Genomic DNA, 461,373 nt, shown 5'->3' with positions numbered 1-461,373 from the left:
AGAGGCCTTACCAACTGCTAACCCTGTAACATTTTTAAGGCAGTGCGACTATGATACTAGTGACAATATTCTATCGTATCCATTTGACACTTCTCAGCTAGAGGCAGATGTTTTAAATGGACAAGATCCAATGAATGTTTCTATCACCTATTTTGATAATACTGGTACTCCATTATTGTATTCAGATGGCTCCCCAGTTACAAGCCCAATGCAATCTGTATTTTTAACTTCAAACCAAACCATAACGGTTAGAGTTACAAATAATTTAACGAATGACCCTGATGGAGCTTGTTATGATGAAACCTCTATAGAATTTACAATAGACGACCAACCTGTTATTGCTAATACTGTTCCATTACAAGAGTTTTGTGATGACGGCTTAGATATTACTGATGAAAATGATGGTTTGCATAATTTTGATTTATCATCATTTGAAAGTACTATTAGAGGTTCTCAAACCAATATGGATATTTATTTCACCTATATAGATGAAGATGGTGCAACCGTAACAAATGAAGCTGCTAATTTTCCAAATACCCTTATTTCTTCAATTCAAACAATTTCGGTGGAGGTAATTAATCCAATAAACACAACTTGTACCGCTTCAACTACTATAGATTTAATTGTACATCCAATACCTGAATTTACGCTTGAAGAAGAAATTATTGTTTGTGGAAATCCATTCGTACCTGAAGATATAATTCCAATTCAAACGAACTCCTCTGAAACATTTATTTATGAATGGGTTTTTGAAGACGGTAACATTGTTGGCAATACACTTGTTTTACCAAATAGTAATATAACCCAACCAGGAAAGTATACGTTAACTTTAACTAATCCAATAACGTTATGCCCTAAGTCACTAACGGTTGACGTGAAAGCGGCTGACCCACCTAATATTACGCCCAATGATTTAGAAATCGTTGAGCTATCTGAAAACAATTCTGTCACCATTATAAACCCTTCCAGTCTAGGAAATAGCACCTATATGTTCTCTCTAGTATCAGATGATGGACAAATTTACTTCCCTTATCAAGTTAGTCCTGTATTTAATAACCTTAGAGCAGGATTTTATACGCTTTTTGCACAGGATGTAGAGTCTATTTGTGATGAAGTAGAATTGCGAATTTCGGTTATTGGGCATAGAAAATTCTTTACTCCCAACGGAGACGGCACGAATGAATATTGGCAAATACAAGGTTTAGATATTTCTCAGGCTAATAGTGTTATTCGTATTTATGACCGCTATGGAAAACTATTAAAACAACTTGATCCTTTATCTGTTGGTTGGGATGGAACTTTTAATGGTAGTAGAATGCCAACCGACGACTACTGGTTTAGTTTAGTATTACAAGATGGAAGAACACTATTAGGCCACTTTACCTTAAAACGTTAATTTTTTTTAAAACTTAAATTCGAAATCCCAGTAACTTTAAGTATTTTAGGCATTTAGTGGAATATGCAATTTATAATTGAATCAGAATTTAGTCCTACGGGAGATCAGCCTCAAGCAATAAAAGAACTAGTTGAAGGCTTAAACACCAATGAAAAGTACCAAACCTTATTAGGAGTTACGGGTTCTGGTAAAACTTTTACGGTTGCCAATGTTATTGAAGAGATACAACGCCCTACCTTAGTATTAGCCCACAATAAAACCTTGGCAGCTCAATTATATTCAGAGTTTAAACAATTTTTTCCTAATAATGCTGTTGAGTACTTTGTTTCATATTATGACTATTATCAACCTGAGGCTTATATCCCAGTTTCTGGCGTTTATATTGAAAAGGACCTTTCAATAAATGAGGAAATTGAAAAGATGCGATTAAGCACAACCTCTTCCCTACTTTCTGGTAGAAGAGATGTACTAGTTGTTGCTTCCGTATCATGCCTTTACGGTATTGGTAATCCTGTTGAATTTCAAAAAAATGTTATCACAATTGAAAGAGATCAGGAAATTTCTAGAACAAAACTCCTCCATCAACTCGTTCAAAGTTTATACTCTAGGACAGAGGCCGAATTTAATCATGGAAATTTTAGAATTAAAGGTGATACGGTTGATATATTCCCAAGTTATGCTGATAATGCTTTTCGTATTCACTTTTTTGGTGATGAAATTGAAGAGATAGAATCTTTTAATATCCAAACCAATCAAGTTATTGAAAAATACGATCGCTTAAATATTTATCCGGCAAATATGTTTGTAACTTCTCCTGACATATTACAAAATGCGATAAAAGATATTCAAGACGATTTAGTAAAACAACATGATTATTTTAAAGAAATCGGAAAACATTTGGAGGCTAAACGTTTAAAAGAACGTACCGAATTTGATCTTGAAATGATACGAGAATTAGGTTACTGTTCTGGTATTGAAAACTATTCTAGATATTTAGATGGCAGACAAGCTGGCACACGTCCATTTTGTCTGTTGGATTATTTTCCAGATGATTTTTTAATGGTTGTGGACGAAAGTCACGTAACCATTTCTCAAGTTCATGCAATGTATGGTGGAGACAGAAGTCGAAAAGAAAACTTAGTAGAATATGGATTCAGACTTCCAGCTGCAATGGATAACAGGCCGCTTAAATTTGAAGAATTTGAAGCTTTACAAAATCAAGTTATATATGTGAGTGCAACTCCGGCTGATTATGAATTACAAAAAACAGATGGTGTATATGTAGAGCAAGTGATTCGTCCTACTGGATTATTAGACCCTGTAATTGAAGTAAGGCCCAGTTTAAATCAGATTGATGACTTAATTGAAGAAATTCAACAACGTGTTGAAAAAGATGAGCGTACATTAGTTACAACACTCACCAAACGAATGGCAGAAGAATTGACTAAATATTTAGATAGAATACAAATTCGTTGTAGATATATTCATAGTGATGTTGATACCTTAGAGCGTGTTGAAATTATGCAGGATTTACGCAAAGGCTTATTTGATGTTCTAGTAGGCGTTAACCTTTTAAGAGAAGGCTTAGATTTACCTGAAGTTTCACTAGTTGCTATTCTAGATGCCGATAAGGAAGGATTTTTACGGTCTGCACGTTCGCTAACTCAAACAGTTGGTAGAGCCGCAAGAAATATTAATGGAAAAGCGATAATGTATGCTGACAAAATTACTAATAGCATGCAAAAAACTATTGATGAAACGAACTACAGACGTGAAAAGCAAATAACCTATAACACAGAAAACAATATTAAGCCAAAAGCTTTAAATAAAAGCTTAGATAATGCCCTGTCTAAGAATTCTGTTAGTACTTATAAATATCAATTAGATGCATTAAAAGCTGCTGAACCAGAAAGTGATTATTTAACTAAGCCAGAATTAGAGAAAAAAATAAAAGAAAAACGCAAACTTATGGAGGAAGCTGCTAAAGCATTAGATTTTATTGTGGCCGCCCAATTGCGTGATGAAATTAAAACTTATCGCAATAAAATAGAAAAGCTAAAAGTTTAATCTTTTAGCTTTTCATACAACACAATATCTTAATAAATACTTAGCAGATTATTAATTATACTGTGTTTTAAAAATATCTATTAAAACATCTGGTGGGACTATCTTATTAGGAAAACTTTCCATCAGATATAATACTTTAGTAATAGATTCATGACTTAAACCCATCCGCAAACCAAAGTTATATAATTTAGTCACTACAACAGTATTATCCTTACTTTCTTGATCAATATTCATTAATAAAACTAACCTATGAAACTGTACAATACGCTCACTATGGGATTTTAAGTGCGTATAAGTAACGGGGTGTTCAATTAAATAATCGAAATCTGATCTGATAATTCCCAGTTGTTTAGCAACACCTAGTAAAAAGTTATATTCAATAACATTTATCTCTTTATCGTATTTGGCAAACGCAATCATTTCAGAAAGCAGACTCAATTTTTCTACTCTGTTTATCATCATGAAGAGGGATTAATTAATTATGCTATAAAGTTACTCAAAATCATTATTTTATAATCGTTGATATAATGTATCTTATCGAAAATCAAGGCGTATTTAATCGTTATTTTCATATAATTCATCTCTAACTTCTATAATAGTTCCTCAATTGCTTTGTGTTTTATGACATAAACTTTTCGAATTTTCAATATTTTAATTATTTGTTTTACAGTTAATTACACTATTTTTTTTCAGTAAAAAGTAGTTGTCATGCTAATGATATAATAAAAAGTATCTTTACATAACTAAAAAACGCTTGTCATAACAAGCAATAAAAGAAAATTCACAAAAGACATGAATCTTAAAAAACATATCCTTTTTTATGACAAACAATGATGTTTTAAAAAAATTAAGAGTAGCTCTTAAATTAAGAGATGATGATATTATAAAAATTTTATCACTTGTTGATTTCCGAATATCTAAAAGTGAACTTGGAGCATTTTTTAGAAGAGAAGATCACCCTAAATATATGGAATGTGGTGATCAAATATTACGTAATTTCCTAAATGGTTTAGTAATCCACTTAAGAGGCCCTATGCCTAAAAAAGGTGAAAATAACGTACAAAAAAAGAGCAACAATTAATGTTGCTCTTTTTAATAAATATGATATTATGTCTTAAGACAATACTTCTTGAACTTTATCTGCTGCTTCCTGAAACTCGGTAGCACTTAATACTGCCAAACCAGAATTATCAATTAATTCTTTAGCAATATCAGCATTGGTTCCTTGTAAGCGAACAATAATAGGAACTTCTATATTACCCATGTTTTTGTAAGCATCAATTACACCCTGTGCCACACGATCACAACGTACAATACCACCAAAAATATTAATTAGGATAGCTTTAACTGCAGGATCTTTCAAAATAATTTTAAAGGCTTGCTCTACACGCGCTGCATCTGCTGTACCACCAACATCTAAAAAGTTTGCTGGCTCACCTCCTGCTTGTTTAATCAAATCCATCGTTGCCATTGCTAAACCTGCACCGTTTACCATACAACCAACATTCCCATCTAAATCAACATAGTTTAAACCAACTTCTTTAGCTTCAACTTCAATAGGGTTTTCTTCACGTAAATCCCTTAAATCTACATAATCTTTATGTCTATAAAGTGCATTCTCATCAATAGTAACTTTAGCATCAACTGCCATGATTTTGTTATCGCTAGTTTTTAAAACCGGATTGATTTCAAATAAAGACGAATCAGAATTCACATAAGCAGTATAAAGCGCCATAACAAATTTTGTCATTTCCTTAAATGCTAAACCTGATAAACCAAGGTTAAAGGCTACTCGTCTAGCTTGGAAAGGTAATAAACCAACAGAGGGATCAACTTCTTCTGTGAAAATTAAATGTGGAGTTTCCTCTGCCACAGTTTCAATATCCATTCCTCCTTCTGTTGAATACATGATCATGTTACGCCCAGTACCTCTATTCAATAAAACAGACATATAAAACTCATCTGTTTCGCTTTCTCCCGGATAATAAACATCCTCTGCCACCAATACTTGATGAACTCTTTTACCTTCAGCAGATGTTTGAGGGGTCACTAAATCCATTCCAATAATTTGTCCTGCTATATCTTCAACTTCTTGTAAATTTTTAGCAAGCTTAACGCCACCACCTTTACCACGTCCACCAGCATGTACCTGGGCTTTAATTACGTGCCAGCTAGTTCCGGTCTCACTGGTTAATTGTTTTGCAGCAGCTACAGCTTCATGAGCATTTTGGGCAACAATTCCTCGTTGTATACGGACTCCAAAACTGCTTAATATTTCTTTACCTTGATATTCGTGTAAGTTCATAATTTGCTCAATATTTTAAGAATAGCAAATGTATATAATAGCAATTACTTTCACTAATAATTAATTGCGAAAACTTGCTATATTTTTAACATGTTAAATAATTAACAGATTGTTTAATTTGTATAATTTTTTATTTATTTATTTTTTATTCAATTGAATAAAATATCTTTGGCAAAAATTAGAAAATTATGACGGAAAATCAATTGCTTAAAATAGCACAAGATTTTGGAAGCCCAGTGTACGTTTATGACGCCGAAAAAATTGAAGGGCAGTACAATAGGCTAACTAGTGCCTTTAAAAATGTAAAGAATTTAAAAATAAATTATGCTGTTAAAGCATTGTCTAATATATCCATTTTAAAACTTTTGCATTCATTAGGTTCAGGTATAGATACTGTTTCTTTACAAGAAGTACAACTTGGTTTAGCAGCTGGTTTCTCGCCTGATCAAATAATTTTTACACCAAATGGGGTTTCTTTACATGAAATAGAACAAGCAGCAAAATTAGGTGTTAAAATAAATATTGATAATCTTTCTATTTTAGAGCAGTTTGGTACAAAGCATCCAGAGGTACCGGTTTGTATCCGTATTAACCCTCATGTTATGGCTGGAGGAAATGCTAATATCTCTGTTGGTCATATTGATTCGAAATTTGGAATCTCAATTCATCAAATTCCTCATATTTTAAGAATAGTTGAAAATACTAAAATGACGATTAACGGTATTCATATGCATACTGGAAGTGATATTTTAGATATTGAGGTGTTCTTGTACGCAAGCGAAATTTTATTTGAAACCGCAAAACAATTCAAAAATCTAGATTTTATTGACTTCGGTTCAGGGTTTAAAGTACCTTACAAAGCGGGTGACATTGAAACCAATATTGAAGAATTAGGTAAAAAACTATCTGCTAGGTTTAATGACTTTTGTAAAGAATACGGAAAGGAATTAACATTAGCTTTTGAACCAGGTAAATTCTTAGTAAGTGAATCTGGTAGTTTTTTGGCACAGGTAAATGCAGTTAAACAAACAACATCAACGGTATTCGCACAAATTGACTCAGGTTTCAATCACCTTATAAGACCAATGTTTTATGGGTCACACCATGACATTGTAAACATTTCTAATCCTAAAGGGCGTGAGCGTTTTTATACGGTAGTAGGATATATTTGCGAAACAGATACTTTTGGAAATAATAGACGCATTAATGAAATAAGTGAAGGTGATGTGTTGTGTTTTAAAAATGCAGGTGCTTACTGTTTTTCAATGGCCAGTAACTATAATTCTAGATTTAGACCTGCCGAAGTTTTATGGTATAAAAACAAAGCCCACTTAATTAGAAAAAGAGAAACGTTTGAAGATATTATAAAAAATCAAGTTGAAGTAGATTTCTCTATAAAAAAAGAAAAGCAATTGGTTAAATAAATTGCATTTAAATCTTAGTTAAAAAAAGCTCAACATTAATGTTGAGCTTTTTTTCAAATAATCCAGAATGAAATGCGTTTTATTATTAAATTCCATCTATTTTTGATGATTAAAATACTTTTTAATGAATTTCACCAACCCTCTGGTTTATGGTGTTCCTTGTTTTCTTGGGCTCATCTTACTAGAATTAGCTTATAGCAAACACAATAAAAAAAGCAAAGATTTATATCATTGGAAAGATTTAGCGGCAAGCCTTACAATGGGTATAGGTTCTACCATTATTGCTCCACTTACCAAAACAATTGCTGCTATTGTTCTTTTCAATTATGTATATGAGGTTTTCAATCCAGAAATTAATGGTATTCGTACCAATATTATGGGCTGGGAGTCGTTTGGGTATGCATGGTATATTTGGCTGTTTTGTCAATTAGCAGACGACTTTAGTTACTACTGGTTTCACAGGCAAAACCATAATGTGCGTTTTCTTTGGGCTGCACACATTGTACACCATTCTTCAGATAATTTTAATTTAGGTACAGCGGTACGAAACGGTTGGTTTACCATTTTTTATAAACCTTTTTTTTATATGTGGATTCCGGCTATAGGCTTTCCTCCAGAAATGCTTGTAGTTTGTTTGGGAATTGAGGCGTTGTGGCAATTCCAGTTACATTCCGTATTTATCCCGAAACTAGGATTCATTGAAAAATTCATGAATACCCATACAATGCACCAGGTACATCACGCGCAAAACATTGAGTATATGGACAAAAATCATGGTGGTTTTTTAAACATCTTTGACAAAATGTTTGGTACTTGGAAAGAGTTGGATGAAAATATTGAGATTAAATATGGCGTAACTCATGCCCCAAATTCATACAATCCCTTAGTTATTCTAACACATGAGTATAGAGATATATGGAAGGACATGAAAAAATCCAAAAATTGGTATCACAAATTCATGTATGCTTTTGGTGCTCCAGGATGGAGTCATGATGGCAGTACGCTTACTATTAAGCAGCAACAAAAACTTAACAAAAGTTGAACATTTTTTTTATAAATAGTTTTTACCTACATTTATAATCTCTCCCTAGGTCTTTTTATAATGCTCATTAATAATGAAAAGACTAAATATGCAAAATTCAAGTTTTGAATACATCAAACAGTTAACCATTCTATTTAAAATTCGTAAACAAATTTCTATTCACATTTTTAACAGCATTTGTTACCAATAATTAATCATTATTAAATCAATATTTTTTAATCATTACTTAATTAACAAAATGCAACCAAGTGAAAATAAGAAACACTCAGGTAAAAAAACAATATAATTTGTTTTTAACCGAAAACCCCATTTTAAGGTATATTAATTTCTCGCTATTGTACATGGCTCAAGGAGCTCCAGAAGGAATCACATTTTACGCCATTCCTGCTTGGTTAGCAATTAATAACAAAACTCCAATGGAAATTGCTAGCTTTCTTGCCGTTATTGGTATTCCATGGAGTTTTAAAATCCTTATTGCCCCTTTAATGGATCGTTTCACTATTTTATCTATGGGGCGCAAAAGACCGTGGGTGATTTTTGGCCAATTTGGTCTAATTATAAGTTTTATATCAATTGGATTTGTTCCAGACCCTTTAAACAATTTGGATGGTTTAATGTTAGCAGGGTTTTTCATTAGCTTTTTTGGTGCATTTCAAGATGTAGCAACAGATGGTATGGCCGTAGAAGTTATACCAGAAAATGAACAGGCACGTGCCAATGGTCTTATGTGGGGTTCTAAAACCATTGGAGTTTCTGCAACACTAGTTATTGGAACAGCATTAATTAACTCACTTGGTTTTTCAACAGCAATTCCTTTTATGTCTGTCGCATTTGCTTTTTTTATTTTAGTCCCTATTTTATTTAGAGAAAGACCTGGCGAAAAATTAATGCCATGGACTAAAGGTAAAGTTTCAGAATATTCCAAGTCTGTTCAACTAAAAAGTTGGATAAAAATATTTAAAGATCTTTTTAAAGTGATAATTCTTCCATCAAGTATATTTATGGCTATAGGGATATGTTTTAATGGCATGTTAAATGGATTAGTTGATACACTTTTACCAATTTATACCATCCAAGAACTAGGATGGAGTAATACTTCCTATTCAGAAATATACTCCATTACAACTTTAATAAGTGGTATATTCGGAATGTTTGCTGGTGGTGCTTTAGTAGATTTTTTTGGAGAAAAGAAAATGATCACTATTTACTTCATATTAACAATTAGTTTACTTGCAATTATAGGTATGTCATCAGCTCTCTGGGGATATAACCAGTATATATTCGGATTTATATTATTAGCAACTTTATTAGCTACATTCTTAAGTATAGCATTTTTTTCATCTGGAATGAAATTAAGTTATAAAACAATTGCTGCTACGCAATTTACGCTTTATATGGCAATCTCTAATTCGGGAAGAGCCTATGGTGCGGGTTTAGTTGGTATTTTAAAAGAATCCTTTAGTTGGGAACAAATTTTCTTATTAATTGCAATTGCTCCATTAATATCAATGATTATGATCCAGTTTATAAACTTTATTAAACATAAACAATCTATTCAAAATTTTTCACATAGAAGTACAGTTTAGCTTTTGGTTCTAATAAAAATCTGAAATGCCTAAACAAACACTAAACCTAAAAAAAGCATAAGTATAAAACATTTAAATTGGTACTGCCTTCTTTGTAGAATTTTGAAACATGTAAAAAATGAATTATATTTAAATTCTAGATTTAATAATCTATCACTAGATTTTCCCTTACTTAGTAATAGCAAAGAATAACAATAGCCCTAAATTAATTTTAATACAAATGATGTTAGAATGGTTCTAACACTTTTATATATTAATTAATTTAAACCAATCAAGATTATGAGAAAATTATTGTTTTTAATGCTGCTACTACCTCTTTTAGTAGTTTCACAAGAGAATGAATCCGTATTATTAAATCTATCAGAAATCACAGTAAAAAATGGCCATAATGCTCAGTTTATTGAGGGGGTAAAGGCATGGAAAGAGTGTTATTTAGAAAATAATGGCGAAGACAAATGGAATATGTGGAAACGTGTTCAAGGCGAGGGTACCGTTTATACTATGACAAGCATTATGGCAAATTGGGCCGAAATGGATGAAAAAGGCGATGCTGCTGGAAAAGAATGCAGAATGATTGTTGTTAATTTAATTATGCCGCATGTTAAAAGTATTAATTATAATTTAGCTTGGTCTATGCCAGACTATAGTAGATCAGGGCCATTCCCAGAAGGTACCGAATTAGTATGGGTTTATAATGTAAAAACAGAAAACTCAACAAGTTTTAGGGAGTGTATAAAAGAAACGTCTACTGCCTTGAAAAATACAGCAGATGGTACTAGAGCTATATGGTATAATGTTATGGGAGGAGCACCTGAAGTAGCGGATTATTTTGTTGCCGTTCCTTATAAAAACTTCGCCGATTTAGATGTAAAAAGAGATGGTGTTTGGAAAGTTTATGAAAAAGCCAACGGTAAAAAGAAGACTGACGCCCTAAGGGCAAAATTCAGAGCTTCCGTTTCAACTGATTGGTCATACATGTATAGTCTTAACAAAGCTATGTCTAATTAGTTTTAAAATTATGTGGAGCATAAAAAAGTCCATCTATGTGTTGGACTTTTTTATGTCTATCTTTATTAAGTACATTTCAAAGCAAAAATAATTAACCACTAAAACCAACCAAAAATGAAAACCAGTTTAAAACTTCTTCTATGCTCTATGTTTATTTGTGCAATGTCTTGTAAAGATGCACAATTAGAAAAAAACATAACTATGTATTCCAATGTTTGGGATGAAGTCATTAATAAAGGAAACTTAGAATTGATTAATGATACTAATTTTGACGCCAATATTACTCTAGTTTCAAGTCCAGAAAATGTAGTTGGTATTGAAGCTTTTAAAGCCTATTATTCCAATTTTACTACCGGATTCTCTGATATTGAATTTACTATTGAAAACATCTTTGGTCAAGGAGATAACATTATGAAACAATGGAATTTTAAGGGTACGAACACTGGAGAATTCTTTGGTATGCCGGCAACTGGTAATACCGTAGATTTAAGTGGAGTTACTCTTGTAAAAATGAAGGATGGAAAGATTGCTCAGGAACAAGATTTTATGGATAACCTGCAGTTTATGCAACAATTGGGAATTGTTTCTTCTCCTGAAAATGTTGGGATAATTGATGTTATGTATAAAGCCTTTGCAAAAGGAGATATACCTAATGTATTATCTGCTCTAGACCCAAATATTGTTTGGAATGAAGCTGAAAACTTCCCCTACGCTGACAACAACCCATACATAGGTCCAGATGCCGTTCTAAATGGTGTTTTTGCTCGCGTTGGTGGTGATTGGGATAATTTCACATTAGTTGACTTAAAACTTCATGATATGTCAAACAATTATGTTTTAGCAACGGGTCGTTACCAAGGAAAGTACAAAAAAAATGGTGCTTCAATTAATGCACAAATGAGTCATTTATGGCAACTAAAGAATGGGAAAGCTATTAGTTTCCAGCAAATGGTTGACACAAAACATGTGAGTGAGGCTATTAAAAAATAAATTTTAATACACCTTATAGCTAACCATTATGATTACTAATCTAGGTGATAAGTTTTCAACACTATTCCAAAAATACATGCCAAATGCATTTGTTTTTGCGATGCTCTTAACATTAATAATAGGCTTAACTGCCTTAATTTGGCTTGGTTCAACACCGTTAAAAATAATTCAATCTTGGTATGATGGTTTTTGGTCCTTACTTGAATTTGGGATGCAAATTGTACTGATTATTATAACTGGTTTTTCCATTGCACTTTCACCTAATGTAAAAAATGGTATTGATAATCTGACCAAATACATTAAAACTCCTAAACAAGTCTATTTTTTTGTAATGTTAATTGGTGCACTTTTAGCACTTATAAGTTTTGGTTGGATAGTTATTACTTGCGTCTTAGCACGAGAATTAGCCATACGTATAAAAGGAATTAATTATCCTTTATTAGTTGCTTGTGTTTATTTCACCACTGGAAGTTGGGTATGCGGATTGTCAAGTTCTATACCACTTTTATTAGGCACAAAAAACAATTACTTAATTGAGGCTGGTATTCTATCAAACACAATCCCCTCGTCTGTTACTTTAGGTTCTGGATTAAATATTGTTATGATTTTTTTATACGCAATAATAGGGCCTATAATGATTTTATTTTTGATTCCTAAATCCACAAAAGGGAAAGAAATAAACGACATGCTTGAATCAAAAACTTTAAAAAAAGAAGTTTCCATAAAAGATGAGGCTATCAATCAAAATTTACCTTTTAAATCCCTTTCAGACAATTTGAATAATGGAATAATACTTCAAGCTATTATAGTAATTATGGGTTTTACATACATTATTTTTCATTTTTACACTAATGGTTTTCAATTAGATTTCAATATTATGATATTTATATTTCTAGTTGTTGGCATGTTACTACACAAAACACCAATGCGCTTTGTCATTGCCATGAAGCGATCAAGTAAGAATATTTCAGGCATCTTATTTCAGTATCCTTTTTATGCAGGTATTATGGGAATAATGCTATATACAGGTTTAGGTGAAAAATTGGCAGAGTTTTTGGCTTCCGTAGCCACAGTTAACACATACCCTTTTTATGCTTTTATAACAGGCGGATTGGCAAATTTTGCTATTCCATCAGCAGGTGGAGAATTTGCGGTAATAGGTCCTAGTATTATTAATGCAGTAAAAGATATTGGTGCAGGCTTGCCAGCTAACCAAATAACTGCAATGATATCTAGGGCATCTATTTCAATAGCTTATGGAGAAAGTTTAACCAATGCATTGCAACCTTTTTATTTATTACTTGTGTTTCCAATTATGGGAAATGGTATCAAAATTCAAGCGAGAGATGTTATGGGCTATTTGGTCATTCCGTTTATTGCGTTTTTTATCATTCAATCTATGCTAGTTACTTTGATGCCTTTAAAACATACTTAAAAAAACGACAAACCAAAATGAAATTAAAACAAGCTCTCATTACTGCGTTTTTACTAACCCTTGTTGGCGTTACAATTTGGGAATTCTATTGGCGTACCCAAACCGATTATTACATTGCTTATTTAGAAGATGATAGAAATCAGTGGGCTGAAGAAAGAGCAAAAGTAGAGACCGCCACATCCGAAGATGTTATCTTAATAGGCATGTCTAGAACAGGGTATAATTTAAACACACATGTTTGGGAAGCCACCCAAGGTATTGATCCTATAAAGCTTACCATTAATGGTAAACTCCCTGGACCAGTTTTAAAGGATGTTATCAACAATACCGACTTTAACGGTACTATTGTTTTAGGCGTTGTTCCTATAGGGGTTTTTGGTAGTAAAAAAGGTTTTAGGTATAGAGTTGCCCAAGAATGGGTAGATCATTACTATAACAGGACCAATGCACAAAAATTGGGGCATATATTATCTAAACCATTGCAGCGTAATCTTGTATTACTGTCTTCTTCAGAAAACAATGGTTACAATGATCTAGATCTTAAATCTCTTATCAAAACCATTACCTTAGATGATGGTAGGGTGCCAAGTAATGATTTTAAATTAGTAAGGATAGGTTATAATGATGAAGATAGAAACCTAATCATGTATGATAGATTGGTAGATAATATTAAATACCAAAAAGAAATCACAGACCAATGGGATAAGGCTCTTCCAGGTTTACCAGCCTATTCAGAAAAAACGGAAAAGAATGTAACAGAGAGTATTAAAGAATTAATATCCCTAACAAAAAAGCTAAAAGACAGAGGAGGTAAAATCATTTTTATAAGACATAAAGCTGAAGATGGTTGGCTAAAGCATGCCGAAAAAAATATGCCCAAAGCAAAAGCATGGAATAAGTTTGTGGAACAGATAGATGCGCCTACTTATCACTTTCAAGATTATGATTTCATGTCTAAACACTACCTACCAGATTGGTCTCATATGAGTGCCAAAGATGCCAAAACCTACACAAAAGACATGGTAAATCAATTAATTAAAGATGGGCATTTAACAAAACACTAAAACACAACCAACCGAAATGAAATTAAAAAAATCACTAATCTTTGCTATTGCAATTACCCTTATTGCAACCATAGGGTGGGAACTCTATTGGCGATCCAATGGGTTTGTTGCATCGGTTGATGATAACGATGCACTTTGGGCAGTAGAGCGGGCTAAAGTAGATAAATTATCTAAAGATGACATTGTTCTCATTGGCTCATCAAGAGTTCATTTTGATATTCAATTAGACAAGTGGAAAGAAAAAACGGGAAGAAAACCTATTCAGTTAGCATGTGGTGGTAGTTCTCCACTACCAATTTTTCATGATATTGTTAATACGTCCAGTTTTAATGGAACTATTTTAGTTGGAGTTACACCTCCTCTATTTTTTTCAACCACATTTCCTGAAGCACAACCTTGGGCATGGCCTTTAGCAAGAGTAAATCATTTTCATGATAGAACCTTTGCACAGAGATTAAACCATCAACTATCAATACCTCTTCAAAATAGTTTTGCATATATTAGTGAGGCTCAAGGTGTTGATGGTCTTAAACTAGAAGAGCTTATAGGTAAAGTAAAAATTGGAGAAAGGACTATTGACCCTATGCCTCCATTTCATGATTTTTCAGTTACAAGGCTTGATCGAAATGTTAGGATGAAAAAGCGCATGGAAACTGACACAACTTATGCAAATACAGTAAAGCGAGTATGGCAGTTCTTTTTTGAAAGTGGCGGTCCGCCACCAGACAAAAAATCAACCATGGAATTTTTTCTAAAAGATTTGGAAAAGTTTAAAGAAAAAGGTGGTCATGTTATTTTACTTAGATGCCCATCTTCAGACGTCTTCAGAGAAATAGAAAACAAAATTACTCCTAGAGACACTGTTTGGGATGAATTAGTTGCAAAGGCAGGTGTAAAGGCATATCACTTTGAAGATTATCCCCAACTTCAAAACTTTACATTACCTGAGTGGTCCCATTTAAAAGCGGATCATGCTGACTATTTTACAGAAGAATTAATAAAAATTTTAAAACAAGACAACGAAATACCTAACCAATAAACCAACCAAAATGAAATTAAAAAAATCACTAATCATCGCTATTGCAATTACCCTAATTGCAACTATAGCCTGGGAAACGTATTGGAGATCCAAAGGATTTCATCCTACTCTAAACGACGAAAAAGCCCTTTGGGCCATGACACGATCTGAAGTTGAATCGACCACAAAAGACGATGTCGTCATACTGGGATCATCCAGAGCGTATTTCGACATACAGGTAGACCAATGGAAAAAATCAACAGGAAAAGTACCTTTACAATTGGCATCAACTGGTTCCTCCCCACTTCCAACCTTTCATGATATTGTAAACAATACAGACTTTAATGGAACCGTTATAGTAGGAGTTACTCCGGGATTATTCTTCTCGACTACGTTTCCAAAAGCATTTCCTTGGGAAAGGCCACAATCTAAAGTAGATCATTACTTTGATGGAACTTATGCACAACGCTCAAACTTTTTATTGTCTGTACCCTTGCAGCAGAATTTAGTTCTTATGTCTGCCGATGAGGAAGAATGGGCTGACGACCTCGATTTAAAATCGTTATTAAGAAATGTTCATTGGGGAGAACGAACTCCTCCTCCTGCTCAGCCTCCATTCTACAATTTTGCGGATGTTTCCATTCCACGAAACATGAGTATGATGCCAAGAACAGTAACAGATACCGCTTTTGCCAATTCCATAATTAAGGTATGGCATTTCTTTGGTAAAGGTGCTCCACCACCAGACAAAAATGCAACCACAGAGTTCTTTATGAAGGATGTAGAAAAGTTTAAAAACAAAGGAGGAAACCTTATTCTTGTTCGTCCACCTTCTAGCGGCGGTGTTAGAATGGGTGAAAAAATGGGGCTTCCAAGGGAAAAATTTTGGGATTCATTAGTTAATGTTGCTAAAGTGAAGAGCTACCATTTTGAAGACTATGACCAATTAAAAAATTTAACCTGTCCAGAAGAATCACATCTATCATTAGAGGATGCTAACTATTTCACCAAAGAACTAGTTAGAATTTTAAAAGAAGATAACGCATTAACCAACCAAAAACCAAACTAATCATGCTATTTAATTCATTAAGTTTTATACTATTTTTAATTATTGTCCTTGCTCTATATTATTCCAAAATACTCAACTGGACGAACAAAAAACGAATGCTCTTACTTTCCAGTTATGTCTTTTACGGCATGTGGAATCCGCCATTAGTTATTTTACTTTGGATTTCCACAATGATAGACTGGACAGCTGGAAAACGGTTAGCTGTTGAGGAAAACCAGAAGAAGCGCAAAATGTGGTTAATGCTGAGCATGTTCGTCAACCTTGGTTTTTTGGGCTTCTTTAAATATGGTGATTTTCTACTTGAAAATTTCGTTACCATAGTAAATAGCGTTGGAATAGATTTTCAGGCAAAACCTATGGATATATTATTGCCTATGGGTATTTCTTTTTACACATTCCAAACAATGTCTTATACCATAGACATGTATAAAAGAAAAACTGAACGTGCTCGAACATTTCTAGATTTCGCATTATATGTTACGTTCTTCCCTCAATTAGTGGCAGGACCTATAGTTCGGGCAAAAGACTTAATCACACAATTCTACGAAGAAAAGAAAGCTACTACCAATCAATTTATTTGGGGTTTGTTTTTACTAACTATTGGGTTGTTCCAAAAAGTAGTCATGGCAGATACGCTATTGGCTGGAACATCTGATGATGTTTTTGGGTCTACAAAGTTACTACATGGTATTGACGCTTGGGTTGGCACTATAGCATTCTCAGGGCAGATATTTTTCGATTTTGCCGGTTATTCAACCTGTGCCATTGGTATCGCTTTAATGCTTGGTATTATTTTACCAGACAACTTTAAATACCCTTATGCATCACTTGGTTTTTCAGATTTATGGAGACGTTGGCACATTTCATTATCCAGCTGGTTAAGAGATTATTTATATATTCCTTTAGGAGGGAATAGACATGGAATTACCCGTTTGTATGCAGCGTTAATGATAACCATGTTACTTGGTGGTTTATGGCATGGAGCCGCATGGACCTTTATGGTTTGGGGTGGTTTACATGGTACTTACTTAATATTAGAACGCCTACAGAGACGATTCTTACCATTTGAAATCACCAAATGGAATGGTATGTTTTTAGCTTTTATAACTTTTAGTTGTGTAAATATAACTTGGGTTTTCTTCAGGGCAAGAACCTTTGAAAAAGCTTGGGATATGATTAAGTCAATGTTTTATATGCAAACCGGTGGCGAAAAAATCCTTGACACCTTTACTATTATTAAAGTAACAACGGTTATTGCAATATTGTTTTTATGTCATTGGTTTATGAGAAATACCTCCATGAAAGATGTATCATTAAAAACATCTCCTTACGTTTTGGGTGTGGTTTGGGCCATTATGACATTTTTATTGATTATAGCTCAAGGAAGTGGTGAGCAGTTTATTTATTTTCAGTTTTAAAACCAATAAATGTCTAAACCCAAATCTACCAGAATTCAATCTATAGACATTTTAAGAGGTCTTGTTATGGTTTTAATGGCTCTAGATCATACAAGAGATTATTTCCATTTAGGCGCATCAATGAATAACCCTACAGATTTGGAAACCACAACACCAATTTTGTTTTTTACGAGGTTTATAACCCATTATTGTGCACCAGTTTTTGTTTTTTTAGCAGGAACATCGGCCTATTTATATGGGAGCAACAAGACAAAACCTCAACTTTTTAAATTTCTATTTACTAGAGGATTATGGTTGGTTTTTCTTGAAATATTTGTAAATAGCCTTAATTGGACATTTGATCTTACCTATAGTTTCATTGGCTTACAAGTTATTTGGGCTATTGGAATAGGCATGATAGTCCTTTCCTTTATTATTCTACTCCCAAAAAAGGTCATTCTTATAACCGGTATTATTCTTGTTGCCGGACATAACATGTTAGATAGCATCACAATGCAAGGTAATAGCTTAAAATCTATTCTTTGGTACATGTTACATCAACCAAATGTCATACCAATTAGTCAAACTCGGTTTGCCTTTGTTGCATATCCTGTAATTCCTTGGATAGGTTTAATTGCTCTAGGTTATTGTTTTGGTTCATTGTATACCAGAGGGTTTCTAAAGGAAATCAGAAAGAAATGGTTACTTAGATTAGGTATTTGTTCGGTATTATTATTCTTTATCATTAGAGGTGTCAATCTTTATGGCGATTTAAACCCTTGGTCTGTGCAAGACACTTTAGGAAAAACTGTGATGTCCTTTTTTAAAGTGACCAAGTACCCTCCCTCTTTATGTTATTTATTGATTACTATTGGTCCCTCACTACTATTCTTATATGCTATTGAAAAGGCAAATAACAAAATCACTGATTTCTTTTTAGTTTTTGGTAGAGTACCACTGTTTTATTACTTCCTACACATATTTGTAATACATAGTTTTGCCATTCTTGGTGTTATTTTACTGAATGATAACTGGCAAGAAATATTATCAAACTCTACAGGAAGACCAATTTTAACACTTGCTAAACAAGGTTACTCCCTATTTGTAGTTTATGTTATGTGGATTTTCATTGTTACGCTACTGTATTTTCCTAGTAAAAAATACATGATTTATAAAACGAACAATAAGAAAAAATGGTGGTTGAGCTATCTTTAAGGTATGAATATAAAAGATAAAGGTTTAAAAAGATCTATTGGTGTTGTTGGTTTATCAGCAAACATTATTAATATCATTATTGGTGCCGGGATTTTTGCACTTCCCGCTATTATTGCCTCTAAAATGGGAGCCTCTAGTATTGTAGCCTACATCTTTTGCGGTATTTTAATTGCCCTTGTTATGCTTTGTTTTGCTGAAGCCGGTAGTAAAATCACAAATACTGGCGGTCCCTACACTTATATTGAAACGGCTTTTGGGAATTATGCAGGTTTTTTAGGTGGTATTTTTGCAATTGGGGCTGCCCTATTTGCTGATGCGGCGGTTTCAAATGCATTAATAAATATTATAGGTTCTGCATTCCCTGTTTTCGAAAACACATGGTTACGAGTTTCTTTTCTTTTTGTCATTTTTGGCGGATTGGTTTATGTAAACATTATTGGACTTAAACAAGGCATTGGTTTAGTGAAATTTAATACCGTCGCCAAACTAATACCTCTTCTTATTCTGGTTACTATCGGCTGGATTGGAGTTGATTTCACCAACTTGGAGATTGAATGTTTTCCTGAAATTAGTACTATTGGTGAAACGGCCCTCATTTTGTTTTTTGCCTTTCAAGGTGCTGAAACTGGATTAGTTGTTGGTGGTGAAGTACTAAATCCGAAGAAAACTGTTCCAAAAGCAATTTTTATAAGTATTACCACAGTAGTTGTTTTGTACATATTAATTCAATCTGTATCACAAGGACTATTAGGAAGTTCATTACCTAACTTTGAAGCAGCTCCATTAGCTGAATCTGCTAAGGTTTCTTTAGGACCTATAGGTTTTACTATCCTTTTTATTGGTGCCATTATTTCAATGTTTGGCTTTTTAAGTGGCTCAGTGTTGAATAATCCTAGAATTCTTTATGCTCTGTCAAGAGATAATATTATTAAATTAAAAGTGCTATCAAAAATCCACAAATCTTTCGCCACACCTTATATATCTATCATTTGTTATGGTATTATTGGATTTACTCTGGCCATTTCAGGTAGTTTTAAAAGTTTAGCCATTATCGCTAGTAGTGCTATGTTATTAGTTTATTTAGGTGTTGCATTATCAGTAATTAAATTAAGGATATCTCAGAAAGGAGATAGAACCAATTTCAAAATTCCTGGTGGCATAACAATACCATTACTTTCGATACTTATAATCTCATATTTTTTATCAAATATTTCTCGTGAAGAAATGATAGGAACCGCTATATTTATTGGTGCGTTAACAATTATATTTTTCTTATTGAAAATATTGAATAAAAAATAGCGCTTTAGATAACTCAATTTTAAATCAATCAAAATGAAAACAATTTTAAAATCATTGATTATCCCTAAATTAATCATTCTCACAACTCTTTTTACAACAACAATTTCGGCTGATGCTCAAGGTACTCGGTTGATGACTCAACCTGCAATAAGTGATTCTCATATTGCCTTTATATATGCCGAAGATTTATGGGTTGCAAACAGAGATGGTTCTAACCCAAAGAGATTAACCATTGATGAAGGTGTAGAATCAAGCCCGGTATTTTCACCTGACGGAACACAAATTGCTTTTAATGCACAATACGATGGGAATACTGATGTATACATTGTTCCTGTATCAGGTGGTATTCCAACACGACTTACGTGGCACCCTTACCCAGATTTGATTCGAGATTTCTCGCCTGATGGTTCTGAAGTTCTATTTGCTTCACAGAGAAATACACATACCGGGAGACACTTTCAACTCTTCACCATATCCAACAAAGGAGGAACCGTGAATCAACTAAAAGTGCCTAACGCATTTTGGGCTTCGTATTCAAGTGATGGTAGCCATTTAGCATATACTCCCATTTATGATGCCTTCTATCAATGGAAACATTATAGAGGTGGAACTATTTCACGTATTTGGATATATAATACACGCTCTCATAAAATAGAAGAGATTTCTAAACCAGCTGGTGGCTGCAACGATAGTAATCCGCAATGGGCTGGAGATTACGTTTATTTTATAAGTGACCGAAATGGTGAATTTAATTTATTTAGTTATAAAGTTAGCAGCAAGGAAATATCTCAACTCACTAACTTTAAAGACTTTTCAATTATAAGCTTATCTAAAAGTAACAAGGATATTATTTTTGAACAGGCTGGTTATTTACATGTTCACAATATAGCATCTGGTTTAACAAAAAAACTGGATATAAATATCAAAACAGATTTGCTAGAGCTAAGACCTCGCTATGTTTCTGGAGATAATTATATAAGAAGTGGTTCCATATCTCCTTCTGGAGCCAGAGTTGTGTTCGATTTTAGAGGAGACATAATAACAGTTCCTGCAAAAAAGGGAGACCCCAAAAATTTAACTAACACAACTGGAGTACATGAAAAGTTTCCTGCTTGGTCTCCAGATGGTAATTCTATTGCCTATTTTTCTGATGAATCTGGCGAGTACGCCATTCATGTTTTAAACACTGTGACCGAATCAGTTAAAAAGATTAACATAAATGGAAATGGGTTTTATGCCTTTATTCACTGGTCGCCAGACAGCAAAAAACTAAGCTTTGTAGACAATGGAAGAAGTCTTTATTATTTGGATATTACCACTAGTAAAATCAATAAAATAGCATCAGATGAGATGTATACTCCAGGCGTTTATAGAGAACTCTTTGGTGATTGGTCTTCAGACTCTAATTGGATAGCTTACACTACAATAACAGAAACTAATTTTGAACAGGCTCATCTCTACTCTATTTCAGAAAGCAAATCGTATTCAATTTCTGATGGATTATCCAATATTTCAGATCCTACATTTGATCCTAGCGGAAAATACTTATACATGTTAGCTTCTACTAATGCAGGACCAGTTGTAAATTGGTTTGATCAATCTAATCAGGATATGGAATCAAGTAATTCCATTTATTTAGTAACACTTCAGAAGGAAACAATATCTCCTTTTGTAAAAGAAAATGATAACGAAACACCAAAGGAAAGTGACACTAAAGATGACAAAAAAGATAAGGACGACAAGAAAGAAGAAAAAAAGAAAACTGTTGAGATAGATTGGGATAATATTCAAAATAGAATTGTTGATGTTCCAATTCCTTCTGGAAACTATTCAAATTTAAGCGCTCCTAAAGAAGGTGAATTATACTATTTATCAAGAGCACCTCATTCAAGATCTAATAAACTTCATAAATACAGTTTAAAGAAAAGAAAAGATGAAACTATTATGCCTGCTAATTTCTATGAAATAGCTGCTAAAGGAGGCAAAATGTTATATGGGGCTGATGGTAAAATAGGAATCACTGATACAGGTAAAAAACCTGATGGAGGCATATTAAAAACTGGTGCCATTCAAGTTAAAATTAATCCTATTGATGAATGGAATAACATATTTAATGAAGCGTGGAGAGTGAACCGAGATTATTTTTATGATCCAGGAATGCATGGAGTTGATTGGGACGCCATGAAAACAAAATATAACATCTTTTTGCCACATGTCAGTTGCCGTAGTGACTTATATAGAATGATGAGTTGGATGTTTAGCGAACTGGGAGTTGGTCACCATAGATTTTCTGGTAGAGGAGACCGAATGAATAGACCACAAACAATAAATGGAGGCCTTTTAGGTGCTGATTATGAAATAAAAAGTAACAGATATAGAATAACAAAGATATACGGTGGTTTAAATTGGAACCCAAATTTACGTTCTCCTTTAACAGAACCAGGTGTTGATGCTAATGTTGGAGATTATATCATTTCTGTAAATAATAAAAACCTAACTTCAAATGACAATCTACACAGTCTCTTTGAAAACACTGCCAATAAAATCACTTCTATAAAAGTTAGTAAAAGTGCAGATGGTTCCAACTCAAGAAATTTAAAAGTTACACCAGTTGGAAGCGAGAGAGCTCTTCGTAATAGAGACTGGGTAGAGGGGAATATTAGAAAAGTTGACAAGGCCACAAACGGTCAAGTAGCTTACGTTTATGTACCAAATACAGCAGGCGCTGGTCATGAGTACTTTAAGCGTTATTTCTTTCCTCAAGCAACTAAAAAGTCAATTATAATTGATGAACGCTTTAATGGTGGTGGTCAATTAGCCGATTATTACATTGATATCCTGAAAAAGCCAGAACAAGCATATTGGAATTTCCGTTATGGAAAAGATTTAAAGTCTCCAAGCGCATCTATTCAGGGTCCTAAAGTCATGATAACAGATGAAACAGCTGGATCTGGCGGAGATTATCTGCCATGGATGTTTAGAAAGTTTAAAGTTGGAACCATTGTTGGCAAACGTACATGGGGAGGTTTAGTAGGCGTATTAGGATATCCTGAATTTATTGATGGCGGCAGTGTAACAGCTCCAAATGTTGCTTTTTATACAGAAGACGGGTTTAGAGTTGAAAACGAAGGTGTTGCTCCTGATATTGAAGTAGAACAATTACCTGTAAAAGTAATAAAAGGTGAAGATCCTCAATTGGAAAAAGCCATAGAGATTGCACTAAAACAACTTAAGGAAAATCCTCCTAAAGTTATGAAACGTCCAGCATATCCGATAAAAGGTAAGAATAAATAATTCTTATATTTATAAAAACAATATTTACTTTGAAAATCAGATAAATAATGAATATTATTAAAGTATTAATTGTACTCACCCTTTTTCCGGTTACCACCTCTTATTTATTAGCTCAAGATGAAGGCTTTAAAGAAGTTCAACTAACGCATACAAATTCTGATAATAGATATGCCAGCTATAATAATAGTGGCACAAAAATACTATTTGAATCTAATCGTGATGGCAGATGGCAAGTTTATACTATGGATATTAATGGTAAACGCCAGAAAAAATTATTTAGAAGTGCGTCCAACGACAGAAGACCAACATGGCATCCATATAAAGATATGATCTTATTTGAATCTGATAAAAATGGTGGTAATGAACTTTTTATTTACTCTTTTGACACCAATTCTGTAAAAAAAATACCTATTTCTTTGCTTGGGGAAAAATCATTTGCACGATTTGCTCCAAACGGTGTTGAAATTATATTCTGCCATAAAGAGAATGAAGAGGTTACTAATTTATACATATGCTCGCTAAAAGGTAAAAGATTAAGGAAAATTGTTTCTAATAAGCACATTAATTTATACCCTCATTTTTCTCCTAGAGGTGACAATGTTGTCTATTTTTCAAATAGAAACACACAGGGGGAAAGTAATATTATTTATTCTTATAACATTATTACTGAAGATAGAAACAGGTTAACCTATTTTAAAGATCATAGCGAATACCCTAATTGGTCTAAAGTACGTGGTAGCAGGGTGGCTTATTCTGCTAAAGTGAATGACATGGTACATTCTGAAATATTTATCATGCGTAATAACGGTACAAGAAAAGTTCAAGTTACTTATAATAATGTTGAAGATATTCTTCCTTCATGGTCTCCAAATGATATTAATTTATTAGTAACTGGATATAGAAATGGTTACTATCAAATATGTAAAATTCTACTTAAAGAACCTTTAAGCGAAAAAAATAAACCCCTTCATCATCAAACGCAATTTTAGTTTTTAAATTTACTTCGGTTATACTACTGTAGATATCATAAAATACTATAAAATTAATTTTAATGATACTTCTAGATTTTCTCAGGAGAGTAGCTCAACTCATTAAGTAAATAACTTGTTAATTATCAATAAGTTATTTTTATTATCTTTATGACAGCTAACCAAACTTCTATTAAGAAGTTTTAAAACCAAATAAAATGAAAAACAAGATTTTTGCCATTATTGGTGGAACAATTGCTCTATTTGGATTAGGGTATTTAATTTATGTTATATTAGGCTTTAATATGCATAATGGAGAAGCCGCAGGAGCTACTTTTACCAAATTAGAAATTCCATCTATAATATTAATGGAAATTCTTTATTCTACATTATTAACTATAGTTTTTAGTAAATTGGCTCAGATTAACACCTTTTCTTCGGGTTTACAAGCAGGCTTGATAATTGGTGCATTCATCGGTGCTTGTGGAACACTACACCTTTTTGCTACCAGTGAGCTTGTTGAATTAACCGGTGTAATTTCTGCTACCATAACTTTTGGAATTCGTTTTGCCGTTGCTGGGGGTGTGATTGGATGGCTATTGGGTAGAGAATAAGATATTAATAAAGGAAACATCAATGTTTAAAAGATGTTTCCTTTTTAACAATATAAACTTGTATCCTATTTTTTCACTTTCCCACTAAAAACTGACACTTTCGAATTAAAAGGATTCCCAGAAGCACGCCTCAACATAACTACTTGACCACAGTGCCATAAAGCATCAGAAATAGGCCCGTTAATGATATTCCAAAAAGGAACGGAAGTATCTTCAAACTTGAAAGTTTCTTCAGCGTTTTTAAATGTATCCGACACTATTTTCAAATTCATTAAAGTTCGCTTTCGTTTTTCTTGAAAACTAAGTTCTTCTTTATTTACATCTTTATTATTTTCAAGAACACTATTCCTAATAAAACGTGATAGACCGTATAGATGATTAATTGTTTCTCCTGCAGTACGACCAGAATCGCTCGCTTTATAAGCCAAATCTATATCTCTTAATCCTTCAGTTGTCCAATAATATCTAAAACCAAGACCATCAATCATTCTAGCCATGATTAAATTAGAATTATAAGTTTCAGGATACTCCTCTATTTCAAAAAAAGGCAACTTTTCAGAATCTATCTGAGCCAAACTAATACTTGATAGAGACAAAACGAAAATAAAAATCAGTCTATTCATTATTCAATTGTTGTTTGTATAATTCAATATTAGCCTTAACATCATCATCTAATTCTGGTTCAGCAATATCTGTATATTCTTGAAGCGCATCATAAATTGTTTTCGCAACAATATATCTTGCAGAAGGCTTATCATCTGCAGGAATTGTATACCAAGGTGCATGCGCTTTAGATGTTCTGTTAATTGCATCTTCATAGCACTCTTGGTATTTATCCCATAGTTTACGTTCTTTTAAATCGCCTGGAGAAAATTTCCAATTCTTTTCCTGTTTGTTCAATCGTCTTAATAAACGATACTTCTGCTCGTTTTTAGATAAATTCAAAAAGAATTTAAAAATGATTGTTCCGTTTTCAGCTATATGTTTTTCAAAATTGTTTATTTGCTCAAAACGTGTATCCCAAAAGGCGTCATCAATATCTTCAACCGAACTAACTGAAGGAATGTTTTCTCCTAAAATATACCCGGGATGTACTCTAGTTACTAACACATTCTCATAATGAGTTCTATTAAAAACTCCGAACTTCCCTCTTGCCGGAAGTGCAATATAATGCCTCCAAATATAATCGTGTTTCAATTCTAATTCCGTTGGTACTTTAAAACTATGAACCTCAACACCTCTTACATTGAAAGCCTTAAAAACTTCTCTTATTAAACTGTCTTTTCCAGATGTATCCATTCCCTGTAAACAAACCAAAACAGCATATTTACCATGAGCATACATGGTATCTTGAAGCTTACCAAGTTTCTTTCTCAGGTCTTTCAATTTCTTTTCAGCATCATCAATAACAACCTTTGTAGGTTGTTTTATTAGCGAAATGTTGGAAGTCACTTTATATTCATTCATTATTGTACTGGTTAATTTTTCATAAATATACTAAAACCATATTTTCGATGAACGGTAACACATTTTATTATGTTTTTTATACATTTGGCTCACCTACTTATGAATTAACCCAAATACCATGAAAAGTACCTACGCCTTTCTTTTTTCATTTTTCACATTTTCATTCCTATTTGCTCAGAATTTTTGTACTGATGCCGATTCCAATCTGATATATGCCTATTCTAATGTAAAAGACGCCTATGAATCAAACAATTTAGATCACTTAAAATATTATTCTGAAAAGTCTTTAAAATCTTTTGAACAAGCTAAAATCAATTTAAAAAAGTGTGGCTGCGAAACTGCCTATGAAATGGCGTATGATGGCGCCGAATTATTGGCAAAAGTTGAAAATGCTGAAACTTTTGAGGATGGTAGATTCTTTGTAAAAAGAGCTAGAGAAATTGCTCAACGAACAATTACTACATTAAATGAATTTACCGCCACAGACGGAGCGAATAAGGCAGATGAATTGAATGTATTACAGATTGAAAAAGAACGATTAGAGCAACAACAACTTGCATTAAAACAAAAAGAAAAAGAACTTACAAAAAAGCTTGCGGAACAAAAATTGAAAGCAAATACTTTAGAGAAAGAAAAGCTGATTGAAAAATACGAGGATGCGCTTTCTTTAAATATTGAAACATACAATGAGCTTTTAAAAAGATGTGGAAGTAAATCTACAGTTACTGTTAGTAATAAAAGTAAAGATGAATTACTTAATGAAGAAATTGAGGATATTAAAGCTTACTTTATTGAAAACATTAATAAAGTAACCCATTCCTATTTAGCAGAATTGAATGATATGTAAATAAAAAGGCTCTGTTCTTCAGAGCCTTTTTATTTATTTAGAAGCAAAGAGTTTCACATCCTGTTCACTAACTTCATTACCACCAAGAATAATAAGTCTTTCGACTACATTCCGTAATTCACGTATATTTCCAGTCCAATCATAATCTTGTAGAAGTTTGATTGCTTTATCTGTAAACGCTTTTTTTGCGGTTCCCTGTTCTACGGCAATTTTAGCAGCAAAATGATTTACCAGTAAGGGAATATCATCTCGTCTATCATTTAAAGCTGGGACCTTTACCAAAATAACAGCTAGTCTATGATATAAATCCTCACGGAACTTTCCATCAGCTATTTCTTTTTTTAAATCTTTATTAGTAGCCGCTATTACACGCACGTTTACCTTGATATCCTTATCACTGCCTACACGTTGAATTCTACTTTCTTGCAGAGCTCTTAGTACTTTAGCTTGTGCAGATAAACTCATATCACCAATTTCATCAAGAAAAATTGTTCCACCATTGGCTGCTTCAAACTTTCCTGCTCTGTCTTTAGCGGCACTAGTAAAAGCACCTTTAACATGACCAAACAACTCACTTTCAATTAACTCACTTGGAATAGCAGCACAATTCACTTCAATCATGTTTCCTTTTGAACGGTCACTCTTTTCATGTAACCAATGTGCTACAATTTCTTTTCCCGTTCCGTTTGGTCCTGTGATTAAAACTCTGGCATCAGTTGGTGCAACTTTTTCAATAATATCCTTTATTTGAGAAATAGCCTCACTATCACCTACCATTTCATATTTCTTGCTAACCTTTTTCTTAAGAATTTTGTTTTCAACTACAAGTTCTTTCCTGTCTAAGGCATTTCTAACAGTATTTAATAATCTGTTTAAGTCTGGTGGTTTTGAAATATAATCATAGGCTCCTAAGCGCATGGTATTAACAGCTGTATCTAAATCTCCATGACCAGAAATCATAACTATTGGGGTTTCAGGCTTTATTTTCTTAACAGCTTCTAACACTTCAACCCCATCCATTTTAGGCATTTTAATATCACAAAGAACTAAATCAAAATCATCATTTTTTATCTTTTCTATTCCAGCTAAGCCATCTTCAGATTCATCTACTTCATAGGTGTCACTTTCTTCAGAAAGAATTTTAACAAGTACTCTTCTAATTGCTGCTTCGTCTTCTATAACTAATATTTTAGGCATATTTTATTTTTTTATAATATGAATATCTCTTTGAGGAAATGGAATAACAATATTATGTTCTCTAAATAGTCTATCTATTTCAAAACGTATTTCACTTTTTGGAAACCGCACATTAAAACTATCATTTATGGTAAATGACAATTTAAAATTAAGAGAACTCTCACCAAAATCTGTAAATAATACGGTTGGTTCTGGTTTATGTAAAATATCTTTATGTCCTTTTGCAGCCTCAAGTAGAATTTTTTTCACCAATTGTACATCACTTCCATAAGCAACACCAACATCTACACTTTCTCTTGTAGTCACACCATTTTGAGTCCAATTATACAAGCTATTGGTTAAATATAAATGATTAGGGATAATCAACACTTTATTATCTATTGTTGTGGCTCTGGTTGTTCTAAGTTTAATTTCCTCTACTCTACCTACTTTTCCTTCCAATTCAATAATATCTCCAACATGAACAGTCTGATCTAATAATATAAAAATTCCTGATATAATATCTTGAAAAAGTGTTTGTAAAGCAAGACCAACACCTATTAAAAGTCCTGCTGAAGCAGCCAAAACAGCATTAACATTTACTCCGATGGTACTAAATGCAATTAATAAAACAATAACGTAAATAAACCATTTGGAAAAAGAGAATACGGTAAAAAACTTTGCTTTATCCTCACCTGGTAATTTTCTGGTAACGACCCTTCTAATTAAGGAAAGTAATATGTTTGTTAAAATAAAAGAGGTTAATACTAAAAGTACAAATCCAATAGTTATCATAATAGTACCGGACTCATTTTTGTATAGCTCTGTATTCGCAAAATCAATAAAGCTCTCAAGTAAAGAACTTTCACTGATTTTTTCTTCTATTTTCTTTATTTCTTGTATCATCTTAATACTTTATCCATTTTATAAGCTCCTTGTAACTTGGCTTTTTACCATACATTAAAATACCTACTCTATAGATTTTAGCAGCAAACCAAACAGTAAACATAAAAGTACCTACTAGAATTAACAGGGATATTAATTGTTGCCAAATGGGAACCCCAAAAGGTATGCGCATTAGCATAACCACTGGCGATGTTAAAGGTATATACGAAAACACTGTTGAAACAGTGCCATGTGGATCTTCAATAACCGTAAAAATACCAATATAAACAGCTAGAATTAAAGGCATTAATATTGGTAGCATAAACTGTTGTGTGTCGGTTTCATTATCCACAGCAGCTCCAATGGCTGCATATAGAGAGCTGTACAACAAATAGCCGCCAATAAAGAAAAAGATAAACGCAACTATAAGATTCATTAAAGGCATGTTACTTAAGGCATTCTTAAAAGATTCAAAGTAGAATTCAACACCTTGACTTTCTGAAGCCATTTCAAGTAATTCTTGTTGCGGAATAGAAGAATCCATTAAACTTATACCCAATACAAGCGACACAATAGTCATTAAAATACCACCAAATACAACCCAAATTACGAACTGCGTAATTCCAGCTAAAGATGTTCCAATAATTTTACCCAACATGAGCTGTACCGGTTTTACCGAAGAAATAATAACTTCAATAATTCTGCTTGTCTTTTCTTCAATCACGCTTCGCATAATCATGTTTCCATAAATAATAATAAACATGAATAATAAATAACCCGCGGCACAACCAAAAATAAGTTTGATTATGCTATCAATTTTGGAAGACTCTTCTCCCGTGAAATTTTCCTGACCAATATTGATATAAACTTTGGAGGCTTCAATCTTAGAAATATCAATTTCAGCTTCCTGCATTTTTAAATTGGTGAACTCCTTTTCTAACTTTCTTTCTAAATCTGAAATAAGTGACAGCGAAGGTGATTCTTCTGAATAAAACTTGATGTGATTTGAAATGAAATCTAAATTTGTAAAGTTTTCAATATGAAGCAAACCGTAATTAGATGTTTCACCAACAAGTTCTTTAGCTATATCAAGAGTCACGCCTTCTAAAACATCATACTTAGTTTTTTCTGTACTTACAAAAACACCTTCTAAACCGTACTCATCTAATACAGAAATTGTCCTTACTTTTTCATTGTTAAGATTTGACAAATAAGCTACAACGGCTATAAGAGCAATCATTATTATAGGACTAAGAATAGTCATAATAATAAAGGATTTGTTTTTAACCTTGGTTAAATATTCGCGTTTTATAATTAATGGAAGATGGTTCATAATTAATTATTCTGTACGGTTTGAATAAAAATATCGTTAGCACTAGGAATTACCTCAACAAAATGATTAATGTACGCATGCTGATTTAAAAACGAAATAAGGTCCTGAGCTGTTTCATTTTCTGCAAGCTTAATATTTAATTTTAAATCGTTATTTAATGATTTAAAATTTGCCTCAGAAACCGAAAATTTTCCATTTATACTTTCCTTTAAAGCCGTTTTATTTTCGGCTTCCAAACCAACCTCAAACGTATTGGTTTTGTATTGTCTTTTTATATCTATAAGTTTCCCTTCTAGAATTTTATTCGATTTATGAATTAAAGCTATATCATCACACAATTCTTCAACAGACTCCATTCTGTGGGTTGAGAAAATAACTGTAGCTCCATCTTCCCTTAAACGTAAAATTTCGTCTTTAATTAAATTTGCATTAATAGGATCAAACCCAGAAAAAGGCTCGTCAAAAATTAACAATTTTGGATTATGTAGAACAGTAACCACAAATTGTATTTTTTGAGCCATCCCTTTAGAAAGTTCTTGGATTTTCTTGTTCCACCAATCTCCTATTTCTAATCTATCAAACCAATACTTTAAACGCTGTTTAGCTTCCGCTTTACTTAATCCTTTTAACTGTGCCAAATACAAAGCTTGTTCACCTACCTTCATAGATTTATACAAACCACGCTCTTCAGGCAAATAACCAATATCTTTTATATGTGAAGCGTTTAAAGAATTACCATCTAAAAACACTGTACCAGAATCTGGCATAGTGATTTGATTGATCACACGAATTAAGGTAGTCTTTCCTGCTCCATTAGGGCCTAATAGCCCAAATATACTGCCTTTAGGAACTTGAATAGATACATTATTGAGTGCTTTAAAGTCTCCAAAATTTTTAGAAACCCCATGAACTTCTAATAAGTTGCTCATACTTTTTTAAACTGTCTAGATAGTTTGTAAATATATTAAATGTTTGTCTGAGACTATAAGGAATAGTTACAATTTAATAAGGTTGAAATATTGAAATGTATACAAAAACAAAACCCACCCTTAAAATAATATTAAGGATGGGAAAAAAATTGCTATGAAAAAGAAAAATTACCACTAATAAAAATTAGTGATACATCAAATATAGTTTTTTTTTCAATACATTTAACATTTCTGGCACATAAGTTCAGTTTTAATCGTCTATGCGTTTTGGCCAAAAATCATGATTTTCTCCTAAAATATTGTGTTTAAGAGAACATATCTTTTACTTTTTCAAAGAATGATTTATCCGAACTCTCCGGTTTTGGATCAAAATGCTCATCTTCTCTCATGCTTTCAAAAAACTCTTTTTGCTGCTTACTTAAAGTTTTAGGCGTCCAGACATTTACATGTACTAATAAATCACCTTTACCGTAACCATTAATACTAGGAATTCCTTTTCCGCGTAAGCGCAATATTTTACCAGATTGAACACCGGCTTCAACCTTAATACGAACTTTACCTGTAACAGTATCTATTTCTTTTGAAGTTCCTAAAACAGCATCAGGATAGCTTACATATAAATCATAATGTAAATTATCACCTTCACGTTGTAATTTATCGTGAACTTCTTCTTCAATAACCACTAAAATATCTCCAGAAATACCATTACCTGGTGCTTCATTTCCTTTTCCAGACACTTTTAGTTGCATACCATCAACAACACCAGCAGGAATTTTAATTGAAACGGTTTCTTCTGCAACCTTCAATCCTTGAGCATCAGCATCAGCAGGTTTTTTGTCAATAGTCTCTCCGGCACCGCCACACACATTACATGGTGAAGATGTTTGCATTCTACCTAAAATAGTATTCGCAATACGCGTAACTTGCCCTGAACCATTACAAGTTGAACATGTTTTGTAAGTAGTTCCAGGCGCTTTAACTTTACGTTTAACCTTTATTTTCTTCTCAACACCATTGGCAATTTCTTCAAGTGTTAATTTCACTCTAATACGAAGGTTACTACCTTTAACACGGCGTTGGCCACCTCCGCCACCAAAGCCAGAGAAACCACCAAAGCCACCACCAAAAATATCACCGAATTGACTGAATATGTCATCCATATTCATACCGCCACCACCAAAGCCTCCGCCATTTTCAAAGGCTTGATGACCAAACTGATCGTATCGTGCTTTTTTATCACCATCGCTCAACACCTCATAAGCTTCTGCTGCCTCTTTAAATTTAGCCTCAGCCTCTTTATCATCTGGATTTTTATCAGGGTGAAACTCAATTGCCTTTTTTCTATACGCTTTCTTTATCTCAGAAGCGCTGGCTCCTTTACTAACCCCTAATACTTCGTAATAATCTCTTTTTGCCATGTTCTAGTTTTATTGCCCGATAACCACTTTTGGGAAACGAATTACTTTTTCGCCTAACTTATATCCCTTTTCAATAACGTCTATAATCTTGCCTTTTAATTCTTCCGAAGGTGCAGGAATTTGGGTTACAGCTTCATGATCATCAGCATTGAAAGCATCTCCTTTTTCAACTTTAATAGCTGATAGTCCTTTTTGCTCTAAAGTCGATAACATCTTTTGATATATCAACACTACGCCTTTACGTAATTCTTCAGCCTCTTTATCCTCCTCTATATGCGTTAATGCACGTTCAAAATCATCAATTATTGGTAAAAGTGCTACCATCACCTCTTCACTAGCCGTTTTAAACAATTCTAAACGCTCTCGTGATGTTCTTTTTTTATAGTTTTCAAATTCTGCAAACAGGCGTAAAAACTTTTCCTTTTCTTGCTGAACTTCTTTTTGCAGTTTTTCTTCAACCGTTAACTCTTCTACAGGTTCTTGAACTTGTTCTTCAGCTTCAACTGTTTCAGTTTGTGCAGCTTCAACTTGTTCTTGTTCTATATCTGCGTTTTTTTCTTTTTTGCTCATCGCTAAAATTAATTTAAGCCATTTGTAAAATTAGTTGGCAAAAGTACTGCCATTATTATAAAAATGTCAAAATGTCACCAATTATTTTTTAATTTTTTTTATGACATCATTTAGCTAACTTTACGCATAGAACACTAAAAATTATATTATGAAAAAAAGTATCTTATCAATTTGTATAATGGCAACACTAACTTTAACTGTTTTTAGTTGTAAAGACAAAGCTAAAGAAGCTGAAACCAAAGAAGCTGAAACTACTGCAGTTGCAGAAGTTACATCTGAAAAATACACTGTTAATGTTGCTGAATCTTCAATTCAATGGAAAGGTTTTAAACCAACCGGATCTCATGTAGGAACTATAGATTTAGAAAGTGGTGTCTTAACTACTTCTAACGGAAAAATAGATAGTGGAACTTTTTTAATTACCATGAGCTCACTTAAAGATTCTGAAGGAAGTGCCAAACTTGAAGGTCATTTAAAAAGTGCTGACTTTTTTGAGGTAGAAACCTACCCTACTGCTGTATTTGAAGTTACCGGAGTTGAAGAAAGCGAAGGAAAAACTTTATTATCAGGGAATTTAACAATGAAGGATACTAAAAACAATGTAACATTTCCTGTAAGTGTTTCTGATGAAAATGGCACGCTTACTTTAACAAGTGAGACTTTTACAATAGACCGTTCTAAATGGAATGTTAAATTTAAATCCAAATCATTTTTTAGTGATTTAGGTGAAAAGTTCATCAATGATGAAATAGAATTAACTGTATCTGTAAAAGCAACAAAATCTTAAGCCTTAAATGCTTTCTATTAAAAGAAAAACCACTTTGCCTCAGCAAGGTGGTTTTTGATTTCTCCATAGTATAAACACAAAACAATGAAGTACTTTTTTACTATTCTCACTTTAGTTTTTACACTTTCTTCTTGTCAATCTTCAAAGCAAAAAAACAATCCGAATACCGAAGAATGGATTAATCTTTTTAATGGCAAAGACCTAACTGGTTGGGATATTAAATTTTCGGGACATCAAGTAAATGATAATTATAAAAACACCTTCTATTTTCAAGATAGTATGCTTAGAATCAGCTATGATAATTATGAAAATTTTGATGACAAGTTTGGGCACATGTATTACAAAACTCCATTTTCATATTACAAACTAAGTTTTGATTACAGGTTTACTGGTGTGCAAATTCCTGGAGGTTCTCATTGGAATGTTAGAAATAGTGGCATTATGCTGCATTCACAATCGGCAGCAAGTAATGAAATTGGTCAAACCTTTCCTATTTCTGTAGAATTGCAACTATTGGGAGGCTTAGGAGAAGAAGACAGAACCACTGGTAATGTATGTACGCCCGGAACCGCCGTAGTTATGAAAGACACCATTAACTTTAATCACTGCATAAAATCTAATTCTAAAACCTATCATGGTGACCAGTGGGTGCATGTTGAAGCAACCATAATGGGCGGTGAATACATGGAGTTTATTATTGAAGGTGAATCAGTATTGCGTTTTGAAAAACCTCAAATAAATGGGGGTTTTATTAACGAAAATCAAGAAGGAAAAGATTGGGATAAAGCAAAAATCATTGAAGACAGAGATAATTGGATTGCAAAAAAAGGAACGATTTTAAATGAAGGCTATATTGCTTTACAAGCGGAAAGTCATCCCATCGACTTTAAAAACATAAAGCTTTTAGACCTCTGTGGATGTATGGACCCAAAAGCTAAAAACTACAAATCTTATTATGTAAAAGATAAGCCTGAAATTTGTGAGTATTAATCGGCATAACCAACTAACTATTAATACTTTTTGCAAATATTTAAATTGATATTAAAACTTTATTTTTTTATAACTTATAGCCTAGATTAAAAATTTACTGATTAACTAAATGCAACCCATTTAGAATGATTAATATCCATGACATCCAAGAACATTAAAATAGGAATAGTAGGTGGCTCTATAGCAGGTTGTTCTGCAGCTATTCTTCTTTTAGAACAAGGTTACGATGTAACCGTTTTTGAACGATCCAACAAACCACTAGTTGGTCGCGGTGGCGGTATTGGCACAACTACTTCCCTTTTAGAAAAAATAAAAAATGATGGGTTGATTGGAAATGATTTTGTTCAATTCCACACTAGTGAAATGCCTTTTATTGGTAAAACGCAGTCTCATGAACCTTATGGTAGAACTGCTTGGTCTATTCCTTTAGACTTTAAAGTTTTTCAGTGGAATGAACTCTGGAAACACTTACGTAAAAACGTCCCAAGCAACCGCTACAAAGCTGGAATAAAAATTGTAAAGGCAAACTTAAACAATGATTCGAAAGTAGAATTAACCACAGAGAACAATAAAAGAGAAGTATTTGATTTGGTTCTTTTTGCCGATGGCTACAATTCTTTAGGAAGGCAAATTATATTCCCAGATAAAAAATTAGAATATAGAGGTTATATACTATGGAGAGGATTACTTCCCGAAAATAAAATATCGAATTCGTGTCCTTTGGAAAATAAAATTTTAAGATTATCATACCAAGACAAACCAGGGCATAATGTAGTGTATTATATACCAAATTCTGACGGCACATCAGATAAAGGAAATCGCGTATTTAATTGGGCTGCCTATATAGCAATACCCGAAGATGAATTGAACAATTTGCTAACTGATAAAAACGGTAATATTAGGCAAGGCACATTGCCTCCTGGTTATATGAGTTCATCTACCGAAAAAAAATTAAAACATTATTTAACCCAAAATATTCCAGACTATTATTCTGAAATAGTAGAAAAGACAGTAGACAGTTATATACAAGTTATTTACACTCTAGATCTGGATAATTACCATAAAGATAATATCTGCTTAATAGGAGATGCTGGAATTGTTGTACAGCCTTTTACTGGCTCGGGTGTTTTCAAGGGATATAATAATGCTAAAGACCTCATTGATTGTCTTAAAAGCAAAAATACGATTGAAAAAGCTTTAAAACTTTGGAACGAAAAACAACTAAAAACAGGAAAAAATTTGTTAGCCTTAGGAGAACAAATGGAAAAAGCATTCATTTGGGAACAACTTGATTTTGCTAAGGTTGATGAGGAAACCACCAAAAAATGGTGGAAAGATTCCGTTTCATTTCCAGAAAATTTTAATTATTCAAAAAATAAATGACATGAGTAATACCATAAAAGTAGCCGCTGCACAACTTGCCCCTATATTTTTAAATAAAGAAAAAACTGTAGATAAAGCTTGTGATGCCATTCTTGAAGCTGGTAAAAATGGCTGTAAACTTATAGTGTTTCCAGAAGCCTATATTTCGGGTTACCCAGATTGGGTTTGGCTAATTCCAAACAGTAAAGGAGCAGAATTAAATGAACTTTACGCAACTTTAGTTGAAAATGCTGTTTCAGTCCCAGACCAATCCACAAAAAAACTTAGTGAAGCCGCAAAAGAAGCAGGGGTTAATGTTGTTATGGGCATGCATGAACGCAATACCGAAACCAGTGCCTCCAGTTTATTTAATAGTTTACTTTTTATTGATGAGCATGGCAACATTATAGGAAAGCACCGAAAATTAATTCCAACCGGAGGGGAGCGCTTAATTTGGGGACAAGGAGATGGTAGCACACTACAATCTTATAATACCTCAGTTGGAAGAATTGGTGGCTTGATTTGTTGGGAAAACTTTATGCCACTTGCCAGAACTGCCATTTACGAAAGTGGCGCTCAAATTCTTGCATCACCAACCTGGGATAAAAGCCCTAATTGGCAACTGTCTATGCAACATATTGCTAGAGAAGGCGGATTATTTGTTATTAGCTGTTGTATTGCTTTAAAGATGGATGATATCCCAAACACTTTTGATTTTAAGAAACTTTACCCTGAAGGACGCGAATGGGTAAACGTTGGTAACAGTTGTATAATTGGTCCTGACGGAAAAATTATCTCTGGTCCTTTAGAAGCTGAAGAAGACATTTTATATGCCGATATTGACCTCAACCAAATTGTAAAATCTAAACGTATGTTTGATGCCGTTGGACATTATTCAAGACCTGATGTTTTTGATTTTAAATTAAAAAACAAGTGACCCATTGATTTATAAAACCACCCAAGAACTTTAATTAATAGAAAAACAAAACACCTTCTAATGAAAACATTCATATTGAGACTTCTATTAGCCATAACTGGTCTATTTATTATTTGTAGTTGTAATCAAAAGAATGCTGATAAAAACATATATTATTCTGAGTTTTATATGCCTGCAGAATGGGAACCTCATGATGCTATTTGGCTAGGTTGGAAAGGGAATGAACTTACACAATTTCAACCTGGAATTGTTAAGCTAATAAAGACACTTACACCTCATGTCTCTGTTAAGATTGCTGTATCATCTGATAATTTAAAGTTAAAAGCAAAAAAATATTTGTACAACCAAAACGTTGATAGCTCCAAAGTGAGTTTTCATGTAATTCCCGGAGATCAATATTGGATACGCGATTATGGCGCAGCATTTTTAGTAAATAATAAAGGGGAATTAGGTGTTGCAGATTTTGGTTTCGACCAATATGGACTTCCTGAATTTTTGCGGTTAATGCATAATAACAACACTGATAGTATTAACAAATACATTAAACTTAGAATAAATCCCAAAACTGCTCAAGTTGATAGCTTAATGGCTAAGGTTGAAAATGCTGTTATTAACAAAACTAGCGTTGTTCATGAAGGTGGTAATATTGAAGTAAATGGAAAAGGGACACTTATTGTTTGCGAAAGTGCTGTATTAGATAGAAACCCAAATAAAAATAAAGACTTTATAGAAGATGAGTTTAAAAGAGTTCTTGGAGTTTCAAATGTAATTTGGCTTAAACAGAGTCTAGCAGATGACCCCAATGGTTTTTATAGAAGGATCATTGGAAACTATGTTGGTGGAGGTGTACAGCATTCGGATGAATTTGTTCGCTTTTCAGATGCAAACACCATTTTACTGGCTTGGGTTAACGAAGATGAAAAAGATTTAAACCCTATTAACAGGATAAACTTTGAAAGAATGAGTGAGAATCTTAGAATTCTTGAAAATGCAACTGATCAAGATGGCAAACCGTTCAACATAATTAAAGTACCATTACCTGAACTTATCACTAAAGAAATTAAAGCCACAAAAAACATAAACTTTTCTAAATATTCACTTGACTTAGACCCAAACTGGTTTCTTCCTTCTGAAAGACCAAAAGAAGGTGACACTTTATTAAGAATCCCTGCTGCGAGTTATCTTAATTATTTGGTAACTAACAACTTGGTAGTTCTACCAACTTACACAAGAATGGGTACTTCTGAAAAAACAGAAAAGCAGGTTGAGAAGATTTTTAAAGAACAATTCTCAGGCCGAAAAATCGTATTTATAGATTTCATGCCTCAAAATTGGGATGGCGGTGGTATACATTGCTCCACCCAACAACAACCAAAAAGAATTTTATCTAAATAAACCTTTAATAAAGCTATGATGACAAAACCAAGAAGCTTCACTAAAACAATAATGCTATTAGCAGGATTTATATTTACAATGTCAATTGGATTTTATTTAGGCATAGTATACTCTAAAAATCAAGATAGTAATTACGGGATTATTTTTGATGGCGGACCAGAACTAGAAGAAATACAACATGCCACCGATGAGTTTTTACAGGCTTATAACGAAGCTGATCTACAAGGCATAGGAAAAACATATGCTAAAGACGGTGTTTTTATGCCTCCTAACCTACCATCTATCTATGGAAGGTCAAATATTGTGAAGTTCTTTCAAAAGGAAGTAGTTGACAGCAACAGTAAACTGGAAATAGCTGAAACGGTAGAAGAAGTAATCTACTTTAAAGATTGGGCTGTAATGAGAGGCTTGGGAGAAATATCCATTACCATTCCAGACTCTACTTCTAACAATATTCAATTTAAGTGGGCTATGTTAAGCAAGAAAAACCCAGAGGGAAAGTGGGAATCTGTTTGGGATATCTATAACGACATTTAATTAAACTTACTTTAAAAAACATATCGAACTCTAAATGAATATCTACGAAATACATAAAGGAAACCCTGATATTTTTACACAACTATATTTAAAAGATCAGTTATTCTGTTATTATCAATGTCCGCAAAAAGAAAAAATCGTTCAACTTTACTCTAATCACAATCAGTTGACTTTTACCTTAGGCGGTCAAAGAATATTGAGACAAGGAGATAAGAAATGGACACTTACTCAGGATAAAGGTTTTTTAGTAAAGAGAGGCGCTTTTTTACAAGAACTGCCTAATAATTACTCAGATTGGAAAGTTTTAGTTCTATACTTCAAGGACGATTACCTCAAGAAAGTTTTTGAAGAATTTAGGCCACATTTTGTGTTAAAAAATTTACCTGAAGTTAAAGTGGAAATGATTGAGGAATTCACCATTGACGAAAAAATTCAAAATATCTATGAAAGCCTGCTACCCTATTTCTCTAAATCGCAATTATTACCCGACTCCATTTTTGAAGGAAAATTTAAAGAATTGCTATTTAATATCCTCATTCATCCAAGTAATAAACAAACTCTTGCTTACATAAATCAAATAGTTGATGAATATACTATTCCAATATGGCAAGTAATGGAATCAAATTATTATTACGATTTAAAAATTTCTGAGTTCGCAGAAATTGCCAATCGAAGCACTAGCACCTTTAGACGTGATTTCATAAAACATTATCAAACTTCTCCCGGAAAATGGTTAACAGCCAAAAGACTTGAAAAAGCGACCTCATTACTTCAAACTTCAAACAAAACCATAAGTGAAATTACTTTTGATTGTGGATTTAAGAATATATCGCATTTTAGCAGAATCTTTAAGGAGAAATTCAAATTAACACCAACTGAATATCGTGCTAAATACAGTTAAATTAAAGTTGAGCAAGAAAGTAAAAAGATTGACTTTTAAAGAAAAACGAGGTAGAGCATACTAATTTAAATTTGTGATGTATTTATTAATCATTTAAAAATTAACATCATGAAGTATTTAAAGTTTTTACCGTTTTTATTTCTTAGTATTTCGCTTTCGGCACAAAATCAAAAATCTTTTGAATCAGGACAAAACGTTATTCATGAAAATGAAACCATGAAAACCTATGTTATTGAGCGTATTATTCCAGGAGCAGGAGACTTAACTGCTGAACAACTTAAAGGAATCTCTCAAACGTCATGTTCAGTCTTGCAGGAAATGGGACCAATAATTGAATGGCAGCATAGTTATGTTACAGGAGATAAAGTTTATTGTGTTTATAAAGCAATAAACAAACAACTAATTGAAGTACACGCTAAAAAAGGGAATTTCCCTGCAAACTCAATAAACGAAGTGGCCGCAAAAATTAGTCCAATTACCGCAAAATAATAGGCAAAATTTAATAAACAAGAAACTCGTCATATCATGGTTGGTTTCTTGTTTTTCTGTTATAATAATAACTAGATTATGATTATAAAATAATCAGGAAAGAAATGAAACTCCAATTGGTATTTTAATGAGTACAGCCCAACTTTTTTAAAACGCTTTAGGTTCTGATTTTTGTTAAAAATTAGGTAAATTCGTTTAACATTGGATATAAACAATATACAATACGATTTATACCCATAAGACTATTAGGCTGAAACAAATCAGTGATAAAATCTTTCTAAAAATGACACAAAAAATTATGGAGGAAGTTTGTTGGGGAATTATTGGGGTAGGTGATGTTTGCGAAACAAAAAGTGGACCACCACTTATACAAACACCTAATTCAAGTGTTAAGGCGGTTATGAGAAGAAATTCTGAAAAAGCAAAGGATTTTGCCAGTCGTCATGGTGTTAAAAAGTGGTATAATAATGCCGATGATTTACTGAATGATCCTGAGGTAAACGCTATATATATTGCAACGCCACCTGAAACGCATGCTGAATATACATTGAAAGCAGCGGCTCTTGGAAAACCTGTTTATGTAGAAAAGCCAATGGCACGTTCACATAAAGAATGCCTATCAATGGTAGAGGCATGTAAGAAAGCAAATGTTCCGTTATATGTTGCTTATTACCGCAGAACATTACCAAATATCCTTAAAGTAAAAGAACTAATTGATACAGGTGCTATTGGAGATATTAGAAGTGTTGATATAGCCGTACAAATGACAATTGAGAATGACATTGTTGGAACCCATCATCACGTTAATAATTGGCGAGTTGACCCTGAAGTTGCAGGTGGTGGTTATTTCTATGACCTAGCGTCACATCAATTAGATGCACTTGATTTACTTTTTGGCCCTATCACAGAAGCAAGTGGGTTTTCTGAAAATCAATCAAAAACGTATAAAGCTGATGATATCACTGTTGGTGTTTTTAAATTTAAAAATGGGATTATAGGAAAAGGCTTGTGGGCTTTTAATACTAGTAAGGCTTCTCAATATGAAATGACAACAATAATAGGCAGTAAGGGTGAAATATCATTTCCTTTTTGGGGAGATCATCACGTTACTCTGAAAATGGAGAATAAACCCGTTAAGAAATTTGAATTTGAAGTTCCTAAATACATCCAAGAGATACTTATTCAAACTATTGTGAATGACCTACAAGGAAAAGGAAAATGCCCAAGCACAGGAGTTTCAGGAGCTAGAACAAATTGGGTTTTGGATCAAATAGCTAAATAAAACTTGATTATAAAACCGTGAATACTACAATTAAAACAGGAATATTATCTTATGGAATGTCTGGTAAACTATTTCATGCACCATTTCTTCAAGACCACCCAGAATTTGAACTTATAGGTATAGTAGAGCGAACTAAAAAAAAGGCACATTTAGATTTTCCACATATAAAAAGTTATAATTCAGTTGATGAAATTTTATTAGATGATTCTATTCAACTTATTATTATAAACACCCCAAATAACACACATTTTGAATATGCATTAAAAGCTATTAAGGCAAAAAAACATGTATTGATTGACAAACCTTTTGCTACTACTTCTTCACAAGCAAAACAACTATTTGAAGAGGCTAAAAAGAACAAAGTGTTGGCACTGCCTTATCAAAACAGAAGATATGACAGTGATTATCTCTCTGTTAAAGAAGTCATCGAATCAGGTAAGTTAGGCGATTTGATTGAGGTTCATTTTCGTTATGATAGATATAGCAACTCCATAATTGAAAACAGTTGGAAAGAAAAGGCTTTACCAGGAAATGGTGTTCAATTTAATTTAGGGGCACATACAATAGATGCAATAATTGCATTGTTTGGTCTTCCTTTAAAATGGTCTAAACACCCTTCATTTGTTCGTACTAATACTCAAGTAGTTGATTATGTCCATATTCATTTACTATATCCTAATAATTTACAGGTTTTTGTAACTATCAGTTTATTGGTTGCCGATCCGCAACCTGCTTTTGTAATTCAGGGTGCATTAGGAACCTATAAAAAGCAACGCACTGATGTTCAGGAAGATCAATTAAAAGTAGGAATACAACCTAACAATTTAAAATATGGCGTGGAAATGCCTGAGAGCGAAGGAATATTAACCACGATTGCACCGAACGGGTTAAAAAAACAAGAAAAAATAGCTGCAAAAAAAGCAAGTTATATGAATGTCTTTGAAGATGTTTATCAAACCTTGAGAAAGAACAAAGACTATCCTATAACTGAAGAACAAATAATAGCGCAATTAGAAATATTAGAATAGTAGAATTACTTACTATATAAGAAAAACAGTCACATTTATTCTATCCTAAAAATTACTCTAACCAAGTTTTAAAATCTTTAACTCGTTCTCTAGCTACAATAACGTCTTGTTCATTATAAGAATTTAGTTTTATTTGTAGACGTGAATTGGTATAACTTACCATATCTTTTATGGCATTAATATTTACGAAGAATTTACGGTTTATGCGGAAAAACGTGTGTGGTTCTAATTCGTCCTCTAGTTGTTCTAGAGTTTTATCTAGCAAATAGTTTCTACCCTCAGAAGTATGCAAGTAGGTCCCTTTATTCTCAGAATAAAAACATTCTATTTCATCTACATTAATCAGTTTTAAATGTTGCCCTACTTTTACTGAAAACCGTTTTTTGTATTCTCTATCAATAGGATTTACCAATAGTTTTTTTATATCTGAAAAATCTAGAGTGACAGCTTGCTTTTCTGGTGAATTCTCTTGAAACTGTTCTACTGCACTTTTAAGTTCTTCAGAATCTATCGGCTTTAATAAATAATCTATACTGTTAAGTTTAAACGCTTGTAGCGCATACTCATCATACGCGGTGGTAAATATAATTGCCGACTTTATATTTACAGTTTCAAAAATTTCAAACGATAAACCATCACTTAATTGAATATCTAAAAAGATTAAATCTGGATGTTTATTTTCTTGAAACCACTGGATAGACTCCTCTACGGAGTGCAACATTGTTTCGGCTTCAATTCCCAATTTATCCAACATACGTTGTAATCGTCTTGCTGATGGTTTTTCGTCTTCTATTATTATTACTCTCATTTTTTACACTACCTAATTAAATGTACATATTAATATTGTTGATTAAAAGAAAACACTTTGAAGTCGTCATTCTGAGCTTTTGGAAAAAGCGTAAGAATCTCTTCTTCAAATGCAGTAGATTGTTACGTCGTTTCACTCCTCACAATGACAACTACTCCCAAAGGGTTGTTTCTTCTTCCTCTTTTTCTAAATATTCTTTCATTTTTTGGTCTTCCCAGCCTTTCTTAAATATACTCTTACCTTTTAGCGCCCATCTACCATGAAGGATGATAACAACTGTCCACACTACTATGATAATTGAATTAAACAATATGAAAAATTCGGAGTACGGATTATTCTCATCTAAATACAAAAAATTAATTGACAACAGAATTAACACCACAATAAATAACACTAAATGGTAATAGAACATCTTAATATGTCTAACCTTCTCCTTAGCTTTAAAATAACCCTTGTTTTTATCTTGCTCCATGGTTATTGAAATTTTTGTCTTCTATTTTCTTCTTCCATAAATTCTTTCACCTTTCGGTCTTCCCAAGATTTGCTAAAAAACAAATTCTTACCGAATACGCCCAAAGCGTGAAATCCTAATCCTATACCCCAAAATAATGGTGTTGCAAAGGTGCCAAAGTGCCAAATATTCCAGCCAGAACCTCTGCCTATCATTATAATAATAAATATGTTCACGGCAACATACCAGAAGGCATGCCAATAAAAGCCTTTAAGTTCTTTTATTCTTTTTTGAGCTCTAATATAAGCTTCTTCTTTTCTAAAATCTCCTTGTCCGGATTTATAATCTATTCGTTTCATAATACTTAGTTCCAATGGTTACGTTGTTCTTCTTTACGCATAAAATCTTTTATCTTACGTTGTTCCCATTTTTTTCCGAATACCACACTTTTACCAAAAACTGCGATAGCATGAATACCTAAACCAATGCCCCAGAAAAAAGGTGTAGCATAGGTATACCAAGCCGTGAATGGTAAGTTGGTTACAAAATATAGTACAGAAAGAATGAATATGTTAACAACAATATAAACTACAGCATGCCAACAAAAACCCATTAAATCATCTACTTTCTTTTTAGCGTGGAAATAAGCCTCTCTTTTGGAGAAATCTACTTCTTGGTTTTCTATACCTAATTGATTATTAGTTGCTATAAAATTGGCTTCTTCCTCATCTAAAAATTGCTGTAGTTTCTTCTCCTTCCATCGTCTAAAAGACAGGGTACTTTCGCTATATACGGCAAAACCATGAAATGTTATACCTATACCCCAAGCCATCCAAACGGCGAATGTTGAAAAATCAAAGAATGCCTCAGAAAAAGACTCTCCTCCTCTGATGTTAAATGTAATTTTTATAGAAGATATGAATATATTTATTAAAACATATACTACTAGATGAGTATAGAATGCTTTTATATCATCTACACGCTTTTTGGCGCTAATATATTTTTCTTCATTATTAAAATTTTTCATGATGCTTGTTGTTAATCCCATCGCGTATCCTCTTCTTCTTGCTGCATGAATTCTTCAATCTTACGTTTTTCCCAACTACGTCCAAAAGCGCCGTCGTTTACAAAAACTCTGAAAGCTTGAATTGCTAACCCTATTCCCCAACCAAACATTGGAAACCAAAACCACTGGAAGTGCCATGAAGTTTTATAGTTTATAAAGGCTAAAAATGGTATAACGAATACGTATGAAATAAGGCTATAATAAAACCCTTTAAGTTCTTCTACATGATCTCTTGCACGTAAATAACTGTCGTCTATGTCTTTTGATGATTGATGTTTCATAACTGATATTTGTTTTGTAAGCATTGGTATAGCAACCGAAAACTTACTTGTTTCTTTTGTGATATCTATTTTTCTTGTTGTTAATAAATCATAGCGTTGCATGATATTACTTAATCCAACACCACTACTCTTTTTTACTATCTGCTTTGGCTGCAGGTTGTTTTCTACTACTAAGTATCCACTGTCTTCAAAAATTCTAATATGCAACGGTTTGCTACTGGTTACCATATTGTGCTTCACTGCATTTTCTAACAGCAGTTGTAATGATAAAGGCACCACTTTACTCTCAGGGTTAGATGCTTTTGAAGGCAGTGTAAAAACAATACTATCTTCAAATCTCATTTTAAGCAATGACATATAAGTCTTTGCAAATTGTAGTTCCTCATCAACAGATACTAGTTCTTTATTTTTCTGCTCCAACACGTATCTGTAAACTTTAGATAGAGACGTGGTAAAATCTTGTGCCTTCTCTGGATGCTCTTCTATTAAACTGGTTAACACATTTAAACTATTAAACAGAAAATGTGGGTCTAATTGATTTTTTAAAGCATCAAATTTAGCACTAGCTGTACCTGCAATTACCTTTTGTTCTTTTATCCTGTTTTGCTGATACTTATTATAGAAATATATAAAATGAAATATTATTAATGCTGTCAAAGTAATCCACAAACCAAACTGATATTGCTTAAATGATTGATTAGCTAAAAACTCTTGAAAGGACAATCCTCTAAGGGTAAAAGCCACAACCAAATTCAAAACAAAAAGGCAAATTAAAGTAATTAAAGTGGCACCAATGATTCCAATTAAAATACGCTTAACCATCTGATTCTTTTTCCAATTTCTACTATTCATATAATCGAAAAAATACATATTGGAAAACCCTATAACAAAAGAGAATAGTTGATATAATGCAAAACTAACTAAGAAATCTTGTGTGCTTTCAAAATTAAAGCCGTTATAAAGGAAGTTCCCAATTAGAAAAACAACTATTCCTATACAAAAACAGATAATGATATTTTTAACCAGGTCCTTCATTTTTATATTTTAATTATTAATTATTAGATTTAATTACTTAGCGCAAGATTGCAATAACATATCTACTCGTTCTTTTCCCCAATTTGGATGAAATGGTGTTTCTGGTTTAAAATTAGCAAAAAGTTCTTTGGCTTTTTCTAAATCTTTACAAAATGGTGTTGTGTCTTGACCAAAAAATCGTGCGCCACCAATATTCCATTCCGCTTCGCTATAAACTACCCTAGGATTATCTGGCGCTATAGCCTTAGCTTTGGTGTAAAGTTCTACTACTTTAGGAGACATGGTCATACCATAATTAGCACCATCATAGGCTACCCAGGCCGTATATAACAGAGCCTGCATTACCATAATTTCAGGGTTGTCTTTAGAAATGGCTGTTGCATCATTTAAAAAGTCTTGGGCTTTTTTTAGTTGAGCGGTTAGCTTGTCTTTGTCTTTCTCCCCAAAACTACTTACTATATTAACTTGAGCTGCGTAATACGGAGGCAACCAATTATCTGTTTCTGCATTGGCTATTCTTTCAAATAAATTAGTAGCTTCAGTTGGGTTACCACTTCCCCAAATTTCAAATGCTTTTTGCATTCCTTTTTCGTAATTAGTTTGAGATTGTACAATTCCTGTAACTAATAGTGTTGCAATGATGATTAGATGTTTCATTTTAAAAAATTTAGATTAATAACTGTTCGTTTTTTAATTGTGAAACAAATATCTAGCATAAACCAAGGTTTTTAAAAAGGGAATGACCGAACCGTAGAATTTTAATGACGAATTGTAAACTATTCTATATTTAAACAAAAAACCAAGAGATAAATAAATACCTCTTGGTTCACACATTGATATAAAGAATTCTATTTACAGACCTTAACCTTCTTGATACTTGAAGAATATAGGAACCGCATAGGATACTTTAACAGGTTTACCACGTTGTTTGCCAGGTCTCATTTTTGGCAATAATCCAATTATACGTTCAGCTTCTTTCTCTAAAATTTTATCTGGTCCTCTAGAACGTATACCAGCTACATATCCTTGAGTATCTATAGTGAAAATAATGGAAACTCTACCTTGAATACCTAAATCTAAGGCAGCCGCTGGATATGAAAAATGTTTAACAACGTGCTCTTGCATTTTTTTTTGGAAACACTCTTTACTTTTGGACTTAGACAAACCTTCACATCCAGGAAAAACCGGAACATCTTCAATTACAGCAAAAGCCACTTCAACTTCTTCTTCTATTTCTACAACCTCAACATCTTCAACATGAATAACTTCGACTATGGCATCACTTTGATCTGTTTCAGAACTTTCAATAATAGTTTCTTCAACATCTTCAACATCCTCAACAATTTGCAGATTCTCTTGAAGAACTGCAGGTGGCGGCGGTGGAGGTGGTAGTGCTACTTGATCTAAAACAGGAATTTCTTCTTCAAACTCACTTACTACCTCTAATACATCAATTGATACTACGTCATTTTCGTAGGTTTTGAATTCTAACATTTGCCACGAAAGAAGTAACATCAAATTAAGACCAATAGCAAAATATAAGCTACTATTGCGCCCTATTTCTAATTTTGGATTCTTTTTTGGTTTCATGACTCTAATATTTGTATCTTAAATTTAAGATTTTACATCGTAAAAAACTATGACAAAAATCATGTAAACGTATGGCTTATAGGCTTTAATATGTTACTTTAGTTAACTCAAATTTTAAATTATGAACAACTTTCACAAGCTCTTTTTACCTTTATTATTTATTGGCTTTTTTAGCTGCAACAAACAAAAAGCCGATACCAATGAAAGACCAACTTATAAAGTTTTGAAAGCAACAGATTCTATTGTAATTGATGGCATCATGAATGAAACTGTTTGGAAAAAGGCCGAAGCCCGCTCATTAAATTATTTCTATCAGGCAGAAACTAAAAACGAGCATCAGAATACCGTTTATAGAATGCTTTGGGATGATGAAAACCTATATCTCTTTTTTGAATGTGAAGACACACATATTGTAGCTAGAGAAACTAAAAGAGATGGTGCCCCGTATTTTGATGACTGTGCAGAATTATTCCTGATTCCTGCACCTAAACCTCTAAATGCCCATATTGCCTTGGAAGTAAGTGTAACCAAAGTTAAAAACGATGTGCTTTTCTTGAATGATTTTGAAAAAGGCAAAAACCTTGCGGCAAAATGGTACAACCCCAATTATGATATTGGTGTGCAAATTGATGGCACCATAAATGACAACTCTGATACTGACAAAGGATGGACTATGGAATTTAAAATACCTTATAATGTTTTATGGGGCTTAGACAGAGCCTATCCTATTGAAAAAGGCACAAAATATATGTTCTTAGCTTTACGACAAGATCGTAATACTATTGAAGGCGAAGATAGATCTACCACTACTATTTATCCTGTTGAAAATATTGAAATCAAGGATGTCCACCAACCAGATATGTTTGGGTTGATGGAACTTGTAGAGTAAAATATATACTAACGGTTTAGTCTTCCGGAAATATTTCCTTCTAAAATTGCCGTAACATCTTTTACAGTTGCCAAATTAACATCGCCTTCATAAGTGTGTTTTAAGGCGCATGCTGCGCTTCCAAATTCCATGGCTTTATAGTCATCGTAATTTTGCAAACCGTAAATTAAACCTGCTGCAAATGCATCTCCGGTACCTATACGGTCAACAACATGGGTGATATCTAGGTCTTCGGTTTCTCTAAACTCTTTTCCGTTCCACATTCGCGCACGTATTTTGTGCCAAGATGAATTCAATGAGGTTCTAATCTTATCGAAAACCTTTTCTATTGAAGGAAATTTTTCCATAAGATCTGTGGAAGCGGCAATGAAATCTTCATTTGAATAAGAGTAGTTTGTTCCAAGAACCTCGTTAATCTCATTAATTCCTCCTATAAAAACGGTTGACAAGCTTATTAATTCTGCTAAGGCTTCTTTTGGATCTTTACCATATTTCCAAAGTCCACTTCTGTATGTTGGATCCGTAGAAACGGTCATTCCTTTTTCTCTGGCCAGCGTTAAACCTTCTTTTAAAATATTAAATGCTTCTTGAGATAAAGCCGGTGTAATTCCGGTCCAATGAAACCACTCCCCTTTACGTAGCGCTTTTTCCCAATTAACCATGTGTGGTTTAATCTCTGAAAAAGACGAATGCGACCTGTTATACGAAATAGCACTAGGACGCATAACCGCACCTATTTCTAAAAAATAAACTCCTAAAGGACGTTTTGAAAATGCTATTGAAGACGTACTTACTCCAAATTTATTGATATAGGCAATAGCCGTTTCACCAATAAAATCATCAGATACTACACTAATATGTTTCACCTTACCACCAAAATTCGCGATTGAAATACCAACGTTTAATTCGGTTCCTCCAAAAAAGAATTCTACCATATTAGACTGAATAAATTTCTTTTTCCCTCTAGGTGATATACGCATTAAAACCTCACCAAATGTTATAACCTGCCCCATTATATTTAGAATTAACTAGTTAATTTCTTGCAAGATAGTTAATTCTTTAAAATTGGTTAACCAATTTTGAATTATTTTTTCATGATTGATTTAATGATAAATTTTAACTACATTGTTTAACAATTACTAAATAAAAATACGTGTCTCATCAATCATCATCAAAATTAATCAAATGAAAAAAAGCAGAAGAGAGTTTATAGGTATCAGTGCCATGTTAGGGTTATCATCTATGTTACATGCTAGTCCGTTTAACCAATTAATCAATATTGAACCAAGCAATAAAAAATTGAAAATCCTTATTCTTGGAGGCACCAGTTTTTTAGGGCCGCATCAAATTTCGTATGCGCTTCAAAGAGGACATGAGGTTTCTATCTTTTCCAGAGGAAAGACAAAACCAAAAATATACTCAGAACTTTTCTCTAAAGTTGAACAATTAGTTGGAGATAGAGAAGATAATTTAGATGCACTAAAAAATAGAACTTGGGATGTTGTTATTGATAATTCTGGCAGAAAAACCAAGTGGACCGAGGACGCTGCTAAGCTACTTGTAGATCATATAAAATATTACATGTATACATCTTCGGTAAGCGTATATTACCCATTTTTAGGTGATGACTTTTCTGAAACCCGTGATGTGGTAACTGAAATACCCGAGGATGCATCTGAAGACGAAAAACCAACTTACGGTTATGGTGTTATGAAAGCTACCTCAGAATTAGCTGCTATTAAGACGTTTGGAGCAGATAGAACTTTTGTAGTAAGACCTCATCTTATAGTTGGACCTGGTGATCCTACAGACCGCTTTCCATACTGGTTAGCAAGAATAGAAAAAGGAGGCGATTTTATTATTCCAGGCACTAAAGACGAAGTGGTTCAATATATTGACGTAAGAGATTTAGCTGAGTGGATGATACGGTTGGTTGAAAATGAAACTACCGGTATTTACAACGGTGCTGGACCTGGTTTTGAACTAACAACTAATGCCTTTGTACATGGTATTCATGCCAGCTATAATTGCCCAATTAATTATATCCAAATTGATGATTTTGTGTTTTTAAAAGAGAATAGCATCATTGGAATACAACCCTGGGTTATACAATTACCTAAATACGCAGGCATGTCTAAAACAGATACCCGTAAATCTATAGAATCTGGTCTCACATTTCGTTCGTTATCAGATACTGTTAGCGTAACTAAAGATTGGTGGTATTCTGATGCTGTTTCACAAGAAAGACGGGATAATATTTTAAGTGGTGAACGCTCTTTTATGAAACGAGAAAAAGAGATTCTGAAAAAGTGGAAGGCTAAAAAAGGTTAACTCACCAAGATCCATAACACACAATTGTAAAAAATTACACAAGCAACTATTTTCTAGCAACAAACCAATTTAATTATTGACAATCAAATATTTATTTCAAATATCAATATTAGCTAATTTTTAAGGTTAGGCGATATCATTTTAATTAAAAAGTAACTTATAAATGAAAAAATTATTACTAATTCTTTTCGTCATATTAACCAATTGTAAAAATTCAGAACATATTGATCGCGCCCCCTTCGAAAAGCCTAAATTCATACTCCAATTAAATAATACGCAGTTACTTGTTAGTGAGGTTGTACGAGATTTAGATCAACCTTGGGAAATTGTGTGGGGTTCAGATGAACATCTTTGGTTTACTGAAAGAAAAGGAAAAATAATGCGCATGGATTTATCTAATGGAAAAGTTAAAACAGTTTTAAATATCCAAGACATTTATTCAGGAGGGCGTACTCCTGGCCTACTTGGTATGGTCTTGCATCCAGATTTTAAGAATACTCCACACATATACGTGCATTACACCTATATTGACTCAACAAGTATTGACGAACTAGACTTTAGTGGAAACATTAATTATTTCAGATCTAAGGTGATGCAATATGAATATTCCTTTAACGAAGACACCCTTATTAATCCTAAACCTGTTTTATCAAATATTCCTGCTTTTAGAGCTCACAATGGATCTAGGCTATGCATCAGTGAGGAAAACAAACTTCATTTAGCATTGGGTGATGCGGCAAATTCCAAAAATGCACAAACAAAATCAAGACTACCAGGGAAAGTCCTTAGAATGAATCTTGACGGAAGTATTCCTAAAGACAATCCTATTCCGAATAGTTATTTCTTTTCTATGGGCCATCGAAACCCACAAGGACTTGTAATAGCTAATGGTAAAATTTATTCCTCTGAACATGGTACAGATAACGATGATGAAATTAACTTAATAAAACCTATGGGCAACTATGGGTGGCCATATGTACAAGGATATTGTGATAAAAATATTGAAACGACTTTCTGTGACTCACTGAATATTACTGAACCTCTTTACTCCTGGACACCTACCATTGCTCCTGCTGGGTTGGATTATTACAATCACAAAGCTATTCCAGAATGGAAAAACCATTTATTGCAAACAACTTTAAAAGGATGTGCCCTTTGGCTTTTTGAACTAAATAAAGAAGGGGATAAAATTTTAGACAAAAAAATATACTTGCAGAAGCAATTTGGTCGCCTTAGGGATCTATGTGTTTCTTCTAAGGGTGATATATATGTTATTACTAGCAATTCGGACTGGCATATTCCAAGATACAAATGGATGTATGACAGTGTCCCAAAAGAAGGTAATGATAGAATACTTAAAATTTCGGTATTACACAATTATGAGGAGAAAAAATTTAAGAATCTAAAAGTCTTTACTGAAGATGATGAACCCACTCAAATGTTTGTTCAGTCATCACCTGAAAAGCTTCTTTATCAAAACAACTGTGCATCTTGTCATATGAGCAGAGGAGAAGGTATTCCAAATTTTGTTCCTCCACTGAGTGGAACGAAAACCATTGCAAACAAGAAGAAACTTATAGAAACAGTACTTTTTGGAATGTCAGGAGAAATTGAAGTGAAAGGTGAAAAATATAATGATGTAATGCCCGGGTTTTCAGAAAGTCTAACGAATGAAGAGATAAAAGTTCTTTTAAACTTTATACGGGGGCATAGTGATCATACAGATTCTATATCTACAGCTGAAATAGATAAAATTAGAAAAAGAGGCAGGTTATTATAAAAGAAGGAATCATTACATTTTATAGTAATGTAAACTACTTGATTGTAATGCATGTAAGTTAAGGTAATAATTGGTAACTTATTAAGTTACTATTCAAGTTATACAAAAACTGAAGGCACATTTAATTATTATATTTTTATTTTATTTTTAAACGTTTATTGTAATATACCAAAAACTATATTTAACAAAATTTAAAAATACAATATGGCTAAAAAAGTAATCACATTTGGAGAAGTAATGATGCGTTTATCTCCCCCAGGATATTCAAAATTTTCTCAAGCAAATTCTCTTGAGCTTGTTTATGGTGGTGGGGAAGCTAATGTAGCCATTTCATGTGCCTACTTAGGCATGAAAGCTGGACATGTTACTCGTTTCCCTGACAATGCCCTTGGTAAAGCCGCAACTCAATTTTTACGTAAACATTGGTTAAGCACAGAGCATGTTATTTATGGTGATAAAATGATGGGTAAATACTTTTTAGAAAAAGGTGCAGTGCATAGACCGAGTGAAGTTATTTATGAAAGAGAAGGATCTGCTTTTTCTTTAATTGAACCATCAATGATAGATTGGGAAGATGTTCTTAAAGATGCCGATTGGTTTCATTGGACAGGAATTACGCCTGCCATTTCAAATGGTGCAACTATGTGTTTACTTGATGCCATTAAAACTGCTAATAAAATGGGAATAACTGTTTCCGGTGATATTAATTCTCGTAAAAACATGTGGAAATATGGAAAAACCATGCAAGAAGTTATTCCAGAATTAGCTCAAAATTGCGATATAGTAATTACAAGCAGCAGAGGAATAAATGAAATGTTTGGCCTTGGAGAACTAGGTAAAAAATTTCAATCTTCTGCTAAACTACTCATGGAAAAATACCCAAGAATTAAAAAAGTAGTTAGAAAAACTAGAAGAACTATTAGCGCCTCCCATCATCAAATTCAGGGTAAAATATGGAATGGTCAAGATTATATTAAATCAGACATGCTTAACATCACACATATTATAGACCGTGTTGGAACTGGTGATGCTTTTGCTTCAGGATTAATATATGGCTTATTACATTATGATAATGACCAACAAGCTATAAGTTTTGCTACAGCAGCTTGCGCCCTTAAACATACAGTTCCTGGTGATGTTAATATGGTTTCATTAGACAACGTTCTTAGCTTAATGGAAGGTGACACCTCAGGAGCTATAAGGAGATAGTTTAATCAAAACGGTTTGTAAAACATATCTCCTACAGATTATCTAACTGATTACTTGTTTTATCTGTACTAATCGTCCAAAAGAATCCAATAAAAAAGAACTGATCTGCTGCGGGTGTCAATGCACGTCGGTTAAAATTACCATTTAAATCAGGTGTATTAGAATATTGATAACCATTAATATTTTTAAATCCTAATACATTATTTACAGAGGCATAGAGTATTTTTTGTTGAGAAATTAAATACGCCCAGTTCAAACTTAAACTATTAAAAGACTTTGTTTTTTCATTTAAAAACCCAGGAATATTCGGATTGGTATATGTTCTTCCAGAAGCAAATCCATAGCTAAACCCAACCTGACTTTTCCAATCGGTTATAAAATATTTACCAACCACAGACAAGTTATGCTTGTTAGCAAAATTTGGTTCTGCTTCCAAAGTATAATTGTTGTAATTACGCTTGGTATCTAGAAAGGAATAGCTTAACCAATAATCGAAGTTTTTAATAGAATTACTATCTCTCCAAAAGAAATCTATACCCTTTGCATACCCAACTCCTGAATTATCATAATTACTGTTGAAGCTAGCAAAATCAGTATCGTATTTCACTAAGTTATTATACTTCTTATAGTAAGCTTCGGCTCTAAAAATACGTCTATCAGCATTGTATTGATAGTTCATAATATAATGTGAGGTATTTTGAGGTTTTAAATCTTGTTCAAACTTCAACACGTTACTAGACGGGTTTTGGTAAAAATTCCCGTAGGCCAATGATAACTGGCTCTTATTACAAATTTTATAGGCCAAAGACAATCTTGGGGCTACGGTAAAATCTTTAAAAATATCACTATACTCGGCCCTTAATCCCGTTTTAAACGCTAACTGTTTTGAAACAAAAATATCTGCCTCTGCAAATGCAGCCGCAATATTATTATCATAACCGTAACCTACTTTATCTACTTCAATATTTTGAAAAGTCTCACCGAAATCGGTTGCAAAATACTCTGCTCCAAAATACAGTTTGAATCTATTACTGATACGATTTTTAAATTTCATTTTCGCGTGGAAAGAGTTTTCCGTATCGTCAATATCATTATCTTCAAAATTAATTCTATTGTTGGCATGTGTAAAACTAAGCCCACTAAACATGGTCCAAGTATCATTTAATTTTCCTGTGTACGATCCATTTACATAAAAATTTTCATTATTCAATTTAAAATGAGCACCATCAGGATAATTAATATCTTCTTGAGTTAATTCGAAATTTGAAGCATCGAAAGCTCCGTAAAGTTTAAATAAACCATTATTCGTTTTCTGTCTAAATACTGCTTCTCCTGAAACAGTTTCAAAAGGTTTCTTCCAATCGTTTCTATCTGGAAATAAAGCAATGTAAGGTGCTAAGTTTATGTATGATGCGTTTACACTCAACGAACTTTTTTCCCATTTTTGCGTATTGCCTAAAGCGGCCCCCACACTCATAATTCCAATATCGGTTTTATCCTGATCTGGCTCATCTATAGTATTTAATAGTAAAACACTTGATAGAGCTTGACCATATTCTGCAGAATAACCACCGGTTGAAAACGTAATACCATCAAATAAAAATGGAGAATAACGTCCACGAGTTGGAGCATTATTGGTTGTTGGTGTATAAGGTGTAAATACACGAATACCATCAATAAAAATTTGTGTTTCGTTGGCATCACCTCCACGCACAAATAATCGACCGTCTTCAGAAACAGTTGATGTTCCAGGAAGGGTTTGTAAGGCACCAACAAAATCGCCCAAGGCACTAGCTGTGGTAACTACATCTAAAGGGTTAAGTACATTCACTTTACTATTATCACCAGCAGAAAATGTTCCAGCAGAAAGCACTACGGCATCCAAAGTATTAACGTCTTCACGAAGTTTAATAGTCAAATCTTTCATAAAAGAAAGATCACCAACCATAGTAAAAGTTTCATAAGATAAATAGGAAACTATTAAGGTTTGAGTGTCAGTCTCTGAGGTTTTAAATGAAAAAGTACCTGTGTCATCAGAAGTACTACCATCATAAGTACCTTCTAAATAAATATTGGCACCTGCAATGGGTTGATATTTAGTATTAAGCACTTTTCCATTAATAGTGGTTTGTGCTTGTAATTGAAAACTAAGAAGTGCGATTAAAATGATGATTAGTTGTTTCATGATTAAATTATTCTATTCGTTTTTTGTTTGATGAAACAAATGTGCGATAGATCTTTTTATGAAAAAACAGAAAATAACCGAACTGTAAATTCTTATGGATGAATTGAAAAATTGACTTAAAAAGTCTTATTTATTTTCTGGAATTTCCTCTAAAAAAAGTAAAGTATCCATCATAGAGATTGTTTAATATTATTAGAAAGAATGTCGGAATTTTATTTTATTATTTTTTTATATATTAGTAAATAAATAGTAATAAAAATCACAAAATACCAACGATAGATTTTATCTATAATAAAGGTTTAATTATTTAATTATCATTCAAATAAACCTACACACCTAACTCTTTTCTTTAACATATTAAATTTTGAGTATATTTTATAAAAATCAATATCAATCTATTTTTAGAAACTTTATTTTCTGCAATTACTGTAACAATTTAAACCATCAAGCTACTTACCTATTAACTAAACCATCATATTGAAAAACGAATTAGAACAGAATTTTGTAGAACTGCTTGAAAAGCATCAAAATATTATACACAAGGTGTGCAGATTGTACACTAATAATTATGATGCACATAATGATTTATTTCAAGAAATCACCATTCAACTTTGGAAAGCATACCCTAAGTTTCGTGGCGATTCTAAATTTAGCACCTGGATGTACAGAGTTGGTTTAAATACTGCAATTACTTTATACCGTAAGTCTAAAAGAACAATCACCACTCAAGATTTTGAAGGTGTATCTTTTAAAATGAAATCTGAAGAATATGATGATACTGAAGAACAACAATTAAAAGTTCTTTATAAAGCTGTACACCAATTAAATGATATTGAAAAAGCACTTGTTTTCTTGTATTTAGAAGATAAGGACTACAGAGAAATAAGTGAAACAATGGGGATAAGTGAAGTGAATGCCCGAGTGAAAATGAACCGAATTAAGAAGAAGCTAAGAACCATTTTAAATCCGTAAAACTATGGATGAATTAGATTTATTAAAGAAAGATTGGAATAAAAAAGAAACGCATGATAAGCTATCTGCAAAAGATATCTTACCCATGTTGAATAAAAAATCGTCTTCTATTGTTAAGCTTTTATTTTATATAAGTGTTGCAGAATTATTTTTTTGGATTTTAATAAATTCCATCCCCTATTTTCTTTCAGATAGCTACAGAGAAAGAATGAACATGGTTTATTCAGATAGCGCCTTAGTTGGGTTAACTATCTTTAGTTATGCCGTAATTTTACTTTTCATTTTTCTGCTTTACAATTCATACAAATCTATTTCGGTTACGGACAGCGCAAAGCGCCTGATGGAGACCATTATAAGAACTAGAAAAGTAATTAAATATTATGTGCTCTACAATTTAATAATGGCCGGTGTTTCAATGATAATAGGTGTTTATTACTCACTCCACAACGACCCTGAAGCCGTTAGTTTTATTGAAAAAACTGGCGATAAAGGTATGATGATTATAATTGGATTAAGCGTTATTTTTACTGGTGTTCTGGTAGTAGTTATTTGGTTATTTTACAAGCTTATTTACGGTCTATTATTAAAGCGACTAAACCGAAATTACAAAGAACTTAAAAAATTAGAGGTTTAATATATTTGAAAGTTACCATGTCGATTTGGACTTTCCGAACTACAAGGTAACTTCCTTCAATCTCTAACGCGAAAATCTGCCATCTCAATAACATCACCAACCTGCATATTATCGAGCAAGATATTACCCACTCTAACACGCACCAACCGTAAGGTTGGAAACCCGACTGCCGAGGTCATTTTTCGTACCTGGCGAAACTTACCTTCTTTAAGCGTAACCGAAATCCAACTTGTTGGTCCGTGCCTATCATCACGTATATTTTTTGACCTAATTGGTAATTCAGGAATATCCTTAAGTCTAAAAACTTTACAAGGTTTGGTTTGATATTTTTTGCCATTAAATCCAATCTCAACACCAGATTTCAGTTGCTCAATAGCTCCATTAGAAATATCACCATCCAGTTGAGCATAATATTCTTTCTCTACTTTCTGACTATTAATAAAGTCGCTCATCTTTCCATCAGTAGTCAATAACAACAAACCTTCAGATTTTTCATCTAATCTACCTATTGCCATAATCCCTTCTGGAAATTCGCATAACTCCCCTAAAAACTGTTTCTTCTGTTGCTTAGAATCCTGACTTTTAAATTGACTTAAATAGCCAAAAGGTTTGTATATTATAAAATGCCTATGGCTTTTAGAAGTTTCCATTTAATATTTTATACACCAATTCTTTGGTGACTTGTTGCCCATTAATTTTTTGTCTAACCACATCAAAAAACACTTTAAAGTCGCACCCCGATTTATATTCAGAACAACCATAAGCTGTTTTCCCTTTTACCACAGTACCTTTTTCACATTTAGGGCACAACATTTCTCCGGGCTTTGTTTTTATAGGTGTTTGTTTAGGCTCTAACTTTAATTGAAACTTATCATCAAAACGTAATAAACCTTCAACAGTTCCGGATTCGGTTTTAAAACCTTTTAAATTAACAGTACTCCCCTTTTTAAGCAATCTCACAAACTGTTTTTCAGAAATCTTCTTTCCATAAACTTTAAAGGGTAATTTAAAATCACATCCTGTTTTATAGACACTACAGCCATAGGCAGATTTACCTTTTATAACCTTACCTTGTTTACATTTTGGGCACCCTTCAACCGTTATTCCAGTTACTTTTTGGACATTTGCTTTAACCTTTTTCTTTTTTGCATTTGCTTCAGACGAAATATTAGCACGCTTGGTTTCACTGCGCACTTCATAAACCAAAGCATCTACCATGCGCTTCATATTTTTTATAAAAGCTCCTGCGCTAAAATCGCCTTTTTCAATATCTTTTAATTGCTTTTCCCAACGACCAGTGAGTTCAGCAGATTTCAATAAGCTATTTTGTATGGTATCAATCAATTGAATTCCAGTTTCTGTTGGTAAAACTTGCTTTTTATTTCGCTTGATATACTTCCGCTTGAAAAGCGTTTCAATAATATTAGCTCGTGTTGAAGGTCTACCAATACCGTTCTCTTTCATTAAATCTCGCATTTCGTCATCTTCAACCTGCTTACCAGCCGTTTCCATTGCACGTAACAAAGACGCCTCAGTAAACTGATTGGGTGGTTTGGTTTGTTTTTCTACAAACGTTGGCTCATGTGGACCTTTTTCCCCTTCAACAAAAGTTGGTAATATATTTGGTTCCTTTTCTTTTGTATTTGGAGATTCAAAAACCACGCGCCAACCTTTTTCTAAAATCTCTTTCCCCGTAGTTTTAAAAGATACATCTGCTGCTTTTCCGACTACATTGGTATTAGCTACAGAACAATCATCATAGAAAACCGCAATAAAACGTCTAGTAATAATGTCATACACTTGCTGTTGATTGGATTGTAATCTAGACTGTATTCCCGTTGGAATTATAGCGTGATGATCTGTTACTTTTTTATCATTAAAAACTTTAGCAGATTTTTTAATATTCTTCCCTAAAAGTGGTTGTACTAAATTTGAGTAATTAGTAAGCTTTTTTAGAATGCCTTCAACCTTTGGATAAATATCTGTTGGTAAAAAAGTAGTATCTACTCTAGGGTAAGTAACTACTTTTTGCTCGTATAAAGACTGTACAATTTTAAGTGTTTCATCTGCCGAAAACCCAAATTTCGTATTACAATAGACTTGTAAACCGGTTAAATCGAATAATTTAGGAGCATATTCTTTTCCCTTCTTTTTGGAAACAGATACAATCTCAAAATCGCTTTCGTTTACTTTATCAGCTAAAACTTCTCCATCTTCCTTTTTAAAAAAGCGTCCTTCTTCATAACTAAAAAGGGTGTCTCTATATTTAGTTTGTAGCTCCCAATAAGGTGTTGGTTTGAAATTTTCAATCTCTTTGAATCGGCTTACAACCATAGCCAATGTTGGAGTTTGTACACGGCCAACTGACAATACTTGCTTATAACCACCATGCTTTACAGTATAAAGTCTGGTAGCATTAATACCGAGCAACCAATCTCCGATGGCACGTGAGAAACCAGCGTAATACAAATTATCATAATCTGAAGAGGACTTTAAATTATTAAAACCTTCCTTAATAGCTTCAGTGGTAAGCGATGAAATCCAGAGGCGTTGTACTTCACCCTTATAGTTGGCTTCATTCATTACCCAGCGCTGTATAAGCTCTCCTTCTTGCCCTGCATCACCGCAGTTTATAACAACATTGGCTTTGTCAAATAATCTTTTTACAATATTAAATTGCTTTTGAATCCCAGAATTTGAAACCACTTTGGTTTCAAACTTTTCCGGCAGCATTGGTAAATTGTTTAAGTCCCAGCTTTTCCAATAAGGCTTATAATCTACTGGTTCTTTTAAAGTACATAAATGCCCAAATGTGTAAGTTACTGCATACCCATTACCTTCAAAATAACCATCATGCTTGGTTTTAGCACCTAACACAACGGCAATTTCTCTCGCAACACTTGGCTTTTCGGCAATACAGACTTTCACTTATTATTCTAAATTAATGCGAACTGCAAAATATGAATTTCGGTATTTTTTAGGAAGTAGAGTTATTAGTAGTTATTAACTAGATTTAAAAGAAAAATAGAATGCTTGTTTCTCAATTAAATTGAAATATTTTAGCGCTTTTTTGCTTTTGAAGCGCGTTTACTTTTATTTCTTACAAAAATTAATTTATGCCTACTTCTTGAAGTTTCCCTCTGTTCAATATCAAACCTATCTGTAGATTTAATTAGGGGCGTTAATTTTTCAAATCCATAATTCCTTGAATCAAAATTGGGTTGTTTTTTTTGTATTAAACTTCCAACATCTCCAAGAAATGCCCAACCATCATCATCAGATAAATCATTAATAGTGGTTCTGATAAGGTGTATTTCCTTTTCGCTTATTTTATCTACATCAGACTCTTTATTATCAACTTTCTCCTCGGTCTGTTTTTTCAGTATTTCTATGTAGATAAACCTATCACATGCAACAATAAATGGGTTCGGGGTCTTCTTTTCACCCATGCCTATTACCTGCATCCCTGCCTCTCTTAATCTAGTTGCTAATCTAGTAAAATCACTATCACTAGAAACAAGACAAAAACCATCAACTTTTTCGCTATAAAGAATATCCATAGCATCGATTATCATTGCTGAATCTGTGGCGTTTTTACCCGTTGTGTATCCATATTGTTGAATTGGAGTAATGGCATTTTCTAAAAGTAAGTTCTTCCATTTACTTAAACCAGGTCTTGTCCAATCACCATAAATTCTTTTTATTGTTGGGTTACCGTATTTGGCAATTTCTTCCATCATCTCCTTTACCCTTGCAGATGGTATGTTATCACCATCAATCAGAACTGCCATGTTAATATTTGTATTCATGTTACATATTTTTAATGGTGACTAAATAAATTAAAACTCTATTCAATAAGAAAAACTACCACTCCCTAAGCTTGTTAAGCTCCTCTTGTTCTTTTATTTGTTGCGGTGTCAATACTTTTAAAAATGATGGATGCTGCTCAATAGCATACTCAATTTTCTTTACAATTTCCTCGGTGGTTTCAACTTCATAATCAATTTCTAATGGCTGCTTAATCTCCATTGATTGAAGAATATTCTTCTTTTTAATGCGTAATCCTTTTTTATCAAAAGACCTTCTGAATCCATCAATAACAATGGGTACTACAACGGGATTATAACGCTTAATGATATGCGCTGTACCTTTACGAATAGGTTTAAAGGGTGTAGTGGTGCCTTGCGGAAAGGTAATAACCCAACCATCATCTAAAGCCTTACCGATATTGGAAATATCACTCATACGTACCTGACGATTTACATCTTTTCCTTCAGATCTCCAAGTACGCTCAATACTTACAGAACCAACATAAGCTAATATTTTGGGTAACAGACCAGCTTTCATAGTTTCTTTTGCGGCCACATAATAAATGTTAAGCTTAGGATTCCATAAATAACCAACGTTTTTAATAGAATCTACACGTCCGCTTAAACTAGCATTAAACACATGAAACATAGCAACTACATCGGCAAAATAGGTTTGGTGATTTGAAATAAAAAGTACATTTTTATCCGGTAAGTCTTTTATAATTTCAGACCCTTCGATATGCAACTCATTAAACCCGCGAAAACGCCTGTGAGTCATGGTACCCAAAATTCTAATGAGCCACTTTTTTAGAAAAAGTATATGTCCGAAAGGATTTTTTTTAAACAATCCCATGTAAATCTAGTTTCTGGTTGGTTAGTGTTGCAAAAGTAATAGAAACCTACCTAACTACAAGAGTTGTTTTAAAATGTCTTTGATTTCACTAAGTATCATTGCCGTGGCACCCCAAACTATATGTCCGTTCAATTTAAATGCAGGCACCTCAACATCAACATTATACGAGGTGGTTACCTGTTTCGACACCACCACTTTATCGTCTAAAAAATGACCTAAATCAACTTCAATTATAGATTCTACCTCTTCTTCTTCCTTAACAAATACGGGTGATTCTCTAGTTATCCCAACATAAGGCTGCACAAAAAAATTGCTAGGAGGAATATAAACTTCTGTTAATTGTTTAATAACTTCAATACTTTTAACAGGAACGCCAATTTCTTCAAAAGTCTCTCTTACAGCAGCATCTTGTAAGGAATCGTCCTTTGCTTCTAACTTCCCTCCTGGAAACCCAACTTGAGCGGAATGCACGCCATTGTAAGTCTTTCTTAAAATAAATACTAATTTAGTTTGGTCATCTGTATCTGGATAAAAAAATGCCAAAACTCCTGCTCTTTTAGCTTGTTTCATGGCCTCCTTTTGCTGTTTTACTAACTCATGTCGAAATGGTGGTACCATTTTAAACTGTGATGCTTCGGCTGGAAGCCTTATATTTTCTATTTTTGAAATTGATTTTAAGAATTCGTCATAAATCATAAATTATGCGCTATATATTGTTTTTGGGACTTGTACTTATTATTTTGAATTGTGAAGATAAACAAACTAAAAAGAAAAATGTAACTGCGAAATCTCAACCAGATACCGAAACAAATAAAGTTGTTGTTGATTCTATTACTGAACCGGCAAGAGAATTCCCAAAGTTAAACTCTAAGAGTTCAATGGAATTCTTCTTGAAATACAATGAAGAGCACAAAGAGAATAAAGCACGTATTATTACCGATTTTGGAAACATTGATATATTACTTTTTAATGAAACTAAGTTTCACCGATCTAACTTTATATTTTTAACCAAACAAAAGTATTACGATGGCACGCAGTTTTACCGAGTAGTCCCTAACTTTATTATTCAAGGCGGTAATAGCGATGATAAGGCCACCTCAAAAAAAAGAGCTTATATTGGCAAATACCTTTTGCCTCCAGACACTAAAAAAGGGTTTAAACACCATAGAGGTGTTATTTCTATGCCAAGCAGTGAAATTAAAAATCCGCATAAATTAGCTTCTCCGTATGAGTTTTTTATTGTGCAACAGAAAGGTGGTGCTTATCATTTAGATGGTGACTACACTATTTTTGGCAAAGTAATTAATGGTATGGATGTAGTTGATAAAATTGCTGCTGTAGATACTGATGACGGTGAATGGCCTATGCAAAATGTTTTCATAAGAAAAGTTGAACTTATTGAATAATAAGTATAGAAATAATAGGTGGTTTTTTAGTTACTATAAATATTAGGAAGTGCTATTTTAAACTTAACAGCTAATAGCCTAATAATTATAACTACCAAGCCTGCAATTAAAAAAACAATGTTGCTATCTATAGGTAGTTTTATAAATAAAAAATAAGATGCTCCTCCTAATATACAAGCTGTGGCGTAAATTTCTTTTCTAAAAATGACAGGTATTTCATTACACAGAATATCTCTTAAAACACCTCCAAAGCTTGCAGTCATAGTACCTAAAGCTATACAAATAACAGGGTGTAATTCTGCCTGTAAACCTTTTTCAATGCCTACCAAGGTATAAAGCCCAATTCCAATAGTGTCAAATAAAAACAAAGAGGTTCTTAAATAGTTTATTTTACTTCTGAAAATGATGGCAAAAATTGCAGATGCGATAATTACATAGGTATAAGTCATATCCATCATCCAACTAACTGGAGTATTTCCAATAAGAAGATCTCTTAAAGTGCCTCCTCCCACAGCCGTCACAAAAGCAATAATTAGAACTCCGAATAAGTCCATTTTTTTATTAAATGCTACTAAAACACCTGAAATAGCAAAAGCTATAGTTCCTAAAATATCAATAGTATAAAACATAACTTTGTTTTTTTAAGAGACCCTTCGACAAGCTCAGGGTAAGCGACCTCTAAGACTTTGCAAACAAAGTCAAGAGTCTGCTTACATATTCTGTGTATAGTAATTATAATCTTTTAAAATAACATCAATAAACTCAATATCCGATTGCTGCTTCATTTCCTTTATCTCAACCACCTCGATAAGTTTCTTCCTGAGCTTAATTAAAGTAGGATAATCTTTTGAAGCTTTTGCCGTAGTAAAAGTATCTTTAATAATTCGAGCATCATTATCAGATAATTTAATCACGTTGGGGTAAGTTGGAATATAGTCTTGTTTTAAATCTTCTAAAATGGTATGACTAATATTCACCTTATTCTTTAAAGCTATTACAGAGGTTCCCGCAGTCATATCTCCTAGACGTTGATTTTTATCACTCATAATAATAGCTATAAGTGCTACAACACCACTAAACATATTTAGATCAACTATTCTAAAAAACCATCGAATAACAAAATCGGCTAATGATGCTTGATACCCATCTATTTTCACAACCTTTATTTTTAAGATACGCTTACCTAAAGTTTGACCATCTAGCAAGGTTTCGAATATTAAAGTATAGAAAATAACAGGAAGATAAAAGGATACATATATAGCTGCTTGAGACCAATTATCCATATCTCCTACCAACTCATCTACCTTAAACAAATTAAATATTAATTGATAGGTTACAATGATGTAGGCAATTTTAATAATCCAATCAATACCATATGCCAATATACGTTCACCAACACTAGCTGCGGTGAAATTGATGTTTACATTTTGAGTAGTATTTATTTGTAATTCAACCATTAAAATTAGGTGTTTACTTTTACAAATCTATTGTAAATTATTGTAAGACAAGAAGTACTTTTAATAAAAATTTGTGTAGATTTGAATCTACATGAGAGAAGTAGCTTTTATCAAGCAGAACAAGGAAAAGTGGTTGAATTTTGAAAAAGCCATTTTTGGAAAAACCTTAAAAAACCCAGACGAACTAGCCTCACTTTACATTCATTTAGTAAACGATCTCTCTTATGCCCAAACCTACTACCCTAAAAGTAAAACCATACTTTATTTAAACAATTTAGCTGCTAAGGCATTTCAAAAAATTTATAAAACAAAACGTGAAGACACAAATCGATTTGTGCATTTTTGGAAAATTGAAGTACCCTTAATAGTCCATCAATATAGGCGCTATGTACTTTATGCTTTTGTCATTTTTTTAAGTTTTTCTGCTATTGGAGCTTTATCTGCTGCATATGATGATTCATTTGTGAGACTTATTTTAGGAGATCATTACGTTAATATGACTCTCGAAAATATTGAAAAGGGAGATCCTGTTGCTGTTTATAAAAGTGGCAGTAATTGGGGAAGTGCTTTTGGTATAACTTTAAATAATCTTTACGTTGGTATTAAGGCGTTCATTTTTGGTGTATTTGCCGGTTTAGGAACCGGTTTAGTAATGCTTTATAATGGAATCATGTTAGGATCATTTCAATATTTCTTTTACAAAGAAGGCGTATTTTGGGAAAGCGTTAGAGGCATTTGGATTCATGGTTCTATGGAAATTTTCGCCATTGTTATAGAAGGAGCTGCTGGATTAATTCTAGGCGCCAGCATACTATTTCCAAAAACATATTCCAGAATGACTTCGTTTAAAATGGGCATGAAAGACGGTGTTAAAATACTTATCAGCACTTTTCCTTTTACCATTGCTGCAGGTATTTTGGAGGGATATGTTACGCGCTACTCTAACGTAATGCCTAATTGGTTATCTGTTGGTATTATACTAACAACCTTAAGTCTCATTACGTTTTACTATCTGGTATATCCTTTCATTTTACATAAAAAATTAAAAAATAAATATGCAATTATATAAATCTAGAGGATTTAGCGAATTCTTTCAAGATACATTTGGCTTTCTAAAACAAAACGGAAAGCATTTCTTTAAACATTACTTTATTATTAATGGTATTTTCCTTTTAATACTAATGACTTTTGGGTACTTCTTTACCAAATTTTACTCAGAACTAATTTTTGGGGGTGTTCTTCAAGGAAAAAGCACAAACGTTTTAGACGAGTATATTAATGAAAATGCTGGCTGGTTTGTAGTTTTGCTTTTACTCTTTTTATTAGTGGCCTTAATTTCGGCCATTATCTCCTATGCCTACACTCCAATTTATTTAAAACTTTATGCTGAAAAAGGAGGCAAAAATTTCGAGACCAAAGACCTAGTGGATTCATATAAAAACATCATTGGCAAATTAATAATTTACTTGGTTTGTTGTATTCTATTAGGAATTCCATTAATAATTGTTTTTGCTATTTGTGGTTTTATTTTAGCCATTACTATTGTAGGCATACTAGCCCTACCTCTATTAGTAGGAGCTTTTATGCTCCTATACACAATGGCTTTAATGGAATACTTAGAAGACAAAAAAGGAATATGGGAAAGCTTTGGATATTCATGGAACTTATTGACATCAAAGTTTTGGGCAGCCGTTGGAAGCGTAGGTATTTTTTACTTAATAAGCTATATAGCACAAAATGTAATCTCGCTTATACCCTATGTTTTTGGTATGGCAAGTTTATTTACAACAATAGACCAAGGAGCTCCTACTGAAGAAGAATTAGGTGCCACCATGATGATAATTATGCTACTTGTTTTCTTCCTAACTTTTATTGTAAGTGCTACCTTAGGAACAATTGTTCAACTTAATCAGGGTATTATTTTTTACAGTTTAAAAGAAGACAAAGAAAATATAAACACAAAGGATATTATAGACCAAATAGGATCTGGTGCGTAACAAATTTTGGCTACATATTATTTTTCTTTTCTTCGGATTGATTTGTTATTCTGAAAGTCATGCCTATAATTATAATGTAACTATAGAGTTCACAACTATAAAAACTGATAGTTTAAAAATTGACACCTCTACTGAAATAACACCTCGTAGTTTTGATGCCCTAAATGATTTATATACTGGCGAAGATTATATTTATGAACGTACCATTGAAAGTTCCGGTTGGTGGACACGTTTTAAACAATGGTTGAATGATTTATTTAGAGACCTGTTTAATATAAAAAATCAGGGGCAAGCTTCAAAAGCGACCGATTTCGCGTTGAAAACGGCCGGTGTTATCATCATTCTTTTAGTTATTTATTTCATTTTTAGGGCTGTAATGAATAAAGAAGGAGCTTGGGTTTTTGGCAAATCTTCGGATAAAAATATCATTCCTGTAACAGATATAGAGAACAATATTCATGTTACAGACTTTAAAAAACTTATTGCAAAAGCAGAAAAAGAAAATAATTTCCGATTAGCTATTAGATATTACTATTTATGGCTTTTAAAACTGTTGACGCAAGCCGAAATAATTGAATATGATGTTGAAAAAACCAATAGTGATTATCAAAATGAAATCACTCAAGAGAACATAAAAAAAGAGTTTGCATACACCTCTTATTTATACAATTACATTTGGTATGGTGAATTTAATGTAAACCAAACTGAGTTCGATAAAGCAAAACATGCTTTTACTAAATTTTTAAAATCTGTAAAAGCATGAATAAAACAATAAAAGTCTATATAGGCCTATTACTATTACTTTTTACGGTTGTTATTGCAATAGATTTTTCCAAGCCTAAACCAATTAATTGGACGCCCTCGTATAACGAATTACACAAAAGACCTTATGGCGCCTTTATATTACACGATCAATTAAAAAAACTATTCCCTGAGAGCGAAATAAAAAATATTAAGGTTACGCCGTACGAGTATTTCGACGATTTATATAATTGGGAAGACAGCACATACAACACTTCAGGAAGCTTCATGCTGATTCAGGATTTTACTGAAGTAGACGAGGTTTCGGCACAAGAGTTACTTGATTTTACCTCACATGGAAACGATGTTTTTATAGCTTCTAATTATCCACCACAAAAAATACTTGACACGCTTTCAATAGACATTAAAAATCAATATGATTTCAAAGGGAAAGCCCAGTTAAATTTTGCAAACCCAACATTTAAAAAAGATTCTATCACAATTGAAAAAGGGTTAAGTAACTACTATTTTTCAGAATTAGATTCTTTAGCAACTACTGTTTTGGGTTATCAAAAATTTGATTCAATAAACAGAATCAATTACGTAAAGATAGAACATGGTTTAGGCAATGTTTTTATACACTTGCAGCCTGTTGTATTTACTAATTATCATTTATTAAAAAAGGAAAATAAAAAATATGCTGCGGCGGTTCTATCCTATCTTAATGATGACACCATTCATTTTGATTCTAAAAATAAGATTGGAGCAGATTTAAGTAGGTCTCCTTTACGGTTTATACTCAGTAAACCAGCCTTAAGAAGCGCATGGTATTTAGCACTTATCACCCTTATTCTGTTTATGATATTTAATGCTAAACGCAGACAACGTATTATAAAAATTATTAAACCTCTGGAAAATTCTACAATTGCGTTTACTAAAACTATTGGTAACCTGTATTATGAAACCAAAGACCACAACACTATTATTGAGAAAAAAATCACGTACTTTTTAGAGCATTTAAGACGTGAGTTTTATTTAGACACTCAACTTTTAGATGAAAAGTTTGTAAAGAACTTAAGTTTAAAATCGAATAAAGATAAAGAATACATACAACTATTAGTAACACTTATTATACATTTAAAGGCAAAAAGTAGCTGTACAGAAGTAGATTTACTTAAGCTAAATAAAGCAATTGAAGATTTTTACACCAAATAAATTATGGAGCATTTAGAGAACCAAAATGATGACGCCTTAAATCCTGAAAACGAACAACAAGAGTTTGAAGAAACCTTATCCGGCGACAAGGCGAATATTGAAGATAATTTAGATTTCAAAAACCGCATTGATTTAACGGAATTGCTAGAGGGCATCACTCTAATTAAAAACGAAATAGGTAAAGTGATTGTTGGTCAAAAGGGCATGATTGATTTACTAATTGCATCTATTTTGGCTAACGGACATTCACTTATTGAAGGTGTACCCGGAGTAGCAAAAACAATATCTGCTAAACTCTTAGCTAAGTCATTAGATATTGATTTTAGCAGAATTCAGTTCACGCCAGATTTAATGCCAAGTGATATTTTAGGAACTTCGGTTTTCAATATAAAATCTTCAGAATTTGAATTTAAACAAGGTCCTATATTTTCAAATATGATTTTAATTGATGAGATAAATAGAGCACCGGCTAAAACACAAGCAGCTCTTTTTGAAGTTATGGAAGAACGCCAAATCACCATTGATGGTAATAAATTCAAAATGGATTTACCTTTTATTGTTTTGGCAACCCAAAACCCTGTTGAGCAGGAAGGAACATACCGTTTGCCGGAAGCGCAATTAGATAGGTTCTTGTTTAAAATAGATATTGATTACCCCAATTTAGATGAGGAAATAGAAATTATTAATAGAGAACAGGACTTACAAGGTGCTATTAAAACTGATAAAATTACATCTCATTTAACCAAAAAGCAGATTGCGAAATTTCAAGATTTGGTAAATCAAGTAATAATTGAAGCTCACTTGGTAAAATATATTGCAGATATTATTATTAACACCAGAAGTAATCCGTTTTTGTATTTAGGAGCTTCACCTAGAGCATCTATTGCTATTTTAAAAGCCAGTAAAGCTTTTGCTGCTATGGGTGGACGCGATTTTGTAACACCAGAAGACATTAAACAAGCTGCGATTCCAGTATTACAGCATAGAGTTATTGTAACTCCAGAACGTGAAATGGAAGGTGTTACCACCAAACAAATTATTAAACAAATTATTGAAGCCGTAGAAATTCCAAGATAATATATTATGAAACCAATGTCTTTCAGAGCGCATTAAAAAACCTAATTTATAATAGAAATAGTGAAACGCCTTAAACCATTTTATATACAAAACCGCTTTTTTTATGCCTGCATAGGCATCATGGTGCTATTCGTGATTAGTTTTGTATTTCCAGTTTGGTTTAATGCAGTTAAACTCGTGTTATTGGCTTTAGTGACGTTAACCTTTCTAGATGCTTTAATTTTATTTGCAACAAAAAAAGGCATTAATGGTCTTAGAACATTACCTGAAAAACTATCAAATGGTGATAAAAACCCTATTCATTTAAGCATTGAAAACTTTTACACCTTTCCCATATACATAAGAATCATTGACGAAATTCCTGAACAATTTCAGGTACGCCATTTTAAAATAGACAGAAAACTTGATGCCTCAAGTATTACAGAATTCGAATACGAATTAAGACCAACCGAAAGAGGTGAATACCACTTTGGTAAACTAAATATTTATGTATCATCTGTTTTCGGATTAATTGCCCGTAGGTTTAGTTTTAATGATGGGGAAATGATTCCTACTTACCCTAGTTTTATTCAATTACGTAAATACAACTTATTGGCTATAAGCAATAATTTGAATCAGTATGGCATTAAAAAAGTTCGGAAATTGGGGCACACCATGGAGTTTGAGCAAATTAAAGAATATGTTTTAGGTGATGACTTACGCACTATAAACTGGAAAGCTACAGCTAAGAAAAACCAGTTGATGGTTAATCAGTTTCAAGATGAGAAATCGCAACCCATTTACTCAGTAATTGATAAAGGGCGTGTGATGAAAATGCCATTTGATGCACTTTCACTTTTAGATTATGCTATTAATGCTGCTTTAGTAATATCAAACGTTGCACTAAAAAAGCATGATAAGGCAGGTATTTTTTCGTTTTCTAAAAAAGTAGAAAACCGCGTAGTAGCAGAACGTAGATCTTCTCAAATGAATTTGATTTTAGAAGGCCTTTACAATGTAAATACCGACTTTTTTGAAAGTGATTTCGGCAGATTGTATGCAGACATTAAGCGAAATATTACGCAACGAAGCTTAATACTTCTCTACACTAATTTTGAAACTTTAGATGGATTGCACAGACAACTACCTTATTTAAAAGGTATTGCTAAAAGCCATTTATTGGTGGTTATCTTTTTTAAAAACACTGAACTTAACAGCTTAATAAATGATAAAGCCGAAACAGTTCAACAAGCATACGATAAGGTGATTGCGGAGAAATTCACTTTTGAAAAACGTTTAATTGTGAATGAATTGAAAAAGTATGGTATTTATTCGATTTTAACAACCCCTGAAAACCTAACAATTGATACTATCAATAAATATTTAGAGATTAAAGCTAGAGGTTTATTATAAAGAAAAAGTCCCTTTTGAAAGTTAATTCAAAAAGAACTTTTTGCTATTAATCAAACCAAACTAACTAAACTTCTTCGTTCAACCATGCTTTCATCATCCACACGGTTTTTTCTTGTTCTGTAATAAAATCACTCATCATACTATTAGTTCCTTCATCATTAGCATCACCAGATTTTTCTAATATGTCTCTTTCAATTTTTAATAATTCTGTTAAAGACCTAACTATCAATCTTACAGCCTTAACATCCTCGGAAATGTCTTTTCCTACTGGAACTTTGGCTGAAGCTGAATAATCTGCAAATGTATGCAATGGAGTTTCTCCTAATGTTAAAATACGTTCGGCAATTTCATCAACCTTGATGTTGGCATCATCATACAACTCTTCAAACTTGGCATGTAAATCAAAAAAACCTCTTCCTTTTATATTCCAATGAATACCTCTTAAATTCTGATAATATATCTGAAAATTTCCTAATAAGATATTCAAATCATGAGCCAAATCTTTTGTTTTTGAACTGTCTAATCCTATACTATTTAATGTTATCATTGTTATAATTTTTATCTATCACAAATTTAATTTATAATTAACATTGTTTATTATAGTTTTTATCGATAGTTTTTATATTTTTATAATCTAAATTGATAACAATGACAATAACACAATTATATTATGTTTTGGCGGTAGCCGAAAATCAAAACTTTACAAAGGCAGCAGAAAAGTGTTTTGTAACTCAACCAACATTGAGTATGCAAATTCAAAAGTTGGAAGACCAGTTAGATGTTCAAATTTTTGATAGAAGTAAAAAACCTATAGAATTAACTGAGGTTGGCAAAAAAATAGTAACCCAAGCTAGAAATATCGTAAACGAATCATACCGAATTCAGGATATTGTTGATCAGCAAAAAGGGTTTATTGGTGGTGAGTTTAAATTAGGTATTATTCCTACCATTATGCCCACTTTACTCCCCATGTTTCTAAAATCTTTTATAAAGCGCCACCCAAAAGTGAAACTTAAAATAGAAGAGCTAACTACTGAAGAGATAATAGCTAGAATTAAAGATGGACATTTAGATGCTGCTATAGCAGCTACTCCTCTGGAAGATGAAAACATAAAAGAACGTGTGCTTTATTTTGAACCTTTTGTAGGTTACATTCCTAAAAACCATAGGCTCTTTGGTAAAGAAAAAATCAGCTCGACAGATTTAGAAATTGATGATATGCTTTTACTTGAAGATGGGCACTGCTTTAGAGATGGGGTTATTAACTTATGTAAAGTATTTAAAAATCATATTGATGATAAATTTCAATTAGAGAGTGGTAGTATAGAGACTCTAATCAAACTATCAAATGAAGGTTTAGGCATGACACTCCTACCCTATTTACACACATTAGATATTAGATCTACAGAAAAAGAGAATTTACATTACTTTAATGACCCACCACCAGCAAGAGAAGTGAGCATTATTTATCATAAAAGTGAATTAAAAATGCAAATTATAGAAGCATTACAAGATGTTATTTCAGGAATAATTCGAGGAGCCATAGCATTTCAAGACGTGAAAATAATAAGCCCATTACCTAAATAGTAAGCCTAAAAAAGCGACCTGTTGGTCGCCTTTTTTTTTATGGTTTTAAATAAATTAAACATTGATTCAGTTCCGGGTTTTGCTGTACAAGAGAGTGAATAAAAATTTTAAGCTCTTCAATCTCATAAGGTAACAAACGTGTTACAGCTTTTTGTACTTCTTTGCAAAACAACGCGGCATCAAAACTAACTTTATTAAGCACAGTTTTGGTGTACTCCAACATTGCTCTCGCCATAGTAATCTTAAGGTTTAAGGTTTAAATTAAAAGTAGATTTGTTTTATAAGCTTGCTATTAATTATTAAACACCTAAAATTAATAAAAAATTGCATTCAAAACTCTTTTTAGTCAAAATTTAACATTTAAAATCGATTATCTCCATCCAGTAAATCCCCTAAACCTCCTAGTATACTGCCTTCTCCTTTGTCTTTCCCTCCTCCTCTTGGAGCCGATGCTAAAACCCTGCCAGCCAGCCTACTAAAAGGTAATGATTGTATATAAACCGTTCCAGGACCTTGAAGTGTTGCAAAGAATAAACCTTCACCACCAAAAACCGTGTTTTTTATACCACCCACAAACTCAATATCATAATTTACCGTTTGGTCAAAGCCAACAATACAGCCGGTATCAACTTTTAAAGTTTCCCCTGCCATTAATTCTTTTTTGGCCATGGTGCCCCCAGCATGAACAAATGCCATTCCATCACCTTCTAGTTTTTGCATAATAAAACCTTCACCTCCAAAAAGTCCTCTCCCTAATTTCTTAGAAAACTCTATACCTACACTTACTCCTTTAGCTGCACATAAGAAGGCATCTTTCTGACAAATGAATTTACCTCCAAATTGTCTCAAATCTATAGGTACAATTTTCCCAGGATACGGTGATGCAAACGATATTTTTCTTTTACCAATTATTTCATTGTAAAAAGCAGTCATAAACAAACTCTCACCGGTTAAAATACGTTTACCAGCTCCTAATATTTTCCCTAAAAACCCAGAGTCTTTTTGAGAACCATCTCCAAAAATAGTTTCCATTTTAATACCTTCATCCATCATCATAAAGCTACCTGCCTCGGCCACTACACCTTCTTGAGGGTCTAATTCTATTTCTACGTATTGCATTTCTTCACCGTAGATAGTATAATCAATTTCGTGCGCTGTCATTTTATTGTTTTTTGTTTGATTCCTTTATATGTTGATATGTTTTATATTTTGTTACAAAATCAATTCTTTACTTTAACACTCCATTCAAAATTAAATGTAGAAACCTCAATTCCTTCTTCATTAACTCCAACAGATGTTAACCATATGGTTTGTCCTTCACCAGTATCAATAGCCTTATTTAATGTTTCATCAATAAGCTTTCCCTGATTACAGGTAAAATTAATTCTCCCAGTTGCCTTTTTGGTATATTTTGCTTCATTAGAAATTACCAACATGGATGTTTTTTTTCCAGATTCTTGAATTTTTCCAATCATAATTGAGGCCGTTGAAAGTTCTGCTGCCATACCTTGAACTGCCCAAAACATAGATTTAAAAGGATTTTGATTTATCCATCGGTACTTTACAGAAACCATACATTCTTTTTCATCTAATTGTTTTACCCTAACCCCGCATATATAAGCGGCAGGTAATTTAAACATACTGAAAGCATTTAATTTTCTGGGAGTTAACTTCATATTACAAGCTTTAATTGTTCACTAATTTATGAAATAAAAAAACATCAATAAATGTTAAATTTATGTTAATTTTCAGTACTATGTGTAACAAAGTACCTTATTTTAGACATATATTTGCATAAGAAACTATTATATGTTTTAAATCAATCAAAAAAATCATGTTAACTAATCACGTAAAAAACATTGCAACATTTATTCACTTATCAACCTTTAGTAGGTTTATAATTCCATTTGGAAATTTTATTGGCCCTATAATATTATGGATTGCTAATAAGGATAAATCTGAATTTATAGATGACCATGGTAAACAGGCTATAAACTTTCAGATTAGTATTTTACTTTATGCCATAATAATTGGAACATTAACTATTCCGCTTTTTATTTTCAAAGTTTTTAACGGCATAGACTTTATTGACTTTCATGGGTTTCATGATTTTCATGTAAATATTGGAAAACCATCACCTCTATTATATATAGGTGGGGTTTTAGGAGCTTTTGCCATAATAGCTTTTATACTTGAGTTAGTATTTATTGTTATTGCAAGTTTAAAAGCTAGAGATGGAGAATATTACAAATATCCGTTAACTATTAATTTTTTAAAGTAATGAGTGCGCGCGTTAGGGATTGAAGCGGCATCCTTTTTTGAGACTGCCAAGACCAAAATATATTTTGGTTGAAGGTATCGAAGCGAAGCTTAAAAAAGATATAGCACAAAGCCCGACCCGATAGGGTAACGCCCAAAAAGAATAAACAAAAAATTTCATCAATACAATCAATCATTAATCAAATCAATCAAAAAATGAACAGTCTTAAAATATTAAACGAATGAAACTATGAAGATAGAAAACACAAAAGCACAAATGCGTAAAGGGGTATTAGAATTCTGCATTCTTTCTGTCTTGAAAGATGACGATGCCTATGTTGCCGAAATTTTAGGCACCTTAAAAGACGCAAAGTTGCTAGTAGTTGAGGGAACAATTTATCCGCTACTTACGCGACTAAAAAACGCCGGACTCTTGAATTACAGATGGGAAGAATCAACCTCTGGACCTCCAAGAAAATACTACGGTTTAACAGAAACCGGGAAATTATTTTTAAAAGAATTAAACACTACGTGGAGCGAATTATCAAACGCCGTTAACATAGTAACAAGCCAAAAAACAACAAAAAAATGAATAAAACAGTCAACATAAATTTAGCAGGTATCTTTTTTCATATTGATGAAGATGCGTATCTAAAATTGCAACGCTATCTTGAGGCTATAAAACGTTCATTTACAGATTCTCAAGGACGCTCTGAAATTATTTCTGATATTGAAGCAAGAATTGCCGAACTTTTTAATGAGCGTGTACAAAACGACAAACAAGTTATTAGAATTAAAGAGGTAGACGAAGTTATATCTATCATGGGACAACCAGAAGATTATTTGGTTGATGATGAGATATTTGAAGATGACCCTCAAACAACTTACAAACGTAAATCTGCTCCTTCTAAAAAGTTATTTAGAGACACAGATAACTCTTATATTGGTGGTGTATCATCTGGATTAGCCCACTATTTTGGTATTGATACTATTTGGGTGCGTTTAGCTTGGATTATCTTAATTTTTGGAGCCGGAACTGGTATTTTACTATACATCTTGCTATGGATTTTAGTACCGGAAGCAAAAACTACAGCCGAAAAAATAATGATGACAGGTGAGCCTGTTAATATTAGTAACATTGAAAAAAAGATTAAAGACGGTTTTGAAAATGTAACAGAAACCGTAACAGATGTTGCTAAAAATGTATCAGAAACGGTATCTGGAGCAGCTAAAAGCGCCTCTGATGCCGCCAAAAGTGTAGATTTTAAAAAGCAAACTAATAAAGTAAAATCTTCGTCAAGTGCTTTTTTTGATACTATTGGAGAAGTATTTATGTTCTTCTTTAAAATATTTGCAAAATTAGTTGGTGTACTATTAATATTTATTGGAGCTGTAACTATCATTTCATTAATAGTTTCGTTACTATCTGTAGGTGTTATAGATATTATTCACGTTCCGTGGATGGAAAATGCACAAATGTTTAGTGCAGGAGACTCCCCGCTTTGGTTAGTATCCTTATTTACTCTTTTTGCTGTTGGTATTCCATTTTTCTTCCTGTTCTATTTAGGAATAAAAATTCTTATCAATAATTCAAAATCTATTGGAAACATAGCGAAGTTCACTCTATTAGGTGTATGGTTAATATCTATTATTGGACTTACTGTAATTGGTGTTAGAGAAGTAAGTGAACGAGCTTATGATGAATCTTATACCGAAAAAAGCGAGTTATTAGTAACAGCAAATGACACCCTAAAAATTAAGATGGTTTCTAATGATGTTTTAGATAATCGTTTTTACAGAAATCAGAATTCTTACAAAATTGCCAATAATGAAAATGGTGAAAAAGTTATCTATAATTCAGATGTAAGAATAGTGGTGAGATCTACAACAGATTCTGTAGCTTCTATTCACATTAAAAAAAGTGCTGATGGCAGAAACTATGATAAAGCCATAGAACGTGCCAAAAACATAAACTATAATTATGCCTTAAAAGATGACACCCTGTTTTTAGATGCGTTTTTATCAACAAACTCTAAAAATAAATTCAGTGACCAGGAAGTATCTGTTATTCTAAATTTACCAGAAGGCACCATTGTTAACTTTAATAACAACGCAAAATCTTACTTAAATTATTACAAACACAGTAATAATATAGTTTCAGGAAAACAAACCAATCATTTCCTTAAGATAATTGAAGATGATACTGAATGTTTGGACTGCCCTGAAGAAGAATCTTTTGACGTTGATGTTGACGTTCACAATGAAACATCTGGCTTGAAAATAAATGAGGAAGGTGTTGAAATTAAAGGTGATAATGTTAATATTAAAGTGGACGGTGATGGTATTAAAGGTGAAGGAGAAGAAGTGAAAGTAAAAATTGATTCTGACGGTGTAGAGATTAAATCAAAAGACGATTAACAATTCATCTAGATAAATCTACAATTCAGGTAAATTAACTTTATAACAATCTAATTAAAAGAGATATTTGAACAACAAAACAATCAAAAAATAAATAATCATGACAACGCTAATTAAAATTATTGTAGCCGCCGTATTAAGTCTTACTCTAGTATCATGTAATTTCGACATGAACTTTAGCACAGGTGTTAAAGGAAATGGTAATGTAGTCACAGCTGAAAGAGATATTACAGAATCTTTCTCAATAATTAAAGCTACCGAAGGTTTAGATGTATATTTAACTCAAAGTAATGAAGCTGAAATTGCTGTAGAAGCTGATGAAAATCTACACGATCTTATTTTAACAGAAATAGAAAACGGTGTTTTAAAAATACATACCAAACAAAGCATTGGTAGAGCCTCTGCTAAAAAAATTCATGTAAGTTTTAAAGACATATCTAGTATTGTATCAACTAGCGGAAGTGACGTGTATTCAACCAACACAATTTCTGCAGATGAATTAACACTAAAATCAACTAGCGGTAGTGATATGAAGTTAAGCATAAATGCAACTATATTAAACTGTACCTCTACTAGCGGAAGTGACTTACGCTTATCTGGTAAAACTCAAAAGCTTATTGCTCAAGCTACTAGCGGAAGCGATATTAAAGCTGGAGATTTAGAAGCTGAATCTAGTCAAGTTAAAGCAACTAGTGGTGCAGATATTACTGTTAACATCTCAAAGGAATTGACTGCAAGTGCTACTAGCGGTGGAGATATTAAGTATTATGGTAATCCTGAAAAAGTAAATAAGAATAATAGTTCAGCAGGAAGCGTAAGAAAAAAATAAACCAACCTATACATCAATCAACTAATCAAAAAAGGACTTCCATATGGAAGTCCTTTTTTGATACTCTATGGATTTCAGGATATTGTCTTTGTTTTTATAAACTATTACCTAAACAATCCTCTGTTAATCATTACCTAATAGACTAAACCAATCAAAAAAGGCTTTATTCTTTGTTTTATCTCCAGAGGACGTTGCGTACATCCCTAAATAAACCCCATTAAAACGTTGCGCTACATCATCTGAAACTATGGTATAATCTTGGAGTTCTCCTATTGGGATTAATTCCTCTTCGCTATTACCATAGAAAAATTGAACATTAATTCCATCAACCTTAGCCGTTAAAACAACATTCTTTTCGTTATATGAAGCGGAAGCTACTATTCGGGGTTCAAAATCTCCTTTATTTCCTTCTTGAAACACTTTGATTAAAACAATTTTATTTTTTGTTTTTAATAGCTGGTAATTATTTCCATGCCTTCTATATATCACTAAACCTGCCTTTTCATTTTCCGTTTTAGCCTTAAACGATAATTTTGAAGCAGCTACATAACTATGATGACGTGTGCGCTGTGCTATATAGGACGGATTCGATAATTCTGTCACCATTTCTGGACGTAATTGCATTTCCAAATGGCTATCTTTTTGTGTATACCACTTATACTTAGGCGATCTTAAAAAATTCCATTCCAAACCCAATTGTTCGTTATCAAATTCATCACGCTCAACTATTTCAGGTACAGGTGTCCATGGTAAATCAGGACGCTCTTGCGAATTCACCAAAAGTCCAATTCCAGGGTTGTAAATAGGTGTTACACCACTTTCTTGTTGGGTCATTATCACTTTTGCCAAAAACGTTTCTCTTGCCAAAGTTATAAACCCTTCCACCCTTCTTTTGGCTAATAATACACTCCACCAATCACCATTTTGAGTTTGCACTAAATCTGCATGTCCCGTTTGACCAATTGGATATGTTTTTCCTAAATGTCTATGAGTCATTACTGGATTTGCATGGTTTGGGATATATGGTCCCCATAAGCTTTTACTATTAAAAACAGTTACTGCATGATACTCTCCTGTTCCACCTTCACCAATTAATAATAAGTATTCGCCATCTATCTTGTATAAATGCGGCCCTTCTGCCCATCTTGCATTAGAAGCATGTCCATATGTTAATTGCTTCTTTTCACCTAAAAGTACACCTTCATCAGGATTAATTTCTTGCATCCAAACTCCATTTTTCCCTGGCCATTCCTTTTTAGTTCTGTCTACTATACCTGCTCCTGTATAATAACAACGTCCGTCTTCATCCCAAAACAATGAAGGATCTATTCCAGGAGCGTCTTGAATCCACATAGGGTCACTCCAAGGTCCAGAAGGGTCTGTAGCTTTAATTATAAAGTTACCCTTTTGACCAACCATAGTACAAATAATATAAAATGTGCCGTTATTGTACCTTATACTTGGCGCGAAAATACCATTAGAATTTCTAAGTCCGTCCTTATAAACAATTTGGTCTGGTCTATGTAAACCGTGTCCAATCTTTTCCCAATTCACCAAATCTTTACTTCTATGAATTGGCAATCCTGGATACCACTCAAAAGAGGAGTTCACCATGTAATAAGTATCTCCAACTCTACATATAGAAGGATCAGGATAAAAACCTGATAATATAGGGTTCTTAAAGGTTTCTGGAGCATTTTGGGCATGCATTGAAATACTAAAAATAAATGTAATTAAAACACAGGTGATTCTTAACATAAAATTATTGTTTATTATCTGCAAATTCTGCCTTAGTATTTCTATTTCTAGAAAAGCTAAACCTTGCCAAATACTGATCTCCAGCCCACCAAGGCTTACCTGGGTAATTATGTGAAAGGTGATGCAAACCCCAACTTAAACCTTCAGTTGGATGCTTGTCATTATCTAAGGTTGTTACCAGCCCCATTGCCGAAGGGACCCAATTCACATAAGACATAATTTCAAAATTGATTCCATCTTCAGAATACTGAATAGTTTGTCTTTCTGGACCATCTGCAGACGAAACCATCGCAATACCATCTTTATATTTCCAGACACAAAGTTCATGTCCACTGTGAGTAATAGGGTTATATTCTGACTTCACATAAGGTCCTTCGATACTATCTGCTATGGCAACACCCCACCGAATTTCTCTTCCGCCAGCAGTATTTCTTTCTCCCATACGCTCGCCTTTATAATAGAGATAAAACTTGTCTCTGTAATATAATAATGTTGGATCATGTACCTTTTGACTATCGAAACTACCTTGTGATTTAACGGCAAAACGGCTGTCTTCTTCTCCTAACCATTCGCCATCTTGAGCTGCTTCTAAAATGGGAGCTTCCAAGCGTTTCCATGGTCCGTTAGGACTATCGGCAATTGACATACCTACCGTATTGAAAGAACGGTTTACATATGGGAACTGAACACATTGGTACACTAGGTAATACTTACCTTCGTGAGCCAATACCTCTGGTGTAAACACAGAACGATCATCATACTCTCCTTTGGGACCATAGGTAACCGCTACTCCTTGCTCCTTCCAGTCCCAACCATCTGATGAAGTGGCATACCATATTTCTGTTTTATCCCATGGAAATACCTTTTTATCAGGATCACCAGTGCCAAAACCGAACGTCTTCCCTACCGATTTGGAATACCAAGTATAGTACAAACCATCTACTTGAATTACCATTGTAGGGTCACGCCGTATCACACCTTTTTCATAACCAACGTCTCCTTTTAATGTCTGACTACTAAAGGTACCAAACCATTCTTCATTTTTGTGATAGTTATTTCTGAGTGCTCGTTTTGAAGCTGCACTCATTTTTTCCGGATTTCCAATTGCCAGAAAATCATAATCTTCTTGAGTATACTGTTCCTTTGTTGAAGTAGTTTCAACCTCTTTTTCTTTAATATCTTGACAAGAAAACAATAGGCAGGCTAAGCCAAAAATGGCTGTAATTAATCTCATAGTGTTTAGTTTAGTGTTAATAGAAAGACTAAATTAATCATTCCAGTGTTTATCTACAATAGCTTGTATTTCTGGAAAATCTTTATCTGTTTCGTTTAGCTCTTCTCTCTGGCTTTTTAATTCAGCTTTAAGTTCGGCTATGATATCATGATATTTTGGGTTGTTATACTGATTATTTAACTCTTCCGGATCATTTTTTAAATCATAAAATTCCCAAGTATGAGGCGTTTCTCTTTCTATGCCATAATACTGAGTTGCCCAATAATGATTTTCATATTCAGATTCAGGTAAGTAATGTTTGCCGTAATAGAACATTAGTTTATAATCTTTAGTTCTAACTCCAAAATGTGCCGGCACATAATGATGAATAATATGCATCCAATACCTATAATACGTGGATTTCCTCCAGCTTACTTCTTCTTTTCCTTGAAGCGTGTTTATAAAACTCATTCCCTGCATATAATCAGGTGATTTCCCCCCTGCCAATTCAATCATGGTTGGGGCAAAATCGGTATTATTAATTAATAAATCTGATACGCTCTCAGGTTTAATCATTTCAGGGTAATGCATAATATACGGCATACGCATGGCTTCATCATACATCCAACGTTTATCTTGTAAATCATGTTCACCAAGCATCATACCTTGGTCTCCAGTATAGATAATTACCGTGTTTTCCCATAACCCTTCAGACTTCAAATACTCAAACAATCTACCTAAGTTATCATCAACTCCTTTTACGCAACGCAAATATTTCTTCAAATATGTTTGATATCCTATATGTGCGGAATTATTTCTTCCTTTTAAGCTGTCTTTATGAAAAAACTTATTATAATTTCTGTACATATGTCTATCAGAAACAGACGTCCCTATATAATCTATTAGAGAATCATTTTTCCCTCTTGTTCCCTCAGAGCCCCAATTAGGTTGATAATATAAACTTGAAGGTTCTGGTATTTCGGTATCTGCCAAAAAGTTCTCATATCTTGGTGCGTACTCAAACATATCATGAGGCGCCTTATAATGATGCATTAAGAAAAAGGGCTTCGTCTTATCTCTATTCTTCAAATAATCAATGGTGACATCAGTAATAACATCAGATGAGTGTCCTACAGACTTTACCTTATTATTTGGCCACTCTCCTTTTCCTTTTTCATGAAAACTTGGGTTGAAATATTTTCCTTGACCAGGTAAAACTTTATAATAATCAAAAGCAATTGGCTCATTATGCAAATGCCATTTACCAATAACAGCTGTACTATAACCCAACTTTTTAAGTTCTTTTGGTAAATATTGTTTACTCTGATCTAATTCAATATCTAAATCAAGAACACCATTAGTTTGTGGGTATTGCCCTGTGATTATTGATGCTCTACTTGGTGTGCAAATGGAGTTATTACAAAAGGCATTATCAAATCTGATACCTTGATTAGCTAACTTATCAAGATTAGGTGTTAAGTTTAATTTTGAAAGCCTACTACCATAAACCCCAAAGGCTTGGGCTGCATGATCATCAGACATGATGAAAATGATATTTGGCTTTTGCTTTTCAGTTTTCGTTTTTGAATTACTGCAACTAAAAAGTATCATTAGCAGTGCAGCAACAATTAAACCGTGTTTTTTCATAAAAATAGAATCTTGAATTTTAAAATTTAATGTTTGAAAAGGTAAAAATTTTGTTTTATCTACGGAAAAATATAATAGTGAAAATTAAATTATTTATCCCAATTATCATTCACAACCTTTTCTATATGTGGATGTTTAGAATCATCTTCTAAAACTTCACTTCGAAGCATTTTTAAACGTGTTTTTAAGTCCGCAATAATGGCGGCATATTTTTCATGATCGTATCGATTATCCATTTCTTCTGGGTCATTTTGCAAATCGTAAAACTCCCACGCTGGAGGCGTTTTAAAATTTGATACAGACTCAGGGTTATCTGCCCATAATTGTTCTTCGGTATTTCTATTGATAACGTAATCTAGGCCATAAAAGAAAATAAGTTTATAATCTTTGGTTCTTATTCCGAAATGTGCTGGATTATTATGCTGGTGCGCCATATGCATCCAATAACGATAGTAGGTTTCTTTTCTAGCTTCTACAGGCACGTCGGAAGATGACAAAACAGATTTAAAGCTCTTACCTTGCATGTAAGTTGGTGTTTTGCCCCCTGCAAGTTCTATCAATGTTGGGGCAACGTCGGTGTTATTAATAACTGCATCTGTTTTTGAAGCAGGTTTAATAATTTTTGGAAACTTCACAATGAAAGGTATTCTTAGGGATTCTTCATACATCCAACGCTTGTCAACATAGTCGTGTTCTCCTAACATAAAACCTTGGTCGCTTGTGTAAACTATGACTGTATTTTCCATCAATCCCTCGGCTTCTAAATAATCTAACAAACGTTTGATATTATCATCTACACCTTTTACACATCTTAAATACCGCTTTATATAATCTTGATACACCATTCTTTTGTATTGCGGATCTGGAATACTTTGGTCAAATTCTAAAAACTTACCTTTATTTCTAATCACGTTCCTGTGTCCAACAGAAGACCCAATAATATGAATCAGCGAATCATTTTTACCGCGCGTGCCGTCAGAACCATTATTGGCATTATACCATAAACTTGCTGGTTCAGGAAGTTCAGTACCCTCCAAATATCCTTCATAACGAGGTGCATATTTAAACTTGTCATGCGGTGCCTTAAAATGATGCATTAAGAAAAAAGGTTTAGACTTATCTCTCTTGCTTTTTAACCATTCTAAACTTATGTCTGTAATCACATCTGAACTATGCCCCTCATATTTGGTAGCATTCACAGTTCTAGTTAAGTCCTGAGCAAACTTAATCTCTTTCTTTTCTCCTCCTGTTTTACTATAAAGTGTAGGGTTGTAATAATCACCTTGTAAAGGCAGTACATTATAATAATCAAATGCTTCTGGAGCATGTTTTAAATGCCATTTTCCAACTATAGCTGTTTCATATCCAAGCTTGTTCATTTCGTGTGCTAAATATTGATTTTTAGGCTTTAATTTACCTTCTAAATCAAAAACGCCATTTACATGCCCGTGTTGCCCTGTCATGATGGTAGCTCGTGCTGGTGTACATATAGAATTTGTACAAAAGGCATTTTCAAAAAGTATCCCTTCTTCAGCAAGTTTATCTATTGTTGGTGTTGGATTTAACCTTGCAAAGCGCATACCATAAGCTCCCACAGCTTGAGATGCATGGTCATCAGTCATAATGAAAATGATATTAGGCTGTTTCTTTTGTGCAATTGTGCCAGTACACATAAGCACTGCAACTAACAATTTTAAGATTTTTAGTTTACCGCAATTAAAAGTGATTTTCATTATCCTTTAGGTTTATTTATTCTTATTTTTTACTGATTTCTAGAGGTATTTGCACATTCCATGAATGTAACACATTTTTTGTATCAAGGGTGTCTGCTGCACAAAATAGAGCCACTGGTTTTCCATTTTCCATGTACAATTGTGGGCGCTCTAAATGTTTTAATTTTAGAGTATCTCCATTTTCCCATTTTATTTCAAGTTTTGATACTAATGGATTTTTAGCAAGACTCCAATCGAATCCATCAGTCGATTCAAATAAAACTAAGGCTTGACCTTCATCGGTAAAGGCTCCATGCATATCTTTTACAATAGCACGGTATTTCCCATCCTGATACCAGATATATGGATCTTCTGCAGGAAAATCGGTTCCTTTAGCCTCAAACACTGGTTTATTATACTTTTTGAAAGGTCCTGTAGGATTATCGGATGTCGCTACACAATGTACCACCGGCCCACCAGAAACTCGTTTTATCTTTTTCCCAACTGCTTTGTAAACCATTAAATAGCCACCATCAGGTCGTTTGGCTATTGAGGGATTGTTTGCCAATAAAGCATCTAAAGCATCTTCATCATCACTCGCATTAATTAAAGGCTTATCGAAACGTTTCCATGGTCCGTTGGGATCATCAGCCACCGCAACTCCAATTCTTTGGTTGTTTCTATGTGTCCAATTGTATTTGATTTTTCCGGGGACACATGGATTCAAGTCATCACCAGTGTTTCCCATATAATACAAATAATATTTCTCATCGAATTTATGAACTGTTGGATTGTGAGTACACAGACCGTCCCAATACTCGGCTCCTCGCCTTGGAAAAACAACATCTTTATATTTGAATGGACCGAATGGAGATTCAGACACAGCATGCGCTATTTCGGAATGTGTAACCCAAGCCCATCCTAAATCTTTTTTCCAACGGGAATAAAACATATGGTATAAACCATCTTCTCCTTTGATAGCCGAAGCGCCCCAAACGGTGATATCATCTCTATCAGTAAAAGTTGATTTTTTGGAAACTTTTCCTAATTCGATTTTAAAATCTCCAATTTCCTCTAACTTGTTCACTTCACTTTCAATTTTGGTTTGTTTTGTCTTGTTCACACAAGAAGTCAACAAAATTGACGCTACAATTAAATATAAAATTTTATGCATTATTTATCCTTTAATTTATAAACACGTATATAATCTATATAGGTTGTTCTATCTTCTTTACTTGCTGTTGCCACTTTACTCCCAATTTCGGGTATAGGATTCCAATCATAAGCTTCAATTGAAAATTGAAGGATTAGTTCTTGATCAAAAGGAACGGGAGGATTCAAAGTATAGACATATTGACCGTCTAAATAAAACAATAACTCCGTTGGACTTTTCCAATAAAAACCATAAGTATAAAACCGTTCAGAGTTTTTCGTTGGTGGCATCATTTTCTTTTGATCTCTCACAGGTTTATTACAAGAAGTTTCTCTATGAATGGCGTTGGAATGCATAATCTGATCCCAATCATACGCCCATTTATGTGTTGCTTCGGTTAATTGACCAACAGATTCGGTGATATCAATCTCGTGTTTATTTTCACAGGTTCCTTGATGGCATAACCAAAACCCACCACCCATTTCGGTTTTGTTCATCTTCATTCTACATTCATAATAATGACCTATCGATGTTTTTTTATAGGATCTTAAAATCCCACCATGGTACTTGTAAACCATTGGCTTACTATACTTTTTATCTTCAACATAAGGCTTTTTTAACTTACCAACTTCTATGGTTAAATAGCCATTCCGAATATCAAAACTCTCCTTTTGAAATAAAGCTGGTGATCTACCAATCCAGTTTAGTTCATAATGCCCCTCAGGGTCTATATTCCACTTTTTATTATCAATTTTTTTTCCATCGAATTCATCACTCAATTGCTCAACTTTTTTCCAAGTTTTCCCAGGTATTTCGGGTTGTGCATAAAAAACTGAAGTAGAAAGTATTAAGCTTAATACTATTGCTCTTTTGATTAAAACCAAATGTGTCATAATTTAGAGTTTGTTTAGCCTAATCGATGTTTATTTTTAAGGGTTGGCTTTCTATTGTTCCAATTTTTGCTGTGATAGTAGAGAAACCAGATGCTTTGGTGGACCTTATAATAGCTAAGGCTTTCCCGTTATGCGTTTGAACTTTATTTGAATTGTGTGGCGCAATATTCATTTCCCAACCATTATCTACAGCCAACAATTCTGCATTTCCTGTTACATTAAGCGTGATTTCCGTATCCAGGTTTTTTATCTCATTTCCTACTTCATCTAACAGTTTCACAGATATGTGAGCTACATCATAACTATTAGCCTGAAGCTCCTCTTTATCACTCTTAAGTTCTATTTTGGCAGGTTTTCCTGTTGATGTCAGGACATATTCGTCAACAATCTTACCTTTGTTATATCCAACTACTTTTAATTCTCCTTCTGTATAAGGCACCAACCACTTTATGATATTATCTACTTCTGAAAAATCTGCCAAGGCTTGTTTTCCCAGGCTCTTACCGTTCAAGAACAATTCGGCTTCTTCACAATTGGTGTATGTTTGGACTACAATGTTTTCTTCTGAAGGATAATTCCAATGTTCATTTACTTTATACCATTCCCATAATCTGAGTTTATCCCAAACGGGAGGCGGCGTGTATTGCATATCAAATTTCCAACCATCTTTATCTGAATAAGAGTATTCAGATAAAGATTCTGGGGTGGTGACCATATAAACTTTGGGTTCAGGTTTCCAAAGACACTCAAAAAAATGACCCCTTGGGTTTTTAAATCCAGCAAAATCGAATAGGGAAATATTCAATCCTTTGCGTGGCCAAGGACCAGCTTCACCTAAATAGGCAAATCCCGTCCAAACAAAAATACCCGCAACAAACTCTCTATCCTTAACAGCCTTCCATTCGGAATAAGCTACCCAATTTTCCGACCCCCAAATTGGCTTATTGGGGTATGTCTCATGGGCTATATCATAATTGTGCTGTCTATAATTAAAGCCCATAACATCTACAGCGTCGGCATATCCACTTACAAAAGCAATTGATGGACGAACACTACCACAAATAACGGGTCTTGTTGTATCTACCTCTTTAACCCATTTAGATAGTTGTTTAGCTACAATGGCCAATGAATCAACTCCTCCACTTAGGCGTTCAAAAACAGGTTTAATTTTTTCAGCGTCGAACTCAGGAATACTAACATAAGCTATAGCATCGGGATTTAATTCACTATAGGCCTCAGAATAATATGGAAATGTCCATTCTATTTCGTTACCAATACTCCACATAATGGTTGATGGATGATTAAAATCTCGCCGAATAAGGTCTTTTAAATCCTTTTCTGCCCAATCAAAAAAGATATCACTATACCCCTTTGAAATATCTTCACCGGCAGCATTATCCCCTAAGTAGTTAACGCTTTTATCTTTAGCATTATGCCACTCGTCAAAAAACTCATTCATTACCAGCATCCCCATTTCATCACAAACGTCCATTAGTATTGGTGCATGCGGGTTATGAGCCATACGGATAGCGTTTACACCAATAGATTTTAATTGTCTAACACGGTATTCCCAACTGGCTTTAGTGGCAGCTGCACCAACTGCACCAACATCATGATGTAAATTGACACCTTTAATTTTTTCAGGTTCTCCATTTAAAAAGAAGCCCTTATTTGCATCAAAACGAATACTTCTAATCCCAAAACGAGTCCTTATTTCGTCCACAGCATTTCCGTTTTCCAATACAGTAATACGAGCTGTATATAAGTTAGGGGATTCAATACTCCATAGTTTTGGTGCATTAGAAACGATATCTTGAACTACAACACCATCCTTTATCAAATTCCCTTTAGATTCGGCAATAATGTTTTGGTTTTCATCTAGAACAGCAATATCTAAAGTTGTGTTTTCTGAAATATTTTTCACCTTGGTTTCTATGTGAATTGTAGCTTCACCATCATCAACCTTTGGAGTGGTAATGCGAACACCCCAATGAGGAATATGTGTTTTTGAAGCCTTTACCAATCTCACATCTCTATAAATACCCGAACCAGTATACCATCTGGAATCTACATAAGCCGTGTGATCTACTTTAACGGTAACAACATTTTTGTCTCCGTAGTTAAGATGATTTGTTAAATCATAACAGAAGCTAGTATATCCATTTGGACGGAATCCCAACTTTTCCCCATTAATCCAAACGGTAGAATTGTTATAAACACCATCAAATTCTAACCAAATTATTTTTCCTTTATCAGATTCTGGAACATGAAACGTTTTTCTATACCAGCCAATACCACCTACTGTAAACCCGGTACTTGCTGCAGTATTCTCTCTTTTGTAACCAGCTATAATACTCCAATCATGGGGCAGTCTCACGCCTTCCCATGATGCATCGTCAAAAGTTATCTGTTCGGCGTTAATCTGCTCTCCTTTAACGAACTTCCAATTAAAATTGAAGTCTTCAACAATACGCATTTGAGTTTGCTTATTTTCACAAGACAATAAAACAAAAGCTGCGAGCAGTAGTGAATAAATTGTAAATCTCATTTTTTAGTTTGGTTTGAATTTAAGTTTATCTAATTAACTTTCATTACTCTAGACATAGGCTGTGAAAAAGTAATTGAGAAAATTAATTCACTTCATTCTATTTTAAGAGTTTTATTTCAACATAATTTTAATCTATTTTGTCTTCTAAAACCTTATTGAACACCTTTATACCTCAATTTAGAATATCTGCTCAGTTTTTAACCTAATTTGTTCTTAATTAAGTTTGGTCAAATAAACATAGTACGTTCCAGCAATTACATTTCCTAACTTATCCAGCATGTCACTTTTTATTCTTGTATCTCCTTTGGGTAACTCAATATTGAAAGCGACATAGGTGTCTTTAGTATTTACTAAGGCGGTTTTTTTGTTTTCACCAATTTCCAGAGTAATACTCTTAACTGGCAACATTTTCATTTCATGACCATAGAGCAATCTATCTATTTCACCATCTTCTTTCCACGCATCTATTTTTTTATGGAATTTAGGAACACCTGTTATTGGTGCACGAGCTTCTCTAGGCCATCTCCTAGCTTCTATATGATAAGTTCCAGCCTCTGCTATTGTAACCTCCCAGGAACCGGAAAACAATGGGCCTTGTGCTACTTGGGCATGATTCCATGGCACTTTTGGCAAATACCAATCTGATGGTGTGAGAAATGTTTCTTTGTCATTTGGATGACCTACAATTACTTTTGGAAGTTCACGATCATTAGGACTAACCAGTTCCCAATAGGCTTGAAATTCTTTTCGAATATTATCTACAACTTCAGGGTAGTCGTCTATTAGATTATGCTTCTGCTCTTGGTCAGTTTTGATATCATATAACTCTGTATTATTAACAAATCGCCAACGGTTGGTCATTCCAGACGTACTTAACCATTCTTCAGCTTTAAATGATCTTTGGTTTTCAACAAAAAGTGTTCGCTCTGGAAGTTGCAAACTGGTCTCCTTAAGTTGCTTTTTAAAACTTCTACCATCAAAAACATTCTTTTCCGTTCCTTCTAAACTACATAAGTCAACAAGTGTTGGTAATACATCAATATGAGCCGTTAAGTCCGGTATATCTTTACCGTGAGCCAAATTTCCTTTAGGCCAATGGATAAAAAAGGGAACTCTGTGCCCTCCTTCGTAGGGCTGCCCTTTTCTTCCTCTCATTCCTGCGTTGTACAATGGAACTCCTGCGGTTCCACCATTATCAGACATAAAAATTAAAACAGTATTGTCCGCTTTTCCAGAAGCTTTCAATGCTTCTCTTAACTTTCCTATATTTTGATCTATTCGGTTGATTCCCGCATAAAAATAAGCAACGTGTTTAGAAACTTTATCTCCATAAACCTCAGTCATTTTTGTATTTGGAACAGAATGTGGATCATGTGGTAAATACGTTGCCAAATATAAAAAAAATGGTTTTTCATGCTCTTCTTTTAAAAAGTCTATGGCTTTGTTAAAAAACAAGTCAGGTGCAAACCCTTCATGCTTTTCCCTATCTCCATTATGCCAATAATAATCATTCACACGATCGTTAAAAAACCAATCATCCGTGGTTCCCGTACCTCCATCACCATTGCCCAGCCATTCCTCAAACCCCCTATCCATTGGCCTGTATGGGTAATTTGCTCCCAAATGCCATTTCCCAAACATAGCCGTTCTATACCCTGAGGATTTAAAGATATCGGCCATTGTTCTTTCCCCTTTTCTTAAATGATTTCCGCCACATACGGTGTGCCATACTCCAACATGGTGAGAGTACTTGCCCGTCATTAAAGCAGAACGTGTTGGCGCACAGGTTGGGTCTACATGAAAATCTGTAAACCGAACAGATTCTGAATGCAATAAATCCATATTGGGTGTTTTGATGTACGGATTCCCGTGACAACTCAAGTCCCCATAACCTTGATCATCAGTAAGAATGATAATAACATTAGGCTTTTCAAATTTTGAAATCTTTGATGTTTTGGACGAACATGAAAAAACAGTTAGGATTGCGATGACAAGCACTAACGACTTCATATTTGCATTGATTTCCCTATTAATCCTATTTTGTATACACATTAAAATTTACATTTCAATTTTAAACACCCAAGCATAGCTTAAATTGACATCTTTTGGTAGAGTTATGATTGTACCTTCAGCAGATTGCTCAAATTCAATTTTAGCATCCGAACCCAATAATTTAATTGATTTAATATTGATTTTAGAATCTGTTAGATATTTAATATGAACATCCTTTGTTGGCGCTTTTAACACAGTGGCATACAAAGCACCTTTGTTCTTTGTAAAGCGGATATCTTCTTGGGTAAAGCCTTGGTTTTTGTCTTCTGAAAGGTGCCCAGTTGCAGTTTTAGTTGGACCTTCTCCGTAAACATCATAATATTTTGATCCATAAACAGACTCTCCATTAACTTTTAACCAAGCTCCGATATCCAACAATGTTTTCTTTTGGTCATCTGGAATTATTCCGTCTTTTCTTGGTCCGATATTTAAAAGTAAACACCCATTTTTGCTAACTATATCCATGAGGTCTGCTACTAAGTCTTCGGCGGATTTTGGTATCCAATTTTTAGTATAATACCATGAATTTTTTCCAATAGAAGTGTCTGTTTGCCAATATGCTGTTCGAAGAGAATCCATTTTACTACGCTCTAAATCCAGCATATGTGTGCCAGGTTTATAGGATTCGTAACGCAAGTTCTTTGTTTGAAGCACCACATCTTTATCCCTTTCTAAACCTGAATTATAATAATAAGCCGCCAACTTTTTATGATACGGTGCAAACTCCGGTCGGTCTAAATAGAAATCAAACCATAAAATATCTGGTTGATACTTATCAATAATTTCCTTAGTTCTCGGCCACCAAATATCTGCCAACCACTCAGCACTGGCAGGAGAATAAGGCTCATGAGGTGGTGCATACAATGCGGCATATTGTGGATCACCGGTATCGAAATGAGGTTTTTGAGTATAGAAATTCCAATTAAACGCTAAATGAGAACTTGCTCCACAGATTAAACCTTGTTTTTTAATTTCATCTGTTAACTCTTTGAAAACATCACGTTTTGGTCCCATATCCACCGCATTATATGGTGTAATGCTTGATTCATATATAGCATAACCATCATGATGTTCAGCCACTGGAACCACATATTGTGCTCCGGCATCCTTGAATAAATCTACCCAGGCTTTAGCATCAAAATTTTCCATAGTCCACATTGGGATTATGTCCTTGAATCCAAAAGTTTTTGGGTCACCAAACTTCTCCTTGTGATAAACCGATGCTGGATGTGGAATATCATTCACTTTTTCTCCAGTGACATGGTCTACATGTGCCGAATCTAGATACATCCAGCGTGGATACCAATCTGTATGTAATTCTGCGGCAGAATTTGGTCCCCAATGAATAAAGATTCCAAATTTGGCATCCTTCATCCATTGTGGAATTTTATAATTACTTAGACTTTCCCAGTTTTCTTCGAATTTAAACTGGGCCTCTTCTTTTTCTTTCTTTTTAGAATTACAAGATATAAAGATGCAAATAGCTATTACGCCAAATACATTTCTAATTAATTTGATATTATTCATGACTAACACTTTTGTTTTTGACTACTTTTTAAAACTTTCAGGATTTTTATATTTAACCGTTTGAAGATGCTCACAATACAAAACCAAATCACCTGGTTGCTTATACACCTCATAACTTACAGTAATAAGGCCCATTTCATCATACTTTGGTGTTTTATTAAGATGTGTTCTTACCGTGTAAATAGTGTCCCCAATAAATACAGGTTTTATAAAACGTAACTTGTCATAACCATAACTAAATGTATTTACATTATTATTGGCCATTAAACCAAGTCCTAAGCTAAATACCATAGCTCCTGCAACTAATCTTTTTCCAAAAAGACCTTCTTCTTTTGCAAATACTTGGTCTCCTACATAAGGATGCATGTCTAAAACCAAACCATTAAACATCATAGCCTCGCCTTCTGAAATGGTTCTACTAATGGAGCGGTCCTTTTGACCAATTTTAAAATCTTCATACAACCACGTTTCTGTGTTATATAATGGAATGTCTTTATGTTGTTCTATTGGTGTGTTTTCTGGCATGACTATAATTTTTTTAATTTATTTTGAAAACAAATGCGTGTTCACATGGTTTAGTGCTTGGTAATTGAATCTCCAGTGCTTCGATTGTTGGATTAAATTCAATTTTACCTTCGTGACCAATTAGTTCTATATTCATAATGTTACCATTATAATTACTAGTACCTAAAGACTTCACATGAAGCACTCCCGATTCTGGCCATCCAAGAGCGATTGCATATAATTGCCCATATCGAGTTGTAAAACGAATGTCCTCATCACCAAAACCATCAAATTGCATATCAGCTAAATGACCTGTTTTTGTTTCAGTTGGGCCTTCACCATAGATTAACCAAGGGCGACTTTCATAAATAGCTTCACCATTAAGTTTTAACCATTTACCCATTTCGCGTAAACGTTGTTTCTGCTCTTCGGGAATTGTTCCATTAGGATGAGGTGCAACATTCAATAATAAGTTTCCATTTTTACTTACAATATCCACTAAATCATCTATCAAGTTATTAGTTGGATAACACTTTAAATCTTTATGCCAAATCCATTTTTGCTTAGAAATAGAATTATCTGTCAACCATGGGTCAGGATATATTTTTGGCATTCTGTTTCGTTCTAAATCTACAGTTCCAGTTCCTAAAGGAAAATCAGGACGCTTAAACGTTAATACAAATTCTTGCTTTTTTTTAGCAGCCTCATTGTAAGCGTAAGCTAACATCTCCTTACGAATATCTTCAGAAAGTATTTGAATTCTATTATCAAACCATAGCAAATCTGGAGAATAACCATCTACTACCTCTTTCACCTTTTCAAGCCATACACGCTCAAACTCAGCACTTGGCATGGGGTTAACTTTGTAATAATTGTGTCCATTATCAACTTGCCACGCAGTTTTAGGTACTTTTTCTCCATACAGTGAAGCGTTAGCGGGATCCGCACAATCGGTGTTTTCATCCCAAGTGGGAAACCAACCCCATAACCAAGAATGGTGTAAGCTTACCACATATTTCAAACCACGTTTACGAATGGCTTTTTCTAATTCGGCAGTGATATCACGTTTGGGTCCCATAGCAACAGAATTCCATGGATTTACTTTAGAATCCCACATAGAAAAACCGTCAGCATGTTCTCCAGCAGGACCTGCAAAACGGGCTCCCGATTCTACAAACAAGTCTGCCCATTCATCGGCATTAAATTTTTCTGCTTTAAAAAGTTGTACTAAATCTTTATATCCAAATTCTTTTGGATTTCCATAGTTCTCTTTATGGGTCTTGTTATTTGGATGCCCTTCCTTATACATGTAAGTTCCATACCAGTCAGATTCGTCTTCTGGTACAGAGTAAACACCCCAATGCGTATAAATACCAAATTTAGCATCTCTAAACCACTCTGGGCATTCATATTGCGATAGCGACTCCCAAGTAGGCTCGTAGTGTTTTACAACCTTTACAGATATTTCATTAATTTCTTTTGTTTCCTGGTTGTTGCATGAAGTAAGAATCAAGACTCCAAAAATTGCAACAAATAGTTTAGTTTTCATTTAGTTTAATGTTAAGTTTAGTTTGTTGAAAGTTTTAAAGTTGTCTCATATCCTGCCATTTTTCTTGAATTGAGCTTTCGGGGTCTGTTCTTTGAAATCTAGCCACATAAGTTTGCCATTCTTCTTCCCGAGGTAGCTTTTGCCATTTGGGACCAACTTCCTCTAAATTGAAACCCAATTTGGTATCCATAATCAATACGACCCGATCATTCTTGATATAAATCTCCATATCCTTAACACCTACCTCTTTCATGTTAGCAGTTATCTCAGGCCATGCTTGACTCATAGCGTGAACATTTTTGTATTCTTCAATTAAATCAGGTTCTAATAAAAGTGTCCAAACAAAACGCTTATATGGCGCTACTGTTGTTTTTAATTGTCCATCCGTAGGAGCGTAAACTTCTTTTTGCTCTAATTTATAGATTCGTTCCAATGGCGAAGATTCAAAAGAAATTATATTAAAATCATCAGAAATATTTAATAAAATCCTATTTATAGCAGCACTGTTCATATGCTTTTCTCCATCAATCAATAAAAAGTTTGAATCTTCATTTTGATAGATTTTAAAAGATAATACTCCCGCTTCATTCAGTGTATTTTGAATGCCATTGGATTTTATCCGAGTTACTATTCTGGAAATATCTTGAACCTTTGAATTGACCAGATAGGTAAATCTCCTAAATTGTTTGACACTCATTTTAGCTACGCTTTAATTTTAACTACATGACCTTTTAAAGCGAAAAACAACAAATACACGTAACAAACTAATGGAATAATGAATGAATATTTAATTCCAACCGTATCTGAAATGTATCCCATTAATGGTGGTACAATGGCACCCCCAACAATTCCTAATAAGAAAACTGAAGACCCTGTTTTTGTGTATTCCTTTAAATCCTTCATACTTAAACTGAAGATTATTGGGTAAATAATAGAAGTAAAGAACCCAACAATTGACAAGCATGTTAAAGAAAAATAACCATTGGTTATGATAGCTAAAAATACCATGATAAAGGCACTAATACTGCAAAAAGCCAATACATGCTGTGGTTTGAATCGTTTCAGAATATATACTCCCAACAACCTACCTATAAGTACCAAGGCCATAAATGCTGTAATATATTGTGCCGACTTTTGTTCCGTAAGTTCAGGCAAATTAAACCACTTTGCATATCTAATAATAAAACTAACAATACCAACTTCCGCACCAACATAGAAAAACTCAGCACCAACACCGTAAAGCGTATGCTTAAACTTTAAAATATCTAATAACGGTTTTTTATCACCACCTTTTTCTTCCTGAATACTTGGTAGTTTTGTAAAAACCACAATAATAGCTATAACCACTAATATGGCACCTAAAATTATATAAGGGGGTTTTACTAAATCTGCTTCACTGGATAAAAAGGTTTCCAATTCTATAGCCGAAAATGCATCAATAGTTGCTTGCGCCACATCTTCTTCATGTAAAAGCAATAATGCTGCTAATGATGGTGCAATAGTAGCTCCAAGTGAACCTATAGCCGCAGCCATACTTAAACGACTTGAAGCACCTTCAGGGTCTCCCAATTTAGTAATGTATGGAGATGCTGTAACTTCTAAAACTGCAAAACCTGCCGCCATAACAAATAAGGCTATTAGAAACAGCGAGTAAACCCGAGTCTCTGCAGCTGGATAAAATAGAAAAGCTCCGATGGCAGCTATAAGCAAACCGGTAATTATCCCATTGCGGTATCCTTTCTTCTGAATGTACCAACCTGCAGGCAATGCCACTACAAAATAAGCTCCAAAAAAAGCGGATTGCACTAATGATGATTGAAAATCGGTAAGTTGACATGCTCTTTTAAGATAAGGAATCAAGACATCATTAATATTTCTACTTAAGTTCCAAAAAAACATTAATGCCATGACTATAATTAACGGCACCAGAAACTTCGAATAATTTACTTTTTTGTTTTCCATTCAATCTTGTTTTAGTTAGTTAATTTCTATAATAGCCTTTATCAAATCCTTTTGCTTATATAGCTTTTCAAATTCTGTAGGAACCTCATCAAAACACATTCTATGCGTGATGAAAGAGGTGGCATCAATTTTACCTTCCTCTATTAACTTGATGATTCTTCCAAAATCAGTTCCCAATGCAGCTCTACTAGCTTTAAGGGTCAATTCCTTTTTATGAAAAGAGGGGTCGTGAAATACAACATCCCCCATAAAAAGCCCTATAAACACAATAGTTCCTCCAGCTGCTGCATATTTAAAGGTATTCATCATGGAGGTTGGATTTCCAGTTGCATCCAAAATTACAGTTGGCAAATCTCCATTTAAAAGAGTAGCCAGTTCTTCCTCTACATTTCCCAATGCATTAATAGTATCTTCTACCTTTGTGATTTCTTTACATTGTTCCAATTTGGAATCATCAATGTCCATAGCTATGACTCTTGCTCCTTTTAATTTGGCAAACTGAATAGTTCCCAATCCAATTGGTCCAACACCAATTACCAAAACAATATCATCTTCTTTAATATCTGCTCTATCAACAGCATGACAGCCAATAGCTAAGGGCTCTATCATTGCTAATTGGTCATCTGACAACGAATTTGTAGCATGTAAAAACTTTGCTGGATACACAAAATACTCTTGCATTCCGCCATCAACATGAACTCCTAAAACTTGCAAATGCTCACCACAATTGGTTTTACCTCGTTTTACAGCTTGCCCAATTATATCATTGTAATAAGGCTCAACAGAACATTTATCTCCAATGGACACATTGATTACGTCATCTGCAACTGCCACTACCTCAACAGCCAATTCATGCCCCAAAACACGTGGGTAATTAAAAAAAGGTTGCTGCCCCTTAAAAGCATGCAAATCGGTACCACAAACGCCAATTTTTTTCACTTTTAAAAGCGCATTTCCAGATGATAAGACCTCACTTGGTTTATTTATATTTAACTCTTCCCAGTTTCCTGGTTCGTTTAATCTAATTACCTTCATCTTATTATGTTAGAATACAATCTGTTACTTCATTAAATAGTTCTTCTGATAATTTCCCAGCTTTCCAGTCGTCTATCGTTGATTTAATCTGAGCCGGTGTTCTTGCTCCCATTACAACTCTGTCTGCTTCTTTAATTGAGAACAGGTAACGCTGAGACAATGTTGCTAAGGGCATATCATACTTGTCTGCCACCGCTTTTACCCTAATAGCATTTTCTAAATCTAATTGCCTTATCCATTCGCCATCAACACCTTCACTTTTATACTTTTCATAACGATTTCCTAATAACGCAAAATGTAGTGCAGAAGCTGCATAATAAGCAATACCTTCTTTTTGATAACTTTGAATTTCACCATTAAACGCTGATAAATTACAAGCATCCATATGCAAAAACCCTGATACAACATCAAAATTCTCTTTAATTATGTATGGCGTAAATACCTCTGAAGGATTACCGCCCACTCCTAATGAACTTACTAATCCTTCAACTTTAAAACGTTTTAAAGTGTTTAAAACCTCCTCTATATTTTCCATTGGAACCAATTGAGGTTCGTGCAAAAACAGTAAATCTATTTTATCTAAACCTAAGGTTTTTAAACTATTGTCTAGACTTCGCTTCATGCCATCGGTACTATAATCTAGTTTAGTTTCAAAAGCATCTTTACCCTTTAATCTCCCTATTTTGGTACTTACAAAAGGTTTTGCCCCTTTCCATTCTCTAAGTGCCATACCTACGTAATATTCAGCATTAGCATAAGATGGGGCAGTATCTAAAGCAGAAATGCCATTCTCAAAAGCGTACAATAAGGCATCAATAGAATCTCTTTGCTCGACTTTTCCCCAAACGCCACCTAATCCTGAAGTTCCATAAACTAATCGACTTTTATTATCAAATGCTGGACTTATAGAATGGTCACCTGTTATATAAGTTGGCTTTTTCATTTACTTTTTCTAAAAATTCACTGTTGCTCCACCATCAACTGGTAAAATAACACCTGTTATATATTTAGCACCTTCAGAACTTAGAAATACCGCTGCATTGCCTATATCTTCGGTTGTACCGAAATGATCCATAGCAATTCTGTTGGTTATTTGTTCTTTACGTGCTTGGTCTTTATTAACTGCATTTATAAACATATTTGAAGTAATCCAACCCGGTGCAATTGCATTAACTCTCACATTATCTTTAGCGTATTCTGTTGTTAAACTATTCACCAACCCAGTTAACGCTGTTTTTGAAGCACTATAAGCAATTACCCTATCAATCCCGAATAAACCAGCCATAGAACCTATCATAATCACAGATCCCCTTTTACGTTCAATCATTTTTTTTGCGCATTCTCTTGTTAGAGCAAACACACTTATTAGGTTGGTTTGAATGACGCGTTCAAAATCATCATCGGTTGTATCTTGAGCCCACGCCTTGTGGTGTATCCCAGCATTATTAACTAGAATATCAATACCGCCCATATTATTCTCAATATCTTCAACTAATGCTGGAATAGAAGCTCTGTCCGTAATATCATTTACGCGGTAATATGCATTATCACCTAATTCTTTTACTGCTTCTTGCAAAACGGATTCTCTTCTACCAGTAATGACTACTTTAGCCCCAGTTTCAACAAAAGCCTTTGCTATACCCAGGCCAATTCCAGTACCTCCTCCAGTAACTAGAGCTAATTTATTTTTTAACGAAAAAACTTCTAAACTCATTTATAACTTGATTTCGGTTAATTTATCTTCAATAAAATTGAATCCCCAACCAGGTAAATTATGTGGTTTTGCGAATCCATTTTGAATCACCATCGGGTTATCAATTAACGGGTCTACCCAATCAAAAGATTCTGCACCCACGCCATTGGAGATGGTGCACAATAAAGGCACATCATAGTCTTTATAATAATGTGGCAATACTGGTAAATTGAAACTTTGTGCCAAAGCAGCACTTTCACGCCATTTTTCCACCCCACCAATTCTTAAAATATCGGGTTGCCAAATATCTAATGCGTTCCTACTAGCCAGCTCCCTTAATGGTAGTGTATCGTATTCACGTTCTCCCATAGCCAATGAGATGCCTGCTTGATTTTTAAGAATTTCAAAAGCTTGGAAATTTTGGTGATTTACAGGTTCTTCAAACCAGTTTATATTTAATTCTTTTGCTTGTCTGGATAATTTCATGGCTGATGGTAAATCCATGCCCTGGTTGGCATCCATCATAATATCAACCTTTTCCCCAACAGCCTCACGTACTAAACGTAAACGCTCTACATCTGTACTTACTTTGGGCGAGCCAACTTTTATTTTTACAGCTTTAAATCCGCGGTTGGCATAATCGGTTACCTCTTCTATAAGTTCATCAATAGTATATGAAATCCAACCACCACTCCCATAAATAGACACCTTTTCCTTGCAAACGCCTAAAATATCTTGAACAGGTTGACCAAGTGTTTTTCCCCAAGCGTCCCACATGGCAATATTTACAGCTGCTTGTGCCCACCTATTAATACCTTGATTACCAAAATATTCTCCTAACTGGTCCAATTTATCATACACCATGCCAATTTCATTGGTTTTATGACCAATAATATGAGGGATGACATCTTTTAGAGCACCTACAATAGCGTTGGGGGAATATTGAAATGATAATAAATAGGACTCTCCAATAACACCATTTTCCAGCTGGATTCTAAGCACTAAAAATGATATTTCTGTAAGCGTATGGGTAGCGTCAGATATGGGCTTTTTTAGTGTTGTAGCCGTCTTGTATATCTTAGCATCCCTAATTACAATGTCTTTAGACATATTATATTTCTTTTTAATATTAATGGATCAGTTAAATCTGTCTTTACAAATTTATTGATTAAAGCGTTGGATGATTTCCACAATAGCGCTATTTTTATACACTATTTTGGTAATTTTACTTAAATTGACTTTTAAATTTTCCAAAAACATATACTTTTAACCAAAATTGTCTTAAATGAAAGCGAGATATCATGATATTAGAAACTCTCCTGGAAGCTCATTTAGGGTTTCCCTCTTTGAAGACAAGGAATTTCCTGCTGCATGGCATTTTCATAAAGAATATGAATTAACCTATATTATAAAGAGTACCGGAATTCGATATGTAGGTAATAACATGGATACTTTTGAAAATGACGATTTGGTCATGGTAGGTGCCAATCTTCCACATTGTTGGAAAACCATTGGTGAACAGACTGAAGACGTTGAGTGTATCATTATCCAATGGAATGAAGACCTTTTACATAATTGGTTAGACAAGAAAGAAGTGCAGCATATTCATGAGCTCTTAAAGCGTTCGCAACGAGGTGTCAAGTTTAATAAATCCTTCGCTAAGGAAATAAAGCAAAATTTGGTTAAATTGGTAGAAGCCCAATCCTTTGAACGCTTAATCCTCTTTTTACAAATTTTACAAAAATTGGCTTTGACCAATGAATTTGAATTATTGGCAGGTTCTAGTTTTTCAGAGAGCCTATCTTCAAAAGAAAGCGAACGTATTAATTCAATTTATAACTACCTAAAAGAGTATCATTTAGACAAAATAACTTTAAGTAATATTGCAAATGAAGTTTCTATGAGTAATGATACTTTTTGTAGGTTTTTTAAAAAGACTTTCAACACGTCATTCTTCTCTTTCTTGAATGAATACAAGGTTAGTATTGCTAGTAAAATGCTTATTGATACCGACTTATCAGTATCTGAAATTGGATATAAAACAGGGTATAATAATTTAACCTTTTTCCATAGGCAGTTTCAAAAACATATGGGAATGTCTCCCTCTAAATTCCGGAAAGCTTATCAAAGGATTCCTATTGTTTCAACTTAAATTCCCTTGCTGACACCATATTGGCATTTGGAAAATCTTTAGGTATTTCTATTGTCACCTTACCGGTTGCAGCCCATTCTGTTCCCCTTAATAGTGTTGTAATAAAACCAACACACTCGAAGGCTCTAGTATCATGCCCCAATGTAGTATGAAATACGCGTCCTTTATGATAATCAATTGTCATGAGCATTGGTTCTGCCCTATTTGACTTGGTGCTCATAGCAGTTCCAAGAATAGTAACCTCTTCAGCTGGTCCTCTAAGTTTGGCATAACATTCATCAAAAGTATGCATCCATTCCTTAGGAATTCCTTGGCTAATAGGATGCTCTTGATTATACATGGAAACTATAAATTCTTCCTTAGGACCATGTGCGCCACCGTAACCTTTAGAATCATCTTTGATTACATTGCCTTCATTATCAACATATAAGTAAGACCCGTGTTTCTCATTTCTATCCCAACCACCTATACCAATGGCTCTATTATATTCTTTCCATTCGGGGAAACAATTATCAGCTGCATGAACAGACACAAATCCACCACCTTTCTTTAAATACAAATCAAATTCGGTTTGCGTTTCCTTGGGCCATGGAGCAGCTCGCCAACCAAAATTTGAAATGATAACATCATATTTAGAAAAATTTGGTTTAAAATCAGGATCTGTAATTGCAGGATCAGTTTCAATACCTTCCTCTACTTTAGCTAATGACAAATATTTTGCTTCCCGCTTGCTATTGGTTAAATACTTAGTTCTTGCAATATCAACTTTAAACATTCCTGTTTCTTCAAGGTACTGACGCATCATTATAGTTGATTTTGGCCATACTGCATGATTATTTTGGCCGTCTATAATTAATACCTTAATTTTTTTCTTTGCAAACCCTTCGCATGAACTGCTTATAATTATAGTAAGCAAGAACAACAGAAAATGTTTAAATCTCATTTAATCAATTTTTTAATTTAAAGCTCTAATTTAGTTTATATTCTTGAGAATTAACCACTCTTTTTTGAATGACTATAATAAATATGATTATTACTTTTCAGATATGATTTTAGAAAGACAAAAACAAAAGCCTAATATTATTAGGCTTTTGTTTTTCAGAGTATGGGAATTACATCCCACATTTAGATATTCTTATTTCAACTCTAACTTTTGAATCTTTTTATAGTTTTCCCCTCTTAATGCAATAAATTTATTATGCATCTCTTTAAGTTTTTCTGGGTTAGACTCAGCAACGCTGTTTTGTTGACTTAAATCGTTCTTCAAGTTATATAACAATGGTACATCACTATTACCAACTTCAATATTAACTTGTGTATTTAATGGTTTACCTCCGTAAGATGGAATATACAACCAATCTCCACTACGTAAAGCGGTTCTAGAGGTTGCTTCGAGGATTAAGTCTTCACGACCTTTCTCACTTTTGCCTAAAAAGGCATCCAATAATTCTTGACTATCAGTACTTTTATCTTCAGTACCTACTAATTTAGCCACTGATGCTAATAAATCCATTTGACATACTAAAGCATCTGAAACTCCTGGTTGTATTTGACCTTTCCAGTATGTGATAAATGGCATTCTTGTACCAGCTTCAAATAAACTGTACTTACCACCTCTTAAAACGCCTGCTGGTGTATGCTCTCCGTTTTTAGTATCTGAATCGTCATAATAACCATCATTTAATACAGGTCCGTTATCACTAGAGAAAATAATTAAGGTATTATCTAATACTCCTTCTTCTTCTAAAGTCTTAACAAACTCACCTATACACCAATCTGCTTCAACAATTACATCTCCTCTAGGTCCTAAATTAGTTTTACCAACAAAACGAGGATGAGGCGTACGTGGTACATGTGGTTGTTGCATAGCATAGTATAAGAAAAATGGCTTTTCTTTATGACTCTTCACATAAGCTTGCGCCTTTTCTAAAAAATGATCTGCCATATCAACATCACTCCATTTAGCAGCGTCTCCACCTTTCATAAATCCAATTCTAGGAATACCATTTACAATACTGCTATTATGACCATGATGCCATTTCATAGTTAACAACTCTGGATTGTCTTTACCTGTTGGTTGTCCTTCAAAATTGTTTTTATAATCTACTTCAATAGGATCATTAGGATCTAAATTTACCACATACCCATCTTTAATATAAACGGTTGGAACACGATCTTGTGTAGCTGCAAGGATATAAGATTCATCAAAACCAACTTCATTTGGACCAGGAGTTACCTTTTCATTCCAGTTAACATTTCCTGATCCCAAACCTAAATGCCATTTTCCAACTATAGCTGTATCGTAACCTTCCTTTTTAAGAAGCTTAGGTAAGGTTTGTTGTTCTGTACTAATAATTAAAGGTGCCGTACCTGGTAATATTTTAGCACTCGTGTTTTTCCATGGATACATTCCGGTTAGTAAAGCATATCTACTAGGAGTACAAGTAGCAGATGAAGCATAACCGTTAGTAAATTTAACCCCTCCGTTAGCAAGAGCATCAATATTAGGCGTACTTATTTCTGTAGCACCGTATGAGCTTAAATCTCCATATCCAAGGTCATCTAAATAAATGACAACAATATTTGGGTTCTTAGCCTTTTCTTCTTGTACAGGTTCCTTTTTTTTTGTTTTAGCACAACTCACTATAAATAATGCGCTCAATAGAAGTAATGATAGTTTTTTCATTTTAATTAATTGATTTTACTTTTCTAGTGTTATATCTTGAATTACAAATATTATCTTTTTTTGTTAATCTGTTATTACCAAATGCTGCTAAAAGTATAACATATGGTTTAAAAGTGATTACTAACAAAAAAGGTTGTTCTTTTAGAAGAACAACCTTTTTTATAAACAACAATTATTTATGATCTTGGATCTAGTGGAATCCATTTTAAATCATCAAAATACATGGTTTGTTCTCCAGATACTCCAGGATTAGCTGCAGTATCAATGGCTAAATCAAATCTAGTTCCCGATCTAATATCAGTTCCAATGGTTTCAACTCTACTAATTTCTACCCATTTGCCACGTTCAACATTTTCAATATCCCAAACCATATTCATAAATGGATCTAATAATGCATTCCTAAATGACTTAATTGTGTTTCCTGCAGGTAAATAAACCTTATATGATATATGATATGTTCCCGCTGGTATACCATTCGGTTTTGAAAAATCAGAACCTTGAAGCTTCATGTTTTTTGAAAAATCGAATGTAAAACGCATACTTGCATCTCCTTCAGAAGCCATTTCAGTAGTTCTTCCAAAAACTGGTATAGCTTGACCACCAGAACCATCATCATTACTATTTCCTACCCAATAACCTTTAACTAACCCACGTTTCCAATTAGCATCTTCAGTTTCAAAACTGGCCCAAGAATTTACAAGAATACTATTACCTAAATCAATTTTAACCGGTTTGGGTCCAAAATCTAATAAAGTTCTTGAGTCTACTGATGCTATATTACCACCTGAAAATGAAATTTCTATTTCATCTGTGTTAAAAGTAGGGTCTGCTAAGGTTAGTTCAATTACCGTAGCATCATCTTCATTTATTTTAGCCGATGCTACCGGGATATTCTGATCAAAACCAGCAGCCGAATTTGTAACGTGAACTGTAAAGTTACCTTCTTCATTAACTAAAGTTTCAACCTCTCCAGTTACTGCAAATGAAATTACACCATCTGTGTTCATATTAACACCTCCTCCTATTTCAAAAGGTTTGGTAGAAGGTATTATTTCAATGTTTAAAGGTATTAATTTAGAACCTGTATATGATGGCACCTCTGCACCACTTCTTATACTCTCCATCCAAGCTGTATAATTTCCTAATTTATTATATTTTATTATAGCCTGTTGTTGATTACTTTGTTCTGGCTTTCCTCCCTCAAGATAAAAACGTCTTGATGTAGGTGCACCAGTTGTAGATAAATCTTCGAACATTAATTCTTCACCAGCTTCAATAGATACTGTTGGCCATGAACTCTTATTATTAATTGATGGCATCTCCGCTTCTGTTAAAGATAACACCTCTACCAAAGTTGGGTTATCTGGGTCTAAACTATAGTCATATTTATAAACCTTACATGCTGGGTTTGTTCTTGCAAAAACATCAATATTAAAAACTTGATCAATTACCCATTTTCCATTTACATTTACAGCATTTTCTACTTCATGTTTGAATATATTAAATAGTTTAACTTCATGTAAACCCGGTTCTTTAAACAATACATTAATTAATTTCTCTTCAGAAACTTTACTAGAAGTTTGTATAATAAAATTATCGTAAACGGAATCATTTCTTGTAAAATCGCCATTTAAGAACCACGCTGATTCTGGAATAGTCCATTTATGATCTATCACATTTTGCGACACATCATGAAACGTAAGATAATCATCTACATTTATTGCTCTGTTAAAGGTTCCAAAATCTCCACCCGTAGTAAAGGTTTGAAAACTTGAATAGTCGTCATAAGGCACTTCATAATCTTCATTATTCTGAGAACAACCTGCCAAAATTAAAGCCGTTATTCCAAAAAACACCAAGAGTTTATATATCTTTTTCATCTTGTTAAGTTTTAAATTAATTTGCATTTTGATTATTTAAAGTTTCAGATAATGGAAGCGGAAAATAATCGTGTAATGCTTCAACATAATTTTCAGCAGCCTCACGGTGTTCCATTACTGTATTAGTAATAGAAGGTACTGCTGTAGGATGTGGACCTTCTTGAATTAAGCTCAAATTTCTTGTAACTCCATCATTAGAGGTATAATTAGCTAAGTGATAGACTCTAGTAGCTAATTCTGTAAAACGCTCTTTAGCTACTCCCCATCTTCTTAAATCTGTTGTTCTTGTATTGCAACCTTCCGCCGCTAACTCTAAAGGGTATTCAATATACATTAAATGATCCATCAATGTTTCAGCTGTATAGGTAATCTCATCAAAATCATGAGCAGACCCATCACTTAAACCTAGACTAACTAAACCCCAACGTTGACGTATAGTATTAATGTTTTCTAGAGCACCAGCAAGGTCTCCTGTTTTAATTTGACATTCTGCAAGGTTTAAATACACCTCGGCCAACCTCTGAACTACTACATTTTTATGAGATTTCCATCCAGTTACTAATGTTTCAGGTTCACCAGCAACAATATCATGATTTGTGTATTTTTTGAAGTGTGAAAAAATAGTTGCTCCGAAAGCGTACGCTGAATTTGCCGGCGTATCTCCATAATAGGTAGATTCTTCATCATTTACAACCTGACAAAATTGTGCACATCTAAGTGGTACACTTCTAAACCTAACTCCTCCAGAACCATCATCAACATAGTTTCTTGGATCTTGCGAGTCCATTTGTTCATTTGAATATTCATAGGTTAACCAAGCTGTAGGTACGAAATCGGTTCTACCGCCATAACGTCCTCCACCAGGAGCCGTATATCTTGCCCATCTATGGAAAAAACTCTCTTCATCCCAGTTGCTATCTTCCACTTGATGTTTATCAGAATAATTAATCTCAAATATAGACTCTGAGTTAAAATCTCCTGCATGAGTAAATAGTAAACCAACATCGTCTCCTTCCAACAACTCAAATCCGTATTCTGAATTATCAATAACATCGTTAAGGTAAACCATAGCTTGCGTATACTCTTCAGTATGCAAATAACTTTTACCTAAAAGTGCCGCCGCAAAACCTTTATCAACTCGAGTTTTATTTTCAAATTGAGCAGGTAAATTATCATAAGCATATTTTAAATCTTCTCTAAAAAAAGCAATCACCTCGTCTGAAGAACTTACAGAGACAGAAAATTCATCTGATGTTCCTGGTATAAAATCTCTAATAATAACATTTCCATTATTGTATGTTGCATTTAACCACATATGAGCTAAACCTCTAAACAAACGCGCTTGTCCCATTTGATGAGACCATTCTTCTTGACTTTTTAAGTCCTCATCCATTCCGTTTAAACCAGTAATTACCTGATTTGTTCGAAACGCAACTTGATATAGGGCATCCCATTGTTGACCTATGGCATTACTTGCATCTGTAAATCCTTTTTGATAATATGGTCTACCAGACCCAAAAGGAGTTCTTCTACTCTTAGGAAATCCTATATCACTTCTCCAAGCATCAACCTCTAAGTTTAAAACAAACATACTTAACATACTTCCATAAACCGAAGTAAGGTTTGAATTAGACTCTATTAAACTTGACCAGTACACATCTGCCGAAACTGCATTTGGGTTTGTCTCCTCCAAATACTCTTCACAGGATTGCATTGTTAAAAACAATACAATAAACCCAATGAAATAAGAGCTACATTTTTTTATTTTATTAAAATTTTTCATATTATTTTTTTTAAAATTTAAGATTCACACCAAACGTATACAACGCGGTTAAAGGGTATTTAGCTTTATCAACGCCTCTTGCAAGTACATTACCCCCAATTTCTGGGTCGTACCCATTATAGTTAGTAAATGTAAGTGCATTTTGAGCTGATAAATACATTCTCAATTTTGAAATTCCAATTTTTTCTGTAACATCATTTGGCAAACTATATCCAAGAGTAACCTGTTTTAATCTTAAATAGTCTCCATCTTCCAACCAATAATCTGTATCTCCTCTATAGTTAAATGCCCCTTGAGCATCATCTGCATGAATAGGAATACCAGAAGTTGGGTTATCTAAGGTCCACATGTTTACCAAATTTTTATGTCTTCCTCTAACATGAGTTTCGGCACTGGTTCCATTTAAAATATCTGATCCAATACTTGCATACCAATTCATAGAAAAATCCCAACTTTTATAATTCCATCTTAAATTATACCCTACTTCGAATTCAGGTAAACCGCTACCATGATAGTATCTATCATCTAAAGTGATATCACCATCTCCATTATAGTCTACATATTTTAAATCTCCCAATCTAGCATTTGCTCTTGATGGAAATTGTCTATAAGCATCTAACTCTTCTTGAGTTTGAATAGTACCATCTGTTTCATATAAGAAATAAGCACCAACTTCATAACCTTCTGCAATTACTGTTGATCCACCATGACCGTTAACTAACTGAGCATTATTATTATAAATTAAAGTACTTCCAAACATTTTGGTTACCTTATTTTCATTTTTTGTAAATGTTGCCCCCATAGTAAGTTTACTTTTACCAATTTTGGTTCTATAGTTAGCAGCTAACTCTAATCCTTTATTTGTCATATTACCTACATTCAAAGTAATAGTTCTATCATAAAAAGACCCTCCAGAACCTGGCAGTTGTACAGGGAATAACATATCTTCTTTTCTTGTATGATAATAGTCTGCTGTAAGTGTAATTTTATTTTTCAAAAAAGATAAATCCACACCAATATTTCTTGAAATAGAAGTTTCCCAAACCACATCTCTATTAGCATAAGATTTTATTGCCGTACCAAATTCTACGGTACCATCAGTTTCATCAAAAATATAATCGGTATCCTGAACCAAAACAGGAGCATATTCATAATTAGGGAAACCATTATATCCTATTTCACCGTAACTTGCTCTAATCTTGAAATTATTTACTGTTCGTTTTAAAGAACTCCAAAATGCCTCATCAGAAACATTCCATGCTAATGATACCGATGGAAAAGTTCCCCAACGATTAGCAGCTCCAAATTTAGAAGACCCATCTCTACGTACTAAAGCTGACAATAAATACTTTCCTTTATAATCATAAGTAAACCTACCTAATAAACCAACAACGGTTTCTGTATAATTTCCATTACCAAAGTCACCACCAGAAAACACATCAGGGTTTACTGTTGCACCGTTTAATACCGTAATGTTATTATTTGCAACACCCTGTTTCATAGCAGTAAACTCTTCCCTAATCCGTTCATCAATTGCTGCCGTAGCTTGAAGACCTACATTATGATTTCCAAATTTTTTCTTATAGTTTAAACTACCATCCCATGAAAGTACAGTAGCTCTAATTGTGTTAGCTGTTACACTACTTTTTGTTGGATCTACTTCAGTTGTATTATCCGTAACATCAAACAACGTATATTGAGGAATGAAAATATTACGAATATCATTAGTAATACTACTACCCAACCTTGTAGTAAACGTAACATCGTTTCCTAATTTTCTTGATAAACTCAAGTTTCCTTGAAAACGATCTCTATTACTATCATCTTTTCTTTTAAGAGCCAAGGCTAAAAGATTAAGAGGCGTTGTAACCCCTCCATTACCATTAGTTATAACAACATCAACATCTGGGTCAACTTTTGGATAATAAGGTTTGTAACGAATAGCACTATTAATTAACCCTCCACTTACGCGAGCACGTTTTTCTGTTGTGAATGATAAACTACCGTTAATGGTCCAATTTTCGGATTTATAAGTAGTTGATATACGTGAATTTATCCTTTTAAATCTAGAATTAATAAGCTGTCCGTCTTGATCAAACAATCCTACAACAGCATTATATGTGAAATTCTTTGTACCCCCCGTAAAATTTAAATTATGCCTCTTAGTTTCGGCATTATTCACCAAAACATAATCATCAAATTTGTTATCATTATTCAACCATGTAACATTATTAAATGGTCCTGGTTGAAAGACTGAAACACCATTATTAAATTGAGCTGTTTCATAATAAATTTGTTCTGCAGTATTCATTAAAGGAATACCGTCACCCAGAGTTTGAATTCCATAACTGGAATCAAAAGTAACACTCATTCTTCCTTCTTGACCGCGTTTAGTAGTAATTAATATTACACCGGCGGCACCACGTGTACCATATACTGCGGTTGACGCCCCATCCTTCAAAACATCAATAGTTTCAATTTCGTTTGGACTTAAACCAGGGTCTCCTATTTGCGGAACACCATCAATTACATATAATGGCTCATTTGTACCACTAATAGAAGTTACACCACGAATTTGTACCTGAGCAGCAGCACCTGGTTCTCCACTAGAGGCTACAACATTTACACCTGCTATCTGACCTTGTAAAGCTGAAGAAACATCAGATGTTACAAATTGTTCTATATCTTCAGATTTTACCTGAGCTACTGCCCCTGTAAGTTCTTTCTTTTTAACTGTTCCATATCCAATTACCACTACTTCTTCAAGATCTTCTAGCGAAGAATCCATGGCTACATTTAATTTGCTTCCTGTTACTTTTACAGACTCATTTTCCATTCCCAAATAACTAAACTGGAGCATATCACCAACTTTAGCATTAATTGAATAGTTTCCATCAAAATCTGTTACCGAGCCAGTATTAGTTCCTTTTATAACAATGGCAACACCTGGAATAGGTAAACCATCTTCAGAACCGGTAACCGTACCTGTAACAGTCAGATTTTGTGCTTGCACTGACATAGCACTACACAAGGCAACAAAAAGTAACGCAAGTAAATAGCTGTACGTCGATTTGTTGACCTTTATTAGTTTGTTCATTTTCATTTGTTTATAATTAGTTTGTTGTTAATTATTTAAAAGATTTGATTGAAAAAATTATACTGATAAAACATCTTGTTTTATCCAGAATCAATTATTCTTTTACTGTGGTTTTGTTTGTAATTCATATGTTAATGCTAGTATTAATTAAATTCTATTTTTTGCATACCTTCAGCTAATTCCAATACTGAGCTAGCTTTACCTTTATAGCTATTGTTTTCGAAATAAATATTCTTTGATGCCTGTACTTTAACAGCAGGGTTTTCAGAATGTAACATTGGAAATGTTCCAGAATTAGTTATAGTGTTACCTGAAAACTTTAGTCCGTCTGTATTAGTAACTTGAAGTATTAGGTTGTCAAATTGATTGAATGTATTATTGGATATTTCAATGTTCTTAAAAGCAATATTCTCATTGTCATCATCTGTAGCAAAACGAATAACACCTCTATTTTTTCCTCCATGCTGACAATCTTGAAACACATTGTTTCTAATAATAACATTGGCTGCATTACCAGATTCAAACCAATGTCCACTTTCAACAGGAATTAAAATGGCTTCCATTTCGGTATTAAAGAAGTTATCTTCTATAACCGTATTTACCGGATTGGAAATCAGTAAGCCTCTTGCTCTATTACTTCCTATTTTACAGTTCTTTACTAATAAATCAGGATAACCATCTAAGTTTTCAATTAGGTCACCTACTTTGAAACTTTCCGGTAGATTTTCGTTAAAAGTGATGATTTGGTATCTACTGTTTACGTATTCAATATTATTAATTGTTACTTCTGCATACGGGAAAAAAGAATCTTCTAAACGCACCAATCCTATTTTTTCATTAGGTTGACCAATTACAAAACCTTTTTGTTGATGGTGCATCATTCTAACTCCTAATTTGTTATCCCCTAAAACATCTACAGATTTTTGATAGGTACCATGCACATTTGTAGCATCATCTAACTGATTATTGAATGTTGAATTTTTTAACACCACTTTTCCACTACAACCCACAAAATGAGTAGCATCAGCTGTAGTTGAAACCATTCTTCCTTTTGATGGCGTAATGTTGAAATTATCTAATATCAAATCAGATGAATTTTCGGCAATAATACCCATACCACCGGCATGATGAATATTTACATTAATTCCATTAAAACCTTTTGTGTGCGTTACTCTAAAAGCAGGTGAAATTCTATTAAATCCCTGATCTCCCTTCATTGTTAAAATCATTCCAACTGGAGGCATTTCTTTCTTATGACCATGAACACGGACTAAACCTGGTTTGAGTTGCTCTACCGTTAACCTATTTTCATTACCTAAACTCTTATATTCAGGAGCTCTTTCATCATTTATGTATTTATAATCAATATTTTCAATTCCATTTCTAACAGAAGCCTTTGTTCTTGTAGAAATGGATGTATAGGCCTCTGTATTAAAAGCAATAGCGCTTCTTTCTGGGTCATATAAAATAGTTTGACCTACACTATGCTCATAAAATTCTTTAATGAAGTAAATCTGTTCGTTACGAATTTCATAAGGAAACGCCTCTGATATTGTCATGTCAAAAGTTTTATTTTTATTGTTATTTGCAACTATTAACCCTTCACTATGAAACGGTTCATGCCAATCTATAGTTACATTTTTCACCTCAATATTTTCACTGTTTTCAATTAAAAACGGAATCATTACTCCATGAAAAATGAAAGTAGATCCCTGACCATCAATCGTTAAATTTTTAAAATGTTCAATAGGAAAAGGTGTGCTAACCATTAAATCACAATGGTTAGAAATATATTCAAAAGACTCTTTTCCTTTATCTGGATAAAAGTGATAAGTACCTTTTTCAAACTTAATTTCAGAAATAGCTTTTTCACCAGCAGAAAGAATTCTAGAAACAACTGCAGGGGTTGCATCTTCAGAAATTTCAGAAGTAAATAAAACAGATTCTGATAATCCTGTTTTCTGAGTTGATTGCTTATTACAACTTGTGATTAGAAACAACAAAGCAAATATTGCTGACAACTTTAATTTTGTGTAAACTTTACTGAAAATCATATAGTTAATGGGTCTTAATTCTATGTAAATATCAAAATTTGGTATGCTTACTATGTACACGCAAGTACAAAAATTGTATTCAGTAGTAAATCATTTAAAAAGAATGTTAAAACTATATACCTTGGCTATTTAAAAGGCATTTACATCTACTTTACCGTACACTGAAAATCGCCAGAAAGTGAATTTGAGGTTGCCTTTACACTTATAGTTCCCGCTTGTTTTCCAATTTTAATCAAAGCAGTTGCTATTCCAGCCTCGGCCTCAATGCTCCCTTGATTCATAAGTTCAGCATCTCCATTAATTTCTACTGAAACTTCATTGGAATACCCTGGTACTATGGTTCCATTTTCATCCACAACTACCATATATAAAAACAATACATCATTTACTCCAGCTTCTGCCGGCACACTACTTTCATCTAGCCACATTTTTAGTTTAGTGGCAGCTTTGGGTGTTTTAACAATATGTTCAGAAACTTCTTTTCCGTTAACATAACCAATTGCCTTAAGGGTCCCGGGCTTAAATGATTCAATGTTAAATGAAAAAGGAGGGTGCTTTAAATTATTTGAAATACTGCTCTTAGTTGGTAATTGTTTAGCTACTAACTCATCATTTAAGAATAGTGCCACTTCCTCACAATTTGAAAATACAGTCACATTTAAAGGAGATTCTTTAGTCCAATAAGTAGCTATATGAAGCACTTTTTCTTCATCTAAATCTCTTTGACTTTTATAGAAATAGTATCCGAATTTAGGCAAGCGAAAAATATCCATAACACCTGAATATTCTATATCATCGTGATAACCGCGATTATAGTCATACATTACCCAATAACTATCGGCGTAAGCCGTAGTATTAAAATTATCATTATGAGATTCCTGTAAATTTAAAGCTTGCTGTAACAACCTAGCTTCACCGTATCCTCTTTTTTGACGACTACTCGTTTCATAACGTTCTGTTCTAGATAAACTATGCTGATTTAAACCGGCATTGTTAGAATAGTATTCCCAATCTCCGTATTCAGATACCGAGTATGGTTTAGACTCGTCATATCTTTCCGGATGAAGTAATCTATGTTGACGTGCTTGAAAGAAAATATCATAAACATCATTCATCCATCCACAGGAATACACATTATCACCAGGATATTGTTCATGTACAATTTTGTTTAATTCTTCCATAAAGAAAACGGGCATCTTTGTTTCATTTAAAGACACTTCCCAAGCCAAAACACAAGGATGATTTCGGTCTCTATAGATTAATTCTTTGGCAGATTTATAGCAATATGCTCTAAACTGATCATTATCTAAATAATACTGCCAACCTAAAATGGCATCGACCACTACTAATCCCAATTCATCACAAGCATCCATAAATGCAGGCGAATGCGGGTAATGTGATAATCTGATATAATCAAACCCAGCCTCTTTTATTTTTTTTGCGTCTCTATATTGTGCATTATCAGAAAGCGCATACCCAATAAACGGGTAATCTTGGTGACGATTTACACCGCGTAAAAAAGTCTTTTCTCCATTTATATAAAGTTGATTGTCTTTAAAGGTGAATTCTCTAATTCCAAATCTATTTGATGACGAATCAACTATCTGATTGTTAGCATAAACCGTTGTAGCTACTTGATATAAATTGGGTGCTTTTGGAGACCATAACTTCGCATCGTTAATATTAATTTCTTCAACAAATTCGAAATCTGTATCTGCCTCTATAACATTGACATTTGATGTTTGTTCCTTTATTAATTCTCCATCATAAAAAATGGAATGAACAACTTTAACTTCACTTGAATCTTTATCATCATTAACCACATGCGTTTTAATCTTAACAACAGATTCAGATTCGCTAACCCTAGGATAAGTAATGAACACACCTCCTCCTGCTGTTTTATCTGCTAAAACCGGATGTGAAATATGAATTTTATTCTGAGCTTTCAACCAAGCATTTCTATAAAGCCCACCATACATATTAAAGTCTAATATTTTTAAGGGTTTTGGTCCTGTAAGCGGATTATCAGTATTGTTTAACCTAACAGCAATTTTGTTAACCTTTCCGGCTTCTAAATACTTACTAGCATCAATAACAACAGGTAAATAGCCACCTAAATGCGTAGCTACTTCCATACCATTAATCCAAATCTTAGAATGGTTCATTGCAGCCTCAAATTCAAGAGTAAGCTTCTTATCTTTAAACGAAGCCGGCACCTTCAATTCTTTTCTATACCAACATATTCCCTGCCATTGGTTATTAACCACTAACGGTTCTAAATTTGCAGTGTGTGGTAAACAAATAGGGTCCCAATCTGCATCATTAAAATCTGCCAAATGGTAATCACTTTCAACAGCATCATTCTCCTCCAACAACTTAAACTTCCATTCATCATTAATCTTAATGGTTTCAATATTGGCATCTTCGCAATTGTAAAAGCCAAATATTGAAACAACTACTATTACCTTAGTTAATAGTCTTACGCCTAATCTTAAATCTTTAATTTTCATTATTTCTTTTGTGATTTTTTATATTCGTTTACTACTTTTTTAAACCCAATCTCAACACCGTCTAGCATATCTTGATATAGTATGGGTCTTTCCGTTTTAACCCAGTCTAAAGCGTCTACAGATATAGGATGAACAGGATTATAAACATTACTTACCGGAACAAAATCATCTTCAAAACCAATTGTTTTAGCCCTTAAATCTTCTAAAACTGATTGGTAATCAGCGTTGTTTACCAAATTGTTTATCTCTAAAGGATCATCCTTAAGGTTGTACAATTCCTCTTTGGGCTTGGTACTTTCAAAAAAGAACTTTTGGGCATCATTCAATTTATCTTCTTCATTTAAAGTTCTCATTACATGAACGGCAGGTCTATAAAATTCCAAATAAGCCTGATGCGAATCAAATGGTGTATCTGGTTTATCATTTCTAATATATTTCCATTCTCCTGATGTTATTGCTCTTGATTTTTCATCTATCTCGTCCCATAAATCGCGAGCAGCAAATACATATTCTCTATCAAAGTCATTTTTGAAAATTGGTTTTCCTGTCATAAAACTTGGGGTATCAATACCTGCAAAATCTAAAATTGTAGCCGTAATATCGGTAGCACTAACTACATCGTCTCTTACTTGACCTCCTTTAAACTGCTCAGGATAATACACTATTAATGGAATATGTAACCCTGGATCATGTAAATACCCTTTTCCTTTTATATTGCAACGTCCATTATCACCAATAAAAACAACTATGGTATTATCTGCCATTCCCTTGTCTTCCAACTCCTTAAAAATCATAGCTACCTCATTATCCATATATTCAATTTGATCTAAATATTTAGCCCAATCTAAACGTACTGTAGGGTGATCTGCCATAAAATCTGGCAATACCACCTCTTCTGGGTTTACGGGATGTTCTGATTTTTCACGGATTTCGTTCCACCAATCCCCTCTATGTGTAATTTGTAATTGAATTTGAGCAAAGAAAGGCTGATCATCTTTTTCAAAAGTGTCGTATTTATCAAATAACCCAAATTTGGTTTTACCATCCCATTCGCCTAAAGCTTTATGTTTGAAGTTAACATCTATCTTTCTCCCCTTATTATAAACACCATGGTTCCCAAGAATAGTAGTATATCCATTTTCTCTTAGTAATTGAGTGAATGGTGTGAATTGATTATCTAGTGGAACATCTCTATTGCTCCTGTGGTGATGTGTGTTTGTTTTAACTTGATGCGTACCAATCATCATTGCTGACCTACTTGGAGAACATATTGAATTTGTTACAAAACAATTGTTAAACTTTACGCCTTCTCTAGCCATTTTGTTCAGCATAGGTGTTTTTACCGCTGGCATACCATAGCATTCCAAATCTAAACTTATGTCTTCTGCCATTAACCAAATAATATTTGGTTTTACTGTTTTCCTTTCTACTTCAGTTTTCTCCTTACAGCAATTTAAACTTAAGGCTAGAATTATTATGACTAAACTTTTCTTCATTAAAAATGGATATTAATTAAATCAAAAATATCCAGCCATATTAAAAAGTATGTGCGCGTGGGTTTAGAAAATGTGTCTATCAATAAATAAAAGAAAGAAGAGTACTTAACTAATTATTTATCAGTACATTAATTCAAAAAAAGTGTAGTGGATTTTTAAACATAAAAGTAAAATCTATAAAATCTGTTTATTCTCAATATCCTTCAACTTAGGTGCTTTATATCTTGAATAACTCTCCTTTATAGGTCCATAGCCATTTTCCCAATCATTACCACATTCCTTAAACAGAATAGCTTTTAGCGTTTCTAATTTTTCAGGATACTTTTCTGATAAATCATTCTCCTCTTTATAATCTTCTGGTAAATAATATAATTGAAAAATATCCTTTTTGATATAATACCTTAATTTCCAACCATCTTTTGTTACCAAAGCTGGTCCTAGTTTTGAGGATGTTGGGGTATACCCCCTAACTTCACTTTGACCACCAAATAGGGATTTAGCATATGATATACCATCTTTTTCTGTTCTTTGTGGTAAACCCACAATTTCGGCCAGAGTATTTAAAAAATCGTAATTACTTACCATTTGATTTGATACCTGCCCTTTTTTAATATTGCCCTTCCAATACCAGAACAATGGCACTCTAGTACCACCTTCCCAATTAGAGCGCTTCAATCCAGCCATACCATCATTACCATCAAAAATATCGTTTCCTGTTTCTGAATAAAATTTGGTTTTAACGTCATCATAAGCTTCACCAGATTTTACATCAAAATCTGTGGCAGTTCTTCCTTCTTCTAAGGTGTATACCTCATGACCATTATCACCCGTAAAAACAATAATTGTATTATCTAAAATACCTAGTTCTTCTAGTTTTTTATGAATCCTTCCTACATCTAAATCTAAAATTTTAACCATAGTAGCATACTCCTTTTCCAGTTCTGTCAAATTTGGGTTGTTTTTAAAATCATCATGCACTTCAGGCACGCTTACCGGTCCATGAGGTAGTTGTGATGGAAAATAAATAAAAAAGGGTTTATTGGTCTCCTTTGGATTATTAGCATCCAAAAAAGTCATCATTTTATCCATAATAATATCTTCGGAATACACCTCTTTCCCTTCCATATTTCTTCTGATAGTAAGATTTTCTGGAGACTCCGCTTGGGGTGTTTTGGCACAATTGATATGAGTATTGCCAGGAATGTCTATTTTCTGTCCGTTTTCAAATAAAAATGGTGGATAAAATCCGTGACATCTTTTATGGTCATAAAATCCAAAGTGATAATCCCAACCGTGTCGTTCCATCCTCTGTGGAGTAGTTGCAAACCCCCATTCCAATTTTCCAAACTGAGCCGTTTTATAACCTGCCATTTGAGCTACCTGACCTAAAAACACTTCGCCCTCTTCAGCTGGTTTTATAACCTTATGAATTATATCAGTAATTTCATCCATAGTTAAGCGTTGGTCTAATTCCATCCAAATACCCGCATTGGATATGTTAAACTGGTCTCTTCTAGCATCATGCATTCCTGTTAATAAACTTGCCCTAGCTGGAGCACAATACATACAGCCATAGGCATTATCAAACCTCATCCCTTGATTGGCTATCCTATCTATATTTGGAGTTTTAACTATTTTTTGACCGTAAGTACCCAACATCCCTCTTCCTAAATCGTCTGCATAGATTAGAATTACATTTGGTTTAGAGTTTTGATTATTTTCAACTTGTACTTCCTTTTTCTCATTGCAAGATGCCAATAGTATAAAAAATGCTACAAAGACAATTCCTGAAAATTTTGTTTTACAATGTTTCATAACTAATTAACATTTAATTCATCTATAGATAAACCATTAACATCCTTACATCTAATTTTTATATAATTGGCTCCTGCATTTAAAGTAGCCTTAGTCTTAAAAGTCTTCCAAGATTTTCTATATGCTTTGGTTGCCTTAAGTTTTACATGCTGTTTTTGTCCGTTTACAATTATTACAACTTTATGTTCTTGATTAAACCTTGCCGCAATTGGATATAAATGTTATGATCAATAATCCAAAAATTAGTTTTAAATATTTGCTCATTATTTTTATATAAAATCAATTTGTTTGGAGTCTAGAACACTCCACTATTAAAAATTTAATTTGGTTCTAAACAAAACAGGTTTAGAATCTCTGGATAGTATCTTAATAGCCACGGGATAGGTTTTCCCTTTTATAAGTTTCTCCATAAGAGTTAATTTTAACTCTGTTTTCCCATAAGGCTTAATTACTGGTACAGGAATATTTATCCATTCTTGAGATTTACCATTTACATCAAAACTATTCAATGTCAAATAGGTTGGTTTAGAAGAAACTTGACCATGGTTTTCAACGACAATAGTTAATTTCCCTTTTTTAAACACCGGTTTACGAGCAGAAAGAATAGGCTCTATATAACTTACCCAAGGTAAACGACAATATCCAAATAACATATCGCCTTTTTTGGTTTTACCCAATATTTTAGGGGCAAATACCCCTTCATCAATGTAATGGTTATTAGCTTCAAATACTACAATAAGGTCTTCTCCATCGGGGATTCCCTTTAAAGCTTTCGCACCTCTTCCATAGTTCACTTCAGAATGCACTCCAAAACGCAATGATTCTATGTCGACTTCAATAATTGGCTTGAAATTAGCCTCAGCTTTTATCCGTACCTCAATCTTCTTTGTGTTTTTATCAAAAGGTAGCGTGGTTTCCATAGTTAATAGCATTCCCGGATTCAAAGGAATACCAATATTTTTGGAACTGTGCCTATCGTTTGATAAGTCGTCATGTTTATTAGCATCAATCACAGCAAAGTTGGCTTGTATGGCGCGTCCGTAGTCATCTTGAAACACACGCATTCGTTCATATTTATACCAATTTTCAATATGACCATTTTCATGATACGATACACCAGGAATATAGGCTCTACCGTCTTCAATAATCCAATTTACACCATCCTTAGAACGTAAATAGAATGCAGTCCGCCCAATCCAATCGTTTACAATGGCATTGTATTGAACATGGTCTTTCCAGATAACCGGGTCTTCATATTTACCCGAAGCCATAGGATAAACGGATTTTGTTGTGATTAAATGATAAGGACTAGTGCCTGTTTTGCTAACCCATATAGAGCCCATTCTGCTCATCATCAAAACCGAACCATCTTCTCGTTTTGTAAAGGTCATGTTATGGAACCAGGTTCCGCCACCTAAACGAGTTTCCCGATCACGCTTATCCAATTGAAATACGTGCTTTTCCCACGGCCCCTCCAAACTTTCTGATAACAAATAGTTACAATGTTTTTCAGGATTACCTCCAGTAACATGATAAACCATATACTTACCGTCATTTAATTGAAGTATTTCTGTATTATGGCCTTCTCCAAGCACTTCCTTTACCTTAAATGGCCCTATAGAGTTTTCAGATACCGCATGATACTGTATAGAGTAAGTTTTATAGCCCATATGTCCTTCTGGGTTATCTTCAGGCCATCCGCATAAAAACATATGATATTTATTGTCAACTCCTTTTATAATATTACCTCCCCAATATGAAATTGAATCATCTTCAATGCCGTTATCTACATATCGAGGTCTGGTTGCATAAGCTCCCCAAATGTCTTTTTCTAATGTCCGTTTTGGCATTGGGAGAAAACGGTCCATGAAGTTACCTCCGGAAACAAGGTTTTCCCATTCAGCCGGCAATGGTCTGTAGACAATTTGAGCATCTATAAATGATACCTTTAAACTTATAATAATTAGAAAAAATATTAAATTCAGTTTAATCATGTTTCTAATTACTTAAAAATCCCACCTGAATTAGGGTAATGTTCTATAACCTCACTTTCTGATTTAAGAATATTGTTCATTTCTTCAACTATTTCAGGGTGTTGTTTTGAAATATCATTGGTTTCAAATAAATCTGCTTCTAAATCGTACAATTCCGTTTTATAAGAAGCTCCATAACGAACCACTTTCCATTTTCCTTTTCTAGCGGCTTGTCTGAATCCTTTTTGTGTTGGTCCTTCTTGAATTTCCCAATATAAGTGGTTATGTTTAGGTTGATCTTTTCCAAGTAGTTCAGGTAAAATTGAAATACCATCTGTTTGCTTCGGAATATCTACTCCTGCAACTTCAGCTATAGTTGGCATTACATCATAGAAAGTTGAAGGGTGATTAGTAGTCTGCCCTTCATTAATCTTACCTTCCCAGTATGCCAGCATTGGTACTCTAATACCTCCTTCATACACATCGCGCTTGTAACCTTTTAATCCGCCAGAACTATTGAAAAATTTATAACTATGATGGTTTTCGTTAGTTGGACCATTATCACTTGAAAATAGTATTAAGGTGTTATCTAACTCGCCTTTTTCCCTGAGTTTATCAAATAAACGCTTTATTTGAGTATCTAGCATAGTTATTCTAGCTGCATGACGTCTTTCTATTTCCGGCCATTCTTCAATCTTATCATTATATAAATCTGTTTTGCTTAAAAAGAGCTCATGCGAATGCGGAATTCTATATGACATGTATAAAAAGAAAGGTTTGTCGGCTTCCTTTTCATCTAAATAATCAAGAGCAAAGTTTGTTCTAAACTCATCTAAACACTTGTAATTATTGTAATTATAAAATACAGAATCTTGGTCATTATTCACCCAATGTAAACGTTCATCAAGATCATTTCCTTTTGCTGAAACACCCCATTGCTCTTGTACCGCATAATCAAATCCTCTACCCTTGGCCCATGTAGACATATCTTCTGGAATGCCCAAATGCCACTTCCCTATCATAGCAGTTTGATAGCCTCCTTTTTGCAGCATTTCTCCAATTGTAACTTCTGATTTTCTCAATGGCACTCTATCATATTTATCAGGATAAAGTCCTTTATTACCTCGAATACTCACATGCCCTGTGTGCATTCCAGTCATTAAAACCGCTCGAGAAGGTGAACAAACCGATGTTCCTGCATAAAAATCTGTAAAACGAAGTCCTTTTGAAGCCACTTCATCCAAAAATGGTGTCTTAATCGTTTCTTGTCCGTAACTACCTAATTCACCATACCCCATATCATCAGCTAATAGAAAAATGATGTTTGGTTTTTTGGTTTGATTTAAAGAGATTGAAGCTTGTGCTTCTTTTGATTCCTTTTTTTCTTCACAAGCCATAATTAGCATTATGGTAAGTAATAGGAATACGTATTTATTTAAATTCATATTTGGTTATTTAGATTAACGCTTAAGCATTAATTCAACACTATTTTTTGTTTATAATTATCATCAATGTATAATAGGTAGACACCCTTAGATAGAAAGCCTAAATCAATTGTTTTTTTGTTAATTATTCTATCCTTAAAAACCTCTTTACCAAGCAAGTTTTTAATTTGAATATTTTTTATAATTAAGTCTTTAGGAACCCTAAAACTCAACAAACCAGATGATGGATTAGGATAAACTTTAAGTATCCCTGAAGATTCTTCCTCAACGCTTAAACCGTTTTCCAATGGATTTCTGGAGTTTGGCGTATTTCTTTCGTCAACAGGTATCCAAAAGCTAAGACCACTAACACTTTCATTACATATTTCATAATCATCGTAACTATCAACAAAAAAGGCGTTTTGTGGCAAATAATAGGCATTAATATTATACCCATTTGCCGTTACTTCAGTTACAGGAAAATCTAAATCATAATCGCCAGGTTTATCTGCTTGTCTTATAACAGCACCTATGGCCGGCCCCGTTCTACTTTCTCCATCAACATTTAATGTAGTAGCAATACCAATGCCTCCAGAACGTTCTACTCTTAATGCACACGGTATATATCGTAATCGTTTTGATTTGTGTAATTGTGCATTTTGGCCAAAAGTTGAGGTTACATCTCTAATTTTTGACGTACTGTTATAGGAGCCAGGAGTTAGACCATTAGCCTCCTCATCATCTGTTGTAAAGCCTGAAGACCAAACAACTGCTGTTTCACAGCTATTCCCAATTACCCCACTTACATTAAAATATCCCTGGTCCAAAGTATGTGGTGATAATTGTAGGGCACTTTGACCATTAGTACATTCAATATTTCTTGCCCAAATATTATCTAATTTTAAATCTTCAAAATCAAATAGTTCGGTATACTGTATTAGTGAATAACCGGTTTCTAATCTTAAGGTAGCACCTCCAATACCATTTAAGTTCCTAAACAATAAGTTTTTCCCAGATTGTGTTTGTATTAACCCGTAACCGTAATGAGCATTTGTTATGCTAACATTTTCAATTATGCCTCCGTTTGGAACACCTCTAATTGATTGAATTCTATTGCCGTCTGGTGTACTAATTGTTACATGATTACTACCAAAGATTAACCCAGAGAATACGGTGTTATTATCATTAATATTAAAATTAGCAACTTTAAAATTACTACAAAACTTAAAACTAATTGCTCTAATTCTAGCATCTGGTTGTAGACTAGCGAAATCTATATTAAAATCTCCTCCAATTCCAACAATACTGAAATTACTGATTCCAGAATTAGAATCGGCATCAAATAAAGATTTATTATTACTTATATAATTGTAAGGCAATAACGTTACATTTGAATCTACTTCTATATGTACATTAGATTTTAAAGGAACCTCTAAAACCCTATAAGTTCCAGCATTTACAATTACTCTTCCGCCACCAGAGGCATTAACAGTATTAATAGCATTTATGAAGGTTTGTGAATCATCACCAGTTCCTGCAGAAGGGTTAATAGTTTGTACAGAAGCACCAATTGTTGGATTAAAAAAAGTGATATCTGCCGGTAAGCTTTGTGAAAACACATTTGATATACTAACAAAAACTACTAATATGTACGTGCAAATATGACTCATGCTTATTCTAATTAGCTTTAATAAGCTGGAACAGCTTCTTTTTCCCATGTTGCGATATCTTCTTTGAGAACATTCTCAATTTCTAAACCTGTTCCAATCAAATCGTTTTGTTCACTTATATCCTCAGCTACATTAAATAGTTGAAATTTACCAGAATGGTATTTTACTAATTTCCAGTCTCCTGAAATTACTGCAGCATACTGATCTTCATAACTTCTGAAGAAATACAAGCTTCGCTTTTCTAATTCACCACCCTTCAAAACAGGTAATAAGCTTACACCTTGAATTTGATTGTTTTTATACTTTTTACCTGAAGCTATCTCAATTAAAGTTGGATATAAATCAATAGATTGCACAGGAATATTAGTTTCGGTATTTGGTTTGGTAATTCCTGGGTAATAAACCATAAAAGGCACTCTAGCACCGCCTTCTCCAAGAGTGTTTCCTCCTTTTTTCCCACCACTTAATGGCGCATTTGAGTAAGCTCCTCCTTGGTCTGATAATACTATAAATACTGTATTTTCAGATATTCCTTTATCCTTTAGAGCTTTTCTAACACGACCAACTGATTCATCCATAGCCTCAACCATGGCTGCATGATGTGCATACTTACCTTTTAAACCAGCATCCTGATATTTCTTTAATAAATCTTTTCTTCCAATAGACGGACCATGTACCGAATAATACCAGAAAGACATCATAAACGGTTGGACTTTATCATAATTCTCAATAAAGTCAACTGCTCCATCCGTTAATACGTCTGTAAGGTAATCTCCTTTTTTATAGTTTTTCATAAACCCCCTTGGGTCTCCATCTTTAAAAAATGGGTAGTAATAACTTTTTGGGTGACCATGATCAGTTACTCCAAATTCAGCATCAAAACCCTGGTCAATAGGATAACGACCAACATGCCCTAAATGCCACTTGCCAATAAACATATTATAATACCCAAGCTCCTTTAACCTTTCCGCATAAGTAACCTCTTCAAGCGGCAAATAATTCCTAGAAGGCCTTTGGACTGGGTCTGTTGGCCATAAATTATACTCGGCTTCTGGATCCTTAGGATCTATTGATATATGACGTGGCATCCCTAATCTAATAGCTTCTTTACCTGTTAATAAAGACAATCTGCTTGGGCTACAAGTTGGAGTTGGAATGTAAGCCCTCTTAAAATCTAGACCTTCTTTTTTAAGATTATTTAAATTTGGTGTTTTAAAAATAGGATTTCTGTATTCTACATCTGCCCAACCATAATCATCTACAAATAATAAAACGATATTAGGTTTTTTGGAATCCTTCAGAGAACTCTCTATAGTGTTTTTTTCTTCCACCTTACTCTTACAGCAAAATAGAGACAGTGTAACTAATAAAAATGTAAACGTGCTTTTTAGACTCATAGGACTAATGATATTAAAAAATGATTTTCTTGATGGTAAATATATTATTTGGACAGTTAAAAACTGTACCCTTAAGTTAAGTATGTGTCTTTGACAGTAAATCTATAAATAATAGTCCCTATTTGAATCAAATTTAACGCAGTCTTACCGCTAAGAACTTAACCGTTTCATTGGCAATTAAATTATACCCTGTAGTATTTGGGTGCCTATCATAATACCACTGTTTTATATGTCCTAAAATAGGGTCAAGAGACATATCATTAACTTTTACAACATATCCCGAAGGTTTGTTGCCCCAGCCTTTTCTATAATAGGTATATGGTTTTAACCATTCGTGATATTTTTCGGGTATATGTGATAAATAACACTGACGAACACTTAAACTATTTCTACCATTAGCTATTAAGTAATTGTTATAAGGTGTGAAAATATCAAGAACTTGTAATTTTTCGTCCTTAGCAATTTGATAGATTAAATCATTAACTTCTTTACATTCATTGGGTTTCATAAAACTAGTTATGGTACACAAATAAATAATAGCTTTTGGATGATCCATACGTAATTGATCGATTAGTGCTTTCATTTGCAAAGGATACTCTGCTTTTAGGTCTTTACATTTAAACCAGTCATTTATTCCCATTCTTAAAAATATATAATCTACATTTTTAACAGGTGCTATGGCTGTTTTATAATGTTTACTTCCTAGTAAACGTTTTGCTGTCTCTCCACCCTTTCCTGCATTAATAACTTTTATATCTGGTAAACCCTCTCCCTTTGCCAATTGTTCTATCATTTGCTCCAAATGAAGGCCTTCAGGATTAATTTCCCTTGGCACATTACCAATGGTAGTACTATCTCCTACTAATAGTATTCTTATTGGTTTAGGTTCATTATTCCATGAAATGAAAAATAATACAACCAAAGAAAAGACTAGTGTTTTAAAATATCTCATATTAGAATAGAACGGTTATTTTAATTTACTTAAATCTCTGGTTCCCTTTATAGTTGGGTCAGCATCGGCGTCAACATAATTTGGAGGCTTATCATAATGTAGCTTTTTAGGTTCTTCTCTGTGTTTTGGTACCCATTTTTTCAATTCATTAATCTCCATTCTAAATTTTGAATTAGATGCCAAATTATTCCATTCCAAAGGATCATTATCAACATCATATAGCTCTTCAACTCCGAACAGATTGTTAATGTAATGCCATTTTTCTGTTAATACCGAAGTTCCTTGGGTTGAAACTGTAATACCCGGGTATTCCCAATTAGCCTTTGGATTTTTTAATAAGGTTGAAAAATCATGTCCGTCAATATTAGCCTTTTCTGGCAGATTGCAAAGTGACACCAAGGTTGGATATAAATCCACCAAGTTAACTGGTTTTTCACAATAAAGTGTTTTGTCCATATTAGGTAACCTTACAAACAAAGGCGGTTTAACGGCCTCAGACCATAGGGTATTCTTTAAATAACGTAGTTTTTCCCCTAGGTGCCAGCCATGGTCTCCCCAAATCACAATGATGGTATTATCTGCATGACCACTCTTTTCCAAAGCATCTAAAACAATTCCCAGGCATGCATCAACATAAGAGGTATTGGCTAAATAAGCTCTAGTCGCTTCCTTTTCAAGTCCATGCTTTTTTATCCATTTATATTCTGCCGACGGTTTGTGTATTTCCTTGCCAATTGAGTTTACAATATCATTTAAATCGTTCTCATTAATAATGGGCGTTTTTATGTCTTCTAGTTTGTATTTATCAAAAAACTCCTTAGGTACAAACCAAGGCAAATGTGGCTTTATAAAACCAACAGCCATAAAAAAAGGTTTATCAAAATCTCTTTGTAACTGATTTTTTGCCCAATCGGCAACTTTATAGTCTACCGTCTCTTCAAAAGAATCTACGGTTGGTCCCCAACTTAATTTTCCTTTGCCCTTATAATCTATATTCTTTTCTCCATTAATAACTCCAGCTTTACACGCAGTAACATACTTTTTATCCGCTATATCCTTATTATTCCTTCTTGCTCGGGCATGTTCATCAAATGCCCAATGCCCGAAATCAACGCCATGCTCCGCAGCATGTTTATGAAAAATTTTTCCGTTAGATAAGGTATGATATCCATGTTTTGAAAAGTATTCGGGTAATGTAGCATTTTCTTTAACCAAATCTGAATATATCATGTTACTGGCATTCCCGTAAACCCCAGATCTATTAGGCATAAATCCAGAAAGAATAGCTGAACGTGAAGGCCCGCAAATAGGCGCTGGACAAACAGCATTATTAAAAACCATAGCACCTTCCTTACAGAAGCTATCCATATTTGGAGTAATGGATTGCTTGTTACCATTTAAGGGCTCTACCCAATCGTTTAAATCATCAATGGCAATAAATAGAATATTTGGTTGACCCTTGATATCATTAATAGTGGACTTTTGAGCATATAGATTCGTTATAAGAAATAAGGTTAAAATTTGAATTAATCTCATTTTAGCATTTGTTTTAGTTCCCTTCTAAACATTTCCAATACACTATTTGCTGAGGACTTAGCAGCTATATTTTTCCATTCATTAGGATCATTGTCATGATCATACAATTCTTCAAAACCATCTGGATAAACTGTATATCTGTAGCGTTCATTCCTTAATGAATGCATCCCTTTTGCTTTTGATGTTAACGCCATATCATCCCATTTAGCCTTCGGGTTTTTTAAAACGGACGTTAAACTTCTTCCTTCGTTGGCATCGTTTATTGGTAATCCACATAATTCAACCAAGGTTGGATAAACATCTAACAAGGATACTACTCTTGTATTAACGGCTCCTTCTGGGTTTCTTGGATCAAAAATAAGTAAAGGTGTTTTAGCCGATCGTTCCCAAAGTACATTTTTAGACCAATGCTCTTTTTCCCCTAAATGCCAACCATGATCTCCCATCAATACTACAATAGTATTGCTATTATATTGACTACCATTAAGTGCGTCTAAAACATGACCAACACAGGCATCAGCAAAAGATAAATTTGCCAAATATGCTCTTACGGCTTCTTTCCATTTACCCTCTTCTAAAACCGCCTTATGCACTGTTCGTTTTGCCATATTGTTACCCATTCTACCTACATCATCCAAGTCATTTTTGAGAACTTCTGGAATTTCTATATCGTCTACATTATATAAATCAAAATACTTTTTTGGTGCAAACCACGGTAAATGAGGCCTAAAAATACCACAGGCTAAAAAGAATGGTTTGTCATGTTCTTTTTTCAAATATTGAGCGCAATAATCGGCTGATTTCCAATCATTATTATCTTCATCTTCAACATCCACAGGGTACCAATCAAAACTTCTTATAAAAGATCCTTTTACACCACGTTCTTTCAGTTTTAATCCATGAGATTGCATATGCTCTTTACTAGGAAATTTACCACCTAAACCACCTTTATGTTCTTCTTGGAATGACCCGGGGTCACTACCTGGTTTTGGTAACTTAGCTGTTCCTCTAGGGCTATGAAATATTTTACCCGCAGCTGCGGTTTTATAACCGTTAATTTGAAAATATTGGGGAATAGTAATTGTATTTGCAAAACCATTCATTTTTCTAAACACTTCATTATTACCATAAACACCTGTTGTTGATGGTCTGTGACCCGTTAAAAGGCTAGTTCTTGACGGATTACATAAAGGTGCTGAACAATACGCCTTTTCAAAAATGGTGCTTTTAGTAGCTAAGGCATCCATGTTTGGTGTAATAGCTTGTGGATTGCCACCAAAGGCACCTACCCAATCATTCATATCATCAACCATAATCAACAATACATTGGGTTTATCCTGTGCAAAACATAAAGTAGAAAACAGAATACCGAAAAGTAATAAAAGTTTTTTCATGTGAATATTTTAATAATACCCAAAATAAAAGCATAATAAACTAAAAAGTGTATTTACTGGTTTAATAAATGTGCCTCTAAGTAAAAAGCCGTATTTGGGAAGAAATATAATTATTCTGATATACATATAATTGACTCACAACCACATTTTAAAGGAATTAAAGAATGATATTTGAGTGTAATTAAAACTTAATAATATGAAAATTTTAAAAGCAGCTCTTCTGGTATTTGGAGTACTTACGTTCTCGCAGTCATACGGACAACAAGATTTAGAAGCAAAACAAAAAAAACAATTTGCCAAAGTAGATAAAGACTCTGATGGTTATGTAAGTTTAGAGGAAATGAAAGTAAGATTTGCAGACAAAAAAACGAAAGACGGAAAACCATTTAATATTGAAAAGATGTTTCAAAAGAAAGATGTAAATGGTGATGGTAAATTAGACAGAAAAGAGTTTTTTACAAAGGGTAAAAAGAAGAAATAAATAATAAGTGAAAACATTAAAAGCCAAGTATAAATTTCTTGGCTTTTTTTTATTTCTATATTAAACTTTTCAGTTGTGGGATAGTCATATACTTTTGCAAAATCAACAACCTAACCCAATGCTAAAGCAAAACCTCCAAGTTGTTCTGTTTTTTTTAATTTCTAATTGTATTTATTGTCAATCAGCCCTAATTAAAGGCCAGGTAGTTGATGAACAAAAAAATCCGTTAGAATTTGTTTCTGTGGCATTATTAAAGCAAAAAGATTCTACCTTAATAAACTATACCATTACAGATATAAAAGGTGACTTTTCTATTACAGAAGCTCCAAAAGACTCACTCCTAGTTCAACTATCTTATATGGGCTTTTTAACGCACACTCAAAATATAGTGTACAACAACACTCCCCTAGATTTAAAAATCATTACACTTAAAGAAAGCCCCAATGTACTAGATGCTGTAACAATATCTGCGGTGGTTCCCGTACAAGTAAAAAAAGACACCATTGCTTTTAATGCAGGTTCCTTTAAAGTAAATCCGGATGATAACCTTGAAACCTTACTTAAAAAGTTACCCGGGCTGGAAATAGAATCGGATGGAAAAGTTGTAGCACAGGGAAATGAGGTTACCAAAATTTATGTTGATGGCAAGGAGTTTTTTGGAGGTGACCCCGCTATTGTTTTAAAAAACCTATCAGCTGATGCTATTGCGAAAATAGAAGTCATTGACAAACAAAGTGAAGAATCAGAACTTACCGGGGTTGATGACGGTAACAAACAAATGGTCATAAACTTTTCGTTAAAGAAATCTAAAAAGAATCTTGGATTTGGAAAGTTTTCTGCTGGAATGGGACTAGACAAAAGATACTTTAGCAACTTAAATTACAATAAATTCAATCCTAAAACTCAAATATCGGTCATTGGAAAATTCAATAATATCAATATTACAGGTTCAAATATTCAAGGCTTTTTAGAAAATGCCAATGGTATTGCCGATGAGAGTGATGAAAATGATGACGATTTTGATAAAACAGGTAATCGTAGTTTGAGTGGTTATTTAAAAACCGAAGTGGCAGGCGCTCATATTGGTCATGAATTTAAAGACAAAGTAGCTTTTAATGCAGATTATTTTTATAACCTTTCAGACAACAGCGGAAATTCTACATCAAAAAGAATCTCCTACGTTAACGCCAATAATTTCAACTATGAATCTGAAAACGCTTTTGATAGAGTTTCTAAAACTCATGGTTTAAATTTCAATTATAAAGACAGAGCCAGTAGTACTAATAGACTATCCATTACCGGAAAAGTAAATACCTCAAATACCATCTCAAATTCGGGAAAGGATGGCGAGTTTTCCAATGAGGCAGGTGAGTTGACCACTACAAACAGTCAGCACCTTTATAATGAAAATGACAGAAAAGCAGCTAATTTCAATGTAGATTTTTATCAGAAACTTAAAAAATCCGGACGAAGTTTTAGCACTGGTTTCAACACCAATTTAAGTAAGCAAGACCGTATTAATGAACAGAACACTTTCGTTACAAGAAATATTCATAGAGATAATCCTTCCGAAAGGGAAATTAGAACGTCTAGAGATGAAACCTTTAACAGCAACACCTTTGGTTTCAACTTTAAATACACAGAGCCTCTTGCTAAAAACCACTATTTCAAACTACAGTCGTTTTTAAAGTCTAGGAATGATAAAGAAGATATTTACCAGTTAAAGAATACGGTTACCAATAATAACGAGGAAGAACTCTTAACATTTAAGTATAAGCATTTAGAAAATAGCTTTCAAACTCGGTTTGCCCATAATTACGTAACCGATAAACTTAATATTTTCAGTGCTTTGGAACTTCAAGAACTTAGTAGAAAATTTGGAATTATTGAGGAAAACCCCATAAGCAGAAACCTTTTCTTTTTAAACCCCATATCAACTATTCAATATAAACCCAAAAGAGGTCGTAAATACAGATTCTCTTATAGGAAAGCCATTAGAAATCCTAGATGGAGCGAAAGCTCTACTGTTGTTAATGATTTAAATCCTTTTTACATCAGACAAGGAAACCCGGATTTAAAAGCCGAAAAGATGGATGAATTAACGCTAAATGCGAATATTTTCAACTTCAAATCATCAACCACTTTTTTTAGTAGAATACAATATCAATACTCTAAAAATGCCATTGTACAAAGCATTGAAATAGACGATGATTTTGTGAGAACAAGAAGCTTTCAAAACAGCGGTGATAGAAAACGATTAACAGCTAACTTCAGCTTTAGCAAAAAAGTAAAAGGCTTAGGCGTTAGATATACTCTAAAAAACAGGAATGCTTACAGAACTTCTAACTCCATTATTAACCTGCAGTTAAATGATGTAACCTCAAAAGATTTTATGGCGAGTGTACTTCTTGAAAATACAAATAAAAATGTTCTTGACTTTAAATTTGGTGCCGATTACAGTATTAACGACACCTCTTTTTCTTTAGAAGAAGATTTAAACAGAACCTATAAAAAACAACAGTATTTCTCCATGTTTGACTATGATGTTTCCAAAAAACTAAGCATCAACACTCAGTTTGATTATATTGTATTTACTGACAACCAGTTTTCTTCAGATTTATCATTACCTATTTGGAGTGCTGCCTTTTCATATAACCTAACCAAGAATAAAAACAACATTTGCAAGCTACTTCTAATTGATTTGCTCAACAAAAATGTGGATGTTTACAGACGCAGTACAACTAACTATTTTGAAGAAACTACATCAGAAAGTTTAGGGCGCTATATCATTTTAAGCTATACCTACAGATTGAATAAAAATCAAAGTAAAGGCAAAAAGAGAAGAGCCTAAATTGTTTAAACTTTAATAGGACACATCTATGAAACGCATAGATCCTGCAGGAACTTTTAGCTTCAATTGGTTATCAGATATTTTTAGCGTTTCATTACTTAAAATATCTATTGCTTGTTTTGGCTTTCTATTCTGAAATTTCACTACTACATGCCTTTCCTGAGGGTCTAAATAACCAGGGTCTACCATAATCACCCGTATGTGGTTTTCATCTAATTTAATAGCACTCCAAGAAGCTCCTTCAATTAATACAGGTAAATTTTCAGCACCTTCCTTTGCTACTTTTTTCAGCTCAGGTCCAAATGTTTTGGCATCTACTTTTTCGTTATTTATAAAACCATGTTTACCATCACTTATAGAAAAACCTACACCTGTTTGTTTTAAATCTTTTGCCGATTCTATTGGAGCTATTGGAACCATACCATTTGGCATTTCAGGCATATAATTAGTCCAACGGTAATTCACTCCCAATGCTATTTTAGAATAATCATATTCTGGAATATTAGTTCCTGCCCAATGCATTTGAGCAACTGAAAAAACAGCATTTTCATCATCAGATTCATATAGTTTTAAATTATGATGATTATCAACAGAATGAATTAAATGTTCATCTACATCTTTTATTAAATGCCATGAACCGATAGAAAGTATATTTTGCTTTTCCACAATAGGAAGCACTCCAGACTTCATTAAGGCAAACATGGTATTAAGACCAGGTTCTTCTACAAATCCACTAGTTGAAACAACACCATATTTTGCTCCATAAGCAGCCATTATCACTCCCTGCCTTAAGTATGGAGACACTGAATTCTGACCTCCTGGAGATAATGGCCTCCAACTTGTTGGGTTATCATCAATTAAGCGCATAGCAAAATCATTAACATAACCTCCCGAAAACATTCCTACTCGTCCTGCTAAATTTAAATCTTGTATCCTATTGCTGGTATCTTCTGATGCTGGTACTAAGAAATCACTATATTCTCCTGAAAAAAACATGTCTTTCCATAAAGGCAAATGTGAGGTGGCTGCCCAAAACATATTCTTATACCTAAAATAGAGTTTTGCCTTATTGTTTTTTCTAATGGCCTTTGCTAAACGGGGCAAATAGTCATTTATAAAATGAACCACTCTAGGATCTTTAGGGTTATGCATTTCGGCATAAACAAAACCATAACATGTATTTGGTGCAACTTCAAGTATTTTTTCTAAAGTTTCTATTTGAATATAAAAAGGGTCATTACCATGTCCTGCCCAAAAAGTAAATGGTTGCCCACTTGCTTCATAGTCTCTGGCCATTTGTACAATAGCTTCTCTTGAGTCTTGATATTTTCCACGCCTATCTTTTTTCAAAGCTACATCACCCATTATTTTTACTAAATGAGAGCGGTCTGTGCTTTCTTTTGGAGATTTTTGAATCACAAATTTTATTTTACCTCCACCAAGATTATCCAGTCTAGGGTCAATATCCTCAGGAGTTATCATTACCCATTCACTTTCAGACTTTTTTTGATAATCAGGAAGGTTAAACTTAAGAGTTTGTTTGTATAACGTAGATAGATTATTCTCAACTTCTAACATTCTACCTACCTTTTTATGTACAGTTTTCCACCAGTTTTTCTTACTTAAATCATAAAAATAAATAGCATTACCTCCATCTACTTCACCAGCTGCAATTAATTGATTTGAATTTGGTTCTAATGTAAAATCACTAAATACCATTTTACCATACCTAGAACCTCCAGTTTCTTTAAGTTTTCCCTGGTTATCTAAAATCAACATAAGTCCGCCATGTTGAAATATAATTTCACTTTTACTAGGTATAAATGTACCCTGAGAGTGCGCATATCGTTGAGCCTGTTTATTATTGCCAACATATTGAGCAATCACATTAAGTTCTCCGTCTAAAGCAGCAAAAAATGGTTTAAATGAGCTGTCTGAAAACAACATAATATCATCTTTACCATCAGTATTAATATCAGCCACATTGATATCGGTTACCATGGCTCTACTTAGTTGTTTAAAATTTTTATTTGAATATTTAACTTGTTTTATAACATTTTTGGAATTAGCATCAAGAATCCCCATGAATTCCCAACGAAATTTATCATGGCTATAGGTCATTAAAAAAAGAGATTGCTTCCCTGTTTCTAAAAAATCACCCGCTTCAATCTTTCTTACAACCCCACTTATTTTTGTTTTTGAGACGAGTTGACCTTTGGTATCTAATTCATATAAGGTATAATCATTTCCACCAGCAAAAATTTGGGTTTCCCCATTGTTCTTAACTACCGCTACTTCAGAAAATCTTATTTTATGGTCTCCAGAATAGTTCCATAGTTGCTCTCCTTTATAATTCCAACAGGAAATATTTCCATTTGCCGTTGCCGCAATTAGCTCATCATTACCATCTCCATTAATGTCTGCTGATTCTATTTCAAAAAGTACAGAAGGTGATTGGGTTTCTACTCTCCAGAACTTATTTCCCTTTAAGTCATATAAAGACAAACTACCATCTAACTCCCCTATATATAAAACATTGGTACCATTTATTTTTGCATTTGCAATATGACGAATGGCATTACCATTAGTTGAAAAATTTTGACTGTTAATATTTTGGCTAAAACAAGCCAAAACCAATACAACTATTAAACTTTTAAATAGGCTCATATTTTTTGTAATTATTTGCTTTTAAAAAGCCAAGAAACGGCTTCATTAGTTACTTCTGTTGGCGCAATTTTATGTCCACCTGGATGTGAAAAGTATTTTACAACACAATTTCTGCCTCTAAGGTTTTTGGCATCTATATCTTCCCATTTGTTTGCCCCCTTATCATTATCACCGTTAATCATGGCAACGTACATATTTTCTTGATATGGTTTATTTTGATAATCGTTACCACCTAACCATCCTCCGTATGCTAAAATACCAGCGAAGGTTTCTTTTCTTCTAGTTGTTAGTTGATAAGAACGCATGGCCCCACCCGAAAATCCTGCTAAATAAATTCTATTTGTATCATGCGGAATATTTTTAAAAATATCGTCTAACATCTCATCTTCCATCCGCTTTTCAAAAACTAAATCCTTCATACCATTTTTTAATTTATCACAGCCCACCAGAATAAAATTGTTTCTATTAGCACTTTCTTTTAGTTTGCTAAGTATACCCAATCCTTTACCATTAGGACTAAATGCGACGATTATAGGCAATTTATCCTTTGGATTAAATGTTGGGGGTACATACACATGATAGGTGGCATTTGTTATACCTAAAGCCCTAAATTTAATCACCTCATCAGGTTTTAATTGTGTAACACTTTTAAATGGTTTACCATTCAGCTTTTTATCAATATGTATTAAAGTCTGTGCAAAAGCTGTACCTAGACGTTTTTGCCCTTCGGCTTTATAATGGGTATTATCAGAATATTTCGGAAAATCTTTCCAAGTAGTATCTGTAGATGTTTCTATAATTGCATGCCTTAAATCTGAATTACCTACTTTCAGTTGAGCTTCTCTTACCAAATCAACGCCTGGTTTATATTTTCGTGGAAGTACATTTACTTGACCAATTACAAAGGGTAACTCCCTTACTTTAAGGTCTGTTCTATATTTATTAACCAGTTTTCTTAAATTGTTCCTATAACTTTTTGCTGATACTTCGGCATTGGTATCCTTTTCTCCTTGCATCCAAGTTAAACCAATAAACTTATATGATTTTCCTTTCGACTTTAATCCCGCAACATTTTCCGCAATATCATTTAAATGAAGATTATACAATTTTATATTTTTTTTAAGGTCACCTATTTCAACTTTATTAGACTTTTCGGCAGACCAATCTGGATTCCAAGCGCCATACAGTGAAGTTCCTCCTAACGCTCTTTTTATAAGTAAATACTCTTGATTTGGATTTGCCTCGGCTAAGGTTAAACCAATAAATATTTCAGGGCCAAATCGTTTCGTGAAGTTATACTTCTCTGAAGGCTTATTGTTAAAATATGATAATGGCTTAGCTTCATTCCCATTAGTACTCAATAAAACTCTGTTGGATACCTTTTCTATTCTTTCTTTATCCAAAGTAGTTAGTTCATCAAAATCTCCAGCGCCAACCATATTAGATTGTCCAGCTAAAAGCACAATATGAACACCTTTTCTGGTTTGCTCTTGTGCACAGGATACTATTGAAAAAGTGAATAAAACAAATATTAAAACCGCTCTTAATTTATAAGACATCATTCTTTTGATTCTATAAACTGATAATACTCTGGATTTACTTTATTGGCCTCTTTAAACTGTTTTTTCTCTTTCCATAAATTATAAGTTGCCTTGAGCTGATCAGCAGATTCTTGATATTGTCCTTGGTCTCCAGTTTCTTCTACCCAATTATCAAGTTGGCTTCTGTGTTCCTTTAAAACAGCAGCAAATTCAGGGTTTCCAGCCAAATTATTCATTTGATGTGGGTCTAAATCCAAATCATATAATTCTTCAGAAGGACGTTCCCCAAACCAAAATTTTTCTTGATAAGGTGTTAAATTACCAGCTTCATGTTGCTTTTTTATGTCTCGGAGATTTGCATGCGTATCTCTATAACTTGGTTGAAGCACCGGTCTATCCATCCAATAATTTTTAATGTACCTATATTTTTCAGAAACGACGGTTCTAATCCTATCAATAGTAAAATCACAACGGTCTCTAGCTCCTATCACATACGCTTGGTTTTTGTATTCTTCTGAAAACAAATCCTGACCATCTAAATATTGTGGAAGTTGAACGCCTCCCATTGCTAAGGTAGTAGCAGATACATCTAACAATGACACTAAATCGTTTCTAACAGTGCCTTTATTTAAAGCGGGAGAATTACCTTTTATAATTAATGGCACTTTCATACCGCCCTCATAACAAAACTGTTTGTGACGCAATGATGTTGGACTTCCGTGATCTGAAAAGAAGAAAATAATGGTGTTTTCTAATTCACCATCGGCTTCCAGTTGCTTTAAAATATTTTCAACGGTTACATCAGAACCCCTGTTGGCATTGTAGTGTAAGGTCCAAGATTTTCTTTGAACCGGAGTATCAGGATAATAAGGTGGTAATGGCACATCTGTATCATTAAGTTTTTCTCCTTCACGCACATATTTAGCATCCTTCTTTCCACCCATAATTTGAATCTGCCCAAACCAAGGCTGGTTTTTATCTGGTCTTGAGCTCCAAACATAATCTGTAAAAGACATATAGTTAATTGCCGTATTACCTTGCCAACCATTCATTCCTGTTACATAATCTTTCTTTGATCCCACAGTATAAAGTCCTCTTCTATCATAATGAAAATTATAATCGTCTTTCCCGCTGTTAAACGTAAAATACCCTACTTCTCTCATAAGCTCAGGAATGGTTTTAATGTCTTTTGGAAGATGAATTCTAAGTTCCTCTGGAACCACTTCACCATCAGTAGTTCTGCTAGAACGGTGATTATGAATGCCAATAGTTGTTTGCATGCGTCCTGTGATAAAAGCTGAACGACTTGCGGAACAAACAGGTGCAGACGCATAAGCCCTAGTAAAAAGCACTCCATTTGAAGCTAATTTGTCAATAATAGGCGTATGCCCTTTGTTGATAGAGTCACCGTAGCATCCCATAAATGGGGATAAATCTTCGGCTATAATCCAAAGGATATTTGGTTTTTTTACCTCCTGTGCATTATTATCATTACATGATAATAGCAAAACAGACATTAGACTAAATAATATAGTTCTAAATAACATTTGACTATTAATTGCGATATTCATTTTAATTCTATTTATTCAGTGATATAGGGTCTATTCAGTTTTAAACCAGGCTCATCAAACGTCTTAAGTTGCCTAAATAATTCATCCTGCATCTTTTTTGCAATGTCTTTATAATTCTTATCGTAATAATAATTAATCAGTTCATCTGGGTCTTTTTCTAAATCGAACAAATAAGGTTTTTCTTTTTTATCAATAACCAATTTGTAGCGGTCATTCACCGCCGAAACCCACCATCCACCAGATTTGGCAAAATAGGTGATTCTATCACTATTAATTTCTTTCTTATCATTTAAGAAATCATTTGAAGTATCTAACCCATGGAACTTAGCATCTGTTTCTACTCCCATAAGACTCAGTATTGTGGGAACAAAATCTACATTAGTATAGGCTGTATTAATTACTTTTCCACTTTTTATTTTATTAGGATACCTTATAACAAAAGGAATACGTGCTGAAGCTTCATATGGTACGCCTTTATTCCTTCTATTATGCTCAAAAAACATATCACCATGGTCTGCTGTAAAAATTATGATGGTATTATCTGTTAAATTATTTTCATCTAAAAATTTCAAGATTCGTCCAACACTATCATCAATATGGCTTACCATTCCAAAATATTGTTGCAAAGCCTTTTTATTAAAAGCTTGTCTACCAACCGCTTCATTCGTGTTCTCAGTTCCTACTGCCCATGTTGGTTTAATAGCAGTATATTCAGCAGCCATTGTTTTAGGAGCTTTCACATCCATTAAGTCATACATGGTATTGTACGGAGGTTTTGCATAATCCGGTGTATGCGGATCAGGAATTGAAAGCATTAATGCAAAAGGCTTCTTTTTAACGCGTTCTAAAATCTCTAGTGTTTTATCTGTAAAGTAATCTGTTAAATGAATAATCTCATTTTCTGGAAGTTTAGCTGCTGCCTTTTCGTTAATACCTTTTATTTTATCATTCTTAATATGAAAATAAGGAGCGTGACCACCACGCATCATATATCGATTATCTTCAAAACCAGCCTTATACTTAATACCAAAAGTATATTTTTCATGGCCTGCCAAATGCCATTTCCCCACATAAGATGTGGCATAACCTTCATCTCTTAATATGGTGGCAAATGTTGGAATATCTTCCCTTATATGAAGTCCATTTTTTGGTGCCCCCGTGGCTTGTGGATACAACCCGGTAACCAAAGACGCACGTGAAGGGGTACAAACTGGAGAAGCACAGTAATAACTTGTACTTATAGCACCTTGATGAGCTATTTTATCAATATTTGGTGTTTTAGAATTATTACCTTTTCCCCAAACAAATGCTTGTTCTTCAGATAACAATTCTTGATAGCAACTAAGTGTTCTAAAATTGTGCTCATCTGTGTGAATTATTATTAAATTTGGTTTGTCCTGATTTGAATTGACTTTCTTTTGTGCATTTAACTTTAAACAGAAAAAAGAAACAAAAACAAAAATTAAATATCTCATTTGGCTCATACTTTTAATAACAACGAATTTCAAACATTTTAATATTAGGTTCTCCATAAGTATCTTTTAACTTAACCCGAACTGCAGAAGTTTTAATTTCATCAAATCTCACTTTCACTAAACGTGTTAAATTATTTTCTACACTTCCAATCATAACCCATTTTCCTTTTACTCTGGCTTCTACCGTAAAATTTTTAACTAGCTCCTTAGGAATTTCCATTGGCTGAGTTTCATGTTTCTTAGGTTGTTTATGCATATTAATTTTACGGTGAAGATTGGTGTCAAACTTCATTTCAACACTTGTTAAGCTTTGATTTTCTTCCCACTCTACTTGTAATTCTGCGTTCAAACCATCAGACTGCCAATGGTGGATTTTATCAACTTCATCCCTAGATACTCCATCAAGTAAATTTTTAGCATCTCCTGATATTGTTGACGAACCGAAAATTAAACTTGCTTTTTTTGCCTTATCATTTGGATCATTTGCTGGACGATTAGGAAAATAAGAATCATCTCTTAACAACTGTTCCTGTAATTCATTAATATGGTTTTGGTACAATCCTCTTGGATTAATATCCTTTTGAGAACACATAGCAGCTGCGGTCCCCACTGCTTGCCCCATCATAGAGCAAGTACCAATAATTCTTGTTGATGATAACGCCATATGAGATACGCTAACATTTCTTCCGGCGAATAATAAATTAGAAATATTTTTAGAATACAAACAACGAAATGGCACTTCGTATATATTATCAAAACGAGAATGGAAAAAACTTGCTGGTTGACTTAAATCTTCAATACCTCCTGGATTGTGTTCATCCAAACTCCAGCCACCAAATGCCACAGCATCTTCAAAATGACGAAGTCCAAGCATATCATTTTGAGTTAAAATAAAATCGCCCATAAATCGTCGAGATTCTCTTCTTCCAGGAATAGATCCTATCCAATCTAAAACTACGTTATCGGCTTCAGGGTGTTTCCCTGAGTTTTTAATATAATCCCAAACACCATAGAAATAAGCCATTAACTTATGTCTAATTTCATCACGCTCACCTATTATATCTACATCACTACCAACTTCTACCCACCAAAAACCTTCTTTTACTTGCTTAATTTTTCTATGTCCAGTGGTTTCTGCTTTTTCACCATCAAAGGGAATAGCATAATCTGGTGGATAAAATGGTACAGGTTTACCCATATCTTTTGTAATCATCATAATACAGTCTCCCATTACCCAACCATCTGGTTCATCTGGTGCAAAAGACTCATTAAATTCTGCTTTTCCCTCACGCCCCATTCTATATTCTGCTCCCGCTGTAGCAGCTACCAATCCATCTCCCGAACAATCACAAAACATATCTGCATTTAATGTAAACATAGTTTCGGTTGTACTTTGCCAGCAAATTGCAGAATTAATTGTATTACCTTCCATGACTACATCCATTGCAGATGTGTTTAATAATAAAGTGAGATTCTTTTCTCTTACAACATAGTTATATAAAACATGATCCCAAACATGATAAGATGCTTGCGGATTATAATGCCAATTTTCAATTAGCGTTTCTTCAACTATACCAGTTTCACGCTCTACTTTATGCTTATTCTTTAAAGCCTGAACACCATTAACCGTTACCCGCATTTCACTAGAAGCATTTCCACCTAAAACAGGTCTATCTTGAACAAGAACTACTTTAGCCCCATTTCTAGCTGCTGAAACTGCAGCCGAAATACCAGCCATACCCGCACCAATAACGGCAACATCAAAATTTAAAGTTTTTCTTCTTTTTGGGTCTTTTTTCTTTGTTCCAGAAGGTTCATTAAAATGAATTAATTTGTTTTCTCCTGTTTCTATATTATGTGCAGCAACACTCCCTGTTATTGGTAATAATCCTGCAGCTAGCACTCCTTTAGCACTCTTCTTAAAAAAACTTCTACGTTTCATATGTTGAATTATGTGATTTTTTAATACTGATATAAAAGTAATCTCCTAAACCTAATTAAGATTATCAGGCAGTAAATTAAATGTCTTTCTTAGTTCAATTAACAAAACCTGAGTTATAAATATTTCGTAACTACATTTATATGTGGCCATTTCTGGCCTTCAGGAAGCGGATCATTTTGTTGTTTTTTTCCTTTTGTACTTCTTCCGGATTTTATAATATCTGCTAAGCTTTGCTTTAGTTTTTCAACTACTCCTGGTTTTTGGTTTGCTAGGTTTATATTTTCCGTTGCATCGTTTTCCATATCGAACAACAATAAATTTTGGTTATCCTTAATAGGTTCACTCTTTCTTGGATCACCTCTATTGGAACCCCCAGTATTATCAAACATTAATTTCCATTTAGTATTTCTTACCGAAAATACTCCTTTATCTGAATGATGAATAATGGTGCGCTTGTCTAAAACTGAATTATATTTTCCTTTTAAGGAAGGTAATAAACTCATACTGTCCTCACCTTCATTATCTTTAAGTTTCAAGCCTAAAATGTCAGCAGTTGTAGCCATAAAATCAGTGGTGCAAGTCAAAACTTCTGATACGGAACCAGCTTTTATTTCATTAGGCCAACGTACTAAAAATGGCATTCTATGTCCGCCTTCCCAATTAGTTCCTTTCATACCCCTATAAATCCAACTAGAGTGATGGCCTTTTTCTGCCATTTCAGGGAATCCAGCTTTTGGCGATGTACCGTTATCTGTCGTAAAAATTACGATGGTATTCTCTGCTATTCCTAATTCATCTAAAGTATATAACACTTCTCCAACAGCCCAATCAGACTCCATACAGAAATCCCCATGAAGGTTTAATCCACTTGCATTTTTAAACTTTTCACTTGGAACAATTGGTGAATGAGGCGAATTTAAAGGCATATAAACAAAAAATGGTTCATCTGCATTTGCTCTAATAAACTCACAAACCTTTTTAGTAAAGGTTGGTAATACCTGGTCTTGTTCAAACTCTTTGGCAGACCAACCTACCTGCGCCCCTAAATACCCTCTTTTATCTAGAGCCGCATTATCTCTTAAATATTCAAAAGTACCCAAGGGTCTGTTGTTTTCTACAAACACATGTGGTCTCATATTTAACGATCCTGAAATTCCAAAGTAATAATCAAAGCCAACAGCGTTTGGCCCATTTTTAATGGGAGCATTCATGTCTATGTTGTTAGCTTTCTTTCTAATGGAAGTACTAGGATTGAGTTCTTTCCAATCCATTCCTAAATGCCATTTTCCAACACAGGCCGTTTTATAACCCTGTTTTTGTAACATACTTGCAACGGTTTCTCTGTCGGTATCAATTAAATGAGGGCTATGACCTCCTAAAACACCTTGTTTTAATGTAGATGTTCTCCAAGAGTAGCGCCCAGTGAGAATACCATAACGTGTAGGCGTGCATACACCAGAACTTGTATGAGCATCAGTAAACAACATTCCTTCATTGGCAAGCCTATCAATATTAGGGGTTAAGATTTTGGAGTCTTTATTATAGGCCATAACATCTCCAGGTCCCATATCATCTGCCAAAATGTAAATAATGTTTGGCTTTTTGCTCTTTATTTTTACTGATTGAGCCATTAAAAATGGACAAGTCATCAATAAAGCCAAGACAAGATAAAGTCTACTAATCATATTTTTTATTGATAAATAAATTAACACTCTACTTAAAAACAATAAAACAATAACCTCAAATTATCAGATAAGAATTTATTGCACTTGCTATATATTCTATAATAACAGTTACTATCAAAATAATTCCTTTATAGCGTAAAAGATGTCTTTACTGGTTTTTTAAATGTGAACCTTGGTAAATATTAAATTATATTAAGCAGAATAGACTTGAAGTGATAAATCTATTATTATTTATTTTTATTGACTGGTTTTTTTATTATTGTTTGGGGCCATTTTCATGGTGCGCCATTTACTTACAGGAATAAAGTTATCATCATTATAATCCCTACCGCTATGACTTTCTTGGGCATCGTCTAAAAATTTGAGAATTTCATCTCTCATTTTAGAAACCATTTTAGGATGAACACCAACAATATTATTGGATTCAGTTTTATCAGCCTCCAAATTATACAACAGGTCTTTTGAATTATCTTCTCTTGACTCAATAATCAATTTGTATTTGCCCTTTACCAAACAAGCATAGTTTCTATACCTAAACGGAATTGATTTTTTATGCTTATTTACTTTACCTTTTAAAATGGGCATCATATCCTGCCCGTCAAAAGGTCTATCATTAGGCATTTTGGCACCAGCCATGTTTTTAACGGTTGGTAAATAATCTAGTACAGAAACAGGTACATCAATAACAGTTCCTGGTTTAATATGTTTTGGCCAAAGAGCCAAACTAGGAACTCTTACACCTCCATCGTACACATCACGTTTTCTTCCTCTAAAACCACCTGTAACCCCAGCCCTTTTAATTGGTCTTTCTGGTTTCATTTCTTGTTTACCTTCAGGCCCGTTGTCACTAGTAAAAAACAAAGCGGTATTATCGGCTACTCCAAGTTTTTCAAGTTCCATTCTTAATCGCCCTACTTGATCATCAACGGCATTAACACATCCATAATAATGTGCAGCCTCTCCATGACCTTCATATCTTTTTAAATATTCAGGTCCGGCTTTAATATCTTCATGAGGTGCATGAAACCAGATAACTGCCACGAAAGGTTGGTTGTTTTTTACAGCATTTTGAATAAAAGGAATGGCCCTATCCATAAGCACTTTGGAATCGTCTCCTAGTACATTTTCATTATAAGGATCCTTAATTGGAATGCCGTTATGGTAGTACGGATTATTTTTTGCTCTTGGACCTATACCAGGATCCCAAGTACACACCGCTGATTCTGTTACAAAACTATCGTCATAATCCCTTAACCATGGAGGCGCAAAATTCACTTCTGGTTTTCTTTTCGACCCTTTTGCCGAAATAGTTTTACTCAAAGTTCCAAGATGCCATTTACCAAAATGACCTGTGGTATAACCTTGCTGTTTTAGCATTTTTGCAATGGTATATTCCTGTGCTGGTAAATGGGCTGTGTTAGCAGACCAAATTCCCATGCGATAATAATGACGCCCTGTTAGGAATGATGCTCTTGTGGGGGAACACACTGGACCTATTGAATAAAAATGATTCAATTTTGCTCCTTCAGAGGCCATTTTATCCAAATTGGGAGTTTTTATAATTGTATTCCCATTAAAGCCAACATCTCCCCAACCTAAATCATCGCACATCATTAAAATGATATTGGGTTTATTATTTTTTGAATTTTGAGAATGGGAGGAAATAAAACTAAAAAAAGCTATGAATATTATTATATACTTCATTATTAATGTTTCTTTTTATAGTTTTCTTCTAAATCATAAACAAATGATTTCTTTTCATTCCAAGTTATACTTCTGTCAAACAATGCAGAATAACGCCTATAATTATTGTAATTAACAGCCTTAGCTTTCCAACTCTTAACGCGTTCATCATAATCATTTTGTAAGTTTATCAAATACTCTTTATGCTTTGGACTATCAGCAACATTTTCTAGCTCCAACGGATCATTTTTTAGGTGATATAATTCTTCAGTCGCCGCATATCCTTCATCAGCAAATCCCCAATAGATGTATTTATAATTTTTCGAAACAATAGATAAAGAATGTGTTTCTGATGGCCCCCAAACATTAATTAACGCCATTGTATTATGAATTTCTTCATTAGGGTTATTATACAAAGGCATTATATTCTTTCCATCAATCTTTTCTTTAGAATTCAAACCTGCAAGACTCAAAATTGTAGGTGCTATATCTATGTTTCCTGTTAATGCTTTAGAGCGAAAACCTTTGTTACTGTTAGGGTGCCGTGGATCATAAATAATCAATGGTACCTTTGATGATTCTTCATACGGCAACACTTTAGATCCGTAACCATGAGAACCACAGAAAAAGCCATTGTCTGAAGTATAAATTATCACTGTATTTTTATCTGCTCCTGTTTTCTTTAGTGTTTCTATAATCATACCAACTGCTTGATCTATACCGTAGATTTGCTGATTATATGTGGCCATTACCTGATCATACTTGTCATTGTAGTGCCAATCAAAAAATCTTGGGTACTGCCTTCCTTGTTTACTTTGTTTTGAAAAATGTTCTCCAAATTCCCTGCCATAATTACCTGGTTTCTCAAAGGTTTTGCCTTTGTAAACAGCATTAAATCTAGGGTCTGGTGTTGTTGGTCTATGTGGTGCTTTAAAACTTATAGATAAACAAAAAGGCTCATTTTTTTGAACAGATGATTTTATAAAATCACTACCGAAAGCCCCATAGGCTAAGGTAGAATGTGGATACTTTTCTGCATATTTTAATAGTGCCTTATTCTTTTTTGTGTCATAAGATGTTTGAGCACTTCCACCTGCCCAAGCATCAAAATCTGCTTCTGGCATTATTGCGTTTTCCTCGGTCTCTTTTTGTATTTCAAAACCAAACTTACCTGCAAATGCTGTTGTATAACCAGCTTGCCTTAATAAAACTGGGTATGACTGGTCCCAAGTTTCTTGTTTCATTGGCCCATGAAGAAAGTTAGTTCCTGTTCTATATTCTAGCAAACCCGTCATAACCGTTGCCCTACTTGCCATACAGATGGCTGTTGTTGCATAATTATGATCAAAAGTTACTCCCATTGATGATAATTTATCAATATTAGGCGTTTTAACGTCTTCATTTCCGTAACACCCCAATGTATAGGATGCCTGATCATCTGCCATTAAAAAAATGATGTTAGGCCTTCTAGTTTCATCCTGAGAATTACATGATGATACGGTAATAATTATATTAAGAAATAGGAATAATTTTAAGCTTAATTTCATTCTTTTAAAAATTGAACTAATCGATGCTTTCTGGCATCCATTCAGGTATTTCTCCTGATTCTTTTAGTTGTTGATTATACAAAGTTACCATTGGTGCTTCTTTTTCCCAAGTATTATTTTGGTTAATCATATAGGGCACCATAGCATCCCACCAGCTAAAATGTGCTTGGGTCAGTTCTTTTACAACTTCAGGGTATTGCACTGCCACATCATTATCCTCATAAGGATCTTTACTAATATCAAATAATTTATCTACAACCAAGCGCCATCTTTGTGTTCGAACTGCCCAATTTGTTTCTGAAGCTTTCTTTAAATCATTTCCAAAACCAGCTCTATGAGTAAATAACATTCTATCTTCCCATTTAGTATTGCTATCTTCTAAAATAGGAATTAAAGTTCTTCCTTCTAATTTTTGCCCAATATTACTATAATCGGCTCCAGCCAAATCGCAAAACGTCTTAAATAAATCTATATGCGCTGTTAAAGCTTTGGTTTCTTTATTTTCAGGTAAAACATTCTTCCAATACCAATAGGCAGGTACATGAACTCCACCTTCATAAGGCGACCCTTTACCAGTTTTAAATCCTGCGTTAAAAGTAAATTTATTTTTAGCTTTATTAGAAACCTTATATGGTGCACCATTATCTGTAGTAAAAATTATCAATGTATTTTCTAGCATGCCCCAATCTTCTAACTTGTTCATAAGCAAGCCAAAATTGTCATCAATATTTTCAATCATGGCCCAACGTCCGCTTGCTTTATCTATCCTATCATCTCTATCTTCAATACGCATATAAGATTCCTTAGGTGCAATTAAGGGCGAATGTGGTGTATTGGTAGATATATAAGAAAAAAACGGCTTGCTATTGTCATGGTTTTCTTTCATCCAAGCTAAAGCCGCATGAAAAAACAAATCTGTACAATATCCTTTTGTTTTCACAACTGCTTCATTGTGAAGCAAAACATTATCAAAATACCTAGTCTCTTTATTTTGGTTTGGCGGAAAATCTACATTGCTTCCTGAATAGTTTTGACCAATGCCTCCGGCACCATGAACAAGCGACTCTGTAAAACCCCTATTTCCAGGACGATAAGCCTCTATGTCACCTAAATGCCATTTACCAAAAATACCAGTTTCATAACCAGCCTTCTTTAATAGTTCTGGAAAAATAGTTGTAGTTAATGCAAGTAATTCTCGTTCTTTAACGGTATGTGTAACACCACTCCTAAATTCATGAGCGCCACTCATAATGGCTGCTCTGGTTGGTGCACAATTAGGGCTAACATGAAATTCTTTAAAACGCAATGACCTACTAGCAAATTTATCAATGTTAGGAGTTTGGATAACAGGGTGACCTTCATAGGACAAATTGTGTCCTTGGTCATCGGTCATTACAAAAATAATGTTTGGTCTAGAATTTTTAAGACTTTTGCTTTGGGCAAAAAGATGAAATCCTAAACTTATTGTAATTAGAAAAAGTACTTTTTTCATATGTGAAATTGGCTGTTATTACTTTTTCTTTGAGTTGTTCTTCTTTTTTGGTTTTTTAGCATTTACATTTGGTCTAGAAAGACTAGATGTAGTACTTCTGTGAACCCAAGGCTTCCATTTTTCAAGAGCAATTTCCCATTCTTCAATTGTGCGAGTTGGGTACCATGCTGGCCAGCCATATTTATTGAAATTATAATTTGATTTATTGGCCTCCACCCATTTATCAACCGATTCTCCAGAATAACTTTCTGGAAAAATATTCAAGGCTCTAAAATCTTCTGAAACGCCCTGATCATCAATGACATTTGTACGCCAATTTTCTAATTCTTCCAATAGCACTTTTTTAATGTTTGTATACTCAGGATTATCAGCAACATTGTAAACTTCAAAAGGATCTTTCTTTAAATCGAATAATTCAATTTCAGGTTTTTTGGTGGCAAAAAATAAAGCTTGTTCTTTATTTAACAATCCCTTCATGTTCATGATATTCATTTCAGCTAAAACAGGATAAGCCCCTTCCTTATATTGATTGTATTGCAACCAAGGGCGCTCTGGCATCAAATTCAAAATTAATTTATAATCTTTTGATCTTACGGCCCTCATAGCATCGTGAGTCTCATCCATTTTATCTCTAGCCGTAAAAACATATTTTCTTTCAGAAACCTCTTTACTGAATAAACTCTTACCATGCAGCGCCACATTGGTTTTTACCTCTAATATCTCTAAAATTGTGGCACAAATATCAAGAGACATAACCAAGTCATTATTTACACTTCCGGGTTTTACTTTCCCTGGATAACGCATAATCATTGGAATACGCGTACCGCCATCATATAAAAACTGCTTTCCTCTAATATGACATCTTCCATGGTCACCAATAAAAAACACAATCGTATTGTCTGCTAGCCCATCATCTTCAAGCTTTTGCAAAAGTTCTCCAACTTGTTTATCAACCAATTGCATTTGTTCTAAGCCATTAGCCCAATCTCTTCTAATTAAAGCCGTATCTGCATAATACGGTGGAAGCTCTACATCTTTTGGGTCTATGGGATTAATAGAATCGCGGTTCCAAGAACGATGCGTACCACCAAATGATACCCTAGCAAAAAATGGTTGTCCTTCTTTTCTATTTCTCCATCCAATTTCTCCATCCTTTGTCCAGTCTGCAAGTTCTGTAAATAATTCTCCTCTGGTATTTGGAGTAAAGTTACAGTCTGTTTTCCAACTCATTAAACAAGTATAATAACCAGCTTCTTCCATTAATTTAGGAATTGGTTTTATTCCATGTGGTAAAGGCTGTTTATTATGTTCTCTATGTTGATTTGCTCTAATATAGTTTTGGTGAAAACCTGTCATCATAGCGGAACGTGAAGTTGAACAAACTGGAGATGTTGTGAACGCTAAATCATAACGAACTCCCTCTGAAGCCAACTTATCTACATGTGGTGTTTGAAGACCTTTAGTACCATAACATGATAAATCTGGACTCCAATCTTCAATGGTAATCCATAAAATATTTGGTCTTTGCTCAGGTTCTTCTTGGTTTTTAGTTTTACACGAAAAAAAAGATATACAGATTAATAGTGCAAATATGATTTTATTCATTTCCAATAAAATTAACTTTTTGGTTTTGCTTCTTCTAAATATGGAATAAACTTTTCAACTAATTCTGGATATTCCTTAGCAATATTTGTAGTTTCAGAAATATCATTATCCAAATTATAAAGCTCATAGTAAGGTTTATTGTTCTTTCCTTTTTCCGGAGTGATTCTGAAAAATTTCCAATTATCAACTCTTACAGCTTCATATTGTGGTCTTTTACCATGTTTCCATTCCCAGTACAAATATTTATGTTTGATTTGCGTTTCTGATTTCCCTAAAATAGTTGGGAGTAAACTTACTCCATCAATATTATTTGGTGTATCAACACCTGCCAAATCACAAGCAGTGGGTAAAAAATCCCAAAAAGCACTAGGGATAGAAGACTCTTGACCTCCTTTCACTGTTCCATTCCAATTGACAACAAATGGAATGCGAATACCTCCCTCATAAAGATCTCTCTTTTTACCTCTTAGCCCCTTTGAACTATCAAAGAATTTAATGCTTTGCCCCCCTTCATCTGATGGTCCGTTATCACTAGCAAACATGATTATGGTATTTTCATCAATATCCAATTCCTCTAAAAGATCTATAATGCGTCCAATGTTCTTATCCATTCTGGTAATCATTGCTGCATACGTAATATTAGGCTCTTCTTGAGCACAATACCCATCTGTATATTGACTACCATAACCGTGTCCTTTTCTAGCTCCGCCTCCAACTTCTTTTGGCGTCTCAGGCCAATTTAAACCTCTATATTCTTCCTTTGCATCTTCTTGAATTGTTAATTCCGCATGAGGTATTGCAAATGGCAAATACAAGAAAAAAGGTTCATCTTTACTTTCATTAATAAACTTTAAAGCCTCTTCTGCAAACTCATCATGACTGTAGGTTCCCTTTCCTTTTATATATGCTCCGTTTTCATCACGAATGCCCAGGTTCTCCGGATATTCTACTTTTGTATGATTACGCCATAAATACTCTGGATAATAAAAATGAGCAAATCCTTGATTGTCAAATCCAAAATAGTGATCAAAGCCTTGTTGATTAGGACAATTATCTTCTGTAACTCCTTCTGAAAGTCCCCACTTACCAATAATTCCTGTTTTGTAACCAGCGGTTTTAAGTAATTCTGAAACCGTAACATCATCCGGGTTTAATAATTGCCCGTTTCTTGTTACAGAGGCATTTCCCATGTGCATCCCTGTCATTAGTGAACAACGTGAAGGAGAACAAACAGTTTGACCAGAATAATGGTCTGTAAACTTTATACCTTCATTGGCTAGCTTATCAATTACAGGCGTTTTAATTTTTGTTTGTCCATACACTCCAACATCTCCATAGCCCATGTCATCTGCCAGAATATAGATAATATTAGGTTTTACTTTTTTTTCTACTTTTTCAGATGATTTATCATTCTTCTTTTGAGCGCAACTTGATACTCCAAAAAGTGAGCATAATAAAATGGCAGTGAATAAAAATTCTTTACGTAATATCATTTTGATTATAAAAATTGTATGAATATAAAAACTTACTTCAAATTTTGATAAGTTTACTCAATATTGAATCCATATGGGTAAATTAAATGTAGCTATGCGTACATTTAGAACTCAATGAAATAATTTTATAATTTTAATCTTTGACTACCTGGTAATCATCCCAAGTATCCGTTCTAAAAGAAGAGGCTGGTAAACCTGCCGTATTATATAAAGCACCGTCAACATACTGCTCCCATCCGTACCTAACGGCCACCGGATTCTCTACCTGTGAACTCCATACTTCTAGAGTTCCATTTCTGAGTATATTATATTGAGCATTGTAGAACATTTTATCATTACCAGCTATTCTAATACTTGTAAGTTCCTTCCCAAAAGTGGACAATCCCAAATCGGCATAATCAAAACTAACATATGCTTTATTTCCTTTTATTTCTAACGACTTATATACTGGACCGGAATATTGAATATCTGTAAAGCCGTAATCTTTTGCTAAAGACCATAAAGCTAAACGCTCACCTACTTTTTGTTTTTCAGCAGGATGAATGCAAAGCCTTTCACCTATATCTAAAGTTACTGCCATTCCTGTATTAGGAACCGTAAGCATGGTTTTTAATTGTTTTTCTCGTAAATATGCTTGATTATCTCCACCAAATCCGAACGGAGCTATTTGAACGAAATAAAAAGGGAAATCTCCTTGTCCCCATCTATCTCTCCAACTTTTTATCATTGCTGAAAATAACTTTGTATAGTTTTCGTGATAGGTTTTATTCCCTTCACCTTGATACCAAATGGCTCCTTTAATCGTAAAAGGAATTAGTGGGTGAATCATACCATTATACAATACAGTTGGATCTCTGTGAGGTTTGGATGGAATTAGAGGCCATTTGAAATCTTTAAATTGTGAATTTAAAACTTCCTCTGGAGTCCAAGCTTCCGCCGGTGTACCTCCCCATGCGCTGCATATTAGACCAACTGGAACACCCAAAGTTTCCTGAAGCATTCTTCCGTAGAAATAAGCTGTAGCACTAAAATTCTTTACCACACTAGGTTTAGCAGACTGCCATTCTCCTACACATGCTTCAAATGGTTCATCAGATCTTGTTTGCTTTACAGTAAACAACCTAAGCTGCGGATTATTACTTTTAAGAATAGTGGTATTACTTCCATTAATAGGTTGACCAGAATTACCTTTAAGCGGCATTTTCATATTTGACTGACCAGAACACAACCATACTTCACCTACTAAAATGTTAGATAAAGTAATTTCATTTTTACCCTTTAGTATTAAGGTAAAAGGTCCCCCAGCTTCTGATTCATCAAGAAAAACTTTCCAATAACCATTATTAACTTTAGCTAAATATTCTTTGTTTTTAAAAGTAATACTCACGTTTCTTTCAGAAGTAGCCTTACCAAAAACAGCTATAGGCTTATTCCGTTGCAAGACCATATTGTCTTGAAACAATGAATTAGGAGTTATTTCTGCATGAACTGAAACACATGCTAAAAGCAGCAGTGTAAGGAATAGTCTTGTCATTCTATTTTTTATAAGAAAAGCCTTTGTTCTTTTTAACCTTTAGTGTTACAGATGTTTTTTCATCTGTTTCAAAGAAATTGGTAGCTTTTCCTTGATAAACATTCTCAATGATATTAATATCATTACAATTTTCAAAATCAAATAAGGGTGCTTTTGGAAAAAGTTGTTTTACACCGTTGGTTTGTTTAATAGTATTTCCTTTAAAAACAAGACCATCTAACCTATCTGCCCAAACAATTCTATTATCAAAAGTTTCAATCAAATTACCTTCAAAAATAATGTTCCTATCGTAAAGTTCAGTTTTATCAAACGATTTATTCAATTTTGGCGACACCCATAAAACAGCATGTTCTGCCCCACCATGAGCACAATTAAAAAAATGATTATTTCGTATTACAACATCCTCTACAGCTCCAGATTCATACCAATTTACAGTTTCTCCTCTCAAGCCTATAGAAGACATTTCTGATGATAAATAGTTGTTTTCTATAATGATTTTTTTTGGTGTTTTAATCATCATATTTCTCGCTCTGTGTTTTGTAATCTTACAGCCTCTCATGGTGAAATATGGATTCCAAGTTTTATTCTCTAAAACATCACCAAGGACTAAATTGTGAGGAATTTTATTCTCAAATTTTAGATCAGAATAAGTCTCATTAATTTGAGTTACCTCTGAAACTGTATTTACATGTCCCCTTTTGGGGCTTGGGCTTTGAATAAACCAGACCTCATCACCAATACCTGCGAATTCAAATCCAGCTTGTTCAAAATGTTTTAAAGCTACCCTAACCGTATAATCATTAATAATCCTATCAACTTCAACATAGGTACCATGAACGTTTGTACCATCATCTAACATACTTTCAATTCGGCAATTTTCAATTAAAACATCTCCTTTACAATTAGCAAAATGCGTTGCATCAGCAGTACTTGATATATATTTGTCTGACCCATCTTTGGTATAAACACCTGAATTTAAGATTTGTATATTCTCAGTTCTTTCAAACAAAAAACCCATTCCTAAAGCATGATGTACTATTACCTTATCAAAAACAACATCTTTACAGTTTTGGGTTTGAAAAGCTGGTGCATATCTATTTGTACCTTTTTCTCCTTTAGAAGCTATGATTGTGCCTACTTGAGGATAACTTTTAAGTTTTTGATAAAATCTATAAGCTCCATTTTTTAACTTTTCCACCCTTTCAGGATTCAAATGCAAACCTTTAGCCCCGTGAGCAGTCGATTTAGTTTCGGCATTAAAATTATGAGTATGTCCTAACTCATGATAACTAAACCCTCCAATATTTGGAAAGGAAATATGATTACCTTTTAACTTCCATGAAAAACCTTTGGTTAAAGGATTTACATCCATCCATCCTTCTACTTCATTCACAGCTTTAACCTTTGCCTCAAAGATGAATGGGATGTCCCAATCTAAAGCTATATTTTGAACGTTAATATTTTTGCATTTTTCGAACTGAAATGGCGCTACTTGACCATGAAACACAAATTCTGAGTCATTACCTTCAACTTCAACTGATTCAAAGTTTTCAAAACGAAAAATTACTTTTTTATATCCGTTTCCATGATTCGTGATAAACGAAAATCTCTCAAAAGCATACTTCGGGTCAAACCTATACACCCCTTTATTGAATACTAATTTAATATGTTTATCTGATGTGTTTTCAATGGCTTGTCTAACCGAAGAAGTAATATCACTATCTGTTGGACTAAATTCATAAACAACTTGTGCACTAGTAACAGTTACTACAAACATTAATAAACTCAAACAAACTAATTTTAAAATTTTATATTTCATTCTACTCTGTACTTTGTCAATAAATTCAATGTAAATTACCGATTTATATACTGCTTCCTTGTATTTCAGAATTAATAGAATGTACCTATGGGTAAAATACCTTATAACATATAGTTTTTATTATTTATATAAAAAAAACCTACCCATGAGATTTCATAGATAGGTTTAAATATTATAAATTATTCTTTTTAAAGATTTACACCAGTACCTTGCAATGAGCTGTCATGGTCCCACATAATTAACCAGGGGTCTTTAGTTTTCAATTGAAATGCTTTCATTTTACTTTTTAAAGATTCTAAAACATCACTAAAATCTTCATTTTTAGCCAAATTATTTGATTCGTTTGGATCTTTTGATAAATCGAATAGTTCAAATTCCGGCCTAAACATATAATCTTGAACTGTACGGTTACCAAAGTACTCTTCTTCATTTCTATAAGTAGCTTGCCACGTTGAAGCTGCCCATAAATCTGAAGCAAATGGGTAATCTAATCTGTAGGCTATATTCCAAATAAGCTTGAAATTTTCATCTATAACTACTCGCATGGGGTAATACATGGTAATTTCATGAAACGTATGAGATGCATAAATCTGATTCCAATCTTCTGAGTTTTCCTTATCAATAATATTTTCAAATGACTTACCATGAAAATCTTTCTCTTCATAATCAACCTCTACCATATCTAAAATTGTTGGTGTTAAGTCTACCCAAGATATTCTAGCTGTGTTGGTAGTTCCTTTTTTAGATTTAGTTGGATCTTTAATGATACAAGGTAATTTAATACCGGGCTCATAAACTGTTGTTTTTGCCCCAGGGAATGCCATTCCATTATCAGATATATAGAAAACAATGGTGTTTTCTAATTTACCAGCCTCTTTTAGATGCCCCATTAACTTACCAAAACCTTGATCTATTCTTGAAATACTTTGGTAATACTGAGCAATCTCTTCTCTACTTTGCTTGTTGTCTGGTAAAAACTCAGGCACCAAAACATTTTCAGGATTATAAGTAACTTGATTAACCCCTGTATAACCTTCTTTTTTATTCCCAAATGTATTCGGTGTATCCCAAGGTTCTGGCTTAAATGGATGCCCTCTGTGTGGATCGTCTGTACAGAAATACAAGAAGAACGGTTTCTCTGAATTAATAACATCTTTACATTTATCAGCCATTTCAACTGTATTTCTTGGATCAGCCTCTAAAACTTCATCAAATAAATAAACCTTTTCTGGAGCTACATGATATTTGCCAATTCTTGCTGTTAAATAACCTGCCTCTGTTAACCTGTTTGAAAGTGTTTTAACATTATCAAAGGTGCTAAAATGATGATAATCATGCACATGCCCATATGATCCCGTTGCATGACCATACTTACCTGAAAGAATAACAGACCTACTTGCTGCACAACTTGCACTAGTACAATAGGCATTTGTAAAGCGCACCCCTTCTGAGGCCAGCTTATCTAAGTTAGGTGTTTTTATTATTGGATTACCGTAACACCCCAAAGCATCTGTTCCGTGGTCATCAGCAACAAAAAGAATGATGTTTGCCTTATCACTTTCCTCTGTTTTAATTTCTGTTTTTTTATCGTTTGAACAGCTTACAAATAAAAAAGCTAGAGTTACTAAAATCGAAAACTTTAAAGCTTCTAATTTTATTGTCATTTTATATGGTTTTGGTTTGAATATTAAGCACTAGATTTATTTAGTAGAAATTACAAGCATTTTAGACTCATGAGGTTTAGCCATTACAGAAATACTTCCTTGAAAAGCCCCTAAATTTCTATGATTTATTATATCTCTACCAGTCACTTTATAATTAATCCCTAAATCTTTTAAATTAATAGCTATCTCTCTTTGTTTTGAGTCATCCAAATTTAAAAATAACAATGCATAATCATCATTTTTAAGTTTTTTTGCCCACACTTGCATTTTATCTTCCCGTTTAACTATTTTCCCCTGTTCTGTAGCATCCTGATTTACAGCAATCATTTCCTTGTTAAGGATTAAATTCTTTTCAAACTTATCCATATGCTCAAGATTATTACCAAGCATTAACGGTGCACTCATTATACACCAAAGTCCAAAATGAGAGGTTTGTTCATTTCTAGATAAACCTTGAATACCAGTAATTAGCATGTCCGGATCATTCCAATAGCCATTTCCTGCAAATTGAGCAGCTCTATTGTTTTCCTCTGCAATCTCCATAACACTTAAATGCGGTTTTTTATATTTTTCGGGCTTTACAAAATCTGCCCCTCCTTTATGGATTCGGGCACGTATATCATAAGTTGTTCTAGCCATATTGCAAACCTCAGGATACCAATCTCTATATACATATGCTGAAATACTAAATACAATATCCCTACCGCAGTTTCTTAAAAGCTTACTCCATTTTCTATAAGACTTCTCTACTATTTCTTCACTCCATCCTCCATTTATACTCTTAGAACAGTCATCACAATCTTCATCTATAAATGTACACTTATCTAATTTTATAAAATCAAGCCCCCAGTCTACAAATTGTTGTACATGCACTTCTTCATATCCATAACCTCCAACAAGATCCCCACCACAATCGTGAGTTCCGGGTACCACATGAACACCCAATTTCATTCCTTTAGCATGTGCATAATCTGCTAATGGTTTAATGCCATTTGGAAATTTTACGGGATGCGCCAACAATTCTCCATTTTTACCCAATTTAGTGTCCCGCCATCCACCATCGATTATAACATAATTATAACCTGCTTCCCTTAGACCGTTTTCAACCATAAAATCAATGACTTTTTTCACTTCGTTTTCATTAATATCATGTTTTCCGTACCAATTCCAACTATTCCAGCCCATTGGTGGAGATTTGGCAATCTCACTATTTATCTGACTATTTACAATTCCAATAAAACATATTGAAAACACTAGTGTTAGAATGTTTAAGCTTTTAATTTTCATAAATTGTATATCTTATTACTGATTAATTATAACTTTTTTTAATTGAAAAACCTTATTCATATTACACTTTTTACAAAATATAACCCAGTGTGCAAATTTCAGTTCTTCAAAATCTTTTGGTAACAGCTAAATTATAGCTTGACCTTTTAAATTGTGTACTTAAGAATACATGACATGTATCTAATAGTAATTTTGATATATTGTAATACACAAAAAAACCTTCAAATCATGTTTGAAGGTTTTTTTTAATATTGTGACTATTACTCTTACTTTATTACCACTTTTTGAGTCATAGTTGCATTCTCAGAAGTTACTTTTAATAAATATAAACCAGATTTTAAATCGGATACATTCATTTCATAATTTCTAGAAATATCTTTTTGTGATTTAACTAATGAGCCTAAAATATTGTATAAAGCAACATCTCCTCCTCTTGGAGAGTTTATTTTTATAAAGCTTGATGCTGGGTTAGGATAGATTGAAACACCTTCTAAAGTGTTTTTATCGTTTGATAGGGTTGTAGCATACACCAGCTCTCCAGTTGGTCTTTGCGCTAATGCTCCTCCTGCTCCATCATGAGTTATTCTATTTAATTGATCCGCTGTTAATGTAAAAGTAAAATCAAGAACATCTTCTTGAAATCCAATAATATTTAATATTCTAGTAGCATTTTGAACTTGCAAAGTGTTAACGACAACTTCTGCTACGACAGGGTCAATATCCAAATTCAAAGTACAATTATCTGCTCCTACCTTGAGGTTTCCAATATTATTTTGATTGGCATTCAAATCAAGTGTTGAAGCTGCTCCCGCTATTGCACTATTTACAGTACCTTCAAGCGTATTAGCCCCATTAATAGTTACTACTAAACCAGGTTGTGAAATTTTGACAACTACATTAGCAGCTCTGAAAAGTCCTGGTCCATTAATATTAGAAATAACATTAGTTAAAACCCCATCATTATCTACTAGAGAAATCTGTCCAGTATGTGCGCTTAAGTCTGCCGTGGAACCAAATACCAAATCAGCAATTGAACCTTTATGTAAATTAAGTGTGCCTGCCCCGTCAACATTACCATTAACCTCCATAGGGTTAGGAGAATAATTTCTAAAATTAACAGTTGGTCCAGTTAATGTCAATGTTTTCCCTGCTGCAAAAATAATTTTATTTAAGGGATTATTGCTTGAATCAACATTAGCTGCTCCATCTCCAGGCGCCAAATCAACGTCACAGTCAAAAGTTAACACCTCGTCTTTAGAGTTTTTAACAAGCTGCGCATTATCACTTAATGTTAAACTAACGGCCCCAGCTGTTCCAGTAATTGTATAACTTCCATTTCCTAATGTTACTTTTGAGCCTACACCATTTACATCTAAGGTTGCATCAGCTGCCAAAATAATTTCATCTGCAGAAGTTGGTAGAACTCCACCTACCCAATTTGCAGTGTTACTCCATAAATTATCACCTCCACCATTGTTAAATGTAACTTGTGCATGTAATTGATTAAAACCTAAAAATGCTAAAGCAACCATTGTGATTCTAAGTAATTGTTTTTTCATAATATTATTGTTTTATAGTTAGTCCGGTAAAACTAAATGGGTTAAACAGCTTTTTTGTATTTCCAAATACATAAAATGTATTCACTAATAAATAACCATTAAAAATTGATTAATTACATTTTCTGAGATAACTCTATGTCAATAAACCTAAATCCTCCCAATGGAATATCTATTTTAATTTCAGAGTTACTATCAGATATAAATTCCTCCTCACTTAAAATATCACTAACTTTTAAAGGTTTAATTGTATTCAATTTAATTATTGCGGTCGCATTAGTTGGATTTATATAACCATTTTCAATAAGCGTTAGTCTTAAATTATTTGGAGATGTTTGAGCTACTACCCAAGCTACATTACCAGACACCGTAACAGGTAACTTTTTAGAGTTTTCCTTTAAATCAGATTCAATAACCTTATAATACTCATTAGCTCTGAAAGTCTGAGTTCCATCTGAGGAATAATAATTTCGTCCGTCTGTTATATATTCTTTCATGATGTTTTTATAAAGCGGATGCAAATTATCAGCTAGCTTACCTCTGGGAACATTCTTCTTAGCAAAAACACCATTTTGAGGTGGTGTAATAAGAACAAGTCCGTTTTCATAGGGTGCCAAAAAATTCAACCTTCTTTCCTTTACGCCGGCAGCATATCTTGAAAAATCCCATTCCGTTACTGGTGCCCCTGGCCATGTTCCATTTAATCTACTTAATACAAACGGATTATTGTTTTCGTATTCTTCATCAAAAAATGCTGTCCACTTTACATTAGCACCATCATTCAAGTAGTGATGGTCCGGGTCCTTCATGCTTAAATGTACAGGAGAAATACTTAAAATTTCATTTCGTTGAGGTACATATAAAGCGCCCTTAGCTATAAGTTCCCAATATATGCTCAAGTAATCTTGATCTACGGCAAAATTGTTAATAAACTGTGCGCCATTGGCAGTATGAAAAATGAGCATTCGTAAAAAATGATTTGGAAGCCTTTGGTAGCCTAATTGTCTAGATCTATCAAAAGAGACATTATCTGGTACTGCTCTAGTTCCCCATCCGTTAACAGCTCCGCTTGTCCACATACCCATACGTCCTGCAAAACTTAATTCCATAGATTTATCTGTGGTTTCTTCCATTGAAGGCACAAATACATCTGCAAATTCTCCTGACATTAAACGAGACCAAGAGTCTAAATAATTAGAGCCTAACCAGAATACATTTTTAGATCGTAAGAACACATTGGCATTTTTACTTCGAGAGTATTTTGCCAATGGATACATTAAGTCATTCACCAAAAAATCTAAATTTTCTTTTGAATGATCTTCTACCTCTGGGTAAATTAAAACTGTTTTCTTTCCGTTAGCCTTATCTAATACCTTTTTTGTAGTACTTAAACTAAACATAAAGGGATCGTTACCATGACCTGCCCAATAGGCAATTCCTGGTGCTCCATCATATTCATTTGAAATTTGATTTACAGCTTCTTGCTGTGATAAGGTATATTTCTTTCTTCTATCTCTGGTTTTTCTATATTTTTCAATTGCCAATGACGACCTGTCAAACTTCTCTACATTTCGCATATGTAAAGAATTTAAAAACATAGGGTTTTTATACTTTCTATCAATTTCATTCTTTAGAGCAAGTTGACTTTGTGGAACCTTCTCCGTCATTAAATACACTGGTTGCGATTTATTTTGACTTGATGGCTTTTTGAAATGCTTTAACTGATTTCTAACCAAATTTGTATTTTCAATAATTTCAGAAATCTTTCCCTTTGGTTTTAAATCTTTAAAATCTTTTTTCCAATTTTTGCTTTCTGTATTTATTATATGAATACAACTGCCTCCACTTTGTGCACTAGCCATAATAACCTTACCCGTAATTTCATCTTTGCACATATCGTTATAAGCGTATGTACTAACTAGACGCTCAACATCTTTTTCAGTTGAATTTGGTGTAAATAAATGAATTTGACTTCCAACTCTTGTTAAATAAGTGGCTTTATCATTTTCCTTTATTAAAACCGAATGGGCGATATCATACCCAAATTTCACTTTTGTTATTCTGTTAAAGCTAAAGTTATCATTTGCCATATCGTAGGTAGACACTAAGAGATCATTAGCATGGGCCGAGGACCCAAGAATGATTTCTTCGTTTCCATCTCCGTTAACATCTCCTGTTTTAAAATCACCTAATGGACGAATTCTAATTTTCTTTTTAAGCTCTGGTGTTGCTTGAATTTTTACTTTTTTAAATGGTAAATCTTCAAAGGGATTGAAAAAGTATAAAGTCCCCGGAACATTCATATGATTATTTGTTCCTAAAACAACAAGCACTTTAGAGCCATCAGCTTTTTTAACTGAACGAATAAAGTTTGAGGTACAAACATTACTTTCAGGAATATCTTTTTTAAACATACTCCTTGGCTTTTCAATTGAGAATGTTTTAGATTTTATCTCTTTGAGTTCTATTCCTGAAGTAGACAAATAGTATATACTTTTGTCAAAACCACCAGCCACTACATAGGATTCTTTTCCTTTTGAAATGGCATGAACCGCGTACATGGGTGCGTCATTCTTTTTAAATGACCAAAGTGTTTCACCCTTGAAATTCAAACAATAAATGGTTCCATTAGCATTTGCAACCAAAATTTCGTCTTTACCATCAGCAGTAATATCAGCGCACCAAATATCATGGTTCATAAAACCTGACAGTTTATTCTCCCAAAGTTTTTTCCCTTCATAGGAAATCCCTAATACCGTCCCTTCAAAGCTACTGGCAACTATATAGGAGTTTTTACTATTGTTAGCTGTTCTAACTTTTGAAATGGTATACCCTGTTTCTATACTAATAATTCCGGAATTGGCTTTTTCTGTTGAAGCTCCAAATTGGGAATTTATATCTGATGTTATTTCAAAAAATGACAAACCTAAAGCTAAAAAGAAGACCGAATATTTAAATACTATAATAGTTGTTGTTTTCATTAATATAAATACTTAGAGCTGAGTTACCGTTAAAATCTATTTGTAAAAAAAGAACATACTCAAAAAACGAATGTGCTTTAAGGTGTATATTATGTATGACTCCGTAAATTCCAATAAAATATAGAATGTTTTCAATACTATTCTAAGGTATATTTTTTAGGACTAATATGAGCAGATGCTAGCATTACATTATATGCTACATTATAATTCTTTTCTACGGCCAACGCCTTATATTTTTCGGCTGTTTCATTTTGATTTAAGTAATTATAGCATAATGACAATACGTACTCACTTACTCCTTTATTACTGCTTCCTGCCCTTTCATTTGCTATACTCTCTTCTAAAGATTCTGTTTTGATTTTATGCTTTAATCTATCAACTAAATCAGCAATTATTTTGTCTGCCTCTTTTTGACGTCCTAACTCTTTTAAAGCACTAGCTCTAAATACTACCGCACCAGAAACTGGATTCATTTCTTGGTTTATAGCTTTTTTGAAATAGGTTTTCGCCTTAGAAGATTGTTTATCTTTTTTATAGGCCAACCCTACAAAATAATCTGTTTTTGTTGTTACCGGATGGTTCACTTTTGCTTCATGAAGGTAATCAGGGTAAAGATAAGCTCGCTTTAATTCTTCAATGGCATTGTTATACTTGCCTTCATTGAGCAATTTTTGTCCTTGTCCTAAAACTGCTTCGGTATAACGTACATGGCGATATGGAGTACCTAAATTCCTCTCTGCGGCACTAAAATATGTGTTTTTCAATACCTTTTGAGCATCAAGAAAACGGCTAGTTTTAGTGTAAAAATCAGCTGCGTTTAACGCAGATTTTCCCTTTCTATGTAATATATCCATATTAGTATCATAGTGTGCTTCCAATTTTTTGTAATCGCCTTTTTTGATATATAAATACTCCAATTCACTAAAAGTCCTTAAACTCTTATTGGATTTTACAAATGAAGCCTCCATGAGCTTAATGGTAGTATCTAAATCGTCCATTTTCGCAACATGACGCCCAATAGCTAGATTTCGGTTGACTCGTGAATTATTTGGATTAAGTTCATTGGCCTTCTCCCATAAATTAATAGCTTCGCTATGGCGTCTTAGATGGTACATTAAATCTCCTAAATACATAAACGCTATATCATCATTTGGGTTATTTTTTAAAACGTTTTCCAATACTACAATTGACTCAATTCGGTATGGAAATACATAATCGGAATTTGTATCGGTAGCCTTTTTATAATATTTTAAGGCTTCATTTTTATCACTTATTTTCATAAAACAATAACCCAAATAATAGTTTATAAGCGGGTAAGTAGATTCTTTTGAAGCATAGTTTTCTTCAGCAATTCTTAAAACTTTTAATGCTTGCTGATAGTCTTTTAAATCAATATAAAATATAGCGGTATCAATATAATTTTGTGAACCTAGAAAGAGTTTATCTTTTCTATCAAACAGGAAATTAATTTTATCAATACGCTCTTTATTTTCGCCATAAAGTTCAATTTCCTCAATATAACCTACAAAATTAAGAGGGTCTCTTTCAAATGATTTTGTAAGGTAGCTCTTGGATTTTTTTAGCTTCCCTAATTTACGTGAAACATATGTTGAAAGATTATAAATATGAGGGTGTGTTAAATATGATAACGGGACTTCTTCTAACCTACGTAAAGCCTCATGGTAATTACCTTTTAAAACTTCCAACTGAGCTAAATAGAATAATGAATGATCTATTTCTTCTCTATGGCGGGAAGATCTTGCTAAATATTCGTGTGCTTTATCATAATTACCCAATTGTAAATTGGCATAACCATTCAAGAAATCTGCTCTTGACCGTCCATAAAAATGCCCTGTAACAAATGACTTTTCTAGCGTTTGGGTTGCTTTTTCAAATTCTCCTCTTTTTACTTGTATGGTTCCTTTTAACCTAAGCGCTCGAGATTCATTAGGATCTCTAGATAAAATTTCTTCAATATAAGCGTCTGCATCGGTACCATAGGCATCAAAATAATTAGAAACAGCTTTGGTATAAAGTTGGTCTATGGTTAGATTCTTTTCAAATGTTTTTGGTATGGTATGATGAACCGGCTTTTCTGAATTCATTTTACTTTTCCACTCAAAAAAGGGTTTCTTGTTGTTGTCAATAATTTTAATTTCAAGTGTATCTGAATCTGATGATGTTAACTTTAATTTGTTCTTATAAATTTCGCCTACCTTAAAATCATAAGCTAATTCATGAACTTGATTTCCATTCTTTAAAACAGTTACCGTAGAATTAGGTAAATTAAGTGTTGGCAACAAATCTAATCGGTAACTTTTATTATCGAGTTGTTTAAAATTTACAGCTATTTCCTTAGTAGCTTTTGTAAAACCTGGAGTGTTTTTAATGGGGTACCAAAAAACTGAAAACTCTTTAACTTCAAAGGGTTCCAAAACACCATAACCATGATTCATTCTTTCATTAAACGCTTGGTGTTGCAACTCTACATAGCCCCCATCTTTATCACTCAAAAACGTATCCCATTGCCGTCCGCTATCAGATTTTCCCCAAGTGAAATATTTTTTACCTGGTGCCAGACGATGGTCTGCTACAACCACAGTACCTGCATCAATATCCTTTTCGTGTGAATACACTCCCCAATAATCCAAATTTATACCTGTTCCATCCGCAAATGCAGAGAGTCCATGTTTAATGTTTTTAACCCAATTCCAATCGGTGCCATCATTAGAATACTCAGACCACTTCTTTAAATTACTAATTCCATGACCAGTAGCGTAAGTTTCCTGCGGAAATATTAGCTCCATCTCATCGGTAGCATGCATAGCGGCATTATTTGATGACACAAAAGGAACCATATATGGCACTGTACTAATAAAACGCCCTTTGGTTTCTACAAACAAAGCATCGGGGCGTAGAATTATTTCATATTCCCATTTCATCATTCTTACCGGTTCTACCTCTGCAATAACAACTGTTTTGCTTCCATCAATATTATCCTTAATATCATATGAAATTTTGTTCATCTGAGTATAGCCATGACCTCCAGGGTGATTATATTCCAGCCCACCAGATAACCAAGCAGAACGAACGGCAATTTCAGCAGGTTTTATAGCATGATTATAGTACAAAAAATCCCAACCATTACGTTTGTCTACCGCTCCTTGTATTCTTCCTCTTAATTGAGGAATAATATCTACATAGATATAATCATTCTCTAAACGAACAATTTCATATTCAACATCCTGTTTTGTTGGTTTATAATCATTTTGAAATGAATATGGATAAGTAGACCTTTTATCTCTAAAATAAAAAAGTCCCTCAATTTTAAAATCTTTTAAATATGAATTCTTATCATCTGGTCCCATATCATAAGTGGGGATTTTTTCTTTGAAAACTTTAACTTGAACAGAGTTGTTTTGAGCATGTAGACAGATGCCTAAAATGAAAATTGATACTGTAAAAACTGTTTTAAATAACTTCATGATAAGTTAGATTTATGATGTTGCTTTAGAATTATATTTTTTAAAGTTTAAAAAAAATTTCCGCTCTTTAAAAAGAACTTTAACACCCACATTATAAATTACTTATTATACTTAAGCATGATATCCTAAATAAAAAATTATGGATGCTTTTCATTCAAGTTTTTCAAAAAAAAGAATTAGTAGTTTTTCTTCTTTCATTAATTCCTTTAAACTCTATATACAATTATAATTATAGAATTAATAAACTGTGTAGCTGTGAATTAATTTAATGTAGCCAATAGTCAATTGAAGTTAGTTTGAATACGAGATCAAAAAAAAAGCGCTACAAAACGTAGCGCTCTTTACAAACTATACTTAAACTTATTAACCTAATTTTTATGAATTGAAAATACAATTACTTAAAAAGCTAAACTACTTTTTAAAACATAAAACTATCAAGCACAAATTTAGTTCGCCTACATACTAAATTTGTATCTATAGGTAAAAAGTATGTCTTAATACGTAAAAAATTAGGCGTTAAACTCTTTGATTTTATTCGCTGCATATTTTCCAGGAGTTATATCATATTTCTCCTTAAAGAGCTTACTGAAATGGGTTCTGCTTTTGAACCCTGTCATAGCATATACTTCATTAACAGACACTTGTTTTTGTACTAAAAAATCTGCCGCTTTTTTTAGCCTATAATCCTTTAAAACTTCAAAAGGTGTTAAATTTGTAAGTGCCTTAACTTTTTGATAGAAATGTGTTCTGTTTAAATATAACTCTTTAGCAAAAGTATTTAAATCTAGGTTTTGATTGTCTAAATTCTCCTCTATTAAATTATACAACTTCTCTAAAAATGCATTATCATTTCTATTATTTAAATTGTTCTCCTTAGTTAAAGGAATACCTATTTGAAAACGCTCCCTTAATTGTTTTCTGTTATTCAGTAAAGCTTCAGTTCTGGTAATTAAATGCTGAACATTAAAAGGTTTTGTAATATAGGCATCTGCACCATCTTTTATACCCTGAATTTTATCATCAATATTAGTTAGAGCCGTAAGCAGCACAACCGGAATATGACTAGTCTTAATATCTGATTTAATAGTTCTACACAAATCAATACCGTTAAGTTCTGGCATTTGTACATCACTAATAACAATATCTGGCCACTCATCTTCCATTGCATCTAAACATTCTTGACCATTACTAAATGTTTTTAACTTGAAAAATTTAGAAAGAGCTTTAGCAACATAGGACCTCATATCTGAATTGTCTTCAGCATAAAAAATAACAGCTTCAGAAAAAGCACCATCTACTTCTAAATTTGATGGATTATTCTTTTCTAGTAATTGAGACTTAAACTCAAAACCTTTTTCTGCAAATAGGATGTCTTTTTCAACTTTTGGCTGATCCTCAGAAGTTTCCTTTTTAACCACAGGTATTCTTAAACTAATGGTTGTGCCTTTGCCTAATTCACTATCAGCACTAATATAACCATAGTGCATTTCTACCAATAACTTAGCAAAAGACAACCCAATTCCCGAACCAGTCGTATGCACACTTTGGAAATTATGTGATTGATAAAAACGTTCGAAAATATGATTTAAATCCTCTTTATCAATGCCCTTTCCTGTATCTGAAATTGAAACTATTAAATCTTTGTCCTCACTCTTATAACCTACTGTAATAGTGCCTTTAGCCTGAGTATATTTAAAGGCGTTACTTAGAATATTATTTAATATTTTTTCCAATTTATCACGATCCGCGGAAACAATAATATTATGATCAACACCTTTAACTTCAAACTTTTTATTATCATTTTCAGCCATAAACTGAAAATCTTTGGTAAACTCATCTATAAAGACGTTGAAGGAAAAACGAGAATAATTCATTTTTAAAGCCTGTGCTTCTGCTTTCTGAAAGTCATGTACTTGATTTATTAATTGCGATATTTTTTTAGACTGACGTTCTATTATTTGCAATCTCTCTTTAACATCAAACCTATGACTAAACTCACTTAGCAGATTGTTAACGGGACCAGTAATTAAAGTAAGAGGTGTTTTTAACTCATGAGAAATATTAGAAAAGAATTTAAGCTTAGCAGCATTTATTTCTTTTACCTGATCTTTTTCTAATTGTTCTATTTCAATATTATGGTTAAGTGACTGAATTCTTAAAAAAATCTTGATTATGGCATAAATAAGTAGTATTGTTAGTAAAACGTAAAGTAAATAAGCCAAGTTTGTTCTCCAAAAAGGTGGTGTTATGGTAATTTTAAGTTCCTTAGGTTCTGTCCAATTATTCAAGGAATTAGAAGCCGTAACTTCTAAAAAATATTCCCCAGGCTGTAAACCGTTATAATAAACATATTGTTGATCTGAAGATACTTCTAACCACTCCTCATTAGTTGGAAGTAGCCTATATTTTAGAAAGTGATTATCTGGATTTGAAAAGTGTAATGAATTGAGTTGTATTGAAAAAACGTTCTCGTTGTACTTTAACACCAATTCATCTTGATCTCTTAATTGCTTATCATATAATACCCTATTTCCAATTGAATCACCAGGTAAAACAGATTTATTGAATATTTTAATATCACCAAATTCGAACCTTGGTAAGGGCTCTGTATTAGACATTGTATTTGGCTTAAAGTAGCACAAACCATCTAGACCTGAAAACAGAAAGTAGCCATTACGTATTGTTGAAGAGGCAAACCAAAAATCTTCAAATGGCAATCCATCTGACATTCCGAATTTTCTAAAACGTAATTCCTTAGCATCAAATTTGTTAAGTCCTACATTTGTAGCAATCCACAAATTATATTCATCATCATATAAAATAGTTTTAACAGCATTATTTGAAAGCCCTTGTTTTTCAGAATATGAAATAAACTCAGGATTAGTATCACTATTAATTACTTTACAAATACCACCTCCTTCTGTACCAACCCAAAGCTCTTCATTGGGCAATCTAATTATACTTGTTACAAAATTACTAGATATTGAAAGTTTATTATCAATATCATTTACATATCTATTTACTTTTAAGGCTTCTACAGATTTATTCCCTTCTAAATCTACTCTAAACAAACCATCTGAATCTGCACCTAACCAAATAAAATCATGAAGTGGATCTTTATAAATATAACGGACTAATGACAAACCATCATTCCTGAAAAATGGGTTTTTATTAAGTGATTCAATTTTAGAAACTTCATTATTAATTAATGAAATTTTATAAACATCTGCCATACACCCAATCCAAATATTTCCAAAATCGTCTTCAGCAAAAGAACGAGGTGTAATTCTTCTAAAATCTGGTCCGTCATCAGTTTGAACTAATTCCATTTTTTTTGAGCCGTTCCTTACTAAATATAACCCTTTACCAATAATCATTATCCAAGTATTCTTTTTAGAATCCACGTAAATGGCTCCAGCTCTTAATTTATCTGCTTCGGAAATATTAAATGGAAGTGGTTCAAATAATCCTGTTTTTGTATTAAATAGTCCAACACCTCCTTTATTACTTCTTAAAATTGGATTAGCCCCCAAATACACTCGATCTTCATCTAAAGGAGATATATGCGCTACATCATTGGTAGATATAGCGTATTTATAATCCATCTCAATATTATAGTGCTTAAAGGGGTTTTCATTCATGTTAAACTTAAAAATCCCTTCATTAAAGGTACCATACCAACACGTATTATTTGAAACCGAGACTATACAACTAGACCTAAGTATTCCAGAATTTGGTTTAAATACCGAGGTTTTATATTCACCCCCTTTAATTAAATCATTAGCATTATTAATTTGAATCAGTCCATCATTCAAAGTTCCCAACCACAAATTACTAGAATCATCAACCAGAGCACTATTAATTACATTTGACTCAAAACATTTTCTCCTTAGCCCAAAAGAACTTTTAAGATTATTTAAATTATAATTAATAAAAGCAATCCCTCCTCTAAGGGTTACCAATAGTGTATTGTCATTTACATTAGTAATATAATTGCTAAAATTAATTTCATCATTTAAAACTTGCTTAAACTTCTTATTCTGTAGATTGAATTGTAAAAGCCCAACTGATGTAGTAAATAAATAATTTTCATTATTGAGTTCTATTCCACTAAAAAATAAAATATCATTTCCAAAAACATCCTTATCAGGAATAACTCTTTCTAAAAACTCTTGCTCCTTATTAAAAATAAGCACTCCACTACCTTCTGTTAAACAAAAAACTAAATCATCATTAGAACTTATTAGTATTTTGCGAACAATTGGACCATCTAATACCAGGTTACTTAGCTTGTTAGAATATATATTTTTAAACTTTGAAGTTGAATAGTTATAAACAGATAATCCCTCATCAGTTCCTATCCATAAATTGTTAAAATTATCTTCGGCAATGGTTCTAATACGGTTACTTACAAGTATATTTTCACCTACTGTATTTTTATAATTTTTAAGTTCATAACCATCATATCTGTTTAAACCATCATAAGTACCTACCCATAAATAACCTCTGGAATCCTCGTGAATTGAAGTAACTCCGTTATGTGCTAAACCTTCAGAAATTGTTAAGTTCTGTTTATACTCAAGCGTTTTGTCTTGAGCAAACAAGGAAGATATACAACACAGTATAATCAATAATAAGAAATGGCCTCTTTGAATCATTAAATTACTATTATTTAATAAGCGCTTTAACGTGTAAATACAATATTAAGGTAAATTCTAAATTTCCTAAAATTATTTAGATGGTTTTATAGGAATAAGCTCTAATATGTAGTATTTACACCAAAGACCAAGTAATCTCATAATTATTGTATATTGAATTGTGCTGAATTTATCAATAATTGATATTCATTATGTTGGAAAATATAAAAATAAGCAAAAGGCATACTTTAATTTTAAAGCTAAACTTTACAAGGCTACAACTATTTGCAGCAGACATTAAAAACCATATAAAACCCTTAATTTAACCTATTTATTAAATAGTGAATTTGACTAAACAACCATTAATATGAGATTATTAAATATTGTTTTTGCTTTTGTGGTTATTGTAAGCTGCAAAACTCAACCAAATCAACCTTCTTTAAACCAAAATCCTAATGTGCTTTTTATAATGGTAGATGATCTAAATGATTATCAGGGGGTATTTGGTGGACATCCGCAGGCCAAAACACCAAACATAAATAAGTTAGCTAAATCGGGTACCATGTTTATTAATGGCCATACCAACGTGCCTGTATGCTCACCATCAAGAAATAGTTTGATGACTGGAATTTACCCTCATAACTCCAGAGACTTTGGCTGGACCCCACACTACAAGCATACTGTTTTGAAAAACCACAAAACCTTTGTAGAACTTTTTAAAGAGAATGGATACAGAACTTATGGAACAGGTAAATTGTTGCATAAAAACGTAAAAAGCTATTGGGATGAATGGGGCGTGCCTGAAGGAATTAATTATGGCCCTCACGCCTATAGTGGTATTGATGAAAATGGGAAACGCATTATGGGGCATTCATCGGTTCCAGAACCATTTAGAAGCATTAATGTAGTAGATGGGTCTTTTGCTTCGTTCGCAGATACACCCGTTAGAATTGACCATTCTGGAAATAAAATTAAGACTGGGTGGACCTATGGCAAGAAAGCATATAATTATATAGATGACAACAATCGGGACCTACTACCAGATGAGCAACATGCAGAATGGATAGGCGAAAAAATTAAAGCCCTAGAAAAAAGCAATGATTCTCTACCTTTCTTTATGGGTGTTGGTTTTGTTAATCCGCATACCCCACTGTACGCGCCTCAAAAGTATTTTGATATGTTTCCATTAGATAAAATAAAAATGCCTGTTATGAAGGAAAATGACAAAGATGATATTCATTATGCTTCCGCATACGAACCCACGGAAATGGGCATTGCTTATTATAAAAAGTTAAGGCAATCATTTCCTAATGGTGATGAAGGCTTGCGTAAATTTCTACAAGCTTATTTAGCCTGTGTTACTTTTGTGGATGACCAAATTGGCAAAGTGGTTAAAGCATTAGATAATAGTAAGTTTAAACATAACACCATTGTAGTTTTAGTAAGTGACCATGGATGGCAGATGGGGGAAAAAGATTATTTATACAAAAACTCCCCCTGGGATGAAAGTACTAGAATCCCTTTTATTATAAGAGACCCTCAACGATCTAAACCCGGAAGCAAAGTAAAACATGCCGTTTCTTTGATAGATATTTTCCCAACTTTTAAAGATTTGTGTAATTTAAAAGGTAGTTTAACTAAAAACCAAACACAGTCTCAACTTGATGGATTTAGCTTAAGACCATTTTTAGAGGATTCTAATACTACCAATTGGAATGGACCGGAAGGTGCCTTAACTGTATTAGGGGCAGGTATTAACAAACCCATTGAAGGACTTGGATTTAGTAGTAATCCAGGTGCCCTTTGGCATATAGAAATCACAAAAGATTTAGACACTTCTTATGTAAGGCAACAAAACTACAGCTACCGCACAAAAGATTGGCGTTACATTCTTTATAGAAATGGTAAAGAAGAATTATACAACCATAAGGACGACTCTTATGAATGGCATAATCTTGCTCATGACTCAAAGCATGAAATTATAAAAGCTAAACTCCGAAATGAAATGGAGGAAATAATTCATTAATTTATTAAGTTAAAAACTTAGGAGTTCAGATGCCTAAAATGATATTTTATGGGACCCTTTTCTCAGTTCCAAAAAATTGCTATTATTGATTTTTTCACCATTAATGAAGATTCCTTTTTTATCTTCCAAATTAAAACTATCCAAATCAATCTTAATAAGCATTCCTTCTGGAATATTTAGATTTAAACTCGATTCATTGCCAATATCCCAACTAACCGTAAGGATTCCGTGCGGACTAGGGATTTCCCCATCAATATTAAACAAATTAACTTTTCGTCGTTTTATAACAACTTCACTCATACCTGGTTTTGTAACCTCAACGCCTAATACATATTTAGCAAAAAGTGCTGGAGGAAAAGCACTTTCAGTTTGTGCATCACTTCTTGTTCTTTCTTGAAACTTACCTATACGCCCTGTTCCATTGCGCCACCATTCTTCCCATAAAGTTCCATTGGCATGAGGCTCCAACATATGACCAAAACGAGTATTTAACATATTAAGAGCTGCTTCCTCATTGCTATAATCTGCTAACCCTTTATGAAGAAAATAAGACATAGCCGGAGTTACCATGGTGACCCCATTTTCTCTTTTAATAAAATTATGTTTATCTTTTGCTAGTAGAAATTTAGAAATAACCTTAGCCTGTTTCTGTGTTGCAATACCTTCTGCCAAAGCCATGGCATTTGCATGCTCACTAAACATTTTTGATTGTTCCCCATCTATAACTGCGTCTACAAATAGTTCTTTGTTAGCGTCCCAAAATTGAGTTCTAACGGATTCTTTTAAAAGTAAAGCTCTATTCCTATATAATTGGGCATGCTCATCTTCAAGCCATTCAAGTATCTTGCTAAAATCCTTTAAAGCACCTTGATAATGACCATTCAAACATAGATTAGCCCCTCTTCTATCATTCAAAGCATGGTCTAACCAATAAGCATATGGTGGACTGTCTAAAACTCCTAAGCCATTGGTATAAGAATGCAACAAACTCATAAGTTTTTTTGCTGAAGGAAGCAGCTCTTTAACTGTATCAAAATCACCTGAATACAACAGATAATCATGTAAACTTCTAACCCATAAACAGTTGGAATCTAAAATCACCATATAATCATCTCCAGTAAGAGGTGCATAAGCCGGCATCAAACCTCCGGCTTCTTGTTCTTGAGCTACTTGTATCAGGTATCGTCTTTGTAAAGCAAAATCTCCATAGGTGAAATAATTTCCCTTAGCAGCATAATATCCTGTTTGTGCATATTGCCTGCGCTCTCTATAATTATCGGTAAAGGCATCTGTTGTGCAGGTGTTTATTGTTTTTACCGAGGCTTCCCATAAAGCTTCAATCCAAGGAGCTTCAGGTGTCGAAATATGACCTTTTAACTCAAAAGGGTATTCCAATTGGTGGATACTCAAATCATAAATTTCAACAGGGCTTCCTTTTATTACAACTGCCATATAACGCGCTGGTTTAAAATACATGGCTTGCCAAGTATCCTTTTTTCCAGATAAGACCAATTCATCCTTAAAGTTTGAGGCTACAATATGATGTGTAAATACATCGCCCACAATAAACGGTGCCGAAAGAATACTAACTTCTGTATTCTTAACTCCTTTAATTTCTAATTTGGGCATGCCACTTATAACCTTACCAAAATCAAAAAGCAAAAACCAAACCTTATCTGTTTCACTTAATTGAATTGACAAGGGCGCTTTTCCCTTTAAGTATTTCTCATAACTCTTATCAACTTCTTTTTGAATACCACCGGACAATAATATTGAGGCCTTCTCTATATCTTCAATTGGCACCTGCTTAGCCTCAATTAATTTAATTGGAGTAATATCTGTTTCGTTTAAATAAGGTATATCTCTTGGGATTAAACTTGTCCAGGGTGTTGTTAAAGATTTAGCTTTTTCATCTTTCTTTGGGGAAGGCCATCCAGAATTCCTTAATAATGGTAAACCTTGAGACCATTTGGAATCATCAAAATTAATAAGCTCAAATCCTGTTATTTTTTGGTTTAAATTGATGTTATCATTAACCACTAATTGAAATCTGCTTATTGGCTTTGAATTACTGTCCCATGACAAGTCTGGGTGTACTTTCCAATTCTCATCACTAACGATTGATTTTGTTTTGGTCTCATCTTCAATATCTAATTGAACCAATAGTCCTGCACGTCCGTTCAAATGATAAGAAGTTGTTCCTCTCTGATAATGAACACGAACTGCAATACAGTTTTCTCCTTTTATTAATAACGAAGAAACGTCGAAAATATCAAAAGATTGGTGATGTGGAGCAGACCTCGCAGGTCCTTGACAGATATATGTTCCGTTAATGTACAGTTCATATTTAGAAGAAGCTGTTATAAGAAATTTTGACGATTCCGGCTTTTTAGAAAGGGTGAAATTGCGTCGCGCCAACATAACATCATTCTTCACACTTTCAGGCAACCAAATCCATTGAGCTTTCCAATCATTTAAAAAATCATTATTCAAAGAACCCTGTGTCCAGAAACCTTTAACCCCGTTTGGCAATTCTGAAATCTCTTGTGCCAAACAGCAAAATTGGAAACAAATAATGAAAAACATCCAAAATTTCCATTTCTGTAGTATTATATTTTTATGCATTATTTACTAATGTAATTAATAATGTTATAAAGTAATTTTTCTGCTACAGGATCCTTGTCTAAAAACTCAATAATTCTTAAAGTGGAAAGTAGCATTTTACCATTTCCAAAAGGTGTTTCCATAACATCCGCTGCCCACCATACTTCACCAGGACCAATAAAATGCCTACGCATCCTATCTTTATTAGGAAAATGATCATATCCAATTAAACCAGCAATATAGTTGCCTTCTTGCTTAGCCAGAGCTACATCTGGATGCACATTCTCATATACACCATGCATAATCATTTCTGTAGGTAAACCTTTAAAAACTGGATGATTAGTAACAACATGAGACTTAGCAGCCCAACCTCCTCTTGTTGGCCATTTACCAAACATTTGAGCTCCTAACGGTAATACTTCAGTGGCTGTATCTTTTAGAATTATTGGATCTTCCGGTCCACCCATTTGTTCACCTAAAACTTCAAAAAACACAACATAACCCCCTTCTTGTGCATACCTACGTAAGCTTTCAACAGATGCCCTATATTTTGCGTCCTTTTTTGCAGTTATACCTACTAATACTGGAATGTTTTTATCCAGATCTGGACGGAAAGGGATGAATTCAATTCCCTTTTCATCAAGAAAGGATGTTAACTTATTATCAAAATCCATAACAGCTATTTTAGCCTTAGGTATAGTAAGTTGTTCTTTTGAAAATACATCAAACGATTGGCTATTATTAGAAATCACTTTACCAGACACATTTTTAACCTCAACCTGAACAATATGTGCTCCTTTCCAGTTGTTAGTATTTAATTGATCCATTAAAAAAGTAGAAATTCCATTTTTAAATATTTTATCAAACACCTTGTTAAATACCTCATTACCATTTTCTGAAATAATTTTTACCGAAACCGTTACATGTTCATTAGGCAATTCGCTAACCCCATAAACTTCCAACTGAGCACCTTTTTCTCCGTAAACATTTCTGGGCAAAATACGTATTGGAGTTATCTGTTCTTGATTAGCTTCCATAGTCATATCGTACACCAAGGTTTTTGGGTTGCGCCATAAATCCAACAGACCTGCACCTATAACCCAATCACCACCGACAAGAGCATGTACACAATAGCCTTTTACAACATCGTTTAAACGGGTAGCTTCAATCATACGCTTATTAGCAATTCCATGCATTTTTTGCTGCTCCAAATAAAAATCTTGAACATTGGGATAAATTTCATCAAAACCAACTTTTTTTAGGGCTGTTATATAACCATCATTTAATTCTTTATGATAAATAGATGGTGCTACTATTGGATTGCCTTTTGATTCAAATTCTTTAATATTGGAAATCAAATCTGGTGTACTACCATACCCTAATTCAGATATATAAGACATCATTCCTGGAACCACATTTTTACCATACGATTTCACCCCTTGTAAGCCCAAGGCTTCTTTCTTCTTATTAGTTTGTGCAGTTGCTAAATAACCATCAAACTCCTTCTCATCAACTTGAGAACCACTATAGTGGTGTATATCATTAAACTTTTTAGATGTTCTTTCAAATGGCAGAAAAATGTTAGCGCCTTCTCCCCAACCGCCAGATTCATCTAAAATCATACGTGTTGGATCTAATTCTCTTGCTAAGACAGACATAGAATTTAACATTTGAGCCAAAATAGGTCGGTTAATTTCATTGAATAACTCCCATTGTACTATACAAGTTCTATTTCTATTACTTAATATGGTTTTACGCAATTCGTTTTCTACCACAAAAGGCAATCTTGGTGTAGAGATTGGTCTGTGCATGCATTCTACAACCAAACTTCCCACAGTTAACACACCCATTTCATCACAAAGATCTAACCACATTTTTGGCGCCGGTTTACGCCATGGCCTAATCATATTAAAGCCCGCTTCTTTAGCCAGTTTTATTTCTTTGATGGCCATTTCACGAGAATCTGGGTATCCTAACTTTGTAGGGTAAAGTCCTTCAAAAAATGCAGCTTTCAAATAAATTGATTTTCCGTTTAAATGGAACTGATCATTAACAACAGTAAATTCACGCATTCCAAATTTATGTGACCATTGGTCTGAAACTTCACCATCTTTTTTTATAGTCACTTCTGCTTTATACAGAAATGGGTTATTTGGTGACCAATAGGTTGCGTTAGGAATGCTTATATTCCAGTTCAATGCATTCATTCCTGGAAAGGATTCTATATTTCCTTTTTTTGAAGCAATCACTTCCCTGTTTTTTGATAGAATATTTACAGTTACTTCAACCTGTTCAGTAGTGATTTCCGTATTTTCAATTTCTATATTAAATACAGCTGTATTAGTGTCAATTTTAGGCTCAATGAATACATCTTTTAGCCCTATAGTTCCTTTAACTTTAATAGATACTGGTTGCCAAACACCTCCAGTAATAGCACCACGCCACATTGGAACTTCCTGCCTACCTAAACCATCAATATATTTGTCTGTAAGTATTATTGGACTAATAACCCGAATTACAAGTGTGTTCTCTTCTCCCATTTTTGCTAGATTGTCAACTCTAAAAGAAAATGGTGTATATCCGCCTTCATGAAATCCAACAACTTGATCATTCAACCAAAATTCAGATTTATAATTAACAGCATCAAAATTTAATTCTATAATCTTTCCCTCCCAGCTCTTGGGTACATTAAACTTTTTCCTATAAAAACCAACTCCTTCATAGTTCTTATTATATTCCTCCCAGCAACTTGGAACATTTATTTTGCGGAAATTTTGTTTTTCATAAACATCATTCTTATACCAATCTTCACTAATTCCTTGGTTGGTATCGTCAAAAATAATATCCCATTCTCCGTTCAATGACATTTCGTTCTCTGGTTTGGTTTGAGAGTTACAGCTAAAACCTAAAACTTGAATAAAAATAACTAGCATTGTTTTACAGAAGAACTTCATTTGTTATAATGTTTTAAAATATGGGTTGTTTCAATAAAAATGTAATAGTAAACGGAATATCTCAAATTTACGAAACAAATATTGAAATTCCGGAAAGCAAAAAGGTCACAATAACTATCTAAAATGAATCAAGATTTATCAAAAAAAACTATCATAGACGCTAAAAAGGAATATCTAAGAATCATCAACGTAATAAAAACATTTAAAATGAAATAAGTAACTGTAAATACAACTTCTGTTTTAGTATTTTAGTTATTAGATTATAAAACAAAAACACTGATAATTAAAAAATTATCAGTGTTTTCATGTACCTAAACTTAGTTTGTCGGGATGACAGGATTTGAACCTGCGACCACACGGCCCCCAGCCGTGTACGCTAACCGGACTGCGCCACATCCCGTTTAAAAATTGTTTTCAAAGAAACATATTTTTATAAAAATACAAAAGCCAAAGTATTTAAACTTTGGCTTTTGTTTATTAAAAAATCTTCTTAATTATAAGTTGAAGTAGAAACTTCAAAAGTTGAATCTTTAGCAGCTAAATAACGTTCTGCATCCAAAGCAGCCATACAACCAGTACCTGCAGCCGTAACTGCCTGTCTATAAACATGATCTGCAGCATCACCAGAAACAAATACACCTTCTATATTTGTTTTTGAAGTTCCAGGCGTATTTATAATATACCCTGTTTCATCTAAATCTAAAAACCCTTTAAAGATATCTGTATTAGGTTTATGACCAATAGCCACAAAGAATCCTGTTACAGGAATTTCATGTTTTTCACCAGTTTTATTATTAAATACTCTTACTCCAGTTACTACTTGTCCATCTCCTAAAACCTCATCTGTTTCAGTGTTGAATAAAATTTCAATATTCTCAGTATTTTTCACTCTTGCAGCCATTATTTTAGAAGCTCTGAAAACATCTCTTCTAACAATCATAGTTACTTTTTTACATAATTTTGATAAGTAGTGTGCTTCTTCACAAGCGGAATCTCCAGCACCAACAATTACTACCTCCTGGTTTCGGTAAAAAAACCCGTCACATACAGCACAAGCCGAAACTCCACCTCCCAATTTCAAATATTTCTGTTCAGAATCCAATCCTAAATATTTTGCAGATGCTCCGGTAGAAATAATTACCGTATCACATTGAATCTCTTTAGTATCATTAACCCATACTTTATGTATACTTCCAGAAAAATCAACTTTAGTAATCCAGCCATCTCGAACATCGGCATCAAAACGTTGTGCTTGTGCCTGAAGCTGCATCATCATTTCTGGCCCTGTTACACCATCTGGATATCCAGGGAAATTCTCAACCTCATTAGTTGTGGTTAATTGTCCACCTGGTTGTGTTCCTTGATATAAAACAGGATTCATATTAGCTCTTGCAGCATAAATGGCAGCAGTATATCCTGCAGGTCCTGAACCTATAATTAGGCACTTAACTCTTTCAATTGTATCAGACATATTTTTATCTTAATTTAATTAAACAAATGTAGAATTTTTAAAGAAATCCTTACTTATAAGTTATCAACAGTTTTTATAAAAATATAAACTATAACTATATAAGAAAGTAGCTCCAAACTACACCCTTTCTCCTTTATTAGACGCATTTTCAATTAAATACCCTTATTATATTTTATAACAAATTGAATTATACACTTTTAATATTTTTTATTGCTTTCAATACAATAATCGAAATTTAATATTTATGATTAAAGTCTTACATATTATTTTTTTTTGTAACTTGTTATAAACCAAAAAACTTACCATCATGAGAAACAGTGTGTTACTTTTAACGGTCTTTTTATTTATAGCGTTTTCTTGTAATAATACAAAAGAAAAAACCGACATAACTTCCGTAAATTCTAATGAAGAAAGTAGTCTTTCACTGAAAGGCACTTGGGAAAGAACTAGTTTTTACAATTACAATGATGGCGTGGTTACTGACACCTTTAAATCAAACGAGGCTAATAGACATATTAAAGTTTTCACTAATAAAAATGTTATGTGGTGTAGAAATATTTCTGCTGATTCCTCTGAGTGGTTTGGTTATGGAAGTTATAAGGTAACAGATACTCTTTTAACTGAAACTTTAGAATATGGTTCTATAAAAATGAGTCAGTTTATTGCAAAAAACCCTGAATTTGTATTTAAATATAATTTAGAGAAGGACAAATTCAGCCAAATTCAAATAGATGAAGAGGGTCATCCTGTTTTTGCAGAAAACTACGTTAGATTAGAATAGTTAATCTAATCCAAACATTTCTACGACATTTTCACCGGTTGATTTTTTATAACCCCTACACATCCCTTTTGTGTTAAAATCCCAAAAGATATTAGCATTTTTGTCTAAAAGAATCATACCACCCTTACCTCCAAGTTTTCCTATTTGGTTGTTCAAAACTTCATGTAAAGCATCTTGTGGGCTTACTTTTTTATACTGAATTAAATTAGACACTTCATGAGCCGCAACAGTTCTAATAAAATACTCGCCCGTTCCAGTTGCGGAAATTCCACAAGTTAAATTATTAGCATAGGTCCCAGCTCCTATAATAGGTGAGTCTCCAATTCTACCATATTTTTTATTGGTCATTCCTCCCGTTGAAGTACCTGCAGCAATGTTACCTTCTTTATCAATGGCAACTGCACCAACCGTTCCATATTTACTATCACCTAAAAAGTTCTTATTTAATATTGAATTATTATCAATTGCATTATCATTTTCTTGCAGCTTAATTCTTTTTAAATCATTATATCCACTACTAGTAAAAAAATAAGTACTATCAACCATCTCTAACCCAAATTGTTCCATAGCTTGTTCAGCTCCTTTACCTGAAAGCATTACATGCGCAGTACTATCCATAACTATTCTAGCCGCCAAAATAGGATTCTTTACATGATTGATACCGGCTACCGCACCACTATTTAGGGTATTGCCTTCCATAATTGAGGCATCCATTTCCTGGTTGCCATCAATATTGTATACGGCACCTTTTCCTGCATTAAATAAAGGTGAATTTTCTAAAACGCAAATAGCAGCTTGAATAGCATCTATAGATGAACCACTGTTTTCTAGAACTTCAAAACCGGAGTCCAAAGCTTCTTGAAGTTTTTGAGTGTAAACTCCTTGAATCTCATCATCAAAATTACCTTTCATTAACCCATCACCAGCACCTCCATGAATAACAATGGCAAATGAGTTTGGTTTGGATTCTGGAGTTCCTTCTTTTCTATTTGAATCATTTATACATGACAAAACTATTCCGAAAAAAATAAAGACTAATGCTAAATTTTTCATATTTCTAATTATTAACTTACATTAAGTTGGCAAAAAAAATGGCATTCATTAACAGCTTGTTAGTGCCATACCAAAAGCCTCTAAAGTTAGTATTGTCAGTAAACACCACAACCTTCCCCTTCCCTCGTTTTTTGACTTGAAAAGGAACAGTCCCCTCTAAAACATTTAAATTAGGCTCTGATACATAACCACTTAACAATGGCTTATTAGCATACTTAATTGGGTTGTTATAACTTAAACTATCTGGTTTAATAAAAATTTTGGTTCTTCTAAACATAGGTAGTTTTTTGTTTTTAAAACCAAAATTTATTGGATGAGATCTATCTAATTCAGCTTCAAAAATGGCTCCACCAATAACTTGTGCTCCTTTAAAATCAGCTTTCTGTTCAAAAGTCACATTATTAGCTGGCACAGCAACTTTCTCAAATTCCAACTCTATAAACTTTTTAGATACTAACCATTTAACCACATCTTTATATCCAATTAATGTGCCACCACTTTTAACCCAGATCATTAGTTTCTCAATAGTTTCAGAACTAAGATTAGGGGTTCCACTAGGTAGTATTAAAGTACTGTATTTTGAAAGATTTACATTTTTCAATCGATACATATCCAATTTAGATAAATTCATTTGGTAACGCTGATCAAAGAGATGCCATATCTCACCAGCGTCATAAGACCTGATCCCATCTCCAACAACCATAGCAACTTTATGGTCCTCCAAAGATTTGAATTGAGGACTTCCTAAATCAATACCTTTTGTTAAACCTGTACTTACTCCTTGAATATTAACACTACTCTCCTTTGCAACCGCAACTAGAAAATCAAACAAATCTTTATCGTTTAATTTCTGACCTTGAATTGGGATTAAAATAGTACCGTAATCATATGATTTGTTACCCAATGAAAAAGGTTTCAAGCCTACTTTTGCCCTAATTCCTCTATCCAATATTTTATTAAGTGCTTTGGGGACATAATATTCATGCCATTCCATAAGATAAGCATAATTACTTCTCGAGGAAACCCGTCCTTCCTGCAGTACAAGACTATTTACTGGAACTCCTATATCATTGGTAGATTTTAACTCTGCATAATCCAAATTAAATGCCATTGGATACGTCCATGCTGAAATATCATAAAACAAACTATCCTTAAAGAAGGTACGTTTTTCAAAAATAGCTTTCACTATTTTACTCTTGGTTTGATTGATGGGAACAATAAAACTGGTCTCTCTTTTAAATGATTTCCCATTAATACTAATATCAGACTTAAGCTTATTAAACTTAATTTCATGTCTCTTTAAAACTTCCGCTAGATGAAAGGTTTTAGCTTGATCTTTTTCATCTCCAAAGACAATGGCTTTAAAATTACTCTTAGTATTTTCAATTCTTACATTATTAAAAAAGTCCTTTTGATAGTTTAATAACTTAACTCGCATATCTTTTCCCGCCATCAATGTTGACAAAGCCGTTTTAAATTGATTACGAATAGTGAATGGGAACGTAAGTAGTCCGTTTACGGTTTCCTGAGCATGTCCTCTAGAACTAGCTTGTTCAAACAAAATTCCAATGGCCCCATTAATATCTGGAAAGGTTGACCCCTTTCCATAGTAATAATCATCAAATCTTTCCTCTGTAAAGTATAAAGAACCAATCTCATCTAAAACTTTGGCATGATAATTAGCAATTTCTTTGGTTAAATCTTGATTAGCTTTGGGTGTTAAAGGGTGCACTCTTGATTGAACTCCAGGTTGAAAAAAGAAGGTGGAGTTGGCGGACATTTCGTGATGGTCCGTCACAATATTTGGCATCCATTCATTATAGGTGTTAATTCGAGCCCTTGACTCTGGCAATTGTACAGGTAACCAATCTCTATTTAAATCGAACCAATAATGGTTAGTTCTTCCTTTAGGCCAAACCTCATAATATTCTCTATCATTAGGGTCCGGATTTATATGCTCACTTTTATTTACATTAACCCAAGATGCAAAACGCTGCAATCCGTCAGGATTCAATGAAGGATCTAACAAAATAACCGTATCCATCAATAATGCCTCAATAGCATCTCCTTGTGCCGCAGCCAAATAATAAGCCAGCAATAAACTGGCGTTTGAGCCGCTAGGTTCATTTCCGTGAATAGAAAACCCTTGATAGACAACCAAAGGCATTTCCTCTACACTAATTTCATTACTTTTGGATTCAATAATTTTTAAATGATTCAACCTAATGTTATCAATATTTTTATGATTTTCTGCTGAAGTTATTGTAAGTAGTAGCAAAGGTCGTCCTTCAAAAGTGTTCCCTCTATCTTCAATAGAAACCCTATCAGAAGCCATACTAATAGCTTTCATATACTCGACAAGTTTGTCGTGAGTAACATGCCATTCACCTACTTGATGCCCCAACACACTTGATGGTGTAGGAATATTAGAATCATAAGTGATATTTTGGGGTAAATGATAGGACAAATCAAATTGATTTTGCCCTCCGGATAATCCCATACAAAAAATTAGAATACCAAATATATAAGGTCTCATATCTTTAAATATTTATTTTTCTTTAATTCACTATTTATTCGGATAATTATCATCCCAATTTTTCACATGAGGCTCTCCTAACTTACCTAATGATTTTGCGATAATTGTTGAAACCGTCGCATCTCCTGTAACATTTACAGTAGTTCTACACATATCCAAAGGTCTATCAACAGCAAAAATTAAAGCCAAAGCAATTGGCAACAAATCAGAAGGAAATCCAATGGCTTCCAATACAATTACTAACATTACCATTCCAGCTCCAGGTACTGCCGCACTTCCTATAGAAGCCAATAGCGCTGTTAGAATAATCATTAATTGATTGCTAAAAACCAATCCTTCAGGCCATAAAACTTGCATAATAAATACAGCTGCAACCCCTTGATACAAACTAGTACCGTCCATATTTATGGTTGCTCCTACTGGTAACACAAAACTTGATATTTCCTTATCTACACCAACATGTTCTTCTACGCGTTCCATTGTAACAGGTAAGGCAGCAGCACTACTACTAGTTGAAAAGGCTAATAATTGAGCTGGACTTATTCTACTTATAAACCATAATGGCGATTTTTTGGCATAGACGGATATTAAAACCATATAGAAACAAATCATTAGAAATAACCCTAAAACAACAACACCTGAATATTTTAGTAAAGCTAAAAGAATATCAGGATCGTCAGCAGAAACTACTACAGTTGCTAATAATGCAAAAACCGCATATGGTGCAGTTAACATAATTAAATCTACCATTTTCAGAACCACTTCATTAAGCGAATCAAAAAAGTTTTTCAATGGTTTTGCTTTCTCCTCTGGCACCAATAATAAGCATATACCTAAAAGAATAGCAAACACAATAACCTGCAACATAAGCTTATTATTACTCATGGCATATACTGCATTGTCAGGAACCATATCAACTAAAAACTGCAGTGGTCCAGCTTCCTTTTGAGCCTGAGCGTTTGTAAGTATTGTTTGAGCTTTATCACTAGAAGAATACTTATCTTTAAGCATAGTGACCGTTTCTTCTGTAATGCCTTCACCAGGTTTTATAGTATTAACAAGACCTAGACCAATGGTAATAGCGATAACCGTGGTCAAAATATAAATGACTATAGTGCGTAGCCCCATATTTTTGAATTTGGAGATATCCTTTAAGTCTGAAATTCCTTTTATTAGGGAAGCCAAAATTAATGGTACTGCTATAAGTTTTAATAACTTAACAAATATTTTTCCAATGGGCTCAATCCAATCCATTACAAACCCTTGACCATTTACTGAAGCCATTATAAAACCAAAAATGACACCAAGTATCATTCCTATTAATATTTGCCAATGTAATGCTAGTTTCTTCATGCTGAAATCTTAAAGATTAATCTGATTATAAACTTACGGAATTTGTATCACTTAATTTAAACGACTAATCAACACAACCCAATCGATGTTAAGTGAGTTTTGATTTTACTATTTATTATCCACATAATCCAACAAATAAGAAAACCGTTCTGTAAGCATTCCATTCTCAGTGATTTTTGCTCTTTCCAAAACTCCATCTTCATCATTATTAAAAAAGGCAGGAATTACTGATTGCAAAAACATATCTCCAAAACCTTCACTTGCATCTTTAGGAAGTTCACAAGGCAGGTTATCTACGGCCATTACCGTTATAGCATTTTCGTCTTTATAATCAATTTCAGATTCCTTTTGAGGGTTATAGCCATAAACTGGATCTGCAATAGTAGAGGCCCTTAGTGTAGTAGCAACCGGTCCATCAACATCGCAACTAACATCTGCAACTAACTTGATCTTAAAGCCTTCTAGTTTAACATCTTCACGGGTGTATAAATAAGGCGCGCCATCTCCATAAAAATGACCAGCAATATAGAAATCCGTCACCTTTGCAAACCTCATAAAATCTGAATCATAATCTTCAGGGTTATTAAAGAAATCAAATACATCATCAATTACATTTCCGTCTTTACGCTTGTTGTAATCAAGTACATCTATTTTACAATATACTGGCTCATCGGAAGATTCATTTATATAAGTATCTACTGAAACCTTTTTAATATTCATAGCATCTAACATTTCTTGAGCTCCATTAGCCACCTTTCCACTTCCAGTAAGTAATATTTTAATATTTGGTAATTTAATAGCCTTTAGCTCTAATACCAAAGCTTTCTTATCAGCTAAAGTTTCTGCCTTTGGTAAGTCCCAAGAATTATATTTGAGACCCCAAGCCCTAAATCCGTTGTATGCTCCAACTACTCCAGCATAAAACCCAAAACCTATTAATCTAAAACCTTCTTTATTAACAATTGTTTCATGATCATACAACTCAATATTTTCTTTCAAAATGGCTTGGAGCAATTTTCTATTATAAGGTTGTTTTTTGATAGTATGTGAAAAGAAGAAGTACTTTTTATTAGGTATTAGATCATCTATAGGCACTTCTTTCACGCCTATCAAAATATCGCAATCTGAGATATCTTCCGTAACCTGAAAACCTCTTTTACTATAGTTTTCATCAGGAAAAACCCTAATATCAGAAGACTCAATTTTAAATTCAATTTGAGGAAATTCCTTTTGAGCTTTTTCAAGAATCTCAGGAGAAAACACCACTCTACGGTCTGGTGGATTTTTACGTTCTTTTATAATGCCAATTTTCATTATTGATGACTTTTATATATGACTTTGTTTAGCTTTAATTAGTCAGGTTAAGTTTTAAAAGAATATATCAAGGCCTCTCTTAAAATACTTATTGGGTGTTGTGATTGTCGGTTTGTACCATCCATTATTTGATGGCGACAACTGGTGCCCGAAGCGGCAATTAGAACATCTTCACTCATGTTTATTATTTTAGAAAACAAGGTGTCTTCGCCTATCTGCATGCTAATTTGGTAATGCTCTTTTTCATAACCAAAAGAACCTGCCATTCCGCAACAACCTGAATTAATAATACTTACTTTATAATTCTTAGGGAGATTTAACAGTGCAAATGTAGGTTCAGTGCTGCTCAAGGCTTTTTGATGACAATGTCCATGAATTTTTACCGTTCTATCCTCATTGGTAAATTGATTTTCTTTAATTTTTCCTCTTAATGATTCCTGTTTGATAAACTCCTCAAATGTGAACGTATTTTGAGCTATATTTTGAGCATCAGTTTTATTATTTGCCAACCTTAAATATTCATCTCTAAATGATAAAATTGCTGAAGGTTCAATTCCAATTAAAGGTATTTTCTCAGAAACTAAACCATTGAAAATAGATACATTCTTATCAATTATCTCTTTAGCTTCATCTAAAAACCCTTTTGAAATAAGGCTTCTACCACTTTCTTCGTGATCCACAATATTCACTTTATAGCCTAATTCAGAAAGTAATACGAAGGCGTCAATACCTACCTGAACATCATAATAATTAGTAAATTCATCTACAAACAGATAAAGTTCTCCTTTATCAAATTCATTGTTTTTAGAATTGGCTTTATTTATAGAATACCACTTTCTAAAAGTAATCGATGCCAATTTAGGAATACTTCTTTCCGGAGCAATACCCATAATACTTTTTGAAATACCCGTGTTTAATAATGCATTTGTAAGTTTTGGAAATCTACTCCCAATCTTATTAAACTTCACATTATTAGCGATCATTTTTGTCCTAAAAGACGGTGGGTTTTCTTTCTGGTATTGATATAAGAATTCGACTTTAAAACTTGCAACATCAACATTACTAGGGCACTCACTTGCGCAGGCTTTACAACTTATACACAAATCGAAAACCTGTTTTAAGGCTTCATTATTAAATCGATTCTTTTTATCCGAAGTTGTTAAAAACTCTCTTAGAGCGTTCGCTCGTGCACGAGTAGTATCCGTTTCGTTTTTAGTAGCTCTATAACTAGGACACATAGTGCCACCAGCAGATACTGGCTTGCGGCAATCTCCTGAACCGTTACATTTTTCAGCAGCTCTCAAAATGCCTTCAGAACCAGAAAAATCGAAAATGGTTTCTATTTCTGGTTCTACTCTATCAACTTCATATCTTAAAGATTCATCCATAGGAAAAGCATCAACAATCTTACCCTTGTTAAAAATGTTATTAGGATCGAAAGCATTTTTTATCCTTTGTAATAATTGATAATTAGATTCACCAATCATTAATGGCAAAAATTCTGCCCTAACAATACCATCACCATGTTCACCACTAAAAGAGCCTTTATATTTTTTTACCAATTTTGCTGTTTGAGTTGTAATCTCTCTAAATAAACCTACATCCTTAGATTCTTTTAAATTTAAAATAGGCCTTAAATGAATTTCACCTGCACCAGCATGTGCATAATAAACAGCCTTTTGCTTGTAAGCAGTCATCATTTGTGTGAATTCAGAAATATAATTTGTTAAATCTACTAATGCCACAGCAGTATCTTCAATACAAGCAACAGCCTTAGCATCTCCAACAATATTTCCTAAAAGGCCTAATCCTGCCTTTCTCAACTCTATAGCTTTGTTAATATCCTCTCTATATAACTTAGGGTGTGCATAACCAAATTTGTTAGTTTTTAAATCTTGTATAAGCTTTTCTACCTTTGACTCTAAAACTTCATCTGAATCAGCCCTTACTTCCAACATTAAAATGGCCTCTGGATCATCCTCAATGAAAAATCTATTTTTAATTTGTTCTCTATTATTTTTGGTACAATCAAGAATAGTTTTATCCAATAATTCACAAGAATATAAGTTGTGCTTCATAGCAACCACAGTAGCTTCTAAACTTTCTTGAACACTCTTAAAATGAGGTATTATAAAGACTTCTTTTTCTGGAGGAAGATCATCTAACTGTAATTTTATTGATGTAGTAAATGCTAGAGTACCTTCACTGCCACAGAGTAATTTGGCAACATTCAGTTTTTCAGATAATCCATCATTTGTGTTTACGTCCAACAAGACATCAAGAGCATACCCCGTGTTTCTTCTATGAATGGATCTTAACGGAAATTCTTTATGTATTTCTGACTGAATTTCTTTCTTCGAAAGTTCAGAATATAAAGTTTTATAAATAGAACTTTCCAAATCTTCACCTTTTGCTTTTTCCTTTAAAGCCTCCTTTTTTAAACTGTTAAAAACACACTCAGTACCATCAGACAGAATAGTCTCTAGCTCTAAAACTTTGTCTCTTGTAACACCATACTTAATTGAAGTTGAGCCGGAAGAATTATTTCCTACCATACCCCCAATCATACATCTATTACTTGTAGAAGTATTGGGAGAAAAAAACAAACCATGAGGTTTTAGAAAAACATTAAGTTCATCTCTAATCACTCCAGGTTCTACTACAACGGTTTTTGCTTCGACATCAAAATCTAGAATATTCGTAAAATACTTAGAAACATCCACCACAATACCATCCCCCACACATTGGCCAGCCAATGAAGTTCCAGCGGTTCTGGGAATAAGCGTCGTTCCCTGCTCATGAGCAAATGCAATAAGTTTCTTTATATCGTTCTTGTCCTTCGGATATGCTACTGCTAATGGAATTTTACGATAAACAGAAGCATCTGTAGCATAAATACTTTTATGTAAATCATCAAAATAAAGTTCGCCTCTGAGCTGAGAAGTAAGTAGCTTTAAGCTATTATTGATGTTCAAATCTGGCATGAATTGTTTTGAGCTAATATAATTCATTCATAAAAGAAAGCCTAGACTAATTTTTTATTATAGATAAAAAATATAGTACTTTATGTTTTACATTATGGTTATTTTAAAAGTGAAATTTTTAATACCTTTCTACAAATTAAGAATGCAGGTTCCATCAGAATATTTATATAGAAACCAAGGCATTACATTCAACTAAAAAATCAATATACTACACTAAAATAGGGTATCATGAAGAACTTATTAAACCCATTTAACCTTTCAGCTCCATTTAATAATTCAAGTTCTGGTCTATCAGGGTGGATTAGTAAATCGGATAAGGTAATAACAATTAACTCTCCAGTAGATAATCTCCCTATTGGTGAAGTTGAATTAACTAATGAGGAAGGATATAAAACTTTAGTTTCAAAAGCACAAGAAGCTTTTCCTATTTGGAAAGCAATGCCCGCTCCTAAAAGAGGTGAAATTGTTAGACAATTTGGTGATGCCTTAAGAATAGAAAAAGAAAACCTAGGTAAGCTTGTAAGCTATGAAATGGGGAAAAGTTTACAAGAGGGATACGGAGAGGTTCAAGAAATGATTGATATCTGCGATTTTGCGGTTGGATTATCTAGACAATTATACGGACTGCAAATGCATTCTGAGAGGCCTAACCATAGGATGTTTGAACAATGGCATCCGCTTGGTATTGTTGGTATTATTTCCGCTTTTAATTTCCCGGTGGCTGTTTGGGCTTGGAATAGTGCCTTATCCTGGGTTTGTGGAAATGTTTGCTTATGGAAACCTTCAGAAAAAACACCTTTTTCCGCTTTAGCGTGTCAGGAAATATTTAAAAAAGTTCTAAAGAAAAATAATTTACCAGAAGGTATTTCTAACGTTATCATTGGCGATAGCGACATTGGGAAACTTATGGCATCAGACCCTAACATTGCATTGGTCTCTGCCACTGGCTCCACAAGAATGGGAAAAAGCGTTGCTGAAACTGTTGGCAAACGTTTAGGGAAATCTATTCTAGAATTAGGAGGCAATAATGCTATTATTGTAACAGAAAAGGCAGATTTAGATACAGCTATTGCTCCAATTGTATTTGGTGCTGTAGGTACTGCTGGTCAAAGATGCACTACAACTAGACGCTTAATAGTTCATAAAAGTCTTTATAAAGGCCTTCTTAATAAACTCGTTAACGCATACAAACAATTACGTATAGGTGACCCTTTAAATGAAAATAATCATGTTGGCCCTTTAATTGACTCCCAAGCAGTTGATGCTTATTTAAAAACCATTAATGAAGCACAAAAACAAGGTGGAAATCTTGCTTATGGCAATGAAGTCTTAAAAGGAAGTGAATACAAATCAAATTGTTATGTAAAACCAACAATCATTGAGGCTAACATCGATATGCCTATTGTAAAGCACGAAACGTTTGCCCCCATTCTTTATGTGTTTTCATATGAAACATTAGAAGAAGCTATTACCATTCAAAACAATGTGCCACAAGGTTTATCTTCAGCTATTTTCTCAATGAATATGCAGCAGGCTGAAATGTTCTTATCTCATGCAGGTTCAGATTGTGGAATAGCAAATGTAAATATTGGAACATCCGGTGCTGAAATTGGAGGTGCTTTCGGTGGTGAAAAAGAAACTGGTGGAGGAAGAGAAAGTGGTTCAGATTCTTGGAAAGCATACATGAGAAGACAAACCTGCACCGTTAATTATGGCAACGAAGGATCTCTTGCTCAGGGTATTAAATTCAACTTATAATACCATATAGAAATCAGAAAAGGCTATTCTAAACAAGTTTGTTATTTGCGGTTCTCATGGAGTATAATGCTTTAAAAATATGTGATTCAAAGGCTGAGGACATTCTAAAAAGGCTGTTTAACATTAAAGGAACTGCCTCTAAATTACCGGGTGAAGTTGATTTTAATTTTAGAATTCATCTAGAGAATCATGAGGAGTATGTCTTAAAAATATCTCGTCCTGATCAAGATTATAATCTCCTAGATTTTCAACAGAAACTTCTATTTCATATTGAAAACAATAATGAAATATTAATTATACCTAAACCCATTCGTGATATAGATGGAAATTATATTTCAGAAATCACTGATGATTTTGGAAACAAACGCAAAGTCAGGTTACTAACCTGGATTCCTGGAGACTTGTGGAATAGTATTAGTACTTATTCAGATGGATTGAAATTTACCTTAGGACAGCAATGTGGTCTTCTAACAAAATCATTGCAGGGGTTTGATCATAAGGAAGCTCATAGAGCATTTGTTTGGGATGTTGCGCAATCATTGTGGACAAAGGAATATCTTTACTTGTTTTCAGGTGAAGAAAAAGAGATTATCCAAAATTTTCAAAGGCTGTTTGAAAAATCTCAACCATCATATTCAACTCTAAGAAAAGGCATTGTTCATAATGATGCCAATGATAACAATATAATTGTTTCATCTGATTCTTTTAGTCCTTCGGTTAAAGCAGTTATAGATTTCGGGGATTCATGTTACACACAAATTATTAATGATCTAGCAATAGCTTGTGCTTATGCCGTAATGAATCATAATGACGTATTAGAAGCAGCTTTACCCATAGTTAAAGGTTATCATTCCGCCTTTCCATTGTTGGAAGTTGAATTAGAGCATTTATATAATGCAGTTGCAATGCGTTTAATAATTTCGGTTACAAAATCTGCTATAAATAAGATTAAAGAACCTAATAACAAATATTTATTGATTAGTGAAAAACCTGCTTGGGAAGTATTAAAAAAGTGGCATATAATTGATTCTAATTTTGCCCTTTTTAGTTTTAGAAATGCTTGTGGATTTAATGCACACCCTAATGAAAAACTATTTTTAACTTGGTGTAAAAAGTACACTTTTAATGTATCAGATTTATTTCCATCTATATATAGTAACAATATACTTCCCATTGATTTAAGTGTATCGAGTAAATGGATAAATCAAGTAGATGACTTCAATAATTTAAGTTTATTAGAATCCAAAATAAAAGAGTTTCAAAAAGAAGTTCCACATAAAATAATAGCGGGTGGTTATTTAGAACATAGGTCAATTTATACAACAGACTCTTATACAAAAGCAGGTAATTCAGGCATAAAAAGGAGAAACATACATTTGGGTGTTGATTTTTGGTTACCTGCAAATACCCCTGTACACACAATATTAAAAGGTGTCATTGTTACTTCAACTTACAATTCAGAAAATAAAGGCTATGGTGGGTTAATCATTATAAAGCACTCCTTTGCAGAATTATGTTTTTTTACGTTGTACGGACATTTAAGCCACTATAGTACAACCCTTCATAAAGTTGGAGAAATTGTTGAACAAAACGAAAAAATAGGTGAATTAGGAACTAATTATGAAAACGGCAATTGGGTACCCCATCTTCATTTCCAAATAACTCTATCGCTACTTAATTATATTAATGATTTCCCTGGAGTAACTTATTTAAGTGAATTAGACGTATGGAAGAGTATCTGTCCTAATCCGAACTTATTATTTATACAGGAGAGTTTGTCTAAATTAAATAATATTTAAAATTTAGGAACAAAAAAAAACAGTTAATTGTTTAATTAACTGTTTTTTACTAATATTTGTTGGAGGTGACGAACCTTCATTAAACCTCCAATATCTTATATTATTACTTCAGTTATGCAAATTTCAGCAATTTAAGATAACAATACCTAGCAATTGGAAAAAGTTAAGCAAGTTGTCCTTAGACTAATTACATGGCGTTGTTGCCTTATAAATCACAGCTGATGAGTTTGAAGATATTGAATACTCACACTTGGCCATTATAAAGGCCGATTCTCCATTGTTTAGTTGCAATGTAGCCCCACTTTCATCAGATAAATTAACACGCCCATCAATAACAATAAGAATTTGAGCTGATTTTGAATTACCCACATACGGTTTTTGCCCATTCAACTTAATTTGACTTAATTCAAAGTCTGGCGCAGGACTCTTATAAATTCGCTCCAATCCATCAGATTGGTTATCACCTTTAATAATATTTGGAATAGTTTCTTTAAATGCTACATGTTTTAGCAATTCCTGAACATCAATGTGTTTGGGTGTTAAACCACCTCTAAGCACATTGTCAGAGTTTGCCATTAACTCCATATTTTGTCCTTCCAAATAAGCATGTGGGATACCAGCATCTTGAAAAACGGCATCTCCGCTTTCAACTCTTACTATATTAAAAAAATAGATGGAATAAATCCCCTTATCAATTGACGTTCCAGTTTCATTCTCAATGGCTTTAGCTGCCCAAAACCCAGGATCAAACTTGCTCAACTCTCCCCTTTTGTATAATGGCAAAATTCTTTCTGCCAACGGTTTTAAAACATGATTGGTTTCCTCTTGGCTTTGTTCCATTACAGTTTTGTATAGTCCGTAGTATCCTTTTTCATTAAAAACATGTAATAATTCTGAAAACTCAGGGACTGTACTCAATACTTTTGTGATTTTTTCTTCTGATAAAAACCCGTGTAACAACCAAAACTCGCTCAAAGCCACCATGATCTCAGGCTTATGATTGTCATCTTTATAATTTCTATGAGGAGCAGATAAGGGTATTCCCAATTCATTTTCATGTTTAAACCCTTTTTCTGCTTCAATTTTGGTGGGATGCACTTGAATTGATAACATGTCGTTTACGTCAAGAACTTTAAATAAAAACGGAAGTTTTCCAAAAGTGCTTTTAACTTTTACGCCTAAACTCTCTTCCAAATGATGGTTTAAAAAAGCATCTAAATTAACATCCCCCTCTGCACTTTGTATTACCGATGGGGCATTAACATGAGCACCCATCCAATATTCAGCGTATTTTTTATCCTCTTTTGAAATACCTAATAGGTTAGGGATATACTCATTGCCTCCCCAAGCATAGTTTTGAATTTTTCCTTTTAAAGCAAAAATCTTTGTCATAGTTCTCATTTATCTTTTTAATATTCGAATCGAATTAGAGCGAATTATTCATTCACGGCAACCACTTCAAATTGTTCTCTAAGTTTTATATCCACCGAAGAGCCGCCAATTAAAACCTCAAAGGTTCCTTCTTCAACTGTCCAATTCATTTCTTTATCTAAAATAGCCAAATCGTCTGGATGAATAGTAAAATTAATGATTTTTGTTTCACCAGGTTTTAGAGGTACTCTCTCAAAACCTCTGAGTTGAGAATCATAGGTGGTTACACTGCTTACCTTATCTTTAATATACAACTGTACTATCTCATCTCCTGCCCTATCTCCTGTGTTTTTCACTTTAAATGACACTTCAACATTAGCCTGAGCTTTTAATTTAGTGGGAGTTACTACTAAATCGCTGTATTCAAAAGTTGTATAACTCAATCCGTATCCGAAAGGATATAATGGTCCCAACACACGCGTATTACCATATCCGTTTGGTCCTGCACCTGGTTGTCCTGCTTGTGACCCTGGCTTAAATGGAAAATTAAAAGGAATCTGCCCTACTGTTTTTGGAAACGTAACTGATAGTTTTCCTCCTGGGTTATAATCACCAAACAAAGTTTCTGCAATAACATCACCTGCTGCCGTACTAGGGAACCACGCTTCTAAAATAACCGGTAAAAATTTGTTTTCCCAGTTTATGGTTAACGGCTGTCCGTTTATAAGTACTAAAACCACAGGTTTTCCAGTAGCATATAGAGCTTGTACCAGTTGAAATTGTCTCCCTGGCAACCCTAAACTTGTTCGTGATTTTGTTTCGCCCACGCGTTTTTCATCTTCACCAACTACAGCTATCACAATATCTGATTGTTTTGCTTTTTCAACAGCCGCATCAATATCCGATTGTTCTTTAGAGGATAATGGCACTGGAATTATTTCACTACCTGGCCAGTTTTCATCTACAATATCGCAACCTTTATCATGGCTTACATTTGCATTGTTACCGGCATAATTCTTTATGCCTTGATATACCGAAACCGACGGGTTGAATGCCGGGCCATATCTGCTATAAGTAAAACTTACTTCATCTGCCAAAGGTCCCGTTACCAATATATTTTTCACTTTATTAACATCAAGCGGCAATAAATTATTCTCATTCTTAAGCAGAACTAAAGATTCTCTATTTATCTGTTTAGAAAGCACTTCATCTGCTTCAGTATGCACTAATTTATCTGCCTCTTTAGGGTTTTCAACATAAGGCTTATCAAATAATCCTAATCTGAATTTCACTTTTAATACTTCTGAAACCAAACCATCTATGGTTTTCATTGAAATCTTCCCTTCTTTTATTAATTCCCGTAACGGTTCTATAAAAGATTCTGGTGTTCTGAAAGTAGTACGAACATTTAAACCTGCTTCAACTACCTGACGAACAGCTTCTTTGTAATCTTTAGCTACTCGGTGCTTATCAGACACATACTCTACGGCTTCACTATCTGAAACCACATAACCATCAAAACCATATTTCTCTCTTAACAATTCGGTTAAAAAGTAATAACTAGCTGAAACAGGCACACCATCATAATCGTTATAACTGCTCATAACTCCCATAGGTTTAGCTTCCTCAAGGACTCTTTTAAAAGGATATAAGTGCAACTGAAACATTTCTCTAGGGGCCACATGTGGGTCAGTTCTGGCATCACCATCTCTAGCACCTTTCGGAATACTATAAACGGCAAAATGTTTTAGTGTTGAAGCAACGCCTTGCGATTGTATCCCTAATGTCATTTGTTTACCCATTTCGGCAATATGAAAGGGTTCTTCGCCATAACACTCTAAAACACGTCCCCAACGTTGGTCTCTAGCAACATCTAGTATAGGCGCATAGACATTTGTATACCCTAGAGCCTTGGCCTCTCTACCAACCATTTCCCCAGCTTTTCTAACTAGATTTTTATTCCATGTACTCCCTATTCCTATAGGTGCTGGTAAGGGTGTTGCTTTTTCATGGCACAACCCATGCACACCTTCATTTGTAAAATCTACCGGGATTCCGAGACGTGTTTCTTCTATAAACCATTTTTGGACTTTATTTATAGATTCAGCGTGTATGCTATAAGGGTATGCGTAAGGTGTATGTGTTTTTTCTTGATTCCAAATGGTGTTTAAGTGTTCATCAATATTGGCAATACCATCTTTCCAAACCCTATTTTTCCAGTTCGGAGTTGGAAACTCATCTTCTAAAACACGTGAAAAACCATACAAAGTAGCCATTTGGCAGGTTTTTTCGTTAACATTCATTAAAGAAATTAGATTAGATACCCTATCATCTATATGAGCTTTAGAATCCTCATAAACATCTTTTACTCCATTTTTATTAAAATCAATCCAGTCTTTATGGTAAATAGATTTCTTACCAGTTTTCATTCCTATGAATAAAAATGATATTGCTAAAACAACTACTATTTTATATGACTTCATAATTTAACTTTATTACTTGGAATATTAAAACTATTTGAATTTCCTTTTTTAATTAGTCATTCGGGAAACCATCAGGTAAAGGAGGTACATTTAAAACCTCTTCCATGTTTGGTTTTCGGTTTGATTCTGTTCGGGCATCGCCGTACCAGTACATTCCAACACCATATCCCATTTCACAATCTGTACCAGACCAAACTTCCATATCCAACTTCAAATTACTACCAAAAGGCATCACATCTAAAGCTCGGGTACGGGTTTCTGTACTGTAACCTTGAGTATTACGCGTACCTATTGCTTTTTTCCTGTTTATTTTGTTATAAATATGCGCATGAGGCTGTGCATGGAACGGATGCTCATAAAAATCTGTACTCATCCCACCCCAAGAATAGGCATAATAATCTTCAGTACCTGTTCCAAAAATTGAAGGAAATGTTTCATTATCCACCCATATTCTTTCATCACCTTCACCCCACCATTTCTTTACCGGATTCATTATGGTAAGAGCATCTCCTACATATACTCCGCGTCCTTTTATGGTTATATAATTCCAATCTGAAAACGGCCTTGTAGAAACTGGATATTGACCTCTCCAAGCTGCATTGAAATACATAGATTGATTATCCCATTTCCAATCTTTAATGTTCGCTTCTAAAGACACATTGATTGCTCTATTACTGAAGTTTAAAAGGGATACTTTTCCAGAATTCTTATATGGCATGACCCAACGGCAGGAAAGAGCTCCATCTTCCGATACTGTTCTGTACCAACCTTGAAATGGGTTTAAGCCAATTCCTGAACCAAAAAAATCTCCTATAGGACACCAAACAGTTTCATGCCCATCAAATTCAATTTTTAAAACAACTTTTCTTGTGATTTCAGGGTCTTGATAATCGTCTAATTTTAATGATAATGAATGAATAGCCGCTTGCCCTTTTGGTAAACTTATTTCCTGTTCATTATTAGATTTTATTTTACCATTGAAAGAGACCATATGCCCTTTAACATCATTTTTAGGGTTTAATAAAGATTCAGAAACACTTTTAATCAAGGCATGGTTTTCGTTAAACTCTTCCATACTGAAAGTTTTAATCTTAGTTTCTGCTTTATACTCCCTAAAAGTAAACTGATAGAAAAAAGGTCGTTTGCTAGTGGTTATTTTACAACTCTTACTATAAGGAATTGGAAAAAAAGAAACTGCAGATCTCAGAGATTTATGTGCCAAAGGAAATGGAATAAAGCCCTTGCCATTAAACACCTTAAACATATTTCCCTCAAAAGTTGGTTTTTCAGCGCCGTCTAAATAAATGCGAATCCAATTATCAGTATCAGGGCTATTAGGTTTTTCAAAAGGCATCCAAGTTCTTACAAGAACCCCAGGTTTTTTATGATCCATTAAAACCCATTCCTTCTCTCCATTATGTTCTTCAATACGTATAAAGTTGGCATCCTTTTCAGAAGAATTATAATCATGATTTTTAAACCATCCCGAAGGCTCCATTTTAGGAGCTTCTTCCTTTATAGATTCTCTATTATAACTACTTTCTTGTTTTAAACGAAAATCTGTTTTTGGGAAAGACGCTAATTTACCCCTATTAACCATGTCTTTCAACAAAGTGGCTATGGTTATAGTTTCTGTTAATTCAGAATTTGATTTAGTGCTACAAGAAAAAAATAGTACTAAAACAAAGAAAACATAATATAAAACCTTAAAGTATTTCACTATTTAGTACGTAGGCTAATTGGACAATTTATAGACCTTAAAATTATCAACCGTCATATGGTTATTTACAGTTCTAAAACCAAAATGACCAGACGTATAAGGTTCATCATCATAGAAATCTGCCAGTAACTGCTCGTTTCTATAATATTGAATATATCCATTATGGGCAATAATTTTTATTCTATAAGGTTTGTTTGCGGTTAACAAATACTCTTGACTGGTTAAATCATGCTCTGGTAGGAGCGGTCTGTCTCCATTGCCAACATAACGTCTGAAACGTGTTTTGGTGTTAAAATGACCACCTACTCCCATATAATACAACCTTAGACTATCATAATTTGAAAATTTTCCACCACGCTCATCAGAACGTTCAAATAGGTTATTCATATTTTTAGGATCTTTTGCCATCCAAAAACAATTTAAATCAGATACTCTATCCTGAGGTCCTCCTTGGTCTATAACCAAAACATCATACTCAATCATTATGGGGCCTTCAAATTGATTTTTAAGCCAAATAGTACAACCAGAAACGTCTGTTATTTCTAACTTACCATCATTTATCTCTGCTTTACCCCCTGCCATTTGTTCAATAACCCAATCTTCTAAATCATTATCAAATTCATTAAGATAAATCAATTCCGCATGTACTTTTAATTTGTCATTAATAGTAACTTCTTTGGCATTATCGCATCCACAAATAAACAGAAACACAATTATTAAACAATGCTTTATTAAACTTGATTTTAGTGTTTTCATTTGTTTTAATTAATCTGTTCTATTAATATTACACTCCAGGGGGCTATTTCTTGTTTAAATGATAACTCCCCATTTTTCCCTGTGCTAACAATATTGGTTTTTAAATTGCTTGCCACACGTTTCATAACTTTTATTTGCTCTCTAGTTGGAGGCTCTGGTTTGCCCATAGATTCCCAATAACTATGAATATTGCCATGATCTTTATCTAAAACCTCAATTTTAAATTGAGTTCCAGGTTTTAAATTAGTTAAAGTAAAATTTAGTTCTTTAGAGGTCCCTTTACTTAAATACTCATAACTTTTATAACCAGCAGGAGCAGCATTTTCAGCTTCTTTAGGATAATTATAAGCTAAAGCCTTAACTTTTCCATTACCGCTATCTTTACTTATAAACAAATAATCATCTTTATATAATTTTTCATTTCCTAATTGATTGAGCATTCTATATGCATGATATGAAGGTTTTACCAAACCTTGAAAATTTATCATTCCGAACCCTCCATGAAAAATACTTGCTGCACCACCTTTTTCTTCAAAAATATCAGTAAACGTCCAGAAAGCTAATGAATTAGTTAAACCTATACAATCTAAATTTGTTTTTACTATGTAGGCAGCCGCAGGCAGTAAATCATGCATTTTATCTCTACTACTTGGACTTGTATTCCATTCGGTTAAATGAATCTCCGCATTGGGATACGGGCTGTTTTTAATAATTCTATTCAGCCATTCAAGATCCAATTTAGTAGATTGGACAAAACGGGTTAAACCTCTACCTTTTCCTGTCTCTGGGTTAAATGCATAGTCTGTAGGATAAGGGTGTGTAGTTACAAAATCTACAGGTAGGTTTTCTTTATTACAGAATTTTAGAAAATCTTCAATCCATACCCCATGCCATTCTAAGCCATTAATATCATCTGAATTAAACACAGCTTCAGACACCTCATTATTTGTAAGCTCACCATCAAAACGTGTATCTGGAACAAAATTACTGGTTGAAGGTCCTCCAACCCTAAGTCTTTTATCAATAGATTTTACGGCAATTGCTGACTGTTTATATAATTCGAAATATTGTGATTTTGTTCCATCCCAGAAATGTGGATACAAATTGGGCTCATTCCAAACTTCGAAATACCAAGTTAACACCTCATCTATTCCGTATCTATCTACACAATGCTGGGTAAACGCCTTTACCAAATCATGAAACATTGTAAATGATTCCTCCTTGGGTGTAACATTAGCTTTCCACCATTTAAAAACTGTTTTTGAGTTTTCGGCTGCAAGAAGTTTTGGAAAAAAACCAAGCTCAACAAAAGGCTTCACCTTAAGATCTAACATCCGATCAAATACATCATCTATGTATTGCCAATTGTAAATAATTTTTCCATTTCTGCCTTCAAAAACTGGAAACATGTCATCATGAAACAGTCCATGAAAGCGTACGTACTCAAATCCACAGTTTTCTTGCACCACTTCAAGCTGCTCTAGCCAACCAGCGCGTAAAGCTTCATTGGCTCTACCTGCACCTACACATTTGCTCCAATAAGGTTCAAAATCTTCTCCTTTTTCCTGAATATTAATAGTTATTTGTTCTTGTGCTTTTAAGTTAAAAAAACTTACTACCAATAAGAATATAATTGCATTAATTTTAATATACTTTTTCATAATTTAATTTAGACTTACTAAAATGGTGTTAATTGATTTTGGCTCTAAACTCAAAGCTAAATGCCTATTACCAGCTTTAACTTTTATGTTTTTTAATTGTTCATCTGGATTGTAAGTCATTAACATAATGTTTCCATTTTTAAGTTTAAATGCTAAGTGATTCTTTCCTTTTGAAGACTTTAAATAATGGTCTCCTGGTTGAACGAACTTTGATAGGTGTTTAAATAAATAAAATTCATCTGTATAAGTTACTTCATTAGAGACTCTATCAACAATAATCATAGAATTTTGTGGCCAGCCCCAAGCACTTTTTCCGGTTTCATCTAACACCATATTCCAATACATGTAGGAGCCTGCACCATTATTGATATAATGAACCATGTCTTTCCAAGACCTTTCCAAAGAAGTCCAATCATTTTCAGATTCACCACATTTATTTTCCGTTTGCATTAATTTCATGTCAGGAAATTCCTTATTAATTGTTGGAATTGACCTTGCTCCACCCCATTGAAAACCTACACCTGTAATGTATTTAGCTGCTTCTTTGTACTCCAAAACTGTTTTTACATAATTGGGATTACCAGAATTAACAGTACCCAGCCATATTTCAGTATCAAGTTTGTCGGCCTTAAATTGAGGACCAAGAAAATTGTTTATAAAATACCCCATATCTTCTGGTCTCCATGTACAACTAGGCCAATTTGGTTGATATGCTATCTCATTTTGAGGTTGAATAGAAAACAGTTTTACACCCTCTTTTTTATAAGCCTGAACAAATTTCGAAAAATAAAGGGCATATGCTTTTAGGTAACGTTCCTGCATTTTAAATGCGGTAGCGTTATTTAAAACTTCGGCTCCCGGGTCCATCTTATTACCCGCTTTGGCATTTTCAAAACCCCCACTTCTCATAGCGTAATGCTCATTTACCTTCATCCACGTAGGTGGCGACCAAGGAGATGCCCAAATTTGTAAATCCGGATTTACTTTTAGAGCCTCTTTTAAATACGGAATGAGAATATACCTATCTCTATCAATATTAAAATCTCGCATTTCAAAATCTTCAAATACATCATTACTTGAATAATAGCTTAATGCATAATCTGAGGCTCCCAAAGGAATTCTACACATAGAAAAATTACAGCCATCTTCTGAAAACAAAGCCTTAAACACTTCATTTGATGCTTCCTTAGAAAGGGTTGTTAAAGCATCCCACCCTAGTTCATTAAAAGCTCCCCCTACACCATCAATCTCCTGTAGTAAACTATCTGGATAAATGGTTATATCTGCCTTTTCAAATTCTTTTAACTGTTTCACTTTCGATTTAATCCATCTCTTAGATTGGGTAGTGGAAACTAAATCAACTTTTTGTGCGAACATAACATTAACAACAAAAATAACTGCTATCAATAATGTAGGTTTAATTCTGTTCAATCTCATTTTACTATTATCTATTTTAATAATTCTATAACTCGCTTGAAAACACAACTTCAGGCAGTCTTCTCTATTCTATAAACATTTAGACTATGAAATTGTATTCTTTCAAGAAGCAATTTTGCAAAAAAATAGACCTTAAAGTATAACTAATGATTCATACTATGTAAATAATAACCCATATCCAAAATATGATCAATAGGTTACAATTTCATAGCTGTTTTTTTTCGTTTAGAAACTGCAAAGGAGAAAATAATTACTAATAAAATTAATTATATTTTGGTTAATCCATTTACTTAGCATCCGTTTGATTCCACAATCTATACGGGTCATCGTGGGCAATCATTTGCTCTAATAATAAAGCTTCCATTTCGACTAATTTTTCTGCATACTTTGGATTTTCTGCTAAATCTGTTTCCATGTCACCAGGCTTATTATGTTCTGCCACATACTCATGGGGATTTTCGGCCAAATTGAAAAGTTGAGTTTCTCTAACAGCTCCTCCCATAACATCATATTTAATCAGCTTCCAATCTCCTTTTTTAACGGTTCGCATACCTGGTTTAGTTCCACCTGCATACACACCATAACTCACCTCTCTAACCACTTCTTTTTCACCTGTTAACACTGGTACAAAGCTTTCACCTTCTACTTTTTCAGGTGCCTCAATACCAGCCAAATCGCATAAAGTTGGTAAAACATCTAATAGGTATATATTTCCTTTTACGCGTTTACCTGCTTCTATTCCCGGGCCTTTAATTAAAAAAGGTACCCGCCACGTGTGTTCGTATAAATTTTGTTTTCCCATAAGCCCGTGTCGTCCAATAGACATACCATGGTCTGATGTATAAATAATATAGGTATTATCAAGCTCTCCCATAGCTTCAAGTTTATCTAAAACTTTACCTATTTGGATGTCTATATTTTCTGAACACGCATACTCCCTACCTAGTTCATTACGTACAGTTTGTTCATCTCTATTCTTCCAAACACCGCTAACACGCTCTTCATCCCTAAGTTCTGGATGCCCATGATGAAATGGATGAGCAGACAAATAATTTTCTTGTAATTGAGGCTGCTTAGGGTTGGCAGGTGGTAAACTTTCTTTATCCCTGTGGTTAACCGCTCCATATTTTTCTAATAATTCTGAGGTTCCGTCTCTTCTATCGTGAGGATGCGAGAAACCAAAATAGATTAAAAATGGGTCTTTTTCATCTAATGAGTCTCGTTCCTTCAAATAATTTAAAACTTGTTTTGAATGCCATGCACTACCAGTTTCTTCTGTTCCTCCTCTTTTTGTAGCATCTTTAACCACTGTAAACTGATTATTTGCATTTCCATAAGAATTCCCCTTTTTGCAGGTACGCATGGTTTTATAACCTGCTCTGTTGAAAACAGCCCCCATAGTCATACTATCAATAACGTGCGGATCTCTTTGTTTCTGAAATTGTGCACTTGGTGGTAAATGCCATAGCGTACGGCCTGACATAATCATATGTCTTGATGGTGTACATACCGCTCCGTTCATAGAACCCATGTGTCTAGCATCATCAAACACTAAGCCTTCTTGAGCCAACTTATCTAAATTTGGGGTTTCTAAAATTGAATTAGGGTCATAAGTCTTTAAATCGAACGGAGATTGGTCATCAACCAAAACAAATAAAAAATTAGGTCGTTTCTTTTCTTGCACTTTAGTTTTTTCTTCTTTACAGCCAACCATGATCAAAGAAAATGTGCATACAGCTATTATGAATGTTATATAATTTTTCATGTAATTCTATTTTGTTGTTTCGGTTCTAATAATTTTATTGTTCAATACCTCTTCAATATGCACTTTTGCACTTTCTTGCTTTAAATTCTCAATCAAAATATTGTGAATACGTCCATCATTCAAATAGACTTTTAAACGATTGGCATTTTTTGATTCTATTTTCTTCAGCATATTTTCTCCTTTATAAGGTTCTAATACATGTAAAAACTGGGTTTCTTTTTCATTTACACGTACACCATACGTTCTACGCTCTGGGTTGTTACGCATGATGCGTCGCTTTCCGCCGATGGGATAATCAGAAACCAATATATTCGCCTTCTTTGGCCATAGTGTATAAACATCTAATTTGTTTCCGTTTTCATCAAAATTTACCTCTGCACCCTTATTTGTTCTATACCATTGGGCATTTGCAAAGTATTTATAAGGTGAATCGTTCTGATGGTTCAAGGTATCCAATAACTTTCCTTTCTTTTTAGCTCCTTTGATTGATTTAAAACCTACGGGGTGGATTAACCAATCATAATTATGTTTTTGATTAGATTTCATATAATCGGCAATTACCACATAATCATCTGTAACTATTGATAAACGCTTTTGTTGTATTGGATGAAAATTTGGTTCATAATCTGTATCGTCCCATGGTGGAAACTTATCGGCATTCCATTTAGGAATCTTTCGCCATCTTGCCTTTGTTTCTGTTACCGTGGCCTGCATAATATCGCCTTGAAAAAATAAGGTCTGATTTGATGGTACTGCTTCCTGTTGTAACTCATCTACAATGACCATATTATGGGTAGCAGATGTTTGTACACACTCTTTGTACCCGGGATTCCCATAACCATACCATACCATTTCCGCTCCAAAATATTTATGTCCGTTACGGTCTAAAGCCACCATACTGGCTCTATCAAAATGACCATGCCAACCCCCGTGTGTGCCATATTTAAAATAGGCCTGAATTTGTTCTTCTGGGTTGTTTCTTTTTTCTTGAGACCTTAAAGCTACCAACCCAACACTTGGTGCTAAAGCAGAACTTGTTCTTGGATCTTCTACTTCTGGTAATTCTCCCACTCCATACAATAAAGACAACCAAGACTCCCTCTTGGTTTTACTTATCACCCAGGCCAAATCATCTAATTTATAAGATCTGTAAGCAAGCTCATAAAAAGGGTCTGGTGTTTTTAAATTAGAGTCGTTACTAGCCACAACATTGGCATTTTCATCCATAAATGGAATGTATGGAGCCACCATGTCTTCTAATCCTACCGTATTTCTAGTTATTGGTCCCCAATTGACAAACTTCATTCCTGTAAACCCTTCTTTAACATTTTCAAAATCTTTGCTTTTAAACTTTACAGGGAAACGTTTATGGTACAAATCCCATCCATAATTTTGAAATGCCTGTGCCACTAAACTATAGCGTTGTACTACTAAATAACAATAGTTGGCTGTTCCTTCAAACCACCAGCCGTCATCCATAACGCCTTTACCTATTTGGTCCGCCATACCGCCGGGAGCATTGGTTAAATAATCAACTTCGGCAACATCCTCTAAAAAAAGGGCAGATAATATAGCTCCAGCATTGGCACTAGCTTGATGGTTCATGATGCCTAAGCCATCCATATGCTTTCTATTCAACTCTAGGTAATACCTAAAAGAATTAATAATGTTTTCTCTATCCTTATCTGAAAACTCTGGCTCATTAAAAACGATATCACAAGCCGCTGCCAAGTGCAAAAAGAAATTACCCTCATGAACCTGTACACCATAGGTTGCGGCCCCTATTGAAAGATAACCAGCTTCCTTATCACAAACTTCTTTAATGAATTGTATAGCTTTTTCCTTATAACTTTTTTCACCAGTTAATTTCCAAGCCAAACATAAGCGGAACACTTTCTCACTATCACTTGGCCCGTAAGCTAAACTAGACCATACTTTGGTAGGTCTGGGTTTGGTAACAATTTTTCTCTCTGGCACTTTATAGGCATCCAGTTCCTTAAGCATTTTATTGAAATTATTTTTTGCCCAGGTGTAATTTTCAACTTTCTCTTTAGTTTCTTCTAATATCCCATTGGTTACCAATAAAAAAGGGTGCGGTTTTGACCTAACCGAAATAAACTCTAGCTTATAAATACTATTGTTAGATACATTTTCTACTAGCACGAAACTAGATTCATGTCCGCCTTTTGGCATTCTATCACTAATAATAACAGCCAATTTTCCATTATAAACGTTGTTCGGACCAATAGTAATATTATTAGTTTCCAAAATATATTTACAGGCTAAAAGCCTAGGGTTTTGTATAGAAAATTTAAATTCCTGCGGAAAGGATGCTGTATTTTTGATTTTATAGGAATAATGAATGGTGTCATTAGCCTTAGCCGACTTACATTGCACCTTCTTTAAATGTGATGTATCATTCCCTTCACTAGCATAACTAGTTAGTGTTGTCAAACAAAGAACAATAATTAGATGAATTTTTTTCACTTTTTTTATTTCAGTTTTTATCTATTCTATTGTTTCTCAACGGTTACATAGTAGGCTCCTAAAACCTCCTTCGTATCTAAAGTAAACCATGTTTGTAGTTGGGTTTCTCCTTTATTCAGTTCTATATTGAATTCTACAAACCCCTCATTGGGGTTTACGGTTTGTGTTAATTCAATATCTTGAATACTTATTTTAGCTTCTTGAATATTTAGGGCTTTGCTCGCTTTACTTTTTGATACACTTGTTCCTGGAAGTGCTGGTCTTATATGAGCTTTAGCGTTTAAAGCTAAGCCTGTCTCTTTGGGCCATCTTCGTAACTTTAAAGTGTACTTCCCCGCTTCTGAAACTCTAACCAACCAATGTCCGTTATCAATATATCCGGTTCTAATGTGTCTTTGATGCCAAGGACTAGCCTCCCTATCGGTATGCCAGTCATGACCATATAATGTTGAAGGGTTTTCTTTTTCATGACCAATAATTATATATGGTTGGTCTTTATAACTTGGTGAAATATCTTTCCACCACTTTTTATAAGCCGCTCTATAGGCTTCAACTTTTTCAGGATGTTGGTCTGCAATATTATGTCGCTGTTCTGGGTCTGTTTTTAAATTATATAACTCTGTACTATCAACTAATCTCCAGCTACCTTGCATTAAGGAAGTTCTTCGCCAAGGTTCTGGGTTTTCAACACGCTGAGAATTGGTGATAACTATTCTATCCTTAAAGGCTGTATTATCACCATTTATTAATGGTACCATACTTTCTCCATCAAATTTAATTTTGGAATCAACATTCAAATCGCATAAATCCACTAAAGTTGGTAAAATATCGTAATGGGCAGTTAATTCGTTGATATCCTTCCCCATAGCAATGTTTCCATCTTTCCAATGAATGAATAGTGGTACTCTATGTCCGCCTTCATATTTACTCGCTTTAACTCCACGCATGCCAGCATTATAACCTTTCTTGATAAAACCGTCTAAACGATGCCCCTCTGTTTTAGCACCTTGAGCAGTTCCGTTATCTGTTGTAAATAATAGAATAGTATTATCGAGCTTGTTACTTTCCTTGAGATAATTGACTAACTTCCCTAGGTTTTCATCTATATTTCTAATCATTCCTAAAAAAGGTGCATGGGGAATATCTTCATTCCCTTCTAAATCTTTATAGTAATTATCTTCTACATTATAATTTGAATGTGCTGTATTTGAAGGTATATAGCAAAAGAAAGGTTTGTCTTCTTTTGACCCTATCCATTTAATGGCCTCATCAAACCAAACGTCTGCACTATAACCTTCATATCTTTTAAGCTGGCCATTGTGTAAATACATATCATCAAAATAATCGTTATCCCAATAATCCATGGTCTGTCCCATACCTCCGCCACCGTGAGTTAAGACTTCTTCAAACCCTTTATCTTCGGGTCTAAAAGGATAGTTATCACCTAAGTGCCATTTCCCAAACATGGATGTAGCATATCCATTTTCTTTAAAAATTTGGGCCATAGTAATTTCTCGTTCCAAAATTAGCGAACGCCCATTTACAGTATGCCAAACCCCTGTTCTATTATTATGACGCCCCGTTAGTAGGGCCGCTCTAGTAGGTGCGCATGTTGGACTAACATGATAATCTGTAAACCGAGCGCTTACACCATGAAGTGCATCTATATTGGGAGTATTTATGAATGTATTTCCTAAAGCAGAGATATCACCATAGCCCTGGTCATCAATTAAAATAAGAATTACATTAGGTTGTTGCTTTATTGTTTTCTCTTCTTTTTTACAGGAAAAAAGAATAAGTCCTAGAGCAATGGTTAAATAAAATGGTAATTGTTTCATGCTTAATATATTCACTTATTCAAATTGATTTAAATTATTTTTTCTTCAAAAAAATAGCATTTCCTCCACCTTCAACTAGTTTTACGGTAAGTTGAGATTCTGATGTGACCTCTATTTTTCTAATACCATAAACTTCTTTATTGGTCAGAAAATGTGAATCTTCTGCATCTTCATAAAGCGTAGCTTCAAATGATTGATCTTTAGGTAAAAAACTTAAATCAATCGTTAAGTTTCGGGCTTCCCTATTGGTTAAAGATCCAACAAACCAATTGTCTCCTGCTTTTCTAGCCACGGTAACAAACTCATCTAATCTAGCATCTAAAACTTGAAAGCTATCAAACTGAGTAGGCATCTGTCTTACGCACTCAAACAAATCGTCTTTCTTTAAATATTCATCAGGACTATCTGGAAGCACCATCCAACCAGAATAAACGGCAATTAACTTGGCAACTTCGGCTGCTACCGTGCCGGGTATTACTTTAAAAACTTTTTCTCTACTATGTGCCTTATTGAGTCCAAACCAACCATTAGTCATATCTAAAGGACCTGAAATCATGTTAATAAGCACAGTATTCACAGCAGTCTCCGGATAATACGAACGGCGTGCATCAGCTTGTGCATGCCCGTATTCCTTTGTAACCAGATTAGGCCAAGTTCTACGATCTCCACTAGGAGCAACGGGACCATCATGAAAATTAACCATTAATCTATATTTAGCACAAAGCTCCACAACCTTTCTTGTATGTTGCACCTTGGCTTCACCTTTACCGGTCATGAATCCGTACTTCACTCCAACCGCACCCCAATCAGAAAATTGCTTAAGCACCCTTTCCAATCCAAATTTTTTAGCGCCTATATCATTCAAATAGAGAATTACCCCTATCCCCTTATCCTTAGCATAACTCATACATTCTTCAATATTGACATGTTGACCGGAAGAGGTTGGATCTGAATTTTGATCAAATTCCTCCCCATACCAATCGGCGTCAATTAATAAGTACTGAATATTATTATTGGCAGCGAAATCTATCATTCGCTTATGAGTAACTGTGTTTAACCCATAAACAAAGTCATCTTCGGCCTCATATCCCGCTATCCTCCAATCCCATAAGGATTTCCCCGGTTTTATCCAGGATGGGTCCTCAATCTTACAAGGTTCATTTAGGTTAACTATAATATTTGACTCCACCAAGTCTCCTATTTTATTACCAAGAATGAAAGTTCTCCAAGAAGTTTTATACGGTTGGTCTTGACTAGAATAATCTGTATTGAAACTCAAAGTTTGGCTATTACTTGATGCATTTATGGTAAAGGGAGCATGGCTAAGAATTTCAGATTCGTGAATGCCAATAAACTTATCTTTATTAGTCTGAACAACAAGTGGCAGCCGTACTTTTTCTAGAGAACTCCCAGACCGTTTATTAGGCCCCAAATTATGTCTTTCACCATTATAAGCCCAATATCTAAAATCGTCATTAAACCTAAGATTTGTTAGTTCGTTATCAATCAAAGAACCATTGGAAACCATTGATTCTGAAGTAAACTCATAGCGATAAGCAAAGCCATCATTATATAATCTAAAAATGATTTCATATAATAATTCTTCACTCGCTTTTTTTGAAACACCAATCCTAAACTGGTTATAATAATTGTGAATTGTTGACTGTTTGCCGTTTACGGTATTCCATGTATTATCAAAAGACTCTTTTGACAATTCAGAAAAGCTAACATCTTTAGTTCCATTAATTTTATTGACCATAAGACCAATCTTTGATGATGCCAATAAGGTAACCCCTTGAAAAACAACACTAAATTGACCTATAGAATTGTTGTTTGACAAATGAACCTGTACATGTTTGTCAGGTGATTCTAGCAAGAATGATTCTGTCCTTCCACAAGAAAACAGGGTAATCAAAATGAAACAAAATAAAAACTTGGATAAGCCACTCAAATTGTAAAATCTAGTCTTATTGATGTTCTTCATAATATTATGTTGATATTTTGTTTTAATCACTTTTCGTCAAAGGTTTTAATCCTACTATCTATTTTATAAAACCTTGAAATTAAAAATCACCTTTACGTTGAAAAAAAATATTTTCTAGTAAAACCAAATAAGTTTATCAAAATAAATGCATGAAAAATAATGGTTTCAAAATATTCTCATTATTGAGAGCGGGTTATAAATTGATAATATTAACCTTAGTTCCCTTATTTTCAATTACACTTCCAAACGTTTTTAATTCACAATCTTTAGCTTGACCACCAATAATTAGTGGCATCCTTGTTTCATTGGTTAGCTTTAAACCCGAAGTTTCAAAATCCGCTATAGGCGACATGGATTCACCATGTCTAGGAGGTGAAAAACCAATGAGGATTGGGACTTTAGAAGGACGTATTGTGCCCTCCTTTTCGGTTTTAATTACAACTTCATTATTAGATTCTTGAATAGTCCCCAAAACATGTACCATTACATTTGCCGTGGTTGACATTAATGTGAATTGTGCCTTTACAGAACTTCCTTCAATATAAAATAAAGGGCCATGGGCTGCATCACCTTTGCAATTTTCTAAAATAGCATTATCACCTACCCAAAATCCTCGCTCTGTTCCTATTGCTTTGCAATTTTCAAGGTTGACATTACTAGCTGCTCTTAATTCAAACCCAGCTCGTGTATTTTTAGCAGTACAATTTTTAAATTGAATATTCTTTATTCTCCCATAAGTACGAAAACCATCTTCACACAAAGATTTCACATAACCAGGTGTAACCTTGTATTCGCCTGATCGGTTTTCGGTCCAAGTTTTAAAATTCACATCAAAGGCAGGTCCTGATGTTTCACCTAGTATTTCGTCTGTCTTTCTTACTTCTCCTTCCACGTAACAATCCTCAAAATAGATATTTTCGGCATTCTTCTGAATAAAAAAACCATGACCGAAAGACTTCATATAAAGTTTACAACCAAGAATTTTTGTATTACTTCCTGTCACCAAAAAACCACTATGTTTCTTATGTCTAATGACACTTTCTCTTCCCTTTCCAAAAAGATCACCATACCCATAAGGATATGACCCTGTAACATGTATTGTAACACCTCTAACTATGTTGTTGTTACCCGCAACCTCAAGGGCTACTCCACCCGGAGAAGTTCCTTTCCCAATATATTCTAGCTTTAGTCCACTAATAGTATTACCACTACCGGAAATAAGAAATTCTGTTGAATGAATTTTAGGTTTTAAAATTGTTCGTAATTCTGTGTCTACTAAAATCTTAACACCTTTAAAATTGAATGTATTATTATCACCACTAAAGGTTATGAATTGATACATTTTTCTATTACGTCTGGCTTCTAAAGAATCTACGGTTAAAAATTCAGCTAATTTATAGATGCCCGGTGCAAGTGTAATACTATTTCCACTTTTTTCAGCATACTCCGAAAGTTCTTCAAGACTGCTTATTCGAATTTGTTTTGCGAACAAATCAGAAAAAAAACATATACATAATATTATTAAAGCGCTACGAACTTGAGACATGGTTATTTAAATTGAATATTCTTCACAAACTCATTTGCTTTGACCTGATGTTCTTCAACTTTTTTACCATCTAACACAACATTATCAAAAATGATATTTTCTGCTGTGTGGGTGTCATCAAAGCCGGTTAATAGCATACTTGCATGGTCTCTTATTATGTACGGTTTCCAATCCGTTCCATCTTGAAACCCTGTTAACGTAGTATCAATTGGTGCTGAAGTTGCTACAATGTCTTTAAATACAACGCTTCTAACATTGCCTCGCTCCTCTGTTTCTGTCCAACGGGTTTTACCAATCCAAACAGAGATTAACCTACGAGCTTCTTCAATTCGTATGTCTTTAAAAGTAATATCACTTATCAATGCATCATCACAATGGTAAACACGTAATGCTGTTTCTCGTCCCACATCATGAATAACATCACAATCCTCAAATAATACATTGGTAACATTTTCACGTACCTCAGCACCTATACTTAATGAATGGGCCAACTCATTCCAAACTACACATTTTCGGGTATGTATATTTTTGACCTCACCCCGACCTTCAAATGATTTTACCACCACAGCATCATCCAAGGTTCTAAAAAAACAGTTTTCAACCAATACATCACGACTGTTAGAAATATCTACACCGTCTGAATTTCCACGCCATCCCAATATTTTAATATTGTCTACATGAATATTGTCTGAAGCTTGCAACGGAATAGTCCAATGGCTTGGGTCCCGAATAATAACCCCTTCAATCTTTATATCAACAGACTTTTGTGTAAATATGGTATACCGTCTTTTGGGTCTTGGAATAGCAGATTGGTCTATGATTCCACGTCCTCTAATTGTCATATGTTTTCCTTGAAGGAAGAACGTTGGAGGGTTTCTTTTTCTACCTCGTAATTCAACTTCATCTTCTTCAGAATCCAATCCTGCCTTTAAATAAGCTCCTCCAGCAATATACACGGTGGTACTATCATCAACGACTACAGTAGTAACATCATGAACTCCTGGTCCAAAATATATAACGTTAGGATCGTCTTTATCTGGAACATTTTCTTCAAACGAATTAGCAAAAATGTGCAAAGACTCATACCAGTCACCATTTACTTCTATTGTTAGATTACTAGGTTTATCAATTGAAAATGTAATGACATTACCTTCAACAGTTGATTCTACCCCATATGACGTAGGCAATATTTTTACTGAATTAACCGCTTCTGGGTAGGTTACCTTTACTTCTGCCTTGGCATTCATATCAAATGAAGCAAATGAAGCCAACCCAAATTCACTTCGAGAATGATTGAGACGTGGAATTGGTTCACGTGCAGGAATTGTGAAATTGTAAACAGGTACCTCTTTGCCTTCAACTTCCACTTTAAAGGCTTGTGAAAGTTCAATACCTTCTGGTGCTGGATATACTTTTACATTCTCTGTATTTTGCTTGTTCTTAGATTTATCATTACATGAAAATATAAAAACAGAAACTAAAAAAAGCCCCATAAATACGTAAATATTCTTAAGGTAAGCTGTATTAAAGTAAATCATAATTAATCGCTTTTATTTTAAATGAGTTAATATAAATTGAGTAGCGTAATCGTTTAATTCTTGTATTGATGGTGAAATATTCTCACCATGAAAACTATGTGCTGCATTCTTAATGGTTAACAGCTCTACATCTGCCCTTTTTTCTTTGGCAACCTCTACCATATAAGTAGAATTAATGATTGGTAGCACCTTATCTTTATCACCATGAATTAATAAAACTGGTGGACTTTTTTTGTTCAGCTGCTCTGTTGGACTCAGTAACTTAGCCAATACCGGCTTATTACTTAAACTATCTCCTAAAATCCTGTCATATGAGCTTTGTTTTTCGAAAAGTGACCCTGGTACTAAATCTTTATTTACAAGTGAAGTTGCAGGAAAATAAGAAACCACACATTTAAACTTAGGAGCTATTCCTGTTAATTTATGGTTTCCCAAGAAATCTGAATCTTTCCCTAAAGCAGTTAATAAACTTAAATGTCCACCAGCAGAACCGCCCCAAACACCATATTTCTTTTTATGCAATTTGAAATGTTTTGCATTTTTTAAAAGGAATCTGGCAGCATCTTTGGCATCTACAAGCGCATCATAGGCATTGGACTTACCTCTAGCCAAACGGTACTCAATTGTTACGCAAATTATACCCTTATCTAAAAGTGATTTTAAAGTGCCTAAAAATGCCTTTTTTAATACATTATATTTACTTCCACCAGCCCATCCTCCACCATGAACATGCATCATCCATGGATTTTTAGATGTAATTTTTTTTGCATCTGGATAAAAAATAGTCATATCTAACTCTTGTTCATCAACGGTTTTATAAATAATCGTTTCCTTATTTGGAAATGCATCTAGTATTTCCTTTTCATGAGATTTTTGAGCCAATATAACCAAAGGACAACATAGCAAAAGAAATACTATTAATTTAATGTTTCTTAACGTAATTTTCATTTTTAATACTTTCAGTATTTATTCAAGAACAATTGTTCTTAAGTCACCCTCTTCAAACTTCATCTTATTATTATCAAAAATAATTTCAACTGGAATCTCATTGTGCAGCATTAAATTACCGTTCTGCTGTTTCAAAACAACATTCCCTATTTCTGATGTTGAAAATGCTATATCCCTTGGCAGTTACCTCTTTTCCATTTCCAATAAAAACAACCCAATCACCATTAGTTTCATTTGCTACCAAAGTATAGGTAGCATCTGTAGTGATGCTTTTATAATTTACTTTTTGCTGATTTGCTAAAGAAAACACAATATCTTCACGACCAGATTTATGCTTAATATTTAAGCCAACAAATTCTGAACTACCGTTTTCATCCTCAAAACTTGAAATACTTTGAATACTTTTACCTTCACTTGAAGTAAATGGTTCATAAATTGAGATGAATGGGTGCTCCCATGCTTCACCATGTTGGCGAGCCGTTAAAGTCAAATAAGGACTTTTACTAACTTCATAAGGCAACCCTCCATTTCCCCTAAAGGCCTTATTTGGAGGTGATTTTATGGAGAACACTTCGCGCCCTTCTGTTCCCTGCATCCACAAGTTCATGAATACATCATCTTCTCCTTCTGGCATGTCTATTTTCCATTCTGCCTGATAGTCCTCACTCGTTTTTATAGATTTTTTATCCCACATATAATCCAATGCATATAAATGCCCTCCTGCAAAACCCATTTCTTCACTTGTGGTAAGATTTAGTGGTTTTCCTGAGGCATCCATAATCTGCATGCTCTGACCTAAATTATGATAATAGTAATCATGAAACTTGTCTCCTTTTCTTTGTTTTTTAGAACGAAAAACATCTACATAGTAGCCTGTAGTTTCACCTGTTTTTACAATACTTACCAAACGAGATTGGTCACTTCGTGTTTCTGGTTCTAAAAAGAATACATCTGAATATGTAATATCTGTATAATAGCCTTCTTTTTGTTCAGACTTTGGATATTGCCCCATTAAATCAAATGCATGATAACTCAGCATCTCAGTATATGAAGAAGCCCCATCAACCATCACTGTATTATGTGCAGGGAACTGCGAGTAATATTCCAAATAGATTGGTTGAAGATACCCGGCTCCTTTTCCAGGGTCTGCCCCTTGAACAAATCCTTTTCCATACAATTCCATATTAATACCATTGGCATGCATATGATTTCCTAAAGATCCGTTTAAAGAAACCATCATACCATTTTTCCCTTGGCCCATACGTTGTACATGCCAACTCACATTTGGTGCATAGAAGGTTTGCGTTATGTAATCCCCTAAGTTACCTTTGGGATATTTGGGGTTTAATTCTAATGGTTTGCTTGCAAAAAATGAACTAATATTTGCCCGTGGCCTTCTACCCCGATTTGACGATCTAGAATCTTGGGAAAATAATCGATACATCCCCGTGAACTCTTTCTCCAATACCTCATCTCCATTTTTTTGGGCAGTACGTATCATATCGCTTATTGCGCTAGTGCTTAGTCCTCCATAATTGCTATCTCCAAAGGCAACGGTTTGCCCGTTTGGAAAAAGATACTGAGGGAGTACTTTAACTGCCTTATCCATTACCGGCATATAAGGAAGTATGTTATGATCAAATGTATTATCAAAATCATTAATAAAATGCGTTAAATCTTTAGTAACCCCAAAGGAATAACCTGGACATTCAGCCCACACTCCATTATTTTTATCATAACCATAATCTAAAAATTTAGTTGTAGACCACTGCCTTGGTGATGTTACATTCAAAATATAGTCCATGTAATATTCACGGCCCTTACCATCTTCATAAAATTTATTATCCTTTAAAACCATTCCCGCTTTAAGAATAACCTTTGCCTGATGCAAATTCCAGTTGTTTTGAGGCACACCATTCTTGATTATTTGATCATTCCATTTCTTTATGGTTGCATCATAAATTTTAATTTTATCCGGATAATTCTTTTCAATGTATTGATGCAGAAAATCATAAAGTTCTGAAATCGAAATCAAACTGCTCTCATGTATAACTTGAAAACACTCTAGACCAACTAAAGTTTGAATATGGCCATTGAGTAGATCGATGGGCTCATTTCTATAATACATACCCATCGTATAAGTATCAAAAACATCAAATGCAAATTTTGCAAAACGTTCATCTTCTTCAAGCCAATACAAAAAGGAAGCATCTCTGGCTAATCCCAGAATTCTCTGGTTATGTCTATGTATTTGGCCTCCTGTTTTAGACTGGTCTACCCACTCCAAAGGTCTTCCTTCCTTAGTTTTATTTCGAAGATAAAGGCCACGTTCATCATCCATATACGGAAGAATATCTTCCAAATCTGGCATGGCATAGTTAGTAGTATTATCACGCGAACCAGTAAAGCGCACTGTTGGAACCGGTGCTTCTCCATCGGCATGTGAATAATAAATACCATTGATATAAACGTTAGTGGCCCTGGTTTTCCAATACATCATAAGGCGGGATACCATCCACTCCGGATCCCCTACATGACGCTCCACATGTTCATCAATACGTTTGTGAATTCCAGAAAGCACTTCTTGGGCCCATGCCTCCTTTTTTATAGTTTTTTGTAAATCTTTCTTTTCAGACTGGCTGATATAAATTCTAGGATAACCTTGTTCCAAATTTTCGGGAAGTGGAATTTTGTTTAATTCTTGAGCTGTCCCAAAACTTGCAAAACATGTTATTAAGAGAATTGTCTTGAACTGTTTTATCTTATTTTGAATATTATATACTAGGTGCTTCATTTTTAATCAACTTTAAATTTTATTGTTCTACTTTAACAACTTCTGCTGTACCAACCAAATCTTCATTAACCGTTCCAGGTAATAGCAAAACTTTTGTTTGGGTTTGGTTATCTAGCTTAATATTAGTGGCATGCATGCTAGCATTTTTATGGAAATTCCCGTAACTCTCCCAAGTAGCCAGTTTAATTACCATAGTTTCAGGAATATATTCAGGATTTGCGGTTTTAATTTTAACCTCATGTCCCGACCCATTGATTTTTGCCAATAAGTTGTTGGCCATACCATCACGACTATCTAAAATTTCAATTTCTACATAGGCATTTTTTGCCTTGGTATAAGGCACGCCAAAAGCTTCGGCGAACTTAGCGTCTGCCCTACAATTAACTATGCTATCATTGTTACCCACATTGAAACCTGTTGCCACGCATTCACGAACCATACAATTAATTACTTTATCTCCAGATGTACTAAGTCCTGTACAAATACCTCTTCGCATTTGAAACACGGTACAGTCCTTTATAGTGGTATTCTTTGTTGGATGCCCATTATATTCTGGATACATACGTATACCATCTTCACTTAATGAGATAATTTCACCTGGGAGTATTTTACCATCTAAACCAATTATAGTCCCCTCTACATATCCCGGTTTATGAGCATGTTTTGGTTTTTTTGCATAAAAGTCTTTATCGAACATATACCCTGAGGTTTCAGCAAGTATAGCATCTGTAGTTCTTAACAAACCATCTACATGACAGTCTTCTATAAATGTATTTTCAGCGCCTTGTAAAAATATAGCATGCCCCATAGCCCGCATATGTACTTTGCAGCCAATTAGTTTTACATCTTTAGCGGGATACCCAACACGAATACCGTTCATTTTTCTAACGTCTCCACCTCCTAGTCCAAACAAACTACCATAACCATAGGGGTTTGAACCTGAAGTCCTCACCTCAACATCTTTAAGCGTTACGTCAGTCCCAACAATATTAAATATCTTGTTTTTACTTTGTCTACCTGGTTTATCGCCATAGGTTTCAATGTATAAACCTTCAATAACGACATGGTTACCTGAAATTTCTATAGCACAATACATTGAGTTTCCGTCATTGCTTATTTTCAAATCCTTACGGCTAAACAATTTGGTATCAACCATAAAACGAACACCTGTAAAATCATAATGGGAATTACTACCTGTAAACCTCAAAAAACGAATACTTTCGGCTTCATCAATTTGATAGTTCCCACTTTTTAACCTAATCTTTACGCTATCTTTAGCAGCATACAATTTTAAATCTGAAAGATTATCTATTACAATAAAACTAGGCTCCGGTGCCTTATCTTCCTTGGGCGATTGACATGAGATTCCAAAGAATAAAAATGTGACTAAAACACAAAAAAACAACTCTATTCCGTATTTCGTTTTTAACTTCATTATTATTGATATTTTCATTTATTCTTTAAGGCAAAACCTCTTGATACATTTCTTCGGTCTTTTTTCTTAATTCTTTAAGCACCGTTCTATGCTCTTTACTATTTACTAAATTATGCTGTTCTTGAGGATCGTTTTCTACATCATATAACTCTTCAATTTTAGGGGTATGTTCGTAATACACAAAGTATTTGAAACGGTCTGTTCTAACCCCATGTGAACGGTACGATTTGTTTTCTTCTATTAATTTTTGGTTAGCTCTTAAAACTTCCGCTTCCGGCTTTGCTCTTTGTTTAAACATATCGACCAGAAATAAATCTTCCATAAAGACGGCATCACGCCATTGCGACATATCTTGAGTTTTGTTTATCACCGGAGTAAAATCTTTTCCTTGCATACTTTTAGGTGCTTCAATGTTAGCAAAAGATAAAATAGTAGGCGCTATATCCACGGATGAAATCAATGCGTTTTCTCTTCGCGCATTTTCTTTGGAAGCCACTCGGCCATCATAAACAATCAGTGGTGCTTTTACAGATTCTTCATATAACAAACACTTGTCAAACAATCCATGAGATCCTTGAAAACGTCCATTATCACTTGTATAAATAATAACGGTATTTTCTAACATACCCTTTTCTTTTAGTTTTTCAACTAACAGCCCTACTTGTTGATCTACAGAATAACCTTGTGTTGCAAAACGACGAACCAATCTCTGGTGTTTATCTGGGGTTGACGACCGCTGCTTATGCAAATAATACCCTCTGGCATTATCCTTTACCACTTTTGGCAATTCCTCATTGGTGCCTTCTACCCAATTCTGTGGTACGGAAAACCTGTTATTTTTAAACAAATCGAAATGCGGCATATACATATGATTATTGTTATCATGTTTTACAGCATAAAAACTAACTGATAAGCAAAATGGTTGATCTTTAGGTTGTGTATCTATAAACCTTAACATAGCTTCACCTGTTCGAAGCGTTCTAGTGTATTTCTTTCTATTGGGCTCCGCATATATTCTTTGTAATTCTACATCATTTTCGGGCCATGCAATGAAGCCTTTGGTATCCACTGTTTCTGCTCCAGCAAAAAAATCGAATGTGCCTGATAAATTTTCTTTGTAAAAATGTTCCTTCGGGGTACTTGGTCTTTGCGCTTTTTCTGAAACGGTGAATCCAACTTTACCAATAAATCCTGTTCTATAGCCTTCTTTTTTTAACAAAGCCGGATAACTTCTAGAAAAATCATCTTGAGAAAGGGTAAAGTTATCTGGAGCCACAAAACCTACTCTGTGATTAGAATTATACCGCCCTGTGAGCATAGTTACTCGACTGGGCATGCAAATAGCCACTGCGTAAAAGGCTTTATCAAAAACAACACTTTCTGTGGCTAACCTATCAATATTAGGGGTTTCAAACTCTGGCTTACCATAACAGCCCATATTATCCCAACGTTGGTCATCGGTCATTAAAAAGATAATATTGGGAGGTGTTTTATTTACGCTATTAAGATTCGAATCTTTTGATTGGTTATCCTTGCACGATATATTTAAAAAAATAATCATTAGAATACTAACCATACTTTTTATTCGATAACCCTTCATTTTATTCATTACGTTTTAACCTGCTAAACATGCATATAGGAACAAACCCCATAACTAGAATAGAGCTTGTTTACCTATTTAATTTATAAAAGAATAAAAATATGGTTTATGTAATTTCTAGATTATAAATCAACGTTCATATTGTATAAACTATGAACTGTTTATTCAAGTAAGACAAAGTATTTATCATAATAGATCATTCCCCAACCAAAACATAGCGCTGCCCCATGTTTGTTTCAACATCATATAAAAATGTATCAGGAATACTAAATCCTTGAAGTTTTGCTTTACTAGAAATTATGGCATCCTTTATGTTAGGTGTTGAATAAAATGGATTTTCATTTTCTCCTTCTGACTTTTTAAGCGGATTATCTCCTTCAAGTTTCAATTGTGAATACGAACGAATACGGCAATTGCCGCCTAAATTTGATTTAATAATCACTTTAACTAATTTACCTTCTGCCCATTCCATTAATTCTATATCGAATGCGCCTCTAGCGCGAAGCCCACTAACACTTCCATTTTTCCAAACATCTGGTAAGGCAGGAATAAAATGAATGGCTCCATCATGGCTTTGAAGTAGCATTTCGGTTAAACCTGAAGTAAACCCAAAATTCCCATCGATTTGAAAAGGAGGATGTGCGTCTAACATATTGGTATAGGTACCGCCACCCTTTGGAGAATCTGGTCTTCCTACCAGTTTGATTTGATCGGTCATCATTTTGTACGCATGGTTACCATCTAACAATCGCGCCCATTGGTTTATTTTCCAGTTCATAGACCAACCTGTTGATGGATCGCCGCGATATACCAATACATTTCTTACGGCCTCGGCCAATTCTGGAGTACGAAAAGGGGAGAATTGATTGGAAGGGTGCATGCCATACAAGTGGGAAATATGACGATGTTTATCCTCTGGATCATCCCAATCATGAATCCATTCCTGGATTTGACCGTATTGACCAATTTGGTTCGGTGCTAATTGTGGGATGGTGGCTTCAATTTCCTTAATAAGGGCATCATCTACACCTAATATCCTAGAGGCAGATGCGGTTTTTGTTAGCATATCAAATACCAATTGGTTATCCATTGTAGCGCCATATGCGATATTAACATTCTTTGGGTGATGCGCAGGTCTATTCTCTGGAGATGTTGATGGCGACATTATCAACCAATTGTTCTCAGGTTCAGGAGTTAAAAAGCTTAGACAAAATTCTGTAGCACCTTTCATGGCAGGATACACTTCTTTTAAATATTCTGTATCACCATTAAACATAAATTTATCCCATAGATGTTGGCTTAACCACAAACCTCCTGTTGGCCACATACCCCAAGTAGCACCATCTACGGGGCCACAAATACGCCAAAGATCCGTATTGTGATGCGTTACCCAACCATCCGCTCCGTACATATCTTCTGCTGTTTGTTTACCAGCCACTGCAAGTTCTTTTACCATTTCAATTAATGGTTCGTGCATTTCACTAAGATTAGTAGACTCTGCTGGCCAATAATTCATTTCTGTATTAATATTTACCGTATAAGCACTTTTCCATGGTGGTGTTAGTTGGTTGCACCAAATCCCTTGTAAATTACCGGGTTGTCCACCTGGTTGTGATGAGCAGATAAGTAAGTAGCGGCCAAATTGATAGTACAACGCTGCCAGCGCAGGATCATTTCCTTTACTAAATTCTTTAATGCGAATATCTGTTGGCTTATTTATAGAATCCGTTGTACCCAAATTAAGTTTTACCCTATTGAAAAACTTATTATAATAGTTGGCATGATTTGTCTTTAACTGTTCATATGTCTTCTTTTCTAAATTTAACAAAGATTTTGCTGCATGTTGGTGTTCATCGGCACTAACATCTTTATAGTTTTTGAAGTTCGTATTAATAGCCAAAAACAAGGTTGCGCTGTCCGCACCGTTCAAAATTAATGTGTTATCCGTTGAAGTAAGCGAACCTCCTTGTGGTACTATTTTTAACCTTGACTCAAATTTAACTTTGCCTTCAATAGGTTTGGCATCCTTAGGCGTTCTTTTACTTTTTAAATCAGCACCTCTTCCTGTCATGGTTAAAATATTATTTCCTTCGGTGCTTACCTGAACTACAGATGGTTTAGGACGATCCATCCCCGCAGAAAAACTAATTTTACCTTTTTCACTAGCCGTTAGACGAATAACAATAACTTGATCCGTAAACGATGTAAATACCTCTCTTTGATACTGAACACCATCTACAGTATAAGACATACGATTAACGGCTTTCTCTAAATCCAACTCCCGATGATAGTTTGAAAAAGAATCATGTCCTTCAAAATTTAACCTTAGATTTCCAACGGTTTCATAGTTCATGCCATGCGAGGTTTTGGAAATAATTTTGGCATTTGCCAAAGTATGGGCTTCCTTATATTTTCCTTCAAAAAGCAGCTGCCTAATTTCTCCTAAAATCTCCTTGGTTTCAGAATTATCATTTCTATGGGGACCACCTGCCCAAAGGGTACCTTCATTCAACTGAATATTTTCTTGATCAGGGATTCCATAAACCATGGCTCCTAATCTACCATTTCCTATTGGCAATGCTTCATTCCAATCGGCTGCTGGCGCATTATACCAAAGTTTTAAACTATCACTATTTTTATCGGAAGTTGTGGTAGTACATGAACATATAAGAACACAAAATAAGATAGCAATGAAACCATTTAAGTCCTTGTTTACATGAAGTTTAGTCATTCTGTTGAATTTCATAAAATTTAATCTACTTTTTAAAAATTTATTCTTTTAATCCTGTTAGTCAATTACTTCAAACTAGCATAGTTATAGTATACAGCGCCTTCCATATCCCCATCTTTGTTGTAAAACCAAGTTTGAATAAAAGCCGGCCCTTTTGGTAAATTTTTAATAGTAAAATTAACACCATCGGCATTTATATTTGCCTTCTTTTTTTCATCTACATAAACCGCATCGTCATGCCAGATTTTTATTCGAGCAGTCGCTATATCTAGGGATTTCGGGCTATTCTTACTACCAAATACTTTATCAACTGGTGCCACGGTTAAAGTTGTTTGGTTTGCTATTTCCTTAGGCCAACGTCTTAAATCAAAATTATAGGTTCCCGATTTTTCAAATTCAACAGCAATGAACCCACTACCAGGTTTACCTCCTGCCACATTTCCTTGATTCCAAATCATGTTATCATGAAAGTCATGTGCATTAAGACGTGTTTCAGGCTCAGCTGGATTTCCAATAACAATTCTTGTATATTCATCAGCGCGTTCTTTTACAAGTTGCCACCAAGTTTCGTAGGCTTCCGTTAACTCATTAGTAATGTCTAAATTCTTAGGGTTTTCAATGACATCATTCTGTTGCTTTTCATCTATTAAAACATCATAAAGCTCCCAATTTGTGTCTTTACTCTCCCTTACCATTCGCCATTTATGTAAAATTTCGTTTCCCTTCCAAATGTCCTTTTTAACAGCTACTGCTTTAAACTTTTCAACATGTTCAGTACGCATATTCACTATGGTAATGGCTCTATTTTTATAATCCTCAGGATCATTCTTTGAGTCTGTATCTAAAAATGGCTTGAAACTCTGCCCATGAATTTTCAACTTTTCCGGTCTGTTAGGAATATCATTTAAACCAAGAAAATCCATAAAAGAAGGTAACCAATCTATATGGGCTGTAAGCGGCGTAAAATCTCTTCCTTTGCCATCTCCCCCTAGGTTTCCATTCTTCCAACGAACAAAACAGGGAACTCTTGTTCCACCATCATAATAAGAGCCTTTCTTACCACGTAAATGTGTACTAGCCCCATTATCTGTAGTAAAAACAAGTATGGTATTATCTGCAATTCCTCTATCATCAAGAAATGCCATTAACCTCCCCATGTTTTTATCTATATTTTCAACTGTGCCAGTAAAAGCTCTAACGTCTTCTCGAGCATCGGGAGGTGAAAAGTGAGGACCATGTGCCGTAGCGGTAGGTATATATGCAAAAAACGGCTTCTTCTTTTTTATATTATCATCCATAAATTCCATAGCTCTATTGAAAAAGAAATTGGTAGTAAAGGCACCTTCTATACCATCATCTTCATCAGTCATTTTTACTAAAGAATCATTAACCCACATACTGGCACTATTATTTGTGTTTCCCCAATAATCTGGCTGTTGACCTGTACCGCCTCCTTTGGTCCAAGCCACGTACTCAAAACCTCGGTCCTGTGGTCTAAATGGATAATTATCCCCTAAATGCCACTTAAAAAACAATCCTGTAGCGTAACCATTCGCATTAAAGACATCTGCCATGGTTATTTCATCTTTACGCAATTGATTTCGTCCAAAAATTGTATGCCAAACTCCCGTGACATCATTATATCTGCCTGTCATTAAAGCAGCTCTTGTGGGTGCACAAGTTGGAGACACATGAAAATCCGTAAACCTCACACTTTCACTCGCCAATTTATCAATATTAGGTGTTTGCGGGCCATCTTTCTTATAATAGGAAAAGGCGTTATGGCTAATATCATCAGGAATTACAAAAATTACATTTGGTCTATCCTGAGAATAAACTGAAGTGATAGCCAAAAAAAGTAAAATGAAAGTGTAAAATGTTCGCATTTTTTTTATTTAAAATTTTAATAACGTTAGTCTAAGTTTGTTTTATAAGAAGGTGGAGGTATGTCTACTCCCCATTCTTTATTTGGATTTGCCCCTAGTTGAAGTTCCAAGGTTCCTCCTTTGACAAAACTTTCATGGTAGAACCAGCAATTGTTTAATTCTCCTCCATTTAATTTTGCTGATTGTATATATATATTCTCTTGATTAACTCCTGAAGTTTTTATATTAAACACTTCCCCTGAGTAATAATCATTATTGAGTTTAATGGTTACTTCATCAAATAGTGGACTGGTAATTTCATAATAAGGTTTCACTGAAGCGCCTCCGTCCACTTGAAAAAGCCCCATGGCCATTAAAACTCCTAGGGCTCCCATTTGCCCTTGATCTTCATCTCCATAATAGCCCCCATAGGGCGTAACATCTCCATAAACTTCTTTGACCTTCCTAACCCATTTTTGAGTTAACCAAGGAGCTCCGCTATAGTTAAACAAATGTGCCATACCAGTACCGGGTTGGTTACCATAATCTACCCAACTGGCAGCATGATTCTTATTGGCACCAACAAAATTCAATGTTTCCCCTTTTACAAAAGATTCATTTAAGAAATTGTTATACTTCTGCTTACCTCCAAATAATTGAACTAAGCCACTCATATCATGAGGAACGAAATGCGTATATATAGCCGAATTGCTTTCACAAAATCCTCGGGCATTAAAAGTTTCTGAAACTGGCTTAAAATCTTTAATCCAGTTACCATCCATTTCTCGAGGATGCATCATTCCTGTATCTGGATTCCACAAGTTTTTATAATTCTGGGAACGTTTTAAAAACATCTCATAATCATCATCTTTCCCCAATGTCTTGGACAATTGTGCCAAACACCAATCTTGGTAGGCATATTCCAAAGTCATGGAAGCACCATCCTTATGGGCACCTTTTGCCTTAATACCTTCGGGTATCCAACCTTGGTCTATGTAATATCGCATCCCCCCTCCGTATGCGGGACTCTTATGTTCATAACCCGCATGGTCTCTAGAACCTCCAACAAAAGCATTTTTACGTAAACCTTCGTATGCTTTTTGAATATCATAACTTCTAATACCCTTATTATAAGCGGTAGCAAAAAATGAGGTTGAGGGATCACCAATCATCACAAAGGTGTAATTTCCTCCTGATGGCCCTCTGGGTATTAATCCACCATTGTTATACATGTCTAACATGCTATTACAAAACCCATCCATGACTTCTGGGTATACCATAGACCATAAAATATTCAAAGACCAATGACTACCCCACCAAGCATCAAAATTATAATGTGGAAACAGCGGTTTTCCTTTGTTATCTAATCTAACAGTTCTTGTTACAGCCTCATCACCAGTTCTATCTATGTACTTACCATCTACATCACTTACAATGCGCCTCCCTAGTAACGCATGCCATAAATCTGTATAAAACTTTACTCGCTGTTGATGTGTTCCTCCTTTAATTTCAATTTTACTAAGCCATTCATTCCAAGTATTTAACGATTCATCTACAACCTTATTAAAGTCCCAATGGTTGATTTCAGCATCCAAGTTTTTACGGGCTTGCTCTACACTTACATATGATATACCCACTTTCATTAAAACCTCATCGGTATTTTTTCTATCAAAAAACAAGCCCACTCCTGCATTTACCCCTTGAATGGTGTCTGTTGATTTTTCGACCAATTCCTTATTTTCCCAGCCTTTGAATGATTTAAAAGGCACACTCAATTTTGCAACAAAATAAACTGGAGTATCCTTAGGTCTTCGTCCTGTTTTTCTAAGTACCTGAACACCTGCTATTTCGAAGTTGCTCACTTTCCAAACTTTAGAATAGGTTGTTGGCCCATGTGCTAATCTTGCCCCGGTATCAAAAATGATTGATTTTTGTTTATCTTTTGGAAACTTATATTTATGAAACCCAACTCTAGTTGAAGATGTTAACTCCACATGAATATCATAATCATTTAAATAAATTTTATGATAACCGGGTTTGGCTATTTCTCCTTCGTGACTAAAAGAAGACTGATACGCATCCATTCCCAAATGCCCTTTAAACTCTCCAGTTGTTGGCATAACCGCTATACCTGCCAGTTGCCAAGCATGAATATGGCTAAAACATCTTATATACTCACTATCATACAAATAGCCGGAACTCCAAGTTTTAGCGGTATTGGTATCCGGGCTTAAATTAACCATTCCAAAAGGCCTACTCGCTGAGTTAAAATAAAACCACCTTGAATTGTGCGTATCAATAAATGGGTTAACCAAGTCTACCGGTTTTCCCTGGGCATGAATATTTACATTCTGTAAAAACAGAATGACGACGAAAAAATATTTTAGAGTTTTCACCATTATTTCATTTTTTACTGATTTGTTCATTTGCTAAACTGATATTGAACTCTGTTGGAAAGTTTTCTGGAATCTTATATGTCACACTCTCTGAGGCTAACCACTCAGTAGCTCTAATAAGAATGGTTTGAAAACCAATACACCTATAACTAATAGGATAGGTTTGCCCCTTCCATAAATGCCCCATGCTAGAATTATACACCCTGCCATTTCCATATGAAACCACCCATTCTACCGGCCAATTAATATTAGTTATATCATCCCTTGCATAGGATAAAACTGTTAAATTTTTAGCAGGACCTCTGGCATATTTATAGAGTTCCATATCTGGTGTTTTCCATTTTTTAGGCAAATCTCTATTTATGGGGTGATTATTCAATTTGTAAATAATGACATCCTTTCTTGGACCATGATAAGTTGCTTTACCTTCTCCTAATGGAATCTCTTTAATTTTTTCATCATTTGTAACTTGTAATGCAATTCCTTGGTTGGGTTGCCTCCACCCCAAACCAATCATTAAATTATAACCTTTCCAATGTGGGAAAGCATTATTAGCAGAATGTAGAATGTATAAACCACCTCCAGTGGTTACATAATGCTCTAAATGTTTTTCAATTTTCTTAGGCCATTTAATCTCTTTATTATTTATGTTATTACAATTTATAATAATGACATCGAATTTTTTGAACTTGGGTTTCCAATGCTTCCAATTCTTATCTTCTGGTTCAGCAGGTGAGGTTGACACAGAAACATTAAACAATTCGCTTTTTTCTAAAATTGTTTTTACCACATAAGTTGTCTGCTCCCAATCGTGATTACTAAAACCATCAACAATTAATACATCTATCTTTTTAGAAGTAGGTTGACTGTGCACTGATGTAAAAATCCACAATGAAAATAAACAAACAAAAATGTGATACTTTTTCATTTTAAACTAAAATTCGAATTCATTCATATATCTCGGTAATTACTTAATTAGCAACAGGAACTACACCTTCCCAAACATCATTTTTCCATTTTTCAATTTTATCCTGCATGTCTTTTACGCGCTCTGGGGCTGAATCTGATAAATCATTTTTCTCAGATAAATCCGCTTCCAAATCGAATAACTGGGCCACTTCTTGCTCATCTTTTATAAAAGTCACCAACTTCCATTTTCCACTTCGCATGGCGGTTCTTCCCTTAAAACTCCAAAACAAATCGCGTTCAGGTAATGATTCTTCATTTACCAACATGTTTTTAAAACTTATGCCATCTAAATTTTCAATATCGGTTTTACCACCGGCTAAATCGACAAAAGTTGGCAGAAAATCCATTGACATAATTGTTGTACCATTAACCGTTCCTGCTTTAATTTTATTTGGATAACTTATAATTCCTGGTACACGATGTCCTCCTTCATAAACAGAGGCTTTTGCTGCCCTTAACACACCATTATCTCCTCTACTTCCCGCAGCTCCATTATCCGAACAAAACACTATAATTGTGTTTTCATAAAGTCCCTCGTCTTTTAAGGTTTGTATTACTTGCCCAATACCTTCATCCATAGTTTCAATCATTTCGGTATAAATAGTTTGAACGCTGTCCTTAGGAACTTTTCTTATAAATTTACCACTTCCAACTTTTCTAACAGGTTTATCATGCCTCCCTTGAATAGGATAATGCGGTGCTTCTTGTGATAAATACAAAAAGAAGGGTTTACCAGTTTTCTCAGAATTATTTCTTTTTATAAATTCTGCGCCATAATTGGTGATTAAGTCTGTAGTATACCCCTTTTCATCATCAACTTTATTGCCCTTCCACCAATCTAAATAGCCTTCTTGATCCACATGCGAATGATAATCCACATTACCACTAACAAAACCTACAAACTCATTAAAACCTTGATGAATGGGATTATATTCTTCGGCATAGCCCATATGCCATTTCCCGAACATACCGGTATGATATCCTTGTTTTACTAAAGCTTCGGCAATGGTTACCTCTTCCAAGCTCAGGCCTACCTCTCTATGACTTTTTGCCGTAATAACCCCTTCTACTCCAGTTCGCTGCTGATATTTCCCTGTCAATAAAGCGGCTCTAGTTGGACTACAAACTGGGCCATTTGAATGAAAATCTGTAAGCTTCATTCCACCAGCTGCCAAGGCATCTATATTAGGCGTGTTTATTTTTTTGCTACCATAACACGATAATTCTCCATATCCTAAATCATCGGCCATTATTAAGACAATATTAGGTTGAATACTTTTTTCACTACCGATACTCGAGTTTTTTGGTTTATTCTCTTTACATGATATACTTAAAAAAGTAAAAATTAGAATACATGCTATACTTTTTATTTGGTCAATTTTCATTTTATTCATTTAATATCTTGTTATAAATTTTAATACAAATTATGTTTTAAAGTTGCTGTTAGATTCAGCAAACACAGGGCTTATACTTAAAAATACAAATATTTTAATCATTGAAAATTCCATTCTATTGAAATGCTTGTTTGATGTTTTCAATGGTAACTCCAAATAATTTTTCAATTATTGGGTTTAAAGCTTTTTTGCTTCCTTCCAAATGAAATGTTGTTTGAATATGTTTACCACTATCTCCTGCTTTTAAAGCCAAGGCAGGTGATGAAGTTTCCAATTCATAAAAGGGTCCTAAAGGTTTGGCCCCTGGTTCTGGTTCGCCATCATTGTAGGCATTAATAACATCGCCTTTATAAGGCTCCTCTTGAATTTCCCACATTGAATTTACATAATCTGTAACTCCTTTAGGTTGATTGTATTTAACAATGGTTAATATTCCGTTTTTATCATCGTAAGAACCTGCAATATTTTTTGCTCGTTGTGGAGTCAATCCAATTTTGCTACGGTATTTTCCGTCTCCTTTAAAATAGATTACCTTTTCTTTTACCACCAATCTATCCGAAGGCACTTTTCCAAAATAGGCATCGTTTACAACAGCTCCCAAATCTGTCTCATTTCCTTGAACATAAGGTATCATAATAGTTGTATTTGGTGAATGATTGAACATTCCCAAAACCCAAATTGACAATAAACCTGTTTCTTTTTCCCAAGCCTCGTCTCCAATATTAGTTAAGGTATTGATAGTTTTATAGGCCACTGAATTTAAATTATCTAACAACTCTGAAAGCCCTAATGCTTCTTGGGTTTCGGTTTCGGATAAAATAGCAACCTCTCTTTGAATTCTCATATTAAACTGGAAGCCTGAATAGTTTTTTAAAGAAGCCTTTTTTGAGAATACGACTTTGGTTGCAGAAAGACTTTCTACATCAAAATGCTCTAAGTCAATTAATTTAGGTGTATACCAATCATCTAAAGTAAATTCTGTTCCCTTTTTAAAAAAGATTGAATATTGGCCGCCTTCTGGCCCTAACCAAAAACGTTCTTCCCCACCAAATACATTAATATGCTCCAAGGTATCTTGCGATTTGAATAATTCGCGATTAATCCACCCATAACTTCTTCCATTTTCACCATCGGCACTACTAGACATTACTCTACCTTGTAATGCAGCTGATACCGCTACCCTAGATTGATTTGAATCTTCTGATAGCTCAATAACTTCAATATAATCTTTCATAAAACTAACATCATCTCCATAAGTACACATAGTAGCTACCTCTGTTAGTTTATCAATATTTGGTTGAGCACCATTTTGGTAGCTAATTTTAAGATCATTCGATTTATTCTCTTTACATGAAATACACAAAAAAGTAAACATCAAAATACCAGGAATACATTTTATTTTCTGATTTTTCAATTTATTCATTTAAATATTGCTATAACTTTTTTATTAAATTTTCACCTATTAAACTATTTTAACTAAAAGACATCACCAAACGTGAACCTTCATTAAAACTAAATCCTGAATCAAACTGTAGAATGTATTGTTCTGCATCCTCTTTAAAGGAAGCCTTGATGCGTTTACCGTCTAATTCTACCTTAAAATCTGCTACCGAAACACCATTTACCTTATCCAGTGCAAACTCCTTTAACTCTAACCTCCCGAACTTCAAATCTATTCCAGCTATAAGCTTGCCTAAGGATATCTTTTGAGTAAACTGCCCCCAACCTTCGGCCGTCGTAAAAGCAGCTTTAAAATTATTTTTTTGCATTTTAGGTCCGAAAGCTAGTTTGCCCTCAGGCCCGTTATAACGGTATCCACATATAGCCATAAAAGCACTATAACTTGCTAATGCCCGAGCGTAATGGTCTCCACATTCCACTTCGTTATATGGATTGCGGTGTTTAGGTTGATAACGATCACTAATGGCTTTACCAATAGCCAATCCTTTTTCAAGCATACCTTCCCAAATCATATGTGCAGCAACCTGCCATTCAAAGCCAGACATGCATTCATTATAATATTTATGAAAATTTGTTTTTTGTGCATTCTCCTTTCCAAAAGGCCATGTGCACATTACTAATCCTGCATCTCCCTCGGCGGCATACCAACGACCTTTAGGGTTTTCCTTTCGGAAATCTCCAATATTTGGAGAAAAATTATACAACCAAAGCGATTCTAATGTCTTACGAACTTTTTCTCTTGGCAATACCGGATCAAGTCCAAGGTTATATAACCAAAATTCACCAAGTACCTGATCAATATGGCATCCAGTAGTTGAACCACGAGTTTTTTCAGCCTCCAATTCAGGAATATGTATAAAGTAACCAAAATCCTCTCTCCACATTAAATCTATCATAGTTTTAGAACCTTTGCTAACAAGTGCTTCATATCTATCAGCTACTTGAGGTTCATTCATCTGACGGGCCATTTGAGCAGATGCCTTAAGAGCCGCATGATACATATTAATTAACCAGTGTACTTGCCCAAACCAGTTCCCATCTAAGGTATTGTGTTGAGCTCCAGCCAATAGTCCATCTTCATCTTTATCCCATGTTTTGATGACGAAATCCATTGACAACTTGGTACGCTCCCAAATACTTTCTAGAAAGCTGTAGTTAGTGGTCATTTGGCTTTCCCTTAAGACACGAAGAATGGTACCACATTGGCCATCTGGAGCTTCTCTAAACGTCTTTGTAGAACAACGAAAGTTCACGGCTCCATTCTCTTTCTTAAAACTGAGGTCATAATCCACCTGTCCTCGACACTCCCTCTCAATTACAGGAAACAAACGTGCTAAGCCTTGAGCATAATGCCATACATGGGTGCAATTCCCTTCACAGCAGGTCACTCCCTCATCTAAACTGTATCTAGCATCTTGCAACGCCATACGGCCTGCCAACTGAGTTTGCATACAATTAATTGGAATGAATGTTCTTTCTAAAAACCAGTATGGTAAGGTAGAATCGTACCAATTCTCCATCCATAATTTTGTTTTAGCTCTTAGTTCTTTTTCCTGCGAAACAACTGCACTGGCAGATGCGCTCGCACTGGACCACTGAGTGGCATAGTAGTTTATATCCCGAGTCCATTCTGTTTTTCCAAAACCTGTAACATGTCTTGCATTTGGAAAACGCCAAGAAAGCGTAAACGAAACCGTTTCACTCGCTCCTGGTAACAATTTTATACTACGACCTATTGAGGCATATGCCTTATCCGAAAAAGGACGTTCCTGCTCTTTTTTGCTTTTTTTGTTCGGTTTCTTGGCATCAAACAAACCTTCATCTCCTGGTTGAAATCTCAGGGTGTCAACCCAATCTGGTTTATTTTCTCCTAACAATCCTAGAGCAATTGCTCCAAAATCATTCGCATGATCAAAAGGTACATTATCCCTATGAGGGGCGTTATCGTTCAAAGGTTTTGCCCAACATTCAACCACTGACAATCCCTTGAACTCACTATATTGGCTTAAACGGACACCATTACTATTCTTTGCACCTGTTCTATAATTAGAAAAATTTTCTATCCACCCTCCAATTGACACATCTTGCTCTTTATCCGAAATATTTTCAATAGTATATCTCATTACCGTTACAGGGTAGCTGGAGTCATCACGATTTAATGGAATAAAAGGCGTATAAGCCTCTAATTGTACTCTTACCGGGCAAGCTGCATCAGCATAACTTACATCTCCCATGGGATACTTATTAGTAAATACTATATCCCTAAAACCGCTAGAATCCAATCTAAAAACCTGCTTTTCTTTACCCAATCCAACTTGTAAAGCAAAGCCCTGGTCCATTGGACTATATGGAGTAACAGGTTTCATATACTTGTGTCCTTGGCCCATTTCTTTCCATATGTCATCGGGCTCACCATCGAGATTCCAACACCAGAGACTTCCATCACCACCAAGATAAACTTGCCCCGTACCAATACCATTGATTGGCATACCTATAAACTCTAATTCTTTACCTGTAGCGCTAAATGCGTCTCCTCTAGCATATAAACTTTCAATCCACTCTTTGGATAGTTTTTTATCTTTTGGAATTCCATTTTTAAAATCTTGCTGACTAAAGGGACCTGCCATGAGTTTTAAAGGCCCAACTGCAAGCATAGCTGCGGTTAAACTTGTGGTCTTAATAAAGTTTCTACGACCAACCGACGTATCGTTATCAGCACAACAATTAGATGATCCGCAACAATTACTTTCAGTTTTGTTTGTTTTCATTATTAATATTTTCTCGCTTAACAATTATTCCACCCCTTATATCTACTAAATTCGCCTTAATTGGTTACAGATAATAGTCTAAGGTGACAAAGCCCCTTAATTAGGGGTAATAGGTACATACTTCACTTTGATACTTCCTTCCTTAACCGGTGTGATAAAATCAACACCTATTCTATAGGCCGGTCCTTTTTCCCTTAAATGCTTAACGGATACCAATTCATCATTGATTTTCACTTGACCGTCAACTCCTAAAACTTCCACCTTTAATTTTTGATTCTCAGAAGTTATAATTACTGTGTTATCATCAATGATTTCATAATCTTGAAGCGTCATAATGGCTGTACCAAATTCAACAGGTTCTGTTGCAACAAATTCATCTGTGATAGAAATGGTTCCAAAATTTGATTTGTCATTTTTCATGGTTCGCTCCAACTTGGTCAAAGAAGGGATTTCATAAGCCGCTTTAATATCCATTACCACAAGATCTTCAACATTAGAAAAACTGGTGGATGTTATAGTCCCTTTGAATTCGATACCATTAGATTGTAGGGTATTGTTTATCTTAGGTACGGGGTGTCGCCATGAACTACGTGCTGGATTATCCTTTGCAAAGGCTCCCGCTCTATAAGAAGGCGCTCCAATATCGCCAGTCATGAAGCCATTATCCAGTAACAGCGTATAACTCCCCACATCACTGTGATTATGATTTTCGGCGTTATGTCCGGCCTTAATAGCGATTGATAAGGGTACTTTTTGTTGTCCTCGAGAAATCACTATTCCAAAATCATCAAAATACGTATGGCTAGGAAGCTCTTGTAATTCTAGGCTCTTATCATTGATTTTCGTACCTGCTTCATAATCCCATTCTATTAATTGGAATGCGGCCGAAAAGGAGTCATGACTTTTTGATTTTTTAGGCGTAATGGGCATACTTAATCCATACTTTCTAGCGGACATATCATATGCAAAGCCGCCATCATTGGAAACATGTGAACTACCATCTGAAAATGGGGCACATACCCCCACATGTATTTGATATGTATACGGAAATAGCCCAACATTTCTCAACTTCTCAGGGTTTCCGGCATCAAAAAGGTCTATTTTCCCATTGGTGTAATCAAATAAGATTTGCGCCAAATATAAATAATGACCAAAACCATAATTCCAGTATCCAGCACCTTCAGAACAATAGCCATCTTGCCCGAAACCGGACAAGAAATATTTCATACTATTAAGCGCTGCACCAATGGCTTCTAACCTTTCATTTACGTCATTAGAAGTCGCCATGGCAACAAACACGGAACCACTTGTACATACCGAGTTCCAATTGCTAGTACTCTTAATCCACTTATTATTTTCATCATTCTTTTTACAAGAAGTTAAATAGGTATCAACAATACGCCATTTTAACTGTTCTGAAATTTTATCATTGATATTTTTAGATAGTTTATCTCCCAATAAAACTTGGGCCAAAGCCAAATCAGTACCAAAGCGTCTCGCTCCTAGATCTATGGATACGCGCCTTCCTTCCAACACGCCATTGTCGTCATCGTCATGGTTTGGGTGCAACCAGGATTTCATGTCCATAATGGCATTCAAATAGGTTTCAATTTGAGGAAGAAAACGTCCTTTGTTCTCCATACATTCGGCCAATACAAATCCTTCCAACCTTCCCATGGTTCGGTAATACCTAGGTTTATAAATGCCTCTGTTCCCTTCTTTGTTAGCCTTTCTATAAATAGAATCTGAAATAGGGGCTTCGGGTGGCTTGCCAATTAAATAAATGGCATCATGTAACCATTTTTTTCCTGTTTCTGTTTTTGAAATTTTATCCCAATAAGTTCTATTATTTATATCCGGAGCAGGCTGAAATGCTTTTTCAGGTATTACAGACCTTAACATTTCAAGCTGTTTAACCGAGGGATAAATAATATCGTTATCGGCTAATTTGTGGTATTCAGAAATATTTAATATTTGTTTTTGGGAGTCACCATTACAACCAATTAACAAAAACGTAATTAGCAAAAAGAGTAGACTAAAAGCACTTTTTATAATTTTCATTCGATATAATTTCACGTGAAATTTAACTTTCCTTTAATGCCAGTTTAATGGCCTTTTTCACTAAAGGTTCCATAACCTTGTAACCCTCTGCATTGGGATGTACCGTATCCCTGCCCAATTCTTTTTTAAACCCTCCATTCTCATTAACCATTAGCGAATAATAATCAAGGTAAATTATATTATTTGTTTCGGCATAAGCCTTAATTTGCTTATTAAGCTCAATAATTTTATCCGCCGGCTCAATTGATGGACTCCAGGAATAACTTGTTGCTGGCAAAACAGAAGCCAAAATGACTTGAATACCATTTTCTTTCGCCAATTCTGCCATAGAAAAAATATTTCCAGCTATTCGCTTTATGCTTATAGGACCTCTATTTTCAGCAATATCATTGGTTCCAGCATGTATAATAACCACATCTGGATTTAATTCTATAACATCAGGTCTAAAACGAACAAGCATTTGTGGGCTTGTTTGCCCACTTATCCCCCGGTTTATAAAAGAGGGGTTATCATCAAAAAACTCCCCGTGATCTCTAGTCCAGTTTTGAGTAATAGAATTACCCATAAACACTATCGTTTTTTCCTTTTTCAGCGAAACTTTGAACTCTCTATTAGCCTTTTTATATCTCTCTAAGTTTGCCCAATCTTCATTTGGAACCAATTCAATTTTAACCACTAAGGGTAAAGAATCTGGTGCTTTCTTGGGCAGTAAAATAGTTAACTTGCCATCAATTAATTTTGTTTTTATCTTTTTATCCAGAGTTGAAAGCAATGTTGCCTGTCTTGGCTTTATAGCCCTATCAATTACTAATTTACCATCCTTTGGCCAATTAAAGATATGAGCATATAAAAACCCGCCCTTGGTGGTATAGTTTCCCCAATCTGGTTTAGCATAAGAGTTTGCTTGAGAAAACCCAATGCCAATATTTAAAACTGCGACAACAGTAATAATTATTACTTCCCTATACAAACTCATATTCTTTTTGAAATATCTCTTAATGGTATTAACACACAAACATCATAATAAAATGTTTGCGTGTTTTTGGCTATATACTTACAAACTTCTAATTAATTTTCCAACTCAATTTTCACCACAGAAACAGGGTTATCAGGAGCAAAAATTGGTACCTCAACTAATACTTCTCTTGATGTTTTCAAGGATTTTAATTCGGTATCTGGATCGGTCAAAAGTGTTGCTTTTTTAACTTTAATGTTTTTATGCAGTTTTAGTATTCCGCTTTTTGGCCAATTGAAAACATGGGCATAAATAACACCGTCTTTCTCGGTGTAACGTCCCCATTTTGGTTTTTTATATGGACTGGCAGAGGCTCCGTAAATAGCTTCTCCGTTTTTCTTAGTCCATTCTCCCATAGCATTTAGTCTACGGATACTCTGTGCAGGAAATCTACCAAATCCATCTGGACCAATATTTAACAAAAAGTTACCTCCTTTAGATACAATATCCACTAACTTTTGAATTAAATCTTCGCTACTTTTCCACTTATTATCGTCTGGTTTGTATCCCCAAGTTCCATTCATAGTCATACAAGCCTCCCAGTCAGAATCAATTCCTGTATCTGGAATTTCTTGTTCTGGCGTTCCAAAATCACCTGCAAAATTTCCTTCTGCATCCATACCTTCCATACCTTTTCTTCCTTTATCAACTCTATTGTTAACAATGGTATTAGGTTGAATATCACGAATAAAACTGTAAAGCTCTTTTCCCATTTCGGTTGTATAATCTGAAATCCAATCACCATCAAACCACACCACACCAATGTCTCCGTAATTGGTTAATAGTTCTTTTACTTGAGGTTTCAAATAGTTTTTAAAATATTTTGGGAATTTAGGATTCACAACTGATGGATCATCATGCTGCCCAATATTATAGTTTGGGTACAAGTTTCCTTGCGCTTGTTGATGGTGCCAATCTACAATTGAATAGTAAAAACAAAATATAATACCTTGTTTTTTACAAGCCTCAGATAATTCCTTAATTATATCTCTCTTAAATGGTGCGGTATCCATAACATCATACTCTGTGGCTTTAGAGTCCCATAAACAAAATCCATCATGATGCTTAGAAGTAATTACAATATACTTCATGCCTGCATTTTTTGCCATAGTTACCCAAGCATCTGCATCAAATAATTGCGGGTTAAATATTTTTGGAAATTTCTCATAGTCTTCAACCGTATAATCTAATTTATCCATAGCCCATTCCGCTCCACCACCTGCTATATTTGTACCGCGTTCACCACCAATTATAGAGTAGGCTCCCCAGTGAATAAACATTCCGAATTTAGAATCACGCCACCAAGCCATACGCTCATCATCTGATAATTTTTTCTCCGTTTGCGCAAAACCCAAATTACAATTAAGGATTGCCACCAACATAATAAGCACTAATTTGTTTATTGTTTTCATCTTTTACAATTATATATAGTTTTATTAATTTTTAATTATTTTAAATGGATTGTTATTTCCTGTTCCGTCTGATTTCTCATAACTACGAGGTTCATCGTATCTGATTCACTTTTCGACATTATTTTGAAAAAATCTTTTATGGTTGATATCTTAACGTCTCCGGATTGAAGAATAACATCTCCTTTTTTAATACCATTTCCTTTTACCGCTGGACTGTGTTTCCAAACACGAAGTACAATTACACCTTGATCCGTATTTAAACCATAAGCAGATTGCTCTTGTTCTGACTCTACATTCTTAATATTATTGCGCAACCAAGCTACAACTGGACTTGCTTTACCATTATTTGAAGTTGGATCTTTTAACACCGGTACTTCTGGTGTTTTTGCAATGGCTTTAAATTTGGCCTTTTTCACCCCAAATTGATCCATTGGAAAATTCTTGAATCCGATGTTAAGTGCTGGTGAATCTTTCGTAACTCCAAAATCTAAATTACAAGGATCAATAAATAGCGGATCTCCAAAAGCACTATGCTTATCCATGCCATATATTTGGGGTTTCATCATGGATTCTTCTGTTGGAAATAAGTTATAATCCAATTCCTTTCCCCAGCCTAATAAGCCCACATCTTGATAAGTATCTCCAACAATGTTATTTTTAAATATATCTTCACTTTTGGCGAACCACACATGCGGATGCAATGAGTTATTTACTGTAATATTATTTGTAACTACTCTTTTGAATCCTTCTCTTAATTTAATCCCACTATTAAGACATAAATTATTATAAATATGGTAGTTTGAGGAACCATCGTCTAAATCGATATCCCATCCATGATCACAACGAAAACGATTATTTCTAATGATGGTAGTCTTAATAGCATCCCACTTTGGCATTTCCGGATTAGCGGTTGTTAGGCTGTCCATTATTTTCCTGTTAGGATACCAAAAACGATCTCTTCCCCAAGAATTAAAAGACCCATGGTCACTGGTTTCTAACACTGTATTAAATACATCATTATACTCTAAAATATGTCCTCCCCAAGTGCCGTCTCCAATATTGATTCCTGCCCTGGGTACATCATAAATACTGTTATGGCTTACGGTAATATCCATGGCCATTGAAATTTGAACTCCAGCCGTTTGTTTTTCTGTTCTACCAATTCTGTAAATTAAATTGTCTTCTACAAGACATGCCCTAGGATATAATTCATTTTTTGGACCAGCTATAGTATCCATCTCTTCCAATGGCACAAATTCTCTGTAATTAAGAGAAGGTGACCTTACCGCTGAAACATCGCCCACAAATGATATAGCACTTGCCCCACAATCGTGAATATGATTTCCAATAACTTGGAGGCCTTTATTATATTTACTCGCCATTATTACATTGCCTCCTAAATTCGCAAATTCACTATTCTCTATCTTACAGTTTTCAGTACCTTCAAAAAACAAAACGGCACCGCGGTAAATAGTCCAATCGCTTCGCAACAAGGGCTCAAAATCTTCCATAAAAGTTCTTGCCGTATTTTCTAAAGTAATCCCGCTAATAGTAATGTTTTTTGCCGGCTCCTCTATAGTACCAGTCACCTGAATCAAATCTTTTAGAACAGCCACTTCAAATGTGGCATTTTCAACAGATACATTCTCTGTTGGCCAATAATATAATTTACTTGAAGTTTTATCTAAAAACCATTCTCCCGGAGCATCCAATTCTTTAAACACATTTTCAACCATGCGGTATTCTTTATGCGGTCTAGATCCTCGGTTATTTTGATGTCCGCCTGTCAACTTTGGTGTTCCATCTTCATTAACCCCAGTAATTTCAAAATGAAAACCGCCCCATCTACCACCGTGCAAAGCGTGAAAAAAAGCACCTTCTGGATTTTTCCAAGATTCCAATCGTTCCTTAGAAATTGCGTCTTCGGCATACCCTTGCCAATAATGTCCACCTTCATTATAATTCGGGTATCGTGCCAATATCTGCGGATTATTATTTACAACAAATTGGTCAAATTCTAAACCGGCTTCCACCGAAGTCACATAAATAGATTCATTAAATTTTTCCCATTTTAGGTTAAGTGGAATTGCACCTTTAATTATGACATCGGAAGCATCAGTTCCCTTAATTGAAAGCCCATTTAGGCTGGCATCGATTTTAATGGATTCTGAAAGGTAATAGGTCCCTGGAAGAATATTAACCAAAATATTGGCTTCTGGATTAATTGATTTAATCTCTTTGGCTTTTTGCATAGCCGCCGATATATTGGAAAACGGACTATTTTGTGTTCCATCTCCATTTGTTTCAGCAGTAGGAGAAACAAAAACAATGTCCATTTCTTGTTGTGCTTTACAGGATAGTAAAACTGATAATACAACGAATAAAACAAATACTTTTTTCAATTTAAAAACTTATTATATAGTTGGTTTTCCTTTTATTATTCCCAGTGATTCTAAAAACACATCGGTTTCACGAACTGTTTCTCTATAACACCTATCCTCTTTTTGCCTCCCTTTATTAAAAAATCCATGAGGCTGATTTTCATAGATAAAGACTTCACATCTACTATTAACAGTTTCCATTCTATTTTTATACTCATAGGCTGTAGAAACGGGTATAAGTTTATCTTTTGAACCCAAAAAGAAAATGGTTGGAGGCGCTCCTGTTTTAATGTTATGTATTGGTGAAAATTCTTTATAACGCCTATTAATTCTTTCATACTCAAAAGCCGTTGGATTGGGACCATTATCAATAACAGGATTGAAAAGAACCAATGCATTAACTTTTGGGCTAACTGATAAATCATCTGTAGTTTCGTTTATCCCTTCCAACAAGGATGTGGCAGCTGCCAAGTGTCCTCCAGCAGAACCACCCGACGCCACAATTCTGTTAGTGTCAATACTATATTTTGCAGCATTAAATTTTAAGAATCTTATAGCAGATTTGGCATCTTTAACAGATTCAAATGGCGTAGTTTTGTGTCTACTTTTAACTCTATAATCTACTAAAACAGCAATCATGCCTCTTGAATTAAAATATAAGGCCTGGTCTTTAAATTGGTATATGCTTCCACCGTTCCAACCGCCACCAAAATAGAAAACTATGGTTGGGTATTTTTTTTCGCTATCAAAATTTACTGGGTTATATATCTGTAATTTTAAAGTATCTTTATTTACAACCTTATAAATTAGTTCGTGCGCAAATTCATCTCTAACTTCCTTTTTCTTTTGGCAGTTAGCCACGCCTACAAGGAGCACCAAAATTATTAGATATGGATACTTTTGCTTCATTTTATAAAATCTGTTGGTCTTGGTTTTATAATTTAATAATCACTTTACTATAGGCCTTTTCCAATTTAAATAATTGTTGGAATGGTTTGTTTCTATTTAATACTGCTTCCTTTGTAGCTACCAGTTTTCCATCTTCATACAACATCAATTTAGCACGTTTACCGCCTTCTTTAAGTGGTAAATTAATAGTTACTGGGTTGTCATTTTGAATCAAATAACGGTCTTCCACACTTTCAATGGATATCGTTACAGGTTTTGCGGATGCTATTAATGTCCATTCTTTATAATCTAATCGGCTAATGCCTGATAAAAACATAAAATCTAATGTATTTCCAGTCTTGGATTCTCTAATAATAGACAACAATCCTTTTTGATAAAAGCCTTCTTCTTGTGCTATATCATTTTCCGAAGCATTTAAAACAATTCTATCTGTTGTTATTTTATCGGCTAATAGCACTTCTATAATTTGTGTACTAGGGCTGCCCTCCAAAGAAGCATAGGAAACATTTTCAATAGGGTTTTCTTCGCCTTTTAAATACGGATTAAAAACTACAGCGAAAGGGTTATTCCAAGCAGCTTCATCACGTTTTAATACCAAAGTTGGAATAGAATCCTTTAAAAGATTCTTGGGAGCAGTGCCTTCACTTAAGGCGTTAGACCGGGGCGATTTTAGTTTGTAAATGGTTTGATTGGAGCTGCCTTTAACCCATAGCTTCATTAAGTTATCTGGCCTACCAGCTGTTTTAAGTGTAAATATGGGCTGTACAGCTTTAGATGTGCTTGCCTTATATTTGCTACTGAAGAAATCATAGCCTGTTAAATCTCCCTTCTTAGAACTTAAATCATCTGTTGTAGTGAACTCTAAAGTGCTAGTATTAGCATCTAAAACATCCAATGATTGTCCTAGGTTACGATAAAAGTATTCGTGCTTTTGTTTGCCGTCTTTTTGTTTTTTAGACCTGAAAACATCAACCACATAGGCTTTGCCTGAATTCGATTTTATAATTGCTGAAAAACGTTGCTGATTAGAAACAGTTTTTGGTTCTAGAAATGACACTTTCGAGAATGTTACTTTATCAAATATTGAAGACTCACCAGATTTAGGAAAACTATTATCCAACTTAAAAGGATGATAAACCCTCATATTATTATAATCAGATATTCCATCTACAATAACGGTGTTATGGGCCGGCATTCTTGCATAGTAATCCCTAAAATCAGGATGCCAATAACTAGGACCTTTACCAGAATCTGGACCTAACACATAATTATTAGCAAATAGTTCTATAGAGACCCCATTGGCGTGAGCGTGATTTCCATAAGAACCAACCGTAGATAACATAACGGCGTTATCTCCTTCACCCATTCTCTGGTTAAACATACTCACATTTGGCGCATAGAATGTTGGCGTTGTTAAGGCTCCTAAATCGGCTTCACTATCAACAATATCATCTACGTAAAAGAATAAATTAAATAAATCCTTAGCTTTTCGTGTATATAATTTGTTGGACATGAACTGGGATAAAAAACCCGATATTAATACCTCTTTTTCCTTTTGATTATACTTTCTATAATTTGCTATTAACAATTCAAAATTCTCAGGAGGCAATATTTTATGACCTGAATCTCCAAAGCCCAACATGTAACCAGACGGAAATAAATATTGAAATGATGACAATACGGCCTTTTCCAAAATGGGATAATTAGCCATTTCGTTATTATTTGTTACATGGTCTAATAGGGTAAATATTTTTAAAAGCGTGGTTATAACATGGACTGAATATGATGGACACTCTGGCCAAATACCAGTTTCTTGGTCATAAACCAATAGCGACTCATTAACCGCTATTTGCCTATCTGTAGAAACATTAAAGGTGTAATTTAAATAATGCTCCCGACCTTTTCCATTTTTGTAAGTTTCATTGCTTTCTAACACTAAAGCTATATAGGTCAAAAACCTAGCCTGAAATAGATTCCAGTTATTATCTGGTACACCATTTTTAATAATTTGGTCTCCCCATTTTTGAAAAACAGCCACAGTATTGGATACATCCTTCTTTTCCGATTTTAAATAATCATATAGAAAATCATAAGCGGTGACTAAAGAAATAACGATGCCCTCATGAATAACCTCAAAAGTTGCCAACCCAGAAATGTTTTGCTGGTTTGAATTTTTCAAATCGATGGGGGCATCTCTATGAAACATACCATCTATATAGGTGAAAAACACAGGTGCCGCAAAGTCGGCATATTTTTGCTCACCGGTTAACCAATATAAAAATGCGGCATCTTCAACCAGCTGCATGATTTCCTGATTTATTTTTTCAATGGCATGCCCCGATTTTGATGGATGAATCCATTCTTTCTTACCCGTTTTCTTATGTTCAAAATACAAGCCTCTGGAGTCATCAAAATAAGGTTCAACATCAACTAATTTAGGTCTTTTATAGTCGGTTGCCCAATCTCTGGTTCCAGAAAACCTAACCGTTGGAACCGGTGCTGTTCCTTTAGAGTATGCAAAATTACCACCCTTGAGATAGACCTCATTGTGTTTGGTTTTCCAGTTCATTTGCAACCTAGACACCAACCACTCTGGATTGATATCAACGAAGTTTAAATACCTTTCTAAGTTTTGTTTTTTCTTATCTATTAATTCCCGCTTCCATGCTACATTTTCCAGTTTCTCTAAAAAAGCCTGCTTATCCAAATTTGTGGTATAGATTCTAGGATGCTCAAAAGATTGTGCTCCCAACGGGCCCATAACCAAAACCATGGAAAAACATAAAACTGTTCTAACCAGATACTTTTTCATCATTAAACCAAACACTTTATACATGTAATAATTAACAAATAATTTAATGTAGCGGCACTGTTTCTACATCTGGGTTATCTTTTGCCTCCAAGTACTTTCTAAGAATTTCCTGATCTAACTCTGAACTATCTCCATATTGTTCCCTTAAATCGGCAAGTTGTTCTTTTAGTTTTACAACAACCTCAGCATAATCCGGATCATTAATCACATTTGTCATTTCTTGCGGGTCTTTTTTACGATCGTAAAGTTCCCACTCATCAACATCATAATAAAAATGTGCTAGCTTGTATTCTTGGGTGATAATGGCATAATGTCTTTTTACCATATGAATACCAGGATACTCATAATAATGGTAATATACCGCATCTCTTGTCCATTCTTCTTGATTGCCCAATAATAAAGGCACTAAGCTTTCACCTTGCATATCTGAAGGTGCTTCAATATGTGCTGCTTCTAATATGGTTTGAGCAAAATCTAAGTTTTGAACCATTTCAGTACTGGTGGTACCGGGTGTAATTACATTGGGCCACTTAACTAGTAATGGTGTTTTGAAGGATTCATCATAAACAAAACGTTTATCAAACCAGCCATGTTCACCTAAATAAAACCCTTGATCTGACGTGTATACGATAATTGTATTTTCATCTTGACCTGTTTCCTTTAAATAATCTAGCAAACGTCCCACATTTTCATCGACCGAAGCTATACAACCTAAATAATCCTGCATGTACCTTTGGTAACGCCATCTCATTAATGCTTTATCATCCATTTCAGGATATTTAGCTTTAAACTCTTGCATTACAGGTCCGTAAACGGAATCCCAAACAGCACGTTGCTCTTCATTCATTGCTCCTACCTCACGCTTAAAAGCTTTTAAATCCCAACCAGATTCATCTTTTAAACCGAGTTCTTTCATGAGTTCTGGATAAATCTTAGCATCTCCAGCCCAATTCATATGCTTTAACAAATTCATTTCTGCTGTTTTGGCGGCACTTCCTCTGCCTTCGTAATCATCAAATAAAGTTTCTGGTTCTACAAAGGTTTTCTTGGTGTATTCTTTAAAATGACGAGGTGCTGGCAACCACTCTCTATGAGGTGCTTTTTGCATGGAGAATAACATAAATGGTGTGTCATCATTTTTATTTTCTTCCAACCACTCCAAAGTCATATCCATAATGATATCGGTCACATAGCCCTCAACAGTAATTTGTCCATCATTTGTGTTGAAAATAGGATTGTAATATCTTCCTTGACCTGGTAAAATTTTAAACTCATCTACACCTTTAGGGTTATTTCCAAAATGTAATTTCCCAAACATGGCCGTTTTATATCCTGCTTTTTCCATGATTTGCGGAAAGGTGGTTTGAGACTCATCAAATGGAAATACATTATCCACTTTTCCATGCATATGACAATGTTTACCCGTTAGTATAGTAGCTCTTGATGGTGCACATATTGAATTGGATACACAGGCGTTGGTGAATTTGATACCTTCATCTGCAATACGGTCAATATTTGGCGTCTCAATTAAATGATTACTATATGCACTAATAGCCTGATACGCATGGTCATCAGACATCATAAAAATGATGTTCGGCCTTTTTGCAGGCAATTCTTTCTTCTCTGGTTTCTGCTCTTCTTTCGATTTACAGGAAACCATTCCCAATACAAGGAAAACGGTCAATAATTTCAATAAAGCTATTCTATTCCTCATTTTAACTTAAATTATAGTTTAGTGATTTGCATTGCAAAACCATTATTACTTTTTATTTTCAAATTCAATTTTGAAGTATTTGCTAATTCAATTTCTTCAATTTTAACTTTAGTTCGTGTATTTACAGTGTCATCATCTGTATATAACTTCGCTTTGTATTTCGCATCAGACTCTAAAAAGGAAAAATCAAGTTCAACCTCACGTTCAGTAGTTCCATTAATACCACCAACAAACCATTCATTGCCTTTTCTTCGAGCAATTACTCCAATTTTTCCAATTTGAGCTTCCAGCACCTTGGTCTCATTCCAAGTTGTTGGTACATTGTTAAAGAACTCTAATTCTGGCTCATTACCTATGGTTTTAGTGTCACCCCAGAGTCCATCATTTTTAACTGGAGCTGTAGGAGCCTTATCATACCAGTACAAAAACTGAATGGGACTAAACAAACACACAGTTTTTGCTAATTGTGAAGCATGAGACCCCATTTTATCAACGCGTTTATTGTAGTAACAAACAGTATTGTCTGCTGCTCCTGCCAACATTCTTGTAAACATGGTAATTAATGTATGCTCATTAGGCACCGTTTCTTCGTCACCACGAATTCCTTCTTGTGTTAACAGATTCGGATAGGTTCTAGAGAAGCCAGTAGGTCTGTATTCATCATGAATATTAATTACCAAATTGTATTTTGCTGCTTTCTTTACAGCTTCATGCATCCAAGTAGTAGCATCTTGATCGCCTACCCTAACAAAACCATACTTTACACCAGAAACTCCCCATTTTTTAAGTACAGGAAACACCTCATCAACTTTACCTTCTAAAGCTCTTCGATTTATATACAGCATTACTTTTACGCCTTTTTCTTTGGCATACTTACAAATAGCTTCAATTTCAAAAGGCCCTTTAGAACGTTTTGGGTCTAAAGTAACCGTTGTGGCATCTGATGCATTATCCATTTCATTGCCATACCAACCGGCATCAAAATGTACATATTGCATATTATGGCTTGCAACAAAATCGATAGCTGCAAAACCTCCTTGCGTTGTTAAAGTTGTTTCGCGCAATACTTTTCCGGGTTCTACCCAAGAATCGTCAAAAGCAGATGGTGGATTTAAATTTTGAATGATATAATTATTTTCTAACAATTCGGCATGACTATCTCCTATCATTACCACTCTCCAAGGAGATGAAATTGGCAATTTTTGGTGAATTTTAAAACCGTCTTTTTTTCTTTCTGAAATTGCTGCTCCTGTTACAAGGTCATGTTTTACTTCTTCCATTCTTCCATCTAAGGAAGAAAGTATACTATAATTAGAAGATGTTCCTTTATTGTAACTCAATCTTGCATAATCTACCAATCGTGCTTCTGCTAAAGCCATTTTTACACTGTCTGAAACTTCAATAACTAAAGGTCTTTCACATCCTTCCTGTAACTCAGTCATTGGAATTTTTCTGTACTCCCCTTGTGCAGTCAATACTCGTCTTTCTCGTTTAGGTGTTGACCAAACCGAATAATCTTCTAAAAAATTATAATTAATTTTTTCACTTAAACTGATTTTGTCTAAGTTGTTTTGCTCAGGGATTTCATAAGATATGGCAACTCCTTCATTATAAACCCTACAAATAATGTTCAATAATGCTGTATCAGATTTCAAATAAACTTTTACCTCATTATAATTATCAGGAATTGTACTTAACTCACTGAAGTTAGATGTCCATGTATTTGTTACCGAAGCATTTTCAACATTTAATACAGACCATTTTTTAGTAAAATCAATGTTATTGGAACTTAGTTCTAATGTTGACGGTAATAACAGGTCTAAATCATCATATTTAATTGAAAAATTAAGGAGACTACTTTCTGATTCATTGAAAAGTGTCAACTCCTTTTTTCCATCTGGAGAGTTTACAATAATTTTATTGCTTAATTGAGAACAACTATACATTGTTATCAAAACTATAAGACTTACTAAAACTGATTTATTCATTATATATGTTAATGCCTTCATTATTAATTTTATTGGCTACTTAAGACTTTTTGTTTTCTTCTTCACGTTTCCAAACATGGCTTTCGTTCAGTAATTCATTATATTCAGACTTCACCAGTGTTTTCATATCTTCAAAAACTTCGGGATGCTTTAAAGCTAAATCCTCTGACTCGCTTATATCTTCCTTTAAATTAAACAAAACAAAATCTGTTAATTCAGCACGTTTCACCAATTCTATATTACTCTCTGCTAGATTGTGTATATGCGGTAACTCCTCATTATCAGCCACTAAACGCCCCATAATTTTCCAATCTCCTTTTCTCAACGCTACTCTATGGGCATTAATGGCATCGTAAAACGCCCATATCAATGGCTTTTCTCTATTGAATTCTCCTTGCTCTAAAAGCGAAACAAACGATTCACCATCTAATGCTCTATTAGGCAATTTGGCTCCAGAAAGTTCGGCAAAAGTTGGCATGTAATCTAAAGCTGAAACCACCTTATTGGTTGTACCTGTATGAATATCTTTTCCTATCCAGTTAATGATTCCCGGCACTCTAAAACCAGCTTCATTAGTCCAAAGCTTCATGCCTTTCAACTCACCCGGTGAACCGTAGGATTTTTTGGCTCTGTTATATCTCATAAAAGTTTCTGGCCCGTTATCTGAACTAAAAACTATTAAGGTATTATCCATATTATTTTTTTCGAAATATTCAATCAACCTACCAACAGCTAAGTCTACATTTTCAACATTAGCAAAATACTCAGCTTCTTCTTTGTTTTTTGCTTTTGGTAAATATTTTTGAACCAAATCTTCCGGAGAAGCAACAGGCTCATGTGGTTCATGAAATGCTACCTCAAGAAAGAAAGGTTTATTATCCGTTCTATTATCTAACCAATTGATAGCTTCACTAACAATGATTTGACTACTGAAACCTTCAATCTCACCTACTTTTTCTCTATTCCTAACAAAGTTTTTTGGGTTTTGATGACTTGGTGCAGCATTGTTATGAGTAGCCATCCAATGGTCAAAACCAAAATCATCTGGTTGTGGTTGTTTATCTGAATTAAATCTGGAACTACAATGCCATTTACCTACCAAGCAGGTGCTATAACCAACAGATTTTAACATAGCAGGAATGGTTTGTTCTTGTGTTTGTAGGTGAACTAAATGTCTATTATCCGGACTTTTTTTAAGTCCCGGAATAAAATCATAAATACCAGCTTTGTTTGGACTTCTACCAGTAAGTAAACCTGCGCGAGATGGCGAACACACAGCTGCAGTGGAATAAAAATCTGTTAGTTTAATTCCTGTTTCCGCTAATTTATCCAAGTTTTTGGTTTCGATAATAGGGTGACCGAAGGACGATAAGTCTCCATACCCTAAATCATCACACAATAGCACAACAATATTAGGCTGACTATTTGCAAATGTTGTAGTATTTGATTCCTTCTCTTGATTGTTTGAATTAGTATTGTTTTTACAAGAAAAACAAAAAACCGTAATTAAAGCAAGAAGATAAACTGTTTTAAAGTTCATTATTAATTAGTTATTTGAATTATTAAAATATTCATTAAAAAACACCATATGATATTTTGTGGAATTTTTCCAGTAAGGATTGTTGTGCCCTCCTTTACGTTCAATATAGTCATGCGGAATATTACGTTCCAAAAGTTTTTGATGCAGTCTGACATTAGCATCATAGAAGAAGTCATCTACCCCACAATCAAAAATAAATTTCAGGTTTTTACCATTCAATAAATGTACGAGGTTTATAACAGTATGCTCCTCCCAATTTTTAGGGTTTTCTGCATAAGAGCCTAATCGTTTTTCAATTTCCCATCGTAATGGAAATGGTCTTATATCAACACCTCCACTCATACTACCTGCAACACCAAAAACATCTGAATGTTTAAAAGCTATATAGAACGCTCCATGACCTCCCATACTTAAACCGCTAATAGCTCTATGCACCTTGTTGGCTTTTGTTGTGTATGATTTGTCAATGGCCACTATTAATTCTTTTGAAACATAGGTTTCGTATTTCATGGTAGCATCTATTGGGCTATCAAAATACCAACTGGTTTTTCCACCATCAGGACACACAATAATGACATCATAATCATCTGCATACGCTTTTATTTTCGGCACTTTTTTTAACCAATCTTTATAATTGCCACCAGCACCATGAAGTAAATACACCACTGAATATGATTTTTCAATTGTGCCATAGGTATCAGGAGTGATAACCACATTCTTAATCTCTTTATTCATGGATTTACTTAATACAACCAAAGTATCAACTTTAGATGCGTAAAGTTGAGTTGAAACACAAAAGACTAATATCAGTAAGATGGCTTTCCTCATGAAAACACGTTATTATTTTTTTAAAATGATATCTTCTAATTCTTCCAAGGTTTTTCCTTTTGTTTCTGGCATCATAAAAGCCACAAATAATAGCTGTAATACCATCATTCCTGTGAAAATTAAGAACACCACACCTGCACCGATTGCCGGATGATTAAATAGGAATGGTATTAAAGAAGGAATAATTGCAGCTAAAACCCAGTGTGTTGAACTCCCGAAAGCTTGCCCTGAAGCTCTTAAATGATTTGGGAATATTTCTGAAATAAACACCCAAATTACGGCTCCCTGACCAATGGCATGTGCTGCAATAAATATGAATAAGAAAATTGGAACCGCCATACCTGTCCAACCCAAGAAAAAGGCTGCTGACACTAAACCTAGAGATATTATGTACCCTATAGAGCCAAAATACATTAGTGTTTTTCTTCCCAATTTATCAATTAGAAAAACACCTAATAAAGTAAATACTAAATTAGTAACTCCAATACCCACACTACTTAATAATGCCGTACTTTCTCCTAATCCCGCCTCTTCAAAAATACGTGGTGCATAATATAAAAAGGCATTTATTCCAGAAAACTGATTGAAAAAGGCAATAAAAAATGCTAACATTAAAGGAAACCTATACTTTTTTATAAAAATGGTTTCTGACGAATCTTTAGGTTCTGAATGACTTTGAAACTCTTGTAATTGTGCATCAACATCAGCATCCGGATTAATTATCTGCAAAACATCTTTGGCTTCTTCAGTTCTACCTTTTGAAGCCAACCATCTTGGGCTTTTAGGAACACCTAACGCAAACACAATATATAAAACTGCTGGAATGGCTTCTACACCTAACATCCATCTCCAAGCATTTTCTCCAATTCCGCTCAACAAATAATTAGACATAAAAGCAACCAGAATACCAAATACAATATTAAACTGATACATGGCTACTAAACGTCCTCTATCCTTCGCAGGTGCAATCTCAGAAATATAAGCAGGAGCAGCAATAGTAGAGGCTCCAACACCTATTCCACCAATAAATCTTGCAAAAGCAAAAACATAGGGGTCATTTGATAATGCCGATGCAATGGCTGATACTGCAAATAGAACACCAATTACAATTAAGGTTTTTTTACGGCCATATTTATTAGTTGGAAAGCCTCCAAAAATAGCCCCCAATACGGTACCCCAAAGTGCAGCTCCCATAACTACCCATCCGTGAAATGAATCTGAAGATTCCCAAAGTGCTTGCAATTTCTTATCGGCTCCTGAAATTACAACCACATCGAAACCGAATAAAAATCCGGCCAATGCCGCTGTAATAGACCATAATAATATTTTTTTACTCATCTTATAAAGGTATTAGTTAGTTTGAATTGTTTTTAATTATTTTAAAGGAATAACCATATTCCATGTTTTTGTACCGTTGCCAAATCCACCAGGACCATCCATAGTAGCAAAGAAAATATGGGTGGGCTGGCCATTTTCAACAAAAACAAACGGGCGTTCTAATTGTCCTTGCTTTAAGGTTTTGCCATTATTCCATTTTACTGTTTTGGTATAGGCTCTTGGGTTTTCATCTACCACCCAATTAATCCCATCTTTCGAATGTGCCAAAAGCCCATCACCTTTTCCTCCAGTAATCAATCCACGCTGGTCTTTTGCTACTAGATGAAAACCTTCATTATCACTCCATAGATGCGGGTCCTCAACTTCACCTAAATGTTCCATTGAAAATAATGGTTTAGTTCCAACCACAGTATATACTCCATCAAATGATGGCGCTGTTGCTACGCCAATACTCATATCACTGTGCTTTATAGTATCTTCTTTATAACTTCTTCCTTTAAATAAAAGCACCACAGAACCATCTTCCTTAATTAAAGGTGAAGGATTTGATGTTAAAAAACTATAGAAACTATCCGGGTTTACATTTAAAATTGGAGCATCCAATCGTTTCCATGGTCCATAAGGGCTTTTTGAAGTTGCAATACCAACACGCTTTCTCCATCTAGCTGTAATACACCATTTACTAGATAAATTGAAATCATCAATATTATCATTATTTATGGCTTCAAATGGATGCGTAGAACCCATATAATAAAGAATATACGTGTCTTTATGTTTTACTATTTTAGGGTTATGACATGAACGACCATCCCAAAATTGCGCTCCTCTAATACCTAATGCAACATCCTCATATTGATAAGGTCCTTCAGGAGTATTTGAAGTAGCATGTACAATTTCCGAAGCTACCATCCACCCTGGATGGAATGGTAAAAATTTTGGCCACCGAGATGCATACATATGATATTTCCCATCATCACCCTTAATAACTGAACTTCCCCAAACCCAAAAATCTTCCATTTGCAAGCCTCCATCAATGGGTGCTTCTTTCAAATTATCATAAATGGCATTTTGCGCATTACACGACATCAAAAAACCAATTAAAAAAAGAAAAATATACTTCATTGGTTATATTCAATTAATTCTTAATGGGTTGAATTTTAAGCTCTTTTAAGTTCAAAGCATTCCATTTACCAGCCACAGGTATAAAGGAAACCTCATACTTACCAACTTTATCTACCTTAACTTTACTTAAATCCAATTTTCTAAATCTTTTTGTATTACCACTAGCAGGCACATTAACATTTGTTGATACACCGTTAAATGACATTGTTATTTTGGCATCTTTTTTACCTGAAAACAGTGCTGTTAATTGAAAATCTCCTGGTTCATCTATATTGAACGCCCAATACACTCTTGCTGTTTCACTGTCCCAACTCCCCACACAATCTAGTCGTTCGTTATATTGAGCTCCAGGACCTTGTAAGTTTTCATACTGTGCTCTTCCAGCGGGTAAAACAACTGCTCCATACTCATCTTGCCCTAATGGTTTTTGAGGAAGTGCATTGGGCTTTTCTTTTAATTTTAGAACAATTACCGAAGCCACTTCATCAGGAGCTTCTCCTGTTAGTTCTACATTTATACCATTACTATTTGATTCTGTTTTAAATGTTTTTGATTTATCTGTAAGCAAATAGCAAGTGTCCACTTGGTTTATAAGACGCACAGGAATTGATACTCCATCTTCCCAATTATAAACATGCAAATACAAAAGCCACTTGCCTTCAACAGTCTTCATTGTAATTCTACCCCATTCTGGTTCTTCCGTCAAGGGGCTTGCTTGTGTACCATAAATAGCTTCACTGTTTTTATTCATCCAAACTCCCATTGCCTTTAATCGGTCTACAGCTTCATCTTTTAATGTACCTTCATGAGTTGGACTCACATTAAGCAGATAGTTGCCGCCTTTACTACTTTGGTCAATTAAATTGTGAATTAATGTTGGGATAGGTTTAAAATTATCATCATCACTTCGGTACCCCCAACTGCCACTAATTGGTTGACATAACTCCCAATATTTTGCTTCTGGTTGATATCTAGGTCCGTGTCTTTCAAATGTTTTATGGTCACCAGGATAATCATCTCCCAAACGATCGTTTGTAATAATTTGCGGTTGCAATGCCGTTGTAATATGATATAAAATATCTACAACAGATTTTGTCATTTTTCGAGGTGTATCCCACCAAAAAATAGCAATGGGACCATATTCGGTTAGCAATTGTTTAACCTCTGGAAGTGCCTTTTCATAAACATATTCATCACTGCTCACACGTTCTATAGATTCATCCCAATTATTACCCATACCTCCCGGGTGATGCCAATCTTGTGCTTGGGAATAATAGAATCCGAATTTAATTCCTTGCTCCTGACATTCCTTTGCTAATTCCTTTAAAATATCTCTTTTAAATGGTGTAGCGTCAACAATATTATAATTACTAGCTTTAGAACCGAACATGGAAAAACCATCATGATGCTTAGCTGTAATGACCATATATTTCATACCAGCCTCTTTAGCTAAATTCACAAATTCCTTAGCATTAAACTGGCTAGGATTAAAATCATCGGCTAATTTTTCATATTCGGCAATTGGTATTTTCCCCCGGTTCATTATCCATTCTGCACTATTGGGTTGAGCCTTACCATTATAAAACCCTGCAAGTTTTGTGTAGATACCCCAGTGAATAAACATACCGAATCTAGCCTCAGACCACCACTCCATGCGTTCTTCATCGGTAATTTGCTGACTCTGTTCTATGGCAAATACTGTTTCTTTTGAATTACTTTTTCCACAGCCAAAGTTTAACGCTAGAGCTACAAATACAACTAGCAAGCCTACTTTTTTCATTTATATTATATTGCTTTTATCAATTAAAAAAAGCCCGATTAAATCTGAAAATATACCAACTTTCTCAAAGAAGTAATCGGGCCACAACTAAAACTAACTACTAAATAATCATTAATTCAAACAAGTTGAAGCCTCTTTTGAAGAGATTCTATATCAATGATAAATTCAATAACAATATTAAAAATAACCCTTATAATTAGTTATAAATCATGATGCATTAGGTATAAAGCATTACTCATTTAGAGCATATAAATAAACACCATCAACATATAAATCAAAACTCTAACACCTATGTAACATAATAACAAACGAAAGTATAATGCAATTAAAAACCTCTAAAGCTCAATTAGGCTTCTAGGAGGTTTTTAATGAGCAAAGAAACTTTTATTAATAAAATTCTGCTTATTCTTATTATCAATAAGCTATGTCTAACCCAAATAAGCACCGTGATACTTTAACATTGCTTCCAATTTTGAATACTCTAGGGCTTCTGGTGTCACTTTATTAATAACTGATAATCCGGCTAAAGTTCCAGCTCCTTGACCTATGGCCATTGCAATAGGAGTTACTCTTAAACCTGCACTAGCATAATGATCGGCTCCAATGGCACGCCCAGATAGAATTAAGTTTTCTACCTCATTTACCAATAAAGCTTCTTTTGGAATGTAATAGACGCCTTCATCTCTTAAATGCGTGGTTTCTGTAGTACCTCCATCTGGAGAATGAATATCTAATGGATAACCTCCAACAGCTATTGGTTCTTCAAATTTTACTTCGTTTACTAAATCTTCGGCAGACAATACATATTTTGCATGTGGGTGGCGTGATTCTCGAATACCAATATGAGGTGCTGTACTCACAAATGTTGCATTTTCAAAACCTGGGGCATATTTTCTAAGGAAGTTGTAAATTTCTACGCATTGTTTACGACCCAACGTTTCTGCTTTACTTAAATCGAATGGATTTAAAGGGTTAAAGCCTAAGACACGGGAGGTATTAAAAATAAACTCTCCTTCCGTATTTGTTTCAAAAAATAGCACATTATCCCTTGGTACAGTAACTTCTCGTTTTACTTTGGCTTTATTCCATAAATCATAAAAGCCCCAACTTGAAATACGTTTGGTTTTTTTTAAAATTTCGGCTTTATCATCAGATCTTTCTTCTGCATCAAACTGATCCCAATTGTTAATCATGTATTCCCGAAGTTTTTCAGTATTTACATTTCCCACCTTTATATTAGTGGTCATTGGCTGTGATTTATTGTCTTCAAGACGACCCTCCGTAAAAGGCACACCAGACAATTTTACTATTTCGCTATCACCACTGGCATCAATAAAAACCTTGGCTGGTATTTCTTGTATACCACCACGATTATGAATAAATACTGTTTTAATTTTATTTTCTTCTTTTGAAATATCTATTAATCTGGTGTGATATAAGATTTCTGCCCCAGACTCTAACACCATCTCCTCTAAAATAACTTTCAGCATTTCAGCATCAAAAGGCGTTACTGTTGAGCAATAACCTGTACCATCTACAATATGACCAGGACTTGCTCCTTTAGCAACCAATCTACTAACCATCTCATTAGGTGAACCAAAAACTAATTGCTTTCCTGCTTTATTATGAAATGTCATCATTGGCCCAACGCCCATAGCCGTTAATGAACCTCCTAAAAAACCAAACTGCTCTATTAATAATGTTTTGGCTCCTGTTTTTGCAGCAGCAATGGCTGCATGACTTCCAGAAACTCCCCCTCCAACAACGATGACGTCGTAACCCTCTATTTGGGTTGTCTTAAATTCTTTCATATCTATGCATCTCCTTTTTGAAGATTTAATTTTTTATTTTTTCCTGCTATATTCCAATGTAATAATGTTACAGCCATAACTACAACTGCACCAACAGGGAACCACCAAAAGAAACTTATACCTTCATAATGCATCCATGCTATCACAAGTATAGCTATAAATGCCCCTGATAAAACACCTATAAATTTTCCTTTTCGCATGAGCGCTAAAAAGGCTATTCCTATCAATGCCCCATAAGCATACCCTGGCACTTTAAAGCCTAATGCTAATAAGCCCCCATCTTGGAAATAGCTAAAACCATAAGCTAATACCGCCAAAATCACACCCCAGATAATAATTGCCATTTTGGATATTTTAACCACCTTATTTTCATCCATGGTTTTTAATTTTGGAAATACTAAAGTTCCTATTCCCATAACGCTGGTTTGTGACAATGCCGTTAATGCCGAGTCTAATGTAGAAATACCTGCTGCGAACATGGCTGCTATTATTAATCCTGAAATACCATTTGGCAATTCGTTTACAACATAATATGGGAAAATTCTATCTGGTTCTTGAGCTATTGAATTACTAAGTAATTCCGATAGTGGATTGATATCATAATAGGCCACTAAACCTATACCTACAAAAGCCATAATCCATGTGGTTGCAACCCCTATCACTGAAAAAGCGACCGCTTTACGGGCTTCTTTTAAGTTTTTACAGCATAGTGCGCGTTGTGTAACCACTTGATCTACGGCGTTTGAACCAAATTCAAAAAACGTACAACCTAATACCCCTACCCATAAAGTATATGTTTTATGAGGATCTAACGACAGATCGAGTAGCACTAATTTTGCCTTTTCATCTGCTATAACCATCATCTCTCCAAAACCTCCTGGTATGTCTCCAACAGCATAAAACAAGGCAAAACAAGCACCGAAAATAAATATCATAAATTGAATGGCATCTGTCCAAACCACAGTTGTAATACCTCCAATATAAGACCATACAACAGCGAACGCTGCAATAATCAATATGCAAACCACCGTACTTTGACCTGTAATAACACTAAGCACCAAAGCGGTTCCTAATAGCCTTACACCTTGACTCATGGTAGCACCAACCATGAAAAAGGTTCTGGATAACTGACTTATTTTAATTCCTAGTCGTTTCTGAATAAAATCATATGGACTATAAATATTTTCATCATAATATTCTTTTAACAATACATAAACGAATAATATATTACCTAAAGCAAAACCTATAGTCATTTGCAAATAGGTTAAATCTCCATTAAGAGAAAACACAAATGCCGGTACTGCTATAAAGGTTGCTACACTGGTTTTTGTTGCTATGAGTGATAACGAAACTGCCCACCATGGTAAGTTTTGACCACCTTTAAAAAAAGCATCCAAACCTTTGTCTTTATTTTTAACAAGCTCTCCTATCACCGTTGTGCCCAAAAGGAAAACTATAAGAATAATCCAGTTCAAGGTACTAAAACCACTTGAAGCCACTTCTTCCTGATTTAAAGCAAATAGAGACATACTAAAAAAAAGAAGAAGCGACACTGTAATTGTTTTCCTCTTTACTTTTTTAAATTTCATTGAGCATTTGATTTAAGAATGATGGATAATTTTCACCTGTAATTGTTCCTGCTCCTTTGGCACCAGAACCTTTTGTTAATGAATCTCCAAAACAAACAATACTTTTATACCTAACTTGTAAATTGTTTTCAACCAAATATTGAAATACTATTTTAGCAATAAATTTGTAGCCTAGGGATGTTAAATGAACACCATCTTTTTTATTACTATTCTTTTCATTTATTATGTAATCGTCCTGATTGTGAACTGGTAAACCTCCTTTGCTAAAAACACTATTAACATCCAAATAAAGTGTATTATTCTCTTTGGCTACCTGAGCTACAATATTTTTTGCATTTTGAAGCTTTATATTGGGGTCTTCCTCGAACAGGGTTTTATCATGTCTTCCAAATAAATACACACTATCAACCGTAGGTGAACTCATTAACAAAACTTCTGTCCCGTGTTTTTTAATTTTTCTAACAATTTGAGTTAGGTTTGCCTCGTAATCTCTGTAAGAAACAAATTTGTTAGAATTAAGCATATCATTTGTACCTACCATGAGAATGACTAAATCTGATTTTTTGCCTAATACATCTGCATCTACTCTATTTAATAAATCTAATGTAGTGTTACCCGCTATTCCATTATTATCAACAACAATAGGCCCCTCTTTAACTTCATTTTGAATTTTTCCAATCCCACAAGAAGTACAAAAAAAAAGAGTGAATAACAACAATTTAAGAATAGTGTTATTGATTGGTAACATTTCATTTGGTTTCATTACAATTAAAAAAGTATGATCTATTTTGATCATACTTTTCATCTAAAACAACAATCATGAATATGAAATCCATTATTTTTTATCAAATTTAATTTGTAGCTACAGCTCCATCAGCATCTGTTAAAGATTCTTCTAACTTGTTAAGTCTTAACAGTGCTTCCATAAAATAATAATCTGCATAAATAATTGGCACATTTATTTCTGAGTTCTTAGGGTGGTGACCTGTAGAATGTAACAATAATGCTTGATTAGTATCTCCACTTAAGTAATTATCAGATGATAGAATCTCTAAAAAACTCTTCGCAGCATCAATATATTTTTTCTTTAAAGATTCCTCTTTCACCAATCCCGAAAGCTCCAACATTCCACATGCCGCAACAGCCGCGGCAGAAGCATCTTTAGGTGAGTTTGGTATTTTGGGGTCATCAAAATCCCAATATGGGATTCCATCCTCGGGCATGCGTTTCAAAAAATGATCTGCTAGCCTTTTAGATGTATCAAGAAAATCTTCCCTTTCTGTTTCTCTTGCGGCAATGGCAAACCCATAAATACCCCATGTTTGTCCTCTTGCCCACATAGATTCATCTGCATAACCTTGATGCGTATATCCTTTAAGAAATTCTCCGGTTTGATCATCAAAAGACCCTAAATGATAAACAGCATTATCTGGTCTTACAATATGCTTCATTGTAACCTCCGCATGACTTTCAGCAATATCATATAATGCCTTATTCTCGCCATTTTTTGATGCCCAAAAAAGCAACTCCAAATTCATCATATTATCTATAATAGTATTATGCTTATATGTGTCCAAGTGCACAGGCCAAGATAAAATACTACCTACATTAGGATTATACAACGTAGCCAATGTATCTGCGGCCGATAACAATACCTTTTTGTAGTTTTCATTTCCGGTTAGTCTATAACCATTTCCATAACTACAATACACCATAAAACCAATATCATGATTGTCTGCAGAACTAAATGCGATTGTATCTATTGGCTTCGTAAAAGCTTCAGCATAATGTTTTATACTCTCATCTTTAGAGTACTCATAAGCATACCATAAAACCCCAGGCCAAAATCCACTACACCAATCTCTTACACCTACTGTTTTCCAATTGGTTTCTCCTTCTTCAATATTTCTTGGAAATCCATCAGAAACGGATAGCGTTTTGAGTGTTTCTTTAGTTTTAAGAACGTTACTATTTAGAACTTTATCTAGACTGAATTCTTTAGTTTGTTCTTCTTCTTTTTTTAACGAATTACAAGAAACAAAAAAGAGAATTGATAAAAGTAAAACGATTCGTGTCATCATCAAATATGTTTAAGTTGGTGTAGTTTATTGAATTATAAAAACCAAAGTCGTTTATACCAAATAAGTAAATCAATTTCAGACTTTGAATTAACATAATACAAGATTATACAGAATAACCTTTATGGCTAATAAATTATAATTCAAAGGCTATAAACTATTGCTCTTTTAATGAATTTACACCCATATTTTCTATTGTATAAAGCTAATTACAACTGTTCGAAACCAAAATGAATTAAAAAACTAGACCACGCATTAATGCGTATGTAAACCATTAAATAATAGCACAACAAGATTCCATTATATTATAAATAAGTGCTGCATTAAATTTTACAATTAAAAATAATTTCATGAACTAAACTCGTATTATAAGTATGTACCTTCATATAAGAATCTATTCAATCAATAGCTTTTAAAAACAGGTAAAACCTTATATAACAAAGACTTAACATCTTTTTAAATAAAACAATGAGTCTAAAAACGGAAGGGGTTAATCTTGAAACAGCCTAGTATCGTACCAAAAAAATCACAAAAAATAATAATAATTAACCATGCTATTATCTTTATATTGACATACAATTATTTGATTGATTTTTTACAATACAAAAACCAGCCATTTTAATTAACAAATATTTTTTAGTTTCACATCTTTTAATACCCAAATTAACAAAAGGACTATAATTTATATTCTATGAGTAATAATTTATCAGCGAGCACCTCTTTTCTTTCTAACATTGTCATAATTATAGTTTGGTGTTTATTTAACCATTTTTCAAACACCAATTTTTACTAACTAATTTATTAACAATTTAAACTAAAAATTTATGACTAAACTTAGACATTATCAGCTAAGACTGAAAAATTACTCAAGTCTATTTTGGGTAATGGCCTTTATGCTTTCTGTCTTATCTACACACGTACATGCGGCGAACGCCTCATTAGATTCCGAAGTTGTTCAAACTTCTATTACAGGAACCGTTATTAGTGCTGATGACAACATGGGAGTGCCTGGGGTAAATGTTCTTGTTAAAGGAACATCAACAGGTGCCGTTACCGATTTTGATGGAAATTACTCCATTAGTGCTTCTGCAGGGGATGTATTAGTATTTTCTTATATTGGTTTTGCAGCACAAGAAATTGTAGTAGGAAGCAATACTACCATAAATGTTACATTACAACCAGACCTTGCTCAATTAGATGAAGTTGTAGTGGTAGGTTACGGTACTGCAAAAAAAGAGACTCTAACTGGTGCAGTTGAGCAAATAAAAGCTGAAGCTTTTGAAGATTTAGCACAAGGTAGTGCTGCATTAGCGCTTCAAGGTAGAACACCAGGTTTGGTGGTTACACGTACTTCTTCAAGACCAGGTGATGAAGGAATTAATTTTCAAATTAGAGGTGTATCTTCTATTAATGGAATAAGTCCTCTATTTGTTATTGATGGTGTTCCTGCAATTAACGCACAAACTTTTAATAATATGAACCCTAATGACATTGAAAGCATCAGTGTCCTAAAAGGTGGTTCTGCATCAGTTTATGGTTCTCGTGCCGCTGGTGGGGTAGTTCTTGTAACAACCAAAAAAGGAAAAGGTAAGGTTAAGGTAGATGTGAGTTCTGTATTCCGTATGGGTACTATAGGTATTCGCCCTCCGTCGCCAACCATGTCTCAATACGGACAGCTTTACTTAGCTGCTGTTGATCAAGATATTGCAGCTGGTTATCCACCTCGCTATTTCTTTTGGGCTAATCGTGATAATGTACAGAGAATTGCTAATGGAGAAGAAGGCTATTATGATTTACCTATAAACGGAAACATCTGGTTAGGTAATTCAGCTAAGTTTGATGAAATGTTCGGTAACTCTTATTCAAGTCAACATAACGTGAGTGTCTCTGGAGGCGATGAAAAAAGTAGCTTCCGTATTTCTGCTGGTTATGATGAGAATGTAGGTGGCTTAAAAGTAGCAGATGATACAGCCGACAGATACAACTTTGCTTTAAATTACAGTAATAATATAAGTGATAAACTAAGTATAAATACAAATATTTCTTACTTTCACAATAGTTTTTCAGGACCTGCTGAAGGTTTAGCAAGAGAAGCCGCTACGTGGGATGCACCTTTATTCCCTACTTATAATGACCAAGGGCAATATTATGCCAATTTTGGAGGTGTTAATATCACAGGTGACAGAAATGCCATTGCAATGGTTAAAGATGGAGGTAGAAGAAATGACAAAGATGAACAACTTAGTTTAACCACACAGGCCACATATAAAATTAACGATAATTTTAATGTTACGGCATCTTACTCGTTTAATAAACAACATAGAGAAGATCAAGAATATCAAACTGAAGTACCTCTTTATTCTTGGCAAGGCGGTTATTCTAACAGTATAAATAGAACAAGTTTCATTGATGAAGAATCTGGCTCAATAGTTTATAAAAAGTATAATGCTACTTTAAACTATAACAATAGCTTTGGAGACCATAATGTAACGGGAATGTTAGCGATAGACTCTGAAAAAAATATTTCTAATAATCTAGGAGGTAGAATACAAGGTACACCAGGTTTTGTTGATCTTGGTGTATATGATTTAAATGTAGGGGAGCCTTCATCGGATACTGCTGTTTATACTAACAATGGTGGTGGTAGTGAATGGGGATTCTTTGGGTATATTGGTCGTATAAATTATGATTACAAAAGTAAGTACTTATTAGAACTCCAAGGAAGACGTGATGGATCTTCTAGGTTTGCACAAGGACAAAAATGGCAAAATTACTTTAGTGTTTCTGGTGGTTGGGTTCTTAGCTCAGAAGATTTTCTACAAGACAATAACATCATATCATTCTTAAAGTTACGTGGTGGTTATGGAGAATTAGGTAGTACCGCAGGTATAGGAAACTTTGATTACTTATCAACTGTTGGAACTGGTTCAACAATTTTTGGACAAACCAACGCCGCTCAGCAAGGAACATCAGTTGCCAGTAGTTTATTTAGTAGTACCACTACATGGGAACGTCTTGTAAATAAAGAAATAGGTTTAGATTTCAGATTATTTAACAACAAGGTATTCGGTTCTGTTGACTTATTTAAAAAGAAGAACATTGGTATGCTTATTAGAAGAGCTAGACCAGAAACTTTAGGTACAAATCCACCGTTTACAAATGAAGGTATTCTTGAAACCAAAGGATGGGAATTTGCAATTGGCTGGAGAGACCAAATTGGAGATTTTGACCTTTCTGTTAGTGCTAACATGAGTGACAGCCGAAATGAGGTAGTAGATTTCTATGAAGAAGAAGGTTTCTTAGGTGTACCTACAGAAAACCTTAATAGTGGTAATGAAATTATTGAAGGGAAGCCAATTAACTCCTTTTATTTATGGGAAACTGATGGGTATTTTGACTCGCAGGCCGAAGTTGATGCTTATTATGCTGGTCTTACTGCAGGAGGTATTTTACCTTCACAAACTTCAAACAATGCCTTACGTCCAGGTGACATGAAAGTTGTAGATTCTAATGGTGATGGCGTTATTAATAATGACGATTTAACTTACCATGGTGATGCTCAACCGCATTATGTTTACGGATTAAATTTTGATGTAAAATATAAAAACTGGGATTTAAGTGCATTCTTCCAAGGAGCCCTTAAGCATAACATTTATAGAACAGGTTATTTTGCACAACCATTTCAAGCTGAGTGGCAAAACCAATCTAACACGTGGTTAGGTAGAACTTGGACCGAAGATAACCGTAATGCAGAATTCCCTAGATTAACTACACAACGTGGTATATCTAGATGGAACTACAGAAGTAAAGACCATATTTTACAAAACAATAAATACCTTAGATTAAAACAACTAATTATAGGTTATAATATTAAAGGCTTAAAAATAGGTGGTACTCCAATTAATAATGTACGTGTTTATTTTTCAGGAAACGATTTGTTTGAGTTCACAAGTGTAAAAGATGGTTATGATCCAGAGTTTAGAGCTAGCACAAATGCAAGTGTTTATCCGTTCATGCGTTCATGGGCCATGGGTATAAAATTATCCATTTAATATTATTAATAAAAAATTATATACAAATGAAAAAAGTAATTTATCTAATATTACCATGTTTAATGGTGTTCTTCACATCCTGTGAAGATGATTTTATAGACTTAGATCACCCTTCGTCTTTAACAGAGGGCTCTTATTACAATCAAGTTGATCACTTTTTAACTGGTTCTAATGGTCTATATGGAGGTTTATATAGATGGCAAGATCAAGCAATCTATTCAGATCATGGTTCTGATTTGGTTGGATATGAAGAAGGTAGTGCTATGCAAGAATACAGTAGAGGTGAGACTCAAGCACCAGCTACTGATGGTTATTACAATAATCCATACACTCAAATTAGAAACTTAAACCTATTAATTGAGAGGGCAGAGGTTTTTGAAGACCAAGCTGCCATATCACAATATGTGGCAACAGCATATTTTTTCAGAGCGTATCATCATTTCAATTTAATGCAGCGTTATGGAGGTGTTACAATAGTAACAAGATCTTTAGACGTTGATTCTGACGAACTATATGGACCACGTAATAGTAGATACGAAGTTACTGCTCAAATTTTAGCAGACTTAGATGCGGCCATAGCTGGCTTACCAAATGAAGCTAATATAGGTGGTAGTGAAAAAGGTAAAATTAGCAAAGAAGCTGCTCAAGCTTTTAAAGCGGATGTGCTATTACATGAAGCCACTTGGATGAAATATGTAGGAACAGATACAGATGGTGATGGAACTTCATCAGGAGCTGGTAGTGCTGGTTATGATCCAGCAAATATCAACACTTATTTAAATGAAGTAGTTTCATTAACAAAATCTATTATGGATTCTGGCACTTTTGAGCTATGGGACTATAATAATCAGCTTAATAATTTAAGTTCAAACTTCTTATTTATTTTAGAAGATGGTGGTTCTAATCCTGCCGGATTAGACAAAGCAACAAATAAAGAATTTATTTTCTATACTAAATATGATTTCACATTTAGACAAGCTGGTACCCTAGTTAGCCATGTTTATGGAGGTAGAGTAAAGCCAAGTAGAAAAATAATAGACATGTTATTATGTTCTGATGGGCTACCAATAGATCAATCTCCATTATTCCAAGGGTATGCAAATCCAGAAGATGAATTCCAAAACAGAGATTACAGAATGTATTCTTACTTTACCAACCATGATGATGTTGGGGTTATACCTACTATAGCAAATGATCCGGATTTAAGATTAAGTGGTACTAATAACTTTGGATATTTCAACGCCAAGTTTATGAGTTGGAAGTGGGGGTCTTCAGATGCTTATAGAGCCACAAGAACTGAATCTTTTGACATGCCATTAATGCGTCTTGCTGAAGTTTATTTAATGTATGCTGAAGCACTATATGAGTTGAATGGAAGTTTAACAGATGCTCAAATGAATGAATCTATTAATTTGGTGAAGGCCAGAGCGGGATTACCAGCGCTTACCAATGCGTTTTTAACTGCTAATAACATGGATATTGAAACCGAGATTAGAAGAGAGCGTACGGTTGAGTTATATTCTGAAGGTGCTACTAGGTTTAACGATTTAAAAAGATGGGGTATTGCCGAGCAAGAATTAGGTGCAACTATATTCGGAGCTGTTATTGAGGGTACTGTTTGGGAAACTGACACTAATTTATACAATCCTTCTAATTATGGTTTTCCAGAAGAAACAACCACAACTGGTGTTGGACCTAGAAGATGTTTAGTAGTACAACCTGGATCTACTCGTAACTTTAGTAAAAGCAATTATTTGTTTCCTTTGCCAACAAATGAAATTGGTATAACAAAAGGGGTATTATTACAAAACCCAGGATACTAATTATTAAAATCAAATCAAACCTTGTTTTATTTACAGGGTTTGATTTAAAGCACTATTCATTAGTTTTGAAATAGTTTAGTTTAGTTGAATTAGATTGAGTAATAATCTTTTTAATTTAGTTCACAATTATATAAGCCGCAGCTAGTCTGCGGCTTATTTTTTTAAATTTATACTGCTAAAAAATCGCAGAAATAAAAAAAACTTAAGTTATAAGACTAAAATATTCTATCAAGACGGGAAATACCTTGATAGATCTTTTCACAAACGAATCTTAAAAGTATATTGTAGATTATATTATACTATTCCGCCAAAATTTCTTTTAACGATGGGAGACAATAAGTCTCATTCGCTTCACCTTAAATTATATTAAATACTTAACAACTAATTAACATTAAAATGATTGCAATAAATTTAACCGGTAAAACACATAAATGGTCATTAAATAAATTTAGACTTGATTAACAACTATATAAAGAATATGATTAAGACACCCTTTCATTTGAAGCTTTATGTTTTTCTATAAACTCAGTTGGTGTCATATTAAATAATTCACGGAAAGTTTTACTGAAATAAGCCGTAGAATTGAAGCCCGCCATATATGTTACCTCTTTAATTGAATAACCCTCACTAAGAAGTTTCTCTGAAGCATATTTTAACCTAATAGTTCTTATAAATGCACTAGGGTTTTGTCCAGTTAAAGCGCTAATCTTTCTATAAAATTGAGACCTTCCAATACCAACTTTTTTTAACAAATCTTCCTGTTTAAAATTAACGTCATCAATATTGTCAATAATGATTTTTGTAGTTCGATCCAAAAAGGCCTTATCTATATTATTAGTCGTAACCTCAGAAGACGATGGTATTGTACTACCTAATTCCGTAAATCGGTTCTGTAACCTCTTTTTAGCTGCCAACAGGTTTTCAACCCTAGCCTTGAGTACGTCAAGCATAAATGGTTTAGACAGATAGCTATCTGCACCGTTTTCATAACCTTCAATTCGATCTTCCTCATGACTTCTTGCAGTTAATAGCAGTACAGGTATATGACAGGTATCAAAATTTGTTTTAAGAATTCTGCACATTTCAAAACCATCCATTTTTGGCATCATAACATCACTGATAATAACGTCTGGAAAATATTTATCTACTGCCTTAATACCTTCTTCCCCGTTAACCGCTTCTATTACATTATAATTGGCCTTTAAATCATTAATTAAATGTAAGCGCAATTCTTTATTATCTTCTACTATTAGAGCAGTTGGTAATATCTTATTCTCACTATTCTGAATTTTTAGAGCACTTTTGTTGTCTACCAATTCATCAGAAATTGACAACATCTCGTACTCTGCTGATTTGATTGAATTTAATAAAAATTCATCTTTAATATTTTTAACAGTACTTGTTGAACTAGCCTTTAAATCTAAAGGTAACCTAACTATAAATTCACTTCCCTTTCCTAACTGACTTTCAACAAATATGTTTCCTCCATGAAGTTCAATAAGTGCTTTGGTGAAATTAAGACCTATTCCTAAACTCGCCTTGGTTGAATCAATATTATTAAAACGAGAAAACACATTTTTTAATTGATCTTTATCTAATCCAACTCCTGTATCTCTAATACTAATTTCTAAAAAATCACCCTTTTCTCTCCTTTTTAGTTGAAGTAACTTAGATTCTGAATTGCTACCAGCAACCAAACCAATTGAAACCTCAATTTCTCCTCCACTATCAGTATATTTTATTGCGTTCGATATTAAGTTTGTCACTATTTTCTCAATTTTATCAAAATCAAAAAAAGCACTAATATTAATTGATGTTTTAACAAATTTATAATCAATTTCCTTTTTAAATGCTAACCCTTTAAAAAGAAGAAATATGTCTTCAACAAACGTAATGGCATCACCTTTTTTAAGCTGAAGTGGAGCCATACCTACATCCATTTTTCTATAATCAAGCAACTGATTTACAAGATGTAACAAACGTCTTGCACTTCTTTGAATTGAAATAGCAGATTCCTTTATTGTTTCAGGGTCACTTCTAAAACTGGAAAGTATTTTATCAACTGGGTTCAAAATTAAAGTCAAAGGAGTTCTAAATTCATGTGAAACATTTACAAAAAACTTAAGCTTCATTTGATCTAACTCATGTTGTTGTTCTTCTTGTACTTTTAAGGTATAGAAATGAATAATGATCCAGACTATTCCTGCACTAATTAAGAAGTATATCAAGTAGGCCCACCATGTTTTCCAGAAAGGAGGCAATATTTCAATATTAATAAATGTTGTAGGAACATTTTCCCATTGACCATCTGTTGATGCCTTTACTTCAAAAGTATATTCTCCAGATTTCAAATTAGAAAGATTAACATTTCTATTGGTTCCAATATATATAAAACTATCATCAAGACCTTGCATTTTATATGCATATTGCACCTGTTCTGGGTTTTCAAAATTTAAGGCTACAAATTCAAATGAAATGTAATTCTCATCGTGTTTAAGTAATAAATTATCTGTACGCTCAATTGCCTTTCTAAATAAAACCCTATTATTTAAAGAATCACCTGATGTGATTATTCTATTATTTAATTTAAAATTGGTTATCAGCGGTTTAAGTGCTTTAGGAGATGATATCACAATATCATTTGGATGAAAAATATTAAATCCATTTATACCTCCAACCAGAATACGACCATCATCCAATCGTTCAATTGATTTACTTTGATACTCTGGCCCCTGAATTCCATCATGAATATTAAAGTTCATGAATTTATTCGTAACAGGATTTAACAAAGAAAGCCCTCCTTTTGTAGTAATCCACAAATTTTTATTGTTGTCCTCTGCTACCCCAACAACTAAATTATTTGGTAATCCGTCCTCCGAAGAATAAGATCTAACTAACTTCAAATTTGAATTAAGTTTGTGAATTCCATTATCGGCTCCTAACCATATATTCCCTAAATAATCTTCTGTTATATAATTTATTCCAGTTCCGTTTATTGTTTTATCATCTATATGATTAAATGTTAATTCGTCTGGAATGAGAACATCTAAAGTTGTCAAATCTACAACGTTAAGCCCAAGTGATGTACCTATTAGTAACCGTTCCTTAGAATCAATGAATACATATAACACATTATTACTTAGTAAACCATTACCTCCTTTAAATGAATCACCATAATTATAAAAATGTTTCTTTTCACGATCGAATAAACTTATACCTTTAGTTCTTAGGGCAACCCATAATCTGTTTTTAGAATCTTCAACACCAGCCCATACCGAATTTTGAGCTATTGATAAGGAGTCTGAAGGGTCATGCATAAATGTTTCAAAAGTGTTACTGTTTGGGTTAAATCTATTCAAGCCACCATCTAGGGTACATATCCAGATATTACCATCAAGGGTCTCGAAAGTATAAAGTATTTTATTGGAACTTAACTTATTTTTGTCACGAGGATTGTTTCCAAAATGTGTAAACGTATTCTCCTTTTCATTAAATAAGTTGAGGCCTCCATTATACGTACTAATCCATATTCTATTCTTGGAATCCTCTAGAACAGACTGAGCTGTTTTTTCACTCATTCCTCCTGTTTTACCAGGTTTATAATAATAATGACCAAAAGTATATTTTGATGGATCTAACTTACTTACACCTTTATCATAACTTCCTATCCAATATATACCGTCCTTATCTTCAAAAACCTTTGAAGGTTTATTATTTGGTAATGAAAATGGGTCAGAAATATTATTTACAATATGCTGTTTTACTTTGTACTGTCCTTTTTCAAACAAATAAATACCATTGACATCTGTAGTTACCCAAAACAAACCGTTCTTATCTTGATATATACCCAAAATTGGCGTACTCTTTTCGACAATTGAAATATGATCAAATGTGTTATTTGACCTATTCCATAAAACTAAATTTGAAAGATCATTTCCTATTAAAAAATCACCATCTGCGTCAATAAATACTTTTTTTGGTAAATGATTTAATTCATATGGCTTTTTGTTCCATATATAAACTCTATCAAAATTATCTTCTTGTGAATTATACTTATTTAAGTGAGAGCCATTAGTTCCAGCCCAAATATTTTCATTTTTATCCTTTAAAATAATATTTACGTTATTATTATCTATTGAATTAAAATTAGATTCTTCATTTATGTAATATGAAAATTTAAAATTCTCAGAGTTTATATTATCATCTTGTAAAACAATTTTTATAATACCATTGTTTGTTGCTACCCATAAATGATTATTAATCTCATCATACAGCAAATCGTTGATTATTTTTTGTGGACTAGATGAAAGGGATAGTTGTTTATACAAATCAATTCTTATGAATTTCTTTGTTCCCTTATTGTAAAGGTTTAAACCATTGTTTGTTCCAATCCATAAATTACCTTCATTGTCTTCTTTAATAACATTTACTCGATTGTTACTTATGGAGTTTGGGTCGCTTATTGCAGATCTATATATTTCAAACTCGTATCCATTATATTTATTGAGTCCATCAATTGTTCCAAACCAAAGAAACCCCTCTCTATCCTGAAAAATCTCAAAACAAGTGCTACTAGACAATCCCTCAGTTGTATCCAAGTTTTCAAACTTAACATTATTAAATTGGGCCGATAATACAAGACACATTAAAAAAAATGAAATTGAAAAAAATGCTTTAATTCTCATCTTAGATTAAAGTTTAGTTTAGTTGTTAGTTAAAAATCTTATGAAGAAAATAAGCCTATTAAAAAGCTATCACATAAGATAAAATTACCAAAATTAAATTTAATCCATTATATAGCAATGACAACCTAAAATATTGCAATAAACAATACTATTTTTGCCTTAATACCTTTCGTATGTAAATATTAAATAATTTTAGTATTATATTTACACGCAATCTTTCAAATTATGAAACTTCACCTCTTAGATAGAAGTAGTATTAGCAACAGTTCATTTACCACTAAAGTAAATGAGTACCCCTATTTTTTAAAAATCTGGCATTATCACCCAGAATTAGAACTAGTTGTAATTCAAAAAAGTGAAGGCGCCTGTTTCATTGGTGATGGTATTGAAAAATTTGAACCTGGAGATGTCGTTTTAATTGGAAAAGACCTTCCACATATGTGGCTAAATAATGAAGATTATTTTGATGAAAGTTCCACCAGATCTGCTAAAGCAATAGCTATTCATTTTAAAGAAGATTATTTAGGGAACGGCTTTTTTGAAACACCAGAAATGATCCATATTCTAGAACTTTTTACTAGAGCTAAGTTAGGTTTAAAATTTCTTAATTTAGAGGAGTATTTAATTGAAGATATACTCCATATGCTTGAGTTAAAAGGTTTTGAAAAAACCATTGCATTTCTCAATATTCTTAATAAACTAGCTAAACACAAGGGCACGAAGAGATTATCTAGTTTAGGTTTTCTAAATTCTTTTAAAACTACAAAGAGCGATACTCAAGACAAGGTTCAGGCTTATATTTTCAACAATTTTAATAAGCACATTAGCCTTGAGGAAGCAGCGAAAATAGCTTTTATGAATACTTCGGCTTTTAGTCGTTTTTTCAAACGTGTCAATCGCAAAACTTTTTCTAGATACGTAACTGAAATACGTATTGGTTATGCCTGTAAACTTCTTATAGAAAACAAACTAAATATTGCCGGAGTTTGTTACGAATCTGGGTTCAAAAACATTTCAAATTTCAACCGCCAATTTAAGCTAGTTATGAATTGTACTCCCTCTGACTATTTAAAGAATTACAAGATTAAGACCTCATCCTTTTAGGGTGTTTTATTAAAATTCAATGACCAAAAACAACCAACAAATTTGCCTTGTTTTCTGTATTATTTTTATTTAGGCAAAATAAACATCATAATCTGTCAAATAATTATAAGACGCGTCCCTTATTTACATGTACTATTGTACTAGTAAATTTCATGATTTAATCTTAATGAGTAGTCAGAATAAAATTTTAAAAATACATCCTAAGGATAATGTCTTAGTTGCCTTAACTAATTTAGCTAAAGGTAAAAGGTTCCAGTTTAATTCTAAAGAATACGAGATTCAAGACGATATTCCCGCTAAACATAAATTTGCAACTGAACACTTTAGCAAAGGAGATATTATATATATGTACGGCGTAATTGTTGGTAAAGCTAAAAAAGAAATTCCAATGGGAGGCCTTATTAGCACCACCAATTTACAACATGACACGGAAACGTACAATGCAGAAGACTCAATAGAAAAAATACAATGGCAGGCTCCAGATATTTCAAAGTTTATTGAGAAAACATTTAATGGCTATCACAGAACCGATGGTAAGGTTGGTACTGAAAATAACTGGTTAGTAATTCCTTTGGTATTTTGCCAAAACAGAAATATAGAAGTTTTAAAACAAGCTTTGGTTGAAAAACTGGGGTTTGGAAAACAACAACATTTAGGTTTTGATGTTGATTCTTTAATAGAGGATTATAAAAATGATGTTCCTGTTGAAACTATATTGAACAGGAATATTATAAAGCCGAATACCGAAAAGCTTAAAAACCCAATATTTCCAAATATTGATGGTATTCATTTTTTAACTCATGAAGGTGGTTGTGGAGGTGCAACTTCTGATTCTGTTGCCCTTTGCAATTTATTGGCTGGTTACATAAACAATCCAAATGTTGCAGGAGCCACCATATTAAGTTTAGGCTGTCAGCATGCCCAAGCTGGTATTCTTGAAAATGCATTGAACAAAATGTCACCAGACCATAAAAAGCCTATTTATATTTTAGAACAGCAGCAAAGTGATTCTGAACAGGAATTTTTGGCAGAAGCTGTAAAAAAGACTTTTGCAGGTCTTATTATGGCAAATAAAAACGAACGAAAATCAGCCCCTTTAAGTAAACTTGTTATTGGCTTGGAATGTGGTGGTTCTGATGGATTTTCTGGAATTTCTGCAAACCCTACATTAGGTTATGTTTCAGATCTAATCGTAGGACTAGGCGGTGCCACTGTATTATCTGAATTTCCAGAATTAAATGGTGTAGAACAGGAATTAATTAATAGATGTGTTACTAAGGAAAAAGCAAAAAAGTTTTCTAAAATCATGTCAACATATAGTGCAAAGGCAGATGCTTTGGGTGCTGGTTTTTATGCAAACCCATCTCCGGGTAATATTAAAGATGGACTGATTACAGACGCCATTAAATCAGCAGGAGCCGCTAAGAAAGGTGGAACTTCGCCTGTAGAAGATGTTTTAGATTACACAGAGCAAGTTGTTAATGCAGGGTTGAATTTACTTTGTACACCAGGAAATGATGTAGAATCTACAACAGGTTTAGCTGGTTCAGGTTGCAACGTTATCCTATTTACTACTGGTTTGGGGACGCCAACAGGAAACCCCATCACACCCGTAGTAAAAGTATCTTCTAACACCAAGTTATTTAACAAAATGCCCGATATTATAGATTTTAATACCGGTGCTATCATTGAAGGAACCTCATCAATTGAAAAAACAGGTGAAGATTTATTGGATTTTGTAATTCAAGTGGCTAGTGGTAAACTAACCAAAGCTAAACAATTGAGACAAGATGATTTCATCCCATGGAAACGAGGTATGTCACTATAATCAACTAATACCTAATAAAATGAAAAAAACACTTCTTTTAATTTTATTTGCCCTTATTGGGTTAAATGGTCTTTCCCAAGAAGACTATGCACCTACTGCTTCTAATTTAGAAGCCAGAGTATGGTTTGAAGATGCTAAGTTTGGACTTTTTATTCATTGGGGTGTATACAGTATTTTAGGAGATGGTGAATGGGTAATGCAAAATCAAAATATTTCTGTTGATAACTACGAAAAACTTCCCACTTTTTTTAACCCAATTGAATACAATGCCGATGCATGGGTTAAAATGGCCAAAAATGCCGGAATGAAATATATAACCATTACCAGCCGTCATCATGATGGTTTTTCAATGTTCGATTCCCAAGCAACAGATTATACTATTGTAAAAAGCACACCGTATAAGAAAGATATTCTAAAAGAATTGGCAACAGCTTGTAGAAAAGAAGGCATTAAGCTTTTCTTTTACTACTCTCTTTTAGATTGGAATAGAGATGATTACTTCCCTAGAGGAAGAACCGCAAAAGGCGTTAAAGGTAGAAGCAATGGTGAATGGTCATCTTATATTAAATTTATGAAGGCTCAATTAACAGAGTTGTTGACCAATTACGGAGAAATTGGTGGTATTTGGTTTGATGGTCACTGGGATAAAAAAACTGCAAATTGGCATTATGACGAAATTTACAAACTAATACATGATTTACAACCACAATGCTTAATAGGGAACAATCATCACGAGGCTACAAAAATGGGTGAAGACTTTCAAATGTTTGAAAAAGACCTACCAGGAAAAGCTACTCAAAACTTTGCAAGTAAAGCCGAAGATATTGGACAACTTCCCAAGGAAGTTTGTGAAACCATTAATGGTTCTTGGGGTTTTAATCTGCAAGACAACAAACATAAAAGCAGAAAAGAGCTCATTCAATATTTAATAAATGCGGCAGGTTATGGAAGTAATTTATTATTAAACGTAGGCCCTATGCCTAATGGAAAAATTCAATCAAATCACGTTAAATCTTTAGAAGAAATTGGAAGCTGGTTAAAAGTTTACGGAGAAACAATTTATGGCACTAGAGCCGGAACAATTTCTCCAACAGAAGATATGGTTTCTACTCAAAAAGGAAAGATTCTTTACCTGCATTGGTTAAACAAGAATAAAGATATCATCTTCATTCCTGGATTTAACGAAAAAATTAGTTCAATAAAATTATATGGAAACAACCAAAAACTAAGATTTAAAAAAGACGATTATGGGTTAACTTTAAAAATTCCTGAAAGTGTTTTAGACCCTATAGATACAATAATTGAAATAACTATAAAATAACATGTCAAAGTTTAGTTTAAAAGATAAAGTAGCCATTGTTACCGGTGGTGGTAGTGGCATAGGAAAAGCCATTTCGTTAACCTTTGCACAACAAGGTGCCAAAGTACATATTTTAGATTTTAATTTAGAGGCTGCCGACGATACAGTTTCTGAAATTTCTAATCAAGCAGAAGCTCATAAATGTGATGTTGCCAACCAACAAAATGTGACCGAAATTATCCAAAAAATATCAAACAAAGAAAAGATTGATATTTTGGTTAATAATGCTGGTATTGCTCATGTAGGGAATGTAGAACAGGTTGAAGAAGCAGATTTAGACCGCCTTTATGATGTAAACATCAAAGGCGTTTATAACTGTATAAAAGCATCTATTCCATCTTTAAAAAATGGTGGCGGTGTTATTTTAAATTTGGCCTCTATTGGTTCTACCGTTGGATTAGACAATCGCTTTGCCTATTCCATGAGTAAAGGAGCTGTACTCACCATGACCTATTCTATTGCCAAAGATTATATAAATGATGGTATTAGGTGCAATTGCATTGCCCCTGGAAGGGTTCACACGCCATTTGTTGATGGGTTTATTAGCAAAAATTTCCCAGGAAAAGAAAAAGAAAATTTTGAAAGATTATCAAAGACACAACCTATAGGGCGCATGGGAACAACACAAGAAATTGCAGATTTGGTACTTTTCTTATGTTCTGACGAAGCTGGATTTATAACAGGTTCTAACTACCCTATTGATGGTGGATTTGTAACATTAAACGGATAATAACAAATTAAAATAGCAATATGAAATTAATAAGATTTGGAGCTGTTGGAGAAGAAAAACCAGGGGTTCAATTAGCAAACGGAACAAAAATAGATGTATCTGGTTTTGGTTCAGATTATAATGAAGATTTTTTTGGAAATAATGGTATTGAAAAATTGGCGAAATGGTTAGAAACCAATCAAGATTCTTGTCCTGAAGTTGATGGTGACACACGTTTAGGCGCACCATTAACAAGGCCTTCAAAAATTATCTGTGTAGGTTTAAACTACGCAATGCATGCCGCCGAAAGTGGTATGGACGTGCCAAAAGAACCTGTAATATTTTTTAAGGCCACATCTTCAATTATAGGTCCAAATGATGATGTTATAATTCCTAAAGGTGGCGATAAAACAGATTGGGAGGTAGAATTAGCGGTTGTTATCGGCAAAAAAGCATCTTATGTTTCTGAAGCCGATGCTTTAGACCATGTGGCTGGATATGTTTTACATAATGATGTAAGTGAAAGAGCTTTTCAATTGGAACGCTCTGGTCAATGGGTTAAGGGAAAAAGTTGTGACACATTTGCTCCATTAGGACCATTTATTGCTTCTGCCGATGAAATCGAAGACCCTAATAATTTGAACTTATGGTTAAAATTAAACGGCGAGGTTTTACAAAACAGTTCAACATCAGATTTCATTTTTAACATACAAGAGGTGGTGAGTTATCTAAGTCAATTCATGACTTTATTACCAGGTGATATTATCTCTACAGGAACACCTTCTGGAGTTGGGTTTGGTTTTGATCCACAACGTTATTTAAAGGAAGGCGATGTAATGGAATTAGGTATTGAAGGATTAGGAGTTTCTAAACAGGTTTGTAAAGATTATAAGTAATCTTTAATTAACAGACTGTAAACATCCGCTAAAATGGATTTAAATTTAAAAGACAAAGTTATAATAGTAACAGGAGGCTCAAAAGGTATCGGTTTAGGTATCGTTGAGTCTCTAGTTAGAGAAAATGCCATACCAGTTATAATCACCAGAAATAAAGCCAGTGTTTTGAAGATTCTTCCAAAATTCAAAGAACAGGGCATAGATTTGTTTTATGCACTTGCTGAACTTACAGATAATGACCAGTGTAAGGCTGCCGTACAAAGTGTCATAGATAAGTATGGTAGAATAGATGGGTTAGTTAACAATGCCGGCGTAAATGATGGTGTAGGTTTAGAAAATGGCGATTATGAAGGCTTTATGTCTTCCCTAAGACGTAACGTAGTCCATTACTACCTTATGGCTCATTATGCTTTACCTGAACTTAAAAAGAGTAAAGGTGCGATTGTAAACATAGGTTCAAAAACAGCCGATACCGGACAGGGAGGAACTTCTGGTTATGCCGCTTCAAACGGAGGCAGAAATGCCCTTACAAGAGAATGGGCTGTAGAATTATTACCATACAGCATTCGTGTTAACGCATTAATTGTTGCTGAATGTTACACCCCTTTATATGAAAAATGGATTAGTACCTTTCCTAATAAAGAAGAAAAGTTAGCAACCATAACTAAAAATATACCTTTTGAAAAACGCATGACAACCGCCGAGGAAATAGGCGATACTGTTGCTTTCCTGCTATCAGATAAATCCAGTCATACAACCGGGCAACTTTTATATGTAGATGGTGGTTATACCCACTTAGACAGGGCTTTATAATTATCAATTATTAATAGCATTAAATTTTTCACAAATGAATACTAAACCAGCCGTAGTTTCTAAAAAAATAATTATTCCGTTTATTTTAGTTACCTCATTGTTTGCGCTTTGGGGATTTGCCAATGCCGTAACAGACCCCATGGTTCAAGCATTTAAAAAAGTGTTAGAACTTTCTAACTCTCAGGCTGCATGGGTGCAAATGGCATTTTATGGCGGATACTTTTGTATGGCGCTACCTGCAGCCATGTTTATGCGCAAGTACTCGTACAAAGTGGGTATCTTAATTGGTTTAGCTCTATATGCAACCGGTGCATTATTATTTTATCCGGCTGCTCAGTCAGAAAGTTTTATTTTTTTCTGTTTAGGTCTATACATATTAACCTTTGGTTTGGCGTTTTTGGAAACAGCTGCAAACCCATACATATTGGCCATGGGAGCAAAAGAAACGGCTACTCAGCGTTTAAATTTGGCCCAAGCCTTTAATCCGGTTGGTTTAATAGCTGGGTTAATTGTGGCACAACAGTTCGTTCTAAAGAACTTGCAATCAGATGATATTGCAGATTTTAACGCCCTTGATGAGGCCTCAAAAATAGCGATTAAAATAGCTGATTTAATGGTTATTCGCAATCCGTACGTAGCATTAGGCTTAGTACTCGTTGGTATCTTTGTAGTGTTTTTGGTTAGCAAAATGCCACAATCTAAAGATGAAGGGGGCATGCCAAGTATAGGAGATACTTTTGCAACCTTAGCTAAAAATAAAAAGTATACTTCAGGTGTTTTAGCTCAAATATTATATGTGGGCGCACAAATTATGTGCTGGACTTATATTTATCAATATGCAGAAGCTATTGGTATTGATAGTGTTACAGCTGGAACATATCAATTAGTTGCTTTTATTCTATTTATTGTAGGTAGAGCCGTTGGTACAGCTTTATTGCGCTTTATAAGCTCAGGTAAACTACTAATGTATTTTGCGCTATGCTCATTATTATTTTCTTGTGGCACTATGTTCATTCAGGGCGAAGTAGGATTATATTGTTTGGTAATAATATCATTCTTTATGTCATTAATGTTCCCAACAATTTATGGTATTGCTTTGGGCGATTTAACCGAAGAACAATCTAAAATAGGGTCTGCTGGTTTAGTTATGGCCATTGTTGGTGGTGCCTTAATGCCTAAATTACAGGGAATGATTATAGATGTTGGAGGAAATGGGGTTGCAGACACAAAAATCCTAGGAGTTTCAGAAGTTAATTTTTCATTCATCTTACCACTAGCCTGTTTTGTTTATATTGCTTGGTACGGTTTAAGAATTTTTAAAAGACATGAAGCAGATGACGACATTGAATTGATTGGTTCACAAAATTAATCGATTATGAATTCTACACCTTTAAAAAGATACTGTTTAGCTTTAGATTTAGTTGATGATTCTGAAAGCATTGCAGCTTATAAGAAGTATCATAAAAATGTTTGGCCCGAAATAGAAAAAAGTATTACCGATTCTGGTATTAAAACTATCGAAATTTATTGTATTGACAATAGGTTGTTTATGATTCTAGAAGTAGATGATTCCTTTTCTTTTGAAAGGAAAGGTAAAATGGACGCAGATAATCCAAAGGTTCAAGAATGGGAAACACTCATGTGGAAATATCAACAAGCCTTACCAACCGCAAAAGAAGGTGAAAAATGGTTGCTAATGGATAAGATATACCAATTAAAATAGAAATATCTATAAATTATGAAAGTAGGTTTATTTATACCTTGTTATATAAATCAGTTATACCCTCAAGTGGGTATCGCTACTATTGAACTCTTAGAAAAACTTAATGTAGAAGTTGTTTACCCTTCTCAACAGACTTGTTGTGGGCAACCAATGGCCAATTCAGGTTACGAATATGAATCTGTTGGCGCCTATAATAATTTTGTAAACAATTTTAAAGATTTCGATTACATCGTCACACCATCAGGAAGTTGTGCCTATCATGTAAAAAAGCATTATGACATCATCCCGCAAACCGAAGAAGTAGTCGCTGTACGTAAAAACGTCTATGAACTTTGCGATTTTATACTAAACGTTTTAAAAAGAAAAGACTTAGGAGCTGCCTTCCCTTATAAAGTTGGAGTTCATAAAAGTTGTCATGGTCTAAGAGGGTTACGCCTAGGGTCTTGTTCTGAGGTTGTTGAAGAAAAATACTCTTATATAGAAGAACTTCTAAATGAAGTAAAAGGAACTGAAATAATGCCCTTAAAACGTGCTGATGAATGCTGTGGCTTTGGTGGCACATTTGCTGTTACAGAAGAAGCCGTTTCTGTAAAAATGGGAAAAGACAAAATCAAAGACCATTTAGAAAGTGGCGTTGAAGTTATAACTGCTACAGACACCTCTTGTTTGATGCATTTAGAAGGATTGGTTAACAGAAACAATCAACCTCTAAAAGTTTTGCATATTGCCGAAATTTTGAATAGTAATATCTCATCTAAAAACTAAAATTATGAGCCATCCTAATTTAGCAAGTATTTTTAATAAAGATGAAAAAAGAGTAGATTGGCACGACAAGGCCTTATGGTTCGTTCGCCATAAAAGAGACCGCTCAGTACATAATGTAAAAGGCTGGGAATCATTAAGGGAATTGGGCCATGGTATCAAAGCACACACACTTTCCAATATAGACAATTACCTCATTCAGTTTGAAGTAAACGCTTTAAATAATGGTGTACAAGTACACTGGGCAGCTAATGCCGAAGAACACAATCAAATTGTACATAAAATCCTCAAAAAAAACAATGCTAAAAAGGTTGTAAAGAGTAAATCTATGTTAACCGAAGAATGTCATTTAAATCCATACTTGGAAGCTGATGGCATTGAGGTTATAGACACAGATTTAGGAGAACGTATTGTACAATTGGCCAAAGAACCACCCAGCCATGTTGTACTGCCGGCCATTCACAAAGATAGACACCAAGTTGATGAATTGTTTCAAGAACATCTGGGAACAGAACCATGTGATGGAGACCCACAATATTTAACAGCTGAAGCAAGAAAACATTTAAGAGAAAAGTTTATTCAGGCAGATGTAGCAATAACAGGCGTAAACTTCGCCGTGGCTGAAACAGGAGGCTTTGTAGTTTGTACCAACGAAGGAAATGCCGATATGGGTGCTCATTTAGCTCCTGTACACATTGCCTGTATGGGTGTTGAAAAAATAATCCCTAAACAGGAACACTTAGGCGTGTTCCTAAGATTATTAGCTAGAAGTGCGACGGGACAACCCATTACAACCTACTCGTCTCACTTTAAAAAACCCAGAAAGGGAGCAAAAATGCATATTGTGATTGTAGACAATGGGCGTTCAGAACAATTAAGCAGACCCGATTTTAGGGCCTCTTTACATTGTATTCGTTGTGGAGCTTGTATGAACACCTGTCCTATTTACAGAAGAAGCGGTGGGCATAGTTATGATTACACCATACCAGGGCCTATAGGTTCCATTTTATCTCCTGGTAAAGATTTGAAAAAATATAGTACTTTACCTTTTGCATCAACGCTCTGTGGTTCATGCTCTGATGTGTGTCCCGTTAAGATTGATATTCATTCCCAATTATATAAATGGCGCCAGATTATTACCAAAAATACGCCACAGCCTTTTATTAAGAAGAAATCCATGAAAGTAATGGGTCAGATTTTTGCAAAGCCATCGCAGTTTGAAAAAATTGGAAAAGTTGCTAGATGGTCTTTAAGAAATCTACCAAAATCATTTATTAATTCTAAACCTAATGCCTGGGGAAAAGCTAGGGATTTACCAAAAGGACCAAAGCAAAGTTTTGACGATTGGCACAAACAAAGAGAAGATAATAAACTAAAAAACAAATAAGTTATGGCAAACAGAGATACTATTTTGGCAAGTCTTAAGGCCAATAAACCAAAGCTTATTGATTTACCTTTTATCGATGCAGCAGTTTTTGATGAACAATTAGATTTGGCGGCAGAATTCACAAAAATACTTGAAGTTGTTGGTGGAAATGTGGTCGCGGTATCCAACGATGATGAAATCGCTTCGCATTTACAAAATTCGTTTTCTGAATTACCCATCAAGTATTCTACAATAGACGAATCATATGGATCTATCGATTTAGAAACCATAGCAAACCCAAAAGACCTAGAAAATCTTGATGTTCTTGTTTTAGAAAGCACTATTGCCGTAGCAGAAAACGGAGCCATTTGGTTAGCTGACAAGAATCTTCCAATAAGGGTATTGCCTTTCATAACAAAGCATTTAGCTATTATTATTTCTAAAAAAGACATTGTACCCTATATGCACCAAGCATATACTAAATTAAACAATACGGAATCTGATGATTATGGTGTTTTTATTTCAGGACCATCCAAAACAGCGGATATTGAGCAATCCTTAGTTATTGGTGCTCATGGAGCATTGAGCTTGACTGTATATTTAAAGGGCTAATATCTCTAACTCATTTCTTCTCATAATTAAAAAACTAAATGAAGGCATCTTGGGTTTATATATTCTAATTCTATTTGAAAAAGAATATAGAAAAATAAATTCCCATAAATATTACAATCAATAACATTTTTTTCATGAGTATAGATGCTTTTATTTGAAATAAAAAGCCTGAAAACAAAAAACACTGTTAATCATATGATTAACAGTGTTTTATTTTTACCTATTAAAAGGTTTGTCGGGGTGGCAGGATTCGAACCTGCGACCTCCGCGTCCCAAACGCGGCGCGATAACCGGGCTACGCTACACCCCGAATTTAATTTTCTTGTAGCGGGATGCAAATATACTTTTTTTATTCATTTTGCAAATCATTATTTAAGAAATATTTCCCATTTAATAAAGGTTCTTTATTATTCTAAATATATATTTTAGAGGTTTCAAATTTTCAGCTTATAACCATAAATTTATGTTCATTAAACAATACCTCTTTTTCATTTTTATATTCTTGAGTTTTTCAAATATTTTTGGTCAGTCAAAAATTACTGGAAAAATAATAGACACTAATAATAGTACACCAATTGCATTTGTACAAATAACCAATATAAACTCAAAAGTTATTATGCAATCATCATTGAACGGTAGTTTTGAACTTATGGAATTTGGCACCTATATTTTTAAAAAGGAAGGCTATCTGGAGAAAACAGTAATAATAGAAAATGATAAATACCATATCATCCAATTAAATCTCAATCCTTCTCAATTGAATGAAGTTATTATAAATAGCAACCATATTGCAAAGAAATTAAAAAATGCCACAGCTTCAATTAATATTATTTCTTCTCAAGACATTGAACGTTCAAACAACATTAACATTAATACTGTATTAAACAAAACTCCAGGGGTTTTTATGCAAAGTGGAGCTCTTAATACCAACAGAATAACAATTAGAGGTATTGGCTCAAGAAATTTATTTGGGACCTCAAAAATACGAGCATATTTTAAAGATATTCCATTAACCAATGGTAGTGGTGAAACTAATATTGAGGACTTTGAATTGGGAACGATATCTCGCTTAGAAATTATAAAAGGAGCTGTTTCCAGTGTCTATGGGGCAGGTTTAGGAGGAACAATTCACTTAATACCAGAACAAGGAGATTTTAGCAAACAACAAATAGCTAACCAACTATCTATTGGTTCATTCGGTCTTGTAAAAAACCTTTCAAGTTTAAATTTAAGTTCTAAAAAAAGTAGTTTAAAAGCCATTTATAGTACTACCCAAAGTGATGGCTACCGAGACAATAATGAATATAACAGGAAAACATTTACTCTTAACTCATCACACTTTATTGGTGATAAAGATGAACTAGCATTTTTAGCCAGTTTTATAGATTTAAAGGCCTTCATTCCAAGCTCTTTAAATGAAACTAATTATTTAAACAATCCCACATCAGCAGCATTTACCTGGAATCAAGCAAAGGGTTTTGAAGATTCTAAAAGAGGTATTTTAGGTTTATCATGGAATCATGATTACAATTCCAAAATCAAACAATCCACCAGTATATTTACATCTTATAGAAAGGGTTATGAACCAAGACCTTTTAACATCCTTTCTGAAAAAACAATTGCCGTTGGTATTAGAAGTAGACTAATAGGGCAAAACAAAATTTTCAATAAACCTTTGAACTGGACTTTAGGAGGTGAGTTATTCAAGGATACTTATAAATATTCTACTTATGAAAATTTATACCAGGACTTTCCACCAGAAACTGGAAGTGCAAAGGGAAATAGATTATCTGATTTTAAAGAGAAAAGAAATTACTACAATGCATTTTTTGAAACCAATTATAATATTTCTAGTAAAACTATTTTATCCATTGGTTTAAACTTGAATGAGACTTCTTATACATTGAAAGACAGATTTCCGGTTTCAGAAAGCAACCCAGATCAATCTGGCGATTTCAAATTCAAAACCATACTGTCTCCAAAATTTGGAGTTTCGCATGAATTAGCAAAAAACATAAATGCTTTTTCAAGTTTAAGCCATGGCTTCTCTCCTATTTCGTTGGAAGAAACACTGCTTCCTGATGGACAAATAAACACCAGCTTAAAACCAGAAACTGGTTGGAATTTTGAATTTGGAACTAGGGGCTCTATCATTCAAAACAAACTTCAATTCAATGTTTCTATATACCGATTAAATATTAAAAATTTACTTGTTTCAAGACGAATAGAACAGGATCAATACATTGGAATTAATGCAGGTAAAACTCAACATGATGGTATAGAAATGGGACTTGATTATCAATTAATTTCAAATAAATCTTTTCATGTAAGTACTGTCGTCAATTATTCAATTAACGACTATAAATTCAAAACTTTTATTGATGAATCCAATGATTATTCTGGTAATGATTTAACAGGTGTACCATCTCAAATATTTAATGGCATCATTGATTTTTATTCATCTATCGGTATTTATGGAAACATCAATTTTCAACATGTTGGTGAAATGCCAATAACGGATAGCAATAACTTATATTCAGACAGTTATTCATTAACAAACTTAAAAATCGGCTTTAAAAGAAATCTATTTAGTCGATTAAACTATAATCTGTTTTTAGGTTTAAATAATATATTTGATAAGCATTATGCATCTCAAATTTTAATTAATGCTTCTGGTTTTGGTGGAAACGCTCCTCGATATTATTATCCAGGGAATCCTGTAAATTATTATACCGGAATCAACTTAGATTATACTTTTTAATGTAATTTTATGGAAATTCACTCACTATGAAAAAGTTAAACATCCTACTAATAGTCATTTTCGTTACATGTTTTTCATGTGCACAACAAGCAGAATCTGAAATAAAAGCTGCAGAACCAGCCAATATAAACTACATGACACAAGTAGTAGTTCCTGAATTAACTATTCCATGGGGAATGACTTTTTTACCAGATGGAAGCATGCTTATTACAGAAAAATCAGGAGAATTATTTCATTTTAAGAACGGAGAAAAAATAAATATTGAGGGAGCTCCTGATGTTTATGTTCGTGGTCAGGGTGGATTTTTAGATATTGAATTACATCCAGATTATGAAAACAACGGCTGGATTTACATGACACATTCATCTACCGAAGGAGAAGATGAAGGCGGCAACACAGCTTTAATAAGGGCAAAATTAAATGGAAATACATTAGTTGACACTGAAGTACTCTACAAAGCTGGGCCTAACACAAAAAAAGGTCAACATTGGGGCTCTAGAATAGAGTTTGATAATGAAGGTTATTTATATTTTTCTATTGGAGATCGTGGAAATAGAGATGTAAACCCACAAGATATCACTAGAGATTGTGGTAAAATTTACAGATTACATGATGATGGCAGTGTTCCTGCTGATAATCCTTTTGTAGATGCAGAAAATGCTAAAACAGCAATTTATAGTTACGGACACAGAAACCCACAAGGTATGGTTAAAAACCCCTTTACCGGAGCTATTTGGGTTAATGAACACGGACCTAAGGGCGGTGATGAAATTAACATTATTAGAAAAGGCAATAACTATGGATGGCCAGTCATTTCTTATGGTATAAACTACAGTGGAACCACATTTACGGATATAACGGAAAAAGAAGGTATGGAACAACCTCTTTTTTACTGGGTACCCTCTATTGCTCCTAGCGGAATGACTATTGTTTCTTCAGATAAATACCCAGATTGGAAAGGTAATGTTTTAGTAGGGTCTTTAAAGTTTGAATATCTAGAACGCTTAGTTTTAGAAAACAATGAAGTGACAAAACGGGAAAAGCTTTTTGAAGGTGAAGGACGCGTTAGAAATGTAGTTCAGGCACCAGATGGTTATATTTATGTGGCTATCGAAAATTTAGGAATTGCAAGAATTGTTCAAAAAAAATAACTCAATGAAATTACTTTTAGCATTTTTTCTAATCGTTTTATCAACCTTAGTAATTTCAAATCAAAAAACCAATTACAATACTGATCCTTTACAGGAAAGTATTCAAAGAGGCAGTGAAATTTACACAGATTTTTGTATCACCTGTCACATGCCAAATGGAGAAGGTGTTACAGATGTGTATCCACCTTTAGCCAAATCAGATTACTTAATGAATAATAGAGAAGGAAGTATCAAAGGGCTAAAATACGGTCAAGAAGGTGAAATTATAGTAAATGGCAAAACTTATAATAGCTATATGGCTCCTTTAGGTTTAAGTGATGATGAAGTTGCTGATGTTATGAATTTCATAACAAATAGCTGGGGTAATAAAAATGATAAAATGATTACCGAAGAAGAAGTTTCAAACATTAAAAATTAGACAAATTTCCTATTAAATAATTTACATTTAAGTAACTTTGTAAAGAGCTCATTAAACACCAACTAATTATGCTAGTGATAGGAATTGCAGGTGGAACAGGTTGTGGTAAAACTACAGTTGTAAACCAAATTTTAAACGAACTACCAGAAGGTGAAGTTGGTGTAATTTCTCAAGATTCTTACTATAAAGACACTACACATTTAACGTACAATGAACGTGTAAATATCAATTTTGATCACCCTAGGTCAATAGATTTTGATTTGTTAACCGCTCATATTAAAGAATTAAAATACAATAATCCAATACAACAACCAGTTTATTCGTTTGTAAAGCATAATAGAACCGGAGACACCATTTTAACACACCCTAGAAAAGTTATGATTGTTGAGGGCATTTTAATTCTAACAAACCCAGAATTAAGAGATATGTTCGACATAAAAATATTTGTACATGCTGACTCTGACGAGCGGTTAATAAGACGATTAAAACGTGATATTGCAGAACGCGGTAGAGATTTAGACGAGGTTTTAGCACGTTATCAAAACACTTTAAAGCCTATGCATGATCAGTTTATTGAGCCTATGAAAGAATATGCTGATATCATTATACCCAACAATAAATATAACACAGTTGCAGTAGATATTGTAAGAACCATAATAAATGAAAAACTATAATGTCTTTTTTAAAACATAAATTTTTCAAACCACTCAAAAATATTTTTATCCTCATTTTGGTTGCTTTTGCCGTTTGGATGTTGTTTTTTGATGCTAACTCATGGATTATTCATCATGAATTAAACACAGATATTAAAGATTTAGAAGACGAAAAAGAATACTATAAAAAGGAAATAGAAAAAGACAATAGAGCCATTAAAAAGCTGAGTACGGAAGACGGTTTAGAAAAATTTGCCCGAGAAGAATATTATATGAAGCGTGAAAACGAAGAAATTTTCATAATAGAATACGAAGACAGTTTAAAAACCAAAAAATAATGAACAAACCCTTGTTTGACGAGTTTGATTCTGTTTCATCTAAACAGTGGAAACAAAAAATACAGTTCGATTTAAAGGGAGCCGATTATAATAATACGCTTATATGGAACACTAACGACAATATTTCGGTAAAACCATTTTATCATTCTGACGATTTTAACGAATCCCCTGCTCCTTCAAATACAAAAGGAACTGAATGGAAAATTTGCGAAACTATTTTTGTTGCAGATGTTGAGAAATCAAACTTAAAAGCTATTGACTCCTTAAATAGAGGCGCCGAAAGTTTAAGGTTTACTATTCCCTCCAAAGAAATTTCAATAGATCATTTATTAAAAAACATAGATCTGTCATCAGTGCCAATTCATTTTGAATTACAGTTTTTATCACCAGATTTTATAAATAAGCTACATGCAATTCTTGCAAATAAAAAAATCTACATTGAAAACGATATTATTGGAAATTTAGCCAAAACTGGCAACTGGTTTAGCAATCTTAATGATGATTTTAGGACGTTTGAATCAATAATAAAACAAACTAATTCATTTAGTGTTAACTCTTCTCTGTATCAAAATGCCGGTGCTAACATGACACAGCAATTAGCCTATTCTCTTGCTCATGCAAATGAATATTTAAACCATTTAGATACTAAAGAATCAATTCAAGTAATTTTCAATGTTTCTGTTGGGACCAATTACTTTTTTGAAATTGCAAAATTAAGAGCCTTAAGAATACTATGGCAATCTTTGGCTTCAGATTATGAAATCCAGACAGATTGTCAAATTTTTGCAACACCTACAAAGCGGAACAAAACTATTTATGACTATAACACTAATCTGTTGCGTACCACAACAGAATGCATGAGTGCTATTTTAGGAGGAGCTAACACCATTTGCAATGCGCCTTATGACGCCATTTACCATAAGAATAATGAATTTGGAGGTCGTATTGCAAGAAATCAATTGTTAGTTCTTAAGCACGAAAGTTTTTTTGATAAGGTTAACAACCCTTCAGATGGGGCATATTATATTGAATCTATCACCATTCAATTAGCAGAAAAAGCTTTGGCTCTTTTTAAAAACATTGAAGCCAATGGTGGTTTCTTAAAACAATTGAAAGAAGGCACTATTCAGCGTAAAATAAAAGATAGTGCCGCTAAGGAACAGAATCTATTCAATGTTGGAGAAGAAGTTCTTTTAGGCACCAATAAGCATCCCAATGAAAATGATAAAATGAAGGATGACTTAGAGCTTTACCCTTTTGTGAAAACCAAATCTAGAAAAACCTTAATTCAGCCTATTATAGAAAAACGATTAGCAGAAAACTTAGAACAAAAACGATTAAAAAATGAAAATTAACATGAAACCCATTTTAAGACTTATTGTATTCTCATTAACTATTATTTTGTTTAACTGTAAAAACGAAACTATTCAACTAGAATACAAATACGCCGATAAACCAGAAACTATAATCTGTAATGTTTCCAATACAAAACTATTCCAAGAAGCCTTATATTCTTTTGAAGATGACATATTTAAGTATTACAAAAAAAACAACTTTAAAAGTACCTTAATAAATGCCTATGCACAATTTACAAGAAACGCTATTAACGGAAGAATTAAGTATGACGAAATAATTTCAGAACATTCTTTGATAGTATTTGAGGCTTTAAAAAAAGACAATTCATTATGGGATTCAGAAAATACTAAAAGTCATTTAAATTATAATGGCCCTTTAATAAAGTGTATTGCCAATAATATAAAAGACAAAAATTTAAACACTACATTTAACTCATTGCTTTCAATAAATGACTTAAGTCCTAAATTGTTTGGACCACCTTTAACCACAAAATATAGAAATGCGATGAATGATAAATATTTAGCGTCATTTATAGCTTTTGATTTATACTATTCTAAATTTTTTGATATGGATTTAACCAAGATTAATTTAGATAAGCCTGATACTAAAGTAGATTTTAATAAAACCCCGCAATAAAAAATGAACAACCTATTTTCCATATTATTTATAGTTGGAATACTTTTAATAGGTTATTGTTCTTACAGTTTTTATAATGGGGTTAAAACAAAAAGTAGCAAAAAGAAAAAGGTAGCACTATTAGGAATTATTTTGGGAATTCTACTTTGTTTGAGCCCCATAATATATATACTTTTTGGTTTCCTTATAGGAGGAAGTTATAGGGAATAATTTCAACTAAATCATCAATTAAAAGATGAGAAAAAATATTCAACATATCTCTTTAAAGACAGAGAGCAAAAAACAGAAGAAAGAAGAAAAAAGTCCTTTTACTACTGCTGAAGGTATTTCTGTTAAACCTAGCTATTCAAAAGATGATATTGACAACCTAGAACATTTAGATTTTGTTGCTGGTATAGCACCTAATTTACGAGGACCGTATAGTACAATGTATGTACGCAGACCGTGGACTATTCGTCAATATGCGGGTTTCTCCACAGCCGAAGAAAGCAATGCCTTTTACAGAAGAAACTTAGCTGCTGGTCAAAAAGGTTTATCAGTAGCATTTGATTTGGCAACACACCGTGGATACGATAGCGACCACGCGCGTGTTGTTGGCGATGTTGGAAAAGCAGGAGTTGCTATAGATTCGGTTGAAGACATGAAAGTGCTTTTCAACCAAATCCCATTAGATAAGATGTCTGTTTCAATGACAATGAATGGAGCTGTTTTACCTATTATGGCATTTTATATAGTAGCGGCTGAAGAGCAAAATGTTGAAATAGATCAATTAGCGGGTACCATTCAAAATGATATTCTAAAAGAGTTTATGGTTAGAAACACTTATATCTATCCACCTACTCCTTCAATGAAAATCATTTCTGATATTTTTGAGTTTACCAGTAAAAACATGCCCAAATTTAATAGCATAAGTATTTCTGGTTACCATATGCAAGAAGCAGGCGCTACCTGCGATATTGAATTAGCCTACACTCTAGCTGATGGATTAGAATATATAAGAAAAGGATTAGCTGCGGGAATGGATATTGACACCTTTGCTCCACGCTTATCATTCTTTTGGGCCATAGGTATGAATCATTTTATGGAAATTGCCAAAATGCGAGCTGCCAGAATGCTATGGGCAAAATTGGTAAAACAATTCAATCCTAAAAACCCAAAATCTTTGGCTTTAAGAACACATTGCCAAACATCAGGTTGGAGTTTAACAGAGCAAGATCCATTCAACAACGTAGCTAGAACTACTATTGAAGCTGCCGCGGCTGCATTTGGTAGCACACAAAGTTTACATACTAATGCTTTAGATGAAGCAATTGCTTTACCAACTGATTTTTCTGCTAGAATTGCAAGAAACACACAAATATATCTTCAAGAAGAGACAAAAATCACTAAAACAGTTGATCCTTGGGCTGGAAGTTATTATGTTGAAAAACTAACACATGATATTGCTCAAAAAGCATGGTCATTAATAGAGGAAATTGAAGCTCACGGCGGAATGACAAAAGCTATTGAAGCCGGTATTCCTAAAATGAGAATTGAAGAAGCTGCTGCTAAAAAGCAAGCCAGAATTGATTCTGGACAAGATATTATTGTTGGTGTTAATAAATATAAACTTGAAGACGAAGCTCCGATTTCAACCTTAGAAGTTGATAATCAAACAGTAAGAAATCAACAGATTGAAAGTTTAAATAAGCTGAAATCTGAAAGAAATTCAGAAAAAGTTAAAACTGCACTTTCAAAATTAACCGAATCCGCTAAAACAGGAAAAGAAAATTTATTAGCTTTAGCTGTTGAAGCTGCAAGAGAACGAGCTACCTTAGGAGAAATCAGTGATGCTCTTGAAGTAGAATTTGGTCGTTACAAAGCACAAATTAAATCCTTTTCCGGAGTTTATAGTAAGGAAGTGAAAGACGATAAATCATTTAAGAAAGCACAAGAATTAGCAGATGTTTTTGCTGAACAAGATGGCAGAAGACCACGTATTATGGTTGCCAAAATGGGGCAAGATGGTCATGACCGTGGTGCCAAAGTTGTAGCCACTGGTTACGCCGATGTTGGCTTTGATGTTGATATTGGCCCACTATTTCAAACACCGGCAGAGGCTGCTAAACAAGCTGTAGAAAATGATGTGCATATTTTAGGCGTTTCATCATTGGCTGCAGGTCATAAAACATTGGTGCCTCAAGTAATTCAAGAACTTAAAAAATACGGACGAGACGATATTATGGTTATTGTTGGAGGTGTAATACCTAAACAAGATTATCAATATCTGTTTGATGCTGGTGCCATTGCTGTGTTTGGCCCAGGCACTAAAATAAGTGAGGCTGCTATTAAAATTCTTGAGATTCTAATCGATTAAAAAATTGGGATAAATCAGTACCAGTTCTATGAAGAAAAAGAAACTCATGATTTTTTTTCTGGTTATCATAATTATTATAACAATAATTATGATAATTATTCCTACGTTGAATTCAGCTAGAGATTCTTCCCCAGCTGGATTTCCAGAAGAAACAATTGATGACGCCATTGAACTAGATTTAGAATATATCTGCCCAATGAATTGCGAACAAGGTAAAACCTATTCAAAAAAAGGATTTTGCAATGTTTGTAAAATGCCATTAATTATTCTTCAAACAAAAGATGTTTTTGATGGGCAAAACTTTGAAGATAACATAGAATCGAATAGGAAAGAAAATTTGAATGGTACAGATACAAAGTAGCGGTGTTAACTCTGTTATAATCAATAAATTCCTTTGCATTAATTTTTAACATCGCTATATTCCAATCTTCATCAATTATTCAAAAACACATTATCTTGTAGAAGTATTATGTTAAAAATCAACGCAGAAGTGGCCTTTAAAACAATACATTTCTCATACTCTGACTTATAATTACTCTTTGAATTGTTGTTAACAAGTTCCGTTTTTATTCCTCGTAAATAATTGTATTTTTACCGTTGTTAAAATCGAAAAATTTAATGGGCAAAATCATTGCAATTGCTAACCAAAAAGGAGGCGTAGGAAAAACAACTACTTCCATTAATTTAGCAGCGTCACTAGGCGTTTTAGAAAAAAAAGTACTATTAATTGATGCTGACCCTCAAGCAAATGCCACTTCTGGAATTGGAATAGATGTAGAATCTGTTCAAGTTGGAACATACCAACTTTTAGAGCATTCTAATTCTGCCAAAGAAGCTATAGTAAAAACAGAAACACCAAACCTAGATATAATTCCCGCTCATATAGATCTTGTTGCTATTGAAATTGAACTAGTAGACAAAGAGTCTAGAGAGTACATGCTTAAAAAAGCTATTACTGGTGTTAAAGAAGACTATGATTACATTCTCATTGACTGCGCACCATCATTGGGGCTATTAACACTAAACGCATTAACCGCAGCAGATGCCGTAATTATACCAATTCAATGTGAATATTTTGCATTAGAAGGTTTAGGAAAACTTTTAAACACTATTAAGAGTGTGCAAAAGATTCATAATAAAGATCTAGACATTGAAGGTTTGTTACTTACCATGTATGATTCCCGCTTGCGTTTATCCAATCAGGTAGTAGAAGAGGTTCAAAAACATTTTAATAATATGGTTTTCCAAACCATAATTCAACGAAATGTACGTTTAAGTGAAGCACCTAGTTATGGAGAAAGCATAATTAATTATGACGCAAGTAGTAAAGGTGCAAACAATTACTTAAGTTTGGCAAAAGAAATTATCAATAAAAACTCCTAGGTTATGGCTAAGGCAACCAAAAAACAGGCTTTAGGTAGAGGTTTATCGGCACTTTTAAAAGATCCTGAAAACGATATTCAATCGGTTCAAGACAAGAACGCCGATAAAGTTATAGGTAATATCATTGAATTGGATTTAGATTTTATTGAGGTTAATCCATTTCAACCTAGAACCAATTTTAGCGAGGAGTCTTTACAAGAATTGGCTTCTTCTATTAAAGAATTGGGTATAATTCAGCCAATAACTGTTAGGAAATTAAGCCTTAATAAATATCAACTTGTTTCTGGTGAACGCCGTTTTAGAGCTTCTAAATTAGTTGGATTAGAAACTATTCCTGCCTATATAAGAATAGCTAACGACCAAGAATCGTTAGAAATGGCCTTAGTTGAAAATATTCAACGTCAGGATTTAGACCCCATTGAAATTGCCTTGTCTTATCAACGTTTAATTGATGAAATTAACCTAACTCAAGAACAAATGAGTGAGCGTGTTGGTAAAAAACGCTCTACCATTACAAACTATCTGCGTTTACTTAAGTTAGACCCAATTATTCAAACGGGTATGCGTGATGGATTTATATCTATGGGACATGGGCGTGCTTTAATAGCCGTAGAAGATCAAACGGTTCAATTAGACATATATGAAAAAATATTACAAAACGAACTTTCTGTAAGAAATACAGAAGCTTTAATTAGAAACTACAATACATCAAAAGAAGTTAAAGTTCCTTCAAAAGATAACACCGAAGAAGCTCCAAAATATATCAAAAAAGGAATTGGAGTGTTTTCAGAATACTTTGGGCACAAAATTGACGTTAAAGTCTCTAAAAATGGGAAAGGAAAAATTACGATACCTTTTCATTCAGAAGAAGACTTTAATCGTATAAAAAAATTAATTCAGGGTGCTAAATAAATCTGTAATAATAAGTGTACTTGCCTTTATATTTTGTTTTTCGTTAGTTGCTCAGGAGAAAGAGAAAAAAACTAAGAGAAAAAGAATTTCAAAAGAAATTGTTGTTGATTCCATTATAGAGAGAGAACCTATAGACCCCTTATCACCCGCAAAAGCAGCATTTTATTCAGCAGTTTTGCCAGGTTTGGGACAAGCCTATAACAAAAGATATTGGAAAATCCCACTTGTTTATGCTGCCCTAGGAACGGGTGTTTATTTCTATACTACCAATAACAAAGAATACAATAGATACAGAGACGCCTATAAAAGAAGGCTGGCAGGTTTCACAGATGATGAGTTTTATTTAGACGGAAACGGAAACCAATTACCTTCTCCAAGAGTAACCACAGAAGGATTGGAACGCGGGCAAAAATTTTACAGAAGAAATAAAGAAGTATCTCTTTTGGTTACTTTGGGAATATATGCTCTAAATATTATTGATGCTAATGTTGATGCACATTTACTTCAGTACAATGTAGATGAGAATTTATCTTTTGCACCACATTATAAGTTTAACGAATTTAACGCAAAGAGCAACGTAGGTTTAACCCTAAATTTTAAATTTTAGGCCATAATTGGCATTTAACAAAAAATAAATTTATAAAATGAAAATTGCTTTATTAGGATACGGACGCATGGGACAGACCATAGAGAAAATAGCAATTAGCCGTGGGCATGATGTTGTTTTAAAAATTGATAAAGACGATAATGATTATGATATAACTTTAGCCGATGTTGCTATTGATTTCAGTTTACCATCTGCTGCATTTGGAAATATCACAAATTGTTTAAACAACAATGTTCCAGTAGTTTCTGGAACTACCGGTTGGTTAGATAATTACGACAAAGCTGTAGCTCTATGTAAAGAAAAGAATGGTGGATTTATATATGCGTCAAACTTTAGTTTAGGGGTCAATATCTTTTTTGAACTTAACAAAACCCTAGCCAAAATGATGAGTAACCTTAACCAATATAATGTTACTATGGAAGAAATACATCATACAAAAAAGCTAGATGCACCAAGTGGAACTGCAATTACATTGGCAGAAGGTGTTATAGACAATAATAATAACTATGACGACTGGAAACTTGATGAATCTGATAAAAGCACTAGGATTCCTATAGTAGCAAAACGTATTGAAGATGTACCTGGAACACATACGGTAAATTATGAAAGTGAAGTTGACTCTATTAATATAGAACATGTTGCTCACAACAGACAAGGTTTTGCTCTTGGTGCTGTAGTAGCTGCAGAATGGTTAGTTGGAAAAGCAGGAGTTTTTTCAATGAATGACGTGTTAAATATTGGTTAATACTAACTACAATTTGTAACATTAACAATATGTTAGCAACAAACAAAACGATTTAAAATTTACGATTATGACATTAATGCAATGGTTTATATTCATTTTAATTATTCAAGTTATTCACGGGTTAGGCACTTGGAAATTATACCTTAAAGCAGGAAGACAAACATGGGAAGCTTTTGTACCTATTTATAACGGAGTTGTATTAATGAAAATAATCAACCGTTCATGGTGGTGGATTATTTTATTGTTTTTGCCTATTGTAAACATTATAATGCTTGCTATAGTTTGGGTAGAAACGGCACGAAGTTTTGGTAAAAACCAAAAGACAGATACTTTTTTAGCAGTAGCTTCCTTAGGTTTTTACAATTACTACCTAAATTATGTTGCTGATGTAAAATATGTTGAGAATAGAGATTTAAACCCAAAATCATCATCTGGTGAATGGACTAGTTCTATACTATTCGCTATTGTTGCGGCTACTATAGTACACACATATTTTATGCAACCATTTACCATTCCATCGTCTTCTTTGGAAAAATCATTATTAGTTGGTGACTTTTTGTTTGTTAGTAAATTTCATTATGGTGCTAGAATACCAATGACCACTGTTGCAGCCCCAATGGTGCATGATACCATTCCGGGTCTTAAAAAGAAATCTTATTTGTTTGATGATGATTTTACAAAACGTAAAACCTCGTGGATTAACAAACTACAATTACCTTATTTAAGAATTCCTGGGTTTGAAAAAATTGAAAGGAACGATATTGTAGTTTTCAATCAACCAGCTGATACTTTGCTGGATATGAATGATTTTCATCCAGACAGAAACTATTACAAGCCTATAGACAAAAAAACAAACTTAGTAAAACGCTGTGTTGGTATTCCTGGTGATTCTTTGGAAGTAAGAGATGGTTATGTGTACATTAACGGTAAGCAAAATGAATTACCAGACAGAGCGCATTTACAGTTTAGTTACAATGTACAGCCAAAAACAAATCAGTTTAATCCACAGTATCTTAAAAGTCGTTATGATATTACTGATATTGTTTACCCAACTAATGCTCAATACACTAATTATAGGTTTTCGGCTGTATCAGATGAGGCCTTAGCTAAATTTAAAAATCATCCTAATGTAAAAGGTATTTCTCCTAACAAAGAGGTTGAAGGGGAAAGAAACCCAAACATTTTTCCGCATGACCCAATTTACAACTGGAATGTAGACTTTTTTGGACCACTTTATATTCCTGAAAAAGGAAAAACTATCGATATTAATTTGGAAGTATTGCCATTATACAAACGTGTTATTTCTGAATACGAACGCAATGATTTACAAGTAAAGGGCAACCAGATTTTAATTAATGGCGAAGTAACAGACACTTATACTTTTAAACAAAATTACTATTGGATGATGGGTGATAACCGTCACAACTCAATTGATGCACGCGCATGGGGTTTTGTTCCTTTTGATCATGTTGTGGGTAAACCTGTTTTCATTTGGATGAGTTGGGACGGACTGAAAAACCCACGTTGGGAACGCTTCTTTACTACCGTTGGTGGTAGCGGTAAAGCCACTTCATTTTTTATTCCATTTATAGTTTTACTTTTTGGATGGATTGGTTTTAACAAATGGCGCAAGCGAAGAAAAGCGAATAGTTAAATATATTCCTGATTTCTCAGGAATGACAATATGCAATGAACATCATCATTCACCCAACATACTTTCCTAATATTGCTCATTTTGTGGCAATAATTCAAGCTAAGGAAGTTATGTTTGAGGTTGATGATAATTTCGTAAAACAGACGTATAGAAACCGCGCTTATATTTATGGTTCTAACGGAAAACAAACCTTAAACATCCCCGTTGTATATTCTCAAAAGCACCGGCAAAAATACAGGGATGTAAAGATTTTTAATGAAGAAAGGTGGCAAGACAATCATTGGAAATCATTACTATCATCGTATAGAACTTCTCCTTTTTTTGAATTTTACGAAGATGAATTACAACCTCTATTCCAACAAAAAACTGATTATATTTTAGATTTTAATTTAAAATGTTTTGAAATCATTTGTGATTGTCTACAACTAGATTTAAACGTATCTAAATCTGTTTCCTATGAAAAAACTATTGAAGATAAAGTAGATTTCAGACACTTAGTAACGGCAAAAAAGGAACAACCTCTACCATTTGAAACTTACACACAAGTTTTTAGTAACAAACATGGTTTTATTAGCAACTTAAGCATCTTAGATTTATTATTTAATGAAGGTCCAAACGCAACTAATTACTTAGTATCTCAATCTTTAATTACTCAATAATGTTACAACCCTTTGCGCATTATGGGTGCCATTTTCTAATTCCATTAATTGTAGCTTTAATATGGTACAAACCTAAATGGCAGTTAGCTTATTTCACTATGATTTTGGGTATGCTAATTGATTTAGACCACTTATTAGCGAACCCAATCTTCGACCCCAATAGATGCAGCATAGGTTTTCATCCGCTTCACTCCTATTTCGCCATAACCTTTTACTTGTTTCTTTTAATTCCGAAAAAGTCAAGATTGGTTGCCTTTGGATTAGTAATACATATTATTTCTGATGCAGTTGATTGCTCATTTATGTAGTAACTCTTCCCAACCTTTAAACAGCTTAAAAGGAAGAAATTACTTCTATAAAGATAATGTAGCCATTATAGGATAGTGATCTGAATAATGTTCACTAAAAGATGTAAAACCATTTACATTAAAAGCTTCATCTGCAAAAATAAAATCAATTCTTACCGGAAATATTTTAAAGTCATGTGTACGTCCAAATCCACTTCCTGCCTCTTTAAAAGCATCCTGAAAATCACCTTTAATCTTTCTATACACATAAGAAAAAGCCGTGTTGTTAAAATCACCACAAACCACCATTTTGTATTTGCACTGTTTCTTATGCATTAAAAATAATTCCGTTTGAAACTGCTGCATCTTAAATGTAGAACCTACTCTTTTTAGCAACCTTTCGGAGTCTTCATTTTTAAGATTATCTACATCTGCATTGATTCGTAAAGACTCCAGATGAATATTATAAAATCTTATGGTATCACCTCCTTTTACTACATCTGCAAAAATAGCGTTGTTACCCGTATCGGGAAACTCGATGGACCCCGAATTAACTATAGGAAACTGTGAAAATATTGCTTGTCCGTATTTTGTTTTTTTTCCTGATAGTTTTTCAAACTTATACTTAAAAAAAGATAAGTTGATATTTTTATGGGGATGGTATTCTTGAAAACTCACTATATCTGGTGACTCACTCTTTATAAAATCAACCATTTTAGTTTCAATTGAGTCTTCCTTAATCCATTCATATAAATTAAACAACCTCACGTTATAGTTCATCACCTTTATATTTCCTTCACTCTCAATTGCCTTTGGTGACGAAAACTTATACAATGAACCAAAGGACATGTAACCTATAAATAGTATAAAAGCAGATAAAATGAACTGTTTTTTAAACCTGAGGAGCCAGTAAATAGCAAATAAAATATTAATTATAATTAAAAAAGAAACGCCCAAATTAAGAACAGACAAAACTGCAAATGTTTTTGGAGGTAAAAAAGGTAGAACAAATGAAAAAAGTAGTACTAGTGCCACCACAATATTAACGAAGTAGATAATTTTATTTATAAAACTTAACTTCTTCATGTGGTATGTTAATATTGATTTTTAAAGATTATTTCCCTGCTCTAAATAAAAAGTCCTTTTCTTCAGCAGTTAAGCTGTCATAACCACTTTTACTTATCTTATCTAAGATAACATCAATTTTTTTCTGATTATTAAACTCACTAAAATCAGCTTTAGTATAACCACCAACTTTACTTTTATTCTTATGCACTGTTTTTAGTGGACTTTTCTTAGACGGTTTAAACATACTAGCCAGAGCATCCATTATCTTTTCAAAACCCTTACCAATATCTTTTCCTTGTACCAATTGTTTAGCATAAACATAACCAAGTATAGCTCCCCCAAGGTGAGCTAGATTTCCTCCTGCATTACCACCAAACAAACCAATGCCATCTAATACAACTATAGCAGCACCTATATACCAAAGTTTTAATTTTATTGTGAAAAACCTGACTTCTTGATTGGGCATATAAGCACATATAAATATTAATAATGCTCTTACTGCTGCAGAGGCTCCAACTAATTTGGGATTACCTCCAAGAAAGCTTGGAAATAACCAATAACCCAACATGAATAATAAACCGCCACAAATAGCCCCAAGAAAGTAAATGTTCAAAGCCATTTTAGGGGAAAACAGGTTTAAAATCATACGCCCGATAAAATACAGCCAAAGCATATTAAATAAAATATGCAACACATCACCATGTAAAAATGCATAAGAAATAAGGCTCCATGGTTTTACAATAAAATCAGAAAACTCACTAGGTAATTTAAACCATTCTAAACTTAAACTAAAAAGTCTTTCAATGATAAAAACCACAACATTAATGGCAATTATTTTTTCTAAAACATTAAGCCGTTTTAATTTATCCTTTATATCTTGAGTAAGTGTCGTCATTTAATACCAACGGTTTCTATTAAACTGCTTTTTCTTCCAATACCACATGATTAGAAATCCTGTTAGTGCTCCTCCAACATGGGCAAAATGCGCAATATTACCATATCCAAAAATGGACTGCCCGCTTATACCTGATATTAAATCAATCAGAATGATTCCAGGAATAAAATATTTCGCTTTTATAGGAATTGGTAGAAATATCAACATCAATTCAGCATTAGGGTTCATCATACCAAAAGCTGCCATTATACCCATTAAACACCCAGAAGCCCCAACCATAGAATTTCTAGCTATAACATTCATATCAAACAACGATTTAAAAACGCCATCAGTAATTAGGTCTGGATTGAAGTTATATTCATTCAAAATTGGCATCATCCGATCCGCTAAAATTTCACCTTTAATATATGAACCTTCGCTAGCATCAATAGAAATAACCTTACTAAAAAGCTCAGAACTCATGTTCAAATCTGCTATTTGTTGGTAAGCTGAATAAAAGTCAATATAATAATAACCTACTTGCATTGCAACAGCCCCCAGGCCTGCAGAGAAATAAATAAATAAAAACCGTTTAGAACCTAATACTTGTTCTACAGGTGTTCCAAACATCCAAAGTGCGAACATATTGAAAAACAAATGAGACCAACCACCATGCATAAACATGTGTGTAACAATTTGCCAAGGTTGAAATGCTTCATGTTGTGGAAAATGCATTGCGAACCAATCGTAAAACAAAACTCCTTCTCCTATCGCAATCGTACCTATAAACATAATCACATTAATGATTAATAAATGTTTAACGGTTTCTGAAATTCGCATCATATTCTAAATAAATTTTTTATCTAATTCATCAACACTCATGGTAATAAATGTTGTTTTATTAGTTGGCGATACATTAGGTTCTTTACAGGCAAATAACTTGTTTACCAAATGTTCTTGTTCATCTTTTTGTAACGACTGTCCTGTTTTAATTGCTAAACTTTTTGCCATTGATTTCGCTAGTAAATCAGTAGCACTAAAATGTGCATCAGGAACTTCATTTTCAACATCACTAATAAGTTGTTCTAAAATAATAGAAACCTCACTTTCTGGAACACTAATTGGCACTCCAGTAATTTCTATCGACTCCTTTAAAACGTTTGAAAACACAAATCCAGTATGTTCTAAATCTTCTTTTAATTGATTTAAAATCTGAATCTCCTGAACTGAAAAATGCAATTGCAACGGAAACAACAATTGTTGACTTACAGCTTCTTTAATAGTCATGTTTTTCAAGAAATCCTCATATAAAACACGTTGATGCGCCCTATGTTGATCTATAACCAACATACCAGATTTAATAGTACTTACTATATATTTACTATGAAGTTGATAAGTAGTTTGAACTTGTTCAACGCTATTATCATCATCAAACATAGAGGCTGTTGATTCTTCACTTTCAAAATGAACCTCACTAAAATCTTGTGGTTCGCTATTACTTTTAGATTCTAAACCAACATACAAACTTTCCCAATTGGCAGCAGGTTCCTTTTTAAAACTTACACTTTTAGTTGATGTTCCAGTATTAGTTCTCCCTTCGTCTTGGAAAGGGTTAAAACTTTTGTCTACTTCTATTGCAGGCGCACTTGTAGATTTCTTATTAAAGTTATAAGGCGTATCAAGACTTGAGTCTCTTTCAAAGTCTAAAACCGGCGCAATATTAAACTGCCCTAAACTGTGCTTAACAGCAGAACGCAATAAAGCGTATAAGGTGTGCTCATCATCAAACTTAATCTCTGTTTTTGTTGGATGAATATTGATATCTATAGTTTGTGGATCTACCGTTAAATTCAGAAAGTAACTAGCATGTGTGCCGTTTTTTAACAGGCCATCAAATGCTGAGGCAATAGCATGATTGAGATATGCACTTTTTATAAATCTGTTATTTACAAAGAAATATTGTTCTCCTCTAGTCTTTTTAGCATATTCAGGTTTCCCTACAAAACCAGATATTTTTAGTACTTCAGTATCCTCTTCCACGGGTACCAATTTTTCATTGGTTTTGTTTCCAAAGATATTTACTATACGTTGTCGGTAATTACCAACTGGTAAGTTAAAAGATTCACTTCCATTATTATACATAGTGAAACTTATATTGCAATGTGCCAAAGCAACACGATGGAACTCATCAATAACATGACGAAGTTCAACAGCATTCGACTTTAAAAAATTACGACGTGCAGGAATATTAAAAAACAAGTTTTTCACAGAAACCGAAGTTCCTTTAGGCGTTACAATAACTTCCTGATCTCTTACTTCACTACCTTCAATAACGATAGAAGTACCAACATCATCACCCTCTTGTTTCGTTTTCAACTCTACATGTGCAATGGCCGCAATACTAGCTAAAGCTTCACCACGAAACCCTTTAGTGTCTAGTTGAAATAAATCTTCTGCTGAACGTATTTTAGAAGTAGCATGACGCTCAAAACTCAATCGAGCATCAGTTACACTCATGCCTTTACCATCATCAATTACCTGAATTAAGGTTTTGCCTGCGTCTTTTATTATAAGTTTTATTTTAGAAGCTCCCGCGTCAATAGCATTCTCAAGCAATTCTTTAACCACAGAAGCTGGACGTTGTACAACTTCTCCAGCGGCAATTTGATTTGCTACATGATCAGGTAAAAGCTGTATAATATCTGCCATGTATTATTTAGAAAAGAAAATAGATAAATCGAACCCAATAATAAATAAGAAAATTAAAACTAGAATACCAATTATAATAAGTACACGCCTGTTTGCTTCTCTATCTGGGTTATTTTTATAATCGTTTACAGCATTATTAAACTTTGCTTTTAAACCAGAATTATTACCAACAGTAGTTCTATGTTCATCAAACTTATGCTTAATTTCATATGGATTCCCTTCACCTTTATAGTAACGCGGTGTATAGCTAAACTTCTTGTTTTTACGTAATTTTAAAAGTCCCATGATTTTTAAGTTTTTAGGTTACATGTATTTTTTTTCTAATACATACATGAGAATCAATAATAATACCAAAGCTAATATTAATGTTCTAACCGGTAAAACACCTTTAACCGTTCGCTTACCATCTCTTGTTTCCTTCCACCTAGAAATAAAATCTTTATCAGATGTTTCATTGAATTCAGAACCTGTTTGATTCTCTTTTGAAAATCTAGGTTGATAGTTGAATCTTTTATGTTTACGTTGCTTAAACAAAATCTAGTAATGCTATTATTCCTATCACACCCTGCATAGGGTAATGGGCATTCTTCAAAAATACTTAAAAATAGATAAAATTAACCTGCAAAAAAGCCAAAAATTGTTAACAAAATAAAGACCGTAGATAGAAGTTAAAAACTGAAATTAGTACCTAAATACAACTAACTATTTTTACGAAGTTCTGCCATTTTTATAGCAGCAATAGCAGCTTCAGTACCTTTATTACCGTGTTTACCTCCAGAACGCTCTATAGCCTGCTGCATATTATTATCTGTGAGGACACAGAAAATTACTGGCGTCTCACGCATTACATTTAGGTCTTTTATGCCTTGAGTAACACCTTCACAAACAAAATCGAAATGTTTAGTTTCTCCTTGAATAACACTTCCAATGGCAATAACTGCATTAACCATTTGTTCCTGCATTTTTTTGCAACCGTAAACAAGCTCGAAACTTCCAGGAACATCCCAACGAATGATATTATTTGGCAATGCTCCGTTATCAACAAGCGCATCATATGCACCCTTATAAAGTCCTTCTGTTATGGTATCATTCCATTCAGAAACAACAATCCCAAACCGAAATTTACTCGCGTTTGGGATTGTAGCTTTATCGTATTCTGATAAATTTTTATTTTCAGTAGCCATATTACTTGCTAGCTAGTACTTGTGCTTTTCCTATAAATACATCTATATTAGCTGCCTCTGTGGCACTAGGGTAATCCGCTTTAATTCTTTCAAAATAAGACAATGCTTTGTCCGATTTTCCTAAATCTAAAGCAATATTTCCAGCTTTGTATAAATACATTGGTGTAGTATATTCATTGTCACGCATTTTAGCTGCTTGCTCATAATACCCTAAAGCATCTTCAGGTTGGTTTAACTGCACGAAAGCATCACCAATATTTCCTTTTGCCAATGGCGCTAAAATTTCATCATCACTTTTAAAATCACTTAAATGCTCAACCGCATTTTTGTAATCTTTCAATCTTAAGTAAGCAGTACCGGCGTAATAACTAGCTAAATTAGCAGCATCTGTACCTCCATATTCATTAATAATATCTAACATTCCAAACTTCCCTTCTCCTCCGTTTAAGGCTAAAGTGTATAAGGAATCTTTTGCTACTGCAGTAGTAGCTTCATCAAAATATTTTTGAGCTTGAAACATATCGTTCATTGCAGCTGTTTGTTTTGGGCCAGAAATAAATTCTTTATATCCTAAAGAACCTAAAACTACTGCCGCTACAACTCCAATAATGATAAAAATATACTTTTGGTTTTTCTCAACAAAAGCCTCTGTCTTTGAAGCTGTTTCATCAAGGGTATTAAAAACCTCAGCTGTTGTAGATCCGTCTTCAATATTCTGTTGCTTTTCTACTTTAGTTTTAGGTTTAAAACCTCTCTTCTTGTAAGTTGCCATATATTATAAATTAATGCGCCGCAAAAATATAATTTTTCTTCAGAACTAAAAGGTTATTTATTTGATAATTTTCGATAATTTGCACTTCTTTTTGAAGGTTTTCCTCCTAAATCAGTTTTTAAGTTGCTTTTGGTAGTATGATTTTAAAATCACTTTCGTTACTTAACTATAAAAATTTCGATAACAAATCGTTTGAATTCGACAGTAAAATAAACTGTATTGTTGGAAATAACGGTATTGGGAAGACCAATGTTTTAGATGCTATATACCACCTTTCTTTTGGTAAAAGCTACTTTAATCCTGTAGCTACTCAAAATATAAAACATGGTGAAGATTTTTTTGTGGTTAATGGTGAATACAACAAAGAAGATAAAAACGAAAAAATTGTAGTTAGCTTAAAACGAGGTCAAAAAAAAGTCATTAAGCGAAATGCCAAGGCCTATGAAAAATTTAGTGAGCATATTGGCTTTTTACCTTTGGTAATTATTTCTCCCGCTGACAGAAATCTAATTATTGAAGGCAGTGACACCAGACGTAAATTTATTGATAGTGTAATTTCGCAAAGCGATAAAAGCTATTTATCACATTTAATTAATTACAATAAAATTCTGGCTCAACGAAATGCCTTGTTAAAATATTTTGCTTTAAACCACACATTTAATGCCGATACTTTAGACGTTTACAACAGCCAACTTACCGAATACGGCACACTTATTTTTGAAAAACGTGATGTCTTTTTAAAAGAATTCATTCCTATTTTCAAAGAACGCTATGAAGGCATTAGCAATGGAAACGAAGTGGTTGATTTAGCATATCACAGCCATTTATTTGAAGATGATTTAAATAGCCTTTTACAACATGCTTTAAACAAAGACAAGGCGTTACAATACACTAGTGTTGGCATACATAAAGATGATCTACATTTTAATATTGAAGAACATCCTATTAAAAAATTTGGGAGTCAAGGTCAGCAAAAATCGTTTTTAATAGCCTTAAAGTTGGCGCAATTCGATTTTATTAAAGCACATAGTGGCGTAAACCCTATTTTGCTACTTGATGATATTTTTGATAAGTTAGATGAACAACGTGTATCACAAATCATTAAATTAGTAGATGACGAGAATTTCGGCCAATTGTTTATTAGTGACACCCATGCCGAACGTACCGAAAAAGCAGTAAAACAGGTACATCAGTCTTATGAAATTTTTAAACTTTAAAAATGCCTAAACGCAACAACGAACATATCAGTATTAAAGATGCCTTAAAGGAATTTGTTGAAACCAACAAACTGGAAAAAGGTTTGGACAAAGTCAATGTTGCCGAGGCTTGGGCAAAACTTATGGGAAATGGTGTTAACAATTACACTACCTCTGTAAACCTACAAAGAGACACACTTTATGTTCAACTTAGTTCTAGTGTATTAAGGGAAGAATTGAGCTATGGCAAACAAAAAATTATTACCATGCTTAATGAAGAACTAGGTAAAGAAATTGTTAAGAAATTGATTTTACGCTAATTACAGATTTCAATTAATTGTAAAAACTTCATTAAAAACCAACAACCTATTATTATTTACGTTACCTTTGGCGCTTAATTATTATTTTAATACAAATTACAATGAGTAAAGGTACCGTAAAATTCTTCAATGACTCTAAAGGTTTTGGATTTATCGTTGAAGAAGACAACAACAAAGAACATTTCGTACACATTTCAGGACTTATCGATGAAATTCGTGAAGGTGACAATGTTGAATTCGATCTACAAGAAGGTAGAAAAGGATTAAACGCCGTAAACGTAAAAGTAATCTAAGATATATACTTTAACAATTACAAATGCAAAGTCTGCTAATTTATTTTGGCAGACTTTTTTTATTTATTATCTTTTGGTCGCATAACACTATGTAGAATAATTGCTTATGATTATTTGGCATAGGTTTTGTAAAGTAATTAGTATTAATTTAATATTTTAAACATGAGTAAAGGAACAGTAAAATTCTTCAATGATTCAAAAGGTTTTGGATTCATAATAGAAGAAGGTTCAAACAAAGAACATTTTGTTCACATTTCTGGATTGATTGATGAGATTAGAGAAGGTGATAATGTAGAATTCGATCTTCAGGAAGGTAGAAAAGGCTTAAACGCAGTAAACGTAAAGGTAATTTAACATATATCATTTCACGTTTTAGAAAAAAAAAGCCCGCAACTAAGTTCCGGGCTTTTTAATATTTAAAAGTTATATAACTTAAAATTGTTCTCTACCTGAAAAATGAAAAGCACCTTCAATAGCCGCATTATCATCACTATCACTACCGTGAACAGCATTCTGACTGATAGATTCTGCATATAATTTTCTTATGGTTCCTTCAGCAGCATCAGCAGGATTTGTTGCACCAATTAATGCTCTAAAATCATCAACAGCATTATCCTTTTCTAAAATAGCTACTACTATTGGCCCTCGAGTCATATATTCAACTAACTCACCAAAAAACGGACGCTCATTATGAATTGCATAAAAAGTCTCAGCATCTGCTTTTGTCATTTGAGTTAATTTCATGGCTACAATTCTAAATCCTGAAGCCGAAATTTTTTCTAATATTGCGCCAATGTGTCCTTTCTCAACAGCATCTGGCTTAAGCATTGTAAATGTTCTATTTGTTGCCATTATAAAAATATATTTCGTGCAAAAATAACCTATTTCTAATTAAAAACAAGACAAAGCAATTTTAAAAAATTGTATATTCGTCGTCTATGAATAAACAAGACATTGAGCGCATAAAGCAGTTATTATCAGCACCTAAAAAGATAGTAATTGTTCCACATAAAAACCCTGATGGAGATGCCATTGGTTCAACACTTGGATTGTATCACTACCTTTTAAAGGGAAACCATCAAGCAACTGTAATAACACCAAACGATTATCCTAAATTTTTAAAATGGATGCCAAGTGAAAGCTCCATTTTAAAGTATGATTCAAAAACCCAAGAATGTAAAGACTTAATAAATGAGGCCGATATCATTTTTACCTTAGATTTCAATGCTTTTCATAGAACTGGTCATATGGAAAATGTACTCGCAGAAAGTAAAGGCCTCAAAATAATGATAGACCATCATCAAGCTCCCGATGACTATGCTACATTTATGTATAGTGATGTTAGCATGAGTTCGACCTGTCAAATGATATATCATTTTATTGAAATGCTGGAAGATTTAAATGAGTTAGACTCAAATATTGCCACATGTTTGTATGCTGGTATTATGACAGATACTGGGTCTTTTAGATTTGCTTCAACAACAAGTACAACACATAAAGTAGTGGCAGACCTTATTGAAAAAGGTGCTAAAAACTCTGATATTCATAATAATGTTTATGACACCAACAGCTATAACAGGCTACAATTATTAGGCTGTGCTTTAAACAATTTAAAAGTAATTCCAGAATCAAAAGCAGCTTATATAACCTTATCTCAAGATGAACTTAATAAATATAATTACTCAAAGGGAGATACCGAGGGAGTTGTAAATTATGGCTTATCATTAGATGGCGTTGCGCTAGCTGCTATTTTTATTGAAGACAAACAAGAAGGTATTATAAAGATTTCTCTTCGATCTAAAGGCAACTTCTCTGTAAACGAAATGTCACGTACGCATTTTAACGGTGGAGGTCATACCAACGCCGCTGGGGGCAAGAGCTATTTATCATTAAAAGACACGATTGAAAAATTTATTAGTATATTACCTTCTTATAATAAAGCCCTAAATGATGAATAAATTACTAACCCTTACCTTACTATTGCTAGTAATTGGCTGTAAAACACCTGAAGCCAGAAGACCTATCTTTTCAAAGTCTGGTTCTTTTATAGATGAATCTGTAGCAAGGAACAAAGAGTTAAATTCTAAGGAACAAGCTGCTATAGAAAAAATCATGAAACAGCATGATTATAATTATATAGCCTCACAAAGTGGATTTTGGTATTATTACAATACTAAAATAGATACAGACACTTTAAAAACTCCGGATTTTGGAGACATTGTTAATTATAATTACAATGTAAAAGCTTTAAACGGTAATCTGATATATTCAAAATCAGACCTTAAAACACAAACTTATGCTATGGATAAAGAAGAGCTTTTTACTGGTTTACGTGAGGGCTTAAAACTTATGAAAACTGGAGAAACAGTAACTTTTCTTTTCCCGTCACAAAAAGCATATGGTTATTACGGAGATGAAAACAAAATAGGAACCAACGTTCCTCTTATCTGCGAAGTAACAGTAAATTCTATTACCCAGATTAAAAGCCAATAAAATGCCCTATTTTAAAAACTTAATAAAGATTTCATTTTTATTATTAGTTATTATTAGTACCTCTTGTAAAGCTCCTTACCCCAAACTTGAAGATGGCTTATATGCTGAGTTAAAAACCACAAAAGGGGTTATGATAGCTAAATTAGCATATAACAAGGCACCTATTACAGTAGCTAATTTTGTGTCACTTGCAGAAGGGACTAGTACTATGGTTGACAGTGCTTATCTGGGAAAAATGTTTTATAACGGACTAACTTTTCACCGTGTCGAAGATGCCTTTATGATTCAAGGAGGAGATCCCTTAGGGACCGGAAGAGGAAACCCAGGTTACAGGTTTAAAAATGAATTTCATCCAGATTTGAATCATGACAAATCAGGTGTATTAGCAATGGCTAACGCTGGACCTAATACAAATGGCTGTCAATTTTATATAACTGAAGTACCAAGACCAGACCTAAACAACCGATATAGTGTTTTCGGCGAATTAATACAAGGGGCTGACATTCAAGACAGTATTTCAAATGTAAAAACTGACGAACGAAATAAACCTCTTGTAGATGTTATTATTCAAGAAGTGAATATTATAAGAAAAGGGAAAGACGCCAAAAACTTTGATGCTCCTAAAATTTTTAATGAGCATTTTGCAGTAGAAGAACGAAAAGAAAAAGAGCTGAAAGAAAAGGCCGAAGCCATTTTAAAAGCTTCTAAAGAGAAGTTTGAAAAACAAAAAGCAAAAGCCATTACACTCCCATCTGGTTTGCAATTTTTTGTTTCAGAAGCAGGAGAAGGCCAAAAGCTACCAAAGGCCGCCAAAGTAAAAACGCATTATGCAGTGTATTTTGAAAGCGGAAAACTACTTGAAACCAGCAGCCTTAAAATTGCTGAATCATTAGATGCTGTTAACCAAAAACGTAGGGACGTTAATAGGTATCAACCTATAACTGCAGATATTGGTCCAGATGCACAAATGATTCCAGGGTTTAAAGAAGGTCTACAACAATTAAGTGTTGGTGACAAAGCCACTTTATTTATACCTTACCACCTAGCTTACGGAGAATCTGGAACAAGAGGAATCCCTGGAAAGTCTAATATTATTTTTGAAGTAGAAATACTAGAACTTGTAAAATAAAACTATAACATAATTATCTAAATAAAACCATGCATCTATTAAAATTTGATTGGAACCCTTTAACAGGAATAGATATTATTGGCAATTTTAAATTGCATTTTTACAGCCTTATGTGGATTGTAGCTTTTGTAGTTGGCTGGTATATTATGAAACGTATTTTTACTAAAGAAAAGATTTCAATTACCTATTTAGACCCTTTATTTATATACACCGTTGTAGCAACTATGATTGGTGCACGTTTAGGTCATGTTTTGTTTTATCAATCAGAATTAATAAGCGAAGACTTTTTTAGCATATTCTTACCCTTCAAGTTTAAAGGCGGATTTGAATTTACCGGATTTCAAGGGTTAGCAAGTCACGGAGCCGCTATAGGTATTATTATAGGCATGTATTTATATCGAAAAAAATACAAGTATAAATCTTTGCTCTGGGTGCTAGACCGCGTGGTAATTTCTGTGGCCTCAGGTTCTATATTTATTAGAATTGGAAACTTTATTAATTCTGAAATTATTGGAGAGAAATCGGGTGACTTTGCTTTGGGTGTTCGGTTTATTCAAGATTACTATTATAAAAGTCAAATTACACAACTCACTGGTATTAAAGATGTACAAAAGGCTTATAATGCTGTTACAGACAATCCACAATTTGCAGAATTATTAGAGCAAGTTCCTTACCGTCACCCTGCTCAATTATATGAATCATTTTGCTATATTTTTGTGTTTTTAATTTTATGGTATTTCTATTCTAAAACACCAAAGAGAGATCAAACTGGATATTTATTTGGTTTATTCTTAGTTTTACTTTGGACGGTACGTTTCTTTGTAGAATTTGTAAAGGAACCTCAAGGAGATGAATATATAAATTGGTTTGGTTTACAAACAGGACAATGGTTAAGCATTCCATTTATAATAATTGGCCTGTATTTTATGTTTTCTTATAAACCAAAAGTCCCTGTTAAGTAGTTATGACAGTAAAATCTTTTCTAATTTGTTTATCTATTCCTTTTTATTTACTTGCTTGTAAAGGCGAAAAAAAAGAGGTAAAACAAACTGAAATCACTTTTAAAAAAGAAGGTGAATTATTGATTCATAAAATAAAAACAGATTCATCTACAGTTGCTTTAGATATTGAAATTGCAGATACTGATTTTGATATTCAAACGGGATTGATGTATAGAAGTTCCATGAAGACAAATAGGGGGATGTTGTTTGTTTTTGATGATGTTGCTCAGCGTTCATTCTATATGAAAAACACGAAATTCCCTTTAGATTTAATTTTTATTGATGAAAATAAAATCATTGTAAGTTTTCAAAAAAACGCAAAACCTTTTGATGAATCTTCGTTACCATCAGGTGCGCGAGCAAAATATGTTTTAGAAATTAATGCAGGTATGGTTGATACTTGGAGGCTTACTGTTGGAGATAGTTTGAGTTATACGGAATAACAAAGTTTATTGTTTAAATACATATTGACTATAATACTAGACCAAAACCAAATTGGAAGAAGACCATAAATTTACCGATTCTATTTTCAATTCGATGAAAACGCTCCTTAAAGGAGAAATAATATTTATTGAAAGAGTTAACAATTGGTCAATAGAGGTTCTTGTAAAATGGAATAAAAGGAGAACTACAGTTGTAATAAAATCAAGAAAATCAGATTTAAAACCAGATTTCGTTTCTTGTTCTTTGAGTAAGGCACATTTTATAAGTTTTATCTCTAGGTCTGATACTTTTAATTTTTCTGGTGAAAAAAGTGAATTTTCAGAGTTAATTCTCGCAAGCCCATATGCTATTTCGCTTATGAATTCTAAAAACCCATCAATAGAACTCAGGAAAAATCAATTAATTTTTAAAGGAAGTATTAAGAAAAAAGATTTAACTAGTTTATCTAATATTTTTAGATTAAATGAATTGCTAATGGAGGAAATTGACGAATTACATAATAAGTCAAATAATCGGTAATAGTAATTATTTTCTTTTTCTTTAATTTAGTTTTAGAAAACCATGCTAATCATGAAAACCTTGAAGAGACTACCAGCTTTAATACTATTAAGCATATTAATAATCGCTTTAAGCTGTAACACCAAAGCTGAGGCCATACATACAGAAAACTGGGGAGAAGCAAACAACAAACCAGTCTATTTATATACCCTTACAAACAAAAATGGGACACAGGCGAAACTCACCAATTACGGCGCTATTCTTACGTCGTTATTAATTCCTGACAAGGACAATAATTTTACCGATGTTGTTTTAGGTTTTGATAATCTGGATCAGTATGTTGCTGATAATCCATGTTTCGGTGCAACAATAGGACGATTTGCAAACCGGATTAGAAACGGTCAGTTTAAAATTGATTCAACAACTTATAATATTGTTAAAAATGCAGATAAACACCATATTCACGGTGCTTTAGAATTTAACAGAGCTGTTTGGGATGGAAGTACTTTTACAAATGAATCTGGTATTGGGGTTGTTTTTAAATACCTTTCAAAAGATGGCTCCATGGGGTTTCCTGGTAATTTAGATGTTACAGTAACTTACACGTTGACAAATAATAACGATTTAAAAATAGATTTTGAAGCCACTACCGATAAAACAACCCATGTTAACTTAACGCATCACAGCTATTTTAATTTAGCAGGAACTGATAAGTTAATTTATGATCATAAAATTAAAATTGATGCCGATAATATTACTACCATAGACGAAGACATTGTTCCGACTGGCGAAATGGAATTAGTGAAAAATACCGACAAAGATTTAACTTCTTACACTAGAATTAGAGACCATATTGGTAAGTTTAAAAACAACGGATACCATTTTTGTTATGTTTTTAATAAAGACCTTAAAGAAGCTAAAAAAGTAATTGAAGTAATAGAGCCAGAATCTGGAAGAACCATGGCTGTAACCGCCACACAACCGAGTGTTCAGTTCTATTCGGGGAATGCCATTAGTGAAAAAATTATTGGTAAATATGGTGTGAATTACAAACCGCATTCGGCCTTTTGTTTAGAAACTCAACATTTACCAAACACACCTAATTTACCTAATTTCCCAACTACATTACTTAAACCAAATGAGACTTACAAAGAACATGTTATTTATAGTTTTGGAATTACTAGTGAAGAAGCTTCAACAAAACCTAAGAAAAAGAAAAGGCCAATAGCATTAGAAAACGGTAAATTCTTTGAAAGCGATGGGCGAAAAATGCTTTATGGTGGTAAAGATTCCATTCAGCATTTTGATATTAGTAACAGTTCGTTAAAAGATGGCCAATTCCACTATGGTATTGGTCGAGAAAAATTCCCCGCTTTATTGAACCCTGAATTTATAACTATAAAACAGGCAGACACCATTTGGGAAGATAACTCAAGGTTTCTCCTAGCCCATTCAGGGAATGATATAAAAGCATATTCAGTAAAAGATTTAACCCGTCATGAAGTTGTTAATGATGTTTTAAACGGACAACCTATTATGGCTGTTTATTGCATTCTGGCAGATTTAGGCGCTATTTATGAACGCAACTATGGGGACACAGAATTAACCTTTGCTCTAAGCGGTTATACTTACTTTGATAATGATGTTTGGGATGGTTTAGATGGTTTTGTGCTCTGGGATAGAGAAACAGAAAGTCTCTGGTGGCCTTTAATTGGTAAAGCAGTATCTGGTTCTTTAAAGGATGTTAAGCTTTTAGAAATGGATAAGACTAATTGGAAAGACATTACATGGAAAGACATAAAAACCAATTACCCCAATGCCCAAGTTTTAAAATCTAATCAAGATTTTGAAAGACCAACAAAGTGGACTAAACTAGAAGATGTTACTGAGATAAAAAACCAATTCATCCAAAATGACAATTAGTTATAATTGTTGTAGTGAATTAGTTGCTTTTCAAAAGCCACTTCCAACTATTACAACAGCTATTTTGTCTCCATTTCGTTGTCTATTCTTGTAATTAGCTTATTTGTGGTAGATATCATATTGTTATACTTTTCAATCAATGAGTTGTTATTAAAAATTATTAAGGCACATCCGTTTTTAAATTTTTGACTTTCCAATAATAATTGAACTCTTTCTTTGCCAATATCTACTCTGTTTTCTGGTGAATTACCAACCTGTTGGAAATAGTTTTTTATTGAACTATTTACATCTGCAAAGGTATAATACTGGTCATATATAAGTATATCTAAATCATGCTGAATGTGATTTTCAAGATATCTTATTTTTTTATACCCAATATCCATATTAAGTAAATCATTCTTTATAGAATCGTTCGAAATAATAGCAAGGTTTCCTGAGTTTAACAATTCCTGAAAAGTATTATTATTAAAGTCACTAGGAAACCAAAGACAAACATTAATAACATGGAGGTTAAAATGATCTAAATCTTCAACAAGTTGATTTTCGTAATAATCAATAATAATATTTGAGGACTCTATGTGCGCTTCTCTTGCCTTTACTGTTTTTTGAAGTTCTAACAGGTTTAGTGATAAATCGGCTTTGATCCCTCTTAAATAACTAAGTTCTCTTTCTCTAGTTTTATTGGCTTCGTTAACATTATTAATCTGAAGGGCAATGAGTATGCCTATTACCACAAGAAAAATTTCACCAATGGCATACAAAACATACTTAGTGACTTTATTTTCTTTTATTAAGTTTTGACGGATTTTTCTAAAGAATTTTATCATTGGTTGGTTGATTACATTTTGACGTAGCTTAAAATTAGTCCAATTGGACTCACCTCTTGTTACAGGCTACTCAAATATAATCAAATAGTTAGTGATTTGATATTTAAGGCTCTCGTGCTTGCGTTAGGGATAGAAACGGCATCCTTTTTTGAAGCATGAAAAAAAGATATAGTGGATAGCCCGACCATAATGGGGAACGCCAAAATAAAAAAAAGCCTATCAACAAAAGTTAATAGGCTTTTTACGAAGATTAGTTTTACTTTGAATTAGCTTTTCTTCTTCTTTTTATCTTCTAATTTCTGTACGGTATCATACATAATTGGTGTTGCTATAAATAACGATGAGTAAGTACCAACTATAACACCAACTATTAAAGCAAACATGAACCCTCTAATTGAATCTCCACCAAAAATGAAGATTGCTAATAATACTACTAATGTAGTTAAAGAGGTGTTTAATGTTCTACTTAATGTACTGCTTAATGATGAGTTTACTACACGGTCAAACTCCCAGCTTGTATGCTCATTAAAGAACTCACGAATTCTATCAAAAACAACCACGGTATCATTCAATGAGTAACCAATTACAGTAAGGATTGCCGCTATAAACGCTTGGTTAATTTCCATGTTAAATGGCATAAACTTATATGTTAATGAGAATATACCTAATACAATTAATACATCATGGAATACCGCTGCAACGGCACCTAAAGAATATTGCCAACGTTTAAAACGAATTAATATATAAAGGAATACCACAATTAAAGACCCTAATACGGCCCAAACTGATGCTTGCTTAATATCATCGGCAATAGTTGGACTCACTTTATAGAACTCCATCAAACCAACTTGTTTGTTTACATCATTTAAATCAAGGAATCCTTCATAGTTCATCCCTTCTAAATATGGTTGTAAACCGTTAAATAATTTTCCTTTTATCTCTTCGTCAACCTCAGCACCACTTTCGTTTACTTTATACTTAGTAGTAATTTTTAATTGATTAGCACCACCAAAAGTTTTAGCATCTGCACTTCCAAATACATCTGGTTTTGATAATGCATCTGTGATTTCGGCAGCATTAACGTCTTGAGCAAAACGTACTAAATATGTTCTACCTCCAACAAAATCAACACCTTGATCTAATTTGTTTGTGAATAAAGACCCTAAACTTAAAGCTAATATTGCACCAGAAATAATGAATGCTACCTTACGTTTCTTTAAAAATTCAATATTGATGTTTCTAAAAAGGTTTTTAGTAATAGGAGTTGAGAATTTTAACTCACCGCCTCTATTTACGTACCAATCAATTAATAATCTAGTAATGAAAATAGCAGTAAATAATGATGTACCAATACCAATTAATAAGGTAGTTGCAAATCCTTTAATAGGTCCTGTACCAAAAATAAATAGTATTAATGCTGTTAAACCTGTTGTAATATTCGCATCTAAAATTGATGATAGTGCATTACCAAATCCGTCTTTAATAGATTCCTTTTGGCCTTTACCTTTAGCCAACTCTTCTCTAATACGCTCAAAGATAAGTACGTTAGCATCTACCGACATACCAATTGTTAATACAATACCCGCAATACCAGGTAATGTTAATACAGCTCCTAAACCTGATAGAATACCAAAGATTAATAAGATGTTTAATGCCATAGCTATATCTGCAAATCCACCAGCTTTTCCGTAGTAGAAAATCATCCAAAGTAACACCACTATTAAAGCAATGATGAACGACATAGTACCACTATCAATAGCTTCTTGACCTAAAGACGGCCCTACAACTTCACTAGAAATAATATCTGCTGTTGCAGGTAATTTACCGGCACGTAATACGTTTGCTAAATCTATAGCTTCATTTAATGTGAAATCTCCGGAGATTGAAGAGTTACCACCTGAAATAGGCCCTGTAGTTACTCCTGGAGCAGAATAAACAACATCATCTAAAACAATAGCAATTTGACTACCTTGATTAAAAGCTTTTCCGGTCATTTCTTCCCAGATTTTCGCTCCTTTTGCATTCATTTGCATAGATACTTCAGACTTACCTGTAGGACCGAATTGGTTACGAGCATCTGTTACAACCGCACCACTCAATTGTGGAATATTATCGCGGTTTCCTATTAAAGCATATAAATCTACAAGCTCTGAATCTTTGTCTGGTTTCCCAAAAACAAACTTAGCATAACGTTGTTCTGCAGGAAGTAAGGCTCTTACTTCTTTCTTGTTTAAGTATTCAAGAATCTTTTCTTTGTCTTTTAATTCAAACTTAGCAATTACAGGTCCACCTTGATAACCAGGTCCTCTAATTAAATCTAATAACGGATTAGTTTCACTAGCAACTGCTGTAGAATCTGTAGTAGCAGCTCCTAAAAGGTCTTCAACAGCATCTTCTGCGCTAGCATCTTCAGAATCACTTGTACCTGCATCTTCAACTACCTCTTGAGCATCTTCAACTAAAGGTTTTAATACTTCATTAGCTTGCCCTAAAAAGTTAAAAAACTGCTCACCTTTATAAGCATCCCAGAATTGTAACTGGGCCATTGTAGTAAAGTTACGCTCTGCTCTATCAATATCTTTTGCTCCTGGTAATTCAATTAAAATTCTACCTGAATTTCCTAAACGTTGAATGTTTGGTGATGTAACCCCTAAACCATCAATACGTTTACGTAATACTTCAAAAGCAGAAACTACAGACTCATCAATTTTAGTTTGAATAACTGTTTTAACCTCATCATCAGTCATACTTCCGTCTATCTCACCATCCAAATCTTTGGTGTAAAATATATCTGGAGATGCTAATTTAGTATCACCCTTAATTTTATCGAATTCTACGAAGAAATCTTCTAAATACGTATTCTGGCTGTTCTTTTGAACTTCGGAAGCATTATCTAAAGCTGTATTAAAAACAGGATCTTTGGTATTGTTAGCTAACCCTTTTAAGATATCTTTTACAGATACCTGAAGAATTACATTAATACCACCTTTTAAGTCTAAACCTAAGTTCATTGCCTTAGATTTTACATCGTTATATGTGTATTTTGCAATACCAATGTTATACACGGTATCTGTAGCAATAGACTCTAAATAGTTAGCTTCTTCCTGACTTCTTAGTGCGCGATAATCAGTTTCAGTCTCAGCAATCTTTTCAATAGCTTGCTCTTCTGCATTTGTTTCAATTTGATTTGCTTTAAATGTAAACGACAATTGGTAGATACTTACCAAACCGAATAATAAAGCAAACAATTTTACTAATCCTTTGTTTTGCATTCTTATGTTAATTTATGGTCAAATTTTTAAAACGAGCAAATGTATAATTTACCGTATAACTTGACAATTATTTTTATTGATTATAATTGATTTATAAGCGTTTATAAATTGAACGCTTATAATTTTTGTATGGTAGTTGGGAAGTGTAAAATCAATAACACTTATAATGAAGTACCCTAACAGTTAGGACCTGCCCTAACTTCTGGTTTTTGATATGAATTGTTATCTATTTCAATGGCAATATTTCTATTGACTCTATAAGCCGTTTTTACAGACCTATCAATTTTGCTAATCTTAGTGCTCTCATACGGCACATATACATTTGGATTAGAAAATCTATCGTAATCATATTTTATTTCTAAAACATACTTACCTCCAAGGCTTGATGATTCCGTACCTTTTTTTATCTCGTAAACATCGAGATTATAATTATTTGATGAATCATTGGAAGAAGAATTACCACTTTCGTTCTGAACATTAGTGGCATATCCAAGTACAATATGGTTTTCTTTTGAAAGGACTTCTTTGATACTAGCAACTTTGACATTGCTGAAGTAAGTGATTTTTAAAGTTCCGTTTTGTTCTTTTTGAACTTTAATGTTTTGTGCCCCAATACATTGCAACTGCCCTTTCACATCTGCTATTGCCGTTTGAACGTAGTTTGAAGTTACATCAACATCAACAAACTCCATAACAATTTGCTGATTGGGAACAGAAACTTGTTTTTGGCAAACACCAAGAAGTGTTAATGCTATTATTAATGTACTAAAGTACCATTTTGCGTTCATGCGCCAAATATAAAAAAATAAAGACTGTATTACTACAGTCTTTATATAAATTATGTTATATGATATTCTTTTGAAATATTAAGCCTCTACGTTTAATAATCCGTTAGTTTTTCTAACACCTTCAGCACTTGATTGCATGTGCGCTTTTTCAGCTTCACTTAAAGGAATATCAACTATTTTTTCAATACCGTTTTTACCTAGAATAACTGGCACGCCAATACAAATATCGTTTAAACCATACTCACCTTCTAATAGAGTTGAACATGGGTAGATTTTCTTTTGGTCACAAGCGATAGCTTGAACTAAACCACTTACTGCAGCTCCAGGAGCATACCACGCAGAAGTACCTAATAATTTAGTTAAAGTAGCACCACCAACCTTAGTATCTGCAGCAACTTGCTCTAATCTTTCTTCACTTAAGAACTCAGAAACTTTTACACTATTTCTAGTTGCATGACTAGTTAATGGTACCATACCAGTATCACTATGTCCACCAATTACCATACCATCAACATCACTAATAGGAGCTTCTAAAGCCTCTGCTAATCTGTATTTAAAACGAGCAGAATCTAAAGCACCACCCATACCAATAATTCTATTTTTTGGAAGGTTGGTAGATTGATGCACTAAATAAGTCATAGTATCCATTGGGTTACTAACCACTATTATGATTGTATTTGGTGAATGCTCTATTAAGCTTGAAGATACCGTTTTAACAATACCTGCGTTAATACCAATTAACTCTTCACGAGTCATACCAGGTTTACGAGGAATACCAGAAGTGATAACACAAATATCACTACCTGCTGTTTTACTATAATCGTTTGTTACACCTGTAATTTTTGTATCAAAACTGTTCAATGACGCGGTTTGCATTAAATCCATGGCTTTACCTTCGGCATACCCTTCCTTAATGTCTAACAAAACTACCTCTGAAGCAAAATCTTTAATGGCAATATATTCCGCGCAACTTGCACCTACTGCTCCTGCTCCTACAACTGTTACTTTCATATTCTTATTTTTAGTGTATAATTAAAATAATCTATTGTTACCTTAATCTAATTTGATGGCACAAAAGTAATCTTTTTAATGGCGAACACCTATGATTAAAGTCATGCAAAATTAAGAATTAAAATGCTCTAAATAAAAAAAGTACGAGACTAAATCCCGTACTTTTTTAAAACAAAAAATTAAATATAAACTAACTAAAATTAAAACATATTTTTTAAGAACTATTCAATAATTCTCTTCATATTTTATCTAAACCCAAAATTGATTCCTAACGAATAGGTATTGAATTCTGAGAAATGGTACTCGGCATTAATTCTAAAAAAACCAAGTTTAAGTTTTGTTCCTAATGTGCCTCTAACAGCGGCTACTTCACTTGAAACTGAAAATGGGTCTACAATGGCATCTGCAGTTAATACACCATTAGACACTATATAAGTTCCTAACATATCCGATTCAGATTCTCCTTTTATATAACCAAGTCCACCATAAAAGTTAATTACTGGCAATTTTGTTGAAGCTATTAACTGTAACAATAATGTATTGGTATCATTTTCTAATCTTTGATCTTCGCCCTGTATTCCCGAAGATTCTGTTAAATTATAAGTGGCGTCAAGGTGGGTATATGCCACCAAACCAGAAATTGCAATTGGCATCAATTTATCGGCTGGAAGCCATTTTGTGAATTCTACCTGCACACCAGCACCATAAGCATTAAACTTAACATCTTCTGTATCAATTTTGGGAATAAACCGTGCTTTTAATTCAATTCCTTTCCCAAGACCTATGGCGCCTTGTATAAAAGCGGAAGGTATCATATTTATGTTTTCAGAAGCTAATCCTGTTGGTAAGGTAATATCCTCCGTTTGTTGACCAAAAATGGGATCATCATAAGTTACCTGAACAATCACATCGGGATCATTATGTCCTAATACTGTTGCTACCATTTGAGATTGAGACCCTTGAATAAACTGAACATTATTATAATCAGCCGAATTCATCAAAAAGCTTTTGTTTTCGCTATTAGGTGAAGCTGCATTTGCTATAATTGAAATTTCAAAACCGCCTAAAGGTTTAGCATCAGCCGTATTAAACCAGTTAGTGTTTATACTATGTATTAGACCATCTGTCCCGGGCATGAGGTAATCATTTGCAAATTGTGCAGCATCTTCTACACCAGCAGCTAATAAGGCATCAATTTCATTTTGGGCCTTAGAGGTAAATGTTATTAAACACAATAACATAAGCAGGATAATCTTTTTCATTTTTTTTAATTTGGGTAAGACAAATATAGTAAATATTTTACAAAACATAACACTTTATCGTACTTTTATACCTTTTATCGGTAATATTATACAAAAAAACCATGATTTAAAACCATGGCTTTGTAAAATTACAACTATTTCTTTAAACAAAATCTACCAGTACTGCACCTCTTCAGTATACATAGCATCTAATGATAACTGGACTGCTTTGGCGGTACTTGCGCCTGTTTGAATGTTTGAAATAGGTTGCTTCCCTTCTAAAATTGCATTCTTAAAATCCACCAACGCTTGCTTACTAGGATCTAAATGCTCTACTTTTATCGGCATACCCTTTTCCGAATTATATTCTGCCGGCAATGTAGCTCCAGCAACTCCATCTACTTCAGAAAGTTCAGTTTTCTCAGGTTTCTTGTAATAATTTATCCAAGCCTTTCCTGTAGTCATAGTAATAATTCCTTTATCACCGATAGCTTTAATTTCATATCCACCAGGAATATTACTTGTTAAACATTTAAAATGTGCCTTAACACCACTTGGGTATTCAAATATTAAATGCGTATTATCATAGGTTCCCCGACCATCATTCCAAATATTAATACCACCAGTTCCCATTATTTTATTAGGGTTTTCGTCTAGCACCCAACTTACAAAATCAATTTGATGCGAACTTAGTTCTGCTGTCATTCCTCCTGAATACTCTTTGTACATGCGCCAATTAATGGCTCTTTCATATTTAGGCTCAGGAACTTCTCTTCTCCAGTCCCCTTTTCTATACCATCGGCATTCAAAAGATCTTATATTACCTATTTCTCCTTTTTGAAGCAGATCTACCACATGTTTGTATAATCTGGAGCTATGATATTGGTGACCTGTTTGAAAAATAATTTTTGAATCTGATACTTTATCAGCTAAAGTTTCAATCTCTTTTAATCCCTTGGCCAATGTTTTTTCACAATACACATGTTTACCAGCTTCCACAGCTGCCATAGCAATTTCATAATGAGAACTAAAAGGGGTTGCAATTAATACGGAATCAATAGCTTTATCCTTTAATAAATTCACATAACTATCATAAGCTTTAGCCGTATTGTTAGTTTGAGTTACTCCTTCTTTTAGCCTAAAAGGCAAAACATCACATACAGCTGCCACATTAATTCCTTCAATATTATTCATTAAAGACATTAAACCAAGCCCACGCTGTCCTGTTCCTATAACCCCAATATTAATTTCACTTTTACCAAATGAAGTACAAGAAACCGCTCCGAGTGCAGAAGTGGTAGCTATCACGCCTGCTGATGCTAAACCGCTTTTTACAACAAACTCTCTTCTTTTCATTACTTAGTATATTATTTTAAATTAAATGTAAAAAATAAGAGGCTGATTTGCCTCTTATTTTTAATTCATAATATGTTTACAATTTTGGCTCCCAACCTGGTTCATAGGTTCTTGACCACAACTTCATAGCATCTCTATCGTATATACGACCAGAGTTTTCATCAACATCAAACGACTTACCTATTCTTGAAGAAATATTTGCATAATGTGTAAGCATTTGACTTATTGCCCCTTGCTCTATAGGTGATGTTAACTTTTCTTCTCCTCTAATTGCCTTGAAAAAATTATCACAATGCCTTGTTGTTAAGTTTCCTCCTCCACCTAAGGCAACACCGGCTTCTGTTTTAGAAGACATATTCGTCTTAATCAATTTACCAGCAATATCGAACATTTTATATCCACTTCGATCAATAAAAACAGAACCTTTCGAACCATAAATTATTGTTCCTCTTCCAGCTCCATATTTATTATACCCGTTCCTACTTTGTCCGTTCCATTGGATTAATCTATTATTGGAAAAATGAAAATTCGCTTCCATAGTATCATACATTTCCCATCCATCATCCTTATACTGAAACTTTCCTGAATATACATTTACGTGTTCAGGATACTTTACATCTAATGCCCAACGTGCAATATCAAGCTCATGTGTAGCATTATTACCAGTTTCTGCGGTTCCAAAATCCCATCCATACCAATGCCAGTTATAATTCCAAGTGTCATGCATATAATCTTTTCTAGGAGAGGGTCCTTGAAAAAGATCCCAATCTAAACCTTCGGGTGGAGCCGCTATTACAGGTTTAATCACTCGTCCTCTAGTGTTTCTATAAAAGGCTATCGCCTTATACACATCTCCAATAATCCCATTATGAATATCATTAATTATCTCTTGTGACTGAAATGAAGATCGTTGCTGGTTTCCCATTTGCACGAGTTTATTATATTTCTCTTGAAAAGCAACCAGTAACTCACCTTCTCTAGGGTTATGACTACATGGTTTCTCTAAATAAACATGCTTTCCTCCTTCCATAGCCATACATGCTCCAGGTGCATGCCAATGGTCAGGAGTAGCCATAAAAATGGCATCCACCTTACTATCCTCTATCACTCTTCTTATATCATTTTCAAGAATTGGTTTATTTTTAATATGCTTTGAAAATTTTAAAGCTGCGCTTTCTCGTTGACTCTTCATCACATCACACAAATAAAGTAATTTTACATTATTTTTTTCTGATGCAATAGATTCAACATATCCAGGATATCTTCTTCCTAAACCTTGAATAGCTACATTTATTCTATCATTTGCGCCAATAATTCTTGAATAACTCTGTGCTGAAGCACTAGTAAAACCACCCGTTAGTGATACACCAACAGCCCCCGCTGTTGCTTTCTTTATAAAATCTCGTCTATTCGATGCCATAATTATTATCTTTTAGTTGAACTCTCTAATTTTTATACTTCTAAAATGAACTGTATCACCATGATCTTGTAACAAAATATGACCCGATGGCCACTGACCAAAATTATCCCAATCTTTATATTTGCTATAAGCTACAAGTGCTCTAAACATATGAGAAAAGCGGTCATATTCTACAACCTTTTCATTGTTTAACCAATGCTCAACTTTTCCACCCTTTACAACTATTCTTGCCTTGTTCCATTTACCTATACCTTTAAACTGCTTTTTACGTCCTGCAATGGTATATCCTTCAGCTGTTATTAAATCATATAAAGACCCTATCGTTCTGTTTCCATTCACTCCTCTCTTAGCATCTGGATGTTTTTTATCGTCCAAGATTTGAAACTCACATCCTATAGCAGAACCTGCTCCTTTATTAAGGTTAGGATCAACAAAATATTTAATACCACTATTTGCAACTTCTGTAATTTTGAATTCTAACTCTAATTCAAAACTACTATATACATCTGTAGTTACTATATCTCCAGGGCCAGTAGATTCACCACCATCGGTTGCTAAAACAGTTAGAATACCATCTTTCATTTCCCATCCAGATTTTGGAAAATCATCAAGTTTAGCTCCACGCCATCCATTACTAGTCTTACCATCCCAAAGTAATCTCCAACCATTGCGCTTTTCTCCAACAGTAAGTTGATTTAATAGATAACTTAATTCCTTAACTTCTGGATCTTGATCCCAACTACTTTCCTCTAAATTATCAGTTTTAATTCTAATATTTTTCCATTTAATTTGTTTACCATCTTTTTGTTTACTTCCCCCAATACTGTGCACTTGAAGACCAATAAAACCTGAAGCTGTAATATCATCTACTAAATTAGAGCATTGAACCCCATTTATCCAAGTTTTTATTGAGTTCCCGATAGCTTCAATTCTACATTTATTCCAGCTACCGTTATTAAATGCTTTTCTGCCTTTTTCATTTACAGCTAATGGATATAACCAACCACGTCTGGCCTCATCAAAAATACCACCACTGAAAGCACGATCACTAGGATCTAATTCAAATTGATACCCGTGAACTCTTCCATTATTATGATCTTTGAAACTATTAGACCTGAATTGCACTCCTGAATTAAGAATTGGGTCTACAATAACGTCAAATTCTAAAATAAAATTATCGTAATTCTCCTTAGAACATAAAAAACTATTCGGTGTTCCAATTTTTGAGGTTCCAACAATGACACCGTTTTTAACAGTATAATCAGCTTCACCATTTAATTGTTTCCAACCATCTAAATTTTTACCGTTGAAAAGAACTTTCCAACCATCATTATTTGCCTGAGCATTACCTTCTATAGGATTAATTCCAACAAAAATTAAACCTACAATAACTAACCATTTGAATTTTAAATACATCTTAAATTTTAATAATTTGAATTAATTTATTTAGTTTTGTGTGCGTGCACGTAAAATTATACATTTAGTTAAACTATATCAAATAAAAGCACATTTATTATGTATTTTTGGACGTAGAAACAACATTTTTTTATTTAGAACAACATTGACTACTATAAAGGACATAGCAAAAAAGGCAAACGTATCTACAGGAACAGTAGATAGGGTTATTCATAACAGACCTGGAGTTTCTGAAAAGACTAAAATTCTTGTTAAGAAAATTTTAGAAGAACATAACTTTCAAATAAACACTATTGCCAGTACACTAGCTCTAAACAAAAGTTACAAAATAGCTGCTTTAATACCTGAAGCTAGTGCTAAAAATGAGTTTTGGTCTGAACCAAAAAAAGGTATTGAAAAGGCCACTGAAGAGATTAAAAATTTTAGGGTTTCAACTACTTTTTTCTTGTTTAATCAATTTGATAATAAATCTTATTTAACAGCATTTAAGAATCTAATAAAGGATGAGTTTGATGCCGTTTTGGTAGCTCCTGTTTTTCACAAGGAAACCATCAAACTTGTTGAATATCTTGACAAAAAGAATACACCTTATATTTTTATCAATATCGAAGAAAAAGGTTTGAACGCCCTATCATTTATTGGGCAAGATTCATTTAAAAGCGGCTATTTAGCAGCTAAATTAATGAGTGTTATGATTCCTGATTCTAGTAATATAATGATTCCTGTTTTTAGACTTAATACAGGCAACTATTTATCTATTACCGAAAGAATTAGTGGGTTTAAATCATTTTTTAATGATAAAAAATCAGATCTTGAAATAAAGGATTTGGTAATTCCTGATTTAGAAAATACGGATGGCATAACTAAAGTATTAGATGAGCAATTTAGGGACCATATATTTGGCGGTATTTTTGTTCCTTCAAGTAATGCGTATTTAATTTCGAAATACTTAGAAGCTTCAAAACGAAATAACATTAGATTAATAGGGTACGATACAAATCAAGAAAACATAAATGGTTTAAAGAACGACACCATAGATTTTTTAATCTGTCAAAATCCATATATGCAAGGCTTTAAAGGCATTAAACTTTTGAGTGATTACCTTGTAATGAATAAGGTCCCCGAAACTAGCTATCATTCCCCAATGACCATTGTTACAAAAGAGAACATTGATTCCATTTAAAAAATAAAAAATCCCATAAAGAAATCTTTATGGGATTTAAGTTTTAGTTTATTTGGTCTAATTATTACGCATCAATATTGGCGTAAATAGCATTTTTCTCAATAAAATCTCTACGAGGTGGTACCTCATCCCCCATAAGCATAGAGAAAATTCGATCTGCTTCAGTACCATTATCTATTTGAACTAAACGCATGGTTCTAAACTCAGGATTCATAGTAGTATCCCAAAGCTGTTCTGCGTTCATTTCTCCTAGACCTTTATAACGTTGTATCTTAGAGCCATCACCAAACTGAGTTACTATTTCGTCACGTTCAGCATCCGACCAAGCATATTGCTTTTTAGCACCCTTTTTAACCAAATATAAAGGTGGAGTTGCAATATAAATATGTCCGTTTTCAATTAACTCCTTCATATACCTAAAGAAGAACGTTAAGATTAAAGTTGCAATGTGACTACCATCAATATCGGCATCACACATAATAACAACTTTATGATATCGAAGTTTGGAAAGGTTTAAAGCTTTACTATCCTCTTCAGTTCCTATAGTAACACCAAGAGCTGTAAAAATATTCTTAATCTCTTCGTTTTCAAACACTTTATGGGTCATAGCCTTTTCAACATTAAGAATCTTTCCTCTTAATGGTAAAATAGCCTGAAATGCTCTATCACGACCTTGTTTTGCAGTTCCACCTGCCGAATCTCCCTCAACAAGAAACACTTCACATTTTGCAGGATCTTGCTCAGAACAATCAGATAATTTCCCCGGTAAACCGCCAATACTCATTACCGTTTTACGTTGCACCATCTCACGAGCTTTTTGAGCCGCATGACGCGCCTGAGCAGCAAGAATTACTTTCTGAACAATAATTTTAGCATCATCTGGATGTTCCTCTAAATAGTCAGAAAGCATTTCAGAAACCGCTTGACTTACTGAAGCCGAAACTTCTCTATTTCCTAATTTAGTTTTGGTCTGTCCTTCAAACTGTGGTTCTTGGACTTTTACAGAAATAATAGCTGTTAATCCTTCACGGAAATCATCACCAGAAATATCAAATTTTAGTTTATCTAACATTCCTGAACCATCAGCATACTTTTTCAATGTATGTGTTAATCCACGACGAAAACCAGATAAATGCGTTCCTCCTTCATGAGTGTTGATGTTATTTACATATGAGTGCAAATTCTCAGCATATGATGTATTATAAACCATAGCCACCTCAACTGGCACTCCATTTTTTTCACCTTCAAATGAAATAACATCTTTCATTAAAGGTTCGCGTGTAGCATCTAAATATTGAATAAATTCCTTAAGTCCTTCCTTAGAATGGAAAGTTTCCCCTTCAAAAGTACCATCTTCTTTTTTGGTTCTTCTATCAACAATATGTATTGTTATACCCTTGTTTAAGTATGACAACTCTCTCAATCTGCTAGCTAAAGTATCATAACTATAGTCCAAGGTTTGAGTAAATATAGTAGAGTCTGGTTTAAATGTAACTGTGGTTCCTCTCTTTTCAGTATCACCAACTTGTTTTACTGGGTATAATGTTTTACCTCGCTCATATTCTTGCTCCCAAATTTTACCATTTCTATAAACAGTAGCCTTTAAGTGCTCAGATAAAGCGTTCACACAACTTACACCTACCCCATGTAAACCACCAGATACTTTATAAGAATCTTTATCAAATTTACCTCCAGCACCAATCTTAGTCATTACAACCTCAAGGGCAGAAACACCTTCTTTTTTGTGTAAGTCTACTGGAATACCACGACCATCATCTTCTGTAGTAATGGAATTATCCTCATTTATTGTAACGGTTATATTATCACAATGTCCTGCTAAAGCTTCATCAATAGAGTTATCTACAACTTCATAAACTAAGTGGTGCAATCCACGCGTTCCAACATCACCAATGTACATTGAAGGACGCATACGTACATGCTCCATACCCTCCAATGCTTGTATACTATCGGCAGAATAATTATGCTTATTAAATTCTTCTTTTTCTTCGCTCATATTTAATTTTATAAATAATTAAGAAATTAGTTTTACTACATAAAAAAATGACGCAATAGCATCATTCTCAACTATAACAAATATACGAAATATAAAAGCTGTTAAATAGCATTTTAAAGTGTTTGTTTAAAAATTATCAACAATTGTTAATTAATTAAAAATGGCTTAAAACAGCTTAAAAAGACCTTAAAATTGATTTTATGGGATTTTGTTATGCTTGAGAATAAGAAAATTAACAAAACGCTTTAAAAGTTCTTATATGCATTCCTGTCACCTGAAATAAATATTTCAGAGAAAATTAAACATCGTAAGATTTAACTAAACATAACTAACTAAACAACAGTATTTTAAACAAAAAAAAAGAAATATTTTTGTATCTTATATGAGAAAATCCTTCTCTTATGAATTTCAATATTTATAATACCATAATTCTCGCTGGAATTATTCAAGGGTTTATTTTTGTGACCGTTGTCCTGTGTTCTAAAAAATTCAGGTCAAAAAGCACCTTAATATTAGCGGCTTTGGTATTTTGTTATTCTATAAGTAATGTTATTTACATAATTCCTGATATTGGACTTATTACTTTAATTGAGGCTTACCATTACTTCTTTATTCCTCTTGCTCCCCTAATACCTGTTTTAATTTATTTTTATGTTTTGTTCTTTTTAAATCCAATTAGAAAATTCTCGGTAAAGGATAAACTTTTATTTGTGCCATTTATATTTTTTCTTGCTGTTTTCTTAGCCTTCAAATTTGTAGTATTATTTGACTCACTTAAAACCACTGAAATAACACCATCCTTTTTGTTTTGGATTAGAAGTAATGAAATCTTTTCTGTTATTTACAGCATTGTTTTATTAGTATCAGTACTTATTAAAGTTTACAATCATGATAAGTTAAAACAAACCTTCGATTTAAAAAAGATTAAACCAAGCCTTGCATGGTTAAAATTAATGTTAACCACCATTTTCTTTTTCACTTTGGTATGGGCTTATCTTACTTATGCCAATATTTTTGGAAATAACATTGGTGAAAACGACTTTTATATTCTCTGGATTTCTATGGCCGCCTTAATCTATTTAATGGGGCATATTGGTATTTACAAATTTGGAGTCATTAAAGAGCGCAAAAGAATAAGGCGCTTTATTATTTCCAAACAACTAGATATTTCACAAGTTAGTATAAATAAGCATATCAGAGATTTTGAAAATTACCTTAAAGAAGAAAAGGCTTATTTAAACCCCCATTTATCTTTGGAAAGTGTGGCTGAGCACCTTAAAATTAGTCCAAGTTATTTATCAAGAACAATACATAGTGAACTTGACAGCAGTTTTTCGGATTATGTTCATAATTTGAGAGTTCAAGAAGCTAAATCATATCTATGCAAACCTGAGTTTTCAAATTACACTATGGTCTCTATAGGTCTCGAGGCGGGATTCAACTCTAGATCTTCCTTTTTCAACATTTTCAAGTTGGAAACAGGCAAAACCCCATATCAATACAAAAAGGAGTATTCTAAAAATAACTTAAAGCGTTAGGACCATCGGTTAAAATCATAAAAAGGAAGTTGATTTAATATTACTTACAAAATAAGTCCAGATAATTGACATTTTCAGGAATTTGGACTCCAAAAACAGCTCAAGTCTATATTTTGATAGATAACCAATCCTTTCCATAATCTCACCTGCTTTCCTTGAGCATTAATAGCAAAAACACTTTACCTAAAAACTTTAGGTACAAACATACTATTAACCCTTTTTAAAACACTTGAATCATGAAAAATTTTATGTCATTTTCGAAAAGCCCCCTAATCTTTTTTGCATTTCTATTGTTTGCAACATTAATGGTTGCACAAACAACACACATAGTTAACAACAACCCAGATGTTTCTACAAATTTTACCGATTTACAGGCAGCTATAGATGCTGCCAATAATGGTGATATCTTGTACGTACAACATTCTCCATCAAGCTATGGAAATGTCGAATTAGATAAAGAATTAACAATTATTGGACGTTCTCATGCCGATGTTGGTTATACCACCACCATCACAACTTTAAGCTTAAACGGTGGTGCAGACAATTCTGTTATTAAAGGGTGTAGAATTAATAGCGTTAATAGATTAGGTAGTGGCTCTACCATAGACAATGTTTCTTTTAATGATAACAGTATTGGATCTTTCGATTTAAACAATACTCATAACTGGACCAATTTCACAATTAAAGGCAATGTAATTACGGGGTCAGTAACTATTAGATCGACCATGGAAAATGTCGTCATAACAAATAACCTTTTACTAGGTGCGGGCTTTACTTTTTATGAGGTTGAATCGGTATTTTTTAGTTATAATATTATTGGCTATGGTACCAATTACCCTATTAATAATTTTGACTCAGATGACTCTCAACAGCTAAATATAAGTAACAGTATCTTTGTTCTTAATAGTGGTGCTAACCGAACTATTAGTCTAAATCCTAATGGTACTAATACTATACAAATAGACAATTGTGTAACCTACAATTATGGTAGTGGAAATTATACGTTTTCAGGTGGTGACATCAATGGAAATGTACAAGAGAACACAAACCCGAATTTTACAAGCGTCAACTCTGGAACCTCTTCATCCTTAGCAGGAACTGGCTCAAACTACGACCCTCTAAATGACGATTTAACCTTAACAGACGGACCAGGATTATTTGGTAGTGAAGGCCTATTTGAAGGGTATAATTTTATCAATTTAGGATTACCTACAGGGTATCCCAGTGTAAAAATATTATCCCATGACCCTACCATAGCTAAAAACGGAAATTTAAGCGTTACTATAGAAGCCAAGACTAACTAGAAAAATCCAGAAATCATGAAAACAAAAATCATAACTTGGTTATGCTGTTGTTTTGTTATGCTTGGGTTTGGACAATCTATAGACAAAATTGAGTACTTTTTTAATTCAGATCCAGGACTTGATAACGGTATAGATATTACACCAAATGCCAACTCTGGAAATTTAACACAAACAGAAAGCATCAGCATAGGTTCCTTAACAGGTTTTAATAGTCTCTATATTAGAACCATGGATAACACAGGAACTTGGACCATGTACGAAACGCGCGTATTCTATGTCACAGATTTTATGCCAACAGTAGGAGCATCAAACATTACAGCTGCCGAATACTTTTTTAATACAGACCCAGGTTTTGGCATGGGTGATCCTATTACTTTAGGGAGTTTTCCACTAACCTTTTCTATAGAGACGTCATTGGAAGGCTTACCAGTAGGATTTAACAGCATCTACGTGCGTGTTAAAGACAATTTAGGCTTATGGAGTATATATGAGAAACGGATCTTTTATATAACAGATTTTATGCCTATGGTTGGGGCTTCAAACATAGATGCTGCAGAGTATTTTTTTAATTCTGATCCAGGTTTAGGTAATGGTAAGCCAATAACGTTAGGCAGTTTTCCTCTAATGTTTGATATTGATACTACTTCCAATAATTTATCAGTTGGTTTTAATAGTTTATACATTCGAACACAAGATGATTTAGGTGTATGGAGTATATACGAAAAGCGGATATTTTATGTAGAAGACACCGCTAATTTAAACATACCAACAATTACCGGAGCCGAATACTTTTATGACACCGACCCGGGGTTTGGAAATGCTTATGCCACCTCTATAACAACAACTGGCAACTCTAATGAATTCACTATTGATTTAGGAACCTCATTAGAAACATGCGATTTGCACGATTTTTATATTCGATTACAAAACTCAGATGGCACTTGGGGACTTTACGATTATAGTGAAGATTTAGATATTTTTGATAACGCACCACCAACAATTGTAGTCTTTCCAAACATAACTGCAGAATTAGATATTAGTGGACAAGCATCCATAATATTAGCAGACGTAGACAACGGCACCTTTGACGATTGCGAGTTGGTCTCTGTTGTTCTAAATCAAGCTCAATTTGATTACACCTGCTCCGATTTGGGTATTAATTCAGTTACTATTACAGCCACCGATGCAGAAGCCAAAGTAAGTAATCAAAATGTAGATGTTACTGTAGTAGATTTTATAGATCCAGTAGCAGTTGCTCAAGACATTACTGTACAACTTGATTCCAATGGAGAAGCAACCATTATAGGAGCACAAATAGATAATGGGTCTACAGACAACTGTTCTGTTACCAATTTTTCTTTAGATGTTTCTAGTTTTGATTGTAGCCATCTTGGCTCGAATACTGTAACTCTAACAGCAATTGACCAGAGTGGTAACAACAGTACAAATGCCCCGACAGCAACTGTAACCGTTGAGGATAACATGGCTCCAAATGTAATTACACAAAACATCACAGTACAATTAGATGGGTCTGGTAATACTTCCATTACCCCTGCTCAAATTGATAATAATTCTACCGATAATTGTACGATTACAAACAGGAGCCTAGATATTACATCTTTTACTTGTGCTAATATAGGTGCTAATGTTGTGACACTAACTGTAACTGATCAAAGTGGAAATTCAGCTAATAATACGGCTACAGTAACTGTTGAAGATAGCGTTGATCCTAACATTGCTACACAAAATATTACCGTACAGTTAGATGGATCGGGTAATGCTTCAATCACTGCTTCTCAAATTGACAACAATTCTACTGATAACTGTAACATTACTAATAGAAGCTTAGATGTAACATCATTTACATGTAATGATTTAGGAGCTAACTTAGTTACACTTACAGTAACAGATCAAAGTGGAAATTCTTCCAATGACACGGCTACAGTTACAGTTGAGGATAATATAAACCCAATTGTTATTACTCAAAATATCACAGCTCAGTTAGATGATTCGGGAAATGCGTCAATTACAGCTTCCCAAATTGACAATAATTCAACTGATAATTGTAATATTACTAGTAGAAGCTTAGATGTAACATCATTTACATGTAATGATTTAGGTGGCAATGTGGTTACACTTACAGTAACGGATCAAAGCGGAAATTCTTCCAATGACACAGCTACAGTTGCTGTTGAGGATAATATAAACCCCACAGCTAATGGGCAGAATATTACAAGAGATTTGGCAGGCAACCCATCTGTTACGATCACAGCTAGTGATGTAGACAACGGTTCTTCTGATAATTGTAATTCCTATTCTTTATCAGTAGATGTAGATACATTTAATGCTGTTGGCGTTTACCTTGTAGTTTTAACAATTACAGACGGTTCAGGAAATACAGATACTGCAAATGTAACAGTGACCATAGAAGATTCTCTAGATGTGGAAGAATATGAGGTCAAAGCTAAAAACATTATACTTATCCAGTTCCAACAGATGAAACCTTATTTATCTCAACACGTTTGATTATAAATCATATTGATCTTTACGATTTAGCCGGTAAACATCTGAAAAAAATAATTCAGCCAAACAAAATGATAAACATTGCGAATTTACCTTCTGGTATTTATTTTCTAAAGATTAATGTGGAAAATGAATCTCTTATTAAACGAATGGTAAAAAAGTAAAACACCAAGAGATTGTAGATAGAGTTATAAAATAAAAAAGGATAATACTAACAATTAGTTACTAATATCACAACATAGCCATTTCTTTAAAAGCAGGAAAACATAATTATTTTACGAGTGTTTTAATTAATGATTTCCAAGTTCTGGAACTGCTTTCTTAGAAATGGCTTCTTTAGGGTATTATTAAATTGGGATAATTATTTCTCAAAAAATTCCATTTTAAAAATCATGGTAGCAAGTATTTTTTAAACCTCAAGTGATAATTCTTTACTTCAAAACACAAGATATAATAAACAATTTAATCAAATAAGTTGAGGAACTTTCAAATTAAAATCAAATTTTTATCAATTCGACAATAATGAAATAGGAGGTGAAAAAAATTAAGCATACTACGTTAATTCTGATTATCTTTGAGCCGATTAAAAAACAATGAGAAATAACAATAACAATAATAATTTCAATAATCCTAACATCTAGGAAAGGAAGGTTATTGTTTGAAAATATATGAAGCCTTCCTACTACGGAAGGCTTTTTTAATATAATATTTGAACCATGAGTAAAATTATGACAGTCGACGTATTGTCGAGCATTAAAGGGGCAAAACCCTCTGAAGCAGTTAGCCAATTATTTGATGTGATTAAAAACGCACATACCACTAATAATTCCTTTAATGCTAATATCAATAATAATGCGGTTTCTGTTAATGATTTAAGGGAAGATGTTGTCATTGAAAGTTCTGCTATTGAAAAGGAAATCATAAAAGAAAATTTCCCAAAACAAAAAAAGGGTTTTTTGGTAGTGTCTAAAGTTATTGAAGAATAGTTATGGAATCTCAAATTCACACACTACATAAAAAACTAGTAAGCCAAGAGATTTCTTGCTTAGACCTAGTTAAAGAAAAATTAGAAGCACTTAAACAGAACACTAACAATACAGTTAATAGTTTATTAGAAGATTCAGCATTGGAATCAGCTAAAAAAGTAGATCAAAAAATTGCCAGTGGTGAATCTATCGGACTTCTAGAAGGTATTCCTTTTGGAATTAAAGATGTGTACATGGTTCAGGGAACCTATACTACCGCTAGTTCAGATTTATTGAAAAATTATAAATCGGCATATACAGCCACAGCCATTCAAAAACTATTAGATGCTGGAGCTATTCCTATTGTAAAAGAAAACTGTGATAGTTTTGGTCATGGTTCATCTAGTGAAAACACCATTTTTGGGGCTGTAAAAAATGCAATTAACCCAGAGCTTGTTGGTGGTGGTTCCAGTGGAGGCTCTGCCGTAAACGTTGCAAAAGACTACACGGTATTTTCTATTGGTGGTGATACTGGCGGTTCTGTGCGTCAGCCTGCTGGCTACAATAATGTTTATGGTTTAAAACCAACTTACGGACGTATTTCTAGATACGGATTAATGGCTTATGCTTCATCTACAGATTGTGTTGGACCTATTGCTAAATCCATTGAAGATATTCGTATTGTTTTAAATACTATGAGTGGTAAAGATGCAAAAGATCAAACCACATATACTTCTAAAGCAATTACCGAAGAGGCAATCTCATCAAACGGTTCCATCAAATCTGTTGGATACTTTAAAAACTTTGTTGAAAGTGATGCTATTGACGAAAAAATAAAAGCTGATTTTTTCAGTGCTATTGAAAAGATTAAAGCTAAAGGTATTGAAGTAAAAGAATTAGACTTCTTTAAATCTGACACTTTGGTTTCCACATATTATACTTTGGCAATGGCCGAAACAGCCTCTAACCTATCAAGATTAGATGGTACTAACTACGGTAACAGAATAGAGTCTGATAATTTGAAAGAAACATATTCTGTCACCCGATCAGAAAACTTTTCTGAAGAAACAAAGCGAAGAATTGTTGGTGGAAACCAAGTATTATCTCAAGGATTTAGTGATGAGATTTACTTAAAAGGTTTGTCATTAAGAGATCAGATATCTCAAAATTTTGAAGAAGATTTTAGTGAGGTGGATATTATCATTTCTCCAGTAACACCAATGTCTCCGCCTAAAATTGGAGATAGCTTAAAAGACCCACTTGCTATGTATTTATCAGATGCTTATACCGTAGGGTTTAGCTTGGGGCAATTACCAACACTTACCGTTCCGCAAGGAACTGAAACGGGCTTGCAAATTACAGCCGCAAAAGACAACGACGAACTTGTTTTGAAGTTTGCTAACTTCTTAAAAGATACGATATAATGGATTTAGAGCAATTAAACGAGGCGCTTAAAGCCCAAGAATTAGAATTGGTTATCGGGTTGGAAACACACATCCGATTAAACACAAAAACCAAACTGTTCTGCTCTTGTCCTAATCAAGAGATTGAAACTCCTAATGAAAACATCTGCTCTGTTTGTACTGGGCAAATGGGTGTTCTACCTGCTGTGAATAAAGAAGCTATTACAAAAGCTATTTACTTTGGAAAAGCTGTGAAATCCACTTTTAATAACAAGGTTATTTCCTGGGATAGAAAACACTATGAATACCCTGATAACCCAAAAAACATTCAGATTACACAATTCCATAATCCGATTATTCCTGACGGGCAAGTATCTTGTTTCAGAAATGACGGAAGTGAATTCACTGTAAACCTTACTCAGGTTCATATAGAGGAAGATGCTGCAAAATTAATGCATGAGAAAACGGTTTCTTTGGTTGACTTCAATAAAGCCGGAGTACCACTTATTGAAATTGTTACAGAACCTTGTATTCATCATATTGAAGACGCTTCAACATACGCACAATACCTTCAGCGTATTGTTCAAAACTTAAAAATATCAGAGGCTAACCTTGAAAAAGGAGAGTTTAAATCCGATGTTTCGGTTTCGCTTAGAAAAAAACGTAGTTACAACTTAAATCCACGTACGGAGATTAAAAATCTTAACTCATTTAAGTTTATCACCGAAGCTCTAATTGAGGAAGTTGAAAAACAACTCAACTACTATATAGAACACAAAGATTTTAGACCAGACCAAACTACAGTTTTGTTTGATGCCGATTTAAAGCAAACCAAAACCATGCGTAAAAAAGAGTTTGAAGCAGATTATCGTTTCATCTCTGAACCAGATTTACCTTTTGTAAATATTAAAGAAGTAGTAGAATCTATTGACGTAGATACCAGCACCCTTCCTTATGCGGTAGAACGTATATTGATTAAAGGTGGTGTTTTGCCTCAAGATGCAAAATTCTTCACAGCAGATTCATTACGGTCTGAAACTTTTATTGCAATAAATAATGTAATAAACGACCCGTCTTTTGTTGCTAAAACATTAGTAAACAACATTGGTTCAGATGATTATGCAGACATTTATAGAATTGATCATTTAATTGATATTTTCAAACTCTTTAAAGAAGAGAAAATTACATCGGTTTTAGTTCAAAATGCTATTACATCTTATTTAAAAGATAGAAATTTTGACTACAACAAGTATTTTGAAGACAATACTATTTCAAAAGAAAAGATTGAGAATGCAATTGCAAAAGTTATCACCGAAAACGAAGCTATTGCAATCGACATCAAATCTGGCAACCAAGGAAAGGCTGGGATTTTAGTTGGAAAAGTAATTGGAATTATTGGAAAAGGTGCTTCAGGAAAAGTGATTCGCCAAGGCATACTTAATGCTTTGACAGCAGATTCATCATCAATTACTAAATCTGAAAACAAAACCGCAATTACTAAAACAAGTGATGCCAAAATCATTAAGGAAATTGAAGAGGAAGTATTACCAGAAATCCCTATGGTGGTTAAAGATGAGTACAGAACTCATATTGCAACCGATTTAAATGAAGCTTCTATCTCAGATAAAGTAACATTATCTGGTTGGGTATCTAGTGTTCGTGATCACGGTGAATTAATATTTATTGATTTACGGGATTCTAGTAACGAGATTTTTCAAGTGAGATTAAGTAGAGAATCGTTCCCTAATTTAGATGAATTGGTTAAACTAAAACCAGAATCTGTAATTATGGTTACTGGCGAAATTGTAAAACGAAAAGAAGACGATTTCAACCCAAGTTTAAGAACGGGAACTATTGAATTAGAAACATCAGAACTAGAGATTTTAAACCTATCTAAAACACTTCCATTTGAAATAAAACGTGCAATCAAAACTAACGAAACTACGCGTTTTCAATACAAGTTTTTAGACCACAGAAATCAAGATGTCCATCGAGTTATCAGAAACCGTCATAGAGTCATTAAATTGATGCGTGACATTTTAGACGAGCAAGATTTCTTAGAAATTGAAACCCCAATTTTAAGTGCTGGAACCGATGAAGGAGCTAGGGAATTTATTGTTCCTACGCGTAAAGAAGCAGGCTCATTTTACACATTACCACAAGCACCTCAGCAGTTTAAACAGATGCTAATGGTAAGTGGTTATGAAAAATATTTCCAATTAGCGCGTTGTTTTAGAGACGAAGATTCTCGTGGTGATCGTCAGCCAGAGTTCACACAGTTAGATATTGAGGTGGCGTACGCCAGTATGCAGCAAATTATAGATTTGAACACCAACATGTTCAATGATATTGTTAAAAAAGTATATGGTAAAAAGTGGATTTTAAAACCATTTGAGGTCTTAACTTATAAAGAGGCCATAGACAAATATGGTTGTGACAGGCCAGATTTACGTTTCGGTTTAGAAATGCAGGACATTACAGATATAGTTAAAGACACTACCTTTCAAGTATTCAGCAAACCCATTAATGAAGGTGGTATTGTAAAGTGTATTAAAGTTTCTGCAGAAGAACAAGGCAAAAAAAGAATGTCTAAAGGGCAAATAGAAAAACTCACTAATATTGCACAAAAAAATGGCTTAGGAGGATTAGCATATATTATTGTAAACGAAAATGATTTACAATCGCCAATTATAAAGTTCTTAGGCGAAGATATTGCTGTAGGAATAATAAAAGTTGCTAACGCACAAGTTGGAGATATTGTATTCTTTTCTGCTTCAGATTATGTAACTGCTAATAAAGCATTGGATGCTGTTCGTCAAGAAATGGGTAAAATGCTAAAATTAATTAACCCTAAAGAATTAAGACCTGCATGGGTAGTTGATTTCCCAATGTTTGAAAAAACAGATGAGGGCAGTTGGACATTTACTCACAACCCATTCTCAATGCCAGCAACCTATGACATTGAAAAACACATTAATGGTAAAGAGGAAGAAATTGGCTCAATAATAGCTCAACAATATGACTTAATATTGAACGGTTATGAAATTGGCGGTGGTTCTGTTCGTGCTCATAAACCAGAAATTTTAGAAGCCACCTATAAAAACATGGGCTACAATAAAGAGGAAATGATAAAAAGTGTTGGCACCATGTATAAAGCTTTCCATTACGGGGCACCTCCACATGGTGGTATTGCTTGGGGTGTAGATCGTTTAATGATGATTCTTGAAAAGAAAGCATCTATTAGAGAGGTTATGGCTTTCCCAAAAACGGGAACCAGTGAAGATTTATTATTCGGAGCACCTTCACCTCTATCTGATAAAAAAGTAGAAGAGATGAATGTAAGAATCCTGAAAAAGTAAATTCATCCTTAAAACATTTTGAAGAGCTATTCATTTTGAGTGGCTCTTTTTTTAGGTCATTGTAAACTTTAACATTCACATTCGACTTTTATAAGAATGTTAACAGAAATTCCTCTTAACTTTAAGCCTAATCATAAATCTAAAAATTTCATTATGAAAAAATCATCATTACTTTCCACTATTGCTTTTGTATTTATTATGTTATTATCTACCAATGTAGATGCTCAAAAGTTTAGAGGATTAGACAAAAGTCCAATGGATGCCGCCTTATATAAAACTTCAAGAAATGCTCCAGCAATGGCCAAAGTGGTTTATAGCAGACCACAACTTAAAGGCAGAGAATTAAGTGCTTTAGCTCCAAATGGAAAGGTTTGGAGAACAGGTGCCAATGAAGCTGCAAGCATTACGTTTTATAGTGATATGAAGATTGGTGGAAAAGCAGTTAGTGCTGGCGAATATTCACTATTTACTATTCCTGGTGAAAAAGAATGGACCATCATTATTAACAAGGATATTAATGTTTGGGGTGCTTATTCGTATAATGAAGCTAACGATGTTATAAGAGTTTCTGCTCCTGTTAGTTCTGGAGAATCTTTAGAGGCTTTCTCAATAACATTTTCAGAAGGCAACCTGCATTTAGGCTGGGGCACTACTAGAGCGACTGTTTCAATTACGAAATAATAAGAAAATTTTTGATTCAATTAAAAAAGCCTTGATTTTTCAAGGCTTATTTTATTTATGGTATATTCAAATACTTATGCGTTTGAAGTGACACTTTCCACTTAGGGTTTTGCATAACATAGTCTACAATAAGTGGAACTACTTTATCACGTTTACTCCATTCTGGTTGTAAATACAAAATACAATCTTCATTTACTTTTGCAGCTTGTTCTTCAGCAAATCGTAAATCATCTTTGTTATAAACGATAATTTTTAGCTCATCAGCATTTTTACAAACCTCATCAGTTGGTAATTTCATTTTTTTTGGCGACAAACAAATCCAATCCCAAATCCCTGTAAGTTTATAAGCTCCAGAAGTTTCAATATGAGTTTTTAAACCAGACTCCTTCAATTTTGAAGTTAATATGGTCATATCCCAAGTTAAAGGTTCACCACCTGTTACCACAATTGTATCACTATTCTTTTTGGCATTTTCAACTATTTTAGAAGTCTCAGTAGGCGGATGTAAATCTGCATTCCAACTTTCTTTAACATCACACCAATGGCAACCTACATCACAACCTCCTATTCTAATAAAATAAGCCGCTGTTCCTTTATAGAAACCTTCACCCTGAATAGTATAAAACTCTTCCATTAAAGGAAGCATTTCACCCTTATCTACTAATTCTTTTATCTCCATATTCATAAGTCTGCAAAGATACATAATCCCTTACTTTTTTATCATATTTTGATTTCCATTTCAATTTTCCTAATTTCGCGAAAGGATTAATTAAAAGTAAATTGCATCTCTCACTCTCTCAAAGATGAAAAAGACAATATTGCCCCTTGCCTTATTTCTATGCATGCATAGCATAGGGTTTTCTCAAGTTGGTATTGGAACTACCAACCCAACTGCCGAATTAGAAATTGAAACAACTAATACTGGAATTCCTGCTTTGGAATTAAATTCCCAAACAACTCCTTCCGGAACAGTTACTGGACAAATTTCATTAATTGGCGACAAGTTGTTTATGTATGATGCCACTAGAATCAAGTGGTTAAGTCTAGAAACCACAGCTTTACAATACGGAAGAAATGGTGGGGCTGATAACGAAAGGTTAAGATTTGGTGGAGATCTTAGAGCCAATAGCAGTGGGCCTAAAATGCCTTTTGATGGCACTATTGTATATATGACCATTCAATCTTCCGGAGGAGAAGATGATAAACAATTTGACCTCAAAATAAACGGAACAGATGTTGGGAATAATGCAGACCCTACTTTAGATGGAAGAATTAGTCTTTCAAGTGGAACGTTTACAAGCACATCTTACAATATTGATTTTAATGTTGGAGATTATATTACACTAGAGGTTAGAAATTCTGGTGGAGATGTAGATGATGTAGGTGCGGTTATCTGGGTAAAATGGCGCGAATAATAAAGTAATTACTTCCTATTTCTTATTTTTTTCTTCCTCTTATTTCCTTTACATTTATACAAAATTAGACCCTATGGATGCTAAGGACACTTTTTATAATTATATAACTGAAGGAAATAAGACTAAAGGTGATTTTATTCCAATTGGTGCAGCCATGTTAAATGGCGAAACTGTAACTGGAGCTCATGTTAAGATTCCCTTAAAAACAATGAATCGTCATGGCTTAATTGCAGGAGCTACAGGTACCGGAAAAACAAAATCACTTCAGGTTTTAGCTGAAAACTTAAGCGATAAAGGCATACCGGTATTACTTATGGACATTAAAGGTGATTTAAGTGGATTAGCTAAACCAAGTCCGGGGCACCCTAAAATTGATGAACGCCATGAAAAAATAGGATTACCATTTGAAGCAAAATCGTTTCCTGTTGAAGTTTTAACATTGTCAGAGCAGGATGGAGTCCGTTTAAGAGCTACCATAAGTGAATTTGGACCTGTACTACTCTCCAGAATTCTAGACCTAACTCAAGCTCAATCTGGAGTTATGGCTGTTCTTTTTCAATATTGTGATGACAATAAATTACCCATCCTAGATTTAAAGGACTTAAAGAAAACTTTGCATTATGCTACCAATGAAGGAAAAGAAGAATTCACAAAATCTTATGGCAGAATTTCTACAGCTTCTACAGGTGCTATTCTTAGGAAAATAATAGAATTAGAACAGCAAGGAGCCGACCTGTTTTTTGGTGAAACCTCATTTGACGTTGATGATTTATTAAGGATTGACGAAAATGGAAGGGGCTATATTAATATCATAAGGCTTACAGATATTCAAGATAGGCCTAAATTATTTTCTACTTTCATGTTAAGTTTATTAGCTGAAATATATTCTACCTTCCCTGAACAAGGGGATAGTGATAGGCCTGAACTCATCATGTTTATTGATGAAGCACATTTAATTTTCAACGAAGCTTCAAAACCTTTATTAAACCAAATTGAAAGTATTGTAAAACTAATTAGAAGTAAGGGTGTGGGACTATATTTTGTTACACAAAACCCTACCGATGTTCCAGAAGAGGTTCTAGGTCAATTAGGTTTAAAAGTGCAACATGCCTTAAGAGCTTTTACTGCAAAAGATAGAAAAGCCATTAAATTAACGGCAGAAAACTATCCAGATTCTGAATACTATGACACAACAGAAGTACTTACCTCTTTGGGAATTGGAGAAGCATTAGTTTCTGCTTTAGATGAAAAAGGACGACCTACACCACTAGCTGCTACCATGATGCGTGCTCCAATGAGTAGAATGGATGTCTTAACTGATTCTGAATTGGATACGCTAGTTTCACATTCACAACTTTCAAAAAAATATAATAAAGAAGTTGACCGTGAAAGTGCTTATGAAATGCTGAATGAAAAAATAAAAAAAGCTGAAGCAGACGAGGCCAAAGAAAAAGCGCGTATTGAAAAAGAAGCTTTGAAAAAAGCTGAAGCTAAACGCAAAGCAAAAAGTACATCTTCTACCCGAAGGCGAAAAAGTACTAGAATTAATCCGGTAGTAAAAGTTTTAACAAGTGCTACATTCATTAGAAGTGTATTCGGCATCCTTACAAAAGTGATGAAAAAATAAGACCCATAATTTCAAATTAGTAATTAAAACTCTTTTTAAAATAATGTATAAAACCCTTTTTAGCCTCATTTTACTATGCACTGTATTTTTAAGCTGTAAAAAAGAACAAGACCCATTTCAGGTTTCAAAACAGCATATAGGTCTGCTCACAGACTCTACTCAAGTTAAAGACCTTAAAATTATTTTTGCTACAGACTCAATATCAAAATTTATTAGTGGTGATGAGTTCGCAGGCGGCATTAACAATATTGAAATATTTAAAAAAGATGGAAATAAGCTTCTTATTTTGACACCAGAAAAGGTTTTAGATTCTACCTCCACTATAAAAAGTATTCAGATTATTGATCCACAGTACAAAACCGTTAAAGGCATTTCTACCTTAAGTACTTTTAAAGACATAAATACTGCTTATAAAATTTCTAGTATTAATAATAGTATTAATTCATTGGTAATCTCTGTAAAAGAATTAAATGCCAGTTTTGTAATTGACAAAAAAGAACTTCCTGCTAATTTACGTTTTGACATAAACTTAAAGTTTGAAGAAACTCATATACCTGATGATGCCAAAATCAAATACTTCTTTTTAATTTGGAACGATTAACAAATTATAAATGAACCCATTTTTAACTAAAATAATATTTGATTTAGCTAGAAAAAGGCTAGAAAAAACACAACCTAAAAAACCGGTAAGCAAGAAAAAGATTGTACCTCTTGTTAGGAATTTACAGGTTGAACTCGCTCATACTATATCAGAATATATATTTATAATTATAGGTATTTTTTCGGCTGGTTTTGGTTTAAAAGGTTTTTTATTACCTAATCAGTTTATAGATGGTGGTGCAACTGGTATTTCATTATTACTAGAAAATGTTACCTCATTAAAACTAGGTATTCTTTTAGTTTTAGTTAATATTCCTTTTATAATTTTAGCATCAAAAACTGTTAGTTTAAAATTTGCCATTAGAAGCATTGTTGCAATCTCGCTTTTAGCATTAGTAGTACATTTTGTTGACTATCCAAAAATCACAGATGATAAATTACTAATAGCCGTTTTTGGTGGTTTCTTTCTTGGTTTAGGTATTGGTATGTCAATGCGTGGGCGAAGTGTAATAGACGGCACCGAAGTTTTAGCCATATTTTTAAGTAGAAAATTGTCAGTTACGGTAGGAGACGTATTATTGATAATAAACATCATTATATTTTCTTTCGGAGCTTATGTTCTCTCAGTAGAAACAGCATTGTACGCCATTTTAACATATATGGCCGCTGCCAAAACCGTTGATTTTGTAGTTGATGGTGTAGAAGAGTACGTAGGTCTCACCATAATTTCTGACAAACATGAAGAAATTAAATGGATGTTAACAAAAAAACTTGGTCGTGCCTGCACCATTTATAGCGGCAAAGGTGGTTATAATGAAAAAGGTGAAAGTGTACCAAAAGAGATAATCTATAGCGTGATTACTCGATTAGAATTACCTAGAATAAAAACCGAAATTGACAAAATAGATAGAAAGGCATTCCTGATAATGGGCATTGTAAAAGACATTAAGGGTGGCATGATAAAACGCAGACCTTTCAAAGATTAAAATGAAAAAATATATTATTCAGAATAATCCTTTTATAGTTCCAACTACTGATGGCAAAACAATTAAAGAGCATTTTGGATTTGCAACAGATGGCAACTCTGAAATAAGTATCGCTCACATGACAGCCCCTGCTGGATGGAGCGAACCTTTTCAAACACCAGAATTTGACGAATTCACTTTTATCATTAAAGGCAAAAAACAGTTCATTATTGAAAATGAAACGGTTGTAATAGAAGCTGGTCAGTCTATTAAAATAGAAAGAAATACAAGGGTTCAATATTCAAACCCGTTTACTGAACCCTGTGAATATATTGCTATTTGCACCCCTGCATTTTCTATTGAAAAAGTGCATAGAGAAGACGATTAATCTATGGAGAAATACATTATAAAACTAATAGGTTCTTACCTAAATGTATTGAGCTACTTTTCTGGAGATTATGCTGCAAATAAAGCATTACATTTATTCTCTACTCCTAGAAAGGGAAAGTTGAATTCTCAAAATGAAAAATTCTTAAATTCAGCAAAAAAGGAAAACCTTAATTATGAGGGATTAAATATTGCTACCTATCATTGGAAAGGAGATAAAGCTACTATTCTATTGGTTCATGGATGGGAAAGCAATTCTGCCCGCTGGAAAAACAAAATTAAAAGATTTATTCCTCAAGGATTTAATATTATAGCTATAGATGCACCAGCCCATGGTGCTTCCGGAAGCAAACTATTTAATGCACTTTTATATTCCGAATTCATCAATATTGTAGCTCAAAAATACCAACCAGAAGTAGTTATCGGGCATTCTGTTGGTGGAATGGCTTCCATTTTCTTTCAACAAAAATACCAACTAAAATCAATTAAGAAAATGGTATTACTGGGAGCTCCTTCAGAATTTGAAACTATTTTAAAAAGCTACATCAAACTTTTGGGATACAATAAGAAGATAGAGAAACATCTTAATAAAATTATTTTAAAAAGATTTGGAGCAGTACCAGGTGATTTTTCAACTTCAAAATATTCAAAAAGTATAGAAACCAAAGGCTTAATTATTCACGATGTAAAAGACGCCGTTATTCCGTATTCTGATGCTAAACTTATAAATAAGAATTTAAGAAATAGCATGTTAATTTCTACAAAAGGTTTAGGACATTCACTAAATGATTCATCTGTAACAAAAAACATTTTAGAGTTCATACAAAAATAAGATAGTTTACTTTTGCAATATGGAAGCACCATTAAAACGAATCAATAAATATTTAAGCGAAGTAGGTTATTGCTCGCGAAGGGAGGCAGACAAACTTATTGAAGCAGGCAGAGTTACCGTTAATGGTGAAATACCCGAAAAAGGAACAAAATTATCTCCTAATGATGAAGTTCACGTTGATGGCGCATTAATTTCAAACACTAAAAAAGAGTTTGTTTATTTAGCATTTAACAAACCCATTGGCATTGTTTGCACCACAGATACTCGGGTTGAGAAGGATAATATTATAGACTTTATAAATTATCACAAACGCATATTCCCTATTGGAAGATTAGACAAACCTAGTGAAGGTTTAATTCTTTTAACAGATGATGGCGATATTGTAAACAAAATTCTTAGAGCCAGCAATAACCACGAAAAGGAATATGTTGTTACGGTTGACAAACCTATTTCTCAAACATTTATTGAGCGTATGTCTAGAGGCATTTATTTAGAAGAACTCAAGCAAACAACAAGACCTTGTTTTGTGAAAAAAATGAGCTCAAATAGATTTAAAATTATTCTTACTCAAGGACTAAATAGACAAATTAGAAGAATGTGTTCGCATTTAAACTACGAGGTTCAAACACTTAAAAGGGTAAGAATTATGAATATTAAACTTGACATCCCCATTGGTGAATATAGAGAACTTACTAAAGAAGAGCTCATTGAATTAAGTCATTTAATTAGTGATTCATCTAAAGAATTTGTTCCTAAATCTATAAAACGCAGACAGTAAAATGAGCCATAATATTTCTCCATTTCATTTAGCAATTCCTGTTCATAATCTAAAGGAATGTCGAATTTTTTATAGAGAAACTCTAGGTTTTACAGAAGGTAGAAGCAGTGATATTTGGGTAGATTTTAATTTCTTCGGACATCAATTAGTAATTCATTTTAAACCGAAAGATTCAGATTCTGATTTACACACCAATCCTGTTGACGGAAAAGACGTTCCCGTTCCACATTTTGGAGTAGTACTTCCTTGGGATACATTTTTCGATTTCGCGGAAACTTTAAAAAGCCAAAACATTCATTTCATTATTGACCCTTATATCAGGTTTGAAGGGTTGGCAGGAGAACAAGCAACCATGTTTTTCAAGGATCCATCAGGCAACGCTCTAGAATTTAAAGCCTTTAAAGATATGAATCAATTATTTGCAAAATAACTACTAATGATGAAATACATACTTCTATTTTTATTATTGGTTACCAGTGGTTTTGTATCATTTTCACAATCACCATCCACTGAATATGGAGATATTGATATTCAAGATTATCAATTTCATATTACTGTAAATGATGATAATAATATCATAGAAGCTCAAGCCCATATTGGCGTTTTATTCAAATCAGATTTGATCAGTTTCAGATTAGATTTAGAAAATACAGATGAAACAAAAAAGGGAATGATTGTTACTAAAATAACTGAGAACGGAAAACCTGTTTCTTTTAAGCATGAAAATAATGTGCTAGAGATTTATGACAACTCAGCTATTGGTAATAAAAAAACCTATTCAATAAATTACCATGGTACCCCAAAAGACGGTCTTGTGATATCAAAGAACAAATATGGAGACCGCACTTTCTTTGGAGATAACTGGCCAAATAGAGCACATCAATGGCTTCCTACTGTAGACCACCCATCAGATAAAGCATTTGTTGAATGGCATGTTACAGCACCTTCACATTATCAAGTTGTTGGAAACGGGTCTCAAATTGAGGAAACAGATTTAGATAATAAAAATACTTTATATGTATGGAAAACAGAGGTCCCCATTCCTACTAAAGTAATGGTAATTGGCATTGCTAAATTTGCTGTACAACACATAGGTGAAACACACAACGTACCAATTTCTTCTTGGGTTTACCCACAAAATAAAAGTGAAGGGTTTTATGATTACGCCTTGGCAAAAAGTGTCATCAACTTTTTTATTGAAAATGTAGGCCCGTACCCTTATACCAAACTGGCTAATGTTCAGTCTAAGACTCGTTTTGGTGGTATGGAGAATGCTAGTAATATTTTCTATTTTGAAAACTCAGTAAGTGGTAAACGCAAGATTGAAAACTTAATTGCTCATGAAATAGCACACCAATGGTTTGGCAATTCAGCTTCAGAAAGTGATTGGCCACATGTATGGCTAAGTGAAGGTTTTGCTACTTATTTCACAAATTTATATGTTGAAAAAACAAAAGGTGAAGAGGCTTTTAAAAAGCTTGTCAATGAACACCGTAAACAAATCATAGACTTCTCTAAAACGCAAATGACACCTGTTTTAGATTTTGAAACTGAGAGTTTAATGAGATTATTAAACACCAATTCATATCAAAAAGGAGGTTGGATTTTACATATGCTACGTAAAAAAGTTGGGGATGATCTTTTTTGGAAAAGCATTAGAAAATATTATGAAACATATGCCTTAAAAAATGCTTCCTCTCAAGATCTTAAACTCATTTTTGAAGCTGTTACGAGCCAAGAATTGGACACCTTTTTTTCTCAATGGTTAGAAAAACCAGGGCATCCTATTTTAAAAACTTCATGGGAATCTGATAAAAAAAGTATAACATTTAATATTGAACAAACTCAAGCAGGACATGCTACTTTCTCATTCCCTATTGAATTAAAAGTGATTTATACAGATGATTCTTCAGAAATCACAACAGTGATGGTACAAGACAAAAAGCTATCTCAAAGGATCAAGGTAAAATCAGAGGTTAAGAATATTGTAATCGACCCGAACTCGTGGCTACTCTTCGAGGAAGATTAAACTAATGAATACTAAAATTTATTAGTTTCTTCTTTCTCTGGCTAAAAGCGTATTCTTTAAAAGCATGGCAATAGTCATTGGACCAACACCACCAGGAACAGGTGTGATATAACTAGCCTTTTTACTTACACTTTCAAAATCCACATCACCAGCAAGCCTGTAACCATTCTTTCTAGTTTGGTCTGGTACGCGTGTAATACCAACGTCAATAACAACTACATCTTCCTTCACCATATCTCCAGTTAAGAATTCTGAAATCCCAATAGCCGCTACTATAATATCAGCTTCTCTAGTAATCTCTTTTAAGTTTTTTGACCTACTGTGAACAACAGTAACAGTGGCATCACCAGCTTTACGCTTCTGGCTCATTAAAATACTCATTGGGCGGCCAACAATATGACTCCTTCCCATTACGACTACATTTTTACCTGACGTTTCAACTTGATATCTTTCAAGTAATTCCATTATCCCGTAAGGAGTAGCTGGTAAAAAGGTTGGCAAGTCTAAAGCCATTCTACCAACATTGGTTGGATGAAACCCATCAACATCCTTATCAGGATCAACTGCCATTAGTACTTTTTGTTCATCAATTTGATCTGGTAAAGGCAACTGTACAATAAACCCATCAATATCATCATTGGTATTCAATTCATGGATTTTTTCTAATAATTCTTCTTCCGAAGTATACTCTGGCAATTCAATTAGAGTAGAATTAAAGCCAATTTTTTGACAAGCTTTTACTTTAGCACCCACATATGTCATACTAGCTCCATCACTACCAACTAAAACAGCAGCCAAATGAGGCACCTTTTCTCCTTTAGAAACCATTGCTTTTACATGTTCAGCAATTTCTTCTTTAATATCGTTGCTAACTTTTCTACCGTCTAAAATTGTCATTTTTACCGTTTATAAATTATTGAGAAATTTTATTCTTTTAAGATTAACGCATATTTTTCATCATCTGCATCATCTTCTTGCCGCCACCGCCTTGCATCATCTTCATCATTTTACTCATTTGATTGAACTGCTTTAAAAGCTGATTTACTTCTTGCACAGAAGTACCAGACCCAGCACCAATTCTTTTCTTTCTACTAGCATTTATAATAGATGGATTTGCTCTTTCTTTAGGCGTCATGGAATGAATAATAGCTTCAATTCCTTTAAAAGCATCGTCATCAATATCAACATCTTTCATCATTTTACCAGCTCCGGGTATCATACCTACAAGGTCTTTCATGTTACCCATTTTCTTAATCTGTTGAATCTGCTTTAAGAAATCATCAAAACCAAATTTGTTTTTAGCAATCTTCTTTTGAAGTTTTCTAGCTTCCTCTTCATCAAATTGTTCTTGAGCTCTTTCAACAAGAGATACCACATCACCCATTCCCAAAATACGATCCGCCATACGAGATGGATGGAACACATCAATAGCTTCCATTTTCTCACCTGTACCAATAAATTTGATTGGCTTATTTACAACAGATTTAATTGAAATAGCTGCACCACCACGTGTATCACCATCTAACTTTGTAAGGATAACACCTTCAAAATTTAATACATCATTAAAGGCTTTTGCAGTATTCACCGCATCTTGACCTGTCATTGAATCTACTACAAACAAAGTTTCTTGTGGCTGAACAGCCTTATGAATGTTTGATATTTCGGTCATCATAGCCTTATCTACAGCCAAACGACCCGCGGTATCTATAATTACGACATTGTGCCCATTAGCTTTTGCATGTGCAATGGCTGCTTTTGAAATAGCTACTGGGTCATTATTTCCTCTATCACTAAAAACCTCAACGCCTATTTGATCTCCTACAACATGTAACTGATCTATTGCAGCAGGACGATACACATCACAAGCTACTAATAAAGGTTTTTTTGTTTTTTTGTTTTTAAGATAATTAGCAAGTTTACCAGAAAAAGTTGTTTTACCAGAACCTTGTAGACCAGACATTAAAATTATGCTTGGGGTTACAGAAAGGTTAACACCAGCCGTTTCACCACCCATAAGTTGGGTTAACTCATCTTTAACAATTTTAACCATTAATTGCCCCGGTTGCAACGTAGTTAATACATCTTGACCAAGTGCTTTTTCTTTAACTCTATTGGTAAACTCTTTGGCTATTTTAAAGTTAACATCGGCATCAAGTAAGGCTCTTCTAACTTCTTTTAAAGTTTCTGCTACATTAACCTCTGTAATACTTCCATGTCCTTTTAAAACATGTAACGCTTTATCTAACTTATCGCTTAAATTATTAAACATAATTTTCTTGAAATTTTGAGAAATGCAAATTTAATGAATTGAAGCTATTATTGTATAATAATCTGCGAAAAAGGATAATAAAAAAGAGCTGTCAAATATAATATTTGACAGCTCTCATAAAGGAAACTTAGCTAACTAACCTAACAAACCGAAAATCCAAGTTTCTCTTTTATTAACCAATAACATAATTATTCTTTTCTTTCAAGGACTAATATGCGCTCTATCTCACCTGAAGCTGAGTAATCTTTCAACTCAATTCTATTAGGTGTAATTTCCTTGATTCTCCATCTATGACTCAACTCATTAAACGGAGCATCACCGAATTTCATTCCTAAATATAATCCTTCATTTCTATAAGCTAACCAAGAACCAGCTGTAATTCCTTCATTAGGATCTATTACTTTAACTCTACCACTTTCTAAAAAATTTAAAGTGTACATGTAGAATTTTTCTAGTGGGTCTGTAACATGGACCAAACCGTCATCATAAGCAGCTACTTCCCATAATCCTGTGATAAGAATATCTTCAATATAATTTAGGTCATCATCGGTATTTGGACAATGTCTCTTCAATACCATTTGATTGTTCGCATTAGACAACTTAATTAAATCGTTTCCTAAGAAAGTGATTAACCATTGTAATTTTAAATCTGGTCTTCCTTCAAGATTAATCTCTAATCCAATTCCAGCATTTCTCACTAATACTTCATAAGTACCTTCAACTAACTCACCATTAATTCTAATTTTCACAACGTTACCTTCAAAGAATTTCAAAGGAGTTCCTATATAATCTTTTTCATTATCTGCTCCTTCAACATGTAATCTAGATATTCTCCATAAACATTCTTGTAAGAAGTTTTCAACGCGCTCTTTAGTATGCTCTATAACAACATCACAGTTACGTTTTAATATAATTCTACCACCTTCTTCTTGGTAAACCTTAACTTTTCCTTCTTCTATTTCATAGATGTACCATTCTAAAGTAAAGTCTGCTAAGTTTTCAAACTCCATTTTTAATTTAGCACCTCTACCTTGTACAATTCTAGTTTCCCAAGTACCTGTTAAGATATCTCCATTTTTCTCGCGCATTACAACAACTCCATTTTCTTTAAAGTTAATAGCGTAATCAAAATATCTATCAGTTAAAGCAACTGCATCTCTTTTAAATTCATGTACTAACCAAGGACACTTAACTAAATAGTTATCTAAACGTTCTTTAGTAAAGTCATCATCATTATGATCATTATCATCATCTTCATCACAGGCATCTTTAGCATCTTTAATAGTATTGTGTAACTCTTCGTTATTATTTACAACTATTTCTGTACCGTCTGCCAATACCATAGTAACTGGATAATTAATACTTGCAATTACTTCTTTGTTTCTTACACGCTTCATGAAACGGTGTAATTGTCTGTCGTTTTCAATTTCAACGGTATCAATAATTAAAAAGTCAGCATTAAAAATTGAGAATGAAATTGGGTATTTAAAGTCTATACATTCAATGTCATCATCTTCTTCATTTTCTCCTCCACACTCTTCAACATATTCCTCTAACTCATCTGCATTATTAATTACAATCTCGTCATGATCTGCATTAATAATTGTAATAGGGAAAATCATGTCTAAACTATCATCATCTTCATCAAATTCATCAAAAATGGCTTCAATAACTTTAAAGTCTTCTTCTGAATCGATAATAATTTCAACTCCGTTAGCTATTACTGTAAGAGGTAATCTAACAGATATACAACTGGCTCGGTCTATAATGTTGTCTTTAGATCCGTCCATTTTTGAAGCAGCACTAACAAAGGCTGTCAATTCAGAGTCTGCAACTAAAGCTGCCTCAGCTTCGGCTTCAGAAGGTTCGGTAATGTCAACAACTTCTTCTTGACAAGATGTAAACATTAAAAGGGCAAAAAAAGGTAATAACAAAAGTGTTTTTAAATTAAGTTTCATGATAATTGATTTTGGGTTCAACATAGCTTTTTGATGATAAAACAATTAAACTTTAAAAATTCCTACCCTGTGTTTGCATTTTTTTTATTTTAGTGCAACTAATCCCCCAATAATAATGGCGAAACAGCTACATGAGAATATTTGCGCTGAACATATTTTCTCATCCATATTTAATAAGCACGCAAAAGACTTACACAATTTTTTATACTATAAGTTTGGAGAGCTACTAAATCCGAAAGACAAAGCACAAGAAGCATTTGTTAAGCTTTGGGAGAACTGTTCTAAAATCTCTCCTGAAAAAGCGAAAAGTTTTCTTTTTACTACTGCTAACAATTTAATGTTGAATGAAGCTGCGCACCAAAAGGTGGTTTTAAAGCATCAACAAATTGCAAAACCTAAACTAAGCACCAATGAAAACCCCGAGTTTTTAATGCGTGAAAAGGAATATAATGACAAATTACAACGCGCACTAGCAAACTTAACCGAACCACAGCGTGTTGCATTTATGATGAACCGAGTTGAAGGAAAACGTTTTAAAGAGATTGCTGAAATTTTAGATATTTCTACCAAAGCTGTTGAAAAACGCATATATGGAGCTTTAAAAAAATTGAGAGAGGATATTAAAGAGTTGTAGGTAGATTTGAAATTGCAATGAAAAAAACAGTTTTTGAAATTAGCAAAATGGATTGCCCTTCTGAAGAAAATTTAATTCGTATGAAATTAGATAATCTTTCTAGTATTAAGAATCTTGACTTTAATATATCTAAAAGAACATTAACAGTTTTCCATACTGAAGAATCTACAAAAATTGAAAGTTTATTACATGAACTTAATTTAGGGGCAAGAAAATTAAAAACTGAGATTACGGAACAAACAAAATTCAATGAAAATTCCAACCAAAAAAGAATTCTTAGTATTGTACTAATAATTAACTTTCTATTCTTTCTAATAGAAATGACAACAGGACTTATATCTAAATCTATGGGCCTGGTGGCTGACAGCCTAGATATGTTAGCCGATTCTTTTGTTTACGGACTAAGTCTTTTTGCTGTTGGAGGAAGTATTATAAGGAAAAAGCGCATTGCTAGAATAGCGGGCTATTTTCAAATTATAATTGCTTTAATAGGTTTTGTAGAAGTTTTAAGGCGTTTTTTTGGATCAGAAAGACTACCTGATTTTTCAACTATGATTATTGTTTCGGTTTTTGCCTTAATTGCAAATGGAATTTGTCTCTTCCTACTTCAAAAATCAAAAAATAAAAATGATGTTCATATGAAAGCTACAATGATTTTTACTTCTAATGATGTTATTATTAACTTAGGAGTTATTTCTGCTGGTCTTTTAGTGAATTGGCTTAATTCAAATAAACCCGACTTAATAATAGGCACCATAGTCTTTGTTATAGTAATTCAAGGAGCCCAAAGAATATTAAAATTAGGAAAATAAAAGTGTTTTAAAAAAAAAATCACACCTAAGGGTAGGAAAAAATAAAAGTTAATTGTTTTATAGTTGAATAAGGAATTATGGAAAGAGAATTTTTAATATCGAAATGGTTAAATAACGATCTAAATGATCAAGAGCTTCAAGCCTTTAAAAACCTTGAAGACTATGATGATTTAGTTAAGTTAGATAGCAGTTTACAAGCTTTTAAGGCACCTGAATATGATGCTACTAAAGAGCTTAAAAGTGTATTATCTACCATTAAGAGCAGTAAAAAACAAACTACGCATTGGATTAAACCATTTATGCGTGTTGCTGCAATTCTCGCCATTTGTTTTAGTTTATACTATTACACCACAACTATTGATACTACCATAACAACAGAAATGGCTCAAAAAACAACTGTTGATTTACCAGATGCATCTAGTGTAGCTTTAAATGCAAAATCTGTTTTAGTATTCAATAAAAACTCATGGAAAAACAACAGAGAAGTAGAACTTCAAGGTGAAGCCTTTTTTAAGGTTGCCAAAGGTTCTTCTTTTAACGTTATAACAGAAACAGGAACCGTAAAGGTTTATGGTACTCAATTTAATGTAAAACAAAGGGACAATTATTTTGAGGTTATTTGCTACGAAGGATTGGTAGGCGTTACTTTTAATTCTCAAGAAACAAAATTAAAACCTGGAGACAGTTTTTTAATTATCGATGGGAAAATGATTGCTAAAGAAAAAGAAAACAGCTTAACACCTTCGTGGTTAAATAACGAAAGCCAGTTTAAAAGTTTGCCTTATAAGCAGGTTGTTGAAGAGTTTGAAAGACAATACAACGTAAATATAACCCTTATTGGTGTAGATTCAGAAGAACTATTCACGGGTAATTTCACACATGATAGTATTGAAGTTGCAATAAAATCTATTACCTTACCACTACATTTAACTTATAGTCAATCAAACGATGCTATAATCTTAAAGCGTGAATAAAAAAGGACTCCTTTCTCTTTTTGTTTTACTGTTTTTTTTGAATGTTACTCTGTTAAAGGCACAAACCGTTCAAAAAGAAAAGCAACCGCTTACAACTGTTTTAAGTGTATTAGAAGACAGATATAATATTAGCTTTTCATATGCTGATAAAACAGTAAAAGACAAAAAAACTATGCTTCCCTCTAAAGACATACCATTAGTAGATGTTTTGAGGTTTCTGAAAAAAGAAACTAAGCTAGATTTTGAATTGTTAAATAACAGATTTGTTGTTATAAAACCCTTTAAAAAAAAGAGAAGCAGCTTTAGAATCCAGAATCTAGAGGAAGTCATCGTATCAAATTATCTTACAACTGGTTTAACAAAACTAAATGATGGCTCTATATCTATAAAACCTGAAACTTTTGGGATACTTCCTGGGTTAATTGAACCAGACGTTTTGCAAACCATTCAAGCATTACCAGGTGTTTTAAGCACCGATGAAACAGTATCAAATATAAATGTTAGAGGAGGAACACATGATCAAAACTTATTACTTTGGGATGGTATAAAAATGTATCAATCTGGTCATTTCTTCGGACTTATTTCGGCATTTAACCCATTTATAACTAAACAAATTAATGTTTATAAAAACGGGACCAGCGCCAAATATGGCGATGGTATTTCTAGCATTATAGACATGCGATTACCAGATGATATTGACAATGAATTCAAATCTGGGTTAGGTTTTAATATGATTAATGCTGATGGGTACGCAAAAATTCCACTTTCAGATAAAACAGAATTACAACTTTCCACAAGGCGCTCAGTAACAGATTTAATAGAAACAACAACTTATAATCAGTATTTTAAACGCATTTTTGAAGATTCTGATTTTGATAACAATAGAAATTCCATCTCTCAAAATGAAACGTTTTATTTTTATGATGTAACAGCTAAATTTCTGTATGACATTACTGAAAATGACAAACTAAGAATTAACTTTTTTAATGTTAACAATCATTTTGATTATGATGAGCAATCTACTATTAATGATAGAACTGAAGCTTTAAATAGTAATTTATCGCAGCAAAACTTATCTTTAGGAATCACTTATTCAAAAGACTGGACTGACCAACTATCTACTACAGCACAATTTTATGCTTCAAATTACGATTTAGATGCAACAAACCACGATGTTTTAAACAACCAAAGGCTTATTCAAGAAAATAAAGTGAATGACCGTGCTGCAAAACTTGATATAAATTACGAGCATAACTATCAATTAAAATTTAATGTAGGCTATCAGTTAAATGAAGTTGGTATTAGCAACTTAGCAGATGTTAACAACCCAAGCTTTAAAAGCTATGTAAAAGAAGTTGTTAAAAGTCATTCGGTATATGCAGAAACAGCATTATTATCCTATGGTGCTCAAACCAAATTAAAACTAGGAACCCGCTTAAATTATCTTGATAAATTCGACATGTTTTTTGCCGAACCTAGACTTAGCTTTAGTCAACGTTTTTTAAGCGATTTCAGATTTGAAGTTTTAGGCGAATTTAAAAGTCAGTTCACAACCCAAGTAATTGATTTACAAAATGATTTTTTAGGTATTGAAAAACGACGCTGGGTACTATCAAACAATAACACCGAAGTTATTGAAGAAGGGAACCAAACTATTTACCCTGTACCAGTTCTTAAGAGCAAACAACTTTCGGCAGGTATTCATTATAACAAAAACAAATTTTTAATTAGCGCTGAAACCTATATTAAAAAAGTAGATGGTATTACTACAAGAAGTCAAGGCTTTCAAAACCAATATCAATTCGTTCATAGTATTGGTAGTTATGAGATTAAAGGTATAGATGTATTACTAAACAAACAGTTCGCTGATATTGTGAGTACTTGGATATCTTACTCATTCAGTAAAAACAACTATTTGTTTTCAGATTTAAACAATGGAAATGAGTTTCCTAACAACAATGATATAAGGCACGCAATTACATTTGCTGGCACGTCTACTCAAAATGATTTCAAATTGGCGGTTGGGCTTAACTGGAATTCTGGAAAACCTAACACACACCCTGCTGATTTAACTAACCAGAGTGGTGTTATCATTAACTATGAAAGCCCACCAAATGCACGAAATTTAGATGATTACTTAAGAGCCGATTGTTCCGCAACATATTCATTCGATATTTCAAGAACATCAAAAGCTACCGTTGGAGCATCCGTATGGAACCTATTAAATAGAAAAAACATCATTAATGAGTATTACGTTTTAATTGACGATGTTATTGAACCCGTAAGAAATGAATCTTTAGGCTTAACCCCAAATGTAAGTTTTAGAGTTCATTTTTAAGTATTTTCGATAAAATAATTGTATTTCATCGATTATTTAGTATGTTTTATCGTATAAAGTATATTATTATTTACATTGACAAAAAATAAAGTATGGCCTCACTTAATCCTCTTAATACTAATTTAGATTTAAGAAAAGCTAAACACTTGCTCAGACGAGCTACATTTAACTATACAAAAGAGCAATTAGACACTTTTATAGGCATGTCTGCTACAGACGCGGTAAATAGATTAACAAATAATGCTCCCTATATCGTAACTGAACCCTATGACCCACTTCCAACGAGCGCTCCAGATGGTTTTTGGACATCCTCTACAGAACATCCAAATACTTTTGATGGTCAAGGTAGAAAACGATCTCATATTACAGCATGGTGGTGGCACAATGCCTTAAACCAAGTAAGTTTAAAATATAAATTATCATTCTTTTTACACACAAGTTTTACGGTTGCCAAAGATAATGGAGTAGGATTGTCACCATTCTTTTTTGATCACTTGCGTCTTTTAGACTTTTATGCTCTAGGAAACATTAAAACATTGGCTAAAAAAATCACTTTAGACAACGGTATGTTGGATTATTTAGATAACACACAAAACAACAAAAATAATCCCAATGAAAATTATGCTAGAGAATATTTAGAACTATTCACTATTCTAAAAGGCGAACAAATTGGTGAAGGCAATTATACCAATTATACCGAAGTTGACATCCAACAGGCTGCCAAAGTTTTCTCGGGCTTCAAAAAACAATGGGATAGAAATGGAGACATAGATCCAGACACTAATTTACCTATGGGATATATAAATGTTGGTCAGCATGACACTAATGACAAAACATTTTCTAGTGCCTTTAACAATCATGTTATTACGGGAAGAGATACCGCCGAAACAATATTTGACGAATTAGATGATTTTGTTGAAATGGTTTTCAATCAACCTGAAACAGCTAAGTCATATTGCAGAAAATTATACAGATATTTTGTAAAAAGTGAAATTTCCTCTGTTGCGGAAACAGATATCATAGAACCATTATCTCAAATAATGATTAATAACGATTATGAGATATTACCTGTTATTACAACACTTCTTTCAAGCGAACATTTTTATGATGCAGATGATAGTGATTCATCAGATAATATAATTGGAGCAATAATAAAAAGCCCATTACAATTATTATCTGAAGTAATTTCGATATTCAATGTTACATATCCCAATCCTGAAACAGAACAGCTATACTTTTTCAGAAATTTTTTCCAATGGTATATTCACGGCAGTTACTTTAAGGCTTCAGGAATGCCATTTTTCGATCCAGATTCAGTAGCTGGTTATCCGGCATATTATCAAGAACCAGGTTTTGACAGAAACTGGTTTTCTTCCAACACCATTATTGGCAGATATGAGCTCATACAGGACTTACTAACTAAGAATAATATTTACACTGATCTAGACACCGTTTTATTTGTAGAAAATAAAATTGACCCTGATGCTGCTAAAGACCCAAATACTCTAGTTTCTGGAATTGCCGATTTACTTTTCCCTGAAAGTATTGACACTGATAGAATTAACTACTTCAAAACATTTTTAATAGAAGATTCTAACGACTATTACTGGACTGGAGCATGGTTACAGTATATTAATACGCATAGTGAAAATGACAAAAACACAGTAAAAACCAGACTGGATGCTTTAATATCTGCCTTGGTAAATGCCGCCGAATTCCAATTAATGTAAAAGTTATGAAAAGAAGAAATTTTATAAAATTATCGGCTTCGGCTTCTGTTATTGGATTAACTCCTTTTCAAATTCAAGCTGCGTTAAAGTCATTTACTCCGTATTTTGATTGTCCGGATATTACCGGAAGAAAATTAGTACTAATTAATTTGGCAGGTGCTAATGATGGGTTAAACACGTTAGTTCCATTAAACCAATATGATACTTATAGTAATTTAAGACCAACTATTAAAGTACCAGAAAATGGTACGAATAAATATATAACCTTAGATGGAAGTTTATCAGATAATCAGCAAGTTGGTTTAAATCCAGCACTACTGGGTTTTAAATCACTATATGACAAGGGTGTATTAAGAATAGTTCAAGGTGTTGGTTATCCATCTCAAAATAAAAGTCATTTTAAGTCAACTGATTTATACTTTACAGGAAACGATGGCAATAGTCTATTAAATGGCGCAGATACTGGTTGGATGGGTCGTTTTATGGAGCAATATTACTCCGATTTAATTATTGAAACTTTTCCTCTAGCGGTTGAAATTGGCTCAAATAAAACTTCTTTAGGTTTTCATGCCGAAGAAGCCCATGGCTTATCAATGAATATTACAGGTCAGGACCCTGCTGGTTTTTATAGTATTTTAAGTGGTTTAGGCGGACAACCTCCCTTTAACATTCCAGATTCTGATTATGGTAAACAATTGGAGTTTATTAATAATACCGATGCCTTATCAAATACTTATGCCGAATCTATTTCCAGTGCATTTAATTCTGGTCAAAATGATGTTACTTACCCAGACACTGATTTAGCAGACCAACTGAAAACCGTTGCGCGCTTAATAAGCGGCGATTTAGGATCGAAAATTTACATGGTAAGAATTTCTGGTTTTGACACGCATAATGCACAAGTACAAGTAAATGGTGATGTATTGGGAAAACATTATGAATTGCTGACAGAACTTTCTGAAAGCATGGAAGCTTTTTACAATGATTTAGAAAATCAGAATTTGGCAGATGATGTTGTAGGTGTTACATTCTCTGAGTTTGGCAGAAAAGCTGCCGAGAATGGTAATTTAGGCACAGACCATGGTGAAATAGCACCTATGTTCGTTTTCGGCAAACCAGTTGATGGAGGCATGACAGGAATGAACCCTAATTTATCAGAAGCTGTTGAAGGTAACAATTATCAAATTCAAACAGTACAATATGATTATAGGCAAACCTTTTCTACACTCCTTCAAAATTTTTTAGGAGCAGATAATAACATTATTGATAACACATTCTTCAACCACTCATTAAATGATAGTTTTTCAAATTTAAAAATTGAAGATATTTTAAAAGCTGAATTTGATGTTTCGAAAGGATGTACCGCAGCTAATAATAATCCAGGTGTCGAAAACAAAAACTGGCTGCTTTACCCTAATCCGCTAAGAGATATTATTAACTTTTCGAGTATTGATGATTTTGAAGCTGTAAACTTTAGAATTTATAATGCCTCAGGTATTTTACTTTCAGAAGGAACTGAAACAATGGTTAACGGAAAAGCAAGCGCAAATTTATCTGTTTACAGCAGCGGCATCTACTTTATTGAAGTACTAGCAGGAGGTAAAAAGGAAATTCATAAGGTAATTAAGATATAGAAAATCCAAAAATCTATTAGAGAGGCAAATTTGTTATAATTCTATTCCATAGTAACATTACTATACTTTGCATTAACTACAATGCTTTTACCACTGCTTAAATTTCCTGTTGAAAACGTTGTTAAATTTCCTGTTTCTTTCTTTGGATGACTTAATCTAGAACGATTTCCTTTATACTGTAAATTGCAATCTACTTTTGGAAGTGCAATTATAGCATCACAATTTTGAATTATAACATTTAAATTAGTAAAAGCATCATCAATTTTTAAGATTTTTATATCTCCAATATTTGCATCAATAATGGCATTCCCAATTAAGTTATCAATTGTAACATTTGAAGAATTTGAATTTAAGACTACCTGTTTTACATTGTTCAACTCAACTTGTTTAGCATAGTTTAAATTCAGTTCACCTAAATTCCAATTACTAACATAAACCGGAGAATAAGAAGCATTAATGGAAGTTAACCCTCCATTAATGCTATTTGCAGTTAGTTTAGTATAAGCTAAATCTGCTTTTAAATTATCTATATTAGCAGCAAATTCAATTTCACCATGCTTTACGTTAACTTTCAACTTAGCTTTTTTAGGCATTTTAATTTTAATAGTTTTTTTAACATTAGAATTAGATTCTTTATGAACCAACCTTTCAATTAAAACCTTTCTTTCTTTAGCCAGTTTTTCTCTTTTCTCCTGGTGAACCTTTCTTTCAGCATGCAATTTCTCACGTTCAGCTTCACGTTTTTCTAAAGCTCTCTCCCTGTCTTTGGCAGCTTTTTCTAACAACTTTTCTCGTTTCTCTTGCTGTTCTTCTACGCGTTCAGCTTGTTGTTCCATTTTCTCTGCAAAACGTTCGCCCCAAGCCTCCATTTTCTTTTCAAATTCCTCACTATCAAAATTCTTTTCAAATTTTTCAGCCCACTCTTCCATTTGTTTCCCATATTTCTCACCCCATTCTTTTCCAAATTTCTCTCCCCATACCTCCATTTTTTTTGCATAATCATCTCCATAAGCAGATTCGAATCTTTTCGTGTATTCTTCTAAGTACTTTTCGCCATCCTTTTTGTAAGCTTCATAATCAAAGTGAAAGCTTTTAGCATTTTCAGGTAATGCTGGTAATTCAGGAAATGCTGGCATTTCAGGTAGTGCAGGTAATTCATGAATCCGCACTGATAGATCTCCTAGAATTTCAGGTAATTCAGCTAATTCATATTTAAGTTCTCTTAAAACAGCATTAACAGCCTCATCATCATGAGGTGCCGTTCTATAAGCCCAGGCCCTTGGTGCATATGCAAAACTATTAGTAGTTATGGTTATTTCATTACTTGAAGCATCAACATCAACATTCCAATTTTTAAGTGCATCCTTTATTTCTTCATCGCTTAAATTATCACCTTCAATAAAGGCTTCAATTTCAACGGTATCTTTATTCCATGTATCAAAAACAATATTACAGTAACTTGTATTTAAGTCAATAGTAACATCTTTATCAACCTTAATAGATTGTGATACTTTTGTCTGTTTTTGTGCAATTAAACTACTGACTGTAAAAAAGGCTACTACCAGTAATTTTAATTTTATTAATAATCTGTTCATTTTTTGATTTTTTAGATTGATTGTTCAACTTCTTCAGTTCCTGCTTCTGCAGGTGTTAATTCTTTTAATTGAGATTTTAAACGATATAATAAGTTTAGACGCAATTTTAAATTATCAATTAAGGCATTCACCGTTAATTCACTTGGACCAGATTCGGTTAATTCTAAAGACAATCTTTTGTACTCTTTATCGAGCTCACTAAGCTGTTCTATATAGCCATCAAAAAGGTCTTTGGTTTCTGCGGTATATTTTATTTTAGATAATTCTAAATTAATACTCGCCAAATAATAATCTTCAACTTCTTTAAGTCCTGGAGACACATCGCCTAAAGTCTTGGTATCAGTAGTTTCATTATTTGCCACTTCTTCTGAACCTATTACAACCTTTGGATTAAGAATCTTATAACCTCCAAAACTCAAACCAACTAATAAAACTATACTAGCTGCAATACGCATCCAACCAAAATTAGATTTAGGAGATACCGGGAGTGCTTCATCTAATTTATTGATGAAACGTTCCTGATGATTTTCAGGCATTTTTTCATGTGTTATTTTACCATCTTTAAATAACTCTCTAATATCTTGCGCCATGACTCTTAAGTGTTAACAGTTCCTGTAATTTTACTTTACCTCTTGATAATTGCGTTCTTGATGCCACCTCAGAAATATTCAAAATCTCTGATATTTCCTGATGATCATAACCTTCTATTAAATACAGCATTACTACATACTGATATTTATCTGGTAATTTATTAATAGCTTGTTTTACATCATCTAATGTAATGGCATCATCTACCAACCATTTGTCCTCAATAGGAGTATCTACTACTTTTAGTGACACCGCATCTAACTCAACAAGGTGTTGTTTTTTAGATTTTAAAAAGTCTATACTCTTATTAACTACAATTCGTTTTAACCAAGCCCCAAAAGTAACTTCTGCTTTATATTGATGCAGTTTTGTAAAAGCTTTTATAAAAGCTTCTTGCACCACATCTTCAGCATCATTGGCATCTTTCAAAAACCTATGAGCAACAATATACATACCATCGCAGTACTGGTTGTATAACTGCAGTTGTGCTTTTCGGTTGTTCTGTTTACATTGTTCAATAATGTCAACTTGAAACATACTAAATCTACTTTTGGTCTAAGTTAGTTCGTTTAAAAGACGATTAAAAAATTGAAGTGTTGCAAAAAATTTATTTTTTTATTCATTAAATAACAAAAGTCAACAATTATACGTTTCACTTTAGTAATTAATAGTTTTTAAAGTATATTTATATCCTAAAATTCTCTCAATATGAATACCTTCTTAAAACGTGTGTTAGTACTACTTTCAATAGTGGCATTGGGCTTACTTTTGTATTCTGTTTTTGTTGAAAACATATTTGCTAAACGTTTAAGTCCTAAAGATACCGTAAAATTTGAATTGAATGATTTAAGGTTGAAAGTGTTTTACAATAGACCGTTTAAAAAAGAACGAGAAATTTTTGGAGCCCTAGTACCCTTTGATAAAGTGTGGCGTACAGGTGCCAATGAGGCTACTACTTTTGAAACTAATGAGACTTTAGATATTAATGGTATGATTTTACCTGTTGGAAAATATACACTTTGGTCTGTGCCAAAAGACTCCACTTGGAATATTATGTTCAACTCAAAACAATATGAATGGGGTGTTGATTCTGAAATGAACCCTTTGTGGGATCCAAATTATGATGTAGTAAATATTGAAGTTCCAGTACAGAAATTAGAATCGTTTGTTGAACAGTTCACCATTGCCTTTGATAATTCTACAGACAAGCTATTTTTAACCATGGCTTGGGACGACACCAAAATTGCGGTTCCTCTTAAATAATTATTATTGAAAACTCTTCCGGTTTCAGAATTGTTTATATTAGTTTAGATTTATTCGAAAAAGAGTGAAAAAATCAAAAAAATCTGCACTTCAAGAAACTGGTGGTATTTCCATTTCCGAAATAACTAGCACTAATTCCATTGAAAAATTAAAGAAAAAGCGCAACGCTAAAATTGATACTGAATCTTTAATTACATCTATACTTAATAAAGATATTACGGCTTTAAGTAGAGCTATTACACTTGTTGAAAGCAAAAACCCAAAACATTTAAAAAAGGCTAACATCATAATAAAAGGGTGCTTACCACATGCTAATAAATCTATTAGAATTGGTATTACAGGGGTTCCGGGAGTTGGTAAAAGTACATTTATTGAAACCTTTGGTAAATACTTAACAAACTTAGGAAAACGTGTAGCTGTTTTGGCAATAGACCCAAGTAGCTCGATTACAAAAGGTAGTATTTTAGGCGACAAAACAAGAATGGAAGCTTTAGTTCAAGATGAGAATGCTTATATCCGACCTTCAGCTTCTGGTGATACTTTAGGTGGTGTTGCTAGAAAAACCAGAGAAACTATCACTCTTTGTGAATCTGCGGGATTTGATGTTATTATAATTGAAACCGTTGGTGTTGGTCAAAGCGAGACTACTGTACATAGTATGGTTGATTTCTTTTTACTATTAAAACTTGCTGGTGCAGGTGATGAATTACAAGGTATTAAGCGTGGCATTATAGAAATGGCTGATGCCATAGCAATTAACAAAGCTGATGGCGACAATTTAAAAGCAGCTAACCTTGCTAAAACAGAGTTTACAAGAGCACTTCACCTCTACCCTGCAAAAGACTCAAATTGGCAACCAAAAGTTACTATTTGCAGTGCGGTTGAAAATAATGGTATTGATACTATTTGGGGCATCATTTCAGATTATATTGAAACCACTACCAAGAATAAGCATTTTAGTGTAAAAAGAAATGAGCAAAACAAATATTGGCTCATTCAGACCATTGAAGAAAAATTAAAATCTAATTTTTTCAATCAATCAAAAATCAAATGTGAATTAAAAAAACAACTGGAACTGATTGAAAATAATAAAACAACTCCTTTTGCTGCTGCTGATTTTTTGTTGAACCTATAGAAAATTCTCCTTATACCATAAAACTTGTTCCTCTACAGCTTCCATTAAAGATGTGGTAGGCCTGTAATCCAATAATTTTCTGGCTTTATCAATATTAGCCCTTGTACGAAGTTGGTCACCAGGTCTTTTAGGAATAATGTTTAATTTAATGGATTTCCCTAATGAAGCTTCAACTGCTTCAATTCCTTCTTGAGTTGTATATTCTTTGTCGGTTCCAAGATTAATAATTTCACCATTTAAAACAGCTTCTTTCCCAATAACACTAACAATTCCGTCTACTATATCTCCTACATAAGTAAAACTTCTTAGGTGCTTGTCGCTTCCTTCAAATAATGGAAATGGTTCTCCCTTTAAACCTAAATCAATAAGTTTAGTAAACATTTTTTCAGGTCGTTCTCGGGGTCCTATAACAGAATATAAACGCAAGGAACAGGATTTAAATTTTTGTTCTCTACTCTTTTGTAGAGCCAACTGTTCAGCAGCTAATTTGGTTACACCATAAAATGAAGCTGGTTTAGGCTCTTTATCCTCAGAAAAAGTAGCTTCCAAGCCATAAACAGAAGACGTTCCTATATTGACAAATAATTTAAGATAAGGCAAATTTTCAGCATAATCTAATATACTCCTAGAGGCAAGAATATTATTTTCTAAATAATCCATAAAAGTGGAAGTGGAAGAAATACCAGGTTGAGCAGCAAAATGAAAAATATACTCAATGTCTTTCGGCAAGGCATTCTTTAGATTCATATCGTTTAAATTCTTATCTAAAACTGAAATTCCTTTTTCTAAAAGAGATTGTTCATTTAATCGTTTAAGATCTTCACTGTAGTATGAAGAAAAATTATCTATACCAAAGACATCGTGATTTAAGCTTTTCAACCTTTCGGCAGTATGAGAACCAATAAATCCGGCCGCTCCTGTAATTAAAATTTTCATTTAAGTAAATTCAATGGAATTAATTTATTTATTTTTTATACCAAACCTATTTAATAGAAAGCTAGCAAATTTAAAAAAGATAAAACCTGCTATGGCGCCAAAAGTTAAACCACAAACAATGTCAGTGGGGTAATGCACACCAACATAAATTCTACTATAAGCAACCACCGCACTCCAAAACAACAAAATATAAATGGCGTTTTTATAAAATGGTCTAAGCATTAAACCGGCATAAACGGCAGCTGCCATAGAGTTTGAAGAATGCCCTGAAAAGAAACCATATTTTCCGCAACGTACTGCAATGAATCGCATTTGATCAATTAAATCACTTTCTCCACAAGGTCTTGGTCTTGCAAAACCCCGCTTAAAAACATTAGTGATTTGGTCTGTAAACGTTATCATTAAAGCAACTGTTACAACAAAGACAATCAAAGCCTTCCAGCCATATTTTTTATAAAGTAGATATAGTAATAATGCATATAATGGAATAAAAGTGAGCTTATTTGTGATAACCAACCACAAACCATCCCAAGTTTCAGTTCCTAGATTATTTAAAAATAAAAAAAGCGCTGTATCGTATTCTAAAATCTTTTCTAACATTCAAAAAAAACTAAAACGTTAATCATCGTATTTTTCAATTTCACTATCGTAAAAATCAGTTGCAAGTTTAATAGCATTTTGGGTCTCGGTTTCTAATTCTTTTTGATCTTCAGCATCAAAATCTTCAAACCAATCTACCTCATCATTCTCAAGATTAATAATAAACCTTGGGAATTCTGTATGAATTACATAAATAGCATTTGGGTGTTCTGTATTATCACCGAGTATAAACTTTGGAAGAGACATATTTTATTCTTTAGTCAAAATTAACCTTTTAGTTAAATAATCAAATCGAATATACAACAAAATAGCTGCTGTAGATAATCCTGCTAATAGCCCAAGCCAAATACCAAAACTACCATAAGCATCAGCTTTACCCATAAACCAACTTACCGGGAAACCCACTAGCCAATATGATACAAAGGTTATTATTGTTGGTATCTTAACATCTTGTAATCCTCTTAAAGCACCTAAAACAATCACTTGAATACTATCACTTATTTGAAAAATAGCTGCCGCCACAAGCAGTTTTGATGCAATGGCTAATACCTCTGTATTATCTGCAAGGTTTTTAGCGTCATCAAAATCAACATAGATCTTAGGTAATTGATTATGAAAAGCGAAGAATATTATCGCAAATCCAAAAGCTAGAATAGTTCCCATTAAAAATAACGAAAATGCTATTCGGCGTAACTCATAATACTTTTGCAGTCCTTTTTGATTTCCTACCCGAACCATTGAGGCTACGCTTAATCCCATGGCAACCATAAACGTCATTGAAGACAAATTTAAGGCTATTTGATTTGCCGCTTGAGGGTTTTTACCAAGTAAACCACTTAACCAAATGGCTGCTGTAAAAATGGCAACCTCAAAAAACATTTGCATAGCACTAGGTGCTCCTAAATTCAAGATTTTTCTAATCATTAGTTTATCAAGAACAAAGAATTTTATATTGGTCACATAAGCTTTTGATTTTTCTTTACCTCTTAATAAATACCATAAATACCCTACCATAACAAAGCGTGAAATGAGTGTACCGTAAGCAGCACCAACAATCCCGTAAGCAGGAAAGCCAAATTTTCCAAATATTAAAATATAGTTTAAAAAAATGTTTATAATGTTTGCCAAAAGTGTTGCATACATGGGGTGTTTTGTCATAGACAAACCATCACTAAATTGTTTAAATCCTTGAAAAACTATTAATGGAATTAAAGAAAACGCCACTAAATCTAAATAAGGTATAGCCAGCTCTACCACTTCTGGCGGCTGCCTCATTAAATACATGAGTGGTTTTGCAAAAAAAACTAATAAAAAAAGTAACACCCCTAAAACAGTACATAGAAATAAACCGTGTTTGAATGAAGACTTTCCCTTATCGAAATTTACTTCAGCATCTGCTTCAGCAATTAATGGTGTTATGGCTGTTGAAAAACCTATACCCAAAGACATTGCTATAAACATAAAACTATTACCTAATGACACGGCTGCAAGTTCGGCAGTTCCAAGTTGCCCAACCATGATGTTATCTACAAAGCTCACAAAGGTGTGCCCTAGCATACCTAACATTACAGGAGCCGCTAGTTGCCAGTTGTACCTAAACTCTTTGGTATAGTTCTGAATTTGCATGATGCAAATGTAAACCTTAGCTTTTTCTTTAACCAATTTTAAAGAATTTGTTTGATTTTCAAAAAATTAACATATGTTAATAACTTCATATAACTTTCAGAATATTAAGTCGTTAATTTTTTTACATTTGAAAGCCGATAATCTACAATACATTAAAATCGGAAGTCTTTATAAACTTACGATTTATAGAAACATATAGCTTTTATTTTATAGGGATTAAAAATTACAGCTTAAAGGTTTCAATAAAAAAGGAGGAAATTAATTTCCTCCTTTTTTGCTTTTCAATAATTCTAGTTTATGCTATTATTGGCTTATAACCGATTTGGTTGATTGGAGCTCTGTCCATTTAGCCTTTTTCCAATCTACTGGTGGAGGAAATGCTTTTGATTCCTCGGCATATAAATTCATCATCTCATTTACAATAAGCGGTTTGTCTTTTGACAAATCTTTACTTTCTGTTGGGTCGTTTTTAATATTAAACAATTCAATAATAGGATTTCTACCATCCATATGATCTAAATAGATTCCCTTTTCTAAAGTTCCTGTAAAGCGAAGTAAATAATCATCTTTTATAACCACCCAACATGGAGGAGCAAAACCAGATTCTGTACTATGAGTTTGGGTAGACTTGTTAATCAAATACCCCCATTTATATGCATGTAATCCTGACCATACCAAATGATTATGTAAAGGTTCTTTTTGTACATCATTAATTATTGGTAATAAACTCTTACCATCAATTTTTTCAGGTAATTCTTCTCCAGACACATCAATAATAGTTGGTAATATATCCATGGTAGATACCATTTGACTGGAAACTTTTGGTTGGGTTATACCTTCTGGCCAACTAATAAACATAGGTACCCTAAAACCTCCTTGGTAATAATTACCCTTATGACCTGTAAAAGGAGTATTCCCCGGTAATGGAGACCCTGTTTTATGTCCATTATATGAGCCACCTGCCATAGCACCATTATCAGATGTAAAGACAATAATTGTGTTTTTATATTGATCTTTCGATTTCAGAAAATCAATCATCCGTTTTACATTCTCATCAACTGCATTCACATGGGCATAAAAATTATCCAAATCATATGAGCCTGAATTAAACTTATTAAAATACTTTTCAGGAGCTTTTGGTTCTAAGGAATCATGAACAGCATGATAATGCAACTGGATGTAAAAAGACTTTTTACTTTTAATTGAAGAATCCATTACATCAATGGCTTTATCGGTAAAAACCTCTGTATTATAATTTTTCTGTGTACCAACATACTCAAAATTCTCCCAAACATTTTTTGCATTATAAAAACTACACGCCCAATGATTGTATCCGTAATAATAATCAAAACCATTATTTAATGGATTTTGTTCTTCTACCACAGAACCAATATAACCGCTTTCCTTAATTTTCTTATGAAGAATAGGGTTGGATTTCTTTAAATCATAATAATCTCCTTTTTTTTCTACTTGGTATTCTTTTCTAATATTATTTATAATTTGCTTATCTCTTTTACCAATATGCCACTTACCAATATGAGCAGTTGAATAATTTGCATCCTGAATCTTTTCTGCTAAATGTGTACCTTTCTGTAATCCACTTTCTTCACAATCAACATTGGTGTATACACCAAATTTATTTTGATTCATTCCTGTGGCAATTCCTAAGCGTGATGGTGCACAAATATTACTTGTTGTAAAGGCTCTGTTAAAAATAATGCCCTCATTAGCCAAATAAGATAAGGTAGGAATCGCTTTTTTAGAAAACTCTAAAGACTTATCTAAAGAATATCCTTGAAGACTATCAACTAAATGCACAAAGTAAGGGTTATAATCAGAAGTTGTGATGGTATCATTATATATACCGAATTGCCCATAACCCAAATCATCCATCATTATAAAAAGTACATTAGGTTTTTGTTCTTTTGGATTAGTGCAATTAAATAGTCCTAATGTTAGGATTATTATATAATACAGTTTTTTCATAAATCTTTTATGTTGAATGCTATATATTTGAAAATTCCTTTTTAGAGGCTTCAAATTCGGTAACAATATCTTTTACAATTTGTGATACAGGTTTTATATCATGTATAAGTCCTGAAATCTGTCCAATCTCAAGTTCGCCATTATCTAAATCACCCTCAAACATTCCTTTTTTTGCCCGTGCTCTTCCTAATAAATCTCTAAGTTGATTTATCGTAGGACCTGTTTTATAAAGGGCTTCTATTTCATTATAAAACTTATTCTTAATTAACCGAACCGGCGCCAATTCCTTCAATGTTAATTGCGTATCACCTTCTTTTGAATCAACAACCATTTGTTTAAATGACTGGTGTGCAGAACTTTCTTCACTAGCCACAAACCTACTGCCTATTTGAACACCATCAGCTCCTAAAATCATGGTAGCTAACATTGCTTTACCGGTCGCAATACCTCCTGCTGCAATTAATGGAACAGTTATATGTTCCTTTATCATAGGAATTAAAGTTAAAGTTGTTGTTTCATCACGTCCATTATGCCCTCCAGCTTCAAAACCTTCAGCAACAATGGCATCCACTCCAGTCTCCTGTGCCTTTAATGCAAACTTTAAACTACTTACAACATGAACAACTATAATACCGCGATCTTGTAACCAATTAGTCCAAGTTTTTGGATTTCCTGCAGAAGTAAAAACAATCTTTACTCCTTCTTCAACAATAATATCCATGATCTCTTGGATATTTGGATAAAGCATAGGTACATTAACCCCAAAAGGGTTAGTAGTTGCTTTTTTACACTTTTGAATGTGTTCTCTAAGTACTTCAGGATACATTGAGCCCGCTCCTAAAAGTCCTAAAATTCCAGAATTACTAGCTGCCGAGGCTAAACGCCATCCGCTATTCCAAACCATTCCTGCTTGAATGATTGGGTATTTAATATTAAAAAGTGTGGTTATTTTATTGGGCATGCATAAAGTTAAGAAATAACCCCCGAACCTAAAAGCTCTTCATTAATATACCATGCTACAAATTGCCCTTCCGTGATAGCCGATTGATATTCTTCAAACTCAACATACAATCCTGAATCTACTTTATGTAAAGTAGCCTTTTGCAGCGGTTGCCTGTATCTAATTCTAGCTTCTACCTTTAATGTTTCATCAACCTTTAAAGCTAAATCTTCACGAATCCAATGCAATTCATCATTAGTTACAAATAATGCTTTCTTTAATAATCCTGGGTGTTCTTTACCTTGACCCGTATAAATAACGTTTTCTTCAACATTAGTATCTATAACAAATAAAGGTTCTAATGTACCACCAACAGCTAATCCTTTCCGCTGCCCTTTAGTAAAATAATGGGCCCCTTGATGTTTACCAACAACCTTTCCTAAATCAATTTTGTAATCAATTTTTCTTGAAAGGTATTCCAATTTATCTTCTTGAGAGGAAAACTCGGGCACTTCAATACTAAAAATTTCTTGTTCCTTTGGAATTTCAACAATAACACCTTCTTTTGGTTTTAATTGTTGCTGAAGAAAATATGGTAGCTTTACCTTACCAATAAAACAAAGACCTTGAGAGTCCTTTTTATCTGCTGTTACTAAACCAATATCATCTGCAATTTCTCTAACTTCTGGTTTGGTAAGTTCCCCAATTGGAAACAATGCTTTTGCTAATTGCTCTTGTGACAATTGACATAAAAAATAAGATTGATCCTTATTAGTATCTTTACCAGCAAGTAATTGATATACTTCTTTTGCTTCTTTTTCAACAACACCTTTTCTGCAATAATGACCGGTAGCTACATAATCTGCACCTAAGTCAAGTGCTATTTTCATGAACACATCAAACTTAATTTCTCTGTTACACAGTACATCTGGATTTGGCGTTCTTCCCTTTTCATATTCGTTAAACATATAATCCACAATACGTTCTTTATACTGTTCACTTAAATCAACAGTTTGAAAAGGAATTCCTAATTTTTCTGCAACCAACATGGCATCATTACTATCATCTAACCATGGGCATTCATTAGAAATAGTAACGGAATCATCATGCCAGTTTTTCATAAACAAGCCTATAACCTCATAACCCTGCTGTTGTAACAAATAAGCTGCAACACTAGAGTCTACACCACCTGAAAGCCCAATAATAACACGTTTCATCTTAAAAAATTAGGCTACAAAGATACATATATTTCAAAGATTTTTTCTTCCATAAATAGTGAAGATTGGAGTACTATAATTTTATTTTGTTTAATTATATTTATTTTTTTTTGAACAAAATTTGTTTTTTTGTTTAATCTTTTTATATATTTGCTGAACAAAATAAAATTTTAATCTTATAATAATGAAAACATTAACAGCCTTAAAAAGAATCACAGTGCTATTTTTAGCCACTGTTTTCGTATTATCTTGTAGTGATGATGACGAAATTAAAGTAGTAGAAAAAGCTCCTGAAACGATTACAGAATTAGCAGTAGTTACACCAGAGCTAAGTACCTTAGTAGAAGCCTTACTAGTAGCAGACGGAAATTTAGCAGCAGTTTTAGACAATCCATCTGCATCCTTAACAGTTTTTGCTCCAACTAATGATGCGTTTGCGAGATTTCTTGCAGCGAATAATTTTGCAAGTTTAGATGACGTTCCTAAACCAGTTTTAACTCAAGTTTTATTGAATCACGTAATGAGTGGAGAAAACGTTTCTGGATCTTTATCTACAGGTTATGGAAAAACCTTAGCCACAGAAGCATCTTCAGGTGCTAACTTGAGTATTTTTATAAATACAGCTGGCGGAGTAATGTTAAACAACACTTCATCAGTTACAATGCCTGACATTGACGCCACAAATGGTGTTATTCATATTGTGGACGAAGTGATTGGACTTCCATCTATCCTAGATTTTGCAACAACTAATGATGATTTTTCAATTTTAGTACAAGCTTTAACGCGATCAGATTTAACTTTTGATTACGTAAGTGCACTTTCAACACCAAGTGGATCAGATCCTGCTCCATTCACAATATTTGCTCCAACCAATGAAGCGTTTGTGAATTTGTTAGGAGAATTAGGGGCAAGTGGATTATCAGACATTGATGAACCAACATTAAAGGCAACCTTAGATTTACATGCCGTTGCTGGTGCTAATGTAGTATCATCTGCATTAACCGATAATATGATGGTTGGTACCCTTGGTGGGAATATTACCGCTAATGTAAGTGGAGGAGCAACTTTAACTGATGCCAACGGAAGAGTTAGTAATATTCAAGTAGTAGATGTACAAGCAACTAATGGTGTAATACATGTAATTGATAAAGTAGTACTTCCTTACACTGATGGAACTATAGCAGCAAAGGTTTCTAGTAATGCCAATTTAAGTAGCTTACTTGCTGCAGTTCAAGCCGCAGGTTTAGTAGATGTGTTAAACGGTGCAACTGAATACACTGTTTTAGCTCCTACCAATGAAGCTTTTGCAGCATTTTTAGCTGATAATAACTTTGCAGATTTAGGTTCTGTACCAACGGATGTTTTGACACAAGTTTTATTAAATCATGTAATTACAGGAACCGTAATGTCTGGAGATTTAGTAGCAGGTGGTTCAGGATATGCTAATACCAATGCCACTGGTGCTGGAGATATGCCTATGAGTATTTTTTATGATACTAGCAATGGTGTAATGTTCAATAATAGTGCTATGGTAAGTTCAGCAGATTTGGCAGCTACTAATGGTGTAATTCATATTGTTGATAAAGTAATTGGATTACCTAGTGTTGTTGATCATGCATTGGCTAACCCATCTTTTAGCAATTTAGTAGCAGCACTTGGTGCAGCAGATGGTGATTTGGTATCTGTTTTAAGTGGCAACGGTCCATTTACTGTTTTAGCTCCTGTAAACGATGGATTTACTAGCTTTTTGGCCGATAACAATTTTGCAAGTCTTGGAGATGTTCCAACTGATGCACTTTCACAAGTATTATTAAATCATGTTATAGGTGGAACAACTTTCTCTACCGACTTAGTATCTGCAGGTTCTGGTTATTCAAGTACTAGTGCTACTGGAGCTGGAGATAAACCAATGAGTATTTATTTCAATACATCTAATGGGGTTCAATTCAATGGTGTTTCTACAGTGGCTCTACCAGATGTAGTAGCTGCTAACGGAGTTATTCATGCTGTAGATAAAGTTATTGGATTACCAACCATAGCAACTTTTGCAACTAGTAATCCTGCATTATCTATTTTAGTTGAAACTTTAGCTTATGCAGATACAGGAATGCCAACTGTTCCATACATAACAACAGTATCAGATGCTGCAGCTGGACCTTTCACAGTATTTGCTCCAACAAATGGTGCTTTTGGAAATCTATTAACAGATTTAGGAGCATCAGCTTTAACAGATATACCAACTGGTACAGTAGATTCAGTACTTTTAATGCATATTGTAAGTGGAAACATACAATCTGATGGATTACCAAACGGTACAGTATCAACTTTAGGTGGAGATATAACAGCCGACAATACCAACTTTACACTAACAAATAGTAACGGAACAAGTAACATAGTTACTTCGTTAGTTGATATACAAGCTGCAAATGGTGTTGTTCATGTTATAGATCGAGTGATTAGATAAAACAAATATAATTTACAACCTCATCAAGTTAACCAAATGAGGTTGTAAATTAACCCATATATTAAGGTGGAAATATAACAGCAAATATTAAAGGTGGTGCAATCTTAACAGATGCTATACAATAGAGAAAGCGGACATAATTGCTGTTAATGTGCAGACCTCTAATGGTGTAAATACAAGCAATCTAAAAGGTTGTTTTACCACCTCTACCTTAAAATTATAAATTTAGTTAGTTTGATTTATTGGTTAGTTAGTAGTAGACAATATTTTTATTAATAGCTATCTTTCGCTGAAAAGTTGTCTATGAAAAAGAGGGCTCCCTTTAATTAGGGAGCTTTTTCTTTTTTTTATATTTTGATTTTGGTGTGAAATCTTTTTCCTCTATTAGTTTACCATTTTCATAATATTTCCAAATGCCATGTTTTTTACCAAGTTTATACCTTCCTTCTGCAACTAGCTCACCTTTTGAATTATAATATTTTGACACACCGTGTAACTCATCATTAACATAAATAAAATGTTTTAAAACCACATTCTTAATTGAATACCAAATAGCCTCACCTTCTAATTTACCATCAACGTAATTTTGTTTTTCGGCCATTCGCCCATTAGAATAATACACATATTTTTCTCCATGAAGATTACCCTTGTCATTATAGAATTCTAAGGTCATAATTTTATCAGAATTATTATGATAATACTTCCATTCTCCAATGTACTTTTTACCATCCATTGGACCTTCACTAATAAGCTTTCCTTTTGATGAGAAAAACTTCACATCCGCTTTATTATCCAATTCATTAAATGCCTTTGACGCCGTTAAAACCGCTTTACCTCTTATGTTTTTATAAAACTTAAACGTACCTATTTCCTTTCCATGGTTAAATTGACCTTCATACCTAAGTACTTTAGTGCCTTCAAAATTCTTTTTCCAAATACCATGACGTTTTCCGTTATCATCAAACTGATTCACAGTTTGAGCTGCTACAAAAATTGTATTAAATAAAAACAAAATCAGACTTAACTGTTTCATATGCACACTTAAATTATTAAAGATTTTAAATATTGAATTGACATAAATATAAACGTATATATATACTTTCAAATTGTATATAACAAAAAAGCTGCCAAGTTTAGGAAATTGTTGGCAGCCTTTAAATTTATATAATGAAAACCTGAAACTTGTTCAGGTTGACATATTATTTTTTTCTTTTCTGTTGAGCCTGCTTTTGCTTTTCAGCCTGCTCCATCATATCTTTCATTCTAGCTTGAAACTTACTTTGCTTTTTTGGTTTTTTCTTATTCTCTTGAATCTGAGCATGAATCTTATCTTCATCAAGAATATAATTTTTAATCACCAAAATAATACCAATACTAATCAAGTTTGAAATGAAATAGTATAAACTCAATCCGGATGCATAGTTATTAAAGAAGAAAAGCATCATTATTGGAGAGAAATACATCATGTACTTCATCATTTTCCCCATATCTGGCATACCTTCTTGTTGTGGTTGCGTTTGCATATTTTGCCCCGTAGTTAAACGCATATAGAAGAAAATTGCTATAGACGCTAAAAGCGGAAATAAACTTACATGATCACCATAAAATGGAATATTAAATGGAAGATTAGCAACCGTATCATAAGATGATAAATCTTCCGCCCATAAGAAACTTTCCTGTCTTAAATCAAAAGCAGATGGAAAGAATTGGAACAAAGCATAGAAAACTGGCAGCTGTATTAAAGCTGGCAAACAACCCGCTAACGGACTTGCTCCTGCTTTATTTTGTAAAGCCATAGTTTCTTGTTGGGCCTTCATTTTATTGTCTTTATACTTCTCACGAATAGCATCTAATTCTGGCTTTAAAATTTTCATTTTAGCCTGCGATAAGAATTGCTTGTACTGTACAAAAGACAAACATATTTTCACCAAAATGGTCATTACCACAATAGCTATCCCATAAGGCATCATGCCTCCTAAAAATGTAAATAATGGCATGAACAAGTAACGGTTTATCCATCCAAAAATACCCCAACCTAGTGGTACCATTTCATCTAGATTTCTACCATAGGCATTTAAGGTTCTAAACTCACTTGGTCCGTAGTACCAATTCATATTATAACTAACCTCACCACCTTTTAACTCTAAAGGAATTTTAGAAGCAAAATCTTTTGTATAAACGGTATCAATGGCTTCATCTTCAACTAAATTCTTAGAAGTAATTGTAGCTGTTTTAAATGGTGTATCGGTTAATAAAATAGCTGAGAAAAAGTGTTGTTTATACCCAATCCAAGCAACGTCACTTAAAGTTTCATCGGCATCACGCATTCCTGTATAATCATCTTTACCATCTTCATATTCATAATGAATATCTGTATAACGGTTTTCATATGATATACTCTTTGCATGACGATACCCCTTATGTTTCCAATCTAAATTGATTTCATGTGAACCATTAATAACATCACTTAATCCTTGAGAACGAACGGTGAAGTCCATCATATAATCTCCTTCCTTCAACTCGTAACGGTACTCTAAAAATTTGCTTTCGGAAACTTTTAGTTTCATTGAAACGACAGTAATCTCACCATTTTTAGTTACAGTGGATTGAAAAGGTAAATCTTTAGTATTGCGAATTCTACTGTCTGTAGTTCCAAAATTAATATTGAAAGAAGCATTGTTATCTTTTACTAAATAAATTGGTTCATCTCTAAAATCAACAAAATCCTTTAGTCTAACTTCAGAAAGATACCCTCCTTTAGTGCTAAATTTTAAGGCTAACAAATCTGTTTCTACTAATGTTTCTTCTTCAGAATCTTTGGTAACACTAAAAGCATAAGCCAATGACCCATACTTGTTATTTAATGCTATCTGGTGAAGCGAGTCACCTACAGCACCTATTTCCAAATCTTCAGAGGTAACTACTTTAGTTTGTTCTTGCTCTTGGGTTTTAGCCCTTTGTTCTGCTTCAACTTGCTCTTGCTTAGCCTTTTCTTGAGCTTCCAACTCTTCTGTAGTTGGTTGATTTTGCCAAAGCATGTAAGCCAATATTCCGAAGATAAGTACAAAACCTATTATCGAATTTATATCTAACTTTTTTTCTTCCATATATTCTTTCTATTAAAAAGATTCCTGCCAAAAGCAGGAATGCTAACAACTTATCAATAAGCTATCCAATTTTAATTTTGTGCCATACTGACACCTTTTTGTTTATTTCTGAATTTTAAAGCTGCTCCTACAAAAGCCACAAATAATGGATGAGGATTAGCCACTGTACTTTTATATTCTGGATGATATTGTACACCTACAAACCAAGGATGTTCTGGTATTTCAACAATTTCTACTAAACCAGTATCCGGATTTAAACCAGTGGCAAGCATACCAGCTTTCTCCAATTGCTCCTTATATTTACCATTAAATTCATAACGATGTCTATGACGCTCTTCAATAGCTTCAGCTTTATAAATATCTCTAACCAAACTGCCCATTTTTAAATCACATGCCCAAGCACCTAATCGCATTGTACCTCCTTTATCTGTAATAGATTTTTGTTCCTCCATTAAATCAATCACAGCATTATTGGTTTCGGTATTCATTTCGGTAGAATCGGCATCTTTAATACCAAGTACATTTCTTGCAAATTCAATAACTGCCATTTGCATACCTAAACAAATCCCTAAAAATGGAATATTATTTTCGCGTACAAACCTAACGGCATCAATCTTTCCTTCAATACCGCGTTCACCAAAACCTGGTGCAACTAAAACACCATCTAAATGAGATAATTTCACCTCAATATTATCACTGTTTAAATATTCCGAGTGGATAGATTCTATTTTAACTTTTACTTCATTAGCAGCACCCGCATGAATGAAGGCCTCTAAAATTGATTTATAAGAATCTTGTAACTCTACATATTTACCAATTAATCCTATTGTTACTTCTGTTTTTGGATTTTTATGACGCTTTAAAAACTCATTCCATCTTGAAATATCAGGTTTAGTACTTTTCAAATTAAGCTTTTCTAAAACTACTTTATCAAGACCTTCCTCAAGCATTAAATTAGGCACATCATATATAGTTGAAGCATCTATAGACTGAATTACGGAATCTTCTTTAACATTACAGAATAAAGCTAATTTTCTTTTTAAATCTTTAGGTAAATTATGCTCTGTTCTACACACCAAAACATCGGCTTGAACACCACTTTCCATGAGTGTTTTAACACTGTGTTGAGTAGGTTTTGTTTTTAACTCTCCTGCAGCCGATAAGTACGGAACCAAAGTTAGGTGAATAACTATTCCGTTATTTTCACCTAAATCCCAACGTAACTGACGCACTGCTTCTATATAAGGTAAAGACTCAATATCTCCAACCGTTCCTCCAATTTCAGTAATAACGATATCATAATCACCAGACTTTCCTAAAAGCTGAACACGATGTTTAATTTCGTCAGTAATGTGAGGAACTACCTGTACTGTCTTTCCTAAAAATTCACCACGGCGTTCCTTTTGAATCACACTTTGATAGATTCTTCCAGTAGTTACGTTATTTGCTTGACTTGTAGGCACATTTAAAAAGCGCTCATAGTGTCCTAAGTCCAAATCGGTTTCTGCACCATCTTCGGTTACATAACATTCCCCATGTTCATATGGATTTAATGTTCCCGGATCTACATTAATATACGGGTCTAATTTTTGTATGGTAACTCTGTAGCCTTGAGATTGTAAAAGTTTAGCAAGAGATGCTGCTATAATACCTTTTCCTAAAGATGATGTAACTCCTCCAGTTACAAATATGTATTTCGTACTTGTCATGTTGCGCTTATAAACGCAGGCAAATTTACAAAATTAAAATAGTTATCAGTAAAATACTTTTTAGTTATTTACGGTTTCTTATTAACAAAAAAAATCACTAAAAATTATTTTATATTCAGTTCTTAGGATCGAAGTCATTCAATTCTCATAATACTGAAAATCAAAGTTTTTACTAATATTCTCTTTTTTTTGAAACATTTCTCATTGTTTTCAGTCTTCATAAAAATACTTAGCGCAAAAATGCAATAGATTTTAAAAGTTGCGTCTTTATAATTGAAGTGCCTATTAAAAGTGCTTTTAAATGAATCATCAATCAGAAAACAGTAAAAAGCTTAATGAGTTTTTTAATGAAGAATATACTTCACTTAAAACTTACGTAAGTTCCAAAATTAAAGCCAGTACAAGTATGGGTCCAGAAGACATTTTACAAGATGTGGCTTTAAAGCTATTTACTGGTGCAGATAGATATTCTCCCATAAACAATGTAGCCGGTTTTGTTTATAGAGCATTAAAAAACAAGGTGATTGATGTTTTAAGGTCTTCAAAAAATGATAGAATTGATTATGAAACCCAAAACGAAAATAAACTTATTCAGTTTGCCTCAATCATTTATGAATCTGCAGATAATTCATATCCTGAGGAAATGAAAGAAGCTCTAAAAGCTGCTATAGTAAACTTAAAACCAAATTATAGAAATGTTATTATAGCTATTGATTTTGAAGGCTACACCTATAAAGAAATAGAACTGGAAACTGGTATTCCTATTGGTACGTTAATGTCTAGACGCCATAGAGCAATTTCACTTTTGTACAAAAAATTAAAACCTAAAAAAGAAATTATTAATTAAAAAAAACACAGATATGTCAAATTACTTTAAACACAAAATGCGCGGTAAATCTCCAGGAGAAATTATAGGAATGATAATTTTTGGAGGGATTTTTATAACAGGATTAGCCATACTTTTTGGTTTTATAATCATGTGGTTGTGGAACTGGTTAATGCCTATGATTTTTGGGTTGACAACTCTAACCTTTTGGGAAGCTGCGGGCATATTCATATTGGCTAAAATTTTAATAGGAGGCTGTAATTTTGGTGGAGATAGTTCGTCAAAAAAATCAAAATCTAAATGTAAAAAAGAAGGAAAAGGCGACTTTTCTAAATGGAAGCATTATGATGACTTTTGGAAAGAAGAAGGCAACCAAGCTTATCAGGCTTATATAGAACGTTTAACCACTAAAGCAGAAGACAATGATTAGTCCATTTTATCAACAACGTAAAAAAACCACAAGATTACATATTCTTAAAACAGAAGCTAAAACTAAACTAGCTGTTAATACCATAAAACTACTTTTTAATTCACATCCGGGTATTGTTAAATGGTCTATTGACCTTGAAGATATTGATAAAGTTTTAAGAGTTGAAACCACTAGTAGTTTAACTATGGAAGACATTATTGATCAAGTTAAAGCCAGAGGTATTTACTGTGAAGAGTTGGAGTGATTATTCAAAAAAAAAAAAAACAGAAAATAAACTGACAGAAACAATTGAAACAAATAAAATGAAAAAAAAGGGTACAAAACACTGTATAATTCATTACTTATACTCGTCTTCGAAAGAAAATCTACACAGATTTTCCTTTCGGTTTGTATTTATTAAATTAGTTACTTAATCAACTCAAATAATAAAATACGAATTAAACTGAGCTAGAAATTACCATCTTAAACCTTAGTTGCCTTCAACTCAAAAATAAGCGGGTACAATTTATCTTTTGTACCAAACATGCCATTTTCAGTTTCAACTAAATCGGGCAAGACATTATAAGGGGCCTCGTTGTGTTCTCTCAAGTATTCAATATGTAAACCAGCTTCTGTTAAAGCAGATATTATTTCTCCAATGCCATGATTCCAACCATATTCTTTACTTATCATTTTTGAATGTTCGTCTGCGTAAGTGCCTTCATATTCTTCGTAAATAACCTCATCCTGCATATAACCATATTTCATATCAGGTTGTTCCTTTATATAGTCAAACATCCAAACTATTGGGTGAAATTCAACCATATAAAATGTACCACCTTTATCGAGCCTTTCAGCAATCATTTGTCCCCAAGGTTTTAAATCAGGCAGCCACCCAATAACGCCATAGCTGGTAAACACAATATCAAAAGTGTCTTTTATAAATACCGAAGTATCCAAAACATTACAACATACAAATTTGGCATCTAGTTTCAACTCGTTATTTAAAGATTTAGCAAGTTTAATACCTTCATCGCTTAAATCAACACCTGTACATCTAGCTCCCATTCTACTCCAACTTAAAGTATCTTGTCCAAAATGGCACTGTAAATGAAGCAACTTCCTATCTCTCACATCTCCCAAAGCTTTTAATTCATAGTGCATTAAAGACGTCTTTCCCTTTTTAAAAGTATCTAAATCATACATATCACTTTTAGCATGCACCTTTACTTTTTCATTCCAAGTGGCTTTATTTGTATTAAAATAGATTTCGATTTTACTCATTATAAGTTCTTTATATTTGTAAAAACTCCAATGTATGAAAAAATTAGTATTTGCTTTATGCTTCACAGCCCTTTGTTTTTCCTGTAAACAAAAAGAGAATAAAGTCACCCAGTCTCGAGAATTAACTGTAGCAGAAAAAATAGCCCATGCTCACGGATTTCAAAATTGGGACAAAGTTCATGAAATTGAATTTAAATTTGGCAAAAGACGTCACTGGACCTGGAACCCAAAAACCGATGACGTTAAGTTAACTACAGATTCTGACACTATAATTTATAATATTAAATCTATTGACACCACTTCTTATAAAGCAGACGAAGCATTTATAAATGACAAATTTTGGCTACTTATTCCGTTTCAATTGGTTTGGGACACTTCAGCAACTATTTCTGAGCCCACTCAAGAAACAGGACCAATTTCTAAGACCTTAATGAATAAAATAACAATAACATATTCTTTAAAAGGAGGTTATACCCCAGGTGATGTCTATGATATTTTTTATGATAATGATTTTATAATTAAAGAATGGATATTTAGAAGAGGTGGTAGACCTGAACCGAATTTAATTAACACTTTTGAAAACGTTCAAGATTTTAACGGGCTTAAAATTGCTACAGACCACATAGGAAAAAACGGAAAACCTCTTGCTAAACTATCTGAAATTAAGGTAATATTAGAATAAATTATTGGCTATTGTGCTGTTCTGAAATAGTTTCATTCATTTGTTTAAGCCAATTTAATTGTTCCTTAATTTGTTTACTTCTATCTTTTAGCTTATTAAATTTTTCAGCCCTAAGCTGCTCTTTTTTAACATTTTCTTGACGTACTATTTCATTTTCTTGCTCTTGAATTTTCTTAAGTTTTTTATTTTTAGATTTTTCTAAAAACACAAAAATATTAGCATACACATACATGCTTATAAAAAGCAAAGCAACAATGCCTAAAATGAGCCATCCGTTCATCATGTTCATAATTAAAAGATTTTAAAATTAGACTTCTACAGTATTATAAAATTAAGGTAGCATAAAAGTAAATAAATGTATGATACCCTAAAAAAAATTAAGGTAAATAGCTCAAAAACAAGACAAAAAATAAAAAACTGACATAATCATCGATAAGCTGTTCATATTTGTTGTTTTAGGTTTTTAAGGGTGAAAACTTATACAATAAATTAAATAAGGAATAAAATAGTATAATAAATGATTGCTAATAAAACATTTAAGATAAGGATCTGTATTTGGAGTTACTCAAATATACACATTTTTGTATAATCTTAAAAATAAAGCCGTGATGTTCCATGACTGAACACTATTATAAAAAAACTCCATGTTGATGGAGCTTTTTATTTAATAATTTCAAATCCTTGTTCTTTCCACTTTAGGATACCACCTTTCAAATCGAATGATTTTTTAAAGCCTGTTTTTTGAAGCATTTTAGCGGTTTTACCACTGCGTCCTCCACTGCGGCAATACAACAAAACAGGTACGTTAGGATCTAGTTTTTTAATATCCTCTTTAAAAGTTTCTGAGTAAAAATCAATGTTTATGGCATTTTTAATATGGCCTTCTGCAAATTCCTTTGGAGTTCTAACGTCAATCAACAAAAGGGATTTATCTTCCAACATAGTTTTCATTTCTTCAGCAGAAAGAAGTACTGCCTCAGTTTTCTCAGTTTCTTGACATCCAAGAAAGAAAACTGTAAACACAGGAAAACTTAAAATTAAAAATCGTTTCATGTTTTATTCTAGATCAACAATATCACCAACCCATTGCAAAATACCTCCTTCAAGGTTATAGGCATTTGTAAACCCTAACTCTTCCATTATCTCACAAGCTTTATGGCTTCTATTACCAGAGCGACAATATACATAATAATTCTTATCCTTATCTAACTCGTCTAACTCATCAACAAACTCATCTCCTAAATAAAAGTCTAAATGAATAGCATTGGGAATGATTCCTTCTGCTACTTCAGCATTAGTTCTTACATCTAAAACCACTGCGTTATCATCATTTTCCAGTTTTTCTACCCACTCTTCTTGTGTTAAATCTTCCATTGATATTAAATTAAATAAATGTTTGACAAAACTAATATTTCTTGAATTCATAGACGAAAAAAAACTGAAGTTATTACAACTTCAGTTTTCAATTGAATTATAAATCTTTATTAAGCTTTAATACCACAGCCTATAGCTCTAGTCTCTTTTTGAATTACTTCATTTCCCTCAATTAATGCGTCAACAGCATTTTCAACATACTTAATATTTACGGCTGAAGCATCTTTGTAATTATCATCAATAGCTCCAATATATTCTACTGCAAAACCACTTTTAGTTTTATTTAGCACAAAAACATGAGGTGTTTTTGTAGCTCCAAATTTTGGATACACTTCTTGTTTTGCATCAATTAAATAAGGAAAAGTAAAACCTTTGCTTTCTGCTCTTTGTTTCATTGCATTCAGATTATCACCTGGTTTTTTTGATATATTATTTGGCATGATTGCTATCACCGGATATCCTTTCGGCGCATACTTTTTATCTAATTCTACAATACGGTCTTCGTACATTACGGCATACGGACAAGTATTACAGGTAAAGGTTATAATAAACCCTTTTGCCTTTTTATAATCAGACAAAGACACCATTTTACCATCAATATTTTCTAATGAAAAATCTTCGGCAATATCACCAATTTTATAGCTCTCACCTACATTATTGTTAGGTACGCTAAAGGCTCCTATAAGAAGCACAATAAATACAACTCCCAATAGCTTAATTGTTTTGCTCATCTTTTTTTTAATTTAAAAAATTCTTTAATTCTTCTTCTAATTCATCATAAGTAAATGATTTTTCGTAAAACTTACGTGAATTATTACTATATATAATAGTTGCTGGAATTGAACCAGACCAATCCTTATCTACTTTAGGTATCCAACTGTTAGAATCTACATCATCTAAAACAATTACTTTTGACTTCAAACCCTTATTCTTTATAAACGGCTTTAATTTTGACTCAAACTGATGAGGAAAGTCTAAGCTAATTAAAAGAACCTCGACATTCTTATCCTTATATTCAGCCTGCACTTTTTCAAAATAAGGCAATTCTTTTACGCATGGAGCACACCAAGTTGCCCAAAAATTCACTACATAAACTTTGTCATCCTTATTGTTTAAAAATTTACTTATTTCTTTAAAGTCATATATTTCCAGATTATCATCTTTAACCTGAACTGATTCTACCACTTTATTATTTTTATTAGCACAACTAAAAATTAATAAGTTGCTAACTATTAAAAATAAAATCACACTTAGTTTATTCATCAACATTAAAATTTCAGCATAAATACACTTATAAATTTATCTATTCGATAATAACTAGCATCCATTTTAACAATTTTTTATATAATTATTAATTTATATGAATAAAAACCCTACATTTGTATATACAACAGTTGTATATGGAGATTGAAAAAATTCTGAAAATCACTTCCAATCTACCATTATCAAAAGGTGTTGTTGTCAATTTGATTTATACTGCTTGCATAGTAAATAAGGAGTTAAACATTGTTCTTAAACCGTATGGTATTTCTTTACAGCAATTTAATGTTCTACGAATATTACGTGGGCAAAAAGGAAATTCTGTTACACTAGCAACTATTCAAGAAAGAATGATTGCAAAAATGAGTAATACGACTAGATTAGTAGATAAGCTCAAAAAAAAAGGATATGTTCAAAAGGAATTAAATAAAGAGAACAAAAGAAAGATTGATATTACTATAACAAGAGAAGGATTGGAATTATTAGACAAAATAGATACATTAATTAATAGCGCAGAAAAGAAAATTATAAGTTCATTAACTGATTATGAAGCTTATGATTTGATTAGATTATTAGAAAAGATAAGGTTAATAGCAGACTAAAAATTCTCTTTAAACTAATAATCATTTAAAACTACCATAACCTTATGGTAGTTTTTTTATTTAAAAACTGTTGGTTAATTATATTTTCATTTATATATTTGACCCGCATTAAAAGAATAAATGAACACAAATTTAAATAATACTTGGTGGTGGAGCTTCAGAAACTTAACATTCGTGAAGTAAATCCTAAGTATATTTAAACTAAAATATCAAAAAGGCTTGTCATTCACGACAGGCCTTTTTCATGTTCTGAACTTGTTTCAGAATTAAAACTTAATTAGATGAAAAAATTCAGTCTTTATACACATCACAAACGTATCTTAACAGATACCATTACACCTGTTACAGTCTATTATAAGATACGTGATAAATACCCAAACAGTATTTTACTTGAAAGTGGTGATTATCACAGAAATCACAAAAACTTTTCATATATATGTTTTAACCCTATCGCCTCTATAAAAGTTGAAAACGAAGTTATAACAGAATCATTTCCAGATGGTAGCTCCAAAGATTTAGCTATAACCAAGGAGGTTAATGTAGTCGATGAAATTTACAAGTTTACAAAACGATTTGATGTATCTTCTGAAGAGAATTTCAAATTTATAAACAACGGTATTTTTGGTTACACGGCTTATGATGCTGTTAGGTATTTTGAAGATATTGAGATTGGTAAAAAAGAAAACTCTGTTGAAATACCTGATATGTATTATGCCGTTTATCAAAACATCATAGCAATTAATCATTTTAAAAATGAAGCATACATTTTTTCTCATTGTCCAGATGGGGTTGAGAATAATATTGATGAAATTGATAGACTAATCAACGTTCAAAATTTTGCTTCTTTTAATTTCAATTCTAAAGGGGATATTAGCTCAAACTTAACGGATGATGAATTTTTACAGCATGTAGATTATGCCAAAAAGCACTGTGCTAGAGGTGATGTTTTTCAATTAGTTTTATCAAGAAGTTTTTCTCAAGAGTTTACTGGTGATGATTTTAATGTATATAGAGCCTTAAGGAGCATAAATCCTTCTCCGTACCTATTCTATTTTGATTACGGTGATTTTAAGATTTTTGGAAGTTCACCGGAAGCACAATTAATTGTTACTGATGGTTTAGCTGAAATCCATCCTATTGCTGGAACTTTTAAACGTACTGGAGATGACGAAAAAGATGCTGTTTTAGCTGACGAATTGATAAAAGATGACAAGGAGAATGCAGAACATGTCATGCTAGTAGATTTGGCAAGAAATGACTTGAGTCGTCATGGTAGCAACGTAAAAGTAGAAACATATAGAGAGGTTCAATTCTTTTCACATGTTATACATTTAGTAAGCAAGGTTACAGGGCACAAGCATGATACAACCTCAACAATGCAGGTTGTAGCAGATACATTTCCTGCGGGAACTTTAAGTGGGGCCCCAAAACATAGAGCCATGCAACTTATTGAAGAATATGAAAAAACCAGTAGAGGTTTTTATGGTGGAGCTATTGGTTTTATGGATTTTGAAGGCAACTTCAATCATGCAATTATGATTAGAACTTTTTTAAGTAAAGATTATAAACTTAATTGGCAAGCAGGGGCAGGATTAGTATCTAAATCAAATCCAGAAAGTGAAAAACAAGAAGTATTCAATAAATTAGGAGCGTTGAACAAAGCTATTCAATTAGCAGAAGATATTTAAGATGAAGAAAGTTTTAGTAATAGACAACTACGATAGTTTTACATATAATTTGGTTCATTATTTAGAGGATTTAAATTGCGATGTAACGGTATACAGAAATGATAAGTTGGAATTGGAAGATGTTGAACCATTTGATAAAATTGTTTTATCACCAGGTCCAGGAATACCAGATGAGGCAGGTTTATTAAAAGCCATCATTGAAAAATACGCACCAACAAAAAGTATCTTAGGTGTTTGTCTAGGACAACAAGCCATTGGTGAAGTATTTGGAGGTTCTTTAGTAAATTTAGATGAAGTTTATCATGGAGTTGCCACCAAAGTTGAAATATGTGTTGATGATGAGGCGATTTTTAAAGGACTAGATAAAGAAATTGAGGTTGGTCGTTATCACTCTTGGGTAGTAAATGCCAACTTACCAGAAAGTTTAGAAGCCACATCGTATGATGCCAACGGTCAAGTCATGTCTTTAAGACATAAAACTTATGATGTGAAAGGGGTTCAATACCATCCGGAATCTGTTTTAACACCAAACGGTAAGAAAATTTTAGAAAATTGGGTTAATAGCTAGAGAGGAATATGAAAGATATACTGAATAGATTAATAAATCACGAAACCTTAACAACAGAGGAGGCTAAACAAGTTATAGTCAATATATCTAACGATATGTATAACCCAAGCCAAATTGCATGTTTCTTGTCGGTTTACATGATGCGGAGCATTACAATTGAAGAGTTACAAGGTTTTAGAAATGCTCTTTTGGAATTATGTGTGGCGGTTGATTTAAAAGAATTTAACGCTATAGATATAGTTGGTACAGGTGGAGATGGCAAAAACACTTTCAACATTTCCACTTTATCATCTTTCATAACCGCAGGTGCCAGTGTTAACGTTACCAAACATGGTAACTATGGTGTGTCCTCTACTTCAGGTTCTTCAAATGTGATGGAAAATCTTGGTGTGAAGTTTTCTAATGATGAAGATTTTTTAAGACGCTGTTTAGACAAAGCAGGTATTTGTATTTTACATGCACCTTTGTTTCACCCTGCAATGAAAAACGTTGCTCCAATTAGAAGAGAATTAGGGGTAAAGACTTTTTTTAATATGTTGGGTCCAATGGTTAACCCTTCATTCCCTAAAAATCAGTTGCTAGGAGTTTTTAGTTTGGAACTTTTGCGTCTGTACAGTTTTATTAATCAAAATACAGATACAAACTACAACATTGTTTATGCTTTAGATGGATACGATGAAATATCTTTAACTGGAAAAGCAAAAATTATTTCTAATCATTCTGAAAAGATTTTTTCTCCAGAAGATTTAGGACTAAATACAATTAAGCAAGAAACCATTTTTGGTGGCAATACCGTTGAAGACGCAGCGGAAATATTTGTTAATATCATAAGTGGAAATGGAACAGAAGCACAAAACAATGTGGTTTGTGCTAACGCTGGTTTAGCAATTGCAACCTCAAAACAAATATCACACAAAGAAGGTTTTGAACTAGCGAAAGAGTCTTTATTCTCTGGTAAAGCAAAACAAAGTTTAGATACTTTAATTGAGTTGAGTAAGTAACGTCATGCTGAATTTATTTCAGCATCACACAAAATTATGAGAACCTGAAACAAGTCCAGGTTGACGAAAATGAATATTTTAGATAAAATAGTAATTGATAAGCGCAAAGAAGTTGAATTAAGAAAAAGCTTGATTCCAATTTCTCAATTAGAACAATCAGTTTTATTTGAAAGGTCTACTCTTTCTTTATCAAACAACTTAAGAAATAGTAAATCTGGAATTATAGCAGAACACAAAAGACGTTCACCTTCAAAATCTATAATCAATAACAGTTTAAACGTTCAAGATGTAGCCTTAGGTTATGAAAATGCAGGTGTTTGTGGAATGTCTGTTCTGACTGATGGAAAATACTTTGGTGGTTCTTTAGACGATTTACTTACCGCTAGAGCAAGTTGTAATCTACCTTTATTAAGAAAGGAATTTATTATAGATAAATATCAAATTCTTGAGGCTAGAGCATATGGTGCAGATGTTATCTTATTAATTGCTGCTATATTATCAAGAGAAGAAATCAAACATTTTTCGGAGTTTGCTAAAAGCCTAAATTTAGATGTGCTTTTAGAAGTTCACAATGAAGAAGAATTACATAAATCTATTATGCCTAGTCTGGACATGCTAGGTGTTAATAATAGAAACTTAAAAACATTTGATGTTAGTTTAGAAACCAGCAAATCATTAAGCAGTATTATTCCTGATGAATTTGTAAAAGTTTCAGAAAGTGGTATTAGTAGTGTAAACGCTATTAAAGAATTACAGCCTTATGGATATAAAGGATTTTTAATTGGTGAAAACTTTATGAAAACGGATAACCCAGGAGCTAGCGCAACAGATTTCATAAAAGAACTAGGGGGATGAAACTGAAAGTCTGCGGAATGAAATATCAAGACAATATGGAACAAGTTGCAGCATTGCAACCTGACTATATTGGATTTATATTTTATGAGAAATCCGCTAGACATTTTGATTCAGACATTCCAAAAATTTCGGAAAAAATCAAAAAAACAGGTGTTTTTGTAGATGAAAAGGTGGAGTATATTTCAAGTCAAATAGAAAGACATCAATTATCAGCTGTTCAATTACATGGTCATGAGTCTCCAGAAATTTGTATGCTTCTTAAATCAACTAAGGTTGAAGTAATAAAAGTATTTTCAATCAAGGACGAATTTGATTTTAGTGTACTTGAACCCTTTGAGAATGTTGTTGACTATTTCCTATTCGATACCAAGGGAAAACTCCCAGGGGGTAATGGTTACACTTTTGACTGGAATGTATTAAAAGATTATCCTTCTACTACTCCATTCCTTTTAAGTGGCGGTATTGGATTGGAACAAATTGAAGACATTAAAAAATTTCGAAAAAGTGAAGCATCAAAATATTGCTATGCCTTAGATGTAAATAGCAAATTTGAAATTGAGCCTGGATTAAAGAATATTGAAAAATTAAAAGAATTTAAATTGATTTTAAATCATGAATTATAACGTAGACGAAAAAGGGTATTACGGTGATTTTGGGGGCGCATTCATCCCTGAAATGTTATATCCAAATGTGGAAGAGTTACGACAAAAGTATTTGAAAGTTATGGCAGAACCAGACTTCCAAAAAGAATTCAACCAACTCTTAAAAGATTATGTAGGCAGGCCTTCTCCTTTATATTTTGCTAAACGCCTTTCAGAAAAGTATAACACAAAAATATACTTAAAGCGTGAGGACCTAAACCATACAGGAGCACATAAAATCAATAATACAATTGGTCAAATACTAATGGCAAAACGCCTAGGTAAAACCAGAATTATTGCTGAAACAGGTGCCGGTCAACATGGTGTTGCAACGGCCACTGTTTGCGCTTTAATGGGGTTAGAATGTATTGTTTACATGGGCGAAATTGATATTGCACGTCAAGCACCAAACGTTGCCAGAATGAAAATGTTAGGCGCTAAAGTAGTACCTGCTTTATCAGGCAGTCGCACCCTAAAAGATGCCACTAATGAAGCCATTAGAGATTGGATTAACAACCCTGTAAACACACATTATATTATTGGATCTGCTATTGGTCCACATCCATATCCAGATATGGTTACAAGGTTTCAATCGGTTATTTCGGAAGAAATAAAATGGCAACTTATGGAGCATGAAGGAAAAGAAAATCCTGATTATGTAGCCGCTTGTATTGGTGGTGGAAGTAATGCAGCTGGAACATACTATCATTTCTTACATGAAGAAGGCGTAAAAATAATTGCTGTTGAAGCTGCTGGTCTTGGTGTTGATTCAGGTGAAAGTGCTGCTACTTCTGTCTTAGGTAAAGAAGGAATCATCCACGGATGTAAAACACTTTTAATGCAAACTAACGACGGACAAATAACAGAGCCATACTCAATTTCGGCAGGTTTAGATTATCCTGGAGTTGGACCAATGCATGCTCATTTATGTAAAACAGGGCGCGCTGAATTCCTATCTATTACAGATGATGAAGCTATGAAAGCTGGATTGGAATTATGCGAATTAGAAGGTATTATTCCTGCTATTGAAAGCTCTCATGCTCTTGCCATATTCAAACAAAAACAATTCAAACCTGATGATGTTATTGTTATGAGTCTTTCAGGACGTGGTGATAAAGATTTACAGAATTATATTGATTATTTTAAAATTTAAGTTGTGAACAGAATAAATCAAAAACTTCAAGAGGACAAAAAACTTCTTTCTATATACTTTACTGCTGGGTATCCTAATTTGGACGATACTGTTAAAATCATTCAAGATTTAGAAAAAAATGGTGTTGATTTAATTGAAATTGGTTTGCCTTTTAGTGATCCGTTAGCAGATGGACCAACTATTCAAGATAGCTCTACCCAAGCACTCAAAAATGGCATGACAACAGAAGTTCTTTTTAATCAATTAAAAGATGTTAGACAGTCTGTAAACATTCCTTTAATCATAATGGGATACTTCAATCCTATGTTACAATATGGCGTTGAAGATTTCTGTAAAAAATGTCAAGAAATAGGAATAGATGGATTAATTATTCCAGATTTACCAGTTGATGTTTACCATGAAGAATATCAATCTACTTTTGAAAAATACGGGTTAATTAACGTGTTTTTAATTACTCCACAAACCAGTGGTGAACGTATTAGATATATCGATTCGGTTTCTAATGGGTTCATTTATATGGTTAGCAGTGCCAGTACCACAGGTGCAAAAACAGGGTTTGGTGATGAACAAACCCAATATTTTGAGCGTATTGATAGTCTTAACTTGAGTAACCCTCAAATAGTTGGCTTTGGTATTAGTAATAATGACACGTTTACGCAAGCAACTAAATACGCAAAAGGGGCCATTATTGGTAGCGCCTTTGTAAAACATGTTACTAATGAAGGTATAGAAACTATAGATTCTTTTGTTAAAAATATTCTAGATTAGGTCAAATCAAACATAATTGATTATATTTGGTTAACCAATTTGGTAAACCAATGATAAACTTAAGATTATTTTTTTTACTGCCTTTTGTAATTCTAGCACAAATAACATCTGCTCAAGTACTTTTAGATGCTGATGGACCTGGTGGTGTTGATACCTATGATTTAATGAACTCCGTTTTGGCTCCTGGCTACGACGCAGTTGAAGAACCAGATTGCAGCCATACTCCAACTTTTCAGCATATTGATGAACTTTTTGACACTACATTAGGTATTAATGTTTTTAGATTTTATTTACATGTAGCCACCGATACGGATAGATGTAATGGTTCCACCGATCGTCAACGTAATGAAATAAAAACCTATGATAAATCTCCCGATAATTTATTGGGTGTGGAGGGAGAAACTGTAATTTATAAATGGAAGTTTAAGTTAGACGCTGGTTTTCAAGTATCACCAAACTTTACCCATATACATCAACTAAAATCTGTTGGCGGGTTATATTCTAGCATGCCCATGTACACCCTAACTTGCAGAAAATCTACTCCAGATAGAATTGAATTGCGCTATGCCGAAACAAACTCACAAACTACTTTAATTCAAACGGATATTGCGCCTTTTAAAGGTGAATGGGTTGAAGCTACCGAAACTATAAAATATGGCACAAATTCCAGTCCTGATGCGGGTACATATTCAATAGAATTAAAAAGAGTAAGTGATCAAGCTATTTTATTATCCTATACAGATAATGCTGTGAAAAATTGGCAAACTGATGCTGATTTTGTTCGCCCAAAATGGGGTATTTACAGAAGTTTAAATAATGCTCAAGACCTAAGAGATGAAGAGGTGTTATTTGCTAATTTTAGTATTGAAGAATCACCAAGTTTAAGTAATTCTGATTTACAGAAACGGTCTATTAGACTACATCCAAATCCAACAGAAAAATATTTGTTTATTGAAAAATTAAATAATATTAACTTCAATTATATCACTATATATGACTTTACAGGTAAAAAACTCATATCTAAAAAGGACATAGATAAAATAAATGTGTCTCAACTTCCTAAAGGTATTTATTTTATGAGTCTTAAAACTCAAAATGATTTAGTATTAAAAAAAATATTCATCAAAAAGTAGTTCATTTAATAGACTTTATTTTTAAAAAACTACATATTAATTATATAGGAGTTATTGAATATTTTGTCATTTCAATTTTAAAGTTGATATTTAGTGGTTAATAATCGCAACCTATAAATAATAATTATGAAATGGTATCTTAAAGTAGTACGAGACAATTATGCTAATTTTAAAGGAAGAGCCAGAAGAAAAGAGTATTGGATGTTTACTCTATTTAATATTATATTCTTGTATGCTCTAGTTTTGATATCGGCAGCGCTTGTTTCTGCTACAGACACAATTGAATTTTTATTTTTATATTTTATTTATTTTCTTGCAATATTTATTCCTTCATTGGCAGTTGGCATAAGAAGGTTACATGATGTTGGAAAAAGTGGCTGGTTCTATCTAATAGGTTTAATACCATTTATTGGAGGTATTTGGCTTTTTGTTTTATTTATTACAGAAGGAGACAAAGGACCAAATCAATATGGAGTGGACCCCAAAGCCCCAAATACTTCAGAAATTGAAGATATAGGAAAGCCATTAATAGAATAAATATTATTCCCTTCTAAAATAAAAAAAGCTGCAATTTTTTAATTGCAGCTTTTTTTATTTAAAGTTTTATTTTTCTACCTAGAATAATTAGGTGATTCTTTTGTAATAGTTACATCATGCGGGTGACTTTCATTAATACCACTTGCAGTTATTTTTACAAATTGCCCGTTCTCTTTTAAAGTCTCAATGTTTTTGGCTCCACAATATCCCATTCCAGCGCGTAAACCACCAACAAATTGATGGATACTTTCATATAATTCCCCTTTGTATGGCACTCTACCGACAATTCCTTCCGGCACTAACTTCTTAATATCATCTTCAACATCTTGGAAATAACGGTCTTTACTACCTTGTTTCATAGCTTCTACAGACCCCATTCCTCTATAAGATTTAAACTTTCTTCCTTCATAAATAATAGTTTCCCCAGGAGATTCTTTGGTTCCGGCTAAAAGAGACCCTAACATAACTGTATCTGCTCCAGCAGCAATAGCTTTAGGAATATCTCCTGTATAACGAATACCACCGTCAGCAATTACTGGAACACCACTACCCTTTATAGCTGCAGCAACTTCTAATACTGCCGAAAACTGTGGAAAACCAACCCCAGCAACGACTCTTGTAGTACAAATAGAACCTGGGCCAATACCAACTTTTACAGCATCAGCTCCCGCTTCAACCAAATATTTGGCTGCTGCACCTGTCGCAATATTACCAACTATAACATCTAGTTCTGGGTATTTAGATTTAATCTCTTTTAAAACACTTACTACTCCTTTTGTATGACCATGAGCTGTATCAATAACAACAGCATCAACACCTGCTTCTACTAGAGCAGCTGCTCTATCAACAGCATCTCCAGTAACTCCAATAGCTGCCGCAACTCTCAAACGTCCATATTTATCTTTATTGGCATTTGGTTTTTGTGTAAGCTTAGTAATATCTCTAAAGGTTATTAATCCCGAAAGTTTATAATCTTCATCTACAATAAGAAGCTTTTCTATTTTATGAGACTGCAATATAGATTCCGCATCAGACAAAGAAGTTCCAATTGGTGCAGTAACCAAATTTTCACTAGTCATCACCTCTACAATGGGCTTATTATTTTCATGCTCAAAACGTAAATCACGATTAGTAACTATACCTTTTAGAGTGCCTGCATCATCAACAATAGGAATTCCTCCAATACCATGTTCCGCCATTGCACGCTTAGCATCACTAACAATAGCATCGAGTTTTAAATTAACTGGATCTATAATCATTCCGCTTTCAGCACGTTTTACTCTTCTTACCTTGGTAGCTTGCGCCTCAATAGTCATATTCTTGTGAAGCACTCCAATTCCACCTTCCTGAGCCATAGCAATTGCCATTTTACTCTCTGTAACAGTATCCATAGCTGCAGATATAATAGGCACGTTAATGGTGATATTACGAGTGAATTTTGTTTGAATATTTACTTCGCGAGGAAGAACTTCTGAAAATGCTGGAACTAAAAGAACGTCGTCATAGGTTAATCCTTCTCCGACAATTTTGTTTTGATGTGCAGTCATGGTGCAATTACGTTATAATTGCGTGCAAATATACAATATATAAACGAATAAATTCGTCAAAAAAATGTTAAGGACAGTTTTTTAACTTGAGGTCTTTTGAAGCAACTGCTTCAAAATAATAAGTACAGAAAATGTGAAGGTAAGTGTCATTAAAATACCAGAAAACATAACTACGTATTTCATCCATAACATTCCTGCCCATAATAAGTAAAGTCCTCCAAATGTTAGTATTACTGACACAAAAGGTTCTACTATTAAAAAGAGCTTTAATTTTCTACCTAACCTAGTTATTGAAACTAGCAAGCCAACTAAAAAGAAAATAATTGACATTGATAATATATGATTGTGTACTAAGGTTAGCATTTCTTTATCGCTTTTTTTAAAGCGCATAACCTGAGCATCTTCATCATCTTCATTACCTAAATATTGTTCTTCAATACCATTAGGATTAGCTGATGAAGTTTCTCCTACAAATAACAAACCGGTGTAAAAACCAATACTCAATACAATTATAAACGCTCCTATGAGCAGCTTAATTTCTTTAGGAAGTGATAAAATGAGTCCGTTAAGCTGCATTATATGATGTTTTTATTGTGAAGCACTTTTAATGATTGCAACAAATTATTTATGGCATTAGTCATTGAACGCACCGAAATGGTTGCTCCTGAAATAGCCATAATATTATCTCCGTATTTTAATGAGTCTTCTGCAGTTTTACCAATAAACTGCTTTAACCAACGTTTGCTTCCAATTTCCCCGCCATACTCTTCACGATAAGCTAATACTTTAGATTTTTTTATAACCAAATCTGTATCTAATAAAACCAAATAATCAAATTGAGCAGTTTTACTTGGTGCCTGACCCAAATAAGCATAACCTAAAAATTCACCGTTAGCTTCAATTTTAAAAAGATTATTTTTAGTAAAATCTGAATCCAAAATTTTGGTTATCTCGGGATCAATATCAATATTAATAAACTGGTATGCTTCAATATCGTAAGTAGCTTTGATTTCTTTTTCAATCTTCTTTAAAATACCCTTAGGAACATTAAAAGACATTAATAAAAATACTACCGCTAATATTGAAACAATCTTAAATTTCATTTTACAAAAATATCGTTTTTTTATTCGGTTAAACAATTTAAATACCAAATAGCCAAAGCAACGTACGCTTTAACCATTTGGTATTTATGCGTTAGGGATTGCAGCAAACTACCTTGTAGTGCGGAAAGCCCGACCATGCGCTTGCATGGTAACGCCCATATTACTTTAGAACCAAACGCCTATACCAAAGTTTAATCTGTTAGCAACATCACTTCCTTTTGAGTCTCTAAATTGATAATCTCCTTTAAATACAACTCCAGGAGCAATGTGATAACTAATACCTGTAGTTATATCTGTTTTATTATAATTATCATTTCTTAATAAACTCCCCTCTGTATCAGCATGAGTATCATATTTTTCATACCTCAAGAAAGCGAATAAACGTTGTTCATTTTGTTGAGGTAATAAATTGTAAGCGCCTTCTAAATACCAACCTTGTAAAGCACTACCTAAATCTCTTCCCGTTAAATCATTATAAGCATCTGTATCTGATAAAGATGCTCTAATGAATTGACCACGAGCGGTGAATCTTTGGTAGGCATAACGTGCATCTAAACCAATCATTGAAATACCAATATTTGCGCCGTCAATATCTTCTACATCATCAGTAGCTTGTGTTTTTCCAAAATATCCAGATAATCCTAATCTTAAACCAGGAATACCGTAATAATCTAATTTAGTTGATAAAGTTGGGCTATCAACAGTAGATTTAATAGCTTTTTGACGTCCACTACGTAATCCATTAGACCCTTTTAAAATTCCAGTTACACCACCTTCTCCATCTGAAATTGTTGATTTAAATCCGTTAAACACATAGGCTTGATATCCCAATGAAATATCATTAAATCTTCCTGTAACACCAAATCCTATTTCTCTCCATGTTGTTGGAATGATTACATTATCTGTTGCTGGTCTTTCAACACCATTAAAAGTAGTAGGTTCGTGAAATTCATTCACAATACCCATAGGAACCAACATTAATCCTCCTCGAATACTCATATTAGGTGCCACAGCATAATTAACAAAAGCTTGTTCTACGAATACTTCTTCTACATGCTCAAATTCAACTTCAGTAACAAACTGAGTCTTATCATTAAATTTGTATCCAAATAATAATACCAAACGTTGAACATCTAATTCACCATTCCCCCCTTCTGGTTGGTTATAGGTTAGCTCACCGTATGCCCCTACAGTAACAGCTTTACCATAGTTACCAGAAAGAATTCTTTGGGCTGCATTTAGTTGTTTTTGAGGATCAAAAGTAATAGAATCTTGTGCTGTTTGGGCAAAAGAAAAAGATCCTAGTAAGATTGCTAAAATTAATGTTAGTTTTTTCATTGTATTTAAATTGATATTTTATTTTTATTTAGACTTATTATAAATAATATTTGCTTTTCGAGTGCAAATATAAAACTCAATATTACTTACACAAAGTTTATTTAGACTTATTTTAAATAAACTTTTTAAGAAATATTTAACAATCTAAAAACAAGCTATTTATAGTTAAAAATAATTTTTAAAAATCTTGGATGCTTCATTAAAAGCACTTTCAAAACTTAATGCATTAAGGCTATTAAGTTGCTTTGAAGTAAAATAGGAAAGTAACTTTTCTGTTGGCATATTACCTGTAAGTTCATCTTTAGCCATAGGGCAGCCGCCAAACCCTTGAACAGCACCATCAAAACGATGACAACCAGCATTAAATGCAGCATCTACCTTTTCGAACCATTTACTAGGAGTTGTATGTAAATGTGCACCAAACTCTATATGTGAGTATTGAGGAATTAAATTAGAATATAAATGAAAAATACTCTGGGGTGTAGAGCTCCCAATAGTATCACTTAACGATAAAATTTGAACGCCCATTTTATTAAAACGTTCTGTCCACTCACTCACAATATCAACATTCCAAGGATCTCCATAAGGGTTACCAAAACCCATAGATATATAGACAACTAACTCCTTGTTTGATTTATCCGCCAACTCTAAAATATCATTTAGAATATCAACCGATTGGGTAATGGTCTTATGAGTATTCCTCATTTGGAAATTCTCAGAAATTGAAAATGGATAACCCAAATAATTAATCTCAGGGTGCAAACAAGCATTTTGAGCGCCACGAACATTAGCCACTATAGCCAGTAATTTACTAGCAGTGCTACTTAAATCTAGCTGTGATAACACCTTTGCAGTATCTACCATTTGAGGAATGGCTTTGGGAGACACAAAGCTACCAAAATCTATAGTATCAAAACCTACTCGTAATAAAGCCTGAATATATTGCACTTTCTGCTCTGTAGGTATAAATTGCTTTATTCCTTGCATAGCATCACGCGGACACTCAATAATTTTGATGTTATCGGGCATATACTAGTTTGATTTCAAGCCTAAAAATAATACTATTTTTTGTAAGGCAATCATAATCTCCAAGACTTATAAATGTAAAAAAATGCAATGAAAAAAATTACTGTATTATCTACCTTCATTCTTTTAGCCTCTTATTTATCATTCAGTCAAAGCGTTGCTAGCTATGACATTGTTTTTGAAAGTATTTGGGATTCTGAATCAAATGACGCCTTAAGCGGATGTAGTACCATTGCATTACCCGATGGTGCCCACTGGTCTTCTTTGGTAGGAGCAACTCATGCAAGCGCAAATACATTTTTAGAAATGGGTCAAATGGCTTCCGCCGGTATTGAGTCTGTTGCCGAAACTGGATCTTTTGGTACTTTTCAAACAGAAGTGTCATCAAACTCTGATGCAGATCAATTTATAAATGGCGGTGGACTAGGTACAGCAAAGGGTACTATTTCTATAATTGATTTACAGGTAAGTGAAAACTATCCTTTACTAACATTAGCTTCTATGATTGCCCCTACTCCTGATTGGTTTATTGCCATAAATAGTTATGATTTAAGAAATGGTGGTTCGTGGGTTTCTACAGCTACAATAGACCTCTTTCCTTATGATGCTGGAACAGAAGAAGGGAGCGATTACAAATTAAGCAACCCAGACACAAACCCCCAAGGTATTATTACCAGTCGGTCAAATACAACGCCATTTAATGCAAAAAAAATTGGAACTATTACAATAACATTAAAATCTGTTTTGAATACATCAGATAAAGAGTTGAATGAATTAAGTTTTTATCCTAATCCTGCCAAAGGCAGAATTAATATTTCCAATCAACAAGATATCAATTTACAAGATGTTATAATGTATTCTGTTAGCGGGCAGTTTATAAAAAAATTTAAGATTACACCCTTAAAAAGCATGAGTTTAGATATATCTAATTTAAGTTCTGGAATGTATTTAATGAAGACAATTACCAAAGAAGGCTCTAGTAAAACGCAAAAATTACTTGTTCAGTAAAGCTTTGTTAATTTGTTTAATTAAACTAGGTCCTTCATAAATAAACCCTGTATAAATCTGAACTAAATCTGCTCCTGCTTCTATCTTCTCAAGAGCATCTTCAGCTGAATGTATGCCGCCAACCCCAATGACAGGAAAAGCTTTATCACTTTTTTCAGTCAGATATTTAATCACTTTTGTACTCTTATCTCTTATAGGTTTACCACTTAAGCCACCATTTCCAATGGCCTCTAATCTATCTTTTGAAGCTTTCAAACCAGTTCTATCTACCGAGGTATTACTGGCTATTACTCCATCTAAATTAGTGTCATTTACCAGTGCTATTATTTCATCTAACTGCCCATGATTTAAATCCGGAGCTATTTTTAAAAGAATTGGCTTTTGAGTTTTAAACATAGTATTAGCTTTCTGAACTTCTCCTATCAACTCTTCCAAATAATCTTTATCGTTTAGTTTAGCATGACTCCCTACATTAGGGCAACTAACATTAAGAACAAAATAGTCCACATAAGGATGTAGCCAATTAAAGCACTCTAAGTAATCTTTGGTATAATCCTCTGGTTTCGTGGCTGTATTTTTACCAATATTTCCTCCAACAATTAATTTACCTTTATTTTTCTTTAATTGTTCAACAGCAGCCTCAACACCTTCATTATTGAACCCCATTCTGTTAATTATCCCTTTATCATCTTTTAGTCTAAACAATCTCTTTTTAGGGTTGCCAGATTGTCCTTTAGGTGTAACAGTTCCTATTTCAATAAAACCAAACCCAAAATTTGACAGCTCATTATACAATATTGCATTTTTATCAAAACCAGCAGCTAATCCAACAGGATTTTTAAACGAAAGCCCAAAAAGGTTTCTTTCCAATCGCTCATCTTCTAAAGCATACAAATTCCTAAACAACCAAGACATCCCAGGTATTTTACAAGCAGCTTTTACTATTGAAAATGTGAAATGATGTATCCTTTCAGGGTCGAATAAAAAGAATACAGGTCGAAGCAATAATTTATACATCTCTATTATTTGTGCAAAAATACTCCGAATTAATGTAAATAAAAAATGAAGTGATTTATAAAATCAAAGCGTTTTTAGTCGTATTTTAGAGACTCCTTAGATCTACAATTTTTTTCAGTTTAACATCCAAAAAAATCACACCATACTCAAATGATTTCTAAAGAACATATTACCAATCGGTTTATAAACTACGTTACAATAGATACGGAATCAGACCCAAATTCTGACACAACACCAAGTACTAAAAAGCAATGGAATTTAGCCAATAAATTGGCCGAAGAGCTTAAAACTATTGGCATGCAAGAGGTAAGTATTGATGAAAATGCTTACGTCATGGCAACCCTACCAAGTAATGTCGAGCTTGATGTTCCCACCATCGGATTTATTGCTCATTTTGATACTTCTCCTGATTTTACTGGAGCCAATGTAAACCCTCAAATACATAAAAATTATTTAGGAGGCGATATTTTACTCAACAAAGAAGAGCAAATTGTTCTTTCTCCCGATTATTTTGAAGATCTACGACTTTATATTGGTCAAACCTTAATCACTACTGATGGAACTACGCTATTAGGAGCAGATGATAAAGCTGGTATTTGTGAAATTGTTTCGGCTATGGAATACTTAATTAAAAATCCTGAAATTAAACATGGTAGAATTAGGGTGGGATTTACTCCAGACGAGGAAATTGGAAGAGGAGCTCACAAATTTGATGTAAAAAAGTTTGGAGCAGATTGGGCTTATACAATGGATGGTAGTCAAATTGGAGAGTTAGAGTATGAAAACTTTAATGCTGCTGGTGCAGTTGTAAATGTAAAAGGGAAGATTGTACACCCAGGATATGCTAAAGGGAAAATGATTAATTCTATGTATATCGCAACGGAATTTATAAATTCACTTCCTCGGATGGAAACACCTGAACACACAGAAGGCTATCAAGGCTTTTTTCATTTATGTGCCGTAAAGGGAAAAGTTGAAGAAACTACTTTGGAATATATTATAAGAGATCACGATAGAAAACATTTTGAGGCACGCAAAGAAGTCATGCAAAAACTTACAGATGAACTTAACAATCAATACGGAAGTGAAGTAATTGTTACAGAAATAAAGGATCAATACTACAATATGCGTGAAAAGATAGAACCTGTTTTGCATATTGTTGACATTGCTGAACAAGCAATGAAAGAAATTGGCATTACGCCTTTAATAAAAGCCATAAGAGGAGGTACAGATGGCTCTCAATTAAGCTATATGGGATTACCTTGTCCTAATATTTTTGCTGGCGGACATAATTTTCATGGTCGCTATGAATACGTGCCAGTTGAAAGCATGATTAAAGCTACTGAGGTGATTTGTAAAATTGCTGAATTAACAGCTCAAAAACCAGTAAACTAAATTTTAGAAGTGAGAAAAGTAAATTCTGTCGAGGAATATATAGAAACAAATTCTAAATGGTCTGAAGCTCTGTCTCTTCTTAGATCTATTATAATTTCTACTGAATTAGAAGAAACCTTAAAGTGGAGTATCCCAACCTATACAATTAAGGGGAAAAATGTTTGTGGTATTGGTGCATTCAAAGACCACTTTGGAATTTGGTTTTTTAATGGTGTTTTTCTTAAAGATGAACATAAAATCTTAAGAAATGCGCAAGATGGTAAAACTAAAGCCATGAGGCAACTTAAGTTCACATCCATCGGTGAAGTTAATAAAAAAGTTGTTTTACAATACGTAATGGAAGCCATTGAAAATCAAAAATTAGGCAAAGAAGTAAAACCAGATAGATCAAAAAAAGAAACTTTAATTCCTGAAGAGCTAAAAAAACTATTTGAATCAAATAATGAACTCAAAAGTTCTTTCGATTCATTAACTCCATACAAGCCACGTGAGTATTGTGATTATATTCAAACTGCTAAACGTGAAGCCACCAAACAAAGTCGTATTCTGAAAATTACGCCTATGATTTTACAAGGTGTTGGTTTACATGATAAATACAAAAACTGCTAAATATTAAACCTTAACTATTAAACCATAAATTATGAAATTCAACAACATTCTAGAGAGTATAGGAAACACCCCTGTAGTGAAGTTAAACAGTTTGTTTCCTGAAGCAAATGTTTGGATGAAACTTGAAAAAGCAAATCCGGGGGGTAGCATTAAAGATAGAATAGCTCTAGCTATGATTGAGGATGCTGAAAAAAGAAATATTATTAAAGAAGACACGGAAATTATAGAGCCTACATCAGGGAACACAGGTATTGGTTTGGCTATGGTTGCTGCGGTAAAAGGGTATAAACTTACATTGGTAATGCCCGAGTCAATGTCCGTTGAGCGACGGGCATTAATGGCGGCTTATGGAGCTAATTTAGTATTAACTCCAAAAGAAGAAGGCTTAGGTGGTACTTTAGCAAAGGCCGATGAATTAGTTGCCAATAACAAAAAAGCGTGGATGCCTTCACAATTTACTAATCAAGCTAATCCAGAAATTCATCAAAGAACAACAGCTATAGAAATTACCAATGATTTTCCTGAAGGTATAGACTACTTAATTACCGGCGTTGGTACTGGAGGACATATTACTGGAATCTCTAAAGTTTTAAAAGAAAAACTTACTAATATAAAGGTCTTAGCAGTAGAACCAGATGACTCTGCAATAATCTCAGGTGGTGAACCAGGACCCCACCCTTTACAAGGAATAGGACCAGGTTTTATCCCAGAAGTATTCGATCCTAATTTAATTGATGGTGCAGTTAGAATTACAAAAGACGAAGCTTTTGCAGAAGTTAAAAACATTGCTAAAACAGAAGGAATTCTTGTTGGAATTTCAACCGGAGCATCTTTAGCCGCAGTAAGAAAACAATTAAAAACTCTAAATGGAAGCGAAACTATCTTAACTATGAATTATGATACTGGTGAACGCTACCTTTCTGTTGAGGATTTATTACAGTAGTCCAAAATAAAGAATTAAAAAGGGCTTCCATTAGGAAGCCCTTTTTCTGTAAGCTTTAATTTCTTATTTAGCGGGAGCATTTAATTTGGTGCTCATCTCCATTGAAATGGCAGTACGTTCTAATTTTAGCTTTCCAGACATGGTCTCCATAACACAGGTTCCATCTTTCTCATTCAATTCTAAAATCTTACCGTGTAAACCACTTTTGGTAATTACTCTGTCTCCCTTTTTAAGTTCTGCAGCAAATTTCTTTTCCTTTTTTGCTTTTTTCATTTGAGGTGCAATCATAAAGAAATACACTACTACAAACATTAAAATAAATGGCATAAATGCCCCAATTCCTTCTCCCATTATTGTATATATTTAGCTTTTAACAGCTGGTTTTTTAGCATTTGGGTCTGGTTTTACAAATGCCGATATTTTTACAGTTTCTTTTCCTTTTTCAGTATTTGCAGTAACAGTAATGGTTTTTGATACTTTATTAGTACCACTACCATTAAACTTTACTGAAAATTCTCCAGAAGCTCCTGGAGCTAAAGGTTCTCTGCTCCAATCTTGAGGCACAGTACAACCACAAGAACTTTTAATTTCTGTAATTACTAATGGTGCATCTCCTGTATTTTTGTATTTAAAAATTGTAGATACCGATTTTTTAGCTTCAATTTCCCCAAAGTCATGTTCTGTTTTATCAAACTCAATCACAGGAAATTTAGAGGCATTGGCATCTCTTTCAGCTGCTTCAGCAAGATTACTTGCTTCAATTTTCTTAGCAGCATTTTCTTTGCAAGATGTAAAGGCTATTAAACAAATAGCACTTAATCCTAATATTAGTTTTTTCATTATTGTACCTTTTTTAAGTTAAGCGTGGTAAAAATAGTAATAATTTAACCGATTAAAAATTTTTAATGACTTCTTAACAAGATTTTATAGTAACCCACGCCCCATTTTATTTAATGTTCCAGCTTCTCTAAACTCTTTTACAAGTTTATCCAAAATACCATTTATAAAAATGCTGCTCTTTGGTGTTGAGTACTCCTTTGCAATCTCTAAATACTCATTTATAGTTACCTTTACAGGAATTGACGGAAAGTTTTGAAGTTCATTTATTGCCATTTGAAGCAATACATAATCTACATCTGCAATTCTATCAGCATCCCAGTTTTTCGTTTTCTTTTCTATTTCATTATTCAAAGAAGACCTATTTAATAAAGTCTTCTTAAACAAATCAATTGCAAACTGCTTATCATCATCCTCTTTATATAATTTGGGAGTAAAATGAGCTTCTTGGGTAGAATGCTTAACCTTTCTTAAAAGTTTTAAAATAGCTGTGTTTACAATTGGAAGATCATCCAACCAAGTTAAATTCTTATCCTCAATGTATTCGTAAAGTTTTTCGTTTGGTGCAATTACTTCTTTAAAAACATCAATTATAAACGTCTTGTCTTCTTTAAAATCAGACACTCGAGTCTCCATATATTCTTTATACAACTCGCTTGAAGTAATTGATTTAAAAACAACTTCAACATACTCAGTATCTAATTCCCAATTAGTGATTTCATGTGACTCCATTTGACTTTTAAGTTCCGAATTACTACTTAAAAGCTCAAGTAATTGATTATTAACAAACTTCTTATTAGGGTCTTTATCTTCAGCTGTTGCAAGGTGCTTTTTTTGCTTTTTGCTTAAATCTATTTCAGCTCTTTTTTTAACCTCTAGAAGTAATGAGATTAACAAAAGGTATAAGTTGTACATATTATCTATACTAAACAATAGAAATTTCTGGTCTTTACTAAAATCATCACTTTCACTTCCTCTAAAGGCATACAAAGTTTGCATGACTTTTATACGAATATGTCTTCTATTTAGCATAATTACAAAGAACTTAAATTAAATGGAGCTAAACCTCTACCTCCTTTTGACGACGCAAAAATAATATTATTTCGGAAAGAAACTTCATTTTATTTTTAATAATTGCTCCTAATATTTTAAAGTATTTTTAACAATTACAAACAATGGTTAAAGTCATTTATATATTTATATACCCTATATTTGCTTTCATTGCTGAGAATGATAAATGAAAGAATTACAACATTTAAATAAGTACTTTTTAAAGTATAAAACCCATCTGTTATTAGGTAGTATTATTACGGTTGCTGCTAGAATATTTTTACTATATACTCCAAGATATGTTAAAAAGATTTTTGTTGCTATTGAGCGGTTTAATGACAAAACCATTACTAATGATGTTTTTAAATCTGAACTTGCTGAAGCTATTCTTTGGATAATAGGAGCAGCTTTAATTGCTGCTATACTAACTTTTTTTATGAGGCAAACCATTATTAATGTGTCTCGCTATATAGAATTCGATTTAAAAAATGAAATCTATGAACAGTATCAAAAGTTGTCTTTAAACTTCTATAAAAAGAATAGAACAGGTGATTTAATGAATCGAATCACCGAAGATGTTGGAAGGGTACGTATGTATGCAGGTCCTGCCATAATGTACAGTATAAACACTATTGCGCTTTTTGTTGTAGCCCTTATTTACATGTTTAAAGCTGCTCCTACACTTACTCTATATACCATTTTACCTCTTCCGATACTTTCCGTAATTATTTATAAACTAAGTAGAGAAATTCATAAAAGAAGTACTATTGTCCAAGAATATCTGTCTAAACTATCAACTTATACCCAAGAATCGTTTAGTGGAATCTCAGTTATTAAAGCTTATGGAATTGAACCTCAAACGGCTTCAAACTTTAAATCCTTGGCTATTGAAAGTAAAGAAAAGCAAGTGAATCTTACTAAAGTTCAAGCTTGGTTTTTTCCTATGATGATATTACTCATTGGAACAAGCAATTTACTAGTTATTTACTTTGGTGGTATGCAATATATTAATGGCGAAATTGAGAGTTTAGGAACCATTGCCGAGTTTATAATTTATGTAAATATGCTCACATGGCCAGTAGCAACAGTTGGTTGGGTAACCTCTATTGTTCAACAAGCAGAGGCATCTCAGAAACGTATTAATGAGTTTTTAAAAATAGAACCTGAAATAAAAAACACCGTTGAAACCTCAACTGAAATTACCGGAGATATTGATTTTAAAAATGTATCCTTTACTTATGATGACACTAATATTCAAGCCTTAAAAGGAATAAGTTTTAGTGTAAAAGAAGGAGAAACACTAGCAATCTTAGGGAAAACAGGGTCAGGAAAATCTACCATTTTAGATTTAATAGGACGGCTTTATGATATTGACAGAGGTAATATTTCAGTAAACAACACCAATATTCAAAATCATAATCTATATAATTTAAGAGATAGTATAGGTTATGTACCGCAAGATGCCTTTTTGTTTTCTGATAGCATTAAGAATAATATAAAATTTGGTAAAGAAGAAGCTACAGATGAAGAAGTGATTCAAGCTGCCAAAAATGCCCAAGTGCACAAAAACATTGTCAAGTTTAATAATGGTTATGACACCGTTTTAGGAGAACGTGGAATCACACTTTCTGGTGGACAAAAACAACGTGTTTCAATTGCCAGAGCTATTATTAAATCGCCAAAAATATTATTGTTTGATGATTGCCTTTCAGCAGTGGACACAGAAACGGAAGAGAAAATATTAAAAAATCTAAACAAAGTTTCAAAAGATAAAACCTCTATAATTGTGAGTCATAGGGTGTCATCAGCAAAAAATGCAGATAAGATTATTGTACTTGAAGATGGCAAAATAGTTCAAGAAGGAACCCATGATACTCTTATAAATGTTGAAGGTTATTACAAGCACCTTTACCTAAAGCAAATTAGCGAAACTTCATCTAAATAAACTTTAAATCAGATTTTTAACTTATTAAAGCATTAAATTAAATTCAATAAAAAAGAAGATTTGAAAAAGAAACCTTATATTTTGTTGGTTAGTAACTGTTTTTTTTAGATTTTTGATACGCAAACGACAATTGAACTATTTTTTATTTAACATATGAATAACAATGATATGATGGAGAGAGAAGAGATTTTTTCTAAGGTATTGAGAGCCGGAAGACGTACGTACTTTTTTGACGTAAGAGCTACTAAAGCAGATGACTATTACTTAACTATTACTGAAAGTAAAAAGTTTACAAATGAAGATGGGTCATTCCATTATAAAAAGCATAAGATATATATTTACAAAGAAGACTTTTCTGAGTTTAGGAGTATTTTAGCTGAAATGACAGATTATATTATTGAACAAAAAGGAGACGAAGTCATTAGTGAGCGTCACCAAAAGGACTTTAAAAAAGAATATAATAATGATTATGAGTCGGCTAAATCAGAAACAGAAGATACATTGAAAACGACTGAAAGTTTTACGGATGTGAATTTTGATGATATATAATCAAAGTTAAAAGATTATTTAAAAAAACCGTTATACATTGTATAGCGGTTTTTTTATTACCATTTAATAGCCAAAAGTGCTAAAACCAAACTAAAAGATAAATAGAATAGCCCAATAGCCCAACTAAAATATAATACCAAGAGCATTGTTATTACTAAAAGCCAAATAGGCACTAATGTTAAAGCTATAGTAAACCTGAAGGTAGATTTAAACTCCAAGTCAACAACCTTAGGTTCTGCGAAAAACTTCCAAACTGCATAGGGAATAATCAAATTAATAATTAGCAAAATCTTGAAAACTCTTTTTAAAAATTGAAATTTAGATTTAGGCTTAACCTTACAATCATTAAAATTATTTGCAATACAAGAGTTAACCTCTTGAGGGTTTAAAAAATCAACGTTCAAATCTTGTAATAACAATAAATCACTCTCGTAATTCTCTGATGGAATATGTGTTGTTAGTTTCATTAACTCGATTTGAATCTTAGATTTTAATTTAACAACTCCTTCATTTCTATTATCACTCGTAAATTCCTTTGCAGAAATAGGTTTTCCAAAAAACAAAGCTGCACTATCAGAAAACTTTGCGGCATGTACATAGTTTAAACCAACTGGAACCAATTGTAAATCTAAATCAGGGTATTTTTCTAATGTATCGAAAACAATTCTTGTAAATCCTTTACTTAAAGGTCTAACACGTCTAGCCAAATTATGATTTCCTTCAGGAAAGATTACAATAACTTCACCATCTTTCAATAACTCAGAACAAGTTTCAAAAATGGCATTGTTATTTGCCAAATTATTCCATCCATCTCTAATTCTATAAACAGGTAACATCTGTAAACTACCCAATAAATTGCTGATAAACTTCTTTTTAAAAACTGCTGCTCTGGTTAAAAAGAATGAAAATCGACTTCCTTTTGTAGCAATTAAAAGAGGATCTAATAATGCATTTTGATGATTTCCTAATAATAAAACAGGCTTATCTTTAGGAATGTTTTCTATATTATGAACCACTACTTTTTTAAAGTAAAAGAACATTCCTAACCTTAAATAAACTCGTACACTATGTAACCAAAGTTTTTTCAAATATTATGAATTACCATTTTTGTTAGACCAATAAAAAGCCAACAATAAACCAGAAATTATGTGCCAAATTCCCCAAAAGGCAGCTAAAATTGCCATTCCTCCCAAACCATTAAAAAAAGTAAAAATAAGCAACAATCCCAATCCCGAGTTCTGAATACCTGTTTCAATAGCAATTGTTTTTTTATTCTTAAAAGATAACCCGAATAAGCTAGCCACAAGAAAACCTAAGGTTATAGCAACTATATTATGAGAAATACCTAATAGCAAAACATGATGAATATAGGCATTAAATACGTCCAAATTATTTGAGAATGCAATAACTACTATTGCCGCAAAAATAATTATGGATAATGGTCTAAGAATTTTTGAAAGTTTTAAAGCCAACTTTTCATTATAGTTTCTTACCACCATACCAAAGACCAAAGGAATACCAAGTATTAAGGTTACCAACTTTACCAATTCAAATGGGCTTAACTCTACCTCCTTTAATAATTGGGCCGTAGGTTCATAAAGACTTCCATAAAACTGAAAGTTAAAAGGCGTCATAAATATGGCGAAAAAAGTTGCAAAAGCCGTTAAACTTATTGATAAAGCAGTATTCCCTTTTGCCAAATGGGTCATAAAGTTTGAAATATTCCCTCCGGGGCAAGCAGCAACCATCATCATGCCCAAAGCTATACTTGGTTGTGGCTTTATTAGTAATACAACTAAAAAAGTTAACAGAGGTAATAATATAAATTGAGATAAAATTCCAACCAATACCAATTTAGGCTGCCTTATTAAGTTTTTAAAATCGTTTAGCGTAATACCTAGCGCAACACCGAACATGACAACCGCCAATGCAATATTAAGCACCCAAAGCCCATTAGTATCAAAGTTTATCTTAACCGAGTCTAGTTCTTGCATAAATTATGATACCACGCTTCCGTTTTTCACATTGTTTTCAGGATTCAAAAGAATTACATCCTTTCCGTTTACTGCACCTAAAACCAAACATTCACTCATATATTTACCAATTTGTTTTTTGGGAAAATTTAAAACCGCTACAATTTGCCTGTTCATTAAGTCTTCCTTATTATATAAATTGGTAATTTGAGCTGAAGATTTTTTTATTCCCAAGTCACCAAAATCTATGGTTAATTTATATGCTGGATTTCTAGCTTCAGGAAAGTCATTTACTTCAATAATGGTTCCAACCCGTAAATCTACTTTAGTGAAATCTTCAAAAGTTATTGTATCATTCATTTTTTAAAAATACAAATTATCACGAACTTTGAATAAAGATAAATTTTATGGCCAGAACACCTTCAAACATGCTTCCTTTAGGAACGCAAGCACCAAACTTTTCTTTAGAAGATACTGTTACAGACTCCATTTTGAGTCTTGACCAAATTAAAGGCGAGAAAGGCACGGTTATAATGTTTATCTGCAACCACTGCCCTTTTGTAATTCATGTAAATTCTGAAATTGTATCTATTGCAAATACCTATACCGAAAAAGGAATTGGTTTTGCAGCAATATCAAGCAATGATGTAGTTAATCACCCTCAAGATAGTCCTGAAAAAATGAAGGCTCATGCTAATAATGAAGGCTATTCGTTTCCTTATTTATATGATGAAACACAAGATATTGCCAAAGCTTATGATGCTGCTTGTACACCTGATTTTTATGTTTTTGATGAGGCTTTAAAACTAGTTTACAGAGGTCAATTAGATGATTCTAGACCAGAAAACGGTATACCTCTAAATGGTAATGATTTAAGGGAAGCTATAGAATGTTTAATTGAAGGTACGGATAATACTTCTTTACAAAAACCAAGTATTGGCTGCAATATTAAGTGGAAAGTTTAAGCTGATAAACACCAACATCTTGCCATTTACCAAACTTTAAACCCACCTCCTCTAGGTGAGCTACTTTTTTAAACCCTAATTTTTCATGAAGTTTTACGCTAGCTTCATTTGGAAGTGTTAATACGCCTAAAACAATATGTAGTTTTTGTTGTTTTAAAACCTCAATAAGTTTTGAGTATAACTTTGTACCAATGCCTTTTCCTTGAATGGAATGTTTTAAATAAATTGTAGATTCTACAGTATTTTGATAAGCCGGTTTAGGCCTAAACCTACTTCCATAGGCATAACCCAAAATTTCATTATTTTCTTCAAAAACTAAAAAGGGATATTCTGCATTTATTTTATTTACCTTTTCAGTGAATTGTTCAAATGAAAGTTCTTTATCATCAAAAGTAACCACAGAATTCAGCACGTAGTAATTATAGATGTCTAGAAGTTGTTGCGTATCCTCTAACTGAAACTCTCTAATCATTTACAGCCAACCTTTTTGTTTAAGCAAATTTTCAACATGTGCGTAATGGTGGTTACTATGCCACGCATAATTACCAATATTGTAAGACAGTAAAACTTCTGAATTTGTTTCTGGGTGAATAAAGCATTTGTTCAAGTCTTCTTTTGATAGTTGCTTAAGTAAATTTACCAACTTATAATGAATAGCCTTAACATGCTCTAAAGACATTTGAATGGGGTCATTTTTACTATCACATAATTCTGCCCAATCTGCTTCGTTGTATGCTTTTATAACAGGTTTATCTTCGGTTAGTGCCCATTTAAACCTTGTATAACTATGATGATGACTATCAGCCACATGATGTACCACTTGTCTTATAGTCCAACCATCTGGCCTGTATTGAGTATCAAGTTGTTCTTTTGTTAAATGCTTAACTAAAGCTTCAAAACGAATAGGAAAAGTTTCTAAAGTTGAAATCCAACTCGCAATATGTTCGTCTGAAATTGTATCAGGACATTCAAACTGCCCAATAGGATATTTTAATTTTTCTAGTTCTTGATTTGTCATGCTTAAAGATAAAAAAAGCACCTCAAATGAGGTGCTAATAATATCGTAAAAATATGGTGAATTTATTTCACGCTCATTAACTCAACATCAAAAATTAATGTTGCGTTTGGAGGAATTACACCTCCTGCTCCTCTACTTCCGTAACCTAAATTACTTGGAATAACGAATCTAGCTTTATCTCCAACGCTTAAAAGTTGAACCCCTTCATCCCAACCTAGAATTACCTGACCAACTCCTAATGGAAAATCAATAGGCTGGTTTCTTTTATAAGACGAATCGAAAACCGTTCCATCTGCTAATTGACCTTTATAATGCACAGAAACCGTTTTACCTTTTTCTGCTTTTGCACCATCACCCTTTTGGATGATTTGATATCTTAATCCACTTTCTGTTTTTTCAAAACCTGAAGCTAATTTTTCTAATGCTTCTTCAGCCTTGGCTTTTTCTTCCTCTTCTCTTTTTGCTCTAGAACCTTCAAAAGTTCTAAACGCTTCAATAGCATTATAAGCTTCTGCCTCTGCTCCTACTCTTACAATCTCTAATGTTTCAATTTCATCACCTTGAGCAATAGCATCAACTATATCTTGCCCGTTTTCTACTTTACCAAAAACAGTATGATTATTATCTAACCACGGTGTTTCAACATGTGTAATGAAAAATTGACTTCCGTTAGTACCAGGACCCGCATTAGCCATAGATAACACACCAGGGCCATCATGCTTTAATTCTGGATGAAACTCATCATCAAATTGGTAACCAGGGTTTCCGGAACCACTACCTTGAGGACAGCCACCTTGAATCATAAAATCTGGAATTACTCTGTGGAATTTTAATCCATCATAATAAGGTGTTCCCTGTGGCTTCACTGAGTTTTCTAAATTACCTTCTGCTAAGGCAACAAAGTTTCCTACTGTACCAGGAGTTTTTTTGTATTCTAAAGCTACTAAAATTTCACCTTTTGTTGTATTGAATTTTGCGTATAATCCGTCTTGCATTGTTCTAATTTTTAAGAAAGTGCAAATATAGGGAAAGCATGATAATTTTTACACCTTGATTACATGGATTTTAACAAGTGTTTATACCTTAGCAAACCTCTTGCCTTTGTGAAAAAAATTCACGAATTTAGTTTAACAACCGACAAAGTTCATTGAAACGGAACTTTATCTTTGCATTGTGCGCAAGCCAAAAACCTAACTAAATGAGAAAAAATCTAATCATTTTGATTTTGGCTACTACAGGATTTTTTTCCTTTGGACAAAGTGACAAATCAACGCCAGATACCGTTGACTCAACAAAAAACAAGGGACAAAAAACGCAAACCTATATTCCTAATTCATTTATTGAATCTGAGTTTAAGTATACTGATTCTGAAGGAAAAGAAGTAATAATACAAAACAGCGGAGCAAGAGGTGGAGGAAACATAGACGGAGATAGAGACCCAAACGCGGTAAGAGGATATGATGATTCCACCGGAACACACTATGGACATGGAATATTCTGGACCCGTATAATCAATGAGACTAATTCTCCATTGGAGTTTTCAATAAATTTTCCTGCGGATTCACTATCGATTTCCCCTCCTCCTGATAATTACTTGAAATTATTTTTACTTCCAGATGCCATGAGAGTTGACAAACTATCTTCGTATAACTATGGCATTACTGGTTTAAGATCTTTTTTCGACAATAACTTCGATAAACCGACCGGACTACAAACAAAGATTAATCCTAACGAAGAGTATTTTTTCTATGTCACTACACTCATTCACATGCCAGATCAGCGGGGGCCCATAACAGCAGAGGTTGTATTAGAAGAACAAAATCTTTTTTATAAAGTTAGCGTAACTGGGATTGGCACTAAATTAATTCCCATCGGACAACTTGTTTTCAAAAAATCAAAACAGTAAAATTTCGCTATGTGCGTAGTGGAAAGCGAACGCGAGTTTGCTCACATAATGTTCATAGCCAAACCGTTAAACGAACCCATCAAAAATTAAACAATATTCGGTATTAAAAATAAGCAAGCAGATAGGTGCGTTAGGGATTGCAGCGGCATCCTTTTTATTATGGATTCCTGCCTCCGCAGGAATGACAGAATGAAAAGATATAGCGGAAAGCCCGACCTAAGGTCCTGAACCAAGTTCAGGATGAAGGTAACGCCAAAATAAATATTTAACTAATTGGCAACTTCGCTTATAAATTTAATACGGTATAGACGTAGTTCTTCATCATCATAATCGCCATCAAATTCTTCAATAGCGTCATCAATATCATCGGTTTCAGATTCCATAAAATACTCATGAATTTCTTCTTGCTGGTCTTCATCAAGAATTTCATCAATCCAATAACTAATATTTAGTTTGGTACCTGAATAGACAATGGCTTCCATAGCTTTTATGAACGCTTCCATTTCCATACCTTTTGAAGACGAGATATCATCTAAAGGTAATTTACGGTCTATATTCTGAATGATGTAAAGTTTTAAAGTAGAATTGCTACCTGTAGATTTAACCACTAAATCATCTGGACGAATGATATCATTTTCTTCTACATAATTAGAAATAAGAGCAACAAAGTCTTTACCATACTTTTTTGCTTTACCCTCACCAACTCCGTGAACATTACCAAGCTCTGTTAATGAAATAGGATACTTAAGCGCCATATCTTCTAGCGAAGGGTCTTGGAATATAACAAATGGTGGTACACCTAGTTTCTTAGCATTCTTCTTCCGAAGATCTTTAAGCATATTCATAAGGGTTTCATCGGCTACGGCTCCACCGCCTTTTGCTGCTGTGATTATGGTGCCATCTTCTTGCTCGCCTTCAAAAATATGATCTTCGGTCATCATAAAAGATGTTGGCTTTTTTATAAAAGCTCTTCCTTCATCTTTTAATTTTATAACGCCATATGTTTCAATATCTTTTTTAAGATAGCCCGCAATAAGAACTTGTCTTAAAAGTGCCATCCACATTTTTTTATCCTTGTCCTTGCCTTTTCCAAAGAATGGTTGTTCATTGGTTCTATGCGAATTTATAAGAGCATTTTCATTACCAACAATAACATTAACTAAGTCTTTAGATTTATACTTTTCATTAGTTTTATCGATGGTTTCTAACAAAATAACCACATCATCTTTGGCTTCATGTTTCTTTTTAGGATGCCTAACATTATCATCCATATCACCACCTTCACCAGTCTTGGTATCAAACTCTTCACCAAAATAGTGCAAAATGAATTTTCTTCTGGAAATAGATGTTTCTGCAAACGCAACCACTTCTTGTAATAAGGCATGACCGATTTCTTGTTCTGCCACCGGTTTGCCAGACATGAATTTTTCTAATTTCTCAATGTCTTTATAGGCATAAAATGCTAAACAATGGCCTTCACCACCATCACGCCCTGCTCTACCAGTTTCTTGGTAATAACTTTCAATACTTTTAGGTATATCATGATGAATTACAAAACGCACATCTGGTTTATCTATCCCCATTCCAAAGGCTATAGTAGCAACAACCACATCAATATCTTCCATCAAAAACATATCTTGATGACTAGATCTAGTCTTAGCATCTAAACCAGCATGATAAGGTACCGCCTTAACACCATTTACCTGTAAAACCTGTGCCAATTCTTCAACACGTTTTCTACTTAAGCAATAAACAATACCAGACTTTCCTTCATTTTGTTTTACAAATCTTATAATATCTGCATCAACATCTTTTGTTTTCGGTCTAACTTCGTAATATAAATTAGGTCTATTAAATGATGCTTTGAAGGTTTTTGCACCAGAAATACCCAGATTCTTTATAATATCTTCTTGAACCTTAGGTGTTGCTGTAGCGGTTAACCCAATAATTGGGATATTCTCACCTATTCTTCCTATAATATGACGAAGGTTTCTGTATTCTGGTCTAAAATCATGACCCCATTCACTTATACAATGGGCCTCATCAATAGCCATGAATGACACCTTAACAGTCTTTAAAAAATCTACATTTTCGTCTTTAGTTAAAGACTCTGGAGCTACATACAATAATTTTGTAATGCCGTTTGTTATATCTTCTTTTACTCGTTTAACCTCGGTTTTATTTAATGATGAATTAAGCACATGTGCCACCCCTTCTTCATTAGAAACACCTCTAATGGCATCTACTTGGTTTTTCATCAATGCAATTAAAGGAGATACAACAATAGCTGTACCCTCTTGCATTAATGCAGGCAATTGATAACAGAGTGATTTACCACCACCTGTTGGCATTATTACAAACGTATGATTTCCTGACAGTATACTTCCTACAACATCTTCTTGCAATCCTTTGAATTTACTAAATCCAAAATATTTTTTAAGAGCAGAATGCAAGTCATCTTTTGCTATTAACATGAATTGAATAAATATTAATTAACCTACTTAAAAACACACTAAAACTTCAAAATAAATTCGAATAATTTATTACGGCGTTTTTGGAGAACCCTCATATTTTTTTTCGTTAGTTTTGTAACGAAAATCCAAATTACAATAAAATTTAAATTTGGATATGATTAAAGATAATAAAATCTTTAAAAGCATCAACTAAAAATATACAAATTTTGAATAGCGAGAAATCTATTATACAAATTGCTAAACAAACTATTGAGGCTGAAAGTAATGCTATTTTTAACCTATCTAATTTAATCACAGATGATTTTGCTGAGGCGGTAAAACTCATCTACAATTCCAAAGGGCGTGTTGTAATAACTGGTATTGGTAAAAGTGCCATTATTGCAAATAAAATTGTAGCCACTTTAAATTCTACAGGTACCCCTTCGGTATTTATGCATGCCGCTGATGCAATACATGGCGATTTGGGTTTGATTTTAAAAGACGATGTAGTTATCTGTATATCTAAAAGTGGGAATACGCCAGAGATAAAAGTTTTAGTGCCCTTAATTAAAAACGCAAAAAACAAAATGATTGCTATTACTGGCAATAAAGATTCATTTTTAGGACAACAGGTAGATTATGTTTTGAATGCTTATGTTGAAAAAGAAGCTTGCCCTAACAATTTAGCACCTACAACTAGCACTACTGCCCAATTGGTTATGGGTGATGCTTTAGCTGTTTGTCTTCTAGAAATGCGTGGTTTTTCAAGTAAAGATTTTGCAAAATACCACCCAGGAGGTTCTTTAGGAAAGAAATTATATTTGCGCGTAAATGACATTTCTTCAGTAAACGAAAAACCAAAAGTTTCAGGGGCTACTAGTGTTAAAGATGTTATTATTGAAATATCTGCAAAAAGATTAGGTGTTACAGCTGTAGTTGAAAACGATGAAATTATAGGCATTGTGACCGATGGTGATATAAGAAGGATGTTAAGTAATTCTGATGATTTCACCACTTTAAAAGCATTAGATATTATGAGTGCCAACCCTAAAAGTGTAACGGGAGAAACAATGGCAGTAGATGCTTTAGAAATTATGGAGACTAATGAAATCACCCAATTGCTGGTTGAAGAAAACGGAAAATATGCAGGTGTAGTTCACTTGCACGACTTAATAAAAGAAGGCATTATATAATGACAAAAAAGAATATAAATGAGATGTCTTTTTTAGACCATCTTGAAGATTTACGTTGGCATCTGATTAGAATTTGTATGGCTATTGTTATTATAGCTACACTAGCTTTTATTTTTAGTAGATTTATTTTTGATCAGATTATTTTTGCTCCTTTAGAAATGAATTTCCCAACATATGACTTTTTGTGTAGGGGAGCTACTTTTATTGGTGTAGATACCACATTTTGTAATGAAGAAGTACCAATGATAATCCAAAATAGAACTATGGCGGGTCAGTTTTCAGCTGATATTTGGACAGCTATTTTGGGTGGATTTATTATTTCATTCCCTTATGTTATTTATCAACTTTGGAAATTTGTTAGCCCAGGCTTACATGAAAATGAAAGAAAACATTCTAGAGGTTTTATAATCATTTCATCCATTTTGTTTTTTATTGGAGTTTTATTCGGATATTATATTGTAACACCGCTATCTATAAATTTTTTAGCAAATTATAGTGTTTCTACTACTGTTGACAATCAGATTGACATTAGTTCTTATATAGCTTTAGTGCGTTCTTCTGCACTGGCATCAGGTCTTATATTTGAGCTACCAATCATCATCTATTTCTTTACCAGGATTGGATTGGTAACGCCAGAAATTTTGAGAAAATATAGAAAATATGCCCTAGTGATTGTGTTAGTTTTATCTGCAATTATAACACCGCCAGATATAGTTAGTCAAATTATAGTGGCAATTCCAATTTTAGTATTATATCAAGTTAGCATTTATATTTCGAAGGTTGTAGTTAGAAATCAAAAACGTAAAGAAGCAAAGAATGTCTGATATCGTCAATGAATTTAATGACTATCGCGTAAGAATGAATGACAAAATTCTTGCAGATAACAATAAAATAATAAAGCGCATTTTCAATCTGGACACCAATGCTTTCCAAGAAGGTGCTTTAGATATAAAAACAAAAGAACTCTTAGGTTTGGTGGCGTCTACCGTTTTAAGATGTGATGATTGTGTAAAATATCATTTGGAAACTTGCTACAAAGAAGGCTTAACCAAAGAGCAGGTAGTTGAGGCTTTGGGCATTGCTACTTTGGTTGGTGGAACTATTATTATTCCACATTTAAGAAAAGCTTATGAATTTTGGGATGCACTTGAAGCCAATAATTAATTAAATTTTACGTTATTGCAAATATGATTTTAAGAGCTGAAAATTTAATGAAGTCCTATAGTGGACGTAAAGTTGTAAAAGATGTATCCTTAGAAGTCAATCAAGGTGAAATTGTTGGTTTACTAGGACCAAATGGAGCAGGTAAAACAACGTCTTTCTATATGATTGTTGGCTTAATAAAACCTAATGGTGGTCAAATATTTTTAGACAATACTGAGATTACAAAATTCCCAATGTACAAGCGTGCCCAAAACGGTATTGGGTATTTGGCTCAGGAAGCTTCAGTTTTTAGAAAATTAAGTATTGAAGATAATATTTTAAGTGTGTTGCAGCTTACCAAGCTTAGTAAAAAAGAACAACACCATAAAATGGAATCTTTAATTGAAGAGTTCGGTTTAGGACATATTAGAAAAAACCGTGGTGACCTACTTTCTGGTGGTGAACGCCGGAGAACAGAAATTGCACGTGCCTTAGCAACCGATCCTAATTTTATTCTTTTAGATGAACCTTTTGCAGGGGTAGACCCTGTAGCAGTTGAAGATATACAGCGTATTGTAGCCCAACTAACCAAAAAGAATATTGGTATCTTAATAACGGACCATAACGTACAAGAAACCCTTGCTATTACTGATAGAACATATTTAATGTTTGAAGGAGGGATTTTAAAACATGGTATCCCAGAAGACCTTGCAAACGATGAAATGGTTCGTAAGGTATATTTAGGTCAGAATTTTGAGCTTAGAAAAAAGAAAATTAGGGATTAGATACTAGGTGTTTTTTATTTCTTTTTATCAAATCTGATTACGTGTAAATAAGAATACAAAGAAGTTAAAATAACAAACACTATCAATACTAGAGAGTACTCTATACCTATACCCAATACATTTCCAAAAGAATAGATTGATAAACAAGCATAGAGTAAGACTAGTAAATCAACTCTGAAAAGCAATTGAGTTTTCTTGTTTTTAAATTTGGAAATTACTTTTTCGGCTCTATTGTTTGCATAGAAATAGTAAAGAATAATCATTGATGGAATAGCTATAACAACTATAAAAACAGCTTTTGTCAGTTCAAACGTAAAGTAGTTCTTTAAACGAATTAAACCCGTAGCAACATTAAAAAGAATTAATAAATTAAGTGCACCTATAGAAGATGATACTGGATTTAATTTATTTGTAATAGATGTGTTTCTGTAAATACTATAAAATATATACTCAAAAATTCTCATTATTTATCTTCACCCTCATGTAACTCCTCTCGTGCCTCTTGAGCAATAATTTTCTTTTGGTAGCGGCCTTGAACAATATCTGTAATTACCAAAATAGCTATTACAAAATAGAATGTTGTTTTACTCATAGATTCAATTGGGTTTCCAAAGAGTTCTAAATGTGCTAAGTGACCGCCTTCAGTAACTAACATAATCCCAACAATAAAAAGTATAAATAACCCCAGCACTTCATACATTCTGTTTTTTGCCAAAAATACTGATATCCTATCTGCTAAAAACAACATTAGCAAACCACTAATTACAATAGCAATGGCCATTACTATAAATGCTGTTGATGAATTTTCAATCTCGCTTGTAAGCCCTATAGCCGCCAAAATAGAATCAAAAGAAAACACTAAATTCATTAACACAATACTCACAATTACTGCGTTAGACGACTTTTTCCCTCTGCCCTTATCTTCACCTTCTACATCATGACTTAAATCATGCGTAGAAATCATATGCCAAATTTCCTTAATGGCTGTATAAATAATAAAAGCGCCTCCTGCTAAAACAATTAAACTATGTCCGTTAAAAGCGAAATGAGCAACTCCATCTATTCCTCCTGATAAAAAGGAAAACGGTTCCTGAAAATAACCAATAAGTGATACTAGCACAAATAACAATACTATTCTTAATGCTATGGCAATTAATATACCAACTTTCCTTACCCGCTTTTGATCGATTTGAGGTGCTTTTTTAGATTCTAAAGAAATGTATAATAAATTGTCAAAACCTAAAACGGCCTGTAACAAAACAAGCATTAATAGTGTGAAAATAATTCCAAGCATTTGTATTTTATTTTGAAGTTATATTGTCTAAAACAGACATGATTATATAAAGTAATATGATTACAGGTATAGCCGCAAACTGAAGTACAATCAACAACACCGCACAGAGCATTATAAAGATATATCGCGTAGCATTAGGTTTAAAATTCCAATTTTTAAACTTAAGTGCAAACAATTTTATGTTACTATTAAGTATCCAACAACTTATAATTGTTACAACAATTAAAAACCATTTATTAAGAATAATAGCATTAATGATGTCGTTATTCTGAAACTCTAGAATCAGGGGCAATGATAATATCATCAACGCATTTGCTGGTGTTGGCAAGCCTTTAAAAAAAGATTGTTGTTCTGTATCTATATTGAATTTTGCTAATCTAAAAGCAGATGCAAGGGTTATAAATAATCCTAAAAGCGGTACTAATGGAATTCCAAAATCACTTGATAAATCAACTTCTACCCAATCAGATTGTACAATTTCTAACAATTTATACATTATAATTCCTGGCACCAATCCACTTGTCACCATATCTGCCAAAGAATCTAACTGTACTCCCAATTCACTTTGTACATTTAATTTTCTAGCCGCAAAACCATCAAAAAAATCGAAAAAGACACCCAGAAATACAAAGAACGCAGCCGAAACAAAATTGTCATTAACAGCAAAAATAACAGCAATACATCCACAAAAAAGGTTTAACAATGTTAGGGCATTCGGAATATATCGCTTCATGTAAGAATTTTAATTAAAAGAACACTTCGCCCCATTGCGTCGGGGTTCCGTTAAAATTGTCATTCCTGCTTGTCACACTGAGCGCAGTCGAAGTGAAGGCAGGAATCCAAAATAACAAACAATTTTAGTCTTATACAAGTATTAAACAATATCTATTATATTTTAGAGTTTATAGGTTTATATTTGTAAAAAAATTGCGATTGAAAGTTTACATAAGCGCTTTATTTTGTTTACTATCGATTTCTTTGTTCGGTCAAACCACTAGAAAATATTCTAATGAGTTTATGAATATTGGTGTTGATGCAGCTGCTTTAGGCATGAGTAGCGCCGTTACCTCGCATACTTCTGATGTAAACGCTGGTTATTGGAATCCTGCCGGACTTTTATCCATAGAAGACAACCAATTGGCCCTGATGCATTCTAGTTATTTTGCTAACATTGCTAATTACGATTATGCAGCTTTTGCAATGCCTTTAGACAATAGAAGTGCCATTGGTATTTCGTTAATTCGATTTGCTGTTGATGATATTTTAAATACTACTCAGCTAATTGACGAACAAGGAAACATTAATTATGATAGAATAAGTCTGTTTTCCACAGCCGATTACGGGCTCACCTTTTCTTATGCCAGAGAATTACCTGTTCAAGGCTTAAATTATGGAGTAAATGCCAAGGTTATTAGACGTGTTATTGGAGATTTTGCATCTTCATGGGGTTTTGGGCTAGATGCTGGTATTCATTTTGAAACCAACAACAATTGGAAATTTGGTGTTATGGCTCGAGATATCACAACCACATTTAATGCTTGGGCTATTGATGAAGGCGAATTTGAAAAAATTAGAAATGCTGTTGAAGGTCAAAATCAAGAGTTACCTGAAAGCACTGAAATCACCATCCCTAAACTACAAATTGGTATTTCTAAATTGTTCGAATTTAATGTTGATTACACACTACTTGCGGCCGCTAATTTAAATATGCGGTTTGAAGAAAATAATGATATTATTTCAACCTCTTTTGCAAGTATAAACCCTGCCTTAGGTTTTGAATTTGGCTATATAGACATGGTTTATTTAAGAGCTGGTATGGGTAATTTTCAAAATGAATTACAAATTGATAATACAGAGCAATTAACCTTTCAACCTAGCTTTGGAGTTGGTTTTAAATACAATGGTGTTCAAATAGATTATGCTTTTACCGATATAGGTGACCAAAGTGTGGCCTTATATTCTAATGTGTTTTCTTTAAAACTCGATTTTAGTATCTTTAGATAATGGCAAAAAAAATACTATTTCTTCTTTTAAGCTTTTCTTCATTCATTTACGCACAACAATTAACTTTATCTGACACTGCAGAAATAAGTGTTTTAACTGTAGATAGCGGGCCTTCTTTATATGAAAATTTTGGCCATAGTGCCTTCAGAATTAAGGACCCCAATAACGGACTAGATGTTACTTATGGTTATGGTGAATTCGATTTTGATGCTCCTAATTTCTATCTAAAATTTGCTAGAGGTAAACTTAATTATTTATTAAGTAAAGATGATTTTAGTAGATTTTACCAAGTCTACGAGTATTATAACAGAACCGTAAAGGAACAGGTATTAAATTTATCGCAAAACGAAAAACAAAAACTTTACAATTATTTAATCACTAATTATAAACCAGAGAATAGAGCCTATCTTTATGAATTCTTTTTTGACAACTGTGCTACTAGGATTAAAGATGTTGCTATCATAGCCACTAATAATAGTATTGAATTCAATAACCCTAAAATTTTTAGAGCCAAAACATTTAGAAGTTTAATTTATGATAATGTAGACAAAAACTCTTGGGGTAGTTTGGGGATTGATGTCGCTTTAGGCTCCGTTATTGACAGAGAAGCCACTCCTGAAGAACATATGTTTTTACCAGAGAATATTTATAAGTTCTTTGAGGTGGCCACTAAAAAAGACGGTTCCAAATTAGTAAAGAAGAGTAATCCTATTTTTACTAAAAGACCAAGCAAAGCTTCAAATTCACTTTTTAGCAGTCCGCTATTCATATTAGGTATTATTGCTATTATTATACTTTTTATTACCTATAAAGACTTTAAAAAGAGTATACGAACACTTTGGTTAGATATTACCCTATTTGCTTTTACAGGTCTAATAGGCGTATTTATTCTATTACTGTGGTTTGCTACAGATCATACAGGCACACACCAAAACTATAATTTGCTGTGGGCATTCGCATTAAACATTTTAATGATTGGTCAGCTTAAAAAAAAGAAAGTAAAAACATGGTTTATTAAATACTTAAAATTTTTAATCATCATGTTATGTTTATTGACCTTACATTGGGTTATTGGGGTTCAAGTATTCGCCATTAGCTTAATTCCGTTACTAATAGCTTTGGCCGTTAGATATTTATTTTTAATAAAGTTTTACACCAATTTATCTTAAGTAAAGTAAGTTTGACGTAAAAACAATTAAATATTCATGACAAAGGCAAATAGTATAGATGTTGTGTCGAAAGGTCTTGAAAATAGATAAATTTAATAGGTTTCGACTGCGCTCAACCTGACATAAAATTTCTGATTAAACTTGTAGTTATATAGAACTCACGTTAAGCAAGGTCACCAGAATTATTAGATTTCCCCTTTAATCCATCACTTTATACCTTCAAACAAAATGTATCTTGATTTCAGTAGGTTCGAACTGAAAAGCTCTTTTTAAGAAAATAAAGTTACTTAAAGACTGACTACTGAAAACTAAGTACTGCCTACTAAAAATTACTGTCCTCTAAAGAAAATAACGGTACTAAATGTTTTTATAAGAATATTTATATCCAAGAAAAAACCTCTGTGTTTAATATAATACAAATCATACTGAAGCTTTAGTAAGCTATCATCAACCGAGGCACCATACCGGGTTTTAACTTGTGCCCACCCCGTAAGCCCTGGCTTAACAATATGCCTTGTTTCATAAAACGGTAATAATTGGGAAAGTTCTCTCACAAAATAAGGTCGTTCTGGTCTAGGACCAATCAAACTCATATCTCCTCTAATAATATTCCAAAACTGTGGGATTTCATCTAATCTGGTATTCCTTAAAAATTTACCAAACAGTGTAATTCTAGCATCATTCTTTTCGGTCCAAGCAGCACCATTGGGTTCTGCATTTTTTATCATGGTCCTGAATTTGATTATTTTAAACAAATTACCATTTTTACCAATACGCTCTTGGGTATAAAAAAGAGGTCCTCTGTTCGCCATTACATTACCTAAAGCTATTAATGGTAAAATTATGATACCCGCTAAAACACCAACAATGGCTATAACTAAATCAAAAAACCTATGAAAAAACAGATACATTTTATTTTGATTACTTCTGCTAAATGGGAAGTATTTATAAAAATCCTTTCCAACAAATTGCACAGGTACACGTTGTGTTAACTCCTCATAAACTTGTGTATACTCTTTTATAGGAAAGCCTCCTTCCAACAAAGTAATTAGATCGGTATAAATTTCCGAGGTGATATTTTCTGAGTTGTAGGTAGCCACAACAATTTCAGAAATATTCTCATCTTTGATAACCTGATAGATTTCTCTAGGACTGTACTCTACCAAACCCAAATATTTTATTTTATCCGTTTTTACTTTTTCACAATTAATAAATCCTACAATATGATAATTGGGGTCGGAGTCATTAAAAGTATCTATAATCGTCTTTATATTTGACGTTTCCCCAACCAACAATACCTTTCTATTGAAACGAGGAGCTACAATAAATGTGATATAAGCCAACCTCCAAAAAAATAAAGCCCCAAGTATGCTCGTAAAAAAGAATACTATTTGTAATCTGTTATCTGGTAAAAACGGCGTAAAAAAGGGTGTAAATAAATAAAATAAAACGATGGTTGCAGATGTGAGTACTATATTCGTCCAAACCGTATCTAACTTGCTAGCTTTTTGTAAATCATATAATTCAAAAATAGTTCCAAACACCGATAAATAAAGCACCAAAACAAATACCCAATACCAGTTTTCTTTAGCAATTGTGAAATAATCAAAATCAAAAGTACTACCCACAAATTGTAAAACAGCGAGTACCGATAAAATATCAAAAATTCTAAGTAGAATTTTCCGTTCAGAAATATTGAAATGAATATTTTGACGAGACATGTAGATAAGGATATAATAGCAAGTATAAATATAAGACCTTAATTTGAGACAGCCATGGCATACCTAGTTTAAAACTTTATGCCATAGCTTCTTAACAATACTCCAGTCATACTGCTGCACTTTCGTTCTAGCATTTACCGTCATTTGGGTAGCTCTTTTACTGTCAGAAATCATATTTTTAATGGCATCAATAAACTCGTTAACATTATCTGGGTTAACAAGTATGCCATCTTCACCGTCCTCAATTAAATATGGCATACCCCCTACGTTGGTAGAAACAACGGGTAATCCTAATGCCATAGCTTCAATCACACTCAGTGGCATGTTATCAAAATTGGTTGTATTGATAAAAATGTTATAATCCTTAGATAATTCAATCCAAGCCTCTTTTGTTAGTTTCCCTGTAAATTTCACTTCAACCCCAATATCATTTGCTAACAACTTAATATCCTTCAATGAACCATCAGCATCTGGCCCTACCATACAAAGCTCTGTCTGAAAGCCCTCGTCTTTAAGTGCCTTTAAAACTTTAACGGCTAGTTCAGGGTTATATATTTTAGAAAAAGAACGTACCCATAGTAGCTTAATTTCTTCAAAGGCCCTTTCTTTATATTGGTACTTTTTAACATCAATGGTATTTGGAATATGAACTATATTATCAAATCCAAATCTTTCAAAGCTTTCTTTTAAATACAAAGAGGGCGCCACATTTAAATAGGCCTTAGTAAAAATTGCCTTGGACATTCCAGATGATGATTCAAGTCTATTAGGCAAGTTACCACCATGAAGAATTGGTACATATTTTAAATTTAAGCAGCTACATAATCTGGATACCGCATAAGCATAATAAAAATTTAATGTACTGTAGGTATCTATAAGCACCAAATCTACCTGATTTCTATATCGGAAGCAGGCCCAAAGCATGTCTAAAAAACGCAACCCTTTATTTAGTTTAGAAGATGCATAAAAGGTAGTATAGCCCTCATCTTCAAGCAGTACGCCTAGGACCTCAATGGGTGTTTGGTTGCTCCCACTGCACTTTAACCTGTTCCCTATATATAATACTGGTCTCACAGGGTAAAAATAAAAGAATTTAGACTTTAATATCGTTTATATGATAATTGTTCTTGAAAATTACTAACTGGAAACAGATAGAAATAACTTTTCTTAACCAAGTATAACCAAAAGTGTATCACAAAAACAGGTAGATATGTACGAAACTTATCAAGATAAGAATCGTAGGTTTCATTACAATAATTACAAATTAAAAAAGGGACTCGCTTATTACTCAAATAGTAATATGAAACCAAATCATCATCTACATGATTGGAAGGCAGAAATGATTTATAGGCTACTTTTGTTCCTTGTTTATTACATTCAAATAATTCCATTACTGATAAGGGGGTATCGTTATTCCCTAAACAAAACATAATGGTTTTAGACACATCAATTAAAACCCATTTACCTAATGATTCTGAATAAAACTCGTTAAAGGCATGCCCCCCGAACTCACCATTAAAAGGCATGGAGGTGATGCCCCATTCTCTTACCACAATATCATTTACCACACAAAAATTGTTGAAAACCTGTGCCATATCACTACATACGCCACCCTCACCAGCCAGCATTTTCTGCAAAGCTTTTTCAGAGGATAAGCTAAGACCAGAACCTCCTTTAATATTAAGCCGCAACCATTTGGCTATTTCCATAACCTTATCAAAGGTATTCAAACCCGATTTATCTTTAAAAATAATGGAATTGACAATAAAAAAACTCTTAGGGATTAGCTGTTTTTTATTAATATGATTATAGTTATGGGAAGCCATTACTTCTTGTGACATATCCTTAGACAAGAGCTTAAATCTGGTATAATATAAATAAGGGTGTCGTTTGACCAGCCAAGTAATTTTCTTTTTTATATTAATCATATGGGACCATCAGATTTACTATAAATGTAGGAAAATATTTTTAAAGGCCATTCTATTAGGAAATACATGAAACTCAAAACCATCTAATAAGCCGTTAAAAATGACTGCTTTAAGTAGTTATAACGGAGGAACTGGAAGATTCTTTAGCTTTTCGTTTCCCCTCAATAGTTTTTCGATAAACGCGTTCAGGCACTACATTTAATAAAGCAAATGCATATAATAGTGATGGTGCTGCAATACGCATACCTGAATGATTAATAGTCGCAAACCAAAAAGCTAAAAATGCATAAAAATAGTAGTTTCGCTTATTGCCCGTTCTAAATCCTATGGGTTTAATAATTAAAATCATTATGATTATAATTCCTAAAATCCCATGTTCAGATAGCAAACGCCCTATTTCGTTGTGGGAAGGTAATTGTGTACCATATGCTTCTACACGTCTATCTTTAACACGACTGGCTCCAATACCTAAAAATGGGCTACTTAAAAAGCCCTCAATTTCTTCTTTAAATAAAGTTAAACGCCCTGTAGTAATATCACCTTTCTTAATTCCCTTAGAATTCTCATTGGCGTAGCGTTTATCAATAAGCCCACGTGTTTGGTTAGAGCTAACAACCCAAGATAATCCACTGGTTAACATCAATAAAAAAAATGACACCACAATCTGGTTTCTCATTTTATTAGAAGCATGATAAAATAAAGTCCCTAAAAAAGCCCCTATCACAATGATTGCGGCAAACACCCCACCCCGGCTAAATGTTACAATAGCTCTAAAGGTCATGGCTCCCAAAATAATCAAGTTTAATACTTTTAAAAACAGTGTTGGTGATTTCATAAATAAGCGCACCACCATAGCAAACATACCTAAACCAAGAGCAGTAGAAACCTGATTAGGACCAAATCCTCCAGACAAAGCAGCATTAGACACCGCCCCAGATAGTTTATCCTTTACACTAGGATTATACAAAAATAAGTAGGTGGTCATTGAAATGGCCGGTAATGACAAATACATTATAATATCTAAAAGTTGTCGGTTAGTCACCTTTCGTTCATAACAAAATAAAGCGGCAATACCCAAACACACCGGACCACTTAAAACAAAGGCTATATTGGTTCTAAAGTTCACAAAGTAACTTAAGGTACCTGACGCCACTAAAATCGAAGGTACTAATAAAATCAAATAAAAAAAATAAGGATAACCCTTACCATTTAAGCCTTTAAAAAACATACCCATAAGCATAAATAAGATGACCAAATATTTGGAAGCTTCGTAGGCAATACCGCCATCGGTCATTCTAAATAGCACTTCAGCACCGGTAAAATACGCACAACCTAAAAATATCGTTTGAACTTTACGGGCAGAAGGTTCGAGTACTATGTGAATAATAAAATAACACATAACTACAAGAAAATAAAGCTTTGATATAGATTCTTGAAAATAAAAAATGAAACCCAAAGCAATATGAAATAATACCAAGGCTATATAATTATCAGGTAATGACCGACTTATTCTAGGGCTCAATGTTTTATTGTTTTAGAATTTCCTGTTTTATTCTGCTATTATAATGAGAAAAGGTGAATTTACAAACTGTCTCTTCAAATGTACCCAACAATTTTTTATATTCTGTATGTTCTAGGTTTAAAGCCATTTTTGTTTTAAATATTAGGTTTTCCAGAGTTACATTTTCAAATACAAGTCCATTTTCTCTATTTTTTATATAATGGCCAATGGCCGACACATTAGAAACTATTGGCAAACAACCAAAATTCATGGCTTCCGCAATGACTTTTGGAAAGCCTTCGGAAGCTGAGGTAGGCAATAAGAACACCTCTGACTTTTTATAAATTTCAAAAACCTCACCTCTGGGTAAGGCGCCATGAAACATAAATTTTATATCCCTTTGGTTTGCTATACTTTTAAAATAATTTATTCCCTGCCCTTCCCCCACCAAATGTACTGTACCAATTCTTGACACATCCTTTAAGCTATTAAAAGCATTAATTATTAACTCCACTCCTTTTTCCTTTTCTAAGCGACCAACAAAACAAAAGGAAATCTTATCTTTCAATCCTTTATCTTGTCGTATTTGCTTTCCCAAGTTAATATCGGCATTCGACAAGCAAGGATTCTCAAAACTCAAATGATTTTTAGGTTGATTTGGCCACATTCCGTTTATAGTCACCGTTCTATTCTGATGTTTTAACATCCATCGTTGTATACGGTAACCCAAAGGAGGTTGCTCTTGATTCCAATTGCCTGCGTATTTATACCAGCCTTTATTTTTAATACATAAAGTCAAGTAAGGTATTAAAAACACACCTATTCCCGTAGGTGTTCGTAATTGAAAGAAATCCACTTTCTTTAAGGTTTTAGAAACAATACCAATAATTTTAGGTGATTGCCAAAGTATCCTTAATTTATTATATACTCCTCTGCCACCAACAGCAGGTATTGAGATAAAATGTATGCGATTGGAGGTATAAGGTAAAGCACTTGCCGGAGGTGGTTGATTATATAGCATAGCCAAGTGATACACCTCATCAAATATTTCAAGTAAATAATTTATTTCACTCACCGTAGCACCCCAACCTACAATTTGATTGTCTGCCGTTTTATAATGCTCAGTATGTGATATTATGGCAAGTTTCATCTGATTAGATTCTATTGTTTTTACGGTCAGATGTAATTCACCAATTACCGTTTCAGCTGGTTTTAACTTACTATATTATAGCTTATTTCATAACCTATACAAAGGTGCTATTTTTATTTTAACTTCAAAATTATTTTTATTATTTGTCATTCTGAGTATGGTAGCGAATCTTTTTATTCAAGATATTGTTACGTCCCTACGCTCCTCACAATGACGATATGTTTGCTTTGAGTCGTCATTCTGAGTGAGGTACGAACGTAAGAATCTGTTAAATGTTATGATACTTTTAATACTAGGAGATTACCGTATCCAACTTTATTTCTCCCCACAATGATGAAAAGGCTTGTTTTTGAGGTTCTTCAGTCACTACCTTCTTTCTGAATGACAATGGACCGTTGTCATTCTGAGCAGAGCGAAGAATCTCACCTTTATTCTTACATTTACAATAATGAAAACAATAGGAACACATAACTACTATGTTTACATACTTACGAACAAGACCAAAACGGTACTATATACCGGAGTGACCAATAACCTAAAAGAAAGGTTATATTATCACAATAACCCTATTCCTTTTTCGAAATCATTTACGGCAAAATATAAATGTTTTCACCTAGTTTATTATGAGCATTTTTCTGAAATTCAAGCTGCCATTAAAAGAGAAAAAGAAATTAAAGGCTGGAGTCGTACTAAAAAGGAGAAACTGATAAATATATCAAATTCTGATTGGAAATTTATGAATGATTCCATTTAAGGATACCTTGTCAACCATAGAGATTCTTCAGTCACTGCCCTCCTTCTGAATGACACAGCCCTATATCATTCAAACCGGAGTAAAACGAAACGAAGAATCTCCTATATGAATAGCCTGATTTTGTATGCTCTTAAAACAAAGAGATTGTTAGGTCACTACGTTCCTCACAATGACGGTATGCTTGCTTTGAGTCGTCATTCTGAGTGAGGTACGAACGTAAGAATCTGTTAAATGTTTTGATACTTTTAATACTAAGAGATTACCATATCCAATTTTATTGTTCCCCACCATGATGTAGAGTCCGGTTTTTTAGATTCTTCAGTCACTACGTTCCTTCTGAATGACATAGGACAATTGTCATTCTGAGCGGAGTAAAACGAAGTGAAGAATCTCCTATTTGAATAGCCTGATTTTGTTTGGCCTGCTCTTAAAACAAAGAGATTGTTACGTCTCTACGTTCCTCACAATGACGGTATGTTTGCTTTGAGTCGTCATTCTGAATGAGGTACCAACGTAAGAATCTGTTAAATGTTTTGATACTTTTAATACTAGGAGATTACCATATCCAATTTTATTGTTTCCCCACAATTACTAAGGCTTGTTTTTGAGATTCTTCAGTCACTACGTTCCTTCTGAATGACATAGGACAATTGTCATTCTGAGCGGAGTAAAACGAAGTGAAGAATCTCCTATTTGAATAGCCTAATTTTGTTTGCTCTTAAAACAAAGAGATTGTTACCTCACTAAGCTCCTCACAATGACAGTAGGTTTGCTTTGAGTCGTCATTCTGAGTAAGGCACAAACCTAAGAATCTGTTAAATGTTTTGATACTTTAAATGCTAGAAGATTACCATATCCAATTTTATTGTTTCCTCACAATGACAAGGTTGGTTTTAGAGATTCTTCGGTCACTACGTTCCTTCTGAATGACATTGGACTTGTGACATTTTCTATTTGTGAGATATTAGAATTTTCAATATTTAATCGATACTTCTGATAAGGTCTATATATTGCTTTACTATATGCTCCCAACGGTGCTTATCCGCCCAAATAGATGCCTGTTTTGAAAAAGTTTGTTTATTATTTAAAATGGTCTCCACAGCATTTAAAAATGCCTTTGTATCATTCCCTTTTATAAGAAGCCCCGACTTTTTACTAAGTATGGCATCTTCAATACCACTGCCCATAGCTCCAATAGCAGGTACGCCTAAAGCATTAGCCTCAATGATAGCTATTCCAAACCCTTCCACGTCACCTGTTTTGGTCTCTCCACTTAGCATGACAAAAATATCAGAGCTCCCAACCAACTTCAACAAATCTTCTTGCGACACTTTTCCATGGAAAGTTATATGCTTTTGCACTCCTAAAATGTTGGCTTCTTGGATACAACTTTCCATCTCAGTTGGAATTCCCACACAGTGATAATGAACCTCAGGATACTTTTTTATTAACCGAGGTAAATGTCTAATCACATGTATCTGCCCTTTACGTTCCGTTACATTACCAACCGTAATAAGTTTTGGACTCCCCTTAATTTTTAATTCAGAACTATTTGTTTTATTCCACTTAGTAGCATCATAACCATTAGGGATGATCATCGTCTTTTTATGAAAAGGCCCTTTTAATAATGATTTGGTATATCCGGAAACAGCGATGATAGTTTTAAGGCGCCATAAGGCACCATTTATGGCGGCTTTTAATATAAGACTCTTAAAATTAACTTCTGTACCGTGAACAACGGCAAAATACTTTCGCCTATAAAACAAGCTAAATAAAGCAACGCTCCACAATGAAAACTTACCTGAAGCGAAAACAACCTGATGCCTTTTTAAAGCTTTATTTAACAGCATAAGGCGCTTCACGTACATTATTATTCTCAATTTACTGACCCAAACCCTTGAAACATTAAATGATAAAGCTTCATCAAAAATTCGTTCTTCATCGCCAGAACTGGATCTGGCATCTGCAATAACGGTAACTCCAAAATGATGTGCTTTAAGTTGATTTGCCAAATTATAGGCATGATTGCCAATACCTCCAGGTTGCGGTGGAAATTCAGATGTTACAATAAGAATCTGTTGTTTGTTAGAATCCATCTAAAGAATCAATTAAAGCGCCTTCCTTTATTTTAATACTTGACAAGCGCCATGATTTACCAATTTGAATTAAAACAAAAGGAAAAATAAAAACAGAAAAAATAACTCCTAAAACCAGCATACCTTTGTTTTTCTTAAAACGATAAGGCATTATGGAAAGGGGAACCAATCTTAACAAAGCTAATTTAGCATGGGTATTTCCAAAATAGCTTCTAAAATAATACAAAACACTTGGTATGGGCCTAGGTTGCCATAAATTTTTAGTTCTAAAAGCATCCCAACTCCCCATATCTCTAAGTCCGCCAGTGCCTACCTTTAAATGTAATCTTTTCGCATAGGGATTAGACACATTCTTAAAATGGTTCAAATAAGCACGCATACCAAATTCGCCATCACCCATACGTTGCTTTTCAAACTGTCTATCAAATAACCCTATTTGTTGAAAGACTGCTTTTTTAATCATGACGTTACCTGTATCTAATTGATCACTTATTCGAAAAAATGAATAATGCTCCGGAACCTTATCACCTACTTTAGAAATAGACACCCCTGAAGACAGGTCAACCTTAAAAAAATCAAGACATTTTAAATGATTGCGTATCCAATTGCTATCTACTCTAGAATCATCATCAAAAAAAAGCAAATAGTCTCCAGTACTATTTTTTATGGCCCAATTACGAGCTTGCCACAGTAAAGGCTCTTGCTGATATTGTACTTTTAAATCTAGATGGAAATTTTTATAAAATGTTTCTTGAAACGGCTGGGACTGATCAACCACAATCACCTCAAAATTCTTATAGTCTTGCTTCTCTAAATCTTTTAGTACATCTTTTAAATATTCATACCGATTAAGGGTTGGAATAATGACACTGACTTTTGGAACAGCTTCCAATAATGACGCTTTAAAATGCTGCCAATTCTTATAGGTAATTGGGCTTTTTAGAATTTGAGTGCGCTTTATATGTCTTGTTCTAGACCAAGCTATAATTTCTTTAAAAGGATTATGGAGGCTAAATAGCCTAATCATCAACACATAAAGTACCCAGGCCGTATTAAAATATTTTCTAATAAAATGATATTCATCTTCTAGAGGTAATACCTCAATAGTCTCAATGGTTTTAGCATGGCCTATATAACCCTTTTGAATCAATTGCCAAGAGGCGTCATATTGCTTCGATACTTCACTTGAAAACCTATCATCAAATGCCACATCTTTTAAAACGGTATCCGATAAAGCATTTACATCTGGAAATACTGAAGCCCCATTATAGTTCAATCTGATAAAATAATGTGTTGGCTGTAAATATTTTAATAGTTTAAATAACATGTAATAAAACTAATTTGGAATACAAAAAATATTAGGCGGCATAAACTCCCCCACAATATATTCATTTAAATCCATGTCCAGCACCTTGTAATTTCTTGATTTAAAAAATTCAATGATATCCTTATTTTCATTAGTTTCCACAATAAAAATAGGTCTATATTTTAGCAATGTTTTAGAACAACCTTTTAAAATATCTAACTCTATACCATCCACGTCAATTTTTATTAAATCGCATTTTTGTATAGCATTATCAAATAAATAAGTATCAACTGATGTCATTTGTACATATTCTGACTTGTTTGAGGCTTTTATATCAAGAACATTGGAAGTTGTATTGTTCAGATTTAATTTTACGATCTTTTTTTCACTTCCAACTGCGCAATTTTCTAAAGTAATCATAGTTTCTAAATGATTTTTAGATATTGACTTAGCGAACGCCTTAAAAACATTTTTATTAGGCTCAAAGGCAAAAATAGCACCTTCATTTACAGTTAAGGAATTAGCCCAAACTAAACTTAAAAAACCAAAATTAGCACCAATATCCAAAATAAATAAACTGGTTTCCTCTTTTTTTATTTTTGCACAAAGACGCATAGAGTTTTGTAATAGCTTCGTCTCAAAACCATGTGTTTTTGCCTTAGCGGCATCTTTAATTGAAGCAAAAAACAAAAATTGAATTTCCCTCTCTAAATACCTTCTACTTACAAGTGTCTTAACCACTCTAAACGCATTCTTATCTTTTATGAACCAATCAATAATGCGACTAGTTAAACCGAATTGTCTCAATTTAGTCTTGGTTGATTTAGGAAAAAAATTATAAAACTTAATTAATATGCTCATTATAAAAATTTAAAAAAGCTTCGGATTGCTTTTCTAGGGTAAAACTATTTTCTACTCGCTGGAAGGCATTATACCTAATTTCATATTTTTTATTAGCTGGTAATTTAACAACTTGATACATTCTGTCGGCAAGTAATTCTGGCCTTCTCTTTGGCACAATCCAACCTGTTTCTTCATGAATAATATTTTCATTCAGGCCGCCTCCATCTGACACAACACATAAAACACCACAAGCTTGTGCTTCTAAAACAGCATTACAAAAACCCTCTGAATAACTATATTGTAAATAAATATCGGCATCCTCAATTATGTAGAGGGTCTCTTCATGAGATTTTCTGCCTAATAATTCAACATCCCACTCTAGATTTAATTGACTGATAGCAAACTTTAAAGCCTCATATTCATCACCTTGTCCAATAATTATATATTTAAATTTTACATCTCTAGATTTAAGCATTCTAAGCGCCTCTAAAGTTTCCGATAAACCTTTTATCCAATGTAACCTTGCAACGGTGACAAATTTTAAAATAGCATGACTATCCCTTGGGGATGATTTCTTTTTAATTTTTACTGCTGGTGTAATAATATCGTAAGGTATTGTATCAGGAAGTCCTAAAACCAAGGCTTTATTCAATAGATATTTTGAAATACTATGCACTCTATCAACCTGCTTCCATAATATATCATAACAATGGGGGTGTTTCAATGGGTATAAATCCAAATCAAAACCTCTAAAACTAACTGCCATTTTAGCTCCTATTGCCTTAGCTACATGTTCACTATTCAAACTCAGGGTTGTAAATCCGAAATGCACCCAGTCTAAATCAGCCCTTAAAATATGTGCATTATTATATATGTTTTTTATAATACGGAACCAACTCCTATTAGCAGCCACCTCCAAATTAATAAATCTAATTATTCTTGACCAAAATGGTAGTATTTTAAAAAACATTACTAGAAAAGTAATAATCTGTAATGGAGGGTTTCTATTAAAAACTTTAGGAGCCTTTCTAACGTAACAAAGCGAAAAATCATTGGTTTTATCTTGAACAAATAGGGTCACATCAAAACCATGATTTTGAAGACCTTTTATTTTCGATATAAAAAAAGTTTCAGAATAGCTTGGTGTTTTTGATAATACAATACCTATATTCATTTGACTGTCGTTTTGTATAAAACTTCATGACTAAACATACTCTTGTTTAATGCAAATTTGGAAATGACATATCCCCTCATCTCCAAACCTTCTCTATTTCGTTCTAAATCCCCAAATATCTTCTTATCTTTTATTTTCAATGATAATGATTTGATATTTCCTGGTTCAATTAAATTGCCTCCAAATTCATGAAGTATATCTTTTATACCAGAAACGTTAGAACCTACTACAACTTTACCCATTGCCATAGCTTCCAAAGGAGCAATAGGCTGACCTTCCTTACGACCTTCATTTTTAGTGGGAATCACAAAAACATCAGACAAGGCTATATACGGACGTACATCATTCTGTTTACCAATAAATTGAACCCAATTACTCTCATATCTATTTTTCAAGTCCTTCCCATAGTTGTTGTTATAATCTCCAACAATCAACAATTTAATTGAATCATCCTTTAAGTTTTTCACAGCTTCAATTAAAACTTCAACTCCTTTAACAGGCACCAAATTAGCAACCGTAATCACTACAAAATCAGAAGGCTGAACACCTAATTCATTTTGTAATTTAATAGATTTTTTTTGTGGTTTGTAAAACTCAGTATCCACTCCTAATGGTATATACTCCACCTTATATTTCAGTTTTTGAAAAAACAGAGAAGACATATCTGTATTAATCGCAATTATTCTTTTACTTAATTTAGACCGCCATAACCACGATTTATTCCCCCATCCCATAGCTTTCTTTGTATAAACAAATGGAATACCAGCTAATCTAGCAGCTAATGGCTCAGTAAAATCAGAACTCCAATGCCATGAATGGATGATATCAAATTGATGCTTTTTAAAAAACATGCCAATCTTTAAAATCCTGAATGGCAAGGTTAAAAAAGGCCTATAGGGAGCAGCGAAGTTAAATATATGAATCTTAACATCTAACTTTTTTATGTTCTCAAAATAATCACCCCGATTATGAAAACAACAAATTTCGGGTTCAAACTTCTGTTTATCCAAACCTTTTACCAAGTCATAAACCACCTTACCACTACCAGCAGTATCAAAATTAGGAATGGTAAATAATATTTTTATGCGCTTATCCAATAGTACTATTTTGTTGATTAAACTTAGCTAAAACCAAAAGCATATTTATTGAGTGCGCATACCTCAAACTATCTCCTTGAATAAACTCGTTTAGATGCGTTTTCAATAAAGATTGAGATACCCAATTCTCTAAACCAGACTCCAAAATATATTTTTTCAAAAAGCGCTCATTGGCTTTTCCTAAAAACTGTAACTCCCAATTACGTTGTACATAAGGTTTTCCCGTTAAAGCTTTTATTTCTCTTTTTAATTTATTTATAATGCGATAAGGTAAATTGTATGGCTTCTTATTTAGATGATAATTATATAAATTAAATGGTCTTTGATCTTGCCATTCCATTTTTGCCAACTCAGGCATTCTTTTCTTTATATAAGCTATTTGCAATTGTCTGCCTTTTAAAAAAGACTCTGGAATAGTGCAGATAAACTGACACATTCTATCATCATAATAAGGTAAAGTAATGGGTTTATATTTACTAAATATTGACAAGTTAACTGATGTCCAACGCGGCGCCCAGTATTTAGATTTAAAGGCTCTTAACCTAGCATTGGAATTATCAATATCTATGGTATTTAATAATTCACTTATTCTACTTCTAAAGTAATCTTTAAAGTGCCCTTCCAGTTCCCATTCTTCCCAAAGCAATGATGCAAATTCCAATCCGCCTCGTTTTAATAGTCTTGATATTAAAACTTCTACTTGTTGATCATGAGATAAATCAGATAAATTCATAGAGTCAAACAGTACATCTCCCCAATGTCCTAAAGAAAAGACATCTCCCATCTCATTAAAGTTATTACAAATTGCCATTTGTCTTGGACTCGTAAAATCTGAATAACACCTATTAAGTTCTGTTAAATCTTCAATAACATTCCACAGGTAACCCCTATTAATTTTATAATCTTGGAATTTAAAATCACAAGCTTTTGCCACCTCTTTTGCCACCTTTGTTTCTGGGTAACCTCCTTTAAATTCATAACTATATGTAGAAACATCAGCCTGTAAGGTTTTTAAAGCAGCTGCCTGTGTTCTGCTATCTAAACCTCCTGATAATGGCAAAATCACTTTTTTACCGGTTGTTTGATCCTTAATAATATTTTCAAAAAGTCTTGAGAATTCTTCGAGAGCTTTTTCAAAACTTATATCTCTGGGGCGATAATGCCAATTAAAATAAGGCTTAGAATTTAAAACCTTATTACTTGAATCTAATGTATATTCCGTTGCTGGACGTAATACTTTGGTATCTTGGTAATAAGTATCTTGGTCTAAAAAAAAACCTATGGCGGTAAAAACACAAATGGCTTTTAAATCTAATTCATGAAGAGCATCTACCTTATAAAAGGTTTGTTTTGTTGGTATTATTGGGGTAGTTATAGTTTTCATTTAATACCCATGCAATATACAATTTTACGGCTATTCAAAACAAAGCAAAAAGCCTTATCTGCTTTTAAAAATTCAATAAAGAATCTTACTATCATTAATACATAGCACCTAAGAACTAGAAAAAGCTCATTCAAAATAATTAAAAGCGGAACCTTCATCCTATTAGAATAAACAACTAATTAGACTGAAGAACTTCTACATACAAATCCAAAAACTTTTTTATTGAATCCTCCGCATTAAAATAAGTCTTAACATATTCATGAGCTCTTTTGACAACCTCTTGTAGTTCTAATTCAGATGTTTTATTTAACTCTATAATAGCATCAGATAAAGCCTGCGGGCTTTTTAGGGGCACCAACCATCCAGTTTCTTTAGGTAAAACTACCTCAGCCATTCCTCCACAATTTGTGGATATAACAGGAATCCCTAATGCCATGGCCTCTAAAACCACATTGGCAATCCCCTCTTCTAAACTTGGCAACACCAAAGCATCAAACTCACGGTACTTATTAAATAATTCTGATTGTGAAAGTCCTTTTAAAATTGTTATATCTCTCTCCAAACCTAGCTGATTTATTTGAAAAAGTATATCTTCAGAAACTTGATTAGATGCTATTATGGTATAATGTATATTAATATGCTTCTTTTTAAGAACATCCACAGCATCCACCATATACTTGTACCCTTTTTTCCAATGAAAACGGCCCACAGAAAGCACTTTTATCTGCGTTGAATCTTTCTTTTTGTAAACCTTAAAAGCATTGAATACTTCTTTCTGAACTGGTGAGTGAATAACGGTCATTTTTTCTTCAGGCGCATTATATTTTTGGGCTTCAAGAGCAATAGCTTTTGATACCGCATGAAAAGCATCTATTTTAGGAAAGGTTTTTTTATATGATTGCGCTAAACTAGGGTCTGCTATGGGCGAGTAATTAATGTGGGCTCCTCTTAAACTTAAGATTAGTTTTACCCCAAGTTTATCTTTTAGAAAGCTCCACTGTTCAACATCTTTAGCCCATTGGATATGAAACACATCCGGTAAATGTAGAAGAACAGGAACAATTTTGTTTAAACGGTTATATTTCTCATACCAAGAATTAAGCTGTTTTAATTCTTCAAAAATCAGCTTGAATCTCATTGGACTCACAAATAATAATAAAAGCAAGCGATATAATGTTTGAATCCCCTTAACAATGGGTTTTTTAGAATTTGTATGTTGTTTAATACTGCTTAAACTATACAATACGCTCTCATTTCTTGTTCCAAATAATAGAACATTATGTTTTTCCGCCACCCCTTGAATTAGGCTCTCTATAAAAGTCGTGCTAGGAATAGATCCAGAATATATTGCTATTTTCAAATTAGTTTTTATAACATTAAAAATTCTACTTTCTTATTTGGCTAATTTAAATTATTCTGTATTAACCCTTCACACTGTGCCCATTTCTGCCATGCATAAATATGCCAAACACCCCAAGCAGCCTCATGCTTATTTGCATAAAAATCTTTCACATAATCTTTGATGGCATTGGTTTTAATTAACCCCGCTCCATAAAATGCGGTATCAAAAACCAAGGTCTTCACCTCCTTCTTTAAAGGGCCTTTTAACCACTTTTCCATGGGTACTGCAAACCCTTGTTTTTTATTATTTATACTTGAACTCGAATAAAAATCTAACATTAATAGCTTTAATGTTTTTTTTAAGTCATTGGATGATTGAAAGGTTTCTGGTAGTCTATTAAAGGTTTCTCTTACCACTTCTTTATCTAAAAATGGCACACGCACTTCTAAACTATTAGCCATACTCATACGATCTACCTTAACAAGCACACGCTGTAAATGACCAAAAAATTCATTTTCCCTTAATTTAAGGATCAAGTCTTTATTTGTATTAGCATGTTCAAAATTGTACAACTCCTTAAACTCGTTTGAAAACTCAGCATCCTTAAAAAATTCATTTAATTGGTTTTTAAATATATAAGCCTGTTTCCCTTGAACCCATTCTCCTATGGTTTTATAATGAAACGGACCCCATGTTTTGTTTAACTTTAGCTTACTAGCTAAACGGATTAAAGGTCGCCTAATTAGAATAGGTAGTTTAAACCAATGCCTATTTTTAACAATATCTAACATACGCGGATAGCCAAAGAATAATTCATCTCCACCGTCACCAGATAACATAACCGTATGATGCTCTTTAGCTTTTTTAGTTATCAAATATGTTGGTATACTAGAATAATCCCCGAAAGGTTCTCCAAAAAACATGAAATGTTTGTTAATTTCAGAAATTAAATCCGTTTCTTTTACCTGCTGGATTTCATGATTTATGCCCAACTCCTTAGCGTACAAACTTGCCTGTGCTCCTTCGTCTAGGGCATCATCCTTAACAGATAAGGTAAACGCTCTTAAATCTGGCTTTTTATTTTTAGCAAGTGCGGTAATTAGAGGGCTATCTATTCCGCCACTTAAAAAAGATGCTAAGGGCACATCGCTTACCAATTGCCTCTCTACGGCCTTCATTAAAGCTGCCTTTGTTTGGTTCTTTTCAAAACACTTTAACATCTCTTCTTTTGTAGCAATTTCTTTATTAAAACTAAAGCGTTCAACAGTTTCGTTATCCTTAATCACTATACACTCACCTGGTTTTACCTGAAAAATGTTTTTATATATAGTATTTGGTGCTTGCATGTAACCAAACGCAAAATATTCCTTAATTACATCTGCCCTAAGTTTTAAGCTATCTTTAAACCAAGGATGTTTAAACACTTGATTAAATTGTGAAGCAGCCACCAAACCATTGCTGGACATACCATAAAAAAGTGGTTTTATCCCTGCAAAATCTCTAGCTAGATAGAGTGTATTTGCTTGTACATCCATTACTGCTATGGCAAACATACCATTCAATGCATTTAAGGTATCCTTTACTCCAAGCAGGTCTAATAGATGTACTAAAACTTCGGTATCTGAGGTTGATTTTAGGTTTTTAAGTTTGTATTGAGTCTTTAACTCCTTATAATTATAGATTTCCCCATTAAAAACCACATGATATCTTTTTGAGGGGCTGTATTTTGGTTGGTTTCCATTTTCGGAAAGGTCTAAAACGGCTAATCTATTAAAACCTAACTGGTAGTGATCACAAGAAAATATTTCAGTACTATCTGGCCCCCGGTGTTTAGACAAGCCTAATAAATTAGTAAATATAGATTTACCAGTAATATTTGAATTAAATGAAAACTCGGTTAAGAAGCCACACATATACTTCAGGGTTTTTCAAAAATAGCTATTATGGTAGAAGAAAAATATTTTGAAGGGTATTTATGTACATATTTATTCAAAAAAAACTTAAATACCAATCGATGAATTTTAAAAATTATTTTTTGAATTAAGTTCAATTTTTGATGAACACTAAAAGGGAAGCCTCCAAAATAAGTAAGCTCTACAACCTTTAAGTTATTTCTTTGAGCAAAATCTTCAAACACACTTAAGGACATACACTTTAAATTATGTATTTTCAAGTTTTCATTATCTACTAGCTTTTTATAATATTTTATATATCCTTTCATATTAGGAATCATTAGCATCAATCTTCCTTTTTTGTTGAGATATGAATTGTGTAAATCCAATATATTATTGTATTCTTCAAAATGTTCTACAAAACCATTTGAGAAAACGTAATCATACCTTTTTTGAGGTTTATACAATGTAAAATCTTCTTGAATAATATTATATCGATTTACTTCCAATACCTCAAAAGATTTCTCTATTTGTTGTCTGTCTGAATTAAAATCTAGACAAGTAGGACAGACTTTAAACTTTGAAGCCAAATAGGATAAATAGCGCCCAGGAAAACCACCTATTTCAATAAGTGTCTTTCCAACAGAGCTCTTAGAGTCTATGAATATTTCCCAAAAGTCATCATAGAAAGAACAGACATTAATAATATGCTGTTTATTAGCGTGATTATCACTATAATAGTCTTCCCAATAGGACTGGGTTGTTAATTTCTTATTCAAATCAATTTTTGTTCCAATAAATAAAATCTTCTGTTTCTTCTGCTATGATATTCCAATTATACTTTTCCACAAGGCTTTTTTGATTAAAAACTATTTTATTCAAATACTCTTCATCCTTAATTAGCTTTTCTATATACTCAAGAGTTCCTTTTATATTATCAGTGCTAAAAACAGGTACTCCTGAACTTTCGGGAATATAATCTTTTACAGCGCCAACATCATTAATAATTAACGGGCATTTATAGACCATAGCCTCTAAAATAGCATTAGAAGCTGTACAATCTTTAAGTGACATTAAAAGTCCTTTTGACGTTTTATAATAGTAATATAAATCTTTATCAGACACATTGTGAGTCAATAATATAGCATTATTAAATTGCGCATATTGATTGGCGTACTCCTCAAACATAATAATTACAAAAGTAATCGTTGCCTTTTGAGAAAGCTTTTCCATTATTTCAATATTTCTCTTATGGTCTCTATGAGAAGTTCCTACTAACAAAATTTGATTTTGCCTTACTACAGGTTTAAAATCGTTTTCTTGATTGGTGTTAATGCCATGTGGAATAAACCTAATTTCGGCATTTGTATATAGTTTAAAAAAAGGTGTTTGATTTGGTCCCATAACAATAATTTTATCAAGAGCTCCCAATACCTTTTCTTTATTATAATTGAGTCTCCTTTCTAACTCATAAGTGGGATGATGAAAGGTTGCAACTAATGTGTTTTTACGAATATTAAATGGAAATTTTTTTATGTAGTGTAAAAAATAATAATCCATATCTCCGTAAAGCACATGTATTTTTTTACTTCTAAAAATATTAAAAAGAATAACCAATTCTTTTACTACAGTTTCTCCCCTATAGTTTAAAATATTCGTTTTGTTTTTTAATAACTGAACTAATTTATAGGGAAGCCTGAAACCTTTAGAAACAACCAAAGGAATTTTAAAATAATTAATAATACGCTGATAACCAGAATTCTTCCCGTGTCTTGCCCATTCTTTAGAAAGGACATAAAGCCTTTGTTTTTTAAAGGTTTGCTTCAAAAAATAATCTTTATTAATTGCCTTAAACACCAAAGCACCAAAAGAAAACTTTATAGATTTTATGAAAGATGCTGTGAAAATTATTTTCAGGAATTTTAAAACAATTAAATAGCTGCCACTTTTAATTAGATATTTAATATATTTTAAAGAATACATTCCTATAGCTTTAAAATACGTGTTAAAGGTCCTTTTATCTTCTTCAAATAAATAATTAAGTAATAACACTCTGGCATTTAAATAATTATTATATCTAAATACCAATACATTATCTCTCGTAATGGAATCATTTGAATTTCTAATATATAGTAATGGTTCTCTTATAAAAACGAAATCTTCTTGTTTAATATTTATAGCAGATAATATATGAAATAGCCATTCCTGACCTCCCTGTAGTTCAGTATCCCAAAATTCAACAGACACAGCACTTTTATCCCATAATAATGCACCTGTAGCCCATCTTGTTTTTTGAAGAATTAAAGATTGTGATGTATTTTTTTCACCCAAGTTTTTTGCCCATAAATCATTAGGAGAATCTCCAATAGTCGTATTAAAGAACTCTCCATTAGCAACACAAACTTTACCTTTGTCTTTTAACAATTTTTCTATTTGCAATTCCAATTTATCAAGTGCAAAAACATCATCACTATCTAACCAATTAATATATCTTCCACTACTTATTTTATAACCATACTGTCTGCAGGCATTAGCTCCTTTAGGATAATTACCAGGTCGTTTATAGAATTTTACTCTTTTATCTTTTAAGCTAAAGGAATTTACAATTTCTTCTGTATTATCTGTACTTCCATCATCAACAACAATACACTCCAAATTAGAATAAGTTTGAGCTAACACACTATTTAATGTCTCACTCAAAATATGTGCTCTATTATAAGTAGGAACTATAACAGATATTTGATTAGTTCTATTCATTTAAAAGTCTTGTAAAAAAGCTTTCATATCTTTTAGTAACATTATCTGGAATATGAAATTTATATTGTTGCGTGTAATCCAAGTTTTTATTACTACTTAACCCTTTTTCCAAAGCCTCAACAACAGAATTTATATTTTTAGGATTAAAAAGACAATGATATTTGTTAGATAATGCCTCTCCAATATTACCAATATTAGGACCAACCACCACTTTATTATAAGAAAGTCCCAAATAAACATTTCCGGAATTGAGTTGTTTTATACGCGGTATAAAAACAACATTAGCAGCAGAAAAATATAAAGGAATCTCATCCTGCTTTACAAAGTCATAAAAAAATTTGTATTTAGAGAATAGACTAAAGTAAAATTTTTTAAGCCATTTAAAAAAGGTTTTTAACCGCCATGAAGGTACCCAATCTAAAAAATAAGGCATTCTAGAAATCAATAATATTTTATTTTTAACTTTTAACTTATTAAAAGCTTTAAATATTAATTTATATTCTTTCTTGTCACGAATATTACCAAATACTAAAACTACTTTAGCATGTTCTGGTAAGTTTAACTTTTTTCTCGCTTCTAAAATATTAATACTTTTTTTGTATTTTAAATATAAAGGGTGAGGTATTATCTCATGAAGTTTACTCTTAGTTTCAGGATAATTACTTACCAACATTTTTTTGCTAAAATCCCCAAGATGAACAAAAGCATCACTATAAATAATAACAAGTTCGTAAAGTTTTTTTGAGTTTTTAAAGTTACGGCTATGCGCATTTTCATTATGCACTGTATATACAATTTTAGAGTATTTCTGCCATTTCTTTAAAGCCTCTTCAAAGTACTTCAATGCATCTTCAGATGGATCTTCCCACTTAAAAATGGCTTCAGGCCAATGTATATTAACAATACTGTATGTTTTATTATAGTCACTAATTTCTCCATACACAAAATCACCTTTAAAATAATACTCTATTTCATCAAGAAACCGATTACTATTTCTTCCGAAAGGAAAGAACACTTTCATACTTTTCTATTTAATTAAAGAACAAATTAGTTGATAATATGCTTTTTTTGATAAAACTAGTATTTACATTATAAATTAAAATAACTTCAAAAGCAATAGCCATATTTCAAACATTACTTATGTTAAAACTCTAGATTTTTTTAAAAATTCAACATCTGGAAAATAAAAATCTTTAAGCCCGATAGTTTTTGACAAAACAGTACTCTTATCTTTAATAAAATCAATTGAAAACACATTTTCCAAGGGATCTGGATAGTCTATACCAACAGATAAAAAATAGTCCTTATATTTAAAAATTGGTTCACTCGATTGTGGTTTGACGAATACACATTCTTTATTTAAAGCATGGGCAAAAATGATCCCATGAAGTGATGAGGTATAAACTATTTTTGCTTTTTGTATTTCTTTCCCAATTTTTTCAGGCTTATTATCAATATTAACAACTTTCAATCCTCTCGGATAATTCCCTTTATAAATCCAAAAATCTCTAAAATGAGGAATAAAAATCACATTTTTGTTAGTATTATCGGCAATTTTTAAGTTACACACTTCTTTAATTAAAAGACCAGGGTCTAGCTCGAATTTTAAATTAGATAAATCCGCTCCATATTTTTCAAAAAGTAATCTAGTCAAGGGACCTCTAACACCAAAAACTTTTGCTGAAGCTATAATATCCTGTTTATTAGACAAATCATTACCCTTCCACCCAATACCATTAACAATATCGCCATATTCTATAACTGACAATGTAGATCCTACTAATAAAAGTTTATCTCCTTTAGTCCTAACATTTTCTACCAATTGATTACCATACAAATACCTAATTAAATACTCATTGAATATATCTCCTGAATTACCATGCTTAAACACTTCCTTGGCAGGATTCCAAAGCCTATGCTTATAATATCTATATTGGGAAACTTTAAGCCTATTCCAGTAATAAGTTCTTAATGCCATATTTTATCTTTTGCCAAAGCAATTAAATTCCATTTTAGGTCATTTATGCCATAACCTAAAATAATTTTGTTGTTATTTTTGTTAAATATCCCAGAAAAATAAGTACATGAAATAAGATTATCATTGAACTTTTTTCTAGAACCAAATAAAGATTTTAAAGAATGAAACAAAAACAAATTACTGGCTTTTAATTTAGTGTTTTCTCCAAAATACAACGTAAATGGTCTCCCAATATATAATCTTTTTCTATTTCTAATTATTTTACGATGAGCTATAAATATATATTCATTCTTAAATTCTAAAAGAGGTGTACCAATACTACAATTATGGAAGAACGTTTTTTTATCAACAAAATATTTTTCAAAAATAACTTTATTATTATCTAAGAACTCACCTTTTAATATAGTAAGTGGAGTTATACCATACAAAGCATAAATACTATTCTCATTATAAAAAAACGCCCAATTTTTCTCTATGCCTATCCTGCTTGGATAAAAACACAAATAACTACTTATCAATTTTGCTTTACACAATTCAAAAATCCCCAATTTATTTTGTTCTTTTGAATAACCTGTGTTAAAAGTACCCCAAACAGAATTATTCATTATAAAAAGTTTTGGATCCGCAACCTTATCAATATCTAATTCTTTTTCAAGCTCTTCAGAAATATTAATTTCATAAATTCTTTCATTGTCAGAATACCAGCAGTAAACATAGGCCAATATTGCTTGTTCTACTTCACAATAAACACGCAAAGCTAAATAATTGATGTTTTCATGTTCAACAAAACTTGGGTTAAAAACATATTCATAATTAGACAGCTTCTTCTTTAATTGAATTGGCAAAAAATCTATGCTATATTTTTTTAACGATAAAACCATTTAATAAGTTTCTTTAATCTCCATTTCTTTAAACGAAAATTACTGTTCCGCATATGCAATTTATAATTTTCAAGCCACCCTAGTGGAACTAATGAAGCGTGCAAATTAAGTTTTTGTTGCGTCTTAATATAATTATACTTTTTAATCTTTGGGACACCTGTAAAATGTATTATTAGAGGTTTATGAATATCTTTCTCAAAGAGATTTTCATACCTACTATTAAAGGCTTTATAATCAAATAGTTTGTATTTTTTCATATAAATTTCTTGTGTAAGGAACAAATAAATAAAAATATCTTGATCCCCATTTGAAAAATATCCCAAATCTTTAGTCCACCAGCTTTTTACTTCGACAAGATTAACTTCTAATGCATCTTCCAAAAATCGTTTAGACTTCTTATTACATCTTAATATAAATTGCCCAGAGCTAAAGAATGTTTTAATTTTTTTAAAAGTTGGGCTTCGACATATTGACATGAAAACATTTTCATCAGGCAAGTATTGCATAATATCATTTTCAAAATCCAAGAAAAAGGCATCATCATCAATCCAAACTATATAATCAAAAAGATCAATATAACTTAAAATATAATGTATCTTATTTAAATATGGATTCTTTGCTTTTGTTGGATAATTACAATGTATATAGCTATACGAATACTTATCAGCATATAACTTATGATTAATAGTAGATTCAAATTGAGTTCCAGGGTATCTTCCAGATAATATACAAACTTTCATCACACTTTAAAAATTAAATAACTCTTCCCGTAAATACATCTCTTATCCTACGCTTCTTTTTAATTGTAAATAAATAATTTCGATGTTTACTAGGTTTTGAAAACCACCCAATTTTCCTTATTGAAAAATTATCTTCGTCGATATCATATATCCTATAAGCTTTCGGAAACAACTTTTTAACTTTCTTTAAGTTATTATAATTATTTATTTCTACTAAAACGTCAGGACTATGAACAGATAATATTTTCTGCATCCCAGCTAAAGTATTCAGTTCAGCATCTTCAACATCTATTTTTAACAACCTAACAACATGATTCTTGCTTATTTCACTATTAAAGTCATCAAGTTTAATAGCATCTATTCCTTGATTAAGGTTATTCATTTTCTTTTGAACTAAACTAGCAACCGAACTTATTATTCCTTCTTCTTGATAAAAAGAAAAAGTGGTTTCACCATTAAAATCTGTGCATGCTTTATTATGTCCAAAAACATTATTTAAATCATTTATTAAGCAATTTTTACGTAAACGTTCTAAGGTATTTGTTTGTATATCAAATGCAAATACCTTATTTTCTCTAGAATGTTTTGCAGCTATTATGGAATAAACACCTGTATAGCTCCCAATATCATAAATAACGCCACTTTTATTTAATTTCGAGAGATCATTCCATAAAACAAGACTTGTATATTCCCAACCCATAAAATTAGTCCAATACAGTTCCTTTACAACAGTGTCATCATTTTCATTATACATTTTAAAATTTTCAATTTCTTGAATTTTTATTTCAACTTCCCCATGCAAAGGGTTTTCTTTCCAAAATACTTTTTTCTGTTTTATATTCAAATTTGAATAATTCTTCACTTCTTTGTTATTTATAAGCTCAACTCTCAGTTTAAAAAATATTTTTTCTTACGCTCTAATATATACTTTAAAAAATAACTATCTAAATAACATATGGCATACCATATACCATAAACTATAATTCCCATTTTACTGCGGTGCCCCAGTTCTATCTTATGTTGTGTTTTTAGCGCTTTATTGTACAACTTCTTGTTAATTAGGTTTGGAAATTCTTTTTTAAAATCTTTTAACAGTTGTCTAGATGCCTTAAACTGTCCCCTTTTATTAGTAGTTACAGAATTACGGCTAATATACCTATTCATACGTACCAATACCTTTGGCAGTCCATATACCTGAGACTTTAAAGCAAAGCGTAATACATAATCCCAATCTACGTTAAAATTGTCGTAGGTGTTTTTAAATTGAAAACTATTTTGTTCATGTGTTTCTTTCCTAATCATCATGCAAGTATTAACCACCTTTAATTGATTTTGGTATAAGTAGGTAAACAAATCTTTGCCTTGCGGAAATTGTTTTTTGTACGCCAATATTCCAGGGAATAAATCTTGTCTATTTTCACTCTTAAACTCAGCTATTCCAGACACCAAGCCTACTTTAGGATGTTTCTTCATTAACTTCACTTGCCATTCTAGTCTTTGCGGCACGTAAACATCATCCTGTTCTGCCATGGCAAAAAATTCTGTATTGTTTGATGCCGCCTCAATTAAGGCATTTAAATTTTTGGCTAACCCCAGATTAACTGGATGTTCTATTATACGAATTCTAGAATCACCAAAGCTTTCTGCTATGACTTTAGAACCATCTGTTGTGCCATCTATACCCATCAAAATCTCAAAATGCTTATAGGTTTGCCCCATTAAACTTTCTATAGTAGCCTTTAAGGTATTCTCACCATTATAGACTGGTAACAAAACACTAACAAACGGGGCACTATCTGGCATTTGTTTTTTGTTTTAAAGATACCAATAGTTTAAAAAGTGGATGGTATAATTTTAATAGTTTTAATTTGTTTTTAGGGTGTAAGTGCCAAAACAAGTTTTTATAATAACTTTTATAAAGCAACACATGATCTGGTATGGCTTTGGCTTTGTTAGTGACACTGGCTTGGGCATCATGCAACCTAAAAGACACTAAAACTTCATTAACAAAACCAATGTTATATTTTTTCATTATCCGATACCAATACTCATAATCTAAGGTTTGTTGTAAGTCCTCATTAAAATAACCTACCTCACTAAAACAAGTACTTTTTAAAAGTACAGCCACCGGTTCTCCTATTTTGTTTTTTGGAGCGTTTAATAGGTTTTTATCTTTTAAATAGCTGCTGCCTTTCATAATACCTTGCTCAACTTTTAAAGATTGCCAGGTGGTATGTAAATTGCCATAAAACGCCATAAAATCTTTTATTTTAGGCGTTGTCTTACTATAAAGAAGATGGCGTTTACAATATACTAAACCCACATTAGGCTTTGAAAGCGCCATTTTCATCATTTTTGAAATACACTCAGGGTGCAAAAGGTCATCTTGAAACAAAAACTTAATATAATCGCCTTTGACCTGTTTAACACAGTGGTTCCAATTGGCGCCAATACCTTGTGGCTTATGATTATAAACACTAATAGGAATACTTGTCTTGTGTTTGTAAGCTTTAATAATATCTAAAGTAGCATCGGTAGAAGCATCGTCAGATACTACAACCTCAATATTTGGATAGGATTGTGAAATTGCAGAATCCAGCGCTTCCTCAAGAAAGGTTTCTCCATTATAAGTAGGGATACATATAGATACTAAAGGAGTTGTTTTATGACTCATCCTTGTAGAGCGGTTTATGTTTTATATTTACTAAGACTCCTTTACTATCAATATTCCATGATGCTGATTGATTAGCCGTATTAATATAATAGGCTTGCTCTTCAGTTAAATTATCAACATCTAAATACCATCCACCATGAATGGCCTGCATTGGGTAATCGGTTCGCCATGCCTTAGTAAAGTCTTTAAGTTTATATTGATAGCCTGGTCTATATAAGGCAAATGTGGTGTCTATTTCTGCCTTATAAGCTAAACTATTTATTTTTGTAGTCCAAAATTTAGATTCCCACTCTAGAACGTGTTTCTTGTTAGGGTTCGTGTCTGGAACATCATCTATTTTTAAGGAAAACCCTACTTTGGTGCATAACCAAGCCTTATCTAATAACTTGCGAAAATACTTCATAAAATCATCTGGACATTCATTTAAAGGAACTACATCGGCGTCTGTAACTGCATAATATCCTTTGCAATGGGTATTAAAAATTGTTGTGTTTTTCCAAAGTGCTAAATGACCATCATTTGTTTTCAATCTGTATAAAGTTACCTTATTTTCAATATTCTTAAAATACTCAAGTAATGGTTTATATGAAGAATTATTATCTACAATAATAATATTGGTGTACTCTTTATTTAATAAAAATGACACCAATTTTTCTAAATATAATAACTGATTAAAACTAATAATAATTATGGGAATGGATTTAAAATTAGCCATTTGATGCTTTACCACCGTATTTAAAAGCTGTTGCTTTTTGGTACGCATTTTATATTCCAAAAATGCGATTAGCTTTTTAAAGTTAGTTTTTGACATCTTATTTATCAAACCCATAGCTTATTTCTTATCATATAACGACACTCTACTTAAATAGCCATCACCTTTATTAAAAAAACACATAAAAACACAGCCCATAGCCAAATTAAAATGATCTTTTAAAAATAGTTCTGGACATTGCCTTAAGTTAGTCATCCAAATTATTTTTGCCCTTCTAAAATCTTTTTCTCTAACAAAACACTTAAAGAAAAATAAAAAATTTCTGTAAAGACTTATTTTCGCTTTTGAACTTAATTTTAATTTAAACCTATCATAAATTTTTCTTCTTGCTAAATAATAATTCCACATTCTATCATTTGACATTCCATCAGAAATTGAGTCTGAATGGCGTCTTACATAAACCAAAGGCTTTTCAACTATACCATAATTGGTGTAATCAAATAAAATTCTAGCAAATAACTCCCATTCCTGACCAGCCTGTAACTCCTCATCAAACATGTAATTATTTTCTACTATAAAACTTCTTTTAAAAAGAGGTGCTTGGGTTAACCAAACAATTTTTTTACTTAAAAAATCCTCAAATGGATTTTCAGATTTTAAGCTACAATATCTTAAATTAATGTTCTTTAAGTTATTATGAAACTCGTAAGATTGACAAACAGAAAATGGAAACTTATTACTTTCTAAGCTCTTGATTTGTTCTTTCAACTTTTCAGGATGCATTATATCATCACTATCAAACCAATTAATATAAACACCTTTACTAAACTCTAATCCATAATTTCTACAGGCGTTTGCCCCTTTTGGTCTATTGTCTGGTCTTTTATAAAACTGAATCCGTGATTCCTTTTCAGTATACCCTTTTACAATATTTTCACTATCATCAGAACTCCCATCATCAATAACCAAACATTCCCAATTTGTATAGGATTGTATAATAATTGAGTCTAAGGTTTCTCCTATAAGAGATGCTCTATTATAATTAGGGATGATTATGGAAACTAATGAGTTTATATTCAAAATAGGTAGCTTATAATTCACGAATATACAAAAGTATAATACTGAGCTTAAAGTATTTCATATAACTATCTGAAAATCATTTAAAACAAAATCTACTAATGCGAAAACCTCCTTTAAAGGCTGTTCCAAAATATTCATTGATTTAGCATTTTATATATCTATCTGATATTATTAACAACCAAGTTCGAAGGTTCATCATTATCTCCTTTATAAATGAATATTAAGTTGTGATAAAAATGCATGGATCTTATTTTTTGATCAAAATAACTAGGAGTATAATCAGGTATAATAAATTCTTTATGATTTAAACCATCGGCCAAACTTTTAAAAAAGGACATCATCGTTTTTGGATTATTTAAGTTCTCACTATCCCCTCCTTTATCTTTCCAATAAGAGGCTTGCGTATCTTCAATGACATAAATACCCCCATCCTTTAACTTTGGGAATAATATTTTAAATGTTTCAATAACATGTTCATTTATATGGCTACCATCATCAATAATCAGGTCCAATTCTCCTGTTTGCCTTAAAACCATATTTAAAAACATTTTATCAACTTGACTGCCTTTAAAAATTTTGATTCTAGATTCTTCTAAAGCTGATTTATCATGTATATCCAAGGAAAAGATTTTCCCATACCAAAAATACGATTTCCACATCCTTAAAGAATGTCCTCCATAATTTGGATGTTCGTAACCCCCAACCCCTATTTCAAGAAGCTTAATTTTTTTGAATTTATATGGTCTGAAATGCTTTTGATAATGAGGCAAGTAAAAATGCCCAACCGCCTTATCTGTATTAAACATTAAACCTAATTTAGCTAAATTGAAAGTATAGAACTTTTTTAAGAGGATATTAATTATTTTTAATAAGTGTTTTGTAATCATATCTATGACGTTCTGTACATTTTATATCTAAGCATTATTATAAATATTAATCAATTGTTCTCCTAAAACTTTAGAATCATAATTTTGTTTAACAAACGCTCTTCCTCGATTTCCCATTTGTATTATTTTTTCAGGATTTTCAAATAAAAACAATATTTTCTTCACAAACCCATCAATATCCCCTTCATGTATTACAAACCCTGTTTCTCCATCTAAAACACCTTCTTTCATACCTCCTACATCTGAAATTATTACAGGTATTTGCATAGCTTGGGCTTCTTGAATGACTAACCCCTGACCTTCACAACGTCCACTATCATCAACAATCCCAGGAAATAAAAATACATCAGCGGTATTCATTAGTTTCTTAACTTCTACTTGTGACTTACTTCCCAATAAATGAATATACTTCGCAAGATTATTCTGTTCAATGTATTTTTTGCACTGTAAAAAACAATCTCCCACACCAATAATATTGAAAATAATTCTTTTATCGGTTATTCCGATTAACTGCTCAACAATTTTAATTGATAAAAGAGGTGCTTTTAAATGTATTAACCTACCTACAAATAAAATATTAAATGAATCTTTTTTATGGTTATCTACTGGCTTAAAAAAGGACGTATCCAAACCAACTGGTAAAACATCTATCAGTTCATTTGGAAATCCTAATTTTATTACTTTTTGTTTGGTATAATTTGTATTAACCGTATATATAATATGACTTAGGTTTTGTAAGCCCATAAAATAGTCGGCTGAATAATTATGGGCATCATAACCATGAAACGTAACTATCACCTTACCTTTAAATCTTTTCAACTGCTCTAGAAGATGTACCGCATTATCAGCAAAATGCACATGCACCACATCAAAATGACGAACATTAAAGTAATATTTATAATAGACTTTAGAAAATTGTTGATTAACCCTTTCCATATTACCCGATGTTAGATATCTGGAACTTTTAAGTAATGGGAAAAACGCTTTTGTACCTAAGCTTCTTAAGAGAATTTTAAATTTATTTAAAAGACCTTTATTTTTTTTTAACAGCCCTTTTGGCGTAAACTTTGTTGTTGATTTTAAAAGTTCATATTTGGAAACTAACGGATTAATTACTGGGTTCTTATCAACCTCTCTCGTACAGAAAATGTCTACATGGTGACCTGTCTTTTTTAGAGCTCCTATTTGATTGACAATAAAAGTCTCTGAAACCGCAGGAAATCTTCCAACAATAAAAGCAATCTTAAGGCACTTCTTACTCATACCCTTAATATCCTTTTTATTATACGCATTAAATTTCGCAATAAGGTCAAAAATTTAGGTGACCTAAAAAACAACTTAAAACTTAAACAAAAAGCTCTTAAATAGTAGCCTTTCTTTAGATTAACATTAATAAAGTTTTGAAGAGACATTAAATGTCTCTGTTTTAAAAATCTATTGGTTTTATTATTTAAATAAATTTCCTGATGAGTACGGTAGCCAATAAAATAGCCTTGATATTCTGTTTGTGCTGAATATATACCTTTATCATGAATACGATATACAGCACTAACAAAGTTTAAACATTTTCCTTTTCCATTATTCAATAAATGGGTAATAACATGGGTGTCTTTTATATATTCATAGCGCATATACACCGAATAATCAAAATACCTATTCCTAAACACCAAAGTTTGATTGCCAAGATGCCAACCTTTTTGAAAAATTTGAAAATTAAAGTCAATGGAAGGCTCTTTATTGGTAAAATACTTAGCATTGTAATCTAATACAAACTCTTTTGTAACTTGATTGAGCGTTTTAAACCTCGTATAGCATAAGCTATACTCTTCATGTCCATCTAAAAAGTCTATCTGTTTTTGCAATTTATAGTCGTCCACCCAGTAATCGTCACCCTCACAAATAGCCATGTATTCTCCATTAGCCATGGAATGCACATATCTAAAATTTTTATGAATACCTAAGTTTTGCTCCTGATTAAAATATTTAATCTTAACATTACCATCATAGGCCTGAATTACCTGATTTATTACCTCATGACTATTATCTGTAGAACAATCATTACTTATAATTAATTCAAAGTCAAAATTTGTCTTTTGGCTTAAAACACCTTGTACAGCTTTTTTAACGTACGCTTGGTGGTTATATGTAATCATCAACACACTTACCTTCATTCATTATAGTATTAATTGCATATGAATTTTATTTGATGTTTGGTTTACAAACTCAAAACCAAATGATTGATATAACTTTATTGCTATTTCATTTTCAATTAAAACTTCTAAGTCAAAATTTTTAAATCCTTTATTTTTTAAATTATTGATAGCCATATTTAACAACTCTTTCCCATATCCCTTATTTTGATGTTCAGGATGCACAGCCAACATACTTAAGTATCCTATCAAACTTTTCTTGTCATTATCATAGTAAGCAATAAAAGCTTTTATATGCCCCTGCTTATAAATACTCAAAAAAGTTGCATTCTTTAAAATTTTGTCACAATATTCCCGTATTGATGAATCCACCAAACCACCCTGAAAATTTTCATCTATTAATGATAGTAATAATACTAAATCTTCTTTCATACGAGTTGATAATTACTTAAAAGTGACCTTGTTCTTTCCTTGGAATTAAACATCAACACATCTATAATCGATAAAGAGTCTACAAACCGATGTTGAAATTGATTATACCTTATTGTTTCGGATTGTAAAAAATTGAGATTAATACCTCTATCATTAAAATAAGTCTTATTATATAATTTTTGACCTCCAATAGGGTTAATGTAATTATACCTACCCGCTTCTCTGGCTATTGCTACTAATCTATCCCCTTTTTTGAGTGTTTTACTATTAGTATAATCCCTAGAACTCAATCTAAAGTAAGGTGTTAATTCCAAATAACCGCATACCTTAATTACACTATTAATGGCAATCTGAGATATAGTTTTAGAATCGTCTTCTAAAACATCTTTTACCAAATTATAAACACTTTTAAAATGCAGTGCATTTTTATAGGCATATTCCAAAGTTTTTAGAAAATCATCAACCCATTTTTTTGACAAAGCTACTTCAGTCTCGTTTATTAATTTATTCTGCGACGCTTTTTTTAATGGTAAAGTAAATTGATAACTATCTCCATTAACCAGTATAGCATTCCTGTTAATATATCCTTTTTTTATAAAATTTACATCGTCATAAAATACAAACTCATCTACAGCATTTATTAACTGAAAATAACCTATGTATGGAAAAAAATATGGTTGCATTATTGCTAGTTTCATAATTCACTCAAAACAATTTCTTTAATTCTTTTTATATTAAGTTCACCAAGACCACTATAAAAAGGCAAACAAAGAATGGTTTTAGACACTTTTTGACTGATGGGTATATTACCCATGTTAGACTTTACATAATTAAGTTTGCCTAGGTTGGGAAAAAAATAACGTCTAGGAAAAATTTGAGCTTCATTTAAAGCTTTCTTAACTCTCAACAATACTTCTTCAGTTTCAAATATTATTGGATAATACCCATAATTCCAAACTGTCTCTGGTCTTAAACTCAAACTAGATATATTATGCATTTTAAAAGCTTCTTGATAAAAAATAAAAATAGACTTCCTTTCTTCAATAATAGCATTCAAATATGGAAAAACGGCTAATCCCATTGCTGCCTGTAATTCACTCATCTTCGCATTAATACCCAAACCTTGAAAGGCTTCTTCTCCTAAATGCCCAAAATTATGATGATAATAGGCCTTATCATATAGTGCTTTTGAATTAGTAAATAGGGCGCCACCTTCCCCTGTGTGAAATAATTTAGTAGCGTGAAAGCTACAAGTACTAACATCGCCATAATTAAAAATGGATTGTCCTTTATAGGTCACTCCAAAACAATGTGCCGCATCATAAATAACTTTTAAATGATGTTTCTTAGCAATAGCATCTATAGCCTCTATATGACAGGGGTTACCAAACACATGAGTTGCCAATATAGCCGATGTGTCTGGAGTAATAGCCGCTTCTATCTTAGTTTCATCTATGGTTAAATATTCTGGGTGAATATCTACAAAAATTGGCTTGCAGCCTTCCCAAACAATACTGGAGGTAGTGGCCACATAACTAAAGGGCGTTGTAATGATCTCTCCTTTTAAACCTAGAACTTTTATAGCAATTTGCAATGGTAAAGTGCCATTGGTCATAGCTACCACATGATTTACATTGAGATACTTTTTAAGCTTATTTTCCAGCTCTTTAACTAAAACTCCTCGATTTGTAATCCACCCCGTTTCCCAAGCTCTGTTAAGAATAGCTTGATACTCATCTTGTGGTGGTAAAAATGTTTTTGTTACATTAATCATTAGCGTTATGCCATTCAAATTGAGGTCTAATATATCCTGGTTCTTTACCCATATAAACACCAATATCTCTGGTACCATCAGCCACTACAAAACTAATGATATCTTTCTCGATACAAATAGCTTTTCGTTTGTCTTTAATAAAGAAGAATGATAAAAAGTATTGGCCAGATTGTAAAAATCCCTTGGGGAAATAACAAGACATAATATTCTCTCCTTGTTTTAAAGGTGCTTTTGTACTAGAAAAAGAAAACAT

At 33.4% G+C, this 461,373-nt stretch carries 372 protein-coding genes and 2 tRNA genes (2 of these 374 only partly in view); 150 read left to right on the top strand and 224 right to left on the bottom strand.

Translation table 11 applies throughout. The features are described 5' to 3' along the window. Positions 1 to 1,396: the end of a T9SS type B sorting domain-containing protein gene (locus FUA22_RS04770; protein WP_147766681.1), read on the top strand. It extends 4,328 nt beyond the left edge of the window; only the last 1,396 of its 5,724 coding nucleotides appear in the window; the start codon falls outside the window, past its left edge; its stop codon occupies positions 1,394 to 1,396. Positions 1,397 to 1,459: 63 nt separating this feature from the next. Then, positions 1,460 to 3,463 carry an excinuclease ABC subunit UvrB gene (uvrB, locus tag FUA22_RS04765; RefSeq protein WP_147766679.1) on the top strand — a complete coding sequence of 668 codons (2,004 nt, stop codon included), beginning with the start codon at positions 1,460 to 1,462 and terminating at the stop codon, positions 3,461 to 3,463. 51 nt (positions 3,464 to 3,514) lie between these two features. Here uvrB and FUA22_RS04760 read toward each other — a convergent pair whose 3' ends face one another. Next, positions 3,515 to 3,922, bottom strand: a complete 408-nt coding sequence (locus FUA22_RS04760; RefSeq protein ID WP_147767432.1) for a TerB family tellurite resistance protein — start codon at positions 3,920 to 3,922, stop codon at positions 3,515 to 3,517. Between the two features lie 361 nt (positions 3,923 to 4,283). Here FUA22_RS04760 and FUA22_RS04755 point away from each other — a divergent pair, with 361 nt between their 5' ends. After that, positions 4,284 to 4,544: a DUF1456 family protein gene (locus tag FUA22_RS04755; RefSeq protein ID WP_147766677.1), complete on the top strand. Its 261-nt coding sequence runs from the start codon at positions 4,284 to 4,286 to the stop codon at positions 4,542 to 4,544. A gap of 33 nt (positions 4,545 to 4,577) precedes the next feature. On the opposite strand, the gene sucC is transcribed toward FUA22_RS04755, so the two are convergent. Further along, positions 4,578 to 5,768: an ADP-forming succinate--CoA ligase subunit beta gene (sucC, locus tag FUA22_RS04750; RefSeq protein WP_147766676.1), complete on the bottom strand. Its 1,191-nt coding sequence runs from the start codon at positions 5,766 to 5,768 to the stop codon at positions 4,578 to 4,580. Positions 5,769 to 5,956: 188 nt separating this feature from the next. On the opposite strand from sucC, the gene lysA reads away from it, so the two are divergent. From lysA to FUA22_RS04675, 15 genes are all read left to right on the top strand, one after another. Beyond that, positions 5,957 to 7,192: a diaminopimelate decarboxylase gene (gene lysA / locus FUA22_RS04745; RefSeq protein WP_147766674.1), complete on the top strand. Its 1,236-nt coding sequence runs from the start codon at positions 5,957 to 5,959 to the stop codon at positions 7,190 to 7,192. A gap of 124 nt (positions 7,193 to 7,316) precedes the next feature. Then, positions 7,317 to 8,234, top strand: a complete 918-nt coding sequence (locus FUA22_RS04740; protein WP_147766672.1) for a sterol desaturase family protein — start codon at positions 7,317 to 7,319, stop codon at positions 8,232 to 8,234. 248 nt (positions 8,235 to 8,482) lie between these two features. Then, a complete protein-coding gene (locus FUA22_RS04735; protein WP_147766670.1) occupies positions 8,483 to 9,820 on the top strand; it encodes an MFS transporter in 1,338 nt (445 codons plus the stop codon). 279 nt (positions 9,821 to 10,099) lie between these two features. Further along, the gene (locus tag FUA22_RS04730; RefSeq protein ID WP_147766668.1) at positions 10,100 to 10,828 is read left to right on the top strand and encodes a hypothetical protein; all 729 of its coding nucleotides are present in this window, start codon (positions 10,100 to 10,102) and stop codon (positions 10,826 to 10,828) included. 114 nt (positions 10,829 to 10,942) lie between these two features. Next, positions 10,943 to 11,818, top strand: a complete 876-nt coding sequence (locus FUA22_RS18575; RefSeq protein ID WP_170309844.1) for an ester cyclase — start codon at positions 10,943 to 10,945, stop codon at positions 11,816 to 11,818. A gap of 28 nt (positions 11,819 to 11,846) precedes the next feature. Then, complete coding sequence (locus FUA22_RS04720; protein ID WP_147766666.1) at positions 11,847 to 13,253, top strand: short-chain fatty acid transporter; 1,407 nt, start codon at positions 11,847 to 11,849, stop codon at positions 13,251 to 13,253. 17 nt (positions 13,254 to 13,270) lie between these two features. Continuing rightward, positions 13,271 to 14,317, top strand: a complete 1,047-nt coding sequence (locus FUA22_RS04715) for a hypothetical protein (protein ID WP_147766664.1) — start codon at positions 13,271 to 13,273, stop codon at positions 14,315 to 14,317. Positions 14,318 to 14,333: 16 nt separating this feature from the next. Beyond that, complete coding sequence (locus FUA22_RS04710) at positions 14,334 to 15,356, top strand: hypothetical protein (protein ID WP_147766662.1); 1,023 nt, start codon at positions 14,334 to 14,336, stop codon at positions 15,354 to 15,356. A 10-nt stretch (positions 15,357 to 15,366) separates the two neighbouring features. After that, a complete protein-coding gene (locus tag FUA22_RS04705) occupies positions 15,367 to 16,404 on the top strand; it encodes a hypothetical protein (RefSeq protein ID WP_147766660.1) in 1,038 nt (345 codons plus the stop codon). A gap of 95 nt (positions 16,405 to 16,499) precedes the next feature. After that, complete coding sequence (locus FUA22_RS04700; protein WP_241664754.1) at positions 16,500 to 17,822, top strand: MBOAT family O-acyltransferase; 1,323 nt, start codon at positions 16,500 to 16,502, stop codon at positions 17,820 to 17,822. A 9-nt stretch (positions 17,823 to 17,831) separates the two neighbouring features. Next, entirely contained in the window at positions 17,832 to 19,016 is a 1,185-nt protein-coding gene (locus FUA22_RS04695; protein ID WP_147766658.1) for a DUF1624 domain-containing protein, read from the top strand. A 3-nt stretch (positions 19,017 to 19,019) separates the two neighbouring features. Further along, positions 19,020 to 20,315: an APC family permease gene (locus tag FUA22_RS04690; RefSeq protein WP_147766657.1), complete on the top strand. Its 1,296-nt coding sequence runs from the start codon at positions 19,020 to 19,022 to the stop codon at positions 20,313 to 20,315. Between the two features lie 33 nt (positions 20,316 to 20,348). After that, positions 20,349 to 23,609, top strand: coding sequence for a S41 family peptidase (locus FUA22_RS04685; protein ID WP_147766656.1), 3,261 nt, complete (start codon positions 20,349 to 20,351; stop codon positions 23,607 to 23,609). A 47-nt stretch (positions 23,610 to 23,656) separates the two neighbouring features. Continuing rightward, a complete protein-coding gene (locus FUA22_RS04680) occupies positions 23,657 to 24,598 on the top strand; it encodes a PD40 domain-containing protein (protein WP_147766655.1) in 942 nt (313 codons plus the stop codon). A gap of 197 nt (positions 24,599 to 24,795) precedes the next feature. Further along, positions 24,796 to 25,191, top strand: a complete 396-nt coding sequence (locus FUA22_RS04675) for a hypothetical protein (RefSeq protein ID WP_147766654.1) — start codon at positions 24,796 to 24,798, stop codon at positions 25,189 to 25,191. A 65-nt stretch (positions 25,192 to 25,256) separates the two neighbouring features. On the opposite strand, the gene FUA22_RS04670 is transcribed toward FUA22_RS04675, so the two are convergent. Both FUA22_RS04670 and FUA22_RS04665 read right to left on the bottom strand, forming a co-directional pair. After that, on the bottom strand, positions 25,257 to 25,814 hold the full coding sequence (locus FUA22_RS04670; RefSeq protein WP_147766653.1) for a hypothetical protein: 558 nt from the start codon (positions 25,812 to 25,814) through the stop codon (positions 25,257 to 25,259). Continuing rightward, positions 25,807 to 26,658 carry a PPK2 family polyphosphate kinase gene (locus FUA22_RS04665; RefSeq protein ID WP_147766652.1) on the bottom strand — a complete coding sequence of 284 codons (852 nt, stop codon included), beginning with the start codon at positions 26,656 to 26,658 and terminating at the stop codon, positions 25,807 to 25,809. Before FUA22_RS04665 ends, FUA22_RS04670 begins: the two co-directional genes overlap by 8 nt. 118 nt (positions 26,659 to 26,776) lie before the next feature. On the opposite strand from FUA22_RS04665, the gene FUA22_RS04660 reads away from it, so the two are divergent. After that, positions 26,777 to 27,505 (top strand): hypothetical protein, encoded by a 729-nt coding sequence (locus tag FUA22_RS04660; RefSeq protein WP_147766651.1) that lies wholly within the window; start codon positions 26,777 to 26,779, stop codon positions 27,503 to 27,505. A 33-nt stretch (positions 27,506 to 27,538) separates the two neighbouring features. Here the strand turns inward: FUA22_RS04660 and FUA22_RS04655 are convergent, their stop codons facing one another. The 6 genes from FUA22_RS04655 to FUA22_RS04630 form a co-directional block, all read right to left on the bottom strand. Beyond that, positions 27,539 to 28,702, bottom strand: coding sequence for a sigma-54-dependent transcriptional regulator (locus FUA22_RS04655; protein ID WP_147766650.1), 1,164 nt, complete (start codon positions 28,700 to 28,702; stop codon positions 27,539 to 27,541). 3 nt (positions 28,703 to 28,705) lie between these two features. After that, the gene (locus FUA22_RS04650; protein ID WP_170309843.1) at positions 28,706 to 29,587 is read right to left on the bottom strand and encodes a mechanosensitive ion channel family protein; all 882 of its coding nucleotides are present in this window, start codon (positions 29,585 to 29,587) and stop codon (positions 28,706 to 28,708) included. 1 nt (position 29,588) lies between these two features. Continuing rightward, complete coding sequence (locus FUA22_RS04645) at positions 29,589 to 30,899, bottom strand: ABC transporter permease (RefSeq protein WP_147766649.1); 1,311 nt, start codon at positions 30,897 to 30,899, stop codon at positions 29,589 to 29,591. A 2-nt stretch (positions 30,900 to 30,901) separates the two neighbouring features. Continuing rightward, positions 30,902 to 31,828: an ABC transporter ATP-binding protein gene (locus FUA22_RS04640; RefSeq protein ID WP_147766648.1), complete on the bottom strand. Its 927-nt coding sequence runs from the start codon at positions 31,826 to 31,828 to the stop codon at positions 30,902 to 30,904. 305 nt (positions 31,829 to 32,133) lie between these two features. Then, positions 32,134 to 33,246 (bottom strand): molecular chaperone DnaJ, encoded by a 1,113-nt coding sequence (gene dnaJ, locus FUA22_RS04635; RefSeq protein WP_147766647.1) that lies wholly within the window; start codon positions 33,244 to 33,246, stop codon positions 32,134 to 32,136. A gap of 9 nt (positions 33,247 to 33,255) precedes the next feature. Continuing rightward, positions 33,256 to 33,816, bottom strand: a complete 561-nt coding sequence (locus tag FUA22_RS04630; RefSeq protein WP_147766646.1) for a nucleotide exchange factor GrpE — start codon at positions 33,814 to 33,816, stop codon at positions 33,256 to 33,258. Between the two features lie 148 nt (positions 33,817 to 33,964). Between FUA22_RS04630 and FUA22_RS04625 the strand changes: the two genes are divergently transcribed. The 10 genes from FUA22_RS04625 (at position 33,965) to FUA22_RS04580 (ending at position 43,524) form a co-directional block, all read left to right on the top strand. Beyond that, positions 33,965 to 34,603, top strand: a complete 639-nt coding sequence (locus FUA22_RS04625; protein WP_147766645.1) for a YceI family protein — start codon at positions 33,965 to 33,967, stop codon at positions 34,601 to 34,603. Between the two features lie 84 nt (positions 34,604 to 34,687). Beyond that, positions 34,688 to 35,593, top strand: coding sequence for a 3-keto-disaccharide hydrolase (locus FUA22_RS04620; RefSeq protein ID WP_147766644.1), 906 nt, complete (start codon positions 34,688 to 34,690; stop codon positions 35,591 to 35,593). A 138-nt stretch (positions 35,594 to 35,731) separates the two neighbouring features. Continuing rightward, positions 35,732 to 36,976, top strand: a complete 1,245-nt coding sequence (locus tag FUA22_RS04615; RefSeq protein ID WP_147766643.1) for an FAD binding domain-containing protein — start codon at positions 35,732 to 35,734, stop codon at positions 36,974 to 36,976. A 1-nt stretch (position 36,977) separates the two neighbouring features. Then, positions 36,978 to 37,892, top strand: coding sequence for a carbon-nitrogen hydrolase family protein (locus FUA22_RS04610; protein ID WP_147766642.1), 915 nt, complete (start codon positions 36,978 to 36,980; stop codon positions 37,890 to 37,892). Positions 37,893 to 37,952: 60 nt separating this feature from the next. Next, on the top strand, positions 37,953 to 39,287 hold the full coding sequence (locus FUA22_RS04605; RefSeq protein WP_241664753.1) for an agmatine deiminase family protein: 1,335 nt from the start codon (positions 37,953 to 37,955) through the stop codon (positions 39,285 to 39,287). A gap of 15 nt (positions 39,288 to 39,302) precedes the next feature. Further along, positions 39,303 to 39,824 carry a YybH family protein gene (locus tag FUA22_RS04600; protein WP_147766641.1) on the top strand — a complete coding sequence of 174 codons (522 nt, stop codon included), beginning with the start codon at positions 39,303 to 39,305 and terminating at the stop codon, positions 39,822 to 39,824. A 34-nt stretch (positions 39,825 to 39,858) separates the two neighbouring features. Next, complete coding sequence (locus tag FUA22_RS04595; protein ID WP_147766640.1) at positions 39,859 to 40,725, top strand: helix-turn-helix domain-containing protein; 867 nt, start codon at positions 39,859 to 39,861, stop codon at positions 40,723 to 40,725. A 108-nt stretch (positions 40,726 to 40,833) separates the two neighbouring features. Next, a complete protein-coding gene (locus tag FUA22_RS04590) occupies positions 40,834 to 41,214 on the top strand; it encodes a DUF4242 domain-containing protein (RefSeq protein WP_241664752.1) in 381 nt (126 codons plus the stop codon). A gap of 283 nt (positions 41,215 to 41,497) precedes the next feature. Continuing rightward, a complete protein-coding gene (locus FUA22_RS04585; protein ID WP_147766639.1) occupies positions 41,498 to 42,496 on the top strand; it encodes a Gfo/Idh/MocA family protein in 999 nt (332 codons plus the stop codon). A gap of 17 nt (positions 42,497 to 42,513) precedes the next feature. Continuing rightward, on the top strand, positions 42,514 to 43,524 hold the full coding sequence (locus tag FUA22_RS04580) for a Gfo/Idh/MocA family oxidoreductase (protein ID WP_147766638.1): 1,011 nt from the start codon (positions 42,514 to 42,516) through the stop codon (positions 43,522 to 43,524). Positions 43,525 to 43,576: 52 nt separating this feature from the next. On the opposite strand, the gene FUA22_RS04575 is transcribed toward FUA22_RS04580, so the two are convergent. The 7 genes from FUA22_RS04575 to FUA22_RS04545 form a co-directional block, all read right to left on the bottom strand. After that, entirely contained in the window at positions 43,577 to 44,332 is a 756-nt protein-coding gene (locus tag FUA22_RS04575) for a LytR/AlgR family response regulator transcription factor (protein WP_147766637.1), read from the bottom strand. A 151-nt stretch (positions 44,333 to 44,483) separates the two neighbouring features. Then, positions 44,484 to 44,804: a 2TM domain-containing protein gene (locus FUA22_RS04570; protein ID WP_147766636.1), complete on the bottom strand. Its 321-nt coding sequence runs from the start codon at positions 44,802 to 44,804 to the stop codon at positions 44,484 to 44,486. Positions 44,805 to 44,806: 2 nt separating this feature from the next. Further along, a complete protein-coding gene (locus FUA22_RS04565; protein ID WP_147766635.1) occupies positions 44,807 to 45,142 on the bottom strand; it encodes a 2TM domain-containing protein in 336 nt (111 codons plus the stop codon). A gap of 5 nt (positions 45,143 to 45,147) precedes the next feature. Next, entirely contained in the window at positions 45,148 to 45,810 is a 663-nt protein-coding gene (locus FUA22_RS04560) for a 2TM domain-containing protein (protein WP_241664751.1), read from the bottom strand. Between the two features lie 11 nt (positions 45,811 to 45,821). Continuing rightward, positions 45,822 to 47,165 (bottom strand): histidine kinase, encoded by a 1,344-nt coding sequence (locus FUA22_RS04555; RefSeq protein WP_147766633.1) that lies wholly within the window; start codon positions 47,163 to 47,165, stop codon positions 45,822 to 45,824. 33 nt (positions 47,166 to 47,198) lie between these two features. Beyond that, positions 47,199 to 47,822, bottom strand: a complete 624-nt coding sequence (locus tag FUA22_RS04550) for a hypothetical protein (RefSeq protein ID WP_147766632.1) — start codon at positions 47,820 to 47,822, stop codon at positions 47,199 to 47,201. Between the two features lie 204 nt (positions 47,823 to 48,026). Then, positions 48,027 to 48,755: an energy transducer TonB gene (locus FUA22_RS04545; RefSeq protein WP_147766631.1), complete on the bottom strand. Its 729-nt coding sequence runs from the start codon at positions 48,753 to 48,755 to the stop codon at positions 48,027 to 48,029. 121 nt (positions 48,756 to 48,876) lie between these two features. Here FUA22_RS04545 and FUA22_RS04540 point away from each other — a divergent pair, with 121 nt between their 5' ends. Further along, a complete protein-coding gene (locus FUA22_RS04540) occupies positions 48,877 to 49,644 on the top strand; it encodes a carbohydrate-binding family 9-like protein (RefSeq protein ID WP_147766630.1) in 768 nt (255 codons plus the stop codon). Between the two features lie 8 nt (positions 49,645 to 49,652). Here the strand turns inward: FUA22_RS04540 and FUA22_RS04535 are convergent, their stop codons facing one another. Next, a complete protein-coding gene (locus tag FUA22_RS04535; protein WP_147766629.1) occupies positions 49,653 to 50,657 on the bottom strand; it encodes a sugar kinase in 1,005 nt (334 codons plus the stop codon). Positions 50,658 to 50,829: 172 nt separating this feature from the next. On the opposite strand from FUA22_RS04535, the gene FUA22_RS04530 reads away from it, so the two are divergent. The 3 genes from FUA22_RS04530 to FUA22_RS04520 all read left to right on the top strand — a co-directional run bounded on the left by FUA22_RS04530 (position 50,830) and on the right by FUA22_RS04520 (position 54,964). Next, entirely contained in the window at positions 50,830 to 51,975 is a 1,146-nt protein-coding gene (locus tag FUA22_RS04530) for an NAD-dependent epimerase/dehydratase family protein (protein ID WP_147766628.1), read from the top strand. Positions 51,976 to 52,138: 163 nt separating this feature from the next. Then, positions 52,139 to 53,755, top strand: a complete 1,617-nt coding sequence (locus FUA22_RS04525) for a PQQ-dependent sugar dehydrogenase (protein ID WP_147766627.1) — start codon at positions 52,139 to 52,141, stop codon at positions 53,753 to 53,755. A gap of 204 nt (positions 53,756 to 53,959) precedes the next feature. Beyond that, complete coding sequence (locus FUA22_RS04520; RefSeq protein ID WP_147766626.1) at positions 53,960 to 54,964, top strand: sugar kinase; 1,005 nt, start codon at positions 53,960 to 53,962, stop codon at positions 54,962 to 54,964. Positions 54,965 to 54,995: 31 nt separating this feature from the next. Here the strand turns inward: FUA22_RS04520 and FUA22_RS04515 are convergent, their stop codons facing one another. Next, positions 54,996 to 57,149, bottom strand: a complete 2,154-nt coding sequence (locus FUA22_RS04515) for a TonB-dependent receptor (RefSeq protein ID WP_147766625.1) — start codon at positions 57,147 to 57,149, stop codon at positions 54,996 to 54,998. 477 nt (positions 57,150 to 57,626) lie between these two features. On the opposite strand from FUA22_RS04515, the gene FUA22_RS04510 reads away from it, so the two are divergent. After that, entirely contained in the window at positions 57,627 to 58,121 is a 495-nt protein-coding gene (locus FUA22_RS04510; RefSeq protein WP_147766624.1) for an RNA polymerase sigma factor, read from the top strand. 4 nt (positions 58,122 to 58,125) lie between these two features. Further along, positions 58,126 to 58,755: a hypothetical protein gene (locus FUA22_RS04505; protein ID WP_147766623.1), complete on the top strand. Its 630-nt coding sequence runs from the start codon at positions 58,126 to 58,128 to the stop codon at positions 58,753 to 58,755. A gap of 56 nt (positions 58,756 to 58,811) precedes the next feature. Here the strand turns inward: FUA22_RS04505 and FUA22_RS04500 are convergent, their stop codons facing one another. From FUA22_RS04500 to FUA22_RS04480, 5 genes are all read right to left on the bottom strand, one after another. Continuing rightward, complete coding sequence (locus FUA22_RS04500) at positions 58,812 to 59,405, bottom strand: pseudouridine synthase (protein ID WP_147766622.1); 594 nt, start codon at positions 59,403 to 59,405, stop codon at positions 58,812 to 58,814. Continuing rightward, entirely contained in the window at positions 59,392 to 61,683 is a 2,292-nt protein-coding gene (locus FUA22_RS04495; RefSeq protein ID WP_147766621.1) for a type IA DNA topoisomerase, read from the bottom strand. Before FUA22_RS04495 ends, FUA22_RS04500 begins: the two co-directional genes overlap by 14 nt. 131 nt (positions 61,684 to 61,814) lie before the next feature. Then, positions 61,815 to 62,564, bottom strand: coding sequence for an NYN domain-containing protein (locus FUA22_RS04490; RefSeq protein WP_147766620.1), 750 nt, complete (start codon positions 62,562 to 62,564; stop codon positions 61,815 to 61,817). 55 nt (positions 62,565 to 62,619) lie between these two features. Next, the gene (locus tag FUA22_RS04485; protein ID WP_147766619.1) at positions 62,620 to 63,417 is read right to left on the bottom strand and encodes a lysophospholipid acyltransferase family protein; all 798 of its coding nucleotides are present in this window, start codon (positions 63,415 to 63,417) and stop codon (positions 62,620 to 62,622) included. A gap of 54 nt (positions 63,418 to 63,471) precedes the next feature. Further along, positions 63,472 to 64,113: an NUDIX hydrolase gene (locus tag FUA22_RS04480; RefSeq protein WP_147766618.1), complete on the bottom strand. Its 642-nt coding sequence runs from the start codon at positions 64,111 to 64,113 to the stop codon at positions 63,472 to 63,474. 5 nt (positions 64,114 to 64,118) lie between these two features. Here FUA22_RS04480 and FUA22_RS04475 point away from each other — a divergent pair, with 5 nt between their 5' ends. Then, positions 64,119 to 64,823: a peptidylprolyl isomerase gene (locus tag FUA22_RS04475; protein WP_147766617.1), complete on the top strand. Its 705-nt coding sequence runs from the start codon at positions 64,119 to 64,121 to the stop codon at positions 64,821 to 64,823. 26 nt (positions 64,824 to 64,849) lie between these two features. Here the strand turns inward: FUA22_RS04475 and FUA22_RS04470 are convergent, their stop codons facing one another. Both FUA22_RS04470 and FUA22_RS04465 read right to left on the bottom strand, forming a co-directional pair. Continuing rightward, a complete protein-coding gene (locus tag FUA22_RS04470) occupies positions 64,850 to 65,452 on the bottom strand; it encodes a trimeric intracellular cation channel family protein (protein ID WP_147766616.1) in 603 nt (200 codons plus the stop codon). Between the two features lie 81 nt (positions 65,453 to 65,533). Beyond that, positions 65,534 to 66,280: an RDD family protein gene (locus tag FUA22_RS04465; RefSeq protein ID WP_147766615.1), complete on the bottom strand. Its 747-nt coding sequence runs from the start codon at positions 66,278 to 66,280 to the stop codon at positions 65,534 to 65,536. A gap of 91 nt (positions 66,281 to 66,371) precedes the next feature. Here FUA22_RS04465 and FUA22_RS04460 point away from each other — a divergent pair, with 91 nt between their 5' ends. The 6 genes from FUA22_RS04460 (at position 66,372) to FUA22_RS04435 (ending at position 72,702) form a co-directional block, all read left to right on the top strand. Beyond that, entirely contained in the window at positions 66,372 to 67,349 is a 978-nt protein-coding gene (locus tag FUA22_RS04460) for a stage II sporulation protein M (protein ID WP_147766614.1), read from the top strand. Beyond that, positions 67,336 to 68,277: a hypothetical protein gene (locus FUA22_RS04455; protein WP_147766613.1), complete on the top strand. Its 942-nt coding sequence runs from the start codon at positions 67,336 to 67,338 to the stop codon at positions 68,275 to 68,277. Before FUA22_RS04460 ends, FUA22_RS04455 begins: the two co-directional genes overlap by 14 nt. Continuing rightward, positions 68,270 to 69,040, top strand: a complete 771-nt coding sequence (locus FUA22_RS04450; protein WP_147766612.1) for a DUF4129 domain-containing protein — start codon at positions 68,270 to 68,272, stop codon at positions 69,038 to 69,040. The genes FUA22_RS04455 and FUA22_RS04450 overlap by 8 nt, the downstream gene beginning before the upstream one ends. Further along, positions 69,037 to 70,233: a DUF4350 domain-containing protein gene (locus tag FUA22_RS04445; protein ID WP_147766611.1), complete on the top strand. Its 1,197-nt coding sequence runs from the start codon at positions 69,037 to 69,039 to the stop codon at positions 70,231 to 70,233. Before FUA22_RS04450 ends, FUA22_RS04445 begins: the two co-directional genes overlap by 4 nt. 3 nt (positions 70,234 to 70,236) lie before the next feature. Continuing rightward, positions 70,237 to 71,310 carry an AAA family ATPase gene (locus FUA22_RS04440; RefSeq protein WP_170309842.1) on the top strand — a complete coding sequence of 358 codons (1,074 nt, stop codon included), beginning with the start codon at positions 70,237 to 70,239 and terminating at the stop codon, positions 71,308 to 71,310. Between the two features lie 120 nt (positions 71,311 to 71,430). Beyond that, positions 71,431 to 72,702 carry a DUF58 domain-containing protein gene (locus tag FUA22_RS04435; protein WP_147767426.1) on the top strand — a complete coding sequence of 424 codons (1,272 nt, stop codon included), beginning with the start codon at positions 71,431 to 71,433 and terminating at the stop codon, positions 72,700 to 72,702. A gap of 64 nt (positions 72,703 to 72,766) precedes the next feature. On the opposite strand, the gene FUA22_RS04430 is transcribed toward FUA22_RS04435, so the two are convergent. After that, a complete protein-coding gene (locus FUA22_RS04430) occupies positions 72,767 to 73,246 on the bottom strand; it encodes a Dps family protein (RefSeq protein ID WP_147767425.1) in 480 nt (159 codons plus the stop codon). A 104-nt stretch (positions 73,247 to 73,350) separates the two neighbouring features. Here FUA22_RS04430 and FUA22_RS04425 point away from each other — a divergent pair, with 104 nt between their 5' ends. Then, positions 73,351 to 74,289, top strand: a complete 939-nt coding sequence (locus FUA22_RS04425) for a hydrogen peroxide-inducible genes activator (protein WP_147766610.1) — start codon at positions 73,351 to 73,353, stop codon at positions 74,287 to 74,289. A 37-nt stretch (positions 74,290 to 74,326) separates the two neighbouring features. On the opposite strand, the gene FUA22_RS04420 is transcribed toward FUA22_RS04425, so the two are convergent. From FUA22_RS04420 to FUA22_RS04410, 3 genes are all read right to left on the bottom strand, one after another. After that, entirely contained in the window at positions 74,327 to 74,524 is a 198-nt protein-coding gene (locus FUA22_RS04420) for a hypothetical protein (protein ID WP_147766609.1), read from the bottom strand. A 125-nt stretch (positions 74,525 to 74,649) separates the two neighbouring features. Continuing rightward, a complete protein-coding gene (locus FUA22_RS04415) occupies positions 74,650 to 75,450 on the bottom strand; it encodes a TIGR00266 family protein (RefSeq protein ID WP_147766608.1) in 801 nt (266 codons plus the stop codon). Between the two features lie 59 nt (positions 75,451 to 75,509). Further along, positions 75,510 to 75,965, bottom strand: coding sequence for a DUF4442 domain-containing protein (locus FUA22_RS04410; protein WP_147766607.1), 456 nt, complete (start codon positions 75,963 to 75,965; stop codon positions 75,510 to 75,512). A 158-nt stretch (positions 75,966 to 76,123) separates the two neighbouring features. Here FUA22_RS04410 and FUA22_RS04405 point away from each other — a divergent pair, with 158 nt between their 5' ends. The 4 genes from FUA22_RS04405 to FUA22_RS04390 all read left to right on the top strand — a co-directional run bounded on the left by FUA22_RS04405 (position 76,124) and on the right by FUA22_RS04390 (position 79,795). Continuing rightward, a complete protein-coding gene (locus FUA22_RS04405; RefSeq protein WP_147766606.1) occupies positions 76,124 to 76,570 on the top strand; it encodes a DUF4870 domain-containing protein in 447 nt (148 codons plus the stop codon). A 228-nt stretch (positions 76,571 to 76,798) separates the two neighbouring features. Next, a complete protein-coding gene (locus FUA22_RS04400; RefSeq protein WP_147766605.1) occupies positions 76,799 to 77,140 on the top strand; it encodes a PadR family transcriptional regulator in 342 nt (113 codons plus the stop codon). Next, positions 77,137 to 78,966, top strand: coding sequence for a PspC domain-containing protein (locus FUA22_RS04395; RefSeq protein WP_147766604.1), 1,830 nt, complete (start codon positions 77,137 to 77,139; stop codon positions 78,964 to 78,966). The genes FUA22_RS04400 and FUA22_RS04395 overlap by 4 nt, the downstream gene beginning before the upstream one ends. Before the next feature lie 100 nt (positions 78,967 to 79,066). Beyond that, positions 79,067 to 79,795, top strand: coding sequence for a head GIN domain-containing protein (locus FUA22_RS04390; protein WP_147766603.1), 729 nt, complete (start codon positions 79,067 to 79,069; stop codon positions 79,793 to 79,795). 123 nt (positions 79,796 to 79,918) lie between these two features. On the opposite strand, the gene FUA22_RS04385 is transcribed toward FUA22_RS04390, so the two are convergent. From FUA22_RS04385 to FUA22_RS04305, 17 genes are all read right to left on the bottom strand, one after another. Continuing rightward, a complete protein-coding gene (locus FUA22_RS04385) occupies positions 79,919 to 81,553 on the bottom strand; it encodes a glycoside hydrolase family 43 protein (RefSeq protein ID WP_147766602.1) in 1,635 nt (544 codons plus the stop codon). A 4-nt stretch (positions 81,554 to 81,557) separates the two neighbouring features. Further along, complete coding sequence (locus FUA22_RS04380; protein ID WP_147766601.1) at positions 81,558 to 82,787, bottom strand: glycoside hydrolase family 117 protein; 1,230 nt, start codon at positions 82,785 to 82,787, stop codon at positions 81,558 to 81,560. A 33-nt stretch (positions 82,788 to 82,820) separates the two neighbouring features. Further along, a complete protein-coding gene (locus FUA22_RS04375) occupies positions 82,821 to 84,413 on the bottom strand; it encodes a sulfatase family protein (RefSeq protein ID WP_147766600.1) in 1,593 nt (530 codons plus the stop codon). 89 nt (positions 84,414 to 84,502) lie between these two features. Then, on the bottom strand, positions 84,503 to 86,146 hold the full coding sequence (locus FUA22_RS04370) for a sulfatase family protein (protein WP_147766599.1): 1,644 nt from the start codon (positions 86,144 to 86,146) through the stop codon (positions 84,503 to 84,505). Between the two features lie 22 nt (positions 86,147 to 86,168). Continuing rightward, entirely contained in the window at positions 86,169 to 87,299 is a 1,131-nt protein-coding gene (locus tag FUA22_RS04365; protein ID WP_147766598.1) for a glycoside hydrolase family protein, read from the bottom strand. After that, complete coding sequence (locus FUA22_RS04360) at positions 87,299 to 88,171, bottom strand: LamG domain-containing protein (protein WP_147766597.1); 873 nt, start codon at positions 88,169 to 88,171, stop codon at positions 87,299 to 87,301. Before FUA22_RS04360 ends, FUA22_RS04365 begins: the two co-directional genes overlap by 1 nt. 19 nt (positions 88,172 to 88,190) lie before the next feature. Then, the gene (locus FUA22_RS04355) at positions 88,191 to 90,719 is read right to left on the bottom strand and encodes a sugar-binding domain-containing protein (protein WP_147766596.1); all 2,529 of its coding nucleotides are present in this window, start codon (positions 90,717 to 90,719) and stop codon (positions 88,191 to 88,193) included. Between the two features lie 213 nt (positions 90,720 to 90,932). Next, positions 90,933 to 92,729, bottom strand: coding sequence for an arylsulfatase (locus FUA22_RS04350; protein ID WP_147766595.1), 1,797 nt, complete (start codon positions 92,727 to 92,729; stop codon positions 90,933 to 90,935). A gap of 48 nt (positions 92,730 to 92,777) precedes the next feature. Then, positions 92,778 to 94,298, bottom strand: coding sequence for an alpha-L-fucosidase (locus FUA22_RS04345; protein WP_147766594.1), 1,521 nt, complete (start codon positions 94,296 to 94,298; stop codon positions 92,778 to 92,780). Positions 94,299 to 94,319: 21 nt separating this feature from the next. After that, entirely contained in the window at positions 94,320 to 94,823 is a 504-nt protein-coding gene (locus FUA22_RS04340; RefSeq protein ID WP_147766593.1) for a MaoC/PaaZ C-terminal domain-containing protein, read from the bottom strand. Between the two features lie 13 nt (positions 94,824 to 94,836). After that, positions 94,837 to 96,351: an alpha-L-fucosidase gene (locus tag FUA22_RS04335; protein WP_147766592.1), complete on the bottom strand. Its 1,515-nt coding sequence runs from the start codon at positions 96,349 to 96,351 to the stop codon at positions 94,837 to 94,839. 34 nt (positions 96,352 to 96,385) lie between these two features. Beyond that, on the bottom strand, positions 96,386 to 97,048 hold the full coding sequence (locus FUA22_RS04330; RefSeq protein WP_147766591.1) for an L-rhamnose mutarotase: 663 nt from the start codon (positions 97,046 to 97,048) through the stop codon (positions 96,386 to 96,388). Positions 97,049 to 97,053: 5 nt separating this feature from the next. Further along, a complete protein-coding gene (gene fucP / locus FUA22_RS04325) occupies positions 97,054 to 98,313 on the bottom strand; it encodes an L-fucose:H+ symporter permease (RefSeq protein WP_147766590.1) in 1,260 nt (419 codons plus the stop codon). 15 nt (positions 98,314 to 98,328) lie between these two features. Further along, positions 98,329 to 99,348: a zinc-binding alcohol dehydrogenase family protein gene (locus tag FUA22_RS04320; RefSeq protein ID WP_147766589.1), complete on the bottom strand. Its 1,020-nt coding sequence runs from the start codon at positions 99,346 to 99,348 to the stop codon at positions 98,329 to 98,331. Positions 99,349 to 99,352: 4 nt separating this feature from the next. Beyond that, positions 99,353 to 100,291, bottom strand: coding sequence for an aldo/keto reductase (locus tag FUA22_RS04315; RefSeq protein WP_147766588.1), 939 nt, complete (start codon positions 100,289 to 100,291; stop codon positions 99,353 to 99,355). 9 nt (positions 100,292 to 100,300) lie between these two features. Beyond that, the gene (locus FUA22_RS04310; RefSeq protein WP_147766587.1) at positions 100,301 to 101,062 is read right to left on the bottom strand and encodes an SDR family NAD(P)-dependent oxidoreductase; all 762 of its coding nucleotides are present in this window, start codon (positions 101,060 to 101,062) and stop codon (positions 100,301 to 100,303) included. Then, positions 101,063 to 102,151, bottom strand: coding sequence for a mandelate racemase/muconate lactonizing enzyme family protein (locus FUA22_RS04305; RefSeq protein WP_147766586.1), 1,089 nt, complete (start codon positions 102,149 to 102,151; stop codon positions 101,063 to 101,065). Positions 102,152 to 102,326: 175 nt separating this feature from the next. On the opposite strand from FUA22_RS04305, the gene FUA22_RS04300 reads away from it, so the two are divergent. After that, on the top strand, positions 102,327 to 103,193 hold the full coding sequence (locus FUA22_RS04300; protein ID WP_147766585.1) for an AraC family transcriptional regulator: 867 nt from the start codon (positions 102,327 to 102,329) through the stop codon (positions 103,191 to 103,193). Here FUA22_RS04300 and FUA22_RS04295 read toward each other — a convergent pair. The 16 genes from FUA22_RS04295 to FUA22_RS04220 all read right to left on the bottom strand — a co-directional run bounded on the left by FUA22_RS04295 (position 103,177) and on the right by FUA22_RS04220 (position 130,860). Next, on the bottom strand, positions 103,177 to 104,136 hold the full coding sequence (locus FUA22_RS04295) for a ThuA domain-containing protein (RefSeq protein WP_147766584.1): 960 nt from the start codon (positions 104,134 to 104,136) through the stop codon (positions 103,177 to 103,179). The two genes, FUA22_RS04300 and FUA22_RS04295, sit on opposite strands and share 17 nt — an antisense overlap. A 192-nt stretch (positions 104,137 to 104,328) precedes the next feature. Next, positions 104,329 to 105,879: a sulfatase family protein gene (locus FUA22_RS04290; protein ID WP_147766583.1), complete on the bottom strand. Its 1,551-nt coding sequence runs from the start codon at positions 105,877 to 105,879 to the stop codon at positions 104,329 to 104,331. Positions 105,880 to 106,055: 176 nt separating this feature from the next. Next, entirely contained in the window at positions 106,056 to 107,759 is a 1,704-nt protein-coding gene (locus FUA22_RS04285) for a hypothetical protein (RefSeq protein WP_147766582.1), read from the bottom strand. A 16-nt stretch (positions 107,760 to 107,775) separates the two neighbouring features. Next, the gene (locus FUA22_RS04280; protein WP_241664750.1) at positions 107,776 to 109,542 is read right to left on the bottom strand and encodes a RagB/SusD family nutrient uptake outer membrane protein; all 1,767 of its coding nucleotides are present in this window, start codon (positions 109,540 to 109,542) and stop codon (positions 107,776 to 107,778) included. A 10-nt stretch (positions 109,543 to 109,552) separates the two neighbouring features. Beyond that, entirely contained in the window at positions 109,553 to 112,639 is a 3,087-nt protein-coding gene (locus FUA22_RS04275) for a SusC/RagA family TonB-linked outer membrane protein (protein ID WP_241664749.1), read from the bottom strand. 143 nt (positions 112,640 to 112,782) lie between these two features. Further along, positions 112,783 to 114,660: a right-handed parallel beta-helix repeat-containing protein gene (locus FUA22_RS04270; RefSeq protein WP_241664748.1), complete on the bottom strand. Its 1,878-nt coding sequence runs from the start codon at positions 114,658 to 114,660 to the stop codon at positions 112,783 to 112,785. Between the two features lie 179 nt (positions 114,661 to 114,839). Further along, complete coding sequence (locus tag FUA22_RS04265) at positions 114,840 to 117,203, bottom strand: glycoside hydrolase family 2 TIM barrel-domain containing protein (protein WP_147766580.1); 2,364 nt, start codon at positions 117,201 to 117,203, stop codon at positions 114,840 to 114,842. Next, positions 117,203 to 118,699, bottom strand: a complete 1,497-nt coding sequence (locus FUA22_RS04260; RefSeq protein ID WP_147766579.1) for a sulfatase family protein — start codon at positions 118,697 to 118,699, stop codon at positions 117,203 to 117,205. The genes FUA22_RS04265 and FUA22_RS04260 overlap by 1 nt, the downstream gene beginning before the upstream one ends. 174 nt (positions 118,700 to 118,873) lie before the next feature. Continuing rightward, positions 118,874 to 120,514, bottom strand: a complete 1,641-nt coding sequence (locus FUA22_RS04255) for a sulfatase-like hydrolase/transferase (RefSeq protein WP_147766578.1) — start codon at positions 120,512 to 120,514, stop codon at positions 118,874 to 118,876. Positions 120,515 to 120,825: 311 nt separating this feature from the next. Further along, positions 120,826 to 122,508: a glycoside hydrolase family protein gene (locus FUA22_RS04250; RefSeq protein ID WP_147766577.1), complete on the bottom strand. Its 1,683-nt coding sequence runs from the start codon at positions 122,506 to 122,508 to the stop codon at positions 120,826 to 120,828. Positions 122,509 to 122,516: 8 nt separating this feature from the next. Beyond that, entirely contained in the window at positions 122,517 to 123,932 is a 1,416-nt protein-coding gene (locus FUA22_RS04245) for an arylsulfatase (RefSeq protein ID WP_147766576.1), read from the bottom strand. A gap of 29 nt (positions 123,933 to 123,961) precedes the next feature. Beyond that, positions 123,962 to 125,581 carry a T9SS type A sorting domain-containing protein gene (locus tag FUA22_RS04240; RefSeq protein ID WP_170309841.1) on the bottom strand — a complete coding sequence of 540 codons (1,620 nt, stop codon included), beginning with the start codon at positions 125,579 to 125,581 and terminating at the stop codon, positions 123,962 to 123,964. Between the two features lie 17 nt (positions 125,582 to 125,598). Next, on the bottom strand, positions 125,599 to 126,978 hold the full coding sequence (locus tag FUA22_RS04235) for a sulfatase (protein ID WP_147766574.1): 1,380 nt from the start codon (positions 126,976 to 126,978) through the stop codon (positions 125,599 to 125,601). Between the two features lie 133 nt (positions 126,979 to 127,111). Then, a complete protein-coding gene (locus FUA22_RS04230; RefSeq protein WP_147766573.1) occupies positions 127,112 to 127,930 on the bottom strand; it encodes an SGNH/GDSL hydrolase family protein in 819 nt (272 codons plus the stop codon). Between the two features lie 15 nt (positions 127,931 to 127,945). Beyond that, positions 127,946 to 129,466, bottom strand: a complete 1,521-nt coding sequence (locus FUA22_RS04225; protein WP_147766572.1) for a sulfatase — start codon at positions 129,464 to 129,466, stop codon at positions 127,946 to 127,948. Then, positions 129,463 to 130,860, bottom strand: coding sequence for a sulfatase (locus FUA22_RS04220; protein ID WP_147766571.1), 1,398 nt, complete (start codon positions 130,858 to 130,860; stop codon positions 129,463 to 129,465). Before FUA22_RS04220 ends, FUA22_RS04225 begins: the two co-directional genes overlap by 4 nt. A 196-nt stretch (positions 130,861 to 131,056) precedes the next feature. On the opposite strand from FUA22_RS04220, the gene FUA22_RS04215 reads away from it, so the two are divergent. Both FUA22_RS04215 and FUA22_RS04210 read left to right on the top strand, forming a co-directional pair. Further along, a complete protein-coding gene (locus FUA22_RS04215; protein WP_147766570.1) occupies positions 131,057 to 131,341 on the top strand; it encodes an EF-hand domain-containing protein in 285 nt (94 codons plus the stop codon). Positions 131,342 to 131,459: 118 nt separating this feature from the next. Then, complete coding sequence (locus FUA22_RS04210) at positions 131,460 to 134,192, top strand: outer membrane beta-barrel protein (protein WP_147766569.1); 2,733 nt, start codon at positions 131,460 to 131,462, stop codon at positions 134,190 to 134,192. A gap of 12 nt (positions 134,193 to 134,204) precedes the next feature. Here the strand turns inward: FUA22_RS04210 and FUA22_RS04205 are convergent, their stop codons facing one another. The 19 genes from FUA22_RS04205 to FUA22_RS04115 form a co-directional block, all read right to left on the bottom strand. After that, positions 134,205 to 136,859 carry a WD40 repeat domain-containing protein gene (locus tag FUA22_RS04205; protein ID WP_147766568.1) on the bottom strand — a complete coding sequence of 885 codons (2,655 nt, stop codon included), beginning with the start codon at positions 136,857 to 136,859 and terminating at the stop codon, positions 134,205 to 134,207. An 11-nt stretch (positions 136,860 to 136,870) separates the two neighbouring features. After that, the gene (locus FUA22_RS04200) at positions 136,871 to 138,421 is read right to left on the bottom strand and encodes a sialate O-acetylesterase (protein WP_147766567.1); all 1,551 of its coding nucleotides are present in this window, start codon (positions 138,419 to 138,421) and stop codon (positions 136,871 to 136,873) included. Further along, positions 138,418 to 139,971: a sulfatase family protein gene (locus tag FUA22_RS04195; RefSeq protein ID WP_206667087.1), complete on the bottom strand. Its 1,554-nt coding sequence runs from the start codon at positions 139,969 to 139,971 to the stop codon at positions 138,418 to 138,420. The genes FUA22_RS04200 and FUA22_RS04195 overlap by 4 nt, the downstream gene beginning before the upstream one ends. 11 nt (positions 139,972 to 139,982) lie before the next feature. Then, a complete protein-coding gene (locus tag FUA22_RS04190) occupies positions 139,983 to 141,446 on the bottom strand; it encodes a sulfatase family protein (protein ID WP_170309840.1) in 1,464 nt (487 codons plus the stop codon). A gap of 13 nt (positions 141,447 to 141,459) precedes the next feature. Further along, complete coding sequence (locus tag FUA22_RS04185) at positions 141,460 to 143,388, bottom strand: FAD-dependent oxidoreductase (protein ID WP_147766565.1); 1,929 nt, start codon at positions 143,386 to 143,388, stop codon at positions 141,460 to 141,462. Between the two features lie 113 nt (positions 143,389 to 143,501). After that, the gene (locus tag FUA22_RS04180) at positions 143,502 to 145,073 is read right to left on the bottom strand and encodes a sulfatase family protein (protein ID WP_147766564.1); all 1,572 of its coding nucleotides are present in this window, start codon (positions 145,071 to 145,073) and stop codon (positions 143,502 to 143,504) included. A 237-nt stretch (positions 145,074 to 145,310) separates the two neighbouring features. Next, positions 145,311 to 146,777 (bottom strand): sulfatase family protein, encoded by a 1,467-nt coding sequence (locus FUA22_RS04175; protein WP_147766563.1) that lies wholly within the window; start codon positions 146,775 to 146,777, stop codon positions 145,311 to 145,313. A 2-nt stretch (positions 146,778 to 146,779) separates the two neighbouring features. Beyond that, positions 146,780 to 148,303 carry a sulfatase family protein gene (locus tag FUA22_RS04170; protein ID WP_147766562.1) on the bottom strand — a complete coding sequence of 508 codons (1,524 nt, stop codon included), beginning with the start codon at positions 148,301 to 148,303 and terminating at the stop codon, positions 146,780 to 146,782. Between the two features lie 16 nt (positions 148,304 to 148,319). After that, positions 148,320 to 149,795: an arylsulfatase gene (locus FUA22_RS04165; RefSeq protein WP_147766561.1), complete on the bottom strand. Its 1,476-nt coding sequence runs from the start codon at positions 149,793 to 149,795 to the stop codon at positions 148,320 to 148,322. Positions 149,796 to 149,813: 18 nt separating this feature from the next. Continuing rightward, positions 149,814 to 151,400 (bottom strand): sulfatase family protein, encoded by a 1,587-nt coding sequence (locus tag FUA22_RS04160; RefSeq protein WP_147766560.1) that lies wholly within the window; start codon positions 151,398 to 151,400, stop codon positions 149,814 to 149,816. An 11-nt stretch (positions 151,401 to 151,411) separates the two neighbouring features. Continuing rightward, positions 151,412 to 152,893, bottom strand: coding sequence for an arylsulfatase (locus tag FUA22_RS04155; RefSeq protein ID WP_147766559.1), 1,482 nt, complete (start codon positions 152,891 to 152,893; stop codon positions 151,412 to 151,414). Positions 152,894 to 153,026: 133 nt separating this feature from the next. Continuing rightward, complete coding sequence (locus tag FUA22_RS04150; RefSeq protein WP_147766558.1) at positions 153,027 to 154,427, bottom strand: sialate O-acetylesterase; 1,401 nt, start codon at positions 154,425 to 154,427, stop codon at positions 153,027 to 153,029. Between the two features lies 1 nt (position 154,428). Continuing rightward, the gene (locus FUA22_RS04145; RefSeq protein ID WP_241664747.1) at positions 154,429 to 156,216 is read right to left on the bottom strand and encodes an alpha-1,3-galactosidase-related protein; all 1,788 of its coding nucleotides are present in this window, start codon (positions 156,214 to 156,216) and stop codon (positions 154,429 to 154,431) included. 218 nt (positions 156,217 to 156,434) lie between these two features. Then, on the bottom strand, positions 156,435 to 157,910 hold the full coding sequence (locus tag FUA22_RS04140; protein WP_147766556.1) for a sulfatase family protein: 1,476 nt from the start codon (positions 157,908 to 157,910) through the stop codon (positions 156,435 to 156,437). Positions 157,911 to 157,946: 36 nt separating this feature from the next. Next, positions 157,947 to 159,197: a glycoside hydrolase family 27 protein gene (locus FUA22_RS04135; protein WP_147766555.1), complete on the bottom strand. Its 1,251-nt coding sequence runs from the start codon at positions 159,195 to 159,197 to the stop codon at positions 157,947 to 157,949. 266 nt (positions 159,198 to 159,463) lie between these two features. After that, complete coding sequence (locus tag FUA22_RS04130; RefSeq protein WP_147766554.1) at positions 159,464 to 160,756, bottom strand: T9SS type A sorting domain-containing protein; 1,293 nt, start codon at positions 160,754 to 160,756, stop codon at positions 159,464 to 159,466. Positions 160,757 to 160,869: 113 nt separating this feature from the next. Next, positions 160,870 to 163,734, bottom strand: a complete 2,865-nt coding sequence (locus FUA22_RS04125) for a hypothetical protein (protein ID WP_147766553.1) — start codon at positions 163,732 to 163,734, stop codon at positions 160,870 to 160,872. A 137-nt stretch (positions 163,735 to 163,871) separates the two neighbouring features. After that, entirely contained in the window at positions 163,872 to 167,219 is a 3,348-nt protein-coding gene (locus tag FUA22_RS04120) for a DUF5107 domain-containing protein (RefSeq protein WP_147766552.1), read from the bottom strand. Between the two features lie 509 nt (positions 167,220 to 167,728). Next, positions 167,729 to 171,877: a hybrid sensor histidine kinase/response regulator transcription factor gene (locus FUA22_RS04115; RefSeq protein ID WP_147766551.1), complete on the bottom strand. Its 4,149-nt coding sequence runs from the start codon at positions 171,875 to 171,877 to the stop codon at positions 167,729 to 167,731. Positions 171,878 to 172,223: 346 nt separating this feature from the next. Between FUA22_RS04115 and FUA22_RS04110 the strand changes: the two genes are divergently transcribed. Next, the gene (locus FUA22_RS04110) at positions 172,224 to 173,882 is read left to right on the top strand and encodes a sulfatase (protein WP_147766550.1); all 1,659 of its coding nucleotides are present in this window, start codon (positions 172,224 to 172,226) and stop codon (positions 173,880 to 173,882) included. 33 nt (positions 173,883 to 173,915) lie between these two features. On the opposite strand, the gene FUA22_RS04105 is transcribed toward FUA22_RS04110, so the two are convergent. The 4 genes from FUA22_RS04105 to trxB all read right to left on the bottom strand — a co-directional run bounded on the left by FUA22_RS04105 (position 173,916) and on the right by trxB (position 180,911). Next, positions 173,916 to 176,435, bottom strand: coding sequence for a family 78 glycoside hydrolase catalytic domain (locus FUA22_RS04105; protein WP_170309839.1), 2,520 nt, complete (start codon positions 176,433 to 176,435; stop codon positions 173,916 to 173,918). A gap of 71 nt (positions 176,436 to 176,506) precedes the next feature. Next, on the bottom strand, positions 176,507 to 179,419 hold the full coding sequence (locus FUA22_RS04100; RefSeq protein WP_170309838.1) for a glycoside hydrolase family 2 protein: 2,913 nt from the start codon (positions 179,417 to 179,419) through the stop codon (positions 176,507 to 176,509). Positions 179,420 to 179,765: 346 nt separating this feature from the next. Beyond that, positions 179,766 to 179,840 (bottom strand) — tRNA-Pro (locus FUA22_RS04095). A 90-nt stretch (positions 179,841 to 179,930) separates the two neighbouring features. Continuing rightward, positions 179,931 to 180,911, bottom strand: coding sequence for a thioredoxin-disulfide reductase (trxB, locus tag FUA22_RS04090; RefSeq protein WP_147766547.1), 981 nt, complete (start codon positions 180,909 to 180,911; stop codon positions 179,931 to 179,933). A gap of 307 nt (positions 180,912 to 181,218) precedes the next feature. Here trxB and FUA22_RS04085 point away from each other — a divergent pair, with 307 nt between their 5' ends. Then, entirely contained in the window at positions 181,219 to 181,692 is a 474-nt protein-coding gene (locus tag FUA22_RS04085) for a hypothetical protein (protein ID WP_147766546.1), read from the top strand. Here the strand turns inward: FUA22_RS04085 and FUA22_RS04080 are convergent, their stop codons facing one another. The 5 genes from FUA22_RS04080 to FUA22_RS04060 form a co-directional block, all read right to left on the bottom strand. After that, complete coding sequence (locus FUA22_RS04080; RefSeq protein ID WP_147766545.1) at positions 181,693 to 182,745, bottom strand: isoaspartyl peptidase/L-asparaginase family protein; 1,053 nt, start codon at positions 182,743 to 182,745, stop codon at positions 181,693 to 181,695. A 16-nt stretch (positions 182,746 to 182,761) separates the two neighbouring features. Further along, positions 182,762 to 185,281, bottom strand: coding sequence for a M14 family metallopeptidase (locus FUA22_RS04075; protein ID WP_147766544.1), 2,520 nt, complete (start codon positions 185,279 to 185,281; stop codon positions 182,762 to 182,764). A 30-nt stretch (positions 185,282 to 185,311) separates the two neighbouring features. Next, the gene (locus tag FUA22_RS04070) at positions 185,312 to 186,634 is read right to left on the bottom strand and encodes a dicarboxylate/amino acid:cation symporter (RefSeq protein WP_147766543.1); all 1,323 of its coding nucleotides are present in this window, start codon (positions 186,632 to 186,634) and stop codon (positions 185,312 to 185,314) included. Positions 186,635 to 186,742: 108 nt separating this feature from the next. Continuing rightward, complete coding sequence (locus FUA22_RS04065) at positions 186,743 to 187,948, bottom strand: NAD(P)-dependent oxidoreductase (protein WP_147766542.1); 1,206 nt, start codon at positions 187,946 to 187,948, stop codon at positions 186,743 to 186,745. 47 nt (positions 187,949 to 187,995) lie between these two features. Continuing rightward, positions 187,996 to 190,932, bottom strand: coding sequence for an FAD-binding and (Fe-S)-binding domain-containing protein (locus tag FUA22_RS04060; RefSeq protein ID WP_147766541.1), 2,937 nt, complete (start codon positions 190,930 to 190,932; stop codon positions 187,996 to 187,998). A 228-nt stretch (positions 190,933 to 191,160) separates the two neighbouring features. Between FUA22_RS04060 and amaB the strand changes: the two genes are divergently transcribed. After that, positions 191,161 to 192,690 carry an L-piperidine-6-carboxylate dehydrogenase gene (gene amaB / locus FUA22_RS04055; protein ID WP_147766540.1) on the top strand — a complete coding sequence of 510 codons (1,530 nt, stop codon included), beginning with the start codon at positions 191,161 to 191,163 and terminating at the stop codon, positions 192,688 to 192,690. A gap of 56 nt (positions 192,691 to 192,746) precedes the next feature. Then, entirely contained in the window at positions 192,747 to 194,489 is a 1,743-nt protein-coding gene (locus tag FUA22_RS04050; RefSeq protein WP_147766539.1) for a phosphotransferase, read from the top strand. Between the two features lie 183 nt (positions 194,490 to 194,672). Here the strand turns inward: FUA22_RS04050 and manA are convergent, their stop codons facing one another. From manA to FUA22_RS03850, 40 genes are all read right to left on the bottom strand, one after another. After that, positions 194,673 to 195,881 (bottom strand): mannose-6-phosphate isomerase, class I, encoded by a 1,209-nt coding sequence (gene manA, locus FUA22_RS04045; RefSeq protein WP_147766538.1) that lies wholly within the window; start codon positions 195,879 to 195,881, stop codon positions 194,673 to 194,675. Between the two features lie 44 nt (positions 195,882 to 195,925). Continuing rightward, positions 195,926 to 198,343: a glycoside hydrolase family 3 N-terminal domain-containing protein gene (locus tag FUA22_RS04040; protein ID WP_147766537.1), complete on the bottom strand. Its 2,418-nt coding sequence runs from the start codon at positions 198,341 to 198,343 to the stop codon at positions 195,926 to 195,928. A gap of 52 nt (positions 198,344 to 198,395) precedes the next feature. Then, positions 198,396 to 200,063 carry a glycoside hydrolase family 172 protein gene (locus FUA22_RS04035; protein ID WP_206667086.1) on the bottom strand — a complete coding sequence of 556 codons (1,668 nt, stop codon included), beginning with the start codon at positions 200,061 to 200,063 and terminating at the stop codon, positions 198,396 to 198,398. A 15-nt stretch (positions 200,064 to 200,078) separates the two neighbouring features. Continuing rightward, positions 200,079 to 200,819, bottom strand: a complete 741-nt coding sequence (locus FUA22_RS04030) for a DUF6250 domain-containing protein (RefSeq protein ID WP_147766536.1) — start codon at positions 200,817 to 200,819, stop codon at positions 200,079 to 200,081. 5 nt (positions 200,820 to 200,824) lie between these two features. Next, the gene (locus tag FUA22_RS04025) at positions 200,825 to 202,480 is read right to left on the bottom strand and encodes a GH39 family glycosyl hydrolase (RefSeq protein WP_170309837.1); all 1,656 of its coding nucleotides are present in this window, start codon (positions 202,478 to 202,480) and stop codon (positions 200,825 to 200,827) included. 3 nt (positions 202,481 to 202,483) lie between these two features. After that, positions 202,484 to 203,917, bottom strand: coding sequence for a glycoside hydrolase family 30 protein (locus FUA22_RS04020; protein ID WP_147766535.1), 1,434 nt, complete (start codon positions 203,915 to 203,917; stop codon positions 202,484 to 202,486). Between the two features lie 286 nt (positions 203,918 to 204,203). Beyond that, on the bottom strand, positions 204,204 to 205,682 hold the full coding sequence (locus FUA22_RS04015) for a sulfatase-like hydrolase/transferase (protein WP_206667085.1): 1,479 nt from the start codon (positions 205,680 to 205,682) through the stop codon (positions 204,204 to 204,206). Positions 205,683 to 205,688: 6 nt separating this feature from the next. Continuing rightward, positions 205,689 to 208,136 (bottom strand): heparinase II/III family protein, encoded by a 2,448-nt coding sequence (locus FUA22_RS04010; protein WP_147766534.1) that lies wholly within the window; start codon positions 208,134 to 208,136, stop codon positions 205,689 to 205,691. Positions 208,137 to 208,195: 59 nt separating this feature from the next. Next, positions 208,196 to 210,007, bottom strand: coding sequence for an arylsulfatase (locus FUA22_RS04005; protein WP_147766533.1), 1,812 nt, complete (start codon positions 210,005 to 210,007; stop codon positions 208,196 to 208,198). Positions 210,008 to 210,041: 34 nt separating this feature from the next. After that, positions 210,042 to 211,991 (bottom strand): glycoside hydrolase family 97 protein, encoded by a 1,950-nt coding sequence (locus FUA22_RS04000; RefSeq protein ID WP_147766532.1) that lies wholly within the window; start codon positions 211,989 to 211,991, stop codon positions 210,042 to 210,044. A gap of 193 nt (positions 211,992 to 212,184) precedes the next feature. Further along, the gene (locus FUA22_RS03995) at positions 212,185 to 213,537 is read right to left on the bottom strand and encodes a right-handed parallel beta-helix repeat-containing protein (RefSeq protein ID WP_147766531.1); all 1,353 of its coding nucleotides are present in this window, start codon (positions 213,535 to 213,537) and stop codon (positions 212,185 to 212,187) included. Between the two features lie 2 nt (positions 213,538 to 213,539). Beyond that, the gene (locus FUA22_RS03990) at positions 213,540 to 215,075 is read right to left on the bottom strand and encodes a glycosyl hydrolase family 28 protein (protein ID WP_147766530.1); all 1,536 of its coding nucleotides are present in this window, start codon (positions 215,073 to 215,075) and stop codon (positions 213,540 to 213,542) included. Positions 215,076 to 215,087: 12 nt separating this feature from the next. Then, positions 215,088 to 216,023 (bottom strand): alpha/beta hydrolase fold domain-containing protein, encoded by a 936-nt coding sequence (locus FUA22_RS03985; RefSeq protein WP_147766529.1) that lies wholly within the window; start codon positions 216,021 to 216,023, stop codon positions 215,088 to 215,090. A gap of 115 nt (positions 216,024 to 216,138) precedes the next feature. After that, a complete protein-coding gene (locus FUA22_RS03980) occupies positions 216,139 to 218,817 on the bottom strand; it encodes a hypothetical protein (RefSeq protein WP_206667084.1) in 2,679 nt (892 codons plus the stop codon). A 19-nt stretch (positions 218,818 to 218,836) separates the two neighbouring features. After that, positions 218,837 to 220,252, bottom strand: coding sequence for a right-handed parallel beta-helix repeat-containing protein (locus FUA22_RS03975; protein ID WP_147766528.1), 1,416 nt, complete (start codon positions 220,250 to 220,252; stop codon positions 218,837 to 218,839). 25 nt (positions 220,253 to 220,277) lie between these two features. Continuing rightward, on the bottom strand, positions 220,278 to 221,813 hold the full coding sequence (locus FUA22_RS03970) for a sulfatase-like hydrolase/transferase (protein ID WP_147767418.1): 1,536 nt from the start codon (positions 221,811 to 221,813) through the stop codon (positions 220,278 to 220,280). Positions 221,814 to 222,048: 235 nt separating this feature from the next. Next, positions 222,049 to 224,598: a glycoside hydrolase family 95 protein gene (locus tag FUA22_RS03965; protein ID WP_241664746.1), complete on the bottom strand. Its 2,550-nt coding sequence runs from the start codon at positions 224,596 to 224,598 to the stop codon at positions 222,049 to 222,051. A 50-nt stretch (positions 224,599 to 224,648) separates the two neighbouring features. Further along, positions 224,649 to 226,469 carry a sulfatase-like hydrolase/transferase gene (locus FUA22_RS03960; protein WP_147766527.1) on the bottom strand — a complete coding sequence of 607 codons (1,821 nt, stop codon included), beginning with the start codon at positions 226,467 to 226,469 and terminating at the stop codon, positions 224,649 to 224,651. A gap of 26 nt (positions 226,470 to 226,495) precedes the next feature. Further along, positions 226,496 to 228,874 carry a GH92 family glycosyl hydrolase gene (locus FUA22_RS03955; RefSeq protein WP_147766526.1) on the bottom strand — a complete coding sequence of 793 codons (2,379 nt, stop codon included), beginning with the start codon at positions 228,872 to 228,874 and terminating at the stop codon, positions 226,496 to 226,498. Next, a complete protein-coding gene (locus tag FUA22_RS03950) occupies positions 228,852 to 229,772 on the bottom strand; it encodes a ThuA domain-containing protein (protein WP_147766525.1) in 921 nt (306 codons plus the stop codon). Before FUA22_RS03950 ends, FUA22_RS03955 begins: the two co-directional genes overlap by 23 nt. Positions 229,773 to 229,815: 43 nt before the next feature. Next, positions 229,816 to 231,198, bottom strand: a complete 1,383-nt coding sequence (locus FUA22_RS03945) for a sulfatase (RefSeq protein ID WP_147767416.1) — start codon at positions 231,196 to 231,198, stop codon at positions 229,816 to 229,818. 124 nt (positions 231,199 to 231,322) lie between these two features. Next, entirely contained in the window at positions 231,323 to 232,630 is a 1,308-nt protein-coding gene (locus tag FUA22_RS03940; protein WP_206667082.1) for a DUF6786 family protein, read from the bottom strand. A 49-nt stretch (positions 232,631 to 232,679) separates the two neighbouring features. Continuing rightward, positions 232,680 to 235,436 carry a GH116 family glycosyl-hydrolase gene (locus FUA22_RS03935; RefSeq protein WP_147766524.1) on the bottom strand — a complete coding sequence of 919 codons (2,757 nt, stop codon included), beginning with the start codon at positions 235,434 to 235,436 and terminating at the stop codon, positions 232,680 to 232,682. Between the two features lie 96 nt (positions 235,437 to 235,532). Further along, positions 235,533 to 237,497, bottom strand: a complete 1,965-nt coding sequence (locus FUA22_RS03930; RefSeq protein WP_147766523.1) for a hypothetical protein — start codon at positions 237,495 to 237,497, stop codon at positions 235,533 to 235,535. Between the two features lie 22 nt (positions 237,498 to 237,519). After that, a complete protein-coding gene (locus FUA22_RS03925; RefSeq protein WP_147766522.1) occupies positions 237,520 to 238,473 on the bottom strand; it encodes a GDSL-type esterase/lipase family protein in 954 nt (317 codons plus the stop codon). 92 nt (positions 238,474 to 238,565) lie between these two features. Further along, the gene (locus FUA22_RS03920) at positions 238,566 to 239,924 is read right to left on the bottom strand and encodes an alpha-L-fucosidase (protein ID WP_206667081.1); all 1,359 of its coding nucleotides are present in this window, start codon (positions 239,922 to 239,924) and stop codon (positions 238,566 to 238,568) included. 35 nt (positions 239,925 to 239,959) lie between these two features. Beyond that, positions 239,960 to 242,326: a PDZ domain-containing protein gene (locus FUA22_RS03915; RefSeq protein WP_206667080.1), complete on the bottom strand. Its 2,367-nt coding sequence runs from the start codon at positions 242,324 to 242,326 to the stop codon at positions 239,960 to 239,962. A 12-nt stretch (positions 242,327 to 242,338) separates the two neighbouring features. Next, positions 242,339 to 243,214, bottom strand: a complete 876-nt coding sequence (locus tag FUA22_RS03910) for an alpha/beta hydrolase (protein WP_147766521.1) — start codon at positions 243,212 to 243,214, stop codon at positions 242,339 to 242,341. 25 nt (positions 243,215 to 243,239) lie between these two features. After that, positions 243,240 to 246,050 carry a heparinase II/III domain-containing protein gene (locus tag FUA22_RS03905; protein ID WP_206667079.1) on the bottom strand — a complete coding sequence of 937 codons (2,811 nt, stop codon included), beginning with the start codon at positions 246,048 to 246,050 and terminating at the stop codon, positions 243,240 to 243,242. 19 nt (positions 246,051 to 246,069) lie between these two features. Next, a complete protein-coding gene (locus FUA22_RS03900) occupies positions 246,070 to 247,740 on the bottom strand; it encodes a sulfatase family protein (RefSeq protein WP_147766520.1) in 1,671 nt (556 codons plus the stop codon). 11 nt (positions 247,741 to 247,751) lie between these two features. After that, complete coding sequence (locus FUA22_RS03895; RefSeq protein ID WP_147766519.1) at positions 247,752 to 249,749, bottom strand: glycoside hydrolase family 97 protein; 1,998 nt, start codon at positions 249,747 to 249,749, stop codon at positions 247,752 to 247,754. A gap of 19 nt (positions 249,750 to 249,768) precedes the next feature. Beyond that, positions 249,769 to 251,268, bottom strand: a complete 1,500-nt coding sequence (locus FUA22_RS03890) for a sulfatase-like hydrolase/transferase (RefSeq protein ID WP_147766518.1) — start codon at positions 251,266 to 251,268, stop codon at positions 249,769 to 249,771. 6 nt (positions 251,269 to 251,274) lie between these two features. Beyond that, the gene (locus tag FUA22_RS03885) at positions 251,275 to 252,096 is read right to left on the bottom strand and encodes an alpha/beta hydrolase (protein ID WP_147766517.1); all 822 of its coding nucleotides are present in this window, start codon (positions 252,094 to 252,096) and stop codon (positions 251,275 to 251,277) included. Between the two features lie 12 nt (positions 252,097 to 252,108). Then, positions 252,109 to 253,434 carry a sugar porter family MFS transporter gene (locus FUA22_RS03880; protein ID WP_147766516.1) on the bottom strand — a complete coding sequence of 442 codons (1,326 nt, stop codon included), beginning with the start codon at positions 253,432 to 253,434 and terminating at the stop codon, positions 252,109 to 252,111. A 36-nt stretch (positions 253,435 to 253,470) separates the two neighbouring features. Continuing rightward, entirely contained in the window at positions 253,471 to 254,556 is a 1,086-nt protein-coding gene (locus FUA22_RS03875) for a glycoside hydrolase family protein (RefSeq protein ID WP_147766515.1), read from the bottom strand. 13 nt (positions 254,557 to 254,569) lie between these two features. After that, positions 254,570 to 256,336 (bottom strand): alpha-L-fucosidase, encoded by a 1,767-nt coding sequence (locus tag FUA22_RS03870; protein WP_147766514.1) that lies wholly within the window; start codon positions 256,334 to 256,336, stop codon positions 254,570 to 254,572. A gap of 428 nt (positions 256,337 to 256,764) precedes the next feature. Next, positions 256,765 to 258,147 carry an FAD-dependent oxidoreductase gene (locus FUA22_RS03865; RefSeq protein ID WP_147766513.1) on the bottom strand — a complete coding sequence of 461 codons (1,383 nt, stop codon included), beginning with the start codon at positions 258,145 to 258,147 and terminating at the stop codon, positions 256,765 to 256,767. A 2-nt stretch (positions 258,148 to 258,149) separates the two neighbouring features. Continuing rightward, positions 258,150 to 259,736 (bottom strand): sodium:solute symporter family transporter, encoded by a 1,587-nt coding sequence (locus FUA22_RS03860; RefSeq protein ID WP_147766512.1) that lies wholly within the window; start codon positions 259,734 to 259,736, stop codon positions 258,150 to 258,152. Beyond that, positions 259,726 to 260,532 carry an SGNH/GDSL hydrolase family protein gene (locus tag FUA22_RS03855; protein ID WP_170309836.1) on the bottom strand — a complete coding sequence of 269 codons (807 nt, stop codon included), beginning with the start codon at positions 260,530 to 260,532 and terminating at the stop codon, positions 259,726 to 259,728. Before FUA22_RS03855 ends, FUA22_RS03860 begins: the two co-directional genes overlap by 11 nt. Before the next feature lie 55 nt (positions 260,533 to 260,587). Further along, the gene (locus FUA22_RS03850; protein ID WP_206667078.1) at positions 260,588 to 261,817 is read right to left on the bottom strand and encodes a glycoside hydrolase family 88 protein; all 1,230 of its coding nucleotides are present in this window, start codon (positions 261,815 to 261,817) and stop codon (positions 260,588 to 260,590) included. An 821-nt stretch (positions 261,818 to 262,638) separates the two neighbouring features. Here FUA22_RS03850 and FUA22_RS03845 point away from each other — a divergent pair. Beyond that, a complete protein-coding gene (locus tag FUA22_RS03845) occupies positions 262,639 to 265,866 on the top strand; it encodes a SusC/RagA family TonB-linked outer membrane protein (protein ID WP_147766510.1) in 3,228 nt (1,075 codons plus the stop codon). 26 nt (positions 265,867 to 265,892) lie between these two features. Then, a complete protein-coding gene (locus tag FUA22_RS03840; protein ID WP_170309835.1) occupies positions 265,893 to 267,689 on the top strand; it encodes a RagB/SusD family nutrient uptake outer membrane protein in 1,797 nt (598 codons plus the stop codon). Positions 267,690 to 268,171: 482 nt separating this feature from the next. On the opposite strand, the gene FUA22_RS03835 is transcribed toward FUA22_RS03840, so the two are convergent. Then, positions 268,172 to 272,287: a hybrid sensor histidine kinase/response regulator transcription factor gene (locus FUA22_RS03835; RefSeq protein WP_241664745.1), complete on the bottom strand. Its 4,116-nt coding sequence runs from the start codon at positions 272,285 to 272,287 to the stop codon at positions 268,172 to 268,174. A gap of 312 nt (positions 272,288 to 272,599) precedes the next feature. Between FUA22_RS03835 and FUA22_RS03830 the strand changes: the two genes are divergently transcribed. The 11 genes from FUA22_RS03830 to FUA22_RS03780 all read left to right on the top strand — a co-directional run bounded on the left by FUA22_RS03830 (position 272,600) and on the right by FUA22_RS03780 (position 283,547). After that, positions 272,600 to 273,478, top strand: coding sequence for an AraC family transcriptional regulator (locus tag FUA22_RS03830; protein WP_147766507.1), 879 nt, complete (start codon positions 272,600 to 272,602; stop codon positions 273,476 to 273,478). 166 nt (positions 273,479 to 273,644) lie between these two features. Continuing rightward, positions 273,645 to 275,306 carry a UxaA family hydrolase gene (locus tag FUA22_RS03825; RefSeq protein WP_147766506.1) on the top strand — a complete coding sequence of 554 codons (1,662 nt, stop codon included), beginning with the start codon at positions 273,645 to 273,647 and terminating at the stop codon, positions 275,304 to 275,306. Positions 275,307 to 275,325: 19 nt separating this feature from the next. Continuing rightward, positions 275,326 to 276,627: an alpha-L-fucosidase gene (locus FUA22_RS03820; protein WP_147766505.1), complete on the top strand. Its 1,302-nt coding sequence runs from the start codon at positions 275,326 to 275,328 to the stop codon at positions 276,625 to 276,627. A gap of 1 nt (position 276,628) precedes the next feature. Then, positions 276,629 to 277,396 (top strand): SDR family NAD(P)-dependent oxidoreductase, encoded by a 768-nt coding sequence (locus tag FUA22_RS03815; RefSeq protein ID WP_147766504.1) that lies wholly within the window; start codon positions 276,629 to 276,631, stop codon positions 277,394 to 277,396. Positions 277,397 to 277,416: 20 nt separating this feature from the next. Next, entirely contained in the window at positions 277,417 to 278,271 is an 855-nt protein-coding gene (locus FUA22_RS03810; RefSeq protein WP_147766503.1) for a fumarylacetoacetate hydrolase family protein, read from the top strand. A gap of 33 nt (positions 278,272 to 278,304) precedes the next feature. Beyond that, entirely contained in the window at positions 278,305 to 279,084 is a 780-nt protein-coding gene (locus FUA22_RS03805; protein WP_147766502.1) for an L-fucose dehydrogenase, read from the top strand. A gap of 34 nt (positions 279,085 to 279,118) precedes the next feature. After that, positions 279,119 to 280,453, top strand: a complete 1,335-nt coding sequence (gene fucP / locus FUA22_RS03800) for an L-fucose:H+ symporter permease (protein ID WP_147766501.1) — start codon at positions 279,119 to 279,121, stop codon at positions 280,451 to 280,453. Between the two features lie 6 nt (positions 280,454 to 280,459). Then, complete coding sequence (locus FUA22_RS03795) at positions 280,460 to 280,807, top strand: L-rhamnose mutarotase (protein WP_147766500.1); 348 nt, start codon at positions 280,460 to 280,462, stop codon at positions 280,805 to 280,807. A 15-nt stretch (positions 280,808 to 280,822) separates the two neighbouring features. Beyond that, a complete protein-coding gene (locus FUA22_RS03790) occupies positions 280,823 to 281,572 on the top strand; it encodes a (Fe-S)-binding protein (protein WP_147766499.1) in 750 nt (249 codons plus the stop codon). Positions 281,573 to 281,576: 4 nt separating this feature from the next. Then, complete coding sequence (locus FUA22_RS03785) at positions 281,577 to 282,956, top strand: lactate utilization protein B (protein ID WP_147766498.1); 1,380 nt, start codon at positions 281,577 to 281,579, stop codon at positions 282,954 to 282,956. Positions 282,957 to 282,959: 3 nt separating this feature from the next. Then, entirely contained in the window at positions 282,960 to 283,547 is a 588-nt protein-coding gene (locus tag FUA22_RS03780) for a LutC/YkgG family protein (protein ID WP_147766497.1), read from the top strand. Between the two features lie 235 nt (positions 283,548 to 283,782). Here FUA22_RS03780 and FUA22_RS03775 read toward each other — a convergent pair. Continuing rightward, positions 283,783 to 283,857 (bottom strand) — tRNA-Pro (locus FUA22_RS03775). A 306-nt stretch (positions 283,858 to 284,163) separates the two neighbouring features. Here FUA22_RS03775 and FUA22_RS03770 point away from each other — a divergent pair. From FUA22_RS03770 to FUA22_RS03695, 16 genes are all read left to right on the top strand, one after another. Further along, on the top strand, positions 284,164 to 286,308 hold the full coding sequence (locus FUA22_RS03770; RefSeq protein ID WP_241664744.1) for a TonB-dependent receptor family protein: 2,145 nt from the start codon (positions 284,164 to 284,166) through the stop codon (positions 286,306 to 286,308). Positions 286,309 to 286,334: 26 nt separating this feature from the next. Next, positions 286,335 to 287,459 carry a PQQ-dependent sugar dehydrogenase gene (locus FUA22_RS03765; RefSeq protein ID WP_147766495.1) on the top strand — a complete coding sequence of 375 codons (1,125 nt, stop codon included), beginning with the start codon at positions 286,335 to 286,337 and terminating at the stop codon, positions 287,457 to 287,459. Between the two features lie 4 nt (positions 287,460 to 287,463). Beyond that, positions 287,464 to 287,877: a c-type cytochrome gene (locus tag FUA22_RS03760; protein WP_147766494.1), complete on the top strand. Its 414-nt coding sequence runs from the start codon at positions 287,464 to 287,466 to the stop codon at positions 287,875 to 287,877. 68 nt (positions 287,878 to 287,945) lie between these two features. Then, on the top strand, positions 287,946 to 288,551 hold the full coding sequence (gene udk / locus FUA22_RS03755; protein ID WP_147766493.1) for a uridine kinase: 606 nt from the start codon (positions 287,946 to 287,948) through the stop codon (positions 288,549 to 288,551). Continuing rightward, a complete protein-coding gene (locus FUA22_RS03750; RefSeq protein WP_147766492.1) occupies positions 288,551 to 288,868 on the top strand; it encodes an FtsB family cell division protein in 318 nt (105 codons plus the stop codon). Before udk ends, FUA22_RS03750 begins: the two co-directional genes overlap by 1 nt. Beyond that, the gene (locus tag FUA22_RS03745; protein ID WP_147766491.1) at positions 288,868 to 290,223 is read left to right on the top strand and encodes a methylmalonyl-CoA mutase subunit beta; all 1,356 of its coding nucleotides are present in this window, start codon (positions 288,868 to 288,870) and stop codon (positions 290,221 to 290,223) included. Before FUA22_RS03750 ends, FUA22_RS03745 begins: the two co-directional genes overlap by 1 nt. Further along, positions 290,213 to 290,860: a hypothetical protein gene (locus FUA22_RS03740; protein WP_147766490.1), complete on the top strand. Its 648-nt coding sequence runs from the start codon at positions 290,213 to 290,215 to the stop codon at positions 290,858 to 290,860. Before FUA22_RS03745 ends, FUA22_RS03740 begins: the two co-directional genes overlap by 11 nt. A gap of 235 nt (positions 290,861 to 291,095) precedes the next feature. After that, positions 291,096 to 293,216 (top strand): methylmalonyl-CoA mutase, encoded by a 2,121-nt coding sequence (gene scpA / locus FUA22_RS03735; protein WP_147766489.1) that lies wholly within the window; start codon positions 291,096 to 291,098, stop codon positions 293,214 to 293,216. A gap of 88 nt (positions 293,217 to 293,304) precedes the next feature. Next, entirely contained in the window at positions 293,305 to 293,577 is a 273-nt protein-coding gene (locus FUA22_RS03730) for a heavy metal-binding domain-containing protein (RefSeq protein WP_147766488.1), read from the top strand. Positions 293,578 to 293,834: 257 nt separating this feature from the next. Next, entirely contained in the window at positions 293,835 to 294,599 is a 765-nt protein-coding gene (locus FUA22_RS03725; RefSeq protein ID WP_147766487.1) for a ParA family protein, read from the top strand. A 3-nt stretch (positions 294,600 to 294,602) separates the two neighbouring features. Continuing rightward, the gene (locus FUA22_RS03720; protein WP_147766486.1) at positions 294,603 to 295,511 is read left to right on the top strand and encodes a ParB/RepB/Spo0J family partition protein; all 909 of its coding nucleotides are present in this window, start codon (positions 294,603 to 294,605) and stop codon (positions 295,509 to 295,511) included. Beyond that, positions 295,501 to 296,118, top strand: a complete 618-nt coding sequence (locus FUA22_RS03715) for a DUF5683 domain-containing protein (protein WP_147766485.1) — start codon at positions 295,501 to 295,503, stop codon at positions 296,116 to 296,118. Before FUA22_RS03720 ends, FUA22_RS03715 begins: the two co-directional genes overlap by 11 nt. A 37-nt stretch (positions 296,119 to 296,155) precedes the next feature. Next, positions 296,156 to 296,863, top strand: a complete 708-nt coding sequence (gene dapB, locus FUA22_RS03710; RefSeq protein WP_147766484.1) for a 4-hydroxy-tetrahydrodipicolinate reductase — start codon at positions 296,156 to 296,158, stop codon at positions 296,861 to 296,863. Between the two features lie 67 nt (positions 296,864 to 296,930). Next, the gene (gene lepB / locus FUA22_RS03705; protein ID WP_147766483.1) at positions 296,931 to 298,517 is read left to right on the top strand and encodes a signal peptidase I; all 1,587 of its coding nucleotides are present in this window, start codon (positions 296,931 to 296,933) and stop codon (positions 298,515 to 298,517) included. A 35-nt stretch (positions 298,518 to 298,552) separates the two neighbouring features. Beyond that, a complete protein-coding gene (locus tag FUA22_RS03700) occupies positions 298,553 to 299,176 on the top strand; it encodes a WbqC family protein (RefSeq protein ID WP_147766482.1) in 624 nt (207 codons plus the stop codon). After that, positions 299,176 to 299,484: a DUF6122 family protein gene (locus tag FUA22_RS03695; protein WP_147766481.1), complete on the top strand. Its 309-nt coding sequence runs from the start codon at positions 299,176 to 299,178 to the stop codon at positions 299,482 to 299,484. The genes FUA22_RS03700 and FUA22_RS03695 overlap by 1 nt, the downstream gene beginning before the upstream one ends. Positions 299,485 to 299,529: 45 nt before the next feature. Here FUA22_RS03695 and FUA22_RS03690 read toward each other — a convergent pair whose 3' ends face one another. The 8 genes from FUA22_RS03690 to FUA22_RS03655 all read right to left on the bottom strand — a co-directional run bounded on the left by FUA22_RS03690 (position 299,530) and on the right by FUA22_RS03655 (position 306,070). Continuing rightward, positions 299,530 to 300,243, bottom strand: a complete 714-nt coding sequence (locus tag FUA22_RS03690; RefSeq protein WP_241664743.1) for an endonuclease/exonuclease/phosphatase family protein — start codon at positions 300,241 to 300,243, stop codon at positions 299,530 to 299,532. A 334-nt stretch (positions 300,244 to 300,577) separates the two neighbouring features. Continuing rightward, on the bottom strand, positions 300,578 to 301,426 hold the full coding sequence (locus tag FUA22_RS03685; protein WP_147766479.1) for a rhomboid family protein: 849 nt from the start codon (positions 301,424 to 301,426) through the stop codon (positions 300,578 to 300,580). After that, a complete protein-coding gene (locus FUA22_RS03680; RefSeq protein ID WP_147766478.1) occupies positions 301,427 to 302,248 on the bottom strand; it encodes a rhomboid family intramembrane serine protease in 822 nt (273 codons plus the stop codon). A 3-nt stretch (positions 302,249 to 302,251) separates the two neighbouring features. Further along, a complete protein-coding gene (mutL, locus tag FUA22_RS03675; RefSeq protein WP_147766477.1) occupies positions 302,252 to 304,114 on the bottom strand; it encodes a DNA mismatch repair endonuclease MutL in 1,863 nt (620 codons plus the stop codon). A 3-nt stretch (positions 304,115 to 304,117) separates the two neighbouring features. Next, positions 304,118 to 304,399, bottom strand: coding sequence for a riboflavin synthase subunit beta (locus FUA22_RS03670; RefSeq protein ID WP_147766476.1), 282 nt, complete (start codon positions 304,397 to 304,399; stop codon positions 304,118 to 304,120). A gap of 18 nt (positions 304,400 to 304,417) precedes the next feature. Then, entirely contained in the window at positions 304,418 to 304,648 is a 231-nt protein-coding gene (locus FUA22_RS03665; RefSeq protein ID WP_147766475.1) for a hypothetical protein, read from the bottom strand. Between the two features lie 164 nt (positions 304,649 to 304,812). Beyond that, entirely contained in the window at positions 304,813 to 305,298 is a 486-nt protein-coding gene (ribH, locus tag FUA22_RS03660) for a 6,7-dimethyl-8-ribityllumazine synthase (RefSeq protein ID WP_147766474.1), read from the bottom strand. A gap of 1 nt (position 305,299) precedes the next feature. Continuing rightward, entirely contained in the window at positions 305,300 to 306,070 is a 771-nt protein-coding gene (locus tag FUA22_RS03655) for a tetratricopeptide repeat protein (protein WP_147766473.1), read from the bottom strand. Positions 306,071 to 306,207: 137 nt separating this feature from the next. Between FUA22_RS03655 and recF the strand changes: the two genes are divergently transcribed. From recF to FUA22_RS03635, 4 genes are all read left to right on the top strand, one after another. Further along, on the top strand, positions 306,208 to 307,287 hold the full coding sequence (gene recF / locus FUA22_RS03650; RefSeq protein ID WP_147766472.1) for a DNA replication/repair protein RecF: 1,080 nt from the start codon (positions 306,208 to 306,210) through the stop codon (positions 307,285 to 307,287). Positions 307,288 to 307,289: 2 nt separating this feature from the next. Next, positions 307,290 to 307,586, top strand: a complete 297-nt coding sequence (locus FUA22_RS03645; protein WP_147766471.1) for a DUF721 domain-containing protein — start codon at positions 307,290 to 307,292, stop codon at positions 307,584 to 307,586. Positions 307,587 to 307,687: 101 nt separating this feature from the next. Further along, positions 307,688 to 307,879, top strand: coding sequence for a cold-shock protein (locus tag FUA22_RS03640; RefSeq protein WP_076698245.1), 192 nt, complete (start codon positions 307,688 to 307,690; stop codon positions 307,877 to 307,879). 162 nt (positions 307,880 to 308,041) lie between these two features. After that, positions 308,042 to 308,233 (top strand): cold-shock protein, encoded by a 192-nt coding sequence (locus tag FUA22_RS03635; protein ID WP_147766470.1) that lies wholly within the window; start codon positions 308,042 to 308,044, stop codon positions 308,231 to 308,233. A 78-nt stretch (positions 308,234 to 308,311) separates the two neighbouring features. Here FUA22_RS03635 and FUA22_RS03630 read toward each other — a convergent pair whose 3' ends face one another. Continuing rightward, positions 308,312 to 308,731 (bottom strand): nucleoside-diphosphate kinase, encoded by a 420-nt coding sequence (locus FUA22_RS03630; RefSeq protein WP_147766469.1) that lies wholly within the window; start codon positions 308,729 to 308,731, stop codon positions 308,312 to 308,314. An 86-nt stretch (positions 308,732 to 308,817) separates the two neighbouring features. Here FUA22_RS03630 and FUA22_RS03625 point away from each other — a divergent pair, with 86 nt between their 5' ends. The 7 genes from FUA22_RS03625 (at position 308,818) to FUA22_RS03595 (ending at position 315,367) form a co-directional block, all read left to right on the top strand. Further along, a complete protein-coding gene (locus FUA22_RS03625; protein WP_147766468.1) occupies positions 308,818 to 309,837 on the top strand; it encodes a DHH family phosphoesterase in 1,020 nt (339 codons plus the stop codon). After that, positions 309,830 to 310,372, top strand: coding sequence for a gliding motility-associated peptidyl-prolyl isomerase GldI (gene gldI / locus FUA22_RS03620; RefSeq protein ID WP_147767410.1), 543 nt, complete (start codon positions 309,830 to 309,832; stop codon positions 310,370 to 310,372). Before FUA22_RS03625 ends, gldI begins: the two co-directional genes overlap by 8 nt. A 1-nt stretch (position 310,373) precedes the next feature. Continuing rightward, positions 310,374 to 311,501 carry a peptidylprolyl isomerase gene (locus tag FUA22_RS03615; RefSeq protein WP_147766467.1) on the top strand — a complete coding sequence of 376 codons (1,128 nt, stop codon included), beginning with the start codon at positions 310,374 to 310,376 and terminating at the stop codon, positions 311,499 to 311,501. Between the two features lie 29 nt (positions 311,502 to 311,530). After that, a complete protein-coding gene (lgt, locus tag FUA22_RS03610; protein ID WP_147766466.1) occupies positions 311,531 to 312,463 on the top strand; it encodes a prolipoprotein diacylglyceryl transferase in 933 nt (310 codons plus the stop codon). Between the two features lie 2 nt (positions 312,464 to 312,465). Continuing rightward, complete coding sequence (locus FUA22_RS03605; protein WP_147766465.1) at positions 312,466 to 312,945, top strand: DUF192 domain-containing protein; 480 nt, start codon at positions 312,466 to 312,468, stop codon at positions 312,943 to 312,945. Positions 312,946 to 313,039: 94 nt separating this feature from the next. After that, positions 313,040 to 313,465 carry a hypothetical protein gene (locus FUA22_RS03600; RefSeq protein WP_147766464.1) on the top strand — a complete coding sequence of 142 codons (426 nt, stop codon included), beginning with the start codon at positions 313,040 to 313,042 and terminating at the stop codon, positions 313,463 to 313,465. A gap of 51 nt (positions 313,466 to 313,516) precedes the next feature. After that, positions 313,517 to 315,367, top strand: a complete 1,851-nt coding sequence (locus FUA22_RS03595) for an aldose epimerase family protein (protein WP_170309834.1) — start codon at positions 313,517 to 313,519, stop codon at positions 315,365 to 315,367. Between the two features lie 59 nt (positions 315,368 to 315,426). Here FUA22_RS03595 and FUA22_RS03590 read toward each other — a convergent pair whose 3' ends face one another. The 8 genes from FUA22_RS03590 to FUA22_RS03555 all read right to left on the bottom strand — a co-directional run bounded on the left by FUA22_RS03590 (position 315,427) and on the right by FUA22_RS03555 (position 326,698). Next, entirely contained in the window at positions 315,427 to 316,194 is a 768-nt protein-coding gene (locus FUA22_RS03590) for a DUF6090 family protein (RefSeq protein ID WP_147766462.1), read from the bottom strand. 266 nt (positions 316,195 to 316,460) lie between these two features. After that, positions 316,461 to 319,466: a protein translocase subunit SecDF gene (gene secDF, locus FUA22_RS03585; RefSeq protein WP_147766461.1), complete on the bottom strand. Its 3,006-nt coding sequence runs from the start codon at positions 319,464 to 319,466 to the stop codon at positions 316,461 to 316,463. Positions 319,467 to 319,642: 176 nt separating this feature from the next. Next, positions 319,643 to 320,254, bottom strand: a complete 612-nt coding sequence (locus FUA22_RS03580) for a hypothetical protein (protein ID WP_147766460.1) — start codon at positions 320,252 to 320,254, stop codon at positions 319,643 to 319,645. Positions 320,255 to 320,332: 78 nt separating this feature from the next. Continuing rightward, on the bottom strand, positions 320,333 to 321,265 hold the full coding sequence (gene mdh / locus FUA22_RS03575; RefSeq protein ID WP_147766459.1) for a malate dehydrogenase: 933 nt from the start codon (positions 321,263 to 321,265) through the stop codon (positions 320,333 to 320,335). Positions 321,266 to 321,510: 245 nt separating this feature from the next. Further along, the gene (locus FUA22_RS03570) at positions 321,511 to 322,527 is read right to left on the bottom strand and encodes a DUF6588 family protein (protein ID WP_147766458.1); all 1,017 of its coding nucleotides are present in this window, start codon (positions 322,525 to 322,527) and stop codon (positions 321,511 to 321,513) included. A gap of 153 nt (positions 322,528 to 322,680) precedes the next feature. Further along, entirely contained in the window at positions 322,681 to 323,862 is a 1,182-nt protein-coding gene (locus tag FUA22_RS03565) for a Gfo/Idh/MocA family protein (RefSeq protein WP_147766457.1), read from the bottom strand. Between the two features lie 76 nt (positions 323,863 to 323,938). Then, on the bottom strand, positions 323,939 to 325,282 hold the full coding sequence (locus FUA22_RS03560) for a Gfo/Idh/MocA family protein (protein WP_147766456.1): 1,344 nt from the start codon (positions 325,280 to 325,282) through the stop codon (positions 323,939 to 323,941). Between the two features lie 12 nt (positions 325,283 to 325,294). Next, complete coding sequence (locus FUA22_RS03555) at positions 325,295 to 326,698, bottom strand: 3-keto-disaccharide hydrolase (RefSeq protein WP_147766455.1); 1,404 nt, start codon at positions 326,696 to 326,698, stop codon at positions 325,295 to 325,297. Between the two features lie 145 nt (positions 326,699 to 326,843). Here FUA22_RS03555 and FUA22_RS03550 point away from each other — a divergent pair, with 145 nt between their 5' ends. After that, positions 326,844 to 327,881, top strand: coding sequence for a substrate-binding domain-containing protein (locus FUA22_RS03550; protein WP_170309833.1), 1,038 nt, complete (start codon positions 326,844 to 326,846; stop codon positions 327,879 to 327,881). 64 nt (positions 327,882 to 327,945) lie between these two features. Here the strand turns inward: FUA22_RS03550 and gyrB are convergent, their stop codons facing one another. Further along, positions 327,946 to 329,895: a DNA topoisomerase (ATP-hydrolyzing) subunit B gene (gene gyrB, locus FUA22_RS03545; protein WP_147766453.1), complete on the bottom strand. Its 1,950-nt coding sequence runs from the start codon at positions 329,893 to 329,895 to the stop codon at positions 327,946 to 327,948. A 401-nt stretch (positions 329,896 to 330,296) separates the two neighbouring features. Between gyrB and FUA22_RS03540 the strand changes: the two genes are divergently transcribed. The 8 genes from FUA22_RS03540 (at position 330,297) to FUA22_RS03505 (ending at position 341,668) form a co-directional block, all read left to right on the top strand. Next, positions 330,297 to 331,433, top strand: coding sequence for a helix-turn-helix domain-containing protein (locus FUA22_RS03540; RefSeq protein WP_147766452.1), 1,137 nt, complete (start codon positions 330,297 to 330,299; stop codon positions 331,431 to 331,433). A gap of 236 nt (positions 331,434 to 331,669) precedes the next feature. After that, positions 331,670 to 332,737: a right-handed parallel beta-helix repeat-containing protein gene (locus tag FUA22_RS03535; protein ID WP_147766451.1), complete on the top strand. Its 1,068-nt coding sequence runs from the start codon at positions 331,670 to 331,672 to the stop codon at positions 332,735 to 332,737. 15 nt (positions 332,738 to 332,752) lie between these two features. Continuing rightward, complete coding sequence (locus FUA22_RS03530) at positions 332,753 to 335,263, top strand: hypothetical protein (protein WP_147766450.1); 2,511 nt, start codon at positions 332,753 to 332,755, stop codon at positions 335,261 to 335,263. Continuing rightward, positions 335,260 to 335,424, top strand: coding sequence for a T9SS type A sorting domain-containing protein (locus FUA22_RS18675; RefSeq protein WP_394344009.1), 165 nt, complete (start codon positions 335,260 to 335,262; stop codon positions 335,422 to 335,424). Before FUA22_RS03530 ends, FUA22_RS18675 begins: the two co-directional genes overlap by 4 nt. 552 nt (positions 335,425 to 335,976) lie before the next feature. Then, positions 335,977 to 336,246, top strand: coding sequence for an Asp-tRNA(Asn)/Glu-tRNA(Gln) amidotransferase subunit GatC (locus FUA22_RS03520; RefSeq protein ID WP_170309832.1), 270 nt, complete (start codon positions 335,977 to 335,979; stop codon positions 336,244 to 336,246). A gap of 2 nt (positions 336,247 to 336,248) precedes the next feature. After that, positions 336,249 to 337,649: an amidase family protein gene (locus FUA22_RS03515; RefSeq protein WP_147766449.1), complete on the top strand. Its 1,401-nt coding sequence runs from the start codon at positions 336,249 to 336,251 to the stop codon at positions 337,647 to 337,649. Then, positions 337,649 to 340,987: a bifunctional amidotransferase subunit GatB/aspartate--tRNA ligase AspS gene (gatB/aspS, locus tag FUA22_RS03510; protein WP_147766448.1), complete on the top strand. Its 3,339-nt coding sequence runs from the start codon at positions 337,649 to 337,651 to the stop codon at positions 340,985 to 340,987. Before FUA22_RS03515 ends, gatB/aspS begins: the two co-directional genes overlap by 1 nt. Before the next feature lie 153 nt (positions 340,988 to 341,140). Continuing rightward, a complete protein-coding gene (locus FUA22_RS03505; protein ID WP_147766447.1) occupies positions 341,141 to 341,668 on the top strand; it encodes a DUF2911 domain-containing protein in 528 nt (175 codons plus the stop codon). A 55-nt stretch (positions 341,669 to 341,723) separates the two neighbouring features. Here FUA22_RS03505 and FUA22_RS03500 read toward each other — a convergent pair whose 3' ends face one another. Continuing rightward, a complete protein-coding gene (locus FUA22_RS03500) occupies positions 341,724 to 342,353 on the bottom strand; it encodes a 7-carboxy-7-deazaguanine synthase QueE (protein WP_147767407.1) in 630 nt (209 codons plus the stop codon). A gap of 118 nt (positions 342,354 to 342,471) precedes the next feature. Here FUA22_RS03500 and FUA22_RS03495 point away from each other — a divergent pair, with 118 nt between their 5' ends. The 9 genes from FUA22_RS03495 to FUA22_RS03455 all read left to right on the top strand — a co-directional run bounded on the left by FUA22_RS03495 (position 342,472) and on the right by FUA22_RS03455 (position 350,301). Beyond that, entirely contained in the window at positions 342,472 to 343,083 is a 612-nt protein-coding gene (locus tag FUA22_RS03495; RefSeq protein ID WP_147766446.1) for a hypothetical protein, read from the top strand. Positions 343,084 to 343,156: 73 nt separating this feature from the next. Continuing rightward, complete coding sequence (locus FUA22_RS03490; protein WP_147766445.1) at positions 343,157 to 344,710, top strand: helicase HerA-like domain-containing protein; 1,554 nt, start codon at positions 343,157 to 343,159, stop codon at positions 344,708 to 344,710. 43 nt (positions 344,711 to 344,753) lie between these two features. Then, positions 344,754 to 345,311 carry a hypothetical protein gene (locus FUA22_RS03485; protein WP_147766444.1) on the top strand — a complete coding sequence of 186 codons (558 nt, stop codon included), beginning with the start codon at positions 344,754 to 344,756 and terminating at the stop codon, positions 345,309 to 345,311. Positions 345,312 to 345,321: 10 nt separating this feature from the next. Further along, complete coding sequence (locus FUA22_RS03480; RefSeq protein ID WP_147766443.1) at positions 345,322 to 346,296, top strand: YitT family protein; 975 nt, start codon at positions 345,322 to 345,324, stop codon at positions 346,294 to 346,296. Position 346,297: 1 nt separating this feature from the next. After that, the gene (locus tag FUA22_RS03475; RefSeq protein ID WP_147766442.1) at positions 346,298 to 346,663 is read left to right on the top strand and encodes a cupin domain-containing protein; all 366 of its coding nucleotides are present in this window, start codon (positions 346,298 to 346,300) and stop codon (positions 346,661 to 346,663) included. Between the two features lie 3 nt (positions 346,664 to 346,666). Further along, positions 346,667 to 347,494, top strand: a complete 828-nt coding sequence (locus FUA22_RS03470) for an alpha/beta hydrolase (protein ID WP_147766441.1) — start codon at positions 346,667 to 346,669, stop codon at positions 347,492 to 347,494. Positions 347,495 to 347,513: 19 nt separating this feature from the next. Next, positions 347,514 to 348,272 (top strand): pseudouridine synthase, encoded by a 759-nt coding sequence (locus FUA22_RS03465; protein ID WP_147766440.1) that lies wholly within the window; start codon positions 347,514 to 347,516, stop codon positions 348,270 to 348,272. A 1-nt stretch (position 348,273) separates the two neighbouring features. Beyond that, a complete protein-coding gene (locus FUA22_RS03460) occupies positions 348,274 to 348,702 on the top strand; it encodes a VOC family protein (protein ID WP_147766439.1) in 429 nt (142 codons plus the stop codon). A 6-nt stretch (positions 348,703 to 348,708) separates the two neighbouring features. Next, positions 348,709 to 350,301 (top strand): M1 family metallopeptidase, encoded by a 1,593-nt coding sequence (locus FUA22_RS03455; RefSeq protein ID WP_147766438.1) that lies wholly within the window; start codon positions 348,709 to 348,711, stop codon positions 350,299 to 350,301. A 21-nt stretch (positions 350,302 to 350,322) separates the two neighbouring features. On the opposite strand, the gene folD is transcribed toward FUA22_RS03455, so the two are convergent. The 3 genes from folD to FUA22_RS03440 form a co-directional block, all read right to left on the bottom strand. Next, the gene (gene folD / locus FUA22_RS03450) at positions 350,323 to 351,198 is read right to left on the bottom strand and encodes a bifunctional methylenetetrahydrofolate dehydrogenase/methenyltetrahydrofolate cyclohydrolase FolD (protein WP_147766437.1); all 876 of its coding nucleotides are present in this window, start codon (positions 351,196 to 351,198) and stop codon (positions 350,323 to 350,325) included. Between the two features lie 43 nt (positions 351,199 to 351,241). Continuing rightward, positions 351,242 to 352,570, bottom strand: a complete 1,329-nt coding sequence (ffh, locus tag FUA22_RS03445) for a signal recognition particle protein (RefSeq protein WP_147766436.1) — start codon at positions 352,568 to 352,570, stop codon at positions 351,242 to 351,244. A gap of 188 nt (positions 352,571 to 352,758) precedes the next feature. Continuing rightward, on the bottom strand, positions 352,759 to 354,528 hold the full coding sequence (locus FUA22_RS03440; protein WP_147766435.1) for a hypothetical protein: 1,770 nt from the start codon (positions 354,526 to 354,528) through the stop codon (positions 352,759 to 352,761). A gap of 115 nt (positions 354,529 to 354,643) precedes the next feature. Between FUA22_RS03440 and FUA22_RS03435 the strand changes: the two genes are divergently transcribed. The 6 genes from FUA22_RS03435 to FUA22_RS03410 all read left to right on the top strand — a co-directional run bounded on the left by FUA22_RS03435 (position 354,644) and on the right by FUA22_RS03410 (position 362,650). Next, the gene (locus FUA22_RS03435; RefSeq protein WP_170309831.1) at positions 354,644 to 355,162 is read left to right on the top strand and encodes an RNA polymerase sigma factor; all 519 of its coding nucleotides are present in this window, start codon (positions 354,644 to 354,646) and stop codon (positions 355,160 to 355,162) included. A 17-nt stretch (positions 355,163 to 355,179) separates the two neighbouring features. Further along, a complete protein-coding gene (locus FUA22_RS03430) occupies positions 355,180 to 355,974 on the top strand; it encodes a cation transporter (RefSeq protein ID WP_147766434.1) in 795 nt (264 codons plus the stop codon). Positions 355,975 to 356,051: 77 nt separating this feature from the next. Continuing rightward, positions 356,052 to 356,948, top strand: coding sequence for a FecR family protein (locus tag FUA22_RS03425; RefSeq protein WP_147766433.1), 897 nt, complete (start codon positions 356,052 to 356,054; stop codon positions 356,946 to 356,948). Continuing rightward, on the top strand, positions 356,941 to 359,286 hold the full coding sequence (locus FUA22_RS03420; RefSeq protein ID WP_241664742.1) for a TonB-dependent receptor plug domain-containing protein: 2,346 nt from the start codon (positions 356,941 to 356,943) through the stop codon (positions 359,284 to 359,286). The genes FUA22_RS03425 and FUA22_RS03420 overlap by 8 nt, the downstream gene beginning before the upstream one ends. 92 nt (positions 359,287 to 359,378) lie before the next feature. Continuing rightward, the gene (locus FUA22_RS03415) at positions 359,379 to 361,016 is read left to right on the top strand and encodes a DUF1800 domain-containing protein (protein ID WP_147766432.1); all 1,638 of its coding nucleotides are present in this window, start codon (positions 359,379 to 359,381) and stop codon (positions 361,014 to 361,016) included. A gap of 5 nt (positions 361,017 to 361,021) precedes the next feature. Next, entirely contained in the window at positions 361,022 to 362,650 is a 1,629-nt protein-coding gene (locus FUA22_RS03410) for a DUF1501 domain-containing protein (protein ID WP_147766431.1), read from the top strand. Between the two features lie 41 nt (positions 362,651 to 362,691). Here the strand turns inward: FUA22_RS03410 and FUA22_RS03405 are convergent, their stop codons facing one another. Genes FUA22_RS03405 through FUA22_RS03395 form a run of 3 tightly spaced genes read right to left on the bottom strand, consistent with a single transcriptional unit; the run spans position 362,692 to position 365,370 of the window. Beyond that, positions 362,692 to 364,245: a CDK-activating kinase assembly factor MAT1 gene (locus tag FUA22_RS03405; protein ID WP_147766430.1), complete on the bottom strand. Its 1,554-nt coding sequence runs from the start codon at positions 364,243 to 364,245 to the stop codon at positions 362,692 to 362,694. 11 nt (positions 364,246 to 364,256) lie between these two features. After that, entirely contained in the window at positions 364,257 to 364,835 is a 579-nt protein-coding gene (locus tag FUA22_RS03400) for a hypothetical protein (protein WP_147766429.1), read from the bottom strand. After that, a complete protein-coding gene (locus FUA22_RS03395) occupies positions 364,819 to 365,370 on the bottom strand; it encodes an RNA polymerase sigma factor (RefSeq protein WP_147766428.1) in 552 nt (183 codons plus the stop codon). Before FUA22_RS03395 ends, FUA22_RS03400 begins: the two co-directional genes overlap by 17 nt. A gap of 171 nt (positions 365,371 to 365,541) precedes the next feature. Between FUA22_RS03395 and FUA22_RS03390 the strand changes: the two genes are divergently transcribed. Together FUA22_RS03390 and meaB are read left to right on the top strand one after the other, a co-directional pair. Further along, positions 365,542 to 366,096 (top strand): DUF2911 domain-containing protein, encoded by a 555-nt coding sequence (locus tag FUA22_RS03390; RefSeq protein WP_147766427.1) that lies wholly within the window; start codon positions 365,542 to 365,544, stop codon positions 366,094 to 366,096. A gap of 64 nt (positions 366,097 to 366,160) precedes the next feature. Then, the gene (gene meaB, locus FUA22_RS03385) at positions 366,161 to 367,231 is read left to right on the top strand and encodes a methylmalonyl Co-A mutase-associated GTPase MeaB (protein WP_147766426.1); all 1,071 of its coding nucleotides are present in this window, start codon (positions 366,161 to 366,163) and stop codon (positions 367,229 to 367,231) included. On the opposite strand, the gene FUA22_RS03380 is transcribed toward meaB, so the two are convergent. From FUA22_RS03380 to mnmA, 7 genes are all read right to left on the bottom strand, one after another. After that, positions 367,226 to 368,167 carry an NAD-dependent epimerase/dehydratase family protein gene (locus tag FUA22_RS03380; protein WP_147766425.1) on the bottom strand — a complete coding sequence of 314 codons (942 nt, stop codon included), beginning with the start codon at positions 368,165 to 368,167 and terminating at the stop codon, positions 367,226 to 367,228. The two genes, meaB and FUA22_RS03380, sit on opposite strands and share 6 nt — an antisense overlap. Before the next feature lie 24 nt (positions 368,168 to 368,191). Next, positions 368,192 to 368,767 (bottom strand): phosphatase PAP2 family protein, encoded by a 576-nt coding sequence (locus FUA22_RS03375; protein ID WP_147766424.1) that lies wholly within the window; start codon positions 368,765 to 368,767, stop codon positions 368,192 to 368,194. An 18-nt stretch (positions 368,768 to 368,785) separates the two neighbouring features. Then, positions 368,786 to 369,013, bottom strand: a complete 228-nt coding sequence (locus tag FUA22_RS03370; protein WP_147766423.1) for a hypothetical protein — start codon at positions 369,011 to 369,013, stop codon at positions 368,786 to 368,788. Positions 369,014 to 369,016: 3 nt separating this feature from the next. Further along, a complete protein-coding gene (locus FUA22_RS03365) occupies positions 369,017 to 370,393 on the bottom strand; it encodes an MATE family efflux transporter (RefSeq protein ID WP_147766422.1) in 1,377 nt (458 codons plus the stop codon). 303 nt (positions 370,394 to 370,696) lie between these two features. Continuing rightward, entirely contained in the window at positions 370,697 to 372,379 is a 1,683-nt protein-coding gene (locus tag FUA22_RS03360; RefSeq protein ID WP_147766421.1) for a sulfatase family protein, read from the bottom strand. A 19-nt stretch (positions 372,380 to 372,398) separates the two neighbouring features. Beyond that, entirely contained in the window at positions 372,399 to 373,340 is a 942-nt protein-coding gene (locus FUA22_RS03355) for an NAD(P)H-dependent flavin oxidoreductase (protein WP_147766420.1), read from the bottom strand. 8 nt (positions 373,341 to 373,348) lie between these two features. After that, positions 373,349 to 374,536 carry a tRNA 2-thiouridine(34) synthase MnmA gene (mnmA, locus tag FUA22_RS03350; RefSeq protein ID WP_147766419.1) on the bottom strand — a complete coding sequence of 396 codons (1,188 nt, stop codon included), beginning with the start codon at positions 374,534 to 374,536 and terminating at the stop codon, positions 373,349 to 373,351. A 184-nt stretch (positions 374,537 to 374,720) separates the two neighbouring features. Between mnmA and FUA22_RS18570 the strand changes: the two genes are divergently transcribed. Then, positions 374,721 to 377,000, top strand: coding sequence for a fasciclin domain-containing protein (locus tag FUA22_RS18570; RefSeq protein WP_241664741.1), 2,280 nt, complete (start codon positions 374,721 to 374,723; stop codon positions 376,998 to 377,000). Positions 377,001 to 377,322: 322 nt separating this feature from the next. Here FUA22_RS18570 and FUA22_RS03335 read toward each other — a convergent pair whose 3' ends face one another. From FUA22_RS03335 to FUA22_RS03325, 3 genes are all read right to left on the bottom strand, one after another. Then, positions 377,323 to 378,033, bottom strand: a complete 711-nt coding sequence (locus FUA22_RS03335) for a toxin-antitoxin system YwqK family antitoxin (protein WP_147766418.1) — start codon at positions 378,031 to 378,033, stop codon at positions 377,323 to 377,325. A gap of 166 nt (positions 378,034 to 378,199) precedes the next feature. Next, positions 378,200 to 380,107 (bottom strand): membrane protein insertase YidC, encoded by a 1,908-nt coding sequence (yidC, locus tag FUA22_RS03330; protein WP_147766417.1) that lies wholly within the window; start codon positions 380,105 to 380,107, stop codon positions 378,200 to 378,202. Positions 380,108 to 380,178: 71 nt separating this feature from the next. Next, positions 380,179 to 381,816 carry a CTP synthase gene (locus FUA22_RS03325; protein ID WP_147766416.1) on the bottom strand — a complete coding sequence of 546 codons (1,638 nt, stop codon included), beginning with the start codon at positions 381,814 to 381,816 and terminating at the stop codon, positions 380,179 to 380,181. Between the two features lie 301 nt (positions 381,817 to 382,117). On the opposite strand from FUA22_RS03325, the gene FUA22_RS03320 reads away from it, so the two are divergent. Genes FUA22_RS03320 through FUA22_RS03310 form a run of 3 tightly spaced genes read left to right on the top strand, consistent with a single transcriptional unit; the run spans position 382,118 to position 383,316 of the window. Next, positions 382,118 to 382,663, top strand: coding sequence for an RNA polymerase sigma factor (locus FUA22_RS03320; RefSeq protein ID WP_147766415.1), 546 nt, complete (start codon positions 382,118 to 382,120; stop codon positions 382,661 to 382,663). A gap of 13 nt (positions 382,664 to 382,676) precedes the next feature. Further along, positions 382,677 to 383,072, top strand: a complete 396-nt coding sequence (locus FUA22_RS03315; RefSeq protein WP_147766414.1) for a hypothetical protein — start codon at positions 382,677 to 382,679, stop codon at positions 383,070 to 383,072. Beyond that, the gene (locus tag FUA22_RS03310) at positions 383,065 to 383,316 is read left to right on the top strand and encodes a hypothetical protein (protein WP_147766413.1); all 252 of its coding nucleotides are present in this window, start codon (positions 383,065 to 383,067) and stop codon (positions 383,314 to 383,316) included. Before FUA22_RS03315 ends, FUA22_RS03310 begins: the two co-directional genes overlap by 8 nt. A gap of 218 nt (positions 383,317 to 383,534) precedes the next feature. Here the strand turns inward: FUA22_RS03310 and FUA22_RS03305 are convergent, their stop codons facing one another. Continuing rightward, the gene (locus FUA22_RS03305) at positions 383,535 to 384,335 is read right to left on the bottom strand and encodes a class I SAM-dependent methyltransferase (protein WP_147766412.1); all 801 of its coding nucleotides are present in this window, start codon (positions 384,333 to 384,335) and stop codon (positions 383,535 to 383,537) included. A 34-nt stretch (positions 384,336 to 384,369) separates the two neighbouring features. Here FUA22_RS03305 and FUA22_RS03300 point away from each other — a divergent pair, with 34 nt between their 5' ends. Continuing rightward, entirely contained in the window at positions 384,370 to 385,017 is a 648-nt protein-coding gene (locus tag FUA22_RS03300; RefSeq protein ID WP_147766411.1) for a hypothetical protein, read from the top strand. Between the two features lies 1 nt (position 385,018). Here FUA22_RS03300 and FUA22_RS03295 read toward each other — a convergent pair whose 3' ends face one another. The 5 genes from FUA22_RS03295 to FUA22_RS03275 all read right to left on the bottom strand — a co-directional run bounded on the left by FUA22_RS03295 (position 385,019) and on the right by FUA22_RS03275 (position 387,654). Continuing rightward, on the bottom strand, positions 385,019 to 385,306 hold the full coding sequence (locus FUA22_RS03295; RefSeq protein WP_147766410.1) for a hypothetical protein: 288 nt from the start codon (positions 385,304 to 385,306) through the stop codon (positions 385,019 to 385,021). A 371-nt stretch (positions 385,307 to 385,677) separates the two neighbouring features. Next, positions 385,678 to 386,070, bottom strand: a complete 393-nt coding sequence (locus FUA22_RS03290) for a rhodanese-like domain-containing protein (protein ID WP_147766409.1) — start codon at positions 386,068 to 386,070, stop codon at positions 385,678 to 385,680. Positions 386,071 to 386,073: 3 nt separating this feature from the next. Next, complete coding sequence (locus FUA22_RS03285; protein ID WP_147766408.1) at positions 386,074 to 386,391, bottom strand: rhodanese-like domain-containing protein; 318 nt, start codon at positions 386,389 to 386,391, stop codon at positions 386,074 to 386,076. 110 nt (positions 386,392 to 386,501) lie between these two features. Further along, on the bottom strand, positions 386,502 to 387,122 hold the full coding sequence (locus tag FUA22_RS03280) for a thioredoxin family protein (RefSeq protein ID WP_147766407.1): 621 nt from the start codon (positions 387,120 to 387,122) through the stop codon (positions 386,502 to 386,504). 7 nt (positions 387,123 to 387,129) lie between these two features. Then, positions 387,130 to 387,654: a TlpA disulfide reductase family protein gene (locus FUA22_RS03275; protein ID WP_147766406.1), complete on the bottom strand. Its 525-nt coding sequence runs from the start codon at positions 387,652 to 387,654 to the stop codon at positions 387,130 to 387,132. 137 nt (positions 387,655 to 387,791) lie between these two features. On the opposite strand from FUA22_RS03275, the gene FUA22_RS03270 reads away from it, so the two are divergent. From FUA22_RS03270 to FUA22_RS03225, 10 genes are all read left to right on the top strand, one after another. After that, positions 387,792 to 388,253, top strand: coding sequence for a MarR family winged helix-turn-helix transcriptional regulator (locus FUA22_RS03270; RefSeq protein ID WP_147766405.1), 462 nt, complete (start codon positions 387,792 to 387,794; stop codon positions 388,251 to 388,253). Positions 388,254 to 388,534: 281 nt separating this feature from the next. Next, positions 388,535 to 389,941, top strand: a complete 1,407-nt coding sequence (locus FUA22_RS03265; protein ID WP_147766404.1) for an anthranilate synthase component I family protein — start codon at positions 388,535 to 388,537, stop codon at positions 389,939 to 389,941. Position 389,942: 1 nt separating this feature from the next. Beyond that, complete coding sequence (locus FUA22_RS03260) at positions 389,943 to 390,509, top strand: anthranilate synthase component II (RefSeq protein WP_147766403.1); 567 nt, start codon at positions 389,943 to 389,945, stop codon at positions 390,507 to 390,509. Between the two features lie 8 nt (positions 390,510 to 390,517). Then, positions 390,518 to 391,510 carry an anthranilate phosphoribosyltransferase gene (gene trpD, locus FUA22_RS03255; RefSeq protein ID WP_147766402.1) on the top strand — a complete coding sequence of 331 codons (993 nt, stop codon included), beginning with the start codon at positions 390,518 to 390,520 and terminating at the stop codon, positions 391,508 to 391,510. A gap of 69 nt (positions 391,511 to 391,579) precedes the next feature. Next, entirely contained in the window at positions 391,580 to 392,365 is a 786-nt protein-coding gene (trpC, locus tag FUA22_RS03250) for an indole-3-glycerol phosphate synthase TrpC (RefSeq protein WP_147766401.1), read from the top strand. Next, positions 392,362 to 392,988 (top strand): phosphoribosylanthranilate isomerase, encoded by a 627-nt coding sequence (locus FUA22_RS03245; RefSeq protein WP_147766400.1) that lies wholly within the window; start codon positions 392,362 to 392,364, stop codon positions 392,986 to 392,988. The genes trpC and FUA22_RS03245 overlap by 4 nt, the downstream gene beginning before the upstream one ends. Then, positions 392,978 to 394,159, top strand: a complete 1,182-nt coding sequence (gene trpB, locus FUA22_RS03240; RefSeq protein ID WP_147766399.1) for a tryptophan synthase subunit beta — start codon at positions 392,978 to 392,980, stop codon at positions 394,157 to 394,159. The genes FUA22_RS03245 and trpB overlap by 11 nt, the downstream gene beginning before the upstream one ends. Positions 394,160 to 394,162: 3 nt before the next feature. Further along, the gene (gene trpA, locus FUA22_RS03235) at positions 394,163 to 394,927 is read left to right on the top strand and encodes a tryptophan synthase subunit alpha (RefSeq protein ID WP_147766398.1); all 765 of its coding nucleotides are present in this window, start codon (positions 394,163 to 394,165) and stop codon (positions 394,925 to 394,927) included. A 50-nt stretch (positions 394,928 to 394,977) separates the two neighbouring features. Beyond that, complete coding sequence (locus FUA22_RS03230; protein WP_147766397.1) at positions 394,978 to 396,060, top strand: T9SS type A sorting domain-containing protein; 1,083 nt, start codon at positions 394,978 to 394,980, stop codon at positions 396,058 to 396,060. 126 nt (positions 396,061 to 396,186) lie between these two features. Continuing rightward, positions 396,187 to 396,597 (top strand): DUF805 domain-containing protein, encoded by a 411-nt coding sequence (locus FUA22_RS03225; protein ID WP_147766396.1) that lies wholly within the window; start codon positions 396,187 to 396,189, stop codon positions 396,595 to 396,597. 74 nt (positions 396,598 to 396,671) lie between these two features. Here FUA22_RS03225 and guaB read toward each other — a convergent pair whose 3' ends face one another. From guaB to FUA22_RS03200, 5 genes are all read right to left on the bottom strand, one after another. Beyond that, positions 396,672 to 398,144 carry an IMP dehydrogenase gene (gene guaB / locus FUA22_RS03220; RefSeq protein ID WP_147766395.1) on the bottom strand — a complete coding sequence of 491 codons (1,473 nt, stop codon included), beginning with the start codon at positions 398,142 to 398,144 and terminating at the stop codon, positions 396,672 to 396,674. Positions 398,145 to 398,225: 81 nt separating this feature from the next. Continuing rightward, complete coding sequence (locus tag FUA22_RS03215) at positions 398,226 to 398,720, bottom strand: hypothetical protein (protein ID WP_147766394.1); 495 nt, start codon at positions 398,718 to 398,720, stop codon at positions 398,226 to 398,228. Then, on the bottom strand, positions 398,720 to 399,247 hold the full coding sequence (locus FUA22_RS03210) for an FMN-binding protein (protein ID WP_147766393.1): 528 nt from the start codon (positions 399,245 to 399,247) through the stop codon (positions 398,720 to 398,722). Before FUA22_RS03210 ends, FUA22_RS03215 begins: the two co-directional genes overlap by 1 nt. A gap of 165 nt (positions 399,248 to 399,412) precedes the next feature. Then, entirely contained in the window at positions 399,413 to 400,585 is a 1,173-nt protein-coding gene (locus FUA22_RS03205; protein ID WP_147766392.1) for a hypothetical protein, read from the bottom strand. A 165-nt stretch (positions 400,586 to 400,750) separates the two neighbouring features. Beyond that, complete coding sequence (locus tag FUA22_RS03200) at positions 400,751 to 401,614, bottom strand: hydroxymethylglutaryl-CoA lyase (RefSeq protein ID WP_147766391.1); 864 nt, start codon at positions 401,612 to 401,614, stop codon at positions 400,751 to 400,753. A gap of 87 nt (positions 401,615 to 401,701) precedes the next feature. Between FUA22_RS03200 and FUA22_RS03195 the strand changes: the two genes are divergently transcribed. Further along, positions 401,702 to 402,619 carry a spondin domain-containing protein gene (locus tag FUA22_RS03195; protein ID WP_147766390.1) on the top strand — a complete coding sequence of 306 codons (918 nt, stop codon included), beginning with the start codon at positions 401,702 to 401,704 and terminating at the stop codon, positions 402,617 to 402,619. Here FUA22_RS03195 and FUA22_RS03190 read toward each other — a convergent pair. Further along, entirely contained in the window at positions 402,605 to 403,636 is a 1,032-nt protein-coding gene (locus FUA22_RS03190) for a quinone-dependent dihydroorotate dehydrogenase (protein ID WP_147766389.1), read from the bottom strand. The two genes, FUA22_RS03195 and FUA22_RS03190, sit on opposite strands and share 15 nt — an antisense overlap. Positions 403,637 to 403,786: 150 nt before the next feature. Between FUA22_RS03190 and pepT the strand changes: the two genes are divergently transcribed. From pepT to cysK, 3 genes are read left to right on the top strand one after another with little or no spacing between them, the layout of a single operon-like run. Then, entirely contained in the window at positions 403,787 to 405,031 is a 1,245-nt protein-coding gene (pepT, locus tag FUA22_RS03185) for a peptidase T (protein WP_147766388.1), read from the top strand. A gap of 9 nt (positions 405,032 to 405,040) precedes the next feature. Beyond that, complete coding sequence (locus FUA22_RS03180; RefSeq protein ID WP_147766387.1) at positions 405,041 to 405,640, top strand: YdeI/OmpD-associated family protein; 600 nt, start codon at positions 405,041 to 405,043, stop codon at positions 405,638 to 405,640. Between the two features lie 31 nt (positions 405,641 to 405,671). Further along, positions 405,672 to 406,583, top strand: coding sequence for a cysteine synthase A (gene cysK / locus FUA22_RS03175; RefSeq protein ID WP_147766386.1), 912 nt, complete (start codon positions 405,672 to 405,674; stop codon positions 406,581 to 406,583). A 63-nt stretch (positions 406,584 to 406,646) separates the two neighbouring features. Here the strand turns inward: cysK and yajC are convergent, their stop codons facing one another. The 3 genes from yajC to nusB all read right to left on the bottom strand — a co-directional run bounded on the left by yajC (position 406,647) and on the right by nusB (position 408,452). Then, the gene (gene yajC / locus FUA22_RS03170; protein ID WP_147766385.1) at positions 406,647 to 406,934 is read right to left on the bottom strand and encodes a preprotein translocase subunit YajC; all 288 of its coding nucleotides are present in this window, start codon (positions 406,932 to 406,934) and stop codon (positions 406,647 to 406,649) included. Positions 406,935 to 406,946: 12 nt separating this feature from the next. Beyond that, positions 406,947 to 407,423, bottom strand: coding sequence for a DUF1573 domain-containing protein (locus FUA22_RS03165; protein ID WP_147766384.1), 477 nt, complete (start codon positions 407,421 to 407,423; stop codon positions 406,947 to 406,949). Between the two features lie 84 nt (positions 407,424 to 407,507). Then, the gene (gene nusB / locus FUA22_RS03160) at positions 407,508 to 408,452 is read right to left on the bottom strand and encodes a transcription antitermination factor NusB (protein ID WP_241664740.1); all 945 of its coding nucleotides are present in this window, start codon (positions 408,450 to 408,452) and stop codon (positions 407,508 to 407,510) included. A 205-nt stretch (positions 408,453 to 408,657) separates the two neighbouring features. On the opposite strand from nusB, the gene FUA22_RS03155 reads away from it, so the two are divergent. Both FUA22_RS03155 and FUA22_RS03150 read left to right on the top strand, forming a co-directional pair. Further along, positions 408,658 to 410,415 (top strand): ABC transporter ATP-binding protein, encoded by a 1,758-nt coding sequence (locus FUA22_RS03155; RefSeq protein ID WP_147766383.1) that lies wholly within the window; start codon positions 408,658 to 408,660, stop codon positions 410,413 to 410,415. A 153-nt stretch (positions 410,416 to 410,568) separates the two neighbouring features. Next, on the top strand, positions 410,569 to 410,964 hold the full coding sequence (locus tag FUA22_RS03150; RefSeq protein ID WP_147766382.1) for a PUR family DNA/RNA-binding protein: 396 nt from the start codon (positions 410,569 to 410,571) through the stop codon (positions 410,962 to 410,964). Positions 410,965 to 411,020: 56 nt separating this feature from the next. On the opposite strand, the gene FUA22_RS03145 is transcribed toward FUA22_RS03150, so the two are convergent. The 3 genes from FUA22_RS03145 to FUA22_RS03135 are packed head-to-tail and all read right to left on the bottom strand — an operon-like array spanning position 411,021 to position 413,297. Continuing rightward, positions 411,021 to 412,052 carry a lysophospholipid acyltransferase family protein gene (locus FUA22_RS03145; protein ID WP_241664739.1) on the bottom strand — a complete coding sequence of 344 codons (1,032 nt, stop codon included), beginning with the start codon at positions 412,050 to 412,052 and terminating at the stop codon, positions 411,021 to 411,023. Between the two features lie 3 nt (positions 412,053 to 412,055). Beyond that, positions 412,056 to 412,958 carry a bile acid:sodium symporter family protein gene (locus FUA22_RS03140; protein ID WP_147766381.1) on the bottom strand — a complete coding sequence of 301 codons (903 nt, stop codon included), beginning with the start codon at positions 412,956 to 412,958 and terminating at the stop codon, positions 412,056 to 412,058. Positions 412,959 to 412,961: 3 nt separating this feature from the next. Then, positions 412,962 to 413,297: a tRNA-binding protein gene (locus FUA22_RS03135; RefSeq protein WP_147766380.1), complete on the bottom strand. Its 336-nt coding sequence runs from the start codon at positions 413,295 to 413,297 to the stop codon at positions 412,962 to 412,964. 47 nt (positions 413,298 to 413,344) lie between these two features. On the opposite strand from FUA22_RS03135, the gene FUA22_RS03130 reads away from it, so the two are divergent. Next, positions 413,345 to 413,902, top strand: a complete 558-nt coding sequence (locus tag FUA22_RS03130) for a thioredoxin family protein (RefSeq protein WP_147766379.1) — start codon at positions 413,345 to 413,347, stop codon at positions 413,900 to 413,902. On the opposite strand, the gene FUA22_RS03125 is transcribed toward FUA22_RS03130, so the two are convergent. The 3 genes from FUA22_RS03125 to FUA22_RS03115 form a co-directional block, all read right to left on the bottom strand. Next, on the bottom strand, positions 413,886 to 414,374 hold the full coding sequence (locus FUA22_RS03125; RefSeq protein ID WP_147766378.1) for a GNAT family N-acetyltransferase: 489 nt from the start codon (positions 414,372 to 414,374) through the stop codon (positions 413,886 to 413,888). The two genes, FUA22_RS03130 and FUA22_RS03125, sit on opposite strands and share 17 nt — an antisense overlap. Beyond that, positions 414,375 to 414,920: a YfiT family bacillithiol transferase gene (locus tag FUA22_RS03120; protein ID WP_147766377.1), complete on the bottom strand. Its 546-nt coding sequence runs from the start codon at positions 414,918 to 414,920 to the stop codon at positions 414,375 to 414,377. 62 nt (positions 414,921 to 414,982) lie between these two features. Continuing rightward, on the bottom strand, positions 414,983 to 415,915 hold the full coding sequence (locus tag FUA22_RS03115) for a peptidylprolyl isomerase (protein ID WP_147766376.1): 933 nt from the start codon (positions 415,913 to 415,915) through the stop codon (positions 414,983 to 414,985). 203 nt (positions 415,916 to 416,118) lie between these two features. Between FUA22_RS03115 and FUA22_RS03110 the strand changes: the two genes are divergently transcribed. Continuing rightward, positions 416,119 to 416,826 (top strand): hypothetical protein, encoded by a 708-nt coding sequence (locus tag FUA22_RS03110; RefSeq protein WP_147766375.1) that lies wholly within the window; start codon positions 416,119 to 416,121, stop codon positions 416,824 to 416,826. A 269-nt stretch (positions 416,827 to 417,095) separates the two neighbouring features. On the opposite strand, the gene FUA22_RS03105 is transcribed toward FUA22_RS03110, so the two are convergent. After that, positions 417,096 to 419,300: an ATP-dependent DNA helicase RecQ gene (locus tag FUA22_RS03105; protein ID WP_147766374.1), complete on the bottom strand. Its 2,205-nt coding sequence runs from the start codon at positions 419,298 to 419,300 to the stop codon at positions 417,096 to 417,098. A gap of 206 nt (positions 419,301 to 419,506) precedes the next feature. Here FUA22_RS03105 and FUA22_RS03100 point away from each other — a divergent pair, with 206 nt between their 5' ends. Genes FUA22_RS03100 through lptB form a run of 4 tightly spaced genes read left to right on the top strand, consistent with a single transcriptional unit; the run spans position 419,507 to position 422,400 of the window. After that, entirely contained in the window at positions 419,507 to 420,472 is a 966-nt protein-coding gene (locus FUA22_RS03100) for a KpsF/GutQ family sugar-phosphate isomerase (protein WP_147766373.1), read from the top strand. Next, positions 420,472 to 421,296, top strand: a complete 825-nt coding sequence (gene tatC / locus FUA22_RS03095; protein ID WP_147766372.1) for a twin-arginine translocase subunit TatC — start codon at positions 420,472 to 420,474, stop codon at positions 421,294 to 421,296. Before FUA22_RS03100 ends, tatC begins: the two co-directional genes overlap by 1 nt. Continuing rightward, complete coding sequence (locus FUA22_RS03090; protein WP_147766371.1) at positions 421,289 to 421,636, top strand: carboxymuconolactone decarboxylase family protein; 348 nt, start codon at positions 421,289 to 421,291, stop codon at positions 421,634 to 421,636. Before tatC ends, FUA22_RS03090 begins: the two co-directional genes overlap by 8 nt. 23 nt (positions 421,637 to 421,659) lie before the next feature. Continuing rightward, on the top strand, positions 421,660 to 422,400 hold the full coding sequence (lptB, locus tag FUA22_RS03085; protein ID WP_147766370.1) for an LPS export ABC transporter ATP-binding protein: 741 nt from the start codon (positions 421,660 to 421,662) through the stop codon (positions 422,398 to 422,400). Positions 422,401 to 422,414: 14 nt separating this feature from the next. Here the strand turns inward: lptB and FUA22_RS03080 are convergent, their stop codons facing one another. Genes FUA22_RS03080 through FUA22_RS03070 form a run of 3 tightly spaced genes read right to left on the bottom strand, consistent with a single transcriptional unit; the run spans position 422,415 to position 424,427 of the window. After that, positions 422,415 to 422,864: a hypothetical protein gene (locus FUA22_RS03080; RefSeq protein WP_147766369.1), complete on the bottom strand. Its 450-nt coding sequence runs from the start codon at positions 422,862 to 422,864 to the stop codon at positions 422,415 to 422,417. After that, positions 422,864 to 423,694, bottom strand: coding sequence for a TerC family protein (locus tag FUA22_RS03075; protein ID WP_147766368.1), 831 nt, complete (start codon positions 423,692 to 423,694; stop codon positions 422,864 to 422,866). The genes FUA22_RS03080 and FUA22_RS03075 overlap by 1 nt, the downstream gene beginning before the upstream one ends. Before the next feature lie 7 nt (positions 423,695 to 423,701). Beyond that, positions 423,702 to 424,427 carry a CDP-alcohol phosphatidyltransferase family protein gene (locus tag FUA22_RS03070; RefSeq protein WP_147766367.1) on the bottom strand — a complete coding sequence of 242 codons (726 nt, stop codon included), beginning with the start codon at positions 424,425 to 424,427 and terminating at the stop codon, positions 423,702 to 423,704. Positions 424,428 to 424,627: 200 nt separating this feature from the next. On the opposite strand from FUA22_RS03070, the gene FUA22_RS03065 reads away from it, so the two are divergent. After that, complete coding sequence (locus tag FUA22_RS03065) at positions 424,628 to 425,698, top strand: putative type IX sorting system protein PorV2 (RefSeq protein WP_241664738.1); 1,071 nt, start codon at positions 424,628 to 424,630, stop codon at positions 425,696 to 425,698. After that, positions 425,698 to 426,867: a lipoprotein N-acyltransferase Lnb domain-containing protein gene (locus FUA22_RS03060; protein WP_147766366.1), complete on the top strand. Its 1,170-nt coding sequence runs from the start codon at positions 425,698 to 425,700 to the stop codon at positions 426,865 to 426,867. Before FUA22_RS03065 ends, FUA22_RS03060 begins: the two co-directional genes overlap by 1 nt. Positions 426,868 to 427,196: 329 nt before the next feature. On the opposite strand, the gene FUA22_RS03055 is transcribed toward FUA22_RS03060, so the two are convergent. The 5 genes from FUA22_RS03055 to FUA22_RS03035 all read right to left on the bottom strand — a co-directional run bounded on the left by FUA22_RS03055 (position 427,197) and on the right by FUA22_RS03035 (position 433,167). Continuing rightward, positions 427,197 to 428,588: an exopolysaccharide biosynthesis polyprenyl glycosylphosphotransferase gene (locus FUA22_RS03055; RefSeq protein WP_147766365.1), complete on the bottom strand. Its 1,392-nt coding sequence runs from the start codon at positions 428,586 to 428,588 to the stop codon at positions 427,197 to 427,199. A gap of 63 nt (positions 428,589 to 428,651) precedes the next feature. Further along, positions 428,652 to 429,662, bottom strand: a complete 1,011-nt coding sequence (locus FUA22_RS03050) for a glycosyltransferase family 4 protein (protein WP_147766364.1) — start codon at positions 429,660 to 429,662, stop codon at positions 428,652 to 428,654. A 26-nt stretch (positions 429,663 to 429,688) separates the two neighbouring features. Then, positions 429,689 to 430,429: a transglutaminase domain-containing protein gene (locus FUA22_RS03045; RefSeq protein ID WP_147766363.1), complete on the bottom strand. Its 741-nt coding sequence runs from the start codon at positions 430,427 to 430,429 to the stop codon at positions 429,689 to 429,691. A gap of 196 nt (positions 430,430 to 430,625) precedes the next feature. Continuing rightward, on the bottom strand, positions 430,626 to 432,038 hold the full coding sequence (locus FUA22_RS03040) for an O-antigen ligase family protein (protein ID WP_147766362.1): 1,413 nt from the start codon (positions 432,036 to 432,038) through the stop codon (positions 430,626 to 430,628). A 4-nt stretch (positions 432,039 to 432,042) separates the two neighbouring features. Then, positions 432,043 to 433,167: a glycosyltransferase family 4 protein gene (locus FUA22_RS03035; RefSeq protein WP_147766361.1), complete on the bottom strand. Its 1,125-nt coding sequence runs from the start codon at positions 433,165 to 433,167 to the stop codon at positions 432,043 to 432,045. Between the two features lie 448 nt (positions 433,168 to 433,615). Here FUA22_RS03035 and FUA22_RS03030 point away from each other — a divergent pair, with 448 nt between their 5' ends. After that, positions 433,616 to 433,921, top strand: a complete 306-nt coding sequence (locus FUA22_RS03030; protein ID WP_147766360.1) for a GIY-YIG nuclease family protein — start codon at positions 433,616 to 433,618, stop codon at positions 433,919 to 433,921. 980 nt (positions 433,922 to 434,901) lie between these two features. Here the strand turns inward: FUA22_RS03030 and FUA22_RS03025 are convergent. From FUA22_RS03025 to FUA22_RS02900, 26 genes are all read right to left on the bottom strand, one after another. Further along, entirely contained in the window at positions 434,902 to 436,017 is a 1,116-nt protein-coding gene (locus tag FUA22_RS03025) for a glycosyltransferase family 4 protein (protein ID WP_147766359.1), read from the bottom strand. After that, entirely contained in the window at positions 436,007 to 437,344 is a 1,338-nt protein-coding gene (locus FUA22_RS03020) for a glycosyltransferase family 2 protein (RefSeq protein WP_147766358.1), read from the bottom strand. The genes FUA22_RS03025 and FUA22_RS03020 overlap by 11 nt, the downstream gene beginning before the upstream one ends. Positions 437,345 to 437,353: 9 nt before the next feature. Further along, positions 437,354 to 438,184: an FkbM family methyltransferase gene (locus tag FUA22_RS03015; RefSeq protein WP_147766357.1), complete on the bottom strand. Its 831-nt coding sequence runs from the start codon at positions 438,182 to 438,184 to the stop codon at positions 437,354 to 437,356. Beyond that, on the bottom strand, positions 438,168 to 439,340 hold the full coding sequence (locus FUA22_RS03010) for a glycosyltransferase family 4 protein (protein WP_147766356.1): 1,173 nt from the start codon (positions 439,338 to 439,340) through the stop codon (positions 438,168 to 438,170). The genes FUA22_RS03015 and FUA22_RS03010 overlap by 17 nt, the downstream gene beginning before the upstream one ends. Next, positions 439,337 to 440,437 carry a glycosyltransferase family 4 protein gene (locus tag FUA22_RS03005; RefSeq protein WP_147766355.1) on the bottom strand — a complete coding sequence of 367 codons (1,101 nt, stop codon included), beginning with the start codon at positions 440,435 to 440,437 and terminating at the stop codon, positions 439,337 to 439,339. Before FUA22_RS03005 ends, FUA22_RS03010 begins: the two co-directional genes overlap by 4 nt. Continuing rightward, the gene (locus tag FUA22_RS03000; protein ID WP_147766354.1) at positions 440,430 to 441,821 is read right to left on the bottom strand and encodes an asparagine synthase-related protein; all 1,392 of its coding nucleotides are present in this window, start codon (positions 441,819 to 441,821) and stop codon (positions 440,430 to 440,432) included. Before FUA22_RS03000 ends, FUA22_RS03005 begins: the two co-directional genes overlap by 8 nt. 175 nt (positions 441,822 to 441,996) lie before the next feature. Beyond that, positions 441,997 to 443,181 carry a glycosyltransferase family 4 protein gene (locus FUA22_RS02995; protein WP_147766353.1) on the bottom strand — a complete coding sequence of 395 codons (1,185 nt, stop codon included), beginning with the start codon at positions 443,179 to 443,181 and terminating at the stop codon, positions 441,997 to 441,999. A gap of 41 nt (positions 443,182 to 443,222) precedes the next feature. Next, positions 443,223 to 445,076: an asparagine synthase (glutamine-hydrolyzing) gene (gene asnB, locus FUA22_RS02990; RefSeq protein WP_147766352.1), complete on the bottom strand. Its 1,854-nt coding sequence runs from the start codon at positions 445,074 to 445,076 to the stop codon at positions 443,223 to 443,225. Positions 445,077 to 445,081: 5 nt separating this feature from the next. After that, a complete protein-coding gene (locus tag FUA22_RS02985) occupies positions 445,082 to 445,834 on the bottom strand; it encodes a class I SAM-dependent methyltransferase (RefSeq protein ID WP_170309830.1) in 753 nt (250 codons plus the stop codon). Position 445,835: 1 nt separating this feature from the next. Then, positions 445,836 to 447,812 carry a glycosyltransferase gene (locus FUA22_RS02980; RefSeq protein WP_147766350.1) on the bottom strand — a complete coding sequence of 659 codons (1,977 nt, stop codon included), beginning with the start codon at positions 447,810 to 447,812 and terminating at the stop codon, positions 445,836 to 445,838. Beyond that, positions 447,805 to 448,833, bottom strand: coding sequence for a glycosyltransferase (locus tag FUA22_RS02975; RefSeq protein WP_147766349.1), 1,029 nt, complete (start codon positions 448,831 to 448,833; stop codon positions 447,805 to 447,807). Before FUA22_RS02975 ends, FUA22_RS02980 begins: the two co-directional genes overlap by 8 nt. Before the next feature lie 117 nt (positions 448,834 to 448,950). Further along, positions 448,951 to 449,790: a polysaccharide pyruvyl transferase family protein gene (locus tag FUA22_RS02970; protein ID WP_147766348.1), complete on the bottom strand. Its 840-nt coding sequence runs from the start codon at positions 449,788 to 449,790 to the stop codon at positions 448,951 to 448,953. Beyond that, the gene (locus tag FUA22_RS02965) at positions 449,781 to 450,671 is read right to left on the bottom strand and encodes a hypothetical protein (protein ID WP_147766347.1); all 891 of its coding nucleotides are present in this window, start codon (positions 450,669 to 450,671) and stop codon (positions 449,781 to 449,783) included. Before FUA22_RS02965 ends, FUA22_RS02970 begins: the two co-directional genes overlap by 10 nt. After that, positions 450,656 to 451,411 (bottom strand): putative nucleotide-diphospho-sugar transferase, encoded by a 756-nt coding sequence (locus FUA22_RS02960; RefSeq protein WP_147766346.1) that lies wholly within the window; start codon positions 451,409 to 451,411, stop codon positions 450,656 to 450,658. The genes FUA22_RS02965 and FUA22_RS02960 overlap by 16 nt, the downstream gene beginning before the upstream one ends. Positions 451,412 to 451,424: 13 nt before the next feature. Continuing rightward, positions 451,425 to 452,273, bottom strand: a complete 849-nt coding sequence (locus FUA22_RS02955; RefSeq protein ID WP_147766345.1) for an FkbM family methyltransferase — start codon at positions 452,271 to 452,273, stop codon at positions 451,425 to 451,427. Positions 452,274 to 452,299: 26 nt separating this feature from the next. After that, positions 452,300 to 453,214, bottom strand: a complete 915-nt coding sequence (locus FUA22_RS02950) for a glycosyltransferase family 2 protein (protein WP_147766344.1) — start codon at positions 453,212 to 453,214, stop codon at positions 452,300 to 452,302. Next, a complete protein-coding gene (locus FUA22_RS02945) occupies positions 453,204 to 454,085 on the bottom strand; it encodes a glycosyltransferase family 2 protein (protein ID WP_147766343.1) in 882 nt (293 codons plus the stop codon). The genes FUA22_RS02950 and FUA22_RS02945 overlap by 11 nt, the downstream gene beginning before the upstream one ends. Further along, positions 454,075 to 454,896 carry a glycosyltransferase gene (locus FUA22_RS02940; protein ID WP_170309829.1) on the bottom strand — a complete coding sequence of 274 codons (822 nt, stop codon included), beginning with the start codon at positions 454,894 to 454,896 and terminating at the stop codon, positions 454,075 to 454,077. Before FUA22_RS02940 ends, FUA22_RS02945 begins: the two co-directional genes overlap by 11 nt. Positions 454,897 to 454,917: 21 nt before the next feature. Next, positions 454,918 to 455,877: a glycosyltransferase family 2 protein gene (locus FUA22_RS02935; RefSeq protein WP_206667077.1), complete on the bottom strand. Its 960-nt coding sequence runs from the start codon at positions 455,875 to 455,877 to the stop codon at positions 454,918 to 454,920. Between the two features lie 158 nt (positions 455,878 to 456,035). Further along, positions 456,036 to 456,764 carry a class I SAM-dependent methyltransferase gene (locus FUA22_RS02930; RefSeq protein ID WP_147766340.1) on the bottom strand — a complete coding sequence of 243 codons (729 nt, stop codon included), beginning with the start codon at positions 456,762 to 456,764 and terminating at the stop codon, positions 456,036 to 456,038. A gap of 27 nt (positions 456,765 to 456,791) precedes the next feature. Beyond that, positions 456,792 to 458,027: a glycosyltransferase gene (locus FUA22_RS02925; RefSeq protein WP_147766339.1), complete on the bottom strand. Its 1,236-nt coding sequence runs from the start codon at positions 458,025 to 458,027 to the stop codon at positions 456,792 to 456,794. Continuing rightward, entirely contained in the window at positions 458,024 to 458,935 is a 912-nt protein-coding gene (locus FUA22_RS02920; RefSeq protein WP_147766338.1) for a glycosyltransferase, read from the bottom strand. The genes FUA22_RS02925 and FUA22_RS02920 overlap by 4 nt, the downstream gene beginning before the upstream one ends. 3 nt (positions 458,936 to 458,938) lie before the next feature. Next, entirely contained in the window at positions 458,939 to 459,346 is a 408-nt protein-coding gene (locus FUA22_RS02915) for a GNAT family N-acetyltransferase (protein WP_147766337.1), read from the bottom strand. Continuing rightward, positions 459,343 to 460,044: a WbqC family protein gene (locus tag FUA22_RS02910; RefSeq protein WP_147766336.1), complete on the bottom strand. Its 702-nt coding sequence runs from the start codon at positions 460,042 to 460,044 to the stop codon at positions 459,343 to 459,345. Before FUA22_RS02910 ends, FUA22_RS02915 begins: the two co-directional genes overlap by 4 nt. Then, positions 460,041 to 461,120, bottom strand: a complete 1,080-nt coding sequence (locus tag FUA22_RS02905; RefSeq protein ID WP_147766335.1) for a DegT/DnrJ/EryC1/StrS family aminotransferase — start codon at positions 461,118 to 461,120, stop codon at positions 460,041 to 460,043. The genes FUA22_RS02910 and FUA22_RS02905 overlap by 4 nt, the downstream gene beginning before the upstream one ends. Then, on the bottom strand, positions 461,113 to 461,373 hold the final stretch of the coding sequence (locus FUA22_RS02900; protein WP_147766334.1) for an ABC transporter ATP-binding protein. Its footprint extends 1,005 nt past the window's final position; only the last 261 of its 1,266 coding nucleotides appear in the window; the start codon falls outside the window, past its right edge — the gene reads right to left on this strand; its stop codon occupies positions 461,113 to 461,115. The genes FUA22_RS02905 and FUA22_RS02900 overlap by 8 nt, the downstream gene beginning before the upstream one ends.

The organism is Seonamhaeicola maritimus (genome assembly GCF_008056315.1).
GTDB classification, from domain to species: domain Bacteria; phylum Bacteroidota; class Bacteroidia; order Flavobacteriales; family Flavobacteriaceae; genus Seonamhaeicola; species Seonamhaeicola maritimus.
Note: the sequence above shows the minus strand (reverse complement) of the source record. Positions and strands in the feature narration are given on the sequence as shown.

Excerpts from the sequence above, each read along its gene's own strand:
- FUA22_RS02960 (WP_147766346.1), bottom strand. The coding sequence starts at position 451,411 with ATGAAAGTTTGTATATTATCTGGAAGATACCCTGGAACTCAATTTGAA.
- FUA22_RS03555 (WP_147766455.1), bottom strand. The coding sequence starts at position 326,698 with ATGTATTTAAAATTCAAATGGTTAGTTATTGTAGGTTTAATTTTTGTT.
- FUA22_RS03785 (WP_147766498.1), top strand. The coding sequence starts at position 281,577 with ATGAGCCATCCTAATTTAGCAAGTATTTTTAATAAAGATGAAAAAAGA.
- FUA22_RS03320 (WP_147766415.1), top strand. The coding sequence starts at position 382,118 with ATGAATCATCAATCAGAAAACAGTAAAAAGCTTAATGAGTTTTTTAAT.
- FUA22_RS03820 (WP_147766505.1), top strand. The coding sequence starts at position 275,326 with ATGAAAAAAACACTTCTTTTAATTTTATTTGCCCTTATTGGGTTAAAT.
- FUA22_RS04350 (WP_147766595.1), bottom strand. The coding sequence starts at position 92,729 with ATGAAGTCGTTAGTGCTTGTCATCGCAATCCTAACTGTTTTTTCATGT.
- FUA22_RS03315 (WP_147766414.1), top strand. The coding sequence starts at position 382,677 with ATGTCAAATTACTTTAAACACAAAATGCGCGGTAAATCTCCAGGAGAA.
- FUA22_RS03055 (WP_147766365.1), bottom strand. The coding sequence starts at position 428,588 with ATGTCTCGTCAAAATATTCATTTCAATATTTCTGAACGGAAAATTCTA.
- FUA22_RS03335 (WP_147766418.1), bottom strand. The coding sequence starts at position 378,033 with ATGAAACAGTTAAGTCTGATTTTGTTTTTATTTAATACAATTTTTGTA.
- FUA22_RS03655 (WP_147766473.1), bottom strand. The coding sequence starts at position 306,070 with ATGGCAACTTACAAGAAGAGAGGTTTTAAACCTAAAACTAAAGTAGAA.
- FUA22_RS03795 (WP_147766500.1), top strand. The coding sequence starts at position 280,460 with ATGAATTCTACACCTTTAAAAAGATACTGTTTAGCTTTAGATTTAGTT.
- gatB/aspS (WP_147766448.1), top strand. The coding sequence starts at position 337,649 with ATGGATTTAGAGCAATTAAACGAGGCGCTTAAAGCCCAAGAATTAGAA.
- FUA22_RS04400 (WP_147766605.1), top strand. The coding sequence starts at position 76,799 with ATGAAGATAGAAAACACAAAAGCACAAATGCGTAAAGGGGTATTAGAA.
- FUA22_RS03270 (WP_147766405.1), top strand. The coding sequence starts at position 387,792 with ATGGAGATTGAAAAAATTCTGAAAATCACTTCCAATCTACCATTATCA.
- FUA22_RS02940 (WP_170309829.1), bottom strand. The coding sequence starts at position 454,896 with ATGTCAAAAACTAACTTTAAAAAGCTAATCGCATTTTTGGAATATAAA.
- FUA22_RS03290 (WP_147766409.1), bottom strand. The coding sequence starts at position 386,070 with ATGAAACGATTTTTAATTTTAAGTTTTCCTGTGTTTACAGTTTTCTTT.
- FUA22_RS04640 (WP_147766648.1), bottom strand. The coding sequence starts at position 31,828 with ATGAGCAACTTATTAGAAGTTCATGGGGTTTCTAAAAATTTTGGAGAC.
- FUA22_RS04615 (WP_147766643.1), top strand. The coding sequence starts at position 35,732 with ATGACATCCAAGAACATTAAAATAGGAATAGTAGGTGGCTCTATAGCA.
- cysK (WP_147766386.1), top strand. The coding sequence starts at position 405,672 with ATGAAATTCAACAACATTCTAGAGAGTATAGGAAACACCCCTGTAGTG.
- uvrB (WP_147766679.1), top strand. The coding sequence starts at position 1,460 with ATGCAATTTATAATTGAATCAGAATTTAGTCCTACGGGAGATCAGCCT.
- FUA22_RS04465 (WP_147766615.1), bottom strand. The coding sequence starts at position 66,280 with ATGGTTGAATTACAAATAAATACTACTCAAAATGTAAACATCAATTTC.
- recF (WP_147766472.1), top strand. The coding sequence starts at position 306,208 with ATGATTTTAAAATCACTTTCGTTACTTAACTATAAAAATTTCGATAAC.
- trxB (WP_147766547.1), bottom strand. The coding sequence starts at position 180,911 with ATGTCTGATACAATTGAAAGAGTTAAGTGCCTAATTATAGGTTCAGGA.
- FUA22_RS03280 (WP_147766407.1), bottom strand. The coding sequence starts at position 387,122 with ATGAGCAAAACAATTAAGCTATTGGGAGTTGTATTTATTGTGCTTCTT.
- FUA22_RS04415 (WP_147766608.1), bottom strand. The coding sequence starts at position 75,450 with ATGACAGCGCACGAAATTGATTATACTATCTACGGTGAAGAAATGCAA.
- mdh (WP_147766459.1), bottom strand. The coding sequence starts at position 321,265 with ATGAAAGTAACAGTTGTAGGAGCAGGAGCAGTAGGTGCAAGTTGCGCG.
- FUA22_RS03930 (WP_147766523.1), bottom strand. The coding sequence starts at position 237,497 with ATGAAAATTATAAAAAGTGCTTTTAGTCTACTCTTTTTGCTAATTACG.
- dapB (WP_147766484.1), top strand. The coding sequence starts at position 296,156 with ATGAAAATTGCTTTATTAGGATACGGACGCATGGGACAGACCATAGAG.
- nusB (WP_241664740.1), bottom strand. The coding sequence starts at position 408,452 with ATGCTAAATAGAAGACATATTCGTATAAAAGTCATGCAAACTTTGTAT.
- FUA22_RS03695 (WP_147766481.1), top strand. The coding sequence starts at position 299,176 with ATGTTACAACCCTTTGCGCATTATGGGTGCCATTTTCTAATTCCATTA.
- FUA22_RS03900 (WP_147766520.1), bottom strand. The coding sequence starts at position 247,740 with ATGAGGAATAGAATAGCTTTATTGAAATTATTGACCGTTTTCCTTGTA.
- FUA22_RS04505 (WP_147766623.1), top strand. The coding sequence starts at position 58,126 with ATGGATGAATTAGATTTATTAAAGAAAGATTGGAATAAAAAAGAAACG.
- FUA22_RS03995 (WP_147766531.1), bottom strand. The coding sequence starts at position 213,537 with ATGTCTCAAGTTCGTAGCGCTTTAATAATATTATGTATATGTTTTTTT.
- FUA22_RS03595 (WP_170309834.1), top strand. The coding sequence starts at position 313,517 with ATGAAAACCTTGAAGAGACTACCAGCTTTAATACTATTAAGCATATTA.
- FUA22_RS04230 (WP_147766573.1), bottom strand. The coding sequence starts at position 127,930 with ATGAGATATTTTAAAACACTAGTCTTTTCTTTGGTTGTATTATTTTTC.
- lepB (WP_147766483.1), top strand. The coding sequence starts at position 296,931 with ATGACATTAATGCAATGGTTTATATTCATTTTAATTATTCAAGTTATT.
- FUA22_RS03815 (WP_147766504.1), top strand. The coding sequence starts at position 276,629 with ATGTCAAAGTTTAGTTTAAAAGATAAAGTAGCCATTGTTACCGGTGGT.
- FUA22_RS03905 (WP_206667079.1), bottom strand. The coding sequence starts at position 246,050 with ATGTATAAAGTGTTTGGTTTAATGATGAAAAAGTATCTGGTTAGAACA.
- FUA22_RS03435 (WP_170309831.1), top strand. The coding sequence starts at position 354,644 with ATGGCGAAACAGCTACATGAGAATATTTGCGCTGAACATATTTTCTCA.
- FUA22_RS03010 (WP_147766356.1), bottom strand. The coding sequence starts at position 439,340 with ATGAATATAGGTATTGTATTATCAAAAACACCAAGCTATTCTGAAACT.
- FUA22_RS04085 (WP_147766546.1), top strand. The coding sequence starts at position 181,219 with ATGAGAAACAGTGTGTTACTTTTAACGGTCTTTTTATTTATAGCGTTT.
- FUA22_RS04290 (WP_147766583.1), bottom strand. The coding sequence starts at position 105,879 with ATGAAAAAACTATCATTACTTCTATTGAGCGCATTATTTATAGTGAGT.
- FUA22_RS03395 (WP_147766428.1), bottom strand. The coding sequence starts at position 365,370 with ATGTTTCAAGTTGACATTATTGAACAATGTAAACAGAACAACCGAAAA.
- FUA22_RS03475 (WP_147766442.1), top strand. The coding sequence starts at position 346,298 with ATGAAAAAATATATTATTCAGAATAATCCTTTTATAGTTCCAACTACT.
- FUA22_RS03855 (WP_170309836.1), bottom strand. The coding sequence starts at position 260,532 with ATGATCAAAATAGATCATACTTTTTTAATTGTAATGAAACCAAATGAA.
- FUA22_RS04255 (WP_147766578.1), bottom strand. The coding sequence starts at position 120,514 with ATGAAACATTGTAAAACAAAATTTTCAGGAATTGTCTTTGTAGCATTT.
- ffh (WP_147766436.1), bottom strand. The coding sequence starts at position 352,570 with ATGTTTAATAATTTAAGCGATAAGTTAGATAAAGCGTTACATGTTTTA.
- FUA22_RS02975 (WP_147766349.1), bottom strand. The coding sequence starts at position 448,833 with ATGAAAGTGTTCTTTCCTTTCGGAAGAAATAGTAATCGGTTTCTTGAT.
- FUA22_RS02930 (WP_147766340.1), bottom strand. The coding sequence starts at position 456,764 with ATGATTACAAAACACTTATTAAAAATAATTAATATCCTCTTAAAAAAG.
- FUA22_RS04605 (WP_241664753.1), top strand. The coding sequence starts at position 37,953 with ATGAAAACATTCATATTGAGACTTCTATTAGCCATAACTGGTCTATTT.
- FUA22_RS04540 (WP_147766630.1), top strand. The coding sequence starts at position 48,877 with ATGAACAACTTTCACAAGCTCTTTTTACCTTTATTATTTATTGGCTTT.
- FUA22_RS03770 (WP_241664744.1), top strand. The coding sequence starts at position 284,164 with ATGCAATCATCATTGAACGGTAGTTTTGAACTTATGGAATTTGGCACC.
- FUA22_RS04410 (WP_147766607.1), bottom strand. The coding sequence starts at position 75,965 with ATGAAGTTAACTCCCAGAAAATTAAATGCTTTCAGTATGTTTAAATTA.
- FUA22_RS04630 (WP_147766646.1), bottom strand. The coding sequence starts at position 33,816 with ATGAGCAAAAAAGAAAAAAACGCAGATATAGAACAAGAACAAGTTGAA.
- trpC (WP_147766401.1), top strand. The coding sequence starts at position 391,580 with ATGAATATTTTAGATAAAATAGTAATTGATAAGCGCAAAGAAGTTGAA.
- FUA22_RS03400 (WP_147766429.1), bottom strand. The coding sequence starts at position 364,835 with ATGGCGCAAGATATTAGAGAGTTATTTAAAGATGGTAAAATAACACAT.
- FUA22_RS03935 (WP_147766524.1), bottom strand. The coding sequence starts at position 235,436 with ATGAAAACAAACAAAACTGAAAGTAATTGTTGCGGATCATCTAATTGT.
- fucP (WP_147766501.1), top strand. The coding sequence starts at position 279,119 with ATGAATACTAAACCAGCCGTAGTTTCTAAAAAAATAATTATTCCGTTT.
- FUA22_RS04570 (WP_147766636.1), bottom strand. The coding sequence starts at position 44,804 with ATGGAGCAAGATAAAAACAAGGGTTATTTTAAAGCTAAGGAGAAGGTT.
- FUA22_RS03960 (WP_147766527.1), bottom strand. The coding sequence starts at position 226,469 with ATGCGAACATTTTACACTTTCATTTTACTTTTTTTGGCTATCACTTCA.
- FUA22_RS04550 (WP_147766632.1), bottom strand. The coding sequence starts at position 47,822 with ATGAAACATCTAATCATCATTGCAACACTATTAGTTACAGGAATTGTA.
- FUA22_RS03410 (WP_147766431.1), top strand. The coding sequence starts at position 361,022 with ATGAAAAGAAGAAATTTTATAAAATTATCGGCTTCGGCTTCTGTTATT.
- FUA22_RS03390 (WP_147766427.1), top strand. The coding sequence starts at position 365,542 with ATGAATACCTTCTTAAAACGTGTGTTAGTACTACTTTCAATAGTGGCA.
- FUA22_RS03790 (WP_147766499.1), top strand. The coding sequence starts at position 280,823 with ATGAAAGTAGGTTTATTTATACCTTGTTATATAAATCAGTTATACCCT.
- FUA22_RS02905 (WP_147766335.1), bottom strand. The coding sequence starts at position 461,120 with ATGATTAATGTAACAAAAACATTTTTACCACCACAAGATGAGTATCAA.
- FUA22_RS04655 (WP_147766650.1), bottom strand. The coding sequence starts at position 28,702 with ATGCCTAAAATATTAGTTATAGAAGACGAAGCAGCAATTAGAAGAGTA.
- FUA22_RS03325 (WP_147766416.1), bottom strand. The coding sequence starts at position 381,816 with ATGACAAGTACGAAATACATATTTGTAACTGGAGGAGTTACATCATCT.
- FUA22_RS02965 (WP_147766347.1), bottom strand. The coding sequence starts at position 450,671 with ATGGTTTTATCGTTAAAAAAATATAGCATAGATTTTTTGCCAATTCAA.
- FUA22_RS03670 (WP_147766476.1), bottom strand. The coding sequence starts at position 304,399 with ATGGGACTTTTAAAATTACGTAAAAACAAGAAGTTTAGCTATACACCG.
- FUA22_RS03645 (WP_147766471.1), top strand. The coding sequence starts at position 307,290 with ATGCCTAAACGCAACAACGAACATATCAGTATTAAAGATGCCTTAAAG.
- FUA22_RS03990 (WP_147766530.1), bottom strand. The coding sequence starts at position 215,075 with ATGATTTACTTTAATACAGCTTACCTTAAGAATATTTACGTATTTATG.
- FUA22_RS04440 (WP_170309842.1), top strand. The coding sequence starts at position 70,237 with ATGGAGCATTTAGAGAACCAAAATGATGACGCCTTAAATCCTGAAAAC.
- FUA22_RS03285 (WP_147766408.1), bottom strand. The coding sequence starts at position 386,391 with ATGGAAGATTTAACACAAGAAGAGTGGGTAGAAAAACTGGAAAATGAT.
- FUA22_RS04165 (WP_147766561.1), bottom strand. The coding sequence starts at position 149,795 with ATGAAAAAAGTACTTTTTCTAATTACAATAAGTTTAGGATTTCATCTT.
- FUA22_RS04670 (WP_147766653.1), bottom strand. The coding sequence starts at position 25,814 with ATGAATAGACTGATTTTTATTTTCGTTTTGTCTCTATCAAGTATTAGT.
- FUA22_RS03950 (WP_147766525.1), bottom strand. The coding sequence starts at position 229,772 with ATGAAAAAGTATCACATTTTTGTTTGTTTATTTTCATTGTGGATTTTT.
- FUA22_RS04395 (WP_147766604.1), top strand. The coding sequence starts at position 77,137 with ATGAATAAAACAGTCAACATAAATTTAGCAGGTATCTTTTTTCATATT.
- FUA22_RS03965 (WP_241664746.1), bottom strand. The coding sequence starts at position 224,598 with ATGAAATTCAACAGAATGACTAAACTTCATGTAAACAAGGACTTAAAT.
- FUA22_RS04675 (WP_147766654.1), top strand. The coding sequence starts at position 24,796 with ATGAAAAACAAGATTTTTGCCATTATTGGTGGAACAATTGCTCTATTT.
- FUA22_RS04575 (WP_147766637.1), bottom strand. The coding sequence starts at position 44,332 with ATGAGAGTAATAATAATAGAAGACGAAAAACCATCAGCAAGACGATTA.
- FUA22_RS04205 (WP_147766568.1), bottom strand. The coding sequence starts at position 136,859 with ATGAGCCTATTTAAAAGTTTAATAGTTGTATTGGTTTTGGCTTGTTTT.
- FUA22_RS03305 (WP_147766412.1), bottom strand. The coding sequence starts at position 384,335 with ATGAGTAAAATCGAAATCTATTTTAATACAAATAAAGCCACTTGGAAT.
- FUA22_RS04240 (WP_170309841.1), bottom strand. The coding sequence starts at position 125,581 with ATGAGTCATATTTGCACGTACATATTAGTAGTTTTTGTTAGTATATCA.
- pepT (WP_147766388.1), top strand. The coding sequence starts at position 403,787 with ATGATTTCTAAAGAACATATTACCAATCGGTTTATAAACTACGTTACA.
- FUA22_RS03845 (WP_147766510.1), top strand. The coding sequence starts at position 262,639 with ATGACTAAACTTAGACATTATCAGCTAAGACTGAAAAATTACTCAAGT.
- FUA22_RS04625 (WP_147766645.1), top strand. The coding sequence starts at position 33,965 with ATGAAAAAAAGTATCTTATCAATTTGTATAATGGCAACACTAACTTTA.
- FUA22_RS03910 (WP_147766521.1), bottom strand. The coding sequence starts at position 243,214 with ATGAAGCAAAAGTATCCATATCTAATAATTTTGGTGCTCCTTGTAGGC.
- FUA22_RS03880 (WP_147766516.1), bottom strand. The coding sequence starts at position 253,434 with ATGAGTAAAAAAATATTATTATGGTCTATTACAGCGGCATTGGCCGGA.
- FUA22_RS03110 (WP_147766375.1), top strand. The coding sequence starts at position 416,119 with ATGAGAAAAAATCTAATCATTTTGATTTTGGCTACTACAGGATTTTTT.
- FUA22_RS03360 (WP_147766421.1), bottom strand. The coding sequence starts at position 372,379 with ATGAAAAAACTGTATTATATAATAATCCTAACATTAGGACTATTTAAT.
- FUA22_RS04120 (WP_147766552.1), bottom strand. The coding sequence starts at position 167,219 with ATGAAGTTATTTAAAACAGTTTTTACAGTATCAATTTTCATTTTAGGC.
- udk (WP_147766493.1), top strand. The coding sequence starts at position 287,946 with ATGCTAGTGATAGGAATTGCAGGTGGAACAGGTTGTGGTAAAACTACA.
- FUA22_RS04310 (WP_147766587.1), bottom strand. The coding sequence starts at position 101,062 with ATGAGTTTAGAAGTTTTTTCGTTAAAAAATAAATTAGCTCTAGTTACT.
- FUA22_RS03135 (WP_147766380.1), bottom strand. The coding sequence starts at position 413,297 with ATGAATGATACAATAACTTTTGAAGATTTCACTAAAGTAGATTTACGG.
- FUA22_RS04490 (WP_147766620.1), bottom strand. The coding sequence starts at position 62,564 with ATGAATACAAATATTAACATGGCAGTTCTGATTGATGGTGATAACATA.
- FUA22_RS03720 (WP_147766486.1), top strand. The coding sequence starts at position 294,603 with ATGGCTAAGGCAACCAAAAAACAGGCTTTAGGTAGAGGTTTATCGGCA.
- FUA22_RS04530 (WP_147766628.1), top strand. The coding sequence starts at position 50,830 with ATGAAAAAAAGCAGAAGAGAGTTTATAGGTATCAGTGCCATGTTAGGG.
- FUA22_RS04685 (WP_147766656.1), top strand. The coding sequence starts at position 20,349 with ATGAAAACAATTTTAAAATCATTGATTATCCCTAAATTAATCATTCTC.
- FUA22_RS04355 (WP_147766596.1), bottom strand. The coding sequence starts at position 90,719 with ATGAGATTTACAATTTATTCACTACTGCTCGCAGCTTTTGTTTTATTG.
- FUA22_RS03825 (WP_147766506.1), top strand. The coding sequence starts at position 273,645 with ATGAGTAGTCAGAATAAAATTTTAAAAATACATCCTAAGGATAATGTC.
- guaB (WP_147766395.1), bottom strand. The coding sequence starts at position 398,144 with ATGACTGCACATCAAAACAAAATTGTCGGAGAAGGATTAACCTATGAC.
- FUA22_RS03365 (WP_147766422.1), bottom strand. The coding sequence starts at position 370,393 with ATGCAAATTCAGAACTATACCAAAGAGTTTAGGTACAACTGGCAACTA.
- FUA22_RS04100 (WP_170309838.1), bottom strand. The coding sequence starts at position 179,419 with ATGCTAGTTATTTTTATTCAAGTTTTAGGTTTTAGCTGTAACTCTCAA.
- FUA22_RS03030 (WP_147766360.1), top strand. The coding sequence starts at position 433,616 with ATGAAAACAATAGGAACACATAACTACTATGTTTACATACTTACGAAC.
- FUA22_RS04715 (WP_147766664.1), top strand. The coding sequence starts at position 13,271 with ATGAAATTAAAACAAGCTCTCATTACTGCGTTTTTACTAACCCTTGTT.
- FUA22_RS04260 (WP_147766579.1), bottom strand. The coding sequence starts at position 118,699 with ATGAAGAAAAGTTTAGTCATAATAATTCTAGCCTTAAGTTTAAATTGC.
- dnaJ (WP_147766647.1), bottom strand. The coding sequence starts at position 33,246 with ATGGCAAAAAGAGATTATTACGAAGTATTAGGGGTTAGTAAAGGAGCC.
- FUA22_RS02915 (WP_147766337.1), bottom strand. The coding sequence starts at position 459,346 with ATGAAAGAAGATTTAGTATTATTACTATCATTAATAGATGAAAATTTT.
- FUA22_RS03380 (WP_147766425.1), bottom strand. The coding sequence starts at position 368,167 with ATGAAAATTTTAATTACAGGAGCGGCCGGATTTATTGGTTCTCATACT.
- FUA22_RS03865 (WP_147766513.1), bottom strand. The coding sequence starts at position 258,147 with ATGAAAGAATTTAAGACAACCCAAATAGAGGGTTACGACGTCATCGTT.
- mutL (WP_147766477.1), bottom strand. The coding sequence starts at position 304,114 with ATGGCAGATATTATACAGCTTTTACCTGATCATGTAGCAAATCAAATT.
- FUA22_RS04690 (WP_147766657.1), top strand. The coding sequence starts at position 19,020 with ATGAATATAAAAGATAAAGGTTTAAAAAGATCTATTGGTGTTGTTGGT.
- FUA22_RS03870 (WP_147766514.1), bottom strand. The coding sequence starts at position 256,336 with ATGAAAAAAGTAGGCTTGCTAGTTGTATTTGTAGCTCTAGCGTTAAAC.
- FUA22_RS04650 (WP_170309843.1), bottom strand. The coding sequence starts at position 29,587 with ATGATACAAGAAATAAAGAAAATAGAAGAAAAAATCAGTGAAAGTTCT.
- FUA22_RS04040 (WP_147766537.1), bottom strand. The coding sequence starts at position 198,343 with ATGAAGTCATATAAAATAGTAGTTGTTTTAGCAATATCATTTTTATTC.
- FUA22_RS02945 (WP_147766343.1), bottom strand. The coding sequence starts at position 454,085 with ATGAGTCATAAAACAACTCCTTTAGTATCTATATGTATCCCTACTTAT.
- folD (WP_147766437.1), bottom strand. The coding sequence starts at position 351,198 with ATGACAATTTTAGACGGTAGAAAAGTTAGCAACGATATTAAAGAAGAA.
- FUA22_RS03850 (WP_206667078.1), bottom strand. The coding sequence starts at position 261,817 with ATGATGACACGAATCGTTTTACTTTTATCAATTCTCTTTTTTGTTTCT.
- FUA22_RS03425 (WP_147766433.1), top strand. The coding sequence starts at position 356,052 with ATGGAAAGAGAATTTTTAATATCGAAATGGTTAAATAACGATCTAAAT.
- FUA22_RS04315 (WP_147766588.1), bottom strand. The coding sequence starts at position 100,291 with ATGAAAAAGCCAACTTATATAACAGGTGACCATTCTATAAGTCCAGCA.
- FUA22_RS04710 (WP_147766662.1), top strand. The coding sequence starts at position 14,334 with ATGAAATTAAAAAAATCACTAATCTTTGCTATTGCAATTACCCTTATT.
- FUA22_RS03140 (WP_147766381.1), bottom strand. The coding sequence starts at position 412,958 with ATGCAAGAACTAGACTCGGTTAAGATAAACTTTGATACTAATGGGCTT.
- FUA22_RS04065 (WP_147766542.1), bottom strand. The coding sequence starts at position 187,948 with ATGAAAATTGGCATTATAAAAGAACGTAAAAATCCACCAGACCGTAGA.
- FUA22_RS04525 (WP_147766627.1), top strand. The coding sequence starts at position 52,139 with ATGAAAAAATTATTACTAATTCTTTTCGTCATATTAACCAATTGTAAA.
- FUA22_RS04390 (WP_147766603.1), top strand. The coding sequence starts at position 79,067 with ATGACAACGCTAATTAAAATTATTGTAGCCGCCGTATTAAGTCTTACT.
- FUA22_RS04150 (WP_147766558.1), bottom strand. The coding sequence starts at position 154,427 with ATGACAAGACTATTCCTTACACTGCTGCTTTTAGCATGTGTTTCAGTT.
- FUA22_RS04295 (WP_147766584.1), bottom strand. The coding sequence starts at position 104,136 with ATGAGATTTAAACATTTTCTGTTGTTCTTGCTTACTATAATTATAAGC.
- FUA22_RS03210 (WP_147766393.1), bottom strand. The coding sequence starts at position 399,247 with ATGAAATTTAAGATTGTTTCAATATTAGCGGTAGTATTTTTATTAATG.
- FUA22_RS04185 (WP_147766565.1), bottom strand. The coding sequence starts at position 143,388 with ATGAAACGTAGAAGTTTTTTTAAGAAGAGTGCTAAAGGAGTGCTAGCT.
- FUA22_RS03375 (WP_147766424.1), bottom strand. The coding sequence starts at position 368,767 with ATGTTAGAAAAGATTTTAGAATACGATACAGCGCTTTTTTTATTTTTA.
- FUA22_RS04180 (WP_147766564.1), bottom strand. The coding sequence starts at position 145,073 with ATGATTAGTAGACTTTATCTTGTCTTGGCTTTATTGATGACTTGTCCA.
- FUA22_RS03635 (WP_147766470.1), top strand. The coding sequence starts at position 308,042 with ATGAGTAAAGGAACAGTAAAATTCTTCAATGATTCAAAAGGTTTTGGA.
- FUA22_RS04595 (WP_147766640.1), top strand. The coding sequence starts at position 39,859 with ATGAATATCTACGAAATACATAAAGGAAACCCTGATATTTTTACACAA.
- FUA22_RS03485 (WP_147766444.1), top strand. The coding sequence starts at position 344,754 with ATGTATAAAACCCTTTTTAGCCTCATTTTACTATGCACTGTATTTTTA.
- FUA22_RS03810 (WP_147766503.1), top strand. The coding sequence starts at position 277,417 with ATGAAATTAATAAGATTTGGAGCTGTTGGAGAAGAAAAACCAGGGGTT.
- FUA22_RS04720 (WP_147766666.1), top strand. The coding sequence starts at position 11,847 with ATGATTACTAATCTAGGTGATAAGTTTTCAACACTATTCCAAAAATAC.
- FUA22_RS03370 (WP_147766423.1), bottom strand. The coding sequence starts at position 369,013 with ATGTCTCTTCCAAAGTTTATACTCGGTGATAATACAGAACACCCAAAT.
- FUA22_RS04130 (WP_147766554.1), bottom strand. The coding sequence starts at position 160,756 with ATGAAAAAACAATTACTTAGAATCACAATGGTTGCTTTAGCATTTTTA.
- FUA22_RS04380 (WP_147766601.1), bottom strand. The coding sequence starts at position 82,787 with ATGAGATTAATTACAGCCATTTTTGGCTTAGCCTGCCTATTGTTTTCT.
- FUA22_RS03490 (WP_147766445.1), top strand. The coding sequence starts at position 343,157 with ATGGATGCTAAGGACACTTTTTATAATTATATAACTGAAGGAAATAAG.
- FUA22_RS04245 (WP_147766576.1), bottom strand. The coding sequence starts at position 123,932 with ATGAATTTAAATAAATACGTATTCCTATTACTTACCATAATGCTAATT.
- FUA22_RS04365 (WP_147766598.1), bottom strand. The coding sequence starts at position 87,299 with ATGCATAAAATTTTATATTTAATTGTAGCGTCAATTTTGTTGACTTCT.
- FUA22_RS04110 (WP_147766550.1), top strand. The coding sequence starts at position 172,224 with ATGAGATTATTAAATATTGTTTTTGCTTTTGTGGTTATTGTAAGCTGC.
- FUA22_RS04195 (WP_206667087.1), bottom strand. The coding sequence starts at position 139,971 with ATGAATATCGCAATTAATAGTCAAATGTTATTTAGAACTATATTATTT.
- FUA22_RS02925 (WP_147766339.1), bottom strand. The coding sequence starts at position 458,027 with ATGAGTAAGAAGTGCCTTAAGATTGCTTTTATTGTTGGAAGATTTCCT.
- FUA22_RS03460 (WP_147766439.1), top strand. The coding sequence starts at position 348,274 with ATGAGCCATAATATTTCTCCATTTCATTTAGCAATTCCTGTTCATAAT.
- FUA22_RS04060 (WP_147766541.1), bottom strand. The coding sequence starts at position 190,932 with ATGCCAGATTTGAACATCAATAATAGCTTAAAGCTACTTACTTCTCAG.
- FUA22_RS04340 (WP_147766593.1), bottom strand. The coding sequence starts at position 94,823 with ATGCCAGAAAACACACCAATAGAACAACATAAAGACATTCCATTATAT.
- FUA22_RS03430 (WP_147766434.1), top strand. The coding sequence starts at position 355,180 with ATGAAAAAAACAGTTTTTGAAATTAGCAAAATGGATTGCCCTTCTGAA.
- FUA22_RS04285 (WP_147766582.1), bottom strand. The coding sequence starts at position 107,759 with ATGAAAAAGATATATAAACTCTTGGTGTTTTTTGGAATAACGGCTTTA.
- FUA22_RS03830 (WP_147766507.1), top strand. The coding sequence starts at position 272,600 with ATGAAACTTCACCTCTTAGATAGAAGTAGTATTAGCAACAGTTCATTT.
- FUA22_RS04470 (WP_147766616.1), bottom strand. The coding sequence starts at position 65,452 with ATGTTTTATACTATTGATATTTTAGGAACTATAGCTTTTGCTATTTCA.
- FUA22_RS03480 (WP_147766443.1), top strand. The coding sequence starts at position 345,322 with ATGAACCCATTTTTAACTAAAATAATATTTGATTTAGCTAGAAAAAGG.
- FUA22_RS04015 (WP_206667085.1), bottom strand. The coding sequence starts at position 205,682 with ATGAAAAATTATATAACATTCATAATAGCTGTATGCACATTTTCTTTG.
- FUA22_RS03020 (WP_147766358.1), bottom strand. The coding sequence starts at position 437,344 with ATGTTATTTAAACTATTAAAATATTTACAGCCAACACATTATTTTATC.
- FUA22_RS03805 (WP_147766502.1), top strand. The coding sequence starts at position 278,305 with ATGGATTTAAATTTAAAAGACAAAGTTATAATAGTAACAGGAGGCTCA.
- FUA22_RS03115 (WP_147766376.1), bottom strand. The coding sequence starts at position 415,915 with ATGCAAGACGGATTATACGCAAAATTCAATACAACAAAAGGTGAAATT.
- FUA22_RS03955 (WP_147766526.1), bottom strand. The coding sequence starts at position 228,874 with ATGAACAAATCAGTAAAAAATGAAATAATGGTGAAAACTCTAAAATAT.
- lysA (WP_147766674.1), top strand. The coding sequence starts at position 5,957 with ATGACGGAAAATCAATTGCTTAAAATAGCACAAGATTTTGGAAGCCCA.
- FUA22_RS03780 (WP_147766497.1), top strand. The coding sequence starts at position 282,960 with ATGGCAAACAGAGATACTATTTTGGCAAGTCTTAAGGCCAATAAACCA.
- FUA22_RS03840 (WP_170309835.1), top strand. The coding sequence starts at position 265,893 with ATGAAAAAAGTAATTTATCTAATATTACCATGTTTAATGGTGTTCTTC.
- FUA22_RS04435 (WP_147767426.1), top strand. The coding sequence starts at position 71,431 with ATGGTGCTATTCGTGATTAGTTTTGTATTTCCAGTTTGGTTTAATGCA.
- FUA22_RS03035 (WP_147766361.1), bottom strand. The coding sequence starts at position 433,167 with ATGAAACTTGCCATAATATCACATACTGAGCATTATAAAACGGCAGAC.
- FUA22_RS04460 (WP_147766614.1), top strand. The coding sequence starts at position 66,372 with ATGAGAGAAGTAGCTTTTATCAAGCAGAACAAGGAAAAGTGGTTGAAT.
- FUA22_RS03505 (WP_147766447.1), top strand. The coding sequence starts at position 341,141 with ATGAAAAAATCATCATTACTTTCCACTATTGCTTTTGTATTTATTATG.
- FUA22_RS03940 (WP_206667082.1), bottom strand. The coding sequence starts at position 232,630 with ATGAATAAATTGAAAAATCAGAAAATAAAATGTATTCCTGGTATTTTG.
- FUA22_RS04600 (WP_147766641.1), top strand. The coding sequence starts at position 39,303 with ATGATGACAAAACCAAGAAGCTTCACTAAAACAATAATGCTATTAGCA.
- FUA22_RS03740 (WP_147766490.1), top strand. The coding sequence starts at position 290,213 with ATGAAAATTAACATGAAACCCATTTTAAGACTTATTGTATTCTCATTA.
- FUA22_RS03000 (WP_147766354.1), bottom strand. The coding sequence starts at position 441,821 with ATGAAAACTATAACTACCCCAATAATACCAACAAAACAAACCTTTTAT.
- amaB (WP_147766540.1), top strand. The coding sequence starts at position 191,161 with ATGAAGAACTTATTAAACCCATTTAACCTTTCAGCTCCATTTAATAAT.
- FUA22_RS02910 (WP_147766336.1), bottom strand. The coding sequence starts at position 460,044 with ATGAAACTAGCAATAATGCAACCATATTTTTTTCCATACATAGGTTAT.
- FUA22_RS03205 (WP_147766392.1), bottom strand. The coding sequence starts at position 400,585 with ATGAAAAAACTAACATTAATTTTAGCAATCTTACTAGGATCTTTTTCT.
- yidC (WP_147766417.1), bottom strand. The coding sequence starts at position 380,107 with ATGGAAGAAAAAAAGTTAGATATAAATTCGATAATAGGTTTTGTACTT.
- FUA22_RS04025 (WP_170309837.1), bottom strand. The coding sequence starts at position 202,480 with ATGAAAAAGTATATTAAAATTAATGCAATTATATTCTTATTGGTAGTA.
- FUA22_RS03405 (WP_147766430.1), bottom strand. The coding sequence starts at position 364,245 with ATGAACAGATTATTAATAAAATTAAAATTACTGGTAGTAGCCTTTTTT.
- FUA22_RS04405 (WP_147766606.1), top strand. The coding sequence starts at position 76,124 with ATGTTAACTAATCACGTAAAAAACATTGCAACATTTATTCACTTATCA.
- FUA22_RS04535 (WP_147766629.1), bottom strand. The coding sequence starts at position 50,657 with ATGGGGCAGGTTATAACATTTGGTGAGGTTTTAATGCGTATATCACCT.
- FUA22_RS03690 (WP_241664743.1), bottom strand. The coding sequence starts at position 300,243 with ATGAACTATAACGTGAGGTTGTTTAATTTATATGAATGGATTAAGGAA.
- FUA22_RS18575 (WP_170309844.1), top strand. The coding sequence starts at position 10,943 with ATGAAAACCAGTTTAAAACTTCTTCTATGCTCTATGTTTATTTGTGCA.
- FUA22_RS03120 (WP_147766377.1), bottom strand. The coding sequence starts at position 414,920 with ATGACAAATCAAGAACTAGAAAAATTAAAATATCCTATTGGGCAGTTT.
- FUA22_RS03605 (WP_147766465.1), top strand. The coding sequence starts at position 312,466 with ATGACAGTAAAATCTTTTCTAATTTGTTTATCTATTCCTTTTTATTTA.
- FUA22_RS03500 (WP_147767407.1), bottom strand. The coding sequence starts at position 342,353 with ATGAATATGGAGATAAAAGAATTAGTAGATAAGGGTGAAATGCTTCCT.
- FUA22_RS03760 (WP_147766494.1), top strand. The coding sequence starts at position 287,464 with ATGAAATTACTTTTAGCATTTTTTCTAATCGTTTTATCAACCTTAGTA.
- FUA22_RS04020 (WP_147766535.1), bottom strand. The coding sequence starts at position 203,917 with ATGAGATTGAACAGAATTAAACCTACATTATTGATAGCAGTTATTTTT.
- FUA22_RS04075 (WP_147766544.1), bottom strand. The coding sequence starts at position 185,281 with ATGAGACCTTATATATTTGGTATTCTAATTTTTTGTATGGGATTATCC.
- FUA22_RS03630 (WP_147766469.1), bottom strand. The coding sequence starts at position 308,731 with ATGGCAACAAATAGAACATTTACAATGCTTAAGCCAGATGCTGTTGAG.
- FUA22_RS04155 (WP_147766559.1), bottom strand. The coding sequence starts at position 152,893 with ATGATATTACGTAAAGAATTTTTATTCACTGCCATTTTATTATGCTCA.
- FUA22_RS04425 (WP_147766610.1), top strand. The coding sequence starts at position 73,351 with ATGACAATAACACAATTATATTATGTTTTGGCGGTAGCCGAAAATCAA.
- FUA22_RS04225 (WP_147766572.1), bottom strand. The coding sequence starts at position 129,466 with ATGAGATTAATTCAAATTTTAACCTTATTTCTTATAACGAATCTATAT.
- FUA22_RS03465 (WP_147766440.1), top strand. The coding sequence starts at position 347,514 with ATGGAAGCACCATTAAAACGAATCAATAAATATTTAAGCGAAGTAGGT.
- FUA22_RS03275 (WP_147766406.1), bottom strand. The coding sequence starts at position 387,654 with ATGAATAAACTAAGTGTGATTTTATTTTTAATAGTTAGCAACTTATTA.
- FUA22_RS03155 (WP_147766383.1), top strand. The coding sequence starts at position 408,658 with ATGAAAGAATTACAACATTTAAATAAGTACTTTTTAAAGTATAAAACC.
- FUA22_RS03260 (WP_147766403.1), top strand. The coding sequence starts at position 389,943 with ATGAAGAAAGTTTTAGTAATAGACAACTACGATAGTTTTACATATAAT.
- FUA22_RS04370 (WP_147766599.1), bottom strand. The coding sequence starts at position 86,146 with ATGAAAATCACTTTTAATTGCGGTAAACTAAAAATCTTAAAATTGTTA.
- FUA22_RS04485 (WP_147766619.1), bottom strand. The coding sequence starts at position 63,417 with ATGGGATTGTTTAAAAAAAATCCTTTCGGACATATACTTTTTCTAAAA.
- FUA22_RS03745 (WP_147766491.1), top strand. The coding sequence starts at position 288,868 with ATGAACAAACCCTTGTTTGACGAGTTTGATTCTGTTTCATCTAAACAG.
- FUA22_RS03615 (WP_147766467.1), top strand. The coding sequence starts at position 310,374 with ATGCCCTATTTTAAAAACTTAATAAAGATTTCATTTTTATTATTAGTT.
- FUA22_RS04200 (WP_147766567.1), bottom strand. The coding sequence starts at position 138,421 with ATGATGTCTTATAAATTAAGAGCGGTTTTAATATTTGTTTTATTCACT.
- lgt (WP_147766466.1), top strand. The coding sequence starts at position 311,531 with ATGCATCTATTAAAATTTGATTGGAACCCTTTAACAGGAATAGATATT.
- FUA22_RS03700 (WP_147766482.1), top strand. The coding sequence starts at position 298,553 with ATGAACATCATCATTCACCCAACATACTTTCCTAATATTGCTCATTTT.
- trpB (WP_147766399.1), top strand. The coding sequence starts at position 392,978 with ATGAATTATAACGTAGACGAAAAAGGGTATTACGGTGATTTTGGGGGC.
- mnmA (WP_147766419.1), bottom strand. The coding sequence starts at position 374,536 with ATGAAACGTGTTATTATTGGGCTTTCAGGTGGTGTAGACTCTAGTGTT.
- yajC (WP_147766385.1), bottom strand. The coding sequence starts at position 406,934 with ATGGGAGAAGGAATTGGGGCATTTATGCCATTTATTTTAATGTTTGTA.
- fucP (WP_147766590.1), bottom strand. The coding sequence starts at position 98,313 with ATGGAAAACAAAAAAGTAAATTATTCGAAGTTTCTGGTGCCGTTAATT.
- FUA22_RS03685 (WP_147766479.1), bottom strand. The coding sequence starts at position 301,426 with ATGACGACACTTACTCAAGATATAAAGGATAAATTAAAACGGCTTAAT.
- FUA22_RS03355 (WP_147766420.1), bottom strand. The coding sequence starts at position 373,340 with ATGCCCAATAAAATAACCACACTTTTTAATATTAAATACCCAATCATT.
- FUA22_RS03200 (WP_147766391.1), bottom strand. The coding sequence starts at position 401,614 with ATGCCCGATAACATCAAAATTATTGAGTGTCCGCGTGATGCTATGCAA.
- FUA22_RS03860 (WP_147766512.1), bottom strand. The coding sequence starts at position 259,736 with ATGAAATTTAAAAAAGTAAAGAGGAAAACAATTACAGTGTCGCTTCTT.
- FUA22_RS04515 (WP_147766625.1), bottom strand. The coding sequence starts at position 57,149 with ATGAAACAACTAATCATCATTTTAATCGCACTTCTTAGTTTTCAATTA.
- FUA22_RS03195 (WP_147766390.1), top strand. The coding sequence starts at position 401,702 with ATGAAAAAAATTACTGTATTATCTACCTTCATTCTTTTAGCCTCTTAT.
- FUA22_RS04585 (WP_147766639.1), top strand. The coding sequence starts at position 41,498 with ATGACACAAAAAATTATGGAGGAAGTTTGTTGGGGAATTATTGGGGTA.
- FUA22_RS03875 (WP_147766515.1), bottom strand. The coding sequence starts at position 254,556 with ATGAAGTATATTTTTCTTTTTTTAATTGGTTTTTTGATGTCGTGTAAT.
- FUA22_RS04385 (WP_147766602.1), bottom strand. The coding sequence starts at position 81,553 with ATGTTAAGAATCACCTGTGTTTTAATTACATTTATTTTTAGTATTTCA.
- FUA22_RS04730 (WP_147766668.1), top strand. The coding sequence starts at position 10,100 with ATGAGAAAATTATTGTTTTTAATGCTGCTACTACCTCTTTTAGTAGTT.
- FUA22_RS04170 (WP_147766562.1), bottom strand. The coding sequence starts at position 148,303 with ATGAAATTAAGCTTAAAATTATTCCTATTTCTTAATATAATTATTACC.
- FUA22_RS04500 (WP_147766622.1), bottom strand. The coding sequence starts at position 59,405 with ATGGAAACTTCTAAAAGCCATAGGCATTTTATAATATACAAACCTTTT.
- FUA22_RS03725 (WP_147766487.1), top strand. The coding sequence starts at position 293,835 with ATGGGCAAAATCATTGCAATTGCTAACCAAAAAGGAGGCGTAGGAAAA.
- FUA22_RS04700 (WP_241664754.1), top strand. The coding sequence starts at position 16,500 with ATGCTCTTACTTTCCAGTTATGTCTTTTACGGCATGTGGAATCCGCCA.
- FUA22_RS03570 (WP_147766458.1), bottom strand. The coding sequence starts at position 322,527 with ATGAAAAAGATTATCCTGCTTATGTTATTGTGTTTAATAACATTTACC.
- FUA22_RS03765 (WP_147766495.1), top strand. The coding sequence starts at position 286,335 with ATGAAAAAGTTAAACATCCTACTAATAGTCATTTTCGTTACATGTTTT.
- FUA22_RS03440 (WP_147766435.1), bottom strand. The coding sequence starts at position 354,528 with ATGAAACTTAATTTAAAAACACTTTTGTTATTACCTTTTTTTGCCCTT.
- ribH (WP_147766474.1), bottom strand. The coding sequence starts at position 305,298 with ATGGCTACTGAAAATAAAAATTTATCAGAATACGATAAAGCTACAATC.
- FUA22_RS04665 (WP_147766652.1), bottom strand. The coding sequence starts at position 26,658 with ATGAATGAATATAAAGTGACTTCCAACATTTCGCTAATAAAACAACCT.
- FUA22_RS04000 (WP_147766532.1), bottom strand. The coding sequence starts at position 211,991 with ATGAAGAACATCAATAAGACTAGATTTTACAATTTGAGTGGCTTATCC.
- FUA22_RS03230 (WP_147766397.1), top strand. The coding sequence starts at position 394,978 with ATGATAAACTTAAGATTATTTTTTTTACTGCCTTTTGTAATTCTAGCA.
- FUA22_RS04610 (WP_147766642.1), top strand. The coding sequence starts at position 36,978 with ATGAGTAATACCATAAAAGTAGCCGCTGCACAACTTGCCCCTATATTT.
- FUA22_RS02970 (WP_147766348.1), bottom strand. The coding sequence starts at position 449,790 with ATGGCATTAAGAACTTATTACTGGAATAGGCTTAAAGTTTCCCAATAT.
- FUA22_RS03125 (WP_147766378.1), bottom strand. The coding sequence starts at position 414,374 with ATGATTAGAGAGTTTCAGTTAGAGGATACGCAACAACTTCTAGACATC.
- FUA22_RS03495 (WP_147766446.1), top strand. The coding sequence starts at position 342,472 with ATGAAAAAGACAATATTGCCCCTTGCCTTATTTCTATGCATGCATAGC.
- FUA22_RS04755 (WP_147766677.1), top strand. The coding sequence starts at position 4,284 with ATGACAAACAATGATGTTTTAAAAAAATTAAGAGTAGCTCTTAAATTA.
- FUA22_RS04740 (WP_147766672.1), top strand. The coding sequence starts at position 7,317 with ATGAATTTCACCAACCCTCTGGTTTATGGTGTTCCTTGTTTTCTTGGG.
- sucC (WP_147766676.1), bottom strand. The coding sequence starts at position 5,768 with ATGAACTTACACGAATATCAAGGTAAAGAAATATTAAGCAGTTTTGGA.
- FUA22_RS04320 (WP_147766589.1), bottom strand. The coding sequence starts at position 99,348 with ATGAAGGTAATTAGATTAAACGAACCAGGAAACTGGGAAGAGTTAAAT.
- FUA22_RS03560 (WP_147766456.1), bottom strand. The coding sequence starts at position 325,282 with ATGGCATCGAATAGACGAGATTTTATAAAGAAAGCAACAGCGGGGGCT.
- FUA22_RS04005 (WP_147766533.1), bottom strand. The coding sequence starts at position 210,007 with ATGAAACAATTACCATTTTATTTAACCATTGCTCTAGGACTTATTCTT.
- FUA22_RS04300 (WP_147766585.1), top strand. The coding sequence starts at position 102,327 with ATGAAAGCGAGATATCATGATATTAGAAACTCTCCTGGAAGCTCATTT.
- FUA22_RS03090 (WP_147766371.1), top strand. The coding sequence starts at position 421,289 with ATGTCTGATATCGTCAATGAATTTAATGACTATCGCGTAAGAATGAAT.
- FUA22_RS03920 (WP_206667081.1), bottom strand. The coding sequence starts at position 239,924 with ATGAAAACAATAAACAAATTAGTGCTTATTATGTTGGTGGCAATCCTT.
- FUA22_RS04030 (WP_147766536.1), bottom strand. The coding sequence starts at position 200,819 with ATGAAAACACTAAAATCAAGTTTAATAAAGCATTGTTTAATAATTGTG.
- FUA22_RS04115 (WP_147766551.1), bottom strand. The coding sequence starts at position 171,877 with ATGATTCAAAGAGGCCATTTCTTATTATTGATTATACTGTGTTGTATA.
- FUA22_RS02980 (WP_147766350.1), bottom strand. The coding sequence starts at position 447,812 with ATGAATAGAACTAATCAAATATCTGTTATAGTTCCTACTTATAATAGA.
- FUA22_RS03535 (WP_147766451.1), top strand. The coding sequence starts at position 331,670 with ATGAAAAATTTTATGTCATTTTCGAAAAGCCCCCTAATCTTTTTTGCA.
- FUA22_RS03130 (WP_147766379.1), top strand. The coding sequence starts at position 413,345 with ATGGCCAGAACACCTTCAAACATGCTTCCTTTAGGAACGCAAGCACCA.
- FUA22_RS04050 (WP_147766539.1), top strand. The coding sequence starts at position 192,747 with ATGGAGTATAATGCTTTAAAAATATGTGATTCAAAGGCTGAGGACATT.
- tatC (WP_147766372.1), top strand. The coding sequence starts at position 420,472 with ATGACAAAAAAGAATATAAATGAGATGTCTTTTTTAGACCATCTTGAA.
- gldI (WP_147767410.1), top strand. The coding sequence starts at position 309,830 with ATGAATAAATTACTAACCCTTACCTTACTATTGCTAGTAATTGGCTGT.
- asnB (WP_147766352.1), bottom strand. The coding sequence starts at position 445,076 with ATGTGTGGCTTCTTAACCGAGTTTTCATTTAATTCAAATATTACTGGT.
- FUA22_RS03225 (WP_147766396.1), top strand. The coding sequence starts at position 396,187 with ATGAAATGGTATCTTAAAGTAGTACGAGACAATTATGCTAATTTTAAA.
- FUA22_RS04620 (WP_147766644.1), top strand. The coding sequence starts at position 34,688 with ATGAAGTACTTTTTTACTATTCTCACTTTAGTTTTTACACTTTCTTCT.
- FUA22_RS04175 (WP_147766563.1), bottom strand. The coding sequence starts at position 146,777 with ATGAAGTATATAATAATATTCATAGCTTTTTTTAGTTTTATTTCCTCC.
- FUA22_RS03925 (WP_147766522.1), bottom strand. The coding sequence starts at position 238,473 with ATGAGTTTGTATAGGGAAGTAATAATTATTACTGTTGTCGCAGTTTTA.
- FUA22_RS02950 (WP_147766344.1), bottom strand. The coding sequence starts at position 453,214 with ATGCCAGATAGTGCCCCGTTTGTTAGTGTTTTGTTACCAGTCTATAAT.
- FUA22_RS04565 (WP_147766635.1), bottom strand. The coding sequence starts at position 45,142 with ATGAAACGAATAGATTATAAATCCGGACAAGGAGATTTTAGAAAAGAA.
- scpA (WP_147766489.1), top strand. The coding sequence starts at position 291,096 with ATGAGAAAAAATATTCAACATATCTCTTTAAAGACAGAGAGCAAAAAA.
- FUA22_RS03530 (WP_147766450.1), top strand. The coding sequence starts at position 332,753 with ATGAAAACAAAAATCATAACTTGGTTATGCTGTTGTTTTGTTATGCTT.
- FUA22_RS04345 (WP_147766594.1), bottom strand. The coding sequence starts at position 94,298 with ATGAATAATATCAAATTAATTAGAAATGTATTTGGCGTAATAGCTATT.
- FUA22_RS04335 (WP_147766592.1), bottom strand. The coding sequence starts at position 96,351 with ATGAAAACTAAACTATTTGTTGCAATTTTTGGAGTCTTGATTCTTACT.
- FUA22_RS03245 (WP_147766400.1), top strand. The coding sequence starts at position 392,362 with ATGAAACTGAAAGTCTGCGGAATGAAATATCAAGACAATATGGAACAA.
- FUA22_RS03025 (WP_147766359.1), bottom strand. The coding sequence starts at position 436,017 with ATGGATTCTAACAAACAACAGATTCTTATTGTAACATCTGAATTTCCA.
- FUA22_RS03885 (WP_147766517.1), bottom strand. The coding sequence starts at position 252,096 with ATGAGGAAAGCCATCTTACTGATATTAGTCTTTTGTGTTTCAACTCAA.
- FUA22_RS03080 (WP_147766369.1), bottom strand. The coding sequence starts at position 422,864 with ATGAGAATTTTTGAGTATATATTTTATAGTATTTACAGAAACACATCT.
- FUA22_RS04660 (WP_147766651.1), top strand. The coding sequence starts at position 26,777 with ATGAAAAGTACCTACGCCTTTCTTTTTTCATTTTTCACATTTTCATTC.
- FUA22_RS04360 (WP_147766597.1), bottom strand. The coding sequence starts at position 88,171 with ATGACACATTTGGTTTTAATCAAAAGAGCAATAGTATTAAGCTTAATA.
- secDF (WP_147766461.1), bottom strand. The coding sequence starts at position 319,466 with ATGCAAAACAAAGGATTAGTAAAATTGTTTGCTTTATTATTCGGTTTG.
- FUA22_RS04445 (WP_147766611.1), top strand. The coding sequence starts at position 69,037 with ATGAATAAAACAATAAAAGTCTATATAGGCCTATTACTATTACTTTTT.
- FUA22_RS03520 (WP_170309832.1), top strand. The coding sequence starts at position 335,977 with ATGAGTAAAATTATGACAGTCGACGTATTGTCGAGCATTAAAGGGGCA.
- FUA22_RS03165 (WP_147766384.1), bottom strand. The coding sequence starts at position 407,423 with ATGAAAAAACTAATATTAGGATTAAGTGCTATTTGTTTAATAGCCTTT.
- FUA22_RS03215 (WP_147766394.1), bottom strand. The coding sequence starts at position 398,720 with ATGCAGCTTAACGGACTCATTTTATCACTTCCTAAAGAAATTAAGCTG.
- FUA22_RS03980 (WP_206667084.1), bottom strand. The coding sequence starts at position 218,817 with ATGAAGCACCTAGTATATAATATTCAAAATAAGATAAAACAGTTCAAG.
- FUA22_RS04420 (WP_147766609.1), bottom strand. The coding sequence starts at position 74,524 with ATGGCGAGAGCAATGTTGGAGTACACCAAAACTGTGCTTAATAAAGTT.
- FUA22_RS04305 (WP_147766586.1), bottom strand. The coding sequence starts at position 102,151 with ATGTCTAAAGACATTGTAATTAGGGATGCTAAGATATACAAGACGGCT.
- FUA22_RS03455 (WP_147766438.1), top strand. The coding sequence starts at position 348,709 with ATGATGAAATACATACTTCTATTTTTATTATTGGTTACCAGTGGTTTT.
- FUA22_RS03600 (WP_147766464.1), top strand. The coding sequence starts at position 313,040 with ATGAAAACGCTCCTTAAAGGAGAAATAATATTTATTGAAAGAGTTAAC.
- FUA22_RS04125 (WP_147766553.1), bottom strand. The coding sequence starts at position 163,734 with ATGAAAACAACAACTATTATAGTATTTAAATATTCGGTCTTCTTTTTA.
- FUA22_RS04250 (WP_147766577.1), bottom strand. The coding sequence starts at position 122,508 with ATGATTAAACTGAATTTAATATTTTTTCTAATTATTATAAGTTTAAAG.
- trpD (WP_147766402.1), top strand. The coding sequence starts at position 390,518 with ATGAAAGATATACTGAATAGATTAATAAATCACGAAACCTTAACAACA.
- FUA22_RS03070 (WP_147766367.1), bottom strand. The coding sequence starts at position 424,427 with ATGAAGCGATATATTCCGAATGCCCTAACATTGTTAAACCTTTTTTGT.
- FUA22_RS03415 (WP_147766432.1), top strand. The coding sequence starts at position 359,379 with ATGGCCTCACTTAATCCTCTTAATACTAATTTAGATTTAAGAAAAGCT.
- FUA22_RS03060 (WP_147766366.1), top strand. The coding sequence starts at position 425,698 with ATGGCAAAAAAAATACTATTTCTTCTTTTAAGCTTTTCTTCATTCATT.
- FUA22_RS04480 (WP_147766618.1), bottom strand. The coding sequence starts at position 64,113 with ATGATTTATGACGAATTCTTAAAATCAATTTCAAAAATAGAAAATATA.
- FUA22_RS03730 (WP_147766488.1), top strand. The coding sequence starts at position 293,305 with ATGATAATTATTCCTACGTTGAATTCAGCTAGAGATTCTTCCCCAGCT.
- FUA22_RS03580 (WP_147766460.1), bottom strand. The coding sequence starts at position 320,254 with ATGAACGCAAAATGGTACTTTAGTACATTAATAATAGCATTAACACTT.
- FUA22_RS03970 (WP_147767418.1), bottom strand. The coding sequence starts at position 221,813 with ATGATTATTTTTTTAAATATATCGTGCAAGGATAACCAATCAAAAGAT.
- FUA22_RS03590 (WP_147766462.1), bottom strand. The coding sequence starts at position 316,194 with ATGATAAAATTCTTTAGAAAAATCCGTCAAAACTTAATAAAAGAAAAT.
- FUA22_RS04375 (WP_147766600.1), bottom strand. The coding sequence starts at position 84,413 with ATGAAAAAACACGGTTTAATTGTTGCTGCACTGCTAATGATACTTTTT.
- FUA22_RS03015 (WP_147766357.1), bottom strand. The coding sequence starts at position 438,184 with ATGAGCATATTAATTAAGTTTTATAATTTTTTTCCTAAATCAACCAAG.
- FUA22_RS18570 (WP_241664741.1), top strand. The coding sequence starts at position 374,721 with ATGAAAACATTAACAGCCTTAAAAAGAATCACAGTGCTATTTTTAGCC.
- FUA22_RS03300 (WP_147766411.1), top strand. The coding sequence starts at position 384,370 with ATGAAAAAATTAGTATTTGCTTTATGCTTCACAGCCCTTTGTTTTTCC.
- FUA22_RS03565 (WP_147766457.1), bottom strand. The coding sequence starts at position 323,862 with ATGAAAAGAAGAGAGTTTGTTGTAAAAAGCGGTTTAGCATCAGCAGGC.
- FUA22_RS04695 (WP_147766658.1), top strand. The coding sequence starts at position 17,832 with ATGTCTAAACCCAAATCTACCAGAATTCAATCTATAGACATTTTAAGA.
- FUA22_RS04265 (WP_147766580.1), bottom strand. The coding sequence starts at position 117,203 with ATGAAAATTAAAGATTTAAGATTAGGCGTAAGACTATTAACTAAGGTA.
- FUA22_RS03045 (WP_147766363.1), bottom strand. The coding sequence starts at position 430,429 with ATGTCACAAGAAGTAATGGCTTCCCATAACTATAATCATATTAATAAA.
- FUA22_RS04235 (WP_147766574.1), bottom strand. The coding sequence starts at position 126,978 with ATGAGTCTAAAAAGCACGTTTACATTTTTATTAGTTACACTGTCTCTA.
- FUA22_RS03295 (WP_147766410.1), bottom strand. The coding sequence starts at position 385,306 with ATGAACATGATGAACGGATGGCTCATTTTAGGCATTGTTGCTTTGCTT.
- FUA22_RS04475 (WP_147766617.1), top strand. The coding sequence starts at position 64,119 with ATGCGCTATATATTGTTTTTGGGACTTGTACTTATTATTTTGAATTGT.
- FUA22_RS04135 (WP_147766555.1), bottom strand. The coding sequence starts at position 159,197 with ATGAAAATTAAAAGCTTAAACATTCTAACACTAGTGTTTTCAATATGT.
- FUA22_RS04080 (WP_147766545.1), bottom strand. The coding sequence starts at position 182,745 with ATGAAAAATTTAGCATTAGTCTTTATTTTTTTCGGAATAGTTTTGTCA.
- FUA22_RS04590 (WP_241664752.1), top strand. The coding sequence starts at position 40,834 with ATGAAGTATTTAAAGTTTTTACCGTTTTTATTTCTTAGTATTTCGCTT.
- FUA22_RS04705 (WP_147766660.1), top strand. The coding sequence starts at position 15,367 with ATGAAATTAAAAAAATCACTAATCATCGCTATTGCAATTACCCTAATT.
- FUA22_RS04760 (WP_147767432.1), bottom strand. The coding sequence starts at position 3,922 with ATGATAAACAGAGTAGAAAAATTGAGTCTGCTTTCTGAAATGATTGCG.
- FUA22_RS03540 (WP_147766452.1), top strand. The coding sequence starts at position 330,297 with ATGAATTTCAATATTTATAATACCATAATTCTCGCTGGAATTATTCAA.
- FUA22_RS03075 (WP_147766368.1), bottom strand. The coding sequence starts at position 423,694 with ATGCTTGGAATTATTTTCACACTATTAATGCTTGTTTTGTTACAGGCC.
- FUA22_RS03890 (WP_147766518.1), bottom strand. The coding sequence starts at position 251,268 with ATGAACTTTAAAACAGTTTATCTTCTTGCTTTAATTACGGTTTTTTGT.
- FUA22_RS03640 (WP_076698245.1), top strand. The coding sequence starts at position 307,688 with ATGAGTAAAGGTACCGTAAAATTCTTCAATGACTCTAAAGGTTTTGGA.
- FUA22_RS04520 (WP_147766626.1), top strand. The coding sequence starts at position 53,960 with ATGGCTAAAAAAGTAATCACATTTGGAGAAGTAATGATGCGTTTATCT.
- FUA22_RS03985 (WP_147766529.1), bottom strand. The coding sequence starts at position 216,023 with ATGAAAATTACGTTAAGAAACATTAAATTAATAGTATTTCTTTTGCTA.
- FUA22_RS03105 (WP_147766374.1), bottom strand. The coding sequence starts at position 419,300 with ATGTTAATAGCAAAAGATGACTTGCATTCTGCTCTTAAAAAATATTTT.
- FUA22_RS03750 (WP_147766492.1), top strand. The coding sequence starts at position 288,551 with ATGTCTTTTTTAAAACATAAATTTTTCAAACCACTCAAAAATATTTTT.
- FUA22_RS04160 (WP_147766560.1), bottom strand. The coding sequence starts at position 151,400 with ATGAATAAAATCATATTTGCACTATTAATCTGTATATCTTTTTTTTCG.
- FUA22_RS04455 (WP_147766613.1), top strand. The coding sequence starts at position 67,336 with ATGCAATTATATAAATCTAGAGGATTTAGCGAATTCTTTCAAGATACA.
- FUA22_RS03190 (WP_147766389.1), bottom strand. The coding sequence starts at position 403,636 with ATGTATAAATTATTGCTTCGACCTGTATTCTTTTTATTCGACCCTGAA.
- FUA22_RS04140 (WP_147766556.1), bottom strand. The coding sequence starts at position 157,910 with ATGACAATAAAATTAGAAGCTTTAAAGTTTTCGATTTTAGTAACTCTA.
- FUA22_RS03680 (WP_147766478.1), bottom strand. The coding sequence starts at position 302,248 with ATGATGCGAATTTCAGAAACCGTTAAACATTTATTAATCATTAATGTG.
- FUA22_RS04555 (WP_147766633.1), bottom strand. The coding sequence starts at position 47,165 with ATGAAGGACCTGGTTAAAAATATCATTATCTGTTTTTGTATAGGAATA.
- FUA22_RS04220 (WP_147766571.1), bottom strand. The coding sequence starts at position 130,860 with ATGAAAAAACTTTTATTACTTTTCGGTATTCTGTTTTCTACTTTATGT.
- FUA22_RS04070 (WP_147766543.1), bottom strand. The coding sequence starts at position 186,634 with ATGAAGAAACTAGCATTACATTGGCAAATATTAATAGGAATGATACTT.
- gyrB (WP_147766453.1), bottom strand. The coding sequence starts at position 329,895 with ATGAGCGAAGAAAAAGAAGAATTTAATAAGCATAATTATTCTGCCGAT.
- FUA22_RS02920 (WP_147766338.1), bottom strand. The coding sequence starts at position 458,935 with ATGAAGGTAAGTGTGTTGATGATTACATATAACCACCAAGCGTACGTT.
- FUA22_RS04330 (WP_147766591.1), bottom strand. The coding sequence starts at position 97,048 with ATGAGTGTCAAACAATTTAGGAGATTTACCTATCTGGTCAATTCAAAG.
- FUA22_RS03470 (WP_147766441.1), top strand. The coding sequence starts at position 346,667 with ATGGAGAAATACATTATAAAACTAATAGGTTCTTACCTAAATGTATTG.
- FUA22_RS03625 (WP_147766468.1), top strand. The coding sequence starts at position 308,818 with ATGAATAAACAAGACATTGAGCGCATAAAGCAGTTATTATCAGCACCT.
- FUA22_RS03975 (WP_147766528.1), bottom strand. The coding sequence starts at position 220,252 with ATGAAGTTAAAAACGAAATACGGAATAGAGTTGTTTTTTTGTGTTTTA.
- FUA22_RS04215 (WP_147766570.1), top strand. The coding sequence starts at position 131,057 with ATGAAAATTTTAAAAGCAGCTCTTCTGGTATTTGGAGTACTTACGTTC.
- FUA22_RS03895 (WP_147766519.1), bottom strand. The coding sequence starts at position 249,749 with ATGAAGGCATTAACATATATAATGAATAAATCAGTTTTAGTAAGTCTT.
- FUA22_RS04210 (WP_147766569.1), top strand. The coding sequence starts at position 131,460 with ATGCTAAAGCAAAACCTCCAAGTTGTTCTGTTTTTTTTAATTTCTAAT.
- FUA22_RS03150 (WP_147766382.1), top strand. The coding sequence starts at position 410,569 with ATGAATAACAATGATATGATGGAGAGAGAAGAGATTTTTTCTAAGGTA.
- FUA22_RS04280 (WP_241664750.1), bottom strand. The coding sequence starts at position 109,542 with ATGAAAAATTTTAATAAAATAAAAAAATGTAGCTCTTATTTCATTGGG.
- FUA22_RS04275 (WP_241664749.1), bottom strand. The coding sequence starts at position 112,639 with ATGAACAAACTAATAAAGGTCAACAAATCGACGTACAGCTATTTACTT.
- lptB (WP_147766370.1), top strand. The coding sequence starts at position 421,660 with ATGATTTTAAGAGCTGAAAATTTAATGAAGTCCTATAGTGGACGTAAA.
- FUA22_RS03945 (WP_147767416.1), bottom strand. The coding sequence starts at position 231,198 with ATGAAAATTGACCAAATAAAAAGTATAGCATGTATTCTAATTTTTACT.
- FUA22_RS04560 (WP_241664751.1), bottom strand. The coding sequence starts at position 45,810 with ATGAAAAATTTTAATAATGAAGAAAAATATATTAGCGCCAAAAAGCGT.
- FUA22_RS04680 (WP_147766655.1), top strand. The coding sequence starts at position 23,657 with ATGAATATTATTAAAGTATTAATTGTACTCACCCTTTTTCCGGTTACC.
- FUA22_RS03265 (WP_147766404.1), top strand. The coding sequence starts at position 388,535 with ATGAAAAAATTCAGTCTTTATACACATCACAAACGTATCTTAACAGAT.
- manA (WP_147766538.1), bottom strand. The coding sequence starts at position 195,881 with ATGACAAAGATTTTTGCTTTAAAAGGAAAAATTCAAAACTATGCTTGG.
- FUA22_RS03515 (WP_147766449.1), top strand. The coding sequence starts at position 336,249 with ATGGAATCTCAAATTCACACACTACATAAAAAACTAGTAAGCCAAGAG.
- FUA22_RS03310 (WP_147766413.1), top strand. The coding sequence starts at position 383,065 with ATGATTAGTCCATTTTATCAACAACGTAAAAAAACCACAAGATTACAT.
- FUA22_RS04645 (WP_147766649.1), bottom strand. The coding sequence starts at position 30,899 with ATGAACCATCTTCCATTAATTATAAAACGCGAATATTTAACCAAGGTT.
- FUA22_RS04190 (WP_170309840.1), bottom strand. The coding sequence starts at position 141,446 with ATGAGATATTTAATTTTTGTTTTTGTTTCTTTTTTCTGTTTAAAGTTA.
- FUA22_RS04545 (WP_147766631.1), bottom strand. The coding sequence starts at position 48,755 with ATGAAACCAAAAAAGAATCCAAAATTAGAAATAGGGCGCAATAGTAGC.